Annotated in this window: 389 protein-coding genes, 4 tRNA genes, 2 pseudogenes and 1 riboswitch (2 of these 396 running past the window's edge); of the genes and pseudogenes, 225 read left to right on the top strand and 170 right to left on the bottom strand. The window is 70.7% G+C overall.

The annotated features are described in order from the left end of the window. Positions 1-41 carry the 5' end (the start) of a hypothetical protein gene (locus TBR22_RS17910; protein ID WP_239489215.1) on the bottom strand. 358 nt of this gene lie to the left of the window's left edge, so 41 of the gene's 399 nt are visible here — the first part of the coding sequence; the start codon lies at positions 39-41; its stop codon lies beyond the left edge, outside the window. 231 nt (positions 42-272) lie between these two features. Between TBR22_RS17910 and TBR22_RS17905 the strand changes: the two genes are divergently transcribed. From TBR22_RS17905 to TBR22_RS17890, 4 genes are all read left to right on the top strand, one after another. Beyond that, positions 273-1,031: a helix-turn-helix domain-containing protein gene (locus TBR22_RS17905; protein ID WP_239489214.1), complete on the top strand. Its 759-nt coding sequence runs from the start codon at positions 273-275 to the stop codon at positions 1,029-1,031. A 20-nt stretch (positions 1,032-1,051) separates the two neighbouring features. Then, complete coding sequence (locus TBR22_RS17900; RefSeq protein WP_239489213.1) at positions 1,052-1,312, top strand: ferredoxin family protein; 261 nt, start codon at positions 1,052-1,054, stop codon at positions 1,310-1,312. An 84-nt stretch (positions 1,313-1,396) separates the two neighbouring features. Next, positions 1,397-2,938 carry an aspartyl protease family protein gene (locus tag TBR22_RS17895; RefSeq protein WP_239489212.1) on the top strand — a complete coding sequence of 514 codons (1,542 nt, stop codon included), beginning with the start codon at positions 1,397-1,399 and terminating at the stop codon, positions 2,936-2,938. Positions 2,939-3,388: 450 nt separating this feature from the next. Beyond that, positions 3,389-4,441: a VWA domain-containing protein gene (locus tag TBR22_RS17890; protein ID WP_239489211.1), complete on the top strand. Its 1,053-nt coding sequence runs from the start codon at positions 3,389-3,391 to the stop codon at positions 4,439-4,441. A gap of 167 nt (positions 4,442-4,608) precedes the next feature. Here TBR22_RS17890 and TBR22_RS17885 read toward each other — a convergent pair whose 3' ends face one another. Beyond that, positions 4,609-5,058, bottom strand: a complete 450-nt coding sequence (locus TBR22_RS17885) for an acyl-CoA thioesterase (protein WP_239489210.1) — start codon at positions 5,056-5,058, stop codon at positions 4,609-4,611. Positions 5,059-5,222: 164 nt separating this feature from the next. Between TBR22_RS17885 and TBR22_RS17880 the strand changes: the two genes are divergently transcribed. Further along, on the top strand, positions 5,223-5,777 hold the full coding sequence (locus TBR22_RS17880) for a hypothetical protein (RefSeq protein ID WP_239489209.1): 555 nt from the start codon (positions 5,223-5,225) through the stop codon (positions 5,775-5,777). Positions 5,778-5,913: 136 nt separating this feature from the next. On the opposite strand, the gene TBR22_RS17875 is transcribed toward TBR22_RS17880, so the two are convergent. Beyond that, complete coding sequence (locus TBR22_RS17875; protein WP_239489208.1) at positions 5,914-9,060, bottom strand: hypothetical protein; 3,147 nt, start codon at positions 9,058-9,060, stop codon at positions 5,914-5,916. 254 nt (positions 9,061-9,314) lie between these two features. Here TBR22_RS17875 and TBR22_RS17870 point away from each other — a divergent pair, with 254 nt between their 5' ends. From TBR22_RS17870 to TBR22_RS17850, 5 genes are all read left to right on the top strand, one after another. Beyond that, positions 9,315-9,947, top strand: coding sequence for a sigma-70 family RNA polymerase sigma factor (locus TBR22_RS17870; protein WP_239489207.1), 633 nt, complete (start codon positions 9,315-9,317; stop codon positions 9,945-9,947). A gap of 29 nt (positions 9,948-9,976) precedes the next feature. After that, positions 9,977-10,726, top strand: a complete 750-nt coding sequence (locus TBR22_RS17865) for a hypothetical protein (RefSeq protein ID WP_239489206.1) — start codon at positions 9,977-9,979, stop codon at positions 10,724-10,726. Between the two features lie 40 nt (positions 10,727-10,766). Continuing rightward, positions 10,767-11,309, top strand: coding sequence for a TlpA disulfide reductase family protein (locus TBR22_RS17860; RefSeq protein ID WP_239489205.1), 543 nt, complete (start codon positions 10,767-10,769; stop codon positions 11,307-11,309). 335 nt (positions 11,310-11,644) lie between these two features. Beyond that, positions 11,645-11,923, top strand: coding sequence for a hypothetical protein (locus tag TBR22_RS17855; RefSeq protein WP_239489204.1), 279 nt, complete (start codon positions 11,645-11,647; stop codon positions 11,921-11,923). Between the two features lie 24 nt (positions 11,924-11,947). Continuing rightward, the gene (locus TBR22_RS17850; protein ID WP_239489203.1) at positions 11,948-12,805 is read left to right on the top strand and encodes an acyl-CoA desaturase; all 858 of its coding nucleotides are present in this window, start codon (positions 11,948-11,950) and stop codon (positions 12,803-12,805) included. A gap of 186 nt (positions 12,806-12,991) precedes the next feature. Here the strand turns inward: TBR22_RS17850 and TBR22_RS17845 are convergent, their stop codons facing one another. The 9 genes from TBR22_RS17845 to TBR22_RS17805 form a co-directional block, all read right to left on the bottom strand. Then, on the bottom strand, positions 12,992-13,201 hold the full coding sequence (locus tag TBR22_RS17845) for a hypothetical protein (RefSeq protein WP_239489202.1): 210 nt from the start codon (positions 13,199-13,201) through the stop codon (positions 12,992-12,994). A 67-nt stretch (positions 13,202-13,268) separates the two neighbouring features. After that, entirely contained in the window at positions 13,269-14,132 is an 864-nt protein-coding gene (locus tag TBR22_RS17840) for an SPFH domain-containing protein (protein WP_370651537.1), read from the bottom strand. A gap of 208 nt (positions 14,133-14,340) precedes the next feature. After that, entirely contained in the window at positions 14,341-15,093 is a 753-nt protein-coding gene (locus TBR22_RS17835) for an alpha/beta hydrolase (RefSeq protein ID WP_239489200.1), read from the bottom strand. A 56-nt stretch (positions 15,094-15,149) separates the two neighbouring features. Beyond that, entirely contained in the window at positions 15,150-16,676 is a 1,527-nt protein-coding gene (locus TBR22_RS17830; RefSeq protein WP_239489199.1) for a hypothetical protein, read from the bottom strand. Then, complete coding sequence (locus tag TBR22_RS17825) at positions 16,673-18,316, bottom strand: hypothetical protein (RefSeq protein ID WP_239489198.1); 1,644 nt, start codon at positions 18,314-18,316, stop codon at positions 16,673-16,675. The genes TBR22_RS17830 and TBR22_RS17825 overlap by 4 nt, the downstream gene beginning before the upstream one ends. Continuing rightward, entirely contained in the window at positions 18,313-19,233 is a 921-nt protein-coding gene (locus tag TBR22_RS17820) for an ABC transporter ATP-binding protein (RefSeq protein WP_239489197.1), read from the bottom strand. The genes TBR22_RS17825 and TBR22_RS17820 overlap by 4 nt, the downstream gene beginning before the upstream one ends. After that, on the bottom strand, positions 19,226-19,630 hold the full coding sequence (locus TBR22_RS17815) for a GntR family transcriptional regulator (RefSeq protein ID WP_239489196.1): 405 nt from the start codon (positions 19,628-19,630) through the stop codon (positions 19,226-19,228). The genes TBR22_RS17820 and TBR22_RS17815 overlap by 8 nt, the downstream gene beginning before the upstream one ends. A 95-nt stretch (positions 19,631-19,725) precedes the next feature. Beyond that, positions 19,726-20,682 carry a VOC family protein gene (locus tag TBR22_RS17810; protein WP_239489195.1) on the bottom strand — a complete coding sequence of 319 codons (957 nt, stop codon included), beginning with the start codon at positions 20,680-20,682 and terminating at the stop codon, positions 19,726-19,728. Continuing rightward, positions 20,679-22,340 carry a M20/M25/M40 family metallo-hydrolase gene (locus tag TBR22_RS17805; protein ID WP_239489194.1) on the bottom strand — a complete coding sequence of 554 codons (1,662 nt, stop codon included), beginning with the start codon at positions 22,338-22,340 and terminating at the stop codon, positions 20,679-20,681. Before TBR22_RS17805 ends, TBR22_RS17810 begins: the two co-directional genes overlap by 4 nt. A gap of 79 nt (positions 22,341-22,419) precedes the next feature. Here TBR22_RS17805 and TBR22_RS17800 point away from each other — a divergent pair, with 79 nt between their 5' ends. Genes TBR22_RS17800 through TBR22_RS17790 form a run of 3 tightly spaced genes read left to right on the top strand, consistent with a single transcriptional unit; the run spans position 22,420 to position 25,722 of the window. Next, the gene (locus TBR22_RS17800) at positions 22,420-23,670 is read left to right on the top strand and encodes an NAD(P)/FAD-dependent oxidoreductase (RefSeq protein ID WP_239489193.1); all 1,251 of its coding nucleotides are present in this window, start codon (positions 22,420-22,422) and stop codon (positions 23,668-23,670) included. Next, complete coding sequence (locus tag TBR22_RS17795; RefSeq protein ID WP_239489192.1) at positions 23,667-24,413, top strand: DUF1365 domain-containing protein; 747 nt, start codon at positions 23,667-23,669, stop codon at positions 24,411-24,413. The genes TBR22_RS17800 and TBR22_RS17795 overlap by 4 nt, the downstream gene beginning before the upstream one ends. Positions 24,414-24,438: 25 nt before the next feature. Beyond that, positions 24,439-25,722 (top strand): cyclopropane-fatty-acyl-phospholipid synthase family protein, encoded by a 1,284-nt coding sequence (locus TBR22_RS17790; RefSeq protein WP_239489191.1) that lies wholly within the window; start codon positions 24,439-24,441, stop codon positions 25,720-25,722. Between the two features lie 123 nt (positions 25,723-25,845). Here the strand turns inward: TBR22_RS17790 and TBR22_RS17785 are convergent, their stop codons facing one another. Further along, positions 25,846-26,595: an endonuclease/exonuclease/phosphatase family protein gene (locus tag TBR22_RS17785; RefSeq protein ID WP_239489190.1), complete on the bottom strand. Its 750-nt coding sequence runs from the start codon at positions 26,593-26,595 to the stop codon at positions 25,846-25,848. A gap of 58 nt (positions 26,596-26,653) precedes the next feature. Between TBR22_RS17785 and TBR22_RS17780 the strand changes: the two genes are divergently transcribed. Beyond that, positions 26,654-26,956: a hypothetical protein gene (locus TBR22_RS17780; protein WP_239489189.1), complete on the top strand. Its 303-nt coding sequence runs from the start codon at positions 26,654-26,656 to the stop codon at positions 26,954-26,956. A gap of 68 nt (positions 26,957-27,024) precedes the next feature. Here TBR22_RS17780 and TBR22_RS17775 read toward each other — a convergent pair whose 3' ends face one another. After that, positions 27,025-27,744 (bottom strand): hypothetical protein, encoded by a 720-nt coding sequence (locus tag TBR22_RS17775; RefSeq protein WP_239489188.1) that lies wholly within the window; start codon positions 27,742-27,744, stop codon positions 27,025-27,027. Between the two features lie 17 nt (positions 27,745-27,761). On the opposite strand from TBR22_RS17775, the gene TBR22_RS17770 reads away from it, so the two are divergent. After that, positions 27,762-28,472, top strand: coding sequence for a DUF72 domain-containing protein (locus TBR22_RS17770; RefSeq protein ID WP_239489187.1), 711 nt, complete (start codon positions 27,762-27,764; stop codon positions 28,470-28,472). A gap of 84 nt (positions 28,473-28,556) precedes the next feature. Here the strand turns inward: TBR22_RS17770 and TBR22_RS17765 are convergent, their stop codons facing one another. The 9 genes from TBR22_RS17765 to TBR22_RS17720 form a co-directional block, all read right to left on the bottom strand. Continuing rightward, positions 28,557-29,495, bottom strand: coding sequence for a YheT family hydrolase (locus TBR22_RS17765; RefSeq protein ID WP_239489186.1), 939 nt, complete (start codon positions 29,493-29,495; stop codon positions 28,557-28,559). A 184-nt stretch (positions 29,496-29,679) separates the two neighbouring features. Further along, entirely contained in the window at positions 29,680-31,188 is a 1,509-nt protein-coding gene (locus TBR22_RS17760; protein ID WP_239489185.1) for a hypothetical protein, read from the bottom strand. Then, positions 31,185-31,700, bottom strand: a complete 516-nt coding sequence (locus TBR22_RS17755; RefSeq protein ID WP_239489184.1) for a DinB family protein — start codon at positions 31,698-31,700, stop codon at positions 31,185-31,187. Before TBR22_RS17755 ends, TBR22_RS17760 begins: the two co-directional genes overlap by 4 nt. Continuing rightward, positions 31,663-34,629, bottom strand: a complete 2,967-nt coding sequence (locus tag TBR22_RS17750) for a hypothetical protein (protein WP_239489183.1) — start codon at positions 34,627-34,629, stop codon at positions 31,663-31,665. The genes TBR22_RS17755 and TBR22_RS17750 overlap by 38 nt, the downstream gene beginning before the upstream one ends. Further along, positions 34,626-35,192 (bottom strand): LemA family protein, encoded by a 567-nt coding sequence (locus TBR22_RS17745; RefSeq protein ID WP_239489182.1) that lies wholly within the window; start codon positions 35,190-35,192, stop codon positions 34,626-34,628. Before TBR22_RS17745 ends, TBR22_RS17750 begins: the two co-directional genes overlap by 4 nt. A gap of 81 nt (positions 35,193-35,273) precedes the next feature. Continuing rightward, entirely contained in the window at positions 35,274-36,095 is an 822-nt protein-coding gene (locus tag TBR22_RS26800; RefSeq protein WP_305068737.1) for a YgcG family protein, read from the bottom strand. Further along, positions 36,092-36,820, bottom strand: coding sequence for a hypothetical protein (locus tag TBR22_RS17730; protein ID WP_239489181.1), 729 nt, complete (start codon positions 36,818-36,820; stop codon positions 36,092-36,094). Before TBR22_RS17730 ends, TBR22_RS26800 begins: the two co-directional genes overlap by 4 nt. Before the next feature lie 72 nt (positions 36,821-36,892). Next, a complete protein-coding gene (locus TBR22_RS17725) occupies positions 36,893-37,927 on the bottom strand; it encodes a cyclopropane-fatty-acyl-phospholipid synthase family protein (RefSeq protein ID WP_239489180.1) in 1,035 nt (344 codons plus the stop codon). A 139-nt stretch (positions 37,928-38,066) separates the two neighbouring features. Then, the gene (locus TBR22_RS17720) at positions 38,067-38,864 is read right to left on the bottom strand and encodes a DUF1295 domain-containing protein (RefSeq protein WP_239489179.1); all 798 of its coding nucleotides are present in this window, start codon (positions 38,862-38,864) and stop codon (positions 38,067-38,069) included. A gap of 70 nt (positions 38,865-38,934) precedes the next feature. On the opposite strand from TBR22_RS17720, the gene yvcK reads away from it, so the two are divergent. Next, positions 38,935-39,897 carry a gluconeogenesis factor YvcK family protein gene (yvcK, locus tag TBR22_RS17715; RefSeq protein ID WP_239489178.1) on the top strand — a complete coding sequence of 321 codons (963 nt, stop codon included), beginning with the start codon at positions 38,935-38,937 and terminating at the stop codon, positions 39,895-39,897. Between the two features lie 168 nt (positions 39,898-40,065). Here the strand turns inward: yvcK and TBR22_RS17710 are convergent, their stop codons facing one another. The 6 genes from TBR22_RS17710 to TBR22_RS17685 form a co-directional block, all read right to left on the bottom strand. Continuing rightward, positions 40,066-41,370, bottom strand: a complete 1,305-nt coding sequence (locus tag TBR22_RS17710) for a Gfo/Idh/MocA family protein (protein WP_239489177.1) — start codon at positions 41,368-41,370, stop codon at positions 40,066-40,068. A 183-nt stretch (positions 41,371-41,553) separates the two neighbouring features. Further along, entirely contained in the window at positions 41,554-42,777 is a 1,224-nt protein-coding gene (locus tag TBR22_RS17705) for an MFS transporter (RefSeq protein ID WP_239489176.1), read from the bottom strand. 8 nt (positions 42,778-42,785) lie between these two features. After that, positions 42,786-44,222 carry a hypothetical protein gene (locus TBR22_RS17700; RefSeq protein ID WP_239489175.1) on the bottom strand — a complete coding sequence of 479 codons (1,437 nt, stop codon included), beginning with the start codon at positions 44,220-44,222 and terminating at the stop codon, positions 42,786-42,788. 98 nt (positions 44,223-44,320) lie between these two features. Further along, entirely contained in the window at positions 44,321-45,727 is a 1,407-nt protein-coding gene (locus TBR22_RS17695; protein ID WP_239489174.1) for a Gfo/Idh/MocA family protein, read from the bottom strand. Next, entirely contained in the window at positions 45,727-47,055 is a 1,329-nt protein-coding gene (locus TBR22_RS17690; protein ID WP_239489173.1) for a Gfo/Idh/MocA family protein, read from the bottom strand. Before TBR22_RS17690 ends, TBR22_RS17695 begins: the two co-directional genes overlap by 1 nt. A gap of 170 nt (positions 47,056-47,225) precedes the next feature. Beyond that, positions 47,226-50,738: a TonB-dependent receptor gene (locus TBR22_RS17685; protein ID WP_239489172.1), complete on the bottom strand. Its 3,513-nt coding sequence runs from the start codon at positions 50,736-50,738 to the stop codon at positions 47,226-47,228. A 237-nt stretch (positions 50,739-50,975) separates the two neighbouring features. On the opposite strand from TBR22_RS17685, the gene TBR22_RS17680 reads away from it, so the two are divergent. Both TBR22_RS17680 and TBR22_RS17675 read left to right on the top strand, forming a co-directional pair. Next, the gene (locus TBR22_RS17680) at positions 50,976-51,989 is read left to right on the top strand and encodes a L,D-transpeptidase family protein (protein WP_239489171.1); all 1,014 of its coding nucleotides are present in this window, start codon (positions 50,976-50,978) and stop codon (positions 51,987-51,989) included. Beyond that, positions 51,986-52,669: a M23 family metallopeptidase gene (locus tag TBR22_RS17675; protein WP_239489170.1), complete on the top strand. Its 684-nt coding sequence runs from the start codon at positions 51,986-51,988 to the stop codon at positions 52,667-52,669. Before TBR22_RS17680 ends, TBR22_RS17675 begins: the two co-directional genes overlap by 4 nt. Before the next feature lie 212 nt (positions 52,670-52,881). Here TBR22_RS17675 and TBR22_RS17670 read toward each other — a convergent pair whose 3' ends face one another. Next, entirely contained in the window at positions 52,882-56,127 is a 3,246-nt protein-coding gene (locus TBR22_RS17670; RefSeq protein WP_239489169.1) for a TonB-dependent receptor, read from the bottom strand. A 317-nt stretch (positions 56,128-56,444) separates the two neighbouring features. On the opposite strand from TBR22_RS17670, the gene TBR22_RS17665 reads away from it, so the two are divergent. The 5 genes from TBR22_RS17665 to TBR22_RS17645 all read left to right on the top strand — a co-directional run bounded on the left by TBR22_RS17665 (position 56,445) and on the right by TBR22_RS17645 (position 63,199). Then, a complete protein-coding gene (locus tag TBR22_RS17665) occupies positions 56,445-58,013 on the top strand; it encodes a UxaA family hydrolase (protein ID WP_239489168.1) in 1,569 nt (522 codons plus the stop codon). Between the two features lie 131 nt (positions 58,014-58,144). Next, a complete protein-coding gene (locus TBR22_RS17660; RefSeq protein WP_239489167.1) occupies positions 58,145-59,302 on the top strand; it encodes a zinc-binding dehydrogenase in 1,158 nt (385 codons plus the stop codon). Between the two features lie 137 nt (positions 59,303-59,439). After that, positions 59,440-60,459 carry a substrate-binding domain-containing protein gene (locus tag TBR22_RS17655; RefSeq protein ID WP_239489166.1) on the top strand — a complete coding sequence of 340 codons (1,020 nt, stop codon included), beginning with the start codon at positions 59,440-59,442 and terminating at the stop codon, positions 60,457-60,459. 172 nt (positions 60,460-60,631) lie between these two features. Then, the gene (locus tag TBR22_RS17650; protein ID WP_239489165.1) at positions 60,632-62,125 is read left to right on the top strand and encodes a sugar ABC transporter ATP-binding protein; all 1,494 of its coding nucleotides are present in this window, start codon (positions 60,632-60,634) and stop codon (positions 62,123-62,125) included. A gap of 111 nt (positions 62,126-62,236) precedes the next feature. Next, on the top strand, positions 62,237-63,199 hold the full coding sequence (locus TBR22_RS17645) for an ABC transporter permease (protein ID WP_239489164.1): 963 nt from the start codon (positions 62,237-62,239) through the stop codon (positions 63,197-63,199). A gap of 127 nt (positions 63,200-63,326) precedes the next feature. Here the strand turns inward: TBR22_RS17645 and TBR22_RS17640 are convergent, their stop codons facing one another. Continuing rightward, positions 63,327-64,112, bottom strand: coding sequence for an NIPSNAP family protein (locus tag TBR22_RS17640; protein WP_239489163.1), 786 nt, complete (start codon positions 64,110-64,112; stop codon positions 63,327-63,329). A 228-nt stretch (positions 64,113-64,340) separates the two neighbouring features. Here TBR22_RS17640 and TBR22_RS17635 point away from each other — a divergent pair, with 228 nt between their 5' ends. The 9 genes from TBR22_RS17635 to TBR22_RS17595 all read left to right on the top strand — a co-directional run bounded on the left by TBR22_RS17635 (position 64,341) and on the right by TBR22_RS17595 (position 77,184). After that, a complete protein-coding gene (locus TBR22_RS17635) occupies positions 64,341-65,300 on the top strand; it encodes a substrate-binding domain-containing protein (protein WP_239489162.1) in 960 nt (319 codons plus the stop codon). 29 nt (positions 65,301-65,329) lie between these two features. After that, positions 65,330-66,916, top strand: a complete 1,587-nt coding sequence (locus TBR22_RS17630; protein ID WP_239489161.1) for a hypothetical protein — start codon at positions 65,330-65,332, stop codon at positions 66,914-66,916. Between the two features lie 54 nt (positions 66,917-66,970). Then, on the top strand, positions 66,971-68,458 hold the full coding sequence (locus TBR22_RS17625; protein ID WP_239489160.1) for a sugar ABC transporter ATP-binding protein: 1,488 nt from the start codon (positions 66,971-66,973) through the stop codon (positions 68,456-68,458). Continuing rightward, positions 68,455-69,507 carry an ABC transporter permease gene (locus tag TBR22_RS17620; RefSeq protein WP_239489159.1) on the top strand — a complete coding sequence of 351 codons (1,053 nt, stop codon included), beginning with the start codon at positions 68,455-68,457 and terminating at the stop codon, positions 69,505-69,507. The genes TBR22_RS17625 and TBR22_RS17620 overlap by 4 nt, the downstream gene beginning before the upstream one ends. Before the next feature lie 209 nt (positions 69,508-69,716). Continuing rightward, complete coding sequence (gene acnA / locus TBR22_RS17615; protein ID WP_239489158.1) at positions 69,717-72,419, top strand: aconitate hydratase AcnA; 2,703 nt, start codon at positions 69,717-69,719, stop codon at positions 72,417-72,419. A 129-nt stretch (positions 72,420-72,548) separates the two neighbouring features. Further along, the gene (queG, locus tag TBR22_RS17610; RefSeq protein WP_239489157.1) at positions 72,549-73,607 is read left to right on the top strand and encodes a tRNA epoxyqueuosine(34) reductase QueG; all 1,059 of its coding nucleotides are present in this window, start codon (positions 72,549-72,551) and stop codon (positions 73,605-73,607) included. Positions 73,608-73,741: 134 nt separating this feature from the next. Next, the gene (locus TBR22_RS17605) at positions 73,742-74,299 is read left to right on the top strand and encodes a YqgE/AlgH family protein (RefSeq protein WP_239489156.1); all 558 of its coding nucleotides are present in this window, start codon (positions 73,742-73,744) and stop codon (positions 74,297-74,299) included. 159 nt (positions 74,300-74,458) lie between these two features. Continuing rightward, on the top strand, positions 74,459-74,953 hold the full coding sequence (locus TBR22_RS17600) for a (2Fe-2S)-binding protein (protein WP_239489155.1): 495 nt from the start codon (positions 74,459-74,461) through the stop codon (positions 74,951-74,953). Continuing rightward, on the top strand, positions 74,950-77,184 hold the full coding sequence (locus TBR22_RS17595; RefSeq protein ID WP_239489154.1) for a molybdopterin cofactor-binding domain-containing protein: 2,235 nt from the start codon (positions 74,950-74,952) through the stop codon (positions 77,182-77,184). The genes TBR22_RS17600 and TBR22_RS17595 overlap by 4 nt, the downstream gene beginning before the upstream one ends. A 115-nt stretch (positions 77,185-77,299) precedes the next feature. Here the strand turns inward: TBR22_RS17595 and rsgA are convergent, their stop codons facing one another. Continuing rightward, the gene (rsgA, locus tag TBR22_RS17590; RefSeq protein ID WP_239489153.1) at positions 77,300-78,412 is read right to left on the bottom strand and encodes a ribosome small subunit-dependent GTPase A; all 1,113 of its coding nucleotides are present in this window, start codon (positions 78,410-78,412) and stop codon (positions 77,300-77,302) included. Between the two features lie 272 nt (positions 78,413-78,684). Between rsgA and TBR22_RS17585 the strand changes: the two genes are divergently transcribed. Both TBR22_RS17585 and TBR22_RS17580 read left to right on the top strand, forming a co-directional pair. After that, complete coding sequence (locus TBR22_RS17585; RefSeq protein WP_239489152.1) at positions 78,685-79,239, top strand: sigma-70 family RNA polymerase sigma factor; 555 nt, start codon at positions 78,685-78,687, stop codon at positions 79,237-79,239. Next, positions 79,236-80,735: a serine/threonine-protein kinase gene (locus TBR22_RS17580; protein ID WP_239489151.1), complete on the top strand. Its 1,500-nt coding sequence runs from the start codon at positions 79,236-79,238 to the stop codon at positions 80,733-80,735. The genes TBR22_RS17585 and TBR22_RS17580 overlap by 4 nt, the downstream gene beginning before the upstream one ends. Positions 80,736-80,798: 63 nt before the next feature. Here the strand turns inward: TBR22_RS17580 and TBR22_RS17575 are convergent, their stop codons facing one another. Then, entirely contained in the window at positions 80,799-81,650 is an 852-nt protein-coding gene (locus TBR22_RS17575) for a BPSS1780 family membrane protein (RefSeq protein ID WP_239489150.1), read from the bottom strand. After that, complete coding sequence (locus tag TBR22_RS17570) at positions 81,650-83,734, bottom strand: S9 family peptidase (protein ID WP_239489149.1); 2,085 nt, start codon at positions 83,732-83,734, stop codon at positions 81,650-81,652. Before TBR22_RS17570 ends, TBR22_RS17575 begins: the two co-directional genes overlap by 1 nt. Positions 83,735-83,896: 162 nt before the next feature. Here TBR22_RS17570 and TBR22_RS17565 point away from each other — a divergent pair, with 162 nt between their 5' ends. Further along, a complete protein-coding gene (locus tag TBR22_RS17565) occupies positions 83,897-85,090 on the top strand; it encodes a peptidylprolyl isomerase (protein ID WP_239489148.1) in 1,194 nt (397 codons plus the stop codon). After that, a complete protein-coding gene (locus TBR22_RS17560) occupies positions 85,087-86,940 on the top strand; it encodes an ABC transporter ATP-binding protein (RefSeq protein ID WP_239489147.1) in 1,854 nt (617 codons plus the stop codon). The genes TBR22_RS17565 and TBR22_RS17560 overlap by 4 nt, the downstream gene beginning before the upstream one ends. A 6-nt stretch (positions 86,941-86,946) precedes the next feature. On the opposite strand, the gene TBR22_RS17555 is transcribed toward TBR22_RS17560, so the two are convergent. Both TBR22_RS17555 and dinB read right to left on the bottom strand, forming a co-directional pair. Continuing rightward, positions 86,947-88,086: a hypothetical protein gene (locus TBR22_RS17555; protein WP_239489146.1), complete on the bottom strand. Its 1,140-nt coding sequence runs from the start codon at positions 88,084-88,086 to the stop codon at positions 86,947-86,949. Positions 88,087-88,144: 58 nt separating this feature from the next. Continuing rightward, complete coding sequence (gene dinB, locus TBR22_RS17550; protein WP_239489145.1) at positions 88,145-89,254, bottom strand: DNA polymerase IV; 1,110 nt, start codon at positions 89,252-89,254, stop codon at positions 88,145-88,147. Positions 89,255-89,534: 280 nt separating this feature from the next. Between dinB and TBR22_RS17545 the strand changes: the two genes are divergently transcribed. The 7 genes from TBR22_RS17545 (at position 89,535) to TBR22_RS17515 (ending at position 98,919) form a co-directional block, all read left to right on the top strand. Further along, complete coding sequence (locus tag TBR22_RS17545; RefSeq protein WP_239489144.1) at positions 89,535-90,167, top strand: alpha/beta hydrolase; 633 nt, start codon at positions 89,535-89,537, stop codon at positions 90,165-90,167. Positions 90,168-90,178: 11 nt separating this feature from the next. Further along, positions 90,179-90,928 (top strand): DUF533 domain-containing protein, encoded by a 750-nt coding sequence (locus TBR22_RS17540; RefSeq protein WP_239489143.1) that lies wholly within the window; start codon positions 90,179-90,181, stop codon positions 90,926-90,928. Positions 90,929-91,065: 137 nt separating this feature from the next. After that, positions 91,066-92,085: a TIGR00266 family protein gene (locus TBR22_RS17535; RefSeq protein ID WP_239489142.1), complete on the top strand. Its 1,020-nt coding sequence runs from the start codon at positions 91,066-91,068 to the stop codon at positions 92,083-92,085. Positions 92,086-92,196: 111 nt separating this feature from the next. Then, positions 92,197-93,849 carry an energy-dependent translational throttle protein EttA gene (gene ettA / locus TBR22_RS17530; RefSeq protein ID WP_239489141.1) on the top strand — a complete coding sequence of 551 codons (1,653 nt, stop codon included), beginning with the start codon at positions 92,197-92,199 and terminating at the stop codon, positions 93,847-93,849. Between the two features lie 57 nt (positions 93,850-93,906). After that, entirely contained in the window at positions 93,907-96,306 is a 2,400-nt protein-coding gene (locus TBR22_RS17525; protein WP_305068736.1) for a Tex family protein, read from the top strand. A gap of 97 nt (positions 96,307-96,403) precedes the next feature. After that, complete coding sequence (locus tag TBR22_RS17520; protein WP_239489140.1) at positions 96,404-98,323, top strand: ATP-binding cassette domain-containing protein; 1,920 nt, start codon at positions 96,404-96,406, stop codon at positions 98,321-98,323. A gap of 98 nt (positions 98,324-98,421) precedes the next feature. After that, positions 98,422-98,919 carry a hypothetical protein gene (locus TBR22_RS17515; protein ID WP_239489139.1) on the top strand — a complete coding sequence of 166 codons (498 nt, stop codon included), beginning with the start codon at positions 98,422-98,424 and terminating at the stop codon, positions 98,917-98,919. 30 nt (positions 98,920-98,949) lie between these two features. Here the strand turns inward: TBR22_RS17515 and TBR22_RS17510 are convergent, their stop codons facing one another. Then, positions 98,950-99,735, bottom strand: a complete 786-nt coding sequence (locus TBR22_RS17510) for a FadR/GntR family transcriptional regulator (RefSeq protein ID WP_239489138.1) — start codon at positions 99,733-99,735, stop codon at positions 98,950-98,952. Positions 99,736-99,975: 240 nt separating this feature from the next. Further along, a complete protein-coding gene (gene thrC / locus TBR22_RS17505; protein WP_239489137.1) occupies positions 99,976-101,292 on the bottom strand; it encodes a threonine synthase in 1,317 nt (438 codons plus the stop codon). A 279-nt stretch (positions 101,293-101,571) separates the two neighbouring features. On the opposite strand from thrC, the gene TBR22_RS17500 reads away from it, so the two are divergent. Beyond that, positions 101,572-106,269, top strand: coding sequence for a PEGA domain-containing protein (locus TBR22_RS17500; RefSeq protein WP_239489136.1), 4,698 nt, complete (start codon positions 101,572-101,574; stop codon positions 106,267-106,269). Between the two features lie 63 nt (positions 106,270-106,332). On the opposite strand, the gene TBR22_RS17495 is transcribed toward TBR22_RS17500, so the two are convergent. From TBR22_RS17495 to TBR22_RS17475, 5 genes are all read right to left on the bottom strand, one after another. Beyond that, complete coding sequence (locus TBR22_RS17495) at positions 106,333-107,961, bottom strand: NYN domain-containing protein (protein WP_239489135.1); 1,629 nt, start codon at positions 107,959-107,961, stop codon at positions 106,333-106,335. A gap of 248 nt (positions 107,962-108,209) precedes the next feature. Then, positions 108,210-110,090, bottom strand: coding sequence for a cation acetate symporter (locus TBR22_RS17490; protein ID WP_239489134.1), 1,881 nt, complete (start codon positions 110,088-110,090; stop codon positions 108,210-108,212). Between the two features lie 9 nt (positions 110,091-110,099). Beyond that, positions 110,100-110,300: a DUF485 domain-containing protein gene (locus tag TBR22_RS17485; RefSeq protein WP_239489133.1), complete on the bottom strand. Its 201-nt coding sequence runs from the start codon at positions 110,298-110,300 to the stop codon at positions 110,100-110,102. A gap of 134 nt (positions 110,301-110,434) precedes the next feature. Further along, positions 110,435-111,454 (bottom strand): ATP-grasp domain-containing protein, encoded by a 1,020-nt coding sequence (locus tag TBR22_RS17480; RefSeq protein ID WP_239489132.1) that lies wholly within the window; start codon positions 111,452-111,454, stop codon positions 110,435-110,437. A gap of 118 nt (positions 111,455-111,572) precedes the next feature. Beyond that, positions 111,573-112,478, bottom strand: a complete 906-nt coding sequence (locus tag TBR22_RS17475; protein ID WP_239489131.1) for a hypothetical protein — start codon at positions 112,476-112,478, stop codon at positions 111,573-111,575. 287 nt (positions 112,479-112,765) lie between these two features. Between TBR22_RS17475 and TBR22_RS17470 the strand changes: the two genes are divergently transcribed. The 4 genes from TBR22_RS17470 to TBR22_RS17455 all read left to right on the top strand — a co-directional run bounded on the left by TBR22_RS17470 (position 112,766) and on the right by TBR22_RS17455 (position 119,482). Continuing rightward, positions 112,766-113,389 (top strand): TetR/AcrR family transcriptional regulator, encoded by a 624-nt coding sequence (locus TBR22_RS17470; RefSeq protein WP_239489130.1) that lies wholly within the window; start codon positions 112,766-112,768, stop codon positions 113,387-113,389. Further along, the gene (locus tag TBR22_RS17465; protein ID WP_239489129.1) at positions 113,382-114,992 is read left to right on the top strand and encodes a TolC family protein; all 1,611 of its coding nucleotides are present in this window, start codon (positions 113,382-113,384) and stop codon (positions 114,990-114,992) included. Before TBR22_RS17470 ends, TBR22_RS17465 begins: the two co-directional genes overlap by 8 nt. A gap of 8 nt (positions 114,993-115,000) precedes the next feature. Beyond that, positions 115,001-116,188, top strand: a complete 1,188-nt coding sequence (locus tag TBR22_RS17460; RefSeq protein WP_239489128.1) for an efflux RND transporter periplasmic adaptor subunit — start codon at positions 115,001-115,003, stop codon at positions 116,186-116,188. Positions 116,189-116,323: 135 nt separating this feature from the next. Then, entirely contained in the window at positions 116,324-119,482 is a 3,159-nt protein-coding gene (locus TBR22_RS17455; RefSeq protein WP_239489127.1) for an efflux RND transporter permease subunit, read from the top strand. 97 nt (positions 119,483-119,579) lie between these two features. Here TBR22_RS17455 and dut read toward each other — a convergent pair whose 3' ends face one another. Further along, the gene (dut, locus tag TBR22_RS17450; protein WP_239489126.1) at positions 119,580-120,005 is read right to left on the bottom strand and encodes a dUTP diphosphatase; all 426 of its coding nucleotides are present in this window, start codon (positions 120,003-120,005) and stop codon (positions 119,580-119,582) included. 61 nt (positions 120,006-120,066) lie between these two features. Then, positions 120,067-120,200: riboswitch (SAM-I-IV-variant riboswitch) on the top strand. A gap of 56 nt (positions 120,201-120,256) precedes the next feature. On the opposite strand from dut, the gene TBR22_RS17445 reads away from it, so the two are divergent. The 5 genes from TBR22_RS17445 to TBR22_RS17425 all read left to right on the top strand — a co-directional run bounded on the left by TBR22_RS17445 (position 120,257) and on the right by TBR22_RS17425 (position 125,380). Continuing rightward, a complete protein-coding gene (locus TBR22_RS17445; RefSeq protein WP_239489125.1) occupies positions 120,257-120,544 on the top strand; it encodes a hypothetical protein in 288 nt (95 codons plus the stop codon). Positions 120,545-120,669: 125 nt separating this feature from the next. Continuing rightward, positions 120,670-121,782 carry a methionine adenosyltransferase gene (gene metK / locus TBR22_RS17440; RefSeq protein ID WP_239489124.1) on the top strand — a complete coding sequence of 371 codons (1,113 nt, stop codon included), beginning with the start codon at positions 120,670-120,672 and terminating at the stop codon, positions 121,780-121,782. 147 nt (positions 121,783-121,929) lie between these two features. Beyond that, a complete protein-coding gene (locus tag TBR22_RS17435; protein ID WP_239489123.1) occupies positions 121,930-122,556 on the top strand; it encodes an HAD family hydrolase in 627 nt (208 codons plus the stop codon). Between the two features lie 289 nt (positions 122,557-122,845). Then, on the top strand, positions 122,846-124,363 hold the full coding sequence (ilvA, locus tag TBR22_RS17430) for a threonine ammonia-lyase, biosynthetic (protein WP_239489122.1): 1,518 nt from the start codon (positions 122,846-122,848) through the stop codon (positions 124,361-124,363). A gap of 63 nt (positions 124,364-124,426) precedes the next feature. After that, complete coding sequence (locus tag TBR22_RS17425) at positions 124,427-125,380, top strand: sugar phosphate isomerase/epimerase (protein WP_239489121.1); 954 nt, start codon at positions 124,427-124,429, stop codon at positions 125,378-125,380. A 102-nt stretch (positions 125,381-125,482) separates the two neighbouring features. Here TBR22_RS17425 and TBR22_RS17420 read toward each other — a convergent pair whose 3' ends face one another. Together TBR22_RS17420 and TBR22_RS17415 are read right to left on the bottom strand one after the other, a co-directional pair. Continuing rightward, the gene (locus tag TBR22_RS17420) at positions 125,483-126,205 is read right to left on the bottom strand and encodes a TetR/AcrR family transcriptional regulator (protein WP_239489120.1); all 723 of its coding nucleotides are present in this window, start codon (positions 126,203-126,205) and stop codon (positions 125,483-125,485) included. A 188-nt stretch (positions 126,206-126,393) separates the two neighbouring features. After that, positions 126,394-127,350 carry a class I mannose-6-phosphate isomerase gene (locus TBR22_RS17415; protein ID WP_239489119.1) on the bottom strand — a complete coding sequence of 319 codons (957 nt, stop codon included), beginning with the start codon at positions 127,348-127,350 and terminating at the stop codon, positions 126,394-126,396. 81 nt (positions 127,351-127,431) lie between these two features. On the opposite strand from TBR22_RS17415, the gene TBR22_RS17410 reads away from it, so the two are divergent. The 3 genes from TBR22_RS17410 to TBR22_RS17400 are packed head-to-tail and all read left to right on the top strand — an operon-like array spanning position 127,432 to position 131,963. Next, entirely contained in the window at positions 127,432-128,994 is a 1,563-nt protein-coding gene (locus TBR22_RS17410; RefSeq protein ID WP_239489118.1) for an alkaline phosphatase, read from the top strand. Between the two features lie 56 nt (positions 128,995-129,050). Then, the gene (locus TBR22_RS17405; protein WP_239489117.1) at positions 129,051-129,830 is read left to right on the top strand and encodes an ATP-binding protein; all 780 of its coding nucleotides are present in this window, start codon (positions 129,051-129,053) and stop codon (positions 129,828-129,830) included. 3 nt (positions 129,831-129,833) lie between these two features. Next, on the top strand, positions 129,834-131,963 hold the full coding sequence (locus tag TBR22_RS17400; protein WP_239489116.1) for a response regulator: 2,130 nt from the start codon (positions 129,834-129,836) through the stop codon (positions 131,961-131,963). A gap of 28 nt (positions 131,964-131,991) precedes the next feature. Here the strand turns inward: TBR22_RS17400 and msrA are convergent, their stop codons facing one another. The 3 genes from msrA to TBR22_RS17385 form a co-directional block, all read right to left on the bottom strand. After that, positions 131,992-132,639 (bottom strand): peptide-methionine (S)-S-oxide reductase MsrA, encoded by a 648-nt coding sequence (gene msrA / locus TBR22_RS17395; RefSeq protein WP_239489115.1) that lies wholly within the window; start codon positions 132,637-132,639, stop codon positions 131,992-131,994. A 144-nt stretch (positions 132,640-132,783) separates the two neighbouring features. Continuing rightward, positions 132,784-133,173: a DUF2752 domain-containing protein gene (locus TBR22_RS17390; RefSeq protein WP_239489114.1), complete on the bottom strand. Its 390-nt coding sequence runs from the start codon at positions 133,171-133,173 to the stop codon at positions 132,784-132,786. Between the two features lie 5 nt (positions 133,174-133,178). Continuing rightward, positions 133,179-133,451 (bottom strand): DUF4190 domain-containing protein, encoded by a 273-nt coding sequence (locus TBR22_RS17385; protein WP_239489113.1) that lies wholly within the window; start codon positions 133,449-133,451, stop codon positions 133,179-133,181. A gap of 237 nt (positions 133,452-133,688) precedes the next feature. Here TBR22_RS17385 and TBR22_RS17380 point away from each other — a divergent pair, with 237 nt between their 5' ends. Next, positions 133,689-134,714 (top strand): radical SAM protein, encoded by a 1,026-nt coding sequence (locus tag TBR22_RS17380; RefSeq protein WP_239489112.1) that lies wholly within the window; start codon positions 133,689-133,691, stop codon positions 134,712-134,714. 70 nt (positions 134,715-134,784) lie between these two features. Here TBR22_RS17380 and TBR22_RS17375 read toward each other — a convergent pair whose 3' ends face one another. Further along, complete coding sequence (locus TBR22_RS17375) at positions 134,785-135,387, bottom strand: BON domain-containing protein (RefSeq protein WP_239489111.1); 603 nt, start codon at positions 135,385-135,387, stop codon at positions 134,785-134,787. Between the two features lie 93 nt (positions 135,388-135,480). Further along, complete coding sequence (locus tag TBR22_RS17370) at positions 135,481-135,630, bottom strand: lmo0937 family membrane protein (RefSeq protein WP_239489110.1); 150 nt, start codon at positions 135,628-135,630, stop codon at positions 135,481-135,483. Positions 135,631-135,833: 203 nt separating this feature from the next. On the opposite strand from TBR22_RS17370, the gene TBR22_RS17365 reads away from it, so the two are divergent. Next, on the top strand, positions 135,834-136,676 hold the full coding sequence (locus TBR22_RS17365; RefSeq protein WP_239489109.1) for a hypothetical protein: 843 nt from the start codon (positions 135,834-135,836) through the stop codon (positions 136,674-136,676). A gap of 67 nt (positions 136,677-136,743) precedes the next feature. Here TBR22_RS17365 and TBR22_RS17360 read toward each other — a convergent pair whose 3' ends face one another. From TBR22_RS17360 to TBR22_RS17350, 3 genes are all read right to left on the bottom strand, one after another. Beyond that, positions 136,744-138,777, bottom strand: coding sequence for a M56 family metallopeptidase (locus tag TBR22_RS17360; RefSeq protein WP_239489108.1), 2,034 nt, complete (start codon positions 138,775-138,777; stop codon positions 136,744-136,746). Further along, positions 138,774-139,169, bottom strand: a complete 396-nt coding sequence (locus TBR22_RS17355) for a BlaI/MecI/CopY family transcriptional regulator (RefSeq protein ID WP_239489107.1) — start codon at positions 139,167-139,169, stop codon at positions 138,774-138,776. Before TBR22_RS17355 ends, TBR22_RS17360 begins: the two co-directional genes overlap by 4 nt. A 117-nt stretch (positions 139,170-139,286) precedes the next feature. Next, the gene (locus tag TBR22_RS17350; RefSeq protein WP_239489106.1) at positions 139,287-139,748 is read right to left on the bottom strand and encodes a hypothetical protein; all 462 of its coding nucleotides are present in this window, start codon (positions 139,746-139,748) and stop codon (positions 139,287-139,289) included. Positions 139,749-139,797: 49 nt separating this feature from the next. Between TBR22_RS17350 and TBR22_RS17345 the strand changes: the two genes are divergently transcribed. Beyond that, entirely contained in the window at positions 139,798-142,563 is a 2,766-nt protein-coding gene (locus TBR22_RS17345; RefSeq protein WP_239489105.1) for a glycosyl hydrolase, read from the top strand. A 93-nt stretch (positions 142,564-142,656) separates the two neighbouring features. On the opposite strand, the gene TBR22_RS17340 is transcribed toward TBR22_RS17345, so the two are convergent. Next, on the bottom strand, positions 142,657-143,307 hold the full coding sequence (locus TBR22_RS17340) for a DUF1080 domain-containing protein (protein ID WP_239489104.1): 651 nt from the start codon (positions 143,305-143,307) through the stop codon (positions 142,657-142,659). A 131-nt stretch (positions 143,308-143,438) separates the two neighbouring features. Here TBR22_RS17340 and TBR22_RS17335 point away from each other — a divergent pair, with 131 nt between their 5' ends. The 3 genes from TBR22_RS17335 to TBR22_RS17325 all read left to right on the top strand — a co-directional run bounded on the left by TBR22_RS17335 (position 143,439) and on the right by TBR22_RS17325 (position 146,942). Continuing rightward, positions 143,439-143,735, top strand: coding sequence for a hypothetical protein (locus tag TBR22_RS17335; protein ID WP_239489103.1), 297 nt, complete (start codon positions 143,439-143,441; stop codon positions 143,733-143,735). Positions 143,736-143,867: 132 nt separating this feature from the next. Beyond that, positions 143,868-145,505: an ABC-F family ATP-binding cassette domain-containing protein gene (locus TBR22_RS17330; RefSeq protein WP_239489102.1), complete on the top strand. Its 1,638-nt coding sequence runs from the start codon at positions 143,868-143,870 to the stop codon at positions 145,503-145,505. Between the two features lie 78 nt (positions 145,506-145,583). Next, entirely contained in the window at positions 145,584-146,942 is a 1,359-nt protein-coding gene (locus TBR22_RS17325; RefSeq protein ID WP_239489101.1) for a Gfo/Idh/MocA family protein, read from the top strand. 60 nt (positions 146,943-147,002) lie between these two features. On the opposite strand, the gene egtD is transcribed toward TBR22_RS17325, so the two are convergent. From egtD to TBR22_RS17310, 3 genes are read right to left on the bottom strand one after another with little or no spacing between them, the layout of a single operon-like run. After that, entirely contained in the window at positions 147,003-148,007 is a 1,005-nt protein-coding gene (gene egtD, locus TBR22_RS17320) for an L-histidine N(alpha)-methyltransferase (RefSeq protein ID WP_239489100.1), read from the bottom strand. After that, a complete protein-coding gene (locus tag TBR22_RS17315; protein ID WP_239489099.1) occupies positions 148,004-149,341 on the bottom strand; it encodes an SUMF1/EgtB/PvdO family nonheme iron enzyme in 1,338 nt (445 codons plus the stop codon). The genes egtD and TBR22_RS17315 overlap by 4 nt, the downstream gene beginning before the upstream one ends. Positions 149,342-149,382: 41 nt before the next feature. Next, positions 149,383-150,330, bottom strand: a complete 948-nt coding sequence (locus TBR22_RS17310; protein WP_239489098.1) for an MBL fold metallo-hydrolase — start codon at positions 150,328-150,330, stop codon at positions 149,383-149,385. Between the two features lie 129 nt (positions 150,331-150,459). Between TBR22_RS17310 and TBR22_RS17305 the strand changes: the two genes are divergently transcribed. Continuing rightward, on the top strand, positions 150,460-151,002 hold the full coding sequence (locus TBR22_RS17305; RefSeq protein WP_239489097.1) for a DUF2231 domain-containing protein: 543 nt from the start codon (positions 150,460-150,462) through the stop codon (positions 151,000-151,002). A 4-nt stretch (positions 151,003-151,006) separates the two neighbouring features. Here TBR22_RS17305 and TBR22_RS17300 read toward each other — a convergent pair whose 3' ends face one another. After that, entirely contained in the window at positions 151,007-151,501 is a 495-nt protein-coding gene (locus TBR22_RS17300) for a hypothetical protein (RefSeq protein WP_239489096.1), read from the bottom strand. A 266-nt stretch (positions 151,502-151,767) separates the two neighbouring features. Here TBR22_RS17300 and TBR22_RS17295 point away from each other — a divergent pair, with 266 nt between their 5' ends. Both TBR22_RS17295 and TBR22_RS17290 read left to right on the top strand, forming a co-directional pair. Then, positions 151,768-152,880, top strand: coding sequence for a hypothetical protein (locus TBR22_RS17295; protein WP_239489095.1), 1,113 nt, complete (start codon positions 151,768-151,770; stop codon positions 152,878-152,880). 429 nt (positions 152,881-153,309) lie between these two features. Next, positions 153,310-154,185, top strand: a complete 876-nt coding sequence (locus tag TBR22_RS17290; protein WP_239489094.1) for a PEGA domain-containing protein — start codon at positions 153,310-153,312, stop codon at positions 154,183-154,185. A gap of 221 nt (positions 154,186-154,406) precedes the next feature. Here TBR22_RS17290 and TBR22_RS17285 read toward each other — a convergent pair whose 3' ends face one another. Continuing rightward, positions 154,407-155,015: a YdcF family protein gene (locus tag TBR22_RS17285; RefSeq protein ID WP_239489093.1), complete on the bottom strand. Its 609-nt coding sequence runs from the start codon at positions 155,013-155,015 to the stop codon at positions 154,407-154,409. Between the two features lie 54 nt (positions 155,016-155,069). Here TBR22_RS17285 and TBR22_RS17280 point away from each other — a divergent pair, with 54 nt between their 5' ends. After that, positions 155,070-156,161 carry an SDR family oxidoreductase gene (locus tag TBR22_RS17280; protein WP_239489092.1) on the top strand — a complete coding sequence of 364 codons (1,092 nt, stop codon included), beginning with the start codon at positions 155,070-155,072 and terminating at the stop codon, positions 156,159-156,161. A 39-nt stretch (positions 156,162-156,200) separates the two neighbouring features. On the opposite strand, the gene TBR22_RS17275 is transcribed toward TBR22_RS17280, so the two are convergent. The 4 genes from TBR22_RS17275 to TBR22_RS17260 all read right to left on the bottom strand — a co-directional run bounded on the left by TBR22_RS17275 (position 156,201) and on the right by TBR22_RS17260 (position 160,319). Further along, positions 156,201-157,373, bottom strand: a complete 1,173-nt coding sequence (locus TBR22_RS17275; RefSeq protein WP_239489091.1) for an esterase family protein — start codon at positions 157,371-157,373, stop codon at positions 156,201-156,203. Between the two features lie 36 nt (positions 157,374-157,409). Then, on the bottom strand, positions 157,410-158,468 hold the full coding sequence (locus TBR22_RS17270; RefSeq protein ID WP_239489090.1) for an endonuclease/exonuclease/phosphatase family protein: 1,059 nt from the start codon (positions 158,466-158,468) through the stop codon (positions 157,410-157,412). Between the two features lie 5 nt (positions 158,469-158,473). Beyond that, entirely contained in the window at positions 158,474-158,944 is a 471-nt protein-coding gene (locus TBR22_RS17265; protein WP_239489089.1) for a GNAT family N-acetyltransferase, read from the bottom strand. An 82-nt stretch (positions 158,945-159,026) separates the two neighbouring features. Next, positions 159,027-160,319 carry an NTP/NDP exchange transporter gene (locus tag TBR22_RS17260; RefSeq protein ID WP_239489088.1) on the bottom strand — a complete coding sequence of 431 codons (1,293 nt, stop codon included), beginning with the start codon at positions 160,317-160,319 and terminating at the stop codon, positions 159,027-159,029. Between the two features lie 245 nt (positions 160,320-160,564). On the opposite strand from TBR22_RS17260, the gene TBR22_RS17255 reads away from it, so the two are divergent. After that, complete coding sequence (locus tag TBR22_RS17255) at positions 160,565-160,903, top strand: hypothetical protein (RefSeq protein ID WP_239489087.1); 339 nt, start codon at positions 160,565-160,567, stop codon at positions 160,901-160,903. Between the two features lie 39 nt (positions 160,904-160,942). Here TBR22_RS17255 and TBR22_RS17250 read toward each other — a convergent pair whose 3' ends face one another. After that, positions 160,943-161,731: an SDR family NAD(P)-dependent oxidoreductase gene (locus TBR22_RS17250; RefSeq protein WP_239489086.1), complete on the bottom strand. Its 789-nt coding sequence runs from the start codon at positions 161,729-161,731 to the stop codon at positions 160,943-160,945. 167 nt (positions 161,732-161,898) lie between these two features. Between TBR22_RS17250 and TBR22_RS26950 the strand changes: the two are divergent. Continuing rightward, positions 161,899-162,927, top strand: a pseudogene (locus TBR22_RS26950) (DDE-type integrase/transposase/recombinase). 253 nt (positions 162,928-163,180) lie between these two features. Here the strand turns inward: TBR22_RS26950 and TBR22_RS17240 are convergent. Both TBR22_RS17240 and TBR22_RS17235 read right to left on the bottom strand, forming a co-directional pair. Continuing rightward, positions 163,181-164,635 carry a Gfo/Idh/MocA family protein gene (locus TBR22_RS17240; RefSeq protein WP_239489084.1) on the bottom strand — a complete coding sequence of 485 codons (1,455 nt, stop codon included), beginning with the start codon at positions 164,633-164,635 and terminating at the stop codon, positions 163,181-163,183. Positions 164,636-164,766: 131 nt separating this feature from the next. Further along, positions 164,767-165,438 (bottom strand): TIGR00730 family Rossman fold protein, encoded by a 672-nt coding sequence (locus TBR22_RS17235; RefSeq protein ID WP_239489083.1) that lies wholly within the window; start codon positions 165,436-165,438, stop codon positions 164,767-164,769. 208 nt (positions 165,439-165,646) lie between these two features. Between TBR22_RS17235 and TBR22_RS17230 the strand changes: the two genes are divergently transcribed. The 4 genes from TBR22_RS17230 to TBR22_RS17215 all read left to right on the top strand — a co-directional run bounded on the left by TBR22_RS17230 (position 165,647) and on the right by TBR22_RS17215 (position 170,646). Further along, positions 165,647-165,946 (top strand): hypothetical protein, encoded by a 300-nt coding sequence (locus TBR22_RS17230; protein ID WP_239489082.1) that lies wholly within the window; start codon positions 165,647-165,649, stop codon positions 165,944-165,946. 47 nt (positions 165,947-165,993) lie between these two features. After that, positions 165,994-168,516: a sodium/solute symporter gene (locus tag TBR22_RS17225; protein WP_239489081.1), complete on the top strand. Its 2,523-nt coding sequence runs from the start codon at positions 165,994-165,996 to the stop codon at positions 168,514-168,516. Further along, positions 168,513-169,676 (top strand): exo-alpha-sialidase, encoded by a 1,164-nt coding sequence (locus TBR22_RS17220; RefSeq protein WP_239489080.1) that lies wholly within the window; start codon positions 168,513-168,515, stop codon positions 169,674-169,676. The genes TBR22_RS17225 and TBR22_RS17220 overlap by 4 nt, the downstream gene beginning before the upstream one ends. 70 nt (positions 169,677-169,746) lie before the next feature. Then, positions 169,747-170,646, top strand: coding sequence for a dihydrodipicolinate synthase family protein (locus TBR22_RS17215; protein WP_239489079.1), 900 nt, complete (start codon positions 169,747-169,749; stop codon positions 170,644-170,646). A gap of 54 nt (positions 170,647-170,700) precedes the next feature. Here TBR22_RS17215 and TBR22_RS17210 read toward each other — a convergent pair whose 3' ends face one another. Then, positions 170,701-172,764 carry an ATP-binding protein gene (locus tag TBR22_RS17210; RefSeq protein WP_239489078.1) on the bottom strand — a complete coding sequence of 688 codons (2,064 nt, stop codon included), beginning with the start codon at positions 172,762-172,764 and terminating at the stop codon, positions 170,701-170,703. Between the two features lie 151 nt (positions 172,765-172,915). Between TBR22_RS17210 and TBR22_RS17205 the strand changes: the two genes are divergently transcribed. The 6 genes from TBR22_RS17205 to TBR22_RS17180 all read left to right on the top strand — a co-directional run bounded on the left by TBR22_RS17205 (position 172,916) and on the right by TBR22_RS17180 (position 186,226). Continuing rightward, the gene (locus TBR22_RS17205; RefSeq protein WP_239489077.1) at positions 172,916-176,455 is read left to right on the top strand and encodes a response regulator; all 3,540 of its coding nucleotides are present in this window, start codon (positions 172,916-172,918) and stop codon (positions 176,453-176,455) included. Between the two features lie 71 nt (positions 176,456-176,526). Continuing rightward, positions 176,527-179,847 carry a response regulator gene (locus TBR22_RS17200; RefSeq protein WP_239489076.1) on the top strand — a complete coding sequence of 1,107 codons (3,321 nt, stop codon included), beginning with the start codon at positions 176,527-176,529 and terminating at the stop codon, positions 179,845-179,847. A gap of 55 nt (positions 179,848-179,902) precedes the next feature. Further along, positions 179,903-183,013, top strand: a complete 3,111-nt coding sequence (locus TBR22_RS17195; protein WP_239489075.1) for a PAS domain S-box protein — start codon at positions 179,903-179,905, stop codon at positions 183,011-183,013. Positions 183,014-183,309: 296 nt separating this feature from the next. Beyond that, positions 183,310-183,696, top strand: a complete 387-nt coding sequence (locus TBR22_RS17190; RefSeq protein ID WP_239489074.1) for a hypothetical protein — start codon at positions 183,310-183,312, stop codon at positions 183,694-183,696. 333 nt (positions 183,697-184,029) lie between these two features. Further along, positions 184,030-185,526 (top strand): PAS domain-containing sensor histidine kinase, encoded by a 1,497-nt coding sequence (locus TBR22_RS17185; RefSeq protein WP_239489073.1) that lies wholly within the window; start codon positions 184,030-184,032, stop codon positions 185,524-185,526. A gap of 121 nt (positions 185,527-185,647) precedes the next feature. Further along, positions 185,648-186,226, top strand: a complete 579-nt coding sequence (locus TBR22_RS17180; RefSeq protein WP_239489072.1) for a hypothetical protein — start codon at positions 185,648-185,650, stop codon at positions 186,224-186,226. A gap of 14 nt (positions 186,227-186,240) precedes the next feature. On the opposite strand, the gene TBR22_RS17175 is transcribed toward TBR22_RS17180, so the two are convergent. Both TBR22_RS17175 and TBR22_RS17170 read right to left on the bottom strand, forming a co-directional pair. Further along, positions 186,241-186,316, bottom strand: a tRNA-Thr gene (locus TBR22_RS17175). Between the two features lie 246 nt (positions 186,317-186,562). After that, a complete protein-coding gene (locus tag TBR22_RS17170; protein WP_239489071.1) occupies positions 186,563-187,318 on the bottom strand; it encodes an arginyltransferase in 756 nt (251 codons plus the stop codon). Between the two features lie 143 nt (positions 187,319-187,461). Between TBR22_RS17170 and TBR22_RS17165 the strand changes: the two genes are divergently transcribed. Then, positions 187,462-188,118 (top strand): DUF1080 domain-containing protein, encoded by a 657-nt coding sequence (locus tag TBR22_RS17165; RefSeq protein ID WP_239489070.1) that lies wholly within the window; start codon positions 187,462-187,464, stop codon positions 188,116-188,118. Between the two features lie 130 nt (positions 188,119-188,248). Here TBR22_RS17165 and TBR22_RS17160 read toward each other — a convergent pair whose 3' ends face one another. The 5 genes from TBR22_RS17160 to TBR22_RS17140 form a co-directional block, all read right to left on the bottom strand. Further along, positions 188,249-190,543 (bottom strand): ATP-binding protein, encoded by a 2,295-nt coding sequence (locus tag TBR22_RS17160; RefSeq protein WP_239489069.1) that lies wholly within the window; start codon positions 190,541-190,543, stop codon positions 188,249-188,251. 98 nt (positions 190,544-190,641) lie between these two features. Beyond that, positions 190,642-191,628 carry an N-acetylglucosamine-6-phosphate deacetylase gene (locus TBR22_RS17155; RefSeq protein ID WP_239489068.1) on the bottom strand — a complete coding sequence of 329 codons (987 nt, stop codon included), beginning with the start codon at positions 191,626-191,628 and terminating at the stop codon, positions 190,642-190,644. Then, complete coding sequence (locus TBR22_RS17150; protein ID WP_239489067.1) at positions 191,621-192,931, bottom strand: MFS transporter; 1,311 nt, start codon at positions 192,929-192,931, stop codon at positions 191,621-191,623. Before TBR22_RS17150 ends, TBR22_RS17155 begins: the two co-directional genes overlap by 8 nt. Positions 192,932-192,935: 4 nt before the next feature. Next, on the bottom strand, positions 192,936-193,694 hold the full coding sequence (locus tag TBR22_RS17145) for a glucosamine-6-phosphate deaminase (RefSeq protein WP_239489066.1): 759 nt from the start codon (positions 193,692-193,694) through the stop codon (positions 192,936-192,938). A 136-nt stretch (positions 193,695-193,830) separates the two neighbouring features. Then, the gene (locus tag TBR22_RS17140; RefSeq protein WP_239489065.1) at positions 193,831-195,153 is read right to left on the bottom strand and encodes a vanadium-dependent haloperoxidase; all 1,323 of its coding nucleotides are present in this window, start codon (positions 195,151-195,153) and stop codon (positions 193,831-193,833) included. A gap of 338 nt (positions 195,154-195,491) precedes the next feature. Between TBR22_RS17140 and uvrA the strand changes: the two genes are divergently transcribed. Both uvrA and TBR22_RS17130 read left to right on the top strand, forming a co-directional pair. Further along, positions 195,492-198,464 carry an excinuclease ABC subunit UvrA gene (uvrA, locus tag TBR22_RS17135; RefSeq protein ID WP_239489064.1) on the top strand — a complete coding sequence of 991 codons (2,973 nt, stop codon included), beginning with the start codon at positions 195,492-195,494 and terminating at the stop codon, positions 198,462-198,464. A 171-nt stretch (positions 198,465-198,635) separates the two neighbouring features. Beyond that, positions 198,636-199,898, top strand: a complete 1,263-nt coding sequence (locus TBR22_RS17130) for a HEAT repeat domain-containing protein (protein ID WP_239489063.1) — start codon at positions 198,636-198,638, stop codon at positions 199,896-199,898. 104 nt (positions 199,899-200,002) lie between these two features. Here TBR22_RS17130 and TBR22_RS17125 read toward each other — a convergent pair whose 3' ends face one another. Beyond that, a complete protein-coding gene (locus TBR22_RS17125) occupies positions 200,003-201,307 on the bottom strand; it encodes a Xaa-Pro peptidase family protein (protein WP_239489062.1) in 1,305 nt (434 codons plus the stop codon). A gap of 27 nt (positions 201,308-201,334) precedes the next feature. On the opposite strand from TBR22_RS17125, the gene TBR22_RS17120 reads away from it, so the two are divergent. Continuing rightward, on the top strand, positions 201,335-201,958 hold the full coding sequence (locus TBR22_RS17120; RefSeq protein ID WP_239489061.1) for a DNA-3-methyladenine glycosylase: 624 nt from the start codon (positions 201,335-201,337) through the stop codon (positions 201,956-201,958). A gap of 111 nt (positions 201,959-202,069) precedes the next feature. Here TBR22_RS17120 and TBR22_RS17115 read toward each other — a convergent pair whose 3' ends face one another. Both TBR22_RS17115 and TBR22_RS17110 read right to left on the bottom strand, forming a co-directional pair. After that, on the bottom strand, positions 202,070-203,191 hold the full coding sequence (locus TBR22_RS17115) for a S1C family serine protease (protein ID WP_239489060.1): 1,122 nt from the start codon (positions 203,189-203,191) through the stop codon (positions 202,070-202,072). Positions 203,192-203,195: 4 nt separating this feature from the next. Next, positions 203,196-203,582 carry an Hsp20/alpha crystallin family protein gene (locus TBR22_RS17110; RefSeq protein WP_239489059.1) on the bottom strand — a complete coding sequence of 129 codons (387 nt, stop codon included), beginning with the start codon at positions 203,580-203,582 and terminating at the stop codon, positions 203,196-203,198. Positions 203,583-203,694: 112 nt separating this feature from the next. Between TBR22_RS17110 and efp the strand changes: the two genes are divergently transcribed. Both efp and TBR22_RS17100 read left to right on the top strand, forming a co-directional pair. After that, positions 203,695-204,258 (top strand): elongation factor P, encoded by a 564-nt coding sequence (efp, locus tag TBR22_RS17105; protein WP_239489058.1) that lies wholly within the window; start codon positions 203,695-203,697, stop codon positions 204,256-204,258. 181 nt (positions 204,259-204,439) lie between these two features. Next, entirely contained in the window at positions 204,440-204,955 is a 516-nt protein-coding gene (locus TBR22_RS17100; protein ID WP_370651536.1) for a thymidine kinase, read from the top strand. 92 nt (positions 204,956-205,047) lie between these two features. Here TBR22_RS17100 and TBR22_RS17095 read toward each other — a convergent pair whose 3' ends face one another. From TBR22_RS17095 to TBR22_RS17085, 3 genes are all read right to left on the bottom strand, one after another. Continuing rightward, positions 205,048-205,608: a hypothetical protein gene (locus tag TBR22_RS17095; RefSeq protein ID WP_239489056.1), complete on the bottom strand. Its 561-nt coding sequence runs from the start codon at positions 205,606-205,608 to the stop codon at positions 205,048-205,050. 160 nt (positions 205,609-205,768) lie between these two features. After that, positions 205,769-205,975: a hypothetical protein gene (locus tag TBR22_RS17090; protein WP_239489055.1), complete on the bottom strand. Its 207-nt coding sequence runs from the start codon at positions 205,973-205,975 to the stop codon at positions 205,769-205,771. After that, positions 205,972-206,562 (bottom strand): CDP-alcohol phosphatidyltransferase family protein, encoded by a 591-nt coding sequence (locus tag TBR22_RS17085; RefSeq protein WP_239489054.1) that lies wholly within the window; start codon positions 206,560-206,562, stop codon positions 205,972-205,974. Before TBR22_RS17085 ends, TBR22_RS17090 begins: the two co-directional genes overlap by 4 nt. An 88-nt stretch (positions 206,563-206,650) precedes the next feature. Here TBR22_RS17085 and uvrC point away from each other — a divergent pair, with 88 nt between their 5' ends. From uvrC to TBR22_RS17055, 6 genes are all read left to right on the top strand, one after another. Continuing rightward, positions 206,651-208,603 (top strand): excinuclease ABC subunit UvrC, encoded by a 1,953-nt coding sequence (uvrC, locus tag TBR22_RS17080; RefSeq protein WP_239489053.1) that lies wholly within the window; start codon positions 206,651-206,653, stop codon positions 208,601-208,603. 126 nt (positions 208,604-208,729) lie between these two features. Further along, entirely contained in the window at positions 208,730-209,362 is a 633-nt protein-coding gene (locus TBR22_RS17075; RefSeq protein ID WP_239489052.1) for a site-2 protease family protein, read from the top strand. Beyond that, positions 209,359-210,348: a tryptophan--tRNA ligase gene (trpS, locus tag TBR22_RS17070; RefSeq protein ID WP_239489051.1), complete on the top strand. Its 990-nt coding sequence runs from the start codon at positions 209,359-209,361 to the stop codon at positions 210,346-210,348. The genes TBR22_RS17075 and trpS overlap by 4 nt, the downstream gene beginning before the upstream one ends. Beyond that, positions 210,348-211,256 (top strand): ScpA family protein, encoded by a 909-nt coding sequence (locus TBR22_RS17065; protein ID WP_239489050.1) that lies wholly within the window; start codon positions 210,348-210,350, stop codon positions 211,254-211,256. The genes trpS and TBR22_RS17065 overlap by 1 nt, the downstream gene beginning before the upstream one ends. Continuing rightward, positions 211,253-212,398: an SMC-Scp complex subunit ScpB gene (gene scpB / locus TBR22_RS17060; protein ID WP_239489049.1), complete on the top strand. Its 1,146-nt coding sequence runs from the start codon at positions 211,253-211,255 to the stop codon at positions 212,396-212,398. Before TBR22_RS17065 ends, scpB begins: the two co-directional genes overlap by 4 nt. 4 nt (positions 212,399-212,402) lie before the next feature. After that, complete coding sequence (locus TBR22_RS17055; protein WP_239489048.1) at positions 212,403-213,359, top strand: pseudouridine synthase; 957 nt, start codon at positions 212,403-212,405, stop codon at positions 213,357-213,359. A gap of 71 nt (positions 213,360-213,430) precedes the next feature. Here the strand turns inward: TBR22_RS17055 and TBR22_RS17050 are convergent, their stop codons facing one another. Then, a complete protein-coding gene (locus tag TBR22_RS17050) occupies positions 213,431-213,817 on the bottom strand; it encodes a hypothetical protein (protein WP_239489047.1) in 387 nt (128 codons plus the stop codon). 397 nt (positions 213,818-214,214) lie between these two features. Between TBR22_RS17050 and TBR22_RS17045 the strand changes: the two genes are divergently transcribed. Continuing rightward, entirely contained in the window at positions 214,215-214,376 is a 162-nt protein-coding gene (locus tag TBR22_RS17045; protein ID WP_239489046.1) for a DUF3309 family protein, read from the top strand. A 15-nt stretch (positions 214,377-214,391) separates the two neighbouring features. Beyond that, the gene (locus TBR22_RS17040; protein ID WP_239489045.1) at positions 214,392-214,619 is read left to right on the top strand and encodes a hypothetical protein; all 228 of its coding nucleotides are present in this window, start codon (positions 214,392-214,394) and stop codon (positions 214,617-214,619) included. Positions 214,620-214,770: 151 nt separating this feature from the next. On the opposite strand, the gene TBR22_RS17035 is transcribed toward TBR22_RS17040, so the two are convergent. After that, positions 214,771-215,931, bottom strand: coding sequence for a hypothetical protein (locus tag TBR22_RS17035; RefSeq protein ID WP_239489044.1), 1,161 nt, complete (start codon positions 215,929-215,931; stop codon positions 214,771-214,773). Between the two features lie 167 nt (positions 215,932-216,098). Between TBR22_RS17035 and cmk the strand changes: the two genes are divergently transcribed. From cmk to TBR22_RS17000, 7 genes are all read left to right on the top strand, one after another. Continuing rightward, the gene (gene cmk / locus TBR22_RS17030; RefSeq protein ID WP_239489043.1) at positions 216,099-216,755 is read left to right on the top strand and encodes a (d)CMP kinase; all 657 of its coding nucleotides are present in this window, start codon (positions 216,099-216,101) and stop codon (positions 216,753-216,755) included. Between the two features lie 243 nt (positions 216,756-216,998). Beyond that, on the top strand, positions 216,999-218,765 hold the full coding sequence (locus TBR22_RS17025; protein WP_239489042.1) for a 30S ribosomal protein S1: 1,767 nt from the start codon (positions 216,999-217,001) through the stop codon (positions 218,763-218,765). 59 nt (positions 218,766-218,824) lie between these two features. Then, positions 218,825-219,160 (top strand): integration host factor subunit beta, encoded by a 336-nt coding sequence (locus TBR22_RS17020; RefSeq protein ID WP_370651353.1) that lies wholly within the window; start codon positions 218,825-218,827, stop codon positions 219,158-219,160. Positions 219,161-219,162: 2 nt separating this feature from the next. Beyond that, positions 219,163-219,654 carry an HIT domain-containing protein gene (locus TBR22_RS17015; protein WP_239489041.1) on the top strand — a complete coding sequence of 164 codons (492 nt, stop codon included), beginning with the start codon at positions 219,163-219,165 and terminating at the stop codon, positions 219,652-219,654. 45 nt (positions 219,655-219,699) lie between these two features. Further along, positions 219,700-220,839: an acyl-CoA dehydrogenase family protein gene (locus TBR22_RS17010; RefSeq protein WP_239489040.1), complete on the top strand. Its 1,140-nt coding sequence runs from the start codon at positions 219,700-219,702 to the stop codon at positions 220,837-220,839. Continuing rightward, the gene (locus TBR22_RS17005) at positions 220,836-221,660 is read left to right on the top strand and encodes a GNAT family N-acetyltransferase (RefSeq protein WP_239489039.1); all 825 of its coding nucleotides are present in this window, start codon (positions 220,836-220,838) and stop codon (positions 221,658-221,660) included. Before TBR22_RS17010 ends, TBR22_RS17005 begins: the two co-directional genes overlap by 4 nt. Before the next feature lie 98 nt (positions 221,661-221,758). Further along, complete coding sequence (locus tag TBR22_RS17000) at positions 221,759-222,463, top strand: HAD family phosphatase (RefSeq protein WP_239489038.1); 705 nt, start codon at positions 221,759-221,761, stop codon at positions 222,461-222,463. Positions 222,464-222,493: 30 nt separating this feature from the next. On the opposite strand, the gene TBR22_RS16995 is transcribed toward TBR22_RS17000, so the two are convergent. Next, positions 222,494-223,306: a PEGA domain-containing protein gene (locus TBR22_RS16995; RefSeq protein ID WP_239489037.1), complete on the bottom strand. Its 813-nt coding sequence runs from the start codon at positions 223,304-223,306 to the stop codon at positions 222,494-222,496. Positions 223,307-223,356: 50 nt separating this feature from the next. Between TBR22_RS16995 and TBR22_RS16990 the strand changes: the two genes are divergently transcribed. Further along, complete coding sequence (locus TBR22_RS16990) at positions 223,357-224,958, top strand: SpoIIE family protein phosphatase (RefSeq protein WP_239489036.1); 1,602 nt, start codon at positions 223,357-223,359, stop codon at positions 224,956-224,958. 27 nt (positions 224,959-224,985) lie between these two features. Here the strand turns inward: TBR22_RS16990 and TBR22_RS16985 are convergent, their stop codons facing one another. Then, positions 224,986-226,596 carry a hypothetical protein gene (locus tag TBR22_RS16985; protein ID WP_239489035.1) on the bottom strand — a complete coding sequence of 537 codons (1,611 nt, stop codon included), beginning with the start codon at positions 226,594-226,596 and terminating at the stop codon, positions 224,986-224,988. Positions 226,597-226,949: 353 nt separating this feature from the next. Between TBR22_RS16985 and TBR22_RS16980 the strand changes: the two genes are divergently transcribed. Both TBR22_RS16980 and TBR22_RS16975 read left to right on the top strand, forming a co-directional pair. Further along, positions 226,950-227,771 (top strand): tetratricopeptide repeat protein, encoded by an 822-nt coding sequence (locus TBR22_RS16980; RefSeq protein WP_239493501.1) that lies wholly within the window; start codon positions 226,950-226,952, stop codon positions 227,769-227,771. Further along, a complete protein-coding gene (locus tag TBR22_RS16975; RefSeq protein ID WP_239489034.1) occupies positions 227,768-228,718 on the top strand; it encodes a VWA domain-containing protein in 951 nt (316 codons plus the stop codon). The genes TBR22_RS16980 and TBR22_RS16975 overlap by 4 nt, the downstream gene beginning before the upstream one ends. A gap of 121 nt (positions 228,719-228,839) precedes the next feature. Here TBR22_RS16975 and TBR22_RS16970 read toward each other — a convergent pair whose 3' ends face one another. Next, positions 228,840-229,652 carry a DUF5829 family protein gene (locus TBR22_RS16970; protein ID WP_239489033.1) on the bottom strand — a complete coding sequence of 271 codons (813 nt, stop codon included), beginning with the start codon at positions 229,650-229,652 and terminating at the stop codon, positions 228,840-228,842. Further along, positions 229,649-230,794, bottom strand: coding sequence for an acyl-CoA dehydrogenase (locus TBR22_RS16965; protein WP_370651534.1), 1,146 nt, complete (start codon positions 230,792-230,794; stop codon positions 229,649-229,651). Before TBR22_RS16965 ends, TBR22_RS16970 begins: the two co-directional genes overlap by 4 nt. Before the next feature lie 140 nt (positions 230,795-230,934). On the opposite strand from TBR22_RS16965, the gene TBR22_RS16960 reads away from it, so the two are divergent. From TBR22_RS16960 to TBR22_RS16950, 3 genes are all read left to right on the top strand, one after another. Continuing rightward, positions 230,935-233,127 carry a VWA domain-containing protein gene (locus TBR22_RS16960; protein ID WP_239489031.1) on the top strand — a complete coding sequence of 731 codons (2,193 nt, stop codon included), beginning with the start codon at positions 230,935-230,937 and terminating at the stop codon, positions 233,125-233,127. Between the two features lie 26 nt (positions 233,128-233,153). Beyond that, positions 233,154-234,752 (top strand): methylmalonyl-CoA mutase, encoded by a 1,599-nt coding sequence (locus TBR22_RS16955; RefSeq protein ID WP_239489030.1) that lies wholly within the window; start codon positions 233,154-233,156, stop codon positions 234,750-234,752. A gap of 105 nt (positions 234,753-234,857) precedes the next feature. After that, positions 234,858-235,268, top strand: coding sequence for a cobalamin B12-binding domain-containing protein (locus TBR22_RS16950; protein ID WP_239489029.1), 411 nt, complete (start codon positions 234,858-234,860; stop codon positions 235,266-235,268). 103 nt (positions 235,269-235,371) lie between these two features. On the opposite strand, the gene TBR22_RS16945 is transcribed toward TBR22_RS16950, so the two are convergent. After that, on the bottom strand, positions 235,372-236,373 hold the full coding sequence (locus tag TBR22_RS16945) for a c-type cytochrome (RefSeq protein WP_239489028.1): 1,002 nt from the start codon (positions 236,371-236,373) through the stop codon (positions 235,372-235,374). A gap of 217 nt (positions 236,374-236,590) precedes the next feature. On the opposite strand from TBR22_RS16945, the gene TBR22_RS16940 reads away from it, so the two are divergent. From TBR22_RS16940 to TBR22_RS16915, 6 genes are all read left to right on the top strand, one after another. After that, complete coding sequence (locus tag TBR22_RS16940; protein WP_239489027.1) at positions 236,591-237,478, top strand: response regulator; 888 nt, start codon at positions 236,591-236,593, stop codon at positions 237,476-237,478. 67 nt (positions 237,479-237,545) lie between these two features. Next, on the top strand, positions 237,546-240,146 hold the full coding sequence (gene valS, locus TBR22_RS16935; protein ID WP_239489026.1) for a valine--tRNA ligase: 2,601 nt from the start codon (positions 237,546-237,548) through the stop codon (positions 240,144-240,146). Next, positions 240,143-241,000: a carboxylating nicotinate-nucleotide diphosphorylase gene (nadC, locus tag TBR22_RS16930; RefSeq protein ID WP_239489025.1), complete on the top strand. Its 858-nt coding sequence runs from the start codon at positions 240,143-240,145 to the stop codon at positions 240,998-241,000. Before valS ends, nadC begins: the two co-directional genes overlap by 4 nt. Next, complete coding sequence (locus TBR22_RS16925; RefSeq protein ID WP_239489024.1) at positions 240,997-241,968, top strand: biotin--[acetyl-CoA-carboxylase] ligase; 972 nt, start codon at positions 240,997-240,999, stop codon at positions 241,966-241,968. The genes nadC and TBR22_RS16925 overlap by 4 nt, the downstream gene beginning before the upstream one ends. After that, complete coding sequence (locus tag TBR22_RS16920; RefSeq protein ID WP_239489023.1) at positions 241,965-242,735, top strand: hypothetical protein; 771 nt, start codon at positions 241,965-241,967, stop codon at positions 242,733-242,735. Before TBR22_RS16925 ends, TBR22_RS16920 begins: the two co-directional genes overlap by 4 nt. Continuing rightward, positions 242,728-244,020 (top strand): class I SAM-dependent RNA methyltransferase, encoded by a 1,293-nt coding sequence (locus TBR22_RS16915; RefSeq protein WP_239489022.1) that lies wholly within the window; start codon positions 242,728-242,730, stop codon positions 244,018-244,020. The genes TBR22_RS16920 and TBR22_RS16915 overlap by 8 nt, the downstream gene beginning before the upstream one ends. A gap of 67 nt (positions 244,021-244,087) precedes the next feature. Here the strand turns inward: TBR22_RS16915 and TBR22_RS16910 are convergent, their stop codons facing one another. The 3 genes from TBR22_RS16910 to TBR22_RS16900 are packed head-to-tail and all read right to left on the bottom strand — an operon-like array spanning position 244,088 to position 247,451. Beyond that, positions 244,088-244,786 carry a gamma-glutamyl-gamma-aminobutyrate hydrolase family protein gene (locus tag TBR22_RS16910; RefSeq protein ID WP_239489021.1) on the bottom strand — a complete coding sequence of 233 codons (699 nt, stop codon included), beginning with the start codon at positions 244,784-244,786 and terminating at the stop codon, positions 244,088-244,090. Then, complete coding sequence (locus tag TBR22_RS16905; protein WP_239489020.1) at positions 244,783-246,816, bottom strand: arginine--tRNA ligase; 2,034 nt, start codon at positions 246,814-246,816, stop codon at positions 244,783-244,785. The genes TBR22_RS16910 and TBR22_RS16905 overlap by 4 nt, the downstream gene beginning before the upstream one ends. Positions 246,817-246,842: 26 nt before the next feature. After that, positions 246,843-247,451, bottom strand: coding sequence for a molybdenum cofactor guanylyltransferase (locus TBR22_RS16900; RefSeq protein ID WP_239489019.1), 609 nt, complete (start codon positions 247,449-247,451; stop codon positions 246,843-246,845). 20 nt (positions 247,452-247,471) lie between these two features. On the opposite strand from TBR22_RS16900, the gene TBR22_RS16895 reads away from it, so the two are divergent. The 5 genes from TBR22_RS16895 to prfB all read left to right on the top strand — a co-directional run bounded on the left by TBR22_RS16895 (position 247,472) and on the right by prfB (position 253,431). Continuing rightward, positions 247,472-248,053, top strand: coding sequence for a hypothetical protein (locus tag TBR22_RS16895; RefSeq protein WP_239489018.1), 582 nt, complete (start codon positions 247,472-247,474; stop codon positions 248,051-248,053). Next, positions 248,050-249,681: a tetratricopeptide repeat protein gene (locus tag TBR22_RS16890; protein WP_239489017.1), complete on the top strand. Its 1,632-nt coding sequence runs from the start codon at positions 248,050-248,052 to the stop codon at positions 249,679-249,681. Before TBR22_RS16895 ends, TBR22_RS16890 begins: the two co-directional genes overlap by 4 nt. A gap of 269 nt (positions 249,682-249,950) precedes the next feature. Next, on the top strand, positions 249,951-250,652 hold the full coding sequence (locus TBR22_RS16885) for an SPOR domain-containing protein (protein WP_239489016.1): 702 nt from the start codon (positions 249,951-249,953) through the stop codon (positions 250,650-250,652). Between the two features lie 65 nt (positions 250,653-250,717). Then, positions 250,718-252,169: an apolipoprotein N-acyltransferase gene (gene lnt / locus TBR22_RS16880; protein ID WP_239489015.1), complete on the top strand. Its 1,452-nt coding sequence runs from the start codon at positions 250,718-250,720 to the stop codon at positions 252,167-252,169. 136 nt (positions 252,170-252,305) lie between these two features. Continuing rightward, positions 252,306-253,431 (top strand): peptide chain release factor 2 gene (prfB, locus tag TBR22_RS16875; RefSeq protein ID WP_239493500.1). Its coding sequence is split into 2 segments (ribosomal slippage): positions 252,306-252,374 and positions 252,376-253,431, totalling 1,125 coding nucleotides; the frame shifts between segments, so codons are not numbered across the junction. A 39-nt stretch (positions 253,432-253,470) separates the two neighbouring features. Here prfB and TBR22_RS16870 read toward each other — a convergent pair. Together TBR22_RS16870 and TBR22_RS16865 are read right to left on the bottom strand one after the other, a co-directional pair. Next, entirely contained in the window at positions 253,471-255,702 is a 2,232-nt protein-coding gene (locus TBR22_RS16870; RefSeq protein WP_239489014.1) for a penicillin-binding protein 1A, read from the bottom strand. 174 nt (positions 255,703-255,876) lie between these two features. Then, complete coding sequence (locus tag TBR22_RS16865) at positions 255,877-257,568, bottom strand: DUF6600 domain-containing protein (RefSeq protein WP_239489013.1); 1,692 nt, start codon at positions 257,566-257,568, stop codon at positions 255,877-255,879. Positions 257,569-257,916: 348 nt separating this feature from the next. On the opposite strand from TBR22_RS16865, the gene dnaK reads away from it, so the two are divergent. The 8 genes from dnaK (at position 257,917) to TBR22_RS16825 (ending at position 265,138) form a co-directional block, all read left to right on the top strand. Next, positions 257,917-259,809, top strand: coding sequence for a molecular chaperone DnaK (dnaK, locus tag TBR22_RS16860; RefSeq protein ID WP_255665043.1), 1,893 nt, complete (start codon positions 257,917-257,919; stop codon positions 259,807-259,809). Between the two features lie 3 nt (positions 259,810-259,812). Continuing rightward, positions 259,813-260,979 (top strand): DnaJ C-terminal domain-containing protein, encoded by a 1,167-nt coding sequence (locus tag TBR22_RS16855; RefSeq protein ID WP_239489012.1) that lies wholly within the window; start codon positions 259,813-259,815, stop codon positions 260,977-260,979. Beyond that, complete coding sequence (locus tag TBR22_RS16850) at positions 260,979-261,398, top strand: heat shock protein transcriptional repressor HspR (RefSeq protein WP_239489011.1); 420 nt, start codon at positions 260,979-260,981, stop codon at positions 261,396-261,398. The genes TBR22_RS16855 and TBR22_RS16850 overlap by 1 nt, the downstream gene beginning before the upstream one ends. A 67-nt stretch (positions 261,399-261,465) precedes the next feature. Then, positions 261,466-262,335, top strand: a complete 870-nt coding sequence (locus TBR22_RS16845) for an ATP-binding protein (RefSeq protein ID WP_239493498.1) — start codon at positions 261,466-261,468, stop codon at positions 262,333-262,335. A gap of 2 nt (positions 262,336-262,337) precedes the next feature. After that, positions 262,338-263,468 (top strand): radical SAM family heme chaperone HemW, encoded by a 1,131-nt coding sequence (gene hemW / locus TBR22_RS16840; protein WP_239489010.1) that lies wholly within the window; start codon positions 262,338-262,340, stop codon positions 263,466-263,468. 82 nt (positions 263,469-263,550) lie between these two features. Then, on the top strand, positions 263,551-264,102 hold the full coding sequence (locus TBR22_RS16835; RefSeq protein WP_239489009.1) for a hypothetical protein: 552 nt from the start codon (positions 263,551-263,553) through the stop codon (positions 264,100-264,102). Positions 264,103-264,173: 71 nt separating this feature from the next. After that, a complete protein-coding gene (locus TBR22_RS16830) occupies positions 264,174-264,683 on the top strand; it encodes a hypothetical protein (RefSeq protein WP_239489008.1) in 510 nt (169 codons plus the stop codon). Continuing rightward, a complete protein-coding gene (locus tag TBR22_RS16825; RefSeq protein WP_239489007.1) occupies positions 264,680-265,138 on the top strand; it encodes a hypothetical protein in 459 nt (152 codons plus the stop codon). Before TBR22_RS16830 ends, TBR22_RS16825 begins: the two co-directional genes overlap by 4 nt. Before the next feature lie 39 nt (positions 265,139-265,177). Here the strand turns inward: TBR22_RS16825 and TBR22_RS16820 are convergent, their stop codons facing one another. Then, positions 265,178-265,663 (bottom strand): hypothetical protein, encoded by a 486-nt coding sequence (locus TBR22_RS16820; protein WP_239489006.1) that lies wholly within the window; start codon positions 265,661-265,663, stop codon positions 265,178-265,180. 150 nt (positions 265,664-265,813) lie between these two features. Between TBR22_RS16820 and TBR22_RS16815 the strand changes: the two genes are divergently transcribed. The 14 genes from TBR22_RS16815 to TBR22_RS16750 all read left to right on the top strand — a co-directional run bounded on the left by TBR22_RS16815 (position 265,814) and on the right by TBR22_RS16750 (position 277,566). Continuing rightward, positions 265,814-266,953, top strand: a complete 1,140-nt coding sequence (locus TBR22_RS16815) for an acyl-CoA dehydrogenase family protein (protein ID WP_239489005.1) — start codon at positions 265,814-265,816, stop codon at positions 266,951-266,953. Then, positions 266,950-267,900, top strand: coding sequence for a methylmalonyl Co-A mutase-associated GTPase MeaB (gene meaB, locus TBR22_RS16810; RefSeq protein ID WP_239489004.1), 951 nt, complete (start codon positions 266,950-266,952; stop codon positions 267,898-267,900). Before TBR22_RS16815 ends, meaB begins: the two co-directional genes overlap by 4 nt. Before the next feature lie 145 nt (positions 267,901-268,045). Continuing rightward, entirely contained in the window at positions 268,046-268,906 is an 861-nt protein-coding gene (locus TBR22_RS16805; RefSeq protein WP_239489003.1) for an S-methyl-5'-thioadenosine phosphorylase, read from the top strand. An 83-nt stretch (positions 268,907-268,989) separates the two neighbouring features. After that, entirely contained in the window at positions 268,990-269,931 is a 942-nt protein-coding gene (locus TBR22_RS16800) for a carbohydrate kinase family protein (RefSeq protein ID WP_239489002.1), read from the top strand. A 1-nt stretch (position 269,932) separates the two neighbouring features. Continuing rightward, a complete protein-coding gene (locus tag TBR22_RS16795) occupies positions 269,933-270,397 on the top strand; it encodes a DUF2085 domain-containing protein (RefSeq protein WP_239489001.1) in 465 nt (154 codons plus the stop codon). 164 nt (positions 270,398-270,561) lie between these two features. Continuing rightward, the gene (locus TBR22_RS16790) at positions 270,562-270,924 is read left to right on the top strand and encodes a DUF6677 family protein (RefSeq protein ID WP_239489000.1); all 363 of its coding nucleotides are present in this window, start codon (positions 270,562-270,564) and stop codon (positions 270,922-270,924) included. Next, positions 270,924-271,097 carry a hypothetical protein gene (locus TBR22_RS16785; RefSeq protein WP_239488999.1) on the top strand — a complete coding sequence of 58 codons (174 nt, stop codon included), beginning with the start codon at positions 270,924-270,926 and terminating at the stop codon, positions 271,095-271,097. The genes TBR22_RS16790 and TBR22_RS16785 overlap by 1 nt, the downstream gene beginning before the upstream one ends. Then, positions 271,094-271,492 carry a VanZ family protein gene (locus TBR22_RS16780; protein ID WP_239488998.1) on the top strand — a complete coding sequence of 133 codons (399 nt, stop codon included), beginning with the start codon at positions 271,094-271,096 and terminating at the stop codon, positions 271,490-271,492. Before TBR22_RS16785 ends, TBR22_RS16780 begins: the two co-directional genes overlap by 4 nt. A gap of 79 nt (positions 271,493-271,571) precedes the next feature. Further along, complete coding sequence (locus TBR22_RS16775) at positions 271,572-272,354, top strand: enoyl-CoA hydratase/isomerase family protein (RefSeq protein WP_239488997.1); 783 nt, start codon at positions 271,572-271,574, stop codon at positions 272,352-272,354. Between the two features lie 10 nt (positions 272,355-272,364). Next, the gene (gene ribH, locus TBR22_RS16770; RefSeq protein ID WP_239488996.1) at positions 272,365-272,868 is read left to right on the top strand and encodes a 6,7-dimethyl-8-ribityllumazine synthase; all 504 of its coding nucleotides are present in this window, start codon (positions 272,365-272,367) and stop codon (positions 272,866-272,868) included. Further along, positions 272,865-273,356 (top strand): transcription antitermination factor NusB, encoded by a 492-nt coding sequence (nusB, locus tag TBR22_RS16765; protein ID WP_239488995.1) that lies wholly within the window; start codon positions 272,865-272,867, stop codon positions 273,354-273,356. The genes ribH and nusB overlap by 4 nt, the downstream gene beginning before the upstream one ends. Before the next feature lie 68 nt (positions 273,357-273,424). Then, positions 273,425-274,963: a lysine--tRNA ligase gene (gene lysS, locus TBR22_RS16760; protein WP_239488994.1), complete on the top strand. Its 1,539-nt coding sequence runs from the start codon at positions 273,425-273,427 to the stop codon at positions 274,961-274,963. Between the two features lie 201 nt (positions 274,964-275,164). Then, complete coding sequence (locus tag TBR22_RS16755; RefSeq protein ID WP_239488993.1) at positions 275,165-275,560, top strand: BlaI/MecI/CopY family transcriptional regulator; 396 nt, start codon at positions 275,165-275,167, stop codon at positions 275,558-275,560. Next, a complete protein-coding gene (locus TBR22_RS16750; RefSeq protein WP_239488992.1) occupies positions 275,557-277,566 on the top strand; it encodes a M56 family metallopeptidase in 2,010 nt (669 codons plus the stop codon). Before TBR22_RS16755 ends, TBR22_RS16750 begins: the two co-directional genes overlap by 4 nt. A 19-nt stretch (positions 277,567-277,585) precedes the next feature. On the opposite strand, the gene TBR22_RS16745 is transcribed toward TBR22_RS16750, so the two are convergent. Then, entirely contained in the window at positions 277,586-278,005 is a 420-nt protein-coding gene (locus tag TBR22_RS16745; RefSeq protein WP_239488991.1) for a four helix bundle protein, read from the bottom strand. Positions 278,006-278,134: 129 nt separating this feature from the next. On the opposite strand from TBR22_RS16745, the gene TBR22_RS16740 reads away from it, so the two are divergent. The 37 genes from TBR22_RS16740 to TBR22_RS16560 all read left to right on the top strand — a co-directional run bounded on the left by TBR22_RS16740 (position 278,135) and on the right by TBR22_RS16560 (position 317,374). Continuing rightward, a complete protein-coding gene (locus tag TBR22_RS16740) occupies positions 278,135-279,361 on the top strand; it encodes a lipoprotein-releasing ABC transporter permease subunit (RefSeq protein WP_239488990.1) in 1,227 nt (408 codons plus the stop codon). Between the two features lie 174 nt (positions 279,362-279,535). Continuing rightward, positions 279,536-280,219 (top strand): ABC transporter ATP-binding protein, encoded by a 684-nt coding sequence (locus TBR22_RS16735; RefSeq protein WP_370651352.1) that lies wholly within the window; start codon positions 279,536-279,538, stop codon positions 280,217-280,219. 210 nt (positions 280,220-280,429) lie between these two features. Further along, entirely contained in the window at positions 280,430-282,871 is a 2,442-nt protein-coding gene (locus TBR22_RS16730; protein ID WP_239488988.1) for an ATP-dependent Clp protease ATP-binding subunit, read from the top strand. A gap of 591 nt (positions 282,872-283,462) precedes the next feature. Continuing rightward, entirely contained in the window at positions 283,463-286,066 is a 2,604-nt protein-coding gene (gene bamA, locus TBR22_RS16725) for an outer membrane protein assembly factor BamA (RefSeq protein ID WP_239488987.1), read from the top strand. An 83-nt stretch (positions 286,067-286,149) separates the two neighbouring features. Next, positions 286,150-286,752 carry an OmpH family outer membrane protein gene (locus tag TBR22_RS16720; RefSeq protein WP_239488986.1) on the top strand — a complete coding sequence of 201 codons (603 nt, stop codon included), beginning with the start codon at positions 286,150-286,152 and terminating at the stop codon, positions 286,750-286,752. Between the two features lie 77 nt (positions 286,753-286,829). After that, a complete protein-coding gene (gene lpxA, locus TBR22_RS16715; RefSeq protein WP_239488985.1) occupies positions 286,830-288,086 on the top strand; it encodes an acyl-ACP--UDP-N-acetylglucosamine O-acyltransferase in 1,257 nt (418 codons plus the stop codon). A 37-nt stretch (positions 288,087-288,123) separates the two neighbouring features. Further along, positions 288,124-288,960 carry an LpxI family protein gene (locus tag TBR22_RS16710; RefSeq protein ID WP_239488984.1) on the top strand — a complete coding sequence of 279 codons (837 nt, stop codon included), beginning with the start codon at positions 288,124-288,126 and terminating at the stop codon, positions 288,958-288,960. Further along, positions 288,953-289,891 (top strand): Gfo/Idh/MocA family protein, encoded by a 939-nt coding sequence (locus tag TBR22_RS16705; RefSeq protein WP_239488983.1) that lies wholly within the window; start codon positions 288,953-288,955, stop codon positions 289,889-289,891. The genes TBR22_RS16710 and TBR22_RS16705 overlap by 8 nt, the downstream gene beginning before the upstream one ends. A 132-nt stretch (positions 289,892-290,023) precedes the next feature. Further along, positions 290,024-290,911, top strand: coding sequence for a hypothetical protein (locus TBR22_RS16700; protein WP_239488982.1), 888 nt, complete (start codon positions 290,024-290,026; stop codon positions 290,909-290,911). Next, entirely contained in the window at positions 290,908-292,992 is a 2,085-nt protein-coding gene (gene mqnC / locus TBR22_RS16695) for a cyclic dehypoxanthinyl futalosine synthase (protein WP_239488981.1), read from the top strand. The genes TBR22_RS16700 and mqnC overlap by 4 nt, the downstream gene beginning before the upstream one ends. A gap of 128 nt (positions 292,993-293,120) precedes the next feature. Continuing rightward, positions 293,121-294,434, top strand: coding sequence for an amidohydrolase family protein (locus tag TBR22_RS16690; protein WP_239488980.1), 1,314 nt, complete (start codon positions 293,121-293,123; stop codon positions 294,432-294,434). A gap of 76 nt (positions 294,435-294,510) precedes the next feature. Next, the gene (locus TBR22_RS16685; protein ID WP_239488979.1) at positions 294,511-295,377 is read left to right on the top strand and encodes a UbiA-like polyprenyltransferase; all 867 of its coding nucleotides are present in this window, start codon (positions 294,511-294,513) and stop codon (positions 295,375-295,377) included. Next, positions 295,367-295,996, top strand: coding sequence for a UbiX family flavin prenyltransferase (locus TBR22_RS16680; protein ID WP_239488978.1), 630 nt, complete (start codon positions 295,367-295,369; stop codon positions 295,994-295,996). The genes TBR22_RS16685 and TBR22_RS16680 overlap by 11 nt, the downstream gene beginning before the upstream one ends. Further along, on the top strand, positions 295,993-296,754 hold the full coding sequence (ubiE, locus tag TBR22_RS16675; RefSeq protein ID WP_239488977.1) for a bifunctional demethylmenaquinone methyltransferase/2-methoxy-6-polyprenyl-1,4-benzoquinol methylase UbiE: 762 nt from the start codon (positions 295,993-295,995) through the stop codon (positions 296,752-296,754). The genes TBR22_RS16680 and ubiE overlap by 4 nt, the downstream gene beginning before the upstream one ends. Before the next feature lie 129 nt (positions 296,755-296,883). Continuing rightward, the gene (locus TBR22_RS16670) at positions 296,884-297,912 is read left to right on the top strand and encodes a TonB family protein (protein ID WP_239488976.1); all 1,029 of its coding nucleotides are present in this window, start codon (positions 296,884-296,886) and stop codon (positions 297,910-297,912) included. Between the two features lie 143 nt (positions 297,913-298,055). Next, a complete protein-coding gene (gene miaA / locus TBR22_RS16665) occupies positions 298,056-299,015 on the top strand; it encodes a tRNA (adenosine(37)-N6)-dimethylallyltransferase MiaA (protein ID WP_239488975.1) in 960 nt (319 codons plus the stop codon). Then, positions 299,015-299,281 (top strand): RNA chaperone Hfq, encoded by a 267-nt coding sequence (gene hfq, locus TBR22_RS16660; RefSeq protein ID WP_239488974.1) that lies wholly within the window; start codon positions 299,015-299,017, stop codon positions 299,279-299,281. Before miaA ends, hfq begins: the two co-directional genes overlap by 1 nt. An 11-nt stretch (positions 299,282-299,292) precedes the next feature. Next, positions 299,293-300,477 (top strand): phosphopentomutase, encoded by a 1,185-nt coding sequence (locus TBR22_RS16655; protein WP_239488973.1) that lies wholly within the window; start codon positions 299,293-299,295, stop codon positions 300,475-300,477. Further along, complete coding sequence (locus TBR22_RS16650) at positions 300,474-301,523, top strand: deoxyguanosinetriphosphate triphosphohydrolase (RefSeq protein WP_239488972.1); 1,050 nt, start codon at positions 300,474-300,476, stop codon at positions 301,521-301,523. The genes TBR22_RS16655 and TBR22_RS16650 overlap by 4 nt, the downstream gene beginning before the upstream one ends. A 171-nt stretch (positions 301,524-301,694) precedes the next feature. Continuing rightward, positions 301,695-302,270 (top strand): DUF177 domain-containing protein, encoded by a 576-nt coding sequence (locus TBR22_RS16645; RefSeq protein ID WP_239488971.1) that lies wholly within the window; start codon positions 301,695-301,697, stop codon positions 302,268-302,270. 6 nt (positions 302,271-302,276) lie between these two features. After that, positions 302,277-302,462: a 50S ribosomal protein L32 gene (gene rpmF / locus TBR22_RS16640; protein ID WP_239488970.1), complete on the top strand. Its 186-nt coding sequence runs from the start codon at positions 302,277-302,279 to the stop codon at positions 302,460-302,462. 153 nt (positions 302,463-302,615) lie between these two features. Next, the gene (plsX, locus tag TBR22_RS16635) at positions 302,616-303,644 is read left to right on the top strand and encodes a phosphate acyltransferase PlsX (protein WP_239488969.1); all 1,029 of its coding nucleotides are present in this window, start codon (positions 302,616-302,618) and stop codon (positions 303,642-303,644) included. Next, a complete protein-coding gene (gene fabD, locus TBR22_RS16630) occupies positions 303,641-304,573 on the top strand; it encodes an ACP S-malonyltransferase (RefSeq protein WP_239488968.1) in 933 nt (310 codons plus the stop codon). The genes plsX and fabD overlap by 4 nt, the downstream gene beginning before the upstream one ends. Further along, positions 304,570-305,313, top strand: a complete 744-nt coding sequence (gene fabG / locus TBR22_RS16625; RefSeq protein WP_239488967.1) for a 3-oxoacyl-ACP reductase FabG — start codon at positions 304,570-304,572, stop codon at positions 305,311-305,313. The genes fabD and fabG overlap by 4 nt, the downstream gene beginning before the upstream one ends. Positions 305,314-305,329: 16 nt before the next feature. Then, positions 305,330-305,575: an acyl carrier protein gene (locus TBR22_RS16620; protein ID WP_239488966.1), complete on the top strand. Its 246-nt coding sequence runs from the start codon at positions 305,330-305,332 to the stop codon at positions 305,573-305,575. Between the two features lie 45 nt (positions 305,576-305,620). Beyond that, positions 305,621-306,862: a beta-ketoacyl-ACP synthase II gene (gene fabF, locus TBR22_RS16615; protein ID WP_239488965.1), complete on the top strand. Its 1,242-nt coding sequence runs from the start codon at positions 305,621-305,623 to the stop codon at positions 306,860-306,862. A 153-nt stretch (positions 306,863-307,015) separates the two neighbouring features. Next, complete coding sequence (locus TBR22_RS16610; protein ID WP_239488964.1) at positions 307,016-307,780, top strand: electron transfer flavoprotein subunit beta/FixA family protein; 765 nt, start codon at positions 307,016-307,018, stop codon at positions 307,778-307,780. After that, positions 307,777-308,724, top strand: coding sequence for an electron transfer flavoprotein subunit alpha/FixB family protein (locus TBR22_RS16605; RefSeq protein WP_239488963.1), 948 nt, complete (start codon positions 307,777-307,779; stop codon positions 308,722-308,724). Before TBR22_RS16610 ends, TBR22_RS16605 begins: the two co-directional genes overlap by 4 nt. Positions 308,725-308,885: 161 nt before the next feature. Next, on the top strand, positions 308,886-310,763 hold the full coding sequence (locus tag TBR22_RS16600; RefSeq protein WP_239488962.1) for a (Fe-S)-binding protein: 1,878 nt from the start codon (positions 308,886-308,888) through the stop codon (positions 310,761-310,763). Next, positions 310,760-311,443, top strand: a complete 684-nt coding sequence (locus TBR22_RS16595) for a lysophospholipid acyltransferase family protein (protein ID WP_239488961.1) — start codon at positions 310,760-310,762, stop codon at positions 311,441-311,443. Before TBR22_RS16600 ends, TBR22_RS16595 begins: the two co-directional genes overlap by 4 nt. Positions 311,444-311,451: 8 nt before the next feature. Then, positions 311,452-312,516 (top strand): histone deacetylase, encoded by a 1,065-nt coding sequence (locus TBR22_RS16590; RefSeq protein ID WP_239488960.1) that lies wholly within the window; start codon positions 311,452-311,454, stop codon positions 312,514-312,516. 3 nt (positions 312,517-312,519) lie between these two features. Further along, positions 312,520-313,305, top strand: coding sequence for a formylglycine-generating enzyme family protein (locus TBR22_RS16585; protein WP_239488959.1), 786 nt, complete (start codon positions 312,520-312,522; stop codon positions 313,303-313,305). Positions 313,306-313,353: 48 nt separating this feature from the next. Further along, positions 313,354-313,551, top strand: coding sequence for a hypothetical protein (locus TBR22_RS16580; protein ID WP_239488958.1), 198 nt, complete (start codon positions 313,354-313,356; stop codon positions 313,549-313,551). A gap of 90 nt (positions 313,552-313,641) precedes the next feature. Then, entirely contained in the window at positions 313,642-314,244 is a 603-nt protein-coding gene (locus TBR22_RS16575; RefSeq protein ID WP_239488957.1) for a cyclopropane-fatty-acyl-phospholipid synthase family protein, read from the top strand. Between the two features lie 110 nt (positions 314,245-314,354). Further along, a complete protein-coding gene (locus tag TBR22_RS16570; RefSeq protein WP_239488956.1) occupies positions 314,355-315,929 on the top strand; it encodes an ATP-binding protein in 1,575 nt (524 codons plus the stop codon). Between the two features lie 93 nt (positions 315,930-316,022). Beyond that, positions 316,023-316,385, top strand: coding sequence for a PadR family transcriptional regulator (locus TBR22_RS16565; protein ID WP_239488955.1), 363 nt, complete (start codon positions 316,023-316,025; stop codon positions 316,383-316,385). Next, on the top strand, positions 316,382-317,374 hold the full coding sequence (locus tag TBR22_RS16560; protein ID WP_239488954.1) for a hypothetical protein: 993 nt from the start codon (positions 316,382-316,384) through the stop codon (positions 317,372-317,374). Before TBR22_RS16565 ends, TBR22_RS16560 begins: the two co-directional genes overlap by 4 nt. Positions 317,375-317,440: 66 nt before the next feature. On the opposite strand, the gene TBR22_RS16555 is transcribed toward TBR22_RS16560, so the two are convergent. Further along, positions 317,441-319,264: a glycoside hydrolase family 2 protein gene (locus TBR22_RS16555; protein ID WP_239488953.1), complete on the bottom strand. Its 1,824-nt coding sequence runs from the start codon at positions 319,262-319,264 to the stop codon at positions 317,441-317,443. 243 nt (positions 319,265-319,507) lie between these two features. On the opposite strand from TBR22_RS16555, the gene leuS reads away from it, so the two are divergent. From leuS to holA, 3 genes are all read left to right on the top strand, one after another. Continuing rightward, entirely contained in the window at positions 319,508-322,063 is a 2,556-nt protein-coding gene (leuS, locus tag TBR22_RS16550; protein ID WP_239488952.1) for a leucine--tRNA ligase, read from the top strand. Continuing rightward, positions 322,063-322,608: an LPS assembly lipoprotein LptE gene (gene lptE / locus TBR22_RS16545; RefSeq protein ID WP_239488951.1), complete on the top strand. Its 546-nt coding sequence runs from the start codon at positions 322,063-322,065 to the stop codon at positions 322,606-322,608. The genes leuS and lptE overlap by 1 nt, the downstream gene beginning before the upstream one ends. Positions 322,609-322,686: 78 nt before the next feature. Next, positions 322,687-323,781 carry a DNA polymerase III subunit delta gene (gene holA / locus TBR22_RS16540; RefSeq protein ID WP_239488950.1) on the top strand — a complete coding sequence of 365 codons (1,095 nt, stop codon included), beginning with the start codon at positions 322,687-322,689 and terminating at the stop codon, positions 323,779-323,781. A 75-nt stretch (positions 323,782-323,856) separates the two neighbouring features. Here the strand turns inward: holA and rpsT are convergent, their stop codons facing one another. Further along, entirely contained in the window at positions 323,857-324,123 is a 267-nt protein-coding gene (gene rpsT / locus TBR22_RS16535; protein WP_239488949.1) for a 30S ribosomal protein S20, read from the bottom strand. 143 nt (positions 324,124-324,266) lie between these two features. Continuing rightward, positions 324,267-324,671, bottom strand: a complete 405-nt coding sequence (locus TBR22_RS16530; RefSeq protein ID WP_239488948.1) for an RNA-binding S4 domain-containing protein — start codon at positions 324,669-324,671, stop codon at positions 324,267-324,269. 123 nt (positions 324,672-324,794) lie between these two features. Here TBR22_RS16530 and TBR22_RS16525 point away from each other — a divergent pair, with 123 nt between their 5' ends. Both TBR22_RS16525 and TBR22_RS16520 read left to right on the top strand, forming a co-directional pair. Further along, complete coding sequence (locus tag TBR22_RS16525; protein WP_239488947.1) at positions 324,795-325,139, top strand: phage holin family protein; 345 nt, start codon at positions 324,795-324,797, stop codon at positions 325,137-325,139. Next, positions 325,139-325,660 (top strand): TerB family tellurite resistance protein, encoded by a 522-nt coding sequence (locus TBR22_RS16520; RefSeq protein WP_239488946.1) that lies wholly within the window; start codon positions 325,139-325,141, stop codon positions 325,658-325,660. The genes TBR22_RS16525 and TBR22_RS16520 overlap by 1 nt, the downstream gene beginning before the upstream one ends. A gap of 3 nt (positions 325,661-325,663) precedes the next feature. On the opposite strand, the gene TBR22_RS16515 is transcribed toward TBR22_RS16520, so the two are convergent. The 3 genes from TBR22_RS16515 to alaS all read right to left on the bottom strand — a co-directional run bounded on the left by TBR22_RS16515 (position 325,664) and on the right by alaS (position 331,308). Beyond that, positions 325,664-327,685 carry an ATP-binding protein gene (locus tag TBR22_RS16515; RefSeq protein ID WP_239488945.1) on the bottom strand — a complete coding sequence of 674 codons (2,022 nt, stop codon included), beginning with the start codon at positions 327,683-327,685 and terminating at the stop codon, positions 325,664-325,666. 148 nt (positions 327,686-327,833) lie between these two features. Then, the gene (locus TBR22_RS26795) at positions 327,834-328,529 is read right to left on the bottom strand and encodes a lytic transglycosylase domain-containing protein (RefSeq protein ID WP_305068735.1); all 696 of its coding nucleotides are present in this window, start codon (positions 328,527-328,529) and stop codon (positions 327,834-327,836) included. Positions 328,530-328,662: 133 nt separating this feature from the next. After that, positions 328,663-331,308, bottom strand: a complete 2,646-nt coding sequence (alaS, locus tag TBR22_RS16500; RefSeq protein ID WP_239488944.1) for an alanine--tRNA ligase — start codon at positions 331,306-331,308, stop codon at positions 328,663-328,665. Between the two features lie 179 nt (positions 331,309-331,487). Between alaS and TBR22_RS16495 the strand changes: the two genes are divergently transcribed. Beyond that, positions 331,488-332,252, top strand: coding sequence for a carbohydrate-binding family 9-like protein (locus tag TBR22_RS16495; protein WP_239488943.1), 765 nt, complete (start codon positions 331,488-331,490; stop codon positions 332,250-332,252). 24 nt (positions 332,253-332,276) lie between these two features. Here the strand turns inward: TBR22_RS16495 and TBR22_RS16490 are convergent, their stop codons facing one another. Together TBR22_RS16490 and TBR22_RS16485 are read right to left on the bottom strand one after the other, a co-directional pair. Beyond that, complete coding sequence (locus TBR22_RS16490; protein WP_239488942.1) at positions 332,277-332,756, bottom strand: regulatory protein RecX; 480 nt, start codon at positions 332,754-332,756, stop codon at positions 332,277-332,279. Positions 332,757-332,818: 62 nt separating this feature from the next. After that, positions 332,819-333,976, bottom strand: a complete 1,158-nt coding sequence (locus TBR22_RS16485) for a type IV pilus twitching motility protein PilT (RefSeq protein ID WP_239488941.1) — start codon at positions 333,974-333,976, stop codon at positions 332,819-332,821. Positions 333,977-334,248: 272 nt separating this feature from the next. On the opposite strand from TBR22_RS16485, the gene TBR22_RS16480 reads away from it, so the two are divergent. The 3 genes from TBR22_RS16480 to TBR22_RS16470 all read left to right on the top strand — a co-directional run bounded on the left by TBR22_RS16480 (position 334,249) and on the right by TBR22_RS16470 (position 337,997). Further along, positions 334,249-335,406, top strand: a complete 1,158-nt coding sequence (locus TBR22_RS16480; protein WP_239488940.1) for a Gfo/Idh/MocA family protein — start codon at positions 334,249-334,251, stop codon at positions 335,404-335,406. Positions 335,407-335,426: 20 nt separating this feature from the next. Beyond that, complete coding sequence (locus TBR22_RS16475; protein WP_239488939.1) at positions 335,427-336,818, top strand: Gfo/Idh/MocA family protein; 1,392 nt, start codon at positions 335,427-335,429, stop codon at positions 336,816-336,818. 126 nt (positions 336,819-336,944) lie between these two features. Continuing rightward, positions 336,945-337,997: a Gfo/Idh/MocA family protein gene (locus TBR22_RS16470; RefSeq protein ID WP_239488938.1), complete on the top strand. Its 1,053-nt coding sequence runs from the start codon at positions 336,945-336,947 to the stop codon at positions 337,995-337,997. A 113-nt stretch (positions 337,998-338,110) separates the two neighbouring features. Here the strand turns inward: TBR22_RS16470 and TBR22_RS16465 are convergent, their stop codons facing one another. Further along, the gene (locus TBR22_RS16465; protein WP_239488937.1) at positions 338,111-339,106 is read right to left on the bottom strand and encodes a serine/threonine-protein kinase; all 996 of its coding nucleotides are present in this window, start codon (positions 339,104-339,106) and stop codon (positions 338,111-338,113) included. 108 nt (positions 339,107-339,214) lie between these two features. Here TBR22_RS16465 and TBR22_RS16460 point away from each other — a divergent pair, with 108 nt between their 5' ends. Further along, complete coding sequence (locus tag TBR22_RS16460; RefSeq protein WP_239488936.1) at positions 339,215-339,964, top strand: 16S rRNA (uracil(1498)-N(3))-methyltransferase; 750 nt, start codon at positions 339,215-339,217, stop codon at positions 339,962-339,964. Here the strand turns inward: TBR22_RS16460 and TBR22_RS16455 are convergent. The 10 genes from TBR22_RS16455 to bshC form a co-directional block, all read right to left on the bottom strand. Beyond that, on the bottom strand, positions 339,925-340,794 hold the full coding sequence (locus tag TBR22_RS16455) for a 50S ribosomal protein L11 methyltransferase (protein ID WP_239488935.1): 870 nt from the start codon (positions 340,792-340,794) through the stop codon (positions 339,925-339,927). The genes TBR22_RS16460 and TBR22_RS16455 overlap by 40 nt on opposite strands. A 3-nt stretch (positions 340,795-340,797) precedes the next feature. Next, on the bottom strand, positions 340,798-341,946 hold the full coding sequence (gene dnaJ / locus TBR22_RS16450) for a molecular chaperone DnaJ (protein WP_239488934.1): 1,149 nt from the start codon (positions 341,944-341,946) through the stop codon (positions 340,798-340,800). Continuing rightward, entirely contained in the window at positions 341,939-342,466 is a 528-nt protein-coding gene (gene grpE, locus TBR22_RS16445) for a nucleotide exchange factor GrpE (RefSeq protein WP_239488933.1), read from the bottom strand. The genes dnaJ and grpE overlap by 8 nt, the downstream gene beginning before the upstream one ends. Continuing rightward, on the bottom strand, positions 342,463-343,557 hold the full coding sequence (hrcA, locus tag TBR22_RS16440) for a heat-inducible transcriptional repressor HrcA (RefSeq protein WP_239488932.1): 1,095 nt from the start codon (positions 343,555-343,557) through the stop codon (positions 342,463-342,465). Before hrcA ends, grpE begins: the two co-directional genes overlap by 4 nt. 63 nt (positions 343,558-343,620) lie before the next feature. Further along, complete coding sequence (locus TBR22_RS16435) at positions 343,621-344,940, bottom strand: 5'-deoxyadenosine deaminase (protein WP_239488931.1); 1,320 nt, start codon at positions 344,938-344,940, stop codon at positions 343,621-343,623. Positions 344,941-344,960: 20 nt separating this feature from the next. Continuing rightward, complete coding sequence (locus TBR22_RS16430; protein ID WP_239488930.1) at positions 344,961-346,154, bottom strand: aminotransferase class V-fold PLP-dependent enzyme; 1,194 nt, start codon at positions 346,152-346,154, stop codon at positions 344,961-344,963. Positions 346,155-346,248: 94 nt separating this feature from the next. After that, the gene (locus TBR22_RS16425) at positions 346,249-347,103 is read right to left on the bottom strand and encodes an XdhC family protein (RefSeq protein ID WP_239488929.1); all 855 of its coding nucleotides are present in this window, start codon (positions 347,101-347,103) and stop codon (positions 346,249-346,251) included. Next, on the bottom strand, positions 347,103-348,176 hold the full coding sequence (locus tag TBR22_RS26945) for a peptidylprolyl isomerase (protein ID WP_370651351.1): 1,074 nt from the start codon (positions 348,174-348,176) through the stop codon (positions 347,103-347,105). Before TBR22_RS26945 ends, TBR22_RS16425 begins: the two co-directional genes overlap by 1 nt. Before the next feature lie 91 nt (positions 348,177-348,267). Beyond that, positions 348,268-350,655, bottom strand: coding sequence for a PBP1A family penicillin-binding protein (locus TBR22_RS16410; RefSeq protein ID WP_239488928.1), 2,388 nt, complete (start codon positions 350,653-350,655; stop codon positions 348,268-348,270). Beyond that, positions 350,637-352,283 carry a bacillithiol biosynthesis cysteine-adding enzyme BshC gene (bshC, locus tag TBR22_RS16405; protein WP_239488927.1) on the bottom strand — a complete coding sequence of 549 codons (1,647 nt, stop codon included), beginning with the start codon at positions 352,281-352,283 and terminating at the stop codon, positions 350,637-350,639. The genes TBR22_RS16410 and bshC overlap by 19 nt, the downstream gene beginning before the upstream one ends. 226 nt (positions 352,284-352,509) lie before the next feature. On the opposite strand from bshC, the gene TBR22_RS16400 reads away from it, so the two are divergent. From TBR22_RS16400 to TBR22_RS16385, 4 genes and pseudogenes are all read left to right on the top strand, one after another. Further along, the gene (locus TBR22_RS16400; RefSeq protein ID WP_239488926.1) at positions 352,510-354,507 is read left to right on the top strand and encodes a PEGA domain-containing protein; all 1,998 of its coding nucleotides are present in this window, start codon (positions 352,510-352,512) and stop codon (positions 354,505-354,507) included. Beyond that, entirely contained in the window at positions 354,504-355,646 is a 1,143-nt protein-coding gene (carA, locus tag TBR22_RS16395) for a glutamine-hydrolyzing carbamoyl-phosphate synthase small subunit (protein ID WP_239488925.1), read from the top strand. The genes TBR22_RS16400 and carA overlap by 4 nt, the downstream gene beginning before the upstream one ends. After that, positions 355,647-358,898 carry a carbamoyl-phosphate synthase large subunit gene (gene carB, locus TBR22_RS16390; protein WP_239488924.1) on the top strand — a complete coding sequence of 1,084 codons (3,252 nt, stop codon included), beginning with the start codon at positions 355,647-355,649 and terminating at the stop codon, positions 358,896-358,898. A 346-nt stretch (positions 358,899-359,244) separates the two neighbouring features. After that, a pseudogene (locus TBR22_RS16385) lies at positions 359,245-361,572 on the top strand (ComEC/Rec2 family competence protein); the annotation flags it as partial. A 196-nt stretch (positions 361,573-361,768) separates the two neighbouring features. Here TBR22_RS16385 and mazG read toward each other — a convergent pair. Next, the gene (gene mazG / locus TBR22_RS16380) at positions 361,769-362,665 is read right to left on the bottom strand and encodes a nucleoside triphosphate pyrophosphohydrolase (protein ID WP_239488923.1); all 897 of its coding nucleotides are present in this window, start codon (positions 362,663-362,665) and stop codon (positions 361,769-361,771) included. 23 nt (positions 362,666-362,688) lie between these two features. Between mazG and TBR22_RS16375 the strand changes: the two genes are divergently transcribed. The 6 genes from TBR22_RS16375 (at position 362,689) to TBR22_RS16350 (ending at position 368,024) form a co-directional block, all read left to right on the top strand. Then, positions 362,689-362,976 (top strand): DUF1844 domain-containing protein, encoded by a 288-nt coding sequence (locus tag TBR22_RS16375; RefSeq protein ID WP_239488922.1) that lies wholly within the window; start codon positions 362,689-362,691, stop codon positions 362,974-362,976. A gap of 1 nt (position 362,977) precedes the next feature. After that, on the top strand, positions 362,978-363,772 hold the full coding sequence (locus TBR22_RS16370; protein WP_239488921.1) for an MBL fold metallo-hydrolase: 795 nt from the start codon (positions 362,978-362,980) through the stop codon (positions 363,770-363,772). Next, the gene (locus tag TBR22_RS16365; protein WP_239488920.1) at positions 363,769-364,743 is read left to right on the top strand and encodes a bifunctional riboflavin kinase/FAD synthetase; all 975 of its coding nucleotides are present in this window, start codon (positions 363,769-363,771) and stop codon (positions 364,741-364,743) included. Before TBR22_RS16370 ends, TBR22_RS16365 begins: the two co-directional genes overlap by 4 nt. A 12-nt stretch (positions 364,744-364,755) precedes the next feature. Further along, positions 364,756-365,130: a hypothetical protein gene (locus tag TBR22_RS16360; protein WP_239488919.1), complete on the top strand. Its 375-nt coding sequence runs from the start codon at positions 364,756-364,758 to the stop codon at positions 365,128-365,130. Between the two features lie 138 nt (positions 365,131-365,268). After that, complete coding sequence (cysS, locus tag TBR22_RS16355) at positions 365,269-366,684, top strand: cysteine--tRNA ligase (RefSeq protein WP_239488918.1); 1,416 nt, start codon at positions 365,269-365,271, stop codon at positions 366,682-366,684. Next, on the top strand, positions 366,681-368,024 hold the full coding sequence (locus tag TBR22_RS16350; protein WP_239488917.1) for an acetyl ornithine aminotransferase family protein: 1,344 nt from the start codon (positions 366,681-366,683) through the stop codon (positions 368,022-368,024). Before cysS ends, TBR22_RS16350 begins: the two co-directional genes overlap by 4 nt. A 57-nt stretch (positions 368,025-368,081) precedes the next feature. Here the strand turns inward: TBR22_RS16350 and TBR22_RS16345 are convergent, their stop codons facing one another. Next, positions 368,082-369,146 carry an EAL domain-containing protein gene (locus TBR22_RS16345; protein ID WP_239488916.1) on the bottom strand — a complete coding sequence of 355 codons (1,065 nt, stop codon included), beginning with the start codon at positions 369,144-369,146 and terminating at the stop codon, positions 368,082-368,084. A gap of 186 nt (positions 369,147-369,332) precedes the next feature. Here TBR22_RS16345 and TBR22_RS16340 point away from each other — a divergent pair, with 186 nt between their 5' ends. Beyond that, complete coding sequence (locus tag TBR22_RS16340; protein ID WP_239488915.1) at positions 369,333-370,358, top strand: hypothetical protein; 1,026 nt, start codon at positions 369,333-369,335, stop codon at positions 370,356-370,358. Positions 370,359-370,415: 57 nt separating this feature from the next. Here TBR22_RS16340 and TBR22_RS16335 read toward each other — a convergent pair whose 3' ends face one another. From TBR22_RS16335 to TBR22_RS16325, 3 genes are all read right to left on the bottom strand, one after another. After that, on the bottom strand, positions 370,416-371,108 hold the full coding sequence (locus tag TBR22_RS16335; RefSeq protein ID WP_239488914.1) for a hypothetical protein: 693 nt from the start codon (positions 371,106-371,108) through the stop codon (positions 370,416-370,418). A 250-nt stretch (positions 371,109-371,358) separates the two neighbouring features. Further along, positions 371,359-372,591 (bottom strand): acyltransferase family protein, encoded by a 1,233-nt coding sequence (locus TBR22_RS16330; RefSeq protein WP_239488913.1) that lies wholly within the window; start codon positions 372,589-372,591, stop codon positions 371,359-371,361. Positions 372,592-372,606: 15 nt separating this feature from the next. Then, on the bottom strand, positions 372,607-374,799 hold the full coding sequence (locus TBR22_RS16325; protein WP_239488912.1) for a PQQ-binding-like beta-propeller repeat protein: 2,193 nt from the start codon (positions 374,797-374,799) through the stop codon (positions 372,607-372,609). A 46-nt stretch (positions 374,800-374,845) separates the two neighbouring features. On the opposite strand from TBR22_RS16325, the gene TBR22_RS16320 reads away from it, so the two are divergent. The 5 genes from TBR22_RS16320 to TBR22_RS16300 all read left to right on the top strand — a co-directional run bounded on the left by TBR22_RS16320 (position 374,846) and on the right by TBR22_RS16300 (position 377,207). Beyond that, positions 374,846-375,778 (top strand): sugar phosphate isomerase/epimerase, encoded by a 933-nt coding sequence (locus TBR22_RS16320; protein WP_239488911.1) that lies wholly within the window; start codon positions 374,846-374,848, stop codon positions 375,776-375,778. Positions 375,779-375,978: 200 nt separating this feature from the next. Next, positions 375,979-376,380 carry a YraN family protein gene (locus tag TBR22_RS16315; protein WP_239488910.1) on the top strand — a complete coding sequence of 134 codons (402 nt, stop codon included), beginning with the start codon at positions 375,979-375,981 and terminating at the stop codon, positions 376,378-376,380. A 216-nt stretch (positions 376,381-376,596) separates the two neighbouring features. Next, positions 376,597-376,914: a multidrug efflux SMR transporter gene (locus tag TBR22_RS16310; RefSeq protein ID WP_239488909.1), complete on the top strand. Its 318-nt coding sequence runs from the start codon at positions 376,597-376,599 to the stop codon at positions 376,912-376,914. A gap of 105 nt (positions 376,915-377,019) precedes the next feature. Beyond that, a tRNA-Gly gene (locus TBR22_RS16305) sits at positions 377,020-377,094 on the top strand. Positions 377,095-377,133: 39 nt separating this feature from the next. Continuing rightward, a tRNA-Cys gene (locus TBR22_RS16300) sits at positions 377,134-377,207 on the top strand. 110 nt (positions 377,208-377,317) lie between these two features. Here the strand turns inward: TBR22_RS16300 and TBR22_RS16295 are convergent. The 14 genes from TBR22_RS16295 to TBR22_RS16230 all read right to left on the bottom strand — a co-directional run bounded on the left by TBR22_RS16295 (position 377,318) and on the right by TBR22_RS16230 (position 392,137). Continuing rightward, entirely contained in the window at positions 377,318-378,331 is a 1,014-nt protein-coding gene (locus TBR22_RS16295; RefSeq protein ID WP_239488908.1) for a transporter, read from the bottom strand. Positions 378,332-378,392: 61 nt separating this feature from the next. Continuing rightward, positions 378,393-379,259, bottom strand: coding sequence for a hypothetical protein (locus TBR22_RS16290; protein ID WP_239488907.1), 867 nt, complete (start codon positions 379,257-379,259; stop codon positions 378,393-378,395). A 102-nt stretch (positions 379,260-379,361) separates the two neighbouring features. Beyond that, complete coding sequence (locus TBR22_RS16285; protein WP_239488906.1) at positions 379,362-379,982, bottom strand: HupE/UreJ family protein; 621 nt, start codon at positions 379,980-379,982, stop codon at positions 379,362-379,364. Next, on the bottom strand, positions 379,979-380,590 hold the full coding sequence (locus TBR22_RS16280) for a HupE/UreJ family protein (RefSeq protein WP_239488905.1): 612 nt from the start codon (positions 380,588-380,590) through the stop codon (positions 379,979-379,981). Before TBR22_RS16280 ends, TBR22_RS16285 begins: the two co-directional genes overlap by 4 nt. Beyond that, positions 380,587-381,603: a HupE/UreJ family protein gene (locus tag TBR22_RS16275; RefSeq protein ID WP_239488904.1), complete on the bottom strand. Its 1,017-nt coding sequence runs from the start codon at positions 381,601-381,603 to the stop codon at positions 380,587-380,589. The genes TBR22_RS16280 and TBR22_RS16275 overlap by 4 nt, the downstream gene beginning before the upstream one ends. Next, entirely contained in the window at positions 381,603-382,514 is a 912-nt protein-coding gene (locus TBR22_RS16270; protein ID WP_239488903.1) for a peptidyl-prolyl cis-trans isomerase, read from the bottom strand. The genes TBR22_RS16275 and TBR22_RS16270 overlap by 1 nt, the downstream gene beginning before the upstream one ends. After that, positions 382,511-384,499 (bottom strand): DUF3604 domain-containing protein, encoded by a 1,989-nt coding sequence (locus tag TBR22_RS16265; RefSeq protein ID WP_239488902.1) that lies wholly within the window; start codon positions 384,497-384,499, stop codon positions 382,511-382,513. Before TBR22_RS16265 ends, TBR22_RS16270 begins: the two co-directional genes overlap by 4 nt. Positions 384,500-384,557: 58 nt before the next feature. Next, a complete protein-coding gene (locus TBR22_RS16260; RefSeq protein ID WP_239488901.1) occupies positions 384,558-385,310 on the bottom strand; it encodes a DUF2490 domain-containing protein in 753 nt (250 codons plus the stop codon). 114 nt (positions 385,311-385,424) lie between these two features. Then, positions 385,425-386,120: a hypothetical protein gene (locus TBR22_RS16255; protein WP_239488900.1), complete on the bottom strand. Its 696-nt coding sequence runs from the start codon at positions 386,118-386,120 to the stop codon at positions 385,425-385,427. Between the two features lie 35 nt (positions 386,121-386,155). Continuing rightward, positions 386,156-387,910: a DUF6515 family protein gene (locus TBR22_RS16250; protein ID WP_239488899.1), complete on the bottom strand. Its 1,755-nt coding sequence runs from the start codon at positions 387,908-387,910 to the stop codon at positions 386,156-386,158. Beyond that, a complete protein-coding gene (locus TBR22_RS16245) occupies positions 387,907-388,572 on the bottom strand; it encodes a DUF2092 domain-containing protein (RefSeq protein ID WP_239493497.1) in 666 nt (221 codons plus the stop codon). The genes TBR22_RS16250 and TBR22_RS16245 overlap by 4 nt, the downstream gene beginning before the upstream one ends. 188 nt (positions 388,573-388,760) lie before the next feature. Continuing rightward, positions 388,761-389,510 carry a hypothetical protein gene (locus TBR22_RS16240; protein WP_239488898.1) on the bottom strand — a complete coding sequence of 250 codons (750 nt, stop codon included), beginning with the start codon at positions 389,508-389,510 and terminating at the stop codon, positions 388,761-388,763. Between the two features lie 83 nt (positions 389,511-389,593). After that, on the bottom strand, positions 389,594-389,935 hold the full coding sequence (locus tag TBR22_RS16235; RefSeq protein ID WP_239488897.1) for a putative quinol monooxygenase: 342 nt from the start codon (positions 389,933-389,935) through the stop codon (positions 389,594-389,596). Between the two features lie 249 nt (positions 389,936-390,184). Further along, positions 390,185-392,137 (bottom strand): sigma 54-interacting transcriptional regulator, encoded by a 1,953-nt coding sequence (locus tag TBR22_RS16230; RefSeq protein WP_239488896.1) that lies wholly within the window; start codon positions 392,135-392,137, stop codon positions 390,185-390,187. Between the two features lie 235 nt (positions 392,138-392,372). Here TBR22_RS16230 and TBR22_RS16225 point away from each other — a divergent pair, with 235 nt between their 5' ends. Continuing rightward, on the top strand, positions 392,373-392,798 hold the full coding sequence (locus TBR22_RS16225) for a phage tail protein (protein WP_239488895.1): 426 nt from the start codon (positions 392,373-392,375) through the stop codon (positions 392,796-392,798). A 21-nt stretch (positions 392,799-392,819) separates the two neighbouring features. On the opposite strand, the gene TBR22_RS16220 is transcribed toward TBR22_RS16225, so the two are convergent. Both TBR22_RS16220 and TBR22_RS16215 read right to left on the bottom strand, forming a co-directional pair. Then, a complete protein-coding gene (locus TBR22_RS16220; protein ID WP_239488894.1) occupies positions 392,820-394,466 on the bottom strand; it encodes a pyridoxal-dependent decarboxylase in 1,647 nt (548 codons plus the stop codon). A gap of 14 nt (positions 394,467-394,480) precedes the next feature. Then, a complete protein-coding gene (locus tag TBR22_RS16215) occupies positions 394,481-395,386 on the bottom strand; it encodes a LysR family transcriptional regulator (RefSeq protein WP_239488893.1) in 906 nt (301 codons plus the stop codon). A gap of 70 nt (positions 395,387-395,456) precedes the next feature. On the opposite strand from TBR22_RS16215, the gene TBR22_RS16210 reads away from it, so the two are divergent. After that, positions 395,457-396,749 (top strand): inositol-3-phosphate synthase, encoded by a 1,293-nt coding sequence (locus TBR22_RS16210; RefSeq protein WP_239488892.1) that lies wholly within the window; start codon positions 395,457-395,459, stop codon positions 396,747-396,749. Between the two features lie 33 nt (positions 396,750-396,782). On the opposite strand, the gene TBR22_RS16205 is transcribed toward TBR22_RS16210, so the two are convergent. The 5 genes from TBR22_RS16205 to TBR22_RS16185 form a co-directional block, all read right to left on the bottom strand. Next, complete coding sequence (locus TBR22_RS16205) at positions 396,783-398,480, bottom strand: mechanosensitive ion channel family protein (RefSeq protein WP_239488891.1); 1,698 nt, start codon at positions 398,478-398,480, stop codon at positions 396,783-396,785. Between the two features lie 49 nt (positions 398,481-398,529). Further along, positions 398,530-399,390, bottom strand: coding sequence for a DUF1080 domain-containing protein (locus TBR22_RS16200; RefSeq protein WP_239488890.1), 861 nt, complete (start codon positions 399,388-399,390; stop codon positions 398,530-398,532). Between the two features lie 185 nt (positions 399,391-399,575). Continuing rightward, the gene (locus tag TBR22_RS16195; protein ID WP_239488889.1) at positions 399,576-400,805 is read right to left on the bottom strand and encodes a hypothetical protein; all 1,230 of its coding nucleotides are present in this window, start codon (positions 400,803-400,805) and stop codon (positions 399,576-399,578) included. Positions 400,806-400,815: 10 nt separating this feature from the next. Continuing rightward, positions 400,816-401,304, bottom strand: a complete 489-nt coding sequence (locus tag TBR22_RS16190) for a hypothetical protein (RefSeq protein ID WP_239488888.1) — start codon at positions 401,302-401,304, stop codon at positions 400,816-400,818. A 61-nt stretch (positions 401,305-401,365) separates the two neighbouring features. Beyond that, positions 401,366-402,043, bottom strand: a complete 678-nt coding sequence (locus TBR22_RS16185; RefSeq protein WP_239488887.1) for a potassium channel family protein — start codon at positions 402,041-402,043, stop codon at positions 401,366-401,368. Positions 402,044-402,146: 103 nt separating this feature from the next. Between TBR22_RS16185 and TBR22_RS16180 the strand changes: the two genes are divergently transcribed. Together TBR22_RS16180 and TBR22_RS16175 are read left to right on the top strand one after the other, a co-directional pair. Beyond that, positions 402,147-402,812 carry a DUF1080 domain-containing protein gene (locus TBR22_RS16180; protein WP_239488886.1) on the top strand — a complete coding sequence of 222 codons (666 nt, stop codon included), beginning with the start codon at positions 402,147-402,149 and terminating at the stop codon, positions 402,810-402,812. 9 nt (positions 402,813-402,821) lie between these two features. Next, entirely contained in the window at positions 402,822-403,766 is a 945-nt protein-coding gene (locus tag TBR22_RS16175) for a DUF2785 domain-containing protein (protein WP_239488885.1), read from the top strand. A 24-nt stretch (positions 403,767-403,790) separates the two neighbouring features. Here TBR22_RS16175 and TBR22_RS16170 read toward each other — a convergent pair whose 3' ends face one another. Both TBR22_RS16170 and TBR22_RS16165 read right to left on the bottom strand, forming a co-directional pair. After that, complete coding sequence (locus TBR22_RS16170) at positions 403,791-404,261, bottom strand: DinB family protein (RefSeq protein ID WP_239488884.1); 471 nt, start codon at positions 404,259-404,261, stop codon at positions 403,791-403,793. After that, complete coding sequence (locus tag TBR22_RS16165; RefSeq protein ID WP_239488883.1) at positions 404,258-406,414, bottom strand: carboxypeptidase-like regulatory domain-containing protein; 2,157 nt, start codon at positions 406,412-406,414, stop codon at positions 404,258-404,260. The genes TBR22_RS16170 and TBR22_RS16165 overlap by 4 nt, the downstream gene beginning before the upstream one ends. A gap of 181 nt (positions 406,415-406,595) precedes the next feature. On the opposite strand from TBR22_RS16165, the gene TBR22_RS16160 reads away from it, so the two are divergent. Together TBR22_RS16160 and TBR22_RS16155 are read left to right on the top strand one after the other, a co-directional pair. Continuing rightward, positions 406,596-408,227: a VWA domain-containing protein gene (locus TBR22_RS16160; protein ID WP_239488882.1), complete on the top strand. Its 1,632-nt coding sequence runs from the start codon at positions 406,596-406,598 to the stop codon at positions 408,225-408,227. Positions 408,228-408,389: 162 nt separating this feature from the next. Further along, positions 408,390-409,781 carry a Gfo/Idh/MocA family protein gene (locus TBR22_RS16155; RefSeq protein WP_239488881.1) on the top strand — a complete coding sequence of 464 codons (1,392 nt, stop codon included), beginning with the start codon at positions 408,390-408,392 and terminating at the stop codon, positions 409,779-409,781. A gap of 7 nt (positions 409,782-409,788) precedes the next feature. Here TBR22_RS16155 and TBR22_RS16150 read toward each other — a convergent pair whose 3' ends face one another. After that, complete coding sequence (locus tag TBR22_RS16150; RefSeq protein WP_239488880.1) at positions 409,789-411,594, bottom strand: AI-2E family transporter; 1,806 nt, start codon at positions 411,592-411,594, stop codon at positions 409,789-409,791. A 219-nt stretch (positions 411,595-411,813) separates the two neighbouring features. Here TBR22_RS16150 and TBR22_RS16145 point away from each other — a divergent pair, with 219 nt between their 5' ends. Then, positions 411,814-413,658, top strand: a complete 1,845-nt coding sequence (locus tag TBR22_RS16145) for a VWA domain-containing protein (RefSeq protein ID WP_239488879.1) — start codon at positions 411,814-411,816, stop codon at positions 413,656-413,658. Between the two features lie 61 nt (positions 413,659-413,719). Then, positions 413,720-416,215: a VWA domain-containing protein gene (locus tag TBR22_RS16140; RefSeq protein ID WP_239488878.1), complete on the top strand. Its 2,496-nt coding sequence runs from the start codon at positions 413,720-413,722 to the stop codon at positions 416,213-416,215. 154 nt (positions 416,216-416,369) lie between these two features. On the opposite strand, the gene TBR22_RS16135 is transcribed toward TBR22_RS16140, so the two are convergent. Both TBR22_RS16135 and TBR22_RS16130 read right to left on the bottom strand, forming a co-directional pair. Beyond that, positions 416,370-417,260 carry a metallophosphoesterase gene (locus TBR22_RS16135; protein ID WP_239488877.1) on the bottom strand — a complete coding sequence of 297 codons (891 nt, stop codon included), beginning with the start codon at positions 417,258-417,260 and terminating at the stop codon, positions 416,370-416,372. Between the two features lie 140 nt (positions 417,261-417,400). Next, positions 417,401-418,783: a Gfo/Idh/MocA family protein gene (locus TBR22_RS16130; RefSeq protein WP_239488876.1), complete on the bottom strand. Its 1,383-nt coding sequence runs from the start codon at positions 418,781-418,783 to the stop codon at positions 417,401-417,403. A 116-nt stretch (positions 418,784-418,899) separates the two neighbouring features. On the opposite strand from TBR22_RS16130, the gene TBR22_RS16125 reads away from it, so the two are divergent. After that, positions 418,900-419,709, top strand: a complete 810-nt coding sequence (locus tag TBR22_RS16125) for a sterol desaturase family protein (protein WP_239488875.1) — start codon at positions 418,900-418,902, stop codon at positions 419,707-419,709. Positions 419,710-419,827: 118 nt separating this feature from the next. Here the strand turns inward: TBR22_RS16125 and TBR22_RS16120 are convergent, their stop codons facing one another. The 5 genes from TBR22_RS16120 to TBR22_RS16100 all read right to left on the bottom strand — a co-directional run bounded on the left by TBR22_RS16120 (position 419,828) and on the right by TBR22_RS16100 (position 424,785). After that, the gene (locus TBR22_RS16120; protein ID WP_239488874.1) at positions 419,828-421,060 is read right to left on the bottom strand and encodes an ISL3 family transposase; all 1,233 of its coding nucleotides are present in this window, start codon (positions 421,058-421,060) and stop codon (positions 419,828-419,830) included. 53 nt (positions 421,061-421,113) lie between these two features. After that, positions 421,114-422,007 (bottom strand): amidohydrolase, encoded by an 894-nt coding sequence (locus TBR22_RS16115; RefSeq protein ID WP_239488873.1) that lies wholly within the window; start codon positions 422,005-422,007, stop codon positions 421,114-421,116. Between the two features lie 138 nt (positions 422,008-422,145). Beyond that, entirely contained in the window at positions 422,146-423,081 is a 936-nt protein-coding gene (locus TBR22_RS16110) for a proline dehydrogenase family protein (RefSeq protein ID WP_239488872.1), read from the bottom strand. 16 nt (positions 423,082-423,097) lie between these two features. After that, positions 423,098-423,892 (bottom strand): SDR family oxidoreductase, encoded by a 795-nt coding sequence (locus TBR22_RS16105; protein ID WP_239488871.1) that lies wholly within the window; start codon positions 423,890-423,892, stop codon positions 423,098-423,100. Next, positions 423,877-424,785 carry a dihydrodipicolinate synthase family protein gene (locus TBR22_RS16100; protein WP_239488870.1) on the bottom strand — a complete coding sequence of 303 codons (909 nt, stop codon included), beginning with the start codon at positions 424,783-424,785 and terminating at the stop codon, positions 423,877-423,879. The genes TBR22_RS16105 and TBR22_RS16100 overlap by 16 nt, the downstream gene beginning before the upstream one ends. A gap of 368 nt (positions 424,786-425,153) precedes the next feature. Between TBR22_RS16100 and map the strand changes: the two genes are divergently transcribed. After that, on the top strand, positions 425,154-425,921 hold the full coding sequence (map, locus tag TBR22_RS16095; RefSeq protein WP_239488869.1) for a type I methionyl aminopeptidase: 768 nt from the start codon (positions 425,154-425,156) through the stop codon (positions 425,919-425,921). Between the two features lie 64 nt (positions 425,922-425,985). Here the strand turns inward: map and TBR22_RS16090 are convergent, their stop codons facing one another. After that, positions 425,986-427,020 carry a c-type cytochrome gene (locus TBR22_RS16090; RefSeq protein WP_239488868.1) on the bottom strand — a complete coding sequence of 345 codons (1,035 nt, stop codon included), beginning with the start codon at positions 427,018-427,020 and terminating at the stop codon, positions 425,986-425,988. A gap of 136 nt (positions 427,021-427,156) precedes the next feature. Here TBR22_RS16090 and TBR22_RS16085 point away from each other — a divergent pair, with 136 nt between their 5' ends. Next, entirely contained in the window at positions 427,157-428,878 is a 1,722-nt protein-coding gene (locus TBR22_RS16085; protein WP_239488867.1) for a GMC oxidoreductase, read from the top strand. A 106-nt stretch (positions 428,879-428,984) separates the two neighbouring features. On the opposite strand, the gene TBR22_RS16080 is transcribed toward TBR22_RS16085, so the two are convergent. The 3 genes from TBR22_RS16080 to TBR22_RS16070 all read right to left on the bottom strand — a co-directional run bounded on the left by TBR22_RS16080 (position 428,985) and on the right by TBR22_RS16070 (position 432,240). After that, positions 428,985-430,073: an NAD-dependent epimerase/dehydratase family protein gene (locus tag TBR22_RS16080; RefSeq protein WP_239488866.1), complete on the bottom strand. Its 1,089-nt coding sequence runs from the start codon at positions 430,071-430,073 to the stop codon at positions 428,985-428,987. Between the two features lie 199 nt (positions 430,074-430,272). After that, positions 430,273-431,586: an NTP/NDP exchange transporter gene (locus TBR22_RS16075; protein ID WP_239488865.1), complete on the bottom strand. Its 1,314-nt coding sequence runs from the start codon at positions 431,584-431,586 to the stop codon at positions 430,273-430,275. A gap of 3 nt (positions 431,587-431,589) precedes the next feature. Further along, entirely contained in the window at positions 431,590-432,240 is a 651-nt protein-coding gene (locus TBR22_RS16070; protein ID WP_239488864.1) for a hypothetical protein, read from the bottom strand. Positions 432,241-432,326: 86 nt separating this feature from the next. Between TBR22_RS16070 and TBR22_RS16065 the strand changes: the two genes are divergently transcribed. Beyond that, positions 432,327-433,229, top strand: coding sequence for a DUF6454 family protein (locus TBR22_RS16065; protein WP_239488863.1), 903 nt, complete (start codon positions 432,327-432,329; stop codon positions 433,227-433,229). Positions 433,230-433,379: 150 nt separating this feature from the next. Here the strand turns inward: TBR22_RS16065 and TBR22_RS16060 are convergent, their stop codons facing one another. From TBR22_RS16060 to TBR22_RS16040, 5 genes are all read right to left on the bottom strand, one after another. Further along, positions 433,380-434,801 (bottom strand): nucleoside recognition domain-containing protein, encoded by a 1,422-nt coding sequence (locus tag TBR22_RS16060; RefSeq protein WP_239488862.1) that lies wholly within the window; start codon positions 434,799-434,801, stop codon positions 433,380-433,382. 162 nt (positions 434,802-434,963) lie between these two features. Next, positions 434,964-435,779, bottom strand: a complete 816-nt coding sequence (locus TBR22_RS16055) for a FeoB small GTPase domain-containing protein (protein WP_239488861.1) — start codon at positions 435,777-435,779, stop codon at positions 434,964-434,966. After that, complete coding sequence (locus TBR22_RS16050; protein WP_239488860.1) at positions 435,776-436,819, bottom strand: iron dependent repressor, metal binding and dimerization domain protein; 1,044 nt, start codon at positions 436,817-436,819, stop codon at positions 435,776-435,778. The genes TBR22_RS16055 and TBR22_RS16050 overlap by 4 nt, the downstream gene beginning before the upstream one ends. Beyond that, entirely contained in the window at positions 436,816-437,382 is a 567-nt protein-coding gene (locus TBR22_RS16045; RefSeq protein WP_239488859.1) for a TlpA disulfide reductase family protein, read from the bottom strand. The genes TBR22_RS16050 and TBR22_RS16045 overlap by 4 nt, the downstream gene beginning before the upstream one ends. After that, entirely contained in the window at positions 437,379-439,505 is a 2,127-nt protein-coding gene (locus tag TBR22_RS16040; protein ID WP_239488858.1) for a TonB-dependent siderophore receptor, read from the bottom strand. The genes TBR22_RS16045 and TBR22_RS16040 overlap by 4 nt, the downstream gene beginning before the upstream one ends. Positions 439,506-439,717: 212 nt before the next feature. Here TBR22_RS16040 and TBR22_RS16035 point away from each other — a divergent pair, with 212 nt between their 5' ends. The 3 genes from TBR22_RS16035 to TBR22_RS16025 are packed head-to-tail and all read left to right on the top strand — an operon-like array spanning position 439,718 to position 443,839. Then, positions 439,718-442,432 (top strand): protein kinase, encoded by a 2,715-nt coding sequence (locus tag TBR22_RS16035; protein WP_239488857.1) that lies wholly within the window; start codon positions 439,718-439,720, stop codon positions 442,430-442,432. A gap of 59 nt (positions 442,433-442,491) precedes the next feature. Continuing rightward, positions 442,492-442,704, top strand: coding sequence for a hypothetical protein (locus tag TBR22_RS16030; protein WP_239488856.1), 213 nt, complete (start codon positions 442,492-442,494; stop codon positions 442,702-442,704). 1 nt (position 442,705) lies between these two features. After that, the gene (locus tag TBR22_RS16025) at positions 442,706-443,839 is read left to right on the top strand and encodes a SagB family peptide dehydrogenase (RefSeq protein ID WP_239488855.1); all 1,134 of its coding nucleotides are present in this window, start codon (positions 442,706-442,708) and stop codon (positions 443,837-443,839) included. Here the strand turns inward: TBR22_RS16025 and TBR22_RS16020 are convergent. The 6 genes from TBR22_RS16020 to TBR22_RS15995 are packed head-to-tail and all read right to left on the bottom strand — an operon-like array spanning position 443,823 to position 449,319. Further along, positions 443,823-444,740 carry a hydroxymethylglutaryl-CoA lyase gene (locus TBR22_RS16020; protein WP_239488854.1) on the bottom strand — a complete coding sequence of 306 codons (918 nt, stop codon included), beginning with the start codon at positions 444,738-444,740 and terminating at the stop codon, positions 443,823-443,825. The genes TBR22_RS16025 and TBR22_RS16020 overlap by 17 nt on opposite strands. Further along, positions 444,740-445,186, bottom strand: coding sequence for a biotin/lipoyl-containing protein (locus TBR22_RS16015; RefSeq protein ID WP_239488853.1), 447 nt, complete (start codon positions 445,184-445,186; stop codon positions 444,740-444,742). The genes TBR22_RS16020 and TBR22_RS16015 overlap by 1 nt, the downstream gene beginning before the upstream one ends. After that, a complete protein-coding gene (locus TBR22_RS16010; RefSeq protein WP_239488852.1) occupies positions 445,179-446,681 on the bottom strand; it encodes an acetyl/propionyl/methylcrotonyl-CoA carboxylase subunit alpha in 1,503 nt (500 codons plus the stop codon). The genes TBR22_RS16015 and TBR22_RS16010 overlap by 8 nt, the downstream gene beginning before the upstream one ends. Next, positions 446,674-447,468 (bottom strand): enoyl-CoA hydratase-related protein, encoded by a 795-nt coding sequence (locus tag TBR22_RS16005; RefSeq protein ID WP_239488851.1) that lies wholly within the window; start codon positions 447,466-447,468, stop codon positions 446,674-446,676. The genes TBR22_RS16010 and TBR22_RS16005 overlap by 8 nt, the downstream gene beginning before the upstream one ends. Positions 447,469-447,527: 59 nt before the next feature. After that, the gene (locus TBR22_RS16000) at positions 447,528-449,195 is read right to left on the bottom strand and encodes a carboxyl transferase domain-containing protein (protein WP_370651350.1); all 1,668 of its coding nucleotides are present in this window, start codon (positions 449,193-449,195) and stop codon (positions 447,528-447,530) included. Then, a complete protein-coding gene (locus TBR22_RS15995) occupies positions 449,140-449,319 on the bottom strand; it encodes a hypothetical protein (RefSeq protein ID WP_239488849.1) in 180 nt (59 codons plus the stop codon). Before TBR22_RS15995 ends, TBR22_RS16000 begins: the two co-directional genes overlap by 56 nt. A gap of 178 nt (positions 449,320-449,497) precedes the next feature. Between TBR22_RS15995 and TBR22_RS15990 the strand changes: the two genes are divergently transcribed. The 4 genes from TBR22_RS15990 to TBR22_RS15975 all read left to right on the top strand — a co-directional run bounded on the left by TBR22_RS15990 (position 449,498) and on the right by TBR22_RS15975 (position 452,589). Continuing rightward, the gene (locus tag TBR22_RS15990) at positions 449,498-450,919 is read left to right on the top strand and encodes a sigma-54 dependent transcriptional regulator (protein ID WP_239488848.1); all 1,422 of its coding nucleotides are present in this window, start codon (positions 449,498-449,500) and stop codon (positions 450,917-450,919) included. Positions 450,920-451,023: 104 nt separating this feature from the next. After that, complete coding sequence (locus TBR22_RS15985; protein WP_239488847.1) at positions 451,024-451,263, top strand: hypothetical protein; 240 nt, start codon at positions 451,024-451,026, stop codon at positions 451,261-451,263. Between the two features lie 15 nt (positions 451,264-451,278). Beyond that, entirely contained in the window at positions 451,279-451,605 is a 327-nt protein-coding gene (locus tag TBR22_RS15980; protein ID WP_239488846.1) for a YtxH domain-containing protein, read from the top strand. A 48-nt stretch (positions 451,606-451,653) separates the two neighbouring features. Beyond that, positions 451,654-452,589: a YihY/virulence factor BrkB family protein gene (locus tag TBR22_RS15975; RefSeq protein ID WP_239488845.1), complete on the top strand. Its 936-nt coding sequence runs from the start codon at positions 451,654-451,656 to the stop codon at positions 452,587-452,589. Between the two features lie 24 nt (positions 452,590-452,613). Here TBR22_RS15975 and TBR22_RS15970 read toward each other — a convergent pair whose 3' ends face one another. From TBR22_RS15970 to TBR22_RS15960, 3 genes are all read right to left on the bottom strand, one after another. After that, on the bottom strand, positions 452,614-454,212 hold the full coding sequence (locus TBR22_RS15970; RefSeq protein WP_239488844.1) for a sodium:solute symporter: 1,599 nt from the start codon (positions 454,210-454,212) through the stop codon (positions 452,614-452,616). 64 nt (positions 454,213-454,276) lie between these two features. Continuing rightward, positions 454,277-455,392: a galactokinase gene (gene galK, locus TBR22_RS15965; protein ID WP_239488843.1), complete on the bottom strand. Its 1,116-nt coding sequence runs from the start codon at positions 455,390-455,392 to the stop codon at positions 454,277-454,279. Between the two features lie 13 nt (positions 455,393-455,405). Further along, on the bottom strand, positions 455,406-455,945 hold the full coding sequence (locus TBR22_RS15960; protein ID WP_239488842.1) for a DJ-1/PfpI/YhbO family deglycase/protease: 540 nt from the start codon (positions 455,943-455,945) through the stop codon (positions 455,406-455,408). Between the two features lie 47 nt (positions 455,946-455,992). Between TBR22_RS15960 and TBR22_RS15955 the strand changes: the two genes are divergently transcribed. Together TBR22_RS15955 and TBR22_RS15950 are read left to right on the top strand one after the other, a co-directional pair. Further along, positions 455,993-458,140: a thioredoxin domain-containing protein gene (locus TBR22_RS15955; protein ID WP_239488841.1), complete on the top strand. Its 2,148-nt coding sequence runs from the start codon at positions 455,993-455,995 to the stop codon at positions 458,138-458,140. Then, positions 458,137-458,859, top strand: coding sequence for a copper homeostasis protein CutC (locus TBR22_RS15950; protein ID WP_239488840.1), 723 nt, complete (start codon positions 458,137-458,139; stop codon positions 458,857-458,859). Before TBR22_RS15955 ends, TBR22_RS15950 begins: the two co-directional genes overlap by 4 nt. A gap of 49 nt (positions 458,860-458,908) precedes the next feature. Here the strand turns inward: TBR22_RS15950 and TBR22_RS15945 are convergent, their stop codons facing one another. Next, complete coding sequence (locus tag TBR22_RS15945; RefSeq protein ID WP_239488839.1) at positions 458,909-459,355, bottom strand: hypothetical protein; 447 nt, start codon at positions 459,353-459,355, stop codon at positions 458,909-458,911. Positions 459,356-459,489: 134 nt separating this feature from the next. Here TBR22_RS15945 and TBR22_RS15940 point away from each other — a divergent pair, with 134 nt between their 5' ends. From TBR22_RS15940 to TBR22_RS15930, 3 genes are all read left to right on the top strand, one after another. Then, the gene (locus tag TBR22_RS15940; protein ID WP_239488838.1) at positions 459,490-459,852 is read left to right on the top strand and encodes a hypothetical protein; all 363 of its coding nucleotides are present in this window, start codon (positions 459,490-459,492) and stop codon (positions 459,850-459,852) included. 143 nt (positions 459,853-459,995) lie between these two features. After that, positions 459,996-460,081, top strand: a tRNA-Leu gene (locus tag TBR22_RS15935). A 114-nt stretch (positions 460,082-460,195) separates the two neighbouring features. After that, positions 460,196-461,098 carry a hypothetical protein gene (locus TBR22_RS15930; protein ID WP_239488837.1) on the top strand — a complete coding sequence of 301 codons (903 nt, stop codon included), beginning with the start codon at positions 460,196-460,198 and terminating at the stop codon, positions 461,096-461,098. Here the strand turns inward: TBR22_RS15930 and TBR22_RS15925 are convergent. Next, positions 461,062-461,373, bottom strand: partial view of a site-specific integrase gene (locus TBR22_RS15925; RefSeq protein WP_239488836.1) — the 3' end only. 639 nt of this gene lie beyond the right edge of the window; only the last 312 of its 951 coding nucleotides appear in the window; its start codon lies off the right edge, out of view; its stop codon occupies positions 461,062-461,064. The two genes, TBR22_RS15930 and TBR22_RS15925, sit on opposite strands and share 37 nt — an antisense overlap.

The following is a 461,373-nucleotide window of genomic DNA, read 5'->3' as shown; positions in this document are numbered from 1 at the left end:
GCAGCGCAGGAGGCGACCGTGCGGATGAGGCGGTGGTGCATGCGCCCGATTATCGCGGTGGCAATTTGAAATTTGAAATTTGAAATTGGTCGGCGGCCGGCTGCCGGCCTTGCCGCGCGCGACATCCCGAGGCGAGTGGCCAAAGGCCCTCGCCGCGTGAATTTCAAATTCCAAATTTCAAATTGCCACCACAGCGAACCCCGACCGGATTTGGCCTTGTTCCCACCAGGCCCACTCTGTATCTTTCATTGGGCGGAACGGCGTTCCGCCTGATGGAACGCAAAGTGGCCGCCCAGAGCTCGGCAGACAAGGCGTTGCACCTCCTGGAGGTGCTGAGCGGGGAGCCCGCGGGGATGCCGCTGCGCGATCTCGCGCGGCAGGCCGGTTTGCCTGCGGCCACGGCGCATCGCCTGCTGCTCGTCTTGCGGCGGCGCGGCTTCGTGCGGCAGGAGGGCGAGGGCGGACAGTACGTGCTCACCCTCAAGCTGCTCGACATGAGCTTTCGGTACCTCAACGGGTCCGAACTCCGGCTGCATGCGTATCCGCCGCTGCGGGAGTACGCGTCCCGGACGTCGGCTCGTGCGTTCGTCTCGTTGCCGGCCGGCGAGGTGACCTACGTGTGGGGCGGGCAGGACGTGCCCGCCGCCATGTACACGGCGTACGGCAAGCCGATGCCCGGGCATTGCTCGCTGTTCTACGCCGAAGGGCAGCAGCGACGCCTCAGTTGCGCGCGGTTGTGCGCGGCGGGCGACGTCGCCGACTCCGAGGCGGTGGTGCGCCGGTTCGGGGCCGACGGGGCGGCCGATGGCTACCGCCTGAACTGCGCCTGCGCGCCGGTGCGCGACTACCGGGGCCAGGAAGTGGCGCGCGTGGGGGTGTTCTCCCACGGGCGCGGGGAAGGGCCGCTGCACGATGCGCACGTGCCGGCGGCGTGGGACCTCGCACGGGCGACGTCCGTGCGGCTCGGATACCTGTCGGCCGAGGTCGGGCCGGCGTTGCCAGCCCGGCGCGAGCCGGTCACCCAGCAATAAGGCTTTTCTCAGGAGGACTCGTGGCGTACGTTATTACCGAACCCTGCATCGGGACCAAGGACACGGCCTGCGTGGACGTGTGCCCCGTCGACTGCATCCACCCGCGGAAGGACGAGGGGGATCACGAGGCAGCGCAGATGCTGTTCATCCACCCCGACGAGTGCATCGACTGCGGCGCGTGCGTGCCGGCGTGCCCCGTCGAGGCCATCTTCGCGATGGACGAAGTGCCCGACCAGTGGAAGTCGTACATCGAGAAGAACGCGCAGCACTACCAGAAATAGGCGCCGCTCGCGGGGACGAGACGGCGTCCGACGCTGTCCTATACGGGAAGTTTCCGCCGGCTCGCGCCGGCCAGGATGGTGAGCATGCCCCGTCTCGTCGCCCCTCGTCGTCTCGTCAGCCCCCGCCTCCTGGGCGGGCTCTCGGCTGTCGCCGTGGCCGTGTTGCTGGCCACGAGCGTCCCCGAAGCCGGAGCGCCGCTGACCGCCCAGGCCGAACTGGCCCGCGGTACCCAGTTGTTCCAGGATGCCAAGTACCGGGAGGCCGTGGCCGCCCTGGTCCGGGCGCGTGATTACGACCCGGACCTCAAGGTGCCGGCCACCCGCATGGCGGTGCGGGCGTTGCTGCGCGTCGGCGACTTCGGGCGCGCCGAGAAGGAGGCCAGCAGCCTCATCACGTCGACGGTCGGCGCGGAGGACCTCGCGCTGCACGGCGAGACCTTGTGGAGCACTGGCCACTTCGAGGAAGCCAACGCCCGCTACACCGCGGCCCTCACCCTCGACTCGCGCTACCCGGCCGCCCTGTACGGCATCGCGCGCATCCTCGACGCGCGCGGCAAGACCGCCGATGCCCTGGTCGCCGTCGAGCGCGCCATCGAGCAGGACCGAGAGGTGGCCGAGTACCACCACGCCCGCGCCTACTTCCTCGAGCGCCTCGGCAAGTACGAGGTCGCGGCCGAGGAACTGCAGCGCTACCTGCAGTACCTGCCCGAGAAGGGCTTCAAGGACCAGATCAAGCTCGCCAAGGCGCGCATGAAGTTCCTCCGGCACTTCGACGAGCGTCCGCCGATCTCGATGAGTCCGGAGGTCGCCGGCGCGGTGCACGTCATCCCGTTCACCGTCGAGCGCGAGAAGCTGTTCGTGAAGGCCCGGATCAACGGCCGGCTGACGCGCGACCTCGTGCTCGACACGGGTGCGGAGATGACGGTGCTGTCGGAAGACGCCGCGCAGCGCGCGCAGGTGTACTCGGTGGCCGAGACGCTCAGCGCCGGTGTCGGCGACGTCGGGTTGCGCCGACTCAAGCTGGCGCGCATCAACAAGCTCGAGATCGGCAGCCTGAAGGTCGAGCACGTGCCGACGATGATCAAGGACCCGCCGCTGCGGAAGTGGCCGACGGCCGACATCGACGCGTTCTCGCCGCTGGCGCTGGGCCTGTCGATGCGCGTCGACTACGACACCCGGCAACTCTACGTCGCGCGCGCCCTCCCGAAGGCTCCGGGCGCCGGCACCCCCGCAATGGAAGCGCCGCTCTGGATGCATCGCCTCGCGACCGTGCGTGGCCGCGTCAACGGCGATCGGCCCGCCGCCTTCGTCGTCGACACGGGCGGCCAGGCCATCTCGATCAGCCGCACCGCCGCCGTCGGCCTCGAGCAGCTCGGGCGCTTCCGCCGCATCCCGCTGCGCGTGTACGGATCCTCGGGCTGGGACCGCGATGCCTTCCTGCTCCCGGGCGTCGACCTCGAGGTCGACGACGTGCGCATGGCCCGGACGTCGCTGGTGGTGCTCAACCTGCGCGCCCCGAGCGTGCTCCTCGGCTACGAGCTCGGCGGCATCCTCGGCCACAAGTTCCTCAGCAAGTACACCGTCACCCTCGACATCGACGAGGGGTTGATGCGGCTGGACAATTGACGTTTGACGTCTGACGTGTAACGGCGGATTTCTCGGAAGGTAGGGCGCGGTGTCCCACCGCGCCGTTGGTCGATGACGGCGGCGTGGGACACGCCGCCCTACCTCTAAGTGCCGGCGAGGCTGGCCTTGGCGGTGAGGCGCGCATCGCGGCGCGTTGGCCGACGGTCAGGGAATATGTCAGGGAAGGCAGAGCCACCTCCAGGTCGGCGCTCTCCGCGCCGGCCGTCGTGCACGGTATCGAATCACCACTGACCGTCGCCCTAGGGCGACGGCTACGAACCCTGTGAGGGCACGGCTACCGACGGGACAGGGACAGCCACCATCGCCATGCGTCCTGGCCATTCATGGAGGGTCGCTCCGTTCGTCGTCGGCGTGTCCGTACTCCTCGCCGGCGGTTCAGGTGCTCAGGACGCGAGCCAGCCGGCAGGCTTCCGTGCAACAGCCGAGATCGTGCAGTTCGACGCGATCTTCGTGGATAGGGACGGGCGCGCGGTCACCGACATCCGCAAGGAAGAGGTGACGGTTCGCCAGGCCGGCACGCCCGTGCCGTTGCGCGATCTGCGCTTCCAGACGCGCCTCACCGCCGCGGCTCCGCCCGCCGCGCCTGCTGCGGCGACCGCCATTCCGTCGCCATCGCCTTCCGAGGCGCCCGCCGCGCCCGCCCCGGTGCTCGTCGACGGGGAACCCTGGATCTTCCTCATCGACGACCTCGCGATGTCCCCCGACGCGTTCGACCGCGTCAAGGTCGGCCTGCGCGCGCTCTTCTCGAAGGAACTACCGCCGGGCGTCGAGGTCGGGCTGCTGCGCACGGGGGAACTGGGCAATCCAACGACCCGGCTCACGGCAGACCGATCGACTCTGCTGAGCTCGGTCGCGGGTATGCGCTACAAGGTCAATCGCTGGCGCGGCGGCGTGGTGAGCCGGTCGGGTGCGCACGGGGCCAGCAATGGGAGCGGTGACCGTGTCTTCCTCGAAGGGACGCTGGGCAGCCTCAACTCCCTGATCGTGAACCTGAAGCCGTTGCCCGGGCGCAAGGTCGTGGTGCTGCTGTCCGAGTACCTCACGTTGCGGGTGAACGATCGGGACGTCGAGCCGGGCGGCGGGTCGGGCACATGGTGGGGCGTGCTGGAGGGCATGCGGTACAACGACGTCGCGGCACGGTTCCGTCGCCTCGGGCAGGTCGCCGCCGCTTCCGGCGTCACGGTGCACGCGGTCAACGTGCTCGGCGTCGTCTCGGTCAGTGGCGGTGGGCGGGTAGAGCTGAACGAAGGGCTGCACGCCGCCGCCGACCAACTCGGCGGCCTCTACTTCCGCGCCAGCAACGACGTGGCGGACCTGCTCTCGCGATTGATGACGGTGGAGCAGGGGTACTACGTGCTCGCGTACGTGCCGCCCGACGGCACGTTCGACGATCGCGGCAGGGCGCGCTTCGTGCCGGTGAGCGTGTCGGTGTCGCGGCCCGGCGTGACGGTCAGGACGCGTCAGGGCTTCTTCACCAGGTAGGGCGCGGTGTCCCACCGCGCCGTTCGTCAATGACGACGGTGAGGCGGTCGTGAGTCATCACTGACCGTCGCCCAAGGGCGACGGCTACGACCTCGGCGAGAGGGCGACGGCTACGACCTCGGCGAAAATGCGAGGGCGACGACCTCGGGGCTGACGAAGGGCAACGGCTACGACTCGGTCGCGGCGAGGCTGGTCTTGGCGGCGAGGCGGGCATCACGCCGCACGCGGGCCTGTTCGGCGCGCCGGCGCTCGGCGTCGGTCTCCAGCACGAGGTCGGGCACCTCGACACGGCGCCCGTCGGCGTCGATGGCGACGAACGTGAGGTACGCGTGCGAGGTGAGCATCCGCTCGCCGGTGAGCGTCTTCTCGCTCATCACCCGCACCTCCACTTCCATCGACGTGCGGAAGGTGGCGGTGACCTCGGCCTTCAGGATGATCAGGTCGCCGACCTTGATCGGGTGCAGGAACTGCAGCCCGTCGACGGCGGCCGTGACCACCCGCTGCCGCGCATGGCGGAAGCAGGCGATCGCCCCGGCGATGTCGATCAGGTGCATCACCGTGCCACCGAGGATGTAGCCAAGGGGGTTGGCGTCGTTGGGAAGGACGACCTGGACCATCTCGGTCAGGGACGCGGCGGGGGAGTGAGCTGTTGGGGCCAAGGGAAGAAGAGTAGAAGGGGAGAAGGCAGAAGAAACTGCTCGAAGGATAAAGGAAGAAGGACCGAAGGACGAAGACGGGCCGGAGAAGGACGACCGGCGTGGCCCTCGGAGGGAGGATGCCGATGATCGGGATGCTGTGGGTGTGGCTGCTGGCGGCGCAGGCCGCCGTGGTGCCGGGGCCGATGGCGACGCCGCCAGGATGGATGCAGGCGACGCGCCAGGCCGAGGCGCTGGCCAAGGACGGCAAGGCCATGGAGGCGGCCGACATCTACGAGAAGTACAGCGCGACGCAGCCGTGGTTCCCGGCGGCGCACTACCTGCGTGTCGAACTGCTGCTCTCGGCCGGCCGGCGTGATCTCGTGCCGCCCGCGCTGGCCACGGCGCGGGCGAACGTGCCCAGGGACGCGGCAATGCGCGAAGAGGCCGCGATGTTCCTCAAGTCTGCGGCCTCGCGCCCCGGGGTCGCGCGGCCGGACGCCAGGCTGCTGCTCGACGAGGCGAAGTCGATGCTCGACGAGGTCCTGAAGACCGACCCGCGCGCACGCGACGTCCTCACGCAGAAGGCAGCGGTCCTCGAGGCGTACGCCGAGCACGTCGAAACCAGTGCCCCCCGCCGCAAGGCCCTGCAAGCCGAAGCCGACGCCCTCCGCGAACGCGCCTACGCCATTCCGCGCTGACCCCATCCGGAGACATGAAAAGGGGCGGGGCCAATACCGGCCACCGCCCCTTCACCCTTCGTCCTTCGTCCTTCTTCCTTCTTCCTTCCCGCCCTGCCTTCTACCTTCTACCCTTCTACTCTTCTTACCTTTTCCGTCAGAAGTCGTACCCGATCCACACCTGGAAGCGCGGCTTGCGGAATTCCTCGCTGCCGCCGAGGTACGAGAAGGCGATGTCTTCCCAGTCCCGGTTGAACAGGGTCCGCCAGGACCAGTCGAAGTGGATCGGGAAGCCGAGCAGGAACGTCTCGAGCCCGATGCCGTAGGAGGCGCGGCCGTCCTGCAGCCGGAACCCGTCGATGACGACCGGGTTGCCGTACACCGCGACCGGGAAGCCGGTCGCCGGGTCCTGCGTGAAGCCGATGATCGGCTGCACCGTGGTCGCCTCCGACGTGGCGAACTTGTACTGCTCGGTCTGCGCGCCCGTGCTGAAGCCGGTGGTGGTCGGCCGTCCGAGCAGGCTGGCGCCGGCGATGCCGGCGTAGGCCACGCCGCGCACCCCGCCGAGCACGCCGATCGGCGTCAGCATCGCCTCGATGAGCGGGAACCGCAGTTCGGCGTTGGCGAAGAAGCCCTTGTTGCCGACAAACTGCAGGTAGTCGTAGCCGCGCAGTTCCGAGTTGCCGCCGTAGAAGAAGTAGTCGGGCGTGTCGCCGAAGCTGTTGAAGCCGCGGAAGCGGAAGGCCGCGACGCCGTTGGTGCCGATCCGCTGGTAGTACCGGAAGTCGCCGTCGAAGGTCTGGCGCGACAACGAGTTGCCGATCTTGGGCGCAATCGAGTACGAGGCGCGGAACGTGTGGCCGGCCAGCGGGCCGTACTCGCGGAAGACCGTGGTCTCGCGCGTCAGGGCGACGGTCAGCGGCACCGACAGGCCCTCGTTGAACACGGTGGTTCCGTACACCGACTGCTGGTACTGCTGCGAGTAGTCGTCGAGCTGCTGGTTCTCGAACTCGTCGTGGTACCAGGAGACGCCGCCCGACATCTCGAGGCGCGTGTAGCGGTTGAACGGGTAGATCGCGAAGATGCTGCCGCCGTCGATCGACCGGGTCGCGATCGCGTCGTCGCGATCGAGGAAGTAGGTCAGCGACGGGTCGTAGAAGCCCGGCACGAGGCCGTAGTAGAACTGCGTCTGCGAGTACCCCTGGATGGAGTACTGCACGCGACGCGACAGGTTCGTGTACGAGCCCGCGAACGTGCGGTACTGCGACACCGAGGCGGCGAAGAACGTGAAGTTCTGGTCGCCGAGCACGTCGCTGAACGAGATCGCCGTGCCGCCGAACAGGTCGCCGCCGCTGGTGACGCCGACGTTGATCGGCGGGCGGCCGTCGAGGAACATCTTCTCGAACCGCCCCTTCACCCGGTTGTTGGCCGGGATCAGCGTGTGCGTCAGCGGTGCCTGGAAGTCGATCACCGGGCCGGGCTCGCCGAAGTCGGCGGAGGCCGCCGCGGCAATCGGCTCCTTCAGGTTCAGCGTGTGGATGCCGTACTCGCCCTTGAAGTAGGTGACGAAGGCGACCTTCGGGCCGTCGGCCTCGTTGCTGCCGAGGACCACCGGCGACACGTTGCTGGTGAGCGCGTCGGTGTACTGCTTCAGCCCGCCGCCCTTGAGGTCGAGCGTCCACAGGTTGAAGATCTGCCCGTTCTTGACCACCTCGGGATCGGCCGGCGCGGCCGGGTCGAGTGCCGTCGACGGGAACACCAGCGTATTGGCGTCGAGGAACTGCGCCGCGGCCTCGTCCTGCGTGCCGAAGGTGAGCTGCGTCTTCTTGCCGCTCGCCAGGTCGAGGCGGAACAGCTTGTCGTTGCCGCTGATGCGCGCCAGGTACACCACGAACGTGCCGTCGGGCGAGATCGTCGGCGCGTAGTCGGCGAACTCGTCGGAGGTCAGGTTGCGGACCTCGCTCGACTCGAGGTCGATCTCGAAGATGTCGCCGATGGCGTTGCGCAGGGCCGAGAAGTAGATCTTGCGCCCGTCCTTGGAGAACTCCGGTGACTCCGGCGCGTCGACGGTCGCCAGGTAGTACCGCTTCTCGATCTTGCCGGTCACCACGTTCTGGATGATCAGCGACCGCTGCTTCTCGGTGCGGACGAAATAGGCGATCCGGTCGCCGGTCGGCGCCCACGAGATCCAGGGGACGGTGTTCCAGCGCGCGCCGGGCACCGCGATGTACTCGAAGCCGGTGTCCTTGCTGAACCCGGGGGTCAGGTTGCGCACGACGGTGCGGTCCTTGGTCGACAGCAGGACGATGTCGAGCTCGCCTTCCTTGCCGTTGCCGGCGGCGGCCGCCAGCAACTCGCCCGAGGGCGAGGGCTCCACGGTCAGGACCGCGGTGAACTTGGTCTCGCCGCGCTCCGGCGCGAGGTCGCGCCCGTAGTCGGCGGGGCGCTCCTTGTCGCGGAAGGGCTTGAACCGGTCCTTCATGTACTTCTCGAACTGCTGGTCGAACTCGTCGGCCGTGACGCGCAGGGCCTCCTCGTACGCGGCCTCGCCGCCGCCGATGACGCTCTTGCGCAGCGAGAAGAGGTACTGGCGGATGCCTTCCTTGCCCCACTTGGCCTCGATGAACTCGAAGCAGGCGTGCCCGAGGTTGTAGACCAGGCGCGGGTTGGTGAACTGCCCGTACCCCTCGAACTTGGTCATCTTCGGGATGATGTCGGCCACCGTCGCATCGCGCACCGTCATCAGGTCGAGCGGGCGCCAGACGCCGGCCATGTAGTCGGCCAGCCCCTCGTCCACCCACAGGGGCACCGTACGGCGCACCAGCGAGCGCGGGATGATGTCGAACTCGAAGATGTGCGTCAGCTCGTGCGTGATCAGCCGGTAGAGCTGGTCGGGCGGCTCATCGACCGGCAACAGCATGCGGTTGCGGGTCGGCTCGGCAAACGCCGCCACGCCCTCGCTCACCGCGCCCGGGATCACGTTCTGCTGCTGGAATTCCGACTGCGTCTTGAAGATCAGCAGCGGGATCTTGAACGCCAGGTCGTGCTTCAGTTCCGAGGAGAGCTTCTGATAGGCGCTTTCCGCGTATCCGGCCACCCGTTCGAGGTGCTGCTCGGTCTCCGGGTAGTAGTAGATCTCGAAGTGGTCGGTCGTGTAGATCTGCCACTTGAAGGAGTCGTACCGGACCTCGTTCTTGCCGAAGTACGGCACGAAGGGCGTCTGCGCGAGCGCGGGCGCCGCCAGGGACGCCACCAGGACGCCTAGGGCAGCGGTGCGCCGCCACGCACGCAACGGCGTTTCCATGCATTCTCCTCGGGTCGTGCGAAAGGGCAGGGCGCTGGACACAAAGCTGGGCAGCTCGGATGGCGTCATGGTACTCGTGCTGGGGGTACCCGGCAATCCGTCGAGAGCGGCACGGCTCGTCACCAACCCAGTTTGACGCATTTCCGGCCGACGTGGCCGCACGAGGCCGCTATACTGCCGCAGTTCCCGGTGCGGGAATAAACCGTCTCCCCTCGGTGTTCTGGGTGGAGATGGAACCCCGCCCGTCCTCCTCCATGGCATTGCCTTCGGGTTCCCGCTGGCTGCCCCGGGTGATCCGCGGGGCCCAGGATCGCGACGAGGTCGCGGCGGCCGATCCGCTCGACTACCTGAACAGCCTGTACGGCATGGCCCTCAAGCTGACGCGCAACCCCGCGGCGGCCGAGGACCTGGTGCAGGACACCTACCTCAAGGTCGTGCGCTTCTCGCCGAAGTTCCGCGAGGGCACCAACCTGAAGGCCTGGCTGTTCACCATCCTCCACAACACGTTCCGCAACGACCGGCGTGGCGCGAGTCGACAGCCGGTCGACGTCGACAGCGAGGTGGTCGAGCGCCTGCCGCTCGAGGCTCCTGACGACAATCCGGAGCGCCAGCTGCTGCGGTCGACGATGGACAGCGACCTGCAGCAGGCACTCGATGCCCTGCCCGACGCGTTCCGCGAGGCCGTGTGGCTGCGCGACGTCGAGGACTGCAGCTACCAGGAGATTGCCGGCATCCTCGGCATTCCCGTCGGTACCGTGATGTCCCGGATTGCCCGGGGCCGGAAACAATTGCATCAGCACCTCGTCGCGGCCCGGGCCCGCGGCGGGGCCGCCCCCACCGCCGGCGCGCCCCCCACGGGGGCCTCGGCCACGTCTGCGTCGTCGTAGGGGAGTAGACCGTGCCTGTGACCGTTGCCATGAAGGATTCCTGTACCGAGATCGCCCCGCTGCTCACGGAGCTTGCCGAAGCCCCCGAGGGACAGCCCCTTGCGCCGGCCGTCGCCGCGCACCTCGCGGCATGCGGCGCCTGCCAGCGCAGCCTGCGGACGCAGCGCGAGATGCACGCCCTGTTGCGGGCCCGTGCCGCGACGCTGGTCGGCCGGGCGCCCGACGCCCTCCGCGCCCGCATCGCCGCAACGCGACCGGCCCGTCCGGCCGTTCGTCGCTGGGCGCCGCTGCGGATGCCGGTGGCGGCTACGGTGCTGCTCGCCCTGCTGGGCGTGCTCGGCTACGGGCTCACGAGCGCCTCGTCGACCGTCCTGGCGGCCCAACTCGCGCTCGACCACCTGAAGTGCGTACGCCTGGTGTCGCCCGAAACGACGATGAACCCGGTGCAGGCGATGAAGGAGTGGGCGCAGCAGTACGGCTGGTCGCCGAAGGTGCCGGCGCCGCCCGCCACCCGCAAGGCCTCGTTGGTCGGCGTGCGCCGCTGCCTCTACGGCCACGGTCACCTCGCCCACCTGCTGTACGAGGTCGAGGGGCACACCGTGTCGGTCTTCGTGATGCCGCGGAGCGAGTACCCGGTGGGAGCCGAGACCGTCGCGCACGACTTCCTCGGCCAGCACGCCGAGGTCTGGGCCGAGGGCGACCAGTCGTTCGCCGTAGTCGGCGACCTGGCCCCCGACACCCTGTCCCGCCTGGCCCGGGAATTCCGCGACGCGGAGTGACACCACCCCCGGAAGGGGTTAAGGTGGAATCAGTATGAACATGCGCTGGATTGTTGCCGGCGTCGCCGCGCTCGGGCTCGGGCTGGCGGCGGTGCCGTTCATCCCCCTCGGGACCGAGACCTCGGCGTCGGCGGCGGCGGCCCCGGCCGTCGCCTGCGAGGCCAAGGCCAAGCCTGCCAACTACGCCTTCAAGGTCAAGGACGTCGACGGCAAGGTGGTCAACCTGGCCGACTACAAGGGCAAGGTCGTGATGATGAACTTCTTCGCGACCTGGTGCGGCCCCTGCAAGTTCGAGACGCCCATGTTCGTCAAGCTGCAGGAGCAGTACCGGGCCAAGGGCGTGGCCTTCCTCGGCGTGCAGATCGACGACGACCCGGCCCTGCTCAAGCCGTTCAAGGACGAGTACAAGGTCAACTACCCGCTGCTGCTCGCCAACGACCGTGAGGACGTGCAGGAAGCGTTCGGCCCGTTCTGGGGCCTGCCGGTGACGCTGATGATCAAGCGCGACGGCACCATCTGCAAGCGCCACATGGGTCTGGCCTCGCAGGAGCAGATGGAGACGGAAATCAAGCGACTGCTCTAGGGACGGGAGTCGGGAATCGGGAGTCGGGAGTCGGGAGTCGGGAACCGCCGAACGTCGGGTAGGTGGGGGTGTCCCACGATACCGAGGTAGGGCGGGCTGTGCCGCGCACCAAGGTAGGGCGGGCTGTGCCACGCACCAAGGTAGGGCGGGGTGTCCCACCCCGCCGTTAGTACGTGAGCTCGCCTGACGGCGCGGTCGCTTGCCCTGAGCGAAGCCGAAGGGGAGACTGCACCCTATCGGGCGTGAGGGACCCAAGCCGCCCGTTCGGCGTTCAGCGTTCCGAGGCGGAGCCCCGCCGAAGCCCGAAGGGCGAAGGCGGGTGCTATGATCGCCCTGTGCCGTCGACCAGGCCCGCCGTCGCGGGGCATCGGTCGGGCGCAGTGCACCAGATGCTCAAAGGCTTCACCCACGCCCGGCTCGCCTGCGGGTGCCGCATCACGTTCCGCGAGGGCGTCGAAGGCAGCCCGGTGGTCGTCGTCGTTGCCGACAAGTCGCCGCAGTGCGCGTCCACGCTGCACGTGGCCGGCCTGCCGCTGTTCGACACGCGCGAGTCGCTGCGTCCTTCCACCCGACTCGGTCCCCCGGAAGAGGAAGAGTACGAAGAAGAGGGCTAGGCTCGCCCCCCTTCACGCGGCTGCATGAAGAAGAAGATCACGGCCTCCCTGTTCTGGGTCGTCCAGGCCTCGTCGCTCCTGGTGCTGTTCGTGCCGTTCAGCGCAGGCATGCTGGCCCTCTGGGCGGTCTCGCACTTCCTGCGCGCGATCGGCCTAACGCTGACCTACCACCGCTACTTCGCCCACCGCGCCTTCAGGATGGGGCGGGTCACGCAGTTCGTGTGGGCCCTCATCGGCTGCGCCGCGATGCAGAAGGGGCCGTTGTGGTGGGCGGGCCATCACGTGACCCACCACAAGTTCGCCGACCGCGAGGGCGACCCGCACAGCCCGATCATCAGCGGCTTCTATCACGCGCATCTCGGCTGGTTCCTGAACGACATGCGTCACGACCACCTCCCGGAGAGCAACCCGGTGGTGCGCGACTTCGGCAAGTACCGGGAACTGCGGCTGCTCGACGAGTACTACTGGGCGCCGCCGCTGCTGATGGCCATCGCGTTGTACCTGTACGGCGGCTTGCAGTGGCTCGCGTGGGGCTTCCTGCTGCCGACGATGACGCTCGCCCACGCGACGTTCGCGATCAACACGATCAACCATCTGTACGGCTCGCGGCGGTTCGACACGGTTGACGAGTCGCGCAACAACCCCATCACGGCGCTGTTCGCGGTCGGCGAGGGCTGGCACAACAACCACCACCGCTACCAGCGTTCGGCGCGCAACGGCTTCTACTGGTGGGAGTTCGATCCGACCTGGTACGTGATCAAGGCGATGAGCCTGCTCGGCCTGGCCTGGGACCTCCAGCCGGTGCCGGAGCGCATCTACCGCGAAGCGCGTGAGCGGACGGCGGCACGCGTCGATCCGGAAGCCGCCGAAGCCGACGCGTGATTGACGCCTGACGCGTGACGTCGGTAGCCGTCGCCCTTGGGCGACGGTCAGCGATCATTCGCGAATGATCCCTGACTGCCGGCCAAGGCCGGCAGCTACGCCTCGAGACGATCCCGCGCGCCGACCTGAAGGTCGGCGCCCACGAGCCTCGAGGCGCGCATCCCCTCAGCTCGTGGCGGTCGACGTTCACGTCGACCGTTTCTCGTCATCCTCATCGACACCATCGGCGCGCTCGCGCGCGGCCCGCGGCTCGCGGCCGGCGTCGGCCAGGGCGCGACGCAGCAGGAACTCCACCTGGCCGTTCAGGCTGCGCAGGTCGTCGTTGGCCCACCGCTGGACGGCGTCCAGGACGGCGGGGTCGATGCGCAGCAGGAACGATCGGCGAGAGGAAGCCATGGGGTCGGCTGTGGCGTGGGAAACGGGACGGGGCCGGTCGTCGTGACCCGACCCCGTCGGCCTTCGCTTACTGGTAGATGGTGCCGGCGTTGACCACCGGCTGCGTGCCGCGCTCGCCGCAGAGGACCACGAGCAGGTTGCTGACCATCTGCGCCTTGCGCTCCTCGTCGAGCTGCACGACCTGCTTGGCCGAGAGCATCTCGAGCGCCATCTCCACCATCCCGACGGCGCCCTCGACGATGCGCTGCCGCGCCGCGATGATGGCGCCGGCCTGCTGCCGCTGCAGCATGGCCGCCGCGATTTCCGGCGCGTACGCCAGGTGGCTGATGCGCGCCTCGAGCACCTCGACGCCGGCCTTGATCAGGCGGTCATGGATTTCCTGCTTCAGGTGGTCGGCGATCTTGGCCGTCGTTCCGCGCAGCGACTCGTGGTCGTCATGCGAGTCGTACGGGTAGATGGTCGCCAGGTTGCGCAGCGCCGCTTCGCTCTGCACGTGGACGTAATTGTTGTAGTCGTCCACCTCGAAGCTGGCTTCCGCCGTGTCCACGACCTTCCACACCACCACCGCGGCAATCTCGATGGGGTTGCCCTCGAGGTCGTTCACCTTCAGGTGCGCCGACTCGAAGTTGCGCACGCGGGTCGACACCTTGTGCTTGGTGAAGAAGGGGTTCGCCCAGCGGAGGCCAGGCTGCCGCACCGTGCCCACGTAGTCGCCGAAGAGCTGGAGTACCTGCGCCTCGTTCGGCGCCACCGTGAACAGGCCGGCGAGCACGAACCCTGCGGCCACCAGCGTCGCGGCCGCCGCCGCCACCTGCAGGCCGTCCTTCTGCCTGGCCGCCAGCACCAGCCAGAGGATCCCCAACAGCAGACCCACCAGACCGACCACCAGCACCGCCACGCCATTCATCGTCTGACGTTCACGCTCGCGAATCATCGCCCGTCATCTCCTCGGTGTCCCGGCCCTGCCCGGGGCTGGCGGCCCAGCCCGGCCGCAGTGGGTGATGTCGAAGTGATATCACATTGGTAGCAGACGAGTCCACGCTGAGCTCGGTTCCCTCGCCAGGCGTAGGCGTCGAGCTTCAGCTCGACGCGTTGCTGACCGTCGACGTGAACGTCGACGGCCACGACTGCACCTACGGCTACGGTGCCTTCCCGAGGAACGCGTTCAGGGCCTCGACCACCGACGACGGGATCTCGTGCTTGCCGTCGAACGGCACCCAGGTGACGTCGAGCCCGGCGGTCCGCATCGTCTCGGCCCACCGTGAGGTGAGGGCGAACGACAGGACGTCGTCCTGCCGGCCGTGGGCGACGAACACGCGCAGGCCACGACGGGCCGACAGGCCCTGGCGCCAACTGGGTTCGTCGATCACGGTGGGGGAGAGCAACACGAGCGCGCGCAGGGGGACGTCACTGCGGAAGGCGACCTCGGCGCTGACCATCGCGCCCTGCGAGAAGCCGCCGAGCACCAGGTCCTCGCGCCTGCCGCCGAGCCGGGTGGTCACCTCGCCGAGCAGGGTCCGGACCCGTGCGGCCGCATCGGCAAGGCCTTGCGGGCGCGTGCGCGTGAGGTCGGGAAGACCCGTGCCGCTCACGTGCGACGACAGGTCGAGCGGCCACCATGCGCGCCCCGTGCCGCGCGCCCCCTTCGTCATGCCCTCAGGAAACACGAAACGGGTGTCGGTGCCCGACATCAGGGTGACCGTGAACGGCAGCCACTCGGCCGGCGCCGACGAGTAGCCGTGGAGCAGCAGAACAGGCCTGCCACCTGTGCCCACCTCGATCGTGCGGAGGCCCGACGCCGGGTTGCCCACGGAAGCCGGATCCGGTGGCGATCGCGCGACGACGAGTGCGGCCAGCGCAAGCGCCGCGATACGGGAGATCAGGGCGCCCATGATCCATGGTGGCCCCTGAGAGGGCAGAAGCTATCTCGACGGGGACCGTGTGGCGTTCACGGCGCTGGCGTCGTCGCCGGCATCGTGAACTCGAGCGACACGGGCACGTTGCTCACCGCCTGTGTCCCGATCGAGCGCATCTCGATCTCGGCGTCGCGATGGTCGACCGTGCACTCGGCCGCGATGCGCTCCGACAACTGGACGCGCATGACCGTGAAGGGAGGCATGAGCGTCGGCAGCAGCGCCCACCGCAGCACGCGCGAGCGCGGCGTCGGCCAGGCATAGCCGTTCAACTCGCAGCCACGCGCCCGATCCCTGACGACGTACGCATGCCCGTGCCGGAAACCGAGCTTCCACGTCGAGAGGTAGATCTCGAGGGCCTCGACGACGGGGCGCCTGCGGCTGACCGGATCCGGCTCGCCGTCGAGGCCTCGCAACACTGACAGCTGCTGGTGGTCGGTGGAGAGGCGTGCACCTGGCGCCAGCACGGCGCGCGCCTCGATGACCTGACGGTCGACGTTGCCGTGCAGCTCCGCGTCGATGCGGACGGACGTGCCGGCCAGGGCCTTCACCTCCGACGCCGACAGGACCGCGATCACCACCGGCACATCCCGGCTGGCCAGCGGGGGCACGTAGCCTGGCGCGGTCCCCTTCAGCCACCTGGTTCCGGCCGACGTCACCAGCTTGCCGTACTTGAGCGAGAGCCGCCATTCGTCTCCCGGCAGGGTGTTCCTCGGCGTGGCGACGAGCACGAGCGACGCCGCCCCCGGTGAGCCGGGCACCGGATCGAGGCGCACCGACGCGGACGTGAAGGACAGGTTGGCGTCGAGCAGGGGGGGCGGTTCGAAGCGAAGGGCCGGGACGAACCACACCCCCACGCACAGCACGAGCACCACCAGCACGCCCGCGAGGAACGTGCGTTGTCTTCGCGGACCGGCCATGGCGACGACGAACAGCAAGGGCAGCAGCAGGGCCGCGATCACGATCATCGCCCAGAGGGCCTTGGATGGATCGGCCATCTGCAGGTACCCCGGCCACTCCAGGAGGCGCCGCACCTCGCCAAGCGCGCCCACCAGGAAGAACGTCGTGGCCAGGCCGACCACCGCGGCGACGATGAACGTGGCGATGCCGCGCGTGCGCGACGCCACCACCAGGCCGAAGCCCGCCAGCGCGCTCTCCGTGGCGAAGACCTGCACGGCCGACGACAGCCAATGCGATCGCGGGAGGTCCAGCGCCACGGCGACGAGCAACACCACGAGCGTCGGGAGCAGCACGAAGAGCGCCGCGGCCGTGACGATGTGGGCTGCTGCGAGCGCGTGGGGCGCCAGGGGCCGCGTGCGCCAGAAGGCCTGGTCGTCGATGGGACTGCCCGCCTGCACCATCGACGCGACGGCCGTCATGCCGAGCAGGACGCGCGCCGCCTGGAAAGCGACGGCCGCACCCACCCCGACCCCGGCGGCCAGTCGATCGGACCACGGCAGGAATGCGATGAGCGGCAGGGCAATCACGGTCGCCAGCCACGCGAGCAGGATCCCGCGATGCGCCTGCAGGTCGTGCCGCACGAGGTGCCACACCTGGCTCATGCCGGACCTCCGCTCCAGCCGCCGTCCTCGCGTCGCGCCGCGGCCGGGAGGTGGGCGCGCGGCGGCCCTGCCGACGGTGTCGGCGTGTACGTGCCGCCGGTCGGGGGCACGGTGAAGTCGAGCGAGAACCACCCCTGAGGCACCTGCAGGTACTCGTACGTGCGCATCGCGATGTCGGCACGCGCGGCGTCGAACTCGCAGCGCGGGGCGTGCGATACGCGCATGACGACGCGGTCCGCGCTGAACGGACGCACCAGTGTCGGCAGGCGTGCCGCGTTGGTGATGCTGCGAGTCCCCTCCGGCGAGGACTGCGCAAGGCCCACTTCGCACCCGGTCGAGCGGTCGCGGAGCATGTACACGTGCTGGTGCATGAGCAGCGCGCCGGGTTCGAGGCCGACCTCGAGGCCGCGGACCGTGAGCGCCGGTCGTCCCTCCGCCGTCAGGCCCAGCTCTGTCACCTCCTGCAGCGTGAGCCGCGAGTGGCTCGTGAGGATGGTTGCGCCTGGGGTCAGCCGGGCCGAACCTTCCGTGATGCGCCGCACCACGGTGGCGGTCACCCCGGCGTCGAGGCGCACGCGGGTCCCGGTCAGTCTCCTGTGCGTGTCGACGTCGAAGACGGTGAGGATCCTGGCCACGCCCGGCGGTGTGATGCCGGGGTCGCCCAGGCGGCCTTGCCCTCGGGTGAATCGTCTCGTCTCGGCGAATTCATCTACCGGACGCACGATGCCGTCGATGGTCAGGCGCCCCTGGAATCTGGACACCAGCCACGTGTCGCGGAGTTCGGTCGAGACAGGCCCCACATCGAGCACGAGGGCGACGCCTCCCGGCGGCCCGGGGACGTCGATGGCACGGATCGTCCGCGGTGTCGGCGACAGGCCTGCGTCCGTCGGAATGGGCGGCGTGCGTCGCAGTCCGGGGATGAACCACACGCCTGTCGAGAGCGCCGCCACTGCCAGCACGCCGGCCAGCAGCCACCGCTGCCGTCGCGGTCCGGCCATCGCCACGAGGAAGAGCGCAGGCAGGGCCAGCGCTCCGACGAGGGTCCAGACCCGCAGCACCAGCCACGTGTCCGTAGTCCGAAGGAGTTCGCGCCCGAAGAGCAGGCGGCCCACTTCATGGACGCCGAGCGGCAGCGTGAAGGCGATGAGGACCGCGAGCACGATCCAGATGAGGAACGGCGCGAGTCCCCGTGTTCGCGTCGCGACCAGCAGCGAGAGACCGGCACACGCCAGTTCGGTGATGGCCACCTGGGCCAGCACCGACGGCCACTGCGCCATCGGCAGGCCCACCACGATGCCCGTGGCCAGGACGACGAGCATCGGGATGCCGACAAAGAGCCCCACCACGGTGGCCAGATGGGCGCGCGCCAGCGTGCGTGCGGTGATCGGCCGCGTCCGCCAGAACGAACGATCGTCGATCGGGCTGTCCGCCTGCACGATCGACGCGATGGCCGCCATGCCGAGCAGGACGCGTGCCGCCTGGAGGCCGATTGCCGCAGCCACGCCGAACCCGGTGGTCCGTTGATCCGACCACGGCAGGCATGCGACGAGCGGCAGGGCAATCACGGTGGCCAGCCACGCGAGCAGGATCCCGCGATGCGCCTGCAGGTCGTGCGTCACGAGATGCCACACGTGGCTCATGCCGCACCCCGGTTCGTGTCGCGGTCGTGGCGCAGCGCGCGGGCGTGCGCGACGAAGGCCTCGCGCAGGGCCGGTCGCGTGACGTGGATGCGCGCGCCCGGGAATGCCTGCCGCAGTCCCTCCGGCACGTGGTCGCCCTCGAAGTCGGTGGCCAGGAAGCGCACGCCGCCGGCGATCTCGCGGCCGTCGATGCACCCCGCAGGCAACGGCAGGCCGGGCGTCGCGCCGGCGCCCGTCACTTCGACGAGCCGGTAGCGGGCCTGCAGCGCCTCCAGCGGTTCCTGGAACACGAGCCCGCCGTCGTGCAGCATCGCCACCTGGTCGAGCAGGCGCTCGAGCACGTCGAGGTCGTGCGATGCGAGCAATACCGTGGTGCCCTCGGCGCTCACCAGTTCGAGCAGGCCGTCCACCACCTGTTCGCGCGTGAGCGGATCGAGGCCCTCGAGCGGCTCGTCGAGGATGAGCACCTCGGGATGGAACGCGAGGGTCGCGACCAGCGCGGCCTTCATCCGCTCGCCACGGGAGCCGCGCGGCAGCCCGGTCGATGGCGACAGGTCCAGCGTCCGCAACAGGCGCGTCGCCAGGGCGTCGTCCCACCGGGTGTAGAACGGGCGGCAGTAGGCGAGCAGGTCGGCAACCGTCTGCACGGCAGGCAGGTGCTGTCCCTCGGCCATGTAGCCGACGCGCTCGAACACCGTCGCCTCGAGCTTCCTCGAGTCCTGTCCGAGGACCTCGGCGCGCCCGGACGAGGGCAGCTGGAGGTTGACCAGCACCTTGAGCAGCGTCGACTTGCCGGCGCCGTTGGCGCCGATGAGGCCGACTGCCTGGCCGGCCGGCACGCGCAGCGACACGTCGTGCAGCGCGGTGCGTTTCCCGAACGTCTTGCCGAGGGCGTGGGTGACGACCGGATCAGTCACGGCGAGTGCCTCGTCGAGAAGGCTCGAGGCGCTGCCACTCCGCCTCGAGCAGGTCCTGCAGGTCCGGGAGGGAGAGACCGCGTCGCCGCGCCTCGAGCACGAGGTCGGCAGCGGCGGGCCGGAGTTCGCGAGTGCTGGCCGCGCGGGGCGCCGGCGGCGGCTGCGCGACGCGCGTGCCGACGCCGGGATGCACCTGCAGCAGCCCCAGGGTGGTGAGTTGCGCCACCGCCTTCTGCGCGGTGTTGGGGTTGATCCGCAGCGCCTGGCTCAGCGCCCGCACCGACGGGAACGCATCGCCGGGGGCGAGATCCCCCGAGACGATGGCCCGCGTGACGGCGGCGACGAGCTGCTCGTAGACCGGCACGCCGGGCACGAGCTCGATGCGGAACGGCAACACAAGTGTATTAGTACGACTAGTACACCTGGCTGTCAAGGCACGCCGCGCGGGTCACCGTCGGCCTGGCACCCCGGCGGGGCGTGGCTGGGGGCCGATCAGCGCGCCGGGGACACGCGGATGGGCGGCAGGCCAGCGGCGATTGCGGCCCGATCCGCCTCCTGCCATGACGGCAGCCGGAGCGACGTGCCGAGGGCGTCGAGGGGCTCGTCCCACGTGAAGCCCGGGTCGACCGTGGCCACCTCGATCAGCACGCCTCCGGGTTCCCGGAAGTAGATCGATCGGAAGTACTGCCGGTCCCTGACCGGCGTCACCTCGACGCCGAGGAGCACGAGCGCCTCGCGCAGGGCGGCCTGCTCGTCCTCGCTCCCGATGGCGAGCGCCACGTGGTGCACGGTGCCGATGCCGTTGATCCCGCGCGGCACGCCCCCACCGCTCCGCACCTCGAGACGCGCGCCCGGGCCGCCGCGGCCCACGTCCACCACCGCCGCGTCGCCGTCACCGTGATGCACGGTGCACCCGAGGACCTCGTGCAGGAAGTCCAGCGTCGGTCCTGCGTCGTGCACGTGCAGGGCGACCGAGTGCAGGCCCCGGATCGCCTGTTCCTCACCGACGCCGCCGTTGGTCCACGGCGCGCGCTCGTCCTGCTCGCTGCCCACCAGTTCCATCACCAGGCCGGACGGGTCGTGCAGGCGCAGGCGCGGCGCATCGTCGGGGCGCGCGTCCGTGGCGAGCAGCGCGACACCGGCCGCCGCGAGTCGGTCCTGCCACCATGGCAGCGAGGCGACCGGCACCGAGAAGGCCGTCGACACCACCTGCCCCGCGCCGATGGTCCCGACCCGCACGCCCTGGCCGTGATAGGGGAACGTGGTCCAGATGGTGCCGGGCGCGCCGCGCCGGTCGCCGTAATAGAAGTGGAAGACCCGGTGGTTGTCGAAATTGACCGTCTGCTTGACCAGCCGCAGCCCCAGGACGCCGAGGCAGAAGTCGAGGTCCGGCTGCGCCTGGTCGACGGTCGCCGTCACGTGATGCAGGCCGAGCAATCCAGGAATCATCGCGCGTCCACCTTCGGGCGATCGCGGCGGGTGGCGAGCTCGCGGGCGATGCCGTACACCGTCTGCGAGATGCGTCGCAGCTTCGGGAAGTCGATCTCGTCGATCTCGTCGTCGAGCCCGTGGTAGTCCTCGTGCACGCCCGTGAAGAAGAACGCGATCGGGATGCCGTGCTTGGCGTACTGGTAGTGGTCGCTGCGCTGGTAGATGTTGGCCGGGTCGTTCGGCGCGTCGAGCGTGTAGTCGAGGCGCAAGCCGTGGTACCCGGCGTTGACGCGTTCGACGAGGCTCCCGAGCTCGGTCGACAACCGCTTCGAGCCCACGACGTACACGCTGTCGAGCTCGGTGAGCGCCAGGGGGTTGCTGGCGCGCGGCGATCCGATGGGCCGCCCGCGGCCGATCATGTCGATGTTCAGTTGCGCGACGACGCGGTCGAGCGGGATGGTGGGGTGTTCGGTGAAGTAGCGCGAGCCCCAGAGGCCCGACTCCTCGCCCGTGTGCCACACGAAGAGCAGCGAGCGCTTCGGGCGCGGCCTGGTGGTGGCGAATGCCTCGGCGATGGCGAGCAGGCCCACCGTTCCCGACCCGTCATCGTCGGCGCCGTTGTAGATGGTGTCGCCTGCGGCGTCGGGCCTGGGCGCCGTGCCCAGGTGGTCGTAGTGCGCACCCAGCGCGACGTACTCACCGGCGAGCGCCGGGTCGCTGCCTTCGAGCACCGCGACGACGTTGTTGGTGGTCAGGGCCTCGTCGGTGGTCGGCACATCGAGTCGCACGGTGACGCCGCTCAACACGAACGGCTCGGCCGGTTCTCGACGCAGCGCGCGCTGGAAGGCCTCCTGGGCGCCGACCTTCTGGCCGGAGAACAGGAGGCCGACGCCGCTGGCCGACAGGGTTGCCGACGGCAGCAGCCGCGTGTCCTTCGTGAAGGCGTCCACCGAGACCGACCCGCCGGAGTGGCGGGCGTCGCGCGTGTCGGCCCAGCGGGCCAGCGTCGCGTAGTCGGGCAGGTAGAGCACGCCGACGGCGCCACGGGCCCGCGCGGCGGCCTCCGGCAGGGCCCAATCCTCGCCTTGCGGGCCTTTCAGGTCGCCACGGGCGAAGCCGGAGGGCAGGCCCATGTGCGTGACGACGATCTTGCCGGTGACGTCGACGCCCTTGTAGGGATCCACGCCGCGCGACTTGATCACCGAGCCGTTGCCCACGTACACCACGCCTGCTTCGACCGCGCCGGGTGCGCTGCCCGGCAGGAAGTCGTCGCCGTACGCGAGCGTCTTCGATCCGACGGCCAGCACGGTCTTGTCGAGCCGCACCGTCCGCCGCGTGAGGGCAATGGCCTGCAGGTACGAGCCGGCGTCGCCGGCCGGCTTCAGCCCGAGGCGCGTGAGCTGCGCGACGAGATAGGCTGCGGCGGCGTCGAGCCCGCGCGACGGCGCCTTGCGGCCCTCGAGGGCGTCCGAGGCGATGAAGCCGAGGTGGGCGCGCAACCCCAGGTCGGTGATGGCGTCGGCCCCGGCGGGGCCCTTCGGCGGCTTCGGCGCCCGGGGCGAGGCCTGGGTGGTCCTGGCCGGCTGCGGCGCGGTCTGGGCAGGCAGCCGGGAGTCGGCGACCGTGGCCACGAGGACCAGTGTCGCAAGCGGCAGCAGGCGGGCGGAGCGAGACACGCACCGATTGTATCGGGGAGCGTGCCGCAGGCGTCGTAGACTGTGGCCGGCCGCGCCTCGCAGGGCGCCCCCCTCACTCGTGCGCATCGCCGTCATCGGATCGGGCATCTCCGGCCTCGGGGCCGCCTACGTGCTGTCCCGCCAGCACCACGTCACGTTGTTCGAGCGTGAGCCACGGCTCGGCGGTCACGCCCACACGCACGCCATCCCCGGACCCGGCGGGCTCGTGCCGCTGGACACCGGCTTCCTGGTGTTCAACGAGCGGACGTACCCGAACTTCATCGAGCTCCTGCGGCAACTGGGCGTCGGCTCGCACGCCACCGACATGTGCTTCGGGGTGCGGTGCCGTCGGTGCGGGCTCGAGTACGCCAGTCAGTCGATCTCGTCGCTGGTGGCGCAGCGCTGGCGGGTCCTCGATCCCCGGCACATGCGGATGCTCGTCGAGATCGTGCGGTACTTCCGCGCGTCGCGGCGGCTGCTGCAGTCGGCCGAGGGATACGACCTGACGCTGGGCGGGTTCCTGCACCGGGAAGGCTTCTCGCGGCACCTGACGCAGCACTTCGTCCTGCCCATGGGCGGCGCAATCTGGTCGGCCTCGTTCGCCGACATGATGGAGGCGCCGGCCCGGACGATCCTGCAGTTCTACGAGAACCACGGGCTGCTGGCCGCGTCGGGGGCGCCGCCGTGGCGCACGGTGACCGGCGGCAGCCGGGCGTACGTCGAGGCGATCGCCGCCCGCGTGTCGGGGCCCATCCATGTGGCCACCCCGGTGCAGCGAATCGTGCGGCTGCCGGCGGGCGTCGAAGTGGAAACCGGTATGGGCACGACGGAGCGCTTCGACCGCGTCATCATCGCGACGCACGCCGACACGGCGCTGGCCCTGCTGGCCGATGCGTCGCCGGCCGAGCAGGAGGCGCTGGGCGCCTTCAGGTACTCGACCAACCGGACGATCCTGCACACCGATGCGTCCGTCCTGCCGCGGACGCGCCGCGCCTGGGCTTCGTGGAACTGCGACATCCACGACTGCCGCGACGCCACGGCCCCGGTCTCGCTCACCTACCACCTGAACCGGCTGCAGGGCGTGCCGGGCGACACGCAGTACTGCGTCACCCTGAACCCGCGCGAGCAGCCGCGGGGCGAGATCCTCGCGGCGATGGACTACACGCACCCGGTGCTCGACCGCTCGGCGGTGACCGCGCAGGCCAGGGTCGAGGCGATCAACGGGGAGCGGCACACCTTCTTTTGCGGGGCCCACCTGCGCTACGGCTTCCACGAGGACGGCCTGGTGTCGGCGCTCCGCGTCACCGAGCGGTTCGGGGCGCGGCTGTGACGCGGCCGATCGGCTGGTTGTACCGCGGGCGTGTCTGGCACGCCCGCTCGGCGCCCCGCCACGCCTTCGAGTACGGCACCTACATGCACCTGTTCGACCTCGACGAGGTCGGGCGGATCAATGGCACGCACCGGTTGCTCGGATACAACCGCCGGCGGCTGGTCGGCCTGCACGATGCCGATCACCTCGACGGCCGGCCGCTGCGGGCGGCCATCGAGCACGCGCTGGTGTCGCGCGGCCACGCCTGGCCCGGCGGCCGGGTCCTGCTGCTCACCCACTGCCGGGTGGCCGGGTACGTGTTCAATCCGGTCAGCTTCTTCTACTGCTTCGACCCGGACGGCCGTCTCGCGACGGTGGTGGCCGAGGTGAACAACACGTATGGCGAGCGCCACGTGTACGTGCTGCCGTCGGAGGCCCCGACGCACAAGAAGGAGTTCCACGTGTCGCCGTTCTTCGGCCTCGACGGCACGTACCGGTTCGCCCTCGAGGCGCCCGGCGAAGACCTGACAGTCGGCATCGACCTGACGGTAGGGGAGGATCGACGCTTCGAGGCGAGACTTGCGCTGCGCCGGAAGCGTCTCACCGATGGCGCCCTGGCCGGGCTGCTGGCCCGCCAACCGCTGGTCACCGCGCAGGTGATTGCCGCCATCCACTGGGAGGCCCTGCGCCTCTGGTGGAAGGGCGTGCCGTTCCGCGACAAGCCGGCGTACGCGCCGGACGCCGCGCGCCAGACGCAGCCCTGACGCGCAGACCTGGAGACGCTTCCGCGTGAGTGAACACTTCGACGGCGAGAGCCGGTTCGGTTCCTTCGATGCCGCCCTGACGGTCCCGGAGGCGCGACTGCGCCGGACGTCCTCGCCCGGCCTGATCGGGCGCCTGGCCAAGGCCCGCCTCATCGCCGCCCTGCCGGCGCTGGCGGTCGGTCGCCTCACGGTCCACCTGCCCGACGGCACGGTCCACGGCGGCGGCGACCCTGGCTCGTCGCTTCACGCGACCCTCTGGATCGACGACGAGGCGTTCTTCGACGCGTTCGCGTCGCGGGGCGACATCGGCGTGGGCGAGTCGTGGATGGCCGGGCATTTCCGCACCGACGACCTCGTGGCGCTGCTCGAGATCGGCATCCGCAACGAGGCGGCGCTGCCGCAGGTCACCTGGCTCACGCGGCTGCTGAACCTGGGCAACGACCTGCAGCATCGCCTGCGGCCGAACACGCGGGCGGGCAGCCGGCGCAACATCCACGCCCACTACGACCTGAGCAACGCGCTGTTCTCGCTGTTCCTCGATCCGGCGATGGTCTACTCCTCGGCCTACTACGAACGCGCCGACGACACCCTCGCGCAGGCCCAGCAGCGGAAGTTCCGCCGCCTCGCCGAGGCGGTCGGCCTGCGCGCCGGCGCGCACGTCCTCGAGATCGGCTGCGGGTGGGGCGGCTTTGCCATCTTCGCGGCCCGGACCTACGGCTGCCGGGTGACGGGCATCACCGTGTCGGAGGAGCAGTTCGAGCTCGCGACCGCCCGCGTGCGCGAGGCCGGCCTGCAGGATCTGGTCGACATCCGCTTCTGCGACTACCGGGACGTGGCGGGGCAGTACTCGCACATCGTCTCGATCGAGATGCTCGAGGCGGTCGGCCGCGAGCACTGGTCGACGTTCTTCGAGGTGTGCCACGCCCGGCTCGCCCCCGGCGGCGCGCTCGCCATCCAGACGATCGGCATGCCCGATCACCGTTTCGAGGTGTACGCGCGACACGCCGACTGGATCCAGAAGTACATCTTCCCGGGCGGCATGCTGCCGAGCCTCGGCGCGATGATCGAGGCCGCCTCCGGCACCACGCCCCTCACGCTGCGCTGGGTCGACGACATCGCCCCCCACTACGCGCGGACCCTGCGCGAGTGGCGCGCCCGGTTCCTCGATCGCCTCGACGAGGTCCACGCGCTCGGCTTCGACGACCGCTTCGTGCGGATGTGGGAGTACTACCTGGCCTCGTGCGAGGCGATGTTCAAGACGCGCCAGATCAGCACGCTGCAGCTGGTGATGGCCCGCGCCGGCGAATAGATCCGTGGCAATTTAAAATTTGACATCTGAAATTCGAGCCGGCCGGGCTTCGCCCTGGCCGCTCGAGACATCCCGAGGGGCGGCGGCGGAGCCGCGCCCCGCGAGAATTTCAAATGTCGAATTTCAAATTGCCGGCATCACCACGTCGGCCACCAGCGGCAGGTGGTCGCTGGCCACCAGCGTCAGCTTGTTGCGCGGCAAGGACACCTTCTCCACGGTGAGGCCGCCGGCCACGTAGATGTGATCGAGGTGGAACATCGGCAGCACGCCGGGATAGGTGCGGCGGCGGCGCAGGTGGTGCGTCAGGTCGACGCCCTCGAGCAGCTCGCCGAGCGTCCTCGACGTGAGCCCCTTGACCCACTCGTTGAAGTCGCCGAGCAGCACCTTCGGCCCGGGCACGTCGCGGTCGGCGACGAACTCGGCCAGCCGTGGCGCCTGCTTGCGTCGCTCGAACACCGCGGTGCCGAGGTGCACGTTGAACACGTGGAGTCGGTGCCCGTGCACGTCGACGTCGACGCGGACGCAGGCCCGCGGCTCGCGCTTGGCGCACGACAGGTCGCAGCGATGCGTCGCCTCGATCGGGAAGCGGCTGAGGACGACGTTGCCGTAGGCCTTGCCTCGCAACAACCGCACCGAGTCCATCACCCAGCCCATTCCCAGCCGCGCGCCCAGCGCCGCCGCCTGGCCCTCCTCCTCGGCGCCATGCCCCACCACTTCCTGCAGCGCGATGACGTCGGCATCGAGGCTCGCCAGCACGTCGGCGATGCGGTCGACGCGCGTACGGCCGTCCATGCCGCGGCACTTGTGGATGTTGTAGGTCGCCAGCCGCAGGTGGCGGGAGGACGGAGCGCGAGAGTGGCCGTGGTGTGTCATGATCGCGCCCCGGGGCGTGGGTCAAGCCTACGCAACCCGCGTATCGAAAGGGAAGGTCATGGGTCGTCTCGCGTCCGAACTCACCGTCCAGTGCCCGTGCTGCCGCGCCGAGCTCGTCGTGGACGTGAACCTCAAGCGCGTGGTCTCGCACAAGGAAGCCCGCACCGGGCCGGTGCGAGAGATCGACGACGCGCATCGCCTGCTGGCCGAGGAAGCGGCGGCCCGCGAGCGGCTCTTCGAGCAGTCGTTCCAGGCCGAGAAGAACCGCGGCGACGACCTCGACCGACGGTTCCGTGAGGCGCTGGAGCAGGCCAAGAAAGAACCCATCACCCGCCCCGAGCGCGCCTTCGACCTGGACTAGACGGATCGCGAATCGCGGGTCGCGTCTCGGCCGAACTCGGAGGTAGGGCGGGGTGTCTCACCCCGCCGTTAGTCCTCACGGCGCGGTCGGAGACCGCGCCCTACCCAGGAAAGTCGCTTCGCGAGGCGCACCGAGGCCGCGAAGCTCGACGGCAGCGGGTGCCAGCGCTCCTGCCCATCGTAGTAGAGCGGCTTGAAGCCCGGGTGCGCGGCCATGAACGCGTGGTAGCGGGCCCGCAGCCGCGCGATGCGGGCATCCGAGGTGCGAAGCCGACGATGGGGCAGGTCGATCAGCGCCTGCTCGACGTGCCAGAGGTTGCGCGTCGAGCACCGCCAGTCGTACCGTCCCAGCGAGCGCAGGTCGAACAGCCCGTAGCCGGTGATCCGGCCCGTCGCGTCGACGTAGGGCTCCACGTAGCTGGCCGCGAGGTCGCGCAGCGTGCGGAACACCGGCCGCCGGCCATGCAGGCCCGGGTCGCGCGAGCGCGCGATGCTGCCCCAGCCGGTGGCGGTGCGATACACGAAGATCACGTGATCGAGCTTGTCCTCCGACTCGAGGCTCATCACCAGCGGTGGCCAGCCGTGCGCCTCGAGGATGACGGCCGCGCTGAGCGCCGCTTCCATGCAGTGCGCGGTGCCGAGCGCGACGACGGTGCGGAACGACCGCTGGGTGTCGCCGTCGGGCTCGCTGTTGTAGGGCAGGGCATTCAGCCACCGCTGGACCTGCAGCGGCGTCCGCAGGCGGGCAATCAGGTGCCGCTCGCGCGGCGTGAATCGACAGGGCGGCATCAGGAACGGACGAGCAGATGATCCACGTCGGCACCTCCGGCTACAACTACCCCGAGTGGAAGGGGCGCTTCTATCCCGAGAAGATGGCGGCCTCGGCCATGCTGCCGTACTACGCGGGCGTCTTCGACACGGTCGAAATCAACTACACGTTCTACCGCATGCCGACGGCGGCCCTGGTCGAAGGGTGGGCGGCGCAGGTGCCCGAAGGCTTCACGTTCACGCTCAAGGCGCCCAAGCGCATCACCCACGACCGACGGTTGCAGGACGTGGCCGACCCGCTCCGCGCGTTCTGCACCGCGGCCGGCGCGCTCGGCCCGCGCCTCGGGTGCGTGCTCGTGCAACTCGGCCCGACCTTCAAGTGCGACCTGCCGCGCCTGCAGGCCTTCATCTCCGAGCTGCCCCCGGCGCTGCGCGTCGCCTTCGAGTTCCGCCATGCCTCGTGGTGGACCGACGAGGTCTACGACGTGCTCCGCGCCCGCAACCTCGCGCTCTGCCTCGCCGACAGTCCCGAGCGCCACACGCCCCTGGTGCGCACGGCCGACTACGGCTACCTGCGCCTGCGCGACGAGGGCTACGGCGAGGAGGACCTCGCGCGCTGGGCGGGCTGGGTGGGCGAGCAACAGGACGCCTGGCGAGAGACCTACGTCTACTTCAAGCACGAGGACGAGGGGAAGGGGCCGGAGTTCGCGTCGATGTTCAAGGACAAGCTGGCAACGCCACACAGGTAGGGCGCGGTCTCCGACCGCGCCGTTGGCAGACGGCGACGTGGGACACGCCGCCCTACCTCTGTTGGCCTCACGGCATCGCAGCATTCACGCCGTAATCGCATGGTGCTTTGCCCATGCGACCACGGCGTGCTCCGCCCAGTAGCCGTCGTGCGCGGGGTCGGGCTCGCTCACGAACCCGCAGTGCCCGCCATCGTCGGTGATCACGACGTGCAGGTGCGGGTTGCTGCGGACCTCAGGCCGCCTGAACTGGTCCGGCGGCACGAAGGGGTCGTTGGCGGCCGTCAGGATCAGGGCCGGCACGCGGATGCGATCGACGACGCGCAGGCTGGAGGCCTCGTGGTAGTAGCGGGTCGCGGTCCCGAAGCCGTTCATCGGGGCCGTGTACGCGTCGTCGAACCCGCGGATGGTCCACACGCCCCGTAGCTTCCGCAGGTCGTAGCGGTCGGGGAACAGGGCGGCCTTCCGCTTCATGCGCGCTCGCAGGTTGCGCATGAAGTTGAGTTGATAGAAGACGTTGGACGGCTTCTCGATGGCGTCGATGCACGCCGCCAGGTCGAGCGTCGGCGAGACGGCGCACACGGCCTTGAGCTGCGGGGGCGCGTCGGCCCCGAGATCGCCCGCGAGCTTCAGCGTCAGGTTGCCGCCCAGCGAATAGCCGGCAATCACCACGGCCGGCACCCGTTCGTGCTCGATCATGTGGCGCAGCAGGAACAGCGGATCGTGCGTCAGGCCCGAGTGGTAGAGCCCCTGTGACAAGGCCTCGGTCCCGCCGCAGTTGCGCTGGTTGAGGCGCACCACGCTGAACCCCCTCGTCCAGGCCTTCTCGGCGATGCCCCGCATGTAGTGCGCAAGGCTGGAGCCCTCGAGTCCGTGCAGCAGGAGCAATGCCGGCGCCTCGTCGCGCCTGGGCTGCCAGTTGCAGTGCGCCAGCACGCGCGCATCCGTGTCGGTGTCGAAGAAGCAGGCCTCCGGCTCCGGCAGCGCGGGCAGGGCACGCGCGCGCGCCCAGGCGTAGACGGTCATGCGGTGACCACCCGACCACCGGCGGGAGGGGATGTAGGGGGAGAAGGGCAACGAGGTCAAGGGACGAGGGAGAAGGGACAAGTCACAAGGGGAACACGGGACCAGCGACGAGCGTGCAAGGGACGAGGGACAAGGACCCGGAGCCTCCAGCTCAGCCCCCAGCTTCGCGCTCCCAGCCCCCTTCTTACCGTAAACGATAGACGCGGAATCGGCCGTCGCGGTGCAGTTCGGGCAGCGGCAGGTCGCGGTCGATGACCAGGACGTCGAGGTCGTACCGGGTGGCCAGCGCCCGGGCCTTGTCGGCGTCGAGCGACCCGATGTCGCCGATCGCCTCGAGGCGCTCCTGCACCCGGACGGCCACCTCCCGATCGTACATGGCGAGGGCCGCGTCCTTCACACCCTCCACGAACACGTCCCGCCTGGCGGTGAGGCGCACGCTGTGGCCGAACTTCCAGTCGTGGTCGGGATCGGTGAGCACCTGTGTGTCGGCCGGCGTGTGCTCGGCAATCCACTGGCCCACGCGCACCCAGTCGGAGTCCTCGAGGCCGCGCTGCACGAACGCGCGCTCGGGATGCTGCACCTGCGTGATGTAGAGGCCACGCGCCGCCGCAATGGCGAGAAGAAGCAGGGCCACGATGCGCGGTCGCCAGGTCCGCGCGGGGCTCTCATCCGCGGGGCCGGGCGTGCTGCCCGCCTCCGCGAGCGCCCAGACCAGCAGCAGCACCGCGAACATGTCGATCACCCAGAACACGCGCGACGTCTGCATCTGCACCGCCAGCGCCACCCGCGCCGCAATCAGCGGCAGCGAGGCCAGGAACAACGCAGCCAGTGCCGCAACGCCCCCCGCCATGCCGGCCTCCCAGCGTTGGGCGATGCCGCGGGTCGTGCGCCACCGCCAGGCGAGCAGCACCACCGCCACGGTGCCGAGGTTGGCCAGCCACGCGTCGGCGCCCCAGGCGTCGGGGAACACGTAGTCCTTCGATGCGAACGGCGTGACCCAGGCGGGGTCCATCACCCGTAGCCGCTCGCCGAGTGGCGTGCCCAGCAGGACGGCACCCGCCACCAGGACGGCGCAGGCCGCCGCCAGACCGAGGTCGCGACGCCAGGTCGGCCGCGCCATGAGGCTGGCCACCGCCAGCCACACGGCCCACCAGAGGCCGGTCGTGGGATGCAGCACCAGCGCAACGGCCACCAGGCCCCACGACGTGACGACCCGTCCCGAGGCCAGCGCCGCCGCCGCCCACGCGCCCGCCGCGAAGGCCAGCCCGCGCGGGTGGTAGTAGCCCTCGAACGTGTTCGCGCCCGTGTCGGTGATGCGGTGCCGCAGCGTCACCGCCGCGCAGCAGGCCGCTGCCGTCCACGGGCTGTGCGCGAGGCGACGGCCGATCACCCACACGGCACCGAAGAGCAGCGCCAGGCCGGCCAGGTGCCCGGCCAGCATCAGCGGCTCCAGCGGCACGCCGCGCGTCAGCAGCCACGCCGTGATCTCGTCGCTGACCATCAGGCGGCCCTGCGCCTGCAGCAGGGCGGCATCGCGCGGATACAGCGTGGGGTCGCCGGCAAGGAAGATCGACGGCAGGTAGAACGCCTGGTCCGAGACGCCGAAGCGATACCCGGCGGCGTTGCCGATCGCCAGGACCACCAGCAGCGCCAGCCCGGCGGCGCCGGCGAGAACCCGCTGGGCGGCCTTCACGAGGCCAGGTCCGGCGGCAGCAGGCGCCGATCGGCGGAGTCGCCGTAGATGGGCGGCACCGCGATCCCGCACTCGCGGAGGTAGACGCACAACTGGCCGCGGTGGTGCACCAGGTGCCGCACGACGAAGCGCGAGAGCGCCTCGACCCGCGGCATCGTCTCGATCACGATGCCGTCGCGCAGCAGCGTCCAGTCGGCCACCAGCGCGGGCTCGTCGAGGCCGTCGAGGACCTCGCGCGCCCGCGCGATCGCGGCGTCGTGCGCCTCGACGATGGCGGTGCTCGACGCGGGCACGTCGGGGCCCGGCCCTCCGGCGCCCATGTCGTAGCTCGCCGTCCGCACGATGGCTGCCGTCCAGGAGGGGATGGTGGCCACGTGCATCGCCAGACGCCCCAGCGAGAAGGAGGCCGGGTGGGGCCGCCAGTCGAGCGGGGCGCCGTGCACGGCGTCGAGCACCAGGCGCGACAGCGCCACCTCAGCGTCGAGTTGCAGGCGGAGCAGGCGGCCGATCATGGCGCAAGCCTCCGAGAAGGGAACCGAGGCTGCCGGGGACGACGCGGCCGAGTTCGAGCCAGGCGCCGAGCAGGCGTCGATCGCGGCTGGCGGGATCGACCTCGGCGGGCACGAAGCCGTCCGACGTGGTGATGCGCAATTGACTGGACCGTCCTTGCTGTCCGGGGCGCGCCGGCGGGGCGTCGATGAACGTGCGCACGACCTGCCCGGGCGGCAGATCCCAGGAGGTCGTCGTCGCGCCCCACTGCGCCGTGACCGTCACCTGCCTGGCGCCAGCGCGGAGGTCGAACGTGCGCACCGCGTCGTCGGGGAACACGAGCGTGAGCATCACCGTGGACTTGCCGCGCAACCAGATGCCGGCGGGCTCGGGCCAGGCGTCCTCACCGTGGACGAGCACCGCCAGGCCGGCTTGCGTTGCGCTGCCGAGCACCGCGGGGGTCTGCGGCCGCGCGCTTGCGTCGACGATGCGTTGCGGCGTGAGGCGGAGGCGGGGCGAGGCCGCCGTGATCGGCGCCGACGCCTTGAAGCCGACGAACCCGATGTCCACCGGCAGCGAGAACGTGCGCGCCCACACGCCCGGCGGCACGACCGACACCGTCCACGTCTCGAGCGGCGGACTCACCCGACCGGCGTGTACTGCGAGCGCGCCGTCCACGCTCGAGGGCGCTCCTGCGGGCTGGGCACCCTGTGCCGATCCGTCCGGAACGACGCCGGGCGGAAACACCAGATCGACGCCGTACGTCCCTGCCGGCAGCGACAGGCGACGACCGAACAGCTGCGTCGCGCGATCCTCGCGCCGGTCCCCCGCGGCGTGCACGACGATGGGGAAGAGCTCCGGCACGACTGCGGGGTCGATGCGCGTCAGCGGATCGTAACGGATGGCCAGGGGGCGCCGGCTGGCGTCGTACTCGTCGAGCAGGCGGACGCGGGCGCGTTCCTCCAGCGACGGCGGCGGCGTGCTCGCTGCCCCGTGGAGTGTCGCGAACGCCGACGCGACGCCCACCATGATCACGACCTGCCACACGGCCAGCAGGTGATCACGTCCGGGGCGCTCGGGCTGGAAGCGTCGGCCCGAGAACACCACGCCCCGCAGCAGCGCGAGCCCGCCCCACAGCGCGACGAGCGTCCACGCCTGTGCCGGGGACTGCCGCAGGAACGTCGGCAGCAGCGTCCACACGGGCGTCGATGGCGCCAGGTACTCGAGCACCTGCGACGACCCGTCGCGGCCGGCCACGAGCAGCAGGCCACTCTGGGCGACGGCGAGCAGCACCGTGAGCGCGCCACCGACACACAACAGCACGCGCTGCAACGCGCGCCGCACGTTCTCGCCCTCGCAGGCCTGCCACTGCGCGGCCACCGGCAGCAGCAACAGCGGCAGCGCCGACACCAGCGGCCGTCCGACGATCGCGCTACCGCCCCACCAGATGTGGAACGCGCCGACCACGGCGAGCAGGCCTGCGAACACCGCCACGACCTCGACGGCCAGGCGTCGTCGGGCGCCGCCGGCACGCCACAGCACCCACAAGCCGGGGATCACCGTCAGCAGCGCCGGCGCGAAGGCGACGATGCCGTACTCCTGGTCGAAGAGCAGGCCGGGGCCGCCGCTCGGAAGGTAGGCCAGCTTCGTCTCGCGCTGCGACCCGTACGGCGCCGACGGCGACCACGTTCCCCAGATCAGCTTGAAGAAGAGGAACCAGCCCGAGAGGAGCACCACGTTGGGCACCACGATGGCCACGGTGCGCCAGAACGCTCGTGTCCGCTCGGCGGCCTCGCGCGGCCACGGCAGCCAGGCGCGCAACAGCGTGAGCAGGCCGAGGACGGCGCCCATCACCACGTATTTCGTGCTGAACCACGGTAGCGTGCCGATCGCCGCGCCCGCCGCCCACCAGCGCCAGGCGGGCAGCGCCGGCAGGTTCGCGTCCGGCCCCGCCTCGGCCCGCCAACCCGACGTCCACGCGAAGGCGAGGGCCACGGCGCACGCAGCGGGGATCTCGGGGTACACGGCGAACGTGTTGAAGATCCACGGCGGGCCGAGCGCGAGCACCGCCCAGCCGAACGTCGCGGCCGACGCCGAGCCGGTGACGGCCCACGCCAGCCGCCAGGCCGCCGTCATCGCGATCGCGCCGAGCAGCAGGAAGGCCCACACCACGAGGTCGTAGCCGCCCATCGCGTAGAACGGGGTCATCAGCACCGGCATGCCGATCGGGTGGATCGAGTAGATCTGCCGGTCGACGCCGCGCGTGAGGTAGTGGGGCGTGAGCGTGCGGTGGAAGTATTCCTGGTAGTCGCCCCGCTTGTGGTTGTTCTCGATCAGCAGGTCGCCGTCGCGCCAGAGGCTCTGCGCGATCACCAGATAGTGCGGTTCGTCGCCGCCCGGGAACAGCGGCGTGCGGGTGAAGCGCTCCGCGAGCACGGCCGACGAGGCCAGGCTCGCGAGGAGGATGGCCGTCGTCCACCGACGACGCCGCGCGCGTGCCTCACCGGCGCTCGCGGGCGGCGAAGGGACAGTCGTCAGGCGCCTTTCGAGAGCGGCGGCCCACACGGCCAGGGCGCCGAGGATGCCCCAGGCGAGCAGGGCGCCGGGGCCCGCGAGCAGCATCAGGCCGGGCGCCAGGTCTGGCACCCATGGCAGGTAGGGCAGCACGAGCAGTCCGGCTGCCGCGAGCACGACGAGCGATGCATGCGGCCAGTCGAAGCCGCGTGGCGGGGCAGGGTCGCGCGTGCCGCGCGACCGGGCCAGCGCATCGAGGAGGACGAAGACCACGGCCCCGACGGCCACGCACCCGAGCAGCGTGCCGGCCGCGGGGAGCATGGCGACGCGCACCGCCCCCGAAGGCGCCTGGATGCGGTCGATGGAACCGAGGGTGGCCCAGAGGCCCAGACCGGCCGCCGCCCCGGAGGCAGCGGCCGTCAGGGAACGCGAGATCATTTCGCCGAAAAGTCTACCTTGGGCACCTCGCGTGCGGACGCGGGCGCCTCGAAGTACTTCCACTCGTCGAAGCCGAAGATCTTCGCGGTGATGTTTGACGGGAAGCGGCGCCGCAGCTGGTTGTAGGCCGTGACCTTCTCGTTGTAGCGGCCGCGCGCCACGGCGATGCGGTTCTCGGTGCCCGAGAGCTCGTCCATCAAGCGCATGAAGTTCTCGTTGGACTTCAGCTGCGGGTAGTTCTCGACGACCACCAGCAGGCGGGCGAGGGCCGAGCTCTGCTCGTTGGCGGCATCCATCGTCTCGCTCGGCGTCTTGGCGCCGGCAAGGCGCTCGCGCGAAGCGGCGATGCGGTCGAGGATGGCCTTCTCCTGCGCGGCGAAGCCCTTCACCGTGCTCACGAGGTTGGGGATGAGGTCGTTGCGTCGCTGCAACTGGTTCTCCACCTCCGACCACGAGCCCTTGATGGACTCCTGCTGGCTGGTGAAGGAGTTGTACGAGCAGCCCGTCAGCGAGAACAGGGCCAGGACCAGCAGCGTGTGCTGCCAGAAGGTGCGTCGATTCATCGTGTCCCTCGAAATCTCAAGGCCCGTGGCCTGCCGCCCGCGACCTGCAGGCGACGGCCACAGGCTACCCGAAAGGTGTCCCTACCAGCGCGCCCCGCCACCACCGCCGCCGCTCATCCCGCCGCCGAAGCCGCCGAATCCCCCACCGAAGCTCCCGCCCCCGAAGCTCCCGCCGCCGAACCCGCCCGTCGTCATGCCGGTGCCCCAGCCGCTCCACGCGGGGCCCCACATCGAGCCGGCGCGTCCGCGGCGTCCGGGGCCACCCCCGCCGCTGTTGCGGCTCGAGAGCCACAGGAACAGCAGCAGAGCGACGACGATCACCCACAGCGGGATGCCGCCCTGCGCCTCGCGGGCCCGGGGCGCCGGCGGCAGGTCCCCGAGCGTCGTCCCGCGCTCCTTCGCGATGCGCTCGGCCACCGTCGTGACGCCCGCGACGAGCCCCTCGCCATAGCGGCCCTCGCGAAACAGCGGGGCCATCACCTGACGGCTCAGGTTGCCGGCGACGCCATCGGTGATGGTGCCCTCGAGACCGTATCCGACCTCGATCCACACGGCCCGGTCGTTGGGGAGCAGCACGAACAGGACGCCCGAGTCCTTCTCCTTGCCCCCGATGCCGCGCCCGCCGTTCTCGTACCACTTCACCGCCAGCTCGCGCTCGTCGGCGAACGGCGCGATGGCCTCACGCGTGGCGACGACGATCACGTCGCCGGTGGCTGCCTGCAGCCGCCTGATGACGTCGTCGAGCCGCGCCTTGCTCGACGCGTCGATGACACCAGCGAAGTCGTTGACCGGCTGCGTGAGCGGCGGCAACTCGGCCTGGGCCGCGGCCGGCGCGCAGGCCAGCAGCCACAGCCAGGCGCAGGTGACGAGCGCCGCGAGGCGGACGCCGGTGCGGTGGCTCACGCGCGTGACCCTTCCGTGCTCCACGCGTCGATGGCGGCAATCAGGTGCTCGACGACGTCGAGGTACGGCGGATACAACTGCACGGCTTCGGACGGGTCGAGGGCGTGATCCTCCTCGAGGCGCAGCAGGCGTGCGACCAGGGTCGTGTCGAGGCCGGCGGCCCGGCCCAGGTGGGCGGCCAGCGCGTCGGGAGGCAGCTGCCGTGGGGCGCCCGTGACGTGCGCGAACGTCTGCATGAGCGACGCGAACGGCGTCGCCGACGCGAGGATCAACTCGGCGATGGCCCGGGGCCGCTGCCCGGCCAGCAGGAAGCCCTCGCGCAGGTGGATGGCGTGCGAGCGCACCTTCACCTCGCACGCGCGCCGCATGTCCTCCTCGGCCACGGCCATCCCGGTGAACGGGTCGGCGCCAGCAACGAGGATGTGGTGCGCGATGATGTCGCCGTACTCGAGCGGGAAGGCGTCGAGGCTGCGGGCGAACTCGCGCGCCGGCATCAGCAGCGGCATGTCGAGCCCGCGCGAGTGCCAGGCGGCGGATCTGTCGGCGCCGGCGGCGAGGTCGGCGTAGTCGAGTCGTTCGACCAGCGCGAGCGTCTGCACCGGGGCTTTCACCTCGCGCGGGTGCGGCCGGGCATGCGTGCCGTACACGAGCACGGCCCGCAGTCGGGATCCGAAGATGGCGGCGAGATCGTCGGCGAGCGACGCGGCAGCCTGCAGCGCGGTCATGATCGGGATTCTAGCGGGAGTCCGGGCCTCTCCGCAGGTTCACTTGGGGACAGCTCCCCCGGCGCGGCGTCACTACCGCTTGCTGAAGCGGTAGTGGGACACCATCCACTCGTTGCCGCCGCGATAGGCGAACAACTCGGCGCAGGCCATGAAGAAGATGCGCCAGCGGGCCCACCACCGGGTGGCCTCCCCGGCGCCGTAGGTGTCGGCGAAGATCTGCCGCACGCGGGGCGCCGCCGCGTCCATGCGCGCCAGCCATGCCTCGCAGGTCCTGGCGTAGTGCGTGCCGTTCACGCGCCAGTGCGCGTCGATGCGCATGTCGTCCTGGAAGTACAGGAACAGGTCGTCGGACGGCATCTGCCCGCCGGTGAAGAAGTAGCGGGCCATCCAGTCGCCCGGCCCCGTGTCCTCGTACGGATAGGCGTACTCCCGGTGCGTGAAGATGTGCACGAACAACTGGCCATCCTCGCGCAGCCAGCCGGCGATGCGGCGCAGCAACTCGGCGTAGTTGCGCATGTGCTCGAACATCTCGACCGACACGACGCGGTCGGCGCGGTCGGCGAACGCGAATGCGTTCATGTCGGCCGTCACGACCTCCAGGTTGGTCAGTCCTCGCGCCGCCGCCCGTGCGTCGATGAAGGCCTTCTGGGTGCGCGAGTTCGAGACGGCGGTGATGCGAGCCGCGGGGTACCGCGCCGCCATGAACAGCGACAGCGAACCCCATCCGCAGCCGAGCTCGAGGATGCGCTGCCCGTCGGCCAGCCCCGCCCGCGTGCACGTGAGGTCGAGCATGGCGTGCTCGGAGGCGTCGATGTCGGTGACGCCTTCGGGCCAGTAGCCACTGCTGTACTTCAGGTGCGGCCCCAGCACGGTCTCGAAGAAGGCGGCGGGCACCTCGTAGTGCTGTGCGTTGGCGTCGGAGGTGGCAATCGCGATCGGCGACCGCCGAAGCACCTCGACCCACGCCATCTTTGCCGCGTGGGCCGATTCGGCGCCGTCGCGCGCCTCGTCGCGGAGCCGCACGGCGAGATTGCGGCGGATGCCGGTGCGAATGATGGAGTCGGGCACGACATCGCGGTCGAGGAGGGAGTCAACGGACAGCGGCATGGGGAAGGAAGGGAAGAAGAGTAGAAGAGTAGAAGGAAAGAAGGCAGAGCGGGAAGGGTGAAGGACGGAAGGAAGAAGGACGAAGGCCTGAAGGGGCGCTGGCCAAAGGCCGCGCCCCGAGAATTTCAAATGTCCAATTTCAAATGGCTCGTGTTCGCCGCGGGCCCGGGATGAACGTGTTCGTCGTCCGCTGGTACTCGCGGTAGGCGTCGCCGCGACTGCGGAGCGACGAGGCTTCGGCATAGGGCACGCCCGTGCCGTATCGCATCACGTAGAACATCAGCGGGATCACGTGCAGACCCAGCCAGCCCTGCGGGGAGCCCAGCGCGAAGATGCCGAATCCGCACCAGATGATCCACTCGAAGAAGTAGTTCGGGTGTCGCGACCAGGCCCACAGGCCGTCCTGGCACACGCGTCCCTTGTTGGCAGGATTGGCCCGGAAGCGAGCCAACTGGGCGTCGGCCGTCGCCTCGCCGGCCAGGCCGATCAGCGTGACCGCGACGCCGACCCATTCCAGCGGCGCGAAGCCGGGCGTCGGGTTGAGCGCCACCAGCGCGAACGGCACGCTGAGGATCAGCGCCGCCACGGCCTGCACCTGGAAGAATCCCAGCATCTTCGCATTGGCCGCGGTGCCCCAGTGGGCGCGCAGGGCCGCATACCGCGAGTCCTCGTGAGGATGCTCGGCGCTGACGCGCACGTACAGGTGCCACGCCAGGCGGAGGCTCCAGGCCGCCACCAGGGCCACCAGCAGCAGGTCGCGCGCCGGCCAGCCGCCCGCGAGCCACGCGTAGCCAATGGCCACCGGCGTGAAGGCCGCCGACCAGGCGACGTCGACGATGCCGGCGTTGTGCAGCCGGACCGACAGCAGCCACACCGCCACCATGAGCACCACGAGGAAGCACAGCCCCGCGGCCAGCAGGGTGAGGAGGGGAGTCATGCCCCCGTAAGGACGCCTCCCGACCGGCCGGAGTTGCTCCCGCCGCAGGCGCGGGTCACAATCTGCCGCGATGCGGCTGCGCGAACTGCACGTCGGGTGCCTCGGGGGCGGGACGGGACTGCCCAGCCTGCTCGGGGGACTCAAATCCAATCCCTGGCTGCAGGTGCACGCCATCGTCACCATGTTCGACAGCGGTGGCAGTTCGGGCGTGTTGCGCGATGAGCTGGGCGTGCTGCCGCCCGGGGACGTCCTGAAGTGCGCCCTGGCGTTGGCCCGCGACGAAGGCGAGGCGCGTCGCGTGCTGCTGACCCGACTGCCCACCCTCGAGCACCGGCGGCTCGGCGGCCACACGGGCGGGAACCTGCTGCTGTCGATGATGGAGCAGTTCTCCGGCGACTTCCAGGCGGCGGTCGACGGGCTGCGGGCGGTGCTCGGGTGCCGTGGCTACGTGTGGCCGATCAGCACCGAGCGCGCCAGCCTCTGTGCCGAGTACGCCGACGGCAGCACGACGACCGGTGAGGTCGAGGTCGATGCCGGCCAGCGCGACGGGCGCCCGGTACGACGCGTGTGGCTCTCGCCGTCGGTCGTGATCCATCCCGCCGCGCGGGACGCGCTCGGGCGCGCCGACGCGGTGATCATCGGGCCGGGCAGCTTCTTCACGAGCCTGGTGCCGCCGTTGCTCGTCGAAGGCGTGCGCGAGGCCGTAGCGCAGGTGCAGGGGCCGGTGGTCCTGGTGGCCAACCTGCTCACCGAAGGCAGCGGCATGGCCGACTTCACTGCCGCCGACGCGGTGCGCCACATCAGCCACGCCATCGGCCGGCCCGTCGACACCGTGCTGTTCAATGCGGCGCGTCCGGGCAAGGACGTGCTCGAGCGCTACGCCGCCGAGCACAAGCGCCCCCTGCCGCTGGGCGACATGCCGCACGGCACCGAGGTGGTGCAGGCGCCGTTCTGGCACGGCCCGATCGCGCGCCACCACCGCCGTCGCCTGGCGTATGCGATGTGGGGCGTGCTGGCGCGGCGACTCCTCTGATGGCGGCAATTTGAAATTCGAAACTTGAAATTGACCGGCGGCCGCTCACTCAGGTAGGGCGCGGTCTCCGACCGCGCCGTTGGGGCGCTGCCAGTGGCTCACGGCGCGGTGGGACACCGCGCCCTACCTCTGTCTTGGCGAAGCCGCGCCCCACGAGAATTTCGAATTTCAGATTTCAAATTGCTGGCTCTTGCCCTCTCGAATGGCCCGGTTCACGTAATGCGCCACCGCCGCGGCGCGGTGGCCGAACCGTGCATCCTCGACGGGCTGGCGGCGTGATCGGACGGCCTCGACAAACGATCGCACGTGCGCGATGTCCTCGCCCTCGCCGCGGATGACCCACTCCTCGCCGGCCGGCGCGGCCGCCTGTCGCTGCAGGCCCGGCGTCTCCACCGCCTGCACCTTCGGATCGGCGTAGTACGCCTGCTCGAGTGCCTCCGGCCATGAGCGCACCACCCAGCGGTTGTTGTCGCCGCCGGGCTCGGTCGTGAGCCGCAGGCGATTGCCGAGCAGGTGCAGCGTGCCCTTCGTGCCCTGGATGTGCACGCCTTCGTCGCCGCCCGTGCTGTTCAGCGTGCAGCCGAGGGTCACCGTGAACCCTTCCGGGTAGGTGAGGATGGCGTCGATGGTGTCGGGCACCTCGTGCGTGTCCTTCCAGCGATGCGTGGCGCCCGACGCGACGACCTGCGACGGGCCCTGCACGTCGAGGACGTGATGAATCGTCGTCGCCAGGTGCACGAACAGGTCGGTGGCCAGGCCGCCGGAGTAGTCCCAGTAACAGCGCCAGCGGAAGAATCGTTCGAGGCTGAACGGGCGTGCCGGCGCCGACCCGAGGAACTGCGCCCAGTTCACGGTGCGCTCGTTGGCGTCGGGAGGAATCGGGTACAGCCACGCGCCCCCGGCGCTGTTGCGGTTGAACGCCGCGCGCACCAGCGTGATCTGGCCGAGACGTCCGCTCTTGACGATGTCGCGCGCCGCGTGCTCGAGCGCGGAACTCGGACCCTGGCTGCCCACCTGCAGCACCCGCTTGGAGCGGTCGACGGCGGCGATGATCTCGCGCCCCTCGGCCACCGTGTACGTCATCGGCTTCTCGAGGTACACGTCCTTGCCGGCGTCCAGGGCCGCCAGCGCCATGGTCTTGTGCCAGTGGTCCGGCGTGACGATGAACACCGCGTCGACGGAACGGTCGTCGAGCACGGCGCGGTAGTCGTGGCGGATCGTGGCCGAGCCGCCGCTGCGCGCCTTCGCCCGCTCGGCGCGGCCGGTGTAGGCGTCGCACAGCGACACGATCTCCAGCCCCGGGATCGCGCGGCACGCATCGATCAACTGATGGGCGCGGGCGCCGGTGCCGAGGAAGCCGAGCCGCAGCCGATCGGAGGGCGCCACCGACTGTGCCGCCGAGGCGCGGCCGGTGAGTGCCGGAGCGATGAGGCCGGCCGTGAGGGAGGAGCGGAGGAAGTCGCGTCTGTCCATGGCGTCTACGGAATTGCAGAATTGCAGAATTGCAGAATTGCAGAATTGCAGAATTGCAGAATTGCAGCACTTCGAAGCCGCACGTTGCGCGGATCACCTGCACAGTGACGCTGGTGCCGTGCAGTCAACGTGGCGGTGAATCCTGCAATGTTGAAATTCTGAAATCCTGAAATTCTGCAATTCCTAGTGTGCTTTCTTCTGTGGCAGCAGCGCCACCGCGGCGGCCCCGACCGCGGCCAGGCCCATCAGCAGCAGGAATCCCGGGCGATACGTGCCCATGCGGTCGCGCAACCCCGCGACCAGCATCGGCGACACCGCTTCCGCGATGCCGTCGGCGGTGAGCACGAATCCCATGACGCGGCCGAGTCGCTGGACGCCGAACAGGTCGGCGGCCATGAGAGGGATGATCATGTAGTCGCCACCGAGGCCGATGCCGAACAGCAGCGCGAACAGGTGCAGCATCGTCCACGAGTCGGCGAGCAGGAGCAGCGGAATCGACGCGGCGACGATCACGTAGATCAGCAGCATCACGTGCTTGCGGGCCCAGCGATCGGCCAACCAGCCCATGAGGAGGCGACCGAGGATGCTGCCGGCGAGCACCAGCGAGAGGATGCGCGCAATCTCGCCCTGCCCGTACGGATGGTCGAGGCTGAGATACAGCTTCAGGTTCTGCATCGTGCCGCCCACCGCGCCGATCGAGCACATCGAGCCGACCAGCAGCAGGTAGAACGCCGGCGTGCGCAGCACCTCGCCGAGCGGCGTGGTGGCGGCGGCGCTGCCGGGCGCGGCGGCGCGATAGGACGGCGGCGCATCCTTGACCAGCCAGGCCAGCGGCCACGCGATGGTGATCATCAGCAGGCCGAGGACCTGCATGGCGCGGTTCCAGCCGAAGGTCGACGTGAGCCAGTACGCGAGCCCCGGCACCACCGTCCCGCCGATGCCGATGCCGAGGTACGCAAAGCCCATCGCCTTGCCGCGCGCCCTGGTGAACCAGCGCGAGAGCAGTACCTGCACCGGCAGCGGTCCGCCGAACACGTAGCCGAGCGCGTTGAACAGGTAGCACACGTAGAAGGCCGCCAGCGTCGAGACGTAGCCGAGGCCGACCATCGCGCCGCCGGCCATCAGGATGCCCACCAGCAGCAGGCGCCTCGGCCCGTAGCGGTCGATCAGGTACCCGGCCAGATAGCCGAACAGCGGGCCGATCAGCAGCTTGGCGTACGCGTTGCCCGAGGTGACCTGCTGCCGCGTCCAGCCGTAGTCCTTGACGAAGAAGTCGTAGAAGAACGTCAGGCCGTACAAGCCGATGCCCACCGCCGAGAAGAGCGCCGCGAACGCGGTCGCAGCGGCCGTGATCTGGCCGGCGCGCGGGATGTCGGCGTCGTCGAACCCCGGGGTGACCGGGGGCATGGGGGCACTCATGCGCCTGCCTTCACGGCCTTGAGCCGCGCGTGATCGGGATGGGCCGTGTAGAACGGGTCGAGCGGGAAGCACCCCGACACGAGGCCGTTGCGCGGGCCCGTGGTGCAGTCGCTGAAGGTGCGGCAGATGGCCTTGCGCTTGAGCGGCTGCCCGCGCAACACGTCGATCGGCAGGTCCGGGTACGAGAGCACCATGCGGCCGAGGCCGATGAAGTCGGCGCCGCCGCTGCGCACGACCGCCTGCGCCACGTTCGGCAACCAGTCCTGCAGGTAGCTGTACGCCGAGCCGACGACGCGTAGCTGCGGAAAATCGGCCTTCAGGGCCGCCGTCGCCGCAATCTGCCGGGCCACGCCCTTCAGCGGATCCTCGGGCGGCTGGTAGCCGTCGGAGGGCGGGAACGTCGCGGGACGCTGGATGTGCGGGTTGTAGTAGGGGCTGCCGGCCGTCAGGCACACGAGGTCGATGCCGAGTTCGGCCAGCAGCGACAGGAACGCCCGTGCCTCCGACAGGTCGGGCGCCGCATCGGTGCCGTCCCACCGGCCGAACGCATACGCGTAATCGGCCTGCGACGCATCAGGGACGCCGACGTCGCCCTCGCCCTTGCTGAACGGCGTGGTGTCGAACGCCGACAGCCGCACGCCGATGGCCAGGCCAGGGGCGTCGCGCCTGATGCCCTCGACGGTCTGCCGCAACAGGCGGGTGCGCCCGGCGAAGTCGCCGCCGAACCGCCCCTCGCGGGACCGCGCCGACAGGAGTTCGTGCCCGAGGTAGCCGTGACAGTGCTTCACGTCGACGAACGTGAAGCCGGCGCGCTGGGCCAGCACCGCCGCCTGCACGAGGCGCGCGGAGAGGTCGTCGAGGTCGTCGTCGGAGAGCAGCGGGACCGGGCCGCCCGGGCTGACGCGGCGATCGAGCACCGGGTGCGCGTAGGCGGCCAGGGGCTTCGGCTTCTTGTCCTGATCGGGGCGCGAGTAGCGGCCCGAGTGGGTGAGTTGCAGGCCGATCACCAGGTCGTCGGTGCCGAGTCCTGCGGCGCGATGGCCCTCCAGCAGATACTGGCGCAGTTGCACCAGATCGGCTTCCGAGGTCGGCCCGAGGCACAACTGGTTCGGGTTGGCGCGGCCGTCGTGCCGCACGGCGAATGCCTCGCCGCCCCAGATCAACTTCGCCCCGCTCTCGCCGAAGCGGCGCCACCGGCGTCGCGTGAGATCGGTGGGACGCCCGTCCGGCGTGCCGTCCCAGCCTTCCATCGGCAGGATGGAGAAGCGATTGCCGGCGCGCCCGGCCGTCGTGTCCGACGCCTGCGCCAGCGGCGAGGCCGGCGCGGCCTCGACCTCGGGCTCGAACGGCAGCGGGATGCCCAGGGAGGCGACGTGCGCCTCGAACTGGGCGGCGGTCTTGAGCGCGGCGATGCGAGGGTAGGTGCGGCTCATTCGTGGTGTCGATGGCAGGCCCGAACCGTGTCGTAGCCGTCGGCCTCGGCCGACGGTCAGCCGCCGCGCACGCGCGACGGCTACGTCATCGGGATGGTTCAAATCTTCGGGAGCGTGTACGGTTCGCGGTACTCGCGGGTCAGCAGGGCATTGGCCTTCGGGTCGTCCACGCACTCCTCCTTGGCGGCGTCCCACGTGAGCTTGTGGCCCGTCCGATAGGCGACGTTGCCGAGCAGGCACATCGCCGTCGAGTGGTGCCCGATCTCGATGTCGGAGACGGGACGCTGCCGCGATCGCATGCAGTCGAGGAAGTTGCGGATGTGCGTGAGGTTCTGGTCCGACGTGCCGGCCTTCATGCCTTGTGTGCGGGCCCTGGTCGGCGCGTTCCACGACCGCTTCCAGACCGGCGCGACGGGTTCCTGCTCCGACAGGTACTGAGGTGTCGGCGCGGTGGCCGTGCCGCCCGTCTCCGGGATCACCTCGAAGCCGCCGCGGTCGAGGAACAGCGTGCCGTTGGTGCCGTAGAACTCGATGCCGTAGCCGCGGCCGGCGCCGTTGTAGGCGTTGCCGGTGCGGTTGCTGTACGAGCAGACGAAGCCCGGGAACTCGTAGATGGCGTCGATCGTGTCGGGCGTCTGGCGGTTGTCGTCGAGCACGAAGTTGCCGCCCACCGCGTACACCGACTTCGGCGCGGTCTCCTTCATGCCCCACAGCGCCAGGTCGAGCAGGTGGATGCCCCAGTCGGTCATCATCCCGCCCGCATAGTCCCAGAACCAGCGGAAGTTGAAGATGAACCGATTCGGGTTGAACGCCACCTTCGGCGCGGGGCCCAGCCACATGTCCCAGTCCAGCCCGGCGGGCACGGGAACGTCGGCCGGCTTGCCGAGGCCGGCCGGCGACTGGTTGCCCGTGTTCCAGGCATGCACCCGGTGGATCTTGCCGAGTGCCCCCGACTGCACGACCTTGATCGCCTCCTGGAAGTGCAGACCCGAGCGCTGCTGCGTGCCCACCTGCACGACCCGGTCGTACTTGCGGGCCGCCTCGACCATGGCGCGGCCTTCCTTCAGGTTGTGCGAGATCGGCTTCTCGACGTACACGTCCTTGCCCGACTGGCAGGCGAGGATCATCGGGATGGCATGCCAGTGATCGACGGTCGCCACGATCACCGCATCGAGGTCGGGGCGGTCGATCACCCGCCGGAAGTCCGATTCCATCGTGGCGGCGCCGCCGGCCTGCTTCTCGGTCATCCGCTGCGCGCGCCGGCGATTGACGTCCCACACGTCGCACACGGTGACGATCTGCACGTCGTCGTGCTGCTGGAAGTTGCCCAGGTGCGAGCGGCCCATGCCGCCCACGCCGATCGAGCCGATGCGGATGCGGTCGTTGGCGCCGAGCACGCGACTGCGGCTCGCGGCCGTCTGCGACATCGCGGGCGTGCCCGCCACCAGGCCGCCGGCCACGCCGGCGGCGGCCGAGGACACGAAGGATCGTCGGGAGATGGACATCAGAACGTCACCAGGTCGGAAATCGTGATGGGCCGATTCTCTTCGCAACTGCGCCGCGCGGCAATGCCGGTCAGGGCCGACATGGCGCCGGCGCGCGAGTCGGGAATGCGCAGGTGCGCGGGGACCTCGGGCCGGCGGAAGATCAGGTTCCGCAGCACGTCGTCGGCGCCGCCGTGCTCACCCTCGGCGGTCGGGACCGGCACCATCGTCCGCTGGCCGAACGCCTTGATCACCGAGACCTCGAACTCCTGGTCCACCTTCCACGGCTGGTTGGCGTACGACCGGATCTCCACCCGGCCGCCGTCGCCGTTGAAGCACAGCGAGTACCCCTCGATCGGCATGTAGGCGTTGAGCGAGTACGAGAGGATGACGTCGGTGCTGTACTTGATGGTCGCCGTCATCGTGTCGTAGGTGGTGATCTCCGGCCGGAACACGCACGCGTCGCGCAGGTAGCCGTCGACCTTCTCGACCTCGCCGCCGTACAGCCGCATCGCCGACGCCGACTTTGTCATGTCCCAGTAGAACGGGCACTTCGCCGTGTGCGGGCAGGTGCGGCAGTTAATGGCACGGAACGGCCCGGCGGCGCCGTACCGCTTGATGCCGCCGTAGGCCTGCACCTGCACCGGCTCGGCGTCGAGCAGCCAGTTGACGTAGTCGAAGTGGTGCGTCGCCTTGTGCACCCAGAGCGAGCCGCTCTTGGCCTTGATGCCGTGCCAGCGACGGAAGTAGTCGGTGCCGTGGCTGGTGTCGAGGTACCAGTGGAAGTCCACCGACCGGATCGGCCCGACCGGCTGCGAGAGCATCAGCTCCTTGATCTTCACGTGCGCCGGCGAGAAGCGCATGTTGTGGCCGACGATGATCTTGCGCTTGTTGCGCTTCTCGGCGTCGATGACGGCCTGGCACTGCTTCTCGTCGGTCGTCATCGGCTTCTCGGTGATCACGTCGATCCCGAGGTCGAGGGCCCGCACGATGTACTCGGCGTGGTGCGCGTCGACGGTCGTCACGGCGATCAGGTCCGGCCTGGCCTCGCGCACCATCCGGTCGAAGTCGGTGAACACCGGGCACTCGACGCCGAGCAACCCGCGCACCACCTCGGCCCGCTTCGGGTTGGGGTCGCACAGGCCGACGAACTGCACCGTGTCGCCCCACTTGGCCTTCACGCCGGTCCCCCACATGGACGACCCGCGCCCCCCGGTGCCGACGATGGCGTAGCGGCGGGGGCGGCCTGGCGCGGCGCCGCCCTGCAGGGCGGCGTGGACCGACGGAGGAAGGGCGGTGGCAGCCGTGAGCGCGGCCGCCGAGGACGAGAGGAATTCGCGACGATTCATGGGCGTTCCGGAGGAGGGGGTCCGCGACAGCCTATGCGGACGCGGCGCAGGGCGCAACGGGAAATCACCCGCAGACGACACAGGGCGCGTGCCCGTTGCGGACACGCGCCCTGGTCTGCGCTGGCAGGAGCCGTCGGCCCTGGCCGACGGCCCGGTGTGGATCGGGGGCCTCAGAAGAAGATGCGCGCGCCGATCTGCAGGTTGATCGGCAGGTTGTTCTGGCTGGTCACCTTGCCGAAGTTGGCGCTCGTCGGGTTGAGGTCCGGGTTGTTGAAGAACGTCTGGTTCAGCGCGTTGTAGATTTCGAAGTGCAGCTGGGCACGGACCCGCGACGTGAAGTCGAAGCGCTTCACGACGGACATGTCCATGTAGTTGAGCGCCTGCGCCCGAAGGTTGGCCGGGCGGCTGGGCAGCGTGCGGTAGTTCTGCGCCAGCTGGATGCGCGGGTCGTTGCGGCGCTGCGCCTCAGGGATGTCCTGGAAGTAGAAACCGCTCACATCGAACACCGGGTTGTCGACGTTGTCGGTGGAGTAGCTGGTGGTCAGGTCGTTGATGTCGCCGTTGTAGTACACGTTGCCGACCGTCAGCGGACGGCCACTCTGCCACTGCCAGATCGCCGACACGCTCCAGCCGCCGGCGACCGCGTTCAGCAACCCGTTCCAGTCGCTCCCCCACTTGCGCCCGCGACCGAACGGCAGCTCGACGATGCCGTTCAAGACGACGCGGTGCGGGACGTCGACGTCCGAGCGGCGCTTCTCGTAGATGCGGTCCGGCCCGTCCACCGCATTGAGCGTGAAGTTCTGCTCCGTGAAGCGTGAGACGGTGTACGTCGCGAGGAACGAGTAGCCGTCGGTGAAGCGGCGCTCGATGCGGAACTGGCCGGACTGGTAGCTGCTCGTCCCGTCGAAGTTGCGGCTCTGCACCTGCGTGAACTGCGGGTACGGCCGCAGCAACTGGCTCTTGGCCACGTTGGCCGTGTTCAGGTTCGTCCCCGGCAGCAGGCCCGCGAACGGGTTGGACACCGGGGTCGCCAGGTTCGAGATCACCGCGTTGTCGCGGACGTTGCTCGTCGACAGGTACTGGCGCGGGATCCCGTTGATGTCGGTCTCCACCGTGAGGTCGTAGCCCTTGTTGCCGGTGTAGCCAGCCTCGACCACCCAGTTGCCGAACAGCTCGCGCTGGACGTTGACGGCCCACCGCATCGCCTGCGGGTTCCTCGCATCGACATCGGTCGTGTAGCGGTTGAGGTTCTGTCCCACGAAGGTGTTCACCCCCGCGCTGTTGCCCGCCGGCTGGATGACCCCACCCGGCCAGGGCGTGGTCAGGTTGGCCTGGTACGTCAGGCCGCTGTCGTTGGTCACGACGATCGGCGTGTTCTGCGCGTAGCCCGGCTGGAAGATGGCGTAGTCGAACAGCAGGGGCGAGGTGTAGACCGCCCAGCCGCCTCGCAGTACCGTCCGCGAATTGAGCTGGTAGGCGAAGCCGAGGCGCGGCTGCCAGTTGTTCCTGTCGGCGTTCCAGAAGCCCGGGTTCTCGTCGCTGGCAAACGTCACGCCGCCCACGGGATTGAAGGCACTGGCGGCCAGTTCAGGCACCGGACGCAGGGCGTACGCCGCGCGCGCCGCATTGGTGACCGCCAGTTGCGCCGTCGGGTCGAAGCCGCGCACGTTGGCGTTGGCGTCGTCGGTCGGGGCGTTCTCGTACTCGTAGCGCAGGCCGAGGTTGACGGTCAACCTGCTGTTGACCTTCCAGTCGTCCTGGAAGAACACCCCGTGGTACGGGCTGGTGTTGTCGCGACCGGGGGAAATCTCGATGCGGCTGCCCGACTGCGGCAAGCCGAGGAGCATCGCGGCCAGGTCCTGCCCGATCGGGGCGCTCGGAAGGCCGGTGCCGCCGTTGGTGAAGCCGGGGTTGAACTGGTAGATGCCCGCCGCGTGATACGTCGGGTCGTTGTGCTCCTTGTACTGGCGGTAGTCGTAGCCGAGCCGCACCGAGTGGTTGCCGAAGAACTTGGTCACGGTCGGCTGGAACGTGAAGATCTGCGAGGTCGTGCCGCCAGCGTAGGAATCACCGATGGCGCTGTAGGCGCCAGGCTCGATGCGCGGGAAGTACTTGACGCCGCCGAACAGCGACGCCGTGCTGCTCGAGAATCCGAGCGTCGTCGGATCGAAGAGGCCCTGGTTCTGGCGCAGGTTCGGCTCCTGGAACCGCGACCAGCTGCCGCGCAGGTTGAGCACCGTCGTCGGGTTCATCGTCCAGACGTGGTCGGCCGTCACGGCATCGTTGATGCGGTACAGGAAGTTGCCGGTCGGCGTGATGCCGTTCTGCTCGCCCGTCCAGGCGCCACGATACTCGGTGCGGTTGTTGCGCGAGTAGCGCACGAAGGTCTTGTTGTTGTTGTTGAACTGGTGGTCGAACCGGAAGTTGGCCGAGTAGAAGTCGTCGCCGCGCGGGTTGTTGGAGATGTAGTTGTTCTGGCCCTGCGCGTTGCCCGCCTGGTTGGGCAGCGGGTAGTACTTCAGCATCTCCTTGGCGACCGCGTTGATCCGGTTGGCCGGGATGATGTTGCCCGGGAAAGGATCACGCCGCACCTGGCCGTTCTCGAGACGCGCCGTGGCCGGGTCGTAGATGACGATGCCGAGCGGCAGGAGCGCCGAGAAGTCGCCGTTGCGCTGCGCCTCGGTCGGCACGGTGAACTGGCCGGGCTCCGGGAACTGGTCGTAGAGCCACTCGAACGCCGTGAAGAAGAAGGACTTGTTGCGGCCGTTGTAGAACCCGAGGTCCACCGGACCGCCGAACGTGCCACCGAACCGCTTGTAGTCGAGCGCCGCCTTCGGCTGGTTGGCCCGCTCGAGGAAGAAGTCGTTCTTGCCGAGCGACTCGTCGCGGTAGTGGTAGTAGCCGTCGCCGCGGAACGTGTTGGTGCCGCTCTTCATCGTCACGTTGACCGTCGCGCCCGCCGTGTGGCCCTGCTGCGCGTCGAACGTCGCGGTCTCGACCTTGAACTCCTGCACGGCGCCGGCGGGAGGCACGAAGGCCGCGCGTCGACCGTGGGCCATGTTGGGCGAGCCGTCGAGCGTGAACTCGTTGCCGCCAGACGCGCCATTGGACGTGATCGCCGAGGTGCCCGCGTTGTCGAACGGGCGCGAGAACTTGAGGTCGCCGGTGTACACGGTCCCGGCCGCCAGGCGCGTCAGCGTGAAGGGGTTGCCGTCGGAAAGCGGCATCAACTGGATGCGCTGCTCGTCGATGACCTGCCCCTGTGAGGCGCTCCGCGTCTCGAGCAGCGGCGCACCGCCCGAGACGGTGATCGTCTCTTCCAGGCCGCCCACCTCCAGCGTGAAGTCGAGCTCGATCCGGTCGCTGATGCGAACCTCGATGGCCTTCTGCTCGACGCGCTTGAAACCCGTGAGCTCGACGACGATGTCGTAGCGGCCGACCGAGATGAAGGGAATCGAGTACCGACCCTGTTCGTCGGTCACCGCCGTGTTGACCGTGCCGGTGGCCGTGTTGGTCACCGCGACCGTGGTGCCCGGGAGGGCACCGCCCGAGGAGTCGATCACCCGGCCGGCGATGGCGCCGCGCGGGTCCTGCGCCGAGCTGGGCGCACCGAGTCCGATGACACACGCCAGGGCCAGCAGCCAGTGCCAGCCGAGACGACGACGTTGCAGGAGCGTCTGCATTCGAAAACCCTTTCCACCAGTCAAGGCGCCACGAGAGGTCGCACCATTCGCCGTGCTCGACCGTACCAGCGCCGCCGGGATCACGGCGCGCGACGACCCTTGAACCTCTGCGATGACTAGAGCGCGCGGAGTATAGCAAGAAGGCAGGCAACTGGGTACTCGCCGGAGCCCTCCCTGTCGGCAGTGGAATGACCACCTGATCCGTCGTCGGCAACTGCCTTGCAAGTGACGGCACGCATGACCCTGTCGCGCACCTGCACCGGATCCCTCGCCCTCGGCCTGCTGTGGTTGGCAAGCTCGACCTCTCTCGCCAGTCAGGAGCAGGGCCGGGGGCCGGCGGCCACGCCAGCCCAACCGGCGCCAGCCCGGCCAACGCAGCCGGCCAGCGAGCGCCTGGCCCTGCAAGTGGCGCTCGACAGGGCCGGGTTCTCGCCCGGTGCGATCGACGGGGCGGCCGGGCGCATCACGCGCACCGCGCTACAGCACTTCCAGGAGGCGCGCGGGCTGACCTCGTCCGGTGAACTCGACGACGCGACGCGCCAGGCGCTGCCTTCGGAGCCCGCGCTGCTCGACTACACGCTGACCGCCGAGGACGTCGCCGGACCGTGGCGGCCCATCCCCAGCGACATGATGGAAAAGCGCACACTGGAGGCCCTGGCGTATACGTCGCCGCTCGAGCGGCTCGCCGAGCGGTTCCATGCCTCGCCGCGGCTGATCACGCGGCTCAACCCGGCGGTGCGCTGGGAGGCGGGCACCGTCGTGCGCGTGCCCAACGTCGGGCCGTTCGAGCCACCGACCAGGACCGAGACCCGCAAGGTCAACCCACCCGAGGCGGACGCCGTCGCCGACGTGCGTGTGTCGAAGAGTTCGGGCACCCTGACGATCCGGGGCTCTGACGGGCGCCTCCTGTTCTCCGCGCCGGTCACTTCGGGCAGCGAACATGACCCGCTGCCACTCGGCACCTGGAAGGTCACCGCCGTCTACCTGCGCCCCGTCTTCCACTACAACCCGGCGCTCTTCTGGGACGCCGACCCCACGCACGCCAAGGCCAGGCTGGCGGCGGGACCGAACAACCCCGTCGGCCTGGTGTGGATCGACCTCGACAAGGAGCATTACGGGCTGCACGGCACGCCGGAACCCGAGCGCATCGGACGAACCTCCTCGCACGGCTGCGTGCGCCTCACCAACTGGGATGCGATGAGAGTGGCGGCCCTGGTCAAGACGGGCACGCCCGTCCTCTTCGAGCCGTGACGCGCGCCCGGCTCCGAACCGCGGCGTGGACCACCGCGCTGGTGCTGGCGGCGTTCGCGGCCCTGGCCGGCATCGCGACCCTGATGGCACGCATGCACCGGGCCTGGCCCGACGGCGTGACGAGGCGGGAGGAGGCCGTGCCGGTCGCGAAGGTGCCCCTGCCGGGCGATCGCTCCGCCTCGTCAGGGGTGCCGTCGTTGCCGTCGAGGCCAGCGGCGCTGCCCGCTGGCCTCGCCGCCGTGACCGACGCCCTGCGGCAGCGCCAGTTGCTCGTCCCGGTCCGGGGCGTCGAGGCGCAAGACCTGCGATCGACCTTCACCGAGGCGCGAGGGGAGCGCGTGCACGAGGCGCTCGACATCATGGCGCCGGCCGGCACCCCGGTCCAGGCGGTCGAGGACGGCACGGTCGCGCGGTTGTTCACCAGTGCGGCTGGCGGCCTCACGGTGTACCAGTTCGACCCGACCCGCCTGGTCGTCTACTACTACGCCCATCTCGAACGCTATGCGCCCGGCCTGTCCGACGGCACGACGGTGAGGCGGGGCCAGGTCCTCGGCTACGTGGGCAGCACGGGCAACGCCGATCCGGCGGCGCCGCACCTGCACTTCGCCATCAGCGTGCTGGGACCGGAGAAGCGGTGGTGGGAGGGCACGCCGATCGATCCGTACGACGTCTTGCGGTGACGCTGCGGTGGCAATTCGAAACTTGAAGTTTGAAATTGACCGGCGGCCGGCCTCTCGGCCTTGCCGCTCGAAGCATCGCGAGGAGCGGCGGCGAAGCCGCGCCCCACGAGAATTTCCGATTTCCAATTTCGAATTGCCTCCAAACAGCAAGGGCCGCCAGGCATGTCGCCCGGCGGCCCCGTCGTCAAACGTCAAACGTCAAACGTCAAACGTCAGAACGCGTACTTCAGCGCGAAGCGGATCACGCGCTGGTTGCTGGCGCCGGTGATGGTGCCGAACTGCGGGCTGGCCACGTTGGTGTTCGGGTTGTTCCAGGCCGGCGTGTTGGTCAGGTTGAACGCGTCGGTGCGGAACTCGAAGAAGCGGTAGCTCTGGCCGAACGTGAAGCGCTTGACGAGCGAGAAGTCCAGCGCGGTGAAGCCGGGTCCACGCATGCCGCTGCCGTTGCGCACCGTGTTGCCGAAGGTCGCCGCGGCCGGCTGCGCGAAGGCGCTGCGGTCGAAGTAGTACACGTTCGGCCCCTTGTCGCCGATGATCGTGGGCTCGGCCACCCGGTCGGCGTAGAGCGTGTTGCCCGGCGCACGCAGGAGCGCACCGTCGGCCGTCACGCTCAGCGGCGTGCCGCTCATCAGGGTCAGCAGGCCCGAGGCCTGCCAGCCACCCAGCACCTTGCGCAGGACGGCGTTGTCGGCGTCGCGGAAGAAGGGCATGTCGACGACGAAGCTGGTCACCCAGGTGTGCCGGCGGTCGAAGCCCGCGAGGCCGTAGCTGAGTTCCCAGTCGGCGGGCGTCGAGATGCCGCCGTTGTCATCGGCGAAGTTGCGCGCGCGGCCGTACGTGTAGCTGTTGGTCACCAGGATGCCGTTGAGGAACCGGCGGTCGACCTTGGCCTGCAGCGAGTGGTAGTCGCTGCGCTCGGGCACGCGCGAGGGCACGTCGGCCGTGCGGCCGAACGGCGCGAACAGGGGCCGACCGGCCTGGTCCTGTCCGAGCACCGTCGCGGCATTGAGGTTGTAGCTGTAGAGCATGTCCACGCCCTTGTTGCCGACGTAGGCCACTTCACCCGTGAAGCCCCACGGCAACTGGCGCTGGTAGGCGACGTTCCACGAGTGGAGGATGCCGCCGAACAACGTCTCCGGGATGGCGAACAGGCCCGAGTTGCGCAGGAACGGCTGGTCCACCGGCACGATGCCGCTGCTCGGGATGTCCACCGTGCCCTGCACGGGGAAGCCGGTCGCCAGCGACCCGCCCTGCGTGAAGGCGTTGGTCGCCTGCAGCAGCACGTTGCCCTTGGTCGGGTAGTTGAACGCGTACGAGTTGTCGGGGTACGGCGCCGTGCTCGCGCCATAGCCGGCGCGCAGCACGTCCTTGTCGCTCAGGCGGATGGACACGCCGGTGCGCGGGTTGAAGTTCCAGGTCCGCGTCGTCGCGCCGAGGTCGTTCGGGATGTCGCCGTAGCCCGAGACCCGGAGCGTGTTGTTGGAGGTGTCGTAGGTCGACAGGCCGCCCTTCTCGACGATGCCGGTGAAGGGCGTGTAGTACTCGTAGCGCACGCCGAGGTCGACCGTGATGTTCGAGCGCACCTGCCACTTGTCGTGCACGAAGAAGAAGTACTGCTGGTGCTTGGTGCCGGGCTCGTCGATGAACGGCACGTCGCGGCGGACGTCGTTGGCGTAGTCGAGCATGAAGCTGGCCAGCGAGTTGGCGACGTTGTTGCGGATGGCCGCCGCGTCGGTCGGCGACGAAGTGCCCGAGCCGTTGTAGGAGAAGGTGCCGCGCGGGCCGCCGAAGTCCTGCGTCTGCAGCAGGAAGTCGCGGTTGCGGCGGAGGTCGGCGCCGAACTTCACCGAGTGGTTGCCGGCCAGCTTGGTCAGCGTCGTGGCGAACGTCCAGGTGGTCTCGCCGCGGTCCCAGGGCAGCGAGTTCGAGAAGCCGACCACCGGGTTGCTGTAGTTCTGGATGTTGACCGACATGATGCCGGACGTGAAGTCGTTCAGGTTCACGCCGGGCACGCCGAGATCGGCGGCCGTCGTGAGGCCCTGGCCCGTCGAGTTGGCGACGTTGCTGTACTTGGTGAGCCCGCCGCGGACTTCCATCACGAGGGTGTTGGTCCACGTGCGCGTCCAGTTCAGGCCGGTCACGAACGTGTCGTTGGTGCCCAGGCCCGCGAACCCGCCGTTGGCCGGGCCGCCCACGTCATCGCCGTAGGGCGACGGATCGAGCACCGTGGGACGCATGAAGCTGAAGCGCGGCGCGAGCTGGTCGCGGGCGCTGGCCTGCCAGTTCACCTTGATGTCGAACTGGTCGGTGCGGCGCTCGCGGATGGCGGTCGACTCGTAGTTCGGCTGGCCGATCGGCTGGTTCGGGATGTTGGGCAGCGGCACCTTCGCGAGCACCGCCTTGGCGATCGGGCTGACGCGTCCCGCCGGAATCACGTTGTTGGCAAACGCACTGCGGTTGTTGCCGGCGGCATCGCCCGTCAGCGGATCGCGGATGACCGTGTTGGTGGCGCTGCTGAAGTCGCCGTTGCGCCACTCGGCCGGCGGCACGAAGAACCGGTACACCTTGCCGAGGTCGTCGTTGGTGCGCTGGTAGTCGCCGAAGTAGAACAGCCTGTTCTTGCGGATCGGGCCGCCGACCACGAAGCCGAACTGGTTGTAATTGATGTCGGGCTTGGTCGTGGCGTAGTACGGCGTGGCGTTGAGCGACTCGTTGCCGTGGAACCAGAAGGCGCTGCCCCGCAGGTCGTTGGTGCCGGACTTGAGGGTGACGTTGGTGACCGCGCCGCCGGCGCGCCCGAACTCCGCGTCGAAGTTCGAGGTGCTCACCGACACCGTCTCGAGCGCGTCGGCCGACGGGATCAGCACCGTCAGCAGGCCCGTGCGGTGGGTGTTGTCGATGCCCTCCATCTGCACGTTGTTGGCCAGGCGGCTCTGGCCGTTGACCTTGCTCTCGAGCGAATCCTGCGAGTTGAAGAACTCCGAGTGCGGGCGGGTGGGACGCGTCGCGCCCGGCACGGTCGCCCACATGCCCTGGAAGTTGCGGTTGAAGCCGAGCGGCATCGCCGCGATCGCCTCGCCCTCGATGATGCGGCCCGTGTCGGCGCGGTCGGTCTGCAGCGCCGGCGCCTCGGTGGTGACCGTGAGCGTCTCGCTCAGGTCGCCGACCTCGAGCTTGAAGTCGGCGCGGATCGTCGTGTTGACGTCCACCTGGACGTTCTCGCGCACGGCCTTCTTGAAGCCCGCGAGCTCGGCCTCCACCTTGTAGACCCCCGGCTGCACGTTCGGGAACGTGTAGTTGCCCGACTCGTTGGTCACCGTGTTCTGCGAAAGGTTGGTCCGGATCTCGGTGATCGAGATCGTCGCGCCGGGGACGGCCGCCCCCGACGTATCGGCAACGTTGCCGAGGATGCCGCCGCGGGCTGCCTGCGCGCGAGCCGGGGTGACGGAGGCCGTCACCCCAAGCAGTGCCAGGAGACCGCAAGCCAGCCATTGAAGCCGACGTGCCCTGAACATGTCGTCACTCTCCGCGGCGCGCACGGCGAGGCCGGCCGCCTGCATCACGATGAATCCCGGTTCCGCGTCGCGCGGTCACCGTCAGCACCGGTGTGGTTTGACCAATGTCGATGACTCGGGACTGTAAGGCAGGGCTATTCCCAAGTCAAACGGCGGCACCGGTGGGCGGGGCGTCCACGGACGGCCGCTGGCGTGACCAGTTCGCCATGGCAGGCGGCCCCGCGGGGCCGCGATGATCGCGGTACGATGGGCCTCACATCATGGCTCCCGTCGCTTCCGAAGCCGCCCCCCTCTCGGCGTATGCCATCCAGGTCGATGCCCGTGACAACGTCGCCGTCGCCAGGGTCCCGGTGCCCCGTGGCACCCGGGTGCTCCTCGGTGAGGCCACCGTCGAGGTCCTCGACGACATCACGCCCGGGCACCGGTTCGCCCTCGCGGCCATCCCCGAGGGCCAGTTCGTGCGCCAGTACGGCCAGCCGATCGGCACCTCGAAGGGCGTTGCCCTGGGGGCGCTGATCTCGCGCGCCAACATGTCCAACGACGTGCCGGTGGTGCGCGAGTTGGCCGACGACCTGCACACGCCCGCCCCCGACTACGTGCCCGAGGCGCAGCGCGCCACGTTCATGGGCTACCACCGCCCCGACGGGCGGGTCGGCATCCGCAATTGGGTGCTGATCGTGCCCACCAGCATGTGCGCCGCGCACGAGGCGGTGCAGATCGCCACCGTGGCCGAGTTCACGCTGTTCGACAGGGCGAAGTACCCCAACGTCGACGGCGTGGTCGCCATCCCGCACAACAAGGGGTGCGGCTGCTCCGACGGCTCCAACATCGAGGTGATGCTCCGCACGCTGGCGGCCTACGCCGAGCACCCCAACGTCGGCGGCGTCGTCTTCATCGGCCTCGGGTGCGAGAAGACGAACCTGACGGTGATGGAGCAGTACCTGTCGGACCTGCACCGGCCGCTGAACAAGCCGGTGGCGCGCATCGGCATCCAGGAGGCGGGCGGGACGCAGGGCTCGGTGAAGCGCGGGCTCGAGGCGGTCGAGGCGATGCTGCCGGTCGTCGACCAGATCACCCGCCAGCCGGCGCCGATCAGCAAGCTGTCCCTCGGGGTGAAATGCGGCGGATCGGACGGCTTCTCGGGGCTCTCGGCCAACCCGGCCCTCGGCCGCGCCGCCGACGAACTGGTGCGGCAGGGCGGCACCGTGCTGATCACCGAGGTCCCCGAGTTCTGCGGCGCCGAGCACATCCTCGCCTGGCGCGCCAGGGACGCCGAGACGGGGCGCGCCGTGTACGCGATGGTCGACTGGTACAAGGACTACGCCGCCAAGTTCGGCACGGTGCTGAACGAGAATCCGAGTCCGGGCAACGTCGCCGGCGGCCTGCTCAACATCACCATCAAGTCGCTCGGCGCGATCGCCAAGGCGGGGACCACGCGCGTCGAGGGCGTGGTGGGCTACGCCGAGCAGCCGCCGGGGCCGGGCCTCTACCTGATGCAGGGGCCCGGCTACGACCAGGAGTCGACGCCCGGGCTCATCGCGTCGGGCGCGCAACTGGTGGTCTTCACGACCGGTCGTGGCACGACAATCGGCAACGCCATCGCCCCGGTGCTCAAGCTGGCCTCCAACAACGCGATCTACGAGCGGATGAAGAACGACCTCGACCTGTCGGCCGGCGACATCATCGACGGGACCAGGTCGATCGACGAGGTCGGCCTCGAGGTCTTCGAGCACGTCCGCCGGGTGGCCAGCGGCGAGATCCTCGGCAAGTCCGAGGAGAACAAGCATCGCGAGTTCCAGGTGTGGGCGGAGCAATCTGTCAGCTTGTAATTTGAGATTGGAAATTTGAAATTGAACGGGGCCCGCGGCTTCGCCGCTAGGCCCGCGAGGCCTTCGGCAGGTCTTTCGACCCACGTGCACATGAATTTCGAATTTCAAATTTCCAATTGCGGGAGGCACGCGTGAGGGCCGCCGTCCTGACCGCGCCCGGCGTGATGGCGGTCCGCGAGATCGGGGACCCCGAGGTCGGGCCGCGCGACGTGGTAGTGCGGGTGACTGGCGTCGGCTTGTGCGGCACCGACTTCCACATCTTCGAGGGGCACGCCAACTACCATACCGACCGGCTGGGACGGCCCATCCCGTTCGACGTGTCGCCGCAGGTGCTCGGGCACGAGGTGGCCGGGGTCGTGGAGGCGCGGGGCGCCGAGGTCCGCGACCTCGCGGTCGGCGACGCCGTGGTGCTCGACCAGGGCCGCAACTGCCTGAGTGCCGGCACGCACCCGCTCTGCGAGTACTGCGCCACCGGCGACTCGCACCAGTGCGAGACGTACGGCGAACACGGCATCACCGGACTGCAGGGCGGGTTGGCCGAGGTGATCGTGGTGCCGGCGGTCAACGCCGTGAAGCGTGGCGCCACGTTGCCGGCCGAGCAGGCCGCCCTGACCGAGCCACTGGCCTGCATCATCCACGCGCACGACGCCGTGCGACAGGCCTCGGCGATTGCCCGCTATCGCTTGCAGGATCCCGACCCGTCCGCCCGCGTGCGGTCGGTGCTGATCGCCGGCGCCGGCCCGGCCGGCCTGCTGTTCCTGCAGCACCTCCGGAAGGTCGTCGGCTTCGAGGGGCGGATCCTCGTGAGCGAGCCCAATGCCACCCGGCAGGGGCTGGCGCGCCACTACGGCGCCGACGAGGTGATCGACCCGCTCGGCACCGACGTCGTGGACGCCACGCTGACGCTGACCGGCGGCCGGCGCGTGGAGTACCTGATCGACGCCTCCGGCAGCGCGCAGGTGTTCAGGCAGATGCCGGGGCTGGTGCGCAAGCAGGCGACGGTGCTGCTGTACGCCCACGGGCAGTCCGGCGTCGACATCGGGGTGCTGAACACGCTGATGTTCCGCGAGCCGACGCTGGTGTCGCCCGTGGGCGCGTCAGGCGGGTTCGACGCCGACGGGCGGCCGTCGGTGTATCGTCAGTCGCTCGCGCTGCTCGAGTCGTCGGCGATCGACGTGAGTCGCATCGTGACGCATCGCTACCACGCCCTCGACGAGGTGCCGCAGGCGTTCGGCAGCGACGATCGCCGCGCCGCCGACTACGTGAAGGGCGTGTACGCCCCGCTGTAGCCGTCGGCCTTGGCCGACGGATGGAGGGCGCGGATCGCGGATCGGGAATCGCGGATCGGGACGGTGGTGGGGGCGACTCGCCGAGTCGACCCCTACCGCTGCCCTGTCGGCCATCTCATCGCTTGGGAGATCACAACGTGCGCATTCAACGTGGGCTGACGGCCCTCCTGCTGGCCATGACGATGGCCGGCTGTGGCGGGGCGAAGGACGAGGCCCAGACGACCAAGGACCTGAAGGCGACCGGCGGCCTGCATGTCGCGGTGATCCCCAAGGGCACGACCCACGAGTTCTGGAAGAGCATCCACGCCGGGGCGATCAAGGCGCAGCGCGAGTACGAGGCGCAAGGCGTGCCGGTGCGCCTGACGTGGAAGGGCCCGATCCGCGAGGACGACCGCGAGCAGCAGATCCAGGTCGTCGAGGGCTTCCTGAGCCAGGGCGTCAACGGCATCGTGCTGGCGCCGCTCGACGCCAGTGCGCTGGTTCGTCCGGTGCAGGAGGCCAGGCAGGCCGGCATCCCCACCGTGGTGATCGACTCTGCGCTGGCCTCGCAGGACGCGGTGAGCTTCGTGGCGACCGACAACGAGAAGGGCGGCGCGCTGGCGGCCGACCGTCTCGGCACGCTGCTCGGCGGCAAGGGCCGCGTGCTGGTGCTGCGGTACCAGGAAGGGTCGGCCAGCACCGAGGCGCGCGAGCGCGGCTTCCTCGACCGGATGAAGGCGCAGTATCCGGGCGTGCAGATCGTGTCGTCGGACCAGTACTCCGGGCCGACGCGCGACACGGCCAAGCGCGCCGCCGAGAACCTCCTCAACCGCTTCGGCAACCAGGTGGACGGGATCTTCACGCCCAACGAGTCCTCCACCGCGGGCATGCTGCTGGCGCTGCAGGACGTCGGCAAGGCGGGGCAGGTGAGGTTCGTCGGCTTCGACGCCAGCGAGGCGTTCATCACCGCGATGCGCAACAAGCAGCTCGACGGCGTGGTGCTGCAGAACCCGTTCGAGATGGGCTACCAGGGGCTGAAGACGATCGTGGCGCACCTGCGCGGCGAGAAGATCGAGCCGCGCGTCGACACGGGCGTCATGATGGTCACCCCCGAGAACCTCGACGCCGACGCGAGCAAGGCGCTGCTGAACCCGCCGCTGGCGGAGTATCTGAAGTAACGTTTGACGTTTAACGTTTGACGATTGATGTCCGACGTTTGATGTCGGACGCCTGCGAAGAAGGTAGGGCCGGCTCTCCGAGCCCGGCCCTGTGAACGCTGCATGCAGAGGGCCGCGTTGGGACAACGGGCCCTACCACCCACACCCCGGGCGACTCCCGACTCCCGACCCCGTGCTCTCCCTCACCGACATCAAGAAGCACTTCGGGGCCACCCGCGCGCTCGACGGCGTGACGCTGCAGGTGCGCCCCGGCCGCGTCCACGCGCTGGTCGGCGAGAACGGCGCCGGCAAGTCGACCTTGATGAACGTCATCGCCGGTGGCCTGCGCGCCGACGACGGGTCGATGACGATCGGCGGGGCCGCGTACCGGCCGGCTGGGCCGCTCGAGGCGCGGCAGGCGGGCATCGCGCTGATCCACCAGGAACTCTCGCTGTGTGACCACCTCACGGTGGCCGAGAACATCCTGCTCGGGCGCGAGCCGCGTCGCGCCGGACGCTACGACCGTGCCGCGGCGCGGGTCGAGGCGGCGCGCGTGCTGGCCCCGTTCCACCACCCCGAGCTGCACCCCGATCGTGGCGTTGCCGACCTGCCCATCGCCGCGCGGCAGGTGGTCGAGATCTGCCGGGCGGTGTCGGCCGACGCCAAGGTGGTGCTGATGGACGAGCCGACGAGCAGCCTTCCGCGCGAGGACGTCGAACGGCTGTTCGATCTGATCCGGCGGCTACGGGCCAGCGGCGTGGCCGTGGTGTACATCAGTCACTTCCTCGAGGAGGTGCGGGCGATTGCCGACGACCTCACCGTGCTGCGGGATGGCCGGACGGTGTGGACGGGCACGGTCGACGCCCTCTCCGACACGCAGATCATCAGCCACATGGTCGGGCGCGACGTCGCCGAGCTGTTTCCGACCCGGCGCGTGCCGGTCGGCGACACCGTGCGCCTCGAGGCCGAGGACGTGCGCGTCGAGGGACGCGTGCGTCAGGCGTCGCTGCGGGTGCGCGCTGGCGAGATCCTGGGCATCGCCGGCCTGGTCGGGGCCGGCCGCACCGAGTTGTTGCGCGGGCTGATGGGGCTCGAGGACCGACCCGTGCACGGACGGCTCGCCGTCGACGGCCGCGACGTGCCCGTCGCGCGCAAGGCGCCGTGGGAACGCCTGGCCGCCGGCCTCGGCTACCTGAGTGAGGACCGCAAGGGCGAGGGCCTGACGCTGCCGATGTCGATCGCCGACAACATGACCTGCACGCGGTACGGCGCGATCAGCCGCCGCGGGATCCTCGACGGGCCGGCGCAGCGAAGGGAGGGCGACCGCTGGATCGACGTGCTGAAGGTGAAGGCGCGCACGTCGGCGCAGGCGGTGCGCACGCTGTCGGGCGGCAACCAGCAGAAGGTTGCCGTCGGGCGCCTGCTGCACCAGCAGGCCACCGTCTGGCTGCTCGACGAGCCGACCCGAGGCGTCGACGTCGGCAGCAAGGTGCAGCTCTACGAGGCCATCGCCCGTGCGGCCGACCAGGGCTGCGCCGTGGTGATGGTCAGTTCCTACCTGCCCGAGCTGTTCGGGCTGTGTGACTCGCTGGCGGTGATGAGCCGCGGCACGCTGACGCCGGCGCGGCCGCTGGCCGAGTGGACGCCCGAGTCGGTGATGGCGGCGGCGATCGGGACGGCACAGTGAAATTGCGGGATTTCACAATTGCACAATCTCACCGCCAGCTCGGCACCTCGAAGGTTGGCGGTGGGCTGACATTCCCGAAATTCCTGGAATTCCTGAAATTCTGAGACTGCCATGCTCTCGACGCTTCGTGCCCGTCTCTCCGTGCTGGCGCCCATCCTCGGGCTCGTGCTGGTGATCGGCATCTTCGCCGCCCTCAGCGACGACCCGGCGCAGTACCTGTCGCCCCGCAACCTGCGCATCGTCTTCGCGCAGACGGTCATCGTGGCGCTCGGCGCGATCGGCATGACCTTCATCATCGTCAGCGGCGGCATCGACCTGGCGGTCGGGTCGACGATCGCCCTGGCGGGCGTGGTGACCGCCCTCGGACTGCGCGATGGCTACCCGCCGCTGGCGGCGATCCTGGCCGGCGTCGTGACGGGCGGGGTGGTGGGGCTGGTCAACGGCCTGGCGATCACGCGGCTCAAGGTGCTGCCCTTCATCGCCACGCTGGGCATGCTGGGCATCGCCCGGGGCGTGGCCAAGTGGCTCGCCGACCAGCAGACGGTCAACGCGCCCGCCACGTGGGTCAACGAGCTGGCCGTGACCTTCCCGACGCCGTCCTGGCTGCTCGTGGCGCCGGGCGTGTGGGTCTCGCTGGTGCTCGCCATCGCGGCGACCTTCCTGCTCCAGCAGACCGTGTTCGGGCGTCGCGTCTTCGCGCTCGGCAGCAACGAGGCGGCGGCGCGCGCCTGCGGCGTGCAGACCGATCGCCTGAAGGTGTGGATCTACGGCCTCGCCGGGCTGCTGTTCGGGCTGTCGGGCGTGATGCAGATGTCGCGGTTGCGGCAGGGCGATCCGACCGTGGCGATCGGCACCGAACTCGATGTGATCGCCGCCGTGGTCATCGGCGGCGGCAGCCTGTCGGGCGGCGAGGGCACGATCGCCGGGTCGTTGATCGGTGCCCTGGTCATGGCGTTCCTGCGCAATGGCAGCCAGCAGATGGGCTGGCCCAACTACGTGCAGGAGATCATCATCGGCATCATCATCGTGCTCGCCGTCGCCGCCGATCGGGCGCGACGCGCGAAGCAGGCATAGCAATTTCAGAGTTTCAGAATTTCAGAATTTCACGGCGTTCAGACACCAGGCGAGCGTCTCGACGCGTGTGGCCTTGCCTGTGAATTCCGCAATTCTGAAATCCTGCAATTCTGAAATTCTGCAATTCTCAGATCTGCGACCACGGCTGCGGTGAGAGGTACGTCGACGTCGCGCCCGACATGATCGCGGCGTCCTTGTATTCCTCCTTCTGCGACAGCACCTTCCAGTCGGGATCGTTGCGGAACGCGTTCCACTGCTGCTCGCGCTCGGCCATGTTCGCGTAGGTGAGCATGTACTCGAACTGCGGCAGCCGCACGCCGTAGAGGGTCTGGCCGAAGAACACGGGCGTCAGGCCGACCTTGCGGAAGATGGCCAACTCGCCGCCGGTGTCGAACATCTCGATCTTCTTCAGGCCGGCCATCTGGCTGGGCGCCTCGTAGCGACGGATCTCCAACAGGCGGGGCTTGCTGGTGTCGGGCGCCTTGATCTGCGGCATGCCCTCGAAGGCCAGCAGCAGCGCGCTCTCCACGCGATCGAACGCCGGCCGATCGGCTGGGGCGTCGAGGAAGGGCGCGCCGGCCTTCACGTACGCGGCGTCGCTCATCAGGCGACGACCGAGGGTGACGGCCGAGTCGGCCGTGGCGTGCGGGATCAGCACCACGCACGTCGGCGGCTCGCCCGTCGTGACGTCGAACATGCCGACCGGGCCGAGGCCCAGGCGCGTGAGCGCCGGCAGCAGCGCGTCCTTGAGATACGCGCGCGTCGTGTCGCGCATGTAGCCGGTGCGGATGCGGTAGCGGCGGAGCTCGTAGAGCTGGCGGCTCGCGGCCCCGGGAGTCTGGGCGGCGCCGGTGCCGCCCGTCAGGGTGAGGGCGGCGGCCGGGGTGGTGGAGAGGAAGTCGCGTCGGGTCATGGCGCGACAAGTCTGGTCCGCGGCGGCCGCGGGAGCAACTCCCCGCTGCCGACCGTCGACTCCCGACTCCCGACTCCCGAGTCCCGACTCCCGACTCCCGACTCCCGTCTCCCGACTCCCGTCTCCCGACTCCCGACTCCCGTCCTTTACGCTACAATCCGCGCACGCCGAACCGTCTCCCCATGCAACGCGCGTCGCGGCATGGGCGCAGGCACGGCGGGGAAGCCCATGCGACGACTGCTCACGCTCCTGTGCCTCGGCCTGTTCACCTCCGCCTGTGGCGGCGGGTCCTCCACGCCGGCGCCGGCCGGGCCGAAGACGCTCCGGTTCGCCGTCATCCCCAAGGCCCTCGACATCCCGGTCTTCAACTACGCGCGCATCGGCGCCGAGCGCAAGGCCAAGGAACTGGGCAACATCGAGGTGATCTGGCGGGCGCCCGAGTCGGCCGACCAGCTTCGCCAGAAGGAAGTGCTCGAGTCGTTCATCTCGCAGCGCGTCGACGGCATCGCCATCTCCTGCACCAATGGCGACTTCCTCGCGCCGGTCATCGACAAGGCCATCGCCGCCGGCATCCCCGTGATCACCTGGGACGCCGACGCGCCGACCTCGCAGCGCATGGCCTACTACGGCGTCGACGACTTCAAGGCCGGCCAGCGACTGGCCCAGGAAGCCGTGGACGCCCTCGGCGGCAAGGGCAAGGTCGCCCTGATGACCAGCCTCGGCTCCTACAACCTCCAGCGTCGCCTCGACGGCGTGAACGACGTGCTCAAGCAGCACGCCGGGGTGACGATCGTCGAGACCTTCGACGTCAAGGAGGACATCGTCCGCGCCGGCGAGATCATCGCGACGGCGACCAACCGGTACCCGGACCTCGATGCGTGGATTTCGGTCGGCGGCTGGCCGATCATGACGCGTAACGCCCTCGAGCCGGTCGACACGGCGCGCACCCGCGTCTTCAGCTTCGACACGATCCCGCCGGCTCCCGAGCTCCTCAAGGCCGGGAAGGTGCACACGCTGGTGGGGCAGAAGTACTTCGGGTGGGGCAGCGAGGCGATCCGCCTGCTCTCCGAGATCAAGGCCGGCCGGATGCCGCCCCAGAAGGTCATCGACTCGGGCGTGGACGTGGTGAACCGCGCCAACGTCGACGCCTACCTGGTCGAGTGGAACAAGCTCGAACGCGGCCAGTAGCCACACGGCTGCCGGCCGGTCGACGTCGTGTGGTCGCCGGCCTGCTCGGCCTCGCCGTGCTCGCCGCGGCGCCGACGCGCCCGGCAGCCCAGCCGCCCTCGCACGTCCGCGTCGCCTTCGACGAGCCGTTGCGGGTGTGGGACGGGTTCGGCGTCAATTACGTCCAGTCCGCGCAGACGCCCGATCCCCGGACATCGCCACAGGATTTCGGCGGCGCCAGCGTCCTGTCCGAGGCCAGCCGTCGCGAGTTGATCGACCTCGTGTTCGGCAGGGACGGCTTGCAGCCCGACCTCCTCAAGCTCTGGATCCTCCCGTTCCACGAGCCGGTCAACGACAACGCGGATCCGGAGCGCACGGACGCGAAGCGCATCGACCTGTCGGTCGGCACCGAGTGGATGCGCTGGTTCGCCCGCGAAGGCGCGGCCGCGACACGGGCCCGCGGTGGCGCCTTGCAGATCCTCGCGACCCTCTATGGCCCTCCCGGGTGGATGACGCGGCAGGGGACGTTGCGCGGACGCGACCTCGATCCCGCGATGGACCTCGAGCTTGCCGAGTATCTCGCCGCGTACGTCGGGGGACTCGCCAAGGAGGAAGGCCTGACGGTGCGATGGGTCAGCCTGCACAACGAGGGCGAGCACGCCATCCGCTATGCCGAGGCCGGCGAAGCCTCGGGCAGGCTGGCCGGGCACGACTACAACCTGTTCTGGACGCCGGCGCAGGTGACCCGCCTGCTGTGCACCGTGCGGAGCTACTTCGACCGGCACGGGCTCGAGCGCGTCGGCCTCACCCCTGGTGAGACCACTTACTGGACCTGGCTCCGTCCCATCGCCGCGGCCATCGTCGCCGACCCTTGCGCGGCGCGCAGCATCGGGTTGGTCACCAGTCACGGCTTCGACGCGGGGGGCGATCCCACGGCTGACTGGTACGCGCCACTCTGGGCTCATGCCGACCCGCGCCCGCTCGCCTGGCTGCGGGCCTCGCGCCCCGACCTTCACGCCTGGGTGACGTCCGCGCGGTGGGGCGCCGACGTGCCGGCCGGGGGCGCGACCACGCCCCGCATGGCCTTCGATTTCCTCGAGAGCATCCGGCGGCATGTGTACGAGGTCGGCGTCAACGGGTACATCCCGTGGGCCGTCGTCCAGCGCTGGAGCCAGTGGCAGACCGACGGACAGGTGCCCAACAAGGGCGCCGGCTTCCTCGTCGGCGACGATGGCCGCCTCACGGTGCAGCGGGGCTTCCACCTGTACCGCCACCTGACGCGCGCCGGGCGCGCGGGCATGAGGGTCGCGCGTGTGGCGTCCGACGATCCGTGGATCATTCCCTTCGCGTTTGCGCGCGGCGACGCCGGTGTCCCGTCGGCGTTCGTGCTGGCCAATGCGTCGTGGTATGCGGTGCCCCTCGAGGTGCACGTGTCGGGGACCGACGCGCGACGGCTCGTCGGGCGACGCACGGTGACCGACCTCCTGCCGGCACGGCACTGGGTGGGGCCGCGGCCGACCCCCGAGACGTGGCAGCCCCTGCCCGACGTGCCGGTCTCGGCGGCCGGCGTCGCGACGCTCACGCTGCCGCCGATGTCCGTGGTCACGTTCTGGGAGGCGGCCGGGTCGTTACCGTAGGGCTCGAGCCGGAACGCGGGATTCCGCGACGCCCCTGATACACTGCCCCTCCCGATGAGTGCGTTGGCATTCGAGGACGTCAGCAAGCACTTCGGCGGCGTGAAGGCGCTGCGTGGCGTGAGCCTGTCCATCGCCGCCGGCGACGCGCACGCCCTGATGGGGGAGAACGGCGCGGGCAAGAGCACGCTGATGAAGATCGCCGCGGGCATCCACCGCCCCGACGGCGGCCGCCTCCTGCGCGACGGGCAGCCCGTCGACCTGGTGGACCCGCGCGCGGCGCTCGATCACGGCATCGGGCTGGTCCACCAGGAGACGCTGCTGTTCCCGAACCTCGACGTGGCCGAGAACATCTTCGCCGGCCACGAAGTGGTGCGCGGCTGGCTCGTCGATCGCCGCGCGATGCACGACCGTGCCGCGGCGCTCCTCGCGCAGCTCCACCTGAACGTCGACCCATCGACGACGGTGTCGCACCTCAGCGCGGCGCAGCAGCAACTGCTGCAGGTGGCGCGTGCCCTGGCGTTCGACTGCCAGGTGCTGATCCTCGACGAGCCGACCACGGCGCTCACCGACGCCGAGGTCGACCACCTGTTCGCCGTGCTCGAGCGCCTGCGCAGCCGCGGCGTCACGCTGATCTACGTGTCGCATCGCCTGCCCGAGGTGTTCCGCCTGTGCAACACCGTGTCGGTGCTGCGCGACGGCCAGCATGTGGGCACATGGCCGATCGCGGGCAAGAAGCCGCAGGACATCGTGCGCGCGATGGTCGGCCGCGACCTCGAGACCGGTCACGGCGAGGGCAAGGTCGGCGACCGCGTCCGCCTGCAGGTGACGGGCCTGACCCGACGCCCCCACTTCGAGGCTGTCGACCTGCAGGTGCGCGAGGGCGAGATCGTCGGCCTGTTCGGCCTGATCGGCGCCGGGCGCACCGAGGTCGTCGAGACGGTCTTCGGCCTGCACCGACCGCAGGCCGGGACGATGGCGGTCGATGGCGCGCCGTTCGCGCCACGCAACCCTGCCGAGGCGGTGCGGCGCGGCGTGGTGCTGCAGCCCGAGATGCGGCAGTCGCAGGGGCTGTTCTTCAACCTGCCGATCAGCGAGAACCTGGTGCTGGCCCGCGAAGCCGCCCGCGACGGGTGGCGTCGACGACCGGGGCGCGAGCGCGCCGAGTGCGAGGCCCTCGTGAAGCGCTGGGGCATCAAGGCGGCCTCGATCGACGTGCCGCCCGACGCGCTGAGCGGCGGCAACCAGCAGAAGGTCGTGCTGGCCAAGTGGCTGGCCACCGGGCCGCGCGTGCTGCTGCTCGACGAGCCCACCAAGGGCGTCGACGTCGGCGCCAAGCACGACATCCACCACCTGATTCGCGAGGAGGCCGCCCTCGGCATGGCGTGCCTCGTCGTCTCGAGCGACCTGCCCGAACTGCTGGCCCTCGCCGACCGCATCGTCGTCCTCAAGCAGGGGCGCGTGCAGGGCGAGGTGCTGCGCGGGGCTTCCGAGGAAGACGTGATGCATCTGGCCACCCGCGCCGAGGAGACCGACGCGGCATGAACCCTGCCTTGCAAACCGCCATCAGCGAGGGCAGCCGGAGCGTGCCGGCCCCCCCGGCTGCCGGCCCGGTCCGCCCGCCACAGCCGTGGTGGCGGGCGATCGTGCGCACGCGCGAGCTCAGCACGCTGTTCATCCTGCTGGCCGAGATTGCGTTCTTCACCTGGTACCTCTGGCCCGACGGCGGCGGGCGGCATCCGTTCTTCAACGGCGAGAACGGGCTGCTGATCCTCAAGTACTCGGCGATCTACGGCATCGCGGCCGTCGGCGCCTCGATGGTGATCATCTCGGGGGGCGTCGACCTCGCGCCGGGGGCCGTGATCGCGCTGACGACGGTCGTTCTCGGCTACCTGTTCCTCGAGGGCGGCTGGTCGCTGCCGGCCTCGATCCTGGCCGGCCTGGGCGTCGGCGCCATCGCCGGCGCGATCAGCTCCGCGCTGGTGGTGCTGGTGCGCCTGCCGCCGTTCATCGCGACACTGGGGGTGATGGGCATCACGCGCGGCCTGGCCTACATCGTCACCGAGGGCCGCTTCTTCGACGTGTCGGCGCGGATTCCGCCGGGCTGGGCGCCGCTCGGCGTGCCGCTGGACTGGCTCGCGCCGATCGTGATGGTGGTGCTGACCGTGGTGTTCCACCTGTTCATGCGCCACGTGCAGGCCGGCCGCGCGGTGTTCGCGGTGGGCGGCAACGAGGTGGCGGCCCGCTACACGGGGATCCAGGTCGGACGCATCAAGACGATGGTCTACATGGTGTCCGGGGTCCTGGCCGCGCTGTCGGGCGTGATCCTGGTGCTCGGCCAGGGCCAGGGCAAGGCCGACCTCGCCAATGGCTACGAGCTCGACATCATCGCGTCGGCCGTGGTGGGCGGCGCCAGCCTCTCCGGCGGCCGCGGCTCGGTGGTCGGGGCGGTGCTCGGCACGTTGATCTTCGGCGTCCTCCGCAACGCCCTCCCGCAGGTCCCTGGCGCCACCTTCTACGACCGCCTGATCGTCGGCCTCGTGGTGGTGGTGATCGTCGTCGTCGACCAGATGCTGGCGCGCCGGGAAAACTAGCGCGAGGAAGGGTAGAAGGTAAGGAGAGTAGAAGAGCAGAAGGCAAACCGGGAAGGCGGAAGGCCCGGAAGCGCGAAGCCTTGACGGTCGAAGGGGCCCCTCGCCTTCTTTCCCCCATCCACCTTGCGGTGGCTTCGCCCTTCCCGCCCTGCCTTTTTCCTTCTGCCCTTCTACTCTTCTTTCCTTCCGCTTTGATACGATCGGGCCCGATGGCCATCGATTCCTTCAAGACCCGGCGTACCCTCACGGTCGGTAGCGAGACCGTTCACTACTACAGCCTGCCCGCCCTCGAGGCGGCCGGGTTCCCCGGGGTGGCGAAGCTCCCGTATTCGCTCCGCATCCTGCTGGAGAACCTGCTGCGGCGCGAGGACAACGCGTTCGTCAAGAAGGACGACGTGGCGACGCTGGCAGGGTGGGACGTCAAGGGCGGCGCCGAGCGCGAGATCGCCTTCATGCCGGCCCGGGTGCTCCTGCAGGACTTCACGGGCGTGCCCGCCGTGGTCGACCTCGCCGCCATGCGTGACGGCGTCGTCAAGCTGGGCGGCGACCCGTCGCGCGTCAACCCGCTGCAGCCGGTGGAGCTGGTCATCGACCACTCCGTGCAGGTGGATCACTTCGGCCAGGGCGACAGCTTCGCGCTCAACGTCGACCTCGAGTACCAGCGCAACGGCGAACGCTACGAGTTCCTGCGCTGGGGCCAGAACGCGTTCTCGAACTTCCGCGTCGTCCCGCCGGGGACGGGCATCGTCCACCAGGTCAACGTCGAGTACCTCGCGCGCGTCGTCTGCCGCGAGGACATCGACGGCCAGACGTACGTGTACCCGGACACCCTCTTCGGCACCGACTCGCACACGACGATGGTCAACGGCCTCGGGGTGGTGGGCTGGGGCGTCGGCGGCATCGAGGCCGAGGCCGCGATGCTGGGCCAGCCCTCGTCGATGCTGATCCCGGACGTCGTCGGCTTCAAGCTGACCGGCCGCCTGCAGGAAGGCATCACCGCCACCGACCTGGTGCTGACGATCACCGAGCGCCTCCGCAAGCACGGCGTCGTCGGCAAGTTCGTCGAGTTCTACGGCCCCGGGCTGAGCCACCTCACGATTGCCGACCGCTCGACGATCGGCAACATGTCGCCCGAGTACGGCTCGACGATCGCTATCTTCCCGATCGACGACATGACGCTCGACTTCCTGCGGCTCACCGGCCGCTCGGAGGCGCAGATCGCGCTCGTCGAGGCGTATGCGAAGGCGCAGGACCTGTTCCGCACCGAGGCGACCGTCGACCCGGTCTACACGACGACGATCGAGCTCGATCTGGCGACGGTGGAGCCCAGTCTCTCCGGGCCGCGTCGTCCTCAGGACCGCGTGCCGCTGAAGGACGCCAAGGGGTCGTTCGGCAAGTCGCGCGACGCGATGCTCGCCGAGCCGAAGAAGAAGGGCAGCGGCGGCGGCACTGCCGCGGCCGTCGCCGTGCAGGCGCCGGCGTGGGCCGACCAGCTCGATCACGGCGCGGTCGTCGTGGCGGCCATCACCAGCTGCACCAACACGTCGAACCCGAGCGTGATGATCGCCGCGGGCCTGGTGGCGAAGAAGGCGGTGGAGAAGGGCCTCACCAGCAAGCCATGGGTGAAGACCTCGCTCGCGCCCGGCTCGCAGGTGGTCACCGAGTACTACGCCAAGTCCGGCCTCAACACGTACCTCGACGCCCTCGGCTTCAACCTCGTCGGCTACGGCTGCACGACCTGCATCGGCAACAGCGGCCCGCTCCCCGACGAGGTCTCGGCGCTCATCGAGGAGAAGGACCTCGTGGTCTGCTCGGTGCTGTCGGGCAACCGCAACTTCGAGGGGCGCATCCAGCCGCTGGTGCGCGCCAACTACCTCGCGTCGCCGCCGCTGGTCGTCGCCTACGCGATTGCCGGCTCGCTGACCGTCGACATCACCACCGAGCCGCTGGGCATCGGCAAGGACGGCCAGCCGGTGTACCTCAAGGACGTCTGGCCGACGCAGCAGGAAATCCAGCAGACGATGCTGTCGGCCGTGCAGTCGGAGATGTACCAGCGTCGCTACGCCGACGTGTTCAAGGGCGACGAGCGCTGGCAGCAGCTGCCGGCGCCGCAGGGCGACCGCTTCGAGTGGAAGGGGGCGTCGACCTACATCGCCAACCCGCCGTACTTCGAGGGCATGGAGCTCGAGCCCAAGCCCATCACCGACGTGAAGGGCGCGCGCGTCCTCGCGTTGCTCGGCGACAGCGTGACGACCGACCACATCTCTCCGGCCGGCTCGATCAAGGCCGACAGCCCGGCGGGCAAGTACCTCATCGCCAACGGCGTGCAGCCGCGCGATTTCAACCAGTACGGCGCCCGTCGCGGTCACCACGAGGTGATGATGCGCGGCACGTTCGCCAACATCCGCCTCCGCAACCAGGTCGCACCGGGCACCGAGGGCGGGGTCACGCTCTACATGCCCGGCGACGAGCAGATGAGCATCTACGACGCCGCGATGAAGTACCAGTCGGCCGGCGTGCCGCTGATGGTCATCGCGGGCAAGGAGTACGGCTCCGGCTCGTCGCGCGACTGGGCGGCCAAGGGCACGCGCCTGCTCGGCGTCCGGGCGGTGATCGCGGAGAGCTTCGAGCGCATCCACCGCAGCAACCTGGTCAACATGGGCGTCCTGCCGCTCCAGTTCAAGGACGGCGAGAGCGCGGCCAGCCTCGGGCTCACCGGACGCGAAGTGTTCGACATCGCCCTCGCCTCGCTCAAGCCGCGCGGCGAGCTGGCCATCACGGCCACGGCGGAGGACGGCACCAGCAAGACGTTCACCGTGCGCGTCCGCGTCGACACGCCCGAGGAACTGACGGCCTATCGGCACGGCGGGATCCTGCCGTACGTCGTGCGCCAGCTCGTCAAGAAAGCGTAGCTGCCGGACTCGTCCGGCAGCCTCCCGGCCTTGGGCCATCGGCCGTCGGCCTTGGAAGAGCACACAGCGGTGTCGGAGCGTTCCGGCGCCGCTGTGGTGTTTGTGGAGGCCCCGAAGGCCGAAGGCCCCATGACGAAGGCCGTGTTTTCCGTTGACTCCCTCCGCGCCCATGCCCTGACCCTGGGCTTCGACCTGTGCGGCATCGCGCCGGTCGCGCAGGTGGCGCGCCTCGACTACCTGAAGCAGTGGGTCGAGCGCGGATACGCGGGCGATCTGCACTACCTCACGCGCAGCGTCGCGGCGCGCATGGACCCGACGCGCGTGCTGCCCGGTGCGCGCGCGGCCATCGTCACCGGCACCATCTACAACACGAACGAGCCCCTCTCCATCGCGCGCGAGGCGCCCGGTGACGCACGGATCGCCCGCTATGCGTGGGGCGAGGACTATCACGAGGTCCTCGGTCGCCGGCAGCACCTTCTCATCGGCTGGTTGAAGGAGCACGCCGGAGCCCGGTTCGAGGCGGTGGGTTACGTCGACACCGGGCCAGTGCAGGAGAAGGCGCTCGCCGCGGCCGCCGGACTTGGCTGGGTCGGCAAGCACACGTGCCTGATCAACCAGGAGCTCGGGTCGTGGCTGTTCCTGACGGTCATCCTGACGACGCTCGACCTGCCGACCGGCACGCCCGTGCCGGATCGCTGCGGCACGTGCACGCGCTGCCTCGACGTGTGTCCCACGCAGGCCATCGTCGCGCCCTACGTCCTCGACGCGACGCGCTGCCTCTCGTACGTGTCGATCGAGTCGCACGAGGGCATCGCCGCCGCGCAGCGGGACTGGCTCGGATCGCAGGTGTACGGCTGCGACCTCTGCCAGGACGTGTGCCCGTGGAACAACGGCGCAGCGGTCACCGATGATCCGGTGTGGGTGGCTCGACCCCTGTGGCGACAGGCGACGCTGGCGCAGGTGTGGCGGGCCTCCGACGACGAGTTGCAGGCCAGCATCCGCCACAGCCCGATGTATCGGACGAAAGTGTGGAGGTTGCGCCGGAACTTCGCGCTGGCCATCGCCGCCACCGGCGATGCCGAGGCCAGGGCGGCGCTGCTCGAGCCGCGCGACCCGCAGGTGGATCCCTCCTTCGCGCACCCGGTCGTCATCGAGCACCTGGCGTGGGCGCGGGCGAGGATCAGGTGACGCCGGACGCCGAACGTCTGACGCCGAACGCCCGACGCCAGACTCCGACCGCCGGACGTAGGCGTCGACCTTGGTCGACGCAGAAGGGCTACGACTGGGGAGGTGCCCCGGGCCCGGGTGTGTATCATCGATCCATGAGCGCCCGGGAGTCCGCCAGCCTCGCGCCGACCCTCCTGCTGTCCATGCCGCAGATGCAGGACGAGAACTTCGATCGCACGGTCGTGCTGTTGTGCGATCACTCCGCTGATGGGGCATTCGGCCTCGTGCTGAATCGTCCGACGACGACGGCGGCTGCCGAGGCGGTGGCCTTCGACCCGCCGCTCTCGACCACGAGCGGGCCGCTGCTGTGGACCGGGGGGCCGGTCGAGCCGCAACGGGGATGGATCCTGCTCGGCGAGTCCATCGAGGAAGAGGCCGAGACCGAGGTCGCGCCCGGGCTGTACCTGTCGACCTCGGTCGAACTCCTCCGGCGCGTGATCCAGACGATGCCGTCTCGTGCCCGCGTGCTCACCGGGTACGCCGGGTGGGGCCCGGGGCAACTCGATCACGAGCTGGCGGCGTCGGCATGGCTCACCGTGGACGTCGACCCTGGGCTCATCTTCGACACGCCCGCCGACCAGATGTGGGACGCCGCGATCCGCCGTCTGGGCACGCAGCCCGGGAACCTGCAGGTGGGACAGGGGGTTCATTGACGTCTGACGTCTGACGTTTGACGGCCGAACTCGCCGCGCGCCGCCGTCGCACCCTGGTGAGACTGGACGTCGACTGCCGCGCCCACTGCCGACTGCCAACTGGCCGACTGCCGTCCCCATGGCCGTAGGCCGTCCGTGACCGGGTAAACTGGGCCCGCCATGGCTCAACCGTCAACCCCCACGGCGCCCACCGTGCAGTTCACCGTCAATGGCGAGGCCCGGAGCTTCTCCGGCGACCCCCAGACGCCGCTGCTCTGGGTGCTTCGCGACACCCTCAAGCTCACCGGCACCAAGTTCTCCTGCGGCATCGGCCTCTGCGGCGCGTGCACCGTCCACATGGACGGCCGGCCGATCCGGTCCTGCGCGACGCCCGTGTCGATGCTTGCCGGCAAGAAGATCGTCACCATCGAGGGGCTCGCCCCCGCTGGCGGCGAGCATCCGCTGCAGGCGGCCTGGAAGAAGCACCAGGTGCCGCAGTGCGGCTACTGCCAGAGCGGCCAGATCATGCAGGCCGCGGCGTTGCTCGCCTCGCGCCCCAACGCCACCGACGCGCAGATCGAGTCCTACATGGAAGGCATCCTGTGTCGCTGCGGCACGTACCAGCGCATCCGCGCGGCCATCAAGGAGGCCCAGGCGGCCGGGAGGCAGGCATGAACGCGACCCGCGTCTCGCGTCGGGCCTTCCTCGGCGGCGCTGCCGCCAGCGGCGCGTTCATCCTCGGCACCAGGCTCGTGCCGGTGTCGGTGTTCTCGGCCGACGTGGCCGCCCAGGCCGCGTGGGAGCCGGGCGTCTATCTCGCCATCCTGCCCGACGGACTCGTGCAGATCGTCGCGCACCGATCCGAGATGGGCACCGGCATCCGCACGTCGCTCCCGCTCGTCGTGGCCGACGAACTCGACGCCGACTGGTCGAAGGTGAAGGTCGTGCAGGCGATCGGCGACAAGAAGTACGGCTCGCAGAACACCGACGGGTCGTGCTCCATCCGCGACTTCCACGAGGCCATGCGCGTGGCGGGGGCGAGCGCGCGCACGATGCTCGAGCAGGCGGCCGCGAAGCAGTGGAACGTGCCCGTCGCGGAGGTGGCGGTACGCAGCCACGCCGTCGTGCACGAGAAGAGCGGCAAGTCGGCAGGTTTCGGCGAACTGGTGGCGACGGCGCGCACCCTGCCGGTGCCTGATGCGAAGTCGCTCCGCTTCAAGAAGCCGGAGGACTATCGCTACGTCGGCAAGCCGGTGCCCGTCGTCGACCTCGATCCGATCGTGAAGGGCACGGCGACCTACGGCATCGACGTCGAGCGGCCGGGGATGGTGTTTGCCACGATCGCGCGTCCGCCCGTGCTCGGCAGCACGCTGGCGGGCGTCGACGACGCGGCGGCGCGCGCGACCGCCGGCGTCAAGGACGTGGTGAAGCTCCCGCACGCCACGCCGCCCTATGGGTTCAAGGCGCTCGGCGGCGTCGCCGTTGTCGGCGACTCGACCTGGGCGGCCATCAAGGGCCGCGAGGCGCTGAAGGTGCATTGGGGCGCCAGTCCCAACAGCAGCTTCGACTCGGCGACGTTCAAGAAGAGCCTGATGGACGTCGTCAGGACGCCGGGCCGCGTCGTGCGCGATCAGGGTGACGCGGAGAAGGCGCTCGCCGGCGCAGCCAACGTGCACGAAGCGACGTACTACACGCCGATGCTGGCGCACGCCCCGATGGAGCCGCCGATGGCGGTGGCCGAGGTGAAGGACGGCAAGGCGGAGGTCTGGACCTGCACGCAGAATCCCCAGGCCGTGCAGGACACCGTGGCCGAGGCACTCGGCATCAAGGCCGAGGACGTCACCTGCCACGTGACGCTGCTCGGCGGCGGCTTCGGTCGCAAGTCCAAGCCTGACTACTGCGCCGAGGCCGCGCTGCTCGCCCGGCAGGTGGGCAAGCCGGTCAAGGTCGTGTGGACGCGCGAGGACGACCTGCAGTTCGACTACTTCCATGCGCCGGCCGCGATGTACATGAAGGCGGCGGTCGACGCCTCGGGCCTGCCGACCAGCCTGCTGGCGCGCACCGCGTTCCCGCCGATCGGCTCCACCTTCGACGAGAAGGAGCAGTACGGCGGCTTCCAGGTGGGCATGGGCTTCTCGGACATCCCGTACCGGATTGCCAACCTGCGCGTCGAGAACAACCCGTCGCCCTCGCCGGTGCGCATCGGGTGGATGCGCTCGGTGGCCCACATCCACCACGCGTTCGCCGTCCAGAGCTTCACCGACGAACTGGCCGCGGCGGCCAAGGCCGATCGGGTGCAGTACCTCCTGAAGCTGATCGGCGAGCCGCGTGTCATCGACCTGGCGGCCGAAGGGGTGAAGGGCGCCCGTCCGAACCCGAAGCACCCGTTCGACACGGCACGCCTGCGCCGCGTGATCGAGCTGGTGGCCGAGAAGTCGGGCTGGGCCAACAAGCCCGCCACCGCCGGGCGTGCCCTCGGCATCGCCGCGCACTACAGCTTCCTCAGCTACATCGCCACGGTGGTGGAGGTGGAGGTCAACGCGCGCGGACAGGTGAAGATCCCGACGGTGCACGTGGCCGTCGATCCGGGGCTCGTCATCAGCCCGGACCGCGTGAAGGCGCAGTTCGAGGGCGCGGCGGTGTTCGGCACCAGCATCGCGATGCTGAGCGAGATCACCGCCACGGGCGGCAGGATCGATCAGCAGAACATCTCGACCTACGTGCTGGCGCGGCAGGTCGAGGCGCCGCGCGAGACCCACGTCCACATCGTTCCCAGCACGGCGGCCCCCGCCGGTGTGGGCGAGCCTGGTGTGCCGCCGATGGCGCCGGCGATCGCCAATGCGATCTTTGCCGCCACCGGCAAGCGTCTGCGCGAGTTGCCGATCAGGCGGGTGTCCAACAGCTGACGACTCGTGGCTCGAGGCTCATGGCTCGCGGCTCAGAATGCACCCTGTCAGGATGCTCTCTGAGCCCTGAGCCCTGAGCCCTGAGCCTGTAGCCCTGAGCCCTGTCAGGATGCTCTCAGCGCCCTGAGTCCTGAGTCTTGAGCCTGTTCGAGTACAGCTTCTTCAACGCCTTCGACGCCACGCGCTCGTCGCGGCGGCGCTCGGCGGCGGCCTTGATGTCGGCCTCCTCGACGGGCTTGGCGAGCACCTCCTTGCGGAGGCGCTGGTAGTTCGCGAGGCGTTCCGCCGCGAGCCGGCCCTCGGCCACGGCGACTTTCACGGTGCAGTCCGGCTCCGTGTCGTGCGTGCAGTCGCGGAAGCGGCACCCTACGCCTAGCGTGGCGATGTCCTCGAACGCGTCGTCGAGGCCCGTCGACACGTCCCACAACTGCAGTTCGCGCATGCCCGGCGTGTCGATCAGCAGGCCACCACCCGGCAGCACCACCAGTTCGCGGTGCGTGGTCGTGTGACGGCCCTTGCTGTCGCTCTCGCGCACTTCAGCGGTGCGCTGCACGTCACGGCCGATGAGGCGGTTGATGAGCGTGGACTTGCCGACCCCGGAGGATCCGAGGAAGGCTGCGGTGCGCCCTGGTCCGATGTGCGCGCGGAGCTCGTCGACGCCGACGCCGGACCTGGCGCTCATCATCACGACGGGCACGTGCCCCGCGACCGGGCCGAGCGCGTGACGCACTTCGTCCTGATCGCGCGGCAGGTCGGCCTTGTTCAGGACAATCACGGGCGAGGCGCCCCCCTCCATCGCGGCCAGGAGGTAGCGCTCGATGCGACGGACGCTGAAGTCGTGGTCGAGGCCGCTCACGAGGAAGACCACGTCGACGTTGGCCGCGACCACCTGCGCTTCCGCGGCCGTGCCCGCTGCCTTGCGGACGAAGCGTCCGCGCCGTGGCAGCACGTCGACGATGCGGGCCATCTCCTCGGCGGCGCCGGCCGGCTTGAGGGCGACCCAGTCGCCTACCGCTGGAAACGCCTCCCGGCTGGCGAACTTGTGACGGATGCGGCCCGTGATGCGCGCGAGCAGGTCCTCACGCCCCGTGTGGACGCGGTAGATGTGCTGGCTTTCGACGACAACGCGGGCGGGGACGCGGCCATCGCCGTCGTGGTGATGCGCGGCCCACGCCTCGGCCCAGCGCGCATCCCAGCCGAGCACCTCGAGGGTCACCTCAGCGTCCATGTGGGTACAGCGTAACTCGTCGGGTGGCAACGCCCGACCCCCGACGCGCGGCGGGGCCGCCGGCGTCACGACGCACGCTTCGGCTGCTTGTCTTCCTTGCGCCTGGTCTCGGCCTGTTGCTTCTTCACCTTCTGCTGCTTGTCCTTCTCCTTGTCCTTCTTCCCACCCTTGTCGCCCATGCCCCTCTCCTTGTCGGCACGTAAGAGTGTCGGCACTGCATCTTACGCCTTCGCCATGCACGAGACGGCGGGCCTGCACTTAGAATCTCTGCGATGTCGCACCCGGACGAGCCAGCTCGGCAACGAGGGCAGGATGCCCTCGATGCGCTGTGGCCGGAGGTCTACCAGGACCTGCGGCGGCTGGCCGGGCACTATGTGCGCGGCGAGCGCGACGCGATCACCCTGCAGCCCACGGCGCTCGTGCACGAGGCCTACGTGCGGCTGCTGCGCGAGGCCAACACGTCCTGGGTCAACCGCGCCCACTTCTGCGCCATCGCCGCCAACGCGATGCGGCAGATCCTGGTCGAGCAGGCCCGGGCGCGGCACGCCCTCAAGCGCGGCGGCGACAGCATCCGCGTGACGCTCGTCGACGATGCAGCGGCCGCGCCCGGTGGCGATCCCGACGTCGAGGCTCTCGACGAGGCGCTGACCGCGCTCGCCGAGCTGGAGCCTCGACAGGCCCGGCTGGTCGAGTTGCGCTACTTCGGCGGCCTGACCATCGAGGAGGCTGCGGCCGAACTCGGCGTCGCGCCCGCGACGGCGAAGCGCGACTGGGCGCTCGCGCGGGCGTGGCTCCGTCGCCGCCTTTCCACGGGAGCCGGGACGTGACGCCGGAGCAGTGGGCGCGCGTCACCGCGCTCTTCGGCGAGGCTCGCGACCTGCCGGCCGACGAGCGCGCCGCCTTCCTCGATCGCGCCTGCGGCGACGACACGCTCGTCCGTCGCGAGGTGCTCGGCCTGCTCGAGGCCGACCGTGACGACGGGTTCCTCGAGGGCGGCGCAGCGGTGCAGCCGGTCGACCTGCTCGACGAGGCCGGCGGGCGCGAACTCGCGCCCGGCGAGACGCTGGGACCCTACGTCGTCGAGCGACTGCTGGCGCGCGGCGGGATGGGCGTGTTGTACGTGGCGCTCGACCCGCGACTCGGGCGCAAGGTCACGCTGAAGGTGCTGCCGGCCGCCACGGCGCGCGACCCGCAGGCGCGGGCGCGCCTGCAGCGTGAGGCACGCACGGCGGCGCAACTGCGCCATCCGCACATCGTCTCGGTGCACGCCCTCGAGGAGATCGGCAGCACCCCCGTGATCGTCGCCGAGTACGTCGAAGGGCAGACCCTGGCCGAGGTGCTGGCAAGCGAGGGACCGCTGCCGCGCGAGCGCTGGCACGACGTGGCCCGGGCGCTGGCGGAAGCGCTCGGAGCTGCGCATGCCGCGCAGGTCGTGCACCGCGACGTGAAGCCGGCCAACGTGGTGCTCGGCCGCGACGGGGTGCGGTTGATCGACTTCGGCATCGCCCTGGCGACGACCGCCGAGGGCGACACGCGACTCACGCACGTGGGGCACTTCACGGGGACGATGCTGGCGCAGGCGCCGGAGGTGCTCGACGGCGGGCAGCCGTCGGCGCTGTCGGACCAGTTCCAGTTCGGCCTCGTGCTCTACGAAGCGGCCAGCGGGCGGCACGCGTTCGGCGAGGGACCGGTGGCCGGCGTGTGGGCGCGCATGCTGCGCGACGAGCCCACGCCGTTGTCGGTCGTGGCGAGAGACCTCTGGCCCGACGACATCGCCATCGTCCATCGGTGCCTCTCTCGGCAGCCCGGCGATCGATTCGGGTCGATGGGCGAGGTGGCGCAGGCGCTCGCCGCAGCACGCGCCTCGGCGACCTCGCAGGCGATTGCACCGGTGGCCTCCGTGCCGGACGCAGTGCGGACCGCCGCCGCGCCGCCGTGGCACGACGTGCACCATGCGGTGACGGCCGCGCTCTACATCGGCCTGCTGTGGCCGGGGTCCTCGGTGGCCGGCGCGCTCCCGCCGCGCTGGCGGACGCCCGGCTACATGGCGCTGGTCACCCTGGCCTCCACCGCCACGTCACTGCGCCTGCACCTGTGGTTCAGCGTGAAGCACTACCCGCGTCCGGTCGCCCAGGCGCGGCAGCGGTTGTGGCCGTTGCTGACGACCCTCGACGTCGTCTACGCCAGCGTGCTCGCAGGACTGGCGCTGCATGCGGGCGAGACCCGCCTGGTGGCCGCCCTGGTCACCGCGGGCCTCGCGGTGTGCCTGCTGATGGCGTCGCTGGTGATCGAGCCCGCGACGAGACGTGCATCAGAAATTTGAAATTGGAGAATTCGAGATGCTCGTGGGGCGCGGCGAGGGGCCGAAGGCCCTCGCCCGTCTATGTCACATGTCAAATTCCAAATTGCCAGCATCACCGAACACGTCGCGGTAGCTGGCGTACATCGCGCCCCACATCGGCGGCATCAGCAGCACGATGCAGATGAGGGCGAAGAGGCTGGCACCGCCGATCGCGATGGCGAGCATCGGCGTCAGATCGCCGCCGCTCGTGCCGCGGGCGGCCGCCAACAGGATGGCGGCCAGCAACGGCAGCATCACCAGCAGGCCGACGCCGAGCAGCGACAGCGTGTAGATGGTGAACGCGCCGATGTTGCGCAGCGCGCCGCGCAAGCTGGCCTTCATCGCCTCGAGTGGGGCGATGTTGCGGAACACCACCAGCGCCGGCGCGAACCAGAGGGTCATCGACAGGAGGATCGAGGCCGCCATCACCAGCAGCAGGCCGACGCCGAACAGCACGGCCGACAGGCCGAGCGTGCCCAGGCCGGCCGACGAGCTCCCGGCACCACTGGCAGACACGGCCGCGACGGCCGAGGCCACGCTCGTGCCGACGACCACGGCGATGACCGGGATCATCACCACGATGGATCCGGCCAGGTAGAGCGCGCCGACGACCGCAAGCGGCTGCAGGCGCGGCGCCTCGAACCCGTTGAACAGGTAGCGCACCTCGAGCGGCCGGCCCAGCCGCTGCGCGTCGCACCCGAGCATCAGGCCGCCGATGAAGATCGGGATGGCGACGCTGAGCAACATCCCGACGAACGGGATGACCGAGAGCGCGACGATCATCATCGAGAACAGCAGCGTGATTCCGAGCCACGTCCCCGGCGCCATGGCGAACAGGTCGAGCCCCTCGCGCAGCCAGTCCAGGCCCCGCCTCGCCGCAACGACGCGCGGTTCCATCAGTCGCGGCCGGACGTCGCCGCCGCTCCGGCCGTCGTCGGCGCGCCGGCGCCGGTCTTCACGTAGGTGTCGAACCACTTCACCCACTGTTCGAGGCGGTGGCGGCGGTAGCTCGGTCGCGTGATGCCGTGGAACTGGCCGGGGTAGATCACCAGCCTGGTGGGCGTACCGATCGACTTGAGTGCCTGGTACATCTGCTCGCTGCCGATCGCCGGCACGTTGAAGTCCTTCTCGCCGGCCATGAACATCGTCGGCGTGCGGATCTGCTCGACCTTGAAGAACGGGTAGGAGACCTTCATCCAGCGCTCCATGTTCTTCCAGGGCTGGCCCATCTCGGTCTCGTACTGCACGATGTACTGGTCGGTGCCGTACATCGTGAGTTGCAGCGAGCTGCCGGCGCCGCTGACCGCGCCCTTGAAGCGCGGGTCGCTCGCGATGGTGTAGTTGGTCAGGATGCCGCCGTAGCTCCAGCCGCCGATGCCGAGACGGTTGGGGTCGGCGATGCCTTCCTTGATCGCCCAGTCCACGCCCGCCAGCAGGTCGGCGACTTCCTTGTTCCCCCAGTCGCCGTAGATGGCCGACTGGAAGGCCTGGCCGCGGCCGTGGCTGCCGCGGTAGTTCACCTGCAGCACCGCGTAGCCGTTGGCGGCGATCCACTCGCGGTCGAACATGAAGCCGTAGTTGTCCTGGCCGTTGGGGCCGCCGTGGATGTGCAGGACGAACGGCAGCTTGCTCGCCGTGGTCGTCCCCGGCGGCAGCGTCAGCAGCGCGCCGATGCGCACGCCTTCCTTGTTGGTGAACTCCACGGGCTTCAGCGTGCCCAGGGTGAGTTCCCTGGCCATCCAGTCGTTGTGCGTGGTCAGCTTGCGCAGCGTGCCGCCGTCGAGCGCGAAGATCTCGTCGGCCTGCGTCGGCGTGCTGACCACGAGGGCGACGTTGCCGTCGGCGCGGCTCTCGGCGAGGCTGCTCACGACCTGCTGCCCCCTGGTCACGCGCGTCACCGCGCCGCCAGCGGCAGGCACCGTCGCCACGTACCGCTCGCGATCGTCGGCGACGACGAAGGTGATGCGCGAGCCGTCCCGGGACCACACGGCGTCCCCGACGGGGCGGTCGAGCGTCGGCGTGAGGTTCACGGCCGGACCGCCGGCCACCGGCACGACCGCGATGTGGAACTGCTCATACGCGTCGTAGCGCGGGTCGCCGCCCTCCATGTAGAGGAGCTTCGACCCGTCCGGGCTGAACGCGAGGGGATCGGCGTGACGGGCCACCTTCGTGCTCACCTGCCGCGGCGTCGCCCCGGCCTTCGCCTCGACGACGTACACCTCGCGCACGCTGGACTTCTCGCGGGCGTCCGAGCGGGCGCTGAGGAACGCGACGTGACGGCCGTCAGGGGAGATCGCCGGGGCGGAGTCGTCCCAGGCGCCGCTGGTCAGCTGCGTGGTCGTCTTCGCGGCGACGTCGAACAGGTAGAGGTGCGTGCGCAACTTGCCGTCGACGTAGCCGACCATGTCGCGCTTGAACTTGAAGGTCTCGATCTCGATCGGCTTGGGGGCCTTGTCCGGCTTGTCCTCGCCCGCGGTGGGATCGACGTCGCGCGACACGAGCACGAGCGACCGCCCGTCCGGCGCCCAGACGTAGTCGGACACGCCGCCGGCGATGTCGGTGAGCTTCTGCGCTTCACCGCCGAGGCGGCTGAGCGTCCAGACCTGCGACTTCTTCTTCTCGTCCTGGCGAAGGAAGGAGATCCACTTGCCGTCGGGGCTCCACCGCGCCGACGACTCGGACTCGCCGGCCGACGTCAGGCGCACGGTCTCGGACCCGTCCCACTTCACCATCCAGATGTCGGTGTCGGACTTGTCCTTGGCGACGTCCACGGTGCTGACCGCGTAGGCGACCCACTGCCCGTCGGGCGACCGTTGCGGGTCGCGCACCGAGGCGATCCGGTCGACGTCGGCCAGGGTGATCCGGCGAGGCGTCGGGGTCGCCGCCGTGGTGGCAGGGGCAGGCGACTGGCCCAGGACGGGGGCGGCGACCAGCAGGGTGGCCGGCAGCACGAGTCGGCAGGCGAACGGCAAGCGCATCATCGGGAGGAGGTCCTTTCGGGCGAACCCGAGCATTGTCGCTCAATTCAGCGAGCGGGGCGCGGTCTCCGACCGCGCCGTTTGGCGGCCGAACGCGGCGAGGTGAGACACCGCGCCCTACCTCTTTGGGCAGGCCCGCCACGTCCCCCGCGATAGAATCGGCTGGTGCATTTCCGGCTGGATCCAGGCAGGATGGCGCTTCTCGGCGCCACGCTGGGGCTGCTGGCGCTCGCCGCTGACGCCGGTGCCCAGGCCCGCAGGCGGCCTGCGCCGGCCCCGGCCCCGGCCTCGCCGGGAGCCAGCGGGTTCTACACGACGACGCGCCCGGCGGCAGCCCTGCAGAACAAGCAGCTGGTGCTCGAGACGACGCAGGGCGCCATCGTCATCCAGCTCGATGCAGCGGCGGCGCCCAATCACGTCGGGTTCGTGCTCGATCAGGCCGAGGCCGGCGCCTACGACGGCACGGTGTTCCACCGCGCCGTGGCGATGGGCATCGTGCAGGGCGGCGACCCGATCTCGAAGGACCCGGCGAAGTCGGCGCTGTACGGCACCGGCGGCCTCAATCGCCTCAAGCGTGAGCCGAATGCGCGCAAGCACCTGCGCGGGGCGGTGTCGTCGGTGCTCGTGCCCAACAAGCCTGACAGCGCCGGCGCGCAGTTCTTCATCTGCCTCACAGACCAGCCCGGGCTGGATGGGCAGTTCGACGTCTTCGGCGAGGTGGTCGAGGGGCTCGAGGTTGCCGAGCAGATCTCGCAGTCGCCGCTCGACGCCAACGGCAAGCTGACCACGCGCATCGCGATCACGAAGGCGACGGTGCGCGACACGCCGCCGCCGACCGCCGCGCCGTTCGCCGAGACGCCCGTCGAGGAACTGGCGCAGTACCGCGCCACGATCTCCACGACGATGGGCGACATCGTCATCGGGTTCGCGCCCGACGCCGCGCCGGGTCACGTCCGCAACTTCCTGCGCCTCGCGCAACTCGGGGTCTACGACGGCACCGGCTTCCACCGCATCGTGCCGAAGTTCGCCATCCAGGCCGGCGACCTCTCGTCGCGGCCTGCGCCCCTGACGCAGGTGCAGCGCAGGCACGTCGGCACCGTGAAGGGCGAGTTCAACCCGCTCAAGCACGAGGCGGGCATCGTGAGCATGGCGCGGGGCGACGATCCCGACAGCGCCAGCACCTCGTTCTTCATCTGCACGGCAGCCTCGCCATCCCTCGACGGCAAGTACACGGCGTTCGGCCGCGTGCTCTCGGGGATGGACGTGGTCTCGGCCATCGAACAGGCGCCGCTCGACGGCGAGGCGCCGCGGACACGCATCGGGATCACGAAGGTGACGTTGACGAAGGGCCCGCAGTGAGCGACGCGAAGGACCAGGCCAAGAAGAAGAAGGTCGACTACGGCAACGCCTGGGAGGAGGCCAAGGGCCTGGTGTGGAAGGCCCGGGCCCGGCTGGGGCTCGGCCTGAGCCTCATGCTGGTCAACCGCCTCACGGGCCTGGTGCTGCCGGCGTCGACGAAGTTCCTCGTCGACGACGTGATCGGCAAGGGCCGGTCGGAGCTGCTGTGGCCGCTCGCCGGCGCCGTGGCGCTGTCGACGCTCGTCGAGGCGGTGACGTCGTTCTCGCTGTCGCAGATCCTCGGCGTGGCGGCGCAGGGCGCGATCACCGAGATGCGCCGGTCGGTGCAGGCCCACGTGGCGCGCCTGCCGGTGCGCTACTTCGACACGGTGCAGACCGGCGTGCTCATCTCGCGGGTGATGAACGACGCCGAGGGCATCCGCAACCTGGTGGGCACCGGGCTCGTGCAGCTCACGGGGGGCATCCTGTCGGCGCTGATCGGCCTCGGCGTGCTGTTCTGGCTGAACTGGCACCTCACGCTGGTGATGATCGTGGTGCTGGGCACCTTCGGCGGGATCATGGCCGTGGCCTTCAAGCGGCTGCGGCCGCTGTTCCGCGAGCGCGGGCAGATCAACGCCGAGGTGACCGGTCGGCTCTCGCAGTCGCTCGGCGGCATCCGCGTGGTCAAGGCCTACACCGCGGAGAAGCGCGAGGAGATCGTCTTCAGCAAGGGCGTGCATCGCCTGCTGCGCAACGTCGCGCAGTCGATGACCGGTGTGTCGGCGACCACCGCCATGGGCACGGTGATCATCGGCGTGACGGGCGTCATCATGATCACGATCGGCGGCCGGGCGATCGTCGCCGGCACCATGACGCTCGGCGACTTCGTGATGTACGTCTTCTTCACCGGCCTGGTCGCGGCCCCGCTGATCTCGATTGCCTCCATCGGCACGCAGCTCACCGAGGCGCTCGCCGGGCTCGACCGCATCCACGAGATCAAGAAGATGGCCACCGAGGACGCCGAGGACGAGGGTCGTCGCGACCTCACCGACGTGCGGGGCCGCGTCACGTTCGAGGACGTGTGGTTCGAGTACAACGAGGGCGTGCCGGTCATCAAGGGCGTGACGTTCGACGCGCCGGCCGGGTCGACCACCGCGCTCGTCGGCTCGAGCGGGTCGGGCAAGAGCACGCTGATCAGCCTCGTGATGGCCTTCAACCGGCCGACCCGCGGCCGCGTCCTCATCGACGGCCAGGACCTCGAGCAGGTGCGGCTCGCGAGTTACCGGTCGCAGCTCGGCATCGTGCTGCAGGAGAACTTCCTGTTCGACGGCACGATCGCCGACAACATCCGCTACGCCAACCCGCACGCGTCCATGGACGAGGTGATCACGGCCGCCAGGATCGCGTACTGCGACGAGTTCGTGGACGGCTTCGCGGAGGGCTACAGGACCGTGGTGGGGGAGCGGGGCGTGCGCCTGTCGGGCGGCCAGCGGCAGCGCGTGGCGATTGCCCGCGCCATCCTCGCCGACCCGCGCATCCTGATCCTCGACGAGGCGACGTCGAGCCTCGACAGCGAGAGCGAGGCCAAGATCCAGGAGGCACTGCGCACGCTGCGCAAGGGACGCACGACGTTCGTCATCGCGCACCGCCTCTCGACCATCCGCACCTCCGACCAGATCCTCGTGATCGAGGAAGGCCGCGTCGTCGAGCGCGGCACGCACAAGGAGCTGATGGCGCTCGACGGCCGCTACCGGCAGCTGCACGACCGGCAGTACGCGGTGGAACTCGATCGCTTCATCAACCCCGGCGAGGACTTCACGCCAGACCCGACGGAGGCCGCGAAGGCCGCCCCCGGTCCCGCCAGAGCGTGACGCGCGTCAGCGCGGCTCCGGTGGGAGCGGCCCCCGGCCGGGCAGGCCGACCGGCCAGCCCGGATTGACGAGCATGTCGCAGGCCTCGCGGGCCTCGAGGCACGCAGCATCGCTGGCCCAGTCGTAGTGCTGCATGGCCGGCAGGCGGAATCGGGCGAGGGCCAGCCCGAGCGCCAGCGCCACCGGGAGCCAGGCTCGCCGCATCCCCTCGCTGGCCAGCAGCAACGCGGCCCAGAGCCCACACACCCACGGGACGAACATGTAGCGTCCGGCGACCAGTTGGGTGGGTGGGACGGTCGCCAGGGTGACCGCGACGAGGCAGAGGCTGCCCACACTGCAGGCGACGACGGGCCATCGTCGACGGCCCACGCCGACGGCCATCGTCGCGACCAGCAACGACATCCCACCGGAGAGGACGCCGGCGCGAAGCGGACTCGCCGTGATCACCGACCACAGCTCCCCGACGCGGTCGGCCAGGCCGGTGGCGGCCGCAGTGCGTGGGTGGTGCGCGAGGGCGAGGGCGGTGACCGCTGCGGCTGCCGCGAATGTGGCGAGCAGGCCCCGGCTCCAGGCGTCGCGATGCCACCACGCACGCCAGGCGGCCACGGGAAGGAGCAGCAGCCCGAAGGGGCCGCTCAGGGCCATGACGGCGACCAGGCCGAGGCGACACAGCGCGGTCGTCGCGTGCAACGGAGCGGGCCCGGCGAGTTCCGCGACCAGCAGGAGCGCCCCGAACCACTGGCTGTTCGTGAGGGTGAGCCAGAGCTCGTCGGTGAAAGGCGCCAGGACGACGACGCCGACGGCTGCGGCCCGGGCCAGATGGGCCGAGGGGGGCCACAGCCGGAGTGCCGCGTGCAGCGCCAGCACGGTCGCGACCAGTCCCGCCAGGGCGTACCAGGCAGGCAACAGGCGAATCGGGATCCGGGTGCCGGCCCAGGCGAACGAGCGGGAGTACGCATGCCAGTAGCCGTTGTACGGATGCCACAGGCTGTCGGTGCCGAGGTGCTCGGCCTCCAGGTAGAAGATGGAGGCGTCTTCGGCCCAGAACTGCGGGTACAGGACCTTGTCCGGCTGCCGCAGGCCGATGACGGCTGCGACCACGATCAGGAGCAGGAGGAACCGGAGCAGCGGGGCGGGAACACGCATGGGCGGGCGGAGCCGACCGCCACATGCTAATGGAACACGACACGCGTGTCCCCGGTCGTCACGCGGGCGTGCCCTCGTCGAAGGGGAGGCGACCCTCGTGCGCGACGAAGGCGGCCGATGGATCCACGAGGTTGTGCGCGCTGACGCCGAGCAGGCGGACCGGTCGCACGCCGGCCTCGGTGCGCTCGAGCAGCGCATGGGCGTGGGTGACGAGCGTCGGCGTGTCGCTCAGGCCGCCAGGCACGCTCTGGCTCCGCGTGACGGTGGTGAAGTCGTCGTAGCGCACCTTCAGGGTGACGGTGCGGGCGCGCAGGTGCTTGCGCGTCAGCCAGTCGCCGCAGATGCCCGCCAGGTGCGCGAGGTGGGCGCGCATCAGCGCGACGTCGCGCAGGTCCTCGTGGTAGGTGCGCTCGGCGCCGTGCGACTTGGCGGCGCGATCGGGCACGACGCGCCGATCGTCGCGTCCCCACGCGAGCGCGGTGAGCCAGCCGGCCTGCGAGCCGACCGCCGCGTGGAGCGTGGCCGGGGGCGCGGCGCGCACGTCCACCAGCTTCTCGATGCCGTGCGCACGCAGCCGGCCGGCGGTGACCGGGCCGACGCCCCACAGCGCGTCGATCGGCAACTGCTGCAGGAACGCTTCCATGCGCTCCGGCGCGATGACCGTGAGCCCGTCGGGCTTGCGCCAGCCCGAGGCGATCTTGGCCAGGAACTTGTTCGGCGCCACGCCGGCCGACGCCGTGAGTCCCGTCTCTTCCTTGATGGCGTCCTTGAGCCGCCGGGCGACGTCGACGCCCAGCGCCTCGCCCCACGCGTTCTCGGTGACGTCGAGGTACGCCTCGTCCAGCGAGAGCGGCTCCACCAGCGGCGTCACCGACCGGAACAGCGCGAACACCTGTTGCGACACCGCTCGGTACCTGGCGAAGTCGGTGGGGACGACCACGAGGTCGGGGCAGAGACGCACCGCGCGCGACATCGGGATGGCCGAGCGCACGCCGAACTTCCGTGCCTCGTACGACGCCGCGCACACCACCGCGCGGCTCTCCGGCCGGCCGCCCACCGCAACCGGTCTGCCACGCAACTCCGGACGGTCCCGCTGCTCGACCGACGCATAGAACGCGTCCATGTCGATGTGCAGGATCCGGCGCACGTCGGCGGGGCGGGAGAACATATGGCGAAGACAGGATAACGCTTAACGTTTGACGTTTGACGTTTAGGGCGGAAGGCTCGGCGCTTGACGCCGGATCGGCCGCCGCGACGACTGGGGCTCCGTCGCTGGTGCAGCTGCCGGCCTTGTCCGGCAGGCAGCGGCGAGGCGCCGGGCAGACCGATCGTGGCGGGTAGGGCGGCGTGTTTCCGCCGGCGTTCGTCAGTGCCCCGATGACGGCGCGGTGCGGACACCGCGTCCTGCCTGTGTCACCCGGTGCCCGGTTCCCGGGTACAGTGATCCCATGCCCACGCTTTCCGGGTTCACCCACGAGTTCGTGCCGGCCGAGGGCGGCGCGACGACCACGCTGGTGATGCTGCACGGCACGGGCGGCGACGAACGCGACCTGCTGCCGCTCGGCAAGGCGCTCCACCCGACCGCGGCGTTGCTCAGCCCGCGTGGGCGGGTCCTCGAGGGTGCGTTGCCGCGTTTCTTCCGGCGGTTCGGTGAGGGGCGGTTCGACCTCGACGACCTGCGGGTGCGGGCCGGCGAACTCGCCGCGTTCCTCGACGAGGCGGCGGCCCATTACGGCGTGGATCGCCAGCGCATGGTGGCGGTCGGCTACTCCAACGGCGCCAACATCGCCCACGCGACCATGCTGCTGCATCCCGACAGCTTCGCGGGAGCGGCCTTGCTGCACGCGCAGTTCGCGCTGGCGCCCGAGCCGCTCCCGTCGTTGGCCGGGCGTGCCGTCTTCCTGGCCGCAGGTCAAGCCGATCCCATCGTGCCGATCGGCGAGGCGCGCAAGCTCGCCGACCTGCTCACCGCCGCGGGTGCCACCGTGACCCCGTTCTGGTCGTCAGGTGGCCACAACCTGACGCGCGACGACGTGTCGCGCGCCCAGGCGTGGCTGAACTCCTCCGGGTTTGCTTCGTAAGGTGTGGGTACATGGATCCTGAACGCCTCATCGGCGAGCTGGTCGGCGGGTTCCTGGGGGGCAAGACGAAGCGCCGGCGCGGTGGCTTCGACCTGTCGTCCCTGGCGGGCGGTGTGCTTGGTGGCGGACGCCGGTCGAGCGGCGGCCTGGTCAACGCCGGCACGCTGCTCACCGTCGGCGGCCTGATCTGGGGCGCCATCGAGACGATGCAGCAGGGCAGTGGCAGCGCGCCGGTACAGGGCGGGTACGCTGGCGGCCAGGCGCCTCCGCCCGTGCCCGGCGGCGGCACGCCGTCGGCCGTGCCGCAGGGCGTGATGGGCGCGCCTGGGTCCGTGCCCGTCCCGCCACCGTTGCCGCCGATTCCTGGCGCGACACCGCCGCCGGTGCCGGTGCCGGACGTACCGGTCCCGGCGCAACTGCTGCCGCTCGTGCAACTCGCCGTGAGCGCGGCGCGCGCCGACGGCGATCTCTCGGAGGAAGAGCGCACGACCATTCGTGCGCACGCGTCGCGCCTGGGCGCCGCGGCACTGGTCGACGCGGAACTCGCCGCGCGCCGGCCGCTCGACGCGATCACGCCGGCGTTCACGACGCCGGAGCAGAAGCTGGCGGCCTACGCGCTGGCGTGGGCCGTCGTGCACGGGGAAGGCGACGTCTCGCCGGGCGAGCGCATGTACCTCACGCAGCTGCAGCGACTGCTGCGCCTCGACCACGCCGACGTCGACCGCATCGAGCACGAGACGCTGGCCGGCGGCCAGCAGTAGGATCGGTCCCGACACATGTGAACGGCGCGCTCGCTCGCCCTGAGCGAAGTCCCGGGGGAGAGCGCGCCCTGCACAGCCCCAGTCCGATCCGCATCCCCGATTCCCGATTCCCGACTCCCGACTCCCGACTCCCGACCATGTGGTACTACGCCCAGAACAGCCAACCCGTCGGCCCCATCTCGCTCGATGACCTCGCCAGCCGCATCAGGTCCGGCCAGGTCACGCCAGACACGCTCGTCTTCACCACCGGCATGACGCAGTGGCAGGCGGCCCGGGACACGCCGCAACTGAGCGTGTTCTTCTCGGCGGCCGCCGCGCCGCCGGCGCCGATGCCCATCGCGGCCCCGCCGCCGATCGGCCAGAAGGCCTTCGAGCTCACCTACCGCATCGTCGGCGAGGACGTGCAGTTCGTGGAGGTCGAGCTCGATCCGGGCGAAGCCGCCGTGGCCGAGGCCGGGGGGTTGATGTACATGACGTCGGGCGTCCAGATGGACACGGTGTTCGGCGACGGCAGCCAACAGCAGTCGGGCGGCATCATGGGCGCGCTCATGGGCGCCGGTAAGCGTCTGCTGACCGGAGAGAGCCTGTTCACGACGGTCTTCTCCAACCCCACCTCGTCGCTGCAGAAGGTGGCGTTCGCGGCGCCCTATCCCGGGCGCATCCTGCCGATGGACCTCAAGTCGCTCGGGGGTGAGCTGATCTGCCAGAAGGACAGCTTCCTCGCTGCGGCCAAGGGCATCTCGATTGGCATCGCGTTCCAGAAGAAGATCGGCGTCGGCCTGTTCGGCGGCGAGGGCTTCATCATGCAGCGCCTGACGGGTGACGGCCTGGCCTTCGTGCACGCCGGCGGGATGATCGAGTCGTTCGACCTCAAGGCCGGCGAGACGCTGCGCGTCGACACCGGCTGCCTCGTGGCGCTGACGCCGTCGGTGCAGTACGACGTGCAGTTCGTCGGCAAGGTGAAGACCGCCTTCTTCGGCGGGGAAGGGCTCTTCTTCGCGGTCGTGACCGGCCCGGGGCGCGTCTGGCTGCAGTCGCTGCCGCTCAGCCGCATGGCCGACCGCATCATGAAGGCCGCGCCGGGCCTGGCGCGCGGCGGCAAGGAAGAAGGCTCGGTCCTCGGCGGTCTCGGCAATCTTCTGGACGGCGACAACTAGCTTGGTACACTGTCCCGCGGCCTGGCCCCCTGTGGCCGGGTCGCGGGGCAGCCCGATACACGGGCTCTCGCTCGCCACACTCACTGGAAAAGGTTCGCTCGTCCCACCTGCATGGCACCTCAGTACATCTACACGATGAAGGGGCTGACCAAGGTCTATCCCCCGGACCAGGTCGTGCTCAAGGACATCTGGCTGTCGTTCCTGCCCGGCGCCAAGATCGGCGTCCTCGGCTACAACGGCGCTGGCAAGTCGACGCTGCTGCGGATCATGGCCGGCGTCGAGAAGGAATTCTCGGGCGAGGCCTTCCTCGCGCAGGGCTGCACGGTCGGCTACCTGCCGCAGGAGCCGCAGCTGGACGCGTCCAAGACGGTGCTCGGCAACGTCGAGGAAGGCGTGCAGGCGATCAAGGATCTCCTCGCGCGCTTCGACGAGCTCTCGGCCAACTACTCGGACGAGACCGCCGACGAGTTCGCCGCCATCCAGGACAAGATCGACGCGGTCGACGCCTGGAACCTCGACAGCAAGCTCGAACTCGCGATGGACGCGCTGCGCCTGCCGCCGCCGGACGCCGACGTGACGACGTTGTCGGGTGGCGAGAAGCGTCGCGTCGCCCTCTGCCGACTGCTGCTGCAGTCGCCCGACCTGCTGCTCCTCGACGAGCCGACCAACCACCTCGACGCCGAGTCGGTGGCGTGGCTCGAGACGTTCCTCAAGGAATACAAGGGCACGGTCGTCGCGATCACGCACGATCGCTACTTCCTCGACAACGTGGCGGGCTGGATCCTCGAGCTCGATCGCGGCCAGGGCATTCCCTGGGAGGGCAACTACTCCAGCTGGCTCGACCAGAAGCAGCAGCGCCTCGCGCAGGAAGCCAAGGCCGAATCACGGCGCCAGCGATCGCTGCAGCGTGAGCTGGACTGGATCCGGATGTCGCCGCGGGCCCGCCAGGCCAAGGGCAAGGCCCGCCTCAACGCGTACGAGGACCTGCTGGCGCAGGACACCAAGGAGAAGCTCGACTCGGTCGAGATCTACATCGCGCCCGGCCCGCGCCTCGGCGACATCGTTGTCGAAGCGCGCGACCTCAAGAAGTCGTTCGGCGAGAACCTGCTCTTCGAGAACCTCACGTTCACGCTGCCGCGCGGCGGCATCGTCGGCGTGATCGGGCCCAATGGCGCCGGCAAGACGACCCTGTTCCGGATGATCACCGGCGTCGAGCAACCCGACGCCGGCACGCTGCGCCTCGGCGAGACCGTGCAGCTCGGGTACGTCGACCAGTCACGCGACGCGCTCAAGGGCGATCGCACCGTGTGGGAGGAGATCTCGGGCGGTCACGACGAGATCACCCTCGGCAAGCGCACCGTCGCCTCGCGCGCCTACGTGTCGTGGTTCAACTTCAAGGGGCGCGACCAGCAGAAGCTGGTGGGCCAGTTGTCGGGCGGCGAGCGCAACCGGGTGCACATGGCCAAGCTGCTGCGCAGCGGCGCCAACCTGCTGCTGCTCGACGAGCCGACCAACGACCTCGACGTCGACACCCTGCGCGCGCTCGAGGAAGCGCTGCTCGACTTCGCCGGCTGCGCCGTGGTCATCAGCCACGACCGCTGGTTCCTCGATCGCATCGCCACCCACATCCTCGCCTTCGAGGGCGACAGCACGGTGGTGTGGTTCGAGGGCAATTATCAGGACTACGAAGCCGACCGGCACCGCCGCCTCGGCACCGCGGCCGACACGCCACACCGGGTCAAGTACCGCAAGCTCACCAGGTAGGGCTCCGCACACAGGCAGGGCGCGGTCTCCGACCGCGCCGTTCGCGAAAGACACACCATGACGACCACCCCGGCTGCCGCGTCGGCCGTGTTCACGCCGATCCTCGATCGGATCGCCCAGGAATTGTCCGTCGCGCCCCGGCAGGTGACTGCCGCGGTGGCGCTGCTCGACGAGGGCTCCACGGTGCCCTTCATCGCGCGTTACCGCAAGGAGGCCACCGGCGGGCTCGACGACACCCAACTGCGCACGCTGGAGGAACGCCTGCGCTACCTGCGCGAGCTCGAGGAGCGCCGCACCGCCATCCTCGCCTCGCTGGTCGAGCAGCAGAAGCTGACGCCCGAGCTCGAGGACGCGATTCGCAGCGCCGACTCGAAGACGCGCCTCGAGGACCTCTACGCGCCGCACCGGCCGAAGAAGCGCTCGAAGGCGCAGATCGCCCGTGAGCAGGGACTCGAGCCGCTGGCCGACGCGCTGCTCGCCGACCCGACGCTGGTGCCCGATCAGGCTGCCGCGGAGTACGTCAACGAGGCCACCGGAGTGGCCGACGTCGCGGCGGCGCTCGACGGCGCGCGCGCGATTCTCATCGAGCGCTTCAGCGAGGCGCCGGAGCTGGTGGGCGGCCTGCGCACCTACGTCTGGGAGCAGGGCACGCTCAAGTCGGTCGTCGTCGAGGGGCAGGAGGAGAAGGGCGCGAAGTTCCGCGACTACTTCGACGCCAGCGAGCCGGTGGCCAAGCTGCCCTCGCACCGCGTGCTCGCGCTGCTGCGCGGCCGCAAGGAGGGCGTGCTGAAGCTCTCGATCACGCTGCCCGACGATGGCAGCGGCAGCGGGCTGAGCGAGCCGGAACGCCGGATGGCGGCGTTCTCCGGCGTGCAGCACCAGGGCCGTCCCGCCGACGACTTCCTGCGCACCGCGGTGTCGCTGGCGTGGAAGGCGCGCCTGCAGCCCAAACTCGAGAACGACGTCGAGACGAAGCTGCGGGAGATGGCCGAGGAAGAAGCCATCCGCGTGTTCGGCAGCAACCTGCGCGACTTGTTGCTGGCCGCGCCGGCCGGGACGCGCGTGACGATGGGCCTCGATCCGGGCATCCGCACCGGCGTGAAGGTGGCCGTGGTGGGCAACACGGGGGCGGTCGTCGCGACGACGACGATCTACCCGCACGAGCCGCGCAAGGATTGGGACGGGTCGATCGCCGCGCTGGCCGCCCTGTGCGTGTCGCACAAGGTGGAGCTGATCGCGATCGGCAACGGCACGGCATCGCGCGAGACCGAGAAGCTGGTCGCCGACCTGATGGAGAAGTTCCCCGAGCTCAAGCTGACGCGGATCGTCGTGTCGGAGGCCGGCGCGTCGGTCTACTCGGCGTCGGAGCTCGCCTCGAAGGAACTGCCCGAACTCGACGTCACGCTGCGTGGCGCGGTGTCGATCGCGCGCCGCCTGCAGGATCCGCTCGCCGAGCTCGTGAAGATCGAGCCGCGATCGATCGGCGTCGGCCAGTACCAGCACGACGTCAGCCAGCCGGCGCTGGCCCGGCAGCTCGACGGCGTGGTGGAGGACTGCGTGAACGCGGTCGGCGCCGACGTGAACACCGCGTCACCGGCGTTGCTGTCGCGCATCTCCGGCCTCAACTCCCGGCTCGCGGCGCAGATCGTCGACTACCGGACGCAGCACGGCCCCTTCACGCGCCGCAGCGACCTGCGGTCGGTGCCGCGCCTCGGCGACAAGACCTTCGAGCAGGCCGCCGGCTTCCTGCGGATCCCGAACGGCCCCGACCCGCTCGACGCGTCGGCGGTGCACCCGGAGGCGTACGAGGTGGTCCAGCGCATCGCGCAGGTGACCGGCCGCGACCTGCCGACGCTCATCGGCGACAGCGCCTTCCTGCGCACGCTGGATCCGGCGCGCTTTGCCGACGACCGCTTCGGCACCCCGACGGTGCGCGACATCCTCGCCGAGCTCGAGAAGCCGGGCCGCGACCCGCGCCCCGAGTTCCGCCAGGCGAAGTTCAAGGAGTCGGTGCACCAGCTCTCGGACCTCGAGCCGGGCATGGTGCTCGAAGGCGTGGTCACCAACGTGGCCAACTTCGGCGCGTTCGTCGACATCGGCGTCCATCAGGACGGCCTGGTCCACGTGTCGCAACTGGCCGACCGCTTCGTGAAGGACCCGCGCGACGTCGTCAAGGCGGGCCAGATCGTCAGCGTGACGGTGCTCGAGGTGGACATCCCGCGCAAGCGCATCGCGCTCACGATGCGCAAGGCGGAGCGGCCGGCGCCGCGTGCCCCGCAGGCGCGCGAGGCGCGCCAGGGCGGCAACGGACAGGGGCCGCGTGGCCAGCGTCCACCGCAGGGCGGCCGTCCGCCGCAGGACCGCCAGGAGCGTCAGGACCGACGCCCGCAGGCGCCCGCGCCGTCGTCAGGCGGCACGGCGATGTCGGCGGCCTTCCAGAAGCTGCTGGGAAAGTAGGAGCGGGTGAGGCTGCGCGACCGGAAATGCCGGGCATGCCGCGGCATGCGCGGCTCTCCGACATTCCGGCATCGCACCATCGCTGCATTCCCCTGACATGGCCCTGATCGAACTCGACGACGTGACGGTGGCCTTCGGGCACCGGCCCCTGCTCGACCGCTCGACGCTGCGGCTCGAGGCCGGGGAGCGCGTGTGCCTCATCGGCCGCAACGGCGAAGGCAAGTCGACGCTGCTGCGCATCGTGGCGGGTGACCTGCCGGCCGATGGCGGTCGGGTGTGGCGGCAGCCGGGGCTGCGCATCGCGCGGCTCGAGCAGGACGTCCCTCCGGGTGGCGACCGCAGCGTGTTCGCGGTCGTGGCCGAGGGACTCGGCGCGCTCGGCGAGCTGGCCACCGAGTACCACCAGGTGGCGCACGAGGTCGCCGAGCACGGCACCGCCGCGCTGATCGAGCGGCTCGGACACCTGCAGGAGGCGCTCGAGCGGCAGGACGGCTGGCGCCTCGAACAGCGGGTCGAGGATGTCGTCCATCGCCTCGACCTGCCTGCCGACGCGCCGGTGAACACGCTCTCGGGCGGCCAGCGTCGGCGCGTGCTGCTCGCGCAGGCGCTCGTGCGGCAGCCCGACGTGCTGCTGCTCGACGAACCGACCAACCACCTCGACATCGACTCGATCGAGTGGCTCGAGGGCTTCCTGCGCGAGTTCGCGGGGGCGCTCCTCTTCGTGACGCACGACCGTGCGCTGTTGCGATCGCTGGCGACGCGCATCGTCGAGCTCGATCGCGGGTCGCTGCGCAGCTACCCGGGCGACTACGACGCCTACCTCGCGACGCGCGAGGCCGAGCAGGAGGCCGAGGCGCAGTCCGAGGCGAAGTTCGACAAGCTGCTCGCGCGCGAGGAGGCGTGGATCCGCCAGGGCATCAAGGCGCGGCGCACGCGCGACGAGGGTCGGGTGCGGGCCCTCGAGGCGATGCGGCGCGAACGGGCCCAGCGGCGCGAGAAGTCCGGCACGGTGCAACTGGCCATCGACGACAGCGAGCGGTCGGGCGCCGTGGTGCTCGAGGCCCGGCACCTCGCGCACCGCTACGGCGACCGCGTCATCGTGCGCGACTTCAGCGGTCGCATCATGCGGGGCGACCGTGTGGGCATCCTCGGGCCGAACGGCGCAGGCAAGACGACGCTGCTGCGCCTGCTGCTCGGCACGCTGCCGGTGCAGTCGGGCGAGGTAGTGCGCGGCACGAACCTCGAGATCGCGTATTTCGACCAGGAGCGCGAGCAGCTCGACCCGGACGCGACGGTGATGGACACGGTGGCCGACGGGCGGCAGATGGTCGACGTGCCCGGCGGCGGCACGCGGCACGTCGCCGGCTACCTGAAGGAGTTCCTGTTCACGCCGGAGCGGTTCCAGTCGCCGGTGCGGGCGCTGTCGGGCGGTGAGCGCAACCGGCTGCTGCTCGCGCGCCTGCTGGTGCGGCCTGCCAACGTGCTGGTGCTCGACGAGCCGACCAACGACCTCGATCTCGAGACCCTCGACGTGCTCGAGGACCTGCTCCTCGGCTTTGCCGGCACGCTGCTCGTGGTCAGCCACGACCGCGCCTTCCTCGACCGCGTGGTCACCAGCACGATCGCCTTCGAGGGTGATGGCGTGGTGCGCGAGTACGTCGGCGGCTACACCGACTGGGTGCGCCAGAAGGCCGCCCAGGCGCCTGCCGCGGCGGCCTCCACGGCGAGCGTGGCCCGCGACACCAGGGCGGCCTCCAAGGCCGAGGCCGCGGCAGCCCGGGCCGCGAAGCTGACCTACAAGGAGAAGATCGAGCTCGAGGCGCTGCCCGCGACGATCGAGGCGCTCGAGGCCCGCAAGGCGGAACTCGAGGCGGCGATCAACGCGCCCGACTTCCACCGGCGCGGCGCGATCGGCATGGCGGAGGTCGCCGGGGCCCTCGAGGCCACCGAAGCCGAGCTCGAGGCGACGATGGCGCGGTGGCTCGATCTGGAGGGTCGCGCCGAAGCGGCGCGGTAGAATGACGGCTCCGAGCGCCGGGCCAGCCCGGCGCCTACATCATCGAGCGACGTAGCGGCCGAACGTGTCCGGCCGTCGTCACGAGCACAGCCCAAATCATGTCCGACGTCGACGTCAATTCGATCACCCGCGCCTCGCAACTCTGGAAGCTGATGACCGAGGCCCAGCGCAAGGGCGCGGCCGAGGCCTTCTGGAGCGAAGGCGAAGCCGGCGCCGAGCACGCCGAAGTCGTGGGGCTGCTCTCGCGCCGCCTCAACTTCCGCGTCAAGTCCGTGCTGGCGCTGCCGCTGGAGAAGAAGGTCAAGTACACCGCCGGCCTGGCCGCCGTGTCCGACGGCGTGGCCGGGCGCCTGCTGGTGACGTTCCACCTCGCCAGGCAGCGCCCCATGATGAGCGCCTTCCTGGACGCGCTCGGCATCGCGCACGACAACGGCCTGATCTCCGACGAGGCCTCGCCGGCCGTCGACGCCACGAAGCTGCCCGATGCCGTCAAGGCCATCCGCGAGCAGTTTCCCACCGAGGACGTGGACCTCTACCTCCACACCCTGCGCCTGCAGGACCACGCGACCTGGGCAGGGGTGGGGGAGTTCCTCTGACGTTTGACGTTTGACGTTTGACGCTTGACGTCAACCGTCAACCGTCACTTCCTCCATCGCCTGCTCTTCGTCGGATGCCGTGAGGTGGGCGGCCATGGCGTCGCGGGCGGCGTTGGCGTCACGCTGGCGGATGGCCATGTAGATCCGGCGATGCATCTCGGCGCGCTCGCGGAAGTTGCGGGCGCGGTCGACCGTCTCGCGGCGGCGTTCGTAGTACACCTGCGACAGCATCTCCACCAGCGACGTCAGGATCGGGTTCCCGCACGCCGCGGCCACCGCCTGGTGGAACCGGATGTCGTGCCGCAGGAAGGCCTGCGCGTCGTCGAGGGACGCGAACATGCTCGTCACCTCCTCGGCGATGGCGGCGATCTGCTCGCCGGTGGCGCGCACCGCCGCCATGCCCGCGACGCTGACCTCGATCAACCGGCGCGCCTCGAACATCTCGTCGCGCGTGAAGCCGTGCAGCGCAGCCAGGAAGTGCAGCGAGTCGCTCTCGAGCACCGGCGGCCCGTCGGCGATGTAGGTGCCGGACCCGTGCCGCGACTGGATGATGCCCATCGTTGCCAGGGCGCGCAGGCCGACCCGCACCGACGAGCGGCTCACCCCCGTTTCGACGGCCAACGCCCGCTCCGGCGGCAGGCGGTCGCCCGGACGCAACGCGCCGCGCTCGAGCAGGTCCCTGACGTATTCGACGATCGTCTCCGCCGCGCTGGTATGGGCGCGTCGGGCCGCAGACGGGAAGGGACGCGTACGCACGGAGGCGTCGCGGGCGTCCACCTCGGGGTGGACACCGGGCATGGCCGGGCCGTGTTGCATGCCGGGATTTGTATCACAAGTGTTGCAGAGGGCTTTGGGGATCGCGGATCGCAAGATCGCGGATCGGGAGACGGGGCTCCCGGCCGTCGCAGCCCGACGTAACCCCGGCCTTGCCCGACGCAGCCGCCGGCCTTGCCCGACGCAGCCGCCGGCCTTGCCCGACGCAGCCGCCGGCCTTGCCCGACGTAGCCGCCGGCCTTGGCCGGCGGTCAGCGTCAGGTCAGGGAAGGGAGCTGCCGATCAGGCGTGCTGATCGATGGTCCGTCGCACGGCGTCGTAGTCGTTCGGCAGTTCGACGGGCGAGTTGGCGAGCCTGGCGTCGATGCCGGCCAGCTGCTTCGTGTGGTACTGCAGCTTGAAGTCGCTGAACTTCAGGCCATTGGCCGTCGATACCACGACCACGCGCTGGTCCCTGGTGATCTCGCCGCGCCGGGCGAGCTTCTCGAGCACCGCCAGGGCGACGCCGGTGTGCGGGCAGTTGAACATGCCGGTCCGGTCCGCCCGCGCCGACGCGTCGGCCAGCTCCGTCTCGTTGGCCTGCTCGACGATGCCGTCGTAGGCCTGCAGGGTGCGGATGGCCTTCCGGATCGACACGGGGTTGCCGATCTGGATGGCCGAGGCCAGCGTGCTCTGCGCCTGCACCGGCTCGAAGTTCCAGCCGTTGCGATAGGCCAGGTACAGCGGATTGGCGCGTTCGGCCTGGGCCACGACGATGCGCGGCCGCTTGGCGACGACGCCGAGGGCCTGCATCATGTCGAATCCGGCGCCGAGGGCGCTCACGTTCCCGAGGTTGCCACCCGGGATGATGATCACGTCGGGCACCTGCCAATCCCACTGCTGCACGATCTCGATGGAGACCGTCTTCTGCCCCTCGAGGCGCAGCGAGTTCATCGAGTTGGCCAGGTACACGCCTTCCTCGGCCGCCAGGCGCTGCACGATGGCCATGCAGCCGTCGAAGTCGGTGTCGAGCGACAGGACGAGTGCGCCGTTGGCGATCGGCTGCAGCAACTGGGCGACCGACACCTTGCCCTTCGGAAGCAGCACGATGGCAGGGATACCGGCCGCCGCCGCGTAGGCGGCCAGGGCCGCCGAGGTGTCCCCGGTGGACGCGCATGCGATCGCGCGGACCTGCTGGCCGTCGGTGATCATCTGGCGCACCGCGGAGACCAGCACGGTCATTCCCAGGTCCTTGAAGGAGCCGGTGTGGGAATTGCCGCACTGCTTGATCCAGAGGTCGGGCACGCCGAGGCTGGTGCCGTACCGCTCGGCCCACAGCAGGTTGGTGCCGCCCTCGTCCATCGAGACGATCTGGTCGTCGCGGATGTCCGGGCAGACCCACTCCTTCTTGCCCCACACGGCCGACCCGTACGGCCAGAGGGTGCGCTTGTAGCGGTCGTCGAACAGCCGCATCCACGCCCCGGCGGACCGATCCTTGAGGGCCTCCATGTCGTGGGCCACCTCCAGGAGGTCGCCGCAGGTCGGGCAGCGGTAGAGAGGGGTGAAGAGCGGGTGGGTGCCGTGGCACCCCGCGATGCAGCGGAATGAAGCGCGGTACATAGCAGCCGATTACATATTCGTGGTCGCCATTGCACGCTTGTGTGCGGAGGCGACGCAGTGGAGTCGACCCGTGACCGCGCCGATACAAGAACCGCCCATGACACTTAGGCTTGGCACCGATCGGCAGGTACGGGTGGGCTGGTGTGGCCGTTGCAGCACCAGTGGGGCGATGCGTGTGATCGCAGCGGCTTTCGACACCCGGAAAGGACGCGCGCGGTGAAAGTAGCACACTCCCCGGAACCGGCGGAAGAACGGGTCGTCTTTCGCGACGGGCTCGGTGTGCGCGAACGTCGCGAGCTGCCCGGCGGCGAGGTCGTGGAGTGGTTCCACCTCGTGGCGGACTTCTCTGCCGCCGAGGCGCTGCTGCGCGAGCGTGTCGCGCGGCTGGCCAAGTTCCAGCACGTCAAGTTCTCCCGCATTCTCGGGCTGGAGCCCTCCGGCAAGGGCCGCGGGCCCATCCTCGTCTCGAGCCACCTCGGGGGCAGTCGGCTCGCCGAGGTGCTGGAGATGGCGGGCCACGGCCTGGTCACCTTCGACACCGGCGCCGGCCTGCACGTGACGCGCGAGGTGCTCGGCGGCCTGGCCGTCCTGCACGATTCCCGCACGGTGTCGCATGGCACCCTGGCCCCCGAGCGCATCGTCCTGACGCCGAACGGGCGGGTGGTGATGGTGGAGCACGTCCTCGGGCCCGCCATCGACAGGCTGCAGCGGCCACGCCACCAGCTCTGGCGTGAATGGCGCATCCCGACTCCTCCGGGGAACGGACAGGTGAGGCTGGACATCCAGGCCGACCTCGCGCAGGCGGGCCTGGTGGCGATGGCGGCCTTGCTCGGCCGTCCCGTCGACGAGGAGGAGTATCCCCATCGGCTGCGCGGGCTGCTGCCACTCATCCAGGACCGGCTCGCGAGATCCCCGGCCGCCGCGATCGCCGGCGACGTGGTGGCGTGGCTGGAACGCCTGGCGCCCCTCGACAGCCGCCGCGCGTTCACCTCCGCACGCGAGGCCCAGCAGGCGTACGAGGCCCTGGTGGCCGGTGGTGCCACGGCCATGGGCCTCACCTCGGCGCGCGTGAAGGGCGTCGTTGCCGCGGTGGCGGCGCTTGCGCCCGCTCCGGCCGCGGACCAGGACACGGCCCAGGCCTCGCCGGCCGTCGGAAATGCCGAGGGTGTCGCGGCTGTTGCGACCTCCGGGGCGGAGGCCGCATCGGTCACCGAGGAGGCGATCGACATCGAGGCCTTGCTGCGCCTCGAGGCGGAACTCGAGGGCGGCAACTCGCCGGGACCGGACCCGGTGACTGCGGCCGTCCGCGCCACGAGGGCAGCGCCGCCCACGACGGTGTCGCTCGAGACCCTCGAGCAGGAGCGGCGCGAGCTGCAGCAGCAGTTTGCCAGTCTCGTCGACGCCGTGGCGCCGCCGATCGACGCCGCACCGGTGCATCTGATTCCCGAGACGCCGCCCACGTCCGAGCCGCTCGTGGACGAGCGCGTGCGGTGGTCGTCGATGCCGGCCGCCGACCTCACCGACGTGCCTGCGACACCGGAACGTTCGGCCGAGGTCGCGACCGAGGAACTCGACGTTCTTCCGACGCTCGGGGCGGTCGTCGAGGATCTCGCCAGTGGTCCGGCCGACGAAGCGGTCGTGGCGCCTGCCGACCCTGCCCTTGCACCCGTCCCGTTGGAGTTGGAGCACGCCGAGCTGCAGGTTCCGGACGAGACCGAGTTGCTCTCCGACGAACTGCCGTTCCGCGTCGAGCCGATCGTCGTCATTGCGCCGGTCGAGCCGGCCCCGTCGGCTGCCATCGAACACGTCCCTGCAGATTGGTGGCGGGAAGCGCTGCCGTGGCGCGACGAGGACCACGCGGCACCGGTCGGCAGCGAGGCCCTCGGGCCCGTGGCCGGCGACGAGCCGCAGGTCGTCGACGCGGTGGAGGAGGTGCCCCCGGTCGGCGAACACTTCGGGTACCTGACCCTGGACGCCATCGAGGCCCGGGCGTCGCGGATCGGCACGGCGGAGACCGACGAGGTGGAGACCCCCTTCGCCTTCGTCGGGGATGAACCGGCGACGTTGGAATTCTCGGCCGAGATCCTCGACCTCGACGAGGAGCCCCTCGCCGCCGCCGACGAGCCGGTCCTTGCCGAGGATGCCGTGGCCCTGGCGCAAGCCGACGCGCGCGCCGACGTGCCGGTCGAGGCGCAGGTCGAGGCGCAGGTCGAGGCGCCGGTCGAGGAGCCGGTCGAGGAGCCGGTCGAGGCGCAGGCGCAGGAGCGGGTCGCGGAGCCGGTTGAGGTTCAAGTCGAAGAGCCGGTCGAAGAGCAGGTCGAAGAGCCGGTCGAGGCCCGGGCGGAAGAGTGGGTCGCGGAGCCGGTTGAGGTTCAAGTCGAGGCGCAGGTCGAAGAGCAGATCCAGGCGCCGGTCGAAGAGCAGGTCGAGGAGCCTGTCGCGGCGCAGGCCGAAGAGCCGGTCGAGGTGCAGTTCCAGGATCAGGTGGAGGAGGGGGCCGACACCTGGACCGCTCTTCTGGCCGGCGTGGAGCCGCAGGACGAGTCAACGGACGTCGACACGATGGAGGTGGCCGAGGCGCCGCCGACCATCGACGCGCCTGTACCCGACCCGGAGCCCGCGGCCGAACCCGAGCCCGACCCGTACGCGAAGCGCTCGTCGAGCGGCTTGTTCGGTGACCTGCGGCCAATCATGCTGCAGGACCTCGAGCCGGTCCAGGAAGAGGTCGCCGCCGACGGGCCGTTGCCACTGGCCGACGCGGCGCCGCTCGAGGCGGCCTCGTCGCTGTTCACGCGCGCCGACGCTGCGCCGCAGGAGGCCGACTGGCGGCATGCCTTGCTGGGCACACGGCCGGAGGCCACGCCTGCGCCGGACGAGATCGCGGACGAGATCGCGGCAGAACCAGCGGCCGGGCCGATGGCCACCGAGGACGAGGCGCCGACGACGATGGTCGCCGCGCCGGCGTTGTCTGTCGATGTGCTGGAGGTCGTTGCCGAGGCCGCACCTGTGGCGCCCTCGTCCCCGGACGACACGCCGGCCGTATCGATGGCGGACCCCGCAGCAAACGACGGGGCGCCGGTGCCCGAACTGGTGGTCGTCGACGACGGCTCCGACGGTCACGCATGGGACCAACTGAGTTCGGAGGCGCCCGTCGGCGAGCCCGACGCTGACGGTTCGCCGGCCGTGGTCGTTGACGCCGTTGCTCCCGAGGCCGTGGCGGACGTCGTGGCCGCGGCGCCTGCGGATGCCATCCCCGACGGTGAGGACCGCGATGAGGACGCCGAGCTGTCGGCGTCGTCGGTGGCCGATGAGCAGGCGGGGACGAGCGTGGCGCGGAGGAAGCGTCGGCGGTCACGCCGCAAGAAGGCGGCTCCTGCCGCGCCCGTGGTCGAGGTGCCGCCGGTGACGACGGCTCCCGCGCCTCCTGTGGTGGCCCCGGTGATCGAAGCGCCCGCGGCGGCGCTGGTCGTGGCGCCCGTGCTGCCGCCCGACGCACGTGACCCGATCGCCGAGAAGGAGCAGTTGCACGCGGTCTCGGCGGTGAGGCCGACGTCCCTGCTCGAACGTGAGGTTCCGCGGTGGACCCCGCCGGCGGACCTCGGGGCCCTGCGGCCCAGGGCGACCCAGCCGACGGCGAGCGAGATGGCCGCACCCGCGCCGGCCCGCGAACCCGCGACCGACGTCGCAGACGTCGCGCACCGCTCGGGCGGCGACGATTGGGGGACGGGCTCCTTCCCCTCGCCGGCCATGGCCTCCGGAGAGATGGTCGTGCCCGCCCGGCCATTGGCTCCGGCCGCGGCGCTCCCTTCCGTGTCGCCGGTCACGGCCCCGGCGGCGCCGGCGGCCATGCCCACGCCCGTGCCGGTCGCGCCGGTGCTGGAGATCGGCGCGTCGGAGGCGTTCCGCCCCTACGAGCCGGAGATTCGCGCCGTCGGCCTGCCCGATCTGGAGGACCTCGACTCGCGCAGCGCACGCATCCCCGTCACGACGGCCGCCGATCTGATCGGTGCCGCCTCGTCGGCGCGTCCTGCCGCGGTCGAACCGCGCGTCCTCCCCATGCCGTTGCCCGAGGTCGGGCGGCGAGGGATGAACTGGCGCCGCCTGATGGCTGCGGCGGCATTGATCACGTTGTTCAACGGCGCCGCCTTCGCGGCCTGGTGGTGGGTGCAGCCTGGTGCGCGCGGCACGCTCGTCGTCGAGACCGGCCGATCGGGCGTGGAAGTGCTCGTCGATGGCGCGGTCATGGGGCGGACGCCGTTCCGGGGCGAGGTGAAGCCGGGACGGCACACGCTGCGTCTGCGCCTGGGCGGCATCGTGCGCGAGATGCCCGTGGAGATCAGCGACGGGGTGGTCACCACCCAGACCGTCGACTGGCTGCCCGGGGGAGGCGGGCGCGGTGCGCTGCAGGTCTCGTCGAATCCGTCGGGCGCCGAGCTGTTCTTCGAGGGCAAGTCGCGCGGGAAGACGCCGCTCGTGCTCGAGGACCTGCCGGAAGGCGACCAGCAGCTGACCATCCGCAGCGAGGCGGGCATCGTCACGACGACGGCGACGGTAGTGGCCGGCGAGACCACGCCGATCGAAGTGAAGGTGTTCGCAGGATGGGTGCTCGTCGACTCGGAGTACGAGGTCGAGCTGTCCCTGAACGGCAAGAAGATCGGCGCGAGCATGGACGGGCAGATCCTGCTGCCGCCGGGCCCGTACCGACTGCGCGCGGAGAACCGGAGCCTGGGGATCGACCAGCCGCTGACCTTCACGGTCGAGCCCGGCGCGGTCACGCGCCTGTCGCTCAAGGTCTCGCCGGCCTACTACGAGGCTCCTGAGGGCGCCGAGGTGATCATCGACGGCACGTCGGTCGGGTCGGGGCCCGGTCGCATCTCGATCACGCCGGGTACGCACGACGTGGTCGTGCGCAACGCCGACGGCAGCGAGAAGCACTTCTCCGGGATCGTGCGGGCCAACCGCGCCTTCGAGCCGTAGGCACGATCGCCCTGATACACGACGGCCCGCTGCGTGTCGCGGCAGCGGGCCGTTCTCCTTCGACTAGCGCGTCGACTTGCGCGGCGCCTTCTTGGCGGCGGGCGCCGCCTTCTTGCGCGGCGCGGCCGCCTTCTTCACTGCGGCCTTCCTGGTCGCCTTGCGTGCACGGCCGGGCGTTGCGTCGGTCGCGATGGCGTCCGGCTCGTTCTCGGCCAGCGGCTCGGGAGCCTCGACGATCGTCGGGGGCGTGGCGGACTCGGGGAAGAGCTCACCGTCGTGGGCCGGCGCTTCGGGCTCGGTCGTGGGCTCGACCAGCGGCTCGCGATCGCCGAAGCGCTGGCGCCCGCGACCGCCGCGTGAGCGACGGCCCGGACGCGCGGCCGGGAGCGGCTCGCCGGGGCGCGCCACATTGCCGTTGACGTCGCCGGGCTCGTGCAGGTCGTCACCTTCGGCGACGACGCGCGCTGCGCCGCCGTCGAAGATGGGCAGTTCGGGCTCGCCCGGGGCGGCGCCCGGCTGCGCCGGGCCGGCCTCGTCGGCCAGCAACGTGCCCGGGTAGATGCGAATCACGCCCTGGCGATCGCGATCGAGGCGGAACAGCCCCTCGCGCTGCGCGTAGCGGAGCGCATCGACGATGCCGTTGTAGCCGTACTTGCGCTCGTCGAAGCCCTCGTTGTTGGCGCGGATCACCTGCTTGACCTGCCGCACGTACAGCGGCCAGCGCGACACGATTCCGGGGCGCAGGAAGATGTCGCGGATGATCGAATAGCCCTCCGCGAGTTCGCCTGCGGCCGCCGGCGACGGCTCGGCCGGTGCGGCGACGGCCTCGGCGGGAGCCTCGGCGTGGGCCTCGACGTGCGCCGGCTCGGCAACGGGGTGCGCCTCGCGCCTCGGCTCGGCGCGTCGCTGCTGGGCGACCGGCGGCGCACTCGGCACCGCGTCGGGGATCTCGACGCCTTCCTTGAGTTCCACCAGGAGGCTGCGCTCGTCGCCGCGCAGCGTGACCTGCCCGGCGCGCTCGAGCTTCTGCACGTAGTCGCGGAACGTGCTGACGCCGTACTCGCGCTCCGAGAAGGTCGAGTCGAGCTGCAGCAGGGTGCTCTTGAGGACCCCGAGCTGCGGCGTGACCTCGCGGTCGGCGAGCACCTTGAGTGCGCGCTTGACCAGCGGCATCGAGTCCTTGATGTCCTTGCTCGCGCCGCCGCGGCTGCTGCTGCCGCGCCGTCCGATCAGGTTCTCGTAGGCGATGAACTCCGTGCAGTTCTTCTGCAGGATCACGCTGGTGAAGGCGCGGCCGCCGATCACGAACACCTGGCGGTCGTAGAGCTTCAGCTTCTCGACCAGCGCCATGAAGTCGCTGTCGCCGCCGACGATCACGAAGGCGTTGATGTGGCTGTGGGTGAAGGCCATCTCCAGCGCGTCGAGCGCGAGGTTGATGTCCGCGCCGTTCTTGTCGCCACCGGGCGTCAGGTTGCGCTGGACCATCTGGATGGCGTGTTGGGTGAGCGAGCGGCTGTAGTCACCGGCACGGGTCCAGTCCCCGTACGCGATCTTGGTGACCACCTCGCCGCGCTCCTTCATCGCTTCGAGCACGGCGCCGACGTCGAAGTGGCCACCGAGGGTGGTCTTGACGCCGATCTCGATGTTGTCGAAGTCGATGAAGAGGGCGATCTTGAGGCGGGTTTCCGACAAACTGCTGGTCCTTTCCAGGCGAAGGTGTCGCCCCCGGCCGCCGGGAAAGTGAAGCAGGCGGCCCTGAGACGTCCCGGGAAGTGTAGCAGGTCGGGAGGCCGGGTACCGGGCACGGCGTTCCGGGCACCGGACTCAGGGCTCAAGGCTCAGGGCTCAGAAGGCACCGGAGCCGGGCGCAGCCCCAAGGGTAGGGCGCGAGTCGGTCGCGATGGCGGCGGGGTGGGACACCCCGCCCTGCCTGCTCTCGCTCAGGCGGTGCGAACCACCGGCCGCGGGGTCAGCAGCGAGACGACGATCAGCACCAGAAACCCCAGCGGAATGGTGACGATGCCGGGCTGGCTGAAGGGCACCAGGGCCTGTTCCGGCGGCCACCCGTACACGTCCTTGTAGGCCTGCGCGCTTGCCAGGATCCAGCCGAGCGAGCTGGCCATGCCGACCATGATCGCCGCGACGATCCCCTGCTTGGTGGTCCGCTTCCAGAACAGCAGCATCACCAGCGACGGCAGGTTGGCCGACGCCGCCACGTTGAAGGCCCACCCCACCAGGAAGGACACGTTCAGCTTCTCGAACGCGATGCCGAGCAGCATCGCGACGATGCCCACCACCACCGCTACCAGCTTGCCGGCCCGCACCTTCGCATCGTCGGTGAGCTCCATGCGCCAGACGTGCGTGAGCAGGTCGTGCACCACCGCGCCGCTGGCCGCGAGGATCAGGCCGCTCACCGTGCCGAGCACCGTGGTGAAGGCGATGGCCGAGATGACGGCGAACAGCGGCTCGCTGAAGCTGCGGGCGAGCAGTGGCGCGGCCATGTTCGTGTTGCTCACGTCGAGGGCGCCGCTGGTCATCGCGCCCAGGCCCAGGTACAGCGTGAGCACGTAGAACAGCCCGATGGCGCCGATGCCCACGACCGTCGACTTGCGGACCGCCATCACGTCCTTGACGGTGTAGTAGCGGATCAGGATGTGGGGCAGCGACGCGGTGCCGGCAAACAGCGCCAGCATCAGCGAGAGGAAGTCGAGCTTGTCGAACAGCTTTGCGCTGCGCACGCCACTGAAGGTGGGGCTGGCGCCGGGCTGCAGGAGGTCGGCGCCGGTCTGCTCGCGCGGCGTATAGACGGTGGCGACGCGCCCGCCCGAGAGCGGGCGCTTCTCCGAGGTCCACGTCTCGATCGTCGCGCCGTGGAAGGTGCGCAGGAAGGCGATCGGGCCGAGCGGGCCGGTCGACGACCCGCCGCCGGGCAGCGCCGACACCGCGCCCACCGGCGTCAGGTCATGGGCGTTGGCGCCGACGCCCTGCGGCAGGCCGTCGACGAGCGTCTGGCCGCCGCCGGTGGTGACCACCTGCGTGAGCCGTACCCGGCCGTCGGGCAGGCGACGGTAGCTGTGGATGGCACCGCTGGCCTGCTGCACCTGCAGCCATCGGTCCTCGGGCCAGTCGGGATCCACCACCACGCGCCCCGTCTGCTGCACGGCCTCCGCGGACTGCGGCACGACCGGCAGTCCGGCCGGCACCTCGAACCCGCGACGCAGGATCATCACGGTGAGCAGGAAGCAGAAGGCCACCAGCAACCCGCCCTTGATGAACTGCACCCAGGTGGTCGACACCATCCCCGCCGTGACGACGATGATCGTCACGACGACCCCGACGATCAGCACGCCGCTGGCGTGCGAGAAGCCGAGCAGCGGCTTGATCAGGACGCCGGCGCCGACCATCTGCGGGATCAGGTAGAAGAGGCTCACGACCAGCGTGCTGATCGCCGCTGCCAGCTTGATGCCGCGCGAGTGGAAACGGGCGTCGAGCGCGTCGGCGAAGGTGAACCTGCCCATCTGCTTCAGTGGCTCGGCCACCACGAACAGCGCGACGACCCAGCCGGCCAGGTACCCGATGGAGTAGAGGAAGCCGTCGTAGCCGTAGAACGCGATCATCCCGCAGATGCCGAGGAACGACGCGGCCGACAGGTAATCACCGGCAAACGCGATGCCGTTGACGAACCAGTGGATCTGGCCGTGCGCGGCGTAGTAGCCGCTGGCGGACTTGGCGCTGCGCCCGAGCCACCAGCTCAGGATCAGCACGCCGAGCACGAACGACAGGAACACGCCGACGGCCAGCGGCGAGGTGACGTAGACCATGGATGCGGGTCAGCGGGCCACGCGCAGGTACAGCGCGGCGAGCAGGAAGGCCAGGCCGATCAGCAGCAGGCCGTACAGGAGCGAAACCGGCAGCCCGGCCAGCGGCGTGGCGGCCATCGCGGCCGGCGCGAAGGCGCTGAGGGCCATGAAGCCGACGTACACGAGCAGGTACAGGCCGAAGAGCCAGAGGGCGACGCGTGGAGTGCGCATTGCGGGCGCTACTCTAACGCATAACGCCTGACGCCGGCCCTTGGGGGCACCGTGCCCGCACGTCGCGGCGTGTGCCCGGCCGCCGAACGTCAACCGTCAACCGTCAACCGTCAACCGTCAAACGTCAAACGTCATCAACCCCGCCGTTCCGGCCGCCAGGCGAGGCCGTAGTTGATGATGCGCTGCAGCAACTGCTCGTAGTTCAGGCCCGCGGCCTCGGCCGACTCGGCGAAGTCCTCGCCGTAGGCGATCTGCGGGTTGGCGTTGGCCTCCAGCACGTACATCCGGCCGTCGTCGGTGAGGCGCAGGTCGATGCGGGCGTAGCCGCTGAGGTCCAGCGTGCGGTACACCCGCTTGCAGAGGCGCTGGATGCGCTCGGCCTGCCCCGGCTCGAGGCCGGCGGCCGGGCCGCTCATGATCCCGTGTTTCTCCTGGTACGGCCCGCTCCACTTGACGCGTTCGGTGGCGATGCGCCAGTTCTCGCGCGGCAGGTTGCCCAGGTTCAGCTCCCACACCGGGAAGACCTTCAGCGACAGGTTGCCGACGATGCCCACGTACAACTCGCGGCCGGGGATGTAGCGCTCGACGATGGCGTCGGTGCCCACCGAGTGGTGGATGAAGTGCACCCGCTCGCGCAGCTTGTCGTCGCTCTCGACCACCGAGGCCTGCGAGATGCCGATCGAGGCCTCCTGCGTCAGCGACTTGACGATCAGCGGGAAGGCGAGGCGCTTGGGCCGTTGCACCGGCCGGCCGACCCGGAAGACCGCGAAGTCGGGCACCGGAATGCGGTGGTAGGCGAGCAGTTGCTTGGACAGCGCCTTGTCGCGCGAGAGCATGAGCCCGCGCGGGTTGCAGCCCGTGTAGGGGACCTTCAGGAGCTCGAGGTAGCTGACGATGTTCTGGTCGAACACCCCCACCTCGGTGAAGTTCTCCATCAGGTTGAAGACGATGTGCGGCGAGAAGTCCTTGATGGCCGCCCGGATCACCCCGAGATCGTCACCCACGCCGGCGACCCGCACCTCGTGTCCCATCACGTCGAGGGTGTTCTTGACGTCGAACTCGGTCTTCCACGGGACGGAGATGTCGTACTTGCTGTCGTCCTCGGGAGGCACGAGGTAGTCGTGCATGAGGCACAGCACGCGCAGGCGACGCATCCGTGCAGTTTACTGCATCGGGGCTTGCGGCTCAGGGCTCAGGGCTCAGGGCTCAGGACTCAGGACGAAGGACGAAGGACGAAGGACGAAGGCCCGAGAGCGAAGGGTCAGCATGCGCTCACGTGTTGCGCACGCCCGCCACGGCGCGCAGCGCCGCCTCGCCGTCGCTGCTGCGGTCGTCGGCGTGCAGCGACCACGGCCACGCGGCCGCGTAGCCCGCCCCGAGTGCCGTCGCGACGATCGCGTCCGGGGCCAGCGCGCTGCCTCGCGTCGGGTACTCGCCGAGCAGCCAGGGGGCATCGCTCCAGGGCACGGGCGGGCGACGCGCCAGCGGTGCCCGTCGCTCGAGCGGGTCGTACCAGTGGACCTGCAGCACGTCGAGACCGAGCGTCCGCACCAGCGGCAGGCCGCGCGTGCTCGCGAGGCCGACCGTGATCGGCTGCGTGGCATGCCACCGGACGTGCAACGCGAGTTCCTCGAGCACCTGCCGGAGGCGGCGCGGCGGGAGGCGGCGCGCCGGTGGACGCCACGACTGCACGAGCCAGTCGGGCTCGTTCCACAGATCCCAGCAGGCGATGGCGGGGTGCCGGCCGAACGCTCCCACCAGGGGATCCACCACCTGCCAGAGCGCGTGCCTGGCGACGGCGTCGCGCAGCACCGCGATGCGCCCGCCGAGCGCGACCTCGTCGACGATGCGGCGGGCGTCGGCCCAGGTGAAGTCCAGCAGGACGGGCATCATCCGCAGCCCGTGGGCCGACAGCAGATCGAGCGCGCAGGCCATGTCGTCGAGGACGACCGGTTGCAGGCGGGTCGGGGTGCCGTCGGGCGCGAAGTCGATGCCGGCGCGGCCGTCGCACAGGACGAACCAGCGGACGACCCGGGTGCCGGCGCGCGCGGCCCGGTCGAGCAGGTGGTGGACCTCGTCGTGGTGGCGCGTGGAGAGGCCACCGGCCGGCGACCAGGCGTTGGCGCCGAAGTCGCCGCCATAGCGGAGCCAGGGGAGGTTGAGGCCGGGAAGCAGCACGACGGCCACAGGCTAGCGGAACTTCGCGCTGGCAACCTTCGTCAACGTGTAGGCGTCGCAAGTAAGCGCTTGCACCGTGGGCGACCGATGAAAGGCCGCAGGGTTGGCCGTCTGAGGTTGTGCGTGTGCGGAACAAGGTGCAGCGACCGTTGGTGTCGGTAGCAGTCGACGGAGCCTCAAATTGCTGAGGTTTGATGGAATGGTGGCCTGACAGCAAGTGGTTACTTGCTTTCATTGTGAAACCGAGGTACAAGGTATGTCCACCGCGCGAGGCGGTGTCTCTCAACATGGACGTGCGTGAACAGTTGCTCGAAGCGGCGGTGAAGGTGTTCGCCCAGGCCGGGTTCCGGGGCGCCACCACCAGGCGCATCGCCCAGGAAGCCGGCGTCAACGAGGTGACCCTCTTCAGGCAGTTCGGCTCCAAGGAAGGCCTCATCCTCGAGGCCGTCCTGCGGGCCGTGACCCGCCTGCAGGACGAGGCGGTGCTCCCCGACATCCCGCGCGACCCGGCGGCCGAACTGCTCGACTGGACCCGTCGGCACTACGAGTTCATGCGCGGCAACGCCCGCCTGATCAAGGCCGCGATGGCCGACGCTGTCGCCCATCCCGACATGGGCTGCCTGGGCGACCGCATCAGCTCGAGCATCGAGCAGACGCTGCGCGGCTACCTCGGGCGCCTTCGCGCCGCCGGTCTCTGCGATCCGGACATCGACATCGCCGTCGCCGGCAACGTGCTCGGCGGCGTCGTCTTCGCCGATGCCATGGGCCGCGACGTCCACCCCCAGTGTTACGCGTACTCGCCGGCCGAGGCTCCCGAGCGATACGTGGCGTTCTTCCTGCGCGCGATTGGCGCGCGTGGCTCCCTCGCCGCTCGCGCGGCCGAGTCGGAAGCCGTGGTGCATCATGCCTGAGACGTCTTTTTCGTCCGTTCGCGCCGGCGCCCTGCTGCTGGCGGTCCTGGTCGCCTCGTCCGATCGAGCGGTGGCGCAGGCGCCCGTCCCGAGCACGGCGCCGGTTGCGCCCGCCCGCCGGATCACGCTCGATGACGCCCTCGTCATGGCCGAAGGGGGCAGCGAGCAGGTGGCGGTGGCCGAGGCCGGGGTGCAGCGCGCCGACGGCCAGATCTCGCTGGCCCGCAGCGCCCTGTTCCCGCAAGCCAACGGCGCGATCGGCTACCAGCGCACCCTGCAGACGCAGTTCTCGGGCATCTTCGACACCGACACGCCCGTCGAGCCCTGCGCTGGCCTGACGGTGAACCCGGGCGCGCCGATCGACCAGCGCGTCGCCGAGCTCGAACGCTACCTGCAGTGCCCTCCGCAGAACCCGTTCGGCGGCAGCTCGGACCTGCCCTTCGGCCAGCTCAACACCTGGACGGCGACGCTCCAGATCGCCCAGAACGTCTGGGACGCCGGCCAGACCCGGGCCCGCGAGCGCCAGGCGCGCGCCGGTCGCGACGCGGCGTCGTTGGGCGTCACCACGACGCGGGCGCAACTGGACCTCGACGTCGCGGTGGCCTACTACGATGCGGCCCTTGCCGATCGGCTCACGACCATCACCGAGTCGACGCTGGCGCAGGCCGAGGAGACGCTGCGCCAGATCGACGTGCAGTTCCAGGTCGGGCAGATCGCCGAGTTCGAGGTGCTGCGGGCGCGCGTGTCGCGCGACAACCAGCGCTCCGCGGTGATCCGCGCGCGCATCCAGCGCGACCTGGCCTACCTGCGGCTCAAGCAGCTGATCAACGTGCCGGCCGATCAGCCCATCGAGCTCGACGCGAACCTGACCGAGCCGCGCGGCGCGCTCGCCTCCCGATGGGCGGCGACGCTGGCGCAAGCCGAGGCGGGCTTCGCGCTCGTCGAACGCACCGCCGTCAAGCAGACCGAGGCCGGGGTGCGGGCCAGCGAGGCGGCCGTCGCGGTGACCAAGGCCGACTTCCTGCCGCATGTCACGGCGAGCTCGACCTTCATCGCCTACGCGTACGACCCGCTGCCGGCGTACAACCGGCGCGACTGGACCGTCGGCGCCTCGGTGTCCATGCCACTGCTCGATGGCGGCCGGCGCAAGGCCAACCGGGCGATCGCCGAGGCGACGCTCGAGGAGAGCCGCCAGCAACTGCAGTTGGTGAAGGAACTCGCCGAGCTCGATCAACGCAGCGCCCGCGCGACCTGGGAAGCGGCGCGCGCCGCCTGGGATGCCTCGGCGGGCACCGTGGAGGAGGCGCAGCGCGCCTACCAGATCGCCGACGTCCGATACCGCGAGGGCCTCTCGACGCAGCTCGAACTGAACGATGCGCGGCTCGCGCTCGAGCGGGCCGAGGCAGCGCGGGCCCAGGCGGCGCGGGACCTGCAATTGACGCGCGCCCGCCTCGCCCTGCTGCCCGACCTGCCGATTGGCGCCGCCAGCGGCGGCGGCGCGACGGCGACGGCAGTGGCGGCGGGCAACGCCCAGCCGCCGCAGGGATCGGCCAGCCAGGCCACCGCGGCCACGGCGACGCAGACGACGGGGACACGGCAATGAGGAACGTGATGAACGCACATGCGCGGCACCGCCGCATCGACCTGACCGCGGCGCTCGCCGGAGTGGCCGCCACGCTCGTGCTCGCCGCCGGCTGCGGCAATGGCGCGGCCAAGGAAGCGGAGGCCAAGGCCGCCGCGCCCGCGGCGCCGCCCGTGCTCGACATCGGCAAGGAGAACACGGTGCGCGTCACGCTTGACGACATCCGCACCGGACCGGTGATCTCCGGCACCCTCGCGCCCAAGGACCAGGCCACCGTGCGGGCCGAGGTCGGCGGCTCGGTCCTGTCGGTCTCGGCCGAGCAGGGCCAGGCCGTCCGGCGCGGACAGGTGCTCGCGCGCATCGAAGCGCGCACGGCCGGCGAGGCCGTCACCTCGGCCGAGTCGTCGGTGCGCTCGCAGGAGCAGGCGCTCGAGCTCGCCAAGCGCGAACTGGCCCGCGCCGAGAAGCTCGTCTCGGCCGGCGCCGTGGCGGAGCGCGCCGTCGAAGCCGCGCGCAACGAGGTGGTGCGCCTCGAGTCCGAGGTCGCCGGGGCCCGCAGCCGCCTGCTGAACGCGCGCGAGGCGCTCGGCGATGCGACGGTCACCGCGCCGATCAGCGGCGTGGTGGCCGAGCGTCCCGTCAACGCCGGCGACGTCGTGGCGCCGGGCACGGCGCTGTACACGATCGTCGACCCGACCAGCATCCAGTTGGAGGCGTCGGTGCCGTCCGAGTCGCTGGCCGCGGTGCGCGTGGGGGCGCAGGTGACCTTCCAGGTGCGCGGCTATCCCGACCAGGCGTTCACCGGCCGCATCGAGCGCGTCAGCCCGACCGCGGACCCCACCACGCGTCAGGTGCCGATCTGGGTCACCGTCGACAACCGTAGCGGTCGGCTGGTGGCGGGGCTCTTCGCCGACGGGCGCGTCACCCAGGAGGAGCGTCGCGGCCTGGTGTTGCCGCTCAGCGTGATCGCCGACCCGGAGACGCAGCCGTCGGTGTTGCGCATCCGCGGCGGCAAGGTCGAGAAGGTCAGCGTGCGGCTCGGCCTGGTGGACGCGCAGAACGAGCGGGCCGAGGTGGTGGAGGGACTCGCCGACGGCGACGTGCTGCTGACCGGCGTGGCGCAGGGCGTGACACCCGGCACGCAGGTGCGCGTCACCGACCGATCGCAGGCCGCCGCCCCGGCCGCGACGCCGGCATCGGCCGCGCCCAAGTCGTAGGCGAACGGCAGTCGGCAGTCGGCAGTCGGCAGTCGGCATTGGCAGTGGGATCGGGGGCGGTGCGGTCCGGGCGATGCGTCGCCCGGTGCCCGGTTCCCGGTGCCCGGTACCCGGAATCTGTAAGGAGACCCTGCAGTGTTCATCTCCGATTTCGCCATCAAGCGGCCCACGGTCACCGTCGTCGCGATGCTGGCGCTCGTGGTCTTCGGCTTCTTCGCGCTGCTGAAGCTCGAGGTCGACGAGTTCCCCGAGATCGCTCCGCCCGTCGTGTCGGTCGCGCTGCCGTTCCCCGGTGCGTCGCCCGACCAGGTCGAGCGCGACGTGATCGATCCGATCGAGGAAGGGATCTCGAGCATCAGCGGGCTGAAGAAGCTCGACTCGCAGTCGCTCGACAGCTTCGGCCTGATCGTCGCCGAGTTCGAGTTCGGCAAGGAGCCGGCCGAGGCGGTGCAGGAGATCCGCGACAAGATCTCCGAGATCCGCAACGAGCTGCCGCAGGAACTCGAGGAGCCGATCCTCAAGCGCTTCGACCCGAACGACTTCCCGATCGTGACGCTGGCGCTGACGTCGACCAACCTCACGGGCGCCCAGCTCACGCAGATCGCCGATCCGGGCGTCACCAACGAACTGCGCGGCATCCGCAACGTCGCGGAGGTCGTGGTGGTCGGGGCGATCGAGCGGGAGATCACCGTCGAGATCGACCCGACCGCCATGCAGACGGCCGGCGTCAGCGTCGGCCAGGTCGTCGCCGCGCTGCAGTCGCAGAACCTTGCGGTGCCGGTGGGACGGCTGCAGGGCGGCATCAGCGAGCGGACCATCCGCCTGCGTGGCCGCCTGCAGACGCCGAACGAGTTCGGGCAGATTGCCATCAGCCAGGCCGGCGGGCGCATCGTCAGGCTGGCCGACGTGGCGCGCGTCTACGACGGCGCCGAGGAGCCCCGGACCGGCGCGGCCTTCAACAGCGCCAACGCCGTCGGCATCGAGGTCAAGAAGACGACCAACGCCTCGACGACCACCGTGAGCGCCGCGGTGATCGAGAAGGTGCGCGAGGTGCAGAAGACGCTGCCGCCCGGCGTCGAGCTCAAGCTGATTCGCGATGCCGGGGCGCGCGTCGAGGCGTCGGTCGAGAGCGTGCAGTCGGCCCTCATCGAGGGCGCCGTGCTGACGGTGATCACGGTGTTCCTGTTCCTGAACTCGTGGCGCTCGACGGTGATCACCGGCCTGGCGCTGCCGGTGTCGGTGCTGGCCTCGTTCATCACCGTGCTGATGTTCGGGTTCAAGCTCGAGACGATGTCGCTGCTCGGCCTGTCGCTGGCCATCGGCATCCTGATCGACGATGCGATCGTCGTGCGCGAGAACATCGTCCGCCACGTCGAGATGGGCAAGGACCACTACACGGCGGCCCGCGAAGGCACGTCGGAGATCGGGCTGGCGGTGGCGGCCACGACGCTGTCGATCGTCGTCGTGTTCGTGCCGATCGCCTTCATGGGCGGCCTGGCGCAGCAGTGGTTCGCGCCGCTCGCGCTGACCATCGCCTGCTCGGTGCTGGTGTCGCTGTTCGTGTCGTTCTCGCTCGACCCGATGCTGTCGGCGTACTGGCCCGATCCGCACATCCCGATCGAGCAGCGCAGCTTCATCTCGCGGGGGCTCGATCGGTTCAACCGCTGGTTCGACCGACAGGCCGACCGGTACAAGGGGCTGATCCGCTGGGCCCTGCGGCACCGCCTCGCGATGGTGCTGCTGACCATCGCGTCGTTCGTCGGCGCACTGGCGCTGCCGGCGCTCGGCCTGGTGGGCGGCGCCTTCCTGCCCGTCTCGGACAACTCGGAGTTCCAGGTGGTGGTGACCACGCCGCCCGGCTCGAACATCGAGTACACGAGGCTGAAGACGCAGGAGGTCTCGACCATCGCCCGCTCGCTGCCGGAGGTCGCCTACACCTACACGAGCATCGGTGGCCAGACCGAGTCGGTCGACGAGGGGAACGTGTTCATCAAGCTGACGCCGCGCGCCGAGCGGACGCGTCGCCAGGAGGAGGTGGCGGCCGACCTGCGCGCCAAGCTGCTGCACCTCGGTGGCGTGGAGGCGTGGATCAACACGAACTTCTTCGGCAACTTCAAGCAGATCCAGCTGCAGCTGACCGGCCCCGACGCGCAGCAGCTGTCGGTGCTGGCCGAGCGCATTCGCGACGAGGTGCGCCAGGTGCCCGGCGCGGTCGACGTCGGCCTCTCCACCAAGGGTCGCAAGCCCGAAGTGGACGTGCTGATCGATCGCGGCCTGGCAGGCTCGATGGGCATCACGGTCGGGCAGGTGGCGCAGGCCCTGCGCCCGGCCTTCGCCGGCATCGACACGGGCGACTGGATCGATCCGAGCGGCGAGACGCGCGACGTCTACGTGCGCCTCGCGCCGGAGTCGCGGCAGAACATCCGCGACCTGAACCAGCTGCCGATCGGCGTGATGGGGCCGCAGGGGCCGGTGCTGATCCCGCTGGGGCAGGTGGCCCGGCTCACGCAGAACATCGGCCCGGCCCGCATCGATCACCTGAACCGGGATCGGGTGATCAAGATCGAGGCGAACACGGAAGGGCGGTCGTTCAACTCCGTGCTCAGCGACGTCACGGCGCGGGTCAACCAGAAGGTCACGTTGCCGCCGGGCTACGAACTCTCGACGGGTGGCGAGTCGGCCGACCAGGCAGAAGTCTTCGGCGGCATCCTCGCGGCGCTGGCGCTGGCCATCCTGCTGATGTACTTCGTGCTCGTGCTGCAGTTCGGGTCGTTCCTCGACCCGCTGGCGATCATGGTGTCGCTGCCGCTGTCGCTGATCGGCGTCATGCTCGCCATGCTGTTCACCAACACGACGCTGAACCTGATGAGCATGATCGGGGTCATCCTGCTGATGGGCATCGTGGCCAAGAACGCCATCCTGCTGATCGACTTCGCGAAGTACTCGATGGAGCAGGGGATGGAACGACGCGAAGCGCTGATCGAGGCCGGCCGTGTCCGGTTGCGGCCGATCCTCATGACCAGTTTCGCGCTGGTCGCCGGGATGATCCCGGTCGCCATCGGCCACGGTGAAGGCGCGGACTTCCGCGCCCCGCTCGGCCGCGCCGTCATCGGCGGCGTCATCACGTCGACGGTGCTCACGCTGCTCGTCATCCCGACGATCTACGACATCATGGCCGGCTTCCGCGACTGGGCGTTCGGCCTGTTCCGCCGCCCGAGCAAGGCGCGCAGCCATGGCCCGGCGAGCGAGCACATCGAATTGCCGGAACCGGCGGCGACGCGGGCGGGCTCGTAGGCAGGACGGCTCACGGCGCAAGGCTCAAGGCTCAGAGATCATCCAGAACAGTTCAGTGTGCTTTCTGAGCCCTGAGCCCTGAGCCCTAGCCCTGAGCCTATTTCTCTCCCGTCGACCCGAATCCCCCCCTCGACCCCTCGTCCGCCTCGTGGACGAGGGGCACGAACTCCACGCGCGGCACGCGCAGCACGAAGGCCTGGGCGATGCGGTCGCCCCTGGCGATGGCGACCGGCGCCTGCGTGTAGTTGAGGACCAGCACCCGCGCCTCGTCGGCCGGTCCGCGATAGTCGCTGTCGAGCACGCCGAGGCCGTTGGCGACGATCAGGCCTCGCCTGGGCAGGGAACTGCGCGCCACGATGGCCAGGAAGTGGCCGGGCGGCACGGCGAACACCAGGCCGGTGGGCACCAGGGCGAGTTGGCCCGGCCCGACGGTCATATCGGTGGCGGCGGCCAGATCCATCGCGGCGGCGCCGACGGTCTGGTAACGGGGCTCGGGGACGTCCCCGAGCCGGCGGACGCCCACCGTTATGGAATCATTCGTTAAATCCACGATTGTGTATCTCCACATGTGATGGTATCGTCTTCCTCGACATCCGGAGCGGCCCGCAGCAGGCGCGGGCCCGGCAACCTGGGGCGGACATCCCAAGGTGCCAGCCCGGGCGGCCCGCAAGGGCGTCCGAGGCGATGCGGTTCGAGACGAACAACTACAAAGTGTCCGGCGGGGCAACCCGCAGCCTCCGGGTGTCTTCACTTGGTAACTCAGGAGAAGACACCATGATCCCTTCCGCCACCCACACCGAATCGACGCCGGCGCTCCGTCGTCCGTCGCTGCAGGTCGCCCTCTCGCCGGAAGACCGTCGCTTCCAGCGCCTGGGGGAGAACCACCACCTCTGGCGCAACGGACGGTTCTGGTGGATCGCGTATACGGTTATCATTGACGGCTGGCGTCAGGAGCGGATTCGTCACTCGCTCAAGACGGACGACTTGACCGAGGCGCGCGTGCGCCGGGACGAGATCCTGGCCAGCGTGAGCTCCGAGGGCGTGCTGCGCCGCGTGAGCTGAGCCCGGCGCGTCATCTCGCCGCCGCCCGCGTGCCCGATCGTGCGCGCGTCGGTGGACAACGTGAACGGCTGGCACGGCGAAGCTCCGGCCCACAACTTTCGCAGCACCTGAAGGATTAGCCCCGCATGTCCCGTTTCGTTCTCACCTCGGAGTCGGTGTCCGAGGGCCACCCGGACAAGGTCGCCGACTACGTCTCCGACTCGGTCCTCGATGCCTGTCTCGCGCAAGACCCCACGTCCAAGGTGGCGTGCGAGACGCTCGTCAAGGAAGACCTCGTCGTGCTCGCCGGCGAAATCACGACCGGCGCCACGGGCCTCGACTACACGAAGATCGCCCGGCAGGCCATCCGCGAGATCGGCTACGACTGGCCGAGCGAGGTGTTCAACGCCGACGGCGTCACCGTGATCGAGAAGATCACCGCGCAGTCCAAGGAGATCAACGCCAGCGTCGTCGACAAGGCGAAGGCCGAGGAGCAGGGCGCCGGCGATCAGGGCCTGATGTTCGGCTACGCCACCAACGAGAGCCCCGAGCTGATGCCGCTGCCGCTGCTGCTCTCGCACCGGCTCACCAAGGGCCTGGCCGACGACCGTCGCAAGGCCGGCGCGTACGCGTTCCTCCGTCCCGACGCCAAGAGCCAGGTGTCGGTGCGCTACGAGAACGGCAAGCCGGTGGCGATCGAGCGCGTGGTGGTGTCCACGCAGCACACCGAGGGCAAGGACCAGGCCGAGATCCGGGCCTACGTGATCGAGGATCTCGCCCCGCGCGTCCTCGGCGAGTGGTGCCCGAAGGCCGACCTCTTCCTCGTCAACCCGTCCGGGAGCTTCGCGCACGGCGGGCCATCGGCCGATGCCGGCGTGACGGGCCGCAAGATCATCGTCGACTCGTACGGCGGCGCGGCGCGCCACGGCGGCGGCGCGTTCTCCGGCAAGGACCCCTCCAAGGTGGACCGCAGCGCGGCGTACTTCGGCCGCTACGTGGCCCGCGAGGTCGTCAAGGCCGGTCTGGCGCAGCGCTGCGAGGTGCAGTTCTCCTACGCCATCGGCGTCGCCGAGCCGACCTCGCTCCTGGTCGACACGTTCGGCACCGGCGACAACCAGGCCGCCGAGGACTTCGTGCGCAAGACGTTCGACATGCGTCCGGCCGGCATCATCAGGACCCTGGACCTGCTGCGCCCGATCTACCGCCAGACGACCAACTACGGCCACTTCGGCCGCCCGGGGCTGCCCTGGGAAGCATAGGCGTCGCCGCACCTCGCGCGTGACGTCCACGGCCGCTCCTCGGCACAGGGGAGCGGCCGTTTGTCGTCCTGGGGAAGGCGCACGGCTTCAGGCTCAAGGCTCATGGGACGCCGTCAGCCACGCGCCATCAGCCCGTACAATTCAAGGGTGACCGCCATCGTGTTCGACCTCGACGGGACGCTCGTGGATTCGCTCGACGACATCACGGCTGCCTTCCGCCGCAGCTTCCACGTGATCGGCGCCGAACCGCCGCCGCCCGACGCGGTGCGCCTGCTCATCGGCAAGCCGCTGCGCGAGATGTACGCGCCCTGGGCCCCGGCCGACGTCCTCGACGACCTGGTGGCCGAGTACCGGCGCGACTACTCGCAGCGCTGCGCGGACCGCACGCGCCCGTTCCCGGGCATCGTGCCGCTGCTCTCGGAACTGCGCGCCAGCGGGCACGCGCTCGCGGTGGCCACCACCAAGACTTCCTGGATGGCGCGGACCGTCGTCGAGCGTCTCGGCATCGCCGACGCGCTCGATCACGTGCAGGGCACCGACGACTTCCCGCACAAGCCCGCTCCCGACGTCATCCACCACGCGCTGAAGGGCGTGGGCCGCCCCGGTGCGTGGATGGTCGGCGATGCCCCGAGCGACGTCGCCGCCGGTCGCGCTGCCGGCCTGCGCACGTGCGCCGTCACGTGGGGCGTCGGAGAGGAAGGCCACCTCCGCGCTGCCGAACCCGACGCGCTGGTCACCACCGTCGAGGATCTCCGCGCACTGCTCCTGGGCTGAGGCTCGGGGGCTGCGCTCGTTCCCGGGTCGAGGTCCCGGGACCCTTCTGCCTTCTGCCCCAATCCTGGGTACTTTGTTCTTTGACCTTGCCGGTGCCCGGTGCCCCCTGCCCGGTGCCCGGTACCAGATACCCGGCGCGCGTCCCGATTCCCGACTCCCGACTCCCGACTCCCGCTTCCCGATTCCCGATTCCCGACTCCCGCCTCCCGCCTCCCGCCTCCCGACTCCCAACTCCCGGCTCCCGCCTCCCGACTCCCGACTCCCGACTCCCGGTATAGTGCTGCCTGACGTGCCGTTCGACTCGCTCCTGCGCGACATCCTCACCAGCCGGGTCTACGACGTGGCCCGGGAGACCCCGCTCGACCCCGCGCCGCGGCTGTCGGCGCGACTGGGCACGTCGGTGCTGCTCAAGCGCGAGGACCTGCAGCCGGTCTTCAGCTTCAAGATCCGCGGCGCCTACAACCGCATGGCGAGGCTCACCGCCGAGGAGCGCGGCCGCGGCGTGATCGCGGCCAGCGCCGGCAACCACGCGCAGGGCGTGGCGCTGTCGGCCCAGCACCTCGGCATGCGCGCGACGATCGTGATGCCGCAGACGACGCCCGACATCAAGGTGGACGCGGTGCGCAACCGTGGCGCGGAAGTGGTGCTGGCCGGAGACACGTACGCGGATGCCTACGCGTTCGCCTGCGAGGAGGCGTCGCGCACGGGCGCGACGTTCATCCACCCCTTCGACGACCCGCTGGTCATCGCCGGGCAGGGAACGGTCGGCGACGAGATCGTGCGGCAGCGTCCCGGCGAGCTGGCGGGGATCTTCATCCCGGTGGGCGGCGGCGGGCTGCTGGCCGGCATCGCCGCCTACGTCAAGGCGGTGCTGCCCGCGGTGCGGATCATCGGTGTCGAGCCGGTCGATGCCGATGCGATGGCGCGCTCGCTGGCGGCCGGCCACCGCGTCGTGCTCGAGCGCGTCGGGCTGTTTGCCGACGGCGTGGCCGTCCGCGAGGTGGGGGAGCACACGTTCGCGATCGCGACGCAGACCGTCGACGAGATCGTGCTGGTCGACAACGACGCGATCTGCGCGGCCATCAAGGACGTCTTCGACGACACGCGGACGATCATGGAGCCGGCCGGCGCCCTGGCGGTCGCCGGCCTGAAGGCGTGGGCCGCGGCGCAACCCGACCTCCCGCCCGGCGCGCTCGTCGCCGTGCTGAGCGGCGCCAACATGAACTTCGATCGCCTGCGGTTCGTCGCCGAGCGCGCCGAACTCGGCGAGCAGCGCGAGGCGCTGTTCGCGGTCACGATCCCGGAGCGCAAGGGGGCCTTCCGCGAGTTCTGCACGATCCTCGGGCCCCGCGTCATCACGGAGTTCAACTACCGCCTGAGCACGCGGGCCGAGGCGCACATCTTCGTCGGGGTGGGGACCCGGTCGCGGGCCGACGCCGACGACGTGCTGGTGCGGTTGCGGGAGGGCGGGTATCGCGTCGCCGACCTCACGCAGAGCGAGCTGGCCAAGCTCCACGTGCGCTACATGGTCGGCGGACGGTCACGCGACGTGACACGCGAGCGCGTGTGCCGCTTCGAGTTCCCCGAGCGCCCGGGCGCCCTGCTGCAGTTCCTCGACACGCTCGGCGGCCGCTGGAACATCAGCCTGTTCCACTATCGCAACCACGGGGCCGACATCGGTCGCGTGCTGGCCGGCTTCGAGGTGCCGCCGGAGGAAGACGCGGCCTTCGACGGCTTCCTGGAGGCGCTGGGCTACCGGTCGTTCGAGGACACCGGGGAAGACGCATACGAACGGTTCCTCGCCTGACGGGGGCCCGGGGACCGGCAGGCGGTCCTTGACCTCCGTGTCACCGTGGCACATCATCCGCGCATGTCCCACTCCTCCCGTCGTTCGTTCCTGAAGCAGGCCGCCGCCGCGCCTGCCGCTGCCGCGGCTGCCTCGGTCCTGGCCCCCTCTGCCGGCGTGGCCCCGTCCACGGCGCTGGCCGCTCCCGGCGGTTCGCCGAAGAAGGCCGTCCTCATCGGCATGCTCCCCAAGGACCTGCCGTATGCCGAACGCTTCGCGCTGGCGCGCGAGGTCGGCTTCGAGGGCATGGAGGTCAACACGATCGACGACCCGAAGGTCGCCGAGGAGATCGCGAAGGCCGCCCAGGCGGCCAAGCTGCCGATCCACTCGGTGATGAACAGCGAGCACTGGCGCTCGCCCCTGTCCTCGCCCGATCCGGCGGTGGTCGACAAGAGCGTCAAGGGGATGCTCACCTCCATCGCCAATGCCAAGCTGCTCGGCGCCGACACGGTGCTGCTCGTGCCCGCGGTCGTCGACGCCAGGACCGGCTACAAGGACGCCTGGGACCGCTCGCACAAGGTGATCCGCGAGCGCATCCTGCCCGAGGCCGAGAAGCAGGGCATCGTCATCGGCATCGAGGAGGTGTGGAACAAGTTCCTCCTCAGCCCGCTGGAGATGAACACGTACGTCGACAGCTTCAAGTCCAAGTGGGTGCAGGCCTATTTCGACGTCGGCAACATCGTCTTCTACGCCTACCCGCAGGACTGGATCCGGACGCTCGGACCGCGGATCAAGAAGGTGCACCTCAAGGACTTCCGCCTCGACAGGCGCGAGGGCAAGTTCGACTTCGTGCACCTCGGCGAGGGCGACATCGACTGGGTGGAGGTCCGCAAGGCGCTCCACGACATCGGCTACAACGGCTACATGACCACCGAGATCAAGGGCGGCGACAAGGCCTACCTGGCCGACGTCGTGGCACGCATCGACAACTTCCTCGGCGGCAAGCCACCGGTGGCCAAGGCCACACCCTCGGCCTGAGCTGCGCCCGCCCCGCCCCGTGCGGGGCGCTCGCGGCCCCTGATGGGCCGCCCCCTCACATCGCCCTCGTTGGCCGCGCTGGCCGCCGAGGGCGATGTCGTCTCAGTCGAGGCCGTCGGCATCGTCGCCGTCGCCGGCCGCGACCTCGTCCTGTGGTTCTCCCTCCCGACCAGTGCCCGGCGTGGTCTGCAGCGGAATGAGCTGGAGGGCGATCGACGCGCGGAGTCGGCTGACGGCGAGCTCCAGGTCATCGCCGATCCACATCCATTCGAGCAGCGCGGCCTGGCACAGCCCCATCAGGTTGCCCGCGAGCACGTGCGCATCGGCGCCCTCCGCGAGCGAGCCGGACTGCTGTGCGCGCTCGAGCCGTGCCGCGAGTTGGTCGCGGAAGGTCTCGTGCAGCCACTGGACGGCGCGCGCGTTGGGGCCCCTGCCGAACCAGTGGGCGCGCAGGGCTGCCGCCCCGGCGACGTCGAGCGCCAGATACGGCTCGAACAGCGCCCCGAGGAGCAGGGTCACCTCGGTCACGAGCTCGGTCTGCACCGGGGTGGCGAGGGCCTCCTTCATGGCCGCGGCCATCGGATCGTGGAGGACCAGGAGCAGGAGATCCTCCTTGTCACTGGCGTGCTGGAACAAGGTGCCGACGGCGACGCGCGCCTGATCGGCAATCTGCTGGCTCGTGGTGTCGTCGAAGCCCCGCGTGCTGAACAGCTCCCGAGCCGCCTCCCTGACGCGCTCCCTGGTCTGGGCCTTGGCGAGTTGGCGAACCCCCACGGCCAGCGACAGGCGGAGCGCGGGGTCGTCCATGGGGCCGGTCGAGTTCATTCGATGAATGTACTCAATGAGTCTACTAAGTCAAACGTGAGACTCTGTGCAGTAAAGTATGTTCTCGGGTGCCGTCGCTGACGGTAAGAATCATTCAATGAATCTGTTCAGTGAGTGAAATACAGCCGAGCGATAAGCGTCCAGATCTAGCGGGATGCCGCCACACCTCGACGACAAGTCGCCTGTGCTCAGCTATTTGGCGTTTCGTAGAACGACGGCGTCGCGGTCACGGATGGATAGGTGATCAGCACGTCGCATCCATCAGTGCTTTCCAGGGTGAACGCATTCGACGAGGCGGGGACGCACCACACGCTTCCAGGCGAGAGCGGCCGGCCATCGATCGTCCCTTGCCCCTTGATGCCAATCACCAGGTGGAAGTGCGGCGCCAGCGCCGCGAACGCCACCGGGGCGGAGATCGACCGGCACTCCAGCGTGAAATACCGGCAGTGCGTCAGGATCGTGCGGCCCGCGTCAGCGGTGTGCCGCGTATCGTTGCCGAGCGTGTACGGCCCCAGGTCGGACACGGTGAGACCGTGCTCGATGTGCAACTCACGGCCGCGCCCGTAGTCGAACAGCCGGTAGGTGATGTCGGACTGTTCCTGAATCTCCACCAGCGTCAGCCCGGCCCCCAGCGCGTGCACCGTGCCGGCCGGCACCAGGTAGGTGTCGCCCGCCGCTGCCGGCCGCCAGTCGACCAACCGCTCGATCTCGCCCGACACGGCCGCCGCCTCGGCCTGCTCCCGCGTCAGCGGCGCCGACAGCCCGAGCCCGATCGTCGCGTTCGGCTCGGCGTGCAGGACGTGCCACGCCTCCGTCTTCCCCCGGGAGCCCCCATGATGCTCCGCCGCATACGCGTCGTCGGGATGCACCTGCACGGAGAGGCGCTCCGACGTGAACAGCATCTTCAGCAGCAGGGGGCACTCGGTGCCGTGGTCTGGGCCGAGGATCTCGACCGGATTGGCCCGGACGATCTCGCCGAACGTCGGCCCGAGGCTGGTGGGATTGCCGTCGGCCGTGAACCAGGCCTCGCCAATCCGCGCCGCGCCGGCCGGGGCGGTGAACCACGGGGAGAGGTCGGTGACGCCCCACGGCCGCTCGGCGAACGTGGGCTGGAGGGCGAACGGGCGTTCCCAGGCGGCGGCCATCCGCACATTCTAAGCGCCACGCCGCGGGCCCTGCGCCCTGCCCCTCGCGACGCGAGCCAGGCGCCCCTCTAGAATCTCCCCATGTCCACCTCCCTCGACGCCCGCGGACGCACCAGGCGTGCACTCCTCATCAGCGGCGCCGCCGCCGTCACCGCGTGGGCGGGACGCGCGCCCGCCCTCGCCTTCCGCGACGTGAGCGGGCCCGATCCGTTCACGCTCGGCGTGGCCTCGGGCGACCCGTGGGCCACCAGCGTGGTGCTGTGGACGCGGCTGGCGCCGGTGCCGCTCGCCGCGGACGGCCTCGGCGGCATGCCGGCGCGCGACGTCGCGGTGCGCTGGGAAGTGGCGGCCGACGAGAAGTTCACGCGGATCGTGCGTCGTGGGCAGGTGAACGCCCGCGCTTCGGCGGCGCACGCCGTGCACGTCGAGGTCGGCGGCCTTGCCCCGGGCCGCGAGTACTACTACCGCTTCACGGCGATGGGGCAGCAGTCGCGCACCGGCCGGGCGCGTACCGCCCCCGCGGCGGGGCAGGCGCCGGCCGCGCGCTTCGGGGTGGTGTCGTGCTCCCGCTACGAGACCGGGCACTTCACCGCATACGCGCACCTGGCCGGGGAGCGCCCCGACCTCGTGCTGCACCTCGGCGACTACATCTACGAATACGCCGGCAACCCGTCGACCCCGGTCGCCCGGCCCTTCGCGCAGGGCGAGATCACGACGCTGGCCGACTACCGCCTGCGCTACGCGCGGTACCGGCTCGATCCCGACCTGCAGGCGCTGCACGCCACCTCTCCCTTCGCGGTGGTCTTCGACGATCACGAGGTCGACAACAACTGGGCCGGCGACGTGCCCGAAGACGGGCAGACGCGTGAGCAGTTCCTTGCGCGTCGGGCGGCGGCGTTCCGGGCCTACCACGAGGTGATGCCGCTGCGGCAGGCGGCGCGGCCCGACGGCAGCCGGATGCGCCTGCATCGCGACCTCGCGTGGGGCGACCTCGCGACGCTGTACATGCTCGACACCCGGCAGTACCGCGACGACCAGCCCTGCGGCGACGGCAACAAGGTCGACTGCGCGGAGGCTGCCCGTCCCGGCCGCACCATGCTCGGCGCCGCACAGGAAGCGTGGCTGCGCGAACGCGCCCAGGCCTCCCGGGCGCGCTGGGACGTGCTCGGGCAGCAGGTCTTCTTCGGCGAGCTGGTGCGGCCCCTGCCCGATGGCCGCAACGCCGCGCCGATGGACTCGTGGAACGGCTACCTCGCGGCACGCGCCCGCGTGCTCGACACCTTCACCACGCGCCCGCGCAACCTGGTCGTGCTCACCGGCGACATCCACCGGCACTACGCGGCGACGCTGCACGTCGGCGGGCCCGAGGGTCGCCCCGTCGGCGGCGAGTTCGTGACCACGTCGGTCACCAGCGGCGGCGACGGCACCGACGCGCCCGCGTCCTCGGACCCGATCCTCGCGCGCAACCCGAACATCCACTACACCTGCGACCGCCGCGGCTACCTGCTGGCCGACGTCACGCCCGAGGCCTGGACCACGCACTACCGGGTGGTGCCCTGGGTCACCCGCCCGGGAGCCCCCCTCGAGACCCGGCGGACGTATGTCATGGAGGCCGGACGTCCGGGCCTGACGTTGGCCGGCTGATCCCTTCCCTACAGCCGGGGCGGCAGGATGCCGACAAGGTGGGGGAGACCTGGACCGTGACTGCGCCCCCTCCTCCCCGGCAGGGCGTGGCCTCCGGCCCTCCGACCACGGAGGGGCCGGTCGCCGACGCTGCTGTCCTCCGACCGCCGGCTCCCGACCCGGACGCGGACTCCCTCACGCACGCCCTCTCGCACGACCTCCGGGCGCCCCTGCGGGCCATCGAGGGATACGCGCAGGCGCTGGTCGAAGACTACGGAGACCGTCTCCCCGATCAGGCGCGCGAGTTCGTCAGCCGGATCAGGCAGGCGCGGCGCACCGTCGAGGACCGCGTCGATGCGCTCCTGCGTCTGTCGCGGCTCGGGCACGGCGCCCTGCATTCCGACCCCACCGACCTGGCGCCGGTGGTGAGCCGCATCCTCGAGGACCTCGCCCGGACCGAGCCGGGACGCCGCGTCGCGACGCGCGTGGCCGATCGCATCCCCGTGCTCGGCGATCCGGCGCTGCTGGGCATCGCGATCGAGAACCTGCTCACCAACGCCTGGAAGTTCACGCGTCGTGCCGCCTGCCCCCTGATCACGGTGGCGGTCACCCGGGCGGGCGACGACGTGGTGATCAGCGTCAGCGACAACGGCATCGGCTTCGACATGCGCCAGGCCCACCGGCTCGGCGTGCCGTTCCAGCGATTGCACGCCCCTGGAGCCTTCGAGGGGCTCGGCATCGGTCTGGCCTCCGCGCGCCGCATCGTCGAGCGGCACGGCGGGCGGTTGTGGGCCGAAAGCGTCCCCGGGCAGGGCGCGACCTTCCACCTCTCGCTGCCCGCCGCCCCTCCCGACTAGCCCATGGCCGACTCGTCGTTGTCGCTCGTTCGTCGCCAGCCCGGTCCCACGGTCACGGGCCCGGAACCCGTCGATGCCGTGGTTCCGGCCGGCCAGCCGCACCTGTTCGGCGACCCGCATGGCGGCGCCGGCCGCGCCATCGGCGTGCGTCGTGCCCCGGCTCGCCCCATCCGCCTGCTGCTGGTGGAGGATTCGCACGACGATGCGTGGCTGGTGCAGCGCCAGCTCGAGCGGGGCGGCTTCGCGCCCGAGATCCTGCGCGTGCAGGATGCGCACGGGCTGCGCGGTGCCCTGCAGGGTGGCCGATGGGACCTGGCGATCGTCGACTACTCGCTGCCGGAGCTGTCGGGGCTCGACGCGGTGCGCATCGTCCGGCAGCACTGCACCAGCCTGCCGTGCCTGCTCGTCTCGGGCACCGTCGGCGAGCACCTGGCGGTCGAGGCCATGCGGCTCGGCGCCAACGACTACCTGATGAAGGGCAACCTGACGCGACTGGTGCCGGCCGTGGAGCGCGAACTGCGCGAATCGGAGAGCCGGGCCGAGCGTCGCCGCGCCGAGCGCGCCCTCGCCGCGAGCGAGGAGCGCACCCGCCTGATCATCGAGCACGCCCTCGACGCGGTCGTGTCGTTCACCGCGCAGGGGCAGATCACCGAGTGGAACCTGCGCGCCGAGGAGATCTTCGGTCGGTCGCGCGTCGAGGTGATCGGTCGCCCGTTCCACGAGGTCTGCCTGGCGCCCGCCGAGCGGGTGCCGTTCGTCGACGCGCTGGCCGAGGGCTTCCCGCCGGCGTGCGCGTTCGGCGTGAAGCGGCGCGTCGAGACGCTTGGCGAGCATCGCGACGGCCGGGACCTCTCGCTCGAGCTCTCGCTGGTGCCGGTGCCCTCGTCGGCCGGGCTGTCCTACAGCGCCTTCCTTCGCGACCTCTCCGAGCGACGCGAGAGCGAGGCCAAGCGCGCGAGTCTCGAGGCGCAGCTGCGGCAGTCGCAGAAGATGGAGGCCATCGGCAAGCTGGCCGGCGGTGTCGCCCACGACTTCAACAACCTGCTGACCGTGATCCAGGGGCAGTCGGCGCTGCTGGAGGACAACCTGCTCGAGCCGGGCGAGGTGACCCCGGCGGCGCGCGCCATCGGCGAGGCGGCCGACAAGGCCGCCGAACTCACGCGGCAGCTGCTCGCCTTCAGTCGCCGGCAGGTGGTGCAGCTGACCCCGACCGACGTCAACGAACTGGTGGCCGATCTCGGCAAGCTGCTGCGCCGCCTGATCGGTGCCGACATCGAGCTGCACAGCGTCCTCGCCCCTGGCCGGGTCCACATCAACGCCGACGCCGGGATGATCGAGCAGGTGCTGATGAACCTGGCCGTGAACGCGCGCGATGCGATGCCGACCGGCGGCTCCCTGGTGGTGTCGACGGCGGTGGTGCACGCCCGCCCACCGCGCACCGCGACCGCGGCCCCCGGGCCCGGCCAGTACGCGCGGCTCACGGTCCGCGACTCCGGCACGGGCATCGCCGCCGAGCACCTGCCGCACATCTTCGAGCCCTTCTACACGACCAAGGACAAGGCGCGCTCGACCGGGCTCGGCCTGGCGACGGTGTTCGGCATCGTCGAGCAGCATCGCGGCTGGGTCGAGGTGCGCACGAAGGTGGGGGAGGGCACGCAGTTCGACGTGTACATCCCGCAGTGCCTGGCCGGCACCGTGGTGCCGACGCCGGCGCTCGCCGCGCCGCCGCCATTGCCGCGCGGCCACGAGTGCATCCTCGTGGTGGAGGACGAACTGGCGGTGCGCGAGATGGTGCGCGACGTGCTCGTGCGGCAGGGGTACCGCGTGCACGAGGCGGCCTCGGGCCGGGAAGCCCTCGACATCTGGGCGCGTCACCGCAAGGACATCGAACTGGTGCTCACCGACATCGTGATGCCCGATGGCATCATGGGCACCGACCTGGTGTCACGCCTGATCGAGGATCGGCCCGACCTGCCGGTGATCTTCTCGAGCGGCTACAGCCAGGAGTCCGACGAGTCGCGCCTGTCGCTCGAGGCCGGCGTCAACTTCCTGCAGAAGCCCTATCGGCCCGCCACGCTGATCCGCCTGATCCGCGAACGGCTCACGGCGGCCAGCCAGCGATCGCCGCGCTGACCGCCCCCGCCCGCCGGCTGTCGCTCCTTCACACCCCGACGCCGATCGGGCACGCGACATCGGTGCCGCCGAGGCCGCAATAGCCGTTCGGGTGGGTGTGCAGGTACTGCTGGTGGTACGCCTCGGCGAAGTAGAACGTCGGCGCATCGACGATCTCGGTCGTGATCGGGCCGAAGCCGGCCTCATCGAGCGCAGCCTGGTAGGCGTCGCGTGACGCATCGGCGGCGGCACGCTGCGCGGCGTCGTAGCACCCGATGAGCGAGCGGTACTGCGTGCCGACGTCGTTGCCCTGACGCATCCCCTGCGTCGGGTCGTGATTCTCCCAGAACGTCTTCAGCAACTCCGCATACGGGATCCGCGCCGGGTCGTACACGACGCGCACCACCTCGGTGTGCCCGGTCAGTCCCGTGCAGACCTCCTCGTAGGTCGGGTGCGGCGTGTAGCCGCCGGCGTACCCGACCGCCGTCGAGATCACGCCGGGCAGTTGCCAGAACTTGCGCTCGGCCCCCCAGAAGCAGCCCATCGCGAACTGCGCGAAGGCGCTGCCGGCCGGGAATGGCCCGTCGAGCGGGGCCGGCAACACGTGGTGCCGCGACGGCACCGGCATCGGCGTCTCACGTCCCGGCAACGCCTCGGCCGCCGTGGGCACGTGCAGCGATTTCCTCGTGAACCACATCGGTTGGTCCTCTCCTGTGCGGATGGTGTTTGACAACCGGCAGTCGGCTGTCGCGACCGACCGTCGGCCAAGGCCGACGGCTACGGCCCCGGTGCCCGGTGCCCGGTGCCCGGTGCCCGGTGCCCGGTGCCCGGTGCCCGGTCTTTAGACGCGCACGAACGGGTACGCGGTGGTGTTGCGCCAGACCCAGAACGCAAGCGTCACCACCAGCATCGTCCAGGCCAGCGCGGTGCGCCAGCGCGACGCCCGCACCTCATCGGTCACGGCCGGCAGGAACACGAACAGCAGCAGGGCAGGACCGCTCACCAGGCCCCACGGATTGAAGGAGAAGGCGCGGGCCAGGTCGCCGTGCAGCAGGAAGTGCAGGCTGCGCGTCAGGCCGCACCCCGGGCAGGCGTACCCGGTGAGCGTGAGGTACGGGCAGGGCAGCGTCAGGCGGTGCTGCGTCGGGTCGACCGCATACAGCACCGCCGTCGCCGAGAGGAGCAGGACGATGGCCGCAGCCACCGTCCCCGGGGTTCTGCGAACCGCCATCGGCGCTACATGCTGCCGGTCATCGCTCCGAGCACCGCCATCCCGCCGAAGAACAGGATCCAGAGCAGGGCGAGCCCGAGCAGGATCGTGCCGATGATGCCGAGGATCTTGGCCACCTGCGCCATGCCCCGGTTGCTCTCCGCGATGCGGCCGGCGTCGATATGCTTCAGTTCCTCGTTGCCGAGGTACCAGGCCACCGGCGCGAGGAACCCACAACAGACGATGCCGAGGACGCCCACGACTACGGCCATGGTGGCCTTGCTGGCTTGCTGGGGCACCGCGGGTGCTCCGCCCGGGAACGGCGGCGGAACGCGGGGGGGCATGGGTGGCGGAAACGCGGGCGGGACGGGAGGCGTGGACATGCGCGCTCGACTCCGGACGAAGGGGGACTGGACGTGCGGCCCTAGTGTAAGCGCGTGCAGTCTCGCACAAACCCGTCGATGAGGCGAAGGCGCGGAATTCGGGCCAATCCATGAGACAGTACCTGCACGCGGTCGTGACGCGATGGAGGTGGAATGGAAGGCATCTTCCCGGCGTGGGGCCGGATTCTGCGGGGATACCGCCCAAACCTGTCGATTGAAATCACTCGGGAATGTCCGCTGCGTTGCCCGGGCTGCTATGCCTACGGCGACGATCACCTCGGCGGCGACCTCACGCTGCGGCAGATGGCTGACCTCAAGGGCGACGCCCTGGTCGCCGGCGTGCTCGAGGCGGTCCGCATCCACAAGCCGCTGCACCTGTCGATCATCGGCGGCGAGCCGCTCGTGCGATTCCGCGAACTCGACCAACTGCTGCCGCAGTTGTCGGCCATGGGCCTTTACGTGCAGGTCGTCACCAGCGCGGTGCGCCCGATTCCCGAGGCGTGGGCGCGCATCCCGCGCCTGCAGATCGTGGTCTCGATCGACGGCCTGGCGCCCGAGCACGACGTGCGGCGCGCGCCGGCCACCTACGATCGCATCCTGAAGCACATCGCCGGGCACCAGATCACGGTGCACTGCACGATCACGCGGCAGATCGTGCAGCGCGATGGCTACCTCGAGGAATTCCTGGACTTCTGGTCGGCCAATCGCGACACGCGGCAGGTGTGGTTCAGCCTCTACACGCCGCAGATCGGCGAGGAGTCGGAGGAGCGTCTACGGCCGGAGGATCGGGTGCGCGTGGTGCGCAACATCCTCGACCTGCGCACGCGTTACCCGAAGTTGCGCATGCCCAAGGGGATGGTGGAGGTGTACCTCAAGCCGCCCGCCTCCCCGGACGACTGCACGTTCGCCAAGACGACGTTGTGCGTGTCGTCTGACCTGCAGCGCCGCATCACGCCGTGCCAGTTCGGCGGCAACCCCGACTGCGCGCAGTGCGGGTGCATCGCGTCGGCCGGGCTCGACGCCATCGCGCGCCACCACCTGCCGGGCGGGCTGCGCGTGGGAGCCATCTTCGACGCGTCGTTCGGCATCGGCCGCGCCGTCGCCCGCCTCTCGGGCCGCGGCGAGAAGGCCCCGGCGGCGGCAGCATCGCCCGCCGCGGCGCCCGTGCCTGACGCGTAAGACGTTCATTGCCTCTGGAAGGCAGGGCCGGTTCCCCGGCCCTGTCGCACCGCCCGGGCTCGGGGACAACCTACTTCACGACGAGTTCGTTCCTGACGGTGGCCGTCGTGGCGGCGCCGTGCGCGCTCTTCTCGGCCGCCGCCTTCGCGGCCGCCGACTTCACGTGGCCCTTCAGGGTCACGACCTTGCCGTCGGCTGACGTGTCCACGTCGATGCCGCTGGCGTCCAGCCCCGCGGTCCCGGCCAGCGCCGCCTTCACCGCGGCCGTCGTCGCGGCACTCGTCATCGCGGTCGCCGCCGCCTGTGTCACCTTGGCCGCCGCAACGGCAGCATTGGCGCCCGCCTGCATCATGTCGGTCGCCGCGTCGGCGCCTTGCGTCCTGGCGGCCGCGGCCATGTCGCCAGCCGCCTTCTGCATCTCGGCGCCGGCCTGCTCCATCTTGGCGCCCATTTCCCTGGTTGCCGCATCGACCTGCTTGGCGGCTTCGGCGGTCGCGGTCTCGACCTGCTTGGCCGCGGCCTCGGCGGCCTTGCGGGCTTCCTCGGCCTGGCGCTCGGCCGCCGACGGCCCGCAGCCCGCGGCCAGGCTCGCCAGCAGCACGCCGGCCGCCATCGTCATCGTGGTGCGCACGTTGTCGTTCTCCTCGTGAAGTGTGGACGCAGACGCGCGCATCACGCGCGCGTCCCGAAGGGAGAACGATAGGCAACAACCCGACCGCACGACAAGACGAGGCGGCCGACTGGCTCAGCTGTGACGCGCGTGTGCTCAGACCACGGCACGTCCGGTGGCCAGGCGCACGACCAGCAGGACCAGCGCCACGACGAGCAGCACGTGGAGGAAGCCGCCGAGGGTGTACGAACTCACCATCCCGAGCAGCCAGAGCAGGACCAGGACGACGATGAGCGTCTGCAACATGGGTCGAGTCTCCCGGCAGGGCGCCGACGCGACGTGCGCCGGGGCGACCTGCCCATGTGTCCAGATAGCAGTCATCGTGCCAACGGACCGGGTGCGCACGCGGGCATCCCTGCCGCCGCCCTCTGGCACCTGCCGATGTGTTCGATCACGCACGAGCTGACGTTGTGAGGGGGAGTTCACCTCTTCCGGAAGGACGACTTGTCATGCGCTTTCCCGCATTCCTCGCGATCGGTGTCGGTGCGGCTCTCGGTATCTCGGTGGCCGTGCTGCCACCCGTCCACGCCCAGGGGCGCGGCAAGCCAGCGCCCAAGGCGCCAGCCAAGGCGGCCGCGGCTCCGAAGCCGAACCCGACGGTGAGTCTTGCAGGGCTACAGGTGGTGGCCAGGAGCCTCGGTAAGGGACGGTTCCGCGATGCGGTGGCCTTCGATGCTCAGCCGGGCGTGTCGATCGCGCTGGGCGTGAAGGTCGCCCCGGGCACCGCGCTGCTGGACATCGACGATGACGACAGCGAGATCACGGCCTGGACCGACGACAAGCAGACGGACATGAACATCGAGCCCGACTGGGGCTCGTTCCCGACCTACACCGAGGACCAGAGTGCGGGCATCATCTCGGTCCGGACGCCGATGTTGCCGGCGGCCGGCGCCTCATCCGTGACGGTGACGGGCACGCTCGGTGTGACCACCGCCGCCGGGACGCGGACGGTGCAGGCCCGGAAGGTGGCCCTGACCAAGGGCACCTCGTTCCAGCTCGGGACGATTGCCGGTGTCGTCGGCGACTTCGAGCCGACCGACACCGGAGGGACGATCACGTTGAAGGTGGCCGGTCGCATGTCGGCGATGAAGCGGCTGCGCTTCCTCGACGCGGCCGGCACGGAAATCGAGGCCGATGCCAACGGCTCGATGACCTCGCCGCTCGAGAGCGAGTACACCTACACGCTCAAGGCAAAGGCGACCACGGCGACCATCGAGCTCGAGCTCTGGCAGAACCTGCAGACGACCCCGGTGCCGTTCACCGTCACCGCGACGGTGGGAAGCTTCAAGTAGGCGGCGGTGCCGTCGATGCCGGAATGCCGAAGGTCGCACGGCATTCGCAGCATCCCCGGCATCGGCATCACTTCGCGGGCGTGGCCTTGCCGTTGGCGATCGCGGCGCCAAGGGTGGCCGTGGCGCGCCCATCGGCCTCGTCCAGCGCGGCCTCGAGCTGCTTGCCGAGGGCCCGCATCTCGGCGCCGTACTGCGACATCGGGCGGGACAGGGTGCGCATCTGCTCGCCGAGCGCGCGCTGCTGATCGGCGAGCTCCCTGATCTTCGCGTGGAGTTCCTCCTCGGAGCGCCGGGCCTCCGCCGTGTCGCGCGCGGAGAGCTCGCGGAGACGGGCCCGTGCCTCTTCGAGGCGGGCGCGGTCGGCCTCGGTGAGTCGCCCGTCGGCACCGGCATGCTGCACCTCCTGCATGTGGACGTGGACGCGGGCGGCGCGTTCCGCGGCGACCTGCGCCATCCGCGCCGACAGCTCCGCCTGGCGGGCGCCGAGCTCGCCCTGACGCGCGCCCAGGTCGCCCTGCGTCCTGCCCTGCGCGCCCATGCGCTCACCGACGCGGCCCATCTCGGCGCCGATGGCCTTCAGCGGCGCGAACGCGTCCCTCACGGCCTGGATGGTCGCCGCATCACGCGTCACGTACTCACGCCCTTCGTGCTCGAACCACAGGAAGCGATCCGACGGCGACTGGCGCTGCCGTTCGGCCGCCGCTCGCTGACGCGAGTCGCCCATGCGGAGATCGCGTTCGTCCGGGGACACGAGCACCCACGGCGTGCGCAGACGATGTGACCCGTGACGGACCTCCTGGCCCTCATCTGGCGCCGGCGGGACCGGCGGCGCCGGTGGCGCCGGCGGGGCAGGAGGCGCGGGCGGTACGTCGCCCGGCTGTGTCGGCTCGGCCGGCGGCGCGGCAGGCGGTGGTGGCGGCACGGGCGGCACGGGCATGTCCGGAAGTGGCGCGGCGCCGACGGCAGTCACGGGGGCAACCGGCGCGACCGCGGCCGGCGGGGGCACGGGGGGCGGTGGCGCCGACGGCTGCGCGACCACCGTGAGCGGCACGCACGCGGCCGTGGCGGCAGCGAGCATCCACCACCAGCGCGAGGCTGGGGTGCGAGAACGATCGAGCATCGTGAGTCTCCTCTTGAGCATGACGAACGAGGGAGACGCGCCCGCGGCCGCAAGCACGTCGTCTGTGGTGGCCACTCCGAGCGTGACGAGCATCCGGCCGTAGTCGGCCGGTGCCACGTCGAGGGTCTGCAGCACCTCCGCGTCGCAGGCTTCCTCGCGCGCGGCCAGGTACTCGCGCGCCGCGAGGCGCGCCACGGGATCGAAGGCGAACAGGCGCGAGGCCACGGCCGGCACCCAGCCCCAGGCGAGGTCGCCGCGCCGTACGTGCGCCAGTTCGTGACCGAGCACGAGGTCCAGGTGCTCCCGCGTGAGCCGCTCCACGCCGTCGGCGGGCAGCAGGATCGCCGGTCGCAACACGCCGGTCAGCAGCGGCCCTGCCGCCAGTCGCGACGCGAGCACGCGAGGCACGACCCGCAGCGCGAATCGCTCCACGAGCACGGCGACGCGTCGGGCGATGGGCGCGCCGACCGGCGTGGCCTGCCCGCGCAACTGCCGGGCGTGTGCGAGGGCGCGGCCCAGGCCGCGGAGCTGGACAACGACGATCAGGAGCCACGCGGCGGCGAGCGCCACCGGCCACAGCGACGCGTACGGCAGCCTGGCGATCGGGACCGCTGCCTGGGGAGCGTGGATCGTGGCGGGCCGGCGGTCGTCGCCCGCGCTCGCGTCGCGACGCGGCGTCCCGGCGAGGACCGACGCGGGGACCGGGGCCGCCGCAGGCCCCATCGGTCGCGCCTCGGTGACCGGCGCGGGCAAGAGCGGGACGCCGAGGCCGGGCACCGGCAGCAGGCCGAGGAGCAGCTTCAGCGACACCAGCCACCAGAGCCACGCTCGCACGTGTGCCGGCAGGGCAGGCAGCGCCCGGCACGTGGCCCAGACGACGGCCGCGACGGCGGCTGCCTCCACCGAGGCCTGCAGGACGGTCACCACGAGGGCCAGTGCGCCGGTGCGCAGCCCGTCGAGCAGCGGCAGGAGCAGGATCATGGCTTCCTCGCCCTTGTCTGCAGCCGCGCCACCAGTGCCTCGAGTTCGGCCAGCTCCTCCGGCGTGACCTCGGCGTCGTCACTGAGATAGGCCACAAACGGCGACACCGAGCCGCCGAGGGTCCGCGACACGAAACTCCCGACCGCCTCCTTGAGCACCGCGTCGGGCCCCGCGCCGGCCGAGTAGCGGAAGAGGCCCTGCACCCGGCGACGTGTGAGGTGTCCCTTCTTCCGAAGGCGCTCCATCATCGTGAGCACCGTCGAGCGCGCCAGCCCCCGCGCGGCGCCGTACTGATCGGCGACCTCGCCCACGGTGATGGCGGGGTGATCGGCCAGCCAGGTGAGGAGGGCGAGTTCCTGCTCGCCGGGGCGCTTGGGGGTCAGGGCGTGCATGCTGGACTCCTGGTGACTACAGTTGTAGGCAGCAGGGCCATCCTGCCACTGACTACATCTGTCGTCAACCTCGGAGTCTCAGACGAGGCCGTCCCGCCGGAAGTTCACCGGGACCGATCAGCGATCCTCGCGGACGAGGTTCTGCCGCGGCTCGTCCTCGTGTCCCTGCTCGACATAGAGGTTGTGCCAGTACTTCACGTCGCGGGCGCCCTGGCGCGTCAGGATCCCCATGACCCGGTGGCGGTGCTCCTCGTCGCCCTCGCAGCGCACCGCGACGATGAAGCCGCCGGCGTTGAGGGTGGCGGCGGCGATCTCGTGGAACTTGGCCGTGTCCGAGACCATGTTCTCCACGGAACGGAAGGCCCGGCCCAGCATGCCCCCGGCATCGCCCGACGGGTCGAGGGCGCGTTCGCCCTCGGCACCCGACAGGATGTCGACGTCGTCTCGGGCGACGCCGGCGTCCTCGAGGTCACGGACCGCCGTGGTGACCGCGTCGTGGCCATCGAACAGGCCGGTGACGCGGTGGATGGGGTTGTACTGCACGTGTTCGCTCGACAGTGGAGGATTGACTCGGGCCATGCCTTCCCGAGTGCAACGCTCGGGCCAGCCGCAGTAGCCTGTAGCCCTGATGACGTCCCGTGTCCGCTTGTCGGCGGGGTTGGTCGTGGCGCTCGCCGCGGTGGCGGTGGTCATCGCGCAGGAGCACGTGCCCAACGCCGACAGGTCTTCGGCCGTGTGGCGCGTGTTCGAGCACCCGCCCGACGAGGCGCGCGTGATGATGCGCTGGTGGTGGTTCGGGCCCACCGTGACGCCTGCCGGCCTCGATCGCGATCTGCAGGCGATGCGCGACGGCGGACTCGGCGGCGTCGAGGTCCAGCCCGTCTATCCACTCACCCTCGACGGCGACGCGCCAGCCTCGCAGGTGCGGCCGTTCCTGTCGCCGGCATTCCTCGAGGCGCTCGCGCATGCGCGCGCCGCGGCCGCCCGGCTCGGCTTGCGTTTCGATCTCACCCTGGGCAGCGGCTGGCCCTTCGGGGGCCCGAGCGTGAACGTCGCGGATGCCGCTGGGGCGTTGCGAATCGAGACACTATTGGTGCCGGCAGGTTCGCGCGCGGTCGGGCTGCCCGTGGTCGGGGCCGGGGAGCGTCTCCTCGCGGTGTACCTGACCGCTGGCACTGCTGCTCCGACGAGCCCCGACGCGTTCCGTCGACTCGACGGCACGCCGGCCGAGGGACGGCTCCCGTTGCCCGCCTCGCTCGACCAGCCTCACCAGGCATGGGTGTTCGTCGCCAGCCGCACCGGCATGATGGTCAAGCGCCCCGCCATCGGCGGCGAAGGCTTCGTGCTCGACCACTACGACCGCGGCGCGCTCGACCGGTATCTCGGCCAGGTCGGCGCGCCGCTGCTCGATGCCCTCGCCTCGTCGCGTCCGTACGCCATCTTCTGCGACAGCCTGGAGGTGTTCGGATCCGACTGGACGCCCGGGCTGCTCGATGCGTTCACGGCGCGATACGGCTACGACCTGCGCGAGCACCTGCCGGCGCTGGTGGCCGGCGACGACGACCACAGCCGCGGGGTGCGACACGACTGGGGCCAACTCCTCACCGAGCGCCTCGAGACGGAGTTCCTCGGCCCGCTGGCGCAGTGGGCCCACGCGCACGACACGCGGCTCCGCGTGCAGACGTACGGCATCCCGCCGGCGCGTCCGTCGAGCGCCGGGCTCGTCGACCTGCCCGAAGGCGAAGGCGCGCAGTGGCGCACGGTCACCTCGGTACGCTGGGCCTCGTCTGCCGCGCACGTCTTCGGCCGTCCCGTCACCTCGTCGGAGACGTGGACGTGGCTGCATTCGCCGTCGTTGGCCGCGACGCCGCTCGACGTGAAGGTCGAGGCCGACCGGCATTTCCTGCAAGGCGTCACGCAACTGATCGGGCACGGCTGGCCGAACACGCCAGCGGGCGTCGACTGGCCCGGGGCGCGTTTCTACGCCGCGTCGGTGCTGAGCGACGCCAACCCGTGGTGGATCGTGATGCCCGACCTCGCGCGGTACCTGCAGCGCACGAGCGCCGTGCTGCGGCTGGGCACGTCGGTCAACGACGTCGCGTTGTACCTGCCCACGAGCGACGCGTGGTCGCGGATGCGGCCCGGCAAGGTCCACCTCTTCGAGATGCTGCGCGATCACGTCGGGACGACGCTGGTGGGCAGCCTGCTCGATGCCGGCTTCGGCTTCGACGTCGTCGACGACGCCCGCCTGCAGGTCGACGCGCGCGTCGACGGTCGCGAACTCGTCGTCGGCAAGTCGCGCTTCAGGGCGGTCGTCGTGCCCGATGCGGCGATCGTGCCGCCACAGACCATGGACCTCCTGGTGTCGTTCGCGCGCGCCGGCGGCACCGTGGTCGCGACGCGGCAGGTGCCGTCGCGGGCCCCGGGCTTCCGAGCGGGTGCCGACGCGCACGCGCATGTGGCGCGGGCGTCGCAGACGTTGTTCGGCAGTGGCCTGGCCGGCGGTCGCCTGGTGGAACGCGACGAGGACCTCGGCGCGCGGCTGTCGGCGCAGGTCACGCCCGACGTGCAGTGGCAGTCCGATGCGCAGGCAATCGGCTTCGTGCACCGCCGCGTCGACGACACCGACGTGTACTTCGTCGCGAACACCACGAACCGACGGGTGCGTACCGCAGCCGCGTTTCGCGTCACGGCCACGCGAGCGGAGAAGTGGGATCCACGAACCGGCGACCGGCAGGCGCTGACGCTCACGCCGGGCAGTACGACGACCTCGGTGGAGATCGCGCTCGAACCCTATGCGTCAGTGTTCATCGTGTTCGATGGCGGCGGCGCCTCGCCGGCGTCGACTGACGCGTGCGTGTCGCGAGGCACCCGGGTACTCGCCGACGGGTGGCGGCTGGAGGCGCCTGACGGCTCGCGCTCGATGCCGGCCCTCACCTCATGGCACGAGCTGCCCGGGATGCGGTTCCATTCGGGCGTGGTCACCTACAGGCGCGACGTCGAGGTCGGAGCCGACGTGCTGGCGGGCGGATGCCCCGTCTGGCTCGACTTCGGCGAGGGCTCACCGCATCCGGAAGAGAAGCTGACCAATGGGATGCGCGCCTGGCTCGACGCGCCAGTGCGCGACGGTGCCGTGGTCGCCGTGAACGGACGCGAGGTGGGGGCCGTGTGGACCGCGCCGTTCCGCGTCGACATGCGTGGTGCCTTGCAGCCCGGCCGCAACACCCTCGAGGTGCGGGTGGGCAACACCGCCTTGAACCGGTGGGCGGAACGGCCGCAGCCGGACTATCGACTGCTGCACCTGCGCCACGGCAAGCGGTTCGAACCGCAGGACATCGACAAGGTGGTGCCGCAGCCGAGCGGGATCATCGGCACGCCGCGGCTGGTGTGGTGAGCGCAAGGAAGGGCGTGGTGAGGGCCAGGGCGTAGCCGCCGGGCTTTCCCGGCGGCCAGCGGACCATGACGGACCGTCGCCCAGGAGCGAGGCTTACAGCGGCTTCACCATGATGTTCTTGTAGTGCACGCGGCTCTTCGGGTCGTGGCCCTGCAGCGCGAAGGTCCCCTTCGAAATCAGGCGTCCGGCCATGTCCGCGGGACGCTGCACCCCGGCCGGCTCGGTGTACTCCACGGTGGTCTTGCCATTCACCTTGATGGTGACGGTCTTGCCCTTCACGATGATGTGCTGGGTGAACCACTCGTTGTCCCTGGCCGGCGCCGTGTTCATCACATTGACGATGTTGTAGAGGCTGCCGGTACGGATCGGGTCGGTGTGCGAGTTGTTGACCTGCACCTCGTAGCCCTTCTGCGGCCAGCCACCCTCCTGGTATTCGGTGTGGAAGTACATGCCCGAGTTCGAGCCCGGGAACGTCATGACGTCGGCCTTCCACTCGAAGTCGGTGAACACGTGATTCTGCACGGGCCCCATGTAGTACAGGTGGGCGCGCGGCCCGAACACGACGATGTGCCCTTCCTCGACCTTGAACGTGGCCGCGTTCTCGCCGACCTTCCAGCCGTCGAGCGACTTGCCGTCGAAGATCGAGATCCAGCCGTCCTGCGCCTCGAGGCGCGTGACGGCGAGGGGAGCGAGGAGCAGGGCGGCGCCGACGAGCGCGGCGGTCAGGGACAGACGGATGCGCATGAGTCCTCCGGAAAGAATGCCGCCGGAACTCTAGCAGAATGTCGAGAACGCCGAACGCGGGACGGCTGAAGGGACCCCGAACGCCGAACCACGAACGGCGACCGGGCAAGCGGCTTGCAAGGCACCAGGCCATGACTCACAAGGAACGCATCGGCCCGTCGGCCAACCTGGAGGACATCGAGCACCGGCAACGTCAGCGCACCGAAGAGGAGGACGAGGGCGTGAGCTATGACGACGAGCTCGATCAGAAGCGGCTCCTCGACGACGCCGTGCACGACCACGACGTGGAGACGATGCCACTCGACCGCCTGATCGAGCGCGACACGCCGGAGCAGCGCGGCAGCCTGCCGGTCGACGACGAGGCCCGCGGCGAGAAGCGGCGCAAGCAGTACGAGGGCGGAGCGGCGCTGGTCTCGGAGACGGACTGACGGTTCGAGGCTTACGGCTCAAGGCTCAGACACCTTTCAGAATGCTTTCTGAGCCCTGAGCCCTGAGCCCCGAGCCCTGGAGCCCGAGCCCTGAGCCCTGAGCCGCGGCCCGTGGGACAATCGTCCACGGTCGTGATTACCTTCTCGAAGATTTCGAAGCAGTACGGTCGGCAGGTCCTGTTCGTCGATGCGTCGTTCCAGCTGAACCCGGGCGAGCGCGTCGGGCTGGTCGGGCCCAACGGGGCCGGCAAGTCGACCCTCTTCCGCATGATCGTCGGCGAGGAGTCGCCCGACGAGGGCGAGATTTCGGTCCCCAAGCGGCTGACGGTCGGGTACTTCCGGCAGGACGTCGAGGAGATGAGCGGCCGGTCGGTGCTCGACGAGGCGATCGCGGGCAGCGGGCGCGTGGGGCAACTCCACCACGAGCTCGAGGCGCTGCAGCACGCCATGGGCGACCCCGAGCAGGCCGACGACATGGACCGCATCCTCGAGCGGTTCGGCGAGGTACAGGAGGAGTACGACCACCTCGGCGGCTACGCGCTCGAGGCCCAGGCCCGGGACGTGCTCGAGGGCCTCGGCTTCGAGGCCGAGCAGATCGACGGCGACGTCGGGAACCTGTCGGGTGGCTGGAAGATGCGGGTGCAGATGGCGCGGGCGCTGCTCGGCAAGCCCGACGTGCTGCTCCTCGACGAGCCCACCAACCACCTCGACATCGAGTCGATCCTCTGGCTCGAGTCGTTCCTGAAGTCGCTCGACTCGGCCCTGCTGATGACCTCGCACGACCGCGAGTTCATGAATCGCATCGTCACGAAGATCGCCGAGATCGACGGCGGCGAGATCACCGTGTACTCGGGCAACTACGAGTTCTACGAGCGGGAGCGCGCGCAACGCGAGGCCAACCGCGAGGCGGCCTATGCGCGCCAGCAGGCGATGCTGGCCAAGGAGCAGCGCTTCATCGAGCGCTTCTCGGCGCACGCGGCCAAGGCCGCGCAGGTGCAGAGCCGCGTCAAGGCGCTCGACAAGATCGAGAAGATCGAGCTGCCGAAGAAGCGGAAGGTGGTGCAGTTCAAGTTCCGCCAGCCGCCGCGCTCGGGCGACAAGGTGGCGGTGCTCGACGGCCTCACCAAGGCGTACGGCGCGCGCGTCGTGCACTACGGCCTGTCGATGACCATCCAGCGCGGCGAGCGCTGGTGCGTGATGGGCAAGAACGGCGCAGGGAAGTCGACGCTGCTGAAGATGATCGCCGGCGTGCTGTCACCCGACGCCGGGCAGGTGACCCTCGGCGCCAGCCTCCAGATGGGGTACTTCGCGCAGCAGTCCCTCCAACTGCTCGACCCCGAGCTGACGATCGAGGAGCAGTTCCAGAAGGACTTCCCGCAGGAGTCGATCGGCGTGCTGCGCAACCTGCTCGGCGCCTTCCAGTTCTCGGGCGACGACGTGGACAAGCCGATCCGGGCGCTGTCGGGCGGCGAGCGGACGCGCCTGGTGATCGCGCGCATGCTCCTGTACCCGCCGAACTTCCTCGTGCTGGACGAGCCGACCAACCACCTCGATCTCGCCACCAAGGAGATGCTCGTGGAGGCGCTCGGCGACTTCGAGGGCACGATGATTTTCGTCTCGCACGACCGCACGTTCCTGCGTGGCCTGAGCACGCGGGTGCTGGAACTCGGTGGCGAGACCGGCCGCGAGAAGGAGCCGCACCTGTTCCTGGGCTCGTACCCGGAGTACGTGGCGCGGACCGGGCACGAGGCGCCAGGCGTGCACGCGTAGCCGCATCGCGGCATTCGCGCGTTGGCGCCTCGGGCCCGGCCGCTTGCATTCGGGGCCGAATCGCCATACAACGCGCGTATGCATCGCCGTGACTTCCTGAAGCAGGGCGCGGGCGCGTTGACGCTGGCCGCGCTGCCCATTCCCGTGTCCATCGCCGCGCGCGCACAGCCCAGGCCGCTGCGGGTGGGCCTCATCGGCACGGGATGGTACGGCAAGGCCGACCTGCTGCGCCTGATCCAGGTGGCGCCCGTGGAGGTGGTCTCGCTCTGCGACGTGGATTCGCAGATGCTCGCGGGCGCCGCCGAGATCGTCGCTTCGCGGCAGGCCTCGAAGAAGACGCCGCGGACCTATCGCGACTACCGGGCGATGCTGAAGGAGCGCGACCTCGACGTCGTCCTGATCGGCACGCCCGACCACTGGCACGCACTCCCGGCGATCGAGGCCATCAAGGCCGGAGCGCACCTGTACCTCCAGAAGCCGGTCGGCGTCGACATCGTCGAGGGGCAGGCCATCCTAGCCGCCGCCCGCAAGTACAACCGGGTGGTGCAGGTGGGGACGCAGCGCCGCAGCACGCCGCACCTGATCAACGCGCGCAACCGCGTGATCAAGGAAGGCCTGCTCGGCAAGGTCGGCTTCGTCGAGATCTACTGCTACTACCACATGCGGACGCGCGAGAACCCGCCCGACACCGCGCCGCCGGCGCACCTCGACTACGAGATGTGGACCGGCCCGGCGCCGATGCGCCCGTACAACAAGCTGGTGCACCCACGCAGCTGGCGCGCCTTCATGGAGTACGGCAACGGCATCGTCGGCGACATGTGCATCCACATGCTCGACATGGTCCGCTGGATGCTCGACCTCGGCATGCCGCGCCGCGTCGGTTCCACCGGCGGCATCCTCGTGCAGAAGGACAGCAAGGCCAACATCAGCGACACGCAGACGGCGACGTTCGACTTCGGCGACCTGCCTGTCGTGTGGACGCACCGCACCTACGGCGACGCGCCGGACCCGAAGTACCCGTGGGGCGCCACCATATACGGCGACAAGGGCACGCTGAAGGCGAGCGTGATGAGCTGGGACTTCATCCCGCGTGGCGAGGGCGGCACGCCGCTGCACGAGGACGTGACCTACGAGTTCGAGCAGTTCCCCGAGGACCGCACGGAGAAGGATCTCGAGCGGCACGTGGCGCCCGCCATCCGCGGCCACATGAAGGACCTGCTGGCGTGCATCGAGAGCGGCAAACGCCCGGTGGCCGACATCGAGCAGGGCCACATGTCAACGACGGCGTGCATCCTCGCCAACCACTCCATGCAACTCGGGCGGTCACTGACGTGGGACGACGCGGCCGGCCGCGTCGTCGGCGACGAGGAGGCCAACCGCCTGCTCGCGCGGCCCTACCGCGCGCCGTGGGTGCACCCGGAGCCGAAGGCCGTGTAGCGGGTCGAGGGACCAGGGACGCGTACGCAAGTCACCGGGGAGGCCTCCCGTGTCCCTCGCTCAGCGCGCCACGGCCAGCGTCAGCAGGAAGCCGGCGTCCTCGTCCTGCCACGCGGCAGCGGGAGTGAAGCCGGCCGTCGTCAACATCGCATCGACGCCTGACGGCTCGTACTTGTAGGAGCTCTCCGTCCAGATCGTCTCGCCGGCCTCGACGTCGATGACCAGGCCGGCGCCCGGAATCGTGACGCGTTGCGTCGCGAGGCTCACCAGGTGCATCTCCATCCGTTGCGCTGCGGCGTTCCAGCGGGCATCGTGGGCGAACGTGTCGAGCTGGAAGTCTGCGCCGAATTCCCGATTCAGCCGCACGAGCAGGTTGGCGTTGAACGCCGCCGTCACGCCGAGCGGGTCGTCGTAGGCCAACTGCAGCTGCTCCAGCGGCTTGACCAGGTCCGTGCCGATGAGCAGCGTGTCGCCCGCGCGCATCGCCCCGCGCACGTCCCGCAGCAGGGCCTCGGCCTGCGGTGGGTCGAAGTTGCCGATGTTGGAGCCGAGGAAGGCCACCAGCATCGTCTCGCCGGCCTGTCGCTGCGCGGCCACCTGATGCAGGCCCGCCTGATACAGGGCCGCGTGTGTCTGCACCGTCACGCCAGGCTGGCGCCGCAACCGCGCCGTGGCCACCTCCAGGGCACTCGCCGACACGTCGACGAGGTGGACGTCGAGCGGCTGCATCCGCGTCGCCGCCGCCCCCTGCAGCAGCGTCGCGAGCTTGTCGCCATTGCCGGGGCCGAGTTCGACGATGCGCGCGCGCCGCCCGGCGGCCTCGAGGATCGACCGCCGATGCGTCCGCAGGAGGGCCGTCTCGGCGCGGGTGATCGGATACCACGGCAGGTGGCAGATCGCCTCGAACAACGCCGAGCCGAGCGCGTCGTACAACGCGTGCGCGGGCAGGCGGCGCGGCCTCGTGCCGAGCAGGGTGGCGATCTCGCCGCCCAGCGTCGTCGTGTCGGCCGACAGGCGCGGGCGCAGACCGCGCGGAGGAACGAGGCGCATCGGCGCTGGACTCATGCCTGTGACTCCACGGTGCGGAAGGTCGCGTACACGTAGGGATAGCGTGGACGGAACCAGTTCCTGAAGCTCGGACGCAGCAGGTCGCGCGCGGTCGCGGGCGACCCGCCCTTCAGCACCACATGCTTGTCGTCGAAGAAGTCGGCCGAGTACTCCGGGTACGAGGGAATGGGCACGAATCCCGGGAAGCCCGCGAACACGGTGGTCGTCCACTCCCAGCCGTTGCCCACCAGGTCGTGCACGCCCCAGGCCGACTGTCCCGCCGGGTGCGTGCCCACCGGCTCGGGTTCCCATCCGCTGAAGTCGAACACGCCGTGCGCGGGTGCTGGCGCGGCATCGCCCCACGGGTGCGTCCGGAGCGACCCGTCGGGTGTGCCGTACGCCGCCCGCTGGAACTCGGCCTCGGTGGGCAGTCGCCGCCCCGACCACCGCGCGAACGCCGCGGCCTCGGCCTGGCTCACGTACACGGGCCAGGCGAGCGGCAACGGGAACGACTCGAACATGCCGCGCCAGTGCCATGCCGTGCCGCGCCTTTCCCAGAAGATCGGGTGACGATGCTGTTCGCTCTCGAGCCAGGCCCGATCTTCCGGCGTCCACCAGCGCGGGTCGGCGTACCCGCCGCCCTCGACGAAGGCGAGATAGTCGCCGTTGGTCACGTTCAGGCGCTGGATGCGGAAGGCGGGGACCTCCACCTCGGGACCGGGGAACTCGTTGTCCCAGCCGAAGGGAATCTCGCCACGCCGCGCGCCCAGCCTCGCCATCCCGGCCGGGACCTGCACGTCACCCTGGGCGACGGGGCCTGGCGTGGTGCGCAGGGCGTAGTCGTGCGGCGCGCGCTTGGCGTCGTGGGGCAGGCGATGCCACATGTACAGGAGCGTCTCCTGGTGCATCGCCTCGTGCTCGAGAATCGCGTACACCGCCTCGCTGCGATCCATGAGCGGGTGCCCGGGTTGGTCGAGGTCCGCGGTCTCGAGCGCGTCGACGACCCGCGCATCCGCCTCGCGCACGAACGCCGCCACCGTCGCCTCGTCGGGCCAGACGAACGCCGACGCATCGTGCCCGGCGTCATCAGGGTCGATCCCGCGCGCGAACAGGCGCTCGAGCGCCTCATCGATTCCCGGTCGTCCAAGGCCGCGCTTGACCAGCGTGTTCAGGCTGAAGCCCGGCAGATGTCCCACGTAGAACACGATGGGATGGCGCTGGCTGATGGGCTGCTGGTACAGCGTTCCCGGAGCCAGGACGTCGAACAGCGCCGCCGTGCGGGCGCGATTGCGCGCGTACCACGCCAGCGCATACGACCTGTCGATACCGCGAGCGGCGGTGGAGGTGGACATCGACTCTTCAGACTCCTCGGGCCGCGCGACGGGTCCGCCCCTCATGGGGTCACCCGCCGACGCCGGCTCGCGGCCCGCGTCCGTCGGCCGTACCAGAACCATGCCGCGGCGGCTGCCGCAGCCGCACCGGCGACTCCGCGGCGCAGCGCGTCGGGCCAGGGGTCGGGTGGCAATCGCCAGGACTCGTCCTCGGCACGGCAGGCGGGCGTCTGCACGTACCGGCCATGGCGAGGCACTTCCTTGTGGAAACCGTCCGCGAACCGACGCAGTCCGTGGGTGAGCGAGGGGCCGCTCATCGGCACACCGTGGCCCGGCACGAGTACGTTGGGGGACAGGTCGGCGAGGTCGCGCACCGACCCCAGCGCATCGCTCCAGTTCGACGTGAAGTACGCCGGCGGCCCGTGCAGTGTCGGGGTCTGCCCGAGGACGGCCAGCGCCGACTCCTGCCTGACGGTGATCAGCGCGTCGCCCGACAGCAACACGCGATCGGTGTCGCGGAACAGCGACACGTGTCCATCGGTGTGACCGGGCGTGTGCCACCAGCGCCAACCCGGCAGCGGTGGGACGCTGCCGTCCTCGGGCAACGTCAGCACACGCGTCCGGATGTCGATCGGGTGGGTCGGGAACAGGCGCGCGCTCCACGCCAGCAGCCCGCCTCCCACGGTCGGGTCGGGCGGCGGATACGCACGGCGCCCGGTGAGGTGCGGGAGTTCGAGCCGATGGGCGTACACCGGCACGTCCCAGACGCGCAGCAACGTGTCCAGTCCGCCGACGTGATCGAAATGCCCGTGGGTCAGGACGATGGCGCTCGGCGGGCGATCGCCGTGCCTGGCCCGTGCTGCCGACAGGATGGCCTCGCCCCAGCCGCGCAGTCCGGCGTCCACCAACACCCACCTTCCATCCCGCGGTTCCGGCTCGACGAAGGCCACGTTCACGATGCCCGTGCGCATCCACGCGACGCCAGGGGCAGCTTCTCGACTCGAGTGCATGTCGATCTCCTGCCCTCCTCCATACAAGGTGCGGGCCACACCGAGCCGCGGCGTGGGTACGGGTCGTGCACCAGAGGACCCTGGCGACGGGCAGCCGGCTGAGGCTGCCCGCAACGAGGAGGCACAACCATGCGCAGTACCGCCCGCCTGGCAGGTCACCCGGTCCATCCGATGTTGATTCCGTATCCGTTCGCGCTGCTGAGTGTGTCGACGATGTTCGACGTGCTCGATTCCCGGACGCGGGGCGCGTACGGTCGCACGGCCGGGCACCTGCTGGACGCCGGGTTGCTCGCCGGTGCTGCCGCGGCCGTCCCCGGCCTGATCGACTACGTCGGGACGGTCCCGCGCGGCACCTCGGCATCGCGCCAGGCGACGTGGCACGCCGCGATCAACGGCTCGGCCCTGCTGGCGTTCCTGCTCGCCCGACGTGAGCGAGGACGTGACGGCGCCACGAGTCGATCCGGCCTTGCGCTCTCGCTGCTCGGCACGGCGTTGCTGGGTGCCGGAGGCTGGCTCGGCGGGGAACTCGTCTATCACCACCACATCGGGGTGGACGAGGACGCAGGCGCGCGCCGGCGGGAGCGTGAGGCGACGCTGCTGACGCCCGTCGCTGGCGGTCGGGGTCGGGGACACCTTCAGCAGGTGCCCCCGGCCCTGGCCAGTGAGCGTTAGTCCTTCAGTTGGTGCGCCCGCGCCGGCGCTGTTGCGTCGGCCGCGGGTCGGCCTGCAACTGGGTGTCGTCCTCGCCCATGACCTTGAAGGACCGCGTCACCCGGGACCGGACGCCATCGGAACCCTCGAGCGTCGCCACGATCTGGTAATCGCCCGCCGGCAGTTCCTTCAGGTTGAACGTGTGGGCGCGCGCCCCGTCGAGTCCATCGAGTTGGCGTTCGGTGCTGGCGTAGAACGTCGCGGCGTCCACCGAGAGTTGCAGGCGCCGGTTGCCAGCCTCCGGTTGCACGCGCACGACGATGCGCATGTCGGAGCCCGCGAAGGCGACCACCGGAGAGAACGAGACCGACTGGATCAGCCGGGACGTCGGCGTGGCCTCGGCCACCTGGGCCTCGGCGGGCGCGGCCGGGGCCTGGGCGAGCACCGGTGACGCCATCACGCACAACCATCCCATCACTGCCATCGGCCGCAGCATCGACGCCGAAACGCGTGTACCCATGACACACCATCCCGAAGACGCGTGGACGCGCTGGCCGCGCAGGGTCCCCGTCCCTCCGTCACGCCAGCCTTGAAGCGGAGATAGCAACGTACAGCGATCCGCGGCCGGTCGCAAGAGGGCGAACGGGCAGGGCCGCTGCTGTCGGGTCACCGTGGGCTTTCATCCGCTCGCCACACGATTGCCACGTGTGAGTCGTAGTGACTCCCAGACCCACTGCCCCCGTGCCCCGGGGCGCATTGTCCCGCCCTCGACTTGGAAGGCTCCACGTGACCCACGCGTTCGCCCGCCCCCGCACCCTCGCCTTCGTCGGCCTCCTCCCGGTGCTCGCCGTCGGCCCGGCCGCGGCGCAGGGGCAGCGTCATCCGCCGAAGGCCACGCTCGGGGCGGCTGCGAGGCAGGCGCTCGTGCTGGCCGGCGAACCCATCGTCGACAGCAACAGCCCGGTCGTGTGGGACGCCGTGGACGGGGAGTCGCGCGTGTTCGTGATGACCTCGTTCGCCGGCGCGGCCCGCGTGTCTTCGGGCCAGCGCATCGGCGAGATCGTGGTGGGTGAGGCAGCGCAGTGGGACGTATGGCCCGACGGCGGGGCCTGGATGGAAGCCGTCGTCAAGGCAGACGACGGCACCTGGTACGGGTACTACCACAACGAGGTGGCGACGGCGTGCCCGGCCGATGGCCGCGTGCAGCCACGCATCGGTGCGGCCCGTTCGACCGACCAGGGACGCTCGTGGACCAATCTCGGCATCGTGCTCGAGTCGCCGGCCGCAGACTGCGGCAGCACGAACCAGTACTTCACCGGCGGTGTCGGCGACTTCAGCGTCCTGCTTTCGCCCGACCGCGCCGACGTGTACCTGCTCTACTCGCAGTACACGCCGGGTCTGGAAGGGCAGGGCGTGGCGCTGGCCCGATTGCCCTGGGCCGATCGGGACGCGCCGACGGGCCGTCCGTCGATCTGGGACGGACATGTGTGGCGACCGGTCGAGTCGACCTGGACCGACGAGGGTGACTTCGCGGGGTATGCCTATCCGACCGGCATCTCCATCTTCGAGGCTACCGATTCGCTGCACGATGGTGACAGCGCCGACGTCTTCTGGGGGCCGTCGGTGCACTGGAACGCTCACCTCGGGCAGTACGTGATGCTGCTCAACCGCGCGCGGACGCCCGGCTTCGGACAGGAAGGCATCTACGTGGCGTTCTCGCCGACGCTCGCCGAGCCGGAGAAGTGGACGGCCCCGGCGCGCATCCTCGCGGGCGGCGAGTGGTACCCGCAGGTGGTCGGTCTCGAGCCCGGCGTGGGCACGGACAAGGAGGCCGGCGAGGTGGTCCGCTTCTTCATGGCCGGCGTCTCGGAGTACGTGCTGACATTCAGCAACGACTGACGCCCTTCCCTGGCGCGGGGGGCATGCCCGGCCAGCGGCGCCTCGCCCGCGCCCAAGAGCGTCTCCTCATGGTTGCCACGCCGGTGGGCCCGTCGCCCACAAGGGACACCGCGAGGAGCGATGGCTGCCGCATTCGCTCGCGTACACGCCGCGGTGTCTGCCCGCGGTGACACATCAGCTGGTATCGCTCTTGCTCTGCACTGGTCGATGCTTTCTTCCTGGAGCACGCCCGTGATGAACAACATCAGACGTCTGGTGGTGACTGCTGCCGTCGTGGCCTCGTTCGCGCTCGTCGCCGACGAGGCGTTGGCGCAGCGAGGGGGCCGCGGCGGTGGTGGAGGTGGGGGTGGCGCCGCTCCTCGTGGCGGGCCTGCTGGCGGTGGACCCAGCGGTGGCCACGCGATGCCCCCCGGAGGAGGCACGGGACGGATGGCGGTGCCCCGCGGTGGTCCCGGCTACCCCGGCGGAGGGGGCCACTATGGCGGCGGCTACCGTCCGGTCTACGGGTATCCGGGCTACTGGGGCGGCTGGGGCCTCGGCTGGGGCTGGGGCGGCTACTGGGGCTACGGCGCCTGGGGCTGGTGGGGACCTGGCTGGTGGGGGCCCGGCTACGCGAGCAGCATGTGGTGGCCCGGGTTCGGGTGGTGGGGCGCGCCGGCGCTCTACGCCCCGCCGTACGCCATCTGGGGCATCACCAGTGAAGCGCGCCTGATGGTGCAGCCCCGCAACACCGAGGTGTACATCGACGGCGCACTCGCTGGCATCGTGGACCAGTACGACGGGGTGTTCCAGAGCCTCACGCTGTCGCCGGGGACGCACGAGATCGCGTTCTATCTCGAAGGTCACAAGAAGCAGGTGATGAACGCGTACGTCGCGCCTGGCACGACGCTCAAGGTGAAGCACACGATGGAGAAGCTGCCGGCTGGTGCGCCGGAGGACGAGCGGCCGTCGCCGCCGGCGCGCCCGCAGCCGGCGACCAATCGACTGCCCGGCGATCCGAATGCGCCCCAGGGCCAGGAACCGCCGACGCGCGCGCCTCGTACACAGGAGTCGGATCGCGTCGCCGGCGATGCCGGCCTGCTGGTGATCCGTGTGCAGCCGGCCGACGCCGAGGTGGTGATCGATGGCCAGCCGTGGACGCTTCCCGGCAACGGTCGTCCACTCGAGGTGCGGGTGCCCGCGGGGCGCGTGCGCATCGACATCCGCAAGCCCGGCTTTGCGCCGTTCTCGACCGAGGTCACCGTGACCGCAGGCGAGGTGACGCCGCTGAACGTGAGCCTGCCGTCGCGGGGACAGCAGCTCTAGTCGAACCCTCCCCGCCCCACGGCTCGGACGGAGGCGTCCTGCCCCCGTCCGGGCGCGTGAGCTCTCTCGCGTAGTGAACGCGGACGCGTGCAGCGTTCGCGGCTCATCATCGCGACCGAGCCCTTCCTCATACGCAGTTCTTACCGCAGTCCCGGCCAGCGACGCCCACGGGCGTCGCTGGCTCCTCGCTTGGCGTGGAGGATGGACTGGTCGGATCCCGATCAGCGGCGCCAGAGATAGGGCAGCAGTCCGTACCGGAAGAGCCTGGGCACGGTGTGGTTGGTCAGGCGCCAGCCTTCGGCCGACGTCCACCACCCCCAGCGCGACCACCGTGGTGCCGACGATGCATGCATGTCGTACAGGGTGACGTCCTTCCCCAGCCATGCGCGGCGCGCCGTGAGATGGGCACGCAGGCCTTCGAAGTCCGACATCACCAGGATCACGCGGCGCCAGCCGTGTGCCTCCAGGATCGGCCAGCTGAACTCGGCGTTCTCGGCGGTGTTGGTCGCGCGGTTCTCGAGGTGGACGCGCTCGGGAGGCACGCCTCGCTCGACGAGCCAGTCACGGAACCACTCGGCTTCCGTGGTGGCGCGACCCGGCATGCGCACGCCCCCGCTCACGATCAGGTGGGGCGCCAGGCCCGCCTGATGGACCGCGAGCGCCTGTCGAAGGCGCGCGTCCGCCTTCCACGGTTCGCCGCAGCCGAACACCAGCGCGACGTCGGCGGGCATCGCCGGCGGGTTGTACACGTCGAGGCTCCAGCCGAGCACGACGCAGCAGAGGACGAAGGCGAGGAGGAGGGCGCAGCTGAGGGCGACGAAGGCAATCACGGTCGAGCAGCCGCACCATACCACTGGCCGTGGGTTTGCTTCACGACCCCCATCATGATCTCCGGCATTGCACACGACATGGCCGCCGACGCACCTCGGTCGACAGGCTCCGGATCGCGTCCGCACGGGTCCGACCATGCCGCCCTGGTCGCGCTCGGCGGGCTGGCCGCGGCCGTCGCGGCCACCGCATGGTGGCGCGCGGCGCACGCCTACCAACTGCGGGGCCGCACCGTCCTCATCACCGGCGGAGTCCGCGGTCTCGGCCTGCTGCTGGCGCGCGAGTTCGGGCGCCGCGGCGCCCGCCTGGCGATCGTGTCGCGAACTCCTTCCGAGATCGGCCGTGCCGAAGACCAACTGCGCGCCAGCGGCCTGGACGTGATCGCCGAGTGCTGCGACGTGCGCGATCCGCGCGCCGTCGCCGACCTCGTCAGGCTCGTCGTCGGCCGCACCGGTCGCCTCGACGTCGTGGTCAACAACGCCGGCGTGATCCAGGCCGCGCCGTTCGAGCACGCGCAGCTCGAGGACTTCCAGGAGTCGCTCGACACCCACTTCTGGGGCCCGCTGTACCTCACGCGGGAGGCGCTGCCGTTCCTGCGGCGGGCGCCGGGCGGGGCGCGACTGCTCAACATCTCGTCGTTCGGCGGACGCGTCGGCGTCCCGCACCTGGCCGCCTACTCGGCCGGCAAGTTCGCGCTGGTCGGCCTGTCGGAGACGCTGCGCGCCGAACTCCACAAGGACGGCGTCCTGGTGACGACCGCCACGCCCGGCCTGATGCGGACGGGCTCGCACGGCAAGATTCTGGTGCGAGGGCAGCACGAGAAGGAGGCGCTCTGGTTCGGCGCCGGGGTGGCGACGCCGCTCACGTCGATGTCGGGCACCCGGGCCGCACGCGAACTCGTCGACGCGTGCGTCGCCGGCCGCGCGCACGCGACGCCGGGCCTGCAGTTCCGGTTGGCCGAGATCGCCGAGACGCTCGTCCCGCAACTGGCGGCCGGCGTCAAGGCGATCATCGCCGGGCGTTTGCTGCCCGGCCCGAGCGATCGCGCGACGGGCGAGGTCCGTCGCGCGACCAGCGAGGTGGGGTTCGGATGGCTGACGCCGCTGTTGCCCAACGCCGCCGCCCGGGCCAACAACGAGATCCGGTGACGCGTCAGGCGTGACGCGTCAGGCGTCAGGAGGCGCGCCTCACCGGAAGAGCAGCGGCGCCAACGTGCTCAGGTAGCGGCGCCACACCATCCACGTGTGCGCGCCGGGCGTCTCGACGAACTCGTGGGCGACGCCGCGCTCGGTGAGGAACGCATGCACCTGGCGGTTGGCCTCGATCAGGCCGTCCTCGGTGCCGCACGCGATCCACAGCAGCTTCAGCCGCTTGCCGGCGGCGGCGTTCAGCGAGGGAAACATCTGCGGCAGCTCCGACGGCTGCCCGAGCCCACCGGCGCTGAACGCGCCAATCCAGGCGAAGCGATCGATCGCGTTCAGGCCCACGAAGAGCGTCTCGGCGCCGCCCATCGACAACCCGGCGATGGCCCGCGCCTCGCGACGGGCATCGACCCGGTAGTCACGCTCGATCGCCGGGATCACCTCGGAGAACAGCGCATCGCGATAGCCCTCCATGCTCTTCATGCGCAGCTGCGGCGATCGTGCCCCGCGCGTCACGATCTCCGGTGCGCCGTAGCCGAGCGTCATCACGACGACCATCGGCACCATCGCCTTGCGCGCGATCAGGTTGTCGAAGATCACGTGCGCCTGGCCCACCGACGTCCACCCGCTGGCATCGTCGCTGAACCCGTGCAGCAGGTACAGCACGGGGTAGGTGGTGGCGCGCGCCGTGGCGTAACCGGGCGGCGTGTAGACGTAGTAGTCGCGGTGGTCGCCGATCCGCGCGGACTTGTAGAAGTGACGATGCAACTGGCCGCGCGGCACGTCGGCGACATCCCACGGCCGCTGGTCCTGGCCGGAGGCGGGGCCCGGCACGCGCACCATGTTGGACGGGTTCAGGAGGTTCGGCGCGATCCAGCCGTTCATCGGGTCGAGCAGCGACTGCCCGTCGACGTTGAACGTGTACTGGTAGATGTCGGGCTCGAGAGCCGCCGTGGTCGCCGTCCAGACACCCTGGTCGTCGCGGGCCATCGGCAGGCGCGGCGCGCCAGCGCGCGACACGGCGACGGCAGTCGCGTTCGGGGCGCGGAGACGGAACGTGATGCGCCCGTCGGCGTGCACCTCGGGCGAGACGAGCGGCGCAGGTGCTGCAGCCGGTGGCGCGGCAGGCGCCTCGGCAGGCGCCTGGGCGAGGGCCGGAGTGGCGCACGCCAGCGCGAGGACAAGGGCGGCAAGGGCTGAAGCAGGCGGTCGTCTCACTCGTGCACTCCGGGTCAGGGCGGCGGCGGGCCGCGGTCAATCGAGGCGGTGGAAGTCGAGGGTCGTCACGACGGGAAAGTGATCGGAGCCGTACGTCGACTCCAGGCGGCGATGCGCGGCGGTGACACCCGCCGGCAGTCGCACGAAGACGTGGTCGAGTCGCCAGCCGTTCTCCATCGTCGGGCGAGGGTCACTCGGTGGCCCGTGGGGGAAGGCCTCCCTGAGCAGGCGCAAGGCCTGCTCGTCGTCACCGAGCCAGGTGTTGAAGTCGCCGGCGAGGACGACGCCGTCGTCGGCCGCCTCGGGAGGATGCGCGTCGAAGCCGATCGCCTCGAGCAGGGCCTCCGCCTGGCGCGTGCGGCTCGCGCCGGCCCGCACCCACACGCGGCGCATGCCGGAGCGATTCTCCAGGTGGACACTGACGACGCGCAGGCGCCACGGACGTCCGTCGCGCGTCGTCGCGCGCACGTGGCCCGACAGCGCGACGCGCCGCTGGCGTTCGACGGGCAGCTCGATGGCGGCGAGATCCGCGATGGGCAGGGTCGACATGATCGCCGTCCCGCGATCGGCGGCCGAGGCGCCGGCCGGCTCGAGGCGATTCCGCTTGGCCGGCACGTACGCCAGGTGCCAGCCGAGGTCGACGACCACCGTGGGCACGTCGCGCACGCCGGTGTCCCGGCCGCCTCCGCCGGCGGTGGCGACCGCGGTGGCGCGCACGAGTTCCTGCAGCAGCAGGATCACGGCGTCGGGCGGCGCCTCGCCAGCGCCTGCCAGGAGGTCGCGGGCCAGCGAGACGATGTCGCCCCGTCCGTCGTGCATGTTCCAGGTAGCGACCATGACCCGTGAGGCGGGCCTTGCCGGCGTCGACCCGACGCGCACCAGTGGCGGCGCCAGGGGCGCGCAGCGGGCGTCGAGCGCCTCGCGCTCTTCCGGATCGACGGGATGGACCCAGGCGACCGCGCCGTCGGGCGCCGCGCGACAGCCATGCGACGGCGCCGACGCGGTCGTCATGCGCACCGGTGCCGCGCAGCCGACCAGCCAGGCGGCCACCATGCCAGTGGCGATGACGAGGCCGGGCAGCGAGGGGAGGCGCATGGCCGCTACGACTCGCGCGTCATCTCGATCATCGTCGGCCGGAAGCCCGCGTGCGCGAACAGGCGTTGCGCGGCCTGGTTCTGCGACGCCGTCCACAGCATCACGCGTGGCATGCCGCGCGACACCAACCACGCTGCCGCCGCCTCGAGCAGGGCCCGCCCTGCCCCCTGTCCGCGCGCCGATTCCTCGACGAGCAGGTCGTGCACGAACCCGCACTCGTCGCGCAGCTCCTTCCACGACAGCGGCTCGATGCCTGCGTACACGTACCCGACGACGCGTCCCTCGTCCTCGGCCACGTGAACGAAGGCGTCAGGGTCGTCGAGCTGGCTGCCGAGGAACCTCCCGTAGCCGGCCTCCGGCGCGTCACCGGGCGCGAGGAAGCGCTGCGGGTCGAACGCGTGGTGCTGGCGCATCAACTGCGCGCCGAGCCGGCCGAGGGCCGGCACGTCATCACGAGTGGCGGCACGAATCACCATGGGACACCAGGAGCGAGGCAGGGGCGGGGCCTGGGCCGCCGCCCCTACCGGACGCAGGAAGACCGAGTGGCATCGGCGCCGGTCATCGCGGCGGTTCCGCGGCTCGGGCGAGGCGCTCCTGCCGGCGCCCCAGCCAGAACGCGTTGGCCAGCCACACGGCCGACACGGGCACCGCGACCCAGGCGATGCCCGACAACGTGAGGCCCAGCCACCCCAGGGCGGCGTACGCCCACGCGCCGACCTGGTCGCCGAGCCGGTACACGACCGTGTCGATGAAGTTCTTGGCCTTGTACTTGTCCTCGCGCGGCAGCACGGTGAACAGCACCTCGCGGGTCGGCCGTGCGATGGCGAAATTGCCGGCGCGTCGGGCCACCTGCAGGACGACGATCGCCGCGATGGTCGGCGTGGCACCGAGCCACGCGAACCCGATCACGCTGAGCAGCGGCAGGATCGACAGGGTGAGCGCGACGCCGAGCGCCTTGAGGATCCGGCTCGTGAGGAACAGCTGGGTGACCAGGGTGAGCGCGTTCACCACGAGGTCGATGCGCGCGAAGAAGGCGGTGCGCGCCGCCCGGTCGGTGAAGGCCTTCGACGCGATGTCGGCCTGCTGGAAGTAGAGCAGCGTCGACGTGATCGCGAAGAGCAGCATGTACACGCTCACGTTGAGCAGGTACGGGTTGCCGACGGCGTGCGACAGGCCGGCGAGCATGCCCCCGCCGATCGGCGCCTCCTCGGCCGCCGTGCCCGTGCGGGTGCGCAGGTCGGTGGCGATGGCCGAGAGCCGACGCATCGAGAAGACCGCCACCTCGAGGAGCGCCACCGAGACGAGCAACAGGGGCGTGGAGCCGAGCACCGACACGAGCGAGGCCGTGATTGCCGAGCCGCTCATCGCGCCGACGGTCGCGCCGGCGGCGATGAAGCCGAACAGCCGCGCGCCCTGCTCGCGCGTGAAGACGTCGACGAGGAAGGCCCAGAACACCGAGACGACGAAGAGGTTGAAGACCGACGTCCAGATGAAGAACACCCGGCCGACCCAGATCTGCTGCGCGGCCGTCGTGACGAGCAGGAGCCCGAAGAAGACCAGCAGGTTGGTCTCGAAGAACCGGTAGGTGAGCGTGATGAAGCGCAGGCGGGGCAGCCTGGACACCAGCGCCGCGTACGGCGGATTGGCGAGCGCCATGCCGAGCAACGTCCCCGTGAACAGCCAGGGGAGGTTGTCGACGCCGCCCGCGACGCCCATGTCGTCCCGGATGGGCCTGATGACGTAGTACGCGCACAGCACGCAGAAATAGAACAGCGATGCCCACAGCAGCGCTGCCACCTCGCCAGGGCGCACGTCGATCAGGCGCTGGAGGACTCCCCGTCGTTCAGGCATGGTCGGCTAGTGTAACGACACTGACCCTCCCCTGCGTTGCACGGCGAGCCGCCGACCGTGGCCGGACACCCGCGCCGGCCGTCGCCCGCCGGCCCCTGGGCCGGCCCTGGCGAGCGCGCGCCGACCGGCGAGGCGGGCCGATGGGCCTCGGGGTTGCAGTCGCGCCGCCTGCTGGCCGATTCTTCCTTGCGCGGACCACGAGGCGGGCCACCGCGCCTGACCGACCAACAGAGGGAGAGACGACGATGCGTGTACGCGTGCTTGCCGCTACGGTGCTCCTGGCGGCCTCCGGGGGGTGTGCCACGGTGAAGGACGGCCTGAAGACGACGCCCGAGACGATCGTGCGGCCGGCCACGGGGACGCCGGGCACGTTCGTGCGCGATGACGGGACGCCCAACCTCAGCACCGCCTGCCTCTCGCCGATGATGGACCTGCAGGACAAGACGACCGTGCAACTGGTGCGGTCGCGCAACGGCCAGGGTGACTATCGGGTGCCCGCCGGCAAGTACGGGGTGGGCGCCAACGAGTTGCTGCGCATCGACTGCACCACCGGCGCACCGAAGGGCATCGTCAAGGAACAGTGACGCCCGGCGGCGTTGGCGGCAGGGCTGACCTCGGGACGTTCAGGCCGGGACGTCGGGCTGCTGCCAGGCGCTCATGCCGCCGTCGACGAGGAGCATCTGGCCGTGGACGTGCCAGGCCCCGTCGCTGAGCAGGAACACGGCCGCATCGCCGCACACGTCCGGCCCCGGCACCGCGCCGTTGGGCGTGTGCATCTGCATCCAGGCCATGGCCTTCGGATCGGACAGGAAGGCGTCGGTCAGCGGGGTCCGCACCAGGCCGGGCGCCATGCCGTTGACGCGGATGCCGTGTGGCGCGAGCGCCACGCACAGGGTCTTCACCATCATCTCCACGGCGCCCTTCGACGTGTCGTAGGCGGCGTGGTTCTGCTCGGCCAGCCGGCCGTTGATCGAGCCGGTGAACAGCACGCGCCCCTGCGTGCCCTCGGCCACCCAGCGTCGCGCGTACTGCTGCGTGAGGAAGAACGGCGCCTCGACGTTCAGCCGCATGGTGCGCGCGAAGGCCTCCGGCGTGACGTCGAGGAAGTGGGCGTCCTCGAGGTACGCCCCGGCATTGTTCACGAGCAGGTCGATGCCCGGCATTGCGGCGTGAGCGTCGCGGGCGAGGCGCGTGGCGGCCTCGACCGGCTGTGACGAGAGGTCGCCCTCGACCATCGCCACCTGCACGCCCGCGGCCAGGCACTGCGCGCGTGTCTGCTCGGCCTGCGCGTCGATGCGGAGGCCGTGGAGGACGAGGTCGGCGCCGGCGCGCGCCATCGCCACCGCGATGGCGCGGCCGACGCCCTGCGTGGCGCCGGTGATCAGGGCGCGGTGACCGCGCAGTGAAGACATGAGGGGAAGAGTAGAAGAGTAGAAGGGGAGAAGGAAAGAAGGCAGGGCGGGAAGGGGGAAGGGGGAAGCGGGAAGGGGGAAGGGGGGGCTGAACCGGTTACATAGGTAACAGAGTGGACCGGATGCATGGGTGACAGGTACGAGGGAGGCAGGAGGTCGGTCCTGCGATGCCCTGGAAAGAGACCTGTCCCACGGATCAGCGTGTGGCGTTCATCGCGGATTGGCTGCGCGAGGACTGGACGATGACCGGGTTGGCCGCCCGGTACGGCATCAGTCGCAAGACGGCCTACAAGTGGGTCGAGCGGTACGAGCCCGCGCCGGCGACGGGGCTCGGCGACCGCTCGCGGGCGCCGCACCAGCACGGGCGCGCCATGGCCCCCGCCGCAGCGCCGGACGCGCTACCCGGTGCCGCTCACGCAGCCCTTGGCGGACGCCACCGCGCCCAACGATGTGTGGTGCATCGACTTCAAGGGCTGGTTTCGGACGCAAGACGGCACGCGCTGCAACCCGCTCACCGTCACCGACGCCTGGAGTCGCGATGTGCTGTGCTGTCGTATGACGTCGCCGGATGCGCGCGGCGTGCGCCCGTGGCTGGAGCGCACCTTTCGCGAGTACGGGCTGCCGCGGGCGCTGCGCAGCGATAACGGGCCGCCCTTTGCCACGACGGGCGCGGGCCGCCTGTCCCAGCTCGCGGTGTGGTAGCTGAAGCCGGGCATTGCCCTCGACCGCATCACGCCCGGGGCGCCGCAGGAGAATGGCCGCCATGAGCGTTTTCATCTGACGTTGCAGCAGGACGCCAGCACCCCGCCCGCGCGAACCCCAGGCGCGCAGCAACGGCGTATCGATGCGCATCGGCGGCTCTTCAACGACGAGCGTCCGCATGAGCCCTGGACCTGCAGCCTCCCGCGACGCGCTATCGCGCCTCGCCCCGGCCCTACCCCGCGCGCCTCGAAGACCCGTGGTACGACGCGCAGCACCAGGTTCGCCGCGTGAGGCCCACGGGGCAGATCAAGTGGCAGGGCGGGCTGGTCTTCGTCAGCGAAGCCCTCCGGGGCGAGCTCGTCGGCCTGGTTGAAACGCCCCGCGGGGATTGGACCGTCCGCTTTCTCCAGGTCGAACTGGGCCGCATAGGGCGGCAGACGCGCCGCTTCACGCCTGGGTGGCACGGGCGCCGCGTCGCCCCCACACACTCATGAACGTGTCACCCATCTATCCGGTCTGAGCTGTTACCCATGCTTCCGGTTGCACAGGGGGAAGGCCCAAGGCCAGGGCCCAAGGCCCAAGGCCAAGGCCCCAAGGCCCAAGGCCCAAGGCCAAGGCCCAAGGCCCAAGGCCAAGGCCCAGGGCCCAAGGCCCAGGGCCCAAGGCCCAAGAACGACAACGGGCGCGCCCCGTGAGGAACGCGCCCGTCGGTGTCCTGGCAACGGCGGCTCTCGGTGCCGCCGTGCCCTACTGCTGCGCCGACGCCGTCGTGGTGGGCGTGGTGGGCAACGGACCGTACTCGCGGTCGGTGATCAGGCCAGGCATCGGCACCTGGTAGCGGCCGTCGGGGCCGGCGATCACCGGCGCGGGGCCGTTCTCGGTCAGCTTGTCGACGTTGGGCGCGAACTCGTGCGGGCAGTTCAGCATCTCGTCGTAGGTGATCACGCGGCCCGTGTGGGCGGCCATGCGCCCCATGCTCGTCACGAGGCTGGCCTCGACGCCGCGCTTGACCTCGTTGTACGGCCGATCGTTGCGGATGGCCTCGAGCAGGTCGATCCACTCGACGCGGTACGGGTTGCGCTCGTTCTCGGGGTACGCCCAGGCGAGGTTGCCGGCCTCGGGAAGGTGGCCGTTGTAGATGCGGCTGCGGGCCGGGGTGTGCTCCTTCGACGAGATCACCGCCAGGCCCTTGGTGCCGTGCGCGTAGGAGGCGAACTCGCTCCAGGCACCGGTCATCGTCCGGCCATCGAGGTGCATCTTGGTGCCGTCGGGGAACGTGTACTCGACGGCGTACGTGTCGAAGTTCTGGTCGACGTAGTCCTCGCGGTAGTGGCGACCACCGACCGCCTGCGCCTTGATCGGCCAGGCTTCCTTGATCATCGCGCACTCGTCGATGTTGTGGATGTAGAAGTCGGAGTACATGCCGCCAGACGCCCACAGGAAGCCGTGGAAGCGGCGCAGCTGGTACATGACCTCGGACATCGGCTGCGTGGCGTCGCCGACGACCTGCGGCGTGATGCCGCCCTTGACCTGCTTCTTGGTGAAGGCCGACCCGCCCGGGCCGTGCATGCGGTAGGCCCGCATCGAGATGATCTCGCCGACCTGGCCGTCGCGCACGCGGCGGAGCAACTCGTTGCGCGCGTCGCAGTGACGGCACATCAGGCCGACGCCGACCTTGAGGTTCTTCTTCACGGAGAGCTCACCGAGTTCGAGCATCCGCTTGGAGGTCGGCCCGTCGACGGTGACCGGCTTCTCCATGAAGACGTTGAGGCCCTTCTTGATCGCGTAGTCGAAGTGCACCCAGCGGAAGGCCGGCGGCGTCGCCAGGATCACGACGTCGCCCGGCTTGAGCACGTCCATCGCCTTCTGGTAGCCGTCGAAGCCGAGGAACCTGTGCTCCTCCTTGACGGCCATGTTCTCGGCGATGCGGTTCTGCAGCGACTTGTAGCTGCGCGTGAGCTTGTCCTCGAAGATGTCGGCCATCGCGACGAGCTTGAGCGGCCCGTTCTTGGTCGCCATCGCGTCCACCACGGCGCCGGTCCCGCGGCCGCCGCAGCCGACGATCGCGAACTGGATCGTGTCGCCGACCGCGCCGTGCACCGCCGGGGCGTTCAGCGCCGAGAGTGCCGACGCCGCCGCTGCCACCTGGCCGAGGCGCTGCCCGAACCCGCGCCGTGAAAGTTCGCCTTGCTCACCACTCATCGTGTCGCCCTCCTGGGCCCCATGGGGAAATCCTCCCAAATATACGCCCGCCCGGCCGGGATGCAGCCGCGAAAATGCCCGTGTAGGCCGACGCTGACAGGCCGGCGCTCCCGGGCCAGGCCGACGCCGCCTCAGGCGGGCCTCGGTCGCCCGCGCTCGCCGATCACCGCCCACGGGTGCGGCGACTGGCGCGGCTTGAGCCCGAACGGCGTGATGGCCCGGTCCTTCACGTGGGCCAGCGCTTCCTGCACGTCGTCGGTGACCAGCAGGAGGTCGAGATCCTTGGCGCCGATGGTCCCCGCCCCGACCATCTCGGTGAGTTGCCGGACGAGTGGCGCCCAGTAGTCCCGGCCCATGAGCACGACCGGGAAGGACTGCACCTTGCCCGTCTGGATCAGGGTCAGCACCTCGAACAGCTCGTCGAGCGTCCCGAGGCCGCCGGGCAGCGCCACGAAGGCGTACGAGTACTTCAGGAGCAGCACCTTGCGCACGAAGAAGTACTCGCAGGTGAGCCACCGGTCCAGGTAGGGGTTGGGCGCCTGCTCGAACGGCAGCCGGATGTTGCAGCCGACCGAAAAGCCCCCGACGTCCTTGGCGCCACGATTGGCGCCTTCCATGACGCCCGGCCCGCCGCCGGTCATCACGGTGAACCCCAGCGTGCTCAGGCCCGCCCCGACCTCGCGCGCCAGCTGGTAATAGCGATGGTGCTCGTCGAAGCGCGCCGACCCGAACACGGTGACGCACGGCCCCGCGAAGTGCAGCACGCGGAAGCCATGCACGAAGTCGCGCACCGAGGTGAGCACGAGGCGAAGCTCCCTCAGGCGCGAGTGCGGCCCTTCGAGGAGGACGCGATCGGCGCCGGCGCTCCTCGGCGCCCGCGGCAGGGAAGGCGAAGAGGGACGGTCCACGACTGGCGCATCCATGCGCACAAGGCTACCGCGCTTCCCGTTCCACTGTCGCGGTGGGCGACATGGCGGCATGTCACTGGCGTCACCGGAGTACGATGCGGGGATGACCGATGGACCTCCCAAGAGCCGACTCGAACTCGTGATGGAGAAGCTGCGCCAGCAGGACGAGGCCAGGGGGATCACGCAGGTGACCCTGACCGACGCCCAACGCGAGCAGATCGCCGAGGCCCGGCGCCAGCACGAGGCCCGTGTCGCCCAGCGCCGCATCATGCACCAGGCCGCCGTGGCCGGTCGCTTCGATCCGGAGGCGACCCTCGAGCGCGAGGCCGAGTTGAAGCGCGACCTCGATCGCTTCGAGCGGGAGCACGAGGAGAAGCTGGCCAGGATTCGGCGAGGCGAGTAGGCATCCGATACCCGCTAGCCGAGACCCGGGAGTACCATCCCGCTCACATGACCTGCCGGGCTCTGCTGCCGGGCGCGGCTGCCATCCTCGCCCTCGTCGTGCTGGCCGGCACGGCGCGCGCACAGGCGCCGGTCACCACTCTGGCCTGGGAGTCACTGCCGCCGGTGCCGGTGCCGCGCAGCGGCCACGTCACGGGCCTGCTCGCCGGCGCCCTGCTCGTTGCCGGTGGCACCGACTTTCCCGTCAGCCCGTTCGCGGGCGGCACCAAGACGTGGCACGCCGACGCGTTCCTGCTGCCACGCGGCGCCACCGCGTGGCAGCGTCTGCCGTCGGACGTGCTGCCTCGCCCACTCGGCTACGCCGCGGTCGCCCAGGACGGATCACGCCTGGTGGTGGTCGGCGGCAACGACGCGACCAGGCACCTTGCCGACACGTTCGCGCTCACGCTGGCCGACGGGCGGGTGACGCGGGCGTCACTGCCGGCCCTGCCCACGCCGCTCGCCATGGCCGGCGGCGCCGTCCTCGGGCGCTCGCTGTTCGTGGTCGGCGGGCAGGTGTCGCCCGCCGACACTGCGGCGAGCCGCCGCGTCTGGGCGCTCGACCTCGACATCCCCGGAGCCCAGTGGCGCGAGGTCGCGCCGCTGCCCGGCGACGGCCGGATCCTGCCCGTCGTCGTCGCGCAGGCCGGCGCCCTCCACGTGATGAGCGGGGCCGCGTTGGCGCCCGGGGCCGACGGCCGCGCGGCGCGCACGTACCTGGTGGACGCCTGGCGGTTCACGCCCCGGACCGGGTGGACCGCCATCGCGCCGGTGCCCAGGCCAGTCGTCGCGGCGCCTGCCGTCCCGTGGGGACAGTCGCACGTCTTCGTGCTGGGAGGCGACGATGGCGGGCTCGCCTCGCAGGTGGCGACGCTGCGGGAGCGGCACCCCGGGTTCAGCCGCCAGGTGCTGGCGTACCACGCCATCACCGACACCTGGACGTCGATCGGGGAGATTCCCACGCCGCTGGTGACCACGGCCGCCGTGCGCGACGGTGAAGGCCTCGTCGTGGCCGGTGGCGAGGATCGGCCCGGGCACCGCGCGGCGACGGTATCGCGCGCCACGCTGGTGGTCACGGCGCGGGCCTTCGGGTGGCTCGACTACCTGGTGCTGGCCGCATACCTGCTCCCGCTGGTCTGGATCGGCAGGCGCTTCTCCCGGCAGGACGACACGCGCGAGGACTTCTTCCTCGGCGGGCGGCGCGTCCCGTGGTGGGCGGCCGGCCTGAGCATCTACGCCACGCAGTTGAGCGCCATCACGTTCCTGGCGATCCCGGCCAAGGCGTACGCCGAGGACTGGACGTACCTGCCGGGCAACCTGAGCATCGTGCTGATCGCCCCGGTGGTGATCCTGTTCTACCTGCCGCGGTTCCGCGCGTTGCAGGTGACCACGGCGTACGAGTACCTCGAGCACCGGTTCGGCCTCGCGGTGCGGTTGCTGTGCAGCGCGTCGTTCGTGGCACTGCAGTGGGCGCGCATGGCGATCGTGCTCTACCTGCCGGCGCTCGCCCTGGCGGCCGCCACCGGCATGGACATCCGCCTGTCGATCCTGCTGATGGGCGGGCTCTGCACGGTCTACACGCTGCACGGTGGCATGAACGCCGTGATCTGGACCGACGTGCTGCAGTCGGTGGTGCTGCTCGGCGCCGTGGTGGTCGCGCTGGTGTTGATCGTGATCGGCACCGGCGGCGATCCCGCACAGGTGATCGGGGTCGGCCGGGCCGCAGGGAAGTTCCACATGGTCACGTGGACGCCCGACCTCACCATCGCGTCCATCTGGGTGGTGTTCTTCGGCAACCTGGTGTCGCACCTGGTCCCCTACACGGCCGACCAGGCGGTGGTCCAGCGGTACTTCACGACGCGGGACGAGCGGCAGGCGCGGCGCGCGATCTGGCTGGGCGCCGCGATGGCCGTGCCGAGCTCGCTGCTGTTCTTCGGCGTCGGCAGCGCGCTCTTCGCCTTCTACCGGACGCACCCCGGCCTGCTGAATCCCTCCACCCCCACCGATGCGACCTTCGCCTGGTTCATCGCGCAGCAGATGCCGCCCGGAGTGTCGGGGCTGGTCGTGTCGGGCGTGTTCGCGGCGGCGATGTCGACGCTGAGCGGCAGCATCAACAGCATCGTGACCGCCATCATCACCGACTTCACGGCACGGCTCGGCGGGCCGCGCCCCGAAGTGGCGCAGATGCGGCTGGCGCGCCAACTCACCCTCGTCATCGGCCTTGCCGGCACGGCCAGCGCGCTCGGGCTCGCCACCTGGGACGTGCGCTCGCTGTGGGACGTGTTCCTGCAGGCGCTCGGCCTGTTCGGCGGCGGCCTGGCGGGCATCTTCGCGCTCGGCATCTTCACGCGGCGGGCCAACGCCGCCGGTGCTGTCGTCGGGTTGGTGGCCAGCGCGCTGGTGCTCGGGTGGGTGCAGCAACGCACGCCCGTGCACTTCCTGCTGTACGCCGGCATCGGCACGGGGGCGGCCTTCGCGCTCGGCTACCTGGCGAGCCTCGCCTGGCCGGCGCCTGCCGCGGAGGCACGATGACCAAGCTGGCCGGCGTGCTCCTTGCCTGTCTGGCATTCGGCGGCGGTGTGGGCGTCGAGCCGGCCCGGCCCCCGACGGGGCAGCCGCCCGCCGCGGCAACGTGGCGCGATCCGGAGCAGGTCGACGTGTTCGTGTCGGGAGAGGGCGGCTACCACACGTACCGCATCCCCTCGATCATCGCGACCTCGTCGGGTGCGTTGCTCGCCTTCGCCGAGGCGCGCAAGGGCGGCGCCGGCGACGCCGGCGACATCGACCTCGTGTCGCGGCGCAGCGAGGACGGCGGGCGCACGTGGGGGCCGATGATGCTCGTCGGCGACAACGGCCCGAACACGTTCGGCAACCCGTGTCCCGTGATCGACCGCGACACCGGCACCATCTGGCTGCTGACCACGCACAACCGTGGCACCGACCGCGAGCGCGACATCCTGGCGGGCACGTCGGCCGGCACGCGCACCGTCTGGGTGCTGAAGAGCCTCGACGAGGGCCGCACCTGGTCCACCCCGGTGGAGATCACGGCGAGCACCAAGCAGGCAGACTGGACGTGGTACGCCACCGGCCCCGGCATCGGCATCCAGTTGCAGGGCGGACGCCTCGTCATCCCGGCCAACCACGCGGTGGCCGGCACGCAGGCGCATCGGTCGCACGTGGTGTACAGCGACGACCACGGCGCCTCGTGGCGCATCGGGGCGATTGCCCCGGAGGGCACCAACGAGAGCCAGGCGGTGGAACTGGCCGACGGTCGCCTGATGCTGAACATGCGCAACCACCCGCCGCGGCCACGTAACCTGCGGGCCGTCGCGGTGAGTGGCGACGGTGGTCGGACGCTCGGGCCGTTGCGCTTCGACGAGGCGCTGCCCGAGCCGCCGGCGCAGGCCAGCCTGCTACGGTACTCGACCACCGAGTCGGGTGGTCGCGCCCTCCTGCTGTTCACCAACCCGTCGGGGCGTGGCCGCGAGCGCATGACGATCCGCCTGAGCGAGGACGAGGGTGAGACCTGGCCGTTCTGGCGCGTGCTGCACGAGGGCCCCGCGGCGTACTCGTGCCTCGTGGTGCTGCGCGATGGCACCATCGGCGTGCTCTACGAGCGCGGGCAGCAGAGCGCGTACGAGCGCCTCACGTTCGCGCGCGTCGACCTCGCGTGGGTGAGGCAGGGCAGGTAGGGTAAGGCATCCCATCCATCGAGGTCGACCACGCCGCCCTGCCTCTGTGGAAGACAAGGAGATCACGACCGTGGACGCACTGAAGGGGATCCTGCCGGCGCTCATCACGCCCTTCGAGGAAGACGGGCGGGTGGCGACGACGAGCCTGGAGCGCCTTCTGGCGCGCCTGTTCGACGCCGGCGTGCACGGCACGTACATCTGCGGCACGACCGGCGAGGGGCTGCTGATGTCGGTGGAGCAACGCTGCCGGGTCGCCGAGATCGCTGTCGCCAACACGCCGCCGGGGCATTCGGCGATCGTCCACGTCGGGGCGGCGTCGTTCGAGGACGCGCGCGACCTCGCGACGCACGCCGGACGCATCGGCGCGACGGCGATCAGCAGCCTGCCGCCCGCCGGGCCGGGCTTCGGGTTCCCCGAGGCGCGCCGGTACTACGCGGCGCTCGCCGCGGCGAGCCCGCTGCCGCTGGTCGTCTACTACTTTCCGGAGGCGTACCCGGCGATTCGCACCCTCGACCACCTCGAGGAGATCTGCGCGCTGCCCAACGTCGCCGGCGTCAAGTTCACCGACTTCGACCTGTCGGTGCTGTCGGCGATCGCCAAGCCCGGACGGGTGGTGTTCAACGGCCGTGACGAGGTGCTCGCTGCCGGCCTGTTGATGGGCGCGCACGGTGGAATCGGTTCCTTCTACAACCTCGTCCCCGACCAGTTCGTGGACATCGACGCGCTGGCGCGCGCCGGCCGCTGGAGCGAGGTGCGCGAACGGCAGGACTCGGTCAACGCGCTCATCACCGCGGTGCTGCGCTTTCCGTTGTTCCCGGCCATCAAGCAGGTGCTCACGTGGTCGGGCATCCCCTGCGGGCCGTGCCTGGTCCCGCGCGCGGGGCTGTCGGTGGAGCAGCAGGATGCGCTGCGCAAGGCCCTCGCGGCGCCGCAGATCCGCGCGGTGTTGCCCGACGAGTGGACCGGGTAGGGCTTGGGTGCCCCACCCCGCCGTCAGCTGCCATGGCCGCGCCCTGCCTGGGCGTCACACGCGTCCTGCGAGGCTCGCGACGGCGGCCACCAGTTCGACCGGCTGCACCGGCTTGGCCAGGTGCGTCTGGTAGCCGGCCAGGAGCGCGCGGGTGCGATCCTCCGATCGCGCGAACGCCGTGAGGGCCGCGGCCGGCACGCTGCCGCCGCCCTCGGCGCCCAGCGCCCGCACCTGCTTGATCAGGTCGTAGCCGTCCACGTGCGGCATGCCGATGTCGGCCAGCAGCACGTGCGGGTGCTCGCGCGCACACAGCGTCACCGCCTCGTGGGCCGAGGTCGCGGTGAGCACCCGTGCCTCGTGGTCCTCCAGCACCCGCCGGATCACCGCCAGCGCGTCCGGTTCGTCGTCGACCGCCAGCACGGTGACGTCGGCCAGGCTCACCTCGGGCTGCGTGGACGGCGGATGCGACGCCTGCAACCCGCCGACCTCGTGATCGTCCGGCGGCGCCGGCGGTGCCACCGGCTGCCGTGGCAGGGTCACCACGAACGTCGCGCCTCGGTCGGCGCCCTCGCTGCGCGCGCTCACCTGGCCGCCATGCAGTTCCACGATCTGCTTGACGATGGCCAGGCCGAGTCCCAGGCCGCCGTGCATCCGCGTGGTCGACGCGTCGGCCTGCCGGAAGCGCTCGAAGACGTGCGGCAGGAAATCGCCGGCGATGCCTTCACCCGTGTCGGTGATGGTGAGGCGGACGTCGGGGCCGGCGGCCTCGAGGCGGACGTGCACCTCGCCACCGCGCGGCGTGAACTTCACGGCGTTGCTCAGCAGGTTCCACACGACCTGCGGCAGGCGCGTCGCGTCGCCGCGCACCGCCGTCGCGCCCTCGTCGAGCATGATCGCGATGCCGATCCCCTTGGCCTCGGCCGCCGGGCGCGCCGTCTCGACGGCGTTGGCGATCACCCGGCGCATGTCGACCGGCTGCACGTCGAGGCGAATCGTGCCGGTGACGATCCGGCTCATGTCGAGGAGGTCCTCGATGAGCCGCGCCTGCGCCAACGCGTTGCGCTCGATGGCGCCTAGGCCCTGGGCGATGGTCGTCTCGTCGGCACCACGCGCGAGGATCTGCGCCCACCCCAGCATCGCGTTGAGCGGCGTGCGCAACTCGTGGCTGATAGTAGCGAGGAAGTCGTCCTTGAGCCGGCTCGCCCGCTCGGCCTCGGTGCGGGCGTGCCGTTCGCGTTGCAGCAGGGCGGCCCGCTCGAGTTCGTTGCGCTTTCGTTCGGTGACGTTCTTGAAGAAGATCGCCACCTGCCGTGCTTCGGGATCGCCGAAGCGGAACGCATACACGTCGAACCAGCGCTGCATCGCGGCCGCGTAGTTCTCGAAGCGCGCCGGCTCGCCGGTGAGCGCCACCCGGCCGTAGGCGCGTACCCACCACCGGTCGAGGCCCGGGACCAGCTCGAGCGCCGTGCGGCCGACCGGCTCCCGCAGGCCCGTCGCGCCGTCGAACGCGGGATTGGCTTCGAGGAAGCGATAGTCGCGCGGCTCCCCCTGCGCGTCGAGGAGCACCTCGACGATGCAGAAGCCGTCCTCGATCGAGTCGAACAGCATGTGATACCGGGCTTCGCTGGCGCGGAGCGCCGCCTCGGTGGCCTTCTGCTCGGAGACGTCGCGGAGGATGCCGCTGCGGAACGCGGGGCGTCCCTCGGCATCGGGTTCCACCGCCCAGTGGTCGGCAATCCACCGGTACTCGCCCGAGTCGGCGCGGAAGCGGTACTCCACCCGGCCGCGCTGCATGCGGGTGCTGGCTTCGACCACGGTCCCGACGCGGGCGCGGTCCTCCGGGTGGATCCTGTCGATCAACTCGTCGAGGGGCATGGCCTGCAGGACCGGTGCAGGCACGCCCATGACACGTTCGAGGGCCGGGCTCAGGTAGTCGTACGTGTCGGTGCGGAGGTCGCGGCGGTACGCGGCGTCGATCGAGTGGGCGACGATCGCCTCGACGCGCGCCGCATGGGCGCGCCGGACGCGGCCGGCCCAGTGGCACCCGAGCATGGCCAGCGCGGCGCCAGCAAGTGCCGCGCCCAGGAGAAGCGCGGCGGCAGGCAAGGAAAGGAACATCGGCGCCAAGCACTGTAGCAAGGCCGAGGGGTATGGAGACAGTCGCAAGTGGAGTGTCGCCAATCGCGGCCAATTCCTGAAGAAACTCCGTGGAGGGCCGATTGCTCCCGACAATACGGTTTCCACCTCCGGGGTGGAGGCTGACGTGCCGATGCCACCGCCGACCGCCACCGACATGCGCCAGGGCCCGCATCTGGTCAGTACGGTCCTGCTGGCGCTCGCGCTCCTGGTCTGCGTGGCCGGCGTGGTCGGGCACGTCCTGCACGTGCCCGCACTGGTCCCCACGCTGCCGGGCGTGCAGCAGTTCCGGCTCCAATCGGCCCTCGGGTTCTCGTTCGGCATCATCGGGCTGCTCGCGGCAGCACGAGGGAGGCAGACGCTGGCGCGTGGCGCCGCCGGGATCGGGTTGGTGCTGGCGGCATCGGCCCTGGTGTGGCACGTGGCTTCGATGGTGTCGCCCGGCACCGTGACGTGGCTCGATGCGCGCCTTTCGGCCGACCCGCTGCAGCGCAGCCATCCGCAATCGGCGCTCGCCATCTTCCTCGTATCGCTGGTGGGACTCAGGCTGGGGTCGGGCCGCCTGGCGCGGCTCTGGCTGTGGCTGCGACTGTTGCCGCTTGCGACCGCACTGGTCCTGGGCCTGCTGGCGCTGACGACCATCGCCAGCTATGCCGGGCACACCACGGGCGACCCGTGGCTGCATCGGTTGAGCATGTCGCCGCAGATGGCCGGCGCATCGATTCTGGTGGCCCTGGCGATGCTCCACTACGAGGTGCGCCGCGGCCTGGTGCACTGGGGCGCCTGGGCGCCGCTGACGGTGGCCGCCTACACCGTGGCCGTGAGCGGTGTGCTGACGTTGGTCCTGATTGCCCAGGAGCGCGCCACCGTGGCGCATCTGCAGGAGACCAGGCTCGATCGCATCGAGGCCGCCCTGCACGAGGAGCTTCGAGGCATGGTCAGGTCGCTCGAACGGATGCGCAAGCGCATCGAGACGGGGAACGAACTCGAGGCGGCGCTCTGGCTGTCGGACGCGAACCAGCACGTCGTCGACGCAGAGGGCCGGATCAACGCGATCACGCTGGCCCGCTTCGACGACCTGTCCAACCCGTGGGTCCGGCCGCAGGCCGCCGAGGGCAGGGTGCGCGCTGCGCTGGCGGTCCTCACCCCGGCAGAACGGGTCGCACTCGCGGGCATGCTGGACACGCACGAGCCGGTCCTGCGTGGACCGACGCAACTGCTCGACGGCGAGATGGGGTTCACCCTCCTGCAGCGCCTCGACCGTTCGGGCCGGCCAGCCGGCTTCCTGGCCACCGCATTCGCGCTCGCCCGCCTGCTGCGGACCCCACTCGCCGACGCGTCCTACGCCTACCACGTCCGGAGTGGCGGCGTGGCCATCGGCGCCGACGGGCAGTTCGCCGCGGGCGCGCCCGTCGCGGCTCGCCGGATCCTGCTGATGGGGCGCGTCCCGGTCGACCTGGCCATGGCCCCGACACCGGAACTGCTCGACCAGCAGACCTCGGCGCTGCCGCACCTGGTCCTGCTGCTCGGGGTGCTCCTGGCCGCGTCGCTCGGCGGGGGCGTCAGGCATGTCGCCGCCAGTCGTCGGCAGGCCGACCTGATCGAGGCGACCAACCGGGACCTGAGCCGGCTGCTCGACGAACGCGACCAGGCCCGACGCGAGGAGTCGCTGGCGTCCGCACGCTTCCGGGAACTGTTCGAGAACGCGCCGATCGGCATGATCCTCTCCGACGCGGCCCGCCGGCCCGTGCTGGCCAACCGCACGGCGCTCGCCCTGCTGCAGGTGGAAGATGGCGCCCTCGACTCGTTGAGGCCAGAGGCGGTCGGCGTGCCCGCTGAGGCCATCACCGCGCATGGACAAGAACTCGAGACCACGGGCATGTTCCGGCCGCTCACGACGGAGCTGCGCGCCGCGAGCGGCCAGTCCGTGCCGGTGGTCGTCAGCGGCTTGCGCGTGTTCAGCCCCGAGGGCGAACCGATGCAGTGGGTCTTCCTGCAGGACAACGCCGCCGGGGCGGCCGCCGAGCGCGCGCGCGACGAGTACCTGTACGAGATCGAGCTGCAGGCCGTGGAGCTGGCGCGGGCCCGCGACATGGCGCTGGCGGCCACGGCCGCCAAGAGCAGCTTCCTGGCGACGATGAGCCACGAGATCCGGACGCCGATCAACGGCGTGGTGGGGATGACCGGACTCCTGCTCGACACCGACCTGACGCGCGAACAGCGGGAGTACGTCGAGACGGTGCGCGGATCGGCCGACCACCTGCTCGGCGTGATCAACGACATCCTCGACTACTCGAAGGGCGAGGTGGGTCGCATCACGCTGGAGTCGGTGCCCTTCGACCTCCCGACCGTCGTCGAGGAGGCCATCGAACTGGTGGCCGATGCCGCCCGCCGCAAGGGCCTGGAGTGTGGCGTGATCCTCGAGCCGGACGTCCCCGACATGCTGGTCGGCGACCCGGGCCGGCTGCGCCAGGTGCTGGTCAACTTCCTCGGCAACGCGGTCAAGTTCACGGCCGCAGGCGCCGTGCACGTGCACGTCAGCAGCCACGTCGTCGACGAGGACGCGGCGCGCCTCAGGTTCGAGGTGACCGACACGGGCATCGGCATCGCGCCCGAGGCCGCGGCTCGCCTGTTCACGCCCTTCACGCAGGCCGACGCCTCCACGACCCGCAAGTACGGTGGCACGGGCCTGGGCCTGGCGATCAGCAAGCAGATCGCCGAGACGATGGGCGGCGCGGTGGGCGTGCACAGCGCTCCGGGCGTCGGTAGCACCTTCTGGTTCACCGCGCGGTTGGGCCTGACCGACGCACCGCGCGAGTTCACCCCGGCGGCACTCGCCCCCGGCCGGTGGGCGGTCTGCGTCGACCCGCATCCCATCAACCGCCACATGATCGCCGTCACGGCGGCCGCCTGTGGCATGCAGGTGACGTGCGTCGAGACGGCCGAGGACGCGGTCGAGGTCCTCGCCGCCGCGGCGACGACGGACCAGCAGGTCGACGTCGTGTTCGTCGGCACCCCGCACGGCCTCGACGCGGCGCTGGAGTTGCGCGATCGCATCCGCACCCATGCCGCCGGCCGCATCGTCCCGCTCGTGCTCGTGGCGCCGACCGTGAAGCCGGGCGCCGCCGAGCAGGCGCGCGCCGCAGGCTTCAGTGCCTTCGTGAGCAAGCCGATCCGACGGCGTTACCTCCTTGCCGCCCTGGCGGATGCGCTCGGCGTCGCCCGCCCCGAATCGGCGACCGTCACCGCCGAGCATGCGCCCATCGGGCCGCCGCTCCGGATCCTGCTGGCCGAAGACAACACGGTCAACCAGCGGGTCGCGACGAAGATGCTAGAGAAGCTGGGGCACCACGTCGACGTGGCCAGCAACGGCTGGGAGGCGATCGAGATGCTCGGACGCCTGCCGTTCGATGTCGTCCTGATGGACTGCCAGATGCCCGAGTGTGACGGCTTCGAGGCGACGCAGCGGATCCGGGCCGGCGAGGACGACGGGCGCCACCAGGTCATCATCGCGCTCACCGCGGGTGCCATGCAGGAGGATCGGGACCGCTGCCGCGCCGCCGGGATGGACGACTACCTGACCAAGCCGATCCGGAAGGAGCAGTTGCGCGACGCCCTCCGGCAGTGGCAGCCGCGCGACGTGACCGACGGGCCGACGCGTCTCGCGGTCTAGCGCCGGTTCTTGCCGGCAGGCCCGGGCCCTTCGCGCCTCCAGTTCCTCTCCCCCCTGCCGATGGAAGGGGGGTGACCCGGGGCGAAACAGCGCAGGACCTTCAGCCCACAGGCGCCCCGGGCTCCCTGTTCCGGCCGTATCGCGGCAGCATCCGGTCGGCGCGCTATCTCGCGATAGCGCTCGTCGGCGCCGCCGCCGGCGACGCGCTCATCGCGTGGGGCCCGCCGCTGGCCGGTGACATGGTCCTGCGCCTCGACGGCGCCGTGTCGCTGGTCATCGGCCTGGTCCTCGGCCCGTGGTGGGGCGCCCTGACGGCGGTCCTCGCCACGGCGCGCACGTGCCTCGCGTATCACTCGTGGCTGATGGCCGTGCTCGCGGCCGGCGAGGTGCTCGCGGTCGTGAGCCTCGCGCGTCGTCGGGTGTCGCCGCTGCTGGCCGGCGTCGGCTACTGGGTGCTGTTCGGGATCCCGCTCATCCTGCTGGTGCATCGCTCGACCCAGGGCGTCACGGCGGCGGCGACGCTCCTGGTGCTGGCCAAGCAGCCGCTGAACGGCCTGCTCAACATCGGCATCGCGCAGTTGGTCGGGGCGCAGCCCGCCGTGCGCCGCTGGCTCGGTGGCGTGGCGCCGGCGACGGAGCGTCCCGGGCTCCGATCGGCCATCTTCGTGCACACCGTCCCGCTGGTGACCATCCCCCTCGTGTTGCTCGGACTCGGGCTCGGCGGCCTGCAGATGCGGCGGGCCGAGCAGGAGGCGAGGGCGGCGCTCGCGGACCGCGCCGCGCTGATCGCGCATCGCGTCGGCGAGTACGTCCGTCTGCACGAACTCGCGGTCGCGTCGCTGGCGCAGCGGCTCGAGCACGTCGGCCTCGACCACGGGGAGGTGCAGGCGGTGCTGCTCGAGCACCACGGCCTGCACGACGGCTTCCTGACGATGCTGGTGGCCGGGCGCGATGGCCTCACGCGCGCCGGGTCGTCGCGCCTGAGCGGGCCGTCACGGCCGATCGCCACGACCGGGAGCCGGTCGGTCGGCGACCGCGAGTACTTCCGCGTGCCGCTCCGCACGGGAGCCGGCTACCGCTCCGAGGTGTTCCGCGGCCGTGGCTTCGGCTCCGATCCCATCGTCGCGCTGAGCGCGCCGATCAGCCGGCGGCACGACGGCGTCGTTGACGGCGTTGCAGAAGGCTCGCTCGACCTGGGACGGCTCGCCCTCCGGATGCGCGAGATCCTCATGCCGTCGCAGTCGGCGGTCATCCTCGACGAACGGCAGCACGTGGTCGCGTCCGAGGGCCCCGACGGGCTGCGCCTGCTCGCCTCGGCGGCAGACTCGTCGTGGGTGCGAGTGGCGGGCGCCGACGGCAGGCCGCACCAGGCTGATGGCGGGGCGCGTCAGTCGTTCTGGTCGGCGCGGCAGGCGATTCCCGGCCTCGGCTGGACCGTCCTCACCCGCATCCCGGTGACCACCGTGCAGGTGCCGGTGGCCGAGTACTACGTGATCACGACGTTGGGTGTGCTCGGCAGCCTGGCCCTCGCGCTCCCGCTGCTCGGGTTCGCCTCGCGTCGCGTCACCGCGCCGCTGGAGCAACTGGTGTCGGCGGCGCGCACGGTGACGGCCGACGGCCCCGTGGCGAGGACCGACGTGCACGAGAGCGCGCCTGCGGAAGTGGCCAGGCTCGCGGCCGACTTCGACTCGATGCTCGAGCGCCTGCGCGACGGCCGCGTCGAACTCGAGGCGGCGCTCCAGGATCGCGAGCGGGCCAACCACGCGCTCAACGAACTGGTCGGCGAGCTGGACGCGCGGGTGCGCCGGCGCACGGCGGCGCTGGCCGACGCGACGCGCCGCGCGGAAGAGGCGAGCGCGGCCAAGAGCGCCTTCCTCGCCACGATGAGCCACGAGATCCGCACGCCGATCAACGGCGTCGTGGGGATGACCGGCCTGCTGCTCGACACCGAGCTGACCGGCGAGCAACGCGAGTGCGCCGAGGCGGTGCGGTCGTCGGCCGATCACCTGCTCGGCGTGATCAACGACATCCTCGACTTCTCCAAGGGCGAAGCGGGGCGCATCTCCCTGGAGGTCGTGTCGTTCGACCTGGCGGGGGTGATCGAGGACGCGCTGGATCTGGTGGCCGACGGCGCCCGCCGCCAGGGCCTGGAGTGCGGCCTGGTGATCGAGCCCGGCGTGCCGGCCATGGTCATGGGCGATCCGGGGCGCGTGCGGCAGGTGCTGGCCAACTTCCTCGGCAACGCCGTCAAGTTCACGTCCAGCGGCACGGTGCACGTCCACGTCAGCGGCCACGTCGAGGGCGACGCGGACGTCGTGCTGCGCTTCGAGGTCAGCGACACCGGCATCGGCATCGACCCGGAGGCGCAGGCACGGCTGTTCACGCCGTTCACGCAGGCCGATGCCTCGACGACGCGTAAGTACGGCGGCACCGGACTGGGGCTGGCCATCAGCCGCCAGATCGTCGAGGCGATGGGCGGCAGCGTCGGCGTGAGCAGTGCGGCGGGGCAGGGCAGCACGTTCTGGTTCACCTGTCGGATGGGGGTCTCCGAGGCGCCGCATGAACTCGCGGTGCCCGCGATCGTCGAGGGTCACCGGGCGATCTGCGTCGACGCGCACGCGATCAACCGGCATGCGATCGAGTCCGTCCTCAACGGCTGGGGCGTGCACGTGACCTGCGTCGCGGGGGTCGAGGACGCCCTCGACGTCGCACGTCGGATGGGCGCGGCGGGACAGTTCGTCTCGATGGTCTTCCTCGGTGCGGGCGTGTCGCACGACGCGGCCCGCGTGCTTCGGAGTCAGCTGCGGGAGCCGCACGGCCAGGTACCGCTCGTGCTCGTGGCGCCTGGCGTCCGGGCCGGCGCTGCCGACGAGGCGCGCGCGCAGGGCTTCGTCGCCCTGGTCGCCAAGCCGGCGCGACGGCGGGCCCTCCTCGACGCGGTGACGCTCGCGCTCGGCGCGGGGCGTGGCACGGCGAACCGCCGCGTCTCGCCGGCCGAGCCGGGCGGCCGGCATCTGCGCGTGCTCGTGGCCGAGGACAACGCGGTGAACCAGCGGGTGGCGACCCGGATGCTCCAGAAACTGGGGCACCACGTCGACGTGGCGGCCAATGGCCTCGAGGCCATCGCGCTGGCCGCACGGGTGCCCTACGACGTGGTGCTCATGGATTGCCAGATGCCCGAGTGCGACGGCTTCGAGGCGACCCGGCGGATCCGCGAGGGCGAAGGCGACCGGCGGCACGTCATCGTGGCGCTCACCGCCAACGCGATGCAGGAAGACCGGGAACGGTGCCTCGCCGCCGGCATGGACGACTACCTGTCGAAGCCGATCCGGCAGGAGCAACTGGCGGCGATGCTCGATCAGTGGAGCGATCGTCTGAGGGCCACGGCGTGACCGGCACGGGCAGGGCTGGTGCCTGTAGACTGACGAACCGATAACGTCCCATCAGATGGCAGCCGCAGCGGCCCTCCCCGTCGCGCCCCGTCGCATCCTCCTCGTCGGGAACGAGCCCCTCGTGCAGCAGGTCCTGCTGGCGGGCTCGTCGGGGGCCTCGTCCGCCGTGATCGCCGTCCCGACGCTCGCCGAGGCGCGCGCCTGCCTGGCCACCGTACCCACCGACGTGATCGTGTCGGGCCTTCGATTGCCGGACGGCCTCGCGGTGGATCTCACGACCGAAGCGGCCGCCGTACCTCTCCTCGTCCTGCTGGCGCCGGGCGAGGAGGCGATGGCGCCCGACCTGCTCCGCGACGCGACCGTCGACGTGCTCGTCAAGGACGACGGTGGGGCGTACCTGGCGCTGCTGTCGTGGCGGATCGACGTGGCGCGTCGGCTGGCGCGTGACCGCGCGGCTGCCGGCCGGTATCACGCGGAGGTGCTCGACTCGGTGGCCGACGAGATTGCGGTGCTGGACGCCGACGGGGTCATCACCGCGGTCAACCGGGCCTGGCGGACGTTCGGCACGGAGAACGGGGCGCAGCCCGCCGTCGATCACGTCGGCATGAACTACCTCGACGTGTGCCGGCGCGCTGCGGCGACCCCGACGGGCGGCGAGGCGGCGGTCGTCGCCGACGGCCTGGCCGCGGTGCTGCGTGGCGACAGCACTCACGTCGAGCTCGAGTACCCCTGCGACAGCCCGACCGCGCCGCGCTGGTTCAGCATCTCGATCACCCGACTGGGCGGGCCGCGTCCCGGTGCGGTGGTCGCCCACCGCGACATCACGGTCCGCCGGCTCGCGACCGCCGCGCTTCGGGTCAGCGAGCAGAACCTCGCGACCATGCTGCAGTCGATCGGCGACGCGGTCGTGGCCACCGACGCGCAGGGCGTCATCACCCGGATGAACCCGACCGCCGAGCGGCTCACCGGCTGGCCGCTGGCCGAGGCGCTGGGCCGGCCGCTGACCGACGTGCTGACGATCGTCGACGCGCTCACCAACACGCCTGCTCCGAATCCGGTGGAGGAGGTGCTGGCGCGCGGCGAGGTCGTGGGGCTGGCCAGCCACACGGTGCTGCGCCGTCGCGACGGGGAACAGCGGCACATCGCCGACAGCGCCGCGCCGATCCGCGACGTCACCGGGGCGGTCGTCGGTGTCGTGATGGTGTTCAGCGACGTCACCGAGCGGTACCGATCCGAGCAGGCGCTGCGTCGCGCCAAGGAGTTGCTGGACCGCACCGGCGAGCTCGCGCGCGTCGGCGGCTGGGAGGTGGACCTCGAGACGATGCGGCTCACGTGGACCCGCGAGACGTTCCGCATCGCCGAGATCGACTCGCTCGTCGAGCCGTCGCTCGAGGAAGGCATCAACCTGTTCGCCCCCGAGGCGCGACCGGTGATCGCCGCGGCGGTGCAGGCGGCCTCCGACACCGGCACGCCCTACGACCTGCAACTGCCGATCATCACGGCCAAGGGCCGGCACCGGTGGGTGCAGACGCAGGGGTTCGCCGAGCGCCAGGGCGGGCGCCCGGTGCGCCTCTACGGCACGTTCCAGGACATCACCGAGCGGAAGGCGGCCGAGGACGCCCTGCGCGCCAGCGAACAGCGCCTCCGGGACGTCGTCGCCTCGACCGACGGCATCGTGTGGGAGGCCGACGCCGCGACCTTCGAGTTCACGTCGGTCAGCGACTACGCCGAGCGCCTGCTCGGGTACCCGACGAGCGACTGGCTCCAACCGGGGTTCTGGGCCTCGCACATCCACCCGGACGATCGCGAGTGGGCCGTGAAGTACTGCGTGGCCTGCACCGGCCGCGCCGAGGCGCACGACTTCGAGTACCGCTTCCTCGCCCGCGATGGTCGGTACCTGTGGCTCCGGGACATCGTGCGGGTCGTCGTCGAGGAGGGGCGGCCGCGCTGGCTGCGCGGGCTGATGGTCGACATCACGGCGAGTCGGCAGGCCGAGCAGGAGCGGCTGGCGCTCGAGGGACGCCTCGCCCAGGCGCAGAAGCTCGAGTCGATCGGCCGGCTGGCCGGCGGCGTGGCGCACGACTTCAACAACATGCTGTCGGTGATCCTGGGACACGCCGAACTGGCGCTACGACAGGCGCCGCCCTCGCACCCGTTGCACCGGGACCTCTCCGAGATCCGCGAGGCGGCGCAGCGGTCGGCGGGCCTGACGCGCCAGATGCTCGCCTTCGCCCGCAAGCAGGCCGTCATGCCGCGTCCCCTCGGCATCGACGACGCCATCGCCGGCACGTTGTCGCTGTTGCGACGCCTGCTCGGCGAGGACATCACGTTGTACTGGCAACCCGGCGGAGCGTGGCCGGTGTGGTTCGATCCGACGCAACTCGACCAGATCCTCACCAACCTGTGCGTCAACGCGCGCGACGCGATCAGCGGCGTCGGGACGATCACCATCAGCACCCGCAACGTGTCGCTCGGGCCGGCCGAGGTCGCGGGCGGCGCGACCGCGGGCGACTACGTCGTGGTGCGCGTGTCGGACTCGGGGCAGGGGATGGACGAGGCGACCCTGGCCAACATCTTCGAGCCCTTCTACACCACCAAGCCGGTCGGCACCGGGACGGGCCTCGGCCTGGCGATGGTGGATGGGGCAGTGCGCCAGAACGGCGGCTTCGTCACGGTGTCGAGCCAGCCGGGGCACGGGGCGACGTTCGACGTCCACCTGCCCCGGTATGTCGGGGCGATGCAGGCGCACGCGGTGATCACGCCTGCCGAGGCGCCACGGCAGGCGCCGAGGGCGAGGATCCTGCTCGTCGAGGACGACGCCAACATCCTCGAACTGGTCACCCACATGCTCGGCAACCTGGGGTACGTGGTGCTCGCCACGTCGGACCCCGTAGAGGCCATCGCCCTCGCGCAGGCGGAGGACGAGCCGATCGAACTGCTGCTGACCGACGTGATCATGCCCACCATGAACGGGCAGGAGCTGGCGCGGGCCATTCGCGCCCGCTGGCCGCGCCTCGAAGTGCTCTTCATGTCGGGATACACCGACGACGTGATCGCCGATCGCGGCCTGCTCGCCGCGGGTACGCACTTCCTCGAGAAGCCGTTCCTGGCCGAGGACCTCGACCGGGCCGTGAAGGCGGCGCTCGCGCCTCGCGGCGCTGCCTGAGGCCCACGCCGTGGGCGTGCAGGCCTACCGACCCCGGGCGCCTCGGGGCGGACGCGCCGCCAGCCGGCCATCGCGCAGAGCTCTGCATCCAGGTGCCGAGACTCGTGGAAGCCCGCCGGCTGACATGTGCCTTGAGTTGACTCCTCCAAGTGCCGGATCCAAGCTGAGCCGTCCAGCCTTCGTTCGATTGCCTCGGAAGCCCGTCAGGGCTCGGGCCGTCGACCGTCCCGTGTGACCGGACGTCCGATCGCGCCCGGGTGCGCGGCCGCCGTCCTCTTGACCGAGGAGCCCGACCGATGACGACGATGATGAAACGAGCGACGTTTGCGACCGCACTGGCGGGCGTACTCCTGTTGGTCGGTGCCACCCGCGGCGCCGCCACGCCCGCCGATCCCGCGCGCGGCGACGGTTGCCTCGTGACCGATGCGGTCGGCGACAACTACTTCGACGAAGGGTGCCGGGCCCACCGTGTCCTCAAGCTGGACGACGAGGGCATCGTCGCCTTCTTCCATTACCAGGACGTGGGCCAGCTACCCGCCGGGGCTGCCGTGCCCACCAGCACCGTGCGGAACACCTACGAGCAGTGTCTGCGGTTGCGCGGCTACGACCAGATCGTCTGCGGAACGGTGCGCGAGACCATCACGCCCAGCGGGATCTACACTTCGACGTTCATTTCCGACTGACGCGATACGGCATGCGGGCCGGGTCACCACCCGGCTCGCGGCCGGACAGGCGCCCGCAGGTGTCTGGGCGCGGTGACGCAGGGTGCCAGACGCCGCCCGCGAAGAAGGGGGGCGGCGCCGAAGGATGGCACCGGACCCACGCGGTCGCTCCCCACGGTGTCGGCCTGCCGGCGGAGCCCCGACTCGGCCTGGGCCGAGAATGTACGGGGCCCTGCTGGCGAGGGGTGTGGCGATCCGGTATACATAGGAGGCCCGCTCGGACGCAGGCGTCGGCGAAGACGCTGGTTCCACGATGCCTCACTCCACACCGTCCGCTCTGCAGCGAGGAGGGCCTTGACGGCCCCGCGCGATCCCCTGGCAGGGGGCGACCCGGCGCTCGCGTGGCTGACGAGTGCCTTGCGCAGCGCTCCGACGGGCTTCGCACTGGTCGACATCGACTTCCGCTTCCTGTTCGTCAACCAGCAACTCGCGGCGTTCAACGGCGTGTCCGTGGAGGCACACCTCGGCCGGACCGTCGCGGACGTGCTGCCGATGGTCTGGCCCCACGTCGAGGCGATCTACCGGCACGTGGCTGCCGCCGGGGAGTCCGTGACGCGACTCGTGCTCGCCACCGAGACGCGCTCGCAGCCTGGCACGCCCAGGGACTGGCTCCTCACCGTATGGCCGGTGACAGATGAGGGGCGCGTGACGGCGCTCGGTGTGGAGTTGCAGGAAGTCACGGCACAGGTCGCCGCCGAGCGGGAGCTCCAGCGCAGCGAGGAGCGGTTCCGCACGCTCGTCAACGCGACGTCCCAACTGGTGTGGGTCTCCGACGAGCACGGGCGCGGCCGTCAGGTGACATCGTCGCCGGAATTCCACGACCTCGCGGAGGCGCAGGCGTCCGGGGAGGGCTGGCTGGACCTCGTGCATCCCGACGACCGCCCAGCCGTGCTGGAGGTGTGGCAGCAAGCGCTCAGCAATCGCCAGTCGTTCGTCATCCCGTTTCGCCTGCGTCGCCGTGACGACACGTGGGCGTTCGTGACCTCGCGAGCGACACCGGTGACGCACCGTGATGGCACGCTGGAATGGGTGGGCACAGTGGCCGACGAGAGCGAGCGTCGTCGGTGGGAGACCGCCGTGGAGCAGGTCCAGCGCCTGGAGGCTGTTGGCCGGCTCGCGGGAGGCGTGGCGCATGACTTCAACAACCTGCTCACGATCATCAACGGGTACACCTCCCTGCTGGCGCTGCAACTGCCTGCCGACGACGAGCGGTCGTTCTGGCTGGCGCAGGTGGCGGAGGCGGGAGAGCGTGCGGCCCAACTGACGGAGCAACTGCTGGCGTTCAGCCGGCGTCAGCCACGGGCGCCCGAGGTCCTCGACCTGAACGAGCGGGTGCGGTCACTCGAGCGTCTACTCCTGCCCCTGCTCGGCGCCGACGTCTCCGCCAAGGTCGAACTCGCCGCAGGGCCGATGTGGGTCATGGCCGACCGTCGGCAGATCGACCAGGTGCTCCTCAACCTGTGCGTGAATGCCCGCGACGCGATGCCCGGGGGCGGCGTGCTCGGCGTGGCGACACGGCCGGGACCGGCCGCGGACGAGGTCGAGGTCGTCGTCACCGATACGGGCACCGGCATCCCGCCCGACGTGATGCCGCACATCTTCGAGCCGTTCTTCACCACCAAGGAGCCGGGGAAAGGTACGGGGCTCGGTCTTTCGATGGTGTTCGGGATCGTCAAGCAGAACGGCGGACGGATTGCGGTGGACAGCGAGCCCGGACGCGGTGCCTCGTTCCGCATCACGCTGCCCGCGGCAACGTCGACGGACCCGTCCCGCAACCAGGCCGGTTCGTAGATGTCTCCGCGAAAGAGCGCCGCGCCTCGACAGGTGACGACGGCGTGATGATGGCGCGGCGGCCGAGGCCGTGCATCCTTGGCGGCCGGTATGATCGCGGCATCCGGAGAAAGGGCACACCATGGGCCTCGTCCTTCTGCTGCTCATCGTCATGCAGGCTGCGCCACCCCGGCACGACGAGGCGCTGTCGAGGCTGACCGCACCGCGCACCGCACTCGGACCGTCCTGTGTCCTCGCGCCAGCACCCTCCGAGCGCCTGGGCGGCGATCGCGTGCGTTCCGGCTTCTGGGGACCGGTGATCCTCCCGAGCAACCCGTGGGTCGGGGAGGACCGCGACAGGGTGATCGCGATCGGTGAGGTGGTCGTCGGGCCGGAGGAGGCCCCGCGCCTGCCTGATGGACCGCCCCTGGACCGAGGTCAGTTGCAGGCGATGCGCGCGCAGCGATTCGAGGGCGCACGTGCGTACGCGGCGGCTTACCGGAGTAGCGACGAGCTGACGTTCGTGTACGCGCTGCAGTGGCCGCGGCTCGAGGCGGGTCCGCGCGGCGACTTCGCGGTCGGCCGCGCCACGGCGCCTTCGAGCAGTGACGTCTACCGGCGCAAGGGACTCTGGGTGCGCGTGTGGGGCAGCCGAGGCGACTGCCACGAGGCGTTACGGCGCCACGTCGAGCAGACGATCGACGACGCTGCGGTTCCCTGAGTCTGCGAGGAACGTGGAGCCGACGGCCGGACTTGAACCGGCGACCTGCTGATTACGAATCAGCTGCTCTACCAACTGAGCTACGTCGGCCCTGGAGGAGGGCGGCCGGCGGGCGCCGGCGAACAACCGCGCGAGTATACCACGCCGGCGGGCGGCTTCCGAGCCGGCCCTACCCTGAAGGCGGGCGAATCACCGTCGGCCAAGGCCGACGGCTACACGCTCAGCCCCAGCCCCCAGCCCCAGCCCCAGCCCCAGCCCCAGCCGTGAGCTCCTTCCTGAGCCTTGAGCCTTGAGCCCTGCGTCCTGAGCCTCGAGCCGCAAGCCCCAGTCCGCCGCTCAGCTCGCCCGCGCCTCGTCGTCGGACGGCGTCGACGACCCCGAACGATCGAAGCGCCGCCACGAGCCCTCGATCCGCCGTTCGTGCGGACGGAAGGTCGCCTTGTAGGAGAGGTGCGCCGAGTCGGCGACGTAGAGCCCGAGGTAGAGGTGCTCGAGCCCCTCGCTCGCGCAGTACTGCCACTGCTTGAGGATCGTGTACGTGCCGGGGCTGTACCGCTCGTAGTCCGGGTCGAAGCAGCAGTACACCGCCGAGAGCGACCGGTCGCCGCGGTCGGCCACCGCCACCGACACCAGCTTGTCGCCATCGTAGAGCGCGAACTCGACGCTCTCGCAGCAGGTCTCGACCAGGAACGCCGCATACGTCTCGACGTCGGTCGTCTCGTCGTTGTCCTCGGCCGTCGTCAGGCCACGGCCCCACTTGTGCCGCGCGTACAACGCCGCGCGGTCGTCGTCGGCGACCGGCCGCCCCACCTCCAGGCGGAACTTCGCGTCCCCGGCGCGCAGCGTGCGCCGGTGCGTCGCCGAGGGCGCGAACTCCGCCACCGGGATCCGGATCGGCTCACACGCCTGGCAGGCCGGGCAGCTCGGGCGGTACAGGAACACACCCTGGCGACGGTCGCCGGCGGCGAGGGCGGCGTCCACTTCGGAACGCGTCAGCGGACGCGCCGGCACCCGCAACGGCAGCCGCGCCACATGGCCGGCCAGGTAGGGACACCGGTCCAGCTCGTCGTACACGATGAAGGTCGCGACCACGCTTCGTTATGGTAACGCCTCGCGCCAGCGCGTCGAGCCACCAGGCGCGGCCGCGCACGGCCGACCGCCGAGCGCTGACCGCCGGCGCCGACTGCCGACTGCCGACTGCCGACTGCCGTGTTCCGTGCGGTATAGTCCGGCGCATGCGACTGCTCCGTACCCTTCCGCTCGCCCTGGCGGTCTCCGCCGTCCTCGCGTCCACCGTCGCCGCCCAGCCGGCGGCCCGTCCGAAGCTGCCCGGCGAGGACTGGGTCCAGATCTTCAACGGCAAGGACCTCACCGGCTGGCAGAAGATCGGCGACGAACAGTGGAACGTCGAGCCCGGCGGCATCCTGCACGGCGTCGCCGTGACCAAGGCCTACGGCTACCTGAAGACCGAGAAGAACTACAAGGACTTCCAGCTCGCCATGCACTTCAAGTGCGACGGCGACGGCAACAGCGGCGTGTTCTTCCACTCCGAGTTCAAGCCCGGCACGCCCACCATCACGCAGGGCCTGCAGTTCGAGATCGACTGCCAGGCGATGCACCACACCGGCGGCCTCTACGGCGACGGCCGCAACTGGATCGTGTGGCCCGCGCCCGAGAACGAGATGGTGGTCCGCCGCGGCGAGTGGAACGAGTACGTGCTGACGGTGGTCGGCAACCGCTACATCGCGCGGCTGAACGGCGTGCAGGTGGTCGACTTCACCGACCCGCAGCCCAAGTCGTTCGACGGCGGCATCGCGCTGCAGCTCCACTCGGGTGGCAACGGCGACATGAAGTTCCGCGAGATCTGGATTCGCGACCTGACGCAGCGGTAGGCCAGACCAGGCTCATGGCTACAGGCTCGAGGCTCAGAAACCACTCACAGAGATCTCTGAGCCCTGAGCCCTGAGCCCTGAGGCCTGAGCCCGCGTCGACAGCCCTGAGCCCTGCGTCCTGAGCCCTACTTCAATGTGCCCGGATCCGTGAGCCCTGGGCGGCCAGCAGGTCGTGCAGCGTGACCGCCAGGTCGCGCAGCGAGAAGGGCTTGGCGAGCCGACCCGCGAAGCCCACCTGCTGGTAGTCGGCCAGCAGGCCCGTGTCGGCGTAGCCGCTCATCACCACCGCGCACACGCGCGGGTCGATCTCCCGCAGCTGGGCGAGCGCTTCGGCGCCGCCCATCCCGCCCGGCACCGTCAGGTCCATCACCACCGCGCGGTACGGCTCGTCCATCTCCAGCGCCTGCAGGTAGCGCTCCACGGCCATCTCGCCGTCCGACACGATGTCGGGCGTGTAGCCGAGCGTCCGGAGCATCGACGCGGTCACCGTCGCGATCGACCGGTCGTCGTCCATCACCAGCACCCGGCCCGACCCGTGCGGGATCGCGGCCAGCGGCGCCGCCGTCACTGCCGGTACCCGCTTGAGCGAGCGCGGCAGCAGGATGTGGAAGCTGGTGCCGCTGCCGATCGTCGACTCGGCCTGCAGCAGCCCGCCGTGGTTCTTGATGACCGCGTGCGACACGGCCAGCCCGAGCCCGGTGCCCGACGGCTTGGTCGTGAAGTACGGGTCGAAGATCCGCTCGAGGTGCTCGGCCGGGATGCCGACGCCGTGGTCGCGCACCGTGATGCGCACGAACTGGCGCGGCGCGCCCGGCACCTCGGGCATCGGCGCCAGCCGCGCGTTGCTGCAGGAGACGTGCACCTGCCCGCCGCGCGGCATCGCCTGCTTGGCGTTGAGCACGATGTTGTGCACCACCTGCTCGATCTGGCCCTCGTCGGCCTCGACCGCCCACAGGTCGGGCGCCACCTCGACGCTGCACCGCACGTTGGACCCGCTCACCGCGAACCGCACCGTCGCGTCCACCAGCGGGCCGATGTGCATCGGCCGCTTCACCGGGTCGCCGCCGCGCGAGAACGTCAGCAACTGGTGGGTGAGCGTGCGGGCCCGCAGGCAGGCGCGCTCGGCTTCCTCGAGCCAGGTCGCCGTCTCGCGCGACAGCGTCTCGTCGCTGCGCGCCAGCGCGATGTTGCCGACCACGGCGGTCAGGACGTTGTTGAAGTCGTGGGCGATGCCACCGGCCAGCACCCCGAGCGACTCGAGCTTGCTGGCCCGCACGCGTTCCTGCGTCAGGCGCACGCTCTCGGTGACGTCACGCACCACGAGCACGACGCCGACCTTCTGGCCCTCGCCGTCCGACATCGGCGCGCCGGTGAGGTTGACCGACAGGCGCGCGCCGTCGGGCGCGATGAGCGAGGCGTTGGTCTCGCTGTCGGGCATGCGGCCGGTCTCGAGGATCCGTGACACCGGCACTTCCTGCACCGTCGTCCCCTCGGGATCCCACAGGCACAACACGTCGTCGATGGCCTTGCCGACCGCCTTGTCCTGCGTCCGGCCCGTGAGCTGCTCGGCCACCACGTTGAGCATGGTGACGCGCCCCTGCAGGTCGGTGGTGATCACCGCGTCCCCGATCGAGCGGAGCGTGACCGCCAGGCGTTCCTTCTCGGCCGCCAGGTCCTCGCGGGCGCTGGCCTCGAGGTCGGCCATCGCCTGCACGCGCTTCTGTTCCTCGTGGAGGCGGCCGAAGTAGACCTTGTACGAGTGGTAGATGAACCCGACCGGGATCAGGACGAACAACACCAGATCCCACCGCTGGTACTTGGTGACCAGCGTCGCGAGCGACACCACGGCGGCCGTGAGGAAGTACCCCGGGGCGGTCCAGAGGAAGTTGTCGTGCCAGCAGCGCCACAGGCCCTGCCCGGTCGACACCGCGACGGCGGTCGAGACGATCAGCGAGTTGGTGAGGAAGTAGGCCGCCGTGGCGCCGATCAGCGGGCCGATGTCGAGCGCCTGATCGAGTTGCCCCAGGTGGCCGCCGAGCAGGAGGAACGTGCTGCCCGCCGCGCCGACCGACAGCACCAGCATGGCGCTGTTGAACATGTGCCGCCACACGGGCGAGCGCGTCTTGCTGTGGAAGGCCGATTGGACCCAGCCCGAGACCGCCGCGATGACCAGCGCCGGGCCGAAGCCCACCGTCAGCATCGCCACGAAGAGCGCAGCGAAGGAGGTGGACATGGTGGCCCACCCGCGCGCCAGCGGCACGTGGATCTTGAGCGCGGAGAGCGCCGCCGCGAGCGCCAGCAGGCCCGCGAAGGCGTACGGCCGCTCGCCCACGGTGGGAATGGCGGTCGCCAGCAGCGCCAGACCGGCAGCAATGACGCTGCCCACGTAGATGCGCAGCCAGCGCTGGGTTCGGGTCGTCTGCACCAGGAGTCCGTGAGTTCCGTCCTAACTATCGGACGGATGAGCCATCCGCATCATGGTGCGCGTCGGGACTCCGCTGAAACAAGGAAAAAACGCCCGTCTCAGGGCTTTGTGGGGCTGAACGCCACCTCGAGTACTCGTCCGCCATCGTCGCTCCAGCGGACCCGGGTGTGGCCGCGTGGCTCGAGTCCGATGTAGCGAGCCGGCTGGGTAGAGGCCATCGCCCACACCACCCCCACATCTAGGGTCGTCCAGGCGGTCGCCAGCCCGACGGCGCGCGGCATCGTCAGGGCCGACCCGGCCAGCGTGGCCGAGCCCGGTGCCGCCACCCGCCCATCCTCGGAACAGACGACGTCGAGGCCCGCGAGTCGGTACGGTCCCGGTGGCGCGCCGGCCGCCATGATGGCGTCGGTCACGAGCAGGCAGCGCTCCGGCGTCTTGGCGCGGACCATCGCCCGCACGGTGCTCGCCGGCAGGTGATGGCCGTCGACGATGAGCGAGGCGTGCAGGGCATCGTCGGCCAACTGGTCCCAGATCACGTTGGGATGCCGCGGCAGGACCGCGGGGCAGCCGTTGCCCAGGTGCGTGGACAGCGTGGCGCCGGCGCTGACCGCATCGGCAATCTGCGCCGCCGTCGCGTGCGTGTGCCCGAGGGCGACGCGCACGCCCATGTCCACCGCGGCCTCGATGACCGCAAGCGCGCCCGGCACTTCGGCGGCGAGCGTCAACAACCGGATCCGCCCGTCGGCTGCGTCCTGTCGACGACGGAAGTCGTCGACGCAGGCTTCGGTGACGCACGCGAGCGGGTGGGCCCCGCGGAAGCCGTCTTCCGGCGAGATGTAGGGGCCCTCCATGTGGAGCCCGGCGACGATCGGGTGCCGCGTGTCGAGGATCCGGCGCGCGCACGCCGCGAAGTGCGCCGTGGTCGAGGTGATGATCGTCGGCAGGCACAGGCCGACGCCCGTGGCCTCCATCGCCGCGAACGACTCGGCGATCTGCGCCGTCGTGACCTCGGCGGCGTTGTAGTCGACGCCGGCAAAGCCGTTCACCTGCAGGTCGACGAACGCGGGGCCTGCGTGCTCACGCACCGCGCACCTCCCGGATGCGCCCCAGCTCTCCGATCAGGACCACCACGGCGAAGAAGGCGATGAGGTACGCCGACGCGCACACCAGGAACACGGGCGCGTAGCCGGCGCCCTCGACGACGTGGCCGATCATGCGCTGCGTGATCACGCCCGCCACGCTGCCCATCAGGCCGCCCAGGCCGGTGACCGATCCGACCGCGCGTGCCGGGAACACCTCCGCCGGCAGGATCACGTTGCCCCAGGCGCCGTGGCAGAACATGACGGCGGTGACGCAGATGATCGCCAGCGTCGTGATGTCGAGGCCGACGCGCGCCGCCAGCGGCGCGACCGAGTCGATGCGGGCCAGCACCAGGAACAGCACGAGCGCCGTCACCGAGACGGTGAACGTCGTCAGCTTGCGCGCCCGATTCACCGTGAATCCGAGGGTATTGACCATGTAGCGCGGAATCGCGCCCGACGCGATGTTGCCGGTCGCCAGCGCCGCGTAGGGCAGCCAGCCGACGGCCAGCAGGGTGGTCCGGGGGATGTGGAACTGGTCCTCGAGGTACTTGAGCACCCAGAAGTTCAGCAGGTACGAGATGGGGTCGGTCAGCACCCGCGCCGCGACGCAGCCCCATGTCTCCTTCATCCGCAGCAGCACGCCCATTGATGGCGGCGGCTGGCCGTCGGTCGCCCCGCGGTCGGACAGGATCATCGTCCGTTCCTCGGCGGTGATGTGCTTGTGGTCCTCGGGCCGGTGATACAGCCAGGCCCACAGCGGCAGCCACATCAGGCCGAGCCCGCCCGACACGATGAAGGCGGCGCGCCAGCCCCAGTACAGGCTGATTGCGCCGATCAACGGCACGGCAAGCGTCGAGCCGAGGGCCGTCCCGGCGTTGAAGATGCCGACCGCCAGCGCGCGCTCGCGCACCGGGAACCATTCGGTGGCGGCCTTCACGCCGCCCGGAATCACCGCCGCCTCGGCGGCGCCGAGCGCGAAACGCGCGGCCTGGAAGTGGAACGGCGTGCGCGCCAGCGCGTGGCTCATCGCCGCCACCGACCACGCCGCGACGAAGTACAGGTAGCCCTTACGCGTCCCGATCATGTCGAGGATGCGCCCGCTGACCAGGTACATCACCGAGTAGCTCATCAGGAACGCGGACGTGATCTGGCCGTACTGGGCGTCGGTGAAGCCGACGTCCTTCTGGATCTGCGTCGCGAGGACCGAGAGCGCCTGCCGATCGAGATAGTTCAGCTCGGACGCGAGGCACAGCAGCACCGCGATGTACCACCGCAGGTGCTTGATGGGGCGCGGTGCGCTGGCCACGGGATCAGGCGCGCGCCGCCGCGAGCGTCGCCGGTTGCAGGCGCGACGCGGACGCGGGGTCGAGGTAGAGCTGCGTGTGGGCGTGCGTCTGGAGGATCGAGGCCGGCACCATGTTGGTCACCGGCCCCTCGAGCGAGGCCTGCACCGCCGCCGCCTTGCGCTCGTCGGGCACCATGCAGAAGATCGCGCGGCTCTTGAGGATCTGCCGCACCGACATGCTGAGCGCCTGCGTCGGCACCTCGTCGAGCCCGCCGAACCAGCCCTCGCCGACCTGCTGGCGACGGCATGCCTCGTCGAGGTTCACCACCAGGTAGGGCTGCTCGGTGTCGAAGTCGGCTGGCGGGTCGTTGAAGGCGAGGTGTCCGTTCTCGCCGATGCCGCAGCAGCACACGTCGATGGGAGCGGCCGAGATCGCGGCGCCCGCCTCGGCGAGCACGCGGGCCGGGTCGGCCTCGCCGTCGAGCAGCAGCGCCGAGCCGACGGGCACGCGGCTGAAGAGCCGCTCCTGCAGGTACTTCCGGAAGCTCGCCTTGTGGCTCACGGGGAGCCCGATGTACTCGTCGAGGTGGAACGCGTCCACCTGTGCCCACGGCACGTCGGTGCGCGCCACCAGCGCGTCGAGGAACGTGAACTGCGACGCACCGGTCGCCACGATGATGCGGGCGCGGCCGCGCGCCTGCACGGCGGCGTTGATGGCGGCGGCGACGTCGGCGGCCGCCGCCGCGCCGAGCGCGACGGCGTCTGCATGGACCGAGATGTTCATGGCGCGCGACTCTAGCACAGGGCACGCATGCCTCAACGTGCGACAAAGATCCGGGAATCGGGAGTCGGGAATCGGGAGTCGCAGGCTACGGGTAGGGCCCGGTCTCCGACCGGACCGTCCGAACGGGCGACGGCCGTCAGGGCAGTGGCCGGAGCTGGTTGTCGAGCACGTAGTTCGACACCTGCTCGCAGACGCCCTTGCTGGCCGTCTGGTCGAACTCGAAGTGGAGCCCGCCCCAGATGCGGGCGCGCGAGCACTCGTCGGCCAGCTGGCGGAAGCCGTTGTACTGCCGCGTGGCGACCGGCGCGCCGGTCGCGTCGGGCCAGGTCACCGAGAAGGGGACGTCGTTGCGTCCGAAGGTCCTGGCCAGCACCGTCGCGCCCACGATGCCGGCGCAGGCGAGGTTGCCCGGGTAACTGGGGTACGGGGGCGTCGTGATCAACGGCAGCCAGGCGGGATCGGCCTCGGTGGCCGGGTTGCCATCACGGTCGGCCTCGCGGATGGCCGTCACGGGACGCCAGAGTCCGTAGAGGTACTTGCCGTTCATGGTGACGCGGAAGCCGTCGTGCAGCGCCATGTTCAGCATCGCGAAGGCGCGCGCGGTCTCGAGGCCCGACAGGGAGCGACTGCGCGCCAGGTCGCTGAGCACGAGGTTCCACAACTGCGCGGGGCCGGTGGTCGTGCCGACCCCTTGCGCCAGGCGAGCCATCTGCGTCTGATCGGCCGTGCGCGTCGTGCTGTTGACGGCCCCCAGCGACTTCACCTCGTTGAAGTCATCGGTGTACCGCTGGCTCAGCATCGACGGCGGCGGAGCCGGGACGAAGTGCTGCGAGCCGTCGAGGCCGAAGGGCATGACATCGGGGTACTGGGTGAACGCCGGGCCGGGCAGGTTGGGCGGCGTCGGCTGCCAGTAGCCCGCCATCGTCGGCAACTGGTAGTCCGGCGGCGTGCGGCTCCAGCCGTCATGGCGACGCAGTTCGAGGATCTCGCGCGCCACCGCCGCGCCCACGGCCGCGCCGTCGGCGGCTGCCGCGGCCGGCAACGGCGCCAGGCTGGCCATCAGCGCCGCGTGGAACCGCGCGCGCAGCGACGGCATCATGGCCGCCAGCGTGTCGTGGGCGGCCTGGGCGACCGCCGCGTCGGCCGAGGCCCCCGGAGCCGCGTTCACGCGGACATGGTAGGGCTGGTACCGCCGCTCGATGGAATTGAGCGCGTCGAAGATCGCCACGTTCATGATCGCGTACGGCCGCGTGAAGAAGATGGTGGGCGGGTTGGCTCCGGGTGTGGCGAACGCCTCGTTCAGGACGCGATTCCACTCGATGACCATCGTGGTGGTGGAGGACGCACCCTGGGCGGTGGCCGGGCGCGGCGCGACGGCTGCGCCGAAGGCGAGCATCCCCACGCAGGCGAGACCAACCGATGCGTGACGCGTGAAGCGCCGCACTGCAGGACAAGACATGACGACTCCTTTCAGGCGTGACCGGCTGCGGGAGGGCGCGGATGAGCACGCACGACCCTGTGGATGAGTCGGCTGAGGGGCCTTGTGTGCTCGGTAAGCGATCAAACGCCCGGTGTGGCGCAGGCGCACAGTGCCGAGCTGCCTGCGCGTGAGGCGCAGCCCGGCCGCGTCCCGGCCCTACCCGGCGACCCGCGACCCCGGTCCCATTCGTTTGCCCGGTGCCCGTTGCCTACTGCCCGCCGCCCGCCGCCCGCCGCCCGGTGCCCGGTGCCCGGTGCCCGCCGCCCGGTGTTCGGTGCCCGGTGCCCGGTGCCCGGTCTTGTTATGCTGGTTGTTTGATGTCGACCCAGAAGCCTGCGCCTATCCGCGACATCGTGGTCAAGGGCGCCCGCACGCACAACCTCAAGCAGGTGGACGTCACCTTGCCGGCGCGCAAGCTGATCGTCATCACGGGGGTCTCGGGCTCGGGCAAGTCGTCGCTCGCGTTCGATACGATCTACGCCGAGGGGCAGCGCCGCTACGTCGAGTCGCTGTCGGCCTACGCGCGGCAGTTCCTCGAGCGGATGGAGCGACCCGACGTCGACTCCATCCAGGGCATCTCCCCGGCCATCGCCATCCGGCAGAAGAACAGCATCCGCAACCCGCGGAGCACCGTCGGCACGACCACCGAGATCCACGACTACCTCCGCCTGCTGTTTGCGCGGGTCGGCCGCACGTACTGCCGCAACTGCGGCCGCGAGGTGATCCGCGAGTCGGCCGAGGTCGTCGCCCAGCGCCTGGCCGCGCTGCCCGACGGCGCGCGCCTGCTCCTCGGCTTCGAGATGCCCGTCGTGAGCATGCACGTCACGGCCGGCGACGAGCCCGCGGGCGAGGACGAGGAGACGACCGGGAGCGGGAAGACCACGAAGCAGGACGTGCGGCTGTCGCTCGAGGCCACGCTGGAGACCCTGCGCCGCCGCGGCTTCACGCGCGTGCTGCTCGACGGCCAGTTGCAGAACCTGGCCGACGTGCCGGTGAGCGCCCTCGAGGGCCGGACCACCCTCGAGGTCATCGTCGACCGCGTCAAGGTCGGCCCCGACGTCGTGGCGCGCCTGACCGACTCCCTGGAGATCGCCTACCAGGAGGGCGGGGGAGCCGCATTCGCGGTCGAACTTCCCGCGAGTGATCAGCGGGCAGGTCGTCCCGCCGAAGCGGCCGCGGGCGATGGTGCCGCCGCGGACGCGAAGGCGGAAGGGGATGCCGGCGGCGTCGCCAAGGCGGTCCGGCACGTGTTCTCCGAGCGCTTCGAGTGCCGGTCGTGCGGCATCCCGTACGAGGTCCCGCAGCCGCGGCTGTTCTCGTTCAACAACCCGTTCGGGGCCTGCCCGACGTGCCACGGCTTCGGCAACGTCATGGAACTCGACCTCGGGCTGGTGGTGCCCGATCCGTCGAAGACGCTCGCGCAGGGGGCCATCGACCCCTGGACCAAGCCGCAGTACCGGGGCTACCACACGCACCTGAAGCGGCAGGGGCGTGAGGGCAAGGTGCGCCTCGACGTGCCGTGGGAGAAGCTGACCGACGCCGAGCGCGCCTTCGTCGTCGACGGCGACAAGGGCTACGAGGGCGTGCGCGGCTTCTTCGCGGTGCTGGAGCGCAAGAAGTACAAGGTGCACGTCCGCGTCTTCCTGAGCCGCTACCGCGGGTACCAGACGTGCCCCGATTGCGGCGGGTCGCGGCTGCGCCGCGAGGCGCGCGACGTGCAGGTGCAGGGCCTGACGATCGACCGCGTCGGCGCGATGACGGTGCGCGAGGCGCTCGACTTCTTCGGCACGCTGCAGCTGTCGGAGCGCGAGGCGGCGATCGCCGACAAGCTGCAGGTGGAGATCGTCAAGCGCCTCACGTTCCTCAGCAACGTGGGGCTCGAATACCTCACGCTCGACCGCCTGTCGTCCACCCTCTCCGGTGGCGAGTCGCAGCGCATCAGCCTGGCGACCTCGCTGGGCTCGGCGCTGGTGGGCACGCTCTACGTGCTCGACGAGCCGTCCATCGGCCTGCACCCGCGCGACAACCTGCGACTCATCGACATCCTGCGGCAGCTGCGCGACCAGGGGAACACGGTGCTCGTGGTCGAGCACGACGCCGACATGATCGCGGTCGCCGACGAGATCATCGACATGGGCCTCGGGGCCGGCGAGCTCGGTGGTCGCGTCGTGTATGCGGGCTCGCTCGAGGGGCTCCGCAAGGATCCGCGGTCGCTGACCGGCAAGTACCTGCGCGACGACCTGGCGATTCCGGTGCCCGGCGTGCGGCGCAAGCCGACCGGCCAGCGGCTGCGCGTGCTCGGCGCCAGCGAGCACAACCTGAAGGTCGTCGACGTCGAGATCCCGCTGGGCCTGTTCACGGTGGTGACCGGCGTGTCCGGCTCGGGCAAGTCGACGCTCGTGCACGACGTCATCCACGCCGGCATCAAGAAGGCCAAGGGGGACTGGGACAAGGCGGTCGGCGCCTGCCGGCGCATCGAGGGGATCGAGCTGGTCTCCGACGTCGTGCTCGTCGACCAGGCGCCGATCGGACGCACGCCGCGTTCCAACCCGGTGACGTACCTCAAGGCGTTCGATCCGATCCGCGAGCTGTTTGCGACCACCAAGGAAGCGCGGACGCGCGGCCTCACGGCGTCGAGCTTCTCCTTCAACGTGCCCGGTGGGCGCTGCGACGCCTGCGAGGGCGAGGGCCAGGTGCGCGTCGAGATGCAGTTCCTCGCCGACGTGTTCGTGCCCTGTGACGTGTGCGAGGGGACGCGTTTCCGCCCGCAGGTGCTCGAGGTGAAGTACCGCGGCAAGAACATCCACCAGGTGCTCGACCTGACGGTGCGCGAGGCGCTGCAGTTCTTCAGCGGCTCGCCGAAGGTGCTGCGCCGCCTGCAGGTGCTCGACGAGATCGGCCTCGGGTACCTGCGCCTCGGGCAGCCGGCCACGACGCTGTCGGGAGGCGAGGCGCAGCGCATCAAGATCGCCTCGCACCTGTCGACGCAGGGCGGCGAGCGCATGCTCTACATCCTCGACGAGCCGACGACGGGGTTGCACTTCGACGACATCGCGAAGCTGCTCGCGGCGTTCCGGAAGCTGCTGTCGGCCGGACACTCGCTGCTGGTGATCGAGCACAACCTCGACGTGATCAAGACCGCCGACTGGGTGATCGACCTCGGCCCCGAGGGCGGCCACGAGGGCGGCCGCGTCGTCGCCGTCGGATCGCCCGAGGCGATCGCCGGCATCGAAGACTCGCACACCGGCCGGCACCTGCGCGAGGTGCTCCTGGCGGCGCAGCGGGCGTAAGGGGCGGGCACCGGGATCCGGGCACCGGGCACCGGGATCCGGGCATCGGGCCGGACCAGCGCCGGCCCAGAGGCTCCGGCATGCTCCCTGAGCCCTGAGTCCTGAGCCATGAGCCAGAAGCCCTGAGCCCTGAGCCTTGAGCCCTGTCTCTCACCCTGTAGACTGTTCGTGATGCTTGCACTGAAGACGAGCGTTCTCGTGGCGCTGCTCGCGGCTGCCACGCCGGCCCTCGCCCAACCCGCGGCGGCGCCCGCGGCGCCGCGCGCCTCCTACGACCAGGTCGTGGCCAACCTCAGGTCGCCCGAGCCCGACGTGCGGCGCGATGCGCTGCGGGCACTCGGCGCGACGGCCTATCCCGAAGCGATCGCCCCGCTGAGCCAGTTGCTCACCGATCCGCTCGACGACATCCAGCTCGAGACCATCTACACGCTGCTCAGCTTCTACCACGTGGAGAAGCCCGAGGTGCTCGACCGCAAGGGCCTGCGGGTGCGCCCGACCTCCAGGCTGACCGCCGCGGCGCAGCGCATCTACGACCTCGGACCCTACGGCCTGATTCCGCAGCCGGTGCCGGTCGAACTCACCAACGGGCTCGCGCAGTCGATGTTCGACGCCAACCCGCGGGTCCGCATCGAGTCGGTCTACGCGCTCGGCGTGATGGCCCGGCCGCCGCTCGACGGCTATGCCGCCGAGGCGCTGACCCGTCTGTTGCAGGACCCGGTGGAAGACATCCGCGAGGCCACCGCGCGGGTGATCGGCGGGCTGCGCGTGGCCACGGCCGGCGACGCGCTGGTCGCCCTGCTGAACGACAAGAGCACGCGGGTGGCCACCGCGGCGATGCGGGCGCTGGGCGACATCAAGGCCTGGCAGTCGATCCAGGCACTCACCGACCAGTTCAACTACCACGGCGGAAAGGGGCCACGGGCCGAGGCCGCCTTCGATGCCCTGGCGCGGATCGCCCACGCCTCCTCGCAATCGCTGTTCACCGCGCAACTGTCCTCGTCGCAGCCGAACCTGCGGCGGCTCGCCGCCGAGGGGCTGGCCCGCAGCGGCAACCGGGAAGCCGCACAGCAGGCCGGCAACGCGCTGGTGAACGACAAGGAAGTCGACGTGAAGCTGGCCGGCGCGTACGCCGCCGTGGTGGGCAGCGGCGTGCAGAGCGGCGGCGTGGCGACGCTGGTCAGCGCGCTCGACCAGGGGGCGCACCACGAGCAGGCGATGGCCTACCTCGTGGAGCTCGGGCCGCGGGCCATTCCCGGCCTCGATCAGGCCCTCGCGTCGCCCGACCCCGCGACGCGCGAACGCGTCGCGCTGGTCCTCGGCTTCATCGGCGGGGAACAGGCGCTCGTGCTGCTCGAGCGGGCACGAGGCGACGGCGACCTGCGCGTGGTCCGTGCCGCCGAGCGCGCCATCGCCCGCCTGCGCAAGACGGCGTGACCCCTCCGTCTTGCTTCGGCGGGGCAAGCCCCTGAGCCACCGTCCAGCGTCACCGCCCGGCGCCAACGAGCGGCAGCTCACCCCCTGCGGCCAACGGTGCCATCTCACCTGATGACGAGCAGGCGGTGGTTGGCCGGGTGCAGGAACTGCACCCCGTCCTCCAGCAGGATGGCATCGTCTTCGATCGGGATGCGCAGCTTCTTGCCGCCCCATTCCGGCAGGGGCGTGTAGGCGAAGAACTCGAAGGCGAACATCTGCATGGTGCGCAGCTCGAAGGTGCGCTGCACGGGCTGCCACGTGGTCATCGACGCGCCGACGTCGTGGCCGTCGTTGCCGACCGGATGGAAACCGTAGGCCACGTCGGTCCTGTCGTCGGCATTGGGCTTGTTGAACTCGATCACGCCGAAGCCCGCGGCGCGCAACGCCTCGTCCATGGCGGTCATCGTGTCGGCGGCGGAGCGACCGGCCCGCAGCGCACGACGCAGCACCGGGCGCACGGTGATCGCGCGGTCGAAGGCGCGCCTGATGCTGGCCGGGGGCTCCGTCTCGTCGTCGCGCAGCACGTAAGCGACCCGCTTGACGTCGGTCGCGGTGTTCATCACCTCGACGCCCCAGTCGATCATCACGACGTCGCCACGCGCGATGACCCGCGACGTCGACACCGCGGCGATCCCCTCGGGGCCGGTCACGTACACGGAGGGCATGTCGAAGGCCGACCCGAGTCCCCGCTCGAGCAGCCGGTCCTGCAGCCACCACGCGACGTCCTCGAGGGTCGTCACACCCGGCTGGATCACCTCGTTGGAGAGCGCCCGCTCGGCAAGCTGGACCGCGATACCCGCGGCCTCGCCGACCGCGACGACCTCGCCCGCGACCCGCCGGGCGCGGAAGTCGGAGACGAGCCGTTCGGCGCTGACCAGCCGCGAGGCCCAGGGTTCGCCGAGCGTGGTGGCCAGGTGCATGGCCATGGTCGCCGACAGTCCGTCGGCCGCGCCCATGGTGTCGGACATGTTCACGCCGATGCGCTTCGGGTCGCGCGCCTTCACGTAGGCGGCCAACTCCGAGGCCGCGCCGAGCCGGTCGTAGGCCCCGGACTGTTCCAGCAGGTATCCGCTGGGCCCGAGCGCGACGCGTTCCACGCGGTCGCCGCGATCGCTGAAGACGTAGTAGCCGACGCCGGTCACGTAGCCCCGTCCGAGGTCGTTCCACAGCGGGTCGGGGTGGTTCTCCTTCACCGCGACAATCCACATGTCGATGCCGCTGGCTCGCATCGCCGCCGGCAGCACCTGATCGAACTTGTCCAGGCGGATCTGTCGCTCCATCTCCCAGCGGCGGCGCGCCTCCTGCCCGTCCGCCACGCCGGCCAGCAGCATCGCCGCCAGCGCCAGTCCCATCGTTGCGCTCGTTCGCACGCTCGTCTCCCGGGCTACGCTAGCCGGATGGCTCCGGCGCGTCCGCTCCCGCCGTCGTTCTATGCCCGCCCCACGCTGCAGGTCGCCGCGGACCTCATCGGCATGCGGCTGCGGCACGAGGCGCCCGACGGCACGACCGCCGGCCTGATCGTCGAGGTGGAAGCGTACATCGGCGAGGACGACCCGGCCTGCCACGCCGCTCCCGGGCCGACGCGCCGCAACGCGCCGCTGTACGGGCCGCCGGGGCTCGCCTACGTGTACTTCAACTACGGGATGCACTGGCTGGTGAACGCGGTCACCGAGGCCGATGGGGCGCCCGCGGCGGTGCTCATCCGCGCCCTCGAGCCTGTCGAGGGCCTCGACCTGATGCGGAGTCGCCGAGCGCCGCACCGTGCGGCGGGCGAGGGCGGCTTCGTCGGGCGCGACGCCGACCTGTGTCGGGGACCGGGCAACCTGACGCGGGCCCTGGCCATCACGGGGATGCAGAATTGCCAGCCGCTGTGGGAGGGAGCGCTCCGCATCGAGCGCCCGTCGCGCCGGCCGTCACGGCCCGTCGCCTGGAGCCCGCGGATCGGCATCCGCGTCGGTCAGGACCGCCTGTGGCGCGCTTACGTGCCGGGCCATCCGGCGGTGTCGGGCAAGCCGCGGTAGAGCAGAAGGCTCAGGGCTCGAGACTCAGGGCTGAGAGAGCATGAACTCCGGTTCAGAGTTCAGAAGGGGATGCTGGTGCCGACTCCCGACTCCCGACTCCCGACTCCCGTTCTATTGGTTCCTCACCGGCGCGTCCGTGATCGGCACCTTGATGTCGAACTCCTCGCGGCCCCGTCGGACGCGCAGGGTGGCCACCGAGCCGACGGGGGCAGTGAGCATCGCGCGCTCGAAGCCCTCGGTGTCGGTGATCGGCGTGCCATTGAAGCCGACGATCACGTCGCCGGCGCGGATGCCCGCCGCCCAGGCGTCGCCCTGGCCGCGCCGCATGCGGTAGATCACCACGCCCTCGGTCGATCGCACGCCGAGGTCGGCGGCCAGCGCGGTGTTCAAGGGCGCAATCCGCAGGATCCCGGCGATCGTGCCGCGCCGCACCTTGCCGAACCGCTCGAGTTGCGTCGCCACGTCGCGCGCCAGGTTGCTCGGCACGGCGAAGCCGATGCCCTGATAGCCGCCGCTCTGGCTGTAGATCCAGGTGTTGATGCCGACCAGCTCGCCACGCCGGTTGACGAGCGCGCCGCCCGAGTTGCCGGGGTTGATCGCGGCGTCGGTCTGGATGTAGTCGGCGACCACCGAGATCTGCGGATTGGTGCGGCCGAGCGCCGACACGATGCCGAGCGTGACCGTCTCGCCGAGCTGGTAGGGGTTGCCGATGGCCATCACCCATTCGGCGACGCGCAGCCTGGAGCTGTCGCCCCAGGTGATGGGCTGCAGCGTCGGATCCTTGACGCGCAGCAGGGCGAGGTCGGCGTACGGGTCGATGCCCACCAGTTCGGCCGGGCGCTCGCGACGGTTGAACAACACCACCGTCATCTCGGTGGCGTCGCCGATGACGTGCGCGTTGGTGAGCACGTAGCCGGTGTCGCCGGTCCTCTTGATGATCACGCCCGAGCCGGCGCTCTGGGTCGGCTCGTCGAAGTACCCGAAGGGCAGTTGCACCTGCCGTGACCCGACGGCCGAGATGTTGACCACGCTCGGCATCGCGCGTTCGGCGACGTCGGCCAGCTCGGGGAGCGGACCACTCGGCAGCGCCGGGCGCGTCGGCGCCGGCGTGGCTGGCGCGGGAACTCCGGACTGGGCGGTGGCCTGCTCACCGGGGCCGAGGCGCCCGGTGACGACCATGCCCGCGAAGAAACTGGCCGCCACGAGGGCGGCAGGCAGGAGCAGGCGCCGCATGGCGCTAGCCGACCTCGACCCGGCGGCCCCGCGTCTCGGGTGCCTTCGGGAGCGTCACGGTGAGGATGCCGTCGCGGAAATCGGCCTGGACCTCGTCGACGGCGAGACGGCCCGGGAAGGTGAAGCGGCGGACGAACTGCCCGTGCCCTCGCTCGAGGCGCACGTAGCATGCCGGTTCGCAGCCCGGGTCCGGGCGATGGCCGCGGATGGTCAGGGTGTCGTGCGTGGCGGCGACGTCGACGTCGGTGCGCCGCACGCCCGGCAACTCGGCCATGACGATGAAGGCGTCCTCGGTCTCACTGACGTCGGCCGGCGGGGTCCAGCCGGAGTCGCCGCGCCGGTCGGCCTGACTGGCCCGGGTCCGGTACTCGCGAAGGGATTCCCAGCGCATGGGGTCCATCGTAGCAAACCGGCCACGTGCTACCATCCTTCGGTTTGCGGACCCGGCCCCGTCGCGCGTGCGCGACGGCTACGTCCGAGCCGACCGGTCTGCCAGGAGTGTCATGAGTTCCGTCGCCGCCACCCGCCTCCGCAAGGGCAACCTGATCAAGCACAACAACGAGCTGTGTCGCATCGTCGAGACGCAGCACGTCACGCCGGGCAACCTGCGTGGGTTCGTGCGCGCCAAGATGCGCAAGGTCAAGGACGCCACGATGTTCGAACACCGCTTCCGGTCGGAAGACATGGTGGAGCGGGCGCACCTCGACGAGCGCGAGATGCAGTACCTGTACAAGGACGGCGACACGTTCTACTTCATGGACACGTCGTCGTACGAGCAGATCGGCATGTCGGAGGAGGCGCTCGGCGACTCCATGAACTTCCTGCTGCCCGAGGCGATGATCAACGTCGAGTTCTACGAGGGCAACCCGGTCGGCATCGAGCTGCCGGCGACGGTCGACCTCAAGGTCGTCGACACGGTGCCCGGCATCAAGGGCGCCACCGCCAACGCGCAGACCAAGCCCGCCACCCTCGAGACCGGCTACGTCGTGACCGTCCCGGCCTTCGTGGAAGTCGGCACCGTGGTGCGCATCAACACCGAATCCGGGGAATACCTCTCGAGGGTGTAGTCACTTCCGGGAGTCGGGAGGCGGGAATCGGGAGTCGCCGACGGCGCTCCCGCCAGCCTCCATCGCCGCGTCGGTCGACTCCCGACTCCCCATTCGCGATTCCCGTCGTCCGCCAGTGACAGATCAGAGCTCCCAGCGCCCCGTCCCGTCGTCCGGCTGGATCGAAGTCATCGTCGGCAGCATGTTCAGCGGCAAGAGTGAGGAGCTCATCCGCCGCCTGCGGCGTGCCCAGATCGCCAAGCGCCGTGTCCAGGTGTTCAAGCCGGCCATCGACAACCGGTTCTCCGAGACGCACATCACCTCGCACAGCGAGATGAAGCTGCCGTCGCTGGCCGTCAGGACCGCCGACGACATCCTCGCCGGCGTGCTCGAGGAGACCGAAGTGGTGGGCATCGACGAGGGGCAGTTCTTCGACGTCGAGTTGCCGGCCGTGTGCAGCACGCTGGCCGACCGCGGCAAGCGGGTCATCGTCGCTGGCCTCGACCAGGACTACCTCGGACGCCCGTTCGAGCCGATGCCCCAGTTGCTCGCGGTGGCCGAGTACATCACCAAGACGCTGGCCATATGCATGGTGTGCGGCGAGCCGGCCAACCACACGCAACGCCTGGTGAAGAGCCAGGAACTGGTGCTGGTGGGCGCCACCGACTCGTACGAGGCCCGCTGCCGCCGCTGCTTCGACCCGACGCTCGCTGGCTGATTCTCGACGGCCTTCGTCATTCGGCCTTCGGCCTTGGCCGTGGGCATGAGCCCTGACTGCGCGCGGCGCCTGTAGACGAGGCCGAGCGAGCCTCAGGCATCGTCCCGCTGATCGTGTGCGCCGAGGTCGAGCGCCTTGCCCCAGAAGTCGATGTCGTGGCCGGCGATCTTGTCGCGGAGCAGGCGTCGCGCCGCGCCGTAGAACTGCGTCGGCACCACGAGGCTGCGGGCCACCTGCTTCATCCGCGGAATGAAGAGCAGCGTGAGCGTCTCGCCCTCGCGCCAGCTGAGACCGCCGATCTCGTGGTAGGGCAGGAACCCGTTGTCCACCCAGACGCCGTCCTCGTAGAACCCGCGCCCGATCCGGATGCTGAGCGGCACCAGGTAGCCGTAGTAGAGCAACATCATGGCCTCGCCGAACACCGCCTGCGGCGGCCACCGCAGCACGGCGAGTTTGACGATGAGCACCACGCCGAGCACTGCGGCCATGGCCAGGAACAGGGTGTAGTAGCGGGGCGGCTGGCCCGGCCAGGTCAGCAGGGCGCGCGGGCGCATCCGGAAGAAGCGCACCACGTCGGCCAGAATCCGCAGGTTCGCCACGAGGAAGCCTGCCCCCAGCAGGAGCAGCACGTGGGACAGGAAGGCCGGGGACACGCCAGTGGTTCTATCGAATCCCCCGTGGCGTATGCAATTTGAAATTTGACATGCGAAATTCCGGGCGGCTCGGCCTTCGGCCTTCGCTCGCGCATGGCGTCACGAGGGCGCGTGGCCGACAGGCCCGCGCCCGCGAGAATTTCAAATCTCGAATCTCGAATTACCAGCCCAGCAGCCAGCCGAGCAGGCCCATCCCGTGCGCCGTCGGGTCCTTGAGCCAGTCGGGCGGCGTCAGCCACACGAACATCAGGATCGCGATGACCATGATGTCGTAGGGGATCGTCGTCCGCTCGTAGGTCCAGTACATCAGCCGGAACGGGATGAGCAGCGGGAGGGGCAGGCGGTCTTCGATGCGCGGGCGGCTCATGCGGGACGCCCTTCGAGTTCGCGCCACGTGTGGAAGATGCGGCCGGCCACGGTCAACACCGACAGCACCAGAATCACCCAGAGCACGGCGGCGAAGCGGTTGGTGAAGGCGCCGATCATGAAGAGGACGATCCGCTCGGGCCGCTCCATGAAGCCGACCTTGCACTTGTCGATGAGCGACTCGGCGCGGGCCCGGGCGTAGCTGGTGAGCACGGTGAAGATCATCGCCAGCGCCGTGATGAGCACGTAGTCGGCCCGCTGCATCGAGGCGTAGAGCCAGAGCAGGCCCAGGAACAGCGCCAGGTCCGAGAACCGGTCCATCACCGAGTCCCAGAAGCCGCCGAACGCGGTGGCCGTGCCGGTCTGGTGGGCGACCTTGCCGTCGATGAAGTCGAAGATGTTGGCGGCGACCATGATGATCCCGCCCAGGGTGAACCGCCCCAGCGCCAGCGCCCAGGCCGCCGCCAGGTTGATGCAGACGCCGATGAGCGTGAGCACGTTCGGATGGATCCGGAGCGCGACGCACAGGGCGATGATCGCCCGCAGGGGTAGCCAGAAAATCGCGCCGACGGCGCCTGTGAAGGTCATTGGCCCGGCGATAATAATGAGGGTTCGGGCCTTCCGGCCGCAACCTGCCCGACCGTGAGGCGTCACGGCCTCCCACCCCCGACCTGCCATGGCCATCGAGGACCTCAGAGCACAGATCGCGCGGTTGCCGGAGCAGCCGGGTGTGTACCTGTACCTCAACCGGGCAGGCGAGACGATCTACGTCGGCAAGGCGCGGGCGCTCCGCGACCGCGTGCGGAGCTATCTCGGGGCGCGCGGGACCTCGCCCAAGACCGAGGCGCTGCTCGACGAGGCCGCCGGGCTCGACGTCATCGTCACCGACTCGGTCGTCGAGGCACTGGCGCTCGAGAACAACCTGATCAAGGAGCGGTCGCCCAAGTACAACATCAAGCTCCGTGACGACAAGACGTACCCGTACCTGCGGCTCAGCGTCTCCGAGCCCTTCCCCCGGGTGTCGGTGGTCCGCCGCGTCGCTGCCGACGGCGACTACTACGCCGGTCCGTTCATGCCGGCGTCGCTGGCCTGGCAGACGCGGAGCCTGTCGCACAAGCTGTTCGGCATCCGCTCGTGCCGCGAGGTGATCACCGGCCAGCGCGGCCGCCCCTGCCTCGAGTACGACATCAAGCGATGCCTGGCGCCGTGCGTGGCCTCCATCTGCACGGCCGATCAGTACCAGCACGCCGTCCGCGACGCGCGCCTGCTGCTCGACGGCCGCACCGATGAACTGGTCAGCGACCTGGAGTCGCGGATGTACGCCGCGGCCGACGAGGAGCGCTTCGAGCAGGCGGCGCAGCTGCGCGACACCATCAGGACCCTCGAGACGCTGCGGGATCGCCAGCAGAAGATGGCCACCCCGCGCATGGGCGACCGCGACGCGATCGGCGTGAAGCTCGGTCCGGCCGGCGCGGTGGTGCAGGCCTTCCAGGTGCGGTCGGGGCGCGTGGTGGACCGTGTGGAACTGGTCACCAACGCCGACCAGGCGCGCGACGCGCGCCTCGACGACCTGCTGGAACGAGCCGTGATGCACTTCTACGGCGACACGCCCCCGCCGCCGGAAGTGCTGCTGCCCGTGGCGCTGCCCGACATGGACCTGCTCGCCGAGTGGTTGTCGGCGCGGGCCGGTCGTCAGGTCCAGATGAGCGTGCCGCAGCGCGGCGACAAGAAGGCCCTGCTCGAACTGGCCGAGCGCAACGCGTCGCTGTCGTACGACGCGCGGTTCAACGAGGAAGGCGCCAGCAACCACGAGGCCCTCGAGACCCTGCAGGCCGCCCTCGGACTCCCGGCGCTGCCGCGGCGGATCGACTGCTTCGACATCTCCACCCTCCAGGGCGCCGAGACCGTGGCGTCGATGGTCGTCTGCCAGGACGGCCGCATGAAGCGCTCGGAGTACCGGAAGTTCCGGATTCGGCACACGGGCAACACAGACGGGAGTCGGGAGTCGGGAATCGGGAATAGGGCAGAGCCGGCGCCGTTGAGTACCGACAGGTGGGAGAGCCACGACTCCCCACTCCCGACTCCCGACTCCCGTGTGCCGCGCCGAGGCGGCGCCGAGGCTCGCTTCCTCGACGACTTCGCCGCCATGCACCAGGTGGTGACGCGGCGCTACCGGAAGGTGGCCGACGACGATGGGCCGTGGCCGGACCTGATCGTGATCGATGGTGGCAAGGGGCAGTTGAACGCCGCCTACGAGGCGCTCGAAAGGCTCGGCCTCGACCATCTGGTGGCCGTCGGGCTGGCCAAGCAGGAGGAACTGGTGTTCACGCGCGACCGGGAGGAGCCGATCGGCTTCGGGCAGGGGACACCCGCCCTCCGGCTGCTGCAGCGCATCCGCGACGAGGCGCATCGGTTCGCCGTCACCTTCCACCGCACGGCCCGCGCCAACCGGGACCTGCGATCGGACCTCGACGACATCCCGGGGATCGGCCTCCGCCGCCGCAAGCAACTGCTGACCGCGTTCGGAAGCCTGGCCGGCGTCAGGCGCGCCAGTCGCGAAGAACTGACCACCGTGGTCGGGGCCAAGGCCGCCGACGCGGTCCTGCGTCACTTCGCCCACGGGGGCTAGACCGGGCCGCGGAGAGCGGTGTCGGCCCCTTCCACCGGTCGGCGGCCCTGTGCCCACCTCCGAGCCGGTGCCCCGGTGCCCGGTGCCCGCCCCGAGCGTCTGCTACCCTATATCTCTTTGCCTGCCGTGGAAATCGGGTCCATTGTTCTCGCGTTCATCGGGCTGCTGCTGGCCCTCACCGTGCACGAAGCCGCGCACGCCTGGGCCGCATTCCAGCTCGGCGACCCCACTGCCAAGCTGCAGGGGCGCCTGTCGCTCAATCCGGCGGTGCACATCGACCCGATCGGCACGGTCATGCTGCCGCTGCTGGCCTTCGCCACCGGGGCACCGATCATCGGGTGGGCGCGGCCGGTGCCCGTGGACGGCCGCTACCTGAAGCACTTCCGCCGCGACTTCATGTGGATCGCGCTCGCCGGGCCCGCCAGCAACCTGCTGCTGGCCGTGCTCGCGAGCCTGCTCCTGCGCGCCCTGCCGCACATGCCGGTCGCGGTGGGCGGCATCGCGATCGTCGAGCCCCTGCTGCAGTTCGCGTTCAACTTCTTCCGCGTGAACGTGCTGCTGGCCGTGTTCAACATGATCCCCGTGCCGCCCCTCGACGGCAGCAACGTGGTGGCCGCCGTGCTGCCCCGTCACCTGGCGTACCAGTGGGATCAGATTCGCCCGTACGGCATCTTCATCCTGTACGGGCTGATGTTCACCGGCATCGTGGGACGCCTCATCGGCCCCCCCGCCAACCTCCTGTTCGGACTGCTGTTGTGACCAAGCGTGTGGTGTCGGGCATGCGCCCGACCGGCAAGTTGCATCTGGGGCACCTGGTGGGCGCCCTGCGGAACTGGGCGGAGCTGCAGGCCCAGTACGACTGCTTCTACTTCGCGGCCGACTGGCACGCGCTGACGACCGACTACGCCGACACCAGTCGCGTGCAGGCCAGCGTGATCGACAACGTCATCGACTGGATTGCCGCCGGCGTCGACCCGGAGAAGGCGACCATCTTCGTGCAGTCGCTCGTGCCGGAGCACGCGGAACTGCACCTGCTGCTGTCGATGATGATCCCGATCCCCTGGCTGGAGCGGGTGCCCACGTACAAGGAACAGCAGGAGCAGCTCACCGAGAAGGACCTGACCACGTACGGGTTCCTCGGCTACCCGCTGCTGCAGACGGCCGACGTGATCATCTACGACGCCCACTTCGTGCCGGTCGGCGAGGACCAGGTCGCGCACCTCGAGCTGTCGCGCGAGGTGGTGCGCCGCGTGCACCACATGCACGGCCAGATCTTCGTCGAGCCGCAGGCCATCCTCACCAACTTCCCGCGCCTTCCGGGCCTCGACAACCGGAAGATGAGCAAGAGCTACCAGAACACCATCGACCTGTCCGACAGCGCCGAGGCCGTGGAGCAGAAGGTCCGCCAGATGTACACGGACCCCAAGCGCGTCCGCGCCGACATTCCCGGCACGGTCGAGGGCAACCCGGTGTTCGTCTACCACGACGCGTTCAACCCGGATCGCGACGAGGTCGAGGATCTCAAGACGCGCTACCGCGAAGGTCGGGTGGGCGACGTCGAGGTGAAGAAGAAGCTCGCAAAGGCCGTCAACGCGACGCTGGAGCCATTGCGCGAGCGGCGCGCGGCCCTCGAGGCGCATCCCGAGCGCGTGCGCGAGATCATCCACGAGGGCAGCCGCAAGGCGCGGACGATTGCCGTGGAGACCATGCAGCGCGTGCGCGAGGCGCTGCACCTGGCGTACTGATGGCCAAGTCCTCCGACCCCAGCAAGGGGACCGCCGGGGCCTCCGGCACGCCCGGCGATGCGTCAGGCAGTGGCCCGGAGTTCGTCCAGGGCAAGGACTTCGAGTCGACGCTCGAGCGCTTCCCGGTCAGGCTGGAAGTCTTCGAGGGCCCCCTCGATCTCCTGCTTCACCTGATCAAGAAGCACGAACTCGACATCTACGACATCCCGATCGCGCTCATCACCAGGCAATACCTCGACTACATCGGGCTGATGGAGGAACTGCAGCTCGACGTCGCCGGGGACTTCCTCGTGATGGCCGCGACGCTGATCCACATCAAGTCGCGCAGCCTGCTGCCGCGTCCGGCGCCCGAGCAGGAGGATCCCGAGGAGGACCCGCGCGAGGCACTGGTACGCCGGCTCGTCGAGCACCAGAAGTTCAAGGCGGCCGCCGAGCTCCTGCACGACAAGGAGACGGTGCGCAGCGCCCAGTGGGCGCGGCCCGACGAGCGCATCGCCGCGCTGGCCGGCGAGGGCCTCGACAAGGAGCCCGAGCTCGAGGTCGACCTGTTCAGCCTCATGACGGCCTTCAAGGCCGTGGTCGATCGCGCCAAGCAGCGGCCGCAGGTCTACCTGCCCATGGAGCAGATGTCCATCGAGCAGCGCATCGAGCAGTTGGTGCGCAGGCTCGAAGGCGTCGAGGCCATGGGCTTCGAGGACCTGTTCGACGACGTGGCGAGGCGCGGCGACCTGATCGTCACGTTCCTGGCCGTCCTGGAGATGATTCGCCTGAAGGTGCTGCGCGTGTTCCAGAGCGGCGCCGGCGGGCCCATCCGCGTGTACAAGCGCGACCGGCCCGCCGAGGCCCCGCGGCCCATCGAGTACCACGAGCCCGGACGTCCGCAAGGCACGCCCGAACCGCAGTCATGAGCGACGAGCACACACCCGACGTCACGCCCGACGCCGAAGTCGACCCCACCACCGCCGCCACGCAGCACCAGGCGCCGGCCGAAGCGCCCGCACCAGACGGCACCGCGAAGGGACGCCGTGGCCGGCACCGCGTCGGCAAGCCCGCGCCCGGCGCCGCGCCCGACGCCACCGAGGCCACCGAGCCTGGCGAGGCACCCGTCGCCGCCTCGGCGACCGCCGAGGCCGGGCCGGTGGACGACGAGGCGACGACCGGGGCCGCCGCCGAGGCGGTGGTCGAGGCCTCCACCAACGACGGCGCCAGCGGCGACCTGAAGGACCCCGAGCTGTTCGACCCGGCCGAGGTCGCCAACGCGCCGCGCGCCCCGCACCCGCTCAAGCCGGTCGTCGAGGCGCTGATCTTCGCCTCGCCCGAGCCGCTGACGATCAAGGCGATGGCCCGGCTGCTCGAGGAGCACACGAAGGACGAGATCGAGGCGGCGCTCGCCGAGGTGCGCGAGACCTACCTCAAGTCCGATGGCCTGCAACTGGTGGAGGTGGCTGGCGGCTTCCAGATCGTCACGCGCCCCGAGCTGTACGAGTGGGTGCGTCGCCTGTTCAAGGAGCGCACGACCTCGAAGCTGTCGGTGCAGGCACTCGAGACGCTGGCGGTCATCGCCTACAAGCAGCCGGTGACCTCGGGCGAGATCGCCGAGATCCGCGGCGTCAGCGCCACGACGGGCGTGCTCAACACCCTGCTCGATCGCAAGCTGGTGAAGATCGTCGGGCGCAAGCAGGTGGTGGGCCGGCCCTTCATGTACGGCACCACGCGCGAGTTCCTCGACAAGTTCGGGCTGCGCGACCTCGCGGACCTGCCGAAGGTCGAGGACATGTCCGAAGCGCTCGGCTTCGACCTGCCCTCGCCGGTCGACGAGGACGACGGCGTGTCGCTGCCGTTCGAGGAGCCCGGGCCGGTGGAGCCGTTGCTGTTCGAGGCAGCGGAACTGCAGCCGGCCGGCACGGCCGCCGACGCCGTGGGCACGCCGGCTCCCGCGCCGGTCGAGGAGGAGTTCGTGGCCATGGGCCCGGAAGCCGAGCCCGACGCGCCGGTGCTCGACGCCGATGCCACAGGACCCGATGGCACGTCACCCGAAGAGGAACACTGAGGCCATGCCACTCGAGCGCCTGCAGAAGATTCTCTCGGCCGCGGGCGTTGCGTCGCGCCGCGTCGCCGAGTCGCTGATCACCGAGGGCCGCGTCAAGGTGAACGGCCAGGTCGCCAGCGAACTGGGGGCCAAGGCCGACCCCGACGCCGACCGCATCGAGGTCGACGGGCGCCGCCTGCACACGTCGGTGCCGCGGCGCTACATCCTCCTCTACAAGCCCGTGCACTATGTGACGACGCGATCGGACCCGCAGCACCGGCCGACCGTGCTCACGCTGCTCGGGCAGGCGGGGCAGGGGCTGTACCCGGTCGGGCGCCTCGACTTCGACTCCGAGGGCCTCATCCTCCTCACCAACGACGGCGAGCTCGCCGACCGCCTCACGCACCCACGCCACGAGGTGCCGCGCACCTACGAGGTCCGCGTGTTCGGCGTGCCGACCGCCGAGATGGTGCGCAGGCTCGAAACGGGCGTGCCGCTCGATGGCCGTCGCACGGCCCGGGCCCACGTGCGCGTCATCGAGTCGTTCAACAAGAAGTCCGGCGAGCAGTCGCTCCTCGAGATCGTGATCCACGAGGGCCGCAACCGCCAGGTGCGTCGCATGTGCCAGGCGGTCGGCTTGCCGGTGATCACGCTGGCGCGGACCAAGATCGGCTCGCTGACCGATCGCCGGCTCAAGCCCGGCATGTACCGCGAGCTTCGCCCCGGCGAGGTGCAGCAACTGCGCGAGGACTGCGGCCTCGATCGCAAGCCGACGCTGCCCACGGTGCACCACACGGCGGAGCCGCAGGCCGGCGTGAAGTTCGGGCACGCGCCGACGCCGAGCCACGTGAAGCGGACCCGCGGCGGCCAGCCACGGCCGACCAAGAAGGCGGCCAAGCGGGTCACGAAAAAGGTGACGCTGAAGGAGTACGCGCGGTCGATGTCGCCCAAGCGGGGGCCGCGCAAGCGCACGAGGCAGTAGAAGGCTGCGGCCTGCAGCCTGCAGGCGACAGGCTACAGGCGGCTGTAGGCCGTGGGCTGTCGCCTCTCCCCTCACCGGGCCATGGAGAAGTGTTCCTTCACCTTCGCCGCGATCTGCCCGTCGCTGAGCACGCCCGCCGTCTCCAGTTCGACGCGGCACTTCCCCCGGGACGCCGATCGGACGAAGCGCTCGAGGAGTTCTCGCTTGGCCTCTCCCGGGCCGAGGATGAGCAGGCCGTCTGGCGCCTTCACCTGGAGCAACACCTCGTCGTAGTAGCGCGCGAGGTCGTGGCTGCGACGCTCCTCGTACTTCTTCTCGCCGCCGCCATCCTGCTGGCCGCCGAAGTGCGGGTGTGCGGCGACCTCGGAGTCGAGCGTGCTGGTGGTGACGCGGCCGTCGGTGGCCTGCACGATGACGGCCTTCTTGTGATCGATCCAGATGCCCACGTGGTTGCGCATGAGGCCCTCGCTCTCGGGCTGCCGTATCAGGTGTCCGGCGCTGAAGGTCCGGGCCGTGAATGAGCCGGCACCGAGCTGCGACCGTCCCGATGAGGATGGTCGCTGCAAGCCCTGCGCCTTCCGGTGGCCCCCGCGGTTGCTGGGGCGCCCGGGTTTTCGACGCCACGCCGCGCCGCGCGCCTAACCTTGTGTGGATTTTCATCCCGGGGAGCGGATTAGTTCGCTGTCCGCCCTGCTGCGCGACGAACCCGGCCGTCCTTGACGGCCCCGGCGCAGGCACGGCATTTGCCCAGTCATGCGTCGGACGCGAGCAGGCGAAGGCGTGTCACTCCTGGCATCCTCCGGGGCCGGCGCGCGCGGCTGCTCCGCGACTCCTCGAAAGGCCACAGGTGTCGTCATGTCACCGCTCCTGATCCTCATCCTTCTCGTGCTGCTTCTCGGTGGTGGCGGGGCCTTCTACGGACCTCGCGCAGGATGGGGCGGCGCGCACTACGGTGGCCTGTTCGGGCTCATCGTGGTCATCCTGCTGGTGCTGTTGCTCACGGGCAATCTTCGCTGAGACAGGAGGCCGACCATGAACGCGCTCAAACTGACGGCCGTCGCGCTGATCGTCGCCGGCGGCCTGGCCTTGGCTTACGGCGGCTTCACCTACACCAGCGACACCCATGAGGCGAAGCTCGGTCCCGTCGAGCTGTCACTCGAGGAACGGAAGACGGTGAACGTCCCGGTGTGGGCCGGCGTGGCTGCCGTCGTCGTCGGCGGCGGGCTGCTGCTGATGGGGCTGAAGGGTAGAACGGTGTAGGCGTGAATGCCGCGATGCCGGGAAGGCCGGGAACGGGCCAGGCGCCTGGCATCCCGACGCATCGCGGGTGTTCTACCTTCTACCTTCTACCTTCTACCTTGGCGTCGACGTGCTGCATTCCCGGCATCGCTGCATCGCAGCATTGCGAGTATCACCACGGCAGTTCCGCCCACCCGCGTACCATCGTCACCAACTCGCCGACGGTCGGCGTGCGCGCCACTTCGGCGTGGCTCATGAGCGAGGTGACGAACATGCGCACCGGGGTGCCCTGCGAGCGCAGGTAGCCGGCCAGCGCAGAGGCCTCGCTGTCGGGAATCACGTCGTCGCCCTGCGCGTGCATCACGAAGACCGGCGCGATGGGGGCGGGGGAGGCGGCAGGTGACAGCGCGGCCTCCCGGCCCCAGCGATCGAGGAACGGCAGCAACCGCGTGCCCAGCCCGAGGGCGTCCCGCTGGTTCACCAGGTGCATGAACGCACGCGCTGGCGCGGCGAGACCGGTTTCCATGTCGCGCGCCTTCTGGAACTCGATGGCGGCCTGCGGCTTGTCGAACATGTCGACGTGCGAGGCGTGCAGGAACTGGTGCACCGCGGCGCGCAACGGGGCGACCTGGTCGGCGGGCACGACGTCCTCGGCCATGTTGGTCAGCAGGATCACCGCGCCGTACTCGTGGGGTGGGTGCATGCGACCGTCAGGCTGCCTGCCGGTGCACAGGTAGCGCATGACGTCCGGCAGGCGTGCATGGCCGCCCACCGAGAAGACGAACCCGACGCGGTCGCGGAGGGAGGGGCGCCCGGCGGCGATGATCGACAGCCCGCCGGCGAAGGAGATGCCGAGCAGGCCGATGCGGCCGTCGGCGTCCTGCGGCACCTCGGGCGCGGTGAGCATCGCCAGCGCCGCGTCCTCGATGTCGTCGGTGAGCCGGGTGGTGACCAGGTACTCCTTCAGGTCCGGCAACTGCGGCGTGATCACGGGAGTGCCCGATGTCGCCAGCGTCTCGGCGAAGGCGATGAGCCGAGGCTCGTCGATGCCGAGGGCGTGCACGCCTCCGGTCAACAGGACCGGCCGCGTGCGCACCGTGGCGGGCCGGTAGAGGCGGGCCACGCGAGGGCCATGTCGGCCCGTGAAGGCCAGCATCCGCCTGTCGACGGTCGTCACCTGCCAGCTGCCGACGTGCGCGCCGACGACGCCGGGGACCTTGCCCATGCGCACCAGCAGCGACATGGCCCGGCCGTAGCGGCTCTGCGAGAGGCCAACCCAACCGACGATCAGCAGCACGACGACGGCCAACAGCGACAGCAGGGCGAGGCGCACGCAGGCATTGTAGGGAACTCGCCGCGATGCGGAAGGCCACGGCCGGCCGTGCTCCGAGCGCCGAAGCGTCGGTCCGAGGCCCACGCCTTCGCCGCCGGTCGCCAGTCCCCGGGCCTGCCTCGCCGAAGCGCGCTCGGCGCGCGAAGGCGGGTATCCTGTCTCGCGTTGTGCTGATTGCAATCGACGGCCCGTCCGGCGCGGGCAAGGGAACGGTGGCGCGGGCCATCTCGGAAGCGTTGCAGTGCCGCCACGTGGACACTGGCGCGATGTACCGGGCCGTGGCGTGGCGCGCCGCGGATCTCGGCGTGTCGCTCGACGACGAGCCGGCGGTGGCGGACGTGGCACGAGCCGCGGCGCTGCGGGCCGAGCAGGGCCGCGTCGAGATCGACGGCCACGACGTGACCCGGGCCATCCGGACCCCGGAGATGGATGCCGCGGCTGCCCGCGTCGCCCGGCTCGGGCAGGTGCGACAGGTGCTGGTCGAGCGCCAGCGGGACTACGCGGCGTCGGGCGACCTCGTGATGGAGGGCCGCGACATCGGGACGGTCGTGCTGCCCCAGGCCGACGTGAAGGTCTATCTCGATGCCTCGCCTGACGAGCGGGCGCGCCGCCGGGCCGGCGACGCGGCCCATGCGGCCAACGGCGGCGACGTCGCCACGATCGCCTCGGCGCTGGCGCAGCGGGATCACAGCGACAAGAGCCGCACCGTCTCGCCGCTCACCCTGGCGCCCGATGCCGTGTACATCGACACGACCGGCCTGCCGATTGCCGACGTCGTCGATCAGGTGCTCGCGCTGGTCCGCGCCGCCCAGGCGCGGGGGTAAGCTCCCCAGCCCCCAGCCCCCGGTTGCCCGGCGCCCGGTGCCCAGCCCCCAGCCCCCGGTTGCCCGGTGCCCGGTGTCCGGTGCCCGGCGGTGCCCTGCGCCCGCCCTCCCGATGCCCGGATCTTTGACGCCGTCCCCCTAAAGGGTGTAAATTCTGTCGGTTGCCCGCATAGCGCGTGCCACAACCGACAGCCGCCGGCGCTGTAAAGACCGGCAAACGCCACCGAGGAGGATTTTCAACGCATGTCAGATCAACTTACGGACCAGCCGGAAGTGCGTGAAGTCAGTGCCCGGCAGTCCGCTGCCGCCACGACCAAAGCGATGTGGACGGCAGATGATCAGGAGATGGACCCGCAGGAATTCGCCAGCCTGCTCGACCTGTACGACAACAGCTTCCGCAACATCACGGAAGGTGAGGTCGTCAAGGGTACGGTTCTGTCCGTTTCCGCCTCCGCGGTGATCGTCGACGTCGGGTTCAAGTCGGAGGGGATGATTCCTCTCGACGAGTTCCTCGACGAGAACGGTGACGTGATCGTGCAGCCCGGCGACACCGTCGACGTGCTGCTCGAGCGCACCGAGGATCGTGACGGCCACATCGTGCTCTCGCGCGAGAAGGCCGAGAAGATGAAGATCTGGGACGAGGTCGAGAAGGCCTTCGCCGATCGCAAGGTCGTCATCGGTCGCGTCATCGAGCGCATCAAGGGCGGCCTGGCCGTGGACATCGGCGTCCGCGCCTTCCTGCCCGGCAGCCAGATCGACGTCCGTCCCGTGCGCAACCTGGACGCCCTCAAGGGCCAGGAACTGCGCATGCGCGTCATCAAGGTCAACAAGAAGCGCGGCAACATCGTCCTCTCGCGCAAGGTTCTCCTCGAGGAGGAGAACGCCGAGAAGAAGAAGCACACGCTCGAGACGCTGGCCGAGGGCAAGGTCATGCGCGGCGTGGTCAAGAACATCACCGATTACGGTGCGTTCATCGACCTCGGCGGCATCGACGGCCTGCTCCACATCACGGACATGTCGTGGGGCCGCGTGCAGCACCCCTCGGAGCTGTTCAAGGTCAACGACGAGGTCGACGTCATCGTCCTCAAGTTCGACCCCGAGAACGAGCGCGTGTCGCTCGGTCACAAGCAGCTCACGACCGACCCGTGGTCGGACGTGGTCGAGCGCTACCCGGTCACGGCGCGCGTCACCGGCCGCGTCGTGAGCCTCACCGACTACGGCGCCTTCATCGAGCTCGAGCCGGGCGTCGAGGGCCTGATCCACGTCAGCGAGATGTCGTGGAGCAAGCGCGTCAAGCACCCGTCGAAGATCCTCAACGTCGGCGACAACGTCGAGGCGATGGTGCTCGGCGTCGATCCGTCGGCCCGCCGCATCTCGCTCGGCCTCAAGCAGGTCGAGACCAACCCCTGGCACGAGCTCACCGACAAGTACCCGGTGGGCACGAAGATCAAGGGCAAGGTCCGCAACCTGACCGAGTTCGGCGCGTTCGTCGAGGTGGAGGACGGCATCGACGGCCTGATCCACATCTCGGACATGTCGTGGAGCAAGCGTCTCAAGCACCCGTCGGAGATGCTCAAGAAGGGCGACACGGTCGAGGCGATGGTGCTCAACATCGACGCCGAGAACCAGCGCCTGTCGCTCGGCCTCAAGCAGCTGGCCGCCGACGTGTGGGACGACTTCTTCGGTCGTGTCCAGGTCGGTGACGTCATCGAGGGCAAGGTCGTGCGCATGACCTCCTTCGGCGCGTTCGTCGAGCTGGCCGAGGGCATCGAGGGGCTCATCCACGTCTCGGAGTTCGATGCCGAGGGCGGTCATGAGAAGGTCTCGCTCGAGGTGGAGCAGAGCTACCCGATGAAGGTCATCAAGCTCAGCCCGTCGGAGCGCAAGGTCGGCCTCAGCATCCGCGCGCTGAAGGACGACACCTATCGCGCCGACTGGGGTCAGTACATCAGCGAGGCGGCCTCCACCGGTGGCGCCACGCTGGGTGACCACTTCAAGCAGCAGCAGTAGGCCCGAACGACGCCGGTGGGAGGCCCCTCTCACCGGCGTCTTCTTATGTCGAGGACATCATGACCAAGGCGGATCTCGTCGAAGAGGTCTCCCGCGTCTCCGAGCTCACCAAGAAGGACGCCGAGCTGATCGTGGAGACGGTGTTCCTCTCGGTCATCCGCGCCCTGCACGCGGGCGACAAGGTCGAGCTCCGGGGCTTCGGCAGCTTCCGCCTTCGCAAGCGCGAGCCCCGCAAGGGCCGCAACCCCAAGACCGGCGACCGCGTGGACGTGCCGTCCAAGCAGGTGCCCTACTTCAAGCCGGGCAAGGAACTGAAGGACCTCATCAACGCCAGCACCGCCGACGATCTCGACGAGACCGTCGCGCCCGCGCACGATCCGGCGCCGGTCGGCTAGCGATGGATCACCTCTGGTCGCCCTGGCGGCTGCAGTACGTCACCGGCGGCTCGGCGCCACCGGGCTGCGTGTTCTGCACGGCCGACACCGGCACCGACGCCGGCCAGGCCGCGCTGGTCGTGCACCGCGGCGTCGCCTGCTACGTCATCCTCAATCTCTTCCCGTACAACAACGGGCACCTGATGGTCGTTCCCGGCCGGCACATCGCCACGCTCGGCGAGGCCACACCGGACGAACTGCACGAGCTGATGCTGTTGACCCAGCGCGCCGAGGGCGTGCTGCGCGCCGCCTACCAGCCCCACGGCATCAACGTCGGCATCAACATCGGACGGGCTGCCGGGGCGGGCGTCGCCGATCACCTGCACATCCACCTCGTGCCGCGCTGGAACGGCGACACCAACTTCATGACCACCGTCGGCGAGAGCCGGGTGCTGCCGGAGGGCCTCGACGCCACCGCGGCACGCCTGCGCCCGCTGTTTGCCGACGCCCCGTGAACGCGCTTGGGCGCCGAAGGTGGCCCCTCTGGTAGCCTACGGGGCGTGACGGTCACTCCCACCGATCGGCAGGCCGCCTTCGCGGCGCGGGCGCGGCAGTTCGCCGAGGCGGAGGTCGCGCCCCGCGCCGCTGCCATCGACGCCGACAACACGTTCCCCCGCGACCTCGTGGCGCGCGCCGGCGCGCTCGGCCTGATGGGCGCCACCATCCCCGAGGCCTGGGGAGGCGCCGGCCAGGACGAGGTGGCCTACGTGCTCGCGCTCGAAGCCATCGCGCGGGCGAGTGCCACCGTCGCCGTCATCCTCTCGGTCAACACGTCGCTGGTCGCCGAGACGCTGCTGCGCCACGGCAGCGACGCGCAGCGCGAGCGCTGGCTCCGTCGGCTGGCGACCGGCGCGTCGGTCGGCGCCTTCGCGCTGTCGGAAGCCGACGCCGGGTCCGACGCCGCCAACCAGCAGACGGTCGCCGTCGCCGACCAGGGCGGCTACCGCCTGCGCGGCAGGAAGGTGTGGGTGGCCAACGCCGCGGCGGCCGACGTGGTGATCGTGTTCGCCTCGACGCGCCCCGACCTGCGGGGGCGCGGCATCTCCGCCTTCCTCGTGCCGATGGACGCGCCCGGGCTCTCGCGCCACGGCCTCGAGGATTCCCTCGGGGTGCGCGGCCTCGGCTGCATGGACCTCGTGCTCGACGACGTGCGCGTCGAGGCCGACCACCTGCTCGGCGGCGCCGGGCAGGGCTTCGCGATCGCGCGTGAGGCGCTCGACGGCGGTCGCGTCGCGATCGCCGCGCAGGCGCTCGGCGTCGGCGAGGCCTCGCTCGCGGAAGCGATCGCCTACGCGAAGCGCCGGGTGGCGTTCGGCCAGCCGATCGCCAGCTACCAGGCCATACAGTTCATGCTCGCCGACATGGCGACCGGCCTCGAGGCGGCGCGCATGCTGACGTGGCGGGCCGCGGCGGCGCGGGCCCGAGGCGCCCGCGCGACCACCGAGGCGTCGATGGCCAAGCTGGCGGCCTCGGAAGCGGCCCACGCCGCGGCCGATCGCGCCCTGCAGATCCTCGCCTCGGAAGGCTACCGTCACGGCGCGACGGTCGAGCGCCTCTTCCGCGACGTCAGGGCCACCGAGATCTACCAGGGGACGTCCGAGGTGCAGCGCATGATCATCGCCGACGCGGTGCTCGCATGATCGGCACGATCGCGATCGCCGAGCGCGTCGAAGCGGCCGAAACCCGCCTGAGCCTGGCGATGCTCGACGTCACCAGGCGCGAGGGAGACGCCTCGGCCTTCGCCGTGCCCGTCGGCCGTGGCGCCGCCGTCTACTGCGGCCCTGGCGCCCCGATGACCAAGGTGATCGGCGCGGGCATCGGCGTCCCGCTGACCGAGGACGACGTCGATCGCGTCGAAGCCGCCTTCGCGCCGACCGGCGAGTCGCCCGGCTGGGAGATCGCCACCCTCGGCGACCTCGGATCGGTGCGTCGGCTCGAGCGGCGCGGGTACGGACTGCAGCGCATCGAACTCGTGCTCGGGTGCGACATTCCGGCCCTGCTGCCGCAGGTGCTGCCCGACGGCATCCTCGTGACGCAGGGCCGCGACGCCGACTGGGCGCACATCGCCGTCGCCGGCTTTGCCGCCGCCGAGACCGTCGAGGGCCGCGAGGCGCCCGCCGAGTCCTACGACACGTCGATCCTCGAGCGCGTCGTGGCGCAGTTTGCCGGCGTGCGGGAGATGCGGCGCTACGTGGCGATCCTGGGCGCCGAGGCCGCGGGCGCCGCCTCCGCGCGCGTCGATGGCGAACTCTACCAACTCTGCGGCGCCGCGACGCTGCCGACCCATCGCCGGCGCGGCGTGCAGTCGGCGCTGCTCTCGGCCCGCCTCGAGGACGCACGCGCCGCCGGATGCACGCTCGCCGTCGTCACCGTGGAGCCCGGCTCCCGATCGCAGGCCAACGTCCAACGCCGCGGCTTCGTGCCGCTGTACAGTCGACTGGTGATGGCCCGCATGTCGTGAGCGGTCGGCGACGGCCTCGTTCCTGTGGCCCTCGTCCCTTGTCCCTCGTGATTTGTCCCTCTTGCTTCCCTCGTGACTCGTTCCCTGTCCCTCTTCCCTTGATCGACCTGTCCTCCTTCCGTCCCCGCGCCGTCGTGTTCGATCTCGATGGCACGCTCGTCGACAACATGTCCCTGCACGCGCAGGCGTTCGGGTCCTTCGCGGCCGCGCACCAGTTGCCGCCGCTCACCATGGACCTGCGCCGCCGGATCGACGGCAAGCGCAACAGCGAGATCTTCCCGATGCTGTTCGAGCGCGAGATGACCTGGGACGAGATCCTGCAGTTCGAGGAAGAGAAGGAGGGCGCCTACCGCCAGTTGTCGCGCGGCCGCCTGCTGCCGGTGCGCGGTGCCCTGACGCTGCTCGCACGGCTCGAGGCACACGGCATCGGGGTCGCCGTGGCGACCTCCGCGCCGCTCAAGAACGTGGTGCACACCCTGGCGGAGACCGGGCTCGACGCGCGCTTCACCATCATCGCCCGCGGCGACGAGGTGAAGCGTGGCAAGCCGTTTCCCGACGTCTTCGCGCTTGCCGCCGAGCGCCTCGCAGTGCCGCCGACCGAGTGCCTCGCGTTCGAGGACGCCCCCATCGGTGTCGCCGCGGCGATGGCTGCCGGCATGACGACGGTCGGCGTGACGACGACGTTCTCGGTGGAGCAGTTCGCCGCGCACATCCCGGCACCACATGGGGTCGTCCCCGACTACGAGGGGTTCCTCGACGGCCCGGGGCGGTGGTTGCGCGAGCCGTCGGTCGACGGCGGGTAGCCTCGACGTTCCCGGGGGGCTACACTGGAGCTATCTGGGCCGTACGGCGTCCACGTCGCGGTGGAACACGAACAGCGGGTCGGCGGTGTCGGCGGTCGTGGTGAAGTTCCACGTGCGGCCGCCGCGCTGCTTGAGCCGGAGCCGCCTGGCGGCGTAGTCGACGGAGAACTGCTCGACGCTCGCGTACGGCAGGCGGAAGGCGTCCTTGTGCGCGGTGGCGTACGTGAAGCCATCGGCCGTGGCGCGCAGGGTGCCCTCGCAGGCGCCCATCGCGTGCTGGTGTACGACGGCGACCGACGCGTCGATCGCCGGCGGGGCCGACGGCGACGGGGCCGCCAGGGTGACGCTGACCTCGGTGGGCCCGGCCTCGAGGATGTCGACCGTGCGGATCACGGGCGGCCGGCCTTCGACCTGGACGTTGATCTGATGCTGGCCCGGCGTGATGTCGCGCGAGGTCAGCGGCGTGGTCCCGAGGAACTTGCGGTCCACGAAGACGTAGGCGCCGGCGACGTCGCTGGTCACGCGGAGTTCGCGCGGCGCGGCGGCGGGGGCGTCCGGCGGGGGCGCGGGGCGCGATGGCCGGTCCGCGGCCTCGGACCGTGGGCGTGCGGCCGCGCGCGTCCCGGCCGGGTCGGGGGACGGGCGTTCGGTTCCGCGAGTGGGGGCGTTGGCCGTAGTGGGCGCGTTCCCGGTCGGGGCCGGCCGGGTCGTCTTGGTATCCGGCGCCCCGGGAACCCGGCTGGTGGCGTACCATGCGACCGCGCCGGCGACCAGCGCTGCCGCCAGCAGGATGATCGACAGGCCGCGCCCGCGTGGGGCGTCCGGCTCCTCCAGGCTGCGCATGGCCGCCAGCCTACCACGCCACGACGTAAGCCTGGACTAACGCGAACCGCATGCCTCCCGCCCGCCTGAAGCTCGTGCCGACCACCCCAGGGGTGACCACGGAGATCGTCCCTGCCGACCAGCCGATCGTCATCGGCCGCGACCCGCTGTCGGGTGTCGTGCTCGCCGAGCCGAGCGTCTCGCGGCGCCACGCCCAGCTCATTCGGCGCGAGGACGCCATCGTCCTCGAGGACCTCGGCAGCGCCGTCGGGACGTTCGTCAACGATCAGCGCGTGACGGCGCACATCCTCACCGACGGCGATCGCGTGCGCTTCGGGCGGCAGGTGCAGTTCGAGGTGGTGAGCGAGGCAATCGCCACGTTGCTCGAGTCGCAGGGCCTCGACGACCGCAGCACCGGCGTGCGTCACCTGCAGGAACTGCTCGACGTTGCGCGACAGCTCAGCAGCTCCGCCGTGCTGCCCGAGGTGCTCGCGGCGGTCCTGCGGTCGGCGATCCGCATCATGCGCGCCGACGGCGGCGCCCTCGCGCTGATCAACAGCGCCGACCAGAAGCTCGAGCTGGTGCTGCGGCTGCCCAAGCTGGCGCCACCGCCGATCGCGCAACAGGAACTCGACCTCCTGAAGCAGGCCGTCCGCGGTCACCGGACCATCACCAGCCAGGCCATGCACGAGACGCTGATCGGCGCCTCGACGGCGGCGCGGCCCGACATGGTCGCCACGCCGTTGATGGTGGCGCGCCGCGCCCTGGCCGATGACTCGTCGTTCATCGGCCGACTCGACGCCGTGGGCGCGTTGCTGGTGTCGCGCCCGGCGAGCACCCAGGTGGTGCCGCGCGAGGAGATCGCGATCTTCGAGTCGCTCGCCGCCGACGCCGCGATGGCCATCGACAGCGCGCGCCTCTACAAGGAAGCGCGGGCCAAGGCCAAGTACGAGCACGAGATGTCGCTGGCCAAGGACATCCAGGCGGCGCTGCTGCAGGCGCCGCCGGTCGTGCCCTTCGCCACGACCTTCGCGCAGACCGAGTCGGCCGCCTCGGTCGGGGGCGACCTGTACCAGGGCGTGACGCGCCCCGACGGCAGCCTCGCCCTCGCGCTCGGCGACGTCTCGGGCAAGGGCGTCGGGGCGTCGCTGATCATGGCGCTCGCAACCGGCATGCTGCGGTTGCTGCACGACCTCGGGCAACCGCTCTCCGACATCCTGCCGACGCTGCACAACCAGCTCCTGAACTACAGCCCGGGCAACAAGTACCTCACCCTCGGGGCGACGGTGCTGCATCCCGACGGCCGCCTCGAACTCGCCAACGCGGGCCACTGCGCCCCGGCGCTCGTCCGCGCCAACGGCGAGGTGCAGATGCTCGACTCGGGCGGGCCGGTGCTCGGCCTGTTGCCGTTCGGGTCCTGGGAAGTGCAGACGATCCAGATGGCACCTGGCGACGCGCTGGTCATCTACAGCGACGGCGTCAGCGAGTCGACCTCCTACACCGGCGAGGACTTCGGCCCCAAAGGCGTCGCCGAGACGCTCGCCGGGGTCGCGGGCGCGACCCCGACAGAGATGGCCGCCGCGTTGCTCGAGGCGTCGGTCACCTTCCGCGACGGCCGTCCCGCCGGCGACGACGTGACGCTGCTGGTGGTGCGCTACGAGGGGCAGGGCTAGCGTCGAGGATGCCGCGATGCCGGGGCTTCAGGGGATGATCGTGAAGGCGACCGATCGTGTCCACTCGCGGCCACCGTTCTGACCGGACACGCTGAGTTCGTACGTGCCGTCGGCCAGGTCCTGCAAGGGGAGTGCAATCGGCGTGATCCGGGTGACGCCACTCGCGGCGCGGGATTGCACCGAGGTCCGCCGAGGCCGGTGGCCGTCGCGCAGCAGATCCACGATCAGCGACGTCGCGACATCGCGCGTGGCGATCGCAGCAGTCAGGTGTGTCGCGTCGGAACGTCTGACGACTGCCCCTGCCATCGGCACGTAGAGGCGCCCGTCGGACGCCAACGGGTGCCCTGCCGATGAATCGGTCAGGCTCTCGATCCGCTCGACGATAAACAGGTCCCCGGCTCCCGCGTCCTGCTCGCGCGCTGGGACAGGTCGCTGGTCGCGCGTGCTCGTGCGCTCACCCTGGACCACGAGGTCGACCGAGCCTCCCTCCGCTCCAGAGGGTGCGAGGAACATGAGCGGCCTGGCGAAGGGGTCGGTTCCCGTGCGACTCCAGGCGGCGAGCGTCCGGTCGGACGCGTCACGCACGCGCACGAACGCGCTCCAGGGACCAGCAGACCCGGTGGCGGCGGCCGAGAGCAGCAGGATGAGCCGCATGCCACCGTCGGAAGGCACCCGTATCACCTCGAGCAGGCCTCGTCGAGACGTGTAGGACTCGCTACCGTCCTGGTTCAGCCACGCCTGTGACTCGCGGTCGCGCCAGGCGGGCGGTTCGGGAACACGCGCCGGTGTGGCACCAGAATGGCGCGATCGTCCTGAAGCCAGCGCCTCGATCAGCGCCTGCGACTTAGTGGGCGTGCGCACGAGGACGCCCCCGGTGTCGCTCGTGAGCCGCGCAAGTCCACGCCACGCCGCCGCCACCGCGGCGCCGCGATCGAGACGCTCGTCCTGCCCGACCTGCGCGACGTCGCCGCACGCGACCCTACGAGGGTCGCACTCGGCCATGCCCTGTCTGGTCGGCGTGACCTCGGCGCCCAGCAAGGAATCATCGGCGGCTCCATCCCGCCGATCCTGCAGGCCCACGACGTGCACCTGGACGTCGTGGGCACGTGCCAGACCAGCGGTCTCCGCGTAGGCGCGGGTGCTGCCGGGGTCGTCGCCCACGGCAGTGATGAGCACGACACGCGCCACCCCGAGACGAGCGGCATCGACGATCACCGAGCGGAGCGTCTCCAGCCTGCGCGAACGGCTGGCCTTGCCGCCGGATGCCGCACCGAGGTCGACGTGCCGGTACGCCCACGTGTCTCCACGCAACCAACGCTGCAGCCCGTCGCGTGCCCGTGCACAGTCGGCAAGATCCTCGACGACAGAGAACTCGTCGTGGATGTCGGTGACGGCGACCATGCTGCCCGTGGCTTCCAGTCGATGGAGGACATCGCCGGCGACCATCGCCGCAGCAGGACGCATGGGACCGGCAGGCACGTCCAGCGCGAGCACCGTGGAGGAGTCAGCTGCTTGCTGGTGCACGGCGGACCGCCCCCGAGGCGCGGCACCGCGCCCGGCCGCCGTGACCGCATCAGCATCGACCCCGTGGGCCACGAGCAGCAGCACGGCCGCCTGCGCGAGCAACGCCGGACACATGATTGGCCCTATGGTAGGCTGCCGCGATCCCGATGTCCGTGTACCTGCCGCGGTTGAGGTGTCTCGTGGCGTGCCTTGCTCTGCTGGCGGAGGCGGGTGTGCGAGCTCAAGGGGGAGTGCCTCCGGACTCGACGTGGGCTGGCCTCACCGACGCCTACCTGGCCGGCCGAGCGGTGGCCGCGGCTTCAGCCGTGCTCGACAGTGAGCCCGGCCGGATGACGGACGACGCGCGAGCCGTCCTTGCGGACTGGCGGCATGCGGCGCGGAAGGGGCCGAGAGCGGACACGGAACGGGCACTGCGCCGTGTCCAGGCGACTGCCCTCCTCCCCCTGGAGATCCTCCTCTCGGTGCGCATGCCGGCGACGCCGTCGCCGCGCCTGCAGGCGTTGGAGCGCATCAGCCGAGACGCCTGCGACCTCGTCGTCGAGGAACGCGTTGCGCCACCCGACCTCACGCCGCGCCTCCGCGCGTTCAGCGACTGGTGCCGTGTCGGACTGCAGCAGGCGCTCGTCGCGATGGCCCGCTATCCGGAGTACCAACAGGCGTCGGGGGCATTCGGCCCGTCCCGGGACGTCGTCCAGGCTGCGGCCGAACATCACTTCCTGAGGGGCCTTGCCTTCGAGACGCAGGCCCGGCTGGCCGAGGAGCCCGGCGTCGGCGCCGGGTCGCGAGTCGAGGCACCGCAGGCGCGGGCGCCCTTCATCGCCGAGCACCTCGAGGCGGCCCGACGACAGTACGAGCGCGCCCTTGTCCTCGCCCCTTCGCATCAGGAGGCGACGCTTCGATTGGCACGTGTGCACCTGGAGTCCGGTCGCCACGAGTCCGGCCGCGAGTTGCTCGCCAGGTTGTCGACCGAGCCGTGTGCCAGCGTGGCGTGCGGGCTCGCCTGGCTGTTCACGGCGCAGATGCAGGCTGCAGCGGGGGATGCGGCGGCAGCCGCCTCCTACAGGAAGGCCGCAGCCGTCGCGGGCGTCTCGCGCAGCGCCCGGCTCGGCTTGATGGCTTTCCTGCTGCGCACGGGCAACGAAGCGGCGGCCGCCTCGGTGATCGACGGCTTCACACACGAGGGAGCGGCGGTGGGCACGCCCGACGACGCGTGGGCCATGTACCTCTCCGGCCAGCGCCTGGACCCTGAACTGATCATCCGCTCCATGAAGGCGCTGCTCGTTCCATGAGCCTGATCCGCGCGTGCGCCGTGCTTCTCCTCGTCGCGTCGATGGTCGTGGGCATCATCGGCCAGGAGCCGCCGACCTTCCGGACGTGGATCGATGTCGTGGTGGTCGATGCATGGGTGCACGAGCGGGGACGGCCGATCGCCGGACTGACCGCGGCGGACTTCCTCGTGAGCGACAACGGGGTGGAGCAGGTGGTGCAGTCCATCCGCACCACCGACAGCGCGCATGTCGTCGTGGGCCTCGATCTCAGCGGCAGCGTCGATGGCGACACGCTTGCCCGGCTGCGCGAGGGTGTGGAGACCGTGGCCGGCCAACTGACGTCGAGGGACCGGCTCTCCCTGTTCACGTTCGGACGCTCGATTCGGCTGCTGCTCGAGGCCCAGCCGCCGGGGCCGCACCTACGGGACGCGCTGGCACGCGTCGAAGCCGATGGCGCGACGCCGCTGCACGATGCCCTGGTCTTCGGCAGCGTGCTCGCCGGGGCCGACAGTCGGCCCGCGGTGTTGCTGTTGTTCACCGATGGGCGCGACACGGCGAGTTGGGCCACGGCGGCACAAGCCATCGAGACGCTGCGCCGGACCAACGTGGTGGTGTATCCCGTCGCGGCCGGGCTGCCGGCGGCCATCCCCAACGATCCGGCGAGCGAGTACCTGTCGCGGTCGTTCTGGATCGCGCCGACGGCCGGCGACACCCTCCGGCTGCTGCAGTCCTCCGCCGACGCCACCGGCGGCGAGTTCCTGCGCCTCGAGAGCCGGGGCGACATCTCGCGGGTGTTCGGCCGAATCCTGGCCAGGTACCGCCAGCGTTACCTGGTGTCGTACACCCCGAGCGGCCTGCCGACGGGCGGCTGGCACCGCCTGGACGTCCGTCTCCGGTCCCGCCCGGGCACGGTGGTCGCGCGAGAGGGCTACGTGGCGCGCAGCGAGGACGCGACGGGACGGCGTTGACGCGCGGCATGGGCCACCCGCACGGTGGCCTGGTGGAGGCGGTCGACGCGGCGTGGCGCCAGGCCCGATGCCGGGGGAGTGGCGGTGTCCGACATTCCCGGCATTCCCACCATTGCCGGCATCACACGTCTCTGAACTTCCACACTCCCCGCGTGCCCTCCACGGTGATCGTGCTGCGCCCGATGGTGATCACCTCGCGGCCCGTCGGGCGGCGCAGGCGGAACACCAGATCCTGCAGGCCACGTCGCGTCTCGGACGCGGCACTCAGGCCGATCGACAGGTCGTCGCCGGTCACCATCGTCCCGTCGCCGCCGGTGTCGCGCGTGGTCGCGTCGAACGCCTCGACGTGACGCAACAGGAAGCCTCGCTCGGCCGGCGTGACGGCCATGGTCACGGCCACGACATCACCCAGGAGCGGCCGCGCCGGCCCGGGACTCACCGCGGCGTAGCGCTCGAGCACCTCGGCGCGCGTGATGCCGCGTGCCGGCGTGTGCGCGGCATGCCACCCGGCCAGGAAATCGGCGTGGTACTCCATCGTCCAGAGCTTGAGCCCGGCGCGCTGGTCGGGCACTGCGTGCGCGATGTGGAACCACGGCACGGTGTCGTCGCCGACCGGACGCACGACCAGGCGGTGATCGGCCTCGCCCAGCGACTGGCGCAGCGCGCTGGCGATCGCCGCCGTCGCGCCGGGTTCCTCGATGGCGAAGGCGATGCCGCTCGCGCCGATCGGGCCCTGCGGCCCCTCCTCGAAGAGTTCGAGGTATGTCGAGATGCCGTACCAGTAGAGGCCCGTGTAGGTCCAGTCGGGCCGGCGCGTCGTGCGCAGCTCGCCCGGGGCGAACACCTCGCGCAGCCAGGCGCTGTCGCGCGCGGCGGCGAAGGTCTCCGCATCCACCACGCGGAACAGGTGGTTGAGGCGGAGCGGCAGGGTCACGCGAGCAGCGCCTTGGCGATGGTCTGCAACTGCAGGTTCGAGGTGCCCTCGTAGATCTGGCCGATCTTGGCGTCGCGATAGAGTTTCTCGACGGGGGCGTCCTTGACGAAGCCGTACCCGCCGAACAGGTTGATGGCCAGCGAGGCGGTCCGCTCGGCCACCTCGGAGGCCAGCAGCTTGCCCATCGCGGCCTCGGTGAGGAACGGCTGCTTCGCGTCGCGCAAGCGCGCCGCGTTGTAGACCAGCAGGCGGGCCGACTCCACTTCCATGGCCGCGCGCGCCAACTGGAACTGCACGCCCTGGAAGTCGGCGATCGCCTTGCCGAACTGCTTGCGCTGCTTCGTGTACGCGATGGCGTGGTCGAGCGCGCCCTGCGCCAGGCCGACCATCTGTGCGCCGATGCCGATGCGTCCCTCGTTCAACGTCTCGATCGCCACCTTGTAGCCCTTGCCGACCTCGCCGAGCACCGCCGACGCGGGCACCCGGCACCGCTCGAACACGAGCTCGCAGGTGCTGCTGGCGCGGATGCCCAGCTTGTCCTCCTTCTTGCCGACGGCCAGGCCGGGCGTGTCGCGGGGGACCAGGAATGCCGTGATGCCCCTGTAGCCGGCCGCCGGGTCGAGCGTCGCGAACACGATGAACAGCGACGCCTCGGCCGCGTTGGTGATCCAGAGCTTGCGACCGTCGATGACGTACCCGTCGGCGTCGGCCGTCGCACGCGTGGTGAGCGCGAAGGCGTCACTGCCCGAGCCGGCCTCCGAGAGCGCGTACGCCCCGACCGCGTCGGCGGCGAGGCGGGGCAGCCAGGCGCGTTGCTGCTCGTCGTTCCCCCAGCGGAGCAGCGCGTTGACGACCAGCGTGTTCTGGACGTCGACGAGCACCCCGACGGCCGGGTCGACCCGCGACAGTTCCTCGACCACGAGCACCGAGTGGAAGAAGGTGCCGCCGCCCCCGCCATGGCGCTCCGGCACCTCGACCCCCATCAGGCCCATCCCGAACAGCCGTGGCAGCAGGGCAGGGTCGAGCCGGGCGGCCTCGTCCATGGCGCGCGCGCGGGGGGCGAGTTCCTGGGCGGCGAACTCGCGGACGCTCTGGCGGAGGAGTCGCTCGTCCTCGGTCAGCGAGGTCAGGGCCGGGGGCATGTCGAGCGCGGGCGTGGTCACGGATCGTCCTCAGCGGTGGGGGGCGCGGATCCGACCGACAAGCCACGGACGGGCGTCGAAAGAGGAACAGTTCCGCACCGGAGATGCCTCGATTCGTGATGCTATCATCACTGCCACGCATGATCAGGACCCTTGCCCGCCGGGTGCGTTCGCTGGACGCATCCCGAGCCCGCGTCGCCATCGTCAGCGGCCTGCTCTCGGCCTCGCTCGCCGGTGTCGCCGCGCAACAGTCCTCTGCGCCACCCGCGCAGGGGCGCCCTGCGGGGGCGTCGGGCGGGCAGTCGCGGGCTGGCACCCCTCCCGCCACGCAGGCCCCCGCCGGCCAGCCACCGGCACCGGGCACCGACCCGCAGGACCCGAACGCCTCGCAGCCGACCTTCCGCACGGGCATCAACTTCGTCCGCGTCGACGCCATCGTCACCGACAAGCAGGGGCGGCCGGTCGCCGACCTGTCGCGCGACGACTTCGAGGTGCTCGAGGACGGCCAGGCGCAGGCCATCGAGACGTTCAAGCTGGTGCGCGTCGACGGCAACCCGCCGCCGGGTGAGGCCGAGCCGCGCGAGATCAACTCGATCTATGCCGAGGAGTCGGAGGCGCGTCGCGACGACGTGCGGCTGTTCGTCATCTTCTTCGACGACTACCACGTGCGCCTCGGGGCGAGCCTCGCGGTGAAGGAGCCGCTGGTCAAGTTCATCGAGACGCAGGTCGGGCCGCTCGACATGATCGCGATGATGTACCCGCTCGATCCGCTGCGCGCGGTCAGTTTCACGCGCAACAAGAAGGCGGTCATCCAGCAGATCCTGAGCTGGCAGGGGCGCAAGTACCAGTACATCCCGCCACGCAACATCTTCGAGGAGCAGTACGCCAACTACCCCACGCAGGTGGTCGAGAAGATCCGCAACCAGGTGAGCCTGTCGGCGTTGCGCGGCCTGATGACGCGCCTCGGCGGCATGCGCGAGGGCCGCAAGACGGTGATCGTGGTGAGCGAGGGCTACACCGACTTCGTGCCGCCGCAACTGCGTGGCAACAACGCGCAGAGCGGCATCGTCGGGCGTGGCACCTCGGCGTTGACCGGCGACGCGTCGGTGGACCCGCTGGCCGCGATGGCCGTCGACCGCGACCGGTTCTTCGGCGACATGGACATCCGCATGCTGATGCGCGACGTCACCACCGACGCCAACCGCAACAACGTGTCGCTCTACATGCTCGACCCCCGCGGCCTGGCCGGGTTCGAGTTCGACATCAACGAAGGCGTCGGCCTCACCATGGACGCCGCCTCGCTGCGCCAGACGCAGGAGTCGCTCCGCGTCATGGCCGACGAGACCGACGGCCGCGCGATCGTCAACCGCAACGACCTCGGTGGCGGGCTCGCGCAGATGCTACGCGACGCCAGCGCCTACTACCTGCTCGGGTACTCCTCGTCGGCGGCGCCGACCGACGGGCGCTTCCACCAGATCAAGGTGCGCGTCAAGCGGCCGGGCATCGAGGTCCGCGCCCGACGCGGCTACTGGGCGCTCAGGCCCGACGAGGCGGCGACGGCGATGGCCGCGCCCAAGGCCGGGCCGCCGCCCGACGTGCAGGGCGCGCTGTCGGAGATCGACAAGGTGGCGCGGGCGCGCAGCGTGCGCACCTGGGTCGGCTACGCGCCCGACCCGAGCGGCAAGACGAAGGTGCTCTTCTCGTGGGAGCCGGTCACCGGCGCGCCCGGCCAGGCCGCGCCAGGCGGGGAGCCGGTGTCGCAGGTGACCGTCATGGCCGTCAACGAGAAGGACGGCCCCGTGTACCGGGGCAAGGTGCCTGCCGCCCCGACGACGGCGGTGCCGTCGCCGGGTGGGGGCCAGGCCTCGTTCCTCATCGCCCCGGGCGCGGCGCAGGTGAAGGTGCAGATGGAGGGCGGGTCGGGCAGCGTCCTCGGATCGGACATGCTCGACCTGGCCGTGCCCGACTTCAGCAAGGAGCCGATCGTGGTCGGCACGCCCGCGCTGTTCCGGGCCCGTACGGCGCGCGACCTGCAGGCGCTGGCCGGCGCCGCGACTGCGCAGCCGACCGCGGCGCGCGCCTTCAGCCGCACCGAGAAGCTGCTGCTGCGCGTGCACGTCTCGGGCGGCGCCCCGGCGATCCGGCTGATGAGCCGCACCGGCGACGGCATGAGCGCGCTCGTCGTCCGGCCGGCCCCGGCCGGCAGTCCGTTCACGCACGAGGCCGAGATCCCGCTGGCCAGCCTGCCGGCCGGCGACTTCCTCATCGAGGTCAAGGCCGGCAACGGCGACGACGCGCCGCGCAAGCTGACCGGCGTGAAGGTGACCGGGTGACGACTGTCGCGGGAAGGGAGGTCGGCGTGGCCGCGGAGCCGGCCCGCGAGTTCACCTCGGTGAGCGGCCGCGAGGTGGCGCCCGTCTATGGCCCTGAGGACGCGGCGGGTCGCGATCACGCGCGCGATATCGGTGAGCCCGGCGCTTACCCCTACACGCGCGGCATCCACGCCTCGGGCTATCGCGGCAAGCTGTGGACGATGCGCCAGTTCGCGGGCTTCGGCACGGCGGCCGACACGAACCGACGCTACAAGGACCTGCTCGCGGCCGGCGGCACCGGCCTGAGTGTCGCCTTCGACCTGCCGACGTTGATGGGCCGCGACCCGGACCATCCGCTGTCGCTCGGCGAGGTCGGCAAGTGCGGCGTGAGCGTCGTCACGCTCGCCGACATGGAGGCGTTGTTCGACGGCATCGACCTCGGTGCGGTGAGCACCTCGATGACCATCAACTCGCCGGCCCCGATGCTGCTGGCGATGTACCTGGTCGTCGCCGAGCGGCAGGGCGTGCCCTGGTCGCGCCTCAACGGCACCCTCCAGAACGACATCCTCAAGGAGTTCATCGCCCAGAAGGAGTACATCTATCCGCCGCGCCCCTCGATGCGGCTGATCGTCGACACCTTCCGCTTCTGCGGCGAGCACGTGCCGCGCTGGAACACGATCTCGGTGAGCGGGTACCACATCCGGGAGGCCGGCGCGACCGCGGCTCAGGAGCTCGCCTTCACGCTGCGCGACGGCATCGAGTACGTGCAGTGGGGCGTGGCGGCCGGCCTCGACGTCGATGCCTTCGTGCCGCGGATGTCGTTCTTCTTCAACGCCCACAACGACTTCTTCGAGGAGATCGCCAAGTACCGGGCGGCGCGGCGGATCTGGGCGCGCGTCATGCGCGAGCGGTTCGGCGCGCGCCACGAGAAGGCCTGGCAACTGCGCTTCCACACCCAGACCGCCGGCGTGTCGCTGACCGCGCAGCAGCCGTACAACAACGTCGTCCGCACCGCCATCCAGGCGCTGGCCGGCGTGCTCGGCGGCACCAACTCGCTGCACACCAATTCGCTCGACGAGGCACTGGCGCTGCCCACCACGGAAGCGGCGACGCTCGCGCTGCGGACGCAGCAGGTGATCGCGTACGAGAGCGGCGTGGCCAACGTGGTCGACCCGCTGGGCGGTTCGTGGTACGTGGAGAAGCTGACCGACGACATCGAGGCCGAGGCGCTCGCCTACTTCGACCGCATCGACGCCATGGGCGGCATGGTGGCGGCCATCGAGGCGGGCTTCCCGCAGCGGGAGATCGCCGAGAGCGCCTACCGGTTCCAGCAGGCCGTCGACACCGGACGCAAGGTCGTCGTCGGGGTCAACGCCTTCGTCGCGGACCACGAGCCGCCGCTCGAGATCCTCTACATCGACGACACGGTGGCCGACACGCAACTGGCGGCGCTGGTGCGCATCAAGGCGCAGCGCGATGCCGGCGCGGTGGCGGCCTCACTCGAGGCGCTTCGCACGGCCGCGCGGGGCACCGGCCCGATCATGGAACCGCTCCTCGACGCGGTGCGCGCCTACGCGACGGTGGGCGAGATGTGCGACGCGCTGCGTGAGGTGTGGGGGGAGTACACCGAGCGCACCGAATTCTGAGCGCGCCGAATGCCGCGATGCCCTTCGACATCGCTCAGGGCAGGCGCGATGATGCCGGAGCGATGATGTCGAAGGCCGCAGGCCGAATGCAGAAGGCCGACCAGCATGACTGACCGTCCCATCCGAGTGGTGATCGCCAAGCCGGGCCTCGACGGTCACGACCGTGGCGCGAAGGTGATCGCGCGCGCGCTGCGTGACGCCGGCATGGAGGTCATCTACACCGGGCTGCGCCAGTCGCCCGAGCAGATCGTCTCGGCAGCCCTGCAGGAGGATGCCGACGTCATTGGCCTGTCGATCCTCTCGGGCGCTCACATGCACGTGTGCACGCGGCTGATGTCGCTCCTGAAGGCCGAGGGCCTCGACGACGTGCTGGTGCTGGTCGGCGGGATCATCCCGGACCAGGACGTCCCGCGCCTGCGCGAGATCGGCATCGGGGGCGTCTTCCTGCCCGGCACCTCGATGCAGGCCATCGTCGACGTCATCAGGAAGAGCAAGGAAAGAAGAGTAGAAGCGTAGAAGGAAAGAAGGCAGAGCGGGAAGGAGAAAGGAACCTTGTGCTGCCTTCTTCGCCTTGCGGTCCTTGTTCCTTCCCGGTTTGCCTTCTGCTCTTCTCCCCTTCTTACTCGTTCGTCGCCGCCGCCTGCCGGCCGACCTTCTCCACCTGGTGGCGGATCGCCGGCACCGTCTTGAGGTACGCGAAGATCGCCGCGAGATCGTCGCGGGTCATCCCCGAGTACGACTGCCACGGCATCGGCGTGTTGAAGTCCCGGGTCGTCACCGGCACGTGCGGCGTGCCATCGGCGTACGCCTTGAACTTCTCGATGAACTGATCCTCGCTCCAGCCGCCGAGGCCCGTCGTCGCGTCGGACGTGAGGTTGGCCGATCGCGCGATCAGCCCGTTGGGCAGCGGGAACTCCTGGCCGCCGGCCAGCCGCATGTCCGGCAGGGGCGCCTTGCGTGCGTCGGTCGGCGTGTGGCAGTCGGCGCAGCCGGCGATGTTCACCAGGTAGCGGCCGTAGGCGACGGGGTCCGACGGATCGGGCCGTGCGGTCGTGGTGGCGGCCGGCGTCGGCATCGTCCGCACGATCAGCGGCAGCGGGAAGTGCAGGCGGCGGTCGGCGATCTGCTGCGAGCGCGAGGGGATGGTGCGGAGGTACGCCACGATGGCGAGCGCGTCCTCGCGCGCCATGAACTTGCCGTACGAGGTGTAGGGCATCAGCGGGAACAGCGGGGTGCCGTCGCGCGACACGCCCTCGGTGAACGCCCTCACGATCTCGCCGTCGCTCCACGAGGCGAGGTTGGCTGGGGTGATGTTGCGCGCCACGAGGCGGCCCGGGAAACCCACCGTCTCGTCCCAGACCTCTCCACCGGCGCCGTAGGTGTCGGGCTTGATGGGCCCGGCGTAACGGCTCCAGTCGCGCTGGCTGTGGCAATCGGTGCACACCGCGACGTGGTCGGCCAGGTACTTGCCGCGGGCGATGCGCTCCGGAGACGCCTCGGCCTTCAGGACCGGCGCGTCGCCGACCTTGGGGTAGGCGAGCAGGAGATAGGAGTAGCCGCCGGCGGCAATCACGACGAGACAGACGGCCAGGACACCGACGATTTTGAGGACCAGACGCATGGGAGGCTCCGTGGGCCGCAGGCGTGCACGGCCCGACACCTGCAGAACGTTGGAAGGAGCGGGGGCCGAACATCACGCCGCCGCCCCGGCGGGGCGACAATCCGGCTCCGGAGGGGCCGGCGCGCCCCGTGAGCGCCGCGTGAATCGACGAGGACGGGGCGCCCCGAGTTCCGCCCGTGCTTGACGGCTGCTCTCCGGCGTGACTACGCTCAGCCCCATGAGCTACACGCTGTTGCTGGCCGATGACAGTGTCACGGTCCAGCGCGTGATCGAGCTGACCTTCGCCGACGAGGGGTTCAAGGTCGTCTCGTTCAGCGACGGCGACGAGGTGGTGGGCTACCTCGGCGCGGGCAACAAGCCGGACGTGATCCTGGCTGACACGACGATGCCGGCCCGCGACGGCTACGACGTGGCGGCCTGGGTGCGCGGCCAGGCGTCGCTGTCCCAGGTGCCCGTGGTGCTCATGACCGGCGCCTTCGAGCCGATCGACGACCGGCGTGCCGAGGCCTGCCAGGCCGACGCCGTGCTCGTGAAGCCGTTCGAGCCGCAGCAGGTCGTGTCGCTGGTCAAGCGGATGCTCGGCGGGGAGCGGGGCGAGTCGCTCGGCGAGTTCGCGCCGCCGCGCGCCGGCAGCGCCGCCCCGCCGGCCGAAGGTCCGGCCGCCACGCTGGCTCCCGGGGTCGACACCTACGCGTCGCGCCTGGATCAGCACCTGGCGGCCCGCCAGGGACGAGCCGGGCTGGCTCGCGTCGAGTTCCTGGCCGACGGCCCCGACGCGGCCGCGCCCGTCGAGGCTCGGGCAGACGCCGACGAGCCCGCTGCTGCACCCGCCCCCGCGGCGGCGCCCTCGTCGTCGCTTGCGAGCGCGTTCTCCGCCATCCTCGCCGAGGAGCGCGGGGAAGGCCCGGCGGCGGTCGGCCCGCCGGCGGCCACGGCGGCCGGTGGCGGGGTTATCACCGACGCCTTCATCGAGGAGGTGGCCAGCCGGGTGGTCGCGCGCCTGACCGACAAGGTGCTGCGCGAGGAGGTCACCCGCCGCGTGCTCGACGTCGCCGAACGGCTGATCTCCGAGGAAATCGCCAGGATCAAGGCCGGCGCGCGCTGATCCGTCCCGGCGGCGCCACGCCGCCCCCTTGCGGCCGCAAGGGGGCACCCCCTACGATCGTCGGGTGATGTCCGAGGCGTCGTCCCCGTCCTACCGTGTTCCCGAGAAGCCGGCCCTCGAGGGCCTCGAAGCGAAATGGCAAGCCCGGTGGGAGGCGGAAGGCGTCTACCGGTTCGACCGGACGCGCCCGCGCGAGGAGGTCTACGCCATCGACACGCCGCCCCCGACGGTCAGCGGCTCGCTGCACGTGGGGCACGTCTTCTCCTACACGCACACCGACGCCATCGCCCGCTACAAGCGGATGCGGGGCTTCGCCGTCTGCTACCCGATGGGCTGGGACGACAACGGCCTGCCCACCGAGCGTCGCGTCCAGAACTACTACGGCGTGCGCTGCGATCCGTCGCTGCCGTACGAGCCCGCCTTCGAGCCGCCGGCCACGCCGGGCAAGCAGCCGATCTCGGTGTCGCGGCCGAACTTCATCGAGCTCTGCACGCGCCTGACCGAAGAGGACGAGAAGGCCTTCGAGCACCTCTGGAGGTACCTCGGCCTGTCGGTGGACTGGTCGATGACCTACGCGACCATCGGCAAGCGGGCGCAGAAGATCTCGCAGCTGGCGTTCCTCCGCCTGCTCGAGAAGGGCCAGGCCTACCAGCTCGAGGCGCCGACGCTGTGGGACGTGGACTTCCGCACCGCCGTCGCGCAGGCCGAGCTCGAGGACCGGCAGATGCCCGGCGCGTACCACAAGATCCGGTTCGCGCGCGCCGACGGCCAGGGCTTCGTCGAGATCGACACGACCCGCCCGGAGCTGATCCCCGCCTGCGTCGCCCTCGTCGCGCATCCCGACGACGCCCGCTACCAGCCGCTGTTCGGCACCGAGGTGATCTCGCCGCTGTTCGGCGTCAAGGTGCCGATTCGGCCGCACCATCTCGCCGATCCCGAGAAGGGCACCGGCATCGCGATGATCTGCACGTTCGGCGACCTCACCGACGTGATCTGGTGGCGTGAGCTGAACCTGCCGGTGCGCTCGATCATCGAGGCCAACGGCACGCTGCGCCCGATTGTCTTCGGCAGCGAGCAGTGGCCGTCGGTGGACGTGGCGCGCGCCGAGGCCGCGTATGCGCCGCTGGTGGGGCGTGGCGCGTCGCAGGCCCGGACGCGGCTGGTCGAGCAGCTCAAGGAGTCGGGCGACCTGATCGGCGAGCCGCGGCCGATCACGCACGCGGTGAAGTTCTTCGAGAAGGGCGATCGCCCGCTCGAGATCGTCACGAGCCGACAGTGGTTCATCCGCACGATGCCGCACCGCGACGCGCTCATCGCGCGCGGCCGCGAGCTCGAGTGGCACCCGTCCTACATGCGGGCGCGCTTCGAGAACTGGGTCGAGGGCCTGAACGGCGACTGGTGCATCTCGCGGCAGCGCTTCTTCGGCGTGCCGTTCCCCGTGTGGTACCCGATCGCGCCGGACGGCACGGTGCGCTACGACCAGCCGATCCTGCCCTCCGAGGCACAGCTGCCGATGGACCCGTCGACCGACGTGCCGCCCGGCTACGACGCCGCGCAGCGTGGCGTGCCGGGCGGCTTCGTGGGCGACCCCGACGTGATGGACACGTGGGCGACGTCCTCGCTGACGCCGCAGATCGTGGCGCAGTGGGGCGACGACGAGGACTTCTTCGGGCGCGTGTTCCCGCTGGACCTGCGCCCGCAGGCCCACGACATCATCCGCACGTGGCTCTTCTCGACGGTGCTGCGCGCCCACCTCGGCCACGACGTGCTGCCCTGGAAGCACGCGGCGATCTCCGGCTGGGTGCTCGATCCCGACCGCAAGAAGATGTCCAAGTCGAAGGGCAACGTGGTGACGCCGATGGGCCTGCTCGAGGAGCACGGCTCCGACGCGGTGCGTTACTGGGCGGCCAGCGGCCGGCCGGGCGCCGACACGGCCTTCGACACGGGCCAGATGCGGGTCGGCCGTCGGCTCGCCATGAAGCTGCTCAACGCGGCCAAGTTCGCGCTGGCCCGCACCGAGCCGACCGGTGCCATCACCGCGGCGGTCGATCGCGGCCTGCTGACGCGCCTGGCGGCGCTGGTCGGCGAGGCCACGCAGGACCTCGAGGACTACAACTACACGCGGGCCCTCGAGCGCTCCGAGCAGTTCTTCTGGGACTTCTGCGACAACTATCTCGAGCTCGTGAAGGCGCGCCGCTATGGCGACCTCGGCACCGAGGGCCAGGCGTCGGCCAACGCCGCCATGCTCGTGGTGCTCGACACGCTGCTGCGGCTGTTCGCGCCGTTCCTGCCCTACGTCACCGAGGAAGTGTGGTCGTGGTGGAAGGAGGGGTCGGTGCATCGCGCGGCGTGGCCCTCGGCCGACGGCGTGCTGGCGTCGCTCGGCGGGGCGGGCGACGCGGCCGGCGAGGAGGCCCTCGCGATGGCATCCTGGGCGCTCGGCGAGATCCGCCGCACCAAGTCCGAGGCGAAGAAGCCGCTCCGCACGCCCGTGGTGGACTTCCACGTCACGGCGCCGGCGGCCGATCTGGCGGCCTTCGAGGCGGCGCGCACCGACGTCGCGGCCTCGGGGTTCGTGCAGCAGGTGCGCACCAGCGAGGGCGAGGCCCGCACGGCGACGGTCGAACTCGGCGAGCTCGAGCCGAGCCCGAAGGAGGTCGGCGCGTGACGTCGCCTCCGGTGCCCCTCGATCGCGCGCTCTACCGCGAACTCGTGCGCCGCGCCCTGGCCGAGGACCTCGGTTGGGGCGATGCGACCACCGAGGGGACCATCGAGGAGCACCAGCGTGGCGTCGGTCGGTTGCTGGCCAAGCAGGACTGCGTGATCGCCGGGCTCGACGTCGCCGAGGAGACGTTCCTGCAGCTCGATCCCGCGTCGACGATGGTCCGTCACCACGACGACGGGGCCTGGTGTCCCGCCGGTACGCTGGTGGCCGAGGTCACCGGACGGGCGCGCGCGCTGCTCACCGCCGAGCGGACGGCCCTCAACTACCTGCAGCGCATGTCCGGCATCGCCACCGTGACGCGCCGCTACGTGGAAGCCGCCGCCGGCTCCTCGCTCACCATCCTCGACACGCGCAAGACGACGCCGACGCTGCGCGTGCTGGAGAAGTACGCCGTCCGGGCGGGCGGCGGCACGAACCATCGCTTCGCACTCGACGACGGCATCCTGATCAAGGACAACCACATCGCCCTGGCCGGTGGTGTCGCCGTGGCGTTGCAGCGGATGCGCGACGCAGGCCTCGACATGAGCATCGAAGTCGAGGTGCGCACGCTCGAGGAACTCGACGTCGCCCTCGGCGCAGGCGCCACGCGCATCCTGGCCGACAACATGGACCTCGCGACGCTTGCCGAGGCGGTGCGCCGCGCCAGGGGGCGCGCCCAGATCGAGGTGTCGGGCGGCGTCACCCTGGATCGCATCCCGGCGATCGCGGCGACGGGCGCCGACTTCGTGTCGGTCGGCGCGCTGACCCACTCGGCGCCTGCGGTCGACCTCAGCTTCAAGATCGCGCCCGCCCCGTGAGCGCGTCCCTCGACGCCTGGCTGGAGGCGGTGCGTGCAGGCGTCGAGCGCGCTGCCACGCATGGCGACGCCTTCGCGCGGCACGTGTCGGTGCGGGCCACCACCGGTTCCACCAACGACGACGTGGCGCGCGCCGCCGCAGAAGGCGCGCCGGAGGGCTACACCGTGATTGCCGCGGAGCAGACTGCCGGCCGTGGCCGTCGCGGCGCCGCTTGGCATTCGCCCGCGGCGCACGGCCTCTACGTGTCGACGTTGCTGCGTCCGGACCGTTGGCCTGCCATGCGCCAGGACCCGGCCTCGCCGGCCTCGTCGCTCGTCACGCTGATGGCCGGCGTCGCCGTGGTCGAAGCGGTGCGCGACGTCTGCGACGTCCCGGTCGAACTGAAGTGGCCCAACGACGTCATGGTCAGGGGAGAAGCGGGAAGCGGGAAGCGGGATTCGGGAACAGGGGAGTCCGCCTTCGCGCCTCCCGCTTCGGCCGGACACGGCGGGCCCCCTCAGGGCGCCGGCCCTCGGTGGCGCAAGCTCGCGGGCATCCTCGCCGAGGGTTCCAGCGACGGCGGCGTGCTGCGGAGCGTGGTGCTCGGCATCGGCATCAACGTGCGTCCGGCCGAGGCGCCGCCCGACGTCGCGGCGCGGATGATCACCCTCGAGGAGCTTGCCGGTCCGCTGGCGGGTGGTTCGCTCGCCATGGCGAGCCAGGTGGTGGAGGCGCTGCTGGGGCGGCTCGCGGCCGGCACGATGGCACTGGCCGCCGGCGACGTGGCGCGGGTGCGCGAGGCCTGGCTGGCCGCCGCGCCGAGCGTCGACGGCACGCCAGTCCGCTGGCATCATCACGGCGTGACGCACAGTGGCCGCGCCCGCGGGATCGACGACGCCGGTGCCCTCCGCGTGCAGGTCGCGGCATCGGCCGAGGTGCTCGTGCACGGCGGCGACGTCGAGTGGTTGCTGGAGGGCGCGCGATCATGAGTCGTCATGACGCGCCCGCGGCGCCGCCCGCCGACGCCACCACCGACATCGGCGCCTACTGCCGCGCGGTCGAGGCCCACCTCTGTCGCGTCAACGGCGGGCACCTGGTCCGGATTGTCGGACCTGCCTTCGAACTGGTCGCGGGTTGGGCCCGTGAGGGCGTGCCGCTGCGCGTTGCGCTGCACGGCGTGGACCGCACCATCACCCGCCTCACGGCGAAGGGACCGCGCCGCCGCCCGGTGCGGATCGAGTTCTGCGAGGCCGACGTGCGCGATGCGTTCGACCAGTGGCGCCGCGCCGTCGGCGTGCACGCGGCTGCCGCCGCCGCGCCCTCCGAGGTGGTGAGCGCCGATGCCGATCAGCCGGCCGCGACGCGTGGCCGCTCGCTGCCCAGGCACATCGAGCGGGTCCTGGTGCGGCTCTCGTCGGTGGCCGCCGCGACCGAACTGCCACCCGACCTGCGCCAGGCCATCGACCGGGCCATCCGCGAGGTGGACGCGCGCCTCGACGCTGCACGTGGCGCGCGCGCCGAGGCGCGCACGTCCATCGTCGCCGACCTGCAGGCGGTCGAGGCGGCGCTGACCGTCGCCGCCGTGGCGTCGCTGCCGGCGGCGATCCGTGCGGACGTCGACGCGCAGGTCGCGCGCGAACTGGCCGCCTACCGCGCGCAGTTGCCCGCCGCGGCGTACCGGGAGGCGGAGGCCGCACTGCGCGGCGACCTGGCGCGGAAGCACTTCAGCCTGCCGCAGGTGCGCATCGATGGCTGAGGATCACGTGCACGAGGTGCTGCTCGAGAAGCCGGTGGCCGGCGGCCGGTCGCTGGCGCGGGTCGATGGCCGCGTGGTCCTCGTGAGCGGCGGCATCCCCGGAGAGCGCGCCACGATCCTGGTCGAGAAGACGGGGAAGGGCGTGGCGTTCGGTCGGGTCGTCGACGTGCTGGATCCCTCGCCGGATCGCGTCACGCCTTCCGGGGATCCACGCTGCGGGGGACTCGTCTTCGCGCACGTCGCCGCGCCGCGACAGCTCGACATCAAGCGCGCCATCGTGCAGGACGCGCTCGAGCGCATCGGCGGCCTGCGCGACCTTCCTCCCATCGACGCCGTCGCGTCGCCGGCGACGGGCTGGCGCCTGCGGGCGCGCCTGCACGTGCAGGGCCGGCGCGTCGGGTTCTTCCTCGAAGGCACGCACACGCTGTGCGATGCCGGCGCCAGCGGGCAACTCGCGCCCGGCCTGCTGGACCTGGCGGCGGAGGTGGTCGCGCGGCTGCGGCCCGAGGTCGTGCCCAGCGTCGAAGCCGTGCTCGTGACGCAGGCGGTGAGCGGGGATGGGCGCGCGGTCCACCTCGAACTGTCGCGGCCGCTGCCCCGCCATGGCGAGGTGTGGTCCGATGGGGCGCCCCCCGACTGCGCGGGCGTCAGCGCCGCCCTGGCCTCGTCCAGGCATCCCTCGACCATCGAGGGTGACCCGCGGGTGCGCGACGCATGGACCTCCCTCGGCCTGCAGGTCGACGACGCTGTCGCCGGCATCGCGCGCCACGCCGCGGCGTTCTTCCAGGGCAACCGGGTGTTGCTGCCGGCCCTGCTTGCGCGCGTGCTCGGTGCGGCCGCCGACGCGCCCCGGGTCGTCGATCTCTACGCGGGGGTCGGGCTGTTCGGGCTCGCGGCTGCGGCCCGTGGCGCCGGGGCGGTGACGTGCGTCGAGGGCGACCCCATCAGCGCCGAGGATCTCGTCGCCAATGCCACGGCGTTCGGCTCGCGCGTGCGCGCGGTGCGTGGCGACGTGGAGGGGTTCGTCGCGGGCGAGGGGAGCCGCCTGGCCGACGCCTGCGTGATCGTCGATCCGCCGCGCACGGGGCTGTCGCCGGTGGCGCTCGGCGCCGTCGCGGCGGCGCGCCCATCGACGGTGGCGTACGTGTCGTGCGACCCGGCCACGCTGGCCCGCGACCTCAAGGTGCTCGTCGCGCAGGGGCTCGCCGTCGAGACCGTGACGGTCTTCGACATGTTCCCGGTCACCGCGCACGTCGAGGCGCTGGTGGTCCTCCGCCGCACGTAGCGGATCGCCTGGGCGTCGCGCGCCAACGGCGCCTCGGCGGCGCGGTGCGCCACGCGTCGTCGATCAGTTACGTGTGTGCGAGGGCGCGGCGCTCCGTGGCCAGCGCGAACAGGCGGAACAGCGGCAGGAACTCGCCCGTCTTCCAGAAGTTCTCGGGGTGCCACTGCACGCCGACGCAGAACGGCGACGAGGTGGCCTCGATCGCCTCGACGATCCCGTCAGGCGCATGCGCGGCGACGACCAGGCCGTCGCCAATCACCTTGGCCGCCTGGTGATGCCGGCTGTTGACCTGCGTGGCCATGCCTGCAGACACGGCGCGCGCCAGGTGCGTCCCCGGCAACACGTCGAGTCCGTGCGCCATCGTCGTGAGCGTGTCGTCCACCGCGTGCGGCAGGGCAACGGGCACCTGCGACGGGAGGTCCTGGATGAGCGAGCCACCGGCAGCGACGTTCAGGACCTGCATCCCGCGGCAGATCGCCAGCAGCGGCACGCCGTCGTGCAGGCAGCGGCGCGCCAGGGCGATCTCGAAGGCGTCGCGCGCGTCGCCGGCCAGGCGGCACGTCGGGTGGATCCCCTCGCCGTACAGGGCCGGGTCGACGTCGGGACCGCCGGCCAGCACCACGCCGTCGGCGCCGAGCAGGGCGCGCGCCGGATCGCCGTCCCCGGGCGCCACGGCGCACACCTCGACGTCGACCGCCGCGAGCGACTTCAGGTAGTCCTCGTCGCGACTGCACTGGACGTAGACGACACGCGGGCGCGAGGTCACATGCGCCCCGGCACGACGGCGCCCATGAGGTCGAGCGCGCGCGTCATCTGCTGGCGGAAGTAGCTCACCGCCGCGGCCCGCCACAGTCGCACGTCCTCGCGCTCTTCCGAGAGGATCGGGCACTTGTGGTAGAAGCCGCTGAACGCCTGCGCCAGCCCGAACGCGTACTTGGCGACCACCGAGGGCTCGAGGCTGCGGACGGCGGCCTCGACGGTCTCGTCGAGGCGGGCGCAGGCCAGCACGAGGTCCCACAGCGCATCGGCCGGCTCGCCGCCCTCGATCAGGTGCGCCTCGGGCAGGGAAGCCAGCCGCGCGGCCAGCGTGTCCTCCCCGACCTGATCGCGTTCGCGGAGCTTGGCCAGGATGTTGCCTGAACGGACCGCCGCGTACTGCAGGTACGGCCCGCTCTCGCCCTCGAAGCTGAGCGCCTCGTCGATGTCGAAGGCGATGATCTTGGTGCGCGAGAACTTCACCATGAAGTACCGCACCGCCGCGATCGCGATCGCCTCGGCGGTCTGGCGCGCCTCGGCCTCCGACTGCCCGGCGTTGCGCTTGCGCACCTCGTCGAGGGCCTTGTCGACGAGGCGATCGAGCAGGTCGTCGGCCTTGACGCCCAGGCCCTTGCGGCCCGACACCTCGACGAACGGCTTGCCGTCGGCGTCGGCCTCGTACCCGAGCTCACGGGCGGTCTTGTGCGAGAGCGCCACCATCTCGTACGAGAAGTGAATCGACTGCTCCGCCTGCGTCCGATGCCCCATCGTCGCCAGCGCCTGCTTGAGCAACTGCTGCAGGTACGACTGGCGCGTGTCGATCACGTTGATGACCGTGCCGGCGCGGCCGAACCCGGGATGGGGCTCGGTGCCGCCCGTGGTGGTGGTGGCCCAGAGCGTGTCGCCGGCCAGCCGCGTGGCGAACGGGCGGTACGCGAAGTCCTTGCCGAGCAGGCCGAACTTCCAGAACTGGTTCGCGATGTCCTTGCCGACGTAGGTCACCGTGCCGTTGGAGCGGACGATGACCTTCTCGCGCGGGTTGACGCCGTCGGCGTCCGCGTCCGCGCCCTCGGGGCCCTCGACGTCGGCGGCCTCGCCCTGGGCGAGCGTGGAGTCGACGTCCTCGTCGATCTCCATCACCCAGCACCCCTTCAGCTTGCCCTCCGTCTGCAGGTAGACCGTGCCGTTCTTCTTGAGGATGTCGAAGGCCGTGGCCCAGAACTGCAGCCGCAGGATGTCGCCTTCCCACGACAGCAGGTCGTAGTCGATGCCGAGTCGGGCCATCGTGCGCAGGTGGCAGCGGACGATGGCGTCGGCGATCACCGCCCCCATCTCGGCGCTCGTGCCCTCGCCGTGTTCGATGGCGTGCAGCGTGCGCGCCCGGATCCCGAGGCGGGTGCTGCGGTCGGCCTCGTACCACTCGGTGACGCGGGCGTAGAGGTCCCAGCAGTAGTAGTCGAACTTCTCGCCCGCGGCGAGCGCTCGCACCTCGTCGAGGCCCTTGCCCTCGAGCTGCTCGAAGCCGACGACGACGTCGGCGACCTGCACGCCGGTGTCGTCGATGTAGTTCTGGATCTCGACCGGCGTGCCGAGGAAGCGCAGCAGGCGGCCGATCGTGTCGCCGAGGATGGCGTTGCGGAGGTGGCCGATGTGGGCCGCCTTGTTCGGGTTGATGGCCGTGTGCTCGACGATGGTCTTGGCGCGGGCCGGCAGGTCCTCGGCGGCGACGGGCCGGCCGAGGTGCGTGCGCAGGAACGCGGCGCGATCGAGATGCACGTTGATGTACCCGCCGCCGACTGCCTGCACGCTCCGCACGCCCGGGATGGCAGGCAGCGCGGCGACGATCTCCTGCGCGATCGCCCGGGGCGCCTTGCGGAGCACACGCGCGAGCTCGAAGGCGCACGGCAGGGCGAGGTCGCCGAGGGCGCGGGTCGGCGGGGTCTCGACGACGAGGGTCGCCGGCACGGCCTCGGGGCCGTAAAGTGTTGTCAGCGTGTCTCGTAGCGCCGCTCGCACGGCCTGCTGCAGAGGCAGGATCATCGGTTTGACTCGGTCAGATCAGTGGGTTAGCATGCCGGGCAGTCGTGCTCCGCCATCTCGAGCGCCCGCGCATAGGTAAGCGGATCGTTGACGTTCCACAGGGCGCCAGGCGGAGGCGCCGCTTCGGCGGCGACCCACGCGCACGGCGCCAGGTCCTCCAGCGCCCGCACGCGGCGCGTTCCCCGTTCGAACCACTCGCGCAGGATCGGGGCGGTCTCGCGCCGCACCGACAGGCACAACGGCACCCGGCCATCCGGGGCCTGCACGAGCGCCACTGCGGCCTCCGCGCCAGCGCGCCGCACCTTGCCGAGCAGGGAGCCTGGGATGAAGGGCAGGTCGACCGCCAGCAGCAGGGCGTACGGCGTGTCGATTGCCTCGAGGGCCGTCAGGATTGCGCCGAGCGGACCCTCTCCCGGGGCGGCATCGGCCACCTGCGCCACGCCGGCCACCGGAGCGCCGCCGACGACCAGGCGACCAGCGGTGAACGGCGCCAGCGCATCGAGCGCCCGCGCCAGCAGGGTGCGGCCACCCAGGGGCAAGCGGGTCTTGTCCACGCCGCCGAATCGCCGGCTGCGGCCACCGGCCAGGACCACGCCGGTCCACTGGTCGGCCTGGCCCTCCGGACGCCCACTCACCGCGAAAACGTTACCAGAAAATGAGTGAGGCGAGAATCGACCGGCTGCTCGCCGCGGCCCTCCACCAGGCCATCGCGGACCTGCTCCCGATGCGGCTGGAGTTCTACGAGAGCTACCTGCGGCCGCGCGGCTGGCGGGAAGATGCGGTCAATCTCGCCCCGGTCACCGCCGTCCTCAGCTTCCTGCGCCACGAGGAAGAGGCGCCCTACGACGCGGTGATGACGCAGGCCGCCACGTACGCCGCCGAGTGGTGGCTGGCCGGGCAGGGCTGGGCCGCGAGGCAGGGAGGGCAGTTCCTGCCGGTGACGCTGCGACTCCGGCAGGTCGGCAAGCAGGCCCGTCGCCACTTCGAGCACGCCTACCGCGGCACCAGGGTCCGCACCCGGGTGCGGCAGCGGCGGCTGGAGATCGAGATCAAGGGGTCGATCTTCTGCAACCAGCGTGACCCGTCGACCGGGCCGCATTGCCGCTACTACGTCGCGTTCCTCGAGGCGCTGGTCGCCCGCGACCCCGTGGCCTACGCGGGCAGCGTCGTGACGTGCCGGGCGCAGGGGGGCGATGCGTGCGTGATCGCGCTCGAGCCGCGCGAGGAGGCCGCGTGATCCGGTGGGTGCTGCTGGCCTGTGTGCTGCTGGGGAGCGTGGTCGCCCCCGCGGCTGCGCAGGGGCCGTCCGTGCAGCCCTCCGTGCTGGTGATGCCGCTGCGGTCGGCGGGGCAGGATCCCCGGACGCTGTGGCTCGGCGAGGGCGCGGCCCTGCTGATCGGCGACGCCCTGACCGCCCTCGGGCGCCCCGCCGTCCCGCGCACCGATCGCGTTGCGGCCTTCGATGCGCTCGAGTTGCCTGCCGACGGGGAGTTGTCGCGGGCGACGCTGTTGCGGGCCGCCCAGGTGATCGGCGTGCGCGAACTGGTGACCGGCAGCGTCGACATCACCGGCGACACCCTCACCCTGGCCGTGCGCGTGGTGCAGGTCGAGGCGGGACGAGGCTTTCCCGAGATCCGCGAGCAGGGGCCGTTGCGCGACGTCTTCGCGATCGCCACGCGCGTCGCCGCGGCCATTGCCGGCGTCCCGCCCGGCGCCCCGCCGACGTCGAGCGAAGGGCCGCCCTCGCTCGAGGTGTTCGAGTCCTTCGTCAAGGGCCTGGTGGCCGAGACGCCGGCCACGCAATTGCGCTTCCTCGAGCAGGCGGTACAGGCGGCGCCCGGCTATGCCCGCGCGCACCTGGCCATCTGGGAGGTGTGCACCGACGAGGAGCAGCACGCGCGCGCGCTGGCGGCCGCCCAGGCGGTGCCGGCGTCGTCGCGGTGGCACCGTCGGGCCCGCTTCGCCGCGGGACTGTCGCTCATCCACCTGAAGCGCTGGGACGAGGCCTTCACCGCGTACAAGACCCTGCTGGACGAGTCGGCCACCGCCGCGGTGTACAACAACCTCGGCGTCATCCAGGCCCGCCGAGGAAGCGTGACTCCTCAGTCGGGGAAGTCGACCTGGTACTTCACCAAGGCCACCGAGGCAGCTCCCGAGTCGGCCGACTACGTGTTCAACCTTGGCTACGCCTATTGGCTCGACAAGGACGGGCCCGCGGCCATCTACTGGCTTCGCGAGGTCGTCCGTCGGCGCCCGGCCGACGGTGAGGCGCACTTCGTCCTCGCGGCTGCCCTGCAGGGCGCGTCGAGCACGGCGGAGGCCACGCGCGAGCGCGACCTGGCCCGCCAACTGTCGTCGCGCTTCGATGAATGGGAGAAGCGTCCCCGTGAGGACGGCGTCGGCGGCGTGCCACGCGGGCTCGAGCGCCTCAGCAGCGCCGAGACGCTGCCGGTGCGCGTCGATCCGGCGCTGGTCACCGCGACGCAGCAGGAGTATCAGCAACTGGCCCGCTTCCACTTCGATCGCGGCCAGCGGCTGGCCGAGCAGCAGCAGGATCGGGAGGCGATCGCCGAGTTCCGCAAGTCGCTCTACCTCTCGCCCTACGATGCCGAGACGCACCTGGCGCTCGGCCGGGTCCTCTTGCGAAGCGGCCGTCTGCGCGACGCCGCCGAGTCGCTGAAGATCTCGCTCTGGAGCGCGGAGAGCCTCGAGGCGCGCCTGCTGCTGGCCGAGGCGCTGCTGTCGTCGGGTGATGCCGCGGCAGCCTTGCCGCACGCCGAACGGGCCGCGCAGTTGGCGCCAGAGTCGGCCGACGCGAAGGCCCTGTTGGCCCGGGTGCGCGCCACACCCCCTGCCAAGCCTTGAGCCTTCGTCCTTCTGCCTTTGCCCTTCGGTCTTGGGCCTTGGGCCTTGGGCCTTGGTTCCTTGACCGTAGGCCGCAGGCCGTAGGCTGTAGCCCTGAGCCCCCTGAGCCCCCTGAGCCGTGAGCCGTAGTACACTGCGGCGCTGACCAGATCGGCGGGTTGCCGGGGCAAGACTGTCCCCGCGGTCTGGACGTCAAACACACTTGCACGTCCTCCAGACGGTGCGCAGCAGCGGCCTCCCAGCCCGACGCGCGCGCCCTGGGTGCACGCATGGGCCACGACATCCACGACGACGGATTCCACGAGATTCAGCTGAGCGGCAAGCAGCTGGTCTTCCTCTTCATGGCGACGACCGTCGTCTCGATCGTCATTTTCCTCTGCGGTGTGCTGGTCGGCCGCGGGGTCCAGCGCGGACGTGGCGGCGCTGACACGGTGGCGGCCGAAGGGGTTGTTGCCGAGACCGTGACGCCCGGTCCCGAGGAAGAGGCGAGCACCGCGCCGAGTTCCGAGGGCCCCACGCAGGTGTCCGGGCTCAGCTATCCGCAGGACCTCCAGAAGGACGGCAATCCTGCGCCGGTGAAGCCCGGCGCGGCCAGCGAACTGGCGCCGGCACCGGCGCCCGCCGCGGAGGCCACCAGGGAGACGCCGGCTGCTGCGCCGACGCCAGCAGCCCCGCCGCCCGCGCCGCCGTCCAGGTCCGCCGCGGCTGCGGCGCCCGTGGAACCGCCGCCCGCTCCCGCCGAGGACGGTGGGTTCACCGTGCAGGTGACGGCCCTCAAGAACAAGCCCGAAGCCGACGCCATCGCGCAGCGCCTGCAGGCGCGCGGCTACAAGGCGTACGTGGTGGCCCCCTCGGGCGGCCAGACCATCTTCAAGGTGCGCGTCGGACGCGATCTCCAGCGGCAGGATGCCGACAAGATCATGCGGCGCCTGCAGACGGAAGAGAAGTTCAAGCCCTGGATTACGCGCTAGCCCTGCTGTCGGGCGTCCTGCTGGCCCTGAGCCTGCCCACGCCCGCTCTTGCCCCGCTCGGGTGGGTGGCCCTCGCGCCGCTCTGTGTCGCCGTGGCACGGACGGCCCGCCGCTCCGCCCCGCGCGGACCTCGTCCCTTCCTGCTGGGGCTGGTGACGGGCCTGGTGCTGTTTGCCGGGACCGTCTCCTGGACCTCGGACGTCCTGGCGATGTTCGGTGGTCTCAACGCCGCGCTCGCGTGGCTGCTCGCCGGCTTGCTCATCGGGTACCTGGCGATCTATCCCGCGCTGTTCAGTCTCGCGCTGACCGAGGCACTCGTGCGCGGCGGCACGCGTGCCCTGATGCTCGCGCCCGCCATCTGGGTGGGTACCGAGTGGCTGCGCGGCACACTGCTCACGGGATTTCCCTGGGTGCTGCTCGGCTACAGCCAGTCGGACACGCTCGCGCCGCTGCAGGCGGCGAGCGTCGTCGGCATCTACGGCGTCTCGGGCCTGGTCGCCCTGCCGTCGACGGCGATCGCGCTGCTCGTCGTGCCCGACCGCCAGGCGTCCCGCGCGCGGCTCGCGCTGGCTGCGGCATGCCTGGCCGTGGTGGGGATGGTCGTCGCGTGGGGCGCGGCGCGCCTCGGCCGCGCCGAGTTGCTGGCCGGGCCGACGACGCGCGTCGCCCTCGTGCAGGGCAACGTGCCGCAGGGCCAGAAGTGGGATCCGGCGTACCGCGACGCGATCCTCGAGCGCTACACGCTCCTGACGGCGGAGGCCGCCCGGGCCGGCGCCGACCTCGTGGTCTGGCCCGAGTCGTCGACGCCGTTCGTCTTCGGTCGCGACGCTGTCTACACCGAAATCATGCGGGCCCGGCTCGTGGCGGCCGGCGTGCCCGTGGTGTTCGGCAGCGACGAGGTGGTGGGGCCCTCGGAGTTCTACAACGCCGCTTTCGTGATGGATGGCCGCGGCGAGATCCGCGGCAGCTACCGGAAGATGCAGCTGGTGCCGTTCGGCGAGTACATCCCGGTACGCCGCGTGCTGTTCTTCGCCGACTCGCTGGTCGAGGGCTTCTCGGACTTCAGCGCGGGGCAGCGGCTCACGTTGTTGCCGGTGGGCGACCACAAGCTGTCGGTGGCGGTCTGCTACGAGGCGGTGTTCCCGGCCCTCGCCCGTGAGGCGGTGCGGCAGGGGAGCCAGTTGCTGGCCACGATCACCAACGACGCGTGGTACGGCACGTCGGCGGCGCCCTACCAGCATTTCCAGCAGGCCCGGGTGCGCGCCGTCGAGAACGGCCGCTACCTCGTGCGCGCCGCCAACACCGGCATCAGCGGGGTCGTGGATCCGTACGGACGCGTCGTCGTGCAGTCGCCGCTCTTCGAGACGGGGACCTGGACGGCCGACGTCCGCTGGCTCGACGGCCGCACGGTCTATACCCGCGTCGGCGACACGGTGGCGTGGGCATGTATGCTCGTGACCGTGGCGTTGCTCGCCCTGCCGTGGGCGGAGCGCCTTCGACGTCGACGCCGAGCCTGAGGCGTGCGGCATTCAAGACTCGCCGATGAGCGCCCTCGGCGCGCGGCGAGTTCCCGGCATTCGGCATCGCGGCATTGACAGCGGAGGTGGCGAGGCGCACAGCGCCGAGCCCTTCGGAGGAATCCCTGTGGCGTTCGTGAAGGAAGAGGCGTACAAGCGGCTGGACGACCTGCTGAGACGGGCCGTCGAACTCGGGAGGTATCTTTGACGCCGCTCGCCCCGAGCAGGAACTCGCGCGCCTCGAGGCGCAAGCCAGCCATCCCGATTTCTGGAACAACCAGGCCGAGGCGCAGAAGGTGCTCCAGCGCCGTCGCCGGCTCGACGAAGACGTCACGCTGCTGAAGTCGCTCCGCCAGCGGAGCGAGGATCTCGCCGTGCTGCGCGAGTGGCTCGACGGCGGCGAGGACGTCTCGGGCGACCTCGTGCGCGGGCTCGACGAGTTGCAGGTCGAAGTCGAAGCCGGCGAGGTCAAGAAGATGCTCGGCGGCGAGCACGACCTGAAGAACGCCATCATCACCGTCCACCCGGGCGCCGGCGGCACCGAATCGCAGGACTGGGCCGAGATGATCCTGCGGATGTACCTGCGCTGGGCGGAGCGTCGCGGCTTCAAGAAGGAACTGATCGAGGCGCAACCCGGCGACGAAGCCGGCATCAAGAGCGCGACGGTCACCATCACCGGCGAGTACGCCTACGGCCTGTTGGCGGCCGAGGCCGGCGTCCATCGCCTCGTCCGCATCTCGCCGTTCGACCAGGCGGCGCGGCGACACACGTCGTTCGCCTCGCTCTACGTCTGGCCCGAACTGCCCGACGACGTGGACATCACGATCGACGAGAAGGACCTGCGCATCGACACGTATCGTTCGAGCGGCGCGGGCGGCCAGCACGTCAACGTCACCGATTCGGCCGTGCGCATCACGCACCTGCCGACCGGCGTCGTCGTCTCGTGTCAGAACGAGCGGTCGCAGCACAAGAACAAGGACGTGGCCATGAAGGTGCTCCGGTCACGCTTGTACGACATGAAGCTGAAGGAGCAGCAGGCCGAGCTCGATCGCCTTGGCGGCGAGAAGCAGGCGATTGCCTTCGGCAGCCAGATCCGCAGCTACGTCCTGCACCCGTACCAGATGGTCAAGGACCATCGCACCAAGTACCAGGAAGGCGACGTCACGCGCGTCCTCGACGGCGACATCGACAGCTTCATCAAGACCTACCTGATGGCCAAGGCCAGCGGCACGCTGGGCACGGCCTCACCCGACGAGGAGTAATGCCGGGATCGGCGGGGACCGAGCCGGGGGAGATTCGCGTCAGCGAATCTCCGCGCCCGGTTCCGTGCCCGCGATGAACGCTTCCTTGTCGCCCGTCTCGCTCGTCGCAAAGACGATGTTGCCAGGGGCGGGGAACTCGGGCACCGCCTTGAGCACCTTGCGCTGGCGCTCGACCCAGTGCTGCATCACGTCGATCCAGATGGGCAGTGCGGCCACCGCACCGCTCTGGCCCTGGCCGATCGGGCGCTTGGTGTCGAAGCCCACCCACACGCCGATCGTGATGTCGGGATCGAAGCCGATGAACCACGCGTCGGTGAAGTCGTCGGTGGTGCCGGTCTTGCCGCCGAGCGGCCATTGCAGCGCGGCGGCCCGCGCCGCCGTCCCGTGCTGCACGACGCCTTGCAGCAGGCTGGTCATCACGTAGGCGGTGTCGGCGCGGATGGCCTCGGTGGGCACCGGACGGTTCTCCTCGAGCGCGTTGCCTTCCCGGTCGGTGACCCGCAGGATCTGGTACGGCGTCATCCGCACCCCCTGGTTGGGGAACAACGAGAACGCATTCGTGATCTCGAGCAGCGTCGCCTCGCCGGCGCCGAGGGCGCTCGAGAGGTACGGCGGAATCGGCGAGGTGATCCCCAGCTTCTGCGCGTACTGGATCACCTGCTTGGGTCCCAGCGCGTTCATCAGGCGAACGGTGGGGACGTTGCGCGATTGCTCGAGGGCGCGGCGCAGCGAGACCGGCCCCTGGAACGTGCGGTCGTAGTTCATCGGCGCGTAGGCCGGTGACCCGGCACCGCCCGGGAACGACACGGGCGCGTCGAGCAGCGTGCTCGCCGGCGTGTAGCCGCGATCGATGGCAGCCGTGTAGACCACCAGCTTGAAGGTCGAGCCCAGTTGCCGCGACGCCTGAATCGCGCGGTTGAACTTGCTGCGGTCGAAGTCGAAGCCGCCGACCATCGCGAGGGTGCGGCCCGTGCGGTTGTCGAGCGCGACGACGGCGCCCTGCAGTTCAGGCTCCTGGTCGAGGCGCCCGACGGCGGTGTGGCCGCCGTCTTCGACCTGCTCGAGGAGCACCTGCACGAGGTCGCCACGCGACACGAGCGCCGACGCGCTGGCCTTGCCCGTCCAGTCGAAGCCGGCCTTCGGGATCCGCACGTCGAGGCGACCCGCGCGTGCCTGAATCTCGGTGGCGGTGGTGCCGGTGACGACGGCGGGCACGACGTCGCCGACGACCATGGGGCCCTGCCACCGCGGGTGGCGGTAGGCGTCGAGGTCGGCGCCTGCCGCGAGCAGGTTGACCGGCTCCCGGAAGCCGCGGCGCTGGTCGAGGCGCCGCAGGCCGTGCTGCAGCGCGCGCGTGGCGGCCAGCTGCAGCGGCAGGTCGAGGCTCGTCTGCACCGACAGCCCGTTCTCGTACAGCTGCTTGGCGCCGAACCGCGCCTCGAGCTGCTGCCGCACCTCCTCGACGAAGTAGGGCGCCGGAGAATACTGCTGCGTGGGCAGGCCAGCCGTCTTGATGGGACTGGCGATGGCCTTGCGCGCGGCGTCCTGCGTGATGAAGCCTTCCTCGGCCATCCGCTGCAGGGCGTAGTTGCGTCGGCGCGCCGCCGCCTCGGGGTTGATGTACGGGCTCTGCCGCACGTTGCCCTGGATGATTCCGGCGATGAGGGCGGCCTCCTCGAGCGCCAGCGACCTGGCCGACTTGCCGAAGTACAGGCGCGACGCGGCTTCGACGCCATAGGCGCCGTGCCCGAAGTAGATCGTGTTGCAGTACATCGTCAGGATTTCCCGCTTCGTGTACCGCTTCTCGATCTGGATCGCGAGGATCGCTTCCTTGATCTTGCGTTCCCAGGTCTTCTCGAAGTTGAGGAACAGGTTGCGCGCGAGCTGCTGCGTGATCGTGCTCGCCCCGCCGGCCTTGCGCCGCTCGAGGACGTCCTTGGCGAGCGCCGCGAGGATGCGCGGCACCGAGAGCCCGACGTGCTTGTCGAAGTCCTTGTCCTCGGCCGCGACGATTGCCTGCCGCAGCAGCGGGGAGATCTCGTCGTAGGTGACCACCGTGCGGCGCTGCGTGGCGAACTCGCCGATCACCTCGCCGTTGGTGGCGTAGATGCGGGTGATGGTGCTCGGCGCGTAGTCGTCGAGCGCCGAGATCTGCGGCAGGTCACCGGCGAAGGCAAACAGCACGCCGCTCACCGCCCCGAGGACGATGGTCAGCAGGAAGAGGAGGAAGACCGTCGCCTGGCGGGCGACGCGGACAACGTAGGTGGCCACTCAGATCATGGTAATGCCGGGAATGCTCGGGGCTCGGGCTCAGGGCTCAGGGCTCAAGGCTCAAGGCTCAAGGCTCACGGCTCAGGGCTCAGGGCTCAGGGCTCAAGGCTCACGGCAGGCCCAAGGCCCAAGGCCCAAGGCCCAAGGCCCAAGGCCCAAGGCCCAAGGCCCCCCTCAGGGGCGCGGCACCGCGCGCCGACCGTTGGTGGCGCCGGACGCGCGTGGCGGAGGCGCGGAATCGGCCGGCGGCGCGGCCGGAGGCGGTGCTGCCGCCGGGGCGTCGGCCGACGGTGTCGCCGGCGGTGGGGCTGGCGGCGTGCGCTGCCGGGGCGAGGACGGCGTCTCGGCGGCCGGCGGGGCGGCAGGCGGTGTTTCGGTGCGCGGGCGGCCGCGCGGGGCGACCGCGCGCTGCGCACGTTCGTACGGATCCTCGGGCGGCGGGGTGGGGCCGCCATAGCCGGGCGAGGCCGGACCGACGCGCGTGGGGCCAATCCCGCCGCGCAGTTCACGCGTGGTGTCGTCGCCGGTCCGCGGGCGGACGCCGCCGTAGTACCCGCCAGGGCCGTAGACTGCCGTGCCGCCGGGGTAGCCGTATGGGCTCGGACCGTTCATGTACCCACCGGGGCCGACCCCGCCGTACACGCCGCCGCGTGGCCCGGCGGCCCGCACCGGCGGGCCGACGCGCTGGGTGACGAAGGCCGAGATGTTCTCGATCATGCGGGGATCGACGGCGTACGCGCCGAGGCGGTCACGCTGGCCGAACCGCTCCGCCGGAATCACCGTCCAGGCGCGCGCCGGGTCGAGCGTGCCGCCGGGGTACACGCCGGCTCGCGGCGCGAAGTCGCCCCACGGTCGAACGGGGCGGTCCTGCGCGCCCAACGGCGTCCAGCCGACGTAGCCGGGCCCGACACTCCAGCTGACCCAGGCCGGTGCCCACTGGCGACCAGGCACCCAGAACCAACGGCCGCGCGGATCGGCGTCCCAGCGGCCGAAGTGGTGCGTCGGCCAGCCCCAGGGGTCGCGCGCCACCCAGAGCCAGGCGTCCTGCGGGCCGTAGGCCTGCCAGTAGCCATCGGCGTACGGACGCCACGCGACGCCGACGTTCGGGTACCACACGGCGCCCGCCCGCGGATCGGTCGCCCACGAGCCGTACTGGTTGAACACGTCGCTGTAGGCTTCGAATCGCGGGTCGGCGAACGTGTCGAGCGGCGCGCCCGTCGGGGGCGCCGCTGCCGGCTGCATGGCCCACTGCACGAAGCTGTCGTACCCGGCCGCGTTGTAGCGGACCGGCGCGCCCGGCGCGAGGCCATCCCTCAGGGTGAGTTGCTGGCCCGGTTCCACGACCTGGTCGCCCATGCCGGTCTGGACCTCGACGCGGCCCCGCACCACGCCCACCCTCGTCTGCGTGTCCTCGAGCTCGATGCGGTACTCACCGCCGGCCGTCAGGACCAGCGAGGCGGCCGGCGTATCCACCCGCAGGCCCGCCGCGGCGCTCGCGGGGCGAGTGACCAGCGCGCGGCCGGCCGTGAGGGCCAGCAGGTCGGGCGCCAGCGCCTCGAGGCGCGCACCCCGGTCGACGGCGATGCGGCTGCCGTCGCCCCACAGCACCTGCGCGTACGCGGGTCCGCTCTCGAGCCGATCCCCGAACAGCACGGGCTCCCCGGCCACCGCGGTGGCGGGCTGCCCGTCGCGCAGCACCTGCACCCCCGCGCCCTCGATCCGGATGAGGTGGGGCGGTGGGTCGCTGATGGCTGCGATCGATTCCGGGGGCGCGGCCGGATCGGCGGGGGACTGTGCCAGGCCCACCAGCGGGCACGCGAGCAGCAGGGCGAGCGCGGTGGCGGGGACGAAGGGCGTGGGCGTCATGGATGTCTTTCTGGCCGCGACGGTCCTGGGGGGACGGGCGGCTTCCGAGTCTTTGGACCCTCTCCCATGAGCAACGGCCGGGACGCCGCCCGCGAACACCCGCGGTGGCAAGTGGCCATCGGAAATCCGAACGTGGTCGGCGGCAGGCTCATGGCCTTGCCGCTCGCGGCTCCCGAGGGCGGCGGCGACCCCGCGCCCCTGAAAGGGGCAATCGTCCGATTGCGAATTGCCATGGCAGTCATATGTTGACAGCTCCTCGCGCAGGTTTTATGATGCCGTTGTTATGAAGGGCTGCCAAGGGAGAGAACCCGAGGTCCAGCCCATTGCTTACGCAGAGGGGCTGACGTCATGAGCAAAGTCATTGGAATCGACCTCGGGACGACCAACTCGGTCGTCGCAGTCATGGAAGGTGGGGAACCCACCGTCATCACCAATCCTGAAGGCAGCCGGCTGACGCCGTCCGTCGTCGCCTTCACCAAGTCCGGCGAACGCCTGGTGGGCCAGGTGGCCAAGCGCCAGGCCGCGACCAACGCCGAGAACACCGTCTACTCGATCAAGCGCTTCATGGGGCGTCGCTTCGACGAGGTCAGCGACGAGATGAAGCTCGTCCCGTATCACGTCGTGAAGGAAGGCAACGACGTGCGCGTCGACGCCGGCGGTCAGAAGTGGGCGCCGCCGCAGGTCTCGGCGATGGTGCTGCAGAAGTTGAAGCAGGCCGCCGAGGAGTACCTCGGGCAGTCGGTCAGCCAGGCCGTCATCACCGTGCCGGCCTACTTCAACGACGCCCAGCGCCAGGCGACCATCGAGGCTGGCCGCATCGCCGGGCTCGAGGTCAAGCGCATCGTCAACGAGCCGACGGCGGCCGCGCTCGCCTACGGGCTCGACAAGAAGGGCGATCAGACGATCGCCGTGTTCGACTTCGGCGGCGGCACCTTCGACATCTCCATCCTCGAAGTGGGTGAGGGGGTGGTGGAGGTCAAGTCGACCAACGGCGACACGCACCTCGGCGGCGACAACCTCGATCAGCGCGTGATCGAGTGGATCATCGCGGAGTTCAAGAAGCAGGAAGGCATCGACCTCTCGAAGGACCGCATGGCCCTCCAGCGCCTCCGCGAGGCGGCCGAGAAGGCCAAGATCGAGCTCTCGAGCACGATGCAGACCGACATCAGCCTGCCGTTCATCACCGCCGATGCGTCGGGCGCCAAGCATCTCTCGCTGCAGCTCACGCGCGCCAAGTTCGAGTCGCTCGTGGAGGACCTCCTCCAGCGCGCGCTCGGGCCGACGCGCCAGGCCCTGAAGGACGCCGGCCTGCAGCCCTCCGACGTCCACGAGGTGGTGCTCGTCGGCGGCTCGACGCGCGTGCCGCGCGTGCAGCAGCTGGTGAAGGAGCTGTTCGGCCGGGAGCCGAACAAGAGCGTCAACCCCGACGAGGTCGTGGCGATCGGCGCCGCGGTCCAGGCCGGCGTGCTCACTGGCGAGGTCAAGGATCTGCTGCTGCTCGACGTCACGCCCCTCTCGCTGGGCATCGAGACGCTCGGCGGCATCATGACCCGGCTGATCGACCGCAACACGACCATCCCGACGCGCAAGAGCGAGGTCTTCTCGACGGCCTCCGACAACCAGCCGAGCGTGGAAGTGCACGTGCTGCAGGGCGAGCGCCAGATGGCGCGCGACAACAAGAGCCTCGGCAAGTTCCACCTCGATGGCATCCCGCCGGCCCCGCGTGGCGTGCCGCAGGTCGAGGTGACCTTCGACATCGACGCCAACGGCGTGGTGAACGTGTCGGCCAAGGATCGCGCGACCGGCAAGGAGCAGAAGATCACCATCACCGGCTCCAGCGGCCTCAGCAAGGACGAGGTCGACAAGATGATGAAGGACGCCGAGCTCCATGCCGAGGAGGACCGCAAGCGGCGTGAGCAGATCGAGACGCGCAACAAGGCCGAGCAGGCCGCCTACCAGGCCGAGCGCATGCTCGCCGACGCAGGCGACAAGCTGACCGAGGCCGACAAGCAGCCGGTCACCGAGGCCATCGCCGGGGTGCGCAAGGCCCTCGAGGGCGAGGACGTCGCGGCCATCACTGGCGCGGTCGACAAGCTGATGCAGGTGCAGGGCAAGGCCGCCGAGGCGCTCTATCGCGAGGCGCAGGCGGGCACGCCGGGCGGCGGTCCCTCGGGTCAGGCGGGTGCAAACGCGCCCGTCGACGGCGAGGTGATCGACGCCGAGGTGGTCGACGAGAAGTAAGCCGTGACCCCGTACGAACTGCTGGGACTCGGGGCGGACGCCACGGAGGCGCAGGTGCGGCGGGCCTACCGCCGCCTTGCGCGCCGCTGGCATCCCGACCTCAATCCCGGCAACGCCGACGCCGCCCGGCGCTACGCCGCCATCACCGAGGCCTTCGAACTGCTCGTCGATCCGGCGCGGCGTCGTGCGTACGACGCCAGTGGCGCGGCGGCCCCCTCGGTGGCCGCGCCGCCGGCCTTCGCGGGCTTCGACTTCTCCCTCGCGATGCACGGCGCCGACGCGTCGACGTTCGGTGACCTGTTCGTCGACGTGTTCCGTCAGGCCGCGGGCCATCACGATGGCCGGCCGGTCCGCGGCGTCGACCTGCACACCGAGATCACGCTGACCCTCGAGGACGTGCTGCGCGGCGGCAACCGACGCCTCGAGCTGTCGCGTCGCATCGCCTGCCGGCTGTGTCGCGGCCACGGGCGACTCGACGCCCCGGCGGCGCCGTGCCGGGCGTGTGCCGGCAGCGGCCAGCAGCGCCTCGGACGCGGGCACATGGTCTTCGTCCGGCCCTGCGAACCGTGCCAGGGGCGTGGCGTGGTCACCGCCCGCACCTGTCACGGCTGCCACGGGCACGGACAGCACGAGGCGACCACGGCGGTCGACGTCGTCGTGCCGCCAGGGTTGGACGACGGGGACGAACTGGTGCAGGCCGGCGCCGGCCATGCCGGGGTGCGTGGCGGGGCGCCGGGCGACCTGCGCATCCGCGTGCGCGTGGCGCCCGACGCGCGCGTCCGCCGCGTCGGCGACGACCTGCACATGACGCTGCCGGTCGCGGTCCACGAGGCCGTGCTCGGGGCGCGCGTGCCCGTGCCGACGCCGGACGGGCCGGTCACCGTGCGGGTGCCGGCGGGCATCCAGTCGGGCCAGCGACTCCGCCTGCGTGAGCGGGGCGTGCCGTCGCGGCGCACCGGCGCCCGCGGCGACCTGGTGCTCGACGTGGTGCTCGTGCTCCCGCCGGTCATCGACGCGCGGGCGCGCGGCTTGATGCAGGAGTTCGCGCGCCTCCATCCCGAGGACGTGCGGGCAGGCTGGTATGGCGATCAGGGCGACACGCGCGGCGACGACGCGGACGTGGCGCCCGAGCAATCCGCGGTCGCAGGCCGACCGACGCAGGCCGAGTGATGTCGACCCGACGCCCAGGCAAGGCGCTCTACATGATCAGCGCCGTCGCGCAGCGCTACAACATCCACCCGCAGACGCTGCGGCTGTACGAGCGCGAGGGACTGTTGCGCCCCTCCCGCACCGACGGCAACACGCGCCTCTACTCGGACGAGGATCTCGAGCGACTCGAGACCATCCTGACGCTCACGCGCGAGCTCGGCGTCAACCTGGCCGGCGTCGAGATCATCCTCAACCTGCGCGAGCGCATGGCGCAGATGCAGCACGAGGTGAACGAGTTCATGGCGTACGTCAAGCAGGAAATGGTGCGCGGGCTCGGCGACTGGGAGCAGCGACTGTCCACTGCCATGGTCAAGAGTGCCCCCGGCAGCATCGTGCCGCCCGCCGGCACGCCACCTCCACCTGGCGATCCCGAGGCCTGAGCGCACCTTCGCCGCGCGTTCGGCTGCCCCCGCGGGGCCTTCGCGCTATCATGCCGATCCCTTGGTCGTGGCCTGCGCACTCTGCAACGGAACGGGATGGAAGACGATCGTGCGCGACGGCGAGCGCCGCGTCACGCGCTGTGACTGCTGGCTGCAGCAGGCCGCCTCGCGCCGCCGCGTCGACTCGCGGATCCCGCGCCGTTACCAGCACTGCGACTTCGGCGGGTTCCTGACCTACGGCAACGAGTCGCTGGAGCGCGCTTTGGCCTCGGCGCGCGCCCTGGTGCAGCGGTACCCGGTCACCGACCGCGGGCTGTTCCTGCTCGGCCCGCCCGGCGTCGGCAAGACGCACCTCGCGGTGGCCGTCCTGCGCATGCTCGTGCAGGAGAAGGGCGCGCGCGGCGTCTTCTACGACACCCGCGACCTGCTTCGCATCATCCGCAGCACGTACGATCCCCTGGTGCGCGAGTCGGAGCGCGACGTCCTGCGCCCGGTGATGACCGCCGACGTGCTCGTGCTCGACGACCTCGGCGCCGAGAAGGCCTCCGAGTGGGTCGACGAGACGCTCAACCTGATCGTCAACACCCGCTACAGCGAGAAGCGCCTCACGCTCTTCACGTCGAACTACGTCGACGATCCCGATCCGTCGATGCCCGAGTCACTGCTGTACCGGATCGGCTTCCGCATGCGCTCGCGGCTGCACGAGATGTGCGAGTTCCTCGACCTCGACGGCGCCGACTATCGCGAGCTGCCCCCCAACGGCGGACAGGACGACCTGGTGGCGCTGTGGCGCATGCGCCAGAAGCCCGGCGCCCCGCGGCTGCCGGCCAAGGCGAGCGCCCCGATGCGGGCCCGCCTGCGGGAAGGCGAGCGCGCCCCGGGCAGCGCGGCGCCCGAGCTCAAGTGGCCGGGCGGCCGGGCCGGCACACGCCGCTGACCGTGACGACCGCGCCGCTCGGCCTGTACGTCCACGTCCCGTTCTGCAGCGCCATCTGCCACTACTGCAACTTCAACCGCGGCCTCCTCGACGAGGCGCTCAAGGTGGCGTACGTCGACGCGCTGGTCGCCCACGTGACGCGCGAGGCCGAGGACGCGCCCGTCGACACGATCTACTTCGGCGGCGGCACGCCGTCGTTGCTCGAGCCGGCCGAGATCGGCCGCATCCTCGCGGCGTGTCGCGGGGCGTTCCGGGTCGCGGCCGACGCGGAAGTGACCATGGAGGCCAATCCCGAGACGGTCGACGCGGCGCGCCTGGCGGGCTTCCGCGCGGCTGGCGTGAACCGCCTCTCGTTCGGCGTGCAGTCCTTCCGCGACGAAGAGCTCAAGCGCCTCGGGCGGCTTCACGGCGCCGCGCGCGCACGAGCCGCCGTGCTCGAGGCGCGGACGGCCGGCTTCGACAACGTCAGCCTCGACCTGATGATGTGGCTGCCAGGGCAGACCGTCGCGCAGTGGATGACGTCAATAGAAGGACTCATCGAGACGGGCGTCGACCACGCCTCGCTGTACCTGCTGGAGCTCTACCCGAACGCACCGTTGCAGGAGCTCATGGCGAGGGAGCAGTGGTCGCAGACGGCCGACGACGACGCGGCCGACATGTACGAGCAGGCGATGGACCGGCTCGAGGCGGCGGGCCTGGCGCAGTACGAGATTTCGAACGTGGCGCGGCCGGGGCGCGAGTGCCGCCACAACCTGAAGTACTGGCGCGACAGCGGCTGGTTGGCGTTCGGCTGCGGCGCCCACGGGTCGCGTGACGGTCGGCGCTGGAAGCACGTTGCCGATACCGCCGCGTACGTGGCGCGGGTGACCGCCGGCGCCGACCCGATCGCCGAGGCGAGGCATCTGGACGCCGAGGCCCGGTTCGCCGAAGCGCTGTTCATGGGGCTGCGGCTGACCGAAGGTATAGATCCGGATGCGTATCGGGCACGATTCGGGCAGGATGTCTGGACTCGCTACGGAGACGCGCTCGCCCCGGCGCTGGAAGCGGGCCTGCTCGTGCACACACCGGGGCGAATCGGGCTGACCCGTCGTGGCATGCTCCTCGCAAACGAGGTGATGCAGGCATTCGTCTGAAGGGTTTTTTCCCCGGGGCCACTTACGGTACAGTAGCCGCCGGATTCACCACCCCTTGTTCTCGGAGTCGGAGGAAGTCGCTATGCGTTCGTTGATGGAGGCGCGGGCCGTACGTGGTGCGGGTGCGCGGGTGGCCTTCGGGGCTGCCGTTCTGATGTTCGGTCTCGCCGTGAGCACGCCCGCCTCGGCTCAGGCGCCCGCCGCGCAACCGGCCCAGCCTGCTGAGCAGCCGGCTGCCGCGCCGGCGGCCCCGGCCAAGCCGCAGCTCACGTTCGACAACGCCGACGCGGTGGTGTGGTTCTATGCGGTCAAGGGCGACAGCGGCCCCAAATTCGAGGAGTTCTTCACGCGCGTCAAGGACGCGATGGCCAAGAGCACCAACCCCGAGCGCAAGGCTCAGGCCGCCGGCATGCGTCTCATGAAGGCGACCTCGCCGGCCGCCGACGGCACGATCAACTACGTGCTGATCGTCAGCCCGATCTCGAAGGGTCAGGAGTACAGCCCGGGCATGCTGCTGTTCGAGGTGTTCCCGACCGAGGCCAAGACGCTCGTCGATCAGCTCCAGTCCTACATCAACGACAAGGGCCTGAACGCGGCCGTGCCGCTGACCAACGTGATGACGCTCGGCCAGTAGGCCCGCGTTCCGAGAACGTCTTTTCCGGGACCCCGGCGGTGCGCGAGCGCCGGCCGGGGTCTTCGTGCTCAATGCGCACCATCGCTCTCACGCTCTGCCTCTCCCTTGCCATGGCGGCCGCCGCCGTGGCGCAGGCGCCCACGCCTCCGGCGGCCACCAACCAACCGACGGTGCCGGCGGTTCCCGCAGCGCTGCCGATGGCCGGACCGACGGGGATGGTCTTCCATGCCATCAAGGCCGACAAGACGGCCGACTTCGAGGCAGTCATGACGCGCCTGCGCGACCTGTTGGCGGTCAGCGACGACGCCGTCCGGCGCCAGCAGGGCGCCGGTTGGCGGGTGCTCAAGCAGGCGACGCCGCTCGGCGACGGCAGCGTGCTCTATGTCTCGCTGCTCGATCCGGTCGTCGCCAATGCCGAGTACGACGTGCCGCGGTTGCTGGCTGAGGCTGCACCCGCCGAGGCGGCGCAGCTCTACGAGCAGTTCCGGGCGGCCCACGTGCAGCCCACCGTGCAGGCGTCAAATCTCACGGTCGTGCTGGCGCCCCTGCCGGCGGCGTCGGCACCGGCACCCAAGCCATGACGTACGCCGCTTCGCTGCTCGTGGCGGCGCTCGCGACCGCCCCGCTGGCTCAGCCCGTCCCTCAAGTGGCGGCCCCCGCCATGACGCCAGGCGCGCCCCAGGCCGGGCCGGGCGACCTGTGGCTGGTCATCTACAGCGTCATGCCCGACAAGGCGCCGCAGTTCGAGGCGCTCGCCCGACAAGTGCGCGAGGCCCTGGCGCGCAGTCCGCAGGAGGTGCGGCAGGCGCAGGCGCGCGAGTTGCGCATCCACAGGTCGTCGCTCCCCGCGCAGGACGGGAAGCTGATGTACTTCCTGCAGATCTCGGCGCTCACCGGCGACCAGGACCGTTCCGGCTTCGATGCGCTCATCGAGGCCGTGCTGCCCGAGCAGGCCACCGCCCTGAAGAAGCAACTGGCCGCCACCCTCGACCCCGCCAACCCGTCAGGCAACACCTACCTGATCAACGTCCGGTAGCGGCAGTCGGCAGTTCGCGTCGCAACCGGGTGCGCGGTCTCAGAACGCGAGCGTGAGGCCGGCATAGACCCGCTGGGCGTCGGCGGCGCGCGCGTCGCGGAACCGGAAGTACCGGTAGTCGAGTCGCAGCTTCAGGGGGCCGGCCAGCGCGATCTTCGCTCCGCCCCCGAGGGCGGCGTGCACGTCGGTTCGTTGAGACAGCCGCTCGAGGTGCTCGCGGTAGGCGCCTGCCCCCGCAATGCCGTAGAACTGCACGCCACTCACGGGCACGGGGTTCTGCACGTAGACACTGGCGGTGCCGACGGCAATCGACGGCGCAAGGTCGTCGGAAGACTGCGCGACGCGCGCGACCTCCACTTCCCAGCCGACCATCAGCAGGCCGAAGCCCAGCGAGATTCCGGTTGTGGGGCGGACCACCGGGGCGTTCTGGAGTCCGGCGAAGACCGTGAGGTCGGCCAGCGCTGGCGTCGCGGAGGCGAGCCAGCACATCCCGGCGACCAGGCTGCAGCGGAGCAGTAACGGCATGGGGGATTATGGAATGCCGGCGCTCGCTCGAACGGCAAACGCCGAACGCCGAACGCCCGCGCGCCCGGTGCGCTACCATCGGGCAGAGACGCCATCCATGTTCCGACCCACGGCCGGCCGCTCGACGGCGTCGGCCGGACCCGTGCCGCGATGGACCTGCAACTGACCGACGACCAGCGCCTGCTGAGGGACAGCGTCCGCGAGTTCGCCGAGCGGGAGTTGCGTCCGCACGTGCGTGCATGGGACGAGGCGCAGCACTTTCCGACGGACCTGTTGCCGAAACTGGCCGACCTCGGGCTGATGGGCATCCAGTTTCCCGAGGCGGTCGGCGGCTCGGGCATGTCTGCCGTCGACTATTGCATCTGCATCGAGGAGTTGGCGCGCGTCGACCCTGCCATCGCGCTGAGCGTCGCCGCCCACAACGGCCTCGCGGCCGCGCACCTGCACATGTTCGGCACGCCTGCCCAGCAGGCGCGGTGGCTGGGACCGCTGGCCCGCGGCGAGGTACTCGGTGCCTGGGGCCTCACCGAGCCGGGCGCGGGCAGCGACGCGGCGTCGATGCGCACCGCGGCGCGGCGCGACGGCGACCAGTGGGTCATCGACGGCGCGAAGACGTTCATCACCCACGGCAACATCGCCGGCGTGTACGTGGTGATGGCCGTGACCGACCGTGCCCGTGGCACGCGCGGCATCTCCGCCTTCGTCATGCCCGCCGGCACCAGGGGCCTGCGGGCCGGGCGCAAGGAAGACAAGCTGGGGATGCGGGCCAGCGAGACCAGCGAGGTGATCCTCGAGGACTGCCGCGTGCCGGCCGAGGCGCTGCTCGGTGAGGAGGGGCAGGGCTTCGTCAACACGCTGCAGGTGCTCGACGCCGGCCGCATCGGCATCGCCGCCCTCTCGGTCGGGTTGGCCCAGGGCGCGTGGGAAGCGGCGCGCGCGCATGCCCTTCGGCGCGAGCAGTTCGGCCGGCCCATCGCCACCTTCCAGGGCATCCGCTGGAAGCTGGCCGACCTGGCGACGACCATCGAGGCCGCGCGGCTGCTCACCTACCGTGCCGCGGCGCTGAAGGACGAGGGCGTGCGGACGACGCGCGAGTCGTCGATGGCCAAGCTGTATGCGAGCGAGGTCGCGGTGCGCGCCGCGGAGGAGTGCGTGCAGATCCACGGTGGCTACGGCTTCGTGAAGGACTACCCGGCGGAGAAGTACTTCCGCGACGTGAAGCTGCTGACGATCGGCGAGGGCACCAGCGAGGTACAGCGCCTGGTGATCGCCCGGCACCTGCTGGCGTGACGCGCGACGACCTCATCGCGCGGGTTCGGGCGGGCGACCCACGCGCCATCGCCCGGGCGATCTCCCTGGTCGAGAACGAGACGTCCGACGCCGCGCCGCTCATCGCGGCGCTGCATCCGCACGCGGGACGCAGCTGGCTGGTCGGCCTCACCGGCCCCCCCGGCGCGGGCAAGAGCACGCTCGTCGACCGCCTCGCCTCGAGGTGGCGCGCGCAGGGCCATCGGGTGGGCATCATCGCCGTGGACCCGACGAGCCCGTTCACGGGTGGGGCGCTGCTCGGCGACCGCGTCCGCATGCAGCAGCACGCCGGGGATCGCGGCCTCTTCATCCGCAGCATGGCGACGCGTGGCCACCTCGGCGGGCTGGCGCGTGCCACCGGTGACGCGGCGATCGTGCTCGATGCCGCGGGGTTCGAGCGCATCCTCATCGAGACCGTCGGTGTGGGGCAGGACGAGGTCGACGTGGTGCGCGCCGCCGACGTCTCGGTGGTCGTGCTGGTGCCGGGCACGGGCGACGAGGTCCAGGCGCTGAAGGCCGGCCTGATGGAAATCGCCGACGTGTACGTGATCAACAAGGCCGACCGTGACGGCGCCGACCGCGCGGCGGCGGACGTCGAGGCGATGCTCGCGCTGCACCCGCTCGCGTCGGGCGCCTGGCGCCCGCCGGTGCTGCGCACCACGGCGACCTCCGGCGAAGGCGTCGAGGCGCTCGCCACGGCCATCGAGGCCTTCCGCGCGCAGGCGGGGGCGCTGGCCGAGGCCCGGCGCCGCGAACGCGCCGCGCTGCGCGTCCGCGACCTGCTGATCCGCGGGTTCCTGGCGCGCCTGGACGAGGCCGTGCTGCACCCCGGCGAGTTCGATGCCCTCGTGGAGCGCGTGGCGCGCCGCGACCTCGACCCACACGCGGCCGCAGCCCTCGTGCTCGCGCGTGCCCTGGCGGGCCGCTGACCGCCGGCCACCGGCCGGGCCCGGAGTGGACAAGCGCCGGGCCACGCCCCCATCATGTCGTGTTCGCGCCGGCCGGCCTTCCGCCGCTGGCGGGCGCCACGGGCGCCGGGGATCCCGGGCCGCGGCGCGCTGCACCTGTCACGTCATGTCCATCCAGATCGGCATCATCGGCGGCAGCGGCCTGTACGACATGGCCGAACTCACCGACCGCCACGAACTCACGATCGACACGCCCTTCGGGGCGCCGTCGGGACCTTACGTCACCGGAACACTCCGGGGCATGCGCGTCGCGTTCCTGCCGCGCCACGGCGTGGGGCACCGCATCACGCCGTCGGAGCTGAACTTCCGCGCGAACATCTACGGGTTCAAGACGCTGGGCGTGGAGCGCCTGCTGTCGGCCAGCGCCGTCGGGTCGCTGCGCGAGGACATCGCCCCGCTCGACCTCGTCATCCCCGACCAGTTCATCGATCGCACGCGCGGCCGCGTCAGCACGTTCTTCGGCGACGGCATCGTCGGGCACATCGCCTTCGGTGATCCCGTTTGCGGGTCCCTGGCGCAGGTCGCCCACGACGCGTCGGTGGCCGCGGGGGCGAAGGTGCACAAGGGCGGGACCTACGTGTGCATGGAGGGGCCGGCGTTCTCGACGCGCGCCGAGTCGAACCTGTACCGGTCGTGGGGCGCGCACGTCATCGGCATGACCAACCTGCAGGAGGCCAAGCTGGCCCGCGAGGCCGAGATCTGCTACGCGACCATCGCGCTGGTCACCGACTACGACTGCTGGCACCCCGACCACGACCACGTGACGGTGGAGATGATCATCGACACGCTCCACCAGAATGCGCGGATGGCGCAGCAGGTGATCGCCGGCGCCGTCGAGGCCCTTGCCACCACGCCGCGCACCTGCCACTGCGGCCAGGCGCTGGCCACGGCCATCATCACGCGCCCCGAACTGGTGCCCGAGGACACGCGCCAGCGACTCGCGCCGATCATGGGGAAGTACTTCTAGCGGGCGAGCGAACGCGGGCGCGCCTGCGGCTGCGCCCGCACGGGCTCGCCCCTGCAATTGCCGATCTTCGAACTTCAAATCACATGGCTCGCCACATCGTCACCGGCTCGATCGCGTTCGACTACCTCATGACCTTCCCGGGGACGTTCACGGAGCTGCTGCTCCCTGAGCACCTCAAGCGCCTCAGCCTCAGTTTCCTCGTCGACGAGATGGAGAAGCGGCGCGGCGGCTGCGCGCCCAACATCGCGTACACGCTCGCGCTGCTCGGCGAGCGACCGGCGCTGATGGGCACCGCGGGGCAGGACTTCTCGGACTACCGCGCGTGGCTCGAGGCCGCCAACGTCGACACGTCGCTGGTGCTCGAGGTGCCGGGCAAGTTCACCGCGTCGTTCTTCTGCAGCACCGACACGCAGAACAACCAGATCGCGTCGTTCTACACGGGCGCGATGGCCGACGCCGACGAGCTCTCGTTCCGCACGGTGGGCGATGCCGACCTGGTGATCATCTCGCCCAACGATCCCAAGGCGATGGTGCAGTACGCGGAGGAGTGCCGGGCGCTCGGGCTGCGCTACATCTTCGACCCCGGCCAGCAGTGCGCGCGCATGGAGGGACCGGAACTGGCGGCCGGCCTGGTGGGCGCCAACATCGTGATCTGCAACGACTACGAGTACGAGCTGATTCGCGAGAAGACCGGGCTGGACGTCGATGCGCTGCTCGAGAAGTCCGAGGCCGTGATCATCACCAGGGGCGAGAAGGGGTCGTCGATCCACCTGCCCGGCCGGCGCGTGGACGTGCCGGTGGCGCCGGAGCGCCGGGTGGCCGATCCCACCGGCGTGGGCGACGCGTACCGCGGCGGGCTCATGAAGGGGCTGGCGATGGGATGCGACTGGGAGACGTGCGGGCGCCTTGGCAGCGTGACGGCCACGTACGCGCTCGAGCACGTCGGCGGCCAGAGCCACGCCTACACGCTGGACGAGTTCCGCGAGCGGTACGTCGAGGCATTCGGCGGGACCTGCCCGATCTAGGGTGAGCGCCGGGGCCGCTGGTCGCCTGCGAGCGGCCCTCCTCGTGCTCGCGATCGCCTGGGCCGCCGTGATCCTCGGGGCGCCTGCGGTGCGCGCCGCGCGTCCGGGAACCGGCCTGGCCATCGCTGCAGCGGTGCCCTACGCGATCGGGGCGCGGATCTGTCATCAGCGCCCCGAACGCTCGTTCCACACCCACGGTGTGCCCTGGCCGGTCTGCGGACGGTGCGCCGGCCTGTACCTGGCAGGCGCGGCAGGCCTGGTCGGCGCGGCACTGGTCCGGCGGCGCTGCGCCGCGCCGTCCCGGGCGCTGCTGGCCGCTGCCGCCGCGCCGACCCTCCTCACGTGGGCCCTCGAAGTCGCGGGCGTCTGGAATCCCGGCACGCCGCTGAGGGCGCTGGCCGCGGTTCCCCTCGGTGCGGTGATCGGCTGGGCGCTGTACTACGCGTCAGGCACACCCGACGTGTGACGGCCGGGTCGGCCTTCGACTGCGCTCAGGCCGCCCCCGTGCCCGGCGCCCGGCGCCCCCTGCCCGGTGCCCCCTGCCCGGTGCCCGGTGCCCGGTGCCCGATCGTCCCTTGCTACACTTGTCCGCTGATGTCCGCGCGCGCCGCCTCACCATCGCTTCCGCCCGTGCCGCCGCTCGTCCTGTGTGCCATCGGATGGCTCGTGCCCGGAGCTGCGCACGTGTGGCTCGGCCGGCGTGACAAGGGCGTCGTGTTCCTCCTGGCCATCGTCCTGTTGTTCGCGGCCGGGCTCTGGCTGGAGGGGCGGATTTTCCCGGTGACCTTCCAGGAACCGCTGGTCGGCCTCGCCGCCCTGGCCAACCTCGGGGTCGGCATCCCGTATTTCCTGGCCTGGGCCGCCGGGCTCGGGACAGGCAACGTCGTGGCCGTCAGCTACGAGTACGCCAACACCTACCTGATCGTGGCCGGGTTGCTGAACGCGCTGGTGGTGCTCGACGCGTACGACATCGCGATCGGCCGCAAGCCGTGATGACCAGCCACTTCCTCCTCCTCGTGTTCTTCGCCGCCTGCGTCTCGACGGTGCTCGCGGTGCTGCAGAAGGACGACCGTGCCGGCCAGGTGCGCCTGGCGCTCTACATCGCCGGCGGGTTCATCGGCACCGCGCTCCTCCTCGGCTGGCTGATGTTCCCGTTCCCGCTGTGACCCCCGACCGTCGTCGCCGGTTGATCGGCTGGGTGCCGGCCATCGCCTGGCTGTCGATGATCTTCGTGCTGTCGTCGCAGCCGTCGCTGCCGAGCCCCCCGTCGGTCAGCGACAAGGAAGCGCATGCCTTCACGTTCGGCGTGCTGGCCGTGCTGTTGCTGATGGGCCTGACGGCGTGGCGGTGGCGCACGGTGACCCGCTCGGCGCTGCTGGCCGCCTTCCTGCTGGCCGTCGCGTACGGCGTCAGCGACGAAGTCCACCAGCGTTTCGTGCCCGGGCGGACCCCCGACGTCGCCGATGTCGTGGCCGATGCGGTCGGCGCCGCACTGGCGATGGGGGCTGCGGGAGCGTGGGCTATACTCCTCGACAGGCGGCGCACCGCCGCCCGTCCCTGAGTCACAGCCGTCCCTGGCGGGTTCGCGCCGAATCCGCGCGCGGCCGACCGACCCGACCGCGCGTGCTGCCACTGCCGACATGAGCGACCAGTACCTCGACCTGACGGGCACCGGCGCGGTGCGCGTGCTGACCATCACGCGCCCCGAGAAGCTGAACGCGCTCAACCGCGCGACGCTGGCGGCGCTGCGCGCGCGGCTCGACGCGCTTGCCGACGAGGCTGCGCTGCGGGTGCTGATCGTGACCGGGGCCGGGCCCAAGGCCTTCGTGGCCGGGGCCGACATCGCGGAGTTCGACGGGTTCACGGCGGACGCCGCGGCAGCGTATGCGCGGGCCGGGCAGGCCGTGTTCGACCGGCTCGAGAGCATGCCGGTCCCGACCATCGCGGCGATCAACGGCTACGCCCTCGGCGGCGGGTGCGAACTGGCGCTGGCGTGCACGTTCCGGTTGATGGCCGACACGGCCCGCCTGGGCCTGCCGGAGACCTCGCTCGGGCTCATCCCGGGGTTCGGTGGTACGCAGCGCCTCGCGCGTGCCATCGGGCGGCAGCAGGCGCTCGAGTTGATCCTCACCGGGCGCCAGGTGTCGGCTGACGAGGCCGTGCGCCTCGGCATCGTGCTGCGGTCGGTGCCGGCGGCTGCGCTTATGGACGAGGCGCAGGCGCTGGCCGACCAACTTGCCGCGCGTGCGCCGCTCGCGCTCCGGTACGCGCGCGAGGCGATTGCCGATGGCCTCGACCGCCCGCTGGCCGACGGGCTCGCTGCCGAGGCGAGGCTCTTCGGGCTGGCCGCGGCCACCGAGGACATGCGGGAAGGCGTCCGCGCGTTCCTCGAGAAGCGTCCGGCCACGTTCACCGGTCGATAGGAGCAACTCCGTGTCGCGTCCCGCCATCCTCCAGCCCGTCCCGCAGGCGCCCGGCCTGCGCGTCGCGCTCGTCGTGTCCACCTACCACGACGGCATCACCGAGCGTCTCGCCGCCGGCGCGCGCGAGGCCCTCGCGGCGGCCGGCGTGTCGGCCACCGACGTCGAGCGCCTCGACGTCCCGGGCGCCTACGAGATCCCCTTCGGTGCGCGTACCGCCGCCGCATCCGGCCGCGTCGATGCCATCGTGTGCCTCGGCTGCCTGATCAAGGGCGAGACGCCCCACTTCGATTACATCGCCTCGGCCGTGTCGCACGGCATGATGCAGGCCTCGCTCGCCCAGGGGGTGCCGATGGCCTTCGGCGTCCTCACGGTCAACACGCAGGCCGAAGCCGAGGCGCGCGTGCCCGAGGGGCCCGGCAACAAGGGCTACGAGGCCGCGGTCGCGGCCGTGACCATGGCGTTGCTGGCGCGCGAGTGGCAGGCGCCGGCGCGCGGGCAGGGGAGCGAAGGGTGAGCCTCGACGCGCAGCAGCTCCGGCAGGCCCGTGAGAGCGCCCTCCAGATGCTCTACGGCTGGGAGATGACCGGCGATGCGCTTCCCGAAGCCATCGCCGGTGTCCGCGAGTTGCAGTTGCGGCCGCCGGTGGCCGAGCGCGACGCGCTGGCCGTGGCGCTGGCGCAGGGCACGGCGCGGACGCTCGACCGCATCGATCCGCTGATCGCCGAGGCGGCGACCAACTGGCGCATCGAGCGCCTCGCGGTCATCGATCGCCTGGTGCTGCGGCTGGCGGTCTTCGAGTTGCTCGAGCGCCGGGAGGTGCCACCGGCGGTCGTCATCAACGAGGCCCTCGAACTGGCGCGCACCTTCAGTGCGCCCGACGCCGTGCGCTTCGTCAACGGCGTGCTCGATGCCATCCGCAAGCGGCTCGAGAAGGAACGGTCACCGGGATCCGGGCAGCCGCCTTCGCCAAAGGCTCCGGCGGGCCCGGGCCGGGAGTCCTGAGCGACGCACTCCGAGCCCCGAGCCCTGACCCGTAAGCCCTGAGCCGCAAGCCTTCAGCCGTAAGCCCCATGTCCGATTCCGAACTCGTCGCCCAGCGCCGCAAGAACTTCGAGGACCTCACGGCCCTCGGGGTCCGCCCCTACCCGAACGCGTACGACACGACGCACCGCGTCAGCGAGCTCGTCGCCACGTATGGCGAGACGCCCGGCGAGGCGCTCGAGGCCGACCATGTGCACGTGCGTGCGGCGGGGCGCATCCTCGGGATGCGGACGTTCGGCAAGGCGAACTTCCTCGTGCTGTCGGACGGCGTGGCCACCATCCAGGCCTACATCCGCCAGGATTCGGTGAGCGCCGAGGCCTTCGCGCTCTTCAAGCTGCTCGACTTCGGCGATCAGGTGGGCGTGGCGGGCCGCGTGTTCCGCACGCGCACCAACGAGCTCACCATCTGGGCGAGCGACCTGGTGTTCCTCGCCAAGAGCTTCCTGCCGCTGCCCGAGAAGTGGCACGGGCTGCAGGACATCGAAACGCGCTACCGCCAGCGGTACCTCGACCTGATCGTCAACCCGGACGCGCGCCGCGTGTTCGAGGTGCGCGCCCGCGCCCTGCAGGCCATCCGCGGCTTCCTCGACGGACGCGGGTTCCTCGAGGTCGAGACGCCGATGATGCAGCCGATCGCCGGCGGCGCCCTCGCGCGTCCCTTCGTGACGCACCACAACGCGCTCGACATGAAGCTCTACATGCGCATCGCGCCGGAGCTCTACCTCAAGCGCCTCGTGGTCGGCGGCATGGATCGCGTGTACGAGATCAACCGCAACTTCCGCAACGAGGGCATCTCGACGCAGCACAACCCCGAGTTCACGATGCTGGAGTTCTACCAGGCGTACGTGGACTACGAGCACCTGATGCGGCTGACCGAGGAGATGTTCGCGGAGGTGGCGATCAAGACCATCGGCACCACCGACCTCACGTTCAACGGGCACGCCATCTCGTTCGCCGCGCCGTTCCGTCGGCTGTCGCTGCGCCACGCGGCGGCCGATCGCGCCTCCGAGAAGCTGCAGCGCTCGGTCGAGGCCGACATGCTCCGCGACGCGGCCACCGCCCGCAGCATCGCCACTGCGCTCGGGCTGGAAGTCCCCGACGGCGTCGGCGCGGGCAAGATCGCCACCGAGATCTTCGAGGCGCTCTGCGAGGACGACCTGATCCAGCCGACGTTCATCTACGACTTCCCGACGGAGGTCTCGCCGCTCTCCAAGCAGAAGCCCGACGACCCCGACACGGTGGAGCGCTTCGAGCTGTACGCGGGTGGGTTCGAGGTGGCCAACGCCTTCAGCGAGCTCAACGATCCGGCCGAGCAGCGCCGCCGCTTCGAGGCCCAACTCGCCGATCGGGCCCGCGGCGACGCCGAGGCGCATCAGATGGACGAGGACTACATTCGCGCCCTCGAGTACGGCCTGCCGCCGACCGGCGGCGAGGGCGTCGGCATCGACCGCCTGGTCATGCTGCTCACGGGCAGCGCGAGCATTCGCGACGTGATCCTGTTTCCGCTGATGAGAAGTCAGGGGCAGGCTCAGGGCTCAGGGCTCAAGGCTCAGAAAGAACAGGGCTGACGGCTCAGGGCTCACGGCTCAGACAGACACAGCAGGCTCACGGCTCACGGCCCAGAGAGCACACGGCTGCGGCACACGGCGAGCATTCGGGGAGGGCCGGTTCGCCGAAGCGGTCGCCCTCCTGCCGCGCGTGGTCTTACGATTTTGATCGTTGATCTACGACGAAGGTCGTAGTAGCGTCATCCTCCACGAGGTGACGCCATGGTCAAACGATCCGCCGCGCCGACGCCCACCGATGCGGAGCTGGACATCCTCCGGGTGCTGTGGGACCGGGGCGGGAGCACGGTCCGCGAGGTGCACGATGTCGTGGCGGGTTTGCGCGACATCGGCTACACGACCGTCCTCAAGCAGATGCAGGTGATGCACCAGAAGGGCCTGCTGACCCGCGAGGAACGCTTCAAGTCACATGTGTACGCGCCCGCGCAGCCGCGCAGCGCGACGCAGCGCGCGCTCGCCGGGCAACTCCTCGAACAAGCCTTCGGCGGATCCGCGCGCAGCTTGCTCCAGAGCGCCCTTGCGGGGCGGCGCGTCGACGCCGAGGAACTCGACGAGATCCGCGCCCTGTTGGACCAGGTCCAGAAGAAGGGGCAGTCATGACCCGGGCCTGGGCGGTGCTCGATCACCCCTGGCTTGTTGCCCTGGGGTGGCTCGTCATCCTTCCGGTGGTCGCCACCGCGATCCCGGCTCTCGCGCTGGCAGTCTGGCGACTTGCCCGTCGAACGGGCCCTGCCGTGGCCCAGTACCGCGCCGCCTCGTACGCCTTCGGGACCGCTGCAGTGTTGGCAGTTCTCGGGCTACCGCTGCTCCTGGTCGTCCCTGCCACGCTCGGGCGCGGCTCGACACCAGCGGGCGAGGCCGCGGTGGCGCCCGCATTGCCCGCTGCAAGGGGCGTGGCCACGACGGCTGATACACGTTCCGTCCCTGCCGCGGTGACGGTCGCGCCACCCGCGCCGGATGCGGCGGTGCCGCTGCCGCCAGTCGCGCTCGGTCTCGCTGCGGGTCTGTGGATGCTCGGCGCGACGCTGCTGCTGGCGCGCCTCCTGCTAGCGTGGCGAGCGGCCAGCCGACTCCGAGTGCGCGCCAGGCCGCTGGACGATGGCCCGCTCACGCGCATCTTCGAGTGTCTGAGTACGAAGGCGAAGGTCGAGGGCACCAGCCTCCTGGTGTCCACCGAGGTCGAGGCGCCGGTCGCGGTAGGCATCCGCGCGCCGGCAGTCCTCGTGCCTGCGCACCTGCTGCAGTGCATGCCGGACAAGAGCCTGGCGCCGGTCCTCGTGCACGAACTCACGCACGTCGCGCGCCGTGACTTTGCCGCCAACCTCGCGCAGTCCTTCGTCGAAGCGCTGCTGTTCCAGTGCCCCGCTGTCTGGTGGATGGGCGCCCGCCTCAGGGAAGCACGCGAGTTCTGCTGCGACGACGCATCGGTGGAAGCCGCGGGCGAGCGCGCCCGGTACGTCGAGGCGCTCACGCTGGTGGCGCGACTCGGTGCCCTGCAGCACGCCCGGCCGGTCGTCGGCATGGCCGGCCCCCGACTCATCACCCGTGTCCGTCGCCTGCTCGAAGGAGAACCGCCCATGTCGATGCCGATCGTCCGCACGTCCCTCGTCGCCACCGCGCTGCTCCTGGTGACCGCCCTGTTGCCGTCGATCGTCGCCACCGCCTCGAGGCACCTTGCGGTGCAACTGCTCGCGGCGGGACGGGATGCGGAAGGCGCGACCATTCCTTACGGGTTCCCACAGCGTCAGGATGGAAGCGCGCTACGGATTCTCGCCGTCTCGTCGAGCGAGGCGCACGTGTGCGGCACCTTCGAGTTGCAGAACACGTCGACGGCGGCCATCGAGCGCCTGCGCTTCGTCGGCGTGCTCTCGTTCAAGGCCGCTGCAGGGCGCCCCGTGCAGATCCTCGAGACGGGCTGGGTGTCGATGCCGCTGGTGCCAGGGGCCACCGCGCGCGTGGACGCGGGCCTGGTCGAGGCCGACCTCGCCAGGCGTGAGGGGAGAGGCGAGCACGTTCAGGCCTTCTGCGCGGTCCGGGAGATCGCATACGTCAATGGCGCAACATGGGGCGTGACGCCCAACCGAAGCGCCATGCTCGGGAGCGACGCCCTGGCGTTGTCGAGGCCGACGCTGCCACGCGCGTTCGTGGGCCAGACTCGCGCGCTGGTGTCGGAGCGCAGGACGCTGTGCGTCGACGACCGGGGCGCCGAGTACTCCAGTGGCGCCCAGATTGCCATGCGCGATGAACCCGGCCGGGCCGCACGCTGCGCCGCGGACGGGCAGTGGATTGAGGTCGACGCCCGCACGAGCGAGCCTGTCGCCCAGACGGGCAGCGCGGTGGTGGCGTTCGACGTGGCGGTGGACGGCCAGCCAGCGGTCATCGTGCTGAAGTCCGCCGCAGGTCAGGTGGCGACCCTGCGCCTCACCGATGGCCGGACCTGGGGCTTCGTGCCGATCGTGGCGGCGAATGGCGATGTCGCCATCTCGCTTCACGACATGTCGGCGACACCGCACCGGCTGCTTGCCACGCGACTGCTGCAGCCTGAAGAGAACACGCGCTTCGAGGAGGCCTCGCCAGCGTTGAGCGTCAGGTTGGCGCGCGACTGAACAGCTCGGGACTCAAGGCTCAAGGTTCAGAGAGGGTCGAGACGGGGAGCTCAGAAGCGGGCGCAGCTCTGCCGGTGTCGGCCGATAACTGCGCCAGTCTCGAGCGCAAGGCCTGTAATCGCCTGACGAGGGTGTCGTAGTCCTGCTCCAGGCGCTGGAGGCGATGATTTGGCTCAACCAGCCGTCGCAGCACAGAAAGCAGATACCTCGCTTCGGCGGCCGAACCGGTCGCGATCTCGATATAGCGGCCATACTCGCGAGTGGTGCTCCGCTGGCTGCCTTCCACCAGGTTCAGCGGGACCGACAGCGCCGCGCGGGTGAGCTGATCGCGAAAGATGAAGCGTGCCGGTGTGTGCAGGTTGGCAGCAAGCGCCATGACGGCGAACAACAATCGGTCGCTTTCGCGGAATACCTCGAGATTCCTGACGTCGCGAGCCATGCCGTCACCTCAGCCTGCATGAGCGATGCCGCGTCGGGCACAGTATGCTCTTTGAGCCCTGAGCCCTGAGCCCTGAGCCCCGAGCCATGCTCTCTGAGCCTTGAGCCCTGAGCCTGTAGCCTGTACCTCATGCCCTTCGAACTCTTCCTTGCCCTCCGTTACCTCGTCGCCCGGCGCAAGCAGGCGTTCCTGTCGCTGATCTCGGTCATCTCGACGATCGGCGTCGCCGTGGGGGTGATGGCGCTGATCATCGCGCTCGCGTTGATGACCGGGTTGCAGGGCGAACTGCGCGACCGCATCGTCGGCGCGTCGCCGCACATCTACGTGTGGAAGGTCGGCGACGGGCTCACCGACCTGCGCGGCGACATCGCGCGGATCAGGCAGGTGCCGCGCGTCACGGGCGCCTCGCCGATCCTGCTCGGCAAGGCCCTGGTCACGGCCGGCGAGCAGCAGGCGTTCATCACCGTCAAGGGCATCGAGCCGTCGACCGAGGGCGAGGTGACCGACGTCGGGGCGCGGATGACGAAGGGCTCACTGGCGGCGCTGGCCTCGCAACCCGAGGAAGGACTGGCGGGCATCGCGATCGGACAGGCCCTGGCCGACCAGTTGCGCGTCGACGTCGGCGACACCGTCACGCTGATGACGCCGGAAGGACCGCTCTCGCCGTTCGGCCCGACGATGGGGAGTCGACGGCTGGAGGTGGTCGGGGTCTACTCGCTGGGGCTGTACGAGTTCGACGCCGCCTACGGGTTCGTGTCGCTGCCAACCGCGCAGCGCCTGCTGGCGCGCGACCGTCCCGACTTCATCCAGGTGCGCGTCGACGACATGTACGCCGCGCCGGCCGTGGCGGCCGACCTCGTGAAGCGGCTCGGCGGCCTCTACGTCACCCAGGACTGGGCGCAGATGAACCAGTCGCTGTTCTCGGCGCTCTGGCTCGAGAAGATGGCCATCTCCATCACCATCGGTCTGATCGTGATGGTGGCGGCCCTGAACATCGTCGCCTCGCTGGTGCTGCTGGTGATGGAGAAGAGTCGCGACATCGCCATCCTCAAGACGATGGGCGCCGGGGCGCGGAGCATCACGGCCGTGTTCATGCTGCAGGGGCTCATCATCGGCGCCATCGGCACGCTGGTCGGCGCCACGAGCGGGCTGCTGGTCACGTGGGTGCTCGACCGCTACAAGCTCATCCGTGTCCCGATGGACGTCTATCAGGTCGCCTACGTGCCGTTCAAGGTGCAGGCCGACGACTTCGTCCTGGTCGTCCTGGCGGCGTTGCTGGTCTGCTTCCTCGCCACGATCTACCCCTCCCGGCAGGCCTCGCGCCTCGACCCGGCGCAGGCGCTCAGGTACCAATAGGCTCAGGGCTCAAGGCTCAGGGCTCGGAGAGCACACTGACGGCTCACGGCTCACGGCACAAAGAGCACGGTGACGGGTAGATTCGCCGGCGGCCATGGCGGGCTGGGCACGGCTCCTGCCTGGGGCTCACGGAGCGTTCTGCCTGTAAGCTTTCTGAGCCTTGAGTCCTGAGCCTTGAGCCCCATGCCTTTCCTGTCCGTCTCCTCCCTCGCCAAGTCGTACCCGACGCCCAACGGACCGGTGGAGGTCCTGCGCGACGTCGACCTGCAGGTCGAGGCGGGGGAGATGGTGGCCATCGTCGGCGCCTCCGGGGTGGGGAAGAGCACCCTGCTGCACGTGCTAGGCGGGCTCGACGGGCTCGATGCCGGGGTCGTCGAGGTCGACGGCGTGGCCCTGCACGCCCTGTCGGACGCCGGCCGCGTCGCGTTCCGGAACCAACACGTTGGATTCGTCTTCCAATTCCACCACCTGCTCCCCGAGTTCTCGGCCCTCGAGAACGTGGAGATGCCGCTCCGGATCGGGCGGGTGCCGCTGGCCGACGGGCGCCCCCGCGCCACCTCGCTGCTCGAGCGGGTCGGCCTCGGACACCGCCTGTCGCACCGCCCGGGCACGCTCTCGGGCGGCGAGCAGCAGCGGGTCGCCATCGCCCGGGCGCTCGTGATGCGTCCGGCGCTGCTGCTGGCCGACGAGCCGACCGGCAACCTCGACGAGCACACGGCCGACTCCTTGCATGCGTTGCTGAGGGAAATGCACGCCGAGCACCGCCTGACGTCGGTCATCGCCACCCACAACGGACGGCTGGCCGACGCCTGTGACCGGGTGCTCCGGCTGGAGGGCGGTCGGTTGCGCCCGGCCTGAGGGCCGGGGCGGGGTTGACCGCCCGTCCCATCCGTCCGAGGGCGGATGGCGTCCTAACGACAGGGCCCGCGGTCGTGTGTGTCGCGGGGTCGGAGCCATGGACGGTGCACCGACACGGGCGTTTGCGCGGGGCGGCCGCGCGGCCCTCCCGTATAATGCGGACACACGGCACCCCACGCGCAGGCCGCGTGAGCTCTTCCAAGGGACCACATGTTCGAGCGGTATACAGAACGAGCGCGGCGCGTCCTCTTCTTCGCCCGGTACGAGGCGAGCCAGCTGGGTAGCGTCTCGATCGAGACCGAGCACCTCCTGCTGGGCCTCATCCGCGAGGGCAAGGGACTCACCAGCCGCATCTTCGCGCGGTCTCACCTGTCGCTCGAGGCCATCCGCAAGGAGGTCGAGGGCCGCACCGTCTTCCGCGAGAAGGTCTCGACCTCGGTCGAGATTCCCTTCAGCGCCGAGACCAAGCGCGTGCTGCAGTACGCGGCCGAAGAGGCCGACCAGCTGTCGCACAACTACATCGGCACCGAGCACCTGCTCCTCGGCATCCTGCGCGAGGAGCAGTCGGTCGCAGCCACCATCCTGATGGAGAAGGGCATGCGGCTGGCCACGGTGCGCGAGGACATCGTCGCGCTGCTGAACGAGAAGACGACGATGACGCGCGTCAAGGAGACGCCGCTGCTGGCCGAGTTCAGCCGCGACCTCAGCGAGGCCGCCCTGAAGAGCGCCCTCGATCCGCTGGTCGGGCGCGAGACCGAGATCGAGCGCGTCCAGCAGGTGCTCTGCCGTCGCACCAAGAACAACGCTGTGCTGATCGGCGAGCCCGGCGTCGGCAAGACGGCGATCGTCGAGGGCCTGGCGCAGAAGATTGCGGTCGGTGACGTGCCGCACTTCCTGGCCGACAAGCGGATCCTCGCGCTCGACATCTCGCTGATCGTCGCCGGCACGAAGTACCGCGGGCAGTTCGAGGAACGCCTCAAGGCGATCATGAAGGAGCTGGTCGAGAACCCGAACATCATCGTGTTCATCGACGAACTGCACACGCTGGTGGGCGCCGGGTCGGCCGAAGGCTCGCTCGATGCGGCCAACATCCTCAAGCCGGCGCTGTCGCGCGGCGAGATCCGCTGCATCGGCGCGACGACGCCCGCCGAGTACCGGAAGTACATCGAGAAGGATCGGTCGCTGGAGCGGCGCTTCCAGGCCGTGAAGGTCGATCCGCCCAGCGAGGGCGAGGCCATCCAGATCCTCATGGGGATCAAGGAGCGCTACGAGACCTTCCACCACGTCGACTACTCGCGCGAGGCCCTCGAGGCCGCCGTGTACCAGTCGAGCCGGTACATCACCGACCGCTTCCTGCCCGACAAGGCCATCGACCTGCTCGACGAGGCCGGGGCGCGCGCCAAGCTGCGCGAAGCCGGGTACAGCGAGGAGTTCGGGCAGATCAACCGGAACATCCGCGTCGCCGTCGAGCAGATGGAGAGCGCCGTCTCGCAGAAGGACTTCGAGCGGGCGCAGTTCTTCCGCGAGCAGGAAGTGATGGCGCGCGAGAACCTGCAGTTCGTGCGCGAGAAGTTCGACGTCGCCTCGAGCCACCGTCGCGTCACGGTCGGTCGGCCGGAGATCGACGAGGTCGTCTCCAAGTGGACCGGCGTGCCGCTCACCTCGATCAACGAGGACGAGGGCGACAAGCTGCTCCGGATGGAGGAAGAGCTGCACGCGCGTGTCATCAGCCAGGACCGCGCCATCAGCGCCGTGTCGCGCGCCATCCGGCGTTCGCGCGCCGGCCTGAAGAGCCCGGCCCGCCCGGTGGGCAGCTTCCTGTTCCTCGGCCCGACCGGCGTCGGCAAGACCGAACTGGCGCGGGCGCTGGCCAACCTGCTGTTCGGGAGCGACCACGCCCTGATCCGCTTCGACATGTCCGAGTACATGGAGAAGCACTCGGTGAGCAAGCTGATTGGCTCGCCGCCCGGGTACGTCGGCCACGAGGAGGGCGGTCAGCTCACCGAGAAGGTGAAGCGGAACCCCTACTCGGTGGTGCTGCTCGACGAGATCGAGAAGGCGCACCCGGATCTGTTCAACATCCTGCTGCAGGTGTTCGAGGACGGCCACCTGACCGACGGCCTGGGAAATCGCGTCAACTTCAAGAACGCGATCATCATCATGACGTCCAACATCGGCGCCCGCTTCATCCAGAAGAAGGCGTCGCTGGGCTTCCAGCCGGGCGAGTCGGCCGAGACCAAGACGATCACCGAGCAGGTGCTCGGCGAGGTCAAGCGGACGTTCAACCCGGAGTTCATCAACCGCCTCGACGAGATCATCGTGTTCGAGGCGCTGACCGACGACGACCTGCGCAACATCACGCGGCTGCTCGTCGGCCAGTTGAACCGGAACCTCGTCGACCGCCAGCTCACGCTGGTGCTCGGCGACGACGTGGTGGACTGGATCATCGGCGTGACCTGCAACGACCGGTCGTACGGCGCCCGTCCGTTGCGCCGCGCGCTGCAGAAGTACATCGAGGACCCGCTGTCCGAGGAGCTCATCCGCGGGCGCCTCAAGACGGGTGGGTCCTTCGAGGTCTACATGTCGGAGGGCCAGCCGCACTACCGGCCGGTGGGCACCGAAGCTCCGGGCCTGCAACTGGCGACGGTGTAGAAGTAGGCTCAGGGCTCAAGGCTCAAGGCCGAGAGCGCGCGGTTGGGCTCGACGTCACAGGAACACGGCAAGGGCCGGTCTCCCCTCGGGTGGGCCGGCCCTTGTCGCGTCCGGCAAGTCGGGCCGATGACCTGGGGTCCCTGGCGTTCCTCCCGTCAGCAGATCCCCGAGCCGTGACCTGAGCCCTGAGCCTGATCTCCGAGCCCAGAGCCTTGAGCCCTGCGCCATCACTTTTCCGTCACGGCAGCCCGACCGACGGGTGGCGCACGACGTCTCATCTCCGGTACACTGACGGCTTGGTCTGCCACGCGAGGTCCAGCCGTGGCACACCCGGCTCGTCTCGGCAATGCTCGGGCCGCCGACACGACGCCCTAGGAATCGCGAACACGCATGAGACTCGCTGCCCCTGCTGGGGTGCTCTGCCTGGCCCTGTGGGCAACTCCGGTCGCCCTCGGCGCGCAGGCACCGGCCCCGCCGCAGACACCTCCGTCCGCGCCGCAGACGCCGCTGCCGACGACCCCGCCGCCCGCCCCCGCGGACCCGGCCGCTCCCCAGGGTGATGCGTCCCGCACCCGACCCGCGCCGCCGCCGGTGTCCTCCGACACCACGGTGACGGCTGGCGGGGCCGTCGACCTGCCCGCCAAGAGCGTGCTCGACGTCGAGGGCGCCTGCGCGGTGATTCCGCCGACCAGCCCGACGGCACAGCCGGCGGCCGGCAGCGGACCGGTGCTCCGGACGGTCGAGTTGTGCTTCCCGACGCAGGGCAACGTCTCCTCGATCGAGTTCGAGACGTACCTCTACTACATCAAGACCCGCGGCAGCCGGCCGTCGCAGAACGTGTGGGTGCCGTGGACGCCCGAGGTGGAGAAGGACCTCACCGAGGACTTCAAGCGGCTGTGGGCGACCAACTTCCTCGATGACCTCGCGGTGGAGGTGATCGACACGCCCTACCCGAACGGCGTCATCGGCAAGTACGTGCGGTTCAGGCTCGAGGAACGGCAGCGCGTCAAGATCGTCGAGTACGTCGGCAGCGAGAAGATCGAGGCCACCAAGGTCGACGAGAAGCTGCGCGAGATCAACAACGTGATCCGTCTGGACTCGTTCATCGACCCGGCGCAGATCCGCCGCGTCGAGAGCGTGGTCCGCGAGATGCTCTCGGAGAAGGGCTACCTCGACGGCGAGGTCACGCACACCATCACGCCGATTGCCGGCGGGCCCAAGCTGGTCAACCTGACGTTCACCATCAAGGACGGCCCGCGGGTCCTCATCAAGGACATCGAGTTCATCGGCAACGAGGCGATGGGCGACGGCGCGCTGAAGCGCCGCATGAAGGAGAACAAGGAGCGGACGCTCATCAACCGCTTCCGCAGCAAGGGCGTCTACCAGCAGGCCAAGTTCGAGGAGGACGCCGAGGCGGTCCGCGCGTTGTACCGCGAGGAGGGCTACATCGCGGCGCGCGTCGGGCAGCCCGAAATCCGGACGCTCGAGACCTCCAAGGACGGCAAGTCGCGGCAGGTGCAGCTGCGCATCCCGGTGACCGAAGGGCGCCGCTATCGGGTGGGCAAGTTCACCTTCGACGGCAACAAGGTCGTCAAGCCCGAGGCGCTGCAGCCGATCTTCAAGCTGCAGACCGGCGACTTCTATTCGGAGAAGAAGATCCGCAAGGGCCTCGAGAAGGCGCGCGAGCTGTACGGGGTCGGCGGCTACTTCGAGTTCACCGGGTTCCCCGACCTCAGGCCGCTCGACATGGTCGATCCGGCCGACCCCGAGAAGTTCCTGCCCGATGGCGCCGAACCCAACGGCCCGCCGATCGTCGACGTGACGATGCGGATGCAGGAGGGGGAGCAGTACTTCATCAACCGCATCACGTTCAAGGGCAACACCACGACCCGCGACAACGTGATCCGGCGCGAGCTCAACCTGCTCGAGGGCGGCGTCTTCAACACCGAGTCGCTGAAGAACAGCGTCCGACGCCTCAACCAGCTCGGCTACTTCAAGCAGCTGGAGGAGGGGCAGGAGGGCATCGACGTCAAGAAGACGCCCGGCGAGAAGAACAAGGTCGACGTGACCCTGGCGCTGCAGGAGCAGAACCGCAACCAGCTCACCTTCGGCGCCGGCGTGTCGCAGTTCGAGGGCTTCTTCGGGCAGCTGGCGTTCTCGACGTCCAACTTCATGGGCAAGGGAGAGACGCTGTCGCTGTCGCTGGCGGCCGGCTCGCGCACCCAGTTCTACCAGGTGGCGTTCACCGAGCCGTACCTGTTCGACCGGCCGATCACCGCGGGCGTGGACGTCTCGCGGCGGCAGATCCAGTACATCGGCGCGTTCACGCAGCAGACCACGGGCGTCAACACCGTGTGGGGCTTCCCGCTGACGCGCAACTTCACGCGCGGCTTCCTCCAGTACAGCTTCGAGCGGGTGATGATCACCGAGCTCAACCCGCTGTACACGGACCCGGACGTGATCGGCCGCAACCCGTTCCTGCAGGACGCGCTGTTGCTGTCGTGCACGCCGACCCCGCCGACCCCGGAGGACCCGGACGGCGGACAGTTCTGCACGCCGGCCGAGGCGCGCACCATCAGCAAGGTCGTCCCGAGCCTGGTGCACAACACGGTCGACAACCCGATCTTCCCCAACACGGGACGTCGCGTGACGGCCTCGATCGATCTGGCCGGCCTGGGCGGCAACACGCGCTTCTTCAAGCCGAAGTTCGAGTACGTGCAGTTCCTGCAGCACACGCGCCGGTCGTCGTTCGGGTTCCGTTTCGAGACCGAGTACATCCGGGCGTGGGGCGATTCGCTGCCGCTGCCCCTGTTCGAGCGCCTCGTGCTGGGCGGCGAGTACAGCGTGCGCGGCTTCGACGTTCGCAGCATCGGCCCCCGCGACCCGCAGACCGGGGTCGTGCTGGGCGGCAACAAGAGCCTGTTGTTCAACTTCGAGTACCTGATCAGCATCGCCGGGCCGGTGCGCCTGGTGCTGTTCTACGACGCCGGGCAGGTCCGGACCTTCCGGCAGAACTACACGTGGGACGAGTTCAAGACCTCGACGGGGGCCGAGATCCGGTTCTTCATGCCGGTCCTGAACGTCCCGTTCCGTCTCATCTTCGCTGCCAACCCCCAGCGGGAAGGGGTGCTCAGGAACGACTACACCCCGACCAAGAGCTTCCAGTTCCGGTTCGCCGTGGGGTCGACGTTCTGAGCTGAACCACGGGTGTGGTTCAATGGTGCGGATGCGGTCCCGGGTGGGGCCCGTCCTGTGCAGGATTGAAAGGATTGCCGTCGATGAAGTCCGTGCTTGCCATGTCCGTGACGTGCCTCTTGCTGGTGGCCGCTGCCGCCGGTGCCCAAACCGCCCCCCAGGGTGCCGCCGCCCAGCCCGCGGCGCCTGCGCCTGCTGCCCGCCCGGCGCCACGGCCGTTCCCGGCGGACGCCAAGGTGGCCTACGTCGACCTCAACACGATCGCCACGACCAGCAAGGAAGGCCAGGCGGCCGGCGTGAAGATCAAGGACCTGCAGGCCAAGAAGCAGGCCGAGCTCGAGGCCAAGCAGAAGCAGCTGCAGTCGGCCCAGCAGAAGCTCGAGCAGGGTGGCGCGGTGCTGAGCGAGTCGGCGCGGGCCGGGCAGGCCAAGGAAGTCGAGCGCCTCCAGACCGAGCTCCAGCGCATGAGCCAGGACGCGCAGAAGGAAATCCAGGAGTTCACGCAGGATCTGCAGGTGCAGTTCCAGCAGAAGCTCCTGCCGGTCATCGAGCAGGTGGCCAAGGCCAAGAACCTGCACTTCATCCTGAGCATCGCCGATGCCGGGGTGGTGTGGGTCGACGCCGGCCTGAACGTCACGGCCGACGTGGTCGCGGCGCTCGACGCCGCCACGCCGGCGGCCAAGTAAGGTCGCCCGAAGCCGTCGCGGGCCCGTGCGCACACGCGCCGGGCCCGCCAGTTCTCCTCCCGGCCGACGAGCGCCCCGTGTCCATCCATCTCCCGCCAGTAGTCGATCGGCTCTCCTCGCGCTTCCCGAAGCAGATGGTCGACGCGGTCACCGACCTCACCACGGGTGAGCGGCTGGTGGCCATCAAGAACGTCACGGTCAACGAGGACTTCTTCCCGGGGCACTTCCCGGGGGCGCCCCTCATGCCCGGCGTGCTGATGATCGAGTCGATGGCGCAGGCGGCCAGCGTCCTGCTGCTGCAGGAAGCCGACGGGACCATCCTGCCGCACCGCGCCTCGCTGCGCGGCGTCGACGGTGCCAAGTTCCGCAAGCCGGTGGCGCCGGGCGACCGCGTGCGCCTCGAGCTCTCGGTGGAACGTCGCCGCGCCACCATGGCGCGGGTGCGGGGCGTGGCCTACGTGCACGACCAGATCGTCGCCGAGGGCACCCTCGTGATGGCGATCGAGCCCGAGCCGGCGCTCGTGCACCCGACGGCGGTGGTCGAGCAGGGCGCGCAGATCGGCCCGGGCACGACCGTCGCGCCCAACGCGGTGATCGGGCCGCACGTGACGATCGGCCCGCGCTGCAAGATCGGCGCGGGCGCCGTGATCGACGGGCACACGGTGATCGGCGAGGGCACCGAGATCTTCCCCTACGCCTCGATCGGCCTGATCCCGCAGGACACCAAGTTCCGCGGCGAGCCGACGCGCCTCGAGATCGGCCGCTTCAACGTCTTCCGCGAGTTCGTGACGATCCACCGCGGCACCGAGGGCGGCGGCGGGGTGACCCGCATCGGCGACCACAACCTGTTCATGGCGTACTCGCACGTGGCGCACGACTGCAAGGTCGGCAACCACACCATCTTCGGCAACGGCGCCACGCTCGGCGGCCACGTGACCGTGGAGGACTACGCGACGATCAGCGCGTTCTCGGGCGTGCACCAGTTCTGCCGGATCGGGCGCCATGCCTTCATCGGCGGCTACTCGGTGGTCACCAAGGACGCGCTGCCGTTTGCCAAGACGGTGGGCAACCGGGCACGCAACTACGGCCTGAACACCATCGGCCTGATGCGCCGCGGCTTCACCGCCGACACGGTGAGCCGGCTGCGGCACGCGTACCGGCTGTTGCTCGTGTCGCGCCTGAACACGACGCGCGCGCTGGCGCAGATCGAGGGCGACCCCGACCTGCAGTGCGACGAGGTGCAGTACCTGGTGGACTTCATCCGCGGGGCGCGCCGCGGTGTGATCCTCCGCCGCGCGACGCGGCGGCCCGACGAGGTGTCGGCAGACGAGTAGGCCTGCGGGCAGCCGGCCACCGGCGGCCCGAATCGTTATGGCTTCCATCGGCCTCATCGCCGGCAACGGCCGGTTCCCGCTGCTCGTGCTCGACGCGGCCCATTCCCTCGGGCACGCGGTGACCGTCGTCGCCATCAGGGAAGAGACCGGGCCCGACCTCGACGAGCGAGCCGCTGCCCTCGGCGCCGCGCTCCACAAGGTCTCGCTCGGGCAACTCGGCCGCTGCATCCAGATCCTGCAGGAGGCCGGCTGCGCCCAGGCCGTGATGGCCGGGCAGGTCAAGCACGCGAAGCTGTTTGCCAACATCACGCCCGACTGGACGCTGATGCAGGTGCTGATGCGGCTGCGCGCCAAGTCGACCGACGCGCTGATTTCGGCCATCGCCGACGTGATGAAGGGCAAGGGCATCGAACTGCTCGACTCGACGGCGTTCCTGCAGCCGCTGCTGGCCGGGGACGGCCATCTCGCGGGGCCGCCGCCCGACGAGGCGGCGCGGGCCGATCTGGCGTTCGGCTATCGCATGGCCGACGCGATTGCCGGTCTCGACATCGGCCAGACCATCGTCGTGAAGGACCAGGCGGTGGTGGCGGTGGAGGCGATGGAAGGCACCGACGAGACGATCCGCCGGGCGGGGCGAATCGCCGGGCCCGGCGCCTGCGTCATCAAGGTAGCGAAGCCGCAGCAGGACATGCGCTTCGACGTGCCGGTCGTGGGGCTGCCGACGATCGCGGTGTTGCGGGAGGCGGGCATCCGCCTCCTGTCGATCGACGCCGGACGCACGCTCGTGCTCGACGGCGCCGCGGTGGCCGACGCCGCCGGCGCGGCGGGCGTGACCGTGGTGGGGCGTCCCCTGGGAGAACAGGCGCGTGGCTGACGAGGTGCGGGTCGCGGTGATCGGGGTCGGGGCGCTCGGGCGCCATCACGCGCGCATCCTCGGCGACACGCCGGGCGCGCGCCTGCACGCCGTGGTCGACGTCGACGCGACGCGGGCCGCCGAGATCGCCGCCCAGCACGGCGCTGCGACGTCGCTGACCGACGCAACGGCGCTGGTCGGCCAGGTCGACGCGGTGACCATCGCCTCGCCCACCGAGGCGCACCACGCGCTGGCGGCGATGTTGCTCGATGCCGGCATCCACGTGCTCGTGGAGAAGCCGATGACCACGACGCTGGCGCAGGCCGACGACCTCATCGCGCGTGCGGCCGCGAAGGGGCTCGTGCTGGCAGTGGGGCACACGGAGCGCTTCAACCCGGCGGTGGACGCCGCGCGGCCGTTCCTCACGCGGCCACGCTTCATCGAGGTGCATCGCCTGGGCACGTTCCCGGATCGCAGCCTCGACATCGACGTCGTGTTCGACCTGATGATCCACGACCTCGACGTGCTGCTGTCGGTGATCGACGAGGAGGTCGTCGGGGTCGAGGCCGTCGGAGTGCCGGTGCTGACCGGGCGCGTCGACATCGCCAACGCGCGGCTGAAGTTCGCCGGCGGGTGCATCGCCAACCTCACGGCCAGCCGCATCAGCCGCGACCGGGTGCGCAAGGTGCGGTTCATCGAGCCCGCGGCGTACGTGTCGGTGGATTATGCGAGCCGCGAGCTCGAGGTGTGGCGGCTCCGCAAGGTGGAGGGCGCACGCCCGGCCATCGAAGGCGGGCCGGTGCCCGTGCCCGAGGCCGAGCCGCTGCGGCGCGAACTCGAGGACTTCGTCGGCGCCGTGCGCGAGGGACGGGCACCGCGGGTCGATGGCGCGCAGGGCCGCCGGGCCCTCGCCCTTGCGCAGCGCATCAACGACGCGATGACGCAGGGGTAGGAGAGGCTCGGGGCTCAAGGCTCAGGGCTCAGACAGCACTCTGGGCTCACGGCTCAGGACTTGGGGCTTGCGGCGCATGGTTCGAGCCCCAAGGCCGAAGGCCCAAGGCCCAAGGGACGAAGGACGAAGATGGTGACCGTGGACATCGAAGAACTGGCAACGCGCCTCGCCTCGGGCGGCGCGCTCTCGTCGTCGGAGCTGCGTGAGCTGGCCGCGAGCCGCGACCTCATCGGGCTCGGCATGCTGGCGGCCGACGTGCGGGCGCGGTTGCACGGGGCACGCGGCACGTTCGTGCGCGTCGAGACGCTCGCCGTGCCGGCCGACGCCCGCGGCTGGGCCTTCGAACTCGCCCCCGAGGCCGGCGAGGTGCGGCTTGACGGCGTGCCCGCGAGCCTCGATGCGGCGGTGGCTGCCGTCGCCGGTGTCCGTGCCCTGACCTCGCTGCCGCTGTCGGGGTGGTCGCTCGACGTGCTCGCGGGCCTCGGGCCCCTCGACGCGGTGCTGCCCGCACTGAAGGCCGCCGGCCTCGACGCCGTCGCGACCGCGCGCCTCGATCGCCTCGACCTGGCGCAACTGCAGGCAGTGGCCTCGGCCGGGCTGGCGATTCAACTGGTGACGCTCGGCACGCCCCTCGACGGCGACGCCCTGCTCGACGCGCTCGAGCAGCTGCGGGCGTGGCAGGCGGCCACCGGCGTCGTGCGTGCGTGCGCGCCGCTCCCGGTGGAGCAGCCCACCGATGCCCCGACCACGGGCTTCGACGACATGCGGCACGTGGCGCTCGCGCGCATCGCGCTCGACAACGTGGCGCACCTCTCGGCGCACTGGACCCGAATGGGGGCCAAGCTCTCGCAGTCGTGCCTCCTGTTCGGCGCCGACGACATCGACGCCGTCCCGGCGCGCGACGACATGCCCCACGGCCCGCGCCGCGCCATCGTCGAGGAGGTGCGGCGCAACATCGCCGCGGCCTCGCTCGAGGTGATCGAGCGGGACGGCGCCTGGCGCCCGCGGGGCGCGGCGTGATCAGGGTCGGCGCGGTCGGGTTCCTCAACGCCCGGCCCCTCGAGTACGGCCTCGACCGCGACCCGCAGTTCGCGGTGCGCCTCGACGTGCCGTCGAGGTGCGCGGCCCTGCTGCATGCCGGCGAGATCGACCTCGGCCTGGTGCCGGTGATCGAGCTGCTGCGCGGCCGGGTTGCCTACGACATCGTGCCGGGCCTGGCGATTGCCTGCGACGGCCCGGTGCAGTCGGTGGCGCTGTTCACGCGCGTGCCGGTGCCGCAGGTCCGCAGCATCGCCCTCGACGTGAGCTCCCGCAGCTCGGTCGGCCTGCTGCGCGTGCTGTGCCGCCATCACTTCGGGATTGCGCCGACCTTCGTCGATGCGACGCCGGATCTGGCCGCGATGCTGTCGGTGGCCGATGCTGCACTGGTGATCGGCGACCCGGCGCTCGAGGCGCCCTACGAGGCGCTGGGGGCGCAGAAGATCGACCTCGGTGAGGCGTGGAAGGCGTTCACCGGGCTGCCCTTCGTGTTCGCGACGTGGATTGCGCGGCCGGGAGTCATCAGCCCGGCGCTGGTGACGCGGCTGCACGAGGCGCGGCGGGCCGGCGTCGAGGCGATCGAGGCACTGGCGCGGGCCGAGGCCGGTGCCCGGACGGAGCGCGCGGCCGGTCTCGAGCAGTACCTGCGCCACAACATTCGGTACGATCTGGACGAGGGCGCCCTCCGGGGCCTCTCGCGCTATCTCACCCTCGCCATGGCCGACGGTCTCGCGCCGCAGCGCCCCGACGTGCTGCGCGCCGTCGAGGCCCTGGGCGTGCCGGCCGCGGTCCGGTCCCAGGTGGGGGAGCAGGTGGGCATGTCGACAGCAGGGAAGGGCACGAGGCAGATGTCGCTGCAGGCCATTGTGGAGAAGGTGGAGCGCGGCGAGCGCATCGACGCCGACGAGGCGCTGGTGCTGTACCGCGACGCGAGCACGTGGCAACTCGGCCGCCTGGCCGACGCGATTCGTGCCCGCCGCCATCCCGAGCGGGTGGTGACATACATCATCGACCGCAACGTCAACTACACCAACGTGTGCGTGGCGCGCTGCAACTTCTGCGCGTTCTACCGCACGGTCGGCAGCCCCGACGGCTACGTGCTCTCGCGCGAGGAGCTGTTTGCCAAGATCGACGAGACGATCAGCGTCGGCGGCAACCAGCTGCTGCTCCAGGGCGGGCACAACCCCGACATCCCGCTGGCCTGGTACGAGGACCTGTTCCGCGCCGTCAAGGCGCAGTACCCGACGTTCCGCCTGCACGCGCTGTCGCCGCCCGAGATCCTGCACATCTCGCGGATGTCGAAGCTGCCGGTGCCCGAGGTCGTGTCGCGGCTGATCGCCGCCGGACTCGACAGCGTTCCCGGTGGTGGCGCCGAGATCCTCGTCGACCGCGTCCGCAAGCTGCTGAACTGCTACGGGAAAGCCACCGCTGACGAGTGGCTGGGCGTGATGCGCGAGGTGCACCTGCAGGGGCTGCGCACCACGGCGACCATGATGTACGGGAGCGTCGAGACGCCCGAGGAGCGCATCGAGCACATGATGCGGCTCCGCACCCTGCAGGACGAGACCGGTGGCTTCACCGCGTTCATCACGTGGAGCTACCAGCCCGATCACACCGAGCTCGCGGGCGTGGAGCTCACCGGGGTCGAGTACCTGCGCACGCTCGCCCTGGCGCGCATCGTGCTCGACAACTTCGACAACCTGCAGGCGTCGTGGGTGACCCAGGGCGGCAAGGTCGGGCAGTTGAGCCTCGCGTTCGGCGCCAACGACATGGGCAGCGTGATGATCGAGGAGAACGTCGTGCGGGCCGCCGGCGCGAGCTACTGCATGGACGAAGTCGAGATCGTCCGCAACATCGAGAACATGGGCTTCACGGCGATGCGCCGGAACATGCACTACGACCTGGTGGGGCAGCCGGTGTTCCGCGAACGGGCCGTGCCGCGCCGGTTGTCGCTCGACGTCGCGAAGAAGGACGGCGCCGACCTGATGCCGGCCGAACTGGCCGCGTACGAGGCGCGCACGCGCGCCGAGCGCGAGCGCCGCGCGCAGGTTCCGCAGGTGTAGGCGTCGACCTTGGCCGACGGTGAGGGCCGGGGCTCCCCGACAGTTCGTGGGCGTCGAGCTTCAGCTCGACGCGGAGGCTGAGGGAACCATCACTGACCGCCGACCTGAAGGTCGACGGCTACAACTCCATGATCATCCGCGTCCACGCCCGCTGGGTCCTGCCGATTGCCGCGCCGGTCATTCGTGACGGGTGGGTCGACGTCGACCCGACGCGCGGGGAGATCGTCGGCGTCGGCGCGGCGGGCGCGCCGGGGCCGGTGCCCGCCACCACGATCGACCTCGGCCACGCCGCGATCCTGCCTGGCCTGGTCAACGCACACACGCACCTGGAGCTGTCGCACCTGGCGGGCCGGGTACCGCCCGCCAGCAGCTTCGTGGCCTGGGTGCGCGCGATGCTCGGCGTGCGGTTCGGTGCGCCCACCACGATGGGTGAGGTGGTGGAGGCTGCCGCGACGGCCATTGCCAGCGCCGAGACGGCGGGCACGGCCGCCGTGGGCGACATCGGCAACACGGACGCGGCCATCGGTCCGCTCGCCGCCTCCTCGCTGTCGGGCATCCACTTCCGCGAGGCGCTGGGATTCAAGGCCGATGATGCCGGGCGCATCGCGAGCGAGACACGGCTCGGCGCCATGACTGCCCAGGGGCGCCTGGCGGAAGAGGGATGTGCCCGCGTCATCGCGTCGGTGGCGCCGCACGCGCCGTACTCCACGTCGGCGCCGCTGATCGGGGCGCTCTCTCCAGGGCGGCCGGTCACGTGGTTCATGACGCGCGAGCAGCCCGCCTGCCCGGTCTCTTCCATCCACCTGGCCGAGTCACCTGAGGAACTCGAGTTCCTGTCCAGCGGCACCGGGCCCTTCCGCGACCTCCTGACCGATCTCGGGAGCTGGGATCCCGACTGGCAGGCTCCCGGGGTGGCCCCGGTGACCTACCTGCAGCAGCTCGGCGCCCTGCACCGCGACCTGCTCGTCGTGCACGGCACCCAGCTCACGCGACCCGAACTCGACGTCCTCGCGGGTGTCGGCGCCACGCTCGTGTTGTGCCCGCGCAGCAACCGATGGGTCGGGGCAGGCGTCCCTCCTGTAGCGGACGCGGTGGCGGCGGGCGTGCGGCTGGCCGTCGGCACCGACAGCCTGTCCAGCGTCGCCGACCTCAACGTGTTCGCGGAACTGGCGGCCTTGCGGGCGGCCGCGCCGGCCGTGCCAGCCGCGACCCTGCTCCGTGCGGCGACCCTCGGCGGCGCGCAGGCGCTCGGCCTGGACCACCTCGGCGTGTTGGCGCCGGGCGCCTCGAGCCGGGCGGTGGTGCGCGTCCCTCCCGCCGACGTCGAGGACGTGGAAGAATGGTTGGTCGCCGACGCGGCCGACACCTCCGACCTGCGTTGGTTGGATACGCTGGTGGCGGGAGTCGGGAATCGGCAGTCGGGAGTCGACAGCGGACACTGAGCCGCAGATGGATCCCGCTGGGAGATCCGTAAGCCGAACGCCGAAACCCGAGAGTCTGCTTCCTGAGCCCTGAGCCTTGACCCCTGATCCCCTGTCCCGTCTGCGCACCTACCTCGGGTTCGTGCGCTTCAGCCACACGGTGTTCGCGCTGCCGTTCGCCCTCGTGGGCGCGCTGCTCGCGAGCCGTCTGGTGCCCATGACGTGGGCGCGGGTGGGCTGGATCGTCGCGGCGATGGTGGCGGCCCGCAGCGCGGCGATGGCCTTCAACCGCCTCGTGGACGCGCACTACGACGCGCTGAACCCGCGGACGGCCAGTCGCGAGATCCCGCGGGGCGCGATGTCGCGCACCGAGGCGGTCGTGTTCCTCGTGGTGACCAGCGTCGTGTTCCTGCTGGTGTGCGCGCGCATCAGCCCGCTCTGCCTCGCGCTCGCCCCGGTCGCGCTCGCCATCGTCTTCTGGTACTCGCTCGCCAAGCGCTACACCTGGGCGACGCAGTTCTTCCTGGGTTTGGCGATGGCCGTGGCGCCGGTCGGCGGGTGGATCGCGTCGGGCGGCGGCCCGTCGTGGCAGCCGGTGCTGCTCGGGCTGGCGATCGGCAGCTGGGTGGGCGGCTTCGACGTGCTGTACGCCTGCCAGGACCTCGAGTTCGACCGGGCCCACGGGCTGCGCTCGATTCCGGTGCGCTTCGGCGTCGCGCAGTCGATCGCCATCTCGCGGGCCCTGCACGTGATCACCGTCGCCAGCCTCGCGCTGCTCGGTGTCGTCGCCGGGCTCGGCGCCGTGTACCAGGGTGGCGTGGCGCTGGTCGCCGGGCTGTTGGTCTTCGAGCAGTCGCTGGTGAGCGCGTCGGACCTGTCGCAGGTCAAGCGCGCCTTCGACATGAACGGTTGGGTGGGCCTGCTGTACCTCGCCACCACGGGATTGAGCATCTATGTCGGTTGAGACCACGCGACGCATCGTGCTTGCCGTCACCGGCGCCAGCGGGGCGCTCTACGCGATGCGCACCCTGTCGGCGCTGCTGCAGCACGGGCAGCACGTCGACCTGGTGATCACCGAGTACGGCCGGCGCCTGCTCGTCGACGAGCTCGGCGCCACGGCGCGCGTCGATCGCCTGCAGGCCTACCTCGAGGAGACCTGGGGCGAGGGCGTCCGCCGCGGCGGCTGGGTGCTCCACAGCAACAAGGACCTCGGCTCGCGCATCGCCAGCGGCAGCAAGGGCGCCGACGCGATGGTGATCGTGCCCTGCTCGATGAAGACGATGGCCGCCATCGCGCACGGGCTGTCGCGCTCGCTGGTCGAGCGGGCCGCCGACGTGATGCTCAAGGAACGCCGCCCGCTGATCATCGTGCCGCGCGAGACGCCGCTCAGCCTGCCCCAGCTGAAGAACATGGTGCTGTGCGCCGAAGCCGGCGCCACCGTCATGCCGGCGATGCCGGGCTTCTACCAGCGTCCGCAGTCGATCAGCGACCTTGCCGACTTCATGGCCGGGCGCGTCCTGTCCTTGCTGCGCATCGACCACCAGCTCTATCCCATGTGGGACCCGCAGGCGGACCGCGAATGACCAGCACCACCGAACGGGCCGCGTCGACCACCTACGGCGGCGTGACCCCGGACACCGGCAAGGCCCCGGCCAAGATCGCCGGCATGTTCGACGAGATCGCCGGCCGCTACGACCTGCTGAACCACGTGCTGAGCGGCGGGCAGGACCTCTACTGGCGCTGGCGCGCCGTGCGGCGCCTGAAGCTGACGGGACGGGAGCAGGTGCTCGATCTGTGCACCGGCACGTGCGACGTCGCCCGGACGATGGTCAGGCGGCGGCTGGCCCGCCGCGTGCTCGGCGTCGACTTCTCGGCCGAGATGCTCAAGGTGGGCAAGCGCAAGCTGCGCGACGAGGGGCGGGCCGCGGTCATCCCGCTGGTGCGCGGCGATGCGATGCGGCTGCCGGCGCGGTCGGCCTCCATGGATGCGGTCACCATCGCCTTCGGCATCCGCAACGTCCAGGACGCGGGTGTGGCCCTTCGGGAGGTGGCGCGGGTGCTGAAGCCGGGAGGGCGCCTGGCCATCCTGGAGTTCTCCACGCCGCAGCAGCCGCTGATCCGGGCCGGCTACCTGTGGTACTTCCGCAACGTCCTGCCGCGCCTCGGCCGGCTGGTCTCGCGGCACGGCGAGGCCTACGCCTATCTTCCGGCATCGGTCGAGAGCTTCACGCCGCCGGCCGAGTTCGTCGCCCAACTGCAGGCTGCCGGCTTGACCCGCTGCGAGGCCGTCCCTTTGACGTTCGGCGTCGTCTATCTCTACGTTGCCGAGCGGCCCGCCTGAGGGCGGCGCGCACGGCACTTCTCGGCCCCCGGTCAGGCGCGTCTGGCCTCGAACCTCTATACTTGAACTGACCGGATGTACATCGATTTCGAGGATCACCGACCCGAACCGCCGAGCATGGACTCGGCGATGTCACGGCGCGAGGCCGTGCTCCTGTCGGTGTTCCTGCACGTCGGGCTGTTCCTCCTCCTGCTGTTCGCCCCCGAAATCCCGTTCGTCAAGCAGTTGCTGATGCAGCAGGCCGAGCAGCAGCAGGCCGAGATCGAGCGCCAGCAGGCGCTGGCCATGCAGCAGCAACGTCAGCAGCCCCGCTTCGTGTTCGTGCAGCCGAAGATCGACATGAAGGCGGCGCGGCCGAAGGACACGGCGTCGCTGGCCGATCAGGACCGCGTGGCGCAGACGATGCAGCGGGCGCCCAACGCGACCAACGACCAGCCGTTCTCGCGCGGCAACTCGCTGGAGTTCGTCGAGAAGCAATCGGCCAAGGATCTCGCGCGCGGCAAGGGGCCGGCCCCCGAGCCCTCCGAGTCCCCGCGCGAGATGCCGGCGCAGCAGGCCAGGGCGGCCCAGCCGACGCCGCCGCAGAACCAGGCGACGCCCTCGCAGAATCCCGCCTCCACCGACGGCGTCAACGTGCGCGACGGCCAGTCCGGCCTGCTCGCCCGCGGCGACACCGGGGTGGTCGCCAACCCGCAGGCCCGCAACAGTCCGGCCTCGGCCACCCCCGCCATGCGGCCGCCGGGGGGCTCGCTGGGGCAGGCCCTGAAGAACCTCGAGAAGTACGTCCAGAACGAGGCCTTCAACAACCCCAATGGCGGCAACTCGCCCTTCGGGCCCTACATCCAGTTCGACACCAAGGGCGTCGAGTTCGGGCCGTGGATCCGCCGCTTCGTGGCGCAGATCAAGCGCAACTGGTTGATTCCCGAAGCCGCCATGGTGATGCGCGGGCACGTCGTGGTGACCTTCAACGTCCACAAGGACGGCCGCATCACCGACATCGCGATCAAGCAGCCCTCGGGCATCGACGCCTTCGACCGCGCCGCGGCCAACTCGCTGCAGTGGTCCAACCCGACGACGCCGCTGCCGCCGGAGTACCCGTCGCCGCCGGCGTTCTTCACGGTCACCTTCTACTACAACGAGCAACCGCCCTCGCAATGAGGGAGGCGGCGCGCAGGCAAGCCCAGGCAGGGACGCGTGTGTCCATTCTTCATCGGTAGGGCCGGGGAACTCCTTCGACTCCGCTCAGGGCGAGCCACCCGGCCGTCGTCGGCAGCGGCGCGGTCGCAGGCCGCGGCCGACCTGTGAGCGTTCGCCGCTCCGCGACGGGGCGCCCGTTGCTGCTGGCGGTGCTGGGGCCCACCGCCACGGGCAAGAGTGCCCTCGGCATCCGCCTGGCCACCGAGTACGGCGGCGAGATCGTCAACTGCGACTCCACCGCCGTCTACCGGCGCTTCGACATCGGCACCGACAAGGTGCCGATGGGTGAACAGCGGGGCGTTCCCCATCACCTGATCGACGTGGCCGATCCGACCGAGGTCTACTCGGCGGCCCGCTTCGCCCGCGAGGCCGCGGCGGTCGTGCGCGACATCTCGGCACGCGGGCGCCTGCCGATCCTGGTCGGCGGCACGGGGTTCTATTACCGCGCCCTCGTGTCGGGCCTGTTCGACGGGCCCGGACGCGACGACGAGGTGCGGGCGCGGCTGCATGCGCGGGCCGTGGCCCGCGGCGTCGAGCACCTGCACCGCGTGCTCGGGCGCGTCGATCCGGCGTCGGCCGCGCGCATCATGCCGCGCGACGAGAAGCGCCTCGTGAGGGCGCTCGAGGTGTGGCTGCTCACCGGGCGGCCGCTCTCGGCGCACTTTGCCGAGACCCGATCGCCGCTGCCCGAGTACGACGTGTGCGCCCTCGGGCTGCGCCTGCCGTCGGAGGCGATTGCCGAGCGGGTGGCGCGTCGCGTCGACGCGCAGTGGGCTCGCGGCGTGGTGCAGGAGGTGCGCGACAACCTCGCCGCCGGCATCCCGCGCGAGGCCAATCCGTTCGGCGGGCTCGTGTACCGGCAGATCCTCGAGATGCTCGATGGCGTGCGCGACGAGGCCGAGACGCGCGCGCTGATCGTGCGCGAGAACCGGCACTACGCGCGGCGCCAGCTGATCTGGTTCAGGAAGGAACCGGGGATGATATGGTTGGACGGCGCGGGTGAACGGGAGGAGACCTTCACCGCCGCCCGAGCCCTGATCGAGTCGCACGGAGCCAGCCGCTGATGCCCACCCACCGCGAGTCCAAGCCGTCAGCGCCCCCCAACATCCAGGACGTGTTCCTGAACTCGGCGCGTCGCGAACGGCTGGTCGTGCAGATCCGGCTGATGGACGGGCAGGTGCTCGAGGGCCGCATCAAGAACTTCGATCGGTTCGCGCTCGTGATCGACCACGAGGGCGCCGACCACATGGTGTTCAAGCACGCCATCGCCACCATCCGGTCCAACCGGTCGGTGCCCAACTACTTCTCCTCGGCGTCCCACGAGGCCTGAGGCCCGACGTCATGGCTGTCCGCTTCGAGCGGATCATCGCGATCGTGCTCGACAGCGTCGGCATCGGCGAACTGCCCGATGCGGCGCGCTATGGCGACCAGGGCAGCGACACGCTCGGCAACATCGCGCGGCAGGTGCCGCTGCACCTGCCCACCCTGCGTCACCTCGGGCTCGACAGGCTGGTCCCCGCGCTCGGCGTGGCGGTCGGCGCCCCGGCGGGCGCCTGGGGTCGCATGGCGGAGGCGTCGGCCGGCAAGGACTCGGTCACCGGGCACTGGGAGATGGCCGGCATCGTCCTCGATCGCGCCTTCCCGACGTTTCCGCAAGGCTTCCCGCCCGCGGTCATGGACGCGTTCACGCGCGGCATCGGTCGCCCGGCGCTGGGCAACGTGGTCGCCTCGGGCACCGAGATCATCGCCAGGCTCGGCGAGGAGCACATGCGCACCGGCGCGCCGATCGTCTACACGTCGGCCGACAGCGTGTTCCAGATCGCCGCCCACGAGGACGTCGTGCCGGTCGCCGAGTTGTACCGGTACTGCGAGGTCGCCTTCGACATCGTCGGGCGGGGCATGGGCGTGGGACGGGTCATCGCGCGGCCGTTCGTCGGCAGCCCCGGCGCATTCCGGCGGACCGCGAACCGGCACGACTACGCGCTGACGCCGCCCGTCGACACGCTGCTCGACCTGATGACCGCCGCCGGGCATCCTGTCGTCGCGGTGGGCAAGATCAAGGACCTGTTCGCCGGCCGCGGCATCGCGCGTCACCTGCCCACGGCCTCCGACGACGAGGGAATGGACCGCATCGACGAGGCGATGCGCGACGTGCCGCGCGGGCTCATCTGGGCCAACCTGGTGGACTTCGACGCCCTGTACGGCCACCGCAACGACGTCGACGGCTACGCCCGCAACCTCGAGCGCTTCGACGCGCGCCTCGCCGACCTGTTGCCGCACCTGCGCGAGTCGGACCTGCTGGTGGTGACCGCCGACCACGGCAACGACCCGACCACGCCCAGCACCGACCACTCCCGCGAGTACGTGCCGCTGCTGGCCACCGGGGCCCGCGTCGCGCCGGGTGTCAGTCTCGGGACGCGGCAGACGTTTGCCGATCTGGGACAGACGATGGCGGCCAACTTCGGCGTCGGGCCGCTGGCCCACGGCACGAGCTTCCTGGACGCGTTGGTCCCCGCTTCCGCATGACGACGATCCGCGAACAACTCGAGGCGCGCGAGCGCCTCATGCTGGCCCCGCAGGCGACCTTCAGCGACGCCACGCAGGGCCGGGCCCGGCCCGAGCCCGAGGATCCGATCCGTCCGGCCTTCCAGCGCGACCGCGACCGCGTCGTGCACTCCAAGGCCTTCCGTCGCCTCAAGCACAAGACCCAGGTCTTCTTCTCGCCGGCCGGTGACCATTACCGGACGCGGCTCACGCACACCCTCGAGGTGTCGCAGATCGCACGGACGCTGGCCAAGGTGCTGCGGCTGCACGAGGAGCTCACCGAGGCGATCACCCTGGCGCACGACCTCGGCCACACGCCCTTCGGCCACGCCGGCGAGCGCGTGCTCGACAAGCTGGTACCTGGGGGCTTCTCCCATGCGACGCAGAGCCTGCGCATCGTCGAGGTGCTCGAGCAGGGCGGGCGGGGCCTCAACCTGACGTTCGAGGTGCGTCAGGGCATCTCGACGCACTCGAAGGGCAAGCACGGGCTGCCGATCAACGTGCCGGCCAGTGAGCGTGCGGCGACGCTCGAGGCGCAGATTGCCCGGGTGGCCGACATCATCGCGTACGTCAACCACGACATCGACGATGCGGTGAGGGCCGGCGTGCTCGATCCTGCGGACCTGCCCCGGAGCGCGGTCGCGGTGCTCGGGCCGACCTCGTCGGCGCGCATCGGGTCGATGGTCAGCGACGTGGTGACCGAGAGCCTGGCGTGCGGGCTCGAGTCCTTGCGGATGAGCGAGCCCGTCCTGCAGGCGCTGCTCGACCTGCGGGCGTTCATGTTCGAGCGGGTCTACGAGAACGAGACGGCGACGGCCGAGTTCGCCAAGGCGACCGGCATCCTCGGCGGGCTGTGGGAGAAGGTGCGGGAACGTCCCGGGGCGTGGCTCGACGCCGAGACCATCGAGCGCGAGGGGCTCGATGCCGCAGCAAGGGATTTTCTCGCCGGGATGACCGATCGGTACGCGGTGCGGTTGTTCGAGGAACTCTACATTCCGCGCCCGTGGATCGAACTGCCCCGACCCTGATACTGGCAATGTGAAATTCGACATTTGAAATTCAAGCGCGCCGGCTCCGCCTGGCGCGGCGAAGGCCGGAGGCCGAGCCGCTCGGAATTTCGAATTTCAAGTTTCGAATTGCCATCTGCTATGCTTGTGCGTTCGCGCGGGTCTCCGTGACTGGCGCTGTACCGTCCAGCCATGGTGATCGACCTCACGACCCTTCCTGCCGACCGCGTGCCCGTGGTCGCGGACCTGCCGCCGGCGGCGCTCGACGTGCCTGCCGACGACTTCGTGGTCGAGGCGCCGGTGCACTTCGACGGCGAGGTGGAGCGGGGCAGCGCAGAGACCTACCACCTGCGCGGGCGGCTCACGGCGACCCTGTCGCTGTCGTGCGCGCGGTGTGCCGAGTCGTTCCCGTTCCCGGTGGCGACCGACGTGGAATTGCGGTTCGTGCCGGCGGCGGTCGAGCGGGCGGGCCTGGTGCCTGCCGCGGCGGCCGGCGACGACGACGGCCGCGAGATGGAAGACGACGATCCGTCGATCGTGCCGTACGACGAACCGCGGATCGACCTCGCGCAGGTGGCGCGCGAGCAGTGCTACCTGGCGCTGCCCATGAAGCCGCTGTGCCGCGAGGACTGTCAGGGGCTGTGTCCGCACTGCGGAGTGAACCGCAACGTGGCCACGTGCACGTGTGAGAACCGGTGGGAGGACCCGCGGTTGGCGGGGCTGAAATCCCTCCTGAAGGATGCGGACGGGTCAGCGCCGCGCGAGTAACCAGTCATGCCCAATCCCAAGCGACGTCATTCGAAGAGCCGCACGGCCAAGCGCCGTACCCACGACGCCCTCAAGGCCGTGGCCCTCGGTCCGTGCCCGCAGTGCAGCGAGCTGAAGCCGCCCCACGTGGTGTGCTCCAACTGCGGCCACTATCGCGGCCGGCAGGTGCGCCCGGTCAACGAGGAAGCCTGATCCGGGCCGTTCGCGTGACCGTGTCGCTGGCGCCCTCTGGCGTGTCGGCGTGTGGCACGCCGCGCCTGAGGCCTGGCGGAGGCCGATTGCCGCGTCGCAGCCCTGATGGCGGCGGCTTGCCCCGCCGAAGCCTTGGCGCAGGCGGGTAGGCCGATGCGCATCGCCGTCGATGCCATGGGGGGCGACGAGGCCCCCCGGACCGTGGTGCACGGCGCGGTACTCGCCGCCCGCGAGGACGGCCTGGACCTGACCCTGGTCGGGGCCCGCGCGTTGCTCGAGGACGAGCTCGCCCGGTTTCCTGAAGTCGACAGCCTCTCCATCTCCATCCTCGATGCCGCCGACGTGGTCGGCATGGGGGAGTCTGCGCTCGCGGTGCGCCGTCGGCGGACGGCCTCGGTGCGTGTGGCGGCCGAGGCGGTGGCGGCGGGAGATGCGGCAGCGCTCTTCACCGCCGGGCATTCCGGGGCCGCCGTGCTGGCCGCGCATGCCGCGTTCGGCTTCCTCGACGGCATCGAGCGTCCCGCCATCGCGGCCACCATCCCGACGCGCGAGGGCGCGGCCGTGCTGGTGGACGCGGGCGCGAGCGTGAGTTGTCGGCCGGAGCACCTGGTGGTGTTCGCGCGGCTCGGTGCCGCGTACGCGCAGGTCGCGCTCGGCATCGACAGGCCGCGCGTCGGCCTGGTCTCCAACGGGGAAGAGGCCGGCAAGGGCACGTCGCTGGTGCGCGGCGCGCACGCGCGCATCGCCGAGACGTCGCTGCACTTCATCGGTAACCTCGACGCTTCGGAGCTGTTCACCGGGGCGGCCGACGTGATCGTGTGCGACGGCTTCACCGGCAACGTGGTGCTCAAGACGAGCGAGGGGCTCGTCGAGGCGATCGACGGCCTCATGGCCGACGAGATGGCGCGGTCGGTGACCGCGCAGGTCGGGGCGGTGCTCACGCGCGGCGCGTTGCGGCGCTTCCGGGCGCGGCTCGACTACTCCGAATACGGCGGGGCGCCGTTGCTCGGCCTGCGTCACCTGTGCGTGATCGGGCACGGGCGGTCCTCGCCCAAGGCCATCGCCACCGGGATCGGCCTCACCGCGCGCTTCGTGCGTGAGCGACTCGTGGCACGGCTGACCGAAGGACTGCAGGAGCGGGGGGACGCGCGCGGCGCGGCCCTGCGTGGACACATCCGATGATTGCGTTTCTCTTTCCCGGGCAGGGCTCGCAGGCGGTGGGCATGGGCAAGGCCCTTGTCGACACGTTCCCCGAGGCCCGCGCCGCGTTTGCCGAGGCCGACGAGGCGCTCGGCCGCTCGCTGAGCGGCCTGTGCTTCGACGGTCCCGACGACCAGCTCACCCTCACCGAGAACACCCAGCCGGCCATCCTGGCCACCAGCATCGCCGCCTACCGGGTGCTCGAGGCGCGCGGGTTCGCGCCGGCCTGGGCGGCGGGGCATTCACTGGGGGAGTACTCGGCGCATGTCGCCGCCGGCACGTTTGCCTTCGGCGACGCGCTGCGCATCGTGTCGCACCGCGGCCGCTACATGCAGGAGGCCGTGCCGGTCGGCGAGGGCGCCATGGCGGCCATCCTGGGGCTCGACGGTCCGACGGCAGCGGCGGCGTGCGAGGCCGCCGCGCAGGGCGAGGTGGTGAGCCCGGCGAACCTGAACGCCCCCGGCCAGGTGGTGATTGCCGGCGCCAGGGCGGCGGTGGAGCGCGCCGGCGCCGAGGCGAAGGCACGTGGCGCCAAGCGGGTGATTCCGCTCAACGTCAGCGCGCCGTTCCACTGCGCGCTCATGGCCCCGGCCCAGGCGCGGCTCGAGCCGGAGTTGCGCGCCCTCGCCGTGCAGGCGCCGCGCGTGCCGGTGGTGGCCAACGTCGATGCCCAGCCGAAGCGCGAGGGCGCGGCGGCGATCGACGCGCTGGTGGCGCAGGTGTCGGGCGCCGTGCGCTGGGAGGACGTCATCGGGTATCTTGTGTCGGCTGGTGTGCGCGCGTATGTTGAGGTGGGCCCGGGGACGGTGCTCGCAGGACTGGTGCGCAAGATCGACCGCGAGGCTCGGGTGGTGAGCTTCGGAGCCCCTGAACAACTCGCAGCGGTGGAGGCGCTCTTCGCAGCATCGTGAGGCTCGATCTCTCAGGCAAGGTAGCCATCATCACGGGCGCGTCGCGCGGCATCGGCCGACAGACGGCCCTGACGCTCGCGTCGGCGGGCGCCGCCGTCGTCCTCACCTCGCGTGGGGATGCCGCCGAGGCCGTCGCCGCGGAGGTGACGGCGGCCGGCGGGCAGGCGCTCGCGCTGGCGGCCGACGTGGCCGACGCCGAGGCGGTGCAACGGGTCATCGACGCCACCCTCGAGCGGTTCGGGCGGATCGACGTCCTGGTGAACAACGCCGGCATCACGCGCGACCAGTTGCTGCTGCGGATGAAGCGCGAGGACTGGGACGCCGTGCTGGCCACCAACCTCACCGGCACGTTCCTCTGCACGCAAGGCGTGCTGAAGACGATGCTGAAGCAGCGTCAGGGACGGATCATCAGCATCAGCTCGGTGGTGGGCCAGAGCGGCAACCCCGGGCAGACCAATTACGCGGCGACCAAGGCCGGCATCATCGGCTTTTCGAAGGCGCTCGCGCGCGAGGTCGCCTCGCGGTCCATCACCGTCAACGTGGTGGCCCCGGGGCTCATCGACACGGACATGACGCGGGAGATCAGCACGGACGCCCAGGCCAACTGGACGTCGGCGATCCCGCTCGGTCGTTTGGGCACGCCGGAGGATGTGGCCGCGGCGGTGTGCTTCCTTGCATCAGACGCGGCCGGGTACATCACGGGGCAGGTGCTCGCCGTCAACGGCGGCATGTATGCCTGAGCAGGAGGAGTGGCAGATGTCAGCTGTGGCAGAGAAGGTCAAGAGCATCATCGTGGAGCAGCTGGGCGTCGACGAGGAAGAAGTCACGCCGGATGCGTCGTTCGTGGACGACCTCGGCGCGGACTCGCTCGACGTCGTCGAGCTGGTGATGGCGTTCGAGGAGGAGTTCGGGGTGGAGATCCCGGATGACGACGCGGAGAAGATCACCCGCGTGCGCGAGGCGATCGCCTACATCGAGCAGCACGGCAAGGCCAAGAAGTAAGCAACTGCCACACCGGGGGGAAGGCGCCCGGGGGACGGAGGGGGAGTGTCGAGGCGAGTCGTCGTCACGGGGGTCGGGCTGGTGTCGTCGCTGGGGATTGGCACGCAGGCCAATTGGGAGGCCCTGTGTGCGGGCCGCAGCGGGATCGGGCCCATCACCCATTTCGACGCGTCGGCGTTCTCGGCGCGGATTGCGGGCGAGGTCAAGGACTTCGACCCGCTGGCCTTCGTCGAGAAGAAGGAGGTCAAGAAGATCGACCCCTTCATCCAGTACGCCCTGGCGGCCAGCCAGTTCGCCGTCGACGACGCGCAACTGGTGATCACGCCGGAGAACTCGTTCGACATCGGCGTGTACATCGCGTCGGGCATCGGCGGGTTCCGCACCATCGAGAACGAGCACGAGGCCTACCTCGCCGGCGGCCCGCGCAAGATCTCGCCGTTCTTCATCCCGTCGGCCATCATCAACCTGGCCTCCGGCCAGGTGTCGATCCGCTTCGGCGCCCGCGGCCCGAACCAGGCGTCCTGCACGGCCTGCTCGGCCTCGGCCCACGCCATCGGCGACTCGTACGAGATCATCAAGCGCGGCGACGCCGACGTGATGATCACCGGCGGCGCCGAGGCGGCGGTCACCCCGATGAGCGTCGGCGGCTTCAGCTCGATGCGCGCGTTGTCGACGCGCAACGACGAGCCGCAGCGCGCCTGCCGTCCCTTCGATCGCGACCGCGACGGTTTCATCATCGGCGAGGGCTCCGGCATCCTCATCCTCGAGGAACTCGAGCGGGCCAGGGCGCGGGGCGCGAGCATCTACGCCGAGGTCGTGGGCTACGGGCTCACCTCGGATGCCTACCACATGACCGGCCAGCCCGAGGGCGGCGAGGGCGCGGTGCGCGCGATGCGCATGGCGCTCCGCAAGGGTGGCGTCGACCCGTCGGTGGTCGACTACATCAATGCCCACGGCACCTCGACGCCGGTCAACGATCCGACCGAGTCGCAGGCGATCCGGACGACCTTCGGCGAGCACGCGCACAAGCTGTGCGTGTCGTCGACCAAGTCGATGACCGGCCACCTGCTCGGCGCCGCCGGCGGCCTCGAGGCCGGCATCACCGCCCTGGCGATCCGGCATGGCATGGTGCCGCCCACCATCAACCTCGACAATCCGGCCGAGGGTTGCGACCTCGACTACGTGCCGCACGTCGCGCGCGCCCGCACGGTGCGCTACGCGCTGTCCAACTCGTTCGGCTTCGGCGGCACGAACGCCAGCCTGCTGTTCAAGGCGTACGAAGCGTAGACGGTAGGCTCAGGGCTCACGGCTCAGGGCTCGGAGAGCCCACAGAGCCGCGCGGCACGAGAAGGCCGCCCGCACGGCCACAACCGTTTCACTGAATGCTTTCTGAGCCTTGAGCCCTGGGCCTTGAGCCATCCGGGCGCTGAGCCCTGAGCCATGAAGATCATTGTTTGCATCAAGCAGGTCGTCACCCGTGACTGGCAGGTACGCCCCGACGAGGCGCGCACCTGGATTCGCGACGCCGAGGCCGAGTTCGAGATGAACGAGCCCGACGCCTATGCGCTCGAGGCGGCGCTGCGGCTGCGCGAGGCGCACGGCGGCGAGGTGATCGCGGTGTCGGCCGGGCCGTCGCGCGTCGCCCAGGTGCTGCGCGAGGCGCTCGCGCGCGGCGCCGATCGCGCGCTGCACGTCGAGGACGATGCGCTCGCGCGTGCCGATGCGTCGGTCGTGGCCGAGGCGCTCGCGGCGGCGATTGGCACCGAGGCGCCCGACCTCGTGCTCACCGGCCTGCAGTCGGACGACATGGGCTTCGGCCAGACGGGCGTGATCCTCGCCGAGCGGCTCGGCGTGCCGCACGCGACGATCGTCATGGAGGTGCAGGTGCAGGGCGCGGGCCTGCGCGTGAAGCGCGAGCTCGAGGGCGGCTGGTTCCAGTGGCTCGAGATGCCGCTGCCGGCCCTGCTCACGATCCAGAGCGGCATCAACCAGCTGCGCTACGCGACGCTGAAGGGGATCATGGCGGCCAAGAAGAAGGAAATCCGTGTGGTCACGCCGCCGGCGCCGCAGGCGTCGCAGCGCGTCGTGGACCTCCGGGCGCCGGAGAAGCAGAAGCAGACCCGGATGATCGCGGGCAGTCCCGCCGAGGCGGCGCGCGAGCTGGTGCGCGCCTTGCGCGAGGACGCGCGGGTGGTGTCCCAATGATTCTCGTCATCGCGGAACACAACGGTGGGCAGGTCCACCGCGCCACGTGGGAGGCCGTTGCCGCGGCCCAGGCGCTCGGGCAGCCCGTCACGATCGTCGTCGCCGGGCAGGGCATCGCCGCCATCGGCGCGTCGCTGGCCGAGGCGCAGGTGGCCGGCGTGGTCATCGCCGAGCACGCCGGGCTGGCCGACTACACCGCCGACGGCTACGTGGCGGCGCTGTCGGCCATCGTCACCGCGCTGTCGCCGTCCCTGGTGCTGGCGGCGCACACGTACCAGGCCCGCGACTTCATGCCGAAGCTGGCCGCGCGGTGCGGTCGCGGCCTCGTGTCCGACTGCGTGGCGGTGACCGCGCAGGGCGAGGGCTATCGCTTCACGCGCCCCGTGTTCCAGGCTCGCCTGATCGCCGACGTCGACGCCAGCGGTGCGGCGCCGCATTTCGCGACCCTGCAGGCGGGCGCCGTGCGTGCCGACGCGCTGCAGAAGGGCAGCGCCCCCGTCGAGACGCGCCAGGTGGCGCTCGATGGGGTGCGCCAGCAGCCCGAGGCCCCCTTCAAGGAAGCCAAGCAGGCGGTGGACCTCACCGCCGCCGAGCGCATCGTCTCGGTGGGGCGCGGCATCAAGGGCCCCGAGCACCTCGCGATGGTGCAGGAGCTGGCCGAGGCGCTCGGCGCCGAGGTCGCAGCGTCGCGCCCCATCTGCGACAACGGCTGGCTGCCCATGGACCGGCAGATCGGCAGCTCCGGGCAGACCGTCGCGCCGAAGCTGTATCTGGCGCTCGGCATCTCGGGCGCCATCCAGCACGTGGTCGGCATGAAGGGCGCCAGGACGATCGTCGCCGTGAACAAGGACCCCGAGGCGCCGATCTTCGAACTGGCCGACTACGGCATCGCCGGTGACCTGTTCGAGGTGGTCCCGGCGCTGATCGCCGAACTGAAGAAATAGGCTCACGGCTCACGGCTCAGGGCTCAGAAGGCATTCTGCGTAGAGGCAGCATGCTCTCTGAACCTCGAGCCTGTAGCCCTGAGCCTTCTTCGCAAGCCGTAACCGCAAACGCCGCGGTTCCAGCTCCCAGCCCTCAGCTCCCGCCTGCTATCCTCGTCGACATGTTCGAGACGCTCGCGTTCTGGGTGGTCGTGGTCGCCAGCGTCGGCCTGTTCTCCGCCCAGATGTCCACCCGGTGGCGCCTCCTGCAGGCCGCGCCCGGGGAGTTCTCCTTCGACCACCTGCCCGCCCGCGTCGAGCGGTTCGTGACCGAGGTGGTCTTCCAGAGCAAGGTGATCGGCCGGCGCCCGTGGGTCGGCATGGCGCACCTCGGCGTGTTCTGGGGCTTCGTCGCGTTCGGCGGCTACACCCTGATCGAGACCCTGCACGGCCTCGGGATCGTCGACCTCACGCACACCGCCGCATTCAGGGTCTACATGTACCTGCTGGCGCCTTTCTCGATTGGCGTCCTCGCGGGCATCGTGTTCCTCGCCATCCGTCGCGGCATCCTCCGGCCCCGGGCCCTCGGTCCAACCGTGTCCAAGGAGTCGATCCTCATCGCCGGCTTCATCGCGGTGCTGATGATCACGTTCCTGCTCGACCTGTTCGTGCTCGACGGCGGCATCGCCGCCCGCGTGAACTGGTGGGTGCACATGCTGCTGATCTTCACCTTCCTGGTGCTGATCCCCGACTCCAAGCACCTGCACCTGCTGCTGTCGCCGGGTACGGTGTTCCTGAAGGCGCCCGTGCTCGGCACCGTGCCCAACCTCGACTTCGAGAAGGAAGAGGTCGGGATGGAGGCGGTGAAGGACCTGCCGAAGAAGGCGGTGCTCGACGCGTTCACCTGCGTCGAGTGCGGCCGCTGCCAGGAGAACTGCCCGGCGTTCGCCACGGGCAAGCTCCTGAACCCGAAGACGCTGATCCTGCAGAACGAGGCCGCGCTCCTCGAGGGCAAGGCCGACGCCAGGCTCGCCGACGTCTACGACCCGGGCGTGCTCTGGCAGTGCACGACCTGCGGCGCGTGCGAAGACGTCTGTCCCGTCGGCATCGAGCACACGCCGGTCATCATCGGCGCGCGCCGCGGGCTGGTGAGCAACGGCGACGCGCCCGAGTACCTCGGGCCCGTCTACAACAACCTCGAGCGCCGCGGCAACCTGTGGGGGCAGGGCGCCGACGCCCGCCAGAAGTTCGTGGCGTCCGCCCAGTTCGAGACGTTCGATCCCGCCAGGCACGAGTACCTGCTGTGGCTCGGCTGCGCCGGCGGCACCGAGCCCGACTTCCAGAAGTCGTTGCGCTCGCTCGCCGCGATCCTGCGCGCGCAGGGCAAGACCTTCGGCGTGCTGTCCAAGGAGCGCTGCACCGGCGACGTCGCCAAGCGCACCGGCAACGAGTACCAGTTCCAGGAGCTCGCGACGGCCAACGTCGCCGACCTGCAGACGGCCGGCGTCACCAAGGTGGTGACGTCGTGTCCGCACTGCCTCAAGACGCTCGGCCACGACTACCGGCCGTTCGGCTTCGAGGGCAAGGTCGTGCACTCGTCGGTGCTCGTGGAGCACCTCACGCGCTACGAGCGCCCGGTGCGCCTCGAGGAAGAAGCCGTGACGTTCCACGATCCGTGCTACCTCGGGCGATACGCCGGCGAGCACCAGGCGCCGCGCGCCCTGCTCGAGCGGCACGGCGCCGCGATCAGCGAGCCCGAGCGCACGAAGGACAACCCGTTCTGCTGCGGCGCCGGCGGCGGCCTGCTCTTCGAGGAAGAGGAGGCGGGGACGCGCATCAGCCAGGCTCGGTTCGACCAGCTGAAGGCGACCGGCGCGAACACGATCGTGATGGGTTGCCCGTTCTGCTCGATCATGCTCAAGGGCGCGAAGGCCAGCACGCCCGGCACCGACGACATCCAGATGGTCGACCTCATGACGTGGACCGAGGGCCGCCTGCGGAAGGCCGGGCGTATCGGCCAGGACGAGGGCGCGGTCGCGGCGGAGCAGGCGCAGGGGTGAGCGACCGCCCGGCGTGGGAGCGGTCCGCCTCGAAGCGGCGTCAGGTGGCGCTGATTGCCGGCGTCGTCACGCCGATCGTCGCGGGGCTCGCGCGCACCTGGCGGTACACCAGCGAGGGCGCCGACGCCTACGCGCAGGTGCTCGCGGCAGGCGAGCACCCCATCATGGCCTTCTGGCACGGCCGCATCCTGCCGGCGATCGGCTTCTGGCGCGACCGGGGCATCGTCGTGATGACGAGCGAGAACTTCGACGGCGAGTGGATCGCGCGCATCATCGAGCGGTTCGGGTTCGGGGCGGCGCGCGGGTCCTCCTCGCGCGGCGGCGTGAAGGCGCTCGTGCAGATGAAGCGGCTGATGGCGCAGGGGCACCCGACTGCCTTCACGCTCGACGGCCCTCGCGGTCCGGCCGAGCAGGCACAACCGGGCGCACTATGGCTCGCCAAGGCCACCGGGCAGCCCATCCTCCCGTTCCACATCGAGAGTGCCTCGGCGTGGCACGCGCGCAGTTGGGACCGGACGCAGGTGCCCGGGCCGTTCTCGCGCATCGCGGTGGCGGTCGGCCCGCCCTTCCGCGTGGCTGCCGACGCCGACGATGCCGGGCTCGAGCAGCGGCGCCTGGACCTCGAGGCCGAACTGCGACGCCTCAAGGCCCGTTCACTCGACTTGCTCCACCACGCGTAGGCGTCGGCTTGCCCGACGCGACGACGTCCACCACCGAACTGCCCGCGCCGACGATGGTCCTCTTCTTCTCGCCCCGCTTCCTCGACCACCTCACCCCGGCCGGCCACCCGGAATCCCCCGAGCGCGGCGACGTGATGCGCGCCGCGGCTCTGCGGGCCAGCGACATGGGCATCGACGTCCGCGAGCCGCGGCCGGCCACCGACGAGGAGATCCTGCGCATCCACGACGACGGGTACGTGGCCGATCTCGAGGCCAGGCGCGGCCGGGCGACGGCCGTCGACGCCGATACGTTCACCTCGCCCGAGAGCATCGACGTGGCGCGACTTGCCGCCGGTGCCGCCGTCGAGGCGACGTTGCATGCGTGGACCACGGCCACCCCGGCGCTCGCGGTCGTTCGCCCGCCCGGGCACCACGCGGAGCGCGCCCAGGCCATGGGGTTCTGCCTGCTGTCGAACGTGGCGATCGCCGCCGCAGCGGCCCGCGCGGCCGGCGCGACTCGTGTGGCGGTGGTCGACATCGACGTACACCACGGCAATGGCACGCAGTGGGCGTTCTATACCGACCCATCGGTGCTCGTGGTCAACTCGCACCAGTTCCCGTTCTACCCCGGGACCGGCGCGGCCAGTGAAGCGGGGTACGGCGCCGGCGCCGGCGCAACGCTCAACGTGCCCCTCGAAGCCGGCGCGAGCGATGCCGACCATGCACACGTGTGGAACACGATCATCGATCCCGCGCTGGTCCGCTTCGCGCCGGAGCTGCTGATCGTGTCGGCCGGCTTCGACGCGCACCAGGACGACCCGCTCGGCTCCCAGCGAGTGACGACCGAAGGGTTCCGGGCGTGGCTGGCCGCACTGCGCGGCCGTGCCGCGCTGACCTGCGGCGGCCGGATCGCGGTCGTGACCGAGGGCGGCTACGACCTGCAGGCGCTGCGCGCCTGCCTCGACGCGACGGTCGACGTGTTGCACGGACCGGTGGCAGCGGATGCGACCTGGCGCGACGCCGTCGGTCCAGACCGTCGCGGCCGCGCGGCGGCGCAGGCCCTGCAGGCGCATCCACTGGTCACCGAGCGCTGACCCATGCCGCTGTCGCCCGGGCGGGCCATCGTTCTCGCGACGGCGCTGGCCGTGGCCGCGGTCCCGGCGCCCTCGCCGCCGAGGACGTGGGTCGAGCCGGTCACCGGCATGCCGTTCGTCTCCATCCCGGCTGGCACGTTCGAGATGGGCTCGCCGGAGCGGGAAGCCGGCCGTGAGCCGCAGGAGCGCGCCCACGCCGTCACCCTGACGCGGCCGTTCTGGATCGGCGCCCACGAGGTGACGCAGGCCCAGTGGCGGACCGTGATGGGCACGGCCCCGAGTCATTTTCGCGGCGACGACCTGCCAGTGGAGCGGGTGAGCTGGCACGACGTGCAGGCGTTCGTGGCGCGTCTGTCGGCGCTGTCGCCGGGGCCGCGCTTCCGGCTGCCGACCGAAGCCGAGTGGGAGTACGCCTGCCGGGCCGGGAGCCGCACCGCCTATGCGTGGGGTGACACGCTCTCGCTCGAGGAGGCCAACGTGGCCGTGCTGGAGCGGGGTGCCCTCGGTGGCCGACGCCGCACGACGCCTGTCGCGACCTTCCGCCCGAACGCCTGGGGGCTGTACGACATGCACGGCAACGTATGGGAATGGACAGAGGATGCCCATTGCGCCTACGGCACCGCGCCGGCCCGCGATCCGGTGGGGCGCTGCAACGCGGCGACGAAGGTGATTCGCGGCGGCAGCTGGTACTTTGCCGCCGACAGCGCTCGCTGCGGTCTCCGCTACACGCACCGTCCGAAGGACGTGGGCTTCAGCCTCGGTGTCCGTGTGGTGCGGGACGTGGGCTGAGCCGGCGCCGACCATTTCCATGGCCGATTGCCGCTAGGATCGCGTCAGATGTGGTGGCAGCTTGCTCTCGGCCGGTTCCTGCAGGCCTGCGCGTGCGCCGGCGCCCTGCTGACGGTGCTCGACTGGATCCGCTTCGGTGGCGCCCACGTGCGCGTCGGGCGCATCCTGCTCTGGAGCGCAATCGTGGGGCTGGTCGCGGCCGCCGTCGCGACCAGGAGCCCGCGTCGACGCGGCGGCGCGCGCTAGTCGCCCGTCCACCGCCAACTGCCGACCGCCGACTGCCGACTGCCGACCGCCGACCGCCGACCGCCGACTGCCGACTGCCGAGGTGTTGTGATGTCCGAATGGGACAACCGCTATCGCACCGACGATTACGTCTTCGGCACCGCGCCCAATGACTTCCTGGCAGAAGTCGCCACCCGCATTCCGGCAGGCCGGGTCCTGTGTCTCGGGGAAGGGGAGGGGCGCAACGGCGTCCACCTGGCGTCGCTCGGCTACGAGGTGACCGGCGTGGACGGCTCGGAGGTGGGCCTGAGCAAGGCGCGCGCGCTGGCCGCATCGCGCCGGGTCGCGCTCGCGACGATCGTCGCCGACCTGGCGACCTTCGATCTCGGCGAGGCGTGCTGGCAAGGCATCACGAGCATCTTCGTGCACCTGCCGCCGGCCCTGCGCGCCGACCTGTACCCGCGAGTGGTGCGGGCACTCGCCCCGGGCGGAGTGTTCGTGCTCGAGGCCTACACGCCCCGCCAGCACGAGATCGGCGGGGTCGGCGGCCCGCCACCGTCGCTGGCCGACTGGCTCCTGACGCTGGAGCGCGTACGCGCCGAGTTGCCCGGACTCGAGGTCGTCATCGGCCGGGAACTCGATCGCGACGTGAACGAAGGCGCCAGGCACAGCGGCCCCAGCGCGGTCGTGCAGGTCCTCGCGGTCAAGCCGTGAGGGGCCGGGCCTGGCGGCCGGTGTTGTATGCTCATCAATAACGAGCATGAGCTGGCTCGCCCGAGCGGCGGGTTCACCGACACCGCCCTTCGGGGCGAAGCGAGGAACGCATGAGTCATCAGGAGCCTCCCCTCCCGGTGCACCAGTTCCCATGGCAGTCCCCGCGTTCCGACGATCGGGCGACGCTCGAGTCGCGCTTGATCGATGCGGTGCAGCAGGCGGTCATCGCGACTGACCTGCAAGGTCGCGTCATCTACTGGAACCTGTATGCCGAGCGCCTGTTCGGCTGGACCCGCGCCGAGGCCCTCGGCCGTCCGATCGTCGAGCTGACGCCACACGAGACCTCCCGCGCCGAGGCGGCCGCCATCATGGCCCGACTCGCCCGTGGCGAGAGCTGGGCCGGCGAGTTCCCCGTACAGCGGCGTGACGGCAGCGCGTTCACGACGTTCGTGGTCGATTCGCCGATCCTGGATGCCGACGGTCAGCTCGTCGGCGTGGTGGGCGTGTCCACCGACGTGTCCGAGGTGCGCGCCCTCGAAGCGCAGCTCCGGCAGGCGCAGAAGATGGAAGCGGTCGGCCGCCTGGCCGGCGGCATCGCGCACGACTTCAACAACCTGCTCACGGTGATCCTGGGCAACCTCGAACTCGTGCTGCAGGGAGGCCGGTCGGAGCCGGCCGATGGACGGGCCCTGTCCGGGGCGCGCGAGGCAGCGGTGCGGGCGGCGCAACTCACCAAGCAGATGCTGGCCTTCAGTCGACGGCAGCCGCTTCGCCCGCGCGTGCTCGACCTGTCCACCGCGCTGACCGCCCTCGAGCCGATGCTGCGTCGGCTCATCCCCGAGAACGTCGAGATCGAGGTCCGCATCGACGGCGACGCCCTGCGGGTCGTGATCGACCCGGGGCAGTTCGACCAGCTCGTGCTGAACCTCGTCGTCAACGCCAGGGACGCCATGCCCGGTGGTGGGCGCCTGCGGATGCACCTGCGCCCCTGCCCGGACGCCCACGAGGCCGCCGCAGCCCCGCGGGTGTGTCTCACGGTGGCCGACACCGGGAGCGGCATTCCTGCCGAGGTGTTGCCACACATCTTCGAGCCGTTCTTCACCACGAAGGAACCGGGCAGCGGTACCGGGCTCGGCCTCGCCACGGTCTACGCCGTCGTCGAGCAGGCCGGCGGACAGGTGGACGTGGAGAGTCGGCTGGGCGAGGGCACCAGCTTCAGCGTGGTCCTGCCGCAGGCCGTGGCGCCGCCCGACCAGGTGCGTCTCGACTCTGCCATGGCCCTCGGCATGCACACGCGCGCCGGCGTGCTGGTCGTCGAGGACGACCTGCGGCTGCGCGAACTGATCGTGCGCGTGCTCACCGATGCCGGCTTCAGGGTGCTCGAGGCGGCCAGCGGCGGGCAGGCGCTCGAGTCGCTGACCCGGGAGCCGGAGTCGATCGACGTGCTGCTGACCGATCTCGTGATGCCAGGCCTCGACGGCGTCGGGCTGGCCGAGCGCGTGGCGGCGATGCGTCCCCAGCTGCCGGTCATCGTCATGACCGGGCACGCCGCGCCCGCCCTGATCGAGCGGGCGCGATCACACTCGCCCTTCCGGATCGTCGAGAAGCCCTTCGGGCCTGCCGAGATCGTCCAGGCGGTGCGACGGGCGCTGGGTGTGGGGAACGACGTGGCCTCCACCCAGTGACGTATCAGGCGCAGGCGGTCTGAGAACTCCGGGCAGCCGAACTACCGTACAGGCTCCGTCGTAATACTGTATGCCACACACTATGTGGCGTACATGAGCCTCCGCATACCTCCTGCTGCCGACCCTGCCCTGTTCGACAACCTGCGCCTCGAACTGCGTCGGGGACACATCACGGTTGCCGTCCTCGCTGCCCTGCGGGCCGAGCATTACGGCTACTCACTGCGGAAGGTGCTCGCCGACCACGGACTCGACGTGGACGAGGGCACGCTCTATCCGCTGTTGCGTCGGCTCGAGACCCAGGGCCTGCTGGCCAGCGAGTGGCGCGAGGAAGGCAAGCGCAACAAGCGGTTCTATCGGCTATCGCCGGCCGGCGACGCCATGCTGGGGCAGCTCCTCGACGAGTGGGGGGCGATCGACGCCTCGCTTCGGGGCCTGCTGCAGGAGTTCCCTCGATGACCCTCGTCGAACGCTATCTCAACGCCGTCCGATTCTTCCTGCCGCACCGGGACCAGGACGACATCGTCCGCGAACTGTCGGAGAACCTCTCCTCGGAGATGGAAGACCGCAGCCAGGCGCTCGGGCGCGACCTCAGCGAGCCCGAGGTCGCCGACATCCTGCGGCGGCACGGGCATCCGGCGCTCGTCGCCTCGCGCTTCGCGCCACGCCAGCACCTGATTGGTCCGGTGGTCTTTCCCATCTACCTGTTTGCGCTCAAGCTCGGACTCGGCGCGGCTCTCGTCGTCACGGTGGTGCTGGCGGTGATCACGTCTGCCCTGCAGGGCGTGTCCGTGCCGGTGCTGTTCGACGGTCTGAAGGCCTATCCCACTCGCGCGCTGCTGGTCTTTGCCTGGACGACGCTGGGGTTTGCGGCGGTCGACGCGCTGGGCGCGCGGGCCGGATTCGCGCCCGACTGGGACCCGCGCAGGATCCCGGACTGGATGGGTGGCCGGCGGCAGGCCAGCCGGCTGCATGACCGACTTCAGGCCGGGACAGAGGTCGTGTTCGGCGGGATCGCGCTGGTGTGGCTGCTGCTCGTGCCGACCTCGCCCTGGCTGGCCATGGGGCCCCTGGCGGCCGTGCTCGCCTTCGCGCCCATCTGGTCGGTCTGGTACGCGCCGATGGTCGCGGTCGCCGCGGGCAACTTCCTGGTGGATGCGTACGGATTGGTCAGGCCGACGCGGACGCCGCGTCGGCTCGTGCTCAAGCTGCTGTTGCTCGGCGCACAACTGGGCATCGCGCTGATGATCCTCTCGGCCCGCGTCTGGGTCGTGGTGGCGCCACACCCGCAGCCCGGCGTCGTGCCTGCCGAGACGCTCCCGGCACTGCTCACGTGGGTGAACACGGGCGTGGCCATCGGCTTCGGCGTCATGGTCGTGGCCACCCTGGTCGAGATGGGCAAGCAGTACTACCGGCTCCGGACGCTCGGACGCACGCCGGACAGGTGACTCGCCCGACTGCCGACCGCCAACTGCCGACTGCCACTGCCGACTGCCGACTGCCGACTGCCGTCCCTACGGCCTCACGATGTCGTTGATCGCCTTGATCGCCTCGACGTCGAACTTCGGCTTGCGGTCGTAGGTGAGCAGGCCGTTGATCTCCTGCTCGACGTCGGTCAACTGCGTGTAGCACACGCCGATGATGCGCGGCACCTTCGCGATGGCCTCGTACAGGCCCTTCAACCGGGCCAGCGCGTCCTCGGGCGTCTTCTCGACGCCTGAGTAGCCCCAGGCGCCCTCCGGCACCGGTGCGCCGGGCGCGCGGTAGGCGATGCCGCCGAACTCCGACAGGAAGATCGGCGAGCCGTTGTACTCGTAGCCGGGCACGAGCGCGGCGCGGCTGTTGTCGGGGATGCGCGCGTTGGGGTTGTCGAGCACGGCGTACTTCTTGGCAATCATCTCGCCCGTGCGCGCGTAGTCGTGGATGCCGAACACGTCGGTCGTGTCCACGTGCTCCCAGCCGTCGTTCTCGATCACGAGGCGTGAGGGATCCAGCGACTTGGTCAGCCAGTAGTTCGACTTCAGGTGCGCCTGCTGGCGTCGATCGCGGAGGTTGGGCGTGCCCCAGCTCTCGTTGATCGGGATCCACATGATGATCGACGGGTGGTTGATGTCGCGCTCGAGCACCTCGAGCCACTCGCGGGTGAACCGCGCGACGTACTGGTCGTCGTACTGGTAGGCGTTGGCCATCTCGCCCGACACCAGGTAGCCCAGCTTGTCGGCCCAGTAGAGGAAGCGTGGGTCCTCCACCTTCTGGTGCTTGCGGGCGCCGTTGAAGCCCATCGCCTGCGAGGTCTTGATGTCGTACTGAATCGCCTCGTCGGAGGGCGGCGTCAGCAGCGACTCGGGCCAGTAACCCTGGTCGAGCACCATGCGCAGGTACATCCGTCGGCCGTTGAACTGCAGGCCCTTGGCGTCGACGGTCACCTCGCGGTAGCCGTAGTAGGTCTTCACCGTGTCGAGCACCGTGCCGCCGCGCACGAGCTCGAGCGTGACGTCGTACAGGTTGCCCTGCCCGACCTGCCACTCCCGGGGGTCGATCACGCGCAGGCCCAACGAGCCGCGGGTGCCGTCGACGGCGGCCTCACCACGTGTCACCACCGCGCCGTTGTAGCTGATCGTCGCGCGCAGCACCTGGTCCGCTGCCGGACGGGCCAGCCGCGCGTCGAAGCGCACCGCGCCGTCCATCGACGGCGTGACCCGCACGTGCGACAGGTAGCTGTCGCCCACCGCCTCGAGCCACACCGACTGCCAGATGCCCGAGGTGCGCGTGTAGAAGATGCTCTCGGACGTCTCCTTCCAGTACTGCTTGCCGCGCGGCACGAAGCGATCGGTCGGCGGATCGAAGGCCCGGACGACGACCGCGTTGGCGCCGCCGCGCAGCAGGTCCGTCACGTCGAAGGCGAACGGCGTGCTGCCGCCCTCGTGCTCGCCGAGCTTCTGGCCGTTCAGCCAGACGGTGGCGTGGTAGTCCACCGCCCCGAAGCGGAGCAGGACCCGACGACCCTTCCAGGCGGCCGGCACGGTCACGTCGCGCTGGTACCAGACCACCGGGTGGAAGCGCGTGTCGGCGATGCCGCTCTTCCGGCTCTCGAAGGCGAACGGCACGAGGATCGTGCGGTCCAGCTTTGTGGTGCCTGCGGCCCACCCCTCTCGCAGGCCGGCATCGGCGTCGTCGAACGCGAACCGCCATGGGCCGTTCAGGGAAAGCCAGTCCTTCCGCTCGAACTGCGGGTTGGGGAACTCGGGACGGGGGAGGGAGGCAGGCGTCTGGGCGACGGCCAGCGCCGGCACCCCGGCCAGCGACAGGGCCAGGCTCAGGGCTCGGAAGCGTTGCATGGCGCGACACGCTAGCACACGCGGCGCCCCGCTTCGCACGGCGCCGGGAGACGGCCTTCGTCGGTCGGCCTTGGGCCTTCGGGGTGGCCTTGGACCGGCGCGCGTCGGCCAAGGCCGACGCCTACACCTCTGTCTTGGCTTCTCCTTTGCCCTTTCGGCATTCCCGGCATTGCGGCATTGACAGGAGAGCGGCAGTGGCGGGGCCGGAGGCGCCGCCCTGCCGCTATACTGTCTGATCTAGCCGTGGCCGACTATTCCCCGCAAATCATCGAGAAGAAGTGGCAGGAACGCTGGACCGCGACGGGGGCCTTCGAGGTCTCCGAGGACGCGTCCAAACCGTCGTTCTACTGCCTCGAAATGTTCGCGTACCCCTCGGGCCGCGCCCATGTGGGCCACGTCCGCAACTACATGATCGGGGACGTGGTCGCCCGCCTGAAGCGCATGCAGGGCGCCAACGTCCTGCACCCCTTCGGCTGGGATGCATTCGGCCTGCCGGCCGAGAACGCGGCCATCAAGAACAACCTCCACCCGGAGAAGTGGACGCTCGACAACATCGCGTACATGAAGGGGCAGCTGCAGCGCCTCGGCATCTCGTACGCGTGGGGCCGGGAGCTGGCCACGTGCCTGCCCGACTACTACCGCTGGAACCAGTGGCTGTTCATCCGCATGGCCGAGCGCGACCTGGCGTACCGCCGTCGCTCGACCGTCAACTGGTGCCCGAGCTGCCTCACCGTGCTCGCCAACGAGCAGGTGATCGACGGCGCCTGCTGGCGCTGCGGCAGCCACGTCACCTCGCGTGAGCTCGAGCAGTGGTTCCTGCGCATCACGCACTACGCCGAGGAACTGCTCGAGGGCACCAACCGGCTGCCCGACTGGCCCGAGAAGGTCCTGACGATGCAGCGCAACTGGATCGGCAAGTCGGAGGGCGTGCAGGCCACGTTCCCGATCGCCGACGAGCAGGGCCGCGCCACCGCCGAGGGCATCGAGATCTTCACGACCCGCATCGACACCATTTACGGTGCGACGTTCGTGCTGATCGCGCCCGAGCACGAGCTCGTGGAGAAGTTCGCCAGCGAGTCGCCCGACCCTGCGGCGTTCCGCAAGCAGGCCGAGCGGTTCCGCCAGCAGGACCGCCTGGGCCGCATGTCCGGCGAGGTGGAGAAGGAAGGCTTCGACACCGGCCGCCGCGTGATGAACCCGTTCACGGGCGAGACGGTGCCCGTGTGGGTCGCCAACTTCGTGCTCGGCGGCTACGGCACCGGCGCGATCATGGCGGTGCCCGCGCACGATCAGCGCGACTTCGAGTTCGCGCGCAAGTACGGCCTGCCCGTGCAGGTGGTGGTCAAGCCCGCCGACGGTGAGCCTGCAAACGGCGCGACGATGGCGGAGGCGTTCACCGAGTACGGCGTGAGCGTCAACTCCGACGAGTTCTCGGGCCTGCCCACCGAGCAGGCGTGGCAGAAGATGGCCGCGTCGGCCGAGGCACGGGGGATCGGCAAGAAGACGATCCAGTACCGACTCAAGGACTGGGGCGTCTCGCGACAGCGCTACTGGGGCACGCCGATTCCGATGATCCACTGCCCGACGTGCGGCGTGGTGCCGGTGCCCGACGACCAGCTGCCGGTGGTGCTGCCCAAGATCGTCGAGTTCACGGGCAAGGGCGAGTCGCCGCTGGCGCAGCTGCCCGAGTTCGTCAACGTCTCGTGCCCGAAGTGCGGCGGCGCCGCGCGGCGCGAGACCGATACGATGGACACGTTCTTCGACTCGTCCTGGTACTTCTACCGGTTCACCGACGCGAAGAACGACCAGCAGGCCTTCGACCCGGCCAGGTGCAACTACTGGGCGCCGGTCGACTTCTACAGCGGCGGCGTCGAGCACGCGATCCTGCACCTGATCTACTCGCGGTTCTTCGCGCGCGTGTTCCGCGACCTCGGCATGGTGTCGCACGACGAGCCGTTCGCCCGGCTGCTCACGCAGGGCATGGTGCTCAAGGACGGACAGGTCATGTCCAAGTCCAAGGGCAACGTCGTCGATCCGGACGAGATGATCGCGAAGTTCGGCGCCGACGCGCTGCGCCTGTACGTGATGTTCGTCGCGCCGCCGGAGAAGGAGGTCGAGTGGACCGACACCGGCCTCGAGGGCAGCTATCGCTTCCTGACGCGGGTGTGGCGCTTCGTGGAGCCCCTGGCCGCGACGCTGGCGACGGCGCCGGCCGTGGACGGCGTCGGCGAATTCTCCGAGGTCGAGCGGGCGCTGCGCCGCAAGACGCATCAGGCGGTCGAGAAGGTGACAGGCGACCTGTACCCGCGGGTGCAGCTGAACACCGCCATCTCGGGCCTGATGGTGCTCGTCAACGAGCTCTACGCGTTCGGCGAGGCCACGGGACTCTTCAAGCCGGGGCGGCGCGCCGCCGGCGCCGAGCAGCCGGTCGGGACCGACGTGCCCGCGAGCACGCTCGCAGCGGCTCGCGAGGCCGTCGAAGCCCTGGTGCGCCTGCTCTCGCCGTTCGCCCCACACATGGCCGAGGAGCTCTGGGAGATGCTCGGCCACACGGACGGCATCGTTGCGGCGGGCTGGCCGACTTCGGACGCGGCGGTCGCGGCCGAAGAAGCGGTCGAGATGCCCGTCCAGGTGAACGGCAAGGTGCGCGGACGCGTCGTCGTGCCTGCCGGGTCCCCGGACGACGTGGTGCAGGCCGCAGCCCTGGCCGACCCCAACGTCAAGGCGCACACCGACGGCAAGACGATCGTCAAGGTGATCGTGGCCGCCGGCCGCCTGGTCAGCGTGGTGGTGAAGTGATGCGGGCGATCGGCCGTCGCGCGGCGCTGGCCTGCCTCGTGGTCGTGGCGATGGCCACCAGCGGGTGCGGGTACACGTTGTCGGGGCGGGGCAACTTCCTGCCGTCGTACATCAAGGTGATCGGGATTCCGATCTTTGCCAACAACACCTCGGTGTACGACCTCGAGCAGCAGGTCACCCAGCGGGTGCGCACCGAGTTCCTCGGCCGCGGACGCTACCAGGTGCTCGGCGTGACCGACGGCGCCGACGCGGTCCTGTCGGGCACCATCGCCGGCGTCAGCCTCGAGCCGAGTGGCTTCAACGAGAACAACCAGGCGACGCGCTACATCGTGCGCGTGCAGCTCAAGGTCGAGTTCAAGGACGTCAAGGCCAACAAGGTCATCTGGGAGAACGGCTCGCTCGAGATCGTCGACGAGTACGACCTGAGCACCGGCACTGGCGCGCTCGACGCCTCGGCCTTCCTGGGCCAGAACCGGGCGGCCGCCGACCGCATCTCCGACACCGTCGCCCGCCGCACCGTGTCGTCGATCCTCGAGGCGTTCTAGCCGTGATCCGGACGCTTTGCGGCCTCGCACGGCAACGCACACCACGCGCGACGTCGCTCGTCGCGTCGAGTTGCTGACGTGACGCCGCGTGAGCTCGCGGCGGCGCTCAAGAAGGGCACCGTCGCGCCCGTCTACCTCGTGATCGGCGAGGACGAGGCCGGCAAGGACGAGGTCGTGGCCTCGCTCACCAGCCTGGTCGAGGAGGATCTGCGCGGCTTCAACGTCGAGCGGTTCACCGCCGGCGACGCGCGCCCCGACGACGTCGTCTTCGCGGCGCGCACGCGCCCGATGCTCGGCGACCGCCGCGTGGTCGTGTTCGCGCACATCGAGCGGCTGTTCAAGGGCCGCAAGAAGCTGGCCGAGGACGACGGCGAGGGGGGCGGCGACGAGGCGCCGGCGCCAGATCCCGGCGGACTGGAAGGCTACGTGGCCAACCCCGAGCCCTCGAACGTCCTGGTGCTCGTGGCCACCGACATCAACCGCGCCACGAAACTCGGCAAGCTGCTCGACAAGCAGGCCGTGACCGTGGAGTGCGAGGGGTTCAGCACCGACGGCTTCAACGGCGCGCAGTCGGCGTTGCGCGACGCGATGCAGTTTGCCGCCGACCGCGTGAAGGCCTCCGGCAAGCGCATCGACGCGCCTGGACTGACCGCGCTGGTCGAGCGAGCGGGCCCCGACATCGTCCGGCTCCGGAAGGACATCGACACGCTGGTGCTGTTTGTGGGCGACGCGCCCGCCATCACCGAGCAGGACGTCCGCCTGGTGGTCGGGGCGGCGCAGCAGTTCGACGACTGGGCGGTGACCAACGCGATTGCCGCCGGCGACGCGGCGACGGCCCTCCGCCACGTGCAGTTGATGATCGAGAACGGCTCGTCGCCGTTCCAGATGCTCGGGCAATTGGGCTGGTGGATCCGCTCGCGGATGCCGCAGGTGGCACCGGACCGGGTGGGTGCGGCCGTGCGTGCGCTCTATCGCGCCGACGGCGCGAGCAAGCTGGGGCGCGACCCGCAGGTGGTGCTCGAACGGTTGGTGGTGGAGCTGTGTCCCCGCCTGCGCCCATCGGGCTACGGCGGGGGACGCCCCCAACAGGGGAGTGGAGGAGCGCCGCGTGGCCCGCAGGGAGGAGGGTACGGCGGCGGGAGCCCCCAGCGAACCGGGAATTCCAGAAGGTAGGGGCGGGGTGCCCTTGGGCACCGAAGCCCGTAGGGCGAAGGTGGCCCACCCCGCCGTTCCCGGTCGGTGGAACGCCTAGGCGGCGATGCCGTTCAGGCGCTTGGCGATCCGCGACTTGTACCGCGAGGCGGCGTTGTCGTGGATGACGCCCTTCTTGGCCATCTTGTCGATCAGGGAGACGGTCTCGTTCAGCCCGGCCTTCGCGGCGGCTGCATCGCCCGCGGTGATGGCCTTGCGAATCGTCTTCAGCGCGGAACGCAGGCGCGTGCGCGCCTGGCGGTTGCGCTCGCGGTTGGCCAGACTCTGCTTGTGCGCCTTCAGCGCCGACTCGTGATTTGCCACAACAACAACTCCGCTTTGCCTACGCGCTGGTTCCGGACCCGCGACGGGGCCCCCACGGTGCCGGGCGCGCGTGCCACCCGGTCAGTGGAAACATCAGAGTGTAGCACACGATCGCCCCCTCCGCGCCGCCCCTGGGCCGTCAGTCAGTCGCGTCCCTTGAGCTTGCGCAGTTCCCGCCGCGCCCGCTTGTCGGGGGCCACCACCGGCCCACGCGGTCGGGTGTCCTTCAGCAACTGCAGGAAGGCGAGTTCCTCCGGAGTCGGCGGCGGCGTGACGTCCTCGAAGAGCAGGGCCCTGGCCTCGGCCTTCGGCATGTGGGCCTCGGCGGTCGCCTTGACGCGCACGACCTGCTTGCGCCCGAGCGGCCTGGTGAGGGTGATGGTGTCGCCGGGCTTCACGTCGCGGTTCTGCTTCGGTCGCTCACCGTTGACCTCCACCTTGCCGCCCTTGATGGCCCGTTGGGCTTCCGAGCGGGTCTTGCAGAGGCAGGCGACATCGAGCCAGACATCGAGCCGCAGCGGCTTGTCGGAGACCAGGGCGTCGGGCATGCGCGTCAAGGGTACTGTCTCATGGCTCAGGGCTCAGGACGGGCGGCTTGCGGCGAAAGGCTCACGACCACTCGGGGCCTGATGCCGGTGCCCGGTGCCCGCGGAGTCTGTTAGCTTTACCCCATGGGATTCCTCCTTCACTGGGCCATCGTCGCCGCGGCGTTGTGGTTGGCGGCCTATCTGGTGCCGGGCGTGCGCGTCAGCTCGGTGTCGGCGCTGCTGGTGGCGGCTTTCGTGCTGGGCCTTGTGAACGCCCTGGTGCGCCCCGTCCTGACCATCCTGACGTTGCCGATCACGATCATCACGCTCGGCCTCTTCTATCTGGTCGTCAACGGCGCCGCGTTCGCCCTGGCGGCCGCGCTCGTGCCCGGGTTCGACCTCGCCGGGTTCGGCAGCGCCGTGATGGGCGCGCTGCTGGTCAGCATCGTCAGTTGGGTCCTCGGCGCCCTGTTCGCGCCCAAGCACTGATGTTGTCCGCGCTCTTCCGCAGCCTCGGCCTCGCGTCCGACGACGGCGCCGCGCACGAGACGGAGACGGTGGCCGAGATCGCCGGCGTGCTCACGGGCGTGCCGGCCGAGCGCGCTCGCCTGCTGGCGGCCTTCGCGTACCTGCTCGGTCGCGTGGCCTTCGCCGACCACGAGGTCAGCGACGAGGAACGCGCCGTCATGGAGGCGCGCCTGGCGGCCGAGGCCGAGGTGTCGGCCGAGCAGGCGCAGCGGCTCGTCGGGCTCGCGGTGCAGGCCACGGGCAGTCACGGCGCGGCCGAGGACTACCAGGTGGCACGCGAGTTCGAACTGCTGGCCAGTCGCGAAGAGAAGCTGGAACTGCTGCGCGCGCTGTTCGCGGTCTCGGCCCAGCACGGGATCACCACGGTGGAAGACACCGAGATCAGCCGCATCGCGAGCGTGCTGCGCCTCGAGCGGTCCGACGTCACGGCGCTGCGTCACCAGTTCCGCGACGCCATCAACGCACGACAGGCCAGGCGATAGGGATCACGACGCGGCCCGGGTGTCGGCGCCGGCGGTCACCGCGGCGCCCTGCGGCGCAGGCAGGTAGATCGCGAATGTCGCGCCCATGGCGGGGCTGCTGTTCACGGTGATGCCGCCGCCGTGCTGCTTCACGATGCCGTAGACGGTTGCCAGGCCCACGCCGGTCCCGCGGCCTGGTTCCTTCGTCGTGAAGAACGGCTCGAAGATCTGCCGCTGGGTCTCGGCGTCCATGCCGACGCCGGTGTCGGTGACGCGCAACACCGCGTACGTGCCGGGCTGCAGGTCCGGATCGCCGAGCAGCGTCGAGGCGACCGCCTCGAGGCGCGCCTCGATCACCAGCCGCCCCCCTTCGGGCATCGCGTCCCTGGCGTTGGTCACCAGGTTGAGCACCACCTGCTCGAACTGGCCCTCGCCGAGGATGACGGCGGGGATGTCGTCGTCGGCCCGGATGTCGAGGGTCACCGTCTCGGGCACCAGCCGCCGGATGATCGGCTCGAGTTGCCGGAGCGTCGCCGCGATGCGGCAGGGGGTCCTCGGCGCCACCTGCTTGCGGCTGAATGCGAGCAACTGTCGCGTGAGGACGGCGGCGCGATCGCTGGCCGTCCGGATTTCGTCGGCGCCGGCGCGCAGCGCCCCGCCGGCCGGCAACTTCTCGGCCAGCAGCGCGCTCTGCCCGATGATCACCGTCAGCAGGTTGTTGAAGTCGTGTGCGACGCCGCCGGCCAGGCGCCCCAGGGCCTCCATCTTCTGCGACTGGCGCAGCGCCTCCTCGGCCACCTGCCGGCCTTCCTGCTCGCGGACCAGCGATCGGTTCGCCAGGTCGAGCTGTCGGTTCGAGGCGGCGAGCGCATCGGCCTGCTCCTGGAGGGCCCGCTGCGCGCGGCGACGCGACCGCGCCATCAGGATGAGGGCGGCGATGATCCCGGTCTGCAGGACGAGCACGGCGACGCCGGTCCAGATCACCTTCTTGTTCGTGCGGTAGAAGCTCGGTGGCAGGTTGGCCACCCGCGAGCCAGGCGGAAGGTCCTGCTCGCGCAGGCCCCATCGCCGCAACTGCTGCGCGTCGAAGATCAGCTGGTCATCGATCGCCGGCTCGATCCCCACGCGACTGACCGGCGTGCCGCGGACCACGGCGAGCGCCTTCTGGCCCATGCGGTGCCCGTGCTCGATGCCGGTGCTGTAGATGCCGGCAAGCAGCCCCTGCCCGATGTCGCTGACGCTCGGACTGACGACCGGGGCACGGGATGCCCCGATGACGCGTCGCAGGCCGTCGGCGGCATCGACCGGCGTCCCGTCACGATCCTCGACGAACGGGCGCACCACCACGAGGTCGTCCGGCTGCGTGTCGCGCTCGAGCGCGGCGAGCACCTGCCGGAAGCTCAGGACATCCCCCGAGAGGTACGTCAGCGAGAGCGATGCGTGCTCGCGCGCCGCCGCCTCGATCGCCGTCCGCAACTCGATCGACGCTTCCTGCCGGTCGGTCACCACGAACACCCGCCGCGTGCCGCGCCGCACGGCCAGGATGCGATCGATCAGGTGATTGACGTCGGTGGGCTCGGTGACGCCCGCGAACCGGCTGCGCGGCAGGCGCGCCGCGAGCGCCGCGCTGTTGACGCCGCCGAACACCACCGGCACTTCCGGGAACAGGCCGGGATGCGTCAGCAGGAACTCCACCGCCGCGTCGTCGGACGCCACCACGACGCGCGGGGGCCTGGCGTACTTGGCCGCGAGCCACGCGGCGAACCGCTCGCGGATGTCGGCGCGGGTCTCGTGCCGGGCGTCGAGGTACTCCACGCGGACCTCGGGCGCCGGCTCGAGCACCGCCAACACCTCGCGCGCGCCCTGCTCGAGGTCGCGCGTCCACTGGTAGGTGGAGTCGTACGAATGGAGGAACAGGATGCCCGTCGGCGGCATCTGCCGGGCGAGCGCCGGCGCGTGCACCAGGAGTCCCGTGGCAAGGGCGCCATGGAGGAGCCTCCTGCCGACCCGCCAGAAGGTTGGTCCAAGTCGGAACAGGGATGCCATGGTCTGCGACGGGGCCGCAGGCGAGTCTATCCGCGCCTCACCTGGCCGACAAGTCGCGCGTCTGGCAGCTGGGTCCACCTTGCCGGGAGCCCGCATGGCTCGCGGGACATTCCTGAGGGGAGCCAGGGGGCGGGCGCGGCGGCGCCGGTCAGCGGATCACTTCGTACCGGCCGCTCGTCGGTCGCGTGTCGGTCAGGCGCCACTGCGGCTGTCCGTCGACTTCCTCGAGCACCTTGTAGATGACCGTGCGCCCGCTGCGCGCGACGGGCGCCGTCTCGGTGCGCCGGGTGATCTTGTGCACGTAGTCCTGCGTTTCCCGATACGGCGGCACGCGCTGCCCGTAGCGGTTCACGGCCCCCGGGCCGGCGTTGTAGGCCGCCAGGGCGAGGACCTCGTCGCCGAACTCCCGGATCAGCGATCCCAGGTACGCCACGCCACCGTGGATGTTCTGAACCGGATCCCACGGGTTGTCCACGCCCAGGCCGGCGGCCGTCTGCGGCATCAGCTGCATCAGGCCCATGGCGCCCTTGTTCGATCGGGCGCGTGGATTGAAGCCCGATTCGACCTGGATGACTGCCCGGACCAACTCAGGGCGCACGCCGTGGGTGGCCGCTGCCGCCTCGATCACCTCGTCCCAGGACGTCCCGACGTCGGCCGCGACGGCCCGCGTGGTGCGGACCGCGGAATTGCGCACCGCGTAGGAGCTGATCGCCCCGTCCACCGGCTGGTCCGACAGGACGAGGGTCCCGCCGGCGTCCCGACTGACGTAGATCTGCGCGGACGCAGGGGAGGCCAGGCCGATGACGCTCGCCGCGAGCGCACACACGAGGAGGCGGGGGACCATGCCCATGACATCGGCATGGCGTCGCAAGACTCGATCCGGAGGCGCGCCCGGGCCTTTTCGGGCGATCCCGCCGCGCGTTGGCAGGAACCGCCACGTGGAAGCCCCACGTGGCGTCGCTGCGCTGACAAAGCTGTCAGTCGGCCGCCACCCCTGCGGCCTCGCCGACGGCGCGTGGCGCTGCGGCCAGCAGGTCGGCGATCCGTTCGGGCTGCTTGCCGCCGGCCTCGGCGAAGTCCGGCCGACCGCCGCCCCCGCCCCCGACGATGGGGCCCAGGCGCTTGACCAGGTCGCCGGCCTTGACCCTGGCGGTCAGGTCAGGACTCACCGACACCACGAAGCTCACCTTGCCCTCGGCCTCCGCCGCCAGGACGACGACGCCGGACCCCATCGAGGCCTTGATCTGGTCGGCCAGCTCGCGCAGGGCCGACCTGTCGACGCCGTCGACGCGTCGCGTCACCACCTTCAGGCCGCCGACCTCGTGGGTCTGCTGGCCGCCGGCGCCGTCGCCGCCACCCAGGGCGGCCTTCACGCGCGCCTCGTGGAGCGCCCTGGTGAGGCGCTTGACCTCGCCCTGCAGCTTCGCCGCCGCCTCGGCCGCTTCGGCCGCCGTCACGTGCAGCTCACCGGCCACCGCCTGCAGGTGCCGTCGTTCGCCCTGCAGCAGGGCCACCGCGCCCTCGCCGGTCACCGCCTCGATGCGGCGCACGCCGGCGGCCACGCCGCCCTCGGCGAGCACGGCGAACACCCCGATGTCGCCCGTCGCGCGGCAGTGCGTGCCGCCACACAGCTCCAGGCTGAAGCCCGGGATGTCGACGACCCGCACCGTCTCGCCGTACTTCTCGCCGAACAGCGCCATGGCGCCGAGCGCCATTGCCTCATCGGTCTTGCGCAACGTGGTCTGCACGGCCGTGTTGCGCATGATCTCCGTGTTGACGATCCGCTCGATGGTCTCGAGCTCCTCGGCCGAAATCGTCCCGGTATGGACGAAGTCGAACCGCAGTCGATCGGGGGCGACCAGTGAGCCGGCCTGCTTCACGTGGGTGCCGAGCGTCCGCCGGAGGGCCGCGTGCAGGAGGTGCGTGGCGGTGTGGTTGCGCCTGATGGCCGTCCGACGCGCCAGGTCGACGCGCGCCGCGACGATGGCACCGGCCTGCAGCCGTCCGTGATCGACGGTCACCTGGTGGACCCGCGGTCCGCCGGCCACCAGCCGCGACATGGCCTGCACCGTCGCCGCGCCGTCCTGGCCGGTCAGCGTCCCCGTGTCCGACACCTGGCCGCCGCTCTCGACGTAGAACGGCGTGCGGTCCAGCACGACGTAGCCGGTCGCGCCGGCATCGAGCGCCGGCACCTCGTGCCGCTCCGCGTCGAACAGCGCCACCACCGTCGCCTCGAGGATCTCGGTGACCTCGTAGCCGTCGAAGCGGTCGCCGAGCGCGTCGAGTGCCGCCTGCGTGCTCGGGCTGCTCACCGCGAAGCCCTGGGCGCGCGACACCTCGAAGTGGCTGCCGGCCCGGGCGCGCTCACGCTGGGCCTCCATCGCGGCTTCGTAGCCGGCCCGGTCGACGGCGAGCTGCCGCTCGCTGGCGAGATCCTCGATGAAGTCGAGCGGCAGGCCGAGCGAGTCGTACAGGCGGAACATCTCGTCGCCCGGCACGACCTTGCGATCGGAGGCCGCGGCGCGGTCCAGGACCTGCTCGAGGCGCCCGAGGCCGGCGGTCAGGACGGCGTCGAAGCGTTCCTCCTCGGAGCGGATCACCTTCACGACGCTGTCGCGATTGGCCTTGAGCTCGGGATACGCCTCGCCCATCTCCGCCACGACCCGATCGGCGAGGGCGTGCATGAAGGGCTCGGTGATGCCCAGCTTCTTGCCGTGCCGCATCGCCCGACGCATGATCTTGCGCAGCACGTACCCGCGCCACTCGTTGCTCGGGATGACGCCGTCGGCGATGAGGAACGTCGTCGCCCGCATGTGGTCGGCGATGACCCGCATCGAGGTGCTGGCCTGGTCGCTGCCCGTGTACGGCGTCCCGCACATCCGCGCCACTTCCTGCAGCAGCGGCTGGAACAGGTCGGTGTCGTAGTTGCTGTCGACGCCCTGCAGCACCGCGGTGATGCGCTCGAGGCCCATGCCGGTGTCGATCGAGCGCGCCGGCAGCGGCTCGAGCGCGCCGCCGGGTTGCCGGTCGAACTCCATGAACACGTTGTTCCAGATCTCCATCATGGACCCGTCGTCCTTGACGAAGTAGATCTCGGAACACCGGCCGCACGGCCCCGTGTCGCCCATCTGCCAGAAGTTGTCCTCGGCGCCGAGCTCGCCGATGCGGTCGGCGGGCAGGAACTTGCGCCACAGGTCGTAGGCCTCGTCGTCGCGTGGCACGCCCGGCTCGCCCATGAAGATCGTGGCGTACAGCCGGTCCTTCGGCAGTTGCCAGACCTCGGTGAGCAGGCGCCAGGCGTAGGGGATGGCCTCGCCCTTGAAGTAGTCGCCGAACGAGAAGTTGCCGAGCATCTCGAAGAACGTGTGATGCCGCGGCGAGGGCCCGACGTTGTCGAGGTCGTTGTGCTTGCCGCTCACGCGCATGCACTTCTGCGCGGTGGTGGCGCGCGCGTAGTCGCGCTTTTCCTTGCCCAGGAAGACGTCCTTGAACTGGTTCATCCCGGCGTTGGTGAACAGCAGCGTCGGGTCGTCGCCCGGCACCAGGGACGCGCTGGCCACCGGCTTGTGGCCGGCCGATTCGAAGAAGTCGAGGAACCCGCTGCGGATGTCGCGCGAACGCATAGCAGGCCATTGTAATCCGGGGCCCCGCCGGGCCCCAGCCCCGGCGCTGGGCCTTCGTCCTTCGGCCTTCGTCCTTCGGCCTTCGTCCTTCGTCCTTCGTCCTTCGGCCTTCGTCCTTCGGCCTGAGCCCTGAGCCCTGAGCCCTGAGCCCTGAGCCCTGAGCCTTCTATACTCCCCGCATGCGCACCGTCGCCCTCCCCAGCATCGTCCTGATTGCCACGCTCGCCGTGTCCGTCCTCGCCGCGGCCCAGGCCCGGCCGGCTCAGACACCTCAACCGCCCGATGCGTCGTACACGGTCCACCGCGCCGGCGGTGCCTCCCAGGCCGCGCTGCTGGCGGCCGACGATGGCGCGTGGAAGGCGGCGGAGGTCCTGTCGTGGGGGAGTGCCCCGTACGAGACGCGGCTGCGCGCGCTCTGGGCGCCCGAGGGGCTCTACCTCCGCTGGGACGCCGACGACCCGGCGCCCTGGGCCACCATGACCAGGCGCGACGATCACCTGTGGGACGAGGAGGTGGTCGAGATCTTCCTCGATCCCGCCTGGGCGGGGAAGGACTACTGGGAACTGGAGATCAGCCCGACCAACGTGGTGTGCGACGTGCGCATGGTCGCGCCGCATCCGACGGTGACCTCGGACCTCACCTGGAACCACGAGGGGCTGCAGACGGCGGTGCGACACGAGAAGAACGCCGATGGCTCGCCGAAGCGCTGGATCGCCACGGCGTTCGCACCGTGGGCCGGCTTCCGGTCGCTCCCGCTGCCCGAGAAGGTGGCGTTGCCGCCGGCTCCCGGCGACGCATGGGGCTTCAACGCCTTCCGCATCGAGCGCCCGAACGGGCCCGCCAACCCGAAGGAGGGGTCGGTCAACCGTGCGTGGTCGCCGACCGGGGCGCCGAGCTTCCACGTCCCTGCCGCGTTCCGGAAGTTCGTGTTCGCCGCGCAGTAGCCGACGCGGGCGGCGGGGCGCCGGCTATTCCTGGTCGCCGGCACGCCGTCGGCGGCGGATCGCCGCGATGGCATCCTGCAGGTCGAAGCCCTGTCGGACCAGGTACGCCACCAGGCGCTGGGCGTGGCGATCGTCGGTGATCGGTCCGCGCAGTCGTCGCGCCAGCGCCGCCTCGAGCGTGTCGGCCACCGAGCGCTCCTCGAAGCCCTCCTCGGTGGCGGCGCGCGCGGCCTGACGGTCCAGACCCATCTGCTCGAGCGAGCGCCTGATTCGCTGCGGGCCGCGGTGCTTCACGCGGCTCTCGGTGCGCGCGAACGCCCGTGCTGCCCGCGCGTCGTCGAGCAGCCCCTCGCGCGTCAGCCGCGCCATCGCGGCGTCGACAGCGTCCGGGGCGCAGCCACGACGCGCCAACCGCGCCCGCAACTGCTGCTCGGTGAGCTCTCGACGCCCCAGCGCGGCAAGGCCGTAGGTGTACGGATCGGGCGGGACCGACTCGCGAGGCACGGCGCGATCCTACCAACGGGAGCGGGGAACGTGCGCCACGTCCCCCAGGGCGGCGGGGCGGACTAGCTGCTGAAGCGCGTGATTTCCGGCGAGCCGCCGGGACGGCCGAGCGAGGCGTGCAGCATCTCGTCGCGCGCCATGTCGGTGGTCGTGGAGATGCCCTGCACCTTCAGCTTGAACTCGTCCTTGTTGGACGCGTACCGCATCGCGTCGTCGTAGCTGATGATGCCGCGCGTGTACATCAGGAACAGGTGCTGGTCGAACGTCTGCATCCCGTACTGCGACGTGCCGGCGGCGATCGCGCCGTGAATCAGGTGCGTCTTGTCCTTGTCGGCGACGCAGTCGCGGATGAACGGGGTGCTGATCATCACCTCGACGGCCGCCACGCGCCCGGCGCCGGCGGCGCGGGGCAGCAGGCGCTGCGAGACGACCGCCTTGAGCACGCTGGCCAGCTGCAGGCGCACCTGGCGCTGCTGGTGCGGCGGGAAGACCGCCACGATGCGGTTGATGCTCTCGGGGGCGTCCAGCGTGTGCAGCGTCGAGAAGACAAGGTGCCCGGTCTCGGCCGCGAGCAGCGCGGTCTCGACCGTCTCGAGGTCGCGCATCTCGCCCACCAGGATGACGTCGGGGTCCTGGCGCAGGGCCGAGCGGAGCGCGTGGGCGAACGACTTGGTGTCGACGTTGATCTCGCGCTGGTTGACGATCGACTTGCGGTCGCGGTGCAGGTACTCGATCGGATCCTCGACGGTGACGATGTGCGAGGAGCGCCGCTCGTTGATGTGGTCGATCATCGCCGCGAGCGTCGTGCTCTTGCCCGAGCCGGTGGTGCCGGTCACCAGCACGAGGCCGCGTTCCTCCTCGGCGATCCGCTTGAGCACGTCGGGCAGCTCCAGCGCGTCGACGGTCGGGACCTTCGTCGAGATGACCCGGATGACCAGCGAGATGGTGCCGCGCTGCGTGAAGACGTTGCAGCGGAAGCGGCCGAGGCCGGCGATGCTGTAGGCCGCGTCGATTTCCTGGTGCGCGACGAAGTACTTGCGCTGCTCGACGTTGAGCACCGTGGCGGCCATCGTCTCGGTGTCGTCGCGCTCGAGGCGACGGGTCTCGTTGGCGACCATCAGCACGCCGTCGACCCGCATCATCGGGTAGCTGCCCACCTTGATGTGGATGTCGGACGCGCCACTGCGGACGGCGTGGGTGAGGAGGTCGTTGAGGTGCATGACTGGCCCTCCCTGCCAATCGGCAGGGGGGCAGCGCGCATGAACGGCGATGGCCGGCGCCTCGGCCCGCCCGTGCCCGCCGGCCTTCCCGCAGCGGCGCGTTTGTCTCACGACGTGCCGATCGGCGCCTCTCGACGACGGGTGCCGACCGGGCCACCACGGGCTCCGTTGCCCGTGATCAGGCGAGGCGAGATCGCATAGGCTAGGCGGCACACGACAGCCTGTCGGGCCGGCCCGCGGCCGGCCGACGCGCCAGGAGGCCCGAGGAGTCCGTGAACCGACGCACCTTCATCAATACCCTGTCCACCTCCGGAGCGGCGATGGCCATGCTGCCCGCCGGCGCCTTCGAACCGGCGCGGGGCGGCCGCCGCCTTCGCAGCGAGACGCTGGCCGCGCCGCAGCCCTCCTCGGGAGCCCGCCCGCCCGTCCGGTTCGCCGCCATCGGCCTGAATCACGGGCACGTGTACAGCCAGGTCGAGACGGTCCTGAAGCACGGGGGCGAACTGGTCGCCGTGTACGCCAGGGAGCCCGACCTGCTGGCGGCGTTCACCAAGCGGTTCCCGCAGGCCACCGTGGCACGCAGCGAGCAGGAGATTCTCGACGACCGACGCATCCAGCTCGTCGTCAGCGCGGCCATCCCGAACGAGCGCGCGCCCCTCGGCATCCGGGTGATGAAGGCCGGCAAGGACTTCATGGTCGACAAGCCCGGCGTGACGACGCTGGCGCAACTGGCCGAGGTGCGGCGGGTGCAGGCCGAGACGAAGCGGATCTACTCGATCCTCTACGGCGGCCGGCTCGAGAGCCCCGCCACCCAGCGGGCCGTCGAACTCGTGCACGCGGGGGCGATCGGCACGGTCCTCCACACGATGGGGCTCGGGCCGCACCGGCTCGGCGCCAACCGCCCCGAGTGGTTCTGGAATCCCGAGCAGTTCGGTGGCGTGATCACCGATCTCGGCACGCACCAGACCGACTATTTCCTGGCATTCACGCGCGCGAAGCGCGCCGAGGTGGTCGCCGCGCAGGTGGGCAACCTGCACCATCCCGACCGCCCGCGCTTCCAGGACTTCGGCGACGCCATGCTGCGCAGCGATGCCGGGTCTGGCTATTTCCGGGTCGACTGGTTCACGCCGGGCGGCGTGGAGTCGTTCGGCGACTCGCGCCTCACGGTGATGGGCACCGACGGCTACATCGAGGTCCGCCCGAACGTCGACCTCGCCGGGCGGCCGGGTGGCAGCCACCTGTTCCTCGTCGACCAGAAGGAGACGCGCTACATCGAGGCCAGAGACACGCCCTTGCCGTATGGCGCGCGCCTCCTCGACGACATCGTCAACCGGACCGAGACGGCCATGCCGCAGGCCCACGCGTTCCTTGCGGCGCAGCTGGTGCTCGAGGCGCAGGCACGGGCCACCAGCCCGGTGCTCGGCAAGTAGTCCCGTTCACGGAAGGTCGCATGTCGCGCAACGGTTCCGTCACCCGTCGCTCTTTCCTGGCGTCAGCCGGGATGGGCGCGGCGGCGTCGCCCCTCCTCGGCGTCGTCGCGCCCGCTTTGGTTCCCTCCACGGTGTTCGGCAAGACCTCGCCGAGCAACCGGATCAACGTCGCCGCGATCGGCGTGGGGCGCATCTCGCGCGACCACGACATGCCCGACACGCTGGCCTTCGACTCGGCCCGGATCATGGCCGTGTGCGACCTCGACCGGCGTCGCCTCGAGGACGGCAAGCGCTTCGTGAACGACTTCTACGCGAAGCAGTCGGGCTCGTCGTACGACGGCGTGAGGATGTACGACGACTACCGCGAGCTGCTCCTGAACAAGGACATCGACGCGGTGCTGATCAGCACGCCGGACCACTGGCACGCGCCGCTGGCGATCGCCGCGGTCGAGGCCGGCAAGGACGTGTACCTGCAGAAGCCGGCCTCGCTGACGATCGCCGAGGGGCGGGCGCTCTCGTACGCCGTGCAGCGGACCGGTCGGATCCTGCAGCTCGGCAGCCAGAACCGCTCGCTGCCGCAGCATCGCTACGCGTGCGAACTCGTGCGCAACGGACGCATCGGCAGGTTGACGCGCGTCGAAGTGGGGCTGGCGGCCGACCCGGCCGGCCAGGACGAACCGGCGACGCCGCCGCCCGCGCACTTCAACTACGACATGTGGCTCGGCTCGACGCCCGACGTGCCGTACGTCGAGAAGCGCGTGCACCCGCAGGTCGGCTACGAACGTCCGGGCTGGCTCCGGTGCGAGCAGTTCGGCGCCGGGATGATCACCGGCTGGGGCGCGCATCACATCGACACGGCGCACTGGGGCATGGACGCCGAGTACACCGGCCCCGTCGAGATCTGGGGCAAGGCGGAGTTCCCGAAGTCCGGCGTGTGGGATGTGCATGGTCCCTTCCGCACCGAGGCGCGGTACGCCAACGGCGTGCAGATGTCGGTGAGCGACTCGATCACCAATGGCGTCAAGTTCATCGGGACCGACGGCTGGATTTTCGTCAATCGTGTCGGCGGCGGCCTGAGCGGCACGGCACCGGACGCGTGGCGCGGCAATCCCAAGGCGCTCGATGCGAGCGACAGGAAGATCCTGACCTCGGTGATCGGCCCCGACGAGGTCCACCTGATCGACAGCCGTGACCAGCACGGCAACTGGCTGGAGGCCATCCGGACGCGGCAGCAACCGATCGCCCCGGTCGAGGTGGGGCACCGCTCCTGCACTGCCTGCCTGCTGCACCACATGGCCATGCGCGCCGGCCGCACGCTGAAGTGGGATCCCCGGCGCGAGCGTTTCCACGACGACGACGAAGCGAACGGGTGGCTGTCGCGCCCGCAGCGGTATCCGTACATCTTCACCTAGGCGGGCACCGGGTTCCGGGCACCGGGCACCGGACCGCGCGCCCTCTGGACCTGACCCTGGCCCCACGATTCCCGAGCCGTAAGCCGTAAGCCGTAAGCCGTAAGCCACAAGCCCTGAGCTTTCTCGATGCAGACACGACGTGAATTGATTGGCGGGCTCCTCGCGGGCGCCGCCGCGGCCACCACCCCCGTCTGGCGCACCAGTCTGTCGGCCGCCGGTGCGACGCAGGTCGCCACCGGCACGCCGCTTCGCGTCGGCATGATCGGCCTCGACACGTCGCATGTGACGGCGTTCACCTCGATCCTCAACGACCCGGCCAACCCCGACCACATCCCTGGCGCACGGGTCGTGGCGGCGTTCAAGGGCGGCAGCCCCGACGTCGAGGCGAGCGCCACGCGCGTCGACAAGTTCACCGCCGACCTGCGCGACAAGTGGAAGGTGGAGATCGTCGGGTCGATCGAGGCGTTGCTCCCGAAGGTCGACGTGGTGATGGTCGAGAGCGTGGACGCGCGGCCGCACCTGGCGCAGGCCCGCCCGGTGATTGCCGCCCGCAAGCCGCTGTTCATCGACAAGCCGATGGCGGCGAGCACGAAGGACGCGGCCGAGATCGTGCGCCTCGCGAAGGCCGGGAACGTGCCGGTGTTCAGCGCCTCCTCGCGTCGGTACGTCGAGGACGTGCTGATGCTGCAGGACACCGCGCGGGTCGGCGCCGTCCTGGGCGCCTCGACCTGGGGGCCGGCGACGCTCGAGCCGCACCACCCCGACCTGTTCTGGTACGGGGTGCACGCGGTGGAGACCCTCTACCAGCTGATGGGGCCGGGCTGCGTGTCGGTGAGCCGCACGAGCACCGCGACCGCCGACGTCGTGACCGGCACCTGGGCCGACGGACGTGTCGGCACCGTGCGCGGCGTGCGCGGCGGCAAGTACGGCACGTACGGCCACACCGTGTTCGGCGAGAAGGACGTGGTGACCGGCACCTCCGAGATGCCCCTGCCCGACGGCACGAAGCGGCGGGCCGGCTACTACGGCCTGCTGGTGCGCGTCATGGAGTTCTTCCGCACGGGCAAGCCGCCCGTCTCGCCGGAGGAAACGGTGGAGACACTGGCGTTCATGGAGGCGGCCGACATCAGCAAGGCGCGCGGCGGGGCCGTGGTGAAGCTGTCCGAGGTGCCCCGTTAATTTGAAATTTGAAATTGATCGGCGGCCGGCCTGTCGGCCGTGCCGCGCGTGGCGTCGCGAGGGGCGACGGCGAAGCCGCGCCCCACGTGAATTTCAAATTTTCCAATTTCAAATTACTGCTGTTCCCCGCAGAAGGGGCACCGGGTCGCGAGGTTGTGCAGCGGCCGCCGGCAGTGCCAGCAGTTACGGGCGGCTTCGCGGTCCTGGTACTTCACCGCACGTGGCAGGGGAGGGGCGGCCGTCCGCGCCGGTCGCCCCGCGTCGTCGAGGCCGAGGTCGGCGATGGCGCGCGGTCCCGGCGTGCCCAGGATGACCGGCTTGGCGGCGAGCAGGTCGTCGAGCAGGTCCGCGGCACGCGTGTACCGGTCGGCCACCTGCGGCGCCAGGCACTTCATGATGATGTCGTTCAGGCGGCGCGGGATCGCGGGATTGCGCGATCGCGGCGGCGTCACCAGTTCACCGGTGAGCAGCTTGTGCAGCGCCGAGGGCGGCGGCGGGTCGTACGGCAACTCGCCGGTGAGCATCTGGTACATCGTGATGCCCACCGAGTACAGGTCCGACGCGAACACGGCCTTGCCCTGGAACTGCTCGGGCGCCATGAACGCCGGGCTGCCGATCACCGTCGTGCCGTGCGCGGCGATCTCCAGAAAGCGCGAGGTGCCGAAGTCGGCCACCTTGAGCATCCCGTTCTCGGAGACCAGCACGTTGGCCGGCCGCAGGTCGCGATGGATCACGCCCTGCTTGTGCGCGTGGTCGACGGCATTGCCGATCTGCACGGTGTAGTCGAGCGCCCGCGGCAGGTCGAGCGCACCTTCACGCTCCAGTACGCTCTCCAGCGTCTCGCCGGCGACGTACTCCATCACGATGAAGAAGACGTCGTCCTGCTTGTCGGCCGTCGTGATCGCGACGATGTTGGGGTGGTTGACGCTGGCCAGCAGGCGCGGCTCGCGGAGCAGCTCGGAGAAGTCGAGGCCCTGCCGGTGGGGCACCTTGATGGCCACCTGCTTGTCCAGCCAGGTGTCGCGCGCGAGGTAGACGGTGCCAAACCCGCCGCTTCCCAGTGGTGACAGGATGCGATACTTGCCGAGGGTCTGGCCCTTGAAGAGCATGCCGGGGCCTGAGTATACCCGCCTTCGCCAAGGCTTCGGCGGGCAAGTCCTCCCGGCTCTCGGCGTCGCCGCTTCGGCGGACGGGGGCCCTCAGCCTTTCACGACGCCGTGCCTCATCGCTTCTTCGCGCCGGACCTGACCCACGACGCACCGACGGTGGTGCTGCCACCCGGCGAGAGCCTGCACCTCGCGCGCGTGCTGCGGTTGCGCGAGGGCGACGCGGTGGAGGTGTTCGACGGCCGCGGCGCCCTGCATGCGGCGCGCGTCGAGCGCGTCGCACCCGGGGGAAGCGTGCTCGCCGTGCAGGGGGCCCGCGCGGCCGCCCCGGAGCCGCCCGCCCCGATCGTCATCGTGCAGGCGCTGCTCAAGGGCGACGCCATGGACGCGGTCGTCCGCGACGCGACGGTGCTCGGGGCCACGGCGATCCTGCCGGTCGTGAGCGCGCGCACCAACGTCCCGGCACGGGCCGCCGTTGCCGCCCACGAGCGCTGGCAGCGGGTCGCCGTCGCCGCGGCCAAGCAGTGCGGCCGCGCCGTGCTGCCGACGATCGCGGCGCCGTGCGAGCTGGCCGACGCGGTCGGCACGGCGCTGACGAACGTGCCCACGAGGCTCTGGCTCGCCGAGCCCGCCGTGTCGGGCGACCACGGCGGCGAGGTGCCGAGCCCGCCGCAGGCAACGGCGCTGGCGATCGGGCCCGAGGGCGGGTGGACGAACGAGGAAGTCGACGCCGCCCGTGCGGCGGGATGGCGTCCCTGGACGATGATGCCGGTGACGCTGCGGGCCGAGCACGTGGCGCTGGCGGCGCTCTCGGTGATCCGCTACGCCTGGGACGCGGCGCTGCGGCGGCGCATGACGTAAGCGATCCAGAACTCTTCTTCGTGGGTGGCCTCGACGTCGCAGTCGTCGAAGGCCTCGCGCACCCAGCGGGCCTCGTCCTCGGTGAAGCCGCTCAGCACGGCGCGGCCGCCGGGCGCCACCAGGCGCTGCACGCGCGCTCCCTGCTGGCGCAGGAGGGTGCCGGTGAGGTTGGCGCACACGACGTCGGCTGGCAGCAGGGCAGGGTCGTCGAGCCCGCGCACCTCGACTCGCACGGCGCCCGCCGGCACGGCGTTGCGACGCAGGGTGTCCTCGGCAGCCTCGACCGCGTCGGGATCGTTGTCGACGCCGACCGCCTCGGCCGCGCCCAGCTTCCATGCGGCCACGGCCAGCACGCCCGAGCCGGTGCCGACGTCGAGCACGCGCCGGCCGGCCAGGTCGAGCGCCTGCAGGGCGCGCAGGCACAGCCGCGTCGACTGGTGATGCCCCGTGCCGAAGCCGGTGGATGGCTCGATCTCGATCAGCAGGGCGTCGCCGAGGGCGTCAGGCGACGGCAGGTCCCACGGCGGCGCCACGACGACGCGGCCGACGCGCACGGCGGGCAGGTTGGCCTGCGAGCGGGCAGCCCAGCCCTCGTCGGGCACGTCCTCGGTGGTGATGGCGGCCTGCGCCAGCCACCCACGGGTGGCGAGCAGGTCGAGCGCCGCGTCGCGATCCGCTGCCGCAGTGAAGTGCAGCGACACCACGTCACCGTCCTCGTCGAGCGCCGAGGCGCCGCAGTCGTCGACGTCGAGCCACAACTGCTGCTGCCGCGCCTCGTCGAGCGGGGCGGCGAATGCGAGCCGGAGCACCGGCCAGGTTCTGGTGGACATGACTCAGCCGAACATGTCCTTGACGCGCTCGAAGAACGGCTTGTCCTCCTGCCCGCGATCGCGCGCGGCGGCATCGCCGGTGTCGGTGGGCAGCACGGCGCGCAGGGCCTCGAGCGCCTCGCGCACCTCGCGCGACGGCTTCTTGGGCACGTGCACGCCGACGATCACGTGCAGGTCGCCGTGGCCGCGGCCCGAGACGTTGGGCATGCCCTTGCCCCTGACGCGCAGGCTCGTGCCCGGCTGCGTGCCCTCGGGGATCTCGAGTGGGTGCGAGCCGTCGAGCGTCGGCACGTGCACGGTGCCGCCGAGCGCCAGCGTCGTGAACTGCACCGGCACCTCGCAGTGCAGGTCGTCGCCCTCGCGGTGGAAGAACGGGTGCTCGGCCACGTGGAACACGACGTACAGGTCGCCCTGCGGGCCGCCGCCCGTGCCGTGCTCGCCCTCGCCGCTCAGGCGCATGCGCTGCCCCGTGGCCACGCCAGCCGGGATGCGCACCGTGAGCTTGCGCTCGCGGGTGACGCGACCCGCGCCGCGGCAGGTGCCGCACGGCGACGCGATCACCCGGCCGGTGCCGCGGCAGGTGCCGCACGGCCGCGCCACGGTGAAGAAGCCCTGCTGGTAGCGCAACTGGCCCGAGCCGCTGCACTGGCTGCAGGTCTCGGGCGAGGTGCCCGCCGCCGCGCCCGATCCCTTGCAGGTCTCACACGTCTCCTCGCGCGGGATCTGCAGCTGCATCTCGTGGCCGCGCGCCGCCTGCTCGAAGGTGATCTCGAGGTCGTAACGCAGATCGGAGCCGCGCCGCGGCCCACCGCGACGACGACCGCCGCCGCCGAACAGGTCACCGAACCCGAACACGTCGCCGAGTCCGCCGAACAGGTCGCCGAAGTCGGCGAAGGTGCTCGGGTCGAACTGCGGGCCGCCCGCGCCCCCGACGCCGGCGTGCCCGAACCGGTCGTACGCCGCCCGCTTCTCCTTGTCGCCGAGCACGGCGAAGGCCTCGGCGGCCTCCTTGAACTTCTCCTCGGCCGTGTGGTCGCCCGGGTTGCGGTCGGGGTGGTACTGCAGCGCGAGCTTGCGGTAGGCGCTCTTGAGCTCCTTTTCGGTCGCGGTGCGCTCGACGCCGAGGACCTCGTAGTAGTCCCGCTTAGCCACGCGTGGCCACCTTCACCATCGACGGCCGCAGGAGGCGGTCGCCGAGGCGGTACCCGCGGCGCAGATCCTCGATCACCTCACCCTCGCGATGCGTGGCACTGACCTCCTGGCCGACCGCCTGGTGGACGTTCGGGTCGAAGTCGGCGCCGACCGCCTCGATGGGCACCACCTGCCGGCGCTTCAGCAACTCGAGGAACTGCTTGTGGATCAGTTCCAGGCCCTGCCGGTGGCTTGCCAGGACGGGTTCGCTGGAGGCCGTGGCTGCCGCCAGCGCGCGCTCCACGTCGTCGAGCACCGGCAGGAACTCGCCGAGGAGCTCGGACGCGAAGTGGTCGCCGAGTTCACGGCGCTCGCGATCCTGGCGCTTGCGGTAGTTGTCGAACTCGGCCTGCAGGCGGAGCAGGCGGTCGGCCGCCTCGTCGCGCTCCTTGCGGAGCACGTCGAGCTCGGTCGCGTCCCCCGCCTGGGCGGCGTCGTCGGGAGCGGCCTCGGCCGCGGGATGCACGTGCGTGTCGTTCATGAGGGGTCTCCGCCCGTCGTGTCGCCGATCAACACGCGCGTGACGGCGCGCGAGGCGCTGTCGACGGCGGCGATGGACCGGGAGTACCGCATGCGGGTCGGGCCGATCACGCCGATCATGCCCTGGCGCCCGCTGTCGGAATAGGTCGACGCGACGAGGCTCAGATTCTGCAGGCCGGGCTCGGTGTGCTCGGTGCCGATGACCACCGTGAGCCCCGGCCCGTCGAGGTATTCGCCGAGGATCTGCACGAGCCGGTGCTTCTCCTCCATCATCGCGAGCAGCGCCCGCAGGGTCGCCAACGGCACTCGCACATCGTCATTGCCGGCCGCCTCGAGCAGCGAGGAGGTGCCGTGGATGAAGACCTGGGTGCCGGTGGCGACCTCGCCGAGGGTCTCGGAGGCGAGCCGCAGGGCGCGGGCCAGCAACCGGTCGTACAGCGCGCGTTCCTCCTGCAGCCGCTCGAGGATGCGCTCGCGCACCTCGGCGACGGGCAGGCCGGCGAACTCGGCGTTCAGGTAGTTGGCCGCCTGGGTGAGCTCGGAGGGCTGGGCCGGGTCGGGCAGTTCCACCACCTTGTGGGTCACGTGCCCCGAGCCCGACACCACCACGACCAGCACGCGCCGCGCGTCGAGGGCGACAAGGTCGACGTGCTTGAGCGTCGCCTCCTGCTGGCCCGGCGTGATGGCGAAGCCCATGTGGTGGGAGGCGCGCGAGAGCTCCTGCGAGACGTTCTCCAGCAACTCGCCCATCCCGCCGGCCTTGCGCAACCGGCCCTCGAGCTCGCTGACCGCCCGCGACGGGCGTCGGCTGTGCAACAGCAGGTCGACGTAGAACCGATAGCCCTGATCGGTGGGGATGCGACCGGCCGAGGTGTGCGGCTGGCGCACGAAGCCGAGTTCCTCGAGCCGGCCCAGCACGTTGCGCACGGTGGCCGACGAGACGTCGAGGCCGCTTTCGCGGGCCAGCCACAGCGACGACACGGGCTCGCCGTGCTCGATGTACGCACGGACGAGGGTCGCCAGGAGGCGCTGGTAGCGCTCCGGCACATCCGCCGGCAGCGCGCTCGATCGAGAGGAGTTCGAGTTCGCCATTAGCAGTCGTGGGGAGAGAGTGCCAACTCGCCCCTGATTATAGCCGAGAGGTCGGGCCGCGCCTCACAGGCCGGCCCGGGCGAACAGGCGGCTGGCCTCGATGCGGGCGTCGTGGGCCAGGGCCTGCGGGTCGATCCGCTGGTGGATCCCCTCCCGCACCAGCACCTCGCCGTCGACCATCGTCAGGCGCACGTCGCTGCCCCGACTGGCGTAAACGAGGGTCGAGTACGGGTCGGCCGACGGCGCCACGAGCGGGCCGCTCACGTCGACCGCCACCAGGTCGGCGCGGAAGCCGGCGGCCACCTGCCCGATCTCCTCCTCGAGTCCGAGCGTGGCCGCGCCGGCGCGGGTCGCCATCCAGACGACGTCGCGGGCCGGCAACGCCCCGGGCCCCAGCCGTACCGCCTGCAGCGTCGCGGCCAGGCGCATCTCGTCGAACATGTCCAGCCGGTTGTTGCAGGCCGCGCCGTCGGCGCCCAGCGACACGGTGATGCCCCGCGCCCGCATCTCCGTGACCGGCGCCAGCCCCGACCCGAGCTTCAGGTTGCTCCCGGGGCAGTGCATCACCTTGACGTCGCGCTCGGCCAGCAGCGCCTGCTCCTGCTCGTCGACCCACACGCAGTGCGCCGCGCACAGGCGCGGCGTCGCCAGGCCCGTGTCCGCGAGGTAGGCCAGGTTGCCCATGCCGGCGATGGCACGCACCACGGCGATCTCGTCGCGCTGCTCGGAGGCGTGCGTGTGCACGATCATCCGGTGCGCGTCCGACACGGCGGCCGTCGCCTCGAGCAACTCGCGCGTGCAGGAGACCGCGAAGCGCGGCGCCAGCGCCACCCGGATGCGCCCACCGGCGGCGCCATCGAAGGCGGCGCGGAGGCGCAGCGCCTCGTCGATGGCCAACGACACCGGCTGCTTGAGGCGAGCCGGCGCGGCATCGTCACGGTCCATGAGGCACTTGCCCACCGTGGCTCGCAGGCCGCTGGCTGCCAGCGTCTCGAGGACGGCGTGCGTGTCGTGCACGGTCTCCATCGTCAGCACGCTCGTGGTGCCGGTCCGCAGCAGCTCGTGGACGGCCAGGCTGGTGCTCACGCGTAGCGAGGCCTCGTCGTGCGCCGCCTCCATCGGCCACACGCGCTGCCGCAACCACGCCAGAAGGGCGAGGTCGTCGGCCGCCCCCCGGAACAGCGTCTGGCACAGGTGGACATGCGTCTGCACGAAACCGGGCAGCAGGAGGCAGCCCGAGACGTCAATGGTCGGCACGCCGGGCGGTTCGGCGCCTCCGACCTGCGTGATCAGCCCGTCGCGCACGACGACCGGCCCCTCGATCACGTCGAGGGTGTCGTTCATCGTGAGGACCGTGGCGCCCCGCAGGACGAGTGAGGACATGAGGGGAATGACGACGGCCGTCAGCGCACGGCGGCGCGCTTCAGAATCGCGTCGGCGAGCCGCTCCATGTCGTCCATGTCGTTGTAGACCTGTGCCGAGATGCGGGCCCGCAACTGGCCGCGATAGGCGTGCACCGGGATCTCGATGCCGTCCTCGAGGAGCAGCGCATCCCGGAGCCGCAGCGCGTCGTCGCGCGTCGTGCCGAGCGAGGCAGGCAGCGTCACGGTGGCCATCGTGCCGATCATCGACTCGGGCGTGGTGAACGCCGTGCCCCAGCGTTCCGACACGTGGTGCGCCGCCTGCCATGCCAGGTCGTGGTTGTACGCGCGCACCGCCTCGGTGCCCAACTCCTCGAACAGGGCGATCGCGGCCGGTGCGGCCAGGTGCGCCGACGGGTCGCGCGTGCCCGGCAGGTCGAAGGTCGTGGTGAATCCGAGGTCGAGCCCCCAGGAGATGACTGCCGGGTGCAACGACGCCTGACGCTCGGGAGCCGCCCACAGGATGCCGCTGCTGCGCGGCACCCACATCCACTTGTGCAGGTTGGCCACGTACCAGTCGGCGCCGATGGCGGCGATGTCCACGGCGATGGCGCCGGGCGCGTGGGCGCCGTCGACCATGACGGCCACGCCCTTGTCGTGCAGGCGCGCGACGATGTCGGCGACGGGCAGCACGAGGGCACTGTCGGCCGCGATGTGGTCGACCACGGCCAGTCGCGTGCGCGGTCCTGCCGCCTCGACGATCGCGTCGGCGATGCCCTCGGGCGTGAACGGCCAGGGCATGGTCGCCGTCGTGACGTGGGCGCCCTTCTCCCGGGTGGCGAAGCGCGCCACCGCCGCGATGCCGCCGTATCCCAGGTCCGTGATGAGCAGCTCGTCGCCGGGCTCGAAGGGGAAGGACCGCAACACGGCGTTGGCGCCGGTCGTGATGTTGTCGACGAACACGAGGTCGTCGGCCTGCGCGCCCAGGAAGGCGCCGACCTGGCCGGCCGCGACGCGCAGGCGCGGTGTCTCCTCCCGCGGGCAGCCGACCGAGGTGGCCGGTGCGTGCAGCTCACGCAACAGGAACCGGCTGGGCTGTCGCTCGATCTCGTCGCGGATGGCCTGCTGCGCGGCCAGCACGCGCGACGGCGTGACGCCGACGGTGCCGTGATTGAGGTAGGTGATCGACGGGTCGAGCGGGAACTCGGAGAGGAACGCGCGGCCGAAAGCAGGCATACAGCCTACAGCCTACAGCCTGCAGCCTACGGACTACAGCCTACCGCCGGCAGCCCACAGCCGACGGCCTGCAGCCTGCTGTCCCCGGTTGCCGTCACCGGATGGCGGGCGGGCGCCACTGCATCGGCCTGGCGGCGCGTGCCTGGTCGGCCTCGTCGGCCGACGTGCGCGGCTGCAGCCGTCCGCGACGATGCGCGATCAGCTCGGCGACGATGCTGACCGCGATCTCCTCGGGCGACACGGCGCCGAGGTCGAGCCCGATGGGCGCATGCACCCGCGCCATGCGCGACGCGTCGTCGCCGTCCTCCGCGAGCCGGGCGCAGAGGCGAGCGATCTTGGCGCGGCTGCCGATCAGTCCGACGTACGCAGTGTCGCGGTCGAGCGCGGCGCGCAGGGCGTCGAGGTCCTCGCGGTGCCCGCGCGTGACGATCACCAGGTAATCGCGGGGGCCGATGTCGGCGGTCCGCAGCCAGGCGGGTATGTCGGCGACATCCACGCGCTCGGCGGTGGGGAAGCGCGCCGGGTCGGCAAACGAGGCCCGATCGTCGACGACCACCACGCGGAAGCCGACGTTGGCGGCCAGGTGGGCCGTGTGGTAGCCGACATGACCCGCCCCGATGATGCACACCCGGGGCGTCGGGGCGATCGGGTCGATGAACACGTCCATCTGGCCTCCGCAGATGAGCCCCTGCTCCTCGGCGAAGTCGTCGTTGAGGTCGTAGTGGGCGAGGGTCGGACGCCCGGTCTGGAGGGCCAGCCGGGCCTTGCCCAACGCGTCCTGTTCGTAGCACCCGCCGCCGATCGTGCCCAGCGTGCGGCCGTCCTCGTGGACGAGCATGCGGGCGCCGACGCGCTGCGGCGTCGAGCCCTGCGCCCGGACGATGGTGACCAGGGCCACCGCCTCGCCGCGCGCGAGGGCCAGGTCGATGGCCCCGAACAGGCTGGTCATCACATCAGGACGTCGACCTTGGCCTTGGCCTTGAGCTGCTGCACGAACTCCTGTGCGAGCTGCTGCTGCTTCTGCTGACGCAGGGCCTGCGCGATGCGATCGCTGACCTCGGCCAGGGGCACCGTGCGGGCCGGACGGTGCTCGGCGGACTTGATGATGTGGTAGCCGAACTCCGACTCCACCACGCCGCTCACCTCACCGGCCTTGAGGGCGAACGCGGCGTCCTCGAACGGCTTGACCATCTGGCCGCGCGGGAAGAAGCCCAGGTCGCCGCCGTTGGCCGCGCTGCCGTCGTTGGAGTGCTGCTTGGCGAGGGCCGCGAAGTCGGCGCCGCCCTTGATCTGGCGCAGCAGATCCTCGGCCTTGGTCTTGGCCGCGGCCTTGGCCTCGGGCGTGTCCGCCTTCAGCAGGATGTGGCTGGCGCGGACCGACTCCGGCTGCATGAAGAACTGCGGGTTCTTCTTGTAGAAGTCGGCGATGTCGGCCTCGGTCACCGCGGCCTTGGGCTCGACCTCGGCGGTGAGCAGCTTGTCGACCGCGAGACGCTGCCGGGCCTCGGCGCGCAGGTCGGCCTCGGTCATCTTGCGCGACGCCAGGGCCTTGGCGAACGCCTCGGCGTTGGGCGCCTGCTTCTTCATCTGGTCGATGCCGGCGTTGATCTCGGCATCGGTCGCCTTGATGTTGCGCGCCGCCGCCTCCTGCTCGAGCAACCGCATCTCGACGAGCTGGTCGAGGATGCCGCGGTAGATCTCGCTCCGGCGCTCGGCGGGCACCTGCTGTCCGGCGTTGGCCTCGAGGTTGCGGACGGCCTTCTCGAGGTCGGCCGCCGGGATGTCGGCGCCGTTGACGCGGGCGACGACCGTGGGCAGTTGCGCGGGAACCGGCTTGACCGGCGGCGCCGCGGGCTGCCCGGGTTGGCCCGGCTGGCCGGGCTGGCCCGCAGGTGCACCGGGTGCGGCGGCCGGCTGGGCGGCGGCGTCCGCCGGCGCCTGGTTGGCGGCGGCCTTGGATTCGGTGCGATTGCAGGCGACGCCCATCGAGAGGGCGAGGAGGACGGGAACGACGTACTTCAAAGGGCAACCTCGGGGAAAGACAGACGCAACAGTATACGGGAACCGGGAACCGGGCACCGGGCGTCGGGCACCCGCCGTGCCCCTGGGGGCATCACGGGACTGGGGACGCCTGTGGCTGTGACGACGGGACGGGCGCGGTGGCCGGCACCTGGAGGAGTTGGGGACCCGTGAGGCTGCCCCCCGGCACGCCCAGGTGCGTGTAGCAGAGGGTCTGCGGCTCGGTCCCCACCAGGAACGCCTCGTTGTACGGCTTGTCGCAGAACGGGCCGGCGCGACCGCCGGTGTCCTTGTCGATCTCGACGAAGGTCACGCCGTCCGGGACCGCGAACGGTCGATTCGGGTGGCCGGCCAGCGCCCGCTTCATGAAGGCCGTCCAGATGGGCAGCGCGGCCTGAGAGCCGCTCAGGCCGACGGGCGTGTTGTCGTCGAGGCCCACCCAGACCACCGTCAGCAGTTCGGGTGTGAAGCCGACGAACCAGGCGTCGCGCAGGTCGTTGGTCGTGCCGCTCTTGCCGGCCGCGTCGAGCGCGAAGCCGGCGGCGCGGGCGGCTGCCCCGGTGCCCTCGTTCAGGACGCTGCGCATCATGTTGGTGACCAGGAAGGTCGGCGCCGGCTGCGCGACGTGCCGCGGCCGCGCCGTTTCCGGCGTTGGTATCGTCGCGCCGTCCACCTCGAGGCGCGCGATCGCCTTGAGGGGACGCACTTCCCCGAGGTTCGGGAAGATCGTGTAGGCCTCGGCCATGTCGAGCGGGGTCGCTTCGAACACGCCGAGGGCGATCGACGGATAGGCGCGCGCCGTGAATCCGGGCTTGATGCTCCGCCAGAGCGAGGCAATCGTCTGGTAGCCGGTCAACTCCGCCATCTGGATCGTCGCCAGGTTGCGCGAGCGGGCCAGGGCGCGGCGGGCCGTGATGAGCCCGTCGTTGGTGCCGTCGTAGTTGTGCGGCGCCCACTCCTGGCCGTTCACCAGGAACGTCGCCGGCTCGTCGGACAGCACGGTGGCCGGCGTGAGGTCGGTGCGGCCCTCGCGCAGGGCCATGTCGTAGGCGGCGAGGAACACGAACGGCTTGAAGGTCGACCCGGGCTGCCGCTTGGCGGTGGTGGCGCGGTTGTACTGCGATCGCTGGTAGGAGCGACCGCCCACCATTGCCAGGATCTCGCCGGTCCGCGGGTCCACCGCCACGAGCGCGGCCTGCAGGGGGCCGCGCGACTTGCCCTTCCTGGCAAAGCGCGCCTCGATGTCGGCCACGCCCGTGGCCACCACGTCCTGCGCGAGGCGTTGCAGGTGCAGGTCGAGCGTGGTGTGTACCTCGATGCGGGTGGCCGAGGCGCGGAGCTCGACGAGCTCGCCGATCAACTGCGCCACGTGGTCGACGAAGTACGGCGCCTCGGCATCGACCGTGCCGGCGGCGGTGACCAGCGGCGTCCCGATCGCCGTCTCGGCTTCGGCGCGCGACACGTAGCCGGCCTCGGCCATCGCGCGCAGCACCACGTCGCGGCGCTCGCGCGCCCGCTCCGGGTGGCGCGTCGGCGAGTAGGCGGCCGGCGACTGGATGATCCCGGCCAGCATGGCGGCCTCGGCCAGCGTGACGTTGCTCACGTCCTTGCCGAAGTAGAGGTGCGCGCCCTCGGCCATGCCGTGCACCGAGAACGAGCCGCGCTGGCCGAGGTACACGTCGTTGAGGTAGAGCTCGAGAATCTCGTCCTTGGTGAGCCGACGCTCCAGCACCAGCGACATCACCTGCTCGCGAAGCTTGCGGGTGTAGGTCTTCTCCGGCGTCAGGAACGAGTTCTTGACCAGTTGCTGCGTGAGCGTGCTGCCGCCGACCAGGTACGGCTTGTCGCCGCGCAGGTTGGTGACGATGGCCCCGAGGGTGCGGATGACGTCGACGCCGGGGTGCGAGTAGAAGCGCCGGTCCTCGATGGCCAGCACCGCCTGCACCACCGACCTGGGCAACTGCGCGAGCGGGAGCTGGCGTTGTCGTCCACGGCCGCCCGGGGCCACTGCCGTCAGCAGCGGCGCCTCGAGCTCCACGGCCTCCGCCTCGCCGGCCCGCGCGAGCACCAGCGCGCCGACGTGGCTCGCCTTGCCCGAGGCGTCGGGCGCGAGCGTCACGCGCACCAGCTGGCCCTCCGCCGTGCCGCCGCGCGGCACCAGCCGCACCTCGGCGCCCGAGATATCGAACTCGCCCGGCTCGTCGGCCCGCGCCTTCCGGGTGTAGCCGAGGTCGTCGAGGCGGTCGTCGAGTTCCTGCGCCGTGAGGGCCTGGCCACGGCGGAGCACGAAGGGCCGTGCATAGACGCGCGGGGCGACGCGATCGTGCAGGCCCGAGAGGCGCGCGTCCACCTCGACGGCGACGCTGCGGTACAGGTAGACGAAGGTGCCGGCCAGGACCAGCAACGGGCCGAGCAGGACCGCGAGGAGGATGCGGGGCCAGCGCCGCCGTCGGCGCCTCCGCGTCAGAGCTGGAGGAGCCAATGCTTGCCGCCCTCGGTGGGCAGGCACTCGTACAACCGGGGCACGAGCGCCGGGCCGAACCGGTTCATGAACCAGGCCAGGCAGACCACACGTTCCTGCGGGTGCCCGCCGGGGAACGCGAGGTGCTGCGCATGCGCGAACTGGCGCCGCAGCGTGTCGTGGCGACGCTTGGCCGCCGTGATGACCTTGGTGTGCAGCGCCCGGACTTCGTGGCTGAGGCGCCCCTGCGACGACTTCACCGCGCCTTCGAGCGTCGGGTCGAGCGCCGGCACCTCCGCGGCGAGGACCGCGATGCGTTCGTCGATGGCACGCGCCAGATCCTGCAGGGCCTGCTCCAGCGACGGCGGCAACTGCGCCTCGAGCCACTGGTTCAACACGTGCTCGTCCTGCGCCTGCAGGGACTTCAGCTCGAGCGAGGTCCGCGCCAGGAAGCGCTGGGCCGCCGAATCGAGCACCGTGCCCGTCGCGCGCGGCACGATGAGCGGCATCGGCGTCTCGTGGAAGGCGTAGACGTCCTTCAGTTGCCCGAGGTAGGCCAGTTCCGAGGGCCCCGCCACGTAGGCGATGGTCGGCAGCAAGGTGTCCTGCACGACGGCGCGCAGCAGCACGTTGGGGCTGAAGCGCTCGGGATGGGCGGCTGCGTCCTGTCGCAGCGCGTCGGCGTCGACCGCCGTGTCGCCGACGAAGAACTGGCCGTCGCGGTACTTGATGGGAATCCGGCCGTCCGCCATGGAGAACAGGGCGGTCCCGTCCGGTTGTGCGAGGACCTGGGCGTGATAGCCGGCGGCGATGAGGGCCTGTCCGGCGTCGGTGGCCAGTTGCCGGGTGTGCCCAGGGTGAGCCAGCACGCGCTGGAAGATGGCGCTGGCCAGCGGCTTGGCCGCCGGATCGCTGCCGTCGAAGACGATGACGCCCAGCGGACCGAGCAGGAGGTCGAGCAGGTGCCCGAACGCGTCGGCCATGCCCGTGCCGGGCTGGTAACACTGTCGCAGCTGCGCGATCGTCTCGTCGGTGAACTCGGTGCGGGGCAGCAGCGTCTCGAGCTCGTCGAGGACGCGCGTGATGTCCTCGGTGAGGTGCACCTGTCCGACCGGGACGTGCCCGTCGCCCTCGATGCCGCCGACCGTCAGCTTGTGCACCTGCAGCTCGGCGTCGAGCACCCAGGCCGAGGCGACTTCTTCCCAGTCGTGGTCCTCGGCGTGGTTCCAGAAGACCGTCACGCAGGGCACGCCGTACGTCGCCTCGATGTCGGCGGCCAGGCGCGCGGCCGTGAGTCCCTTCATCAGGGTGTAGAGCGGACCGCCGAACAGGCCCGCCTGCTGGCCGGTCACGATGGCGACCGCGCGAGGGTCGGCCAACTTGCGCGCCGCGGCGCGTGCCTGATCGGGCGCCCGGCGCTGCTCCAACTGCCGCTCGAGCACGGCGACCATGCGGTCCCGCTCACGGGGATGCGCTTGCGCGCGGGCGATCGCGACCCGCCAGGCCTCGGGGTCGGCCGGGTCGCCGGCGTAGAAGCGGGCGAGCGGTTCGTGACGGTAGGTGTAGTCGAGGCTCAGGCGCGAACCCGACCACTGTCGCAGGTCGATGCCCTGAGGCTGAGCGGCCTGCGTGGTCGAGTCTGGGAGCACAGGAGGTCCACTGTCGCAAAGGGCCACACGGGTGTCAAGGCACGGCCGGGTCGGTGGCCCTCGCCCCTTGCTATAATGCAGCCTTGTCTGCCCGCGCGAGCCCTCGCGCAGGAGAGTCCCTGCCCTGACCCACGACCCCTCGTCCCTGTTCCAGCCGCCTGAGGAGGTCGGACCGTTCCGCGTCCGGCGTGTCCTCGCGTCCGGGACGCTGGGGCCGCGGCTGCTCGTGGAGGACGAACGCGGACGCCTGCAGGTCCTCAAGCTGATCACCGAGATCGCCGGCGACGGTCCGCAACTGGCCGAGCACCTCGAACGGGTCCGGCTGGCGCTGCCGCAACATCCGGCGCTCCTGCCCCTGACCGAGGTGGGGCTCAGCCCCGAGGGCGTCTACCTGACCTCGCCGGTCGTGACGGCGCCGACCGTCGAGGGACGCCTGCGCGGCGGCCGCCAGAGCCTCGAGGCGACCTTGCCGTGGCTGCGCGCCATCACCGCCGGCATGCAGGCAGCGCACGACGCGGGCGTCTGGCACGGCGCCATCCATCCGCGCGACGTCCTGATCACCGACGAGGGCGGCATGCTGACCGGCGTCGGGGTGGCGCCGGTCCTCGAGTCCCTCGACATGCAGGCCCCGGTTCGCGTCCCCTTCACCGCGCCGGAGCGCGCGTCGGGCCGCCCCTGGGACGCGCGCGCCGACCAGTACTCGCTGGCCATGCTGGCTCTCGACGCCCTGTCGGGCCGTCGCCTCATCGCCGGGACGATCCCCGCCTTCGATCGGTGGACCCTGGCCGAGACGCCCACCGAGGACGCGCGCCTCCACGACGTCTTCGTGCGTGCGCTGCACCCCGATCCCGACCAGCGATTCGCCTCCGTCGAGGCCTGGCTGCTGGCGCTGGCCGGCGACCAGGCGCCGGCAGAGGCCGGTGCGCTCTCGCGGTTCGCCCGGGAAGGCGTGATCCTCGCCACGCCGGCCGTGGATTCCTCCCGCGACATCGCGGTCCAGCCCATCGAGGACCCGGAGGGCGTGGCCCTGTCGCTGTTCCCGGAGGAAGAGGACACCGCGCTGGCTGCCGTCGAGGAGCCTGCGGGCGCCGAGGTGGTCCCGACCGCCGAGGAGGAGCCCGAGCAGGAGTGGCTGGTGGCCGACGTGCCCGCCGAGGCGCAGGATCAGGACCCGCTCGTCCTCAGGTCTTCCGCAGGGCCCGCCGAGGAGCCGCCCAACGCCGCCGCGCCGACGTGGCGGCTCGACGACCACGACACCAGCGATGCCACCCTGCCGGCCTGGACCCCGGAACCGGCCGACGCGCCGTCGCGACGCGTCTGGCTGCTGCTTGCGGTGGTGCTCGCGGTGGTCGCCGCCGGCTATGGCACGTGGCGCAGCCTGCAGGCGCCGCCAACGACCGCCCCCACGACGGCTACGGCGCCCCCGCCGGATGAGGCGGCGCCATCGCCGCGCCCTGCGCCTGACCCACGGGCCGGGGCCGTGACCCCGCCGGCCGCGTCGCGCCCGCCGACGGTGCCGCAGGCGCCGGTGATGCCCCGTGGGGACTCGCCCCGGACCGAGGCGGCGCGTCCGGCCCGGCCGGCAACCGCACTTCCGCCACCGAGCGCCGCCCCGCCGGCCGCGGCGCCTGCGGTGGCGACCGGCCGCGTGCTGATCCGGTCGTCTCCTTCGGGAGAAGTCAGGGTCAACGGGGAACTCCGGGGCGAGACCCCCGTGGTGCTGCGCGACCTGCCGCTCGGACCCTACACCGTCTCGATCACGCGCCCGGGGTTCGAGCCCGTCGAGCGCCAGGTCGTGCTGGCCGTCGGCCAACCCGTGGCCTCGCTCTCGGTCGATCTCGTGCGCCAGGCGGCATCGGCCGCGCCGCCGGCCGGTTCGGGGGCCGCGCCGTCGCGGCCCGCCACCCCGCCCGCGCCGGCCCCCACCTCGTCGACGGCGCAAGGCACCGGGGCGGTGCCGCCGGCCCGAGCGCCCGCGACCAGCCCCGACCCCGAGGCGCCGCGCACGGGTGGCATCTTCGTCGTGTCGACGCCGACGCAGGCGCGGCTGACGATCGACGGCCAGTACTACGGCAGCACGCCCGCGGCAGTGCCCGGGCTCACGCAGGGGGCGCACACGGTTCGCGTGGAGGCGCCGGGATTCAAGCCCTGGGAGGGGCGGGTGGCCGTCATCGGCGGCACCCGCGTCCGGGTACAGGCCACGTTGCAGCAGGAACAGGAATGAAAGCGCTACTCGCACTCGAGAATGGCCAGGTCTTCGAAGGCGTGGCCGCCGGCGCCACGGGGGAGACCAGTGGCGAAGTCGTCTTCAACACGAGCCTGACCGGCTATCAGGAGGTCCTCACCGATCCCTCGTACGCCGGTCAGATCGTCACGATGACGGCCCCCCTCATCGGCAACTACGGCGTGTCCCCCGAGGACATGGAGTCGCGCGCGCCGCAGGTGGCCGGCTTCGTGATGCGCGAGGAGTCGCGCGTGGCGAGCAACTGGCGCTCCGAGTCGACGCTGAAGGAGTACCTGACGCGCCACGACATCGTCGCGATCTCCGACATCGACACGCGAGCGCTCACGCGGGTGCTGCGCTCGTCGGGCGTGATGCGCGGGGTGATCGCGACCGGGGCAGGGGTGCGGGGCGAGGATCTGGTGGAGAAGGCGCGGAGCGCCCGCCAGATGGCCGGGCTCGACCTGGTCAAGGACGTCACGTGTGCCGCGCCGTTCGACTGGAAGCCGACCGAGGAGCCTGGCGCCACCGTCGCGCGCGACCTGATCCTCGAGCCGCAGCGGCGTGCGGGCCGTCGCCTCAAGGTGGCCGCCTACGACCTCGGCATGAAGTACAACATCCTGCGTCGCTTCGCCGAGCACGGCATCGACGTGCGCGTGTACCCGGCGACGACGCCGGCGGGCGAGCTGCTCAAGGACGCCCCTGACGGCGTGTTCTTCAGCAACGGCCCCGGCGACCCGGCGGCGCTCCCGTACGTGGTCGACAACGCGAAGGCCCTCGCGGCCGCCGACGTGCCCGTGTTCGGGATCTGCCTCGGCCACCAGGTGCTCGCGCAGGCGCTCGGCGCCCGCACGTTCAAGCTGAAGTTCGGCCACCGCGGCACCAACCATCCGGTCAAGCACGTGGCGTCGGGCGCGGTGGAGATCACCTCGCAGAACCACGGCTTCGCGGTCGACCCGGAGAGCATCCCGGCCGATGTCGAGGTGACGCACGTGAACCTGTACGACCACACGGTGGAGGGGCTCAAGCACAGGACGCGGCCCATCTTCTGCGTGCAGTACCACCCCGAGGCGGCGCCGGGGCCCCACGACGCCGACTACCTGTTCCGCGAGTTCCTCGACGCCATGGAGGCGCGCGCCTAGATGCCCCGCCGTACCGACATCTCCCGCGTGCTCGTCATCGGTTCCGGCCCGATCGTCATCGGCCAGGCCTGCGAGTTCGACTATTCCGGCACCCAGGCGTGCAAGGCGCTCCGCAGCGAGGGCCTCGAGGTCGTCCTGATCAACAGCAATCCGGCGACGATCATGACCGACCCGGAGCTGGCCGACCGCACGTACGTCGAGCCGCTCACCGTCGAGATGGTCGAGCAGGTGATCATCCGCGAGAAGCCCGACGCGCTCCTGCCGACCGTCGGCGGGCAGACGGCGCTGAACCTCGCGGTGGCGCTGGCCAAGGCCGGCATCCTCGAGAAGCACGGCGTGAAGCTGATCGGCGCGCAGATCGACGCCATCGAGCTCGCCGAGGACCGCCTGAAGTTCAAGGACGCGATGAAGGAGATCGGCATCCCCGTGCCGATCTCCGCCGTCGTCCACTCGCTCGAGCAGGCGCTCGAGTGCATCGCGGAGGTCGGCTTCCCGGCGATCATCCGCCCGTCGTTCACGATGGGCGGCGTCGGCGGCGGCATCGCCTACAACCTCGAGGAGTACCGCGAGATCTGCGAGCGCGGCATCAGCCTGAGCCCGGTCCACGAGATCCTCGTGGAGCAGTCGGTGATCGGCTGGAAGGAGTACGAGCTCGAGGTGATGCGCGACCACGCCGACAACTTCGTGGTCATCTGCTCGATCGAGAACGTCGATGCGATGGGCGTGCACACCGGCGACTCCATCACGGTGGCGCCGGCCATCACGCTGTCGGACCGCGAGTACCACCGCCTGCGCGACGCGGCGCGGCGGATCATCCGGCGGGTCGGCGTCGAGACCGGCGGCAGCAACATCCAGTTCGCCGTCAATCCGGCCAACGGCGACTACATCGTCATCGAGATGAACCCGCGCGTGTCGCGCAGCTCGGCGCTCGCGTCCAAGGCCACCGGCTTCCCGATCGCGAAGATCGCCGCCAAGCTGGCGCTCGGCTACACGCTGGACGAGATCCCCAACGACATCACGCGGGTGACCCCGGCGTCCTTCGAGCCGACGATCGACTACATCGTCTGCAAGATCCCGCGCTGGGCGTTCGAGAAGTTCCCGACCGCCGACGCGACGCTCACCACGCAGATGAAGTCGGTGGGCGAGGCGATGGCCATCGGGCGGACGTTCAAGGAAGCGTTCCTCAAGGGCATCCGCTCGCTGGAGCTGGCCAGCAACGGCGCGTCGCTGTTCGGCCAGCCGGTCGACGACGACGAGGAGAAGGTGGAGGCGCTGCGCCGGTCGCTGGTGATCCCGAACGACCGCCGCATGTGGTCGATCTTCCGCGCGCTCGAGCGCGGCTGGACGGTCGCCCAGGTGCACGAGCTCACGCACATCGACCCGTGGTTCCTCGAGCAGTTCCAGGAGCTGGTCGAGCTCGGGAAGATGGCCCGCGACATCGGCCTGCGCAACATGTCGGAGGACCTGCTGCGGACCCTCAAGCGCAACGGCTTCGGCGATCGCGACATCGCGCGGCTCTGCGACGTCAACGAAGGCGCGGTGCGGGAGAAGCGCGAGGAGCTCGGCCTGCGCAACGTCTACAAGCGCATCGACACCTGCGCCGCGGAGTTCGAGTCGTTCACGCCGTACCTGTACGGCACGTTCGAGCGCGAGTGCGAGGCCGAGCCGACGCCTCGCAAGAAGGTCGTCATCCTGGGCAGCGGTCCGAACCGCATCGGCCAGGGCATCGAGTTCGACTACTGCTGCTGCCACGCCGCCTTCGCGGCCCGCGACGAGGGCTTCGAGACGGTGATGGTCAACTGCAACCCGGAGACGGTGTCGACCGACTACGACACGGTCGACCGCCTGTACTTCGAGCCGCTCACGCTCGAGGACGTGCTGGCGGTGATCGAGCGCGAGAAGTCGGCCGGCGGCGAGGTGTCGTGCGTCGTCCAGTTCGGGGGCCAGACGCCGCTGAAGCTGGCGCTGGCGCTGCAGGAGGCGGGCGTGCGGATCATCGGCACGTCCCCCGACTCGATCGACCTGGCCGAGGATCGCGAGCGCTTCTCGCAGCTGCTCTGGGACCTCGGGATTCCGCAGCCGGCCAACGGCATGGCGGCCAGCCGCGACGAGGCCCGCGAGGTGGCGGCGCGCATCGGCTACCCGGTGGTCGTGCGCCCGTCGTACGTGCTCGGTGGCCGGGCGATGGCCATCGTCTACGACGCCGGCACCCTCGACAACTACATGGCCAACGCCGTGGACGTGTCGCCGGAGAAGCCGATCCTCATCGACCGCTTCCTCGAGGACGCCTTCGAGCTCGACGTGGACGCCGTGGCCGACGGCCAGGGGGGCGTCGTCATCGGCGGCGTGATGGAGCACATCGAGGAGGCGGGCATCCACTCGGGTGACAGTTCCTGCGTGGTGCCGACCTACCTGGTCGCCGAGAAGCACCTCGAGACGATCAAGGACTACACGCGCCGCATCGCCCGGGCGCTGAACGTGATCGGCCTGATGAACGCGCAGTTCGCGATCAAGGACGACACGGTCTACGTGCTCGAGGTGAACCCGCGCGCCTCGCGGACGGTGCCGTACCTGTCCAAGGCGACCGGCGTGCCGCTGGCCAAGGTCGCCGCCAGGGTGATGACCGGCAAGTCGCTGGCCGACCTGGGCCTGGTGCAGGACCTCGGCGTGACCGGCGTGTTCGTCAAGGCGCCGGTGTTCCCGTTCGTGCGGTTCCCGGGTGTCGACACGATCCTCGGACCCGAGATGAAGAGCACGGGCGAGGTGATGGGCGGCGCGGCGACCTTCGGCACCGCCTTCGCCAAGGCGCAGATCGCCGCCGGCCAGAAGCTCCCGCTCGAGGGCGCGGCGTTCATCAGCGTCAACAACGACGACAAGGCCAACGTCGTGCCGATCGCCCGCGACCTGGCCGCGCTCGGCTTCAGGCTGGTGGCGACGCGTGGCACGGCCGCGTACCTGCGCGCCCACGGCCTCGACGTCGAGGTGGTCTACAAGATCAACGAGGGGCGCCCGCACGTCGGCGACCGCATCGTCAACAAGCAGATCCAGCTGGTCATCAACACGCCGCTCGGGCGCGAGTCGTTCTTCGACGACCGGAGCGTGCGTCGCGTGGCCATGATGCAGGGCGTGCCCTGCATCACCACCCTCACCGGCGGCGCCGCCACGGTGAGCGCCATCAGGGCACTGCGCGAACAGGGCCTCGACGTGCGCTCGCTGCAGGAGTACCACGGCACGGTGGCCACCACGGTCTGACGTCGCGTCGGCAGCGCCCGACACCCACGGCCGACACTTACGCACGAGGCGCCTCCGCACGGGGCGCCTCGTGCTGTTTGGGGGGGGATTGAGTATCGGGGAGCGGGGATCGGGGGATCGCGGATCGGGATCGCGATTGGCCGGGCGCGGAGGTGCGGGCGGGGGCGCGCGAAGTGAGGAAGTGGGCGTCGCGCCGGTCGATGCGGTCCGCCGCAGCGGGGGCAGATCTCGACATGTCGCCGTGCCCTCGCCGTGGCAGTTCCTGCGACGCACCCGCAGGCGCCCACAGGAATGCGCCGGGTCGGGGCGTCTCCGCCGCGGCACGGGCCTTGCGCCCTGACGGGGCGTGCCTGCCGGCATCTGCCTCGTCGTCGCCTTTGTCGCCGGAACCGTGCTCGGCCCTCTCGCAGTCAGCACCACCGAGGGGGCCGTGCGCCTTGCGCTGGCCGGCGCGTGGCTCGTGCTGCTGGCGTGTCGAGCCGGGTGGCGAGGCCCGCGCTCGCTGGCGCTCGGCGTGGCGGTGATCGGCGCGATGCTGCTGGGCGCGGCGCGGGCCGGGCACGCCGACGTGAGTGCCTGGACGCCTTCGGGGCCCGACGTGCGCGAGATGGAGGCGCGGACCGGCGGGGGCGATCCCGTGCGGGTGCGCGGCGTGCTCCGTCGCGACGCGTGGCTCACACCCGCGGGTGGCGTGGCCTTCGATCTGGAGGTGCGCGGCGTGCAGTGGGACGGGGCGTGGAGGCCGGCCTCGATCGGCGTGCGGGTCACCGTCGCCGGCGAGGCGGCGCACGGTCACCTCGCGGCGTGGACGCGGGGGCGCCTCCTCGAGGCGCCGGTCGCGTCGTTGCGTCGTCCGCTCCCGTATCGCAACTTCGGGCGGCCCGACGCGGAGCGCGACCTGGCGCGGCAGGGCCTGCGCCTGTTCGGCACGATCCGCAGCGCGGCCCTCGTGTCCATGCAGTCCGGGCCGTGGTGGGAGGAGTGGGCGGCGCTGGTGCGGCGGCACGTCCGTACGCAGGTGGCGCGCCACGTTGGCGACGCGGAGGCGTCGGCGGTGGTCACCGCCATCCTGATCGGGGATCGGCGCGCGCTGCCGCCCGAACAGGTGCGGCGCCTGCAGCACGCCGGCGTGTACCACGTGGTGGCGATCTCGGGTGGCAACGTCGGCATCTGGCTGGGGCTCCTGGTGTGGGTGCCACGGGTCGCCGGCGCCGGGGCACGGGCGGCGTCGACGTGGCTGGCGGCAGGACTGTTCGCCTTCGCCAGCGTCGTGGATGGCGGTGCCTCCGTGGTGCGGGCGGTGCTGGTGGCCGTGGTGGTCCTGGCGGCCCGCTGGTGGGACGTGCGCACCAGCGCCAGCCAGGCGCTCGCCGTCGCGGCCGCGGTCCATCTCGCGCTGTCGCCGCTGGCGTGGCACGACGCTGGCGCGCTGCTGTCGTTCGGTGCCGCGCTGGCGCTGGTCGGCTTCGCGTCCTGCTGGCCGGCCCTGGCCGCTGCCACGGGCGGCCAGCCTGGCAAGGTGGGCGCGGCTGCCTCCCGGCTCATGGTCGCGATGGTGACGATGATCGCGGCGACGTGTGCGGTCGAACTCGTCCTGCTGCCGGTCTCGGCGCGGTGGTTCGGGATTGTCACGGGAGCAGGCCTGCTGGCCAACCTCGTGGCCATTCCCGCGATGGCTGGGGTGCAGGTGGCGGGCCTGGCCGTGCTGCCCGCGTCATGGGTGAGCGCGTCGGCCGCTGACCTGGCCGGCAGCGTCGCGACGATGGGCGTGCGGCTGTTGCTGCGAAGCGGCGACGTGCTGCTCTTCGCGCCGTGGCTCGTCCGGCGTGTCCCGCCGCCGCACGTCCTCGTGATCGTCGCCCACTACGCGGCCGTCGCCGGGGTGTGCCTCGCACTGCGGGGGCGGCGGTTGCCGCAGCAGACCCCGGTTGTTCTTTCGCGCGCCCGATCACGAGCGAGGACCGCGGCCGCGATCGCGTGTACGGCCACGCTCGCCCTCACGGTGGCCGTGATGGTGTCGGGCGGGCCGGAGCGGAGCGCGCCGCGACCGTGGACGTGGGCATCGGCGGCAGGCTGGCAGCGGGCGGCGTGGCCGCAGGAGCCGTGGCTGGTGATCACCGCGCTCGACGTCGGTCAGGGCGAGGCCACGGCCATCCGGTTTCCGTCGGGCCGCACGTGGCTGGTCGATGCGGGCGGCAGCGTGAGCGAGTCGTTCGACATCGGCGAGCGCGTCACGGTCCCCGCCCTGTGGGCTCTCGGACATCGGCGGATCGACCGCGTGATCGTCACGCACGCGCATCCCGACCACGCCGCCGGGATGCCTGCCGTCATGGAGGTGTTCCGGCCGCGCGAGTCGTGGGTCGGGGTGCCGGTCACAGGCGACGCACGGGTCGCGGCGGTGTCGGCGTCGGCATCAAGGGTCGGCGCCCGGGAGCGCGCGCTGGCGGCCGGAGAGGTGATCGGCGACGGCCCCGTGCACGTGCGGGTCCTGCACCCGGAGCGTCCGGACTGGGAGCGGCGGCGCGTCCGCAACGACGACTCGGTGGTGCTGTGGGTGCGCTACGGCGACGTCGGCGTGCTGCTGCCGGGCGATGCCGGGCTGGCGGCGGAGGACCGCTGGCGAGAATCGGTGGCCCGCGCGCCCATCACGGTGCTCCGGCTGGGCCACCACGGCAGCGCGTCCTCGACCGGAGCGGCTTTGCTTGCATCGCTTCGGCCATCGCTCGCGATTGCCTCGGCTGGCCGTGGCAACCGGTTCGGCCACCCGGCGCGCTCGGTCCTGCGTCGTCTGGGCGAAGCCGGCATCCCGCTGCTGCGCACCGACGAGGCCGGCGCCATCCAACTGGCCACCAACGGCCGCGTGCTGCTGGTCAGGACGATGGCGAAGGGGGAGGGGAGCCTGGGCCCCGGGCCGCCTCGGCACGCTTGGTGGCCTGCCATTCGGCCTCCATCTGGTCCAGCGTCGCCTGTGCGAGCGACAGGCCCGCCTCCGCGAGGCGTGTCTCCACCTCCCGGAAGCGGCGGCTGAACTTGAGGTTGGCGCGGCGCAGGGCAGTCTCGGCGTCGACGTCGAGCTTGCGGGCGAGGTTGGCGATCACGAACAGCATGTCGCCGATCTCGTCCTCCACGGCGTCGCGATCGCCCGAGGCCATCGCGGCGCGGACCTCGCGCGTCTCCTCATCGAGCTTGTCGAGGACCGCCTCGGCGTTCGGCCAGTCGAAGCCGACCTTCGCCACGCGGCTGCAGATGGTCCGCGCCCGTGCGAGGGCCGGTTCGGCCAGGGGGATGCCGTCGAGCAGGTGTGCCGGCGCATGCCCGCGCTCGGCCTTCTCCTGCGCCTTGATGTCGTCCCACTGGGTGACCACCTGCCCGGGCGTGAGTGAGGCGCTCGTCCTGAGCGGGTCCTGCGGAGTCGCTGGCGACTCCGCAGGACGAGTCGAAGGAAACACGTGCGGGTGCCGGCGGATCAACTTGGCGCACACCGTCTCGAGCGCCGCCTCGACGTCGAAGCCGCCGGTGTCCTGGCTGACCTGCGCCAGGAACACGCCCTCGAACAGCAGGTCGCCGACCTCCTCGCGCAGGCCGTCGGCGTCCTCCCGCTCGATGGCGTCGACCACCTCGGCGGCCTCCTCGAGCACGTAGCGCGCGAGGCTGCGCAGCGTCTGTTCGCGGTCCCACGGGCAGCCGTCGGGCCCGCGCAGGCGGGCCATGATTTCGACGAGCCGCGCGAAGGCCGCGCCGGCTCCGGGAGGAGGCGAAGGCGTCAAGGGCCGTATGCTAGCATCCGGAAATGACCCAGCCGACGGACCCGTCCCTGACGTTCGTGAGCTACATCTCGGGGCTGGTGCTGGCGGCGTCGGTCTACCTCGGCGACCAGCCCGACCCGATGACCGGGATGAAGGCCGTGAACCTCACGTCGGCCGGCCACGCCATCGACGTCCTGACCATGCTCGAGGAGAAGACGCGCGGCAACCTGACAGACGACGAGCGTCGGCTGCTCGAGGGCGCGCTCTACGAGCTCCGCATGAAGTACGTGGAGGCCACCAAGAAGGGGCCCTCCCGCATCGTCACGCCGTAACGTGCAGGTCACCTTTCTCGGGACGGGGACGTCGCAGGGCATCCCGATGATCGGGTGCGGCTGCGAGGTCTGCCGATCGCCCGACCCGGCCGACAAGCGGTTCCGCGCCTCCATCGTCGTGACGCAGGACGACGGGACGCGGGTGCTGGTGGACACGACACCGGACCTGCGCAGCCAGGCGCTGGCGTGGGACCTGACCCGCGTGGACGCGGTCGTCTACACGCACAGTCACGCCGATCACATCTTCGGCCTCGACGAGCTGCGCCGCTTCATCGCGCTGCGGGGCGGCGGCATGATGACCGTGCACGGCGACGCGCACACCATCGCCGAATTGAGGCGGATCTTCGCGTACGCGTTCAGTTCCCCGTCCGAGCTCGGCGGTGGCGTGCCGCGGTTGGTGCCGGAAGTCGTGTCGGCGCCCTTCATGGTCGGCGGCACCGAATGGGTGCCGGTGCCGATTCTCCACGGCCGCCGGACGATCCTCGGGTACCGCGTCGGCGGTTTCGCCTACCTCACCGATTGCAGCCACGTGCCCGACACCTCGTGGGCCCTGCTCGAGGGGCTCGAGGTGCTGGTGATCGGCGCGCTGCGGGAGCGGGCGCACCCGACGCACTTCTCGCTGCCGGAGGCGATCGAGGCGGCGCGGCGCATCGGCGCCCGGCAGACGCTGTTCACGCACATGTGCCACGACCTCGGCCATGCGGCGACCAACGCGCGCCTGCCCGCGGGCATGGCGCTGGCGTATGATGGCCTGTCGGTGACCCTGCCCGTGACCCTTCCCGCGGCGTCAGCATGACGGACGTACGACACGGCACGCGCCTCCGCGTGGAGGTCATCCGGTTCCCCGAGGACGCGCCTCGTCCGGGGCGGTGGCCGTATCCGGTCGTCGCGCTCGGCAATTTCGACGGCCTCCACCGTGGTCACCAGAAGATTCTCGATCGGGTCACCCGGCAGGCGCGCGAGCGGCACGGCACCCCGCTGGTGATGACCTTCGACCCGCACCCGCCGCGGGTGCTCCGGCCCGACAAGGCCCCGCCGCTGCTGATGACCACGCCGCAGCGCATCGAGGCCCTGGCGCGGGCCGGCATCGAGGGGGTGGCGCTGGTGCGCTTCGACCACGAGCTGTCGCGGCTGGACCCGGACACCTTCGTCCGCCGTGTGCTGGTGGACTGGCTCGGGGTGTCGGAGGTCTGGGTCGGCGGCAATTTCCTCTTCGGCCGCGATCGCACCGGCAACTTCTCGCTGCTGCGTGACCTGGGGCAGCTCTACGGCTTCCGTGCCGAGAAGATCGATCCGGTCCGCTACAAGGACTTCGTGGTCAGCAGCACGCGCGTCCGCCGCCTGATCACCGAGGGCAAGGTCGACGAGGCCGGGGCGCTGCTCGGGCATCACTACTTCATCGACGGCACCGTCGTGCCCGGCGCGGCGCGGGGGCGGCAGATCGGGTTCCCGACGGCCAACCTCGCGACCGAGAACGAACTGCTGCCGCCGCACGGCGTGTACGCGACGACCCTCACCGTCGACGACCGGATCCACGCCGCGGTGACCAACATCGGCGTCCGCCCGACCTTCGAGGCGCAGGGGCAGGTCAGCGTCGAGACGCACCTGCTCGACGTCAACCCGGACCTGTATGGCGCCCGCGTGCGGCTCGCGTTCGTGCAACGCCTGAGGGGGGAGCAGGCCTTCCCCGGGGTGGAGGCGCTGGTGCGACAGATCGGCGACGACGTCGCGGCCGCCCGGTCCGTCTTCGAGCGCTTTTCGCTATAGAATCGCTCACGTATGACAGAACCCCACGAGGACGGCGCCGCTGCCTTGCCGCTGGCCGTGACGTACGCCCCCGATGGCCGGTTGGCCGAGGCGCTGCAGGCGCTGGTGGGCCGCGTGGGGGCGATTGCCGGCGCGCCCGAGCGTGCGCAGCCCTTCACGGCGGCCGTGCAGCAGGTGGTCGCCTGGGTCACCGCGCACCGGGCCGACCTGGCCGGCGACGTGGCGATGACCTTCGATCGGGACGGCGATCGGCTGCTGGGCGACCTGCGCTGGACGGCGACCGGGACGCCCGTCGCGCCGGCGCTCACGGCGACGGACGGCGTCGACGTGGCATGCGACGTGGCCGGCAGCGAGGTGCGCTGTCGGATCTCCTGTCGCTGCGCCTGACCTGTCGCCACCGGGCGGGCCGGCGAGCCGGGCGCGCGGTGTCATCGCCAGAATCCAGTCCGGGACGTGTGTGCCGTGCGCCGCGCGGCGCGATCCCGGTTCGCCGGGCCATCGACGGGTCCGGGCCTCGAGTGCTCCATGCGCCTCTACAACACGCTGTCCCGCCAGGAAGAAGACTTCGCCCCGCAGCGTGACGGCACCGTCCGCATGTACTCGTGCGGGCTGACCGTCTACGCGCGCGGGCACATCGGCAACTTCCGGTCCTTCGTGGCGGTGGACCTGCTCCGGCGCACGCTGCGGCACGTCGCCGGCTACCAGGTGCACCACGTCACCAACTTCACCGACGTCGACGACAAGACCATCATCGAGTCGCAGAAGGCGGGCGTGCCGCTGCGCGAGTACACGACGCGCTTCATCGACGCCTTCCGCGAGGACGCCGCCGCGCTCGGGCTGGAATCGCCCGAGGACACCCCGCGGGCCACCGACCCGGAGAACCTGCAGGCGATGGCCGAGATGATTGCGGCCCTCGAGCAGCGTGGGCACACCTACCGGAGCGAGGGCTCGATCTACTTCAAGATCGCGACGCTGCCGCAGTACGGGCAACTGGCGCGCCTCGACCATGCCGGCATCCTCGCCGGCGCACGGGTCGACAGCGACAAGTACGAGAAGGAAGACGCGCGCGACTTCGTCCTGTGGAAGGCGACCCGCCCCGACGAGCCGACGTGGGACTGCGGCGTCGGGCCCGGACGCCCGGGGTGGCACATCGAGTGCTCGGCGATGGCGCTGCGGCTGCTCGGTCCGGCGCCGATCGACATCCACTGCGGCGGCGTCGACCTGATCTTCCCGCATCACGAGAACGAGATCGCGCAGGCCGAGGGGGCCACCGGGCAGCCGTTCTCGCGGTTCTGGTACCACGTCGAGCACCTGTTGATGGACGACGGCGAGAAGATGTCCAAGTCGCTGGGCAACGTCTTCACGGTCCGCGACATCCTCGACCAGGGCTACCGCGCGTCGGCCTTGCGCTACCTGCTCATCTCGGTGCACTACCGCAAGCAGCTGCGGTTCTCGTGGGCGACGCTGCAGCAGGCCGAAGAGGCCGTCAAGCGACTGATGGACTGCGTCGGCCGGCTCGGGCGCGTCGCTGGCGGCGCCGGCACCGAGGGCTGGGAGGCCCGGCTCGAGGCGGCGCACGCCGATTTCCGCGACAAGCTGCTGTCGGACGTCAATGTCCCTGGCGCGCTCGGCGCGGTGTTCGAGTTGCTGCGCGAGGCCAACGCCGCCATCGACGCCGGCACGCTGTCGCGGGGGCAGGCCGAGGCGACGCTCGGGTTCTTCGAGGCGTGTGACCGCGTGCTCGGCGTGCTGGCCCTGCGGCGGGCCGAGGACGCCGCCCCGCCGATCCCGCAGGAGGAACTCGACGCCCTCATCGCGGCGCGGGTGGCGGCGCGGCGCATGCGCAACTTCGCGGAAGCCGACCGCATCCGCGCGGAGCTCGACGGGCGCGGCGTCGTGCTCGAGGACGGTCCCACCGGCACCATCTGGAAACGCAAATGAGCACGCTGCCCCAGGTCCCGACCTTCAGGACGCCCCTGCCAGGCCCCAACGCGCAGGCGATCATCGCCCGCGACAGCCAGGTGGTGTCGCCCTCGTACACGCGCGGCTATCCGTTCGTGATCGCGCGCGGCGAGGGCGCGATGGTCGAGGACGTGGACGGCAACGTGTTCCTCGACCTGGCGGCCGGCATCGCCGTCAACTCGACGGGGCACTCCCACCCGGAGGTCGTGGCGGCGATCGTGGAGCAGTCGCAGCGCTACCTCCACATGTCGGGCACCGACTTCTACTACGAGCCGCAGGTGCGGCTGGCGGAGGTCCTGGCCGACGCCGTGCCGATGCCGGGGCCGAGCCGGTCGTTCTTCGGCAACTCGGGCGCGGAGGCCAACGAGGCGGCCATCAAGCTGGCGCGCTACCGCACGAAGCGCCCGTTCCTCATCGCGTTCATCGGCTCGTTCCACGGCCGCACCATGGGCGCGCTGTCGCTGACCGCGAGCAAGAGCGTGCAGCGCAGGGGATTCGGCGCCACCACCGCTCCCGGCGTGTTCCACGCGCCCTACGCCGACTGCTACCGGTGCCCGGTGCGCCTGACCCCCGACACCTGCCAGGCCGAGTGCCTCGAGTACCTCGAGGACAAGGTGCTCGTGCACCTGGTGTCGCCCGACGAAGTGGCCGGACTCGTGGTCGAGCCGATCCAGGGCGAGGGCGGCTACATCGTGCCGCCGCCGCAGTTCCACCAGCGGCTCCGGGCGCTCACCGAGCGCCACGGCATCCTGCTGATCGTCGATGAAGTGCAGGCCGGCATGGGCCGGACCGGGAAGATGTTCGCGATCGAGCACTTCGGCGTGCAGCCCGACATCATCACGATGGCCAAGGGGATCGCGTCGGGACTGCCGCTCGGCGTTGCGACCGCGAGGGCCGGCGTGATGGAGTGGACGCCGGGGGCCCATGCGAGCACGTTCGGTGGCAACCCCGTGTCGTGCGCCGCCGCGCTGGCGACGATCCGGCTGCTGCAGGATCAGCTCATCGCCAACGCGGCCGACGTCGGCGCGTTCCTGCTCGACGGCCTGCGTGCCCTGCAGCAGAAGCACGCGCTCATCGGCGACGTGCGTGGCAAGGGGCTGATGATCGGCATCGAGCTGGTCACCGACCGGGCGACCAAGGCACGCGCGACGGCCGAGCGCGATCGGATCGTCGACGAGGCGTTCGCCCGCGGGCTGCTGATCCTCGGCGCTGGCCGCAACACCTTGCGCCTGTCGCCGCCCCTCGTGCTGACCCGCGCGCAGGCGCAGGTGGCGCTCGACATCCTCGACGCGTCGATCGGCGCCGTCGCCGGCGGCTGAGGCCCCCGAACCCGGCGCCCGTGGCCGCGAGGCCTGGCCGGCGGCGCCGCGAGTGCGTCAGGCGGCCGAGGCGGCCGCGTCGCGAGCCTGGGGGGCGAGTTCCCCCGGCCGACCGAAGTGGTAGCCCTGCATCAGCGTGATCCCGCACGCGCGCAGGCGTTCGACGGTCTCGGCGTCCTCGACGCCCTCGGCGATGAGGCCGATCCCGAACCGCTCCGTGAACTGCACGAACGCCTCGAGGATGCCGGTGCGCAGGGCGTCCCCGGGGGCGGCCTGCACCAACTCCATGTCGAGCTTCACCAGGTCGGGCTTCAGTTCCGACAAGAGGTTCAGCGACGAGTAGCCGGCGCCCACATCGTCGAGCGCCACCCCGAAGCCGTGACCGCGGTAGTAGTCGAGGATGCGCACGAGGTGGGCACGGTCGACGATCTGCTCGCTCTCGACGACCTCGAACACGACCTGATCGGGCCGCAACCCGCTCTGCTTCAGCGCCGCCATGGTCGTCGCCAGGCAGTGCTCCGGGTTGTAGATCACGGTGGGCAGGAAGTTGACGAAGAGACGGCGCGTGCCGAGGCCGTTCACCGCCCCGCGCACCGCGCACAGGCGGGCGTGCTGATCGAGCTGGAAGAGGAGGTCGAGTCGACGCGCGCCGTCGATGATGCTGCGCGCGGTCACCACCGTGCCGTCCTCGAGCCTGGCTCGCAGGAGCGACTCGAAGCCGTAGGGCTGACCGGTGCGGACGTCGACGATGGGCTGGTACTGCGAGAAGAGCCGCGACTCGACGATGGCGTCACGCACCCATTGCGAGGTCGCGCCGGCGCACCACTCTTCGGCGGTGCGGGCGCTGAACACGAGCTGCGCGACGGCCATCGCATCGGTGACCGACGGATCGGCGACCGCGAAGCGCACCGACTGTCGTTCCGTGACCGACGTGGATGCCTCGACCGCCGCGAGGAACGGGCGCCAGGCGTCATCCGGGACGGTGAGCGCGATCAGCCCATGTGGCTGGACATCGACCGTGAGGCCGGCATCGAGGGCGAGCTTGCGGATGGCGCTGCCGATGTGCGGCACGGCCGTGAAGGCCAGGATGCTCGACGGGGCGGCAGGGAGGGACGGGGGCACGACGCTGCAGCGGACACACTCCATTGGCATGGAATCGTCAGGCCGCTGACGTTCTTGAGGGGCGGGACCGGCCCCGCGCGGACGCAGGATGCGCCCCCCTCGCCGAGTCGCGCCGGGCGGCCCGGTCCGGCCGGCGGCCACGTGATCCATAATGGCCGCTCCTCGAACCGGAGAACCGTCCTGCGCATGAACCGCCGCACGATGATGAAGGGCGCCGCGGGCGCCATCACGGCGGGCGTCGCCGCCCTCGGCACGTCCGCCACGGCTTCGGCTGCCGCCCCGGGGCCCGAGATCCTCGGGCAGGGGCGCTTCCGCTATCGGGAGGTCGTCGGCTGGGGGCGGCTCGACCGCGCGAAGGTCCCCGTCGAGGACTGCCACGCGATCACCGAGAACCGCGCGGGCGAGATCGTCCTGCTCACCAACGACAAGCGGAACAACATCATCACCTACCGCAAGGACGGCACCTTCGTCGCCAAGCGCGAGGACCGCTTCCCGGCCGCCCACGCCCTGGAGTTCCAGGTGGACAGGCGCGGCGACGAACTGCTGTGGGTGACCGATCACCAGATGTCGGTGATCTCGCTGTTGACGCCCGACGGGCGCGAGGTGAAGCGCCTCAATCCGGATGCGCTCGCGGCGAAGTATCCCGACCTCACCAAGTACCACGCCACCAATGTGGCGGTGATGCCCGACGGCGACTTCTACATCAGCGACGGGTACGGCTCGCACTACATCCACCACTTCGACCCGGACTGGAAGTACGTCGAGACGTTCGGTGGGGCGGGCACGGCTCCCGAGAACCTGAAGCAGCCGCACGCCATCTGGCTCGACACCCGGCGCGGCACGCCGGAGCTGCTGGTGTGCGATCGCGCCAATGCGCTGCTGAAGTGGTTCTCGCCCAGGGGGCAGCTGCTGCGCACCGTGCCCGTGCCCGGCTCCCAGCCGAGCAACATCGCGGCGATGGCCGACGGTCACATCGCGATTGCCAGCCTCAACGCGATGATCCTGATCCTGGATCGCGACGACAAGGTCGTGTCGGCGGTCGGCGGCGAGGCACCGGTGTACGAGAACGGCACGCTGAAGCCCCTGGTGCCCTTCAACGCGACGTTCAACCACCCGCACGACGTCTACGTCGACAAGGCCGGGGCGCTCTACGTCGCGCAGTGGAACTCCAACCGCAGCTACCCGCGCAAGTTCGAACTCGTCGCCCGCTGACGGCGTGGCGCGGTCACACCACCGGAGGCGATCGCCGTCGCCTCCGGTGCATCCCGATCAGCGCCGCGTGCGCCGCCGCAGCTTCAGGCCGGAGAGGATCAGGCTCAGGCCCCCCAGGGTCAGCATCGACGGCTCGGGCACCGACAGCCTGTAGGCGAAGTCATGGCCGGCCAGCGGCGTCCACGGACCGCAGTGCGGCCCTCCCTCGCACACCGGCAGCGGCGAGGCCGTCGACTGTACGGCGTACCAGTGCTCGTCGCCGACCGTCGGGCCGGCCCCTGCCATCGCCCAGGTCCATTCGTCGTCGGCGTTGGCGATGCTGAACCAGTACTCCGACCCGAACGGACGCGGCCCGGCGTTGACGGCAAAGGTCCCGGGCAGGCTGGTGCGGTAGTAGTAGACGCCGTCGCCGTCGGGATCCTCACCGGTGGCGTTGACGAAGGTCTTCACGAAGAACGCCGGGTCGGGGATGGGCTCGCCGCTGCTCCCGGGCCCGCCCGACAGGTGTCCGCGGTGCAGCGTCAGCTCCCAGAGGGGCGAGGTGGCCATCGATCCCCACCACTCGGCCTCGAGAACCTTGCCGGAGCGCGCCGGGTCGAAGTCGTCGGCCAGGACCGGACCCCAGGCATTGTGATGCGAGATGAACCTCGAGTTGGCCTCTGGCAGGTGCTCGTAGATCACGGCTGCCCGCGCCGGCGGGGCGCAGGTGAGCCCGAGCGCGAGGACAGAGGCTACGAGTGGCGTGCTCATGCGCGGTCCTGTGAGTGTCATGCCCTGACCATCCTTGTGTGCGGGCCTGCGAGGCGCCGCGCGGGTGGCCCTCCCACGCGGCGTGCGACGGAGAATTCCCGTGCGCGGGCCATCATCGGCGGCCTGCCGCGGCAGGCCCATCGGGGGACGGCGGGCGCCGCTAGGTGAATCCCGTATGGCGCGCGTCGGACGAGCGCGAATCGGCGGGGGATTGCCGCGCGACCGCCAGCAGGGGACGGCGAGGGACGGTTCAGAGCTTGACGAAGATCCGCCGGCGGTACATCCACGCGCACATCGCCACCCAGATCAGCGCGAAGGCGATCGAGTGCACGAGCGACGCGAGCGGCACGCTCGGGATGAGCGGGGCGAACACGTGGTGCTGCGCCCAGTCCCAGGCCGACATGCTGGTGCCGTCGGCGCCGGCGACCTTCCACAGGTGCAGGAGCTTGGAGGCGACGCCCGACACCAGGTAGGCGGTGATCGCATTGGTACCGAGGTAGACGAACGGCCGCGCCCAGGCCGGCGCCTCCGGGGTGGGACGCCTGTCGAGCACCCACAGGCAGGCGGCCAGCGACAGCCACGCCAGGCCCGCGGTGTAGAGCACGTAGCTGCTCGTCCAGATCATCTTGTTGATCGGGAAGACCCATGCGCCCTGCACCGACGGCTCGCCCAGGATGGCCAGGCCGATCAGCGGCTGGAACCCACCCCACACCCAGCCGGCCGCCACGCCGGCGACGCCGAGCCACACGAGCCGCGACAGGGCTGCCCTCGTCAGGCCGCCCTCGAGCGCCCATGCGGCCACGATCCCGGCCTGCAGCGTGACGATGGAGGGCAGCGACGAGAGGAGGCCGTTGGCGTCCCAGGTGTGGCCACCGTAGCCGAGGTGACGTCCCATCGTCAGTTGGTCGAGCCACGCGCCCCAGTTCTGCGACGCGAACTCGCGCGTCATCGGCACCACACCCAGGCCGGGTACCGGCACGAAGGCGAGCAGCCCCCAGTAGCCGACCAGCAGCGACGAGGCCACGAGCGCCTGCGTGCGCCGCGAGGTGTAGAGCACGAGCGCGGTGCCCGCGAGGTAGCAGAACGCGATGCGCTGCAGCACGCCCGGGATGCGGAACGTGTCGAGCGTCTGCGTGAGGAAGGGGAAGTTCTTGTCGAAGATGCCCAGCACGAACAGGATGGCTGCCCGCGACACCGCATGCCTCATCAGCTCGGCGTTGGTCGCGCCCTGTTGCCGTCGTCGCGCGATGGAGAAGGGCAGCGCCACGCCGACCATGAACAGGAAGAACGGGAAGATCCAGTCGGTGGGCGTCGCGCCGTGCCAGGGCACGTGTTGCAGCGGCGCGTAGCCGCCATCGTGGGCGCCCTGCTTGTTGACCAGCATCATCGCGAAGATGGTCACGCCGCGGAACACGTCGAGCGCGCGGAGGCGCGTCGGCGTGGCGACGGACGTGGCGGGGCGCGGGACGGTGTTGGCGTTCATCGCGATCTCTCCCGGTCAGTGCGCGGGCGCCGGTCTCGGACGCGGCCGCGGGCGGCTCGGCGTCGCCGCAGCGGTGGGCAGTGCATACGCGACGTAGGTGTCGCCCGACCTGGTGCCCATCTTCCCGCCACCGGCGGCGATCACGACGTACTGCCGGCCGTTGACCACGTAGGTGGCCGGCGTGGCGTAGCCGCCGGCCGGGAGCGCCACCTCCCACAGCTTGCGGCCCGTCGTCATGTCGAAGGCGCGGAACTTCTCGTCGTTGGTCGCGCCGATGAACAGCACGCCGCCTGCGGTGATCGCCGGGCCGCCGTAGTTCTCCGTGCCGGTGGGCGGGTCCTTGGGGCCGCGGGCCTCGGGGCGATCCCCGAGCGTGACCTGCCACTTGATCGTGCCCTTGCCGACGTCGATGGCGGTCAGCGTCCCCCACGGCGGGGTGATCCCGGGGAAGCCCTTGTCGTCGAGCAGGCGCGTGTAGCCGCTGAAGATGTACGGAATCTCCGGCAGCCCTTCGTCGCGGGTGGCCTCTCCGGGCTTCGGCGTGTCGTTGAACAGGTACGACACGATGTCGTTGCGGACGTCCTCGGGCAGCCACGAGAAGATCGGCATCTGGCCGCGTCCGTAGGCGACCACGTCGGCCACCTGTTCGCGCGTCAGGCGCTTGTCGAGGTCGACGATCGAAGGAATCGCGCGGGTGGCGTCGCCCTTGCGTTCGGGCCCGTGGCACTGCAGGCAGTTGACCTGGTAGGCCCGCCGCCCGCGCGCGACGTGCGTGGTCTCCTTCGAGCGGTCGATCGGCAGCATGTGGGTGATCCACGCCATGTTGTTGCCGTTGACGAAGAAGGTGCCGGTGGCCGGATCGAACGCCTGCCCGCCCCACTCGGCGCCGCCGTCGAAGCCCGGGAAGATGATGGTGCCTTCCTCGCTGGGCGGCTGCCACTTGTGGTACGGCCTTGCACCGACGAGCTGACGCTCGACGAACGCCCGCGCCTCGGGCGTGCGGGTGGTGATCGCCGCCTCGGAGAACTCCTGCCGCGAGATCGGCGGCAAGGTCGAGCGCGGTTGCGTCGGCGCGGCCTGCTCGCCCTTGAGCGTGCTCGGCGGCACCGGCACCTCCTCGATCGGCCAGAGCGGCGTCCCGTTCTCGCGCTCGAACACGAAGAGCTCACCGGTCTTGGTGGCCTGCATCACCACGTCGACCGTCCGGCCGTCCTTGGTGACCGTGCCGAGCACCGGTGCGGTCGGCAGGTCGCGATCCCACAGGTCGTGGTGCACGAACTGGAAGTGCCACACGCGCTCGCCGGTGTCGGCTCTCAGCGCCAGCAGCGAGTTGGCGAACAGGTTGTTGCCGAGGCGGTTGCCGCCCCAGAAGTCGAACGCCGCCGACCCGGTGGGCACGAACACGAGCCCGCGTGCCTGGTCCACGGCCATCCCGGCCCAGTTGTTGGCCGCGCCGATGCGCTGCCACGCGTCGGCCGGCCACGTCTCGTGGCCTGGTGTGCCGGGGCGGGGGATGGTGTGGAAGATCCAGCGGCGGGCCCCGGTGCGCACGTCGAAGGCGCGGATGTGTCCCGGCGCGGCCGGGCCAGGTCCCTCCGAGAGTCGCGTCGGGACGATGATGACGTCCTTGTAGATGCTGCCGGGGCTGTTCGACAGCACGGACAGCCCCGACGTGTCGGCGTCGAGCCCCTGCCGCAGGTCGATGCGGCCGTCCTGGCCGAACGTCGGGATCGGCTGGCCGGTGGCGGCGTCGAGCGCGTACAGGTACGGACCGGCCGAGGAGAAGATCCGGCGGTCGTCCCCCTCGGCCCAGTAGGTGACGCCGCGACTCACGCCGAGGCCGCTCGAGGTGCCGCCGGCCGCGCCCACCGGATCGAACAGCCACTTCTGCGCGCCGGTCGCGGCATCGAGCGCGAACACCTTCAACTGCGCCGAGGTCGCGTAGAGCACGCCGTCGATCACGATGGGGTTGCACTGGATCTGCGACCGGTTGTCCGGGCGGGCGTCGCCGGTGCGATAGGTCCAGGCTACCTTCAGACGCGACACGTTGGCCGGCGTGATGAGGTCGGCCGGCGAGTGCTGCGTGTGCGCGGCCGATCCGCCGTGGGCCGCCCAGTCGACGCGCGCCACGCGCGGTTGCGAGAGGAGGTGACCGCAGGCCAGGACGACCAGCAGGGAGGTGACCAGCACGGGCAGTCGGCGTGACATCGCGATGAGGTCGCAGTGTACTGCACGATCCGGTAGGATCCGCCGCATGACCGACACCCGATCCGGCGGCGCCCCGTCGCGCCGTGCCTTCCTCGCCGCAGGCCTCGTCGCCCCCGCGGCCGCGGCCCTCGTTCCTGCTCGCGCCGAGGCGCAGGCGGCCCCCGGCGGTGGACGCCACGTACTCAAGCTCGGCGCCGTGACCTACAACGTCGCCAAGGACTGGGACGTCCCGACGATCATCAAGAACTTCACGGCCGCCGGGCTCGACGGCGTCGAGCTGCGCACGACGCACGCACACGGCGTGGAGATCACGCTGTCGGCCGCGCAGCGCGCCGAGGTGCGCAAGCAGTTCGAGGGATCGGGGATCAAGATCGCCGGCCTCGGCACCACGTGCGAGTACCACTCGCCCGACCCGGCCGTCGTCCGCAAGAACATCGAGGAAACCAAGCAGTGGGTGCAGCTGGCCAAGGACCTCGGCTGCCCGAGCGTGAAGGTGCGGCCCAACGGCCTGCCGAAGGACGTGCCTGAGGAGAAGACCCTCGAACAGATCGGGCGGTCGATCCGCGAGTGCGCGCAGGCCGCGTCGGAGGCCGGTGTCCGGATTCAACTCGAGGTGCATGGCGCCGAGACGCAGCGCGTCCCGCGCATCGTGAAGATGCTCACCTACGCCGACCGGCACCCGGCGTTCTGGATCTGCTGGAACTCGAACCCGACCGACCTGATGGACGGCGGCTTCGACAAGAACTTCGCCCTGCTCAAGTCGCGCATCGGCCAGGTGCACATGCGCGACCTGTACGTCGAGGACTACCCCTGGCAGCGGCTCATCAACAACCTGCAGGAGATGAAGTTCGAGGGCTACTGCTTTGCCGAGCTCGGTGAGACGACCACCGACGGCGTCCGCGTGCTGAAGTACTTCCGCGGCATGTTCCGGCACATGGAAGGGATCGTGTCGCCGAAGCTGGTGACGCCGAACGCGTAGGGCGGTGGCACCGAGCGGCCTTCGTCATTCGGCCGTCGGGGGCGGGCAGTCGGGCCGGCCGTCATCGGTGACATGGCACTTCCTGCCTCGCCTGGCGCCAGCGGACTTCGCAGGAAGTGCTACCACCTTGGACGCCTCGCGTCAGCCCGCGTGCTGGCGCGGCGCGTCCGCGCTGGTAGAACTCTTGCTTCATCCTGGGCATGTTTCGCGCGCAGGCGTGCCCGGCCTCCACTCCTGATCCCCGTCAGGCCCTCGGCGTCGACGGCGAGGCCGTGGCGAGCGCGGCCCTGCGGCGTCGCGGCTACGCCATCCTGGCCTCGCGGTTCCGCACGCCCTTCGGCGAAATCGACCTGATCGCCCGCGACGAGGACACGCTGGTGTTCGTCGAGGTGAAGACCCGGCGCGACGAGACGTTCGGTGGGGGAGCTGCGGCCATCACCTGGCGCAAGCAGCGCACGCTGACGCGCGTCGCCGAGGCCTTCCTCGCGCGCTCCCGCCTCGGCCCCGTCCCCTGCCGCTTCGACGTCGTCGTCGTGCACTGGCCGCCCGAGGGCGACCCGAGCGCGGAGGTCTTCCGCAACGCCTTCGACGCCGTCAGGTGATGGCACCTGGCGGCCTTCGTCATTCGAACGGCCTTCGGAAGGTTCACCGCCCCTGCGATGTGGATGCCCGGCGCCCGGTGTCCCGAGCCCCGGTGCCCGGTGCCCGCCGACCGGTGCCCGATTCCCGACTCCCGACTCCCGACTCCCGATTCCCGACTCCCGACTCCCGACTCCCGACTCCCGACTCCCGACTCCCGTTGATGTGATACTCCCCGCATGACTCCCTGGGGCTGGCTGCTCATCGCCGGGTCGTTCGAGATCGCCTGGGCGATCGGGCTGAAGTACACCGATGGCTGGACGCGTCCGGGGCCGTCGCTGGCGACGCTCGCGCTGCTGGCCGCGAGCATGTACTGTCTCGCCGTGGCCGCGCGTTCGCTGCCGATCGGGACCGCCTACGCGGTGTGGACGGGCATCGGCGCGGCGGGGACGGCCCTGCTGGGCATGCTGCTGCTGGGGGAGCCGCGGACCCCGCTCCGCCTGGCGAGCCTGGGCCTCATCCTGCTCGGCGTCGCCGGCCTGAAGCTGGCCCGCTGACGGGGGCGGGAGGCGTCGAGGTGGGGCGCAAAAAAGTGCGGTCCGGGGGTTGCGCCAGATGCTGCCCCATGTGCTACACTTCGTGGTCGCAGTCGCTCGGCATGAGCGGGAATAACTCAGTGGTAGAGTGCGACCTTGCCAAGGTCGAAGTCGCGGGTTCGAATCCCGTTTCCCGCTCCAATCTCCGCCTCACCTGAACGAGCGCTCCCACCTCAGGCTGGCGCCGTAGCCAAGTGGTAAGGCAGAGGTCTGCAAAACCTCCATCCCCGGTTCGAATCCGGGCGGCGCCTCCAACACCTTCAGGGCATCATCCACACGGTTCCGCAGGGCGCGACATCTCGCCGTGTCCTGCCCAGGGCAGTGGCATCGTGCGTCCGTCGCAGGGCGGCATGCGTCAGCGCGTTCATCTCACGGTCCATCGCGTGTCGTTCCCGGCACCGTGCGAGACGCCGGTGGCCGACCTGGTCGGTTTCGGCATCGGCGCCCAGGCCGTCTGCCACCCCAGCGAGATCGTGCTGAAGTCGGCCCCGTAGCGGATGATCGCGCCACGGCTCACGGCCAGTTTCACCGAGTGCCGTCGTCCGACCGGCAGCGCCAGGGTGGCGCCGATTCGCGAGTTGGACTGGCGATCATCGTTGGTGACCCCCTGAATCGTCGTCCGGCCGCCCACGTAGTACGTGGCGTCGAAGGCCGCCCACGTCAACGGACGGACGCTGTAGCTGATGTGCGCCTGGAATGCGGCGATGGGCGACTGGGTCCGCACCGACGTGCCCGGATAGAACGACTCGTTGGCCGTGAACATCCAGAGCGCGGCGTAGGTGTCGAGCAGCCATCGCTTGCCCAACGGCTGCGACACCGCGAACTCCGGCTTGACCGTCCAGCGGTTGGTGCCGAGGTTGATCAACTTCTCGGGGAAGAACTGGCCCGTCGGCGCGACGACGGTCACGCTCGCCCCGAGGATCGTTCGTCGCGGCGCCGTCGCGATCTGCTGCATCGAGGCGGCCGGGGCGCCACGCAGCAGGACCGACAGCCTGAAGCGCATGTCGGAGAGGCCGCTGCGCGTGGTCTGCCGCGCCTCTCCCGCCAGGTTTCCCGAGACTCGCGCCCAGGAGTAGGGCAGGGCGACGAACGCCTGGGCGGTCTGGCCGAACAGGCCGAACGAGCGAGCGACGCCGACCGACGGCGTCACGACCGTCGCGTCGATGTCGGTGAGGGGCAGCGATGCATCCGACACGACACCGCCGTGCGACACGGAGAAGCCGGTGACGAGGAACGTCGCGTCGACGGGCGCCCTCGCATAGGCTCTCGGATCGAGATCCTGGGCCCGCGCCGAGGGCGTGCAGAGCAGGAGGCCGAGCAGCGCGCAGGCGCCGCTTCTCATCGCCGGCGCCGTTCTGACGTACGTGCTGACCGACATCGCTGCACCTCCCCGTGACAGGAAGATGGGATCTGCGCTTGCTGGCCTCGCCGCTGGCGTGTCACCGCGGGAACAGCAGGACCGCGGCGAACCGGAATCGCCAGTCCGGCCCGGCGTCAGGACCGAACGTGGGACCGGCGGCCATGCTGAAATTCACCGGCCGCTTGCCGAGCAACGTCACCTTGCTCAGGCTGAACAACAGCGGTGAGCTCCACGTGTCGCCGTCGGCTTTCCAGTTGGCCGTCGCCTCCGCGCTGACCCCCACCGCGACGCCGTTGCCCAGGTTGTAGTTCACGAAGGGCTGCAGGTACGTCGTGTTGATGTCACTCCGATCGGCGGCGCCACTGGTCGACCAGATCTGGTTGGCCAGCATGCCGATCGTCCAGTTGCCGGGCTGCACCAGCGCCACGGCGGTCGGGCCGATCCCGAACTTCTCGCTGCCGAGCGCGCCATTGGTGGCGGTGGGCAGCAACATGACCGGGCCGACGCCCCAGATCACGCGGCTCGGCGCCGATGGGGAGAAGAACGTGCTGAGCACGACGTCACCCATGCCGTTGAGGCGAGGACCGCCCGATTCCAGGGGCTGCGACAGCAACGGCATGATCACGCGGAGAATCACGTTCGTGCTCTTGCTGATCGCGAAGGGCATCACCGGCTGCACGTTCACGAGTGTTCCCGTCGCGCCGCGATCGCCGACGCCCATGTCCCAGTTCCCCTGGATCGGGACGCTGATCAGGCTGGCAATCGGGTTCTGGGTCTGCTTGGCCAGGTCGCTGGCGCTCGGCGCCGCGGTCGCGGGCGGCGCCGCAGCCTGCCCGCCAGTCTGGGCGGCAACGCCGTACGGCAGCATCAAGAGCAGCGCCGTGGCAGCGAGCGCGCGGGGCAGTGTCGCGGCATGTGCCGGACGTCGATTGCGTTCCACTGTCATTCACCTCGTTCGTGCTACGCACGTATTCGCGACGCGCCGCGTGTCTGGAGCCGGAGCCGTGTGGCCGCCAGCCCCACTCGTGAGAAGCCTTGGCGACGTCGGTCACCGCCCACGCACCGCCCATCCGATCATCAACAGCCCGATGGCTGCAACCCAGCTGCCGGCCACCCGCACGGCGATCCGCCACCATGCCGCGCGCGGCACGGTCACGAGCGCCGACACCAGCGAGACGCAGACGAACACCGTGGCGGCGATGCCGACCAGGCCGAGCGCCGAGCGGCCGGTCTCGGCGATGGCGGCCCCGTTCATCCAGCCGTGGAGCAGGCCCACCGCCACGGCCAAGCCCGTCACGACCGCTGGAGCCAGCCGTCGATCCGCGGCCGTCAAGCCGCCCACGATCAGGAAGGAGGCGCTGGTCACTGCCAGGGGCAGCACCGTGTGGCCGAAGAAGAACCCTGCCGCACCTGCTGCCAGCCAGGCGAGGGTCAACGAGAACAGCGTCATGCGGCTGGCGCGCACGCCGTTCAGCCCGGCCAGCAACGACATCGCCAGGATGGGCACCAGGTCGTCGGGGCTCATCAGGACATGGGAGATGCCGTCATAGACCGGTCCGAGGCCGGTGGTGACCAGGTGGGCCTCCGCCCGGCCGGGGACCAGCACGCCGCACACCGTGGCCAGACCGCACACCGCGAGACGCCGGGCGACCGGTGTGGAGCCCTTCACAGCGCGCTCCACGTGAGGGCCGCCCCCGCGAGCGCCACCGCCACGCCCGCCGCGCGGAGCAGCACCCGACCCGCCGGCCAACGGTTCACCTCGCCGATGGCGATGCCGACCCCGTGGAGACAGCCCGTCGCCGTCACGAAGCCGATGCTGTACGCCAATCCGCTCTGGCCGGCCGGGAGCTCCGTGCCGTGCGCGTGGCCGTGGAAGATCGCGAAGACGCCGACGAGGACGGCCGCGACCGCCAGAGGGGGCCTTGCCGCGCGCGCCACCATCACGCCCAGGAGGACGGCCGACAGCGACACGGCCACCTCCACGCCCGGCAGCGGGATGCCGACCAGGCCGAGGAAGCCGCCCAACGCCATGACCATCGGAAACGTCACCGGCAGCAGCCAGATTGCCGGTTGCCCGAGCTGCGCGCCCCACACCCCGACACAGATCATCGCGAGCACGTGATCGAGGCCGGCGACCGGGTGACGCACGCCGGTCAGGAAGCCCTGCGCCTGGCCCTGCTGGGGGTGCGCCATCGCCGTACTCGCGACGGCGAGGACGAACACCGTCGCGATGAGGACATCACGGGGGAGGCTGCCCCGCCAATCTCGCGCACTCATCGCAGCGCTCCGAGAAGGACGACGGTCCGTTGAATCGTCCAGTAGGCGCCGAGCGAGCCGACGACATAGGCGGGAAGTGCCTCGGCAAACCGCGGCCATCGGATCTCCAGCGTGCGGAACGAGCGCTCGAGCGCGAGGATCAGGCCGACGAACCCCACCTGGCCGATCTCCACTCCGACGTTGAACAGCAGGAGGGCCATCGGGATCTCCGCCTGTGGCAGCCCCATCGTCGTCAGGCCGCTGGCGAAGCCGAACCCGTGCAGCAGGCCGAAGGCGAACGCGACGAGCCAGGGCTGCGCGATGGTCAGGCTCGTCCCGCCCTGCCTCTTGCGCACGATCTCCGGACCGAGGAACAGGATGCTCAGCGCGATCGCCGCGTTGAGCGGCAACAGCGGCGCGCTGGCATACCCCAGCGTCGCAATCGCGAGCGTGATGCTGTGGGCCACCGTGAACGACGAGATCGTCTTGAAGAGCATCCACCGGCCCCCGACGATGAGCAGCAGGCCGAGCACGAACAGCAGGTGGTCGACGCCGAGCAGGATGTGCTCGATGCCGAGCCGCAGGTAGCCGAGCGCCCGCTGCCAACCCGTGGTCGCCGCACCCAGCGTGACCTGGGGATCGATCGGCTTGAGCACGTGGCTTTCCAGCCGGCCGCCAGCGTGGTGTACGCGGACGAGCACGTCGACCGTCGTCGAGGCGAGACCGTCGATCTCGATCGTCCGGCCCTGGATGCTGCCCGGGCATTCGAGCGTCCCCCGCACCACCGGCGCGCCGGGCGTCAGCTGCTGCTGGCCGCCTGTGATGAGGCGGCAGTCCCTCGGCAGGATCGGCACCACGTGGATTGGCGACTCGCCCCCAGCCGGACTCTTCCAGAGAAGCCTGTACACGCCGGGCGCCGTTTCCCGCAGTTCGAGGAAGCCGGGACGCAGTTCGTGCGCCCGCACGGTCGCGCCGGCCACCAGCAGGAGGGCGAGGATCGACAGGAGGCCAACGACAACGCGCCGGTGCATCATCACCTGCCGCTCCCCCGCGCCGGGGCCTGCGCCGCATCGGGCGTCGCCGCGGCCGCGCTTGCCGGCTGCAGCGGGTCCATCGTCACCGTGTAGCGGGACAACAGCTGTTCGTACAACGCGTCCAGTTCGCGACGGCGCCGGTCGGCCAGGAACTCGCGCTCCACCTGCGCGCGCACCTCGGCGAGAGCGGGCAGCCGCCCCTCCCGGCGTTCGCGGACCAGGACCACGTGCATCCCGAGGCCGGACTGCAGGGGACCTGCCCATCGCCCGGGCTCGACCTTCACGAGGTCCTGTGCAAAGCCGCTGCCGTACTGACGCGCGATGTCGGTGCGCGACGCCCGTTCCATCTCCTGGGGCAGCATGAAGGTGTCGCCGATGCCGTCGAGCGGCGCCGAAGGGCCCGCCGCGGCCAACTGCGCCAGGATCGCCCGTGCGTCCTTGTCGGCCGTCGGGCCGCGGCGGTCGGCGTTGATGAACACCTGGCGGAAACTGATCTCGGCGTCCACCCGGAACGCGTCGGCGTGGGTCCGGAGCCACGCCTCGAGCTCGGCGTCGGACGGCGGCGCCGAGTCGCTCGCCTCCGCGGCCACGAACTCGTACTTCAGGCGGAGACGGCGCCGGATCGCGATGTCGTCGCGATCCAGCCCCATCGCCATCGCTTCCCGCGTCGCAATCTCCTCGCGGACGTAGTCGTCCACCAGCCCCTTCAGTTCGCGCTCGCTGGGTGGCCGCTGCCACGTCCGTTCGAACGTCGCGGCCATCGTGTCGAGCTGCCCGGGGGTGATCACGATGCGCGACGAGCCGGAGGGCCCGCCGCGCCACGAGAAGACGAGAAAGAGCAGGGCGCCGATGGCCAGGAACTGCGCGAGGGGTTCCCGCCACAGGCGCCCGAGCCAGGCGCGGTGGATCATCGCGGGGTGTACCAGATCGGAGACGTGATGGCGCGCTCCTGCGTGATCATCGGGACGTTGGGGTCCATCTTGATCTTGAAGTAGGCCGCGTCGTACGCGGTCCACCGCGGCGTCGGGATCTCGAGCACCCGAACGTAGTAGAACGCGGGCGAGGCCGGATCGAAGTCGGGGTCGGTCCACACGGTGATCAGCTCGGGGTCGCCGATCGTGTTCGTCCACGTGGCGCGCGCGACGTCCACGGTGTTGCCGACGGGCGTCAGCTTGCCGTTGACGACCTTGCGCCGGTCGGCGTCGCCCCAGACCACGTCGTAGATCTTCTCCTGCGGCGTCCCAGACTTGTCGAGCCATCCCTTGATGACCTGGATGCGATCGAGGTTGCCACTCTTCGGATCCTTGAGCGCGGCCACCAGGAACGTCGGGGCCTTGCCGGCCGGAGCCGCTGGAAGGTCGGCGCCCATCGGCACGCCCTTGTCGTATCCGACGGCCGCGGGCGTCCGCGAGACGTCGGCCTTCGTGAAGTCGTAGCCGCCGAAGAAGCGCACGGTCATCCGCGGCCCGCTCGTGCCGTAGGTCTCGCGCCGCATCATCGCGTCGAACAACTCCTCGCGCGTGTTGCCCGTGGCCCAGACGGCCGTGTAGCCGGCCGCCGTCATCTCCCAGCCCTTGACGACCCGGTCTCCCATCTTCACGGCGTTCTCGCTCCAGCGGTCGGCGCGCGGTTCCGAGGCAGGGAACTTGGCAAAGAAGTTGTCCTCTTCGGCGGCGACCAGCGCGTTGTGGGTGTCGGTGCCGGCGGCGCTTCCGTACTTGAACGGATTGGCGCCCAGATCCCGCTGGAACTTCAGGCCGTTCTTCAGCGCGTCGCGCACGTACTCGTACTTCATGTCGCCCGGCTTCTTCGGCGTCATCGTCAGGTTGCCGCGATCCCACAACTCGTAGTTCTGGACGAACTCGTCAGTGGTGGCAATCGAGGGATGTGCCTCGCTCTGGCCCTTCATCTGGATGACTTCGAACAGCGGCTCCCACCTCTGCCGCTCCATGGCGTACTCCTTCGACATCGGGTTGCCCGCGAAGGTGGACAGCGCGAACATGCGACCGTTCGAGAGGTTGCCGTTGTGCGGGATGGCGAGCAGCTTGCCGCCCGTCTTCTGTTCCCACGCGGTCATCCACTTCCAGAGGTCTTCCGGGTTCTCGCTCTGGAACGTGGTGTAGGGCACCACCATGTCGGCCCGGGCCTTGCCGTCGCGGTAGATGACGTTGCGGTGCAGGTTGTCGCCGCCCCCGGCATTGGACGTCCACTCGTAGCCGATCAGGGTGGTGAAGCGTCCGGGCTCGTTGTACTTCTCCGCGATCACGTTGTTCCTGGTCCAGAGCGACATCGCGAACCTGGGATCGGTCATCGCGCCCGGCAGCTTCTTGGTCGCCTGTGCCTGGATGAGCTCCATGACGGCCGCCCTTGCCTGGGCCGGCCCCGCCGCGAACATGTCGTGCCACTTCTTGAGCGTCGGGTCCTTCATCAACTCCGGGTTGCCCGCCTTGATCTCGGTGATCACGCCCATCCCGTCGGAGTGGTCGGTAATCGCCACCCAGTCGAGGGGCGTGCCGAGCTTGACGGGCTGCCCGCTCGTCGCGGTCACTTCCTCACCGCGCGCGAAGCGAGTGGCCTCCTCGGGCCCGAGCGTCGTGCCGAAGCCCCCGGCATCCACCGACCAGGCCGTGTGGACGTGCTCGTCGCCGAAGTAGGCGCGCTCCGGGTAGCGGCGGCCCGCATAGGGGGAGTAGCCGGGCTCCTTGTGGAACTTCGCCGGGTCGGCGGGCTCGATCTCGCCGGCGTCGGCATTGAGCGTGGTCCCGGCGCCGGTCGGCTGACCTCCGAGCTGTTCGGCCTTCGGGGCGGCCGCCTGCTCCGCAGCCGGCGACGGTGCCTGTTGCTGGCCGCACGCGACGGCAAGCAGCGCGATCCCGATGACGATGACTCGTTTCATGCTACGTCTCCAATTCTCCGGCCGCAGGTTGGATGCCTGGGCCATTAGACCCTTCATGTCAGAACACCCGCTTCAGCCGGACGTTGATGCTGTTGTCGTTGGTCGTGAACCCCTCCTGCACCGTGTCGCGCGACCGGGTCCACATGTAGAGGAGCTCGAGCCGCCAGGAGAAGCTGCGGCGGAACCCGAGCCCGGTCCGGATCCGCTGCTTGTTGGCGAACCGCTCGGCCGGCTGACCGAGCGGCACGAACCACTCCCAGTCGGCGAGCAGGTACCGAGCGCCATCGTTTGTCACTTCCTGCTTGTTCAACGGCACGAGGAACTCGAGGCGATTGCGAAAGCGAGTGGTGAACGAGTTCGGTTCGCTGGTGTCGCCCGTGTAGATGAAGTTGCGCGATTCGAAGCGCACCAGGTCGCGCACCACGATCCGCCGCGTCGGCGGCAGTTCGCGGACGCCGAACACGCCGCCGGTGGTCGGCACGCGGCGGGAGAAGACGTGGAAGCGGAGCCCGACGCGCGGCGACAGCTCGAAGGAGTCCACGTTGTCGGTCTGCCTGGTGAAGCCGACCGTCGTCTCGGCCACCAGATCGAGCCAGCGCTTCGCGGCATACTCGACGTTCGGCGTCACATCCAGGTTGCGCCAGCCCGGCTCGCCCTCCGGGGCCGCCAGCAGCACCTTGGGCTCGAAGTCGAGTTCGTACACCAGGCGCTCGCTCCTCGCCCAGTCGAGGGTCACGTTGCCCCAGAGCTGGAGGTTCGTCTGCGCGACGGCCGCGGGCGCGGCGGTCGCGAGCACGCAGCAGACCGCCACCGCAAGCCGGATGGTTCGCGGTTGGCGTCTCCGCGCGTCGCTTCGGCAGGCGACAGGGACAGAAGACATCGGTCTCGAGGCTTCGGCGGAATGGACCGGTGGCGGTGCTCCTGGCTACATCGCGAGCTTCTGGTAGTTGGACTTGGTGATCTTCACCTGCAGTTGGCTCGATGCGATGGTCAGCAAGACCGTGCCCGGGAACCTGGGGCCACCGGGCAGGGCCTGCATCGTGACGTGCAGCGTCACGACGTCCTCCGGCTTGTCCAGCCAGGTGGTGACGTCGATCTGCTGCAGCGCCGTGATCGCCTTGTCGAACGTGATCTTCAATGCGTCGCCCTGCTTCGCGTATCCGGGGAAGGTGAAGGCCAGGCGCTCCGGACCCGCCTGGCCGACAGACGCGGTTCCGGCATTCATCACCACCTGTATCCTGTCGGGCGCGGGCGGGACGTATTCGTGGATGAGCGCGGCGGTCGCCTGCAACTCCTCCTTCATCTCCCCGGTCTTCTTGGCGACCACCCTGCCCCTCAATCCCCGCTTCTTCTCGGCAGGCGGCGGCGTGACGACTGGCGTCCTCACCACCTTGCCATCGGGGCCGTAACGGCACGAGTCGACCTTGGTCGCCTTGACCTCACCCTTGAGGCTCAACTCCGTCTTCTCGAGCCACGTGTACGTCCGCAACTCCTGCTGGTTGGCTGCCGCGGCCTGCTTGACGGCCGCCAGCTTCGCCTTCAGATCCTGCGCGTCGGTGGTCTGCGCGAGTCCACCGAGCACCAGTCCGACCATCACCATTCCCCGCACCCAGTGCCTCATTGGCCGTCCTCCATGGATTGGCTGCATGTCCCGCCTCACCGCACCGCCACGTTCGTCAGGATCTCCACCTGGAACGGCACTGCCAGCGTGAAGGCCTGCGGTGTCTGTGCGGGGATCACGGCCGCCTTCACCGACCCCGCGGCGGCCGCCGCGCCACCGACCCCGGCGCCGATTGCCGCCCCCCAGGCCGCGCCCTCCCCACCGTCGGCGATGGCGCCGATGGCCGTGCCGATCAGGGCGCCGCCCACGAGCTTTCGCGTCCCCGTGCCGGAGCCACCCTTGACGCTGAGTGCCTCCGTCTTGATGGACACGATGCTCCCGCCGACCTGCATGTCGGTGAGCGTCACGGCCAGCGATGCAGTGCCCTTCATCTTGTTGGCCGACTCGGCCGCGCTGACGATGCCGTAGACCTTCGCCCCGGCCGGCGCGACCAGCCGCCCCCCGGAGAACAGGTCCTGGTCGAGGAAGCCCTGGAAACGGTTGCCGACCGCGGCCGTGTCGGAGCTGACGTCGGTGGCGAGTCGCACGACCAGGAGCGTGCCCGAGGCCACCGTGAACGTCTCCGCCACGGTGCGCACCGGCGGGGCGGCGTCGGCCGACGAGCCCGAGGTCCCGGCCACGGCAGGCGCAGCGGCGGGTGCAACGCCCTGCGCCGGCGGCTGCGGCGGCCGATCCACCATGACGTACAGCTCCTTGCCGTCGGCAGACAGGTAGGGCACGTAGTACTGCCCCTGTGCGACGAAGTACATCGTGTTCAGCTGCGCGACCTCGAAGTCGGCCGGGAGCGCCGCGACGAAGACCACGCCGGCCGGCGGCGTCACGATCACGAAGCTCTCCTGGCCGCCGCTGACGACGCGCCGGTAGAACGCGTTGGCCGCCAGGTAGTACGTCGTGCCCGAGACCGTGACCAGGACCCGTTCGGCGGGCAGCGTCCTGATGATGGCTCCAGTCGGGGGCGGCACGGACTGGTAGACGACCTTCCCCTCGCTGCTCGTCGTCTGCTTCGCGCAGGTGCCGTCCTTGGCCATCAGGTACGACAGCCCGGCGACCATGACGATGATCGCGCCGACCGGCGGAGTGCTGTAGTACGCGTAGTACGGCACGGGCACGGGGTAGTAGTAGTGCGCGCCGTGGTAGGTATACGGGCGGTAGTAGGCGCCGCCATACGAGTAGTAGGGCCGGCCGTAATAGGTCGTCGTGCGGTACCCGGAGGGTAGCGTGGTCGTGACCTTGCCGCCGTACGGACCCGCCACCGCCTTGGTGTACCCGCCGTAGGGATTGCGCGCCGCGGCGACGTTGTAGTTGCCGTGGTACTTCGTGTTCACCGACCCCCCGACCGCGGGCCTGCCGTACCAGGTGCGTCCGGCCACCAGGTCGGCGGACGCTTCGCGGCCGGTGCTCGTCCTGGCGCTGCCTTCGATCTCCGCGTAGCCGCCCTGGTTCTCCACCTCGCGTTCCCGCGACACGGACTGGCCCCACCGGTTGGTGGCCGTGGAGTTGCGTTCGACGCTGCGGTCGTCGGTGTCGATCTCCCGGCTGACGGTCTTCGACGCACCGGTGTCGCTGGTGATCGTCTTGTCGACGTTGTAGCCGTCCTCGGTCCTGGTCGCGGTCCGCGAACCCTGCGCCCGACCCCCGCGGCTCTCCCACGACGCCGTGCCCCCGGATCGGCTGACCGAGCCGCGCGACGTCGCATGCACCGACCCGCGCGGGCGCTGGGCCAACAGGACGTCGGTCTGGACCACCAACAGCGCGACGGCGACCGTCAGCGCCGTGATCGCACGCGTCATCGCGCACCTCCTTGACCGCCAGCGGCGGGGCCGGCGGGTGTGAGCGCCGTGACCTCGATGCGTTTGGCGCCTTCGGGTGGCGCGAACCGGAAGAGCGCCTCGGGCACCTTCGCCGCGAGGTTCCACTTGCGGATCGTCACCGAGTACTGCGGCACCTCGTCCTCGGCCTTGTAGCTGATCACCAGCTTCCGGGGCAGCGGATCCGGGCCGGCATCGATCCAGAGCTGCCAGTCGATCGTGGCCTGCTCGAACGACAGGTGGTGGCACGGCACGCCCGCCGCCTCGTGGATGCCCAGATAGACGCCGCGCTGCACCTTGCCCATCAGCCGGTCGTAGACGTCGGCGTACAGGAAGTCGGCCAGCGGGATCGCCGTGCCGGTCTGGTCGAACACCCAGTCGAGCGCCTGGTCGATCGTCGGGGGCACCGCGCCGCTCGCCCAGACGTTCTGTTCGCGGTCGAGAGCGGAGAAGGTCTGCCCGTCATACCAGAAGGAACGGTTGATCGCGTCGCCAGCCGCGTCGCCCACGAGGCGATCGGGGCGCCGCATCGCCACGCGGCGCACGCTCGTGAGCTGCCGACGGGGCGCGTCGGAGGGCACCTCGTCGTACACCTCGTCGGCCTCGATTGCCAGGGCGGTGACCCGCGACAGCCGGTCGCTCATTCGCCGCACGAGTTCCTCCGCGCGCGGCTCGACGAGCCGCGAGCCTGGGGCCAGTTCGGTTTCGACAGGAGGCGGCGGAGCCTCCGCCGGAGGGCTCGCGGGGGGCCCTTGTCGGCCGCAGCCGAGCGCCGGAAGGACGAGCGTCGCCACGATGACGAGCCGACGACACGTGACCATTCGCCTTCTCCCTAGAACCTGAACGCGACGCCCATGACCGGGCCCTGCGTGAGCACGTCGTACTTGAAGAGCGACACGTTCTCACCGGCCGCGTAGTCGATGTCCAGCCAGCGATAGCCGAACTCGAGCGAGCTTCGCCGGGTGAGCGTCACGCCGATCGTCGGGAACACCTGCCAGGTGAGGTCCGATCCGACGCCGAAGCCGCCGATCTCCGAGTACACCTGCGCATGCCAGCGTTTCCCGGTGTCCGGCGTCCGCAGCTGCAGACCGACGATGGGGTCGAACCACGTCTTCGAATCGTCGACACGGCGCTGCCCTGGCCCGTTGAACCGCAGCGCGGCCTGCAGGGTGTTGACGCGGCCACCGAAGAAGACGTCGGCCCCGGGCGCCAGCCTCCGGAGCCCGTAGAAGGCGAACGCCCCCTGGTTCATGTCGGCGCTGCCGGTCGTGCCCAACGGGCCGGGGGCGGTGCCATTGGCGCCCAGCGCCATCCAGATGGCGTCGCCGCCCACCCCCCAGTTGCCCTTGCGCGCCACCACGAGACCCATCGCGCCGAACTGCAGGTTGTCGAGGATCTTCGAGAACGGCACGTCGACGTCGAGTTCCTGGCCCGCGACCGCGGTGGTCCCGTCCATGGCCGCGCCCATGAAGTACGGCGACACGGTGACGTGCCAGCCATCGGCGGGCGCCTGAGCCCACACCGGACCGGGGCCGACCAGGGCGATCAGCAAAAGGGATGCGAGTACTGCACACTTGCGCATGGAGCCATACCTCTGGGCGCAGACACGCCCCGACCGAGCCGCTGGCTCCTGCCGGGACGCCGCGCCGCGTTTTGGGTCGTCGGTCAGCCGGGCCCGAGTGCCGTGCCAGGCGGTGGGCCGGACATGTACTCGAGTCCGCGGGTTTCCGAGACCATCCTGAATTCCACGTCCGGAGGGTCGGCCGCGATCTCCAGCAGTTCGAGCAACCGATGAAACCGCGCGGTCCCGAACTGCCGCGACAACTCGCTTGCGTCGTCCCACTCCTCCACGTAGAGGAGCCGTCCGCTTTCGACCGCCGACGTGTAGACGCCGGCGAAACTGCAGCCGCGCGCCTGTTGCGCGGGCCGCATCACCGCCCGGAGCGCTCCGACGACATCGGGCACCGTGCCCGGCGCCGCCACGAGCCTGACGAGCAGTTGCACCATGCATGGCTCAGCTGCGGACTTCGTGCCACGCCGGGACGCCCAGCAGTAGCGCCACATCCTGTTGAATTGATGGGGCTTGCAGCGCTCAGCGGTCTGGTGACCGGAGGGGCTGGGGCGAGGAATCCACGAAGTGCGTGGAAACCACGCATGGGTCGGGGGCGGGTGGCCCCGTCAGGGGGAATGAAGGCGGGCCGCTGCGCGGCCCGCGCCTGTCCTGGGGGCGTCGGCTTGGGGGCACCGACAGGATGTTCAGGACGGTGACTTGCCAGTCCCGGGACGGGTCAACCCGAGTCTCTTGATGCGCGACTCCAGCGTGGAGGGATTCAGCCCGAGCCGTGCCGCCGCGCCGTGCGGTCCGCGGACGCGCCAGCCGGTGTCCTGCAGCACCTGCAGGAGCTGCGCGCGTGCCCCGGCCCGAGCATCGCTGGCCGGGGCCTGCCAGCCGCTGGCCGCGCCCGGCGGGTCAATCCGCAGCGTCGGCCCCGTGGCCATGATCATGGCGCGCTCGACGACGTTGCGGAGCTCGCGGACATTGCCCGGCCAGGCATAGGCCAGCAGCGCGTCCATGCTGTCGGCATCGACGTCGTCGATGCGCTTTCCCATCGCCATGCCGAACTCGTCGACGAACGCGTGGACGAACAGGGCGATGTCCTCCCGTCGCTCGCGAAGCGGCGGGATGGTAATGGGGAAGACGTTCAGGCGGTAGAAGAGGTCCTCACGGAACCGTCCGGCATGGACCGCGGCAGCGAGATCGCGGTTGGTGGCCGCGACGATGCGCACGTCGATGGGGACCGGCCGCGGGTTGCCGAGCCGCTCGATGCTGTGGGTCTCGAGGACGCGCAGCAGTTTCACCTGGATCTCGACGGAGAGCTCGCCGATCTCGTCGAGGAAGAGCGTCGACCCGTGGGCGAGCTCGAAGCGTCCGATCTGCTTTGCGAGGGCGCCCGTGTATGCGCCCTTCTCCCGTCCGAACAGTTCGCTCTCGATGAGCGGCGCGGGGATGGCGGAGCAGTTGACCCGGATCATGGCCCGGTCGCGGCGCCGACTGGACTCGTGGATGTACGACGCGAACCGCTCCTTGCCGACGCCGGTCTCCCCCAGCAGCAGCACGGTGGAGTCAGTGTGGGCGACCTGGTCGGCAAGGGCGAGCGTTCGGCGGATGGCCGGCCCACGCCCGATCACCTGTTCAGGACCGAGACGACGCCTCGCCTCTTCCCGGAGGTACACGTTCTCGGATTCGACCTTCTCGCGCAGGCGCTGCAGGTCGGCGAGTGCCTGACGGAGCTGCTCGGCCGCGGTCACCTGGTCGGTGACGTCCACCGACGCCCCGAGCAGCTTGTCGCCCTCGCAGGCCCGCCCCCTGACGTGAATCCAGCGCACCGCCCCGTCGGGGCGCACGACCCGGTAGGTCTCGTCGAACGCGCTCCGATCGGCCCGGGCCCTGTCGATCGCCGCCACGACCATCTCGCGATCGGCGTCGTGAACGAGGCGCATCAGCAGGTCGTAATCGGTGGCCGTCCCGGCGGCGAGCCCGTAGATCTCGCGCGTCTGTGGCGTCACCCAGATCGCGCCCGTGCCGAGGTGCAGTTCCCACAGGCCGCATCGGGCGGAGGCGGCAGCGAGATCAAGTCGCTCCTCGCTCGCCCGCAGGTCGTCGAAGGCCTGCTTGCGTCGCAGCGCGTTGACGATCATCTCGCCGAGCACGCGAAGGCGCGGCACGCACGAGTCCGGGAACTGGCACTCGCGCGCCGCCCAGTGGATCGCCACGATGTGGCGTACCGCCGGTTCCCCGGGGATCGGAACCGCGAGGTGCGAACGAATGGGGGAATGCTGGTCCCAGCTCGCGCGGTCGATTGCCGCCTCGGGCGGGAGATCGGCCAGCCGGCGGACGACCGCCGGGACGCGCTCCACGAGGAGCTTGTGACGAGCCCAGGGAAACGCCTGGACCAGGTTCAGGTCGGTCGGAAGGGAGGGCAGTCCCTCGGCGTACGCGCCGTACGCCACGTTGGCGAACGTCTGGTCAGCCTCGACCCGCACGAAGGCGCAGCGGTCGGCCTGGAAGAAGGTCCGGACGTCTTCGAGCGCGGCCTTGATGGCCGGCTCGACCCGCTCCGGCGCCGCGGCGATCAGCCGCGCCGAGATGTCCGAGATCAACGTCTCGAACTCGACACGTTCCGCGGCCGTCTCTCGGGAAGGTGCCAAGACGACCCTCGCGGTGTCCGGCGACATATGTGAGGAGCTCCGACGTTCGTCCTTGCGTCCCCGGCGCGGCCATCACGAGCCGTCTTGACCGTGTCGGCCTCTCGGCTCGTGCCCGGTGGGAACCGAGGCCGTATTCTACGTCATGCCTGAGGCGTCGTCGTGGCGGCGCGTCACGGCGAACCTGCCTGCCCCCCGCCCGTGTGCGCCGGAGGCCCGTGTCGCGTTAATGGCAGGCATGAGCCGACAGGATCCCTACGCCAACTTCAAGTTCCTCGTCGAGATCGACGGCGCCACGCCGGCCGGCTTCACGGAGGTGTCCGGGCTGGCCGCCGAGATCGAGCCGTTCGACTATCGCGAGGGCGGTGACCGGGCCCACGCCCGCAAGCTCCCCGGCCTGCGGAAGTTCGGCGACGTGACCCTGAAGCGCGGATTCACGGCCGACCGCGACATGTGGCAGTGGTTCAGGACCGGCCTCGACGGCCAGGTGCAGCGCCGCACCGTCCGCATCGTGCTGCTCGACGAGGACCGCAATCCCGTCGGCGCGTGGACGCTCCGACAGGCCTGGATCACCCGATGGGAGGGACCGCACCTCTCGACGATCGACGGGGCGGTCGCCATCGAGACCATCGTGCTCGCGCACGAAGGACTCGAGTTCGAGTAGCCGCCGCCGAGTGGCGGAGGTTCAGGCGCCGGCGGCGATGGCGCGGCGTGCCTTGGCGATCGAGTCGAGCACCGCGTGCACCTGCGCCTCGTCGGAGAACGGGCTCAGGATGTAGGACTTGAGCGCCACGATGGGTTCGCCGTACTCGCTCTCGCGGTAGCAGTCGGTCAGCGAGATCACCACGCCGACCCCCTGCAGCGCATCGGCCTGAATCAACTCGAAGACCCGTCGGTTGTACGCGTTGTGGGCCAGCAAGCGCTCGCGATACGCCGGGTCGCGCCGCTCCTGTTCCGGCATCGCGAACGTGTCCACGTCGTCGGGATACACCCGGAACAGGGTCACCGGCCCGAAGTTGTCGCCGTTGAGCACCGTGGTGGACGGATGGCCCTCGAGCTGCTCGCGCAGTTCCTCCGCCATGGCCACCAGGTGACCGAGCAGCGCCTGCAGTCCCTGCCGGCCGAACAGCCGCAGGTTGGCCAGCGCCGCCAGCGGGCCGCTGCCGGCCCGCGAAGTCTCGATGGTGTACCTGCCCGGGTGCCGCTCGCCCGACTGGAAGATGTAGGGCGTGTCTTCCTCGCGTCGCGCCAGGCGGGTGAGGTCGCGCCCGTCCTTCACCAGCACCGCGCTCGAGATGTAGGGCGTGAATCCGGTCTTGTGGTAGTCGACGCCGAGCGAGTCGGCCAGGCCGAGGTGCCGGATGCGGCGGGCCGTGCCGGCCAGCGCACGCACGGTGCGGTGGCGGAACCCGAGCGGGTTGCCGTCGAAGTCGTAGTCGTTGAACACGCTCCACGCCCAGCCGATGACGGCGTCGGCGTGCACGTGGGGCACGTAGTCGAGCCCGCGCGACTGCACGAGCTCGTCGCGCACCCGCACCATGGCGGCCAGGTCGTCGAGCCCGAAGGCGTCGGTCGTGCCCATGGTGGCGACGATGCACGCGATGCGCGCGCCGGCATCGACCAGCGACGTGAGCTCCCGCGTGTAGGCGTCGATGCGGATCTCGTTGTCGTCGGTCGAGGGCACCTTCACGACCTGCGCCTCGCCGAGCCCGAGCCAGTTGGCCACGGTGAGGTTCGCGTAGTGGGCGCGATCGGAACACACCAGCACGGCCGGCTCGCGCAGCCCCGACTCGCGCACGCCGGGCATCGCCTTCTCGAGGCCGATCTTGCCGGCGTACATCAGCGTGCCCGTGCCGCCGAAGGTGAACACCCCGTCGGCGACCGCCGGGTCGTAGCCGACCAGCCCGGCAGTCATCGCGATGGCCTCGACCTCCGCGATCGACACCTGCCGCGACGACTCGTCGCTCACCAGGTTCGGGTTGTAGATCGAGGGCAGCAGTCCACCGATGATGCTGGGGATCGTGGGCGGCGGCACGACGTTGATCTGGGCGCGCGGATGCCCCCAGATGAACATGCCCGACAGGTACTGCACGAGCTCGCTCGTGACCGCCTCGAGGGTCATCGGGTGCTCGCCGACCCGCCGTCGCCGCGCGGCGTCGTAGTCCAGCGTGACGGGCGTCCCCAGCATCGGGGCCGCCGACTTGAGCGCGTCCACCTGGTCGAGCGCGCGCAGGCACGAGAACACGAAGTACGCGTCGTGCAGGCGGTCGGAGACGGGCGCGGGGAAGGCGGATCGGAGCTGGCTGACGAGGTCCTTGTACGAGGTGCTCATCCCAACCGGCGAGTCTACACTCCCGGGCGTACCCCGGGCCTGCCTCGCCGGGGGCGACCGGGGCGGTCCTGTTGCAGCCGCGTGGCGAGCAGCGCCACGGCGGGGTCGGGCGCCGCGCTGTCGCGCGTGGCCAGCACCAGTTGCCGCGTCACGAGCGCTCGTCCCCCCTGCAGCGGGCGATGCCCGTCCTCGGCCTGCGCAGCCGGCAGGACGGTCCATCCGGCGCCCAGCCTGACCATCTCGCGCAGGACCTCCGGTTGGTGGCTCTCGGCGACGACCTCGAGTGGCGCGCCGAGGCGGCGCAGTTCGGCGACCACGAGGGCCCGCGTGTGCGAACCGGCGGGGAAGAGCACCCATGGGCCCCAGGACGCCGGCCGCCCCACGGTGCGGCCGGGTGGCCCGTAGACCGACAGGGTCTCGGTGCGCACCGCCGTCATCGTGCAGTGGGACGGCGGCCGCGGCGGCGCCACGCCGACCACCAGATCTACGTGGCCGGCGGCCAGCAGCTTGAAGAGCGTCGCCGACGGCGCCACGCGCAGCAGCAACTCGATCTCCGGATGTGCCGCGCGGAAGGCCTGGAGGTGATCGGGGAAGTGCACGACGGCGGCCGCATCGATCATCCCCAGCCGGACCCGGCCGGCCACGCCCCGTCGCACCCGGTCGGCCCAGCGCGCCAGGTCGCCGGTGAGGCCGAGCACCTGTCGCGCGTGCGCGAGCACGGGCGCGGCCGCGGGTCGCAGCTGCCGCCGGCGTGACTCCCGATCGAAGAGCGGCACGCCGAGGCGCCGCTCGAGCTCCGCCAGGCCCTGCGACAACGCCGACGCGCTCACCCCGACGGTCGCCGCGGCCTGTGCCCACGTGGCGGTCTCGTCGACGGCGACCAGGTACTCGAGCTGGCGAATCGAGAGGTCGGGAAGCATCGCTTGATGATAGTTCAGCGTTGCTTCACCGAAGTGCCATGTCGTGAATATCTGCTTATGGTCGGTGGGCATGACGACGTCCCATCCGACTCCCCCGACCGGCCGCCTCGGCGTGCTCACCCCAGGCCTCGGCGCCGTGGCCTCGACGTTCATGGCTGGCGTGATCGCCGCGCGCCAGGGGCGCGCCGTCCCGATCGGCTCGCTGAGCCAGCTCGCGCACCTGCCCGCGACCGACACCGCCGACCGGCGCTTCGTGCGCGACGCGGTGCCTCTCGCCACGCTCGACGATCTCGTGTTCGGGGGCTGGGATCCCATCTCCACGACGGCACTGGACGCGGCCCGCACGGCCCGCGTGCTCGCCGCGGCCGACATCGACCCGATCGCCGACGAGCTGGCGCGCATCGTGACGATGCCGGCCGTCTTCGACCGCCGCTGGGTCTCCCGGCTGGATGGCCCCAACGTCAAGCCGCTCGCCTCGAAGTGGGACCAGGCGCACGCCCTGATGGACGACATGGCCGACTTCAAGGTGCGCCACCGCTGCGACCGGTTGGTGATGGTCTGGTGCGGCTCGACGGAAGCCTGGTCGGCGCCTGCGCCGGTGCACGCCTCGGTCGCGACCTTCGAGCAGGGGCTGAAGACCAACGATCCGGCCATCGCGCCGAGCCAGATCTACGCGTATGCCGCGCTGATGGCGGGCGTGCCCTTCGCCAACGGCGCGCCGAACCTCACGCTCGACCTGCCGTGCATGACCGAGCTCGCGCAGGTCCGTGGCGTCCCCGTCGCCGGGAAGGACTTCAAGACGGGCCAGACGTGGATGAAGACGCTCCTCGCGCCGGGCATCAAGGCGCGGATGCTCGGCCTGCGAGGCTGGTACTCGACGAACATCCTCGGCAACCGCGACGGGGAAGTGCTCGATGCCCCCGAGAACTTCAAGTCCAAGGAAGTCTCCAAGCTCGGCGTGCTCGACAGCATCCTCGAGCCCGGGACCTACCCGGATCTGTACGGCCGTCTCGACCACGTGGTGCGCATCAACTACTACCCGCCGCGTGGTGACGACAAGGAAGGCTGGGACAACCTCGACATCTTCGGCTGGCTCGGCTACCCGATGCAGATCAAGGTCGACTTCCTGTGCCGCGACTCGATCCTGGCCGCACCGATCGTGCTCGACCTCGCGCTGTTCCTCGACCTGGCCCACCGGGCCGGTTCGTCGGGCGTGCAGGAGTGGCTGTCGTTCTACCTCAAGGCGCCGCAGGGGGCGGGCGCAGCCGCGGTGAACCACGACCTGTTCGCGCAGCAGGCGCGCCTGTTCGCGCAACTGCGCGCATGGCAGGTCGCGCCCGTCGAGGAAGCGGCCGCCGTCTGAGTCGCGCCGCGGACGCCGCGTGCCGTCGCCCGCTCAGGCGCCCTCGTCGGGGCGCCTGGCCGGGGCCGGATACCACTGGGACGGGGGCACCACCTTGGCTGCCTTCGGATCGAGCACGTAGTGGGGCGACATGATCTGGACGCCGTGTTCGTTGAAGGCGTCCTGGATCTCGGCGTGCAGGCGCGACAGCACCACGACGCGGGCGGTCGGGTCGTCCACGCACACCAGGAGCGTGTACTCGATGTAGAAGTCCGCGAGCGCCGTCTGCCACACCTCGGGCGCCGGCACGGCGCGCAGGCCCGGCGTGCGCGAGGCGGCGAGCAGCAGCATCGCCTCCACCTGGCGCCACGGCGTGTCGTACCCGATGGTGACCACGGCAGGGGCCAGCACGCCCTGCGCCGCGCGTCGCGAGTAGTTGGTCGTCGTCCCGGCGATCATGACCGCGTTCGGGATCGTGACCTCCTCGTTGCGCGGCGTCACGATCTTGGTCGACAGCATGCCGAGCGATCGCACGGTGCCCTCGACGTCGCCGGCGCGCACGTACTCGCCGGGCGCGAGCGCGTCGCTGTAGGTCAGCATGAAGCCGCTCATGTACTGGCTGACGATGCCGCTCGAGCCGAGCGAGACGACCAGGCCGACGAACACGCTCACGCCCTTGAAGGCCTCCGTGTTGCTCCCGGGCAGGTAGGGGTACGCGACCACCACGGCGAACAGCCAGATCAAGGTCGTGACCAGGCGCCGCGTCGGCGCGGCGCGCGGGCCGCTCAAGGCGGTCACCTTGAGTCGATCCTGCTCGATGGCGTTGAACAGCAGCGTCACGAGGCGCACCGCGAAGCGCGCGCAAAGGAAGATGATCGCCGCCGTGAACAGGCCGGGCAGCGCCAGTACCGCGCCCCACGCGAGGCTCTTGCCGGTGGCGACGAGGTAGCCGCCGAGCGCCTCGCCCCACGGACGGGTGACGGGGAACAGCTGCAGCGTGTAGGCCAGCCAGGCGTAGATCAGGAAGGCCGCCACGGCCAGCGCGATGAAGCGCGCCACGCGACGCACCGCGTCGTACAGCCGCGAACTGCGCACGATGTGGCCGTCGCCGACCCGCGTGCGCGCCAGCCCGGCCTGCGCGGCGAGGAACGCGCGACGCGTCACCAGGCGATGCAGGCGATGCAGGGCGACCAGCGCGAGCGCCAGGAGGATGGTCGCGAGCAGCGTGCGGAGCCCGGCCACGAGGAGCCGCCTGGGCGTCCGCGCCTCGGCCGCTTCGGCGAGGGCGAGTTCCAGTTGTGCGGCGGTCGAGAGGGCGAGGGCCTGCAGGTCCTCGGCGCCGCCCTCATCGACGTCGTCAGGCACCAGCGCGAACGCGTCGCGCCCCGCCACGACGAGCACGGTGGCCCCGGCGAAGGTCCGCGTCGTCACCGGGCCGGTGAGGTTGTCCTCGACCAGGGCATCCAGCCGCCGCAGGGCACTCTCGACGCGCTCCTTCGGTCGGCGCGGCAGGATGGCTGCACGGAACACCACGATGAGGCGATTGGCCAGGCGCAGCTCGGCGTGCTCGGCCTCCGGCACGCGCTGCACCAGCCGGCGATCGGTGGCGAGGGAAGGCTCGGCGGCCGGGGCGGGTTGCGTGGCTGCTGCAGGCGGCTGCGCGAAGGCGAGTGGCGACAGCGTCGCAAGGGCGAGCAGGCCGATCAGGATGGCCACCGCGCGAGCGTGACGCCGAGGCATGAGGTTGGTCACGGCCCAATCCTACGGCAGGTGGCTCGTTCCCGCGGCGCGAGCTCGGCCCCTATCGGCGACATGCCGCTGCGTCGGCATGGACGAACCAGGGGCGGTATGCGCGCGACGCCTTGTCCATGCAGCCGGACAGGTCGAGGAGGCGGATGTTCCGGAACTCGACGGGCTGGCTCTCGGCCTGCAGTCCGATGTAGCCGGAGGCCAGCGGCGTGCCGTCGACCTTCACGGCGGGGTCGAAGCCGGTGGCCACGCCGCCGCCGATCGTCGGGCGCTCGTAGGCGAGGACCAACTGCCCGTCGATGTAGTGGCGGACGTGTTCGTTGCCGAGGACTTCCACCTGCACCGACACCCACTGGCCGTCCTCGACGTAGCGGCGCGACGAGGAGTTGGTGCAGTGGGCCTTGACCATCGTGCCGCCCATGAAGATCTCGGTGCCCGGCGTGCACACGTTCATCGTGGTCTGGTTGCCGGCCAGGAACTGCGCTTCGACCGAGATGGGCCAGTCCTGATCCTTCAGGATCGTGCGAGGCGCCTGGCTGTGGATCATCACGCCGCTGTTCAGGCGCGCGTACGAGGGCCCGCCCTTCTGTTGCGACCCACGAATCCGGTACTCCAGCGAGAGCACGTAGTAGGAGAACGGCTCGTCGAAGAACAGGTGACCGAAGCGCGCCCCGAAGTCGTCGCCGTACTTGTCGTAGCGCACGGCGATGACGCCGTCCTCGACGCGGAACGTGTCGGCGTAGTTGTCACCGACCTCGTGGTGGGCGAGCTTGACCGTCCATCCCGAGAGATCGCGCCCGTTGAAGAGCGTGCGCCACTCGCTGGCGGGCACGTCCTGCCAGGCCGGCGACGGCGACACGACGGGCGCGGCCTGAAGGGCGAGGCCGAGCAACAGCAGGGCAGGAAGGCGCATGAGGGGCTCCGGCGCTGAGGGTAGCCGAAGCCCGCGACACGCCCAAACGAAAAGGGCCGGCCGAGCGTGATGACTGGCCGGCCATCGCATTCTCGACTGCCGATTGCCGATTGCCGACAACGTCAAACGTCAAACGTCAAACGTCAAACGTCAAACGTCAAACGTCAAACGTCAAACGTCAGACGTCAGATCGTCCACCCGGCCGCCGAGAACGCGGCCTTCGCGCGCTCGGTGAGGTGGGCCTCGGTCTGGAGGCGCAGGGTCGTCGCGCCGAGTTCCTTGCGCGCCCGCGCCGCCGCCTCGGTCATCGTGGCAACGGCCGTCTTCGTCTCGCGCAGCCAGTCGACGGGAAGCAGGGCGACGCCCTCGCCGGTGCGCGTCACGGCGACGAGCGCCCGCGAGTCGGTCAGCACGGCCTTCACCGGTGACCTGGCGTGGAGTTCCTGCAGCATCTCGGCGCTGTGGATGAAGAAGAGCGCCTCGCGCTCGCTGCGCGCGCCGGTCACGGTCGTGATGAAGTCGGCCGCGTTGCCGGGCTTGACGGCGTGCAGCGCCGCCAGCAGGCGGGTCTGCATCGTCAGCGTGAGGCGGTTGTTCAGGAAGAACTTCTTGGCGTCATCGGACGTGACGCCGAGTTCCCTCGCACGCGCCTCGTTGATCTTCCGCAGTTCTTCCGGGTCGGTCGACCACACGAGGTTTCCCACGGTGGCGGCAGGCCCGACCAGCGGAGGGATGGGCACCACGAACTTCGTGGTGAGGCTGCCGGCTGCGTCCACCTTCGCGATGCCCTCGAGGGCCTGCTTCAAGGTGAGGTTCGTGGTGTAGGGGTCGACCTGCACCTTCGCCGCCCACTTGCGCACCGCGCTGTTGACGCCGAGCACGCCGTAGGCGGCGTTGGTGGCGCCGCTGCCCTGGGCCTTCTTCTCCTCCTCGGACAGCTCGGGATCGTCGTCGCCCATCTCGTCGACGGCCCGCTTGCTGCGGCGCCCGAGGTTGGTGCCCATGCGCTTCAGGCCGCTGCCGACGCCCTTGGCCGTGTCCACGGGCTTGGTCACCGCATTGGTCGCGCCCTTGGCGACGTTGACCAGCGATTGCCCGGCAGCCTCGATGAAGATGTCCGACTTGGACACCTGCGAGAGCTCGTACAGGGCGTTGATCTCGCGGACGTAGCGCGTGAGCTCACGCTTGCCGAGTGCGGTGAAGGTGCCGAACTCGGACGTGATCGTGAACTCGTGGAAGAAGCCCGGCGTGGCCACCCGTTCCTCGACGGTGTGATGCGGGCCACGCAGCTCGGTGGCCGAGAGGATCGACGAGGCTCCGACCGTGGGCGGCGGCTCGTCGGCGGGTTGGGCGAGCAGGCCGGGCGCCAGCAGGAGGCTGGCGCCCAAGGTCAGGAGCAGGTGACGGGCGTTCACGCGCACCAGCCTACTTCTTGAGCGGCACGAGCGGGATCTCGCTGGCGATCCCCATGTTCACGATCGTGTCGAGCTTTGTCTCGATCTGCATCCAGCGCGCCGCCTTCTGGGCGCCGAGGACCTTGGTGGCCTCCTTGGCGTACTTCTGGCGCACTTTCACGCGGTCGGCCTCCATCGCCAGGTAGTCCTTCATGAACGCGTCGGCCTTGGTGTCGGTCATCGTGTCGAAGTTCTGCGCGTAGGCCGCGATCAGGCTGGCCTTGCGGTCGCCCGACTTCGAGAGCTCCGCGACGTAGGCCTTGTACATCGGCCAGAACGCCCGGGCCTCGCCGTCCGACAACGGCAGGTTCTCGGCGACGAGGGCCTGTCGGTCCGCCCGGAGGTCCGCCTGCAACTGCTGCACGGCCGTCCAGGCCGACTGGTCCTGCGCGGATGCGGTGAACGCCAGGCCCATCGTCAGCGACAGGGCCAGAATCGACGAACGGAAGGAAATGTTCATCCGCCAATCCTGCGGCGGGGGCTGCGACTGGGGCAACTTGACCAAGGTCGAGGCCGCTCCCTCAGGTGCGCGGGGGGCGGTGGGCGATCTCGAGCGACACCAGCCGCGCGATCAGGACGGCCGGATACAACTGGCCGATCAGCGCTTCCATCACCGCCAGGGAGCGGGCCACGGGCGCCACCGGCGTGACGTCCCCGTAGCCGACGGTGGTGAGCGTCACGAAGGAGTAGTAGCTCAGGTCGGACTCGGTCACCGGGCGGCCGGTCGCCACCGCCAGGGCGCCCGGGTCGCGCAGCAGGATGCCCTCGTAGAGGAGGGCCCAGAGCACGCCGACCAGCAGGTAGACCGCCACCGCCCCCTCGATCCGGCCCAGCGTGATGGGGCCGTCGCTGAAGACCCGGCGGAGGATGACTCCGGCGAACAGGGCGATCGCCAGGGCCGAGCACACCGCGTCGGCCAGCTGCCATCCCGGCGTGCCGACCGCGTCCCGCTGCCAGCGGGCCAGCATCGTGACGGCGACGAACGCCGCCATGGCAACGCGGAGCACCGGGCGGCTCCGGTGTGCCACGGCCAGCGCGCCGGCCGCGACGATCGCCGCAAACAGCACCTGAACCAGCCACGGGCCCACCAGGCCGGCCTGCGTCAGCGGCGGCCCGACGAACAGGGCGAGCACCAGCGTCACGAGCAGCGCGTGGAGTTCGGCGTCGGCCGCGCGTGGGGGGAGGACCGGGCCAGGCATGCGCCGTTCACGATACCGCCGAATCGGTAGGCTGTCGCCGGCCTTCGTCATCCGGCCGTCGGCCTGCGACTCGGCCTCGGGGCCTTGCGGTAAAGTGCGGCGCATGCGCAGCGTCGTCCTCGCCCTGGCCCTGACCCTCTCGGCCCACGTGACCCATGCCGAGGAACGCCCCCTGTTCAACGGGCGCGACCTCACGGGCTGGACGCACGTCGGCGCCGGACAGGTCGTCGTCGAGAACGGCCTGCTGAAGACGGTCGGCGGCATGGGGTTGCTGTACTACGCCGGCGAGAAGTTCGGCGACTGCGTGATCCGCGTCGTCTATCGCACGACAACGGTCGACGACAACTCCGGGATCTTCGTGCGCATCCCCGAGCCGCCGAAGGACGCGTGGCAGGCGGTGCACACCGGCTACGAGATCCAGATCCTGGAGAATTTCCCGTCCAACTACGTGCTGTCCGAGCACCAGAAGAAGTTCGGCACCTCGTGGCACACGACCGGCGCGATCTACTCGATGAGTCCGGCCCTGGCCAAGCCGCAGAAGCCGGTGGGCGAGTGGAACACGATGGAGATCGAGTTGCGCGGCCCTCGCACGATGGTGCGCCTCAATGGCGTGCTCGTGAACGACTTCGTGGAAGGCTCGACGGTACCGCCGCGCGAGCACTCGTACGAGCCGGTGCGTGGCCGCCGACCGGATGTCGGTTACATCGGCATCCAGAACCACCACGAGCCGCAGACCGTACTGTTCAGGGAGATCACGGTCATCAGGTAGGAGGCGAGCATGGCGCCAATCGAGGGGCAGGGGCGGCGAGCCGTGCTGGCCACCGGCCTGTCCGCCGTGGGCGTGCTGTTGTCGGTGCGTGGCCTCGGCGCGACCCAGGGCGTGGCGACGGGCGTCACCGGCCGACGTCCCCGATCGTTCTGGACGGCCATCGTCGAGAGTGAGTACGCGGTGCCGCTGGGGCAGGCGCCGGTCGACCTGCTGCTGGAACTGGGACGTCATTTCGGGGATCCCGACCCGGTGCTGCGCGACCGGTGTGGCTACGGGATCACCGCTCGCTGGGTCGTCCGCGAGAAGCGGCTGTCCAATGCCGATCTCCAGCGCCTGGCGACCGCGTGGTTGCCGGGGCTGCGTGCCGGTGCCGTTCCCGAGGGCGGAGATGCGGTGCTGTACCGCTCGTTCAGCGCGCTCGGGCTCTCGCTCGTGGTGGCCGCCGACCTCGGCCAGCACGCCCTCGACGCCTCCACCGTGTCGGCGCTGGTCGACCTCGGGTCGCACCAACTGCGGACCAACACCGACCGGCGGGGCTTCGAGCCCGGACTGGGGTGGGTACACGTCACGGCACACACGGCCGACCTGCTGAAGTTCCTCGGCCGCCACCCGCTCCTGACGACGGCGCATCAACGGCTGCTGCTCGACGCCGTCGCCATCACCGTCACGTCTGCGCCAACGGTGTTCCAGTGGGGCGAGGACGAGCGTCTCTCCAGGGCCGCCGCCTCGGTGTTGCGTCGCGACGATGCCGACCCGCGAGTGATCGATGGGTTCCTCGACACCCTGCAACAGGTCGGCAGCCGCGTCGACTGGGATCAGCCACTCGCCAACGGCGGCGTCGGCCCGGCCCTCAACGCCAAGGCGGTGCTGAAGGATCTCCACCTGGTCCTGTCGGTGGCGGGCAAGGACGAGCGACGTCAGCAGGTGCTGCGTCGCCTCGAGGCGCTGCCCTGACGCGCACGTCGGAGCGGCGTGGGCTCAGCGCACGCCCCACTCCCACAGCCCGAACGAGACCTTCTTGTCGAGCGGCATGCCGGCAATCCGGAGCGCCTGCGTGATCTGCCCGCGATGATGGGCTTCGTGCGACAACAGGTAGCCGACAAACGCCGTCGCGTGCGGCTTGAACCCCTTGACGCGCCCGTCGCCCGCCGCCGCCTCGGCGACCATCCGTTCGATGGCGGCGGCTGACGCGTCGAGCGCCGCGGCCAGTGCAGCGTGATCGGCCGTGCTGCCCGACCCGATCTTCGCCAGGCCCTCCATCAGGTCGGGCCGCGCCGCCTTGAGCCACAGCAGTCGCACGTCGTGGATGTGCGCGAACAGGTCACGCACGGTGCGCCCCTTGCCCGACGGCGACCCGTCGAGCGCCGCCGCAGGCACACCCGCCAGCAGGTAGGTGGAGACGCGGGCGCCGATGGCCCACGTCTCCGCGAGGGGTGACGCTGCGCTCACTTGGCGAGCGGGTCCGGCCGCAACTGGAAGCGGACGATCTTCGGCGCCGTGCCCTTGCCGCCTTCCATGTGGAACGGCGCGCGGGTGCTCACCGTGGACCACAGGCCGCGTCCCTTCCAGCCGGCGTTGGGGTCGTCGATGCGACCGTCCATCCACTTGGTGTAGTAGCCGAGCGGATAGGGCACGCGCAGCACGACCCACTTGCCGTCCTTCAGTGCGAGCAGACCCTCGGACGCATTCCCGGTGTTGATCGGCGTGTTCTTGCCGAGGCCGAGCGTGTCGAACCAGTCCACCCACGTGTAGTAGCTGGCCTCGGCACTGCCCGTGGCCGTGACGCCCTTCAACTGCGGCACCGGCTCGGTGTACAGCGTCCAGCCCTCGGGGCAGTGCTGGCCGGTGGCGTTCGGGCCGTTCAGCGGGCCCGTGCACTTGCGGCGATCGAAGCTCGCCATGTGACCGCTCGCCAGCGCCGCCCACACCACGCCGTTGCGATCGACGTCCATGCCGCGGGGCGAGAACCCCTGCTTCTTCGGGTCCGGGTCCTTGAACGGCGGTTCGTACACCTCCACCAGCGTCGTCTCCGGCGGGTTGCTGCCAGGCACGAGGCGCACGGCGGCGCCGGGGAAGCCGAGCACCGACCCCCAGATCGATCCGTCGAGCGCGGGCTGCACGGAATAGAAGGCGCCGTTGTACCGCTTGTCCTTCGTCGGATCGACCGGCTCGTTCGGCTCGACGTACGCGTCGCGCTTGCCGTTGCCGTTGGTGTCGATGATCAGCGCGGTCCACCCCTGCGCCTTCGCCTCGTCGCCCGTCTCCTCGAACAGCTTCGTGTTGAGCCAGCCGACGACCTGGCCACCGCCACTCGTCCACAGCGTGTGGTTGGCGTCCTCGGCGAAGGCGAGGTGGTGGGTTCCGAAGCAGGTGCCGATGTGCGTGAGCTTCTTCGTCTTCGGGTCGTACATCTGCAGGTGGCGGCTCGAGCGGTTGATCGGGAACAGCTTCGCCGACGGATGGTCGGAGCCCGCCTTGCACCAATCGGGGTTGTCGAACGCACGCACCGCCGACGTCAGCCAGAGCCGGCCCTGGTGATCGAGCATCGGGTTGTGCACGTTGTTCTTGCTGTTCCAGATCGGCTCGGTGCCCCAGTAGGGCGACGGCTGCGCCATGTCGGGCGGCGTCGCCGGCGTGTTCGGGTCGCGCACGCTCAGCGGGATGCGGCTGGCCGTGTGCGTGACCGGATCGAGCACCGGGACGTAGTCGGCGCTCAGCTCGAGGGCGCCGTACAACGGCCCGTTGGCGTTGATCGTCGGGTTGCGGCGGTCGGTGGACACCTCGTCGTGCAGGTAGTGCTTCGGATCGGCCCAGTCCCACAACGTGATGACGGCATTGCGCTCGATGCCCTGCGGACGCGGCGGCGCCGGCGGCACGGCGCCGGCCTTGATGCGATCGGTCCAGGCAGCGAACTCCTTGAGGAACCGGATGCCGACCTGGTTCATCGTGCCGATCATCTGTGCCCCGGCCTGGCCCGACGCGAGCCGGCGCTCCCAGGCGTCGAGTGACGTGTTGAAGTGCCCGAGGTTGGCCGGAATCTCACGCGTGCCAATCGTGCCGAGCTGGTGGCACGTGGTGCAGCCACCTGACTTGAGGATGCGCAGGTACTGCTGTTGCGAGGTGATGCCCGGCTGGATGCCGTTGCCCTTGCCGCCGGTGCCCGGGAACTCCGACGGCGCGGGCACTTCCAGCAGCGACAGCCAGTAGCCGGCCGGGTAGTAGTGGGCTGCGGCCTTCGCGTTCGGCGCCACCACCGCCTTGAGCGGCAGCCGCGCGCCCGGCGTCGCCGTGGTCTTCGGCGAGTCCACCAGCCCGTACCCGCGCACCCACACCTGGTAGCTGGCCTTCGGCAGGTCGGGAATGAGATAGCGGCCCTTGTCGTCGGTGACGACGATGCGCGCGAACTTGGTGGGAAGGCCGGTGGTCTCGGCGATCACCCAGACGCCGGCTTCGGGTCCCTTCGGCCCGGTCACGACGCCGGCGATGTCGTCGCCGTCCATCGCGATGTCGGCCGCCGGGCCCTGGCGAGCGCCGAGCGAGGTGAAGGCCAGCAGGGCCGTGCAGGCCCCGGTCAGCAGCGGGAAGAGCAGGCGCGTGCGCACGGTGACTCCTTGGATGGGGAGCATCCTAGCGCGGGAGTCGGGAATGGGGAATCGGGAATCGCCGTTCGCCGATCGCGGGTCGCGGGTCGGGACGCACTCGCGGCACATTGTCGCCGTCGAGCTTCGGCTCGACGGTCGCTGTCGCGAGGACCACCGCACGCTACACTACCGACATCGAATCATGATGTGGCGTCGCCTGACGGCCCTCGCCTGCACGTGGCTCCTCGGTGCCGCTCATGGAGTGGCACTCGCGCAGCAGCGTCCGCCGACGTTCCGCTCGCGCACGGTCGTGACCGAGCTCGAAGTGCACGTCACCGATGCCGCGGGGCAGCCGGTGACGGGCCTCGGGCGCGACGACTTCGTGGTGCGTGAGGACGACGTGGCGCAAGTGCTGATCGGGGTGGACGCGCCCGATCGCTCCCTCGGATCACCGCAAGCGGCGGCCGGCACCGCGCCTTCCGGGCCCGCGGACCTCGTGCCCCCGGAGGCTGGCGTCGTTCGCGCGACCAATCGCCACGGCACCCGAGCCCGCGCCTGGGTCCTCCTGGTGGACGACCTGCGCACGCCCGGGTTCCTGCGCGAGCAGATGAAGGCGTGCGTGCTGGCCCTCGTGGAAGGCGTGGCGCCTGATGACTGGCTGGCCCTCGTCCCTACCAGCGGCGACCGACGGGCGGCGCGCGAGTTCACACGAGACCGCGGTGCGCTGCGTGAGGCCATCGCGGCGCTGCGCTTCACGCGCGAGTTCGATGGGCAGCGCGTGCCGGTCTTCGCCGGGACGCTTGAGCATCAGCGTGAGCTCGTCGGCGGTCCACCGCCGCTGGCGCCGCCGCGGCTCGATCTCACCTCGGCCGACAACCTGCTCATTTCCTCGGTCGGCAACGCGGCGTCGATGCTGGGCCGGGCCAGCACCGCTCGGGGCACGATGGTGCTGGTCACGCGTGGCATGGGCGTGGCGCTCACCGACGATCATCGCCGGGCGCTCCAGGGTGCCGGCAGCGGGAGTGAGCTGGCGCGGTACGACGAGTGGCGCGAGACACTCGTGCGCGTGCAGCGCAGCGGGGTGACCGTGCACGTGGTCGATCCGACCGCCTTCGACGAGGGCCTCGCGCGTCGTGTGAACGCGGCCGACCGACTCGTCGGGCCCACCGCCCGCATGCACGAGTTCGTGACGTCCGACGATCCGCGCGCCGCCACCCGCGTGATCGCGCGCGAGAGCGGCGGCGTGTACGTGTCGGAACGCCAGCCGGATCTTGCGGCCCGACGGGTGGTCCAGGCCGCCAGCGGCGGTTATGTATTGCGATACATCCCGCCTGACGACGCCCTGGACGACCGCCTGCGTAGCGTGACGGTGCAGGTCCGTCGCCCGGGCGTGACCGTCCGGGTCCGCTCGTCGTACGCCCGCGTCAGCGACCCGCAGTTCGAACGCCTGCGCGACGAGAAGCCACTGGGAGTCGCGGTCGCCGCCGTCGTGCCGTCGAACGCGATCGGCCTCGAGGCGGCGGGCAGGCTCGTCGCCAAGGGAAAGCGGACGAGTGTCACGCTTGCGCTGACGGCCGTCGATGCACCGGGCGTCCCGCTGCCGCCGCGCGACATCCTCGAGGTGCTCGCGGTGGTCGTCGACATGAAGGGAAAGACGGTGGCCAAAGACGGAGGACGTGCCAAGGTCGTGGCCCACGACGCGACCCTGACGCCTCCCGACCTCGTGTTCGAGCCCTTGAAGCCCGGTCGCTACCAGTTGCGCGTGGCCGTGCGAAGCGTTGCCCTCGACCGCACCGGCAGCGTCTTCCTCGACCTCGACATCCCGAAGCCCTGAGCGCCGATGTCGACGGCCGGAGCCCTTGAGCCCGGCCCCCGTCCCAGGCCCCCGTCCCCCGGAGCCCGGTCCGCGACTCCCGACTCCCGACTCCCGATTCCCGACTCCCGATTCCCGACTCCCGATTCCCGACTCCCGATTCCCGGACTATGCTGTCCCCCCATGCGCCCCTCCACTCGTCGTCAGTTCCTCCACTCGGCGGCCGGCACCGTTGCCGGTGCCACACTCCTGAGCACCGCGCGCCCTGCCGGCGCCGTTCAACCGGCCGCTAAGTCGGCCAGCCGCGTGCTCGGCGCCAACGATCGCATCCGGCTGGGTTTCATCGGCTGCGGCATGCAGTTCCAGGACCTGCTGCGTCGCGGCTTCTTCCCGCGGCGTGACCGCGTCGGCGACATCGACTTCGTGGAGGTGTGCGACGTCTGGCAGCCGCGCGTCGACAACGCGAAGGCCAGGACAGGCGCCGAGCGCGCCGGTCGCGACTATCGCGCGTTGCTCGCGCGCCCCGACATCGACGGCGTCGTCATCGTCGTCCCGGACCACCTGCACTACCCGATCGCCCGCGCCGCGCTGCTGGCGGGCAAGGACGTGTACCTCGAGAAGCCGATGACGTACACGATCGACGAGGCCGCGAAGCTGCACGACCACGTGCAGCAGACGGGCCGCATGCTGCAGGTCGGCGGCTCGGGTTTGAACTCGCCGCTGCACCAGAAGCTCCACGCGTACGTGAAGGCCGGGAAGATGGGCAAGGTGGTGTGGGGCTTCATCAGCTACAACCGCAACACTACCGAGGGCATGTGGGACTACCCGATCCCGGGCATTGGCAGCGAGCCCTGGCCCGACGCACCGGTGACGGCTGAGAACCTCGACTGGCAGGCCTGGCTCGGCGGGGCGCGCAAGCGGCCGTTCAGCAAGGAACGCTACTTCCGGTGGCGCAAGTTCTGGGACTACTCGGGCGGCAACGCCACCGACCTGCTGTTCCATCGCCTCGGCGCGCTGAGCGCCATCGTCGGCTTCGACTTCCCGACGCGGGTGGTGGGCGCCGGCGGCATCTACGTGCAGAAGAACCGGCAGGTGCCCGACACGTACATGACGACCGTCGAATACCCCGGCGAGTACTGCTTCAACATGGTCTCGTGCATGGCCAACGAGAGTTCGGCACCGATCACCGTGTACGGCAACTGGGGCACCCTGCAGGTGCTGCCGGCGGTGCGTCCGGCGGCCGGGCAGGCGCCCCGCGGCGCCATCGGAGGACGCGCCGTGATCAAGGCGGAGCGGACGTTCGAGAAGCAGTTCAAGGAGGCCAACGACGGCCTGACCGAGGTGGAGATCACCACCGAGGAGCCCCAGCAGGACCTCGTGGACAACTGGCTCGAGAGCATGCGCAGCCGTCAGGCGCCCATCTACGATGTGCGCAAGGGCTGGCAGGTGACCGTCGCCATTCAGCTCGGCGTGCAGTCGTACAAGGAAGGCCGCGCGCTGGGCTACGACGCCAGGGCGCGCCGCATCCTGACCGAGCTTCCGCCCCGTCGGGAATACGAGCCGCAGGAGAGCTGACGGCGACCTAGCCGGGCGCGTCGGCCGTGAGCCCGCGCAGGTAGTCCCGGCTGTCGATCAGGGTGGAGGCCAGGTGACTGGCACCCGCCCTGAGCAGGGCTTCGCCGCCCTCGTCGGCCAGCACGGCCGGTCCCCATCGTCCGACGGCGATGCGCACCTCCGGAAGCGCCGACCGAAGGCGCTTGACGAGGTAGCGCGTCTTGGACGACGGGCTCGGCGGCAGGTCGGCGAAGCACACGATGGAGAACGGCCCCTCCCTGACCAGCGCAATCAGCTCGGCCGCCAGCATGCGCGTGCGCGTGATCTCGACCCTGAGCGGAAGGCCGGCACACAGTTCGGCCAGCATCGCGAGCGCCACTTCGTCGGCCGGGCCGTTGACTGCATAGCCCAGGACTGCGATTGGTGCCTGCTGCGTCGCAGGCACCACGTCGCCGGATGTCGCGGGGGGTGCGGGGGCCTGGGCGGCGACGGCCGCTCGCGCGGCGTCGCGCCGCATCCCCTCGACGGCGTCCGCCAGCAGTTCGCGTGTCGCCTCGATGATCGCGGCCTCTTCGTCCTGCGACAGGCGTTCCTCGATCCGATCGCGCTCGGCGTACCCGAGCGCCGGCAGCATCAGCGCGTCGAAGACCGATTCGGGTGGGCCGCTGGCGATGTGGCGGTCGATCATCTCGGCCGCTTCGCCCTGGTCGCGGGCCAGCAGGCGCTGGTAGTAGCCGGCATCCTCGGCGAGCACGCCGGTGTCGGCGATCAGCATGCCGATGAATGCCAGCCCCGGCACGTGCTTGCCGATGACCACCAGGCACACGGTGAGCGGCGAGGCCATGAGCAGGCCGAGCGGTCCCCAGAGCCACGTCCAGAACGCGACCGACACCAGCAGGGCCACCTGCGAGACACCCACGGCCCCGGCATACAAGACGGTCTCGAGCACGAGGTTCGTGAACAGTTCCAGCGCGACGAAGAGGCCTAGGACGGTCAGCGGGCCTACCCAGCCTTCGAGCGCGGCCAGGCTGACCAGGACGGGCGCACCCGCGCCGACGATGGGACCCACGTACGGGATGAAGCGCAGCGCCGCCCCGAGCGCCGCGAAGACCAGCGCGTAGGGCACGTGCAACAGGTAGAGCACGGTCAGCGCCATGGCGCCCCACAGCACGCTCACGAGGCTCTGCATCAGCAGCTGTCGGCTCACCCGGCGGGCCGCCTCGTCGAAGGCCCGGGTGGTGGTGGCGAGCCGGCCGCCGCCAATCAGCCCGATCAGGCGGTCGCGCAACTCGCGTCGCTCGAGCAGCATGAAGATGACCAGCGCGGCCACCAGTCCTGCCGTGCCCAGCGGCCCGACGATGGGACCCAGCCACGTGAAGCCCGGAAAGCCGGTGGATGGCGTCGAGGTGACCACGACCGGACGCGATGGCGTGCCTGCGGGAGTCTCTGCGCCGAGGTCGGTCCGGATGCCCTCGATCGTTTCCTGGATCTTCTCGACGGTGCCGCCCTTGCTGGCGCCACGCACGTCGGCGATCTTCGCGCGGATGTTGGCCCGATAGCCGGGCAGGCTCGCGGCGAGTTCGTCGGCCTGCCTGCTCAGCGCCCATCCGGCGAGTCCGAGCGTCGCGAAGACGATGGTCACGGCCACCAGCACCGCCGCGACGCGACCGACCCACCGCTCCAGCCACGACACCGGCGGCGTCAACACGAACGTCAACAGGACGGCCAGCGCGAACGGCACCAGCACGGCCTGGGCCCAGTACAGGACGGCGATCACCAGCACTCCGCCGGCAAACGTGGCCCACGCGGTGAGGGACCTCACGACATCGTTCACGACGTGCTCCGTTCTGCCGCGGTGGCGCCCGCGTCCTGAAGCATGTCATGGACTGACCCGGCCGGCCTCGGTCGGGCTGCCGTCGGCCTTCGGGGCTCGTCCATCCCTCGTCCGTCCCCTCGCACGACGCCAGCGCCGCTCGACGCGCCGCGGCGGTCCCGGCATTCCGGCAGTACACTACAGACAACCCCTGCCGCTGCCCGCGTCGAGGTACGAACCATGACTCTCCGCGTTGCGCCCCTCGTGGCGTGTGCCGTGCTGTGCCTGTCGTCGATCGCGTCCGCCCAGATCATGAGCGGCATGCGGAACCAGCCGACCTCGCGTGACCTGCCGACGTTGCCGCTCGACACCAATGTCGCTGGCGAGGGGCGGCCGACCTTCCGGATGAAGGTCACCCGCGTCGAGGTCAGTGCGCTCGTCGTCGATGCGGAAGGCAAGCCGGTCCGCGACCTTCGGGCCGACGACTTCGAGATCTTCGACGACGGGCGGAAGCAGGAACTGCAGTCGTTCGTCGCGTACACGTACCACGGCGGATCGATCCCGCTCGACACGGTGGAGTCGGCGACCGACCCGAACGCCGGCACGGCGCTGGTGACCAACGCGTGGAGTTCCTCCTCGCGGGTCATCGGGATCCTGATCGACGACCTGCACATCGACGCCCGGCGTACGCAGAAGGCGCGCGAGGCGGCCCGTTACCTGGTGGCCAGCCTGGCGCCATCCGACCTCCTCTTCGTCGGCCTGACCAGCGCGCCCACCATGTCCACGGCAGGCTTCGTGCGCGACCGCCGCCGGGCGCTCGAGATCATCGACTCGTTCGGCGGGCTGCGGCTGCCGGATCCGACGCTGGAGATGCGCCAGACGCCGCAGACCTTCTCCAACCCGCTGCTCAACGGCACGCGGACGCCGGGACTGGCCGCCTCGGAACAGCAGAGGGCGATGCGCCTCGAGGACACCTACGAGGCCATCGGCCGCATCGCGGCCGCCGTCCGCGACGTGAGCGGCCGGCGCAAGTCGCTGGTGTTCCTCACCGAGGGGTCATCTGTCGGCGGCGCGATCACGACGTCGGGCAGCCTCAGCGGCGACACGACGCGGGCCATGATGGACGCGCTGGCCCAGGCATCGGTGGCCGACCTGGCCATCTATCCGATGAATCCAGCCGGCCTGGACCTGCCCACCGACCGCATGATCGAGGGGTTCACCAGGCAGATCGACATCGGGAGCGAGGCCGGCACCCGTGGCTTCGGCGGTCGCGAAGTCGCGCACGAGGACCTCAGCAACGTCATCACGCAGTTCGTGCAGGCCAAGAACCAGCTGCGCGACCTTGCGGCCTTGACCGGCGGCGTGTCCCTGGTCGACACCAACGACCTGGGAGAGGCCGTCGACCGGGTGCTGCGCGACGCCAGCGACTACTACGTCGTGAGCTACGAGCCCGACAAGGAAGTGAAGGGCAGCAAGGTCCGGCCGATCCAGGTGCGGGTGAAGCGACCGGGTGTGAAGGTCTATACGCGCAAGGGCTACATGCCCCCGCCCGCCGACCCCGACACACTGAAGGTGCCCGGCAGCCTGTCGCCGAACATGCGGACGCTGCTGTCGGGCATCGTGCCCATCGATGCGCTGCCGATGGTGGTGCAGATGATTGCGATCGGCGAGCGCAAGGGGAAGACCCGCTATGCCGTCGTGACCGAGACGGCGGGTGGTCCGCTGGTCGACGGCGTGCAGGACGAACGGCTCCAGATCGAGCAGGCGATCCTGAGCATCGACGACAACGGCAAGATCGCCAACGCGACCCAGAAGAAGGCGGAGCTGAAGGTCGGCCCGCAGCAGGTCGCGATGCTGGGCGAGCTGGGGCTGCGCACGATCTGGTGCATCGACCTGGAGCCGGGCCTGCATCAGGTGCGCGTGGCCACCGTCGATCAGCACACCGGGCGCGGCGGGTCCATGTACCTGGACATCGCCGTCGACGCCGGGGCGCCGGCCAACGCGGCGGCCCTGCTGGCGTTGAACCAGTCACCCAAGCCCACGGCCTTCGTGGACCCCGAGGCGAAGAAGCTGATGGCGCCGTAGCAGGGCGCTGAAAGGCTCCGCCCTGCAATTCCGAATGCCGAATTCCGAATTGCGCTTGCTCATGTACGTGCGACCAGGTATCCGCACGCGCGCCAGGGACATCGTCCTCGTGGTCGCGGGCGTGGCGGCTCTTACGCTGACCGCGCTCGCGCAGCAACCCACGCCGCAGGAGCGGCCGACGTTCCGCGGCGGCATCTCGCTCGTCGAGGTCTCGGCCGTCGTGACCGGCGACGACGAGAAGGTCGTCACCGGCCTCACCAGGGACGACTTCGAGGTGTTCGAGGACGGCGAGCCGCGGCCCCTCGCCTCGGTGCGCTTCCTCGATGCGACGCGCGCCAGCGCGCCCGCGCCACCCACGCCAGGGCTCCCGGCAGGGACGCGACTCGATGAGGTCGTGACCAATCGCGATCTCGCCGACGCGCCCGCCTTCGTGCTGCTGCTCGACGACCTCAACATCAGCCCCTACGACTCGCACCGCGCCATCCGCGCCGGTCTCGGCGTGCTCGAAGCCATCCCGAAGGACGCGCTGGTCAGCGTGGTGAACTCCAGCGGGGAAGGTGGCGGGCTGATCACCTTGGGGCGTCCGAACCAGGGGCACGCCGACCGCGTGAAGGCGTTTCGCGGGCAGTATCTGCCGGTGGGCGGTGGCGTGAAGAATCCGATGGCCATCTCCACCACGCCGAGTAGTGTCGACGCCCCGTGCGGTGTCGGTTCGGACGTCGTCAACTCGCCTGATTGTGCCGATCCGACTCGAGCCGCGCGGCGCGCCGGCGCGCTCTCGGCCGTTGGCGAACTGTTTTCGCGGACCGGCTCCCGTCGAAAGGTCCTGTTCTGGTTCGTCACCGACATGGGCGTGTCGCCCCTCGACCCCAGGGGGAATGGCGACGCCCAGTTCGCCGGGCTTCAGCGCCTGCTCCGTGGCGACGTGACGGTCTACGCCATCGACCCTCGGGAGAACTTCGCTCCGACCGAGGGCAAGCCGGTGTTCAACGACCGCGGCACTGGTGGCCGCATGCGCGTGGGAACTGCTGACACGACCTTCCAGGGCAGGGGTGGTTCCACGATATCGCTCGGCACCGACGACATGGTGCGCATCCCGCTCACCCAGATCGCCCGCGACACCGGCGGCCGCTGGATCCAGAACGCCAACAACGTCGAGAAGCTGGCGGCGGAGGTCGTGCGGCAGAACCTCGCCTCGTACGTGATCGCCTACGAGTCGGCGGCCTCGGCCATCGAGGGACGGCATCGCATCGAGGTGAAGGTGAAGCGTCGCGGCCTGAAGGTCTCCTCGCGCCGCGCCTTCGTCGTCGAGCCTCGCCGCGAAGAGGCGCCGTCGCCGGCCGCGTCGCCAGACGTGGCAACCAGCCGACTCGCTGAGGTCATCCGCGGCGGCGTGCCGTTCGGCACACTGGCCTTGCGGGTTCACGTCGCGCCGCAGTTTGCCAGCGACGGACCGGCCCGCGCCCTCGTGACGCTCCGCGTTGAGCCCGACACGGCGATCGACGCCCCGTCGATCGACCTGCTGGTGCTGGCCGCCGACGACACGGGCAAGGTCGGCAGCGTCGAGCGGTTCGCGATGAGCCGACCCTCGGCGGACTTCGCGTGGGAAGGCAGCATCACGCTCACGCTGGCGCCGGGGCAGTACCAATTGCGGGTGGCGGCGTCCACGCCGGACGGACAGCGCACGGGACTGCTGCTGCACCCGATCGACATGCGGAAGCCGTCGGGTGACCTCGTGCTCGGCGTGCCCACGCTGCTCGGCGAGGACGCCGACGGCGTGCGACCGACACTGGCCCGCACGTTCCCGCCCGGGCACCCGCTGGCGTACCAGGTCGAGGTGGCGGGGGATGCGGTGCGCGGCGATCGGGCCGAGGTGCGCGCGCGCCTGCTCGACGCGTCGGGCAGCAGCGTGCGCGACGTGGCGGCACGGGTCGAAGCGGCGGGCGAGGGGCGGCTGCGCGCCACGGGCGTCGTGACGACCGAGGGCGTGCCGGCTGGCGGCTACACGCTGGTCGTGGAGGCGCGGCAGCGGGCCGAGGGCCGGCCGCGCGCCCATGCGATTCCGGTGCGCTTCGAAGTCGGCGCGCTCGCCGCGCCGGTCGCATCCCGCGTCGTGCCGACTGCCGGCAGCACGGCGATGCCCGCCACCGAGTCGTCCGCCACAGCGCCGCCGGCCGCCCCGTCGACGACGAGCGCGCCGCGCGCGCTCACACCGCTGTCGGTGGCGAGTGGTCCGCTCACGCGTTCGGCGCACCGCGGTCCGCTGGTGATCGTCACCGAAGAGGAGTGGCGCGGCTTCTGGCGCACGCTGCCGACCCGCCAGGCGGCGCCGAACATCGACTTCGATCGCGTCACGCTGCTCGCCGTCGTGTCGGAGGACGAGGCACCGGCAACGCCGCGCATCACGCGGGTCACCAGCGAACCCGGCGGGTTCGTCGTCGAGTGGACATCCGAGCCGATGGCTGCCCCGCCGGCGTCGAGCGAGCCGCCGCGCCCCTTCGTCGTCGTCGGCCTGACCGACGTCGCCGGCAGCGTGCGCTTCGTCCGCGTGCCCTAGAAGTCAGGTGTAGCCGTCGCCAGGAGTCAGGTGTAGCCGTCGCCCTTGGGCGACGGTCAGCACTGGCAAGGGAACTCTGATCGTCGACCTGAAGGTCGACGGCCACGAAATCCACGGGACGTGGTGGCCGACCGCCAGGTCGGCCGTCGTGAACCTACCGCGCCCAGTGCACCGACGTGGTCTGGCCGTTGGCGGCCTGGTTGCCGCCGACGCTGCGCAGCGTGAGGTCCACGCCGTCGCTGGTCCACACCGACTCCACCCAGCCGACCGGCTCGCTGTCGGCGAACGGGTACGCCACGGCCGGCAGGTTGATCAACTGCAGGCCGTCGCGCTCCTTCACCTCGTACTTGTGCGAGTGGCCGTACATCACGGCCTTCACCTGTTTGTGCGGGCGCAGCACGTCGAAGAGTCGTTCGGCGTCCACGAGTTCGCCGTCGCTCGCGCCGAGGGTGTGGTGGACGACCACGACTGTCGGTGTCGCGGACGAGGCGGCAAGGTGCCTGGCCAACCAGTCGCGCTGGGCGCTCCCGAGTTGCCCCGGGGTGACGTTCGGAGACAGCAGCGAGTCGAGCAGCACGAAGCGCAAGCCGCCCTTGTCGACCGTGGACGTGTGCTTGTTCGCCACGGGCGCGGCGGCCGAGGCGCCGAATGCCTGCAGGAAGTTGGCGCGATGGTCGTGGTTGCCGAGCACCATGCCGACCGGGAGCGTCGAGGTGATGGGGGCCAGCATGTCCTTCAACCGTGCGTAGTCGGCCGGCAGCCCCTCGAGGCGCGCGAGGTCGCCGCCGATCAGCACGCCCTCGACTTTGGCGGCCGCAACCTGCGGCACGACCTTCGCGAGGTTTTCGACGGGTGAGTACCCGCGATAGCGCTCGGCCGGGTCGGCAGGGATGTGCGTGTCCGACAACAGCGCGAGCCGGAGGGGGCGTGCGCCGCTGGCCTGCGCGCCTCGCACGATCGACGGGAAGGTGAGGGTTGCGGCAGCCGCGCCCGCGGTGGCGGCGAGGAACTGGCGACGGGAGGTGGGCGACGAGAGCAGGGGCATGGACGAGTAGACGGGAATCGGGAATCGGGAGTCGGGAGTCGGGTGACCGGCAGTGGGCAGTCGGCGGTCGGCAGTCGAGGAAGCGGAATTGGATCGGGGGGGGGGCGGACGGCTCGGAGAGCCGTCCCTACCCACTGGGACTACCGTGACGCCGACGACGTGGCGCGCGTGATCTTCGGCAGCGACCACGGGGCGCGGTACGTCGGCATCACCAGTTTCTGCGCCTCGGCGTCGCCGACGAACTGCTCCTTGTCGGCGTCCCACTGCACGCGGCGGTTCAGCCGGAATGCGATGTTGGCCAGGTGGCAGGCAATCATCGAGTTGTGGCCGACCTCGACGTCGGAGCGCGGCGCCTTTCGCGTGTCCATGCAGTCGAGGAAGTCCTGCACGTGCTTGAGGTGCGAGTCCTCGCCGCCGGTGCCCTTCCGCGGCTCGCCGATCATCCGGTACGACTTCTTGCCCTTGACCGTCTCGGTCTCGGGCAGCACTTCCCAGCCGCCGCGGTCGACGACCAGCACGCCGTTGTTGCCGTGGAACGCGACGCCGTGATCGCGCATGTATGGGCCCTGGCCGATCGACGTGGCGTGCTCCCACATCATCGAGAACCCGTCGCACTCCCACAGCGCCTGCTGCGTGTCGGGCGTCTCCTCGGCATCATCGGGGAAGCCGAACTTGCCGCCCACCGACACCGCGGACTTCGGCGCCTTCACACCCATCCCCCAGTTGGCGATGTCGATCATGTGGGCGCCCCAGTCGGTCATCAGGCCGCCCGAGTAGTCGTAGTACCAGCGGAAGTTGAAGTGGAAGCGGTTCTCGTTGAACGGCCGCAGCCTGGCCGGCCCGAGCCACATGTCGTAGTCCACCTCGGCCGGGGCCGGTCCATCGGGCTTCACCGGGATGTTGCCCATCCAGTCCTGGTAGGCCCACGTCTTCACGACGCGGATCTTGCCCAGTGCGCCGCTCTTCACGTACTCGACCGCATCGGTGAAGTGCTTGGCGCTGCGCTGCTGCGTGCCCATCTGCACCACGCGTCCGTAGGTGCGCGCGGCGTCGACCATCACGCGGCCCTCGCCGATGGTCAGCGCCAGCGGCTTCTCGACGTAGACGTCCTTGCCCGCCTGGCAGGCCAGCACCGTCGGCAACGCGTGCCAGTGATCTGGCGTGGCCACGATCACCGCATCGATGTCCTTGCGGTCGAGCACCTTGCGGAAGTCGCGCGTGGTGAACTCGGCGGTCTGGCTGAACTGCTTGCTGATCGACGCGGCCGTCTTGGCGACCTGCCGGTCGTCGACGTCGCACAGCGCCACGAGCTGCGCGCCCGACTTGAGCATGTCGCGGAGGTCGCTGTTGCCCATGCCACCGCAGCCGATGAGCGCGACGCGGACGCGCCGGTTGGCGCCGGCAACACGATCCTGCGACTGCGCGGACAGCACGGACGAAGCGGTCGAGGCGGCGCCGAGGGTGGCAGCCGCGCCGGCCGCCGATTGGGTGAGGAAACGTCGCCGCGAGGGTTGGCGGGTCATGGCACTCTCCGTGAGCGTCGTACGGTGAAGACGGCTGGCCCGACGGGTGTCGGCGGGCACTGGCGGCGGACGCCGGCACGGGGCGGGGAACCGGCACAGCATACTCTGGGAGGGTGATGCAGGGCGAGACGATGGTCCGGTTGGCGGTTTTCGCCGGCGTGCTCGGGGCGGTGGCGATTGCCGAGGCGATCCGGCCGCGCCGCCCCAGGGCACTCCGGCGCGCGCAGCGCTGGCCGCACAACCTGGGGCTGGTCGCGGTGGGCGCGGCGGCGATGCGGGTGGTTGCGCCGGCCGGCGCGGTCACCGCCGCCGTCGTCGCGGCTCGGCACGGGTGGGGCGTGCTGCCGGCCGTCTCCGCGCCGCCCGTGATCGCCTGGGCGACGACAGTGCTCGTGCTCGATCTCGCCATCTGGGCCCAGCACGTCGCCATGCACAAGGTGGACGTGTTGTGGCCGCTGCACCGGGTGCACCACGCCGACGTGGACGTGGACGTGACCACCGGCGTGCGCTTCCATCCCGTCGAGTACCTGTTGTCGCTGGCCTGGAAGGGCATGGTGATCGTCGCGCTCGGCGCGCCGGCGGGGGCCGTCGTGCTCTTCGAGGTGCTCCTCAACGCGACGTCGATGTTCAACCACGCGAACCTGCGGCTGTCGCCGGGCGCCGACCGGGTGGTCCGATGGCTCCTGGTGACGCCCGACATGCACCGCGTGCATCACTCGGTGGACCGCGGCGAGGCCGACAGCAACTACGGCTTCAACGTGCCGTGGTGGGACCGCCTCTTCGGCACGTACCGCGCGCAGCCGCGGCAGTCGCACGAGACGATGACGCTCGGCGTGGGGCAGTTCGGGGAGGCGGCAGAGCAGCGGATCGATCGATTGCTGACGCAACCCTTCAGGAGCGGCGGCAATTCGAAGTTTGAAATTTGAAATTGATCGGCGGCCGGCCTGTCGGCCTTGCCGCTCGACGCTGCTTCGAGGGGCGCCGGCGAAGCCGCGCCCCACGAGAATTTCAAATTTCCAATTTCAAATTGTGCCTCTTCCGGGATCAGCGTGGGTAGAGGTCCAGGCCGCCGCAGTGAAAGTAGATGGCGGTGGTGAAGTGGTGGGCATTGCGGAAGCCGCCGGCCTTGCGCTTGATGCTCATGATCTTGCTGTTGAGGCCTTCGGCCACGCCGTTGGTGATGGGGTGCCTGACGTAGCGCAGCACGCCGTCGAGGTGCCGGTGGAGCATGCGGGCCACCTGCTTGACGGGTTCCAGGCGCGAGCGGATCGCCCACCCGTACCAGCGGGCGAAGAAGCGGCGGACCGCGGCGCCCTGCCGGTAGGTCCAGAGGTCGCGTAACAGCTCCTTGATCGCCCAGGCGCGGCCGACTTTCAGGTGCTGCCCCTGCAGCGCCGCGAACGCGTCCGTGCGATCGGCGGGCAGACGGTCCTCGCCGTAGAGCCAGAGGTATTTCGTGCCGGTGAGGGGCGAGGTGCCCTGCTCGCGCAGGAAGGTCCGATGCTCCTGCTTGCGCACGGTGTCCACCGCGCGCGTCATCTCGCGCATGATGTGAAAGCGATCGAACACGATCTTGGTGTCGCCCTGCGGCAGGCCGTCGACGGTGGCCCGGATGTAGGCCGGCCACATGTCCATCGCGACGGCCTGCAGCGCCTCGCGCTGCTCGGTGGTCAGCTGCGCGTAGTAGCCCTGCAGGCTCGCTGCCGTCCGGTCCTCGGCGACGTGCTGCACGGTCGCGGTCTCGAGGTCACACACGATCGTGTGATACCGCTGCCCCTTGCGAAACGCCTTCTCGTCGACGCCCAGGTAGCGCCGCGGCGCCGCGGTGCGCCGCTGGAGCCCCCGCGCCACCGCGCGGTCCATCACCCCCCACGCCTCGTCCCACGTGACGCGCGCGATCCGGCACGCGCCCGTGACCGTGCTGCACTGCGTGATGAGGTCGATAATGAGCCGCTCGAGCAGCAGCGTGAATCGGCTCCGCGGCGCCGCCCAAGGCACCCCGACCTGCCGAACGCCGTGCGTGGGACAGTCGACGCGCGGCACCCGCGCATGCAGGAAGGTCTGGTACTGGCAGGTGTCGAGATGCCGCCAGACCCGCTCCTCGGCATGGTCATGGCCCGGCGCCGCCGTCCCGCAGTCCGGGCACGTCCAGCGCGTGTCCGCGGCATGCTCCACCCACAGATCGACGCGCTCGCCCGAGGTGTCCAACGCCACCCGTGCGATGTGCCAGGGCGCCTGCAAGCCGAGGATCGTTTCGAAGAGCTTCGTGTCCTGCATCCGGTGGATCTACGCCACCGCTCGGCTCGGCGCAAGGCCGGCGAGCAGGCCGCTCACCCGCCGAGTGGCCCGCGCAGCCGGCCCGAGCTGCCCACGCTATTCCCGGAAGGACCCAAATTGTAGGCGCGCGCGGCGTTGCCGCCCCAGAACGCCGACTGCTCGGCCTGCGACCAGCGTGAGGTGATCGCCCCGAGCGTGCGCACCCAGTCGCCGTACTCGGTGCGCAGGCGTACGACAGGCCAGTCGCTGCCGAACATCAGGCGCGCCGGGCCGAAGGCTTCCAGGGCGAGGTCCAGATACGGGCGGATCAGGTCGGCCGACCAGGCCGCATCGCGGACCTCGGTGACCACGCCCGAGAGCTTGCACGTCACGTGCGGACGCTTGGCGATCTCGCGGAAGTCACGCGCCCAGGCCTGGTCGAAGCGGCCCGAGGCGATCGCCGGCTTGGCGATGTGGTCGAGCACGAACGGCTGTGACGGGTGGCGGTCGACGAAGACGATGGCCGCGGGTAGCTGCGCCGCGTAGATCAGGACGTCGTACACGAGCCGGTGGGCGCGCAGGCGCTCGATGCCGCGATTGAAGGCCGGGCGGGCCAAAAAGCCCGGATCGGACTCGCCCTGCACCACGTGCCGCACGCCGACGAACCGCGGACGCGCCGCGTATCGGCCGAGGACCTCGTCGACGTCGGCGGCCTGCAGGTCCACCCAGCCGACGACCCCGGCGATGCGCCCGGCCGAGGCCTCGGCCTGCGCCAGCAGGAAGTCGTTCTCGGCGAGCGACTGCCGCGCCTGCACGGCGACGGCCGCGTCGATGCGCGCCGCGTCGAGTTCCCGCGCCAGATCCCCGTGCAGGTAGTCCCGCCGCAGGGCGGTCGCCGACGGGTCGATCCAGCCGTACTCGACCGGGTCGTACTGCCAGAGGTGCTGGTGGGAATCGACTCTGGTCATTTATGGCTCAGGGCTCATGGCTCAGGGCTCAGAAGGCTTGCAGCTGCTATTCCGCCTGATGGGGCCTGGTGTCAGCTGGCGTCAGACCCTCCTCAGGATGCTTTCTGAGCCTTGAGCCCAAAGCCTTGAGCCACTGGATTACCGTGCAAACATCGTCCTGGCCACGAACCACACGTTGGCGGGTCGCTCGGCGAGTCGGCGCATGTACCAGGGAAACCAGTAGTCGCCGTAGCTGATGAGGACCCGCAGCTGATACCCATCGCGGGCGAGCTGCTGCTGCACGCTGCGCTGGATGCCGTACAGCAGCGCGAACTCGTAGCCGTCGCGCGGCACGCCGGTGGCCTGCGCGTGCTGCTGGATGGCGGCGATGATCGTCGTGTCGTGGGTGCCGAAGACGGCGCGGAAGCCCGTCGCCTTCGCCGCCGGGCCGATCATCGTCCTGGCCAGCGACAGGTAGCTCGCGTCGACGTCGGCCTTCTTCGGGAACGCCACGCTCTCGGGCTCCTTGTAGGCGCCCTTCACGAGGCGGACCGCGCCGCCTGCGGCGACGATCGCCTGCAGGTCCTTCTCCGTGCGGTACAGGTACGACTGCAGGCACACGCCGACGTTGCGGTGCTCGGCCAACACGGCGTGGTACAGCTCCAGGGTCGCATCGACGTAGGGGTGCTGCTCCATGTCGATGTAGAGGATGGAGCCCTGCTCGGCCGCGCGGGCCGCGAGCCGACGCACGCGATCGCGGCAGCGGGCCTTGTCGATGTCGAGCCCGAGCTGCGTGAGCTTGACCGAGATCTGCGTGTCGAGGTGCCGCTCGGCGATGCGTCCGTAGGCCTCGACGTAGTGATCGGTCACCGCATCGGCCTCGGCCATCTCGGTGACGTTCTCGCCGAGGCGCGTGAACACGGTCGCGATGCGGTCCTGCTGCGCGAGCACCTGCGCGGCGTCGAGGGCGTCCTCGAGTCGCTCGCCCGGCATGAAGCGCGTGACCGCCTTGCGGAACACCGGCAGCCTGGTGGCGTTGGCCCGCATCCAGCGGTTCTCGGAAGCAGCGAGCAGGAGGCTGCGCACGGGGTGCATCGGCCCAATCTCCTTCCTACCAGACGCCCTTGATCATCCCGCCGTCGACCTGCAGGAATGCGCCGGTGGTGTAGGCCGCGGCCTCCGACAGGAGGAACGCGGCGGCCTTGCCGAACTCGTCGGGCGCGCCGTAGCGGCCCATCGGGATGGTGGCCTCCATGCGGCGCCGCTGTTCGGCGAGATCGATGTTTGACGCCTTGGCGCGACCCTCGTCCAGTTCGCGCACCCGATCGGTGTCGATGCGGCCGGGCACGAGGTTGTTGACGCGAATCTTCTGCGGCGCCAGCTCGTTGGACAGCGTCTTGACGAGCGCGGCGACACTGGCGCGGACCACGTTGGAGAGCGCCAGGTTCGGGATCGGCTCGAGCACGGCCGACGAGGTCGTCATGAGGATGCTGCCGCCGCCGCGCGCCGCCATCACCGGCACCGCCAGGCGCACCATCCGCACCGCGCTCAGCAGCAGCAGGTCCACCGCCCCCTGCCACGCCGCGTCGTCGAACGACAGTGAAGGGCCGGGCGGCGGCCCGCCGGTGTTCACGAAGAGCAGGTCGAGGCCGCCGAAGCGCTCCATGGTCGCCTCGTGCCACATCGTGATGTCGGCCGAGGTGCGCAGGTCGCCGGGCACCGCGAGCACCTGCGCGCCTGGCGTCGCGGCGCGCAGCGCCTCGGCGGCCGCGTCGATGCGGACCGCGTCGCGCGAGGCGATCGACACCTGCGCCCCCTCGGCGACCAGCGCCTTCGCCACGGCGAACCCGAGGCCGCGGCTCGCGCCGCCGACCATCGCCACCTTGCCCGTCAGGCCGAGATCCATGCCAGTCCTTCCTGTGCCGCCGTCCAGGCGATCAACTGATCCAGCGCCGCCTTCGTGCCGGCGTCGAGGGTAGCGCCCGGGGCGCGGGTGGCCGCGTCGGTGATGAGGCCGCGACGCTTGAGCACTTCCTTGCGCACCGCCATCCCGATGCCCTCCTGGAACTCGAGACGCATCAGCGGCACCGTCTTGTAGAACAGGTCCGCCGCGCCCGCGCGATCGCCGGCGTGCCATCGGCTGACGATGCCGACGAGGATTTCGGGATAGGCAAAGCCGGTCATGGCGCCTGCCGAGCCCGCCATCAACTCCTCGAGCAGGTAGACGCCACCGAGGCCGCCGAAGATCGTCAGCGGCACGTCGCCAGCCGCCTCGAGCAGGCGCGCGGTCTTCAGCGGCGTCGGCGGATCCTCCAGCTTGATGGTGCGGGCGGCGGGAATGTCGCGCGCGATCTGCACCAGCAGCGACGCTTCCATCGCAAAGCCCGACACCGGCGGGAAGTCCTGGATCACGATGGGGATCGTGAGGGCCTCGGCCAGCGCGGCGAAGTGGGCCTTGACGCTCGCCGAGTTCAGCTTCGGGGCGCGCGGCGGGCTCACCATCACGGCGGTGGCGCCGGCGGCCTGCGCCGCGCGGCTCAACTCGAGGCAGGTGTGCAGGCCCTCGGTGGTCGTGCCGACCACGACCGGCACCCGTCCGTTGACCTGCGTGAGCACGGTGTCGAGCACCAGGGCCCGCTCGCGCTCGGTCAGGCGGGCCGCCTCGCCGAGCACCCCGAGCGCCGTGAAGCCGGTCACCCCGGCGCCGATGAAGTGCTCGACGTAGCGTTTCAGGCTCGCCACGTCGACCTCGCCCCCGTTGTGGAACGGCGTGGCGAGTACCGAGAACACACCTTTCACGATCGGACTCTCCGTGTGGTCCTCGCGCGTCAATGCACGAGCGGGGAAACGGTATCAGAATCCGGGCTCCGGGCACCGTGGTCCGGGCACCGGGGCACACACTCGACGGTCCGCGCTCGACACCGGTTGGCCGTTGCCGGGTTCCCGCCATCTGCCACCGGTACCTGGAGGGACTCCCTGACCGTCGGCCAAGGCCGACGGCTACGCCCCGCCGCGGCTGCCAGCTACCCGGTGCCCGGTGCCCGGTGGCCGGTGCCCGGTGCCCGGTGCCCGGTGCCCGGTGCCCGGTGCCCGGTGGCCGGTGCTCGGTGGCCGGTGGCCGGTGCCCGCTACCCGGTGCCCGGTGCCCGGTGCTGTATCGTTGCCCCATGTCGATCACCACCACTGACGAGCTTGAGGGCATGCGGCGGGCCGGGCAGGTGGTCGCCCGCGCCCTGGCGGCGATGCGTGCCGCAACGGTGCCTGGCGCCACACCTGCCGACATCGAGGCGGTCGGCGCCGGCGTGCTTCGGGACCTCGGGGCGACGGCGGCCCCGGTCGCCGTCTACGGGGCGCCATGCGCCGCGTTCGTGAGCGTCAACGACGCGGTCGTGCACGGGTTGCCGTCGCGGATCCCCCTTCGCGCTGGTGACCTCGTCAAGATCGACGTCACGCCGCTGGTCGACGGCTTCGTTGCCGACGGTGCGATCACCGTCCCCGTCGAGCCCTCCACGTCGCGCGGCCGCCGCCTGGCCCGCGCTGCGGAGCGGGCGCTGGCCGCTGCGGTGCGGGAAGTCAGGCCCGGCGTGCCCGTCCACGCCCTCGGGGCCATCATCGAGCGCCACGTGCGGCGCGACGGATTCGCGGTCATCCGTGACCTCACCGGGCACGGCGTGGGGCGGACGATCCACGAGCCGCCCGAGGTGCCCAACTACGATCCCGGCGGGCCCTCGCCGCTGTTGACCGAGGGACTGGTGCTGGCCATCGAGCCGCTGGTCGCCGAGCGGTCGGGCGCCATCCGCCTGGCCCGCGACCGCTGGACCTACACCACGCGCGACGGCGGCTGGGCGGCCCACTGTGAGCACACGATCGTCGTCACGGCCGACGGCGCTCTGGTGCTCACCGCCCCGGAGTCCGAGCGCGCGACGACGCACTGACCTCGCCGATCCCGGGAACCTGGTGAACCTCGCGGAGGCGACCTGAGCCGGCGCGTCGCCTGCCCTACGGCTCGAGCGACGACACGTAGGCGATGATGTCGACCATCTCGCTGTCGGTGAGGTTGGCCACCACTGGCCCCATCAAGGCGGCCATCGCGCCCCTGCGCGTGCCGAGCTTGATGTCGTACATCTGCCTGGCCAGGTAACTGGGGGAGCGACCGGCGAGATTGGGGACCAGGCCGAGCCCCTTGAGGCCGTGACCATGGCAGACCGTGCACGCCGTGGTCCTGCCGCCTCCACCGGTGGTCGCCAGGGCCTCACCACGCTTGACGCTGCCGATCGGCGCGTAGGCGATGAAGCCGGACCGCGGATTGCGCATCCTCGTCTGCGCCACGTCCTCAGGCGTCTCGATGATGCGCGTGCCGATCGGCTCCTGCTGTCCATCGCCCACGGGAAAGTAGATCTCGCCCTGAATCCGCATGGTCGGAATCATCCCGGTCTCGACCACGCGGATGTACTTCGGCACCCTGATCGACGAGAAGTAGCCCGCGACCTCCTGGATCTCCGCGTCGGTCAACGCCTTGGCGGCATTCTCCATCTCGCCCGTGTTGGCCTTGCGCGGGTCGGCGCTGTGTCGCAGCCCCTGCTGGAAGTCGTGCAACTGCTGCACGATGTAGTCGCGCGGCAGCCCCTGCAGCGGCGCGTTCTCGGGGCGCCCGCGTCCGTCGGGCAGGTGGCACAACCCGCAGGCGCGCGCACCAGGCGGCTTGCCCTTCGCCACGATGTCCGGCATCGGCGCGTGACTTTCGGGAAACCAGTCCGCGGGGCCGTAGCTGTTGCTGACCTGCTCCTGCGTGAACCGTAGCGTCGACCCGGTGGCCTGCAGCAGCACGGGCGGCGGCGCATTCGGGTCTGGCGGCGTCGGCGGTCGGTACGGCGGCGTTGCCTGCGCCGGCACCTGGTCGGGCACCACGCCCGGCGGCAGTTGTGGCTGGGCGTAGGGCCAGGCCGGCGGCATCGGCCGTTGCGCCTGTGCCGCGCCCGATGCCCACAGCGCGGCAAGCGCTCCGATGGTGACGACGATCACGCGTGTTCGCATGTGAGTCTTCTCCCACACCGGTAGGGCGGGGTGTCCCACCCCGCCGTGAGTCCGGCCAACGGCGCGATGGGACATCGCGTCCTACCCGGTCTGGCAGGGGGAGGGTATCGCACCGACGGCGGTACGATGCACTGATATGGCGCAGGCCGGGAGTCGGGAGTCGGGAGTCGGGAGTCGTCCGGTCGGCACGAAGTCGACGCCGGCCGACGTGGTGATCGTCGGTGCGGGCGCCACCGGTGGGTGGGCGGCCAAGCGTCTCGCCGAAGCGGGGCTCCAGGTCGTGGTCCTCGATGCCGGTCGTCCCTTCGGCCCGGAAGACTTCCGCGAGCACATCCCGGCGCACTCGCTGCCGTTGCGCGCCCGCACCAAGGCGGAGATCGCCAGGACGCGGCCGCAGCAGGCCGCGGGATACGCGTGCACCGAGTGGAATGCCGACTGGCACGTCAACGACGTCGACGAGCCCTACACCACGCCACCCGGCCAGCCGTTCCCCTGGGTCGGCCGCATCCGCGTCGTCGGCGGACGCACGCACGTGTGGGGACGCCAGAGTTACCGCTACAGCGACATCGACTTTCGCGCCGCCTCGCGCGACGGCTACGGCATCGACTGGCCGCTCTCGTACGCGGACCTCGCGCCCTGGTACGACCTGGTCGAGCGCTACGTCGGCATCACGGGCATCAACGAGGGCATCCCGCAACTCCCCGACCAGCAACTGCAGCCTCCGATGGGGTTCTCGTGCGTCGAGGCGCACGTCCGCGAACACCTGAAGGGGCGTTTCGCTCGCACGGCGACCCAGGGCCGCACGGCCAACCTCACCCAGTCGATAAATGGCCGGCCGAAGTGCCACATGTGCGGACCGTGCGAGCGCGGCTGCGCCACCTTCTCGTACTTCAACGCCGCCTACACGACGCTGATCGACGCCGAGAAGACGGGCCGCTGCCGGCTGGTGACCGACGCGATGGCCGCGCAGGTGCTGATGGACCCGCAGACGCGGCGGGCCACGGGCATCCGGTACGTCGATCGTCGCACCCGAGCGCATCACGAGGTGCACGGCCGCGTGGTGGTCCTGGCCGCGCAGGCCTTCGAGTCGGTGCGCGTGCTGCTCAACTCGGCCACCGCCCAGGACCCGGCGGGCCTGGCCAACTCGAGCGGCGTGCTCGGGCAGTACCTGCTGTCGCACTTCACCGGCTTCGGCGCGTCGGCGACGTTCCCGGCCTTCAGCCGCAAGGCCGACGTGAACGGTCCTCGCCGGCCGACGGGGCTGTTCGTGGCGCGCTTCCGCAACCTGCCCGGGCAACCGGCCGACACGCGGTTCACGCGCGGGTACGGGTACCAGGGCGGTGGGTCGACCGACATCGACGCCGCGCAGCCCGGGTTCGGCGAGGCCTACGTGCGCGCCGTGCGCGAGAGCGGCCGCACCACCGTGTCGCTCCAGGGATTCGGGGAGCCGGTGCCCGACGCACGCAATCGCGTGACGATCGATCCCCAGGTGGTCGACACGTACGGCATCCCGGTCCTGCGGATCGACATGCGCATGTCGGAAACGGACCAGGCCATGATGCGCGACGGCGCCGAGCAGGCGGCCGAGATGCTCGAAGCCGCCGGTGGCACGGACATCCGCATCACCTGGTCGCCTCGCTGGGCGAGCCACGAGGTGGGCATCGCCCGCATGGGCGCCGATCCGAAGACGTCCGTGCTGAACCAGTACCAGCAGGCCCACGACGTCAAGAACCTCTTCGTCGTGGATGGCGCCAGCATGCCGAGCGTCGGCTACGTGAATCCGACGCTGACGATGATGGCGCTCACGGTGCGGTCATGCGACTACCTGCTGACCCGACTGAGACAATTTGAAATTTGAGATTCGAAATTCTCGGGGGCGCGGCTCCGCCGGCGCCCCTCGGGATGCATCGAGCGGCAAGGCCGACAGGCCGGCCGCCGATCAATTTCGAATTTCGACTTTCAAATTACCGCTTCTTCCACGCGGCCAGGACCTCGGCCTCGCGTTCCGGTGACAGTCCGGCCTTGAGCTTGGCCTTGCGCTCGGCCGGCCACGTCTCGACGTAGGCCAGCGTGTCGCGCACGGTCTCGGCGAGCGGGCGGTGGGTGAGTCCCCTGGCCATCGCGGCCTTCACGCTCACCTGGCCCTCACCAGCCGTCTCGCCCTCCGCCGGCAGCCACACCGGCATGTCGCTCCAGGGCCGCACCTTCTGCGCCTCCATGAAGTCCTTGGGCAGCCACACGAACGTCGCATCGGACTTCGACACCTGCTTGCACGTGTCGAGCAGGCGGCCGATCGTCAGGCTGCCCTGCGGCGCGTCGGCGTTGTAGATGCCGGTGATCGTGCCCTCGACGCAGTGGACGACGAAGTTGGCCAGGTCGCGCACGTCGATGCACTGCACGAAGTCGCTCGGCTTGTTCGGCGCCAGCACCTCGCCGCCGCGGGCGACGCGCACCGGCCAGTAGGTGAAGCGATCGGTGGTGTCGCCGGGCCCGACGATGAGGCCCGGGCGAATCACCGTGGTCCGTCCGGGCATCGCCTTCTCGGCGGCCTGCTCGCACAGCGCCTTCAGCCCGCCGTAGGTCTCGCCGGTGACCTGCGTGACGGTCGGGTCCTTCAGCGTCGCGAGCGGCGCGGACTCGTCGAGTCCTGGCTTGTCGAGGGCGGCGTACACCGAGATCGTCGAGATCAGCAGGTAGTGGCGGACGCTGGGGGCCAGCAGCGTGGCGCTCGCCGTGACGTCGGCGGGGATGTAGGCCGACGGGTCGATCACCACGTCCCACTTCCGCCCCTCGAGTGCCTTGAGGTCGGTCTTGCGGTCGCCACGCAGCTTCTCCACGTCGGGGAAGAGCTGCGGGTTGGTCCGGCCGCGATTGAACAGCGTGACGGCGTGCCCGCGCTCCTGCAGGCGACGCACGACGTGCGGCCCGAGGAAGCCGGTGCCGCCGATGATGAGCACCTTGAGCGGGGCGACGGCGCGCAGGTCGGCCGGCAGGGCAGCCGCCGCGGCGGCGGTGAGGGACGTGGCGAGGAACGAGCGGCGCGTGTGGGGCATGGCAGAACTCGAGAACGGTCACCGATGTCCGGGCACCGGTCACCGGAAGAACACGCACGAACGACGGCAAAACGGTCCAAGGCCCACAGGGCCGCGGCCTCCAACTTCCAACTTCCGGTGCCCGGTGCCCGGTGCCCGGTGCCCGGTGCCCGGTGCCCGGTGCCCGGAATTCTCTCCGCCCCCCGCCGCGCGTCAACGCCTACGACACGGCCGGGCTGGTGGCTGACGCAGGTTGCGGCGCCGCCGCCGCGAGGTGGGCATCGTGGGTTCGCCCGACGCGCCAGCCCAGCAGCGCCCAAATCGACGCGACCGCGAGGCCGATCAGCGCGACCTCGCCCAGCGGCAGCTTCCTCGCCGCGACGGCCGCCATGCACCAGCCGACGACGAGATCGCCGCCGCGGTAGATGGCCGTGTCGATGAAGGCCTTGGCCTTGTACCGGCTCTCGCGATCGACGCGCGTGAACAGGCTCTCGCGGGCCGGGGCGATCAGCGAGAAGTTGCCGGCGCGGTGCACGACCTGGATGCTGGCCAGCAGCAGCGGCCCGGGTGTTGCCGCCAGCCACGCGAACCCCAGCGCGACCACCAGCGGCGACAGCATCAGCAGCGGCGTCACGCCGAAGCGCGTCAGGAGCACGCGCGTCACGACCACCTGCGTCACGACCGTCAGCGCGTTCACCGCGAAGTCGATGCGGGCGAAGTAGGCGGCCCGCGAGGCCGAGTCGGTGAAGGCGGCCGCCACCACCGCCGCCTGCTGGTAGTACAGGATCGTGTTGACCGTGACGTAGAGCAGCAGCAGGCCGGCGATGGCGCGCAGGAACGGCGAGGCCGTGACCAGGCGCGCGCCGGCCAGCACCGTGCCGCCGATGGCCCGGTCGGCGCCCCGGCGCGCGGTGGCCCACGGCAGCAGTCGCACGATGGCCACCAGCGCGCCGCCCAGCAGGAGGGCGGAGATCAGCATCAACTGCGGGACGCCGACCTCCTGCACCAGCAGCGCGGTGAGCGCCGGTCCGGCGAGCGCGCCGCAGGTGCCGCCAGCCGCGATGATCCCGTAGAGGCGTTTGGCCTGGTCGGTCGTGAAGATGTCGGACATGAAGCTCCAGAACACCGACACGACGAACAGGTTGAACACGCTCACCCAGATGAAGAACGCCGGCACCGCGACGGTCATCCCGCGATCGAGTCGGAACACCGCGTAGAACACCAGCAGGCACGCGATGAAGAAGCCGTACACGACCGGCAGGAAGACCCGCCGCTCGAAGCGCGACACCAGCGCGCCGTACAGCGGCTGGGCCAGCAGCATGCACAGGAAGGTGCCGCTGAACAGCCACTGCAGCCTGTTGACGCCGTGCCTGACGCCCATCTCCTCACGGAGCGGGCGCAGCAGGCCGTAGGCGCACAGCAGGGAGAAGAAGTAGAGGAAGCTCCAGGCGAGCGCCGACCGCTCGTCGCGGGTGACGCCCGTCAGCAGGGCGAGGCGCGACACCGGCGTCGGCAGCGAGGGCGAGGCGGCCATCGGTCAGCGCTTGCGGCGCCAGAGCAGCACAGCTTCGCGGTTGCGGATCGTGCCGAAGCAGTACCGCTTCCGGTTGCTGTACGTGTCGAGCCAGTCGCGCGCCACCCAGAGGTTGGCGCCGTCGGGGTCGTCGCGCAGGCGCTGGGCCTCGCCGTGCAGGCCCTTCACCGTCCGCTGGAAGTACGGATCGAAGAAGGACAGGCCCTCGGGATCGGCCTTGATGGCCATCACGTAGTGCCAGATGCCGCCACCGATGTGCATGTTGCACAGCGCGACGCCGCCGGTGTTGAGGCACCCCACCAACTGGTTGCCCCGGCGGACGTGCACCTCGGTGCCCCGCAGGTACTCGGTCTTGACCGCGAACTTGCCTTCGCGATAGTTGCCGAGCCACTCGGCGGTGACCCGGATGCCCCATTCATCGGTGCCGTCGCCGAGCGTGTTGCTGCGGCTCACGCCGTTGAGGGTGTACGTGTAGACACGCTGGATCACCAACGGCGGAATCTCGCCACGGCCGAAGAGCCGGGCGATGCCGTTGAGGAACGTGGTCGGGACGCAATCGGCCTCGCTGAACTGGTACCGGAACGGCACCGGCGCTTCGGGTTGGCGCGACGCGCGACCCGAACGCGGCCGCGGGGGCGCGAGTTGCGAGGTCAACGTCGTGAGTCTGCCACCGGGCTGCGGGATCCGCAAGGCGCATCGGGGGCTTGCGCGGCGGCCCGTCGCCGGGCGACGCTTCGGGCATGGTCGACCTCGTCCGCGTTCCCTCCCGTCGCGCCTTTCTCGCCGCTGCCGGACTGGCCATGCCAGCCGGGCTGGCGCGCACCTCCCTGGCCCGGACCCAGCAGGTCTCGGTCCGCTCCGGCACGCTGGGGACCCGGCTGCGGACGGTGCCACTGGGAGCCACCCTCGACCATCCCCAGGGCATCACCGCCAGCGCCGACGGCACCACCTGGTACGTCACGTCGGTGCTCCGCAAGGAGCAGAAGGGCGTCCTCGCGGCGTTCCGGGCCAGCGATGGCGGGTTGGTCTCGCGGCAGGAGGTGCAGGACGGCCCGCGCTATCACCCGGGAGGGCTGGGCCGGCTCGGGGACACCCTGTGGTTGCCCGTGGCCGAGTACCGGCGGTCGTCGACCAGTGTCGTGCAGGCGCGCGACGCGGCGACCCTCGCGCTGCGGACCAGCTTCGCCGTGGCCGACCACGTGGGCGCCATCGCGCCGACGCCATCGGCGCTGATCGGCTGCAACTGGGACGCCCGCCTGTTCTACGAGTGGACCTTCGACGGCCGGCAGGTGCGCGCGGTGGAGCACGATGGCTCGGCGCGTTATCAGGATCTGCAGTGGCTGGGCGACACGCTGGTGGCGGCCGGGCTGATCGGCGACCAGGGGGTCGTCGACCTGCTCGAGTGGCCCACCCTCGACCTCCGCGAGCGCATCGTCGTCGGCGCGACCGACCGGGGCGTGGTGCTGACGCAGGAGGGCATGGCGGTGGCGAGGAACACGCTCCTGTTGATGCCCGAGGACGACCCGTCGCGCGTCTTCGTGCACGAGTGGCTCGGACCCGCAGCCACCGAGATGACGCTGGTGCCACCCCCCTCGACCACCGAGCCCGAGACGTCGCTGTTCAAGAAGAAGCCGACGCCGTAAGGGGAGGCGCGAGGTTCGCGGCTCTCGGCTCACGGCTCAAGGCTCGAGGCTCAGAGACGTCGCTCGTCCTTTCAGCACGCTCTCTGAGCCCTGAGCCCTGAGCCCTGCGCCCTGAGCCCTGAGCCCTGCGCCCGAGCACGAGCGCGTGGCTCAGCCTCCCCAGCCGAACGCGCGGGCGAGCGTTGCGGTCAGGAAGCACACCAGGAACGCGGTCCCGAGCGGGAGCAGGGCACCGACGGTGGCCCACTTCGCGCTGAGGGTCTCCTTGTAGATCGTCAGGATCGTCGTGGCGCAGGGGTTGTGCAGGAGGGAGAACAGCATCAGGTTCACGGCGGTCAGCGTCGTCCAGCCCTGCTGGTCGACGAGCAGGCGCCGCAGGTCGCCGAGGCCCTCCATCTCCGTCATCATGCCGGTGCCCATGTAGGCCATCACCAGGGTCGGCACGACGATCTCGTTGGCCGGGATGGCGATGACGTAGGTGAGCAGGATCACGCCATCGAGGCCGATGGCGTGACCGAGGGGATCGAGCCACCCGGCCGAGATCGCGGCCAGGGTGCGATCGCCCCAGCGGATGTTGGCCAGCAACCAGATGACGGCGCCTGCCGGGGCGGCGGTCCACATGGCCCGGTACAACACGAACAGCGTGCGGTCGATGAGCGACGTGTAGAAGATCCGGCCGATGTTGGGGCGCCGATACGGCGGCAGCTCCAGCGTGAAGGCCGACGCCTCGCCCCGCAGGATCGTGCGCGACAACAACCACGACATCAGCAGCGTGAAGCCGATGCCGAGGATCACCACGCCCACCACCGCGCCGGCGGCCGCCACCGACGCGAAGGCCGGCGCGAAGGAGGCCCCCACGAAGATCGTGCCGAGCATGATCAGGGTGGGGAAGCGCCCGTTGCAGGGCACGAAGTTGTTGGTCAGGATGGCGACCAGCCGCTCGCGCGGCGAGTCGATGATCCGTGTGGCGATCACCCCGGCGGCGTTGCAGCCGAACCCCATCGCCATCGTCAGGGCCTGCTTGCCGTGCGCACCGGCGCGCCGGAACAGGAAGTCGAGGTTGAAGGCGACGCGAGGCAGGTAGCCCAGGTCCTCGAACACGGTGAACAGCGGGAAGAAGATGGCCATCGGCGGCAGCATCACGCTGACCACCCAGGCCAGCCCCCGGTACACCCCGTGCCACAGGAAGCCGGTGATCCACCACGGCACCCCGGCGGCGTCGAACAGCGTGACGGCCTGCGCCTCGATCCAGAACAGGCCCTGGGCCAGCAGGGCCGACGGCACGTTGGCGCCGGCGATGGTGAGCCAGAAGACGATGGCCAGGAGCACGAGCATGATCGGCAGGCCGAACCACGGCGACGTGACGAGCCTGTCGATGCGCTGCTCGAACGCGATGGCGCGCATGTCGCCCCCCTGCGACACCGCGCGGCGCGCGACGCGCTCGGCTTCGGCATAGAGCGACTTGACGGCTTCCTCGCGGAAACCGCCGCTCAACTGCCGACGCAGTTCTCGCGCCCGCGCCAGCACGGCGTCGGCATCGGGCGGCACGGTCTCGATCACGCGGTCACTCATGCTTCACTCTTTCGGCCTTCGTCCGTCGGCCATCGGCCTTCGGGGGCCGTGCCGTCGTCGCCGTCGCCCTTGGGCGACGGTCCCTGGTCCTTCGCCAACCATCGCTGACCGTCGCAAGCCCGACGGCTACGAACCCCATAAGCCCGTGAGCCGTCGCCGCGCCTACTGCGCGCCCTGCAGCGCGATCTGCTTGCTGAAGCGCACGTCACGTTGCTGCTGCCGCGACACCATGCGCGCCAGTTCGCCGGTGCGCAGCGCCTGCTCGACGCGCGCGTCGCCGTCGAGCAGGCGGATGGCCAGCCATCGGCTGTTGGGCACGCCCGGCGCTGCCGCCTCCACCTGGGTCATCAGCTCGCGGACCGCGTGCTCGAACTCCGGCGTCCCGGTCACCCGCAGCGGCGAAGTCGAGATGGCGCCGCTCGACACGCCGTCCACCGCCGAGAGCAGGGCCGGCATCCCCTCCCCGGTCCGGGCCACGATGGGCACGACCGGCACCCCGAGGTCGCGCGACAGGCTGCGCGTGTCGACGTCGATGCCCTTGCGCCGCGCCTCGTCCATCAGGTTCACGGCCACGACCACGCGGTCGGTGATCTCGAGCACCTGCAGGGCCAGGTTCAGGTTCCGCTCGAGTGCACTGGCGTCGGTCACCACGATGACCGCGTGCGGCTGGCCGAACAGGATGAAGTCGCGCGCGACCTCTTCGTCCTGCGAGGCCGACAGCAGCGAGTACGTCCCCGGCAGGTCGACGATCTTGTAGCGCACGTCGTTCCAGGCGAACCCGCCCTCGGCGCGCGTCACCGTCTTGCCTGGCCAGTTGCCCGTGTGCTGGTGCAGGCCGGTGAGCGCGTTGAAGAGGGTGCTCTTGCCGGTGTTGGGATTGCCCGCCAGCGCGATGACGCGATCGATCGCGCCGACCTGCATGCCCATCGGCGCCAGTTCGGCGGCCACCGGGCAGCTCTCGCAATCGTGTCCGCTCATGCCTGTGCCTCCCGTGCGCCTGCGCTGCTGCTGCCGGCGCGACGCACGATCACCGCCGACGACTGATCGCGCCGCAGCGCGATGGTGGTGCCGCGCACGCGGAACGCCCGCGGGTCGCCGGCAAACGTCTCGAGCACCGGCCGCACGCGTGTCCCCGGCGTGAATCCGAGGTCGAGGAGCCGGCGCCGCGTGAACCCCTGGCAGCTGGGCGAGAGCGACACGATGTCCCCGTCCTGCCCGGGAGGCAGATCCGAGAGCCGCAGCAGGCCCGTGGTCTGTCCGGCGCCCGCTTCCAGCGGCTGCGCGAACACGTTGCCGGCGTGCTCGAGCGGCAACCGCACCGGGCGGTCTTCCACGTGCAGGTGCAGCGCGTCGGCGGTCGCCTCGACGACGTGGAACGCCTGCCCGGGCTGCAGGCCGAGATCGACCAGCGCGCGGAAGGTCGCGGCCGGCTCGTCCTCGAGATGGGCGATGCGGCCGTCCTGGCCGGTCCGCCACGCCGTGATCGGCGTCCCGGGATCGTCTGAACTCTCCCCGGCCCAGGGAATCGGATCCCCGTGAGGATCGCGCTCGGGATGCCCGAGGGAGGCCGACAGGCGATCGGCCTCGGCCTCCGAGAGCCGGTGCTCGAGCCGTTCGGCGACCCGGTGCACGTCGGTGAGCGGCAGGCGCGCCTCGTCGGCGAGGTAGCGCTCGATCAGCCGATGGGCGCGCACCAGGTGGCGGGCGCGCTGCTCGCCGCTCGCCGTGAGGTGATAGCGCCCGCCTTCCGACGCGGTCAGGCCGCCGGCCCGCAGCCCCTCCATCACCCGCAGCAGCGCCCGATCACCGAGGCCGAGGGTGCCCTTGAGCGAGGCAAACGATCCGGATCGCCCGGCCTGCGCTTCGTGGAGCAGGTGCTTGAGGGCGTTGTCGCCGCGCTCCTGCCGTCGACTCGCCGCCGATCGCCGGCCGCGTGCCAGGGCGCCGTACCGGGGCCAGATCACGATTGCCCCGACGACCACCGCCACCACGATCCACCAGATCACCACGCCGGTCATCGCTCCTCCACCAGCCTGCTCACCCGCGCCTCGAGCCCGGCGCCCCGCAGGTAGGACGCCTCGAGGCGGCCGTCGCGGCGGAACAGGAACGTCGCGGGAACGGCGACGACGCCGAAGGTGCGGGCCAGCGGACCGTCGAACGCGCCGGCCTCGCGCACCTGCGGCCAGTCGATGCCCTGCCGCTGCAGCCAGCTCCGCAAGTCACGCACGGAGCCACGATCGAGGCTCACCCCGAGGATCGTCAAGTCGGTCCGGCCGTGGCGCGCCTGCAGGCGCTGCAGGCGGGGCAGGTCGGCCAGGCAGGGCGCGCACCAGGTGGCCCAGAAGTCGATCAGCACGACCCGCCCGCGCAGCTGCGTGGCCGTCCACGGCCGCCCGTCGATGTCCACCACCCGCAGGGTCGCCGGCAGTCCTGCGGTGCCGGCCGGCGCCAGACGGTTCTCGACGATCACCGAACCCGCCGCGTCGGCCGCGCGGGAACGGGCCTCTGCCTCGAGCGCGCCCGGGGTCAGCCAGCCGGCTGTGGCCATCGCGGCCACGATTACCAGGAGCGACGCTCTCATCGGCCGACGCGCAGCGACAGCTGCACCGTGCGCGGGAACCGTGGCCCGTACACGTAGGCCGAGTCGCGCAGCGGCCCCTGATCGAGGTCGCGTTGATACGCGTTGGTGAGGTTGCGCACGGCCAGGGTGAGCGCGAGCATCGAGGTGAGCCGCCGCGACGCCGAGACGTCCACCTGCACGAACGACGGCGTGCGCTCGAGTCGGTCTTCCGGAATGGCCCCCGCGAAATGCGGCGCGAGCATCGGGCCGGTCACCCGCAGCCCGGCGAACAGATCCACCGGCAGCAGTTCCTTCAGCGTGATCGACGCGTTGCCGTACACGTCGGGCGTGCGGAAGAAGCGCGTGCTGCCGAAGTCCGGGTCCGGCTGGCCGAACGTGCTGCGCTGCAGGACGAATCCGCCCTGCAGGACCAGGTGGTCGCCGCGCCCCCACCCGAGGTTGGCCTCGACGCCGCGCACGGTGGCCGTGCCCAGGTTCACCTTGCGGAACTCGTGCACACCGGTATCCGGCAGATCGTCTTCCTGCAGGTGGAACTGATCGCGCAGGCGTGTGTGGAACGCGTTGGCCTCGAGCAGCGCCTGTCCGCCCCAGAGCGTCGGCTTCCATTCGGCCCCGGCCATCCAGTTGGTGGACCGCTCGGGGCGCAGCGCCGGGTCCACGACCACGACGCGCGCCTCGCCGCCCACCGAGGCGATGTGCAGGTCCTCGTCGAACACCTGCGGCGCGCGGATGCCCTGTGCGTACGAGACGCGCAGGTCGAGGAACGGGCGCGGCGAAGCGCGCAGCGCGGCACGCGGCAGGACCTGCGCCCGCGACAGTGCCGAGTGGCGATCGACGCGCACCCCGGTGAGCACCTGCCACCCCGGCCGGAACGTCCACTCGTCCTGCACGAAGGCGCCGACCTGCTGGTACCTGAGATCGAGGGCGCGACCGTAACCGGGCTGCGAGTCCTGCAGCCGCTCCAGCGTCACCTGCGCGCCGCCGCTCACCACGTGTCGCGTCGCATACCGGTTGATGAGCAGGTCGGCGACGCCGAGCCGGCTGCGCGTGTCGCCGTAGGCCAGCGGATCGCGACCGACGCCGTAGTAGCTGTCGCGCCGGGTGTCGGCGGCCGACACCGTGAGGCGATAGTCGCTGCGCGGCGTCGGGGCATGCAGCCAGGTGAGCGTCGCGGCCTCGCGTCGCGTGTCGATGGCCTCGGCGACGTCGGCCTCGTGCGGCGGCAGGTCGAGGGCATTTCCCCCGCGCCGATCCTCGTGCATCGCGCTCGCGTCCAGGGTGATCCGCGCGCGGTTGTCGAGCAGCACGCGGTGGCCGCGCACGCCGCCGGCCTCGAGCGCCCGCCGGGACACCTCGGTGTAGCCGTCGCCCGTCAGGTCGATCGCCGAGACACGGTCGGCCTGGCCGTATGCGGTCACCAGCCCACGCTTGTCGGCGCTCACCCAGTCCAGCGCCGCCGAGGTGCTCGTCAGCGGAGTTCCACCCGCCGTCCCCACCGTCGTGTCGACCTGATAGCCACGCGTCGCGGGCTCCCGCGTCACCACGTTGATCACGCCGCCGACCGATCCGGGCCCCAGCAATGCCGCGCCGCCGCCCTTGGTGACCTCGATGCGGTCGATGAGGCGCGCCGGAATCTGCTCGAGCCCGTAGACCTGCGCCAGCGAGGACAGCGTCGGCTGCCCGTCCATCAGGATCTGCGTGTACGGCCCCTCGAGCCCGAGCAGGCGCACCTGCGAGAAGTTGCAGTTCTGGCAGTTGTTCTCGACCCGCACGCCCGTCGTGTACTCCACCGCGTCGGCCAGCGTCCGCGCCCCGACCTGCTCGACGAAATCGCGCGAGACGACCTCGGTCCGGACCGGCGCGTCGCGCAACCGCGCGTCACGCCGCTCGGCGGCGACTTCGACGTCGGCGCTGAAGTTCGGCGACAGGACCACCGAGACCGGGCCCGTGGTGGCCGCGACGTCGGCCGAGCCGAGGCCAGGCACCTCGACCCGCACGCGCTGCGACGGCGCCACACAGGCACGGCCGTCGGCGTCACTCACCGTCAGCACCGTCCCCTCGACGGAAACCACCGCGGCGCCGGGGACCATCGCACCGGCCGCGTCCCGGACCTCGAGGGACATCGGACACGAGGGGGCGGGCTGAACCGACGACAACACGAGCAGGGCGAGGTGGGGAAGACCCATCGTTTTTGACTAATCAAAAAATGAACCCTCGATGCGTCAAAGTCAAGCGCCGTGTCAAAGTCGAGCTTGGCGGCGGGTTCGATCCGCACCGCTGTAACGTTTCTGACATCGGAGCGGTTGGGTGTTGCTGGCCGCAATCGAGAATCGCCATGGGCGCCCATCGCACTCGTCTGCTCGAACTTGCCGCCTCGGTGGCCGACGGCACCGCGGAGATCGACTGGCAGCGCCTCGAGGCGACCGTCGACGACGAGGAGGACCGCCAGCTGCTGAACGACCTGCGCGTGCTGGCCGGCGTCGCGCAGCTGCACCGCTCGGATCCCCCGGCATCGGTTGCGGGCACCCGCACCACGCGGGCGCGGGTCGTCGGCCGCATCGGCCCTGCCCTGACCGACACCGACGCGCCGACGGTCGAGGAACGGGTGTTGCCGCCGCCCGCCACCGGGCCGGTCGATCACTGGGGGCACCTCGAGCTCATCGAGCAGATCGGGCAGGGCTCGTTCGGCAACGTCTATCGGGCCCGCGACACCCGGCTCGATCGCGACGTCGCCCTGAAGCTGCTGCGCAAGGGCCGCCAGACCGCCGAACTGGCCGAGAAGATCCTCCACGAGGGCCGCATCCTGGCCCGGGTCCGCCATCGCAACGTGGTCACGGTGTTCGGCGTCGAGGAGCAGGACGGGCGCATCGGTCTCTGGATGGAGTACATCCGCGGACGCACGCTCGAGCAGTTGTTGCGATCCACCGGGTCGTTCGGCGCCCGGGAAGCCGCGCTCATCGGGCAGGAACTGTGTCGGGCGCTCGCCGCCGTGCACAAGGCCGGGCTCGTACACCGCGACATCAAGGCGCAGAACGTCATGCGCGAGGAGGGCGGCCGCCTGGTGCTGATGGACTTCGGCGCGGGACAGTACGTCCACGCGGCCGGGCCCACCCAGAGCGGGCGGCTCACCGGCACGCCGCTGTACCTGGCCCCCGAGCTGCTGCGCGGCGCGGAGGCCACCGTCAAGTCCGACATCTACGGCCTCGGCGTGCTGCTGTTCCACCTGGTCACCGGGCAGTACCCGGTCAGCGCCTCCTCGCTCGACGACCTCCGTCAGGCGCACCGCGAGGGCCGGCGCTTCCGTCTGCACGACGCGCGGCCCGACCTTGCCGACGACTTCGCGCGCGTCGTCGAGCGCGCCTGTCACCCCGATCCGGCCCGCCGCTACGCCAGCGCCGGCGCGTTGCAGGAGGCGCTGGCACGGTCGCTGGGCCTCGACAGCACGATCACCGTCGACCGTGAGGCCGTGGCCGCGGCGATGGCGGCCCTGCCGGCGGCGGAACCGGCCGCACCCATGTCCGGCATGGTCGCCCGGCCGTGGACGTTCCGCTGGTGGCACATCGCGGCGGCCGGCTTCCTGATCGGCGCCATCCTCGTGGCGCTGGTCGCCTGGCTGTTGCCACGCGAACCGGCGCCGGCCCTGCAACGGGCGACCGCGAGCACGCCCGTGGTGGCGGTGCGCCCCATGACGGTGTCGGCGTCGAGTTTCGATCCACAGACGTTTGCCGTGGCCACCAGCCTGGCCAGCCGCCTCCGGTCCTCGCCCGAAGTGCGGGTCACGAGTGCGGAAGCGGTGGCGGCGCTCAACGATGCCGCGACGCCGAGCACCGCCATCCTCGGGACGCTGCAGGCCGACGCGCTCGTCGAGCTGCTGCCGGTCCGCCAGTTGCCCGACGGGTACCACGCCAACGTGCGCCTGCTGATGGCCGGGGCCCTGCCGGTGAACCTGCCCGCCGTCGGTCCATCGGCGACCCTGGACAGCCTGGGCGACGCGCTGGCCAGCGCGCTGGCGCCGCACCTCCGGCTCGATCCGGAAGCGCTGCACGGCGGAGCGACCCCGTCGACGGTGCGCGGCAATGCCGAGGCGCTCGAGCACTACGCCCGGGGACTGCGCCAGAGCGCCACCGAGAGCGCCGAGGGCACCGCGCAGGCGTGCCAGTCGTTCAAGGCGGCAACCGATGCCGACCCGGAGTTTGCAGCGGGCTATGCGCGCTGGGCGCAGTGCCTGCTCACGCAGTACCGCTTCAACGCGATTCCTGCCGCGAGCGCCTTCGAGTACGCGCGGATGGCGGCATCGACGGCCCTGGCGCGCGACGCGTCGAATGCCGACGCGCATGCGGCGCTCGCCGATCTCTACGCCGAGGACCGGCGCGATTGGGCGCGAGCCGAGAACGAGTTCCACCAGGCCCTGGCGCGCGACGGCAGCAACGTCTACGCGCGCGCCCGCTTCGCGATGCTGCTCGCCGGCCGCGGCCGCACCGCCGAGTCGGTCGAGCAACTGATGGAGGCGCGACGCCTCGCGCCGCTGTCGACCACCCTGAAGGGTTACCTCGCGATGAGCCTGCACTATGCGGGCCGGGACGAGGAGGCGCTCGACACGTTCAGGCAACTGCGCGCCGTGGACGCCTCGCTCGAGTCGGCGCTGGTCGGGCAGTGCCGCATCTTCGTGGTCGTCGGCAAGTTCGAGGAAGCGCTGACCACGTGCCGGCAACTGCTGGCGCGGCGCAACGGCCGCGATGCCTTCGCACAGGCGCAGATCGGCGCGGCACTGGGACGCATGGGCAAGCACGCGGACGCGGCGGCGCAGCTGGCGCAGTTGCGGACGCAGTACGATGAAGCCGCCCCGGCCAACCGTCCCGATCTCGCGTTCTTCCTGGCCACCGCCTATGCCGGCCTGGAGCAGCCGGAGCAGGTGTTCTTCTGGCTGGAACTGGCCGCGCGCGGCAAGAGTTCGCGCCTGGCCTACCTGCGCGTCGACCCGCGGTTCGCCCTCGTGCGTGCCGACCCGCGCTGGTCGCGCATCGTCGAGATCTACGAATCGACCGTGTGACCCCGCCATGACCCCGCGCAGGCACGACGCCTGCGCCGGCCACCGCAAGGAGATCGTGCATGACCAAGAAGCCGAAGGTGTCGCTGCGTCCCGTCGTCGAAGCCATCGAGGCGCTGCTGAAGGAACTCGAGACGCTCGACGAGCCGACCGACTCCAAGGACAAGCAGCGCACCAAGGCCCTCAAGGCCACCCTCGAAGGGTCCGCGCTGCTGCTGCGCTCCGAGTGCTGGAGCCGCGATGCCGACGAGTCGGTCTACGAGTTCCCGGCCTGAGGTGAACGGGCAGCCCCCGGCGCCGGCGGGCCGTGTCCGCCGTGCGCCGCACGTGTGGTGCGGCTGGGAGGCTGGCGGCCGCGTCGTCCGATCGGCGCGACGCGCCGAGGGCGTCCCGGCGTCGCCGCTGGTCCTGTCGGTGCTCGATCGCCTCGACGACTGGACGACAATCGACGACCTTGCCGCGGCGCTCGACCTGCCGCCCACGGCCACGCGTGGAGTCGTCGACGGCATGCTCGCCCACGACCTGCTCGACGAGTGGGTGGCACGTGACGTCGACGGGGGGTGTGCGCCGCTGCCGACGCCGTGGGAGGCGTGGGCGCCGGCGGCGCGTCTCTTCCACCTGGCGACGCGAGACGTGGCCTTCGGCCGTCCCTCCGCCGACCCTCCGTCCTCGGCAGCGGATCGGCCCTCGCCGGTCCTGCCGCCGCAGGGCCCGTTCGATGTCCCCTTGCCGGCGCCTCGCGTGCCGGGCGCGCTGGCGCCCGCGCTGGCGACGCGGCGCACGCATCGCCGCTTCGCATCAGGCGCCATCGGGCTCGGCGATCTCGCCACCCTGCTCGGTGCGACGTTCGGCGTGCAGGCGTGGGCGGCCGCCGCCGAGGGGCCGCTGGCGCTCAAGACCTCGCCGTCCGGTGGCGCGCGGCACAGCCTCGAGGCGTGGGTGTGGGCGCGCGCCGTCGATGACCTGCCGGCGGGGTTGTACCACTACCGCCCGGACGCGCACGCGCTGACGCGGCTCGACGGCCGGCAAGCGCCGGCGCGCGTGACGATGTGGCTTCCCGCGCAGGAGGGCTACGAAGGCGCGGCGGTGGTGGTGGTGCTCGCCAGCGAACTGGCACGGGTGGCCTGGCGCTACCGCTCTGCGCGGGCCTACCGCGTCGTGCTGATCGAGGCCGGCCACCTGGCGCAGACCTTCTGCCTGGTCGCGACGGCTCTCGGCCTCGGGCCCTTCTGCACGGGAGCGCTCGCCGACACGGCGATCGAGACGGCCCTGGGACTCGATGCGGATCGTCGTCCGGTCGTCTACGCGATGGGGGCCGGCATCCCGGCGGCAGGTGCGTGGCGACCGCACGAGGATCGGCAGGCGCCCGTGCTCACGCCGACGCCGCATCGCGTCACGCCCGACGCCTGACGGCGCGCGCGGCGCGGTAACAGCGCGACGGCAGCGGATGGCCGACCGCCGCCTCGATGCCGGCCGAGGCACCGACCAGGGCGTCGAGATCGATCTCGCGCGCCAGTCCGAGCCCGTGCAGCATGTAGACCAGATCCTCGGTGGCGAGGTTGCCGGTCGCACCCGGCGCGAACGGGCAGCCGCCCAGTCCCCCGGCGCAGGCGTCGAAGGTGGTGACGCCGGCCTCGAGAGCGACGAGCACGTTGGCCAGCGCCATGCCGCGCGTGTCGTGGAAATGGAGGGCGAGTCGTCCGGGCGTGACCACGGGCATGAGCGTCGCGAGGACGTCGCGAACCTGTCCGGGGTGGGCCACGCCGATCGTGTCGCTCACCGCGAGTTCGTGGACACCCGCCGCGAGCAGCGCTTCGCAGACGCGAGCCACGGCGGCGATCGGCACGTCGCCCTCGTACGGGCAGCCGAACGCGGTCGACACGTAGCCGCGCACGGCGATGCCCTGGCGCGTCGCCTCGGTGCACACCTCGCGCGCCGCCACGAGCGCCTCGCCCACGGACTGGTTGAGGTTCTGGCGGCTGAACGTCTCGGACGCGGCCGGGAAGACCGCGACCTCGCGCAGGCCGGCCGCCGCGGCGCGCTCGAGGCCCTTCAGGTTCGGCACCAGCGCCGAGAGCCGCACGCCCGCCGCCTGAAGCGACGTGTCGCCGACGAGCCCGGCGCAGAGTTGGTCACTGCCTGCCATCTGGGGCACGCGATCGGGGCGCACGAACGCGCCCGCCTCGATGCGCCGCAGCCCGGCGCCGGCCAGGGCCCGCACGAACGCGGTGCGCCCGGCCAGGTCGACGGCAATCGCCTCGTTCTGCAGGCCGTCACGCGGGCCGAGCTCGACGATCGACACGGCAGCCATCACGCCTCTCCCTGGACGGAGGTGGTCGGCGGTCGATCGTCGGGCGTCCCGGGCACGATGTCGACCAGCACGCGTCCGGGCGTCACGCGGTCACCCACGCCGCAATGGATCGCGCCGACACGGCCGCCGGCGGGCGCTCGCAGCGGCAGTTCCATCTTCATCGCCTCGAGCAGGATCAACGTGGCGCCGGCCGCCACGTGGTCGCCCGCGCTCACCAGGACGGCCACCACCTGCGCCGGCATCGGCGCCTCGAGGAGCGCGTGCCCATGACTGGCCGTCGCGCGTCGGGCGCGCTCTGCCGGTGCGACCACCAGGACCTCGCCCTCGACCTGGATCCACACCGCGCCGTCGGCATCGCTGGCCGCGTGCACCACGTGCCGCGCGCCGTCGTCGGCTCGCGCCTCCCAGGTGCCGTCGGTTCGTCGCACGACGGTCCACTCAGGCACGCCAGCCTCCGAGCGTGTCCCATGGACTCGTCGAGGTCTCCGACGCCACGACGCCCGCTGCGCCGCTGCCGGTTCGCCTGCAGGTGGTTGCCACGGCGTCGGCCAGCGTCGCGAGCGCCTCCGACGCGGGCGGCGTCAGATTGCCGGCGTGCGCGGCGAGCCACCCGGTGTGCACGGCGCCGCGCTCCACGTCGGGCTGCGCGAGGACGCGCCCGAGCCACGGCAGGTTGGTGCGCAGCCCCAGCACGACGCTCGTGCGCACGGCCTCCCGCATGCGGGCCAGCGCGACGGCGCGCGTCGGGCCGTGGGTGACGATCTTGGCCAGCAGCGGATCGAAGTCGGGCGTCACGAGGTCGCCTTCGCGGAGTCCGCTGTCGACGCGGATGCCCGGCCCCTGGGGCTCGCGATAGCACAGCACGCGTCCGGACTGTGGCAGGAATCCCGCATCCGGATCCTCGGCGTAGACACGACACTCGAATGCATGGCCGCGCGGAGTGACGTCGGCTGTCTCGGACGGCAGGGGCCGCCCCTCGGCCACGTCGAGCTGCAGGTGCACGAGGTCCAGGCCCGTGACGGCCTCGGTGATGGCGTGCTCCACCTGCAGGCGCGTGTTCATCTCGAGGAAGTAGAACGCCGCGGCGTCGCCCTCGCCGTGCAGCAGGAACTCGACGGTGCCGGCATTGCGATAGCCGGCGGCGCGGGCCGCCGCCACGGCCGCCGTCCCGAGTCGCGCCCGCAGACCGGGAGACACGACGGGCGACGGCGCTTCCTCGACTACCTTCTGGTGCCGACGCTGCAGCGAGCACTCGCGCTCGCCCAGATGGCGCACGGTGCCCGCCTCGTCGCCGATCACCTGCACCTCCACGTGCCTCGGGTCGGCGAGGGCGCGCTCCACGTACAGGGTGCCGTCGCCGAAGGCCGACTCGGCTTCGCGCCGGGCCGCGCCGAGCGCCTGCTCGAGGTCCTCCATTCGCTCGACGAGGCGCATGCCCTTGCCACCGCCGCCAGCCGAGGCCTTCACGAGCAGCGGCACGCCGACCGCGTGCGCGGCGGCCCGCAGCCCATCGAGCGACTGGTCCTGCGGTCGCGCCCCGGGCACGCACGGCACGCCGGCGGCCTCCATCAGGCGCCGCGCCTCGAGTTTCGAGCCCATGCGCGCGATCACGTCGGCAGGCGGGCCGATGAAGGTCAACCCGGCGTCCGCGCAGGCGGCGGCCAGCTCCGGCCGTTCGCTGAGGAAGCCGTAGCCCGGATGCACGGCGTCGGCGCCGGTCGCCCGGGCCGCGTCAATCACGCGCCCGACCGACAGGTACGCCGCCACCGGGCGATCGTCGCCGGGGGCGTCGAGACACACCGCCTCGTCGGCGATCAGCACGTGGGGCCGCGTCGCGTCGGGGCCCGCGTACACGGCCACCACGCCGAGGCGCCGCTCGCGGCAGGCGCGCGCGATGCGCACGGCGATCTCGCCGCGATTGGCGATCAGGACCTTACGCATCGCCCTCCGGGCGCTCCTGCCACGACGGCTGACGCCGCTCGAGGAACGCGCGCAGGCCCTCCTGGCCCTCGTCGCTCACGCGCTGGCGGGCGATGGCCTCGGCCGTCCGCTGGCGCGTCGCGGCGTCCGGCAGTGGCGCGAGCTGCGCGAGCAGGGCCTTGGTGGCGCGGTGAGCCGAGGGGGCGCCGAGCGCGAGTTCGTCGAGGCGCGCGCGCACGAGGTCGTCCAGGGTGGCGGCAGGGCAGATCTCGTCGATCAGGCCCGTCGCGTGGGCCTCCGCGGCCCCCAGGCGGTGGGCGCGCAGGAACAGTCGTCGCGCGGCGGCCAGCCCGACGCGCCGGATCACGTACGGCGCGATGGTGGCGGGAAGGATGCCGACGCGGGCCTCGGTGAAGCCCACCACCGTGTCGTCGGCGGCCAGGACGAGGTCGCTCGCCGCCAGCAGCCCGGCGCCGCCGCCGAGGGCCGGGCCGTGGACGCGGGCGATCACCGGCATCGGGAGTGACGCCACGGCGTGGAACATCTCGGCGACGACCATCGCATCGTCGAGGTTGCGCACCTCGTCGTGCTCACGCATGCGCTGCATCCAGGCCAGATCCGCGCCGGCACAGAAGGCGGGGCCGCGCCCGGCGATCACCACGGCACGCACTGACGCCTCGCTGGACAACGCCCGCGCGGCATCCCGCAGGGCTGCAATCAGCCGGTCGTCCAGGGCGTTGCGCACCTCGGGCCGATCCAGCGTCAGCCAGACCTCGTCTCCTCGGCGTTCGACCTGCAATCCGTCCATGGCGCCCCCGATCCCCGACCCGCGATCCCCCGATCCGCGATCCCCGATCCGCGATCCCCCTACATCCTGAACACCCCGACGCGGCGCGGCGGCAGCGGTGCATGGTGGCTCAGCGCGACGCCGAGGCCGAGCGCGTCGCGGGTCTCCAGCGGGTCGAGAATCCCGTCGTCCCACAGTCGGGCGGTCGAGTAGTACGGCGACCCCTCGTGCTCGTACTTCTCCCGAATCGGGTCGCGGATGGCGGCTTCCTCCTCGGGGGACAACTCGCGGCCCTGCCGCGCCAACTGGTCACGCTTGATCGTCACGAGCACGCCTGCGGCCTGCTCGCCACCCATCACGGAGATGCGGGCATTGGGCCACATCCACAGCAGGCGAGGGTCGAAGGCCCGTCCGCACATGCCGTAGTTGCCGGCGCCGAACGAACCGCCGATGACCACCGTGAACTTCGGGACACGGGTGGTCGCCACCGCGTGCACCAGCTTGGCGCCGTCCTTGGCGATGCCGGCACGTTCGTACTGCTGGCCGACGATGAAGCCCGTGATGTTCTGCAGGAAGACCAGCGGGATGCCGCGTTGGTCGCAGAGCTCGATGAAGTGCGTGGCCTTGAGCGCCGACTCCGAGAACAGCACGCCGTTGTTGGCGACGATGCCGACCAGGTACCCGTGCAGATACGCAAAGCCGGTCACCACCGTCGGCGCGTAGCGGGCCTTGAACTCGTCGAAGCGCGATCCGTCCACCAGCCGCGCGATCACCTCGCGCACGTCGTAGGCGGTGCGCAGGTCCGGGGGGATGACGCCGTACAACTCGGCGGGATCGCAGGCAGGCGGCTCGGGCGCCACGCGCGCCACCGGCGGGCGCGGCGCGGTCGGCACCGTGGACACGATCGTGCGCGCCAGATGCAGCGCTTCGGCGTCGTCCTCGGCGAAGTAGTCGGCCACGCCGGACAGCCGGGTGTGGACGTCGGCCCCGCCGAGCGCCTCGGCCGTCACGTCCTCGCCGGTGGCCGCCTTCACGAGCGGCGGCCCGCCGAGGAAGATCGTCCCCGTCCCGTTGACGATGATGGTCTGGTCGGACATGGCGGGGACGTAGGCGCCGCCAGCGGTGCACGAGCCCATCACGACCGCGATCTGCGCCAGGCCTGCCGCCGACATCCGGGCCTGGTTGGAGAAGATGCGGCCGAAGTGATCGCGATCGGGGAACACCTCGGCCTGCAGCGGCAGGAACGCGCCGCCCGAGTCCACCAGGTAGAGGCACGGCAAGTGGTTCTGCAGGGCGATGTCCTGCGCCCGCAGGTGCTTCTTGACGGTGATGGGGAAGTAGGTGCCGCCCTTCACCGTTGCGTCGTTGGCGACGATGAGGACCTCTCGGCCGGCAACGCGACCGACCCCCGTGACCAGCCCGGCGCCGGGCGCGTCGCCGCCGTAGAGGCCGTCGGCAGCCAGCGGCGAGAACTCGAGGAAGGGCGTGCCCGGATCGAGCAGGAGATCCAGCCGCTCGCGGACGGTCAGCTTGCCCTGGGCGCGTTGCCGCGCCTGGGCGTCCGGGCCGCCGCCCTCGCGCGCGGCGTCGCGTCTGGCCCGGAGTTGCTCCACGAGCCCGCGCAGGTGCGCGGCATTGCGCGTGAACGACTCGCTGCGCGGATCGACGGCCGACGTGAGGCGGTCCACGCGATCACCAGCCGCAGCAGTCGGTCTTGTACCCGCAGGCAGGGCAGCGCCACACCGCATGCATCCGGAACATCTCGGCACCGCAGCGATCGCACAGCGTCGGCGGGTCGCCGCTCGGCTGTGCCGGTCCGGGCGTCGTCTCGCGCGGCTGTGGCGACGGCCGCGGCACGGCATCCTGTGGCATGGCCGGATTATAGGCCCCGCCCGCCACTCTCGGGCCCCGCTGCCCCGGGACTTCTTCCGATAGGCTCATCCGTCCATGTTTGCTACGCTGGAAGCCGCAATGCATGGGAACCCGACAGTGAGCGTTTGGAGACATGACAGTTCGGTCCACGGCGACTGTCTGCAAGGGCGACATTCCGATGCCTGACGCGCCGCTGCGCCTCCTGGCGGTGGGTGCGCCCGACTCCGGGATCCGGATCGGCCTGGATCGCTTCCAGGAACGCCACGTCGTCGAACTGCGGATGGCCGACGCCGACGGTGTCGAGGCGGCTGCGGAGGCCTGGGCCCCCGACGTCCTGCTGGTGATCGGCAGTGGGCGGGCGGCTGATGGGCCCGAGGCGCTCCGGACCTGGCGCCAGCGTTTGCCCGAGACCGACGCGGTTGTCGTGCGGCCCCTCGAGGATGCGGTGCGCGCGGCGGAGTGGTTGCGGGTCGGCGCGTTCGCCGTGGTGAACCGTCCCGTGGAGGCCGACGAACTGGCCGAGGAACTCGATCGGGCGGCCGAGCGCGTGCGGTTGCGGGCGGAGAACCGTCAGCTGCGTCGCCAGCTCGAGGCGCCCCAGCGGTTCCCGGCGATCATCGGCCAGAGCAAGAAGATGCTCGAACTGCTCGAGCTGGTGGCGGCGGTGGCGGGCAGCGATGCCAACATCCTCGTGCTCGGCGAGAACGGCACCGGCAAGGAACTCATCGCCAACGCCGTGCACGCCCAGAGTGCGCGCGCGCCGGGACCGTTCATCAAGATCAACTGCGCGGCGCTCCCGAAGGAGTTGATCGAAGCCGAGTTGTTCGGCTATCGGCGTGGCGCGTTCACCGGCGCGTTCACCGACAAGGCCGGGCTGCTGGCGATGGCCGAGGGTGGCTCGTTGCTGCTGGACGAGATCGGCGAGATGCCGTCGTACCTGCAGGCCAAGCTGCTGCGCGTGCTGCAGGAACGGGAGTTCCGCCCGATCGGCAGCGATCGCAGCGTCCGCGTCGACTTCCGGCTGATCTGCGCCACCAACGTCGACGTCGAGGCGGCGTTGCGCGAAGGTCGCCTGCGCGAGGATCTCTACTTCCGCATCAACACGATCACCGCGCGGGTGCCCGCATTGCGGGAGCGGCTCGAGGACCTGCCGCCGCTGTGCCAGCACTTCCTGGCGCTGTACAACGCGCGGCACGGCCGCCAGCTGCGTGGCGTGAGCCCGACCGCCTACCACCGGCTGATGCAGCACCGCTGGCCGGGCAACGTGCGCGAACTCGAGAACGTGATCGAACGCGGCGTGCTCGTGGCGCGCGGGCAGGAGCTGCAGCCCGACGACCTGCCCGAGACCGTCACCGCCGCCGCCGCGCCGGCCGGCGCCTCGCCCGACCTGCTGCCGGCCACCGCCACGCTCGCCGAGATCGAGCGGATGGCCATCCTGCAGGCGCTGCAGCGCACCAACTGGAACAAGCAGGACGCGGCGCAGCAGCTCGGGTTGTATCGCCCCACGCTGTACAGCAAGATGAAGAAGCACGGCATCACGTCGCCGCCGCGCCCGCGGCGCCGGGTGGGCACCGAGGCGCCGACCGAGTCACCGGCCTGACCACCGATCGGCGCTGGCACGCGTGCCCTCCCCGTGATGAAATGACGTGGACGCGTGCCGGACGCGGGGCGACCCGCGGGCGGCGACGCCGGAGGAGCGAGCGCGTGACCGATCGGACGAAGATCATGCTGGCCGCCGTCGCCGGTGCCGTGGGTGGCGCGGTGGCGGGCTACCTGCTGCTGACCCGCGACGGACGGGAGTTGCGCGACCAGCTCGGCCCCGGCCTCGAGGACATCATCGGGCGGTTGCAGGACCTGCAGGCCTCGGTGCAGCACGCCCGGGGCGTGGCCGACCAGAGCTGGTCGGCGCTGCGCGACATCACGCGGGAGTCCGGGCGCGCCTAGCCCGAGGAGAGACTCATGAGCCACGACGATACCAGCCGCAACGGCGGCGCGACCTTCCTCATCGGCTTCATCGCGGGCTCGATGCTCGGCGCCGGCCTGGCGCTGCTGTTCGCGCCGCGGGCGGGCGACGAGACCCGTCGCGAGGTGGCCGAGCGGGCCCAGCGCGTCAAGGAGAAGGCGCGCGAGGGCCTGGGCTCGGCCTCCGATCGCGTCGCGCAGTTCGCCGAGCGCGGCAAGGCCATGTACCAGACCGCCGCCGAGAAGGCGCGCGAGGCGGCCCAGGCCGTCCGCGAGGGCCGTGATCCCGAGGTGGTCGCCGACCCCGATCAGCCCTTCAGTTGATCCGGTAGCCTCGCCGCGGGTGGGACAGTCCCCACCCGCCCCAGCCCAGTGAGCCGACCTCACGCCCTCGCCGCCGTGCCCGAACCGGGCGATCCGCGTCCGTCGGGCGCGCGGCAGGCGTGGCGCCCGCTCCTGTCGGTGCCCCGCGCCGTCGCGGTCGCCTCCTGGCGGGCCCTGGTCCGCTTCTTCAACAGCGACAACCTGACCTACGCGTCGTCGATCTCCTACTACGCGTTGCTGTCGCTGTTTCCGCTCTTCCTGCTGCTGTTCTCCATCCTCGGCAGCGCCACCACCGACGAGGACGCACGCCTGCGCGTCCTCGGCTTCGTGCTGCGCTACTTCCCGCGCCAGTTCGACTTCCTGTCCACCCAGATCGACGCTTTCCGGCAGCAGCGCTTCCAGCTCGGGTTCTTCGCCAGCCTGCTGATGATCTGGTCATCGCTCGGCGTCTTCGGCGCCATCACGACTGCCGTCAACTACGCCTGGAAGGTCGAGCGGCAGCCGAACTTCTTCAAGCACAAGCTCGTGGCGTTCCTGATGCTCGCCACCGCGAGCGTGCTGCTGGTGACCGCCCTGACGATCATCAGCGCCGGCTCGGTGGTCGAGTCGAACTGGTTCGCCGCGCGGGTCGGCGAGACGCCGGCCGCCGAGTGGGCGCGCGGCGTCTGGGCGCGCTGGGCCAGCACGCTGCTGTTCATCGGCGTGACCGGGCTGATCTTCTACTTCGTGCCCAACACCAACAAGGTGCGGTTCCGCGACGTGTGGCCGGGGGCGATCATCGCCGGCCTGCTGTGGCGTGTCGCCCTCGCCGGGTTCAGCTGGTACGTGCGCGACCTCTCGCGCTTCAGCGTCCACGGCACGATTGCCGGCGTCGTCGTCTTCCTGCTGTGGGTGTACGTGTCGTCGGCCGTGTTGTTGTACGGGGTCGAGTTGACGGTCGCGTACGCGCAGATCAGGCGCCTGGCCCGGCAGCCTGACGTCTGACGTCGCACGCCAGGCCGGGCCGGCCTACCTGAACGTGATCCAGAGGGCGATCACGCCCAGCATGAGCGCCACCGACAGGGGCGCCTGCCACCGCATCGACGCACGTTCGGCCGGGGTGCGCGCGTAGCCGCCTTCGAGGGTCGCGAAGGTCAGGCCGCGGATCCGCTCGGCCTGCGGCGGCGGCGTCGCGAGCGACACCGCGACGAGCAGGGCCGTCGCGATGACGAACAGCAGGGTCGCGAAGTGCAGGAAGTTGATGGACACCAACGCGTGCAGGGCCGGCGTGTCGGCCACCCACGGCCGCGCCTTCAGCACCTCGAGCACGAAGCGGGCGCCGCCGAGCACTGCGCCGCACGCCAGGGCGGCCACCGCGCCTTCCTTGGTGGCGCGCGGCCAGAACACGCCGAACAGGAACACGACGGCGATCGGTGGGCTGATGTAGGCCGACACGCTCTGCAGGTAGACGAACACCTGCGAGTTCAGGCCGCGGATGAACGGCACCCACAGGATGCCGAGCACCACCATCACCACCGTGGCGAGTTGACCCACCCGCACCAGCTGCGCCTCGGTCGCGGCTGGTCGCAGCTTCCGGTAGACGTCGAAGGTGACCAGGGTGGAACTCGAATTGAAGGTGGCGGCCAGCGACGACATCAACGCCGCCATCAGCGCGGCGACCATCAGGCCCGTCAGGCCGGGCGGCAGCAGGCGCAGCACGAGCAGCGGATACGCGTTGTCGCCGTTGACGTCGGCATAGAGCGCCCGGGCGATGATGCCGGGCAGCACCAGCACGAACACCGGCGTCACCTTCAGCAGGCCGGCCAGCATCGTGCCGGCCCGCGCCTCCGACTCGCTGCGCGCGCCGAGCACGCGCTGCACCATCGCCTGGTCGGTGCACCAGTACCAGAGGCCGAGGATCGGCGCGCCGAAGAAGATGCCGGTCCACGGGAAGTCCGGGTGCGACACCGGCCGGATCATCGAGAAGAAGTCGGGCGGCACCTGCGCCCGCAACGCCCCCCAGCCGCCCACCTCGCGCAAGCCGAGGGCGGTGAGCACCACGGCCCCGCCGAGCAGGATGATGGCCTGCACCAACTCGGTGTAGATGACGGCCGACAGCCCGCCGGCCACCGTGTAGACGCCGGTGGAGACGACCATGATCACCGCCGACGTGTAGAAGTCCCAACCGAGCAGGGTCTCGAGCAACAGCGCGCCCGCGTACAACGAGACCGAGATCTTCGTGAAGATGTAGGCCGCCACCGAGACGCTGGTCAGGTACCACCGACACGCCGGCCCGTAGCGGCGCTCGAGGAACTCGGGCATCGTGAACACGGCGCTGCGCAGGTAGAAGGGCGTGAACACCCAGCCCAGGGTCAGCACCATGAACACCGCGAGCCACTCGAAGTGGCCGACGGCCAGGCCGGTCGTGGCGCCCGATCCCGCCAGCCCGATGAAGTGCTCGCTCGAGATGTTGGTGGCAAACAGCGACGTGCCGATGGCGAACCACCCGACGTTGCGATCGGCGAGGAAGTACGCCTGCGACGACCGCTCTCCGCGCGCGAACCAGAAGCCGATGCCGAGGATCAGCAGGAAGTACGCCGCGAGCACGGCGAAGTCGAGGCCGGTCATGTGCGGCCGATTCTAGTCGAACGCGGCCTGCGGCTCGTGCGGCGGGGAGCGACGGCCCGCGGTCCTACGCCGGCGCCGGGACGAGCACCTGCGGGGTGAGGCGCAACTCGTCGCGCGACGCCTTCGCGACGGCCGCGGCCACCCTGGCCGCGTTGCCGGCCGTCGTCAGGATGACGATGGAGCCACCGAACCCGCCGCCGGTGATCCGTGCGCCGAGCACGCCGCGCTGCGCCTGCGCGATCTCCACCATCCGGTCGATCTCGGGGATCGACACCTCGTAGTCGTCGCGCAGTGACTTGTGCGAGGCGTTCATCAACTGCCCGAACCGGGGCATGTCGCGGCGCCGCAGCGCGTCGACCGCCTCGAGCACGCGGGCGTTCTCGGTGATGACGTGCTGCACCCGCTTCTGCAGCAGCGCCGGCAGCGTCTCCAGCCGCCGCATCTCGACGTCGGTCATCTCCCGCGGTTCGTGCACCCCCAGCGCCCGGATGCCGGCCTCGAGTTCCTGCCGGCGGATGCGGTAGTGGCCCGACGAGATGCTGTGCCTGATGCCCGAGTTGACGACCGCGAACTCGGCCGTCGAGGGGATGCGCACCAGCTGCCACGAGAGGTCGCGCGTGTCGAGGAACAGCGCGTGGTGGTTGGCCCCGAGGGCGCAGGCAATCGGGTCCATCACGCCGATCGGCACGCCGATGAAGTCGGTCTCGACGCGGCGCGCCAGGCCGGCGAGCACGACGTCGTCGATCCGCAACTGGAACAGCTCGCGCAGTGCCCGCAGCACCGACACCGACAGCGACGCACTCGACGACAACCCGCTGCCGAGCGGCACCTCGGATCGGATCACCGCGTCGAAGCCGCCGACCGGATGTCCGGCCGCGCGGAGCACGGCGCTCGCGCCCTGCACGTAGTCGACCCACGATCCGCGACGCTGCTCCTCGCCGACCACGAAACGGGCCTGCTGCTCGTCGTGCGGGACCGACGCGCTCCAGACCCGTGCCGCCGGCTCGCTGTTGGCCGCGACCGCCACCGCCGTGGTCTGCGGGATCACCGTGGGCAGCACGAAGCCGCCGGAGTAGTCGGTGTGCTCCCCGATCAGGTTCACCCGGCCGGGGGCCTCGCCGATGATGGTGCGGCGGTGGCCGAGGTGCCGGATGATGTCGTGGCGCGGGATGTCGGTCACGTGGCGAGGCGCCTCAGGAGGCCGGCTGCAGGTTGCCGAGCGCCTTCAGGATCGCCGCCGCGAAGTGCGGGACGTCGTCGGCCTTGCGGGCGGTGATCACGCACCCGTCCTCGACGACCGGCCGATCGACGTACCGACCACCGGCGTTCTTGACGTCGATGGCGATCGAGGGCCAGCAGGTGATCGTGCGCCCGCCCACGGCCTTGACCGAGATGAGCAACTGCGCACCGCGGTCGATGGCGGCCACCGGCTTGCCGGCCGCGATCATGTCGCGCACCAGGTCGGTCATCGCGTGGCGCATGCGCATGCGGTCGGGGGCCCAGCCTCCGGGGATCACCACGGCGTCGAAGTCGCGCACCGTGGCCTTGCCGGCCGGCAGGTCCGCCGTCACCGCAAGGCCCTTGCGGCCGTGATAGGCGCGGCCGGCAATCGGGCCGACCAGCACGACCTCCAGTCCGGACGAGCGCAGGAGGTCGGCCGTGCCCGCCAGGTCGGCGTCCTCGAACTCATCTTCCACCAGCAGGGCCACGCGCTTGCGAGGGTCGGCAGTCACGACACGGTCTCCAGTCGGCGATATTACAACAGGGCTAAGATGGCCAGATGGCCAACCGTCTGGCTGGCGAGCGCAGTCCCTACCTGCTCCAGCATGCCGCCAATCCCGTCGACTGGTATCCGTGGGGCCCTGAGGCCCTCGCCCGTGCGCGGGCCGAGCAGAAGCCCATCTTCCTGTCGATCGGCTACAGCACGTGCCACTGGTGCCACGTGATGGAGCGCGAGTCGTTCGAGCACGCCGGCATCGCCGCGGCGCTCAACGCGCACTTCGTCAGCATCAAGGTCGACCGCGAGGAGCGTCCCGACATCGACCGTGTCTACATGCTGTTCGTGCAGGCCACGACGGGGCAGGGCGGCTGGCCGATGACCGTGTTCCTCACGCCCGACCTCGAGCCGTTCTACGGCGGCACGTACTTTCCGCCGACCGCGCGTCACGGGCGGCCCGGCCTGCTCGACGTGCTCGAGGAGATCAGCCGCACCTGGCGCGAGGAGCGCGAGCGGGTCACCACGTCGGCGGCCACGCTCGCCGATCGCCTCCGCCAGGCGACCCGCCCCGAGGCCCCGGCCGACGGCGGGGTCCACGTCGCCCCGCCCCAGGCGCTGGACGAGGGCCTGGCCGAGTACGTCAAGGCCTACGACGCGCGATGGGGCGGCTTCGGCACCGCCCCGAAGTTCCCGCGCCCGTCGGAGCTGCTGTTCCTGCTGCGGCATCACGCCCTCTCGGGGAACACCGAAGGCCTCGACATGGCGCTGGAGACGCTCCGCGCGATGAGCACGGGCGGCCTCCGGGATCACGTCGGCGGTGGCATCCACAGGTACTCGGTCGACGCCTTCTGGCGCGTGCCGCACTTCGAGAAGATGCTGTACGACCAGGCCCAGATGGTCCTGGCGCTGCTCGAGGCCGGACAGGTGTCGGGCGACCCCTTCCATGCCTCGGTGGCCGAGGACACGCTGGCCTACGTCGCGCGCGAGCTCACCGGCGCCGAGGGCGGCTTCCTGTCGGCAGAGGACGCCGACAGCGTGCCGGCCGACGAGGCCGGACGTCCCCACGCGCGGCCGTCGGAGGGCGCCTTCTACCTGTGGAGCCTCGAGGAACTGGCCGAGGCGGTCGGCGACGCGCTCGCCCCGCTCGCCGCGGCGCGGTTCGGCGTCACTGCCGAGGGCAACGCCGCCGACCCGCTCGGCGAGCTGCGCGGCCGGAACGTGCTGTACGTCGCGCGCGACATCGAGGACCTCGCCCGCGACTTCGGCCGCCCGGTGGACGAGATCATCCGCGACCTCCGCACCGTGCGGGTGCGCCTGCACGAGGCGCGCCGCCAGCGTCCGCGCCCGTCGCTCGACGACAAGGTGCTCACCGCGTGGAACGGCCTGGCCATCGCCGCCTTCGCGCGGGCGGCGCGGCAGTTGCGTGGTCGCAGCGCCCAGGCCGAGACCTGGCTGCGGGCCGCCGAGCGCGCCGCGCAGTTCGTGCGCGACACCCTGTGGGACGCCAACCGGGGCGTGCTGCTGCGGCGCTGGCGCGCCGGCGAGGCCGCCATCGACGGGTACGCCGAGGATTACGCATGCCTGGCCTGGGGGCTGCTCGAGCTGTTCGAGGCGACCGGTGACGCCGCCTGGCTCGAATGGACCCGCGACCTGCACGCGCAGCTCGACGACCGCTTCTGGGACGAGGTCGGGGGCGGATGGTTCTCGACCACCGGCGACGACCCGACGGTGCTGCTGCGCATGAAGGAGGACTACGACGGTGCCGAGCCCGCCGCCAGCGCCGTGGCCGTCATGAACCTGCTGCGCCTCGTGCACCTCATGCCCGATGCGGCCGCGCTGGCGCGCATCGAGCGTACGCTCGCCCGCGGCGGCATGGCGATCGGCAGGGCGGCGCGGGCGGTGCCGTACCTGCTTGCCGGCCTGACGACCTACCACGCCGGCATGCGGCAGGTGGTGATCGTCGGCGACCCGGCCGATCCCGCGACGCTCGCGCTGCACGACGTGGTGGCGCAGCGCTACTTGCCGTTCGCCGTCGTCGTGCCCGTGACCCCGGGCCATGCGCAGGCGCGCCTGGCCCACCTGCTGCCGTTCCTCGAGACGCTGACCCTGCGCGACCAGCGTCCGACGGCCTACGTGTGCGAGGGCTTTGCGTGCCAGGCCCCGACCACCGACCCCGACACGCTCGCGCGCCAACTGGGAGGTGCCGTGTGAGCACGGCCGGTCCGGAAACCCACCTCGAGGTCATCGTCATGTCTGTCGAGGACGCCCTTGCCGCCGAGGCCGGCGGCGCCACCCGCGTCGAGGTGGTGCGCGACATCCATGAAGACGGACTCACGCCGGACGTGCGGCTCGTCGAGGCGTTGCTGGCCCGCGTCCGCCTGCCGTTGCGCGTGATGGTGCGGCCGCGCAACACGTTCGTCGTCGGCGACGACGCGCACCGCGCCGAGATCGCGCGCGATGCCGCTGCGTTGGCCGATCTCCCGGTGGATGTCGTCACCGGCTACGTGCGACCGGCCGCCGACGGCGGCACCGAGCTCGACGAGGCGGCGCTCGCACTGGTCGCCGAGCGCGTGCCGCGGGCGCGCCTCACGGTGCATCGCGCCGTCGAACGGCTCACGGTGGATCCCGCGGCGGCGCTGCATCGGTGCGCGCAGGTCGATCGGGTGTTGTCGGCCGGCGCGGGGACCACCTGGGCCGAGCGCGCCGTGGCGCTCGCGCGCCTGCAGGCCGCCATCGAACCGGTGCGGGTGATTGTCGGTGGTGGGGTCTCGTCGGAGGCGGTGGCCGCGCTCTCGGCGGTCGGCACGCTCCACGAACTGCACGTCGGACGCCTCGCGCGCACTGGCGAGACCTTCGCCGCGCCGGTCGATGCCGGGATCGTTGCGGCGCTGCGCGCCCGCTGGTTCTCGCGGGAGTCCTCGCGCGCCTGACGGCAGGCCTCTCCGGTCTACCGACAGCCGCCTGCCTGCCCGCCCGTCCTCACCCCTGTCGCGCCCGTTGGAGGCGTGCGACGCGGTCGTCGTCCATCTGCACGGCCAGTTCGGTGACGTGACCGTCGATGTCGATGGTGATCGCCAGGTCGGCGTTGGCCACCCAGGTCTCTCCGGTGTCGCGGAGCACGCCGCTCAGGTCCACGTGCCCGGTGGCGAGCCCGTGATGGACGTCGAGGTTGCGCAGCGCGACCTCGGGCGTCGTGAGCGTGTAGTGCAGGGCCTTGGCCAGGAGCCGGTAGCCGCCTGGCCCGCGGGCCACCAGCCGCACGAGCGGGTCCGATGGCGGGCGACCCAGGGTGTCCTCGTACGCGGTGCCGTTGAGACGGAAGGTGGCGTCCTTGTGGAGCAGCCCGTCGGGCAGGTCGAGACTGCCGCGGTTGAACGTCGCCACCCACTCGGCCATGCGGCCGACGAATTCCCCGGGCGTCAACACGGGGCGAGTGTAGCAGGGCAGCAGGGGCGACGGACCCGGGCCGCGGGGCTGCCCCCGTACGGGCGCGCTGACAAGCCCGGCGCTTTGTGTAATTCTGATCGCTTGGCAGGTCTGCAAGATTCCCTGGAGGGGACGTGACGTACCAGGTCGAGATCATGTTGCGCGGCAACGAGCGGGTGTTCACCGAGACCGTGCACCACATCGGGGGCGCCGATCCCGCGGCGTGGACCGCCGACGACGCGAGCACGGTGATGCACTCCACGCTGAAGGCGATTGACCGCGCGATCAATCCCGGCCGCGCCGACGAGCCCGTGACGACGTTCCACGGCATCAACTGGATCGTCAGCCCGTACGAGAACGGCGCGGTGCTGGCGCTGGAGATTCACAGCGCGTCGGCGGTGGCGGGGCCCTTCGCGCTGCCGCCGCAGCAGCTCGAGGCCCTGCTCAACGAGGCGGTCAAGCAGCCGGGCGCGGCCTCGGGCGGCGTGGTGCACTAGCAAATGCCGTGATGCGGCGATGCAGCGATGTGGCGATCCTCTGCATGTAGCCGTCGCCCTTGGGCGACGGTCAGGGATGGCTCCGCCAAGCGCACGAAGGCCGCAGGTATGACCGCGAGTGCGTGGGGTAGCGCGCCCGCAGCGCCGGGATGGCGAAACTGGCAGACGCACGGGACTTAAAATCCCTTGTCGCGCAAGCGACGTGCGGGTTCGATTCCCGCTCCCGGCACTTTAAAATCAATGACTTGCGGCGAATGTTTGGTGAGATCGATCTGGTCGGATTCGTCGCAGTGTCCCACTTTTGTCCCATCGCCTCGTACCAGTGCCGCCCCGAACTGACTGGATGCGCTGGGTGGACGAGGAAGGGCTCGACGCCTACGTGCGCGAGCGGCTGGCCCAGTGGGACGAGCTTCGGCGTCGGGTCGGATTCACGGACCTGCTGGGACGTATCCTGCACTGGCGACGCCTCGGCAGCCTGCGCCAGAGAATCGCAGCCATCGGACCGCGTTCGCGCCAATTGCCAGAATTCGGCGAACTGGAACTGACCTTCTTACTGAATCCTGACTGGGTCGAACCCATCGACCGCTACCTCCGCGTTCTGCACGCGGATCTGGCCCGGCGCCGTCTCTTGCCGCTCTACAGTCACTTCGAAGGGCAGCTTGCTCGTGACGCCGTGCCGCGGCTTGCTGAACTGAATCTCTATGGGGCAGTCGCAGGTGTCTTGCCGGTCGAGGCGTTCCCTCGTATCGGCGTAGGCAATAGGCGGTCGGACATGGCCGTCCAGGTGGAGGGGCGGACCGTCTACATCGAGGTGACGGTATTGCAGGCAAGCAGAGCCACGATGGAGGAGTTGGCCGCCATGAGGCGACTGGGCCTGTCCTACATGAGTGGGTCTGGGAGGGCGGACGCCGACGTTGGTCGGCTACTAGGCAAGGTCGCCCACGAACTGGGGCAAGTCGCGCCGGGGCAGGCCAACATGATCGTGGTGCTCCAGGACCATCCGGAAGCACCCTTCGATGAGTGGTACGTCCAAGCCACAAATGACGGCCTATCGGGCGACTTCGAGGCGATGGACCCGACCCACCGGGATAGTCTCCAGCATCTCGACAGCATTGTCCTATGCGGTCGCCGCCATGTTCGGGCCGTTTGCGTCAACGCCACCGCGGCCTCGACGGCTGCACTGACGCTGACGCAGCGTCGCGCGTTGGTTCAAGCCTTCCGCTTGCCTGACGTGATGATGCGCTGACGGTTGGCGGTCGCGCCCGACGCGGCCAGTCTGGCGACGGCCCCACGCAGGTCGGCCTCGTTGACGATGTCGTAACGGTCGAATACGGACCGGGTCTTGTGGCCGGTCAACTGCATGGCGACCCGTTCCGGCACGCCGGCCCGGACGAGGTTCCGGACGGCCGTGCGGCGGAAGTCGTGCGGGATGCGGCCCGGCACGCCTGCGGCCTTGCAGGCCTTCGCCCACGCGCCCCGGAAGGACCGGATAGGCTGCCCGTCCCGGTGGAACACGAACGG

Source organism: Luteitalea sp. TBR-22 (assembly GCF_016865485.1).
Taxonomy (GTDB): domain Bacteria; phylum Acidobacteriota; class Vicinamibacteria; order Vicinamibacterales; family Vicinamibacteraceae; genus Luteitalea.
This window is presented reverse-complemented; position numbering and strand designations above follow the sequence as displayed.

Bases quoted from the DNA above. Each gene is read 5' to 3' on its own strand.
- TBR22_RS17905 (WP_239489214.1), top strand. From the start codon at position 273: ATGGAACGCAAAGTGGCCGCCCAGAGCTCGGCAGACAAGGCGTTGCAC.
- TBR22_RS17895 (WP_239489212.1), top strand. From the start codon at position 1,397: ATGCCCCGTCTCGTCGCCCCTCGTCGTCTCGTCAGCCCCCGCCTCCTG.
- TBR22_RS17885 (WP_239489210.1), bottom strand. From the start codon at position 5,058: ATGGTCCAGGTCGTCCTTCCCAACGACGCCAACCCCCTTGGCTACATC.
- TBR22_RS17880 (WP_239489209.1), top strand. From the start codon at position 5,223: ATGATCGGGATGCTGTGGGTGTGGCTGCTGGCGGCGCAGGCCGCCGTG.
- TBR22_RS17875 (WP_239489208.1), bottom strand. From the start codon at position 9,060: ATGGAAACGCCGTTGCGTGCGTGGCGGCGCACCGCTGCCCTAGGCGTC.
- TBR22_RS17870 (WP_239489207.1), top strand. From the start codon at position 9,315: ATGGCATTGCCTTCGGGTTCCCGCTGGCTGCCCCGGGTGATCCGCGGG.
- TBR22_RS17865 (WP_239489206.1), top strand. From the start codon at position 9,977: ATGAAGGATTCCTGTACCGAGATCGCCCCGCTGCTCACGGAGCTTGCC.
- TBR22_RS17860 (WP_239489205.1), top strand. From the start codon at position 10,767: ATGCGCTGGATTGTTGCCGGCGTCGCCGCGCTCGGGCTCGGGCTGGCG.
- TBR22_RS17850 (WP_239489203.1), top strand. From the start codon at position 11,948: ATGAAGAAGAAGATCACGGCCTCCCTGTTCTGGGTCGTCCAGGCCTCG.
- TBR22_RS17845 (WP_239489202.1), bottom strand. From the start codon at position 13,201: ATGGCTTCCTCTCGCCGATCGTTCCTGCTGCGCATCGACCCCGCCGTC.
- TBR22_RS17835 (WP_239489200.1), bottom strand. From the start codon at position 15,093: ATGGGCGCCCTGATCTCCCGTATCGCGGCGCTTGCGCTGGCCGCACTC.
- TBR22_RS17830 (WP_239489199.1), bottom strand. From the start codon at position 16,676: ATGAGCCAGGTGTGGCACCTCGTGCGGCACGACCTGCAGGCGCATCGC.
- TBR22_RS17825 (WP_239489198.1), bottom strand. From the start codon at position 18,316: ATGAGCCACGTGTGGCATCTCGTGACGCACGACCTGCAGGCGCATCGC.
- TBR22_RS17810 (WP_239489195.1), bottom strand. From the start codon at position 20,682: ATGATTCCTGGATTGCTCGGCCTGCATCACGTGACGGCGACCGTCGAC.
- TBR22_RS17785 (WP_239489190.1), bottom strand. From the start codon at position 26,595: ATGACACACCACGGCCACTCTCGCGCTCCGTCCTCCCGCCACCTGCGG.
- TBR22_RS17780 (WP_239489189.1), top strand. From the start codon at position 26,654: ATGGGTCGTCTCGCGTCCGAACTCACCGTCCAGTGCCCGTGCTGCCGC.
- TBR22_RS17775 (WP_239489188.1), bottom strand. From the start codon at position 27,744: ATGCCGCCCTGTCGATTCACGCCGCGCGAGCGGCACCTGATTGCCCGC.
- TBR22_RS17770 (WP_239489187.1), top strand. From the start codon at position 27,762: ATGATCCACGTCGGCACCTCCGGCTACAACTACCCCGAGTGGAAGGGG.
- TBR22_RS17765 (WP_239489186.1), bottom strand. From the start codon at position 29,495: ATGACCGTCTACGCCTGGGCGCGCGCGCGTGCCCTGCCCGCGCTGCCG.
- TBR22_RS17755 (WP_239489184.1), bottom strand. From the start codon at position 31,700: ATGATCGGCCGCCTGCTCCGCCTGCAACTCGACGCTGAGGTGGCGCTG.
- TBR22_RS17750 (WP_239489183.1), bottom strand. From the start codon at position 34,629: ATGATCTCGCGTTCCCTGACGGCCGCTGCCTCCGGGGCGGCGGCCGGT.
- TBR22_RS17745 (WP_239489182.1), bottom strand. From the start codon at position 35,192: ATGAATCGACGCACCTTCTGGCAGCACACGCTGCTGGTCCTGGCCCTG.
- TBR22_RS17730 (WP_239489181.1), bottom strand. From the start codon at position 36,820: ATGACCGCGCTGCAGGCTGCCGCGTCGCTCGCCGACGATCTCGCCGCC.
- TBR22_RS17725 (WP_239489180.1), bottom strand. From the start codon at position 37,927: ATGCCGCTGTCCGTTGACTCCCTCCTCGACCGCGATGTCGTGCCCGAC.
- TBR22_RS17720 (WP_239489179.1), bottom strand. From the start codon at position 38,864: ATGACTCCCCTCCTCACCCTGCTGGCCGCGGGGCTGTGCTTCCTCGTG.
- yvcK (WP_239489178.1), top strand. From the start codon at position 38,935: ATGCGGCTGCGCGAACTGCACGTCGGGTGCCTCGGGGGCGGGACGGGA.
- TBR22_RS17710 (WP_239489177.1), bottom strand. From the start codon at position 41,370: ATGGACAGACGCGACTTCCTCCGCTCCTCCCTCACGGCCGGCCTCATC.
- TBR22_RS17705 (WP_239489176.1), bottom strand. From the start codon at position 42,777: ATGCCCCCGGTCACCCCGGGGTTCGACGACGCCGACATCCCGCGCGCC.
- TBR22_RS17700 (WP_239489175.1), bottom strand. From the start codon at position 44,222: ATGAGCCGCACCTACCCTCGCATCGCCGCGCTCAAGACCGCCGCCCAG.
- TBR22_RS17695 (WP_239489174.1), bottom strand. From the start codon at position 45,727: ATGTCCATCTCCCGACGATCCTTCGTGTCCTCGGCCGCCGCCGGCGTG.
- TBR22_RS17690 (WP_239489173.1), bottom strand. From the start codon at position 47,055: ATGAATCGTCGCGAATTCCTCTCGTCCTCGGCGGCCGCGCTCACGGCT.
- TBR22_RS17685 (WP_239489172.1), bottom strand. From the start codon at position 50,738: ATGCAGACGCTCCTGCAACGTCGTCGTCTCGGCTGGCACTGGCTGCTG.
- TBR22_RS17680 (WP_239489171.1), top strand. From the start codon at position 50,976: ATGACCCTGTCGCGCACCTGCACCGGATCCCTCGCCCTCGGCCTGCTG.
- TBR22_RS17665 (WP_239489168.1), top strand. From the start codon at position 56,445: ATGGCTCCCGTCGCTTCCGAAGCCGCCCCCCTCTCGGCGTATGCCATC.
- TBR22_RS17645 (WP_239489164.1), top strand. From the start codon at position 62,237: ATGCTCTCGACGCTTCGTGCCCGTCTCTCCGTGCTGGCGCCCATCCTC.
- TBR22_RS17640 (WP_239489163.1), bottom strand. From the start codon at position 64,112: ATGACCCGACGCGACTTCCTCTCCACCACCCCGGCCGCCGCCCTCACC.
- TBR22_RS17635 (WP_239489162.1), top strand. From the start codon at position 64,341: ATGCGACGACTGCTCACGCTCCTGTGCCTCGGCCTGTTCACCTCCGCC.
- TBR22_RS17625 (WP_239489160.1), top strand. From the start codon at position 66,971: ATGAGTGCGTTGGCATTCGAGGACGTCAGCAAGCACTTCGGCGGCGTG.
- TBR22_RS17620 (WP_239489159.1), top strand. From the start codon at position 68,455: ATGAACCCTGCCTTGCAAACCGCCATCAGCGAGGGCAGCCGGAGCGTG.
- acnA (WP_239489158.1), top strand. From the start codon at position 69,717: ATGGCCATCGATTCCTTCAAGACCCGGCGTACCCTCACGGTCGGTAGC.
- queG (WP_239489157.1), top strand. From the start codon at position 72,549: ATGACGAAGGCCGTGTTTTCCGTTGACTCCCTCCGCGCCCATGCCCTG.
- TBR22_RS17605 (WP_239489156.1), top strand. From the start codon at position 73,742: ATGAGCGCCCGGGAGTCCGCCAGCCTCGCGCCGACCCTCCTGCTGTCC.
- TBR22_RS17600 (WP_239489155.1), top strand. From the start codon at position 74,459: ATGGCTCAACCGTCAACCCCCACGGCGCCCACCGTGCAGTTCACCGTC.
- TBR22_RS17595 (WP_239489154.1), top strand. From the start codon at position 74,950: ATGAACGCGACCCGCGTCTCGCGTCGGGCCTTCCTCGGCGGCGCTGCC.
- rsgA (WP_239489153.1), bottom strand. From the start codon at position 78,412: ATGGACGCTGAGGTGACCCTCGAGGTGCTCGGCTGGGATGCGCGCTGG.
- TBR22_RS17585 (WP_239489152.1), top strand. From the start codon at position 78,685: ATGTCGCACCCGGACGAGCCAGCTCGGCAACGAGGGCAGGATGCCCTC.
- TBR22_RS17575 (WP_239489150.1), bottom strand. From the start codon at position 81,650: ATGGAACCGCGCGTCGTTGCGGCGAGGCGGGGCCTGGACTGGCTGCGC.
- TBR22_RS17570 (WP_239489149.1), bottom strand. From the start codon at position 83,734: ATGATGCGCTTGCCGTTCGCCTGCCGACTCGTGCTGCCGGCCACCCTG.
- TBR22_RS17555 (WP_239489146.1), bottom strand. From the start codon at position 88,086: ATGCGTGTTCCCGCCCCGCTGCTCCGGTTCCTCCTGCTCCTGATCGTG.
- dinB (WP_239489145.1), bottom strand. From the start codon at position 89,254: ATGTTCTCCCGCCCCGCCGACGTGCGCCGGATCCTGCACATCGACATG.
- TBR22_RS17545 (WP_239489144.1), top strand. From the start codon at position 89,535: ATGCCCACGCTTTCCGGGTTCACCCACGAGTTCGTGCCGGCCGAGGGC.
- TBR22_RS17540 (WP_239489143.1), top strand. From the start codon at position 90,179: ATGGATCCTGAACGCCTCATCGGCGAGCTGGTCGGCGGGTTCCTGGGG.
- TBR22_RS17535 (WP_239489142.1), top strand. From the start codon at position 91,066: ATGTGGTACTACGCCCAGAACAGCCAACCCGTCGGCCCCATCTCGCTC.
- ettA (WP_239489141.1), top strand. From the start codon at position 92,197: ATGGCACCTCAGTACATCTACACGATGAAGGGGCTGACCAAGGTCTAT.
- TBR22_RS17525 (WP_305068736.1), top strand. From the start codon at position 93,907: ATGACGACCACCCCGGCTGCCGCGTCGGCCGTGTTCACGCCGATCCTC.
- TBR22_RS17520 (WP_239489140.1), top strand. From the start codon at position 96,404: ATGGCCCTGATCGAACTCGACGACGTGACGGTGGCCTTCGGGCACCGG.
- TBR22_RS17515 (WP_239489139.1), top strand. From the start codon at position 98,422: ATGTCCGACGTCGACGTCAATTCGATCACCCGCGCCTCGCAACTCTGG.
- TBR22_RS17510 (WP_239489138.1), bottom strand. From the start codon at position 99,735: ATGCAACACGGCCCGGCCATGCCCGGTGTCCACCCCGAGGTGGACGCC.
- thrC (WP_239489137.1), bottom strand. From the start codon at position 101,292: ATGTACCGCGCTTCATTCCGCTGCATCGCGGGGTGCCACGGCACCCAC.
- TBR22_RS17490 (WP_239489134.1), bottom strand. From the start codon at position 110,090: ATGGTCTACGTCACCTCGCCGCTGGCCGTCGGCGTGTTCCTGTCGTTC.
- TBR22_RS17485 (WP_239489133.1), bottom strand. From the start codon at position 110,300: ATGCGCACTCCACGCGTCGCCCTCTGGCTCTTCGGCCTGTACCTGCTC.
- TBR22_RS17480 (WP_239489132.1), bottom strand. From the start codon at position 111,454: ATGCGTCGCCTGCGCGTGCTGTGCCTCATGCACGACTACCTCGTGCCT.
- TBR22_RS17470 (WP_239489130.1), top strand. From the start codon at position 112,766: ATGGACGTGCGTGAACAGTTGCTCGAAGCGGCGGTGAAGGTGTTCGCC.
- TBR22_RS17465 (WP_239489129.1), top strand. From the start codon at position 113,382: ATGCCTGAGACGTCTTTTTCGTCCGTTCGCGCCGGCGCCCTGCTGCTG.
- TBR22_RS17460 (WP_239489128.1), top strand. From the start codon at position 115,001: ATGAACGCACATGCGCGGCACCGCCGCATCGACCTGACCGCGGCGCTC.
- TBR22_RS17445 (WP_239489125.1), top strand. From the start codon at position 120,257: ATGATCCCTTCCGCCACCCACACCGAATCGACGCCGGCGCTCCGTCGT.
- metK (WP_239489124.1), top strand. From the start codon at position 120,670: ATGTCCCGTTTCGTTCTCACCTCGGAGTCGGTGTCCGAGGGCCACCCG.
- TBR22_RS17425 (WP_239489121.1), top strand. From the start codon at position 124,427: ATGTCCCACTCCTCCCGTCGTTCGTTCCTGAAGCAGGCCGCCGCCGCG.
- TBR22_RS17420 (WP_239489120.1), bottom strand. From the start codon at position 126,205: ATGAACTCGACCGGCCCCATGGACGACCCCGCGCTCCGCCTGTCGCTG.
- TBR22_RS17415 (WP_239489119.1), bottom strand. From the start codon at position 127,350: ATGGCCGCCGCCTGGGAACGCCCGTTCGCCCTCCAGCCCACGTTCGCC.
- TBR22_RS17410 (WP_239489118.1), top strand. From the start codon at position 127,432: ATGTCCACCTCCCTCGACGCCCGCGGACGCACCAGGCGTGCACTCCTC.
- TBR22_RS17400 (WP_239489116.1), top strand. From the start codon at position 129,834: ATGGCCGACTCGTCGTTGTCGCTCGTTCGTCGCCAGCCCGGTCCCACG.
- msrA (WP_239489115.1), bottom strand. From the start codon at position 132,639: ATGTGGTTCACGAGGAAATCGCTGCACGTGCCCACGGCGGCCGAGGCG.
- TBR22_RS17390 (WP_239489114.1), bottom strand. From the start codon at position 133,173: ATGGCGGTTCGCAGAACCCCGGGGACGGTGGCTGCGGCCATCGTCCTG.
- TBR22_RS17380 (WP_239489112.1), top strand. From the start codon at position 133,689: ATGGAAGGCATCTTCCCGGCGTGGGGCCGGATTCTGCGGGGATACCGC.
- TBR22_RS17375 (WP_239489111.1), bottom strand. From the start codon at position 135,387: ATGCGCGCGTCTGCGTCCACACTTCACGAGGAGAACGACAACGTGCGC.
- TBR22_RS17370 (WP_239489110.1), bottom strand. From the start codon at position 135,630: ATGTTGCAGACGCTCATCGTCGTCCTGGTCCTGCTCTGGCTGCTCGGG.
- TBR22_RS17365 (WP_239489109.1), top strand. From the start codon at position 135,834: ATGCGCTTTCCCGCATTCCTCGCGATCGGTGTCGGTGCGGCTCTCGGT.
- TBR22_RS17360 (WP_239489108.1), bottom strand. From the start codon at position 138,777: ATGATCCTGCTCCTGCCGCTGCTCGACGGGCTGCGCACCGGCGCACTG.
- TBR22_RS17355 (WP_239489107.1), bottom strand. From the start codon at position 139,169: ATGCACGCCCTGACCCCCAAGCGCCCCGGCGAGCAGGAACTCGCCCTC.
- TBR22_RS17350 (WP_239489106.1), bottom strand. From the start codon at position 139,748: ATGGCCCGAGTCAATCCTCCACTGTCGAGCGAACACGTGCAGTACAAC.
- TBR22_RS17345 (WP_239489105.1), top strand. From the start codon at position 139,798: ATGACGTCCCGTGTCCGCTTGTCGGCGGGGTTGGTCGTGGCGCTCGCC.
- TBR22_RS17340 (WP_239489104.1), bottom strand. From the start codon at position 143,307: ATGCGCATCCGTCTGTCCCTGACCGCCGCGCTCGTCGGCGCCGCCCTG.
- TBR22_RS17335 (WP_239489103.1), top strand. From the start codon at position 143,439: ATGACTCACAAGGAACGCATCGGCCCGTCGGCCAACCTGGAGGACATC.
- TBR22_RS17325 (WP_239489101.1), top strand. From the start codon at position 145,584: ATGCATCGCCGTGACTTCCTGAAGCAGGGCGCGGGCGCGTTGACGCTG.
- egtD (WP_239489100.1), bottom strand. From the start codon at position 148,007: ATGAGTCCAGCGCCGATGCGCCTCGTTCCTCCGCGCGGTCTGCGCCCG.
- TBR22_RS17315 (WP_239489099.1), bottom strand. From the start codon at position 149,341: ATGTCCACCTCCACCGCCGCTCGCGGTATCGACAGGTCGTATGCGCTG.
- TBR22_RS17310 (WP_239489098.1), bottom strand. From the start codon at position 150,330: ATGCACTCGAGTCGAGAAGCTGCCCCTGGCGTCGCGTGGATGCGCACG.
- TBR22_RS17305 (WP_239489097.1), top strand. From the start codon at position 150,460: ATGCGCAGTACCGCCCGCCTGGCAGGTCACCCGGTCCATCCGATGTTG.
- TBR22_RS17300 (WP_239489096.1), bottom strand. From the start codon at position 151,501: ATGGGTACACGCGTTTCGGCGTCGATGCTGCGGCCGATGGCAGTGATG.
- TBR22_RS17290 (WP_239489094.1), top strand. From the start codon at position 153,310: ATGGCGGTGCCCCGCGGTGGTCCCGGCTACCCCGGCGGAGGGGGCCAC.
- TBR22_RS17280 (WP_239489092.1), top strand. From the start codon at position 155,070: ATGATCTCCGGCATTGCACACGACATGGCCGCCGACGCACCTCGGTCG.
- TBR22_RS17270 (WP_239489090.1), bottom strand. From the start codon at position 158,468: ATGCGCCTCCCCTCGCTGCCCGGCCTCGTCATCGCCACTGGCATGGTG.
- TBR22_RS17265 (WP_239489089.1), bottom strand. From the start codon at position 158,944: ATGGTGATTCGTGCCGCCACTCGTGATGACGTGCCGGCCCTCGGCCGG.
- TBR22_RS17260 (WP_239489088.1), bottom strand. From the start codon at position 160,319: ATGCCTGAACGACGGGGAGTCCTCCAGCGCCTGATCGACGTGCGCCCT.
- TBR22_RS17255 (WP_239489087.1), top strand. From the start codon at position 160,565: ATGCGTGTACGCGTGCTTGCCGCTACGGTGCTCCTGGCGGCCTCCGGG.
- TBR22_RS17250 (WP_239489086.1), bottom strand. From the start codon at position 161,731: ATGTCTTCACTGCGCGGTCACCGCGCCCTGATCACCGGCGCCACGCAG.
- TBR22_RS17240 (WP_239489084.1), bottom strand. From the start codon at position 164,635: ATGAGTGGTGAGCAAGGCGAACTTTCACGGCGCGGGTTCGGGCAGCGC.
- TBR22_RS17230 (WP_239489082.1), top strand. From the start codon at position 165,647: ATGACCGATGGACCTCCCAAGAGCCGACTCGAACTCGTGATGGAGAAG.
- TBR22_RS17225 (WP_239489081.1), top strand. From the start codon at position 165,994: ATGACCTGCCGGGCTCTGCTGCCGGGCGCGGCTGCCATCCTCGCCCTC.
- TBR22_RS17220 (WP_239489080.1), top strand. From the start codon at position 168,513: ATGACCAAGCTGGCCGGCGTGCTCCTTGCCTGTCTGGCATTCGGCGGC.
- TBR22_RS17210 (WP_239489078.1), bottom strand. From the start codon at position 172,764: ATGTTCCTTTCCTTGCCTGCCGCCGCGCTTCTCCTGGGCGCGGCACTT.
- TBR22_RS17205 (WP_239489077.1), top strand. From the start codon at position 172,916: ATGCCACCGCCGACCGCCACCGACATGCGCCAGGGCCCGCATCTGGTC.
- TBR22_RS17195 (WP_239489075.1), top strand. From the start codon at position 179,903: ATGGCAGCCGCAGCGGCCCTCCCCGTCGCGCCCCGTCGCATCCTCCTC.
- TBR22_RS17190 (WP_239489074.1), top strand. From the start codon at position 183,310: ATGACGACGATGATGAAACGAGCGACGTTTGCGACCGCACTGGCGGGC.
- TBR22_RS17180 (WP_239489072.1), top strand. From the start codon at position 185,648: ATGGGCCTCGTCCTTCTGCTGCTCATCGTCATGCAGGCTGCGCCACCC.
- TBR22_RS17165 (WP_239489070.1), top strand. From the start codon at position 187,462: ATGCGACTGCTCCGTACCCTTCCGCTCGCCCTGGCGGTCTCCGCCGTC.
- TBR22_RS17145 (WP_239489066.1), bottom strand. From the start codon at position 193,694: ATGAACATCTCGGTCCATGCAGACGCCGTCGCGCTCGGCGCGGCGGCG.
- TBR22_RS17140 (WP_239489065.1), bottom strand. From the start codon at position 195,153: ATGTCTTGTCCTGCAGTGCGGCGCTTCACGCGTCACGCATCGGTTGGT.
- uvrA (WP_239489064.1), top strand. From the start codon at position 195,492: ATGTCGACCCAGAAGCCTGCGCCTATCCGCGACATCGTGGTCAAGGGC.
- TBR22_RS17130 (WP_239489063.1), top strand. From the start codon at position 198,636: ATGCTTGCACTGAAGACGAGCGTTCTCGTGGCGCTGCTCGCGGCTGCC.
- TBR22_RS17120 (WP_239489061.1), top strand. From the start codon at position 201,335: ATGGCTCCGGCGCGTCCGCTCCCGCCGTCGTTCTATGCCCGCCCCACG.
- TBR22_RS17115 (WP_239489060.1), bottom strand. From the start codon at position 203,191: ATGCGGCGCCTGCTCCTGCCTGCCGCCCTCGTGGCGGCCAGTTTCTTC.
- TBR22_RS17110 (WP_239489059.1), bottom strand. From the start codon at position 203,582: ATGCGCTGGGAATCCCTTCGCGAGTACCGGACCCGGGCCAGTCAGGCC.
- efp (WP_239489058.1), top strand. From the start codon at position 203,695: ATGAGTTCCGTCGCCGCCACCCGCCTCCGCAAGGGCAACCTGATCAAG.
- TBR22_RS17100 (WP_370651536.1), top strand. From the start codon at position 204,440: ATGTTCAGCGGCAAGAGTGAGGAGCTCATCCGCCGCCTGCGGCGTGCC.
- TBR22_RS17090 (WP_239489055.1), bottom strand. From the start codon at position 205,975: ATGAGCCGCCCGCGCATCGAAGACCGCCTGCCCCTCCCGCTGCTCATC.
- TBR22_RS17085 (WP_239489054.1), bottom strand. From the start codon at position 206,562: ATGACCTTCACAGGCGCCGTCGGCGCGATTTTCTGGCTACCCCTGCGG.
- uvrC (WP_239489053.1), top strand. From the start codon at position 206,651: ATGGCCATCGAGGACCTCAGAGCACAGATCGCGCGGTTGCCGGAGCAG.
- TBR22_RS17065 (WP_239489050.1), top strand. From the start codon at position 210,348: ATGGCCAAGTCCTCCGACCCCAGCAAGGGGACCGCCGGGGCCTCCGGC.
- scpB (WP_239489049.1), top strand. From the start codon at position 211,253: ATGAGCGACGAGCACACACCCGACGTCACGCCCGACGCCGAAGTCGAC.
- TBR22_RS17055 (WP_239489048.1), top strand. From the start codon at position 212,403: ATGCCACTCGAGCGCCTGCAGAAGATTCTCTCGGCCGCGGGCGTTGCG.
- TBR22_RS17050 (WP_239489047.1), bottom strand. From the start codon at position 213,817: ATGCGCAACCACGTGGGCATCTGGATCGATCACAAGAAGGCCGTCATC.
- TBR22_RS17045 (WP_239489046.1), top strand. From the start codon at position 214,215: ATGTCACCGCTCCTGATCCTCATCCTTCTCGTGCTGCTTCTCGGTGGT.
- TBR22_RS17040 (WP_239489045.1), top strand. From the start codon at position 214,392: ATGAACGCGCTCAAACTGACGGCCGTCGCGCTGATCGTCGCCGGCGGC.
- TBR22_RS17025 (WP_239489042.1), top strand. From the start codon at position 216,999: ATGTCAGATCAACTTACGGACCAGCCGGAAGTGCGTGAAGTCAGTGCC.
- TBR22_RS17020 (WP_370651353.1), top strand. From the start codon at position 218,825: ATGACCAAGGCGGATCTCGTCGAAGAGGTCTCCCGCGTCTCCGAGCTC.
- TBR22_RS17015 (WP_239489041.1), top strand. From the start codon at position 219,163: ATGGATCACCTCTGGTCGCCCTGGCGGCTGCAGTACGTCACCGGCGGC.
- TBR22_RS17005 (WP_239489039.1), top strand. From the start codon at position 220,836: ATGATCGGCACGATCGCGATCGCCGAGCGCGTCGAAGCGGCCGAAACC.
- TBR22_RS16995 (WP_239489037.1), bottom strand. From the start codon at position 223,306: ATGCGCAGCCTGGAGGAGCCGGACGCCCCACGCGGGCGCGGCCTGTCG.
- TBR22_RS16990 (WP_239489036.1), top strand. From the start codon at position 223,357: ATGCCTCCCGCCCGCCTGAAGCTCGTGCCGACCACCCCAGGGGTGACC.
- TBR22_RS16985 (WP_239489035.1), bottom strand. From the start codon at position 226,596: ATGTGTCCGGCGTTGCTCGCGCAGGCGGCCGTGCTGCTGCTCGTGGCC.
- TBR22_RS16980 (WP_239493501.1), top strand. From the start codon at position 226,950: ATGCCGGCGACGCCGTCGCCGCGCCTGCAGGCGTTGGAGCGCATCAGC.
- TBR22_RS16975 (WP_239489034.1), top strand. From the start codon at position 227,768: ATGAGCCTGATCCGCGCGTGCGCCGTGCTTCTCCTCGTCGCGTCGATG.
- TBR22_RS16965 (WP_370651534.1), bottom strand. From the start codon at position 230,794: ATGCCCCCGGCCCTGACCTCGCTGACCGAGGACGAGCGACTCCTCCGC.
- TBR22_RS16960 (WP_239489031.1), top strand. From the start codon at position 230,935: ATGATCAGGACCCTTGCCCGCCGGGTGCGTTCGCTGGACGCATCCCGA.
- TBR22_RS16950 (WP_239489029.1), top strand. From the start codon at position 234,858: ATGACTGACCGTCCCATCCGAGTGGTGATCGCCAAGCCGGGCCTCGAC.
- TBR22_RS16945 (WP_239489028.1), bottom strand. From the start codon at position 236,373: ATGCGTCTGGTCCTCAAAATCGTCGGTGTCCTGGCCGTCTGTCTCGTC.
- TBR22_RS16940 (WP_239489027.1), top strand. From the start codon at position 236,591: ATGAGCTACACGCTGTTGCTGGCCGATGACAGTGTCACGGTCCAGCGC.
- valS (WP_239489026.1), top strand. From the start codon at position 237,546: ATGTCCGAGGCGTCGTCCCCGTCCTACCGTGTTCCCGAGAAGCCGGCC.
- TBR22_RS16920 (WP_239489023.1), top strand. From the start codon at position 241,965: ATGAGTCGTCATGACGCGCCCGCGGCGCCGCCCGCCGACGCCACCACC.
- TBR22_RS16915 (WP_239489022.1), top strand. From the start codon at position 242,728: ATGGCTGAGGATCACGTGCACGAGGTGCTGCTCGAGAAGCCGGTGGCC.
- TBR22_RS16905 (WP_239489020.1), bottom strand. From the start codon at position 246,816: ATGATCCTGCCTCTGCAGCAGGCCGTGCGAGCGGCGCTACGAGACACG.
- TBR22_RS16895 (WP_239489018.1), top strand. From the start codon at position 247,472: ATGAGTGAGGCGAGAATCGACCGGCTGCTCGCCGCGGCCCTCCACCAG.
- TBR22_RS16885 (WP_239489016.1), top strand. From the start codon at position 249,951: ATGGGCCACGACATCCACGACGACGGATTCCACGAGATTCAGCTGAGC.
- TBR22_RS16865 (WP_239489013.1), bottom strand. From the start codon at position 257,568: ATGACGCCCACGCCCTTCGTCCCCGCCACCGCGCTCGCCCTGCTGCTC.
- dnaK (WP_255665043.1), top strand. From the start codon at position 257,917: ATGAGCAAAGTCATTGGAATCGACCTCGGGACGACCAACTCGGTCGTC.
- TBR22_RS16850 (WP_239489011.1), top strand. From the start codon at position 260,979: ATGTCGACCCGACGCCCAGGCAAGGCGCTCTACATGATCAGCGCCGTC.
- TBR22_RS16835 (WP_239489009.1), top strand. From the start codon at position 263,551: ATGCGTTCGTTGATGGAGGCGCGGGCCGTACGTGGTGCGGGTGCGCGG.
- TBR22_RS16830 (WP_239489008.1), top strand. From the start codon at position 264,174: ATGCGCACCATCGCTCTCACGCTCTGCCTCTCCCTTGCCATGGCGGCC.
- TBR22_RS16825 (WP_239489007.1), top strand. From the start codon at position 264,680: ATGACGTACGCCGCTTCGCTGCTCGTGGCGGCGCTCGCGACCGCCCCG.
- TBR22_RS16820 (WP_239489006.1), bottom strand. From the start codon at position 265,663: ATGCCGTTACTGCTCCGCTGCAGCCTGGTCGCCGGGATGTGCTGGCTC.
- TBR22_RS16815 (WP_239489005.1), top strand. From the start codon at position 265,814: ATGGACCTGCAACTGACCGACGACCAGCGCCTGCTGAGGGACAGCGTC.
- TBR22_RS16805 (WP_239489003.1), top strand. From the start codon at position 268,046: ATGTCCATCCAGATCGGCATCATCGGCGGCAGCGGCCTGTACGACATG.
- TBR22_RS16800 (WP_239489002.1), top strand. From the start codon at position 268,990: ATGGCTCGCCACATCGTCACCGGCTCGATCGCGTTCGACTACCTCATG.
- TBR22_RS16785 (WP_239488999.1), top strand. From the start codon at position 270,924: ATGACCAGCCACTTCCTCCTCCTCGTGTTCTTCGCCGCCTGCGTCTCG.
- TBR22_RS16775 (WP_239488997.1), top strand. From the start codon at position 271,572: ATGAGCGACCAGTACCTCGACCTGACGGGCACCGGCGCGGTGCGCGTG.
- lysS (WP_239488994.1), top strand. From the start codon at position 273,425: ATGTCCGATTCCGAACTCGTCGCCCAGCGCCGCAAGAACTTCGAGGAC.
- TBR22_RS16755 (WP_239488993.1), top strand. From the start codon at position 275,165: ATGGTCAAACGATCCGCCGCGCCGACGCCCACCGATGCGGAGCTGGAC.
- TBR22_RS16750 (WP_239488992.1), top strand. From the start codon at position 275,557: ATGACCCGGGCCTGGGCGGTGCTCGATCACCCCTGGCTTGTTGCCCTG.
- TBR22_RS16745 (WP_239488991.1), bottom strand. From the start codon at position 278,005: ATGGCTCGCGACGTCAGGAATCTCGAGGTATTCCGCGAAAGCGACCGA.
- TBR22_RS16740 (WP_239488990.1), top strand. From the start codon at position 278,135: ATGCCCTTCGAACTCTTCCTTGCCCTCCGTTACCTCGTCGCCCGGCGC.
- TBR22_RS16730 (WP_239488988.1), top strand. From the start codon at position 280,430: ATGTTCGAGCGGTATACAGAACGAGCGCGGCGCGTCCTCTTCTTCGCC.
- TBR22_RS16720 (WP_239488986.1), top strand. From the start codon at position 286,150: ATGAAGTCCGTGCTTGCCATGTCCGTGACGTGCCTCTTGCTGGTGGCC.
- TBR22_RS16710 (WP_239488984.1), top strand. From the start codon at position 288,124: ATGGCTTCCATCGGCCTCATCGCCGGCAACGGCCGGTTCCCGCTGCTC.
- TBR22_RS16690 (WP_239488980.1), top strand. From the start codon at position 293,121: ATGATCATCCGCGTCCACGCCCGCTGGGTCCTGCCGATTGCCGCGCCG.
- TBR22_RS16680 (WP_239488978.1), top strand. From the start codon at position 295,367: ATGTCGGTTGAGACCACGCGACGCATCGTGCTTGCCGTCACCGGCGCC.
- ubiE (WP_239488977.1), top strand. From the start codon at position 295,993: ATGACCAGCACCACCGAACGGGCCGCGTCGACCACCTACGGCGGCGTG.
- TBR22_RS16670 (WP_239488976.1), top strand. From the start codon at position 296,884: ATGTCACGGCGCGAGGCCGTGCTCCTGTCGGTGTTCCTGCACGTCGGG.
- hfq (WP_239488974.1), top strand. From the start codon at position 299,015: ATGCCCACCCACCGCGAGTCCAAGCCGTCAGCGCCCCCCAACATCCAG.
- TBR22_RS16655 (WP_239488973.1), top strand. From the start codon at position 299,293: ATGGCTGTCCGCTTCGAGCGGATCATCGCGATCGTGCTCGACAGCGTC.
- TBR22_RS16650 (WP_239488972.1), top strand. From the start codon at position 300,474: ATGACGACGATCCGCGAACAACTCGAGGCGCGCGAGCGCCTCATGCTG.
- TBR22_RS16645 (WP_239488971.1), top strand. From the start codon at position 301,695: ATGGTGATCGACCTCACGACCCTTCCTGCCGACCGCGTGCCCGTGGTC.
- rpmF (WP_239488970.1), top strand. From the start codon at position 302,277: ATGCCCAATCCCAAGCGACGTCATTCGAAGAGCCGCACGGCCAAGCGC.
- plsX (WP_239488969.1), top strand. From the start codon at position 302,616: ATGCGCATCGCCGTCGATGCCATGGGGGGCGACGAGGCCCCCCGGACC.
- fabD (WP_239488968.1), top strand. From the start codon at position 303,641: ATGATTGCGTTTCTCTTTCCCGGGCAGGGCTCGCAGGCGGTGGGCATG.
- TBR22_RS16620 (WP_239488966.1), top strand. From the start codon at position 305,330: ATGTCAGCTGTGGCAGAGAAGGTCAAGAGCATCATCGTGGAGCAGCTG.
- TBR22_RS16610 (WP_239488964.1), top strand. From the start codon at position 307,016: ATGAAGATCATTGTTTGCATCAAGCAGGTCGTCACCCGTGACTGGCAG.
- TBR22_RS16605 (WP_239488963.1), top strand. From the start codon at position 307,777: ATGATTCTCGTCATCGCGGAACACAACGGTGGGCAGGTCCACCGCGCC.
- TBR22_RS16600 (WP_239488962.1), top strand. From the start codon at position 308,886: ATGTTCGAGACGCTCGCGTTCTGGGTGGTCGTGGTCGCCAGCGTCGGC.
- TBR22_RS16585 (WP_239488959.1), top strand. From the start codon at position 312,520: ATGCCGCTGTCGCCCGGGCGGGCCATCGTTCTCGCGACGGCGCTGGCC.
- TBR22_RS16580 (WP_239488958.1), top strand. From the start codon at position 313,354: ATGTGGTGGCAGCTTGCTCTCGGCCGGTTCCTGCAGGCCTGCGCGTGC.
- TBR22_RS16575 (WP_239488957.1), top strand. From the start codon at position 313,642: ATGTCCGAATGGGACAACCGCTATCGCACCGACGATTACGTCTTCGGC.
- TBR22_RS16570 (WP_239488956.1), top strand. From the start codon at position 314,355: ATGAGTCATCAGGAGCCTCCCCTCCCGGTGCACCAGTTCCCATGGCAG.
- TBR22_RS16565 (WP_239488955.1), top strand. From the start codon at position 316,023: ATGAGCCTCCGCATACCTCCTGCTGCCGACCCTGCCCTGTTCGACAAC.
- TBR22_RS16560 (WP_239488954.1), top strand. From the start codon at position 316,382: ATGACCCTCGTCGAACGCTATCTCAACGCCGTCCGATTCTTCCTGCCG.
- TBR22_RS16555 (WP_239488953.1), bottom strand. From the start codon at position 319,264: ATGCAACGCTTCCGAGCCCTGAGCCTGGCCCTGTCGCTGGCCGGGGTG.
- lptE (WP_239488951.1), top strand. From the start codon at position 322,063: ATGCGGGCGATCGGCCGTCGCGCGGCGCTGGCCTGCCTCGTGGTCGTG.
- TBR22_RS16530 (WP_239488948.1), bottom strand. From the start codon at position 324,671: ATGCCCGACGCCCTGGTCTCCGACAAGCCGCTGCGGCTCGATGTCTGG.
- TBR22_RS16525 (WP_239488947.1), top strand. From the start codon at position 324,795: ATGGGATTCCTCCTTCACTGGGCCATCGTCGCCGCGGCGTTGTGGTTG.
- TBR22_RS16520 (WP_239488946.1), top strand. From the start codon at position 325,139: ATGTTGTCCGCGCTCTTCCGCAGCCTCGGCCTCGCGTCCGACGACGGC.
- TBR22_RS16515 (WP_239488945.1), bottom strand. From the start codon at position 327,685: ATGGCATCCCTGTTCCGACTTGGACCAACCTTCTGGCGGGTCGGCAGG.
- TBR22_RS26795 (WP_305068735.1), bottom strand. From the start codon at position 328,529: ATGGTCCCCCGCCTCCTCGTGTGTGCGCTCGCGGCGAGCGTCATCGGC.
- alaS (WP_239488944.1), bottom strand. From the start codon at position 331,308: ATGCGTTCGCGCGACATCCGCAGCGGGTTCCTCGACTTCTTCGAATCG.
- TBR22_RS16495 (WP_239488943.1), top strand. From the start codon at position 331,488: ATGCGCACCGTCGCCCTCCCCAGCATCGTCCTGATTGCCACGCTCGCC.
- TBR22_RS16485 (WP_239488941.1), bottom strand. From the start codon at position 333,976: ATGCACCTCAACGACCTCCTCACCCACGCCGTCCGCAGTGGCGCGTCC.
- TBR22_RS16475 (WP_239488939.1), top strand. From the start codon at position 335,427: ATGTCGCGCAACGGTTCCGTCACCCGTCGCTCTTTCCTGGCGTCAGCC.
- TBR22_RS16470 (WP_239488938.1), top strand. From the start codon at position 336,945: ATGCAGACACGACGTGAATTGATTGGCGGGCTCCTCGCGGGCGCCGCC.
- TBR22_RS16465 (WP_239488937.1), bottom strand. From the start codon at position 339,106: ATGCTCTTCAAGGGCCAGACCCTCGGCAAGTATCGCATCCTGTCACCA.
- TBR22_RS16455 (WP_239488935.1), bottom strand. From the start codon at position 340,794: ATGTCCACCAGAACCTGGCCGGTGCTCCGGCTCGCATTCGCCGCCCCG.
- grpE (WP_239488933.1), bottom strand. From the start codon at position 342,466: ATGAACGACACGCACGTGCATCCCGCGGCCGAGGCCGCTCCCGACGAC.
- hrcA (WP_239488932.1), bottom strand. From the start codon at position 343,557: ATGGCGAACTCGAACTCCTCTCGATCGAGCGCGCTGCCGGCGGATGTG.
- TBR22_RS16435 (WP_239488931.1), bottom strand. From the start codon at position 344,940: ATGTCCTCACTCGTCCTGCGGGGCGCCACGGTCCTCACGATGAACGAC.
- TBR22_RS16430 (WP_239488930.1), bottom strand. From the start codon at position 346,154: ATGCCTGCTTTCGGCCGCGCGTTCCTCTCCGAGTTCCCGCTCGACCCG.
- TBR22_RS16425 (WP_239488929.1), bottom strand. From the start codon at position 347,103: ATGACCAGCCTGTTCGGGGCCATCGACCTGGCCCTCGCGCGCGGCGAG.
- carA (WP_239488925.1), top strand. From the start codon at position 354,504: ATGAAAGCGCTACTCGCACTCGAGAATGGCCAGGTCTTCGAAGGCGTG.
- carB (WP_239488924.1), top strand. From the start codon at position 355,647: ATGCCCCGCCGTACCGACATCTCCCGCGTGCTCGTCATCGGTTCCGGC.
- TBR22_RS16375 (WP_239488922.1), top strand. From the start codon at position 362,689: ATGACCCAGCCGACGGACCCGTCCCTGACGTTCGTGAGCTACATCTCG.
- TBR22_RS16365 (WP_239488920.1), top strand. From the start codon at position 363,769: ATGACGGACGTACGACACGGCACGCGCCTCCGCGTGGAGGTCATCCGG.
- TBR22_RS16360 (WP_239488919.1), top strand. From the start codon at position 364,756: ATGACAGAACCCCACGAGGACGGCGCCGCTGCCTTGCCGCTGGCCGTG.
- cysS (WP_239488918.1), top strand. From the start codon at position 365,269: ATGCGCCTCTACAACACGCTGTCCCGCCAGGAAGAAGACTTCGCCCCG.
- TBR22_RS16350 (WP_239488917.1), top strand. From the start codon at position 366,681: ATGAGCACGCTGCCCCAGGTCCCGACCTTCAGGACGCCCCTGCCAGGC.
- TBR22_RS16340 (WP_239488915.1), top strand. From the start codon at position 369,333: ATGAACCGCCGCACGATGATGAAGGGCGCCGCGGGCGCCATCACGGCG.
- TBR22_RS16335 (WP_239488914.1), bottom strand. From the start codon at position 371,108: ATGAGCACGCCACTCGTAGCCTCTGTCCTCGCGCTCGGGCTCACCTGC.
- TBR22_RS16330 (WP_239488913.1), bottom strand. From the start codon at position 372,591: ATGAACGCCAACACCGTCCCGCGCCCCGCCACGTCCGTCGCCACGCCG.
- TBR22_RS16325 (WP_239488912.1), bottom strand. From the start codon at position 374,799: ATGTCACGCCGACTGCCCGTGCTGGTCACCTCCCTGCTGGTCGTCCTG.
- TBR22_RS16320 (WP_239488911.1), top strand. From the start codon at position 374,846: ATGACCGACACCCGATCCGGCGGCGCCCCGTCGCGCCGTGCCTTCCTC.
- TBR22_RS16315 (WP_239488910.1), top strand. From the start codon at position 375,979: ATGTTTCGCGCGCAGGCGTGCCCGGCCTCCACTCCTGATCCCCGTCAG.
- TBR22_RS16310 (WP_239488909.1), top strand. From the start codon at position 376,597: ATGACTCCCTGGGGCTGGCTGCTCATCGCCGGGTCGTTCGAGATCGCC.
- TBR22_RS16295 (WP_239488908.1), bottom strand. From the start codon at position 378,331: ATGTCGGTCAGCACGTACGTCAGAACGGCGCCGGCGATGAGAAGCGGC.
- TBR22_RS16290 (WP_239488907.1), bottom strand. From the start codon at position 379,259: ATGACAGTGGAACGCAATCGACGTCCGGCACATGCCGCGACACTGCCC.
- TBR22_RS16280 (WP_239488905.1), bottom strand. From the start codon at position 380,590: ATGAGTGCGCGAGATTGGCGGGGCAGCCTCCCCCGTGATGTCCTCATC.
- TBR22_RS16275 (WP_239488904.1), bottom strand. From the start codon at position 381,603: ATGATGCACCGGCGCGTTGTCGTTGGCCTCCTGTCGATCCTCGCCCTC.
- TBR22_RS16270 (WP_239488903.1), bottom strand. From the start codon at position 382,514: ATGATCCACCGCGCCTGGCTCGGGCGCCTGTGGCGGGAACCCCTCGCG.
- TBR22_RS16265 (WP_239488902.1), bottom strand. From the start codon at position 384,499: ATGAAACGAGTCATCGTCATCGGGATCGCGCTGCTTGCCGTCGCGTGC.
- TBR22_RS16255 (WP_239488900.1), bottom strand. From the start codon at position 386,120: ATGAGGCACTGGGTGCGGGGAATGGTGATGGTCGGACTGGTGCTCGGT.
- TBR22_RS16250 (WP_239488899.1), bottom strand. From the start codon at position 387,910: ATGACGCGTGCGATCACGGCGCTGACGGTCGCCGTCGCGCTGTTGGTG.
- TBR22_RS16245 (WP_239493497.1), bottom strand. From the start codon at position 388,572: ATGAGCGACCGGCTGTCGCGGGTCACCGCCCTGGCAATCGAGGCCGAC.
- TBR22_RS16240 (WP_239488898.1), bottom strand. From the start codon at position 389,510: ATGCGCAAGTGTGCAGTACTCGCATCCCTTTTGCTGATCGCCCTGGTC.
- TBR22_RS16235 (WP_239488897.1), bottom strand. From the start codon at position 389,935: ATGGTGCAACTGCTCGTCAGGCTCGTGGCGGCGCCGGGCACGGTGCCC.
- TBR22_RS16225 (WP_239488895.1), top strand. From the start codon at position 392,373: ATGAGCCGACAGGATCCCTACGCCAACTTCAAGTTCCTCGTCGAGATC.
- TBR22_RS16220 (WP_239488894.1), bottom strand. From the start codon at position 394,466: ATGAGCACCTCGTACAAGGACCTCGTCAGCCAGCTCCGATCCGCCTTC.
- TBR22_RS16215 (WP_239488893.1), bottom strand. From the start codon at position 395,386: ATGCTTCCCGACCTCTCGATTCGCCAGCTCGAGTACCTGGTCGCCGTC.
- TBR22_RS16210 (WP_239488892.1), top strand. From the start codon at position 395,457: ATGACGACGTCCCATCCGACTCCCCCGACCGGCCGCCTCGGCGTGCTC.
- TBR22_RS16200 (WP_239488890.1), bottom strand. From the start codon at position 399,390: ATGCGCCTTCCTGCCCTGCTGTTGCTCGGCCTCGCCCTTCAGGCCGCG.
- TBR22_RS16190 (WP_239488888.1), bottom strand. From the start codon at position 401,304: ATGAACATTTCCTTCCGTTCGTCGATTCTGGCCCTGTCGCTGACGATG.
- TBR22_RS16185 (WP_239488887.1), bottom strand. From the start codon at position 402,043: ATGCCTGGCCCGGTCCTCCCCCCACGCGCGGCCGACGCCGAACTCCAC.
- TBR22_RS16180 (WP_239488886.1), top strand. From the start codon at position 402,147: ATGCGCAGCGTCGTCCTCGCCCTGGCCCTGACCCTCTCGGCCCACGTG.
- TBR22_RS16175 (WP_239488885.1), top strand. From the start codon at position 402,822: ATGGCGCCAATCGAGGGGCAGGGGCGGCGAGCCGTGCTGGCCACCGGC.
- TBR22_RS16160 (WP_239488882.1), top strand. From the start codon at position 406,596: ATGATGTGGCGTCGCCTGACGGCCCTCGCCTGCACGTGGCTCCTCGGT.
- TBR22_RS16155 (WP_239488881.1), top strand. From the start codon at position 408,390: ATGCGCCCCTCCACTCGTCGTCAGTTCCTCCACTCGGCGGCCGGCACC.
- TBR22_RS16145 (WP_239488879.1), top strand. From the start codon at position 411,814: ATGACTCTCCGCGTTGCGCCCCTCGTGGCGTGTGCCGTGCTGTGCCTG.
- TBR22_RS16140 (WP_239488878.1), top strand. From the start codon at position 413,720: ATGTACGTGCGACCAGGTATCCGCACGCGCGCCAGGGACATCGTCCTC.
- TBR22_RS16135 (WP_239488877.1), bottom strand. From the start codon at position 417,260: ATGCCCCTGCTCTCGTCGCCCACCTCCCGTCGCCAGTTCCTCGCCGCC.
- TBR22_RS16130 (WP_239488876.1), bottom strand. From the start codon at position 418,783: ATGACCCGCCAACCCTCGCGGCGACGTTTCCTCACCCAATCGGCGGCC.
- TBR22_RS16125 (WP_239488875.1), top strand. From the start codon at position 418,900: ATGCAGGGCGAGACGATGGTCCGGTTGGCGGTTTTCGCCGGCGTGCTC.
- TBR22_RS16120 (WP_239488874.1), bottom strand. From the start codon at position 421,060: ATGCAGGACACGAAGCTCTTCGAAACGATCCTCGGCTTGCAGGCGCCC.
- TBR22_RS16115 (WP_239488873.1), bottom strand. From the start codon at position 422,007: ATGACCAGAGTCGATTCCCACCAGCACCTCTGGCAGTACGACCCGGTC.
- TBR22_RS16110 (WP_239488872.1), bottom strand. From the start codon at position 423,081: ATGCACCCCGTGCGCAGCCTCCTGCTCGCTGCTTCCGAGAACCGCTGG.
- TBR22_RS16105 (WP_239488871.1), bottom strand. From the start codon at position 423,892: ATGGATCTCGGCCTGACGGGCAAGGTGGCGATGGTCGGCGGCGCGAGC.
- map (WP_239488869.1), top strand. From the start codon at position 425,154: ATGTCGATCACCACCACTGACGAGCTTGAGGGCATGCGGCGGGCCGGG.
- TBR22_RS16090 (WP_239488868.1), bottom strand. From the start codon at position 427,020: ATGCGAACACGCGTGATCGTCGTCACCATCGGAGCGCTTGCCGCGCTG.
- TBR22_RS16085 (WP_239488867.1), top strand. From the start codon at position 427,157: ATGGCGCAGGCCGGGAGTCGGGAGTCGGGAGTCGGGAGTCGTCCGGTC.
- TBR22_RS16080 (WP_239488866.1), bottom strand. From the start codon at position 430,073: ATGCCCCACACGCGCCGCTCGTTCCTCGCCACGTCCCTCACCGCCGCC.
- TBR22_RS16075 (WP_239488865.1), bottom strand. From the start codon at position 431,586: ATGGCCGCCTCGCCCTCGCTGCCGACGCCGGTGTCGCGCCTCGCCCTG.
- TBR22_RS16065 (WP_239488863.1), top strand. From the start codon at position 432,327: ATGGTCGACCTCGTCCGCGTTCCCTCCCGTCGCGCCTTTCTCGCCGCT.
- TBR22_RS16060 (WP_239488862.1), bottom strand. From the start codon at position 434,801: ATGAGTGACCGCGTGATCGAGACCGTGCCGCCCGATGCCGACGCCGTG.
- TBR22_RS16055 (WP_239488861.1), bottom strand. From the start codon at position 435,779: ATGAGCGGACACGATTGCGAGAGCTGCCCGGTGGCCGCCGAACTGGCG.
- TBR22_RS16050 (WP_239488860.1), bottom strand. From the start codon at position 436,819: ATGACCGGCGTGGTGATCTGGTGGATCGTGGTGGCGGTGGTCGTCGGG.
- TBR22_RS16045 (WP_239488859.1), bottom strand. From the start codon at position 437,382: ATGAGAGCGTCGCTCCTGGTAATCGTGGCCGCGATGGCCACAGCCGGC.
- TBR22_RS16040 (WP_239488858.1), bottom strand. From the start codon at position 439,505: ATGTCCCTCGAGGTCCGGGACGCGGCCGGTGCGATGGTCCCCGGCGCC.
- TBR22_RS16035 (WP_239488857.1), top strand. From the start codon at position 439,718: ATGGGCGCCCATCGCACTCGTCTGCTCGAACTTGCCGCCTCGGTGGCC.
- TBR22_RS16030 (WP_239488856.1), top strand. From the start codon at position 442,492: ATGACCAAGAAGCCGAAGGTGTCGCTGCGTCCCGTCGTCGAAGCCATC.
- TBR22_RS16020 (WP_239488854.1), bottom strand. From the start codon at position 444,740: ATGGCTGCCGTGTCGATCGTCGAGCTCGGCCCGCGTGACGGCCTGCAG.
- TBR22_RS16010 (WP_239488852.1), bottom strand. From the start codon at position 446,681: ATGCGTAAGGTCCTGATCGCCAATCGCGGCGAGATCGCCGTGCGCATC.
- TBR22_RS16005 (WP_239488851.1), bottom strand. From the start codon at position 447,468: ATGGACGGATTGCAGGTCGAACGCCGAGGAGACGAGGTCTGGCTGACG.
- TBR22_RS16000 (WP_370651350.1), bottom strand. From the start codon at position 449,195: ATGCGGTGTGGCGCTGCCCTGCCTGCGGGTACAAGACCGACTGCTGCG.
- TBR22_RS15995 (WP_239488849.1), bottom strand. From the start codon at position 449,319: ATGCCACAGGATGCCGTGCCGCGGCCGTCGCCACAGCCGCGCGAGACG.
- TBR22_RS15990 (WP_239488848.1), top strand. From the start codon at position 449,498: ATGCCTGACGCGCCGCTGCGCCTCCTGGCGGTGGGTGCGCCCGACTCC.
- TBR22_RS15980 (WP_239488846.1), top strand. From the start codon at position 451,279: ATGAGCCACGACGATACCAGCCGCAACGGCGGCGCGACCTTCCTCATC.
- TBR22_RS15970 (WP_239488844.1), bottom strand. From the start codon at position 454,212: ATGACCGGCCTCGACTTCGCCGTGCTCGCGGCGTACTTCCTGCTGATC.
- TBR22_RS15955 (WP_239488841.1), top strand. From the start codon at position 455,993: ATGGCCAACCGTCTGGCTGGCGAGCGCAGTCCCTACCTGCTCCAGCAT.
- TBR22_RS15930 (WP_239488837.1), top strand. From the start codon at position 460,196: ATGCGCTGGGTGGACGAGGAAGGGCTCGACGCCTACGTGCGCGAGCGG.